Consider the following 454,437-nt stretch of genomic DNA (forward strand, 5'->3'; position numbering starts at 1 on the left):
TGGGTGATGGTGGGCGCTGGTGCGCTGACCGTGCTGAGCGGTGACCAGCTCGGTCTCGCGATGGTCCAGACCCAGCCGATGAAGATGGCGGCGGCGGAAGCGCTCTACAAGACCTCCACCGGCGCGGACGCGTCGTTCTCGATCTTCACCCTCGGCACCCCGGACGGCGTGCACGAACTGTTCTCGATCCGCATCCCGTATCTGCTGTCGTTCCTCTCGACGCACACGCTGAACGGCACGGTCGAGGGCATCAACGACCTGCAGGCGCAGTACGTGCAGCTCTACGGTCCCGGCGACTACACGCCGACCATCTGGATCACCTACTGGGCGTTCCGCTGGATGATCGGCCTCGGGATGCTCCACGTCCTGGTCGCCGTCGTCGGCCTCTGGCTCACCCGCAAGGGCAGGATGCCCACCAACAAGTGGGTCTGGAAGGCCGCGATCTGGGCGTTCCCGCTCTCGATGCTCGCCATGATCGTCGGCTGGGTCTTCACCGAGATGGGCAGGCAGCCCTGGATCGTGTTCAGCCTGATGAAGACGGAGGACGGGGTGTCGCCCGGGGTCACCGGCCTCACCGTGCTGATCTCGCTGATCGCGTTCACCGCGGTGTACGGCACGCTCGCCGTCGTCGAGTTCTCGCTGATGAAGCGCGCGGCCCAGAAGGGTCCTGCTCCCGCGGAGGAGCACGTCGACGACGACGGCAACCACGTCCCTGTCACGACGGTCTACTAGGAGTCTCTGATGGATCTCGCAATTCTCTGGTTCGGTATCGTCGCGTTCTTCTTCGTCGGATACTTCGTGCTCGACGGTTTCGACTTCGGCGTCGGGATGGCGCTTCCGTTCCTCAGCAAGGACGACGTCGACCGCCGCGTGATGATCAACACCATCGGCCCGGTCTGGGACCTCAACGAGACCTGGGTGATCGTGGGTGGGGCTGCGCTGTTCGCGGCGTTCCCCGAGTGGTACGCCACCCTGTTCAGCGGGTTCTACCTGGCCTTGCTGCTCATCCTGCTCGCGCTGATCGTGCGCGGCGTCTCGTTCGAGTACCGGCACCAGCGACCGGACTCGCGCTGGAAGAAGTGGTTCGACTGCATGATCTTCGTCGGCTCGCTGCTGCCCGCGCTGCTCTGGGGGGTCGCGTTCGCGAACATCGTGCAGGGCGTCGCACTGGATGCGCAGTACAACTACACCGGAACGCTCTTCGACCTGCTCAACCCGTATGCGCTGCTCGGCGGGCTGACCACGCTCCTGCTGTTCTTCACGCACGGGGTCGTGTTCATCTCGCTCAAGACGGACGGCGAGATCCGCGAGCGTGCCAGGAAGCTGGCGGTGAAGTCCGGGCTCGCCGCGATCGTGGTGGCCGCGGCGTTCCTGCTCTGGACGGCCATCGCCCACTTCTCGGTGGTGTTCGTGGTGCTGGCCCTGCTCGCCGCCGTGGCGCTGATCGCATCCTGGGTCGCCAACCTGCGCGGGGCGGAGGGCTGGTCGTTCACGTTCATGGCCGTCACCATCGCGCTGGCCGTGGTGTCGCTGTTCGCCGCGCTGTTCCCGAACGTGATGCCGTCGTCACCGAACCCGGAGAACAGCCTGACGATCGCGAACGCGTCCAGCTCGCAGACGACGCTGACGGTGATGACCTGGGTCGCGGCGATCTTCCTGCCGCTGATCCTGCTCTACCAGGCGTTCACGTACTGGATCTTCCGCAAGCGCGTCACCCGGGCGAGCATCCCGGCCGAGGCGCCGGTGCCCGTCGAGGCCGGCTGACCCGTGCGTCCCCTCGATCCCCGGCTGCTGCGCTACGCGGCGGCGGCGCGCACCACTCTCGCGGTGGGCGGCGTGCTCGCCGTGGCGCAGACGGCGTGCGTGGTGCTGTTCGCCTGGCTGGTGACGCAGCTGGTGGTGCGCGGCGTCGCGGGGGAGCAGCCGGCGGCGCTGGCCGGGCTGCTGGGCTGGCTGGCGCTGGTGGTGCTCGTGCGCGGGGTGGTGGGCTGGCTTGCGGAGTCCGCCGCCGCCCGCGGAGGGGCGACCGTGGTCGGTCAGTTGCGCAGCGCGCTGGTCGCGGCCATCGGCCGGCTCGGTCCTGGCTGGCTGCGCACGCGGAGCACGGCCGACGTGACCGTGACGGTCGGCCGCGGGCTGGATGCGCTGGACGGCTACTTCACCAAGTACGTTCCCCAGTTGATCCTCACGGCCATCGCCACGCCGATCCTGGTGCTGGTGATCTTCTGGCAGGACCCGACCAGCGGGCTGATCGTCGTGATCACGCTGCCGCTCATCCCGGTGTTCATGATGCTCGTCGGCTGGGCGACCCAGGCGGCGCAGAGCAAGCAGTGGTCCGCGCTGTCCCGGCTGTCGCGCGGCTTCCTCGACGTGGTCGACGGGCTCTCGACCCTCAAGCTGTTCGGACGTCAGCACCGGCAGGAGGCGCGCATCCGGTCGGTGAGCGACGACTACCGGGTGCACACCATGAAGGTGCTGCGCATGTCGTTCCTCTCCGGCTTCGTGCTGGAGCTCGCCGCGAGCCTGTCGGTGGCGCTGGTGGCTGTGGCCATCGGGCTGCGGCTGCTGAACGGGCAGCTTGACCTGTCCGTCGGGCTGTTCGTGCTGCTGCTCGCTCCGGAGGCGTTCCTGCCGCTGCGGAACGTGGGCGCGAGCTTCCACGCGGCGACGGAGGGGATCGAGGCGGCGCAGGCGGCGTTCGCAGTGCTGGATGAAGACAGGGCTGCTGGGGGTGCTGCGGCGGGTGCTGCTTCGTCATCCGGACGGCCCGGACTCGTGTTCGACGACGTGACCATCTCCTACGACGACCGGGAGGTGGTGACCGGCTTCTCCGCGGACATCGCGCCCGGCACCCTCGCCGTCCTGACTGCGCCGAGCGGCAGCGGGAAATCCTCGCTGCTCGCCGCAGTGCTCGGGTTCGTGCCGTTCACCGGGAGCATCAGCGCGGGCGGAGCAGTGGATGCGGCCGGTCGCCGCGATGCCGTCGCCTGGGCCGCGCAGACGCCCGGCCTGATCGCGGGGACGATCGCGTCGAACGTCGCGCTCGGCTCCGCGCATCCCGACCCGGCGCTGGTCGCCGAGGCGTTGCGGCTGGCCGCCGCGGACGAACTGGCGCCGGAGACGATGCTGGGCGTCGGGGGAGCCGGGCTGTCCGGAGGGCAGGCGCAGCGGGTGGCCGTCGCGCGGGCGTTGTACCGGTTGCGCGCATCCGGTGCCTCCGTATCGTCTGGCGGGACTGTGCTGCTTCTGGACGAGCCGACCTCCGCCCTGGATGAGGCAGTGGAAGCGCGGCTGCTCGGCACGCTGCGCAGGATCGCCGACGACGGTGTGGCCGTGCTCGTGGTGAGCCACCGGGAACAGGTGGCCGACGCCGCCGACGTGGTGCTGAGGATGGAGGCCGGAAGCCGTGTCGAGTGAACGAGTGATGGAGGCGGGCGTCCCGTCCTCCGCTGGCCTGCACCGCGCGTCGCCCGGTGCCCGCCGGGTGCTGCGGCTCGCGCTGCCTCCCGTGCGGCGGCTGTGGTCGGCCATCGCGCTCGGCGTGCTGAGCGGCGGGAGCGCTGTTGCGCTGCTCGCATCGTCGGCCTGGCTGATCGCTCGCGCGGCCGAACAGCCGGCGTTGATGTACATCTCGCTCGCCGTGGTCGGGGTGCGGGCGTTCGCCCTCGGGCGCGCGTTCTTCCGCTACCTCGAACGGCTGGCCGGGCACGACGCCGCCTTCCGGCAGCTGCCGGAGGTGCGCACGGAGCTGTACCGGCGGCTCGTCCCGCTCGCACCGGACGGCCTCGGCGGCACGCGTCGCGGCGACCTGCTCTCCCGGCTGGCGAACGACGTGGACGAGCTGCAGAACTACCCGCTGCGTGTCGTCCAGCCGCTGGCGACGTCCGGCCTGATCGCGCTGCTCACGGTCGTGGGAACGTTCCTGCTGCTCCCGGAGGCGGCGCTCGGCCTGCTCCTGACGCTCGTGCTCGCGTTCGTCGTCGGCACCCTCGTGAACACCTGGGCGTCCGGCCGGGCGGAGCGGAGGCTCGCGCCGCTGCGCGCCGACCTCAGCGACGCCGTCAGCGACCTCGTGCGCAACCTCGATGTGCTCACCGCCTTCGGCGCGCTCGACACCGCGCGCAAGCGGGTCGACGACGCGAGCGCCGCGCTCACCGCCGCCGTGCGTTCGCGGGCGGTCGGGGTGGCGCTGACCGGCGCTGTGGTCTCCGTGCTGGCGGGCGCCGCCACGGCGATCGCCCTGGCCACGGGCATCCCGGCTCTGGGCGCCGGACGGATCGACGGCCCGGAGCTCGCGGTCGTCGCGCTGCTCCCGCTCGCGGTGTTCGAGGTGTTCGGGATGGTGCCGCTCGCGCTCGGTTCGTGGCGCCAGGTCGTCGCGAGCGCCGAACGCATCGCGGCGACGGCCCCGGAGACGCTTCCCTCCGGCATCCCCGTCGACCGGGATGCTCCGGTCGAACTCGTGGTGCGGTCGGTCCCCGAGCTGCGCCTGACCGGGGTCGGCGCGCACTGGCCCGGCGCATCCATCCCGGTGCTGACCGACGTGGATGTGCGGATCGCGCCCGGAGAGCGGGTGCTGCTCACCGGGCCGACCGGCGCGGGCAAGACCGCCATCGCGCACGTCCTCACCCGTCTCATCGACTACTCGGGCAGCTACACGATCGACGGCGTCGAGGCCTTTTCGGCGCGGCAGGACGACGTGCGGCGGATCGTCGGCCTCTGCGAGCAGCAGCCGTTCCTGTTCGACGCCGACCTCCGCCAGAACCTCCTGTTCGCGAGGGACACCGCGACGGACGCCGACCTCCTGGCCGTCCTCGACCGCGTCGGCCTCGGCGAGTGGGCGGCCGCCCGCGGCGGGCTCGACGCGCCGGTGGGGGAGCGCGGCGCGCTCGTCTCCGGCGGTCAGGCACAGCGCATCGCGCTCGCCCGCGCCATCCTGGCCGACTTCCCCGTGCTCATCGTGGACGAGCCCACGGCCAACGTCGACGGCGCTGTGGCCGACACGGTCGTGCGCGACATCCTCACGACAGCGGCCCAGGACGGGCGCAGTGTGCTGATAATCTCGCACACGCGGGTGCCGTCGGAGTTGGTCGACAGGAGCGTCAGGATCGAAGACGGGCGGGTGGTGGCGTAGCGAGCGGCGCTCCGCTCACACCTCCCGCGCCAGCGCGGCGAGCCGGGTGCGCCAGGCCGTCGTGCGCGCCGCATCCTGAGCCAGCTGCGGCCCGTCCACCCACGACGTCACCGCCCGGATGCCGTGCAGCGCGTTCACGGCCCAGACCACCGTGCCCTCGAGCTCGGCGGGCGTCACGGCCTCCTCGTCGACCGGGATGCGCAGCGCAGCCGCCACCCCGCGGACCGTGCGCGCGGCCACGCTGTCGACATTTGCGAAGGTCAGCGGAGGGGTGGCGAGCGTGTCGCCGCGCCACCACAGCAGCGCGGTCGTCGTTCCGTCGGAGATGAGGCCGTTGTCGAGGATGACCGCCTCGTCGGCTCCCACCTGCTGGGCGCGCTGGCGGAGTACGCCGAGCTGGGCGATGTCCGGACCCTTGATGTCCGGCACGCGGCGGGGGTCGCCGTCGGCCGTCGCGAGGACGACGGAGTCGGTCAGCGGGGGAGCGGGACGCAGGCGGAAGCGGAGGCGGTGCGCATCCCGGATCGTCGCCAGCTCGAACCGCGGGAACCAGGCGCCGGTGCGGGGGATCGACGCGACGGCGGCGTCCCAGAAGCGTTCGGTCTCGGCGCGGTCGCGGAAACCCTGCTCGCGGGCGGAGTCGAGGAACCGGGAGCGGTGCAGGCCGAGCGCGAGCGCCCGGCCGTCGTCCACCAGGAACGAGTCGGCCACGTCGAGCGTCTGCTCCACCACCTCGCAGTCGTCGAGTGCGACGAGTTCGCCGTCGCGCCAATCGGAGAGGGTGGTGCGCGCATCCATTCGCCTAGGCTAATGCAGTGCCAACCCGTCTCCGTGTGCAGCAGTTCGACGGGCGACCGGACGCCGCAGACGCCTTCGTCGCGCTGTTCGCCGACGCGCCGGATGCGGTCTGGCTGGACGCAGGACCGGATGCGGAGAGCGGGCGGAGCATCCTCGCGACCGGGACGATCGTGGCGACGACGGCGTTGGACAGCGGCTCCGTGCAGGTGACGGACAGCGACGGGTCCACGACGCGTCCTGGCACCATGCTCGACCTTCTGCGGGGCGACCTCGCTACCCGTGAGCTGGTTCCGGCGCGCACGCGGGAACCGTCGTTCGCGCTCGGCTGGGTGGGCTGGCTGGGCTACGAGTCCGGGGCGTCGGCGCTCGGGGTGCCATTCGCGGCGGAGGACGGGCCGGCCGCGGCGATGCTGTTCGCCGACCGTGCCGTCGTGTTCGACCACGGCACCGGAGGCGTGGAGCTGCTGGTGCTGGAGGACGCGGACGGCCAGGATGCAGACCGCTGGCTCGCCGAGACAGCCGAGCGCCTGCACGCGGCCGACGGCGCAGCGGCGCGGTACGCGGACGCGCATCCACTGCCCGAGCGGACAGCGGCGCACTGGCGGCACGACGACGACGCATACCTCGGCATGATCCGCTCCTGCCAGGATTCCATCCGCGCGGGCGACGCCTACCAGCTCTGCCTCACCAACAGGGCCGACGCCGTCAGCGACGCCGACCCGCTCGCCGTGCACCTCCGGCTGCGCGGCGCCAGCCCGGCGCACCACGCCGGGTTCGTGCGCATCGGGGGCACGACGCTGGTGAGCTCGTCGCCCGAGCAGTTCCTTGCGGTGACCGCCTCCGGCGGGGTGCTGAGCAAGCCGATCAAGGGCACCCGGCCGCGTGGCGCCACCGTCGCCACCGACATCGCCCTGCGCGCCGAGCTGGAGGCCAGTGAGAAAGAGCGCGCGGAGAACGTGATGATCGTGGACCTGATGCGCAACGACATCGGCCGGGTGAGCGAGGTCGGCTCCGTCGGTGTGCGGCACCTGCTGGCCGTCGAGAGCTACGCGCAGGTGCACCAGCTGGTCAGCACGGTGGAGGGGAGGCTGCGCGCAGGTCTCGGCGCGGTCGACGCGGTGGAGGCGTGCTTCCCGGCCGGTTCGATGACGGGAGCTCCGAAGCTCAGCGCCATGCGCATCCTGGCCGGACTCGAACGCGGCCCGCGCGGCGTCTACTCGGGATGCTTCGGCTACCTCGGGCTCGACGGCGCCGCCGACCTCGCGATGGTGATCAGGAGCGTCGTGTTCCGCGACGGGCGGGTGAGCATCGGCGCAGGCGGCGGGATCACGGCGCTGTCCGTGCCGGAGGAGGAACTGGAAGAGGTGCGGATCAAAGCGCGGGCGTTGTTCGCCGCCGCCGGGCTGTTCGCAGCGGACGCACAGCCACCAGGGAACGGATCGGCCGACCGCAACGTTTAGTAGTGTGGATGTTTGGGCGCACGCCGCCCGACGTCTTCCCGGCCGCATCCACTCGACAGCGGCCAAGCACCTTCAAGAATGAGAGTCACGTGGCACACGAGCACGATTCAGCGAACGCGCCGGCCGAGGGCGCGCACTACGACTTCGCCGCCATCCAGGACAAGTGGCTTCCGGTCTGGGACGACCTGAAGCCGTTCGCCACGGACGACCCGGCGGACACCCGTCCGCGCAAATACGTGCTCGACATGTTCCCCTACCCGTCCGGCGACCTGCACATGGGTCACGCCGAGGCGTACGCGCTGGGCGACGTGATCGCCCGCTATTGGCGTCAGCAGGGCTTCAACGTGCTGCACCCGATCGGCTGGGACTCCTTCGGCCTGCCGGCGGAGAACGCCGCGATCAAGCGCGGGCTCGACCCGAACGGCTGGACCAACGACAACATCGCGCAGCAGAAGGCCAGCATGCGCCGTTACGCGCCCAGCTTCGACTGGGATCGCGTGCTGCAGACCAGCGATCCGCAGTATTACCGCTGGAACCAGTGGCTGTTCCTGAAGCTGTACGAGAAGGGCCTGGCGTACCGCAAGGCCAGCTCGGTCAACTGGTGCCCGTTCGACCAGACCGTGCTGGCGAACGAGCAGGTCGTCAACGGCCGCTGCGAGCGCTGCGACAACCTGGTCACCAAGAAGAAGCTGACCCAGTGGTACTTCCGCATCACCGACTACGCCGACCGTCTGCTGGACGACCTGAACCAGCTGGAGGGTGCGTGGCCGTCCAAGGTGCTGTCGATGCAGCGCAACTGGATCGGCCGCTCCACCGGCGCGGATGTGCAGTTCGCGATAGAGGGCCGCGACGAGCCGGTGACGGTGTACACGACGCGTCCTGACACGCTCTACGGCGCGACGTTCATGGTGGTCGCCCCCGACTCCGACCTGGCCGCCGAGCTGGTGAAGGATGCGCGTCCGGAGGTCAAGCAGCGCTTCGACGACTACCTGGATGCTGTCCGCGGCACCACGGAGATGGACCGTCTCTCCACCGAGCGCGAGAAGACCGGCGTCTTCCTGGAACGCCACGCGGTCAACCCGCTGACCGGCGAGAAGCTGCCGATCTGGGCGGCGGACTATGTGCTGGCCGACTACGGTCACGGCGCGATCATGGCCGTGCCGGCGCACGACCAGCGCGACCTGGACTTCGCCCGCGCCTTCGACCTGCCCGTGCGCGTGGTCGTCGACACGAACCAGCCCGTCACCGGCGCCATCCCGGTCATCCACACCGACCCGGAGACCGGCGAGCCGATCCTGCCGGACGACCTGCCCCTGCAGAACCCCTCGGAGACCGGCGTTGCGCTGACCGGCGAGGGCCGTCTGATCAACTCCGGGCCGTTCGACGGGCTGAGCAAGTCGAACGCGATCCGTCGCGTCACCGAGGCGCTGCAGGCGAGCAGCCTGGGCGTGCCGGCGAAGAACTTCCGCCTGCGCGACTGGCTGATCTCGCGCCAGCGGTACTGGGGCACCCCCATCCCGATCATCCACTGCGAGGTCTGCGGCGAGGTTCCCGTGCCGGAGTCCGACCTGCCGGTGCTGCTCCCGCCCGCGGAGGGCCTCGACCTGCAGCCGAAGGGCACCAGCCCGCTGGGAGCGGCGTCGGACTGGGTCAACGTGGCCTGCCCGAACTGCGGTGGTCCTGCCACGCGCGACACGGACACGATGGACACGTTCGTGGACAGCTCGTGGTATTTCCTGCGCTTCCTGTCCGCTCGCGACGACACGCAGGCGTTCGACCCGGCAGAGGCGGAGAAGTGGGCGCCCGTCGACCAGTACGTCGGTGGCGTGACCCACGCCATCCTGCATCTGCTGTACTCCCGGTTCATCACCAAGGTGCTGTTCGACCAGGGCTACCTGAGCTTCACCGAGCCGTTCACGGCGCTGCTGAACCAGGGCATGGTGCTGATGGACGGCTCCGCGATGAGCAAGTCGCGCGGCAACCTGGTCAAGCTGTCCGAGCAGCTCGACGAGCACGGCGTGGATGCGGTCCGCCTCACCATGTCGTTCGCCGGGCCGCCGGAGGACGACATCGACTGGGCGGACGTCTCGCCGTCCGGCAGCGCCAAGTTCCTGGCCCGCGCCTGGCGCGTCGCCCACGACGTGACCAGCAGCCCGGACGCGGTCTGGAAGAACGGGGACACGGCCCTGCGCCGCGTCACCCACCGCTTCCTCGCCGACGCGCCAGGACTGGTCGAGGCGTTCAAGTTCAACGTCGTCGTCGCGCGCCTGATGGAGCTGGTGAACGCCACCCGCAAGACCATCGACAGCGGCGCAGGCCCCGCCGACCCCGCCGTGCGCGAGGCGGCAGAGGTCACGGCGATGGCCCTGAACCTGTTCGCGCCGTACGCGGCGGAAGACATGTGGTCGATGCTCGGCTACGAGCCCGCGGTCGCGCTGGCCCAGTGGCGCAAGCCGGACCCGACGCTGCTGATCGAGGAGTCGGTCACCGCGGTCATCCAGGTCGACGGCAAGGTCCGCGACCGCCTCGAGGTCTCCCCGAAGATCTCGACGGACGAGCTGGAAGCCCTCGGACGCGCCTCCGAGGCCGTGAAGCGCTCGGTGGGCGACCGCGAGATCGTGAACGTGATCGTGCGCGCGCCGCGCCTGGTGAACATCGCGACGCGGGCGCGCGGGTAGTACGTTCGCGCAGGCTTCGACGGCCGCTCTCCACAGGGAGGGCGGCCGTTGGTGTTTTCCACGGGTTTTGCGTTGGGCAGTGGGGCAGTGTGCGGGGTTCGTAGCGTGAAGGGATGCGGGAGACGGATGCGGATGGTGAAGCGGGTGCTGCGGGTGTTGCGGAGGACGTGGCGGATGTCGTTGTGCCACGGTCTGGGCGGGTTCGTCTCGGGGTAGGCGCTGCGGTCGTCCTGCTGCTGGGAGCGCTGGTGGTGACGGTCGTCGTGTCAGCGTTCGGCCAGCAGGGATCCACGACCACGGTCGATGCGCCCGCACCGTCTCCGTCGAGTGCTGGTGACCCTTCGCCCACGCCGGGCAGGGAACTGCTGGTGCACGTGCTCGGAGCCGTCGCCAACCCGGGGCTGGTCACCCTCGCAGCGGGAGGGCGCGTGCTCGACGCGGTCGCCGCGGCGGGCGGGCTCACCGAGGATGCCGATCTCAGCACCGTCAACCTCGCCCGCCCTGTCACCGACGGCGAGCAGCTCGCGGTCCCACGCATCGGGGAGCCGCTTCCGCCGCCGCCCGCTGCCGGTTCGGGCGCTGCCGCGTCTGGCTTTTCCGCGTCCACGGTGAATCTCAACACCGCCACGCAGTCCGACCTCGAGACTCTCCCGCGCATCGGCCCTGCCCTCGCCTCCCGCATCCTCGACTGGCGCACCGCGAACGGCCGCTTCACCTCGCCCGCCGACCTCCTCGCCATCACCGGCATCGGTCAGAAACTCTTCGACGGCCTCAAAGATCGGGTGACCGTATGAGACCCGACCTCCGCCTGATCCCACCGGCCGTCTCCCTCTGGGCCGCCGCCGCGATCGCCATCGGAGCCCCGGATGCGGCCTGCCCGCTCGCCGTCGCCTGCTGGATGCTCGCCGCCGGCGCCCTGCTCGTCGCGGTGTTGCTCAGTCGACGCCGGGATGCGCCCCAGCAACGTCCGCCTCGTGCGCGCACGAACCGTCGCGCAGCGCTCCATGCAACGCTCTGCTGCGTGTCGTTCGCGGCTGTCGCTCTGGTCACTAGCGTGGTCGCCACGCAGGCTCCGACAAGAACGCCGCCGATCCTCACCGACGGTCCCGACCGTCAGCGAGTCACCATGGCCGTGCGCGTCGAGAGCACCCCGCACCGCATCTCACCCGGCTTCGACGGAGCCGAGCGCGCGCGCTGGCGCGGAACCGCCCAATCGGTTCTTTTACCTTCACCCACACCCACCCCCATCTCCGCCACCGTCACCGTCATCGCCCCACTTCCACCTTCAGCACCCCCACCACCGTTCGGCGCCCTCGTCCGCGTCACCGGCACCCTCACCGCGAACGCCCCAGGCGAACCCACCGCCTTCACCCTCTCCGCCACCGCGTCCGCCACCCCGCTCGACGACCCACCCTGGTGGCTCGCCTGGACAGAGCAGGTCCGGCACCGTTTCGCCGCCGCCTCCTCCACCACCCCCGGCAACGGAGGCGCGCTCCTCCCCGGTCTCGCGATCGGCGACGAGACGGCCGTCCCCGCCGACCTCGACACCGCCATGAAGGCGGCCTCCCTCAGCCACCTCACCGCGGTCAGCGGCGCGAATTGCGCGATGATCACCGCCGTCGCCTTCTTCGTCTCCGCACGACTCGGACTCGGTCGCCGGACACGCGTCGTCGTCGCCCTCCTCGCGCTGGCCGCATTCGTCATCCTCGTGACCCCGGGCGGAAGCGTCATCCGTGCATCCACGATGGCCGTGGTGGTCCTCATCGGCATCGCCCGGGGACGACCCTCCCAAGGACTCCCGCTGCTCGCCCTCGCGGTCATCGTCCTCCTCGTGCACGACCCCTGGCTCGCCCGCGACTACGGCTTCGCACTGTCGGTCCTGGCCACCGGAGGACTGATGCTGCTCGCCGGCCCGCTCGCGCGCATCCTGACCGGGTGGCTGCCGCGAACCCTGGCCGTCGCACTCGCGGTTCCCCTCGGGGCCCAGCTCGCCTGTCAACCAGTCCTCATCCTGCTCTCGCCGACCATTCCGCTCTACGGCGTCGCCGCCAACCTCCTGGCCGCACCAGCGGCACCGGTGGCGACGCTCCTCGGCTGCCTCGCCTGCGTCGCGTTGCCGTTCATCCCCGCGCTCGGTCAGGCGCTCGTCTGGGCGGCGTGGGCTCCGTCCGCCTGGATCGCCCAGGTCGCGACCGCCACCAGCGCCCTCCCGGGCAGCGCGCTCCCGTGGGCCGACGGCATCGTCGGCGTCCTGCTCTGCGCGGCGGCCCTGGTCGCGGTCACGGTCCTGGCTTTGGCACGCCCACGAGTGGGACGCGGGATGATCGCCACCGTGGCCGCCATCTCCCTCGGCCTCGGCACCGTCGGCTACCTGGGCATCCTCGGCGGAACCGTCGTCGGCCGCGCCGTCGCCCTTCCGGACACCTGGCAACTCGCCGCCTGCGATGTCGGCCAGGGCGACGCGCTGCTCGTCCGGGACGGCGACCACGTCGCCATGATCGATGTCGGACGCGAACCCGCCCTCGCCACCGCCTGCCTCGACACCCTCGGCATCGCGCACATCGACCTGCTGATCCTCACCCACTTCGACGTCGATCACGTCGGCGGCCTCCCTGGCGTCCTCGGCCGGGTGGAGCGCGCTCTCGTCGGGGAGACCGGCCGTGACCTCGACATCCGCGCCCTTGCCTCCCTCCGCGACTCCGGGGCGACCGTCGAGCAGGGCTTCGCCGGCGCCCACGGAACCCTCGGCGCGATCACCTGGACGGTCCTCTGGCCGCCCCAACCCCCGCAGGGAACGCCCGCGCTGACCGGCAACCCCGGCAGCATCACGGTCGCCGTCGAAGGCCACGGGATGCGCTCGATCTTCCTCGGCGACCTCGGCGAGTCCAGCCAGGATGCGCTCCTCGCCACGGGCAGCGTCCGCACGGTCGACGTCGTCAAAGTCGCCCACCACGGCTCCGCCGACCAGAGCCCGCGCTTGTACTCGGCACTGAGCGCAAGCCTCGCCCTCGTCTCCGTCGGCGCGGACAACGGCTACGGACATCCCACCCCCTCCGCCCTCGGGATGCTCGCCGCCGCGGGCAGCACCGTCGCCCGCACCGACCACTCCGGCGTCCTCCTCGTCTCACCTGGACCCGTCCCCGGCCGCGTCGACCTCTGGACAGAACGCGGCCCTCTGCCCGCGACCCCGGGCGCTCTTGCCAGCCCGCTGGCCGTCAGCGTCGAGTCCTGGACACAATGCGACCCATCGCCCGCGACCCCAGGCGCTCTCGCCAGCCCGCTGGCCGTCAGCGTCGAGTCCCTGACGCAACGCGACCCATCGCCCGTGACCCCCGCCGCTCTCGCCAGACAGGCGGCCGTCGGCACCGATTTCCGGGCGAAACGCGACCCACCGCCCGCATCCACCGCCCCGCCATCCACCCCGGCGCCCGGTGACGGTGGCCGCCCGTACACTGGAATGGACCGAGGAGGAACGTGGCGGCACGAGGCGGCAGCAGGGCGAGCGCGAGCAAGGGGCGGGCGCCGAGCGCCGTCATCCCGCAGCTCGCGTGGAACCAGATCAGGACGGCGCCGGTGGTGCTGGTGTCCGGTCCGGAGGGGTTCCTCGCCGACCGGTCCATCCGGATGTTGCGCGACGCACTCAAGGCGGAGGACGCGAGTCTCGAGATCAGCGACATCAACGCGGCCGACTACGCGCCGGGGGAGTTGCTCACGCTCGCGAGCCCCTCCCTGTTCGGCGAGCCCCGACTGATCAGGGTCGAGGCGGTCGAGAAGTGCAACGACGCGTTCCTCAGCGACATGCTCGACTACCTGCCGAGCACCGCGGACGGCACGGTCGTGGTTCTCCGCCACGGCGGCGGCGTGCGCGGCAAGAAGTTGCTCGACGCCATCCGGGCCGGCGGCGGCGGAGGCATCGAGGTGGTCTGCACCGAGCTGAAGAAGGACTCCGACAAGTACGACTTCGCCCAGGCGGAGTTCCGGAACGCCGGCAAGAAGATCACGGCAGGAGCGTTGCGCGCGGTGACGTCCGCGTTCGCCGACGACCTGGCCGAACTGGCCGCTGCATGCCAGCAACTCATCTCCGACACCGCCGCGGAGGTCACCGAGGCGACGGTCGACAAGTACTACGGCGGCCGCGTCGAGACGAATGCCTTCCACGTGGCCGATGCTGCGATCGCCGGACGCTACGGAGAGGCCCTGGTCACGATGCGGCACGCCCTCGCGTCCGGCGCCGACCCCGTACCGATGGTGGCGGCGTTCGCGAGCAAGGTGCGCACGATGGCGAAGCTGTCCGGCGCGCGCGGAGGCTCCGGCCAGCTCGCGCAGCAGTTCGGCCTGGCCCCCTGGCAGGTCGATCGCGCCAAGCGCGACCTCCAGGGCTGGACGGAAGACGGCCTCGGACGTTGCATCGAGGTCCTCGCCGAAACCGACGCCAATGTCAAGGGCGGCGGCCGCGACCCGGTCTTCGCCCTCGAACGCATGATCCGCATCGTCAGCGCCCGCGGCCGCGACGCCTGACGCAGCGCGCCACGCCCGGCTGAGCCTGCGTCCGACCCGTCCCGCACGTCCCCCCACGCGCACGTCCGACCCATCCCGCACGTCCGACCCTTCCCGTACGTCCGGCCGATCCACCACATCCGCCGATTCCTCACGCCCGGCAGTGTGATCCCACCACCCGATCCACGCGCCCTGACCCACCCACCACAAACGCGAAGAGCCCCCGTCGTGACGACGGGGGCTCTTCGCTGCCGGACGGGTCCGGGATGCTGGTGCTGCTTAGAGGGCTGCGACCTGCTTGGCGATCGCCGACTTCTTGTTGGCGGCCTGGTTCTTGTGGATGACGCCCTTGCTGGCCGCCTTGTCGAGCTTCTTCGTAGCGAGCTTCAGCGCCGAAGTCGCCTTGTCCTTGTCGCCGGCTGCAACGGCCTCGCGGGTCGCGCGGACCGCGGTCTTGACCTCGCTCTTGACAGCCTTGTTGCGCTCCTGGGCCTTCTTGTTGGTGCCGATGCGCTTGATCTGCGACTTGATGTTTGCCACGTGGTTACTTTCGTTCGAAGTGAGTTTCGGATGAGCCGCTCAGCGAGAGAGGGCGCCTTGCGGCAGTCGTGCGGAAGAACCCACACGCAAGCCAACAAACAACTTTACCAGCGAGCGGGCTCTGCGCCAAACCGGTCCGGGGGCGCTGCACGCGAGGTCAGGCAGGCGGAGCACCCCCGGAGTCGATGAGGCGGACGCTCAGTCCGCCGTGCCTGCGCCGACGGCGGCCGGAGCGTACGACCCGCTCACCAGCTCGTCGAGCAGGGTCGGCCGGTTCGGCTCCCAGCCGAGGTCGATGCGGGCCTTCGTTCCGCGTGCCTGCTGGTCGAGGAACAGCGCGTCGGCGAAGTCCGCGCCGAGGCGGGCGCGCGTCTCGTCCGCGCTCTCCGGCTCCACGCCGCCGGAGACACCGGCAGCCGACGCAGCGGCCTCTCCGAGCTCGCGCACGGTCGGGTTCGCACCGCTCGCGCCGAGGTAGACCGCGCCGGCGTCGCCGTTCTCGAACACCAGCACGTACAGCGCGGCCAGGTCGTCGACGTGCACCGTCGTCCAGTGCTGCTCGCCGTCGCCGACCAGGCGGAGGGCGGGTGCGACGCCGGAGCCGCGGGGCGCATCCACGAGCACGTTGGCGATTCCTGCGCCGTGGCCGTAGACGACGGCGGGCACGACGACCGCCGTGCGGATGCCCTCTGCGGCGAGGACGCGCTCCTCCGTCGCCCGGCGCCACGCAGTCAGCGCTGGCGGGGCGGAGGGGGAGTCCTCGGTGATGTCCGGGTTGGAGCCGTACGACCAGATGCCTCCGGTGTGCACGAACGGCTTGCCGCTTCCTTCGAGGCCGCGCAGGACGGCGTCGACGAAGACCGGGTCGACGTCCTTGGCTGATGCGAGGTGGATGACGCCGTCGCTCTCGCGGGCCGCCCGCTCGACGAGCTCGCCGTCGCTCGCGTCGCCGATGAGCGCGGTGGCCCCGGCTGCCTCGACTCGCGCGGCCTTCTCCTCGTCGCGCACTAGTGCGGTCACGCTGTGACCCTCCTCGAGGAGACGGGGGAGGACGGATGATCCGATGAAGCCGGTCGCGCCGGTCAAGAGAATGCTCATGGTTCGGTGAAACGCCGCCGCCGCCGATGCATTCCCGCCACGTGATATTCATTCGCCGGCCTCGCCCGTCTCGGCGCACGCCACCGCACCGCCCGTCGTCCCGCCCACTCCGACGCCCCGCTCCACGCCACCCGCGGCCACCCCGCCTCACCACCCCCACCCCCAGGCGTATGGTCGAAGCCATGACCACAACCTCTTCCGTCGCCATCGTCAACGCATACCTCGTCCCGGTCGCCGGTGACCCGATCGAGAACGGCACCGTCCTCATCCAGGATGGGAAGATCGCCGCCGTCGGCACCAGCGCGGACATCGAGATCCCGGATGGCGTCCGCACGGTCGACGCGAGCGGCAAGTGGGTGCTGCCCGGCTTCATCGAGTCGCACGGTCACGTCGGCATCCACGAGGAGGCCAATGGCCCCGCGGGCGACGACACGAACGAGATGACCACCCCGAACACGGCCGCGGTGCGCGCCATCGACGCCATCAACATCGACGACGAGGGGTTCCGGGATGCGCTGTCCGGCGGCGTCACATCCATCGTCGTCAAGCCGGGGTCCGGCAACCCGATCGGCGGGCAGACCGTCGCGATCAAGTCGTGGGGCGGCCGCACGATCGACGAGCAGGTGCTGCGCGAGGCTGTGAGCGTGAAGTCCGCGCTCGGCGAGAACCCGAAGCGGGTGTACGGCGGCAAGAACGTCACCCCGAGCACGCGGCTCGGCGTCGCGATGATCATCCGCGAGGCGTTCGTCGACGCCCAGAACTACCGCGCCCAGCGCGACGACGCGGAGAAGGAGGGCAAGCCGTTCGCCCGCGACCTCGGCAAGGAGACGCTGGTGCGCGTGCTCGACGGCGAGCTCGCCTGGGACCAGCACACCCACCGCCACGACGACATCGCCACCGCCATGCGCCTCGCCGACGAGTTCGGCTACCGGCTCGTCATCAACCACGGCACGGAGGCGCACAAGCTCGCCGACGTGATCGCCGAGCGCGACATCCCGGTGATCTTCGGCCCGATGTTCACCTCCCGCTCGAAGGTGGAGCTGCGCGACAGGGCCATCGCCAATCTCGCGAAGATCGCCGCGGCGGGCGTGCGCGTCGCCATCACGACCGACCACCCGGTCGTGCCGATCAACTTCCTGGTGCACCAGGCGTCGCTCGCAGTGAAGGAGGGCCTGCCGCGCGAGACCGCCCTGGAGGCGCTGACCGTGAACCCCGCGTCGTTCCTGAAGCTGGACGACCGCGTCGGCTCCCTCACGCCCGGCCTCGACGGCGACGTGGTGGTCTGGTCCGGCGACCCGCTCGACGTCAACTCGCGGGCAGAGCGCGTCTTCATCGACGGCGCGGAGGTGTACCGCTGGGAGGACGGCGCCGGCGTCGTGGTCGAGCGCTCCGAGCGCTTCGCCTGAACCTCGAATAGGAGACGCGCCGGTCCGCGTGGGAGAATCGCAGCACAATGTCACCACGAGCTCTGAAGGCCCTCGAGCCCGCCGCGACCGATCCGGCGTTCATCCGCAATTTCTGCATCATCGCCCACATCGACCACGGCAAGTCCACCCTGGCCGACAGGATGCTGCAGATCACCGGCGTCGTCGCCGAGCGCGACATGCGCGCACAGTACCTGGACCGCATGGACATCGAGCGTGAGCGCGGCATCACGATCAAGAGCCAGGCCGTGCGCATGCCGTGGGGCGACGACAACGGTCAGGCGTTCACGCTCAACATGATCGACACGCCCGGACACGTCGACTTCACCTACGAGGTGTCCCGGTCGCTCGCCGCGTGCGAGGGCGCGATCCTGCTGGTCGACGCCGCGCAGGGCATCGAGGCCCAGACGCTCGCGAACCTCTACCTGGCGCTCGAGAACGATCTCACGATCATCCCGGTGCTGAACAAGATCGACCTACCCGCCGCAGACCCGGACAAGTACGCCGCAGAGCTCGCCAGCCTCATCGGCGGCAAGCCGGAGGACGTGCTCCGCGTGTCCGGCAAGACCGGGATGGGCGTGGATGCACTGCTCGACCGGGTCGTGGACCTCATCCCGGCCCCGGTGGGCGTCAAGGATGCTCCACCGCGCGCGATGATCTTCGACTCGGTGTACGACAGCTACCGCGGCGTCGTCACCTACGTGCGCATGATCGACGGCAAGCTGTCCCCGCGCGAGCGCATCCAGATGATGTCGACCAAGGCCACCCACGAGATCCTGGAGATCGGCGTCTCCGCACCGGAGCCGACCCCCTCGAAGGGTCTGGGCGTCGGCGAGGTCGGCTACCTGATCACCGGCGTGAAGGATGTCCGCCAGTCGAAGGTCGGTGACACCGTCACGTCGGCTGCGAAGCCCGCGACCGAAGCGCTGCCCGGCTACACCGAGCCGAAGCCGATGGTCTTCTCCGGCCTCTACCCGATCGACGGCAGCGACTATCCGGAGCTGCGCGAGGCGCTCGACAAGCTCAAGCTGTCGGATGCCGCCCTCGTCTACGAGCCGGAGACCTCCGTCGCCCTCGGCTTCGGGTTCCGCTGCGGCTTCCTCGGTCTGCTGCACCTGGAGATCGTCACCGAGCGCCTCGAACGCGAGTTCGGCCTCGACCTCATCACCACCGCTCCGAGCGTGATCTACGAGGTGACCACCGAGGACAAGAAGGTCATCACGGTCACCAACCCGAGCGAGTTCCCCGGCGGAAAGATCGCCAAGGTCGAGGAGCCGATGGTGAAGGCCGCGATCCTCGCGCCGAAAGACTACGTCGGCGTCATCATGGAGCTCTGCCAGAGCCGCCGCGGCTCGCTGCTCGGGATGGAGTACCTCGGCGAGGACCGCGTCGAGATCCGCTACACGATGCCCCTCGGCGAGATCGTCTTCGATTTCTTCGACCAGCTGAAGAGCCGCACCGCCGGCTACGCCTCCCTCGACTACGAGCCCACCGGCCAGCAGGAGGCCGACCTGGTCAAGGTCGACATCCTGCTGCAGGGCGAACAGGTGGATGCGTTCAGCGCCATCGTCCACCGCGACAAGGCATACGCGTACGGCGTGCTGATGACCGGCCGCCTGCGCGAGCTGATCCCGCGCCAGCAGTTCGAGGTCCCCATCCAGGCCGCGATCGGCGCCCGCATCATCGCCCGCGAGAGCATCCGGGCGATGCGCAAGGACGTGCTCGCCAAGTGCTACGGCGGCGACATCACCCGCAAGCGCAAACTGCTCGAGAAGCAGAAGGAGGGCAAGAAGCGCATGAAGATGGTCGGCCGCGTGGAAGTGCCCCAGGAGGCGTTCATCGCGGCGCTGAGCGGCGACGTGGAGAAGAAGGACAAGAAGTAGGCCATCGTCGCCCGCACCCGATCCGCAGCGTTTTCCCGCACGCAACGCGCCAAGTAAAGTTGTCACCATGCGTCGCTCCACGTTCACCGATGAGCCGGTCACCTATGGTGCGGTCGGTGGGACGCAGGCTGCCGACCTGCTCTACTACCCGCCGAAGGGCTACAAGTCGTTCATCCGCCAGGCGCGCATCGGCAGCGGGGAGGAGCGGTTCGCGTCGACCGTCACTGCGCTGATGACCTGGGGTGTGCAGCGGGGGAGCGGCATCAAGGTCACCGAGACCCACGAGGGCACCGGCGTTCAGTATGAGGGTGTCGTGTTCAACCCGGATGGCACGCCGGCGAAGATGCAGGAGCACCGGCCGTCCGAGGCGATTTTCGCCGATGACGGGTCGCCGTATATCGCCAACGGGATGACCGCCGTGCTGAAGATCCCGTTCTGGCCGCTCACCGTGTCCGCGCCGGTGCGGGTGGTGTACGTCATCGACGAGCCGCAGCGGGCCGGGTTCGCGTATGGGACGCTGCACGGGCATCCGGAGTCCGGCGAGGAGGCGTTCATCGTCGAGCTGAGGGATGACGGGTCGGTGTGGTTCGTCGTGCGGGCGTTCTATCGGCCGTCGACCACGTTCTACCGGCTGGCGTCGCCCGTTCTTCGGCTGGCGCAGCGGCGGTACACCGCCCGGTATCTGCGTTCGTTGCTTCCCGCCAGGGCGGCCTGAGGTGCCGAGCGCTCTTCCCCTCGGCGACCCTGCACCCGCCGACGGACTGCTGCCGTCCAGCGTGCTCGACGGTGTCGGCGAGCGTGCGTTCGGTGTGTACCTGCACGTTCCGTTCTGCCGGGTGCGCTGCGGGTACTGCGACTTCAACACGTACACCGCCACCGAACTGCGCGGCGTCTCCCAGTCCGAATACGCCGGCCACGCCCAGCGGGAGGTCGCGTTCGCGGCCGCAGCGCTCGACGGCAGCGGACTGCCCGCCCGATCCGTGTCGACCGTCTTCTTCGGCGGGGGAACGCCGACCATGCTGCCCGCCTCCGACCTGGCCGGGATGCTCGGCGCGGTCCGGGACGCCTGGGGGCTCGCACCGGGGGCCGAGATCACCACGGAGGCCAACCCGGACTCGGTCGACGCCGACTACCTGCGCAGCCTCGCCGACGCCGGATTCACGCGCGTCTCGTTCGGGATGCAGTCGGCCGTGCCGCACGTGCTGGCGACGCTCGAGCGCACCCACGATCCGGAGCGGGTGCCGCTCGTGGTCGAGTGGGCGCGGGATGCCGACTTGCAGGTGAGCCTCGACCTCATCTACGGCACGCCGGGGGAGTCGCTGGCGGACTGGGAGCGGTCGCTCGACTCGGCGATCGCCTGCCGCCCGGACCACCTCTCCGCGTACTCGCTGATCGTGGAGACCGGCACCAAGCTGGCCAGGCAGATCAAGTCCGGCGTCGTCGCGGAGCCGGACGAAGACCTGCAGGCGGACATGTACGAGCTCGCGGATGCCCGCCTCGCCGCTGCCGGATACGGCTGGTACGAGGTGAGCAACTGGGCGACCGACGACGACCACCGGTCCCGCCACAACCTCGCGTACTGGCAGGGCCACGACTGGTGGGGCGTCGGTCCGGGCGCGCACAGCCACGTCGGCGGCGTCCGCTGGTGGAACGTGAAGCATCCCGCAGCGTACGCGGGCCGCGTGCTCGCCGGGGAGTCGCCCGCAGCGGGCCGCGAGACCCTGGATGCGGAGACCAGGCGGGTGGAGCGCGTGCTGCTGCTCACGCGCATCCGGGACGGGATCGCGACCGCCGAGCTCGACCAGTACGGCCGCACGGCCGTGGCCGGGTTGATCGCCGACGGACTGGTGGATGCGCGGGCCGCGCTCCGCGGGACCATCGAGCTCACGCTGTCGGGCCGTCTCCTCGCCGACGCGGTCGTCCGCAGGCTGCTCGACGACTGACACCGTCGCCCGGCGCCGACGACACGCGCCCGGCACACACCCCGGAAACGACGAACGCCCCGGCTCGGAAGCCGGGGCGTGCGACGAAGCGGTCGAACGTCAGCTGACGAACTTGATCGCCACCGGGTAGACGTAGTACTGACCCTGGTTGGCCTTGATCGCCGCGATGATGCTGAAGACGATGTTCAGGATGGCCGCAGCAGCGATGATCAGCACGCCGACGAACACGATCGTCAGGATTCCGCCCACGATGTACGCGATGAAGATCGTGATCTGGAAGTTCAGCGCCGTCGCGGTGTGCGCGCGGACGAACGGGCCCTTGTCCTTGAGGACGAGGTAGCCGACGAGCGCCGGGATCCAGTTGAAGATGATGCCACCGATGTGGACCAGGGTCGCCCACAGCTTCTCATCCGAGGGGCTGAGCTGCTGGGACTGGCCTCCGTACGGTGCACCAGGCGGCGGCGGGGGCGTTGCGGACATGTTCTCTCCTTGGCTGCGCCCGGGGTCCGGGCGGGTCGTGGACGGGATCGTCAGCCATAACAGTAGGGCAAACATCCCGAAACTGGGAAGACGCCGAGAGACCCGGGTCCCTCGGCGTCCTCCGGCGGTGCTCTGCGGCCGGGTTCTGCGCGCTACTTGATGAAGCGGAAGTTGACCGGGTAGCGGTAGGTTCCTCCGCTGTTCACCTTCACGAATCCGAGGATCGAGAACACCAGGTTCACGACGTAGAGGATCCACGGGATGAGCAGGCCGAAGATCAGCCAGCCGAAACCGGTGAACGCCAAGACGGCGCCGACGATCTGGGAGGCGATCCAGACGATGATCCAGGTGATCTGCCAGTTGAGGGCTTCCTTCGATTCCTGGTTGGTCAGCTGACCGCGGTCCTTGAAGACGAGGAAGATGATCAGCGACGGCAGGATCCAGAGGATGCCGCCGAGGTGGGCGAACGACGCCCACTGCTTGTCGGACGCCGCGTCGAGCGGAGCGGCGGCAGGAGCGCCCGCGCCGCCGTACGGCTGCTGCGGCTGCTGACCGTACGGCTGCTGCGGCGGGGGCACCTGGCCGCCGTACGGCTGCTGCGGCTGCGCCGGAGGAACGTTCGGCTGCTGCGGCGGGGGCACCTGGCCGCCGTACGGCTGCTGCGGCTGCGCCGGAGGAACGTTCGGCTGCTGCGGCGGGACCTGACCGTATGGCTGCTGCGGCTGCGCCGGGGGGACGTTCGGCTGCTGCGGGGGAACGCCGTTGCCTTCCGGGTTGACCGGCGGCTGGTTCGGGTCACTCATGGTCGGAGCCTTTCGTGAGGGGCAGGCACGTATTCGCACCTGTGCGCATACCGTACTGCCGCCGCTCCCGGCGGGGCAATGATCGTGTGGGCGTGTCAGCGCGTTATGATTAGCACTCAGGTTCAGTGAGTGCTAAAGGTCTTCGGGAGGCGGGTCGCATGGTTTCTGAGCGGAGCCTCGAGGTGCTGCGCGTCATCGTGCAGGACTATGTCGCATCGCGCGAACCGGTCGGCTCGAAGAGCATCGTCGAGCGGCACGCGTTCGGCGTGTCGGCGGCGACGATCCGCAACGACATGGCCGCGCTCGAAGAGGAAGACCTGATCGCCGCCCCGCACACCTCGTCCGGGCGCGTCCCCACCGACAAGGGCTACCGGCTGTTCGTCGACCACCTCGCGGAGATGCGTCCGCTCAGTCAGGCGCAGCGGCAGGCGATCGAGGTGTTCCTCGGCGAGTCCGTCGACCTCGACGACGTGCTCGCGCGCACCGTGCGGCTGCTGTCGCAGCTGACCAACCAGGTCGCGCTCGTGCAGTATCCGTCTGTGACACGGTCGCGCATCCGGCACATCGAGCTGGTGACGCTGGCGCCGCGCAGGCTGCTCAGCGTGCTGATCACCGACTCCGGCGCCGTCGAGCAGCGCGTGATCGAGCTCGGCGCCGAGCTGTCCGACGAGGAGGTCGCCGAGATCCGCGGCGCCATCAACGGCGCTGCGGCCGGGCTGTCACTCAGCGACGCGACCGCCAGGCTCTCCCAGCTCCCGGACGCGCTGACCGAGCGCACCAGGGCGCTGGTCGACCCCGTCGCGACGGCCCTCATGGAGCAGATCGCCGCGAACCGCCAGGACAAGCTGGTGATGGCCGGAGCCGCGAACCTCGTGCGCACCGAGCACGACTTCACGGGGAGCATCTTCCCCGTCCTCGAAGCCATCGAGGAGCAGGTCGTGCTGTTGAAGCTGTTCGGCGAGATGGCCGGCGACCAGCACGGGGTGGCGGTGAGCATCGGGCGTGAGAACGCGTCGTTCGGGCTCGCGGAGACCTCCGTGCTGTCGAGCGGCTACACCGCATCCGGGTCGGAGCTGGCGCGTCTCGGCGTGCTCGGCCCGCTCCGCATGGACTATTCGAGCAACATGGCCGCCGTGCGAGCGGTGGCCCGCTACCTCTCCCGCCTGCTCGGCGAATAAGACAACGAACGAGAAGGAAAAGCCGTCTGTGGCCGACCACTACGAAGTCCTGGGCGTTGAGCGCAACGCCACCCCCGATGAGATCAAGAAGGCGTACCGCCGCCTCGCCCGCGAACTGCACCCGGATGTGAACCCGTCCGCCGAGGCGTCCGAGCGTTTCAAGCTGGTCACCCACGCGTACGACGTGCTGAGCGACCCGCAGCAGCGCGAGCAGTACGACCTCGGCCCGCAGGCCGGGTTCGGCGGAGGCGGCCAGAACTTCGGCGGCTTCGGCGACATCTTCGAGACGTTCTTCGGAGGGGGCGGCCAGACCAGAGGGCCGAAGTCCCGCCGCGAGCGCGGCCAGGATGCGCTGCTGCGCGTCGAGGTGGACCTCGACGAGGTCATCTTCGGCACCCACCGCGACCTCGAGGTCGACACCGCCATCGTCTGCGAGACCTGCAACGGCTCGTGCTGCCAGCCGGGCACCGCTCCGGTGACCTGCGACATCTGCCACGGCACCGGCAGCATCCAGCGCTCCGTGCGTTCGCTGCTCGGCAACGTGATGACCTCCACCCCCTGCGGCACCTGCCGTGGCTACGGCACCGTCATCGCGACGCCGTGCGTCACCTGCCAGGGCCAGGGCCGCGTGCGCGCCCGCCGCACGGTTCCCGTGGACATCCCCGCCGGTGTCGACACCGGCCTCCGGCTGCAGATGCCGGGCAGCGGCGAGGCCGGTCCCGCCGGCGGCCCGAACGGCGACCTCTACCTGGAGATCAAGGTCAAGCACCACGACGTGTTCAGCCGCGACGGCGACGACCTGCTCTGCACGCTCGAAGTGGCGATGACGGATGCGATCCTCGGCACCACGGCCACGGTCAAGGCGCTCGACGGCGACATCAAGCTGGAGCTGAAGGCGGGCATCCAGAGCGCGGACATCATCACGGTGAAGGATCGCGGCATCACGCACCTGCGTGGCAGCGGCCGCGGCGACCTGCGGGTCGGCATCCAGGTGGTCACCCCGACGAAGCTCGACCACAAGGAGCGCGAGCTCATCAAGCAGTTCGCCTCGACGCACAAGCAGGAGGAGCCGTCGCTGGCCCGCTTCCAGCAGGGTCTCTTCGCCAAGCTGCGCGACCGCTTCCTGAACGTCTGATCCCGGCATGAGCTCGCTCTACCTGCGGGAGGACCTGGAGACGGCGACGGTCGGGGAGCGCCTGTCGATCACCGGTGCTGAGGCGAAGCACGCGGCGACGGTCAACCGCACCCGCCCCGGCCAGTCGGTGATGATCGGCAACGGCCGGGGTCTCTTGGCGACGGGCGAGGTGGTAGAGGCAACCAACGCCGCGCTGACCATCGACGTGGCCACGGTGCAGCAGGTGGAGCGCGGCGCGCCGGCGATCACCCTCGTGCAGGCCCTCGCGAAGGGCGACCGCGACGAACTCGCCATCCAGGCCGCGACCGAATTGGGCGTGGATGCGGTGATCCCGTGGGCGGCATCCCGGTCGGTCTCCCGCTGGGAGGGCCAGAAGGTCGCCAAGGGCCGCGAGCGCTGGGCGACCATCGTGCGCGAGGCGGCGAAGCAGTCGATCCGGGCCTGGGTGCCGGAGGTCGGGGAGCTGGCGTCGACCAAGCAGGTCGCTGCACTCTGCGCCGACGCGCGCGTGCTCGTGCTCGAGCCGGACGCGGACGTGCCGCTCACCTCGCTGCAACCGGATGCGCGCCCTCTCGTGCTGGTGGTCGGCCCGGAGGGCGGCATCGCGCCGTCGGAGCTCGACGCGTTCCGCGACGCGGGCGCCGAGCTCGTGCGTCTCGGCTCGACGGTGCTGCGCACCTCGACGGCCGGGCCGGCGGCCTTGGCCGTGCTGAACGCATCCATCGGCCGTTGGTGAGGCGTGGCGCTTAAGATGGGAGACATGGAAACCGAGCAGCCTTCGATCTTCTCCCGCATCATCGCGGGCGAGATCCCGGCCGACATCGTCTACGACGGCGAGCGCATCATCGCGTTCAGGGACATCGCGCCCAAGGCGCCCGTGCACCTCCTGGTCGTACCCAAGACGCAGCAGTACCGCGACGTGACCGAGCTGGCGGCGGGGGATCCCGCCCTGCTGGCCGAACTGGTCGCGACGGCGAAATCGCTGGCGGAGGAACACTCCGACGGTGATTTCCGTTTGATCTTCAATACCGGGGCAAATGCGGGACAGACCGTGTTCCATGTGCACGCCCACGTTCTGAGCGGAGAGCTCGAGGAAGGAAGCCTTGCCGACTAGCGAATCAACGCCTGCAGCGGGAGCATCGGAGTCCGAAGCACGCCTGCACGTCGACGGCGTGCAGATGGTGCGGCTGCTCGGCCCGCAGGATCGTCTGCTCACCACGTTGGAGCGGCAGTACCCGCAGGTCAGCGTGCACGTTCGCGGCAACGAGATCTCGCTCACCGGCGACGCGTCCCAGGTGGATGCGGCCCGCCGGCTGATCGAGGAGCTGCTGCTGATGGTGCGCAACGGCCAGGAGATCAGCCCCGCCGAGGTGACCAGTTCGGCGAAGATGCTGGACACCGGCCTGAACCTGAGCCCGTCCGACGTGCTCAGCCAGGCCATCCTGACCGCGCGCGGCAAGGCGATCCGGCCGAAGACCCTCGGTCAGAAGCAGTACGTCGACGCCATCGACCACAACACCATCGTGTTCGGCATCGGACCGGCCGGCACGGGCAAGACCTATCTGGCGATGGCGAAGGCCGTGCAGGCCCTGCAACGCAAAGAGGTCAACAGGATCATCCTGACCCGCCCGGCCGTCGAGGCCGGCGAGCGGCTCGGCTACCTGCCTGGCACGCTCACCGACAAGATCGACCCGTACCTGCGTCCGCTGTACGACGCGCTCAACGAGATGATGGACCCGGACATCGTGCCGAAGCTGCTCGCGGCCGGGACGATCGAGGTCGCTCCGCTGGCGTACATGCGCGGACGCACGCTGAACGACTCGTTCATCGTGCTCGACGAGGCGCAGAACACCACGCCGGAGCAGATGAAGATGTTCCTCACCAGGCTCGGCTTCGGCTCGCGGATGGTCGTCACCGGCGACATCACGCAGGTGGACCTGCCGACGGCGGCCAGCGGTCTCCGGCTGGTGACGCGGGTGCTGAAGGACATCGACGACATCTACTTCGCGCGTCTCACCAGCGACGACGTCGTCCGGCACACGCTGGTCGGCCGCATCGTCGACGCATACACCGAGTACGACGCGCAGAAGCAGGCGCTGCACTACGAGCGCGAGCAGGCGGCCGAGTTCGCCAACCGTGCAGAGCGCCGCTCCGCCGTCCCGCGCGACCGCTTCCCGAAACGACGTTAGGCCCGGCCCCATGAGTATCGAAGTCAACAACGAGTCGGCCATCGAGGTGGACGAAGCTGCACTGCAGCGGCTCGCCGGGTACGCGTTCGACATCATGCACGTGCATCCGGATGCCGAGCTCGCCATCGTCCTGGTGGACGAGGCGGCGATGGAGCAGCTGCACGTGCAGTGGATGGACGAGCCTGGGCCGACCGACGTGCTGAGCTTCCCGATGGACGAGCTGCGCCCCGGCACGGAGGAGGAGCCTGCTCCTGCCGGGCTGCTCGGCGATGTCGTGCTCTGCCCGCAGGTCGCTCAGGCCCAGGCGGAGACGGCCGGACATTCCCTGATGGAGGAGCTGTTGCTCCTGACGACGCACGGCATCCTGCACCTGCTCGGCTTCGATCACGCCGAGCCGGCCGAGGAGCGCGAGATGTTCGGCATCCAGCGCGACATCCTGGTGGGCTTCTCCCGCTACGACCGACAGCGATAGGCACCGGATGCTCGCAACGCTGTTCTTCATCGTCGCGTTCCTGCTCGTCGCGTTCGGCGGCCTGATGGCCGCTGTGGACTCCGCGCTGTCCGTGCAGTCCAGGAACGATATCGCCGAGCTGGCCGAGACCTCGCGGTCGAAGACGTCGCTGCTGGCGATCGCCGCCGATCCAGGCGCGTACTTCAACGCGATCAACTTCAGCCGCATCACCGCGGAGACCACCGCTGCGGTGCTCGTGACGCTCGCCTTCGAGCAGATCTTCGACGAGTGGTGGGTCTCGCTGCTGCTGTCCGCTCTGATCATGACGGCGGTGTCGTTCGTGCTGGTCGGTGCGAGCCCGCGGAGCGTCGGACGCGCCAACTCCACGATGCTGCTGCGGCTGACCGCGCCGCTCGTGCGGTTCATCCGGGTGCTGCTCGGTCCGATCGCCGGCGGCCTAGTGGCCCTCGGCAACCGGGTGACGCCGTCGCGGGCGCGCTCCGCGCCGGTCGCGAGCGAGGAGCAGCTGCTCAGCATCGTCGACGAGGCCACCGAGTTCGACGTGCTGGAGGAAGACGACCGCGAGCTCATCCACTCGATCTTCGAGTTCAACGAGACGGTGGTGCGCGAGGTGATGATCCCGCGCACCGACATGGTCGCCATCGACAAATCGGCCGGACTCGGCACCGCGATGGGCCTGTTCTTTAGCAAGGGCGTGTCCAGGATGCCCGTGATCGACGGCGACCCGGACGAGGTCGTGGGCGTGCTCTACCTCCGGGATGTGGCCAAGCTCAGCTTTGAGAGCCCGCTCGGCGCCGACGAGCTGACGATGGGCGACATCGTGCGGCCCGCGCTGTTCGTGCCGGAGTCGCAGAAGGCGGACGCGCTGCTGCGGCAGATGCAGCTGGAGTCCAACCACCTGGCGATGGTGGTGGACGAGTACGGCGGCATCGCCGGGCTGGTGACCCTGGAAGACCTGATCGAGGAACTGGTCGGAGACATCTCCGACGAGTACGACCACGAGGTGGAACTGGTGCAGCAGGTGGGGGAGGGACGCTACCGCGTGAGCACCCGCCTCCCCATCGACGAACTGGGCGAGCTGTTCGACCTTGAGCTGGACGACGATGACGTCGACAGCGTCGGTGGCCTCGTCTCCAAGGCGCTCGGCCGCCTGCCGGAGGTCGGCTCGACCGCATCCACTCACGGACTGCGGTTCACGGTCGACCGCACAGAGGGCCGCCGCAAACACGTCAGCACCGTGCTCGTCGAACGCGACGCAGCACTGATCTCGGCGCCTGGCGCGCCGGAAGAGGAGAACCACTCGTGAACGACTTCCACGCCGGCTTCGCGTCGTTCGTCGGCCGCCCCAACGTCGGCAAGTCCACGCTGACTAACGCGCTCGTCGGCGAGAAGGTCGCGATCACGTCCTCGAAGCCGCAGACCACCCGCCGCGCCATCCGCGGCATCGTGCACCAGAAGAACGGCCAGCTGATCCTGGTGGACACCCCGGGCATCCACCGGCCGCGCACCCTGCTCGGCGAACGGCTCAACTCGCTCGTGCAGTCGACCCTCGGCGACGTGGATGTGATCGGCTTCTGCATCCCCGCCGACGAGAAGATCGGCCCCGGCGACCGGTTCATCAACGAGCAGCTCGACGAGTACCCGCGCGCGAAGAAGGTCGCGATCGTGACCAAGATCGACGCGGCGAGCAAGGCGGCCGTGGCCGAGCAGCTGCTCGCGGTCTCTGCGCTGCGCGAGTGGGAGGCGATCGTGCCGCTGTCGGCGACCAGCCACATCCAGCTGGACACACTGACCACCGAGCTGATGCGTCTGCTGCCGGTCTCTCCCGCACCGCTGTACCCGTCGGATGCCGTCACCGACGAGGGCCTGGAGGACCGCATCTCCGAGTACATCCGCGAGGCGGTGCTGGAGGGCGTCGAGGACGAGCTGCCGCACTCGCTGGCAGTGACCATCGACGACATCATCGAGCGCGACGACAAAGACCTCGTGGAGGTCTACGCCAACCTGTTCGTCGAGCGCGACAGCCAGAAGGCGATCGTGATCGGCAAGGGCGGCAGCCGCATCCGGGAGGTCGGCGCCACCGCGCGCAAGCCGATCGAGGAGCTGCTCGGCAAGCACGTGTTCCTGTCGATCAGGGTGAAGGTGGCGAAGGACTGGCAGCGCGACCCGAAGCAGCTCGGCAGGCTCGGCTTCTAGGAGCGCCGCGGCGTACATCCCTGGGATGAAATCGGCCGTTCGAGGCGGTGCAGCGCCCGTCGGCCCCGTACCGTAGAGGGATGCCGTACCGTACCCGCCTGGTGGAGAGGATCGTCCCGTACCGCTGGGTCCTCGAACCGGCGCTCGGTGTCGTCCTCTTCCTCTCGTGGGTGATCGCCGGACTTCCGTTCGAGTTCCAGTCGGCGCTCGCGCTCACGTTCTACTGCGCGGCGGTCGCCGTCTCCCGGGTGCTTCCTCCCGTCTCGCTCGGGCTGCTCTGGCTCGCGGTACTGGGGGAGGCGACGGAGTCGGTCTCGATGCCGATGCCGTTCCGGGTGCTGTCCGCCGTGGCCGTGCTGATCGCGGTGTTCGGCATCGCCGCGCACTCCGGGCCGGTGGTGCGCTGGCTCGACTTCGCGTCCGCCATCCTGGTCGCGCCGATGCTGGCCTACCTGTTCACGGTGCGCGGTGAACTGAAGTTCCCGCTGATCGGGCCGGTGATCGGCGGCTACTACACCAGCCAGGGCGTCGGGCTGCTGCTGATGAGTCTGCTGCTCGCGGTGACCTTCGTGGCGGGCTGGCTGCTCGGGTTCCTCGTCGCCCGGCAGCGCGCGAGCAGTGTCGGCGCCGGCGCGGAGGAGGGTGCAGTGCCGGGTGCCGAGACGGGCAACCACTCCGTGCTCGTCTGGCTCGCCTCCTCCGGTGGCACCCCCGTTCCCGAGAGCGACCCCAACCGCACGGGCCTCGTGCGCCGCCTCACCAGACGGCAGCTGACGTTCGACATCGCCGGCGCCGTGCTGTTCGCCGTGCTGTGCCTGCCGTTCGACTCGGCCGGGCTGTTCGGCATCTCCGGGGACGGCGGAGCCCGGTCGGCGATCGTGGTGGTGATCGGCTTCACGGTCGCGGTCGCCGTCCGCCGCATCTCCCCGGCCGTGGCCCTCGCCATCGCCTGGCTGACCGCGGTGCTGCAGATGACCACCGGCCACAGCATCCAGTTCAGCGATGTGGCCATCCTGGTCGTGCTGTACGCCACGGCCGCGTACGGCGACAGGATCGTGCGCTGGTCCGGTCTCATCTCCGCCGGTCTCGGCGCGGTGGTCGCCGCCCTGTACCTCTCGCTCACCGCCGCCCTCAACCAGAGCTACCTCGACCTGCTCTCCGGCGCCATCTCGCGGCTGGCGCTCGAGTTCGTCTTCCTCGTGGTGGTGAGCGCCACCGTGCTCGGCCTGTCCTGGGTGCTCGGCCTGCTCATGCGCACCTGGCGCAACGCCAGGATGTCCAGACGCGCCCAGGTGGTCGCGGAGTTCGACAGGGCGCGTGCCGTCGAGGACGTCGTGGTCGAGCAGGAGCGCACCCGCATCGCCCGCGACATGCACGACGTGGTCGCGCACTCGCTCGCGGTCGTGATCGCGCAGGCGGACGGCGCGCGCTACGCCCGGCACGCCGACCCCGATGCGGTCGACGTCGCGCTCAAGACCATCGCATCCACCGCCCGGTCCGCTCTCGGCGACGTACGGGTGCTGCTTGCCGAACTGCGCCACGCCCAGCCGGAAGGTCCGCAGCCGTCGCTCGACGACCTCGACCGCACGGTCGAGCAGGTGCGCGCGGCCGGGCTCGACGTCACCGTCGAACGCATCGGCGGCTACGGGATGCTCGGCTCGGCCCAGCAGATCGCCGCGTACCGCATCGTGCAGGAGGCGCTCACCAACGCCCTCCGGCACGGAGATACCAGCATGCCGGCCACCGTCGTCCTCGCCGAGGTCGCGCAGCGCGACGGAGGACCCGGCATCACCATCACCGTGAGGAACACCATGAAGACCGTCCAGACCGACACCCCGGCCACCGGAGCGCTTCCGCGCGTCGGCCACGGCCTGCCAGGGATGCGCGAGCGGGCGACGCTCGCCGGAGGGAGCCTCGCGGCCGGCCCGGCCGGCGGCGAGTTCCTGGTGAACGCGTTCCTGCCGGCGGGGGAGACGGCGTGAGCGGCGACCAGCTGACGGACGCCGTCGAGGCCGCGACCGGGCGCATCCGGGTGCTGCTGGTCGACGACCAGCCGCTGTTCCGCGCCGGGGTCAGGATGCTCGTGGGATCGCAGGCCGACCTCGAGTTCGTCGGGGAGGCGGCCAACGGGGCGGAGGGCGTGCAACTCGCCAGGGACACCGCGCCGGACGTGGTGCTGATGGACATCCGGATGCCCGTGATGGACGGGATCGCGGCGACGACCGAGATCATCGAGAGCGCCGCCCGCGAGGCCAGGAGTGCGCCGCGGATCGTGGTGCTGACCACCTTCGACCTCGACGAGGCCGCTGCCCGCGCCATCCGGGGCGGCGCGAGCGGCTTCGTGCTGAAGGATGCGGAGCCGGAGTTCCTGCTCGCGGCGATCCGCACCGTGCACGCGGGGAGCGCCGTGATCGCGGCGGGGGCGACGCGCGAGCTGTTCCAGTACTTCTCGTCCAGCGAGCCGGTCAAGCCGGAGCCGGAGGAGTTCGGCAGCCTCACCGCGCGGGAGCGGGAGATCTTCGTGCTCGCGGCGCGCGGTCTCAGCAACGCGGAGATCGCGGCGACGGAGTACCTGAGCGAGGCGACGGTGAAGACGCACATCAGCCGCATCCTGAGCAAACTCGGGCTGCGGGATCGCGTGCAGATGGTCGTCTACGCATTCGAGCACGGCCTCACCGCGGCGGAGTAGGGAACGGGCGCAAGAATCATCCTTCCGGCTGATCGCGGATAGCCCTGCCGCCCGATCCGGTGACCATGCCCGCGTCCCTAGCGTGGTGAGTATGGACAACATCACCACCGAGACCGTCACCTCCGCCTCGCCGATCACACCGCCGGAGGAGCCGCTCGTGGCCCGCGTGGTCGATGCGACCAAGTCGTACGGCTCGGGGGCAGGGCGGGTGAACGCGCTCGACGGCGTCTCGCTCGGCATCCCGGCCGGCCGCTTCACCGCCATCATGGGCCCGAGCGGATCGGGCAAGTCGACGCTGATGCACGTCATGGCCGGACTCGACACGGTCACCGGCGGCCAGGTGTTCCTCGGTGACACCGACATCACCCGGCTCGGGGATGCGGAACTCACCGTCCTGCGGCGCCGTCGCGTCGGTTTCGTGTTCCAGTCCTTCAACCTGGTGCCGACGCTCGACGTCGCCGCGAACATCCGGTTGCCGTTCGAACTCGACGGCCGCCGCCCGACGCGCACCCAGGGCGAGTGGATCGACCACCTGATCGACTCGCTCGGCCTGCGCGCGCGGCTCACCCACCGCCCGCACGAGCTGTCCGGCGGCCAGCAGCAGCGCGTGGCCATCGTGCGCGCGCTCGCCACCCGCCCCGACCTGATCTTCGCCGACGAGCCGACGGGCAACCTCGACTCGCGCACCGGCCGCGAGGTGCTCACCCTGCTCGCCGAGGCGAGCCGCACATACGGGCAGAGCATCGCGATGGTCACCCACGACCCCATCGCGGCGAGCTACGCCGACCGCATCGTGTTCCTCGCCGACGGCCGTGTCGCCGCCGAGCGCGGACGCTCAGCAGCGGAAGAGATCTCGTCGTACATGCTCGGAATGGAGCAGCACGCGTGAGCCGCCCGTTCTCCGCGTTCCGCGCGAACGCCCGCGACCACCGCGCGAGCATCCTGGTCGCCGCCCTCAGCGCCGCGTTCGGCGTCGCCCTGCTGTCCACCACGAGCGTGCTGTCCGCATACATCGCCGACAGCCCGGTCGCCGAGCACGGCGCCGTCGGGGTCGCCCTCGGGATCGTCGCCGGGGTGTTCTTCATCATCGCCGTCTACGTCGGCGCCATTGTCACCACGAACACCTTCGCGACGGTGATCGCCGGCCGCACGCGGACCATCGCGCTGCTGCGCCTGATCGGGTCGAGCGCCCGCGCGCAGCGTCGCTCGGTGGCGAGCGAGGGGCTCGCGGTTGGACTCGTCGGCGCGAGCATCGGCGGCGTCGCTGCGGCGGTGCTGTCACTCGCGGCTGTGCGTCTCTTCGTCGCCGTCGGGGTGCTGCCGGACGTTCTCTATCCGGTGATCACGCCCGCGCTGCTCGCGCCGGTCGCCGTGGTGATCGTCACCACCTGGCTCGCCTCCTGGGTCGGCAGCCGCCGCGTGCTCACGGTCACTCCGGTGCAGGCACTCGGCGCTGCGGAGGAGCGTCCGGCCGCCGCTGTGCGCCAGCGTGGTCGTCTCGTCGTCGCGATCGTCTTGCTCGTCTCCGGCGTTGGGTTGCTCGTGTTCGGCCTGCTGCTCGGGCTGGGCGTCCTCGCCACGAGCGGCATCCCGATCGCCAGCGGGTACGGTGTGCTGATCGCGCTGCCCGGCGGGGTGCTGTCGTTCACCGGGATCGTGCTCTCCGCCCCGTTCTTCATGCCGGGCGTGCTGCGCGCGGTCGGGCTGCTGTTCGGCCGGGGAGCGGCGGGCAGGCTCGCCGCCGCGAACGCGGTCAGGAACCCGGAGCGCAGCTCGCGCACCACCATCGGGCTCGTCATCGGCGTCACCCTCATCACCATGTTTGTGGTGGCCGCGCAGTCCTACCTCCAGATGATCCGTGAGGCGGCGAAGAACGAGCCGGGGATGTACGAGGGAGCTGAAAGTGTCCTCACGGTCACGATGCTGATCTTCACCGTGCTCGTCGGGTTCTCGGCGATCATCGCCGGGGTCGGTGTGATCAACAGCCTGTCGCTCAGCGTGCTGCAGCGGCGGCGCGAACTCGGCCTGCTGCGCGCGCTCGGCTTCAGCGCCGCGCAGGTGCGCAGGATGATCCTCGCCGAGAGCGCCCAGCTGACCATCGCGGCCGTGGTCACCGGACTGGTGCTCGGCACGGCGTACGGCTGGGTGGGCGCGCAGTCGCTGCTGGGGAGCATCCCGGGCGGCGGGCTGCTTGCTCCGGTGCTGCCCTGGCCGTTCCTCGCGATCATCGTGGTGGCGGCCGCGGCCCTTGCCCTGCTCGCCTCGCTCGCGCCGACCCGGCGGGCCACCGCGGTCGCGCCGGTCGCCGCCCTGGCGGTCGACTGAACGAGCGCTCAGGCTGCGAAGCCTCGGAGTCGGCTGAATGTCAGCCCGGCTACAGCTTTCCGCAGCCTGAGCGCTCCATAATCGAACCGCTTTGCATGCTTTTGGAGAGGAACGGCCCTGAACTGGCTCATGACCCTGCGCATCGACAAGCCGCCGTTCCTGGTGGCCGTCGATGTGCTCTCCGCCGTCCTCGTGCTCTATCTGCTGGTGCGGCCGACGCTGCGCCGCACCGTCGCCGGGCTCCTCTCCGCCGCCGCGGGCGCGCTGATCGGCTGGCTCGTCTCCTGGCTGCTCGTCGACGTGTTCGACGTGTTCGGGGTGACGCTCACCCCCGTGACCAGGATGTGGGCGATCCTGGCGTTCGCGGGGATCGGGCTCGCCATCGCGAACCTCTTCCGCTCGCGCTGGTGGAGAAAGGTCGTCGCGGTGCTGAGCATCCCGGTCTTCGTGCTGACGGCCGGCGCGGGGATCAACGTCGACTTCGGCGAGTACCGCGACCTCAACGACGTGCTCGGCGTCGTGCCGTACCCGGCGCTGTCCTTCCACGCCGAGAAGGGTGAAGTGGCGGACATCGGAACCGACTACGCCTCCACCTGGACGCCGCCCGCCTCCATCCCCGCGAAGGGGAAGGTCGGCGTCGTGCGCATCCCGGCCACCGAGTCCGGATTCGCCGCGCGTAAGGCCGTCGTCTACCTCCCGCCCGCCGCACTCACCGCGCACCCTCCCGTGCTTCCCGTGCTCTACGCGTTCCCCGGCCAGCCGGGCGCTCCCGCCGACGTGTTCACCGCGGGACGGATCAACCAGACGATGGATGCGTTCGCCGCCCAGCACCACGGCATCGCGCCCATCGTGGTGGCGGCCGACCAGCTCGGCGGCCCTGGGCGCAACCCGATGTGCGTGAACTCGGCAGCGTTCGGCAACTCGGCGACCTACCTGCTGAAGGACGTGCCCGCCTGGATCACGGCGCACTTCCGGGTGAGCAGCGACCCGGCCGCCTGGGGCGTGTTCGGCTACTCGCAGGGCGCCACCTGCGCCGTGCAGTTCGCGACGGGACATCCGGAGCGGTTCGGATCGGCCCTCGCGTCGTCGAGCGAGCTCGGACCGACCCTCGGCGACCGCGCCACGACCATCCGGATGGGCTTCGGCGGGTCCGCGCAAGCGTTCGAGGACGCCCAGCCCGCCCACCAGCTCGCCGAGCACGCTCCATACCGCAACTCGACCATCGTGCTCGGCGTCGGCCAGAACGACGCGAAGTACACCGCGTTCGCCCGTACCCTGGAGGCGGACGCGACGAAGGCCGGTGTCCGCGCCACCTTGCTCATCTCGCCGGGAACGGCCCACGATTGGAACACGGTGCGTCACACCCTGCAGTACGGCTTCCCGCTCATCGCGGCGCAGATGGGACTCACCTCGTGAAGGACGCATCCGCACGGCTCGGCAGGCTCGGCCGGCGCACGGGCGCACTGATCGCGACCCACCCGTTCACCACGGCGATGACCGGGCTGATCCTCGTGCTCGCCCTCGTCACCGGCCCCATCCACGGCCCTCGGCGCCCGCTGCACATCTGGCTCGGCACCGGGCCCGGCCCGCTCATCGACGGGCACTGGTGGACCTCGATCACCTCCGTGCTGTTCACCGACGACCTCGCCGAGCTGATCGTGGCGCTCATCCTCACCGTCGTGCTGGTCGGGGCCGCCGAGCAGCTGATGGGCACCTGGCGGACGGCGCTGGCGTACTTCGCCACCGCTGTGGTCGGGACGGTCGGCGGCGTCGCTCTGCAGCTGCTCGCCTCCACGACGGGGGAGATGTGGGCGCGCAACGTCCACAACCTCGTCGTGCTCGACGTCTTCACCGCCCTCGGCGGCACGATCATGACCGCGAGTGCGTTCGCCGGCGCCCTCTGGCGGAGGCGCATCCGGGTGCTGACCGTGCTGATCGCGGTGATGTACGTGCTCTACTCCGGGATGCCGTCCGACGTCTACCGGCTGCTGGCCGTGCTCGCCGGGCTGGGGCTCGGCGTGCTGCTGCGGCCGGGGGCACGGCTCGCCGGCTGGGTGCGCAGTTCACACCACGAGATCCGGGTGCTGCTCGCGTCCGCCGTCACGATCACCGCGGTCGGGCCGGTGATCGGACTGCTCACCACCTCGCGCTACGGTCTGCTGTCGCCGATCGCGCTGCTGTTCACCTCCGACGTGCCGGACCGCGGCTCCCTCCTCGAACGCTGCCAGGCGTTCGCCGTGACCAGGCAGTGCGTCCACGACCTCACCATCGAGCGGATCAACGGGCTCGGCCCGATCCTGCTCTCCGTGCTCCCGCTCCTCGTGCTGCTGGTCGCCGCATACGGTCTGCTGCGCGGCAACCGCTTCGCACTCTGGCTCGCCGTCGCGGTGAACGCGCTGCTCGCCCTGCTCTCCGCGCTCTACTTCGGCATCCTCCCGCTCGGCGCAGCGCCGCGGCCGCACGTCGGCGCCCGCTACTGGGAGGTGACGGCGATCCTGGCGCTCTCGGCACTGCTGCCGCTCGCCATCGCCATCCTGCTGATCGCCTTCCGGCAGCACTTCCCTGTGCGTCCGCCGGCGAAGAGCGTGCGCCGCTACGTGCTCACGGTGCTGGTCTCCGGCGTCGTGCTCGCCGGGCTCTACGTGCTCATCGGCTACCTGCAGAAGGACACCGGGTTCACCAGGCCGCTCGACCTGAGCGACCTGCTGGACGATGTGCTCGAACGGTTCGTGCCCGTCAGCTTCCTGCGCAGGGAGCCCGTGCAGTACCTGCCGACCACCCCGCTCGCGATCTTCGTCTACCGCAACATCGGCACCGTGTTCTGGCTCATCGTGATCCTCGGCGCCCTGCCCGTGATGCGCGGCCGCGCATCCTGGCGCAAGGGGGCGACGGACGCCGGCCGCGTGCGCAGCCTGCTCGAACGCGGCGGGGGAGACCCGATCTCGTTCATGGCCACCTGGCCGGGGAACGACTACTGGTTCGACCCCGTCGACGGCCGGGCCATCGCGTACCGGGTGGTTGGCAGGGTCGCCATCACCCTGGGAGGCCCATTCGGCGGGCAGCCCCCGCACGACCGCTCCATCGACCGGTTCGCCCGGTTCTGCGACGACAACGGCTGGACGCCCGTCTTCTACAGCGTGGACGCCGGCCTGCAGCCGCTCTTCGACGAGATGGGCTGGTCGACGATGGTGGTGGCGGAGGAGACCGTCATCCGCCCGCAGCAGTGGGAGACCACCGGCAAGAAGTGGCAGGACGTCCGCAGCTCCATCAACCGGGCGCAGCGGGCGGGCATCCGGGCGGAGTGGACCACGTTCCAGGCTCTGCCGCTCAGCGCCGCCGTGCAGCTCTCCGACATCTCCGAGCAGTGGGTTGCCGAGAAGGACCTGCCGGAGATGGGCTTCACCCTCGGCGGCCTCGACGAACTCCGCGACCCGGCCGTGATGCTGATGCTCGCCGTCGACGAGGCGGGCAGGATCGAAGCAGTGACCAGCTGGCTGCCCAGCTACCGCGACGGGCTCGTGGTCGGCTGGACCCTCGACTTCATGCGCAGGCGCCCCGGCAGCATCAACGGTGTGATGGAGTTCCTGATCGCCGAGGCCGCCACCCGGATGCGCGACGAGGGGGTCGAGTTCATGAGCTTGTCCGCCGCGCCGCTCGCGCACACCGCGGCGGGAGGCGAGGCGGATGCGCGCGGCATGGACCGCATCCTGAACTTCCTGAGCGTTTCGCTGGAGCCGGTGTACGGGTTCCGGTCGCTGCTGAAGTTCAAGCGGAAGTTCCAGCCGGAGCTGCACCCGCTGATCATGGCGTACCCGGATCCTGTCGCTCTTCCCGCCATCGGGATCGCGCTGGTGCGCGCATACCTGCCGCAGCTGTCGGTGCGGCAGGCGGTGGCGCTGGCCAGCGGACGGAGCTGACCGAGGCGGCCGTTCCACGCTCCGGGGCCCGTGCTACGCTTGTTTCTGTGTACGGTCTGCTCCTCCTTAGCTGCCGCGACGAGTCCTAGTTCTGGGCCTCACTCGTCGCGGAGTTCGTCGTTGGCTCTCCACCACACCTCGCGAGGAGAAGACAGACCATGAAGAACACTCAGGCGCCGAGCGCCATGCCGATCCACAAATACCGCCCGTTCCATGAGCAGATTCGGGTGGAGCTGCCCGATCGCACCTGGCCGGACAACCGCATCACGGTCGCGCCGCGCTGGTGCGCCGTCGACCTGCGCGACGGCAACCAGGCCCTCATCGACCCGATGAGCCCCGAGCGCAAGCGCATCATGTTCGACCTGCTGGTCCGGATGGGCTACAAGGAGATCGAGGTCGGCTTCCCGTCGGCCAGCCAGACCGACTTCGACTTCGTGCGCAGCCTCATCGAAGAGGGCGCCATCCCGGACGACGTCACCATCCAGGTGCTGACCCAGGCCCGAGAGCACCTCATCAAGCGCACGTACGAATCGCTGGTCGGCGCCAAGCAGGCCATCGTGCACCTCTACAACTCCACGAGCATCCTGCAGCGGGACGTGGTCTTCCGCACCGACAAGCAGGGCATCGTCGACATCGCGCTGGAAGGCGCGCGCCTGTGCCGTCAGATGGAGTCCGTGGTTCCCGGCACCCAGATCTACTACGAGTACTCGCCCGAGAGCTACACCGGCACCGAGCTGGAGTTCGCCGCGGACATCTGCAACCAGGTGCTCGAGATCTTCGAGCCCACCCCGGAACGCAAGGTCATCATCAACCTGCCCGCCACCGTCGAGATGGCCACCCCGAACGTCTACGCCGACTCGATCGAGTGGATGTCCCGCCACCTCAACCACCGCGAGAACGTCATCCTGTCGCTGCACCCGCACAACGACCGCGGCACCGCCGTCGCCGCCGCCGAGCTCGGCTACATGGCCGGAGCCGACCGCATCGAGGGCTGCCTGTTCGGCAACGGCGAGCGCACGGGCAACGTCGACCTGGTGACCCTGGGCGTGAACCTGTTCACGCAGGGCATCGACCCGCAGATCGACTTCAGCGACATCGACTCGATCAAGCGCACCGTCGAGCACTGCAACCAGCTGCCGGTCGGCGAGCGCAGCCCGTGGGGCGGCGACCTGGTGTTCACCGCGTTCAGCGGCTCGCACCAGGATGCGATCAAGAAGGGCTTCGAGGCGATGGCCGCGGAGGCCGAGCGCGAGGGCGTTTCGGTGGACGACCTGGTCTGGGCCGTTCCATACCTGCCGGTCGACCCGAAAGACCTGGGCCGGAGCTACGAGGCGGTCATCCGGGTCAACTCGCAGTCCGGCAAGGGCGGCGTCGCGTACCTGCTGAAGACGGACCACGCGCTCGACCTGCCGCGCAAGCTGCAGATCGAGTTCTCCGGCGTCGTGCAGGCGAAGACCGACGCGGAGGGCGGAGAGGTGTCGAGCGACGACATCTGGGCCATCTTCCAGGACGAGTACCTGCCGGCGCCCGTCTCCGACGCGGACGCCAAGTGGGGCCGCTTCGAGCTGGGCAGCACCAGCACCACCAACGAGACCGGCGACCACGTCGCTCTCACGGTGACGCTGCGCGACGGGGACACCGTCTCCAAGGCATCCGGCGAAGGCAACGGCCCGATCGCGGCGTTCTTCGACATCCTCAACGACCGAGGCATCAACGTGCACCTGTACGACTACTCGCAGCACACGCTGTCCGCGAGCGAGTCCGCTCTGGCCGCCGCCTATGTCGAGGTCGACGTCGACGGCACCCGCCTCTGGGGCGTCGGAATCGACGCGGACACGACCACCGCCTCCTTCAAGGCCGTCGTCTCCGCCGTCAACCGCGCGATCCGCGCCACCTCCGGCTCCGCGGCCCCCGCCGACCTCGTCTCCGCCTGACCCCCACCCGCCCGCTCACACACACAATCGAGTCCGAAGTTATTCACGCGACACGCCGGTCGTGACCGTGAACAACTTCGGACTCGATTGCGTCGGGCGTCAGTCGTGGCGGTCGAGCTTGTAGCGGGGGATCGAGCCGGTCTCTGTGCGCTCGGCGGTGCGGGCTTCTGCGGTGCGACGGCCGAGCGGGATGCGCGGCCAGCGCGGACGGGGGATGCGCCCCAGCTCGCGCTGCTCGGGCAGGCTCCAGCCGAACCGCACCGCCAGCAGCCGGATCACCAGGGTGACGGCGACGCAGACCGCCGCGGCCACCGTGAGCGGCACGCCCAGATCCACCAGGACCACGAGCACCACCGTGCCCGCACCCGCGGCGACGGCGTAGAGCGAGCCGACGTGCATCAGCGCGATCGGCAGGTTCAGCAGCATGTCGCGCAGGATCGACCCGCCCACCGCGGACACCACGCCGACGAACACCGCCGGCACCTCCGGCAGCCCGAGCGCGAGCGCCTTGCTCGCACCGATCGCGCCGAACAGCCCGATGGTGAGCGCGTCGAGGAAGGTGATGATCGGGTCGAGCCTCCGGAACAGCCGGATGAGCAGCATCCCGAGCAGTGCGGCGACGACGGTGGTCAGCAGGTACCAGTTGGAGAGCAGCGCGACGGGCCGGGTGACCAGCAGCAGATCGCGCAGCAGACCACCGCCGACGCCGGTCGCGACGCCGATGATGGCGACGCCCAGCAGGTCGAGCTTGCGGTCGCGGAACCCGGAGGCGAACATCGCACCCTGCAGACTGCCGACGCCGACGGCCACCAGGTCGGCCCACAGCGGAATCGTGAAGGCCGTCGTGCTCATAGGTCACTTCTACCATGCGCGGCTTGACGGGACTGTCGGCGTTACGCGGGATACTGGAGTGTGCCTGTCTACCGTGATGAAGCCGTCGTGCTCCGCACCCACAAACTGGGGGAAGCCGACCGCATCGTCACCATGCTCACCCGGCAGCACGGCAAGGTCCGTGCGGTCGCGAAGGGCGTGCGGCGCACCGCATCCAAGTTCGGGTCGCGGCTGGAGCCGTTCATGGTCGCCGACGTGCAGCTCTACGAGGGCCGCAGCCTGGATGTGGTCACCCAGGCCGAGTCGCTCGGAGCGTACGGCGCGCTGATCGCCGACGACTACGCCAGCTACACGGCGGCGAACGCAATGGTGGAGACGGCGGACAGGCTCACCGAGGCGGAGGCGTCCCTGCAGCAGTACCTCCTGCTGGTCGGCGCCCTGCGGTCGCTGTCCAAGCGCGAGCACGGCGCATCCCTGACTCTCGACTCCTACCTGCTGCGCGCGCTGTCGCTCGCCGGCTGGGCGCCGAGCTTCCTCGACTGCTCGCGCTGCGGGGCGCCGGGACCGCACGACCACCTCGTCGTGCAGCTCGGTGGCGTGGTCTGCGACGACTGCGCCCCGCAGGGCGCTCCCCGGCTGGATGCGCAGACCATCGCGCTGCTCGGCGCCCTCCTCACCGGGGACTGGGCCTCGGCGGACGAGACGGACGACGCAACGCGGTCGAAGGCGAGCGGCGTGGTCGCCGCGTACACGCAGTGGCACCTGGAGCGCGGCCTGCGCTCGCTCCAGCACGTGCAGCACGAACGGAAAGCGAACGGATGAGCCCCAAGCCTTACACGCACAAGGATGCGGTGGAGTTCCGCCCGCTGGACTGGACCGGCCTGTACCCGCCCGCGATCCCCGCCGCGGCGGTGCCCAACCACGTCGCCATCGTGATGGATGGCAACGGACGCTGGGCGAACGGCAGAGGGCTCACCAGGATCGAAGGCCACAAGGCCGGGGAGGCGTCGCTGCTCGACGTCGTCGCCGGCGCCATCCAGCTCGGCGTGAAGCACCTCAGCGTCTACGCGTTCTCGACGGAGAACTGGAAACGGTCGCCCGACGAGGTGCGCTTCCTGATGGGCTTCAACCGGGATGTGCTGCACCGCCGCCGCGACCAGCTCAACGAGTGGGGAGTGCGGGTGCGCTGGGCGGGCAGGAAGCCGCGGCTCTGGTCGTCGGTGATCAAGGAGCTGCAGTTCGCCGAGCAGCTGACCGCGGGGAACGACGTACTCACCCTGACCATGTGCGTCAACTACGGCGGCCGCACCGAGATCGCGGATGCGGTGCGCAGCATCGCCGAGGAGGTGGCCGCTGGCAGGCTCAAGCCGTCCGCGGTGAGCGAGAAGAGCATCCAGCGCCACCTGTACGCGCCCGACCTTCCCGACGTCGACCTGTTCGTGCGCAGTTCGGGGGAGCAGCGCACGAGCAACTTCATGCTGTGGCAGAGCGCGTACGCCGAGATGGTCTTCCTCGACACGCTCTGGCCGGACTTCAGCCGCACGGACCTGTGGAACGCCGTCGACATCTACGCCAGCCGCAACCGGCGCTTCGGCGGGGCAGTGGATGCTCCGGGAATGAAGGCGTGACCGCATCCGTTGGCCCTGGTGTGAGTGAACCCATCAAGATCGACATCTGGTCCGACATCGCCTGCCCGTGGTGCTACATCGGCAAGCGCAAATTCGAAGCGGGGAGCGGCCTGTTCGCCGGTGGCGGCGACGACCGCGCCGTCGAGGTCGAGTACCACTCCTTCGAGCTCTCTCCGGACACCCCCGTCGACTTCGACGGCAGCGAGATCGACTTCCTCGCCGGGCACAAGGGCATGCAGGCCGAGCAGGTGACGCAGATGCTGGAGCGCGTCACCGGCATCGCGTCGTCGGTGGGCCTGGACTACGACTTCGACGTCCTCAAGCACACCAACACCGTCAAGGCGCACGAGCTGCTGCACTTCGCCAAGGCGAACGGCAAGCAGCTCGAGCTCGCGGAGCGCCTGTTCAAGGCGTACTTCGTGGAGGGACGCCACGTCGGCAGGATCGACGACCTGGCCGACCTCGCCGCAGAGGTCGGACTCGACCGCGCGGCGGCCGTCGCAGCGCTGGAATCGGAGGAGTTCCTCTCCGACGTGCGCGGCGACCAGGCGCTTGCGCAGGAGTACGGCATCCAGGGCGTCCCGTTCTTCGTGATCGACGGACGCTACGGCGTCTCCGGCGCGCAGGACGCGGCCACGTTCGCGCAGGTGCTCGAACAGGTCTGGACCGAGCGCGCGGAGGTCACGGCGTGAGCGCGGCGGAGCCCGTCGAGGCGACCGCTTCGGACGCCCCGAAGTTCCCGCTGATCGCGTTCGGCGACGTGAACGCCGCCGCCTGCGAGGGCGATTCGTGCCTCGTCCCCGGCGCGACCGGTCAGGTCACTCCGGGTCTGTGATGGTCACTCCGGGTCTGTGATGTCGGCGACGGTCGCCGCGTATGCGGCGACCACGTCGTCGGCGTCGACGAAGAGCGAGTATCCGTGCTCGCCCGCACCCATCGAGACGGTGCGGCCCTGGATGCTCGTGTCCGCGACGACCGGCCACGCGGTGGTGGAGCCGAACGGGGTGATGGTGCCGCGCTCGTAGCCCGTCGCTTCGAGGGCGACCGCCGCATCCGGAAGCTGCAGCTTGTTGACGTGCAGCACGGCGCGCAGCTTGGGCCAGGAGATCTTGCGGCCGCCGGGCACCAGCGCGAACACGAAGGTGTCGTCGCTGCGCTTGACCACCAGGGTCTTGACGATGTCGGACGGCTCGATGCCGAGCAGCTGGGCCGCTTCCTCCAGACTGCGGGCGGCGGGACGCTCGACGACCCGGATGCTGACCCCGCGCGCTGCGGCGTCGGCCTCGACGCGGGCCCGGCCGGTGGGTGCGGTGCCTGCTCCGTCGCCCTGCACAGCCGCGTCTCCGCCGTGATTCTCCACAGCTTCTGCTCCGTCGGTCATGCTGCTCCGCTCTATCTGGGAGAATTGGGGAAATGTCTACTACAGCAACGATAAGCCACGCGCCACAGCTGACCATCGGTCCGCTGGCCCTCGACGTGCCCGTCGTGCTGGCGCCGATGGCCGGGATCACGAACACCGCGTTCCGCAGGCTCTGCCGCGAATTCGGCGCCGGTCTCTACGTGAGCGAGATGATCACCTCGCGCGCCCTCGTCGAGCGCACCCCGGAATCACTGCGCCTGATCACCCATCACGAGTCGGAGACGCCGCGCTCCATCCAGCTCTACGGGGTCGACCCGAAGACCGTCCGCGAGGCGGTCACCATGCTGGTCGCTGAGGATCGCGCCGACCACATCGACCTCAACTTCGGCTGCCCTGTGCCCAAGGTCACCCGCAAGGGTGGGGGAGCTGCACTGCCGTGGAAGCTCGGACTGTTCCGCGAGATCGTCGAGGGAGCTGTGGAGGCGGCCGGGTCCATCCCGCTCACGGTCAAGATGCGCAAGGGCATCGACAGCGACCACCTCACCTACCTCGAAGCGGCGAAGGCCGCTGAGGGCGCGGGAGTCGCCTCCATCGCGCTGCACGCCAGGACGGCCGCGGAGTTCTACTCCGGCCACGCGGACTGGTCCGCCATCGCCACACTCAAAGAGACCATCACCGGCACCCCCGTGCTCGGCAACGGCGACATCTGGTCGGCGGCAGACGCCATCCGGATGGTCGAGGAGACCGGGTGCGACGGTGTCGTCGTCGGGCGCGGCTGCCTCGGCCGGCCGTGGCTGTTCGGCGACCTCGCCGCGGCGTTCCGCGCCCGGGCAGGGCAGATCGACGCCGCCGAGGCGGAGCGGGCGCAGGCGCATCCCTCGCTCGGACAGGTCGCCGCGACGTTCCGCAGGCACGCCGAGTTGCTCGTCGAATTCTTCGACAGCGAGGAGCGGGGCTGCCGCGACATCCGCAAGCACGTCGCCTGGTACTTCAAGGGCTACCCGGTGGGCGGCGACCTGCGGGCGAGCCTCGCCACGGTCGACACGCTCGCGCACCTCGACGACCTCCTCGCCACGCTCGACTGGGATCAGGAGTACCCGGGAGAGGCGGCAGAGGGCCAGCGCGGCCGCGCAGGCACCCCGAAGAAGCCGGCGCTGCCGGACGGCTGGCTCGCCAGCCGCGACCTCGACGGGTTCGAGCGCGCAGAGGTCGCCGACGCGGAGGTGCACAACAGTGGTGGATAGTCCGGTGGGGCACGGCGCGGGCCACAGTCACGGCAACGGTCACGACAGTCACGACAGTCACGACAGTCACGAGGGCCGCGCGTCCGGCCAGGTGGCGGAGGCGTCCGGGTACAGCGAGCACGACCGTGAGCGCTGGCTGCCCGAGCAGCACTCGAGCAGGCGCAGCGACTTCGCGCGCGACCGCGCGCGCCTGCTGCACTCCAGCGCGCTGCGGCGGCTGGCGGCGAAGACGCAGGTGCTCAGTCCGACCGCCGGGCTCGACTTCGCCAGGAACCGGCTGACGCACTCGCTCGAAGTCGCCCAGGTGGGCCGGGAGCTGGCCAACAGTCTCGGTCTCGATCCAGACATCGTCGACACCGCCTGCCTCGCGCATGACATCGGCCACCCGCCGTTCGGTCACAACGGCGAGCGCGCGCTCAACAGCTGGGCCGACGACATCGGCGGCTTCGAGGGCAACGCGCAGACGCTGCGGCTGCTCAGCAGGCTGGAGCCCAAGGTGTTCGGCCGCGACGGCCGGCCATACGGGCTCAACCTCACCAGGGCCAGCCTCGACGCCAGCTGCAAGTACCCGTGGCCCGACAGCTCCTCCGTCGCCGACCCGAGCGGCAGAGCCAAGTTCGGCTTCTACGCCGACGACCGCGCGGTGTTCGAGTGGATGCGCGCCGGCGCACCCGATCGCGTGCGCTGCATCGAGGCCCAGGTGATGGACCTCAGCGACGACATCGCGTATTCGGTGCACGACTTCGAAGACGCCGTTGTGAACGGCTACATCGACGTCGCCGCCCTCGGCAGCAGGGTCGACCACGACGACCTGGTGCGCTCGATGTACGACTGGATCGGCGGAGAGTTCAGCCACGACGAGCTGATCGCGGCGTTCGACCGGCTCGACAACCTCGACATCTGGCTCGACGGGTGGGACGGCAGCCGCCGGTCGCAGGCCAGGCTGAAGAACCTCACCAGCCAGCTGATCGGCCGGTTCGCCCACGCCGCTGTGCACGCCACGAAGGAGACGTCGGGCAGCACGGACCTCATCCGGTTCGGTGCGGACGTGGTCGTCCCGTCCGCCATCCAGGCCGAGATCGCGGTGCTCAAGGGCATCGTCGCCACGTTCGTGATGTCACGGAACACCCGGCAGCCGATCTACGCGCAACAGCGCCAGATCCTCACCACCCTCGCCGACCTGCTCTACTCGCGCGGACCGGCCGAACTGGACCCCGGCTTCGCCGAGGACTGGAAGGACGCGGACGACGACACCCAGCGCAAACGCGTGATCGTCGACCAGGTCGCCAGCCTCACTGACCAGTCCGCCCTCAGCTGGTACGAACGGCTGGTGCAGCACTGAGTCGCCGATGAGTTCACTCAGCGGGCTTGAAACGCCGACCCCAGTGCAGAATGCTGGTGTTCTCGGCATCGAGAGGAAAAGATGAGCACCCCATTACCCCCGGCGGACGGCGACCAGCCGACCCCACCCGATGCCACCACCCCGGCGCCCGCCAAGCGTGCACCCCGGTCCCCGCGCGCAACTACGCCGAAGGCGACGACGCCGGCGGCGGGCGCGCCCGAGCCGACGACGCCGTCGACGGTGACGCCGCCGACTCCGGTCACGAAGACCACCACGCCGCGTGCCTCGTCGGCCAGACCGGCCACCGGCGCGAAAGCCTCCGCGGCTGCGAAATCCGCAGGCGCGAAGCCGGCTACCGCGAAGTCCGCAACGGCGAAACCTTCCACGGCGAAGCCTGCGGCCGCGAAGGTGCCGTCCGCCACGCGCACGAGGCGTGCCGCCGCGAACAAGCCGGCTCCAGCTGCGCCCCAGGGCGAGGCTCCCTCGATCATGGATGCTGCGCTCGGCGCCGCGAACCCCATCGCCGACACCTCGTCGTCGCCCGTCGAGCCGCTGTCCGCGGCTGAGGCTTCGCCATCCGCGACCAGTGCTCCAGGTGCCGACGCGCCCGCCGCTGCCGACCAGCCTGCCCCGAGTGCTGTCGACCCCACTGCGGTGATGGAGCCCACGGCGACCGTTGAGCACACCACCGCTGTCGAAGCAACGCCGGTGGTAAGTCCCACCGCGGCCGTCGAACCGACCGCGGCCGCCGAACCGACTGCCACCGCTGAGACCGTCCGTCTCCCGGAGGCGGCCGCAGCCGAGCCGACCTTCACCGCGGGAACCACACCTCCCGCCCCTCCGGCTCCACCCATCCCTCCCACCGGCCCCACCGGCGGCACTTACCCGCCGCCCACCCCGGGCTCGGGCGCGGGCTCCGCATCCTCCGCCCCGCACGGCCGCACCGTCACCGACTTCGCCGACCGGCTCGATGACACCCGGTTCTTCTCGTCGCTGTTCGACTTCACGTTCACGAACTACGTCACCAGGAAGCTGGCAGGGCCCGTCTACGTCGTCGGGCTCGTGCTGATCGGGCTGAGCACGCTGCTGTCGCTGATCTACAGCCTCACGCTCGCCATCGGCACGCACTCCGTCGTCGGCGCGTTCGTGTTCCTGTTCGGCGTCATCATCACGCTTGTCGGCGCCATGCTGAGCGTGCTGCTGCTGAGGGTCGGGATCGAAGTGTTTGTGGCCATCATCGAGATCGCGCAGAACACGCGGAAGCGGTCCAAGCAGCGCGACTGACAGCGACGCGACAGGAGAGTCGGCGCGGATCACTAGAATCGTTGTATGGCCGGCCGAATTCGACAGAGTGACATCGAAGAGGTCAAAGCCCGCACCAACATCGCCGACATCGTCGGCGACTACGTGAGCCTCAAGTCCGCCGGCGTCGGATCGCTGAAGGGGCTGTGCCCGTTCCACGACGAGAAGAGTCCCAGCTTCACCGTCCGGTCTGCCGTCGGCCGGTACCACTGCTTCGGCTGCGGTGAGGGCGGCGACGTCTACGAGTTCCTGCAGAAGCTGGACCACGTCTCGTTCACCGAGGCCGTCGAGCGGCTGGCGGCACGCATCGGCTACCAGTTGCGCTACGAAGACGGCACGGGCGGACCGTCCGAGCACGGCAACCGGGCGCGCATCCTGGCCGCCAACGGAGCTGCTGAGGAGTTCTTCCGCAGCAAGCTCGGCTCTCCGGAGGCCGAGATCGGCCGCCGGTTCCTCGGCGAGCGCGGCTTCGACGCCATCGCCGCCGGCCGGTTCGGGGTCGGCTTCGCGCCCAAGAGCTGGGACGAACTCACCAAGCACCTGCGCAGCAAAGGCTTCACCACGGAGGAGCTCACCACCGCCGGTCTCGTCTCCCAGGGCGACCGCGGTGTCTACGACCGGTTCCGCGGGCGGCTGATCTGGCCCATCCGGGATGTCACCGGCCAGACCATCGGGTTCGGCGCGCGCCGTCTGCTCGACGACGACAAGGGCCCCAAATACCTCAACACCCCGGAGACGCCGGTCTACAAGAAGGCCCAGGTGCTCTACGGCCTCGACCTCGCCAAACGGGACGTGTCCAAGCTCGACCAGGTGGTCGTCGTCGAGGGCTACACCGACGTGATGGCCTGCCACCTCGCGGGCATCACCACCGCCGTCGCCACCTGCGGAACCGCGTTCGGCGTCGACCACATCAAGGTCATCCGGCGCATCATGGGCGACGACAACAGCCAGGGCTCCGTCATCTTCACCTTCGACCCGGATGCGGCCGGCCAGAAAGCGGCGACGCGTGCGTTCGGCGAAGAGCAGCGGTTCTCCGCCCAGACCTACGTCGCCGTCGGTCCGGAGGGCCTCGACCCCTGCGACCTGCGCCTCGCCAAGGGCGACGACGCCGTGCGCCGGATGATCGACGCCAAGAAGCCGATGTTCGAGTTCATGATCAGGCAGGTCGTCGAGAAGTACGACCTGGACACCGTCGAGGGCCGCACCTCCGCCATGCGCAGCGGGGCGCCCATCGTCGCCACCATCCGCGACCCAGCGTCGCAGAACGGCTACGCCCGCGAACTCGCCCGGCTCTCCGGCGCCGACCTGCAGGACACCCTCCGCGCCGTCCAGGCGGCCCGCAGGGGAGAGCAGAGGGCTGAGCAGCGCGGCCAGGCCGACCGCGGCCAGGCGGGCAACGGTCAGGGCGGCAGCGGCAACGCGAACGGCGCGGGCAACGGCCAGGCCGACGGAGCAGCATCCATACCGGTCGTGCAGCAGGCCGACCTCCGCGACCCCACCCAGCGCACGGAGCGCGAGTCCCTGATGGTCATGCTGCAGCTACCCGCCGAGGTCGGCCAGGAGCGAGCCGCCCGCGCCGTGCAGGTGCCGTTCGTGAATCCGACGCACGCCGTGATCCGAGATGCGATCGCCAGCCAGCTCACGACCATGACCGATCCTGGCTGGGTCGACAGGGTGATGGCGGAGGTCCCGCAGGGCTACGGTCCCACCGTGAACGCCCTTGCCGTCGCCGCCCTCCCGCAGGCGGCGGGCGACGTGTCGCGCTACGCCCGCTCGATCGTCGACGGCCTGATCGACCGCGACCTGCTCAGGGAGAAGGCGGAGCTGACCAACCGTCTCGCCCGCACCGACCAGCAGGAGGTCGAGCTGCGACGCTCCCTCCAGGTGGCGATGGCATCGATCGACGCCGAGCGCATGCGGTTGCGCGGAGAATAGGGCACAAAAGCTCGATTACTGTGCAGGGTGCGCGCATGAGCGCAGTTATGTTGCACTAACGTAAAGATCTCGCTACGAAGTGCAGCAGGATTCCTCGATCGCGCGCATTTCGTGTTAGGACATACCTACGCGATTCGGCACAGCTGCAGATCTCTGCGCGCCGAGTCGGTGACCCCACACCAGGAAGAGGTACTCGGATATGAGATCCGCACACATCAGCGGCAAGCGCCTGCTGGCCGTGTCCGCCGCACTCGCGGCGACGGCGTTGGTGCTCGCCGGCTGTTCAGGGAGCAACAACAACGGCTCCAGCGGCGGCGGTGGAGCACTGACCATCGGAACGACGGACAAGATCACCTCGATCGACCCGGCCGGTTCGTACGACAACGGTTCGTTCGCCGTGATGAACCAGGTTTACCCGTTCCTCCTGAACTCGCCGTACGGCAGCCCGGATGTGAAGCCCGACATCGCCGAGAGCGCCGACTTCACCTCGCCGAACGAGTACACGGTGAAGCTGAAGCCCGGACTCAAGTTCGCGAACGGCCACGACCTGACCTCCTCCGACGTCAAGTTCACCTTCGACCGTCAGAAGAAGATCAACGACCCGAACGGCCCGGCCTCGCTGCTGGCGAACCTGGACAGCGTCTCGACGCCGGACAAGACCACGGTCGTGTTCAAGCTCAAGATCGCCAACGACCAGACCTTCGCGCAGGTGCTGTCCAGCCCGGCCGGCCCGATCGTCGACGAGCAGGTCTTCTCCGCCGACAAGGTGACGCCGGACCAGACCATCGTCAAGGGCCACGCGTTCGCCGGTCAGTACGACATCACCAGCTACGACTTCAACAACCTGATCGCGTACAAGGCGAACCCGGACTACAAGGGTCTCCTCGGCAAGGCGGCCACCGACAAGGTGAACGTCAAGTACTACGCCGAGTCGTCCAACTTGAAGCTCGACATCCAGAAGGGCGCGATCGACGTCGCGTTCCGCAGCCTCACGGCGACGGACATCGACAGCCTCTCCGGCGACAAGAACGTCAAGGTCGTGAAGGGACCGGGTGGCGAGACCCGCTACATCGTGTTCAACTTCAACACCATGCCGTACGGTGCGACCACGCCGGAGGCCGACGCGAAGAAGTCGCTCGCCGTCCGTCAGGCGGCAGCCGACCTGGTCGACCGCGAGACCATCGCCAAGCAGGTGTACAAGGACACGTACACGCCGCTCTACTCCTACGTGCCCCAGGGCCTGACCGGCGCGACCACCGTGCTCAAGGACCTCTACGGCGACGGGAACGGCGGACCGAGCCTCGACAAGGCGAAGGCGGCCCTCCAGGCAGCAGGCGTCACCACGCCCGTCGCGCTGAACCTCCAGTACAGCCCCGACCACTACGGCCCGTCCTCCGGTGACGAGTACGCCCTGGTGAAGGAGCAGCTGGAAGCCGGCGGCCTGTTCAAGGTCAACCTGCAGTCCACCGAGTGGGTCCAGTACTCCAAGGACCGCACCGCCGACGTGTACCCGGCATACCAGCTCGGCTGGTTCCCGGACTACTCCGACGCGGACAACTACCTGTCGCCGTTCTTCATCAAGGAGAACTTCCTTGCGAACCACTACGACAACCCGGAGGTCCAGGCCCTCATCGAGAAGCAGCTCGGTGAGACCGACGCCGCCGCGCGCACCAAGCTGATCGAAGAGATCCAGGCGAAGGTCGGAGCCGACCTGTCCACTCTGCCGCTGCTGCAGGGCGCACAGGTCGCCGTGGTCGGAAAGACCGTGAAGGGCACCGACAAGACGCTCGACCCGTCGTTCAAGTTCCGCTACGCTGCCCTTTCCAAGGGCTGACAGCCGAGGCTAGCCGGCTAGCCGAACCGGGGGGCGGACCGCATCGTGCGGTCCGCCCCCGCTCTCGAATCACCCACGATTGGCTCCCATGACATTCACTGTCACCGGTGCGGCCGCGCCCGGAGCGCCCGCGCCAGAACAAGCGAAGACGAAGCAGCGACGATCGGGGGGCGGTCTCGGCCGTTACCTCGTGGTCCGTGCCGTCCTCATCATCCCGACGATCTTCATCCTCGTCACCCTCGTCTTCTTCCTGATGCGCTCGACCGGTGACCCCATCACCGCGGCGCTCGGCGGCAAGCTGCCTCCTGCGCAGCTGCAGCAGCGCATCCACGAGGCCGGATACGACCGGCCGCTCATCGTGCAGTACTTCGACTACCTCGGGCAGATCCTGAGGGGCGACTTCGGCACGAGCTTCACCGACCACCAGCCGGTCACCCAGATCCTGCTCACCTACGGGGCGGCGACGCTGGAGCTCGCGTTCTACGCGCTCATCGTCGCGTTCATCGTCGGAATCCCGCTCGGCATGGTCGCCGCGTACTTCCGCGACAAGGGCCAGGATGCGTCCCTCCGCGTCTTCGCGATCCTCTGCTACGCAACGCCGGTGTTCTTCGCCGGCATGCTGCTCAAGCTGGTGTTCTCGATCTGGCTGAACTGGCTTCCTGTCGCAGGCCGCGCATCCACCAGCTCTGAGCTGGAGATGCAACTGCTGCCCAACAAGACGGGCATCTACCTGATCGACGCGTTCCAGACCGGCGATCCCGCCGTGGTCAGCGACGTGCTCATGCACGCGATCCTGCCCGCGGTCGCCCTCGGCCTGCTCACCGCCGGCGTCTTCCTGCGCCTGGTGCGCACCAACGTGATCGGCACGCTCTCCACCGATTACGTGGATGCGGCGAGGTCGCGCGGAGTGAGCGAGTACCGGCTCGTGCGCAAGCACGCGTACCGGCCGGCCCTCATCCCGATCATCACGGTCATCGGCCTGCAGATCGCGCTGCTCCTCGGCGGAGCGGTGCTGACCGAGACGACCTTCGAGTGGAAGGGCCTCGGCTTCCAGCTGGCGCACTACCTGCAGGCGCGCGACTTCGTCGCCGTGCAGGGCATGGTCGCCCTGCTCGCTGTGGTGGTGGCGCTCACGAACTTCATCGTCGACGTGATCGCGGCGCTCATCGACCCGAGAGTGAGGTACTGAGATGGCCAAGCGCAGCATCATGGACAGGCTGCCCATCGTCCACCAGCTCCGGCAGAGCGTCGGCCTGCAGCGCGGGATGCTCGTGGCGGGCCTCGTCATCACCGGCATCTTCATCCTGGTCGCCATCTTCGCCCCGCTGATCGCGCCGTACGGTTTCGCGCAGCTGCGGGATGCGAACGGCCAGTTCGGTTCGCAGCAGCCGCCGAACGGCGCCCACATCTGGGGCACCACCGTCGGCGGGTACGACGTGTTCTCGCGCACCATCTGGGGCGCGCAGACCGCGATCTCGGTGATCATCGTCGCGGTGATCCTGTCGATCTTCATCGGCATCTTCCTCGGCCTGGTCTCCGGCTACCTCGGCGGCTGGCTGGACAGGGTGCTCGTGGTGGTCTGCGACGCGATCTACGCGTTCCCGTCTCTGCTGCTCGCCATCGTGATGGCCATCGTGATCTCGGGCGGCCAGTCGAACCTGTGGGGCGGCATCCTGGCGGCGGCGATCTCGATCACCGTCGTGTTCATCCCGCAGTACTTCCGGGTGATCCGTGCGGAGGCCGTGCGGATCAAGGCGGAGGCGTACGTCGAGTCCGCGAAGGTGGTCGGTGCGAGCAACACCCGCATCATGTTCCGCCACGTGCTTCGGAACTCCACCCGCACGCTGCCGCTGATCTTCACCCTGAACTCGTCGGAGGCGATCCTGACGCTCGCGGGCCTCGGCTTCCTCGGCTTCGGCATCGAGCCGACCGCCGCCGCCGAGTGGGGCTACGACCTCAACAAGGCGCTGTCCGACGTGACGAGCGGCATCTGGTGGACCTCGGTGTTCCCCGGCGTCGCCATCGTGCTGGTGGTGCTCGGCATCACGCTCGTCGGCGAGAGCCTGAACGACCTGGCCGACCCGCGCCTGCGCGGACGCAGGGCCGTCGCCAAGGCGTCCGGCCTGGTGGCCGAGACCTCCGTGGTCCCCGGGGGCACGCTCTCCGCCGGACCGGGCGGGGTCGACGGCCTCGAGGGCGGGGAATCATTCGACGAACACGGAATCGAGGTCAAGCCATGAGCGACGTCGTACAGATCGACAACCTGATGGTCTCGTTCTCCACCGACGCCGGCGCCGTCAAGGCGGTCGACGACGTGAGCCTGCGCGTCGCCCCCGGCGAGGTGCTGGCGATCGTCGGAGAGTCCGGCAGCGGCAAGACCGTCACGGCCAAGACCATCCTTGGGCTGCTCCCGGAGACCGCGACCGCTTCCGGCGCCGTCATCCTGCGCAGCAGGGACGGCCAGAGCGAGGCCGACGTGATCAGCCTCAGCAAGCGCCAGCTCCGCGAGGTGCGCGGCACGGATGTCGCGATGGTGTTCCAGGAGCCGTCCACCGCGCTCAACCCGGTGTATCCGGTGGGCTGGCAGATCGCGGAGGGCCTGCGCGCCCACAGCAACATCTCCAAGAAGGCCGCCCAGCAGCAGGCGATCGAGATTCTCGAACGCGTCGGCATCCCGGAGCCGGAGAAGCGGGTCAAGTACTACCCGCACCAATTCTCCGGCGGCCAGAAGCAGCGCATCGTGATCGCGATGGCCCTGGTGTTGAACCCGGGCCTGATCGTCGCGGACGAACCGACGACGGCGCTGGATGTGACGGTGCAAGCCGAGATCCTCGACCTGCTGCGCCGCTGCCGCGACGAGTTCGGCGCCGCCATCGTGCTCATCACGCACAACATGGGCGTCGTGGCCGACCTGGCGGACAGGGTGGCCGTGATGTACCAGGGCAAGCTGGTCGAGGAGGCGGACGCGCGCACGCTGTTCGCGTCCCCGCAGGCCGAATACACCAAGAAGCTGCTGGCGTCCGTTCCGAAGGTGGGACAGGGCCTGTCGTCCACGCAGGACAGGGCGGCGTCGCGCGGCGACGAGTGGGCGAAGGCCGTCCCGGTGGTCAAGGCGGACGGCCTGCGCATCCAGTACCCCGGCAGACTCGGGCGCCCAGGGTTCGTGGCGGTCGACGGCGTCGACTTCGAGATCCGCGCCGGCGAGGTGCTCGGCCTCGTGGGAGAGAGCGGGTCAGGCAAGACGACGATCGGGCGTGCCATCGGCGGCCTGAACAAGGTCACCGGCGGTTCCCTCTCCGTGCTCGGGATCGAGATGAACGGCGTGAAGGAGCGGCAGTTCAAGCCGGTCCGCAGCGACATCGGGTTCGTCTTCCAGGACCCGGCGTCGAGCTTCAACCCGCTGCTGACCATCGCGGACTGTGTCGCTGAGCCGCTCGTGGTGCACGGGCGAGCATCCAGCCCGTCGGATGCGCGGGGCAGGGTGGACGACCTGCTGGAGGCCGTGCAGCTGCCGAAGAGCTACGGCGACCGGTTCCCGCACGAGCTGAGCGGTGGCCAGCGCCAGCGCGCCAGCCTCGCGCGCGCCCTCGCGCTCGAACCGACCCTCCTGATCGCGGACGAGCCCACCTCGGCGCTCGACGTGTCCGTGCAGGCGCGCGTGCTGGAGCTGTTCGCCGAGCTGCAGAAGGAGTTCGGCTTCGCCGCCCTGTTCATCAGCCACGACCTCGCCGTGGTCGACCTGCTGGCCGACCGCATCGCGGTGCTGCACCGCGGCAAGCTGGTGGAGGAGGGCACGGGAGCGCAGGTGCTCGGCAACCCGCAGCAGGCGTACACGCAGCGGCTCCTCGCCTCCCTTCCGGTGCCGGACCCGGTCGAACAGGCCGACCGGCGGGAGGCGCTGCGCGTTTTGCGGGCGGAGAGCGCCTAGGGTCGTTGTGTGAGTTCCAACCCCGCCATCGTCGTCAGCGACCTGTCCGTCGAATACCCAGCGCGGGGCCCGAGCGCCTCCTGCGTCGCCCTCCGCGGAATCAACGTCCGCGTGGAGACGGGGGAGGTGCTCGGGGTGCTCGGCGAGACGGGCTCCGGCAAGTCGACGCTGGCGGCGATCCTGGCTGGACGCGGCCTGCCGCTGCGCGCCTCTGAGCCCGGTCCGAGGATCAGCGGGGGAGACGCCACCGTGCTCGGCAAGTCGCTCCGCAAGGCGAAGAAGCGCGACCTGGCCGAGGTCACCTTCCACGTCGGCTACCTGGCACAGGATGCGGCGAACACGCTCGAGCCGTCGCTCACCATCTCCGACAACGTCGCTCTGCCGATCTTCGAGCGCGACGAGCACTACAGCAGGAGGGCGGCCGGCGCCAGGGCGGCGACGATGCTCGACACCGTCCACCTGCCGCTCAGCGTGCTCAGCAAGTACCCGTACGAGCTGAGCGCCGGTCAGCGGCAGCGCGTCGCCCTGGCCCGCGCCCTGGTGCTCGGGCCGTCCGTGCTCGTCGCCGACGAGCCGACCGCCGGCATCGACGCGACCGTGCGGGATGCGGTGATCGACCTGCTGGCGCAGCTGCGCGACCACGAGGGGTTCTCCGCCGTGATCGTCAGCCACGACCTATCCGTGCTGCGCAGGGCGAGCGACAACACGATCGTGCTGCAGGGCGGCCGCGTCGTCGGCTACGGGCCGATCGAGGACGTGCTCGCCGACCCGCAGCATCCCTTCGTCGACGGGCTCGCGAAGGCACTCAAACCACCGCAGCGGCGCACCGAGCGTCGCACGAGACGTACGGAGAAGAACCGATGACAGGATCAGCGTCCGCCCAGTCAGGTCAGGCAGGCCAGGCAGCGCAGCAGCACCGAGCCGTCCTCGCCGTCGAGGCGGATCCGCTGCCCGCCGACCGGCGGCCGGAGCCCGGCCCCATCGCCGTCCTGCCGGAGCCGGAGCAGACGTTCGTCGACGCCGTGCACGCCGGGGGAGGCACGGTCGCAGAGCTCTCCGACGAGACGCGCGGCCTGGTCTGGCTCACCTACCGGGATGCGCACGGTCTCGCCGACGTGCTGGAGACGCATCCACAGATCGGCTGGGTGCAATTGCCGTACGCCGGGGTCGACGCGTTCGCCGACGTGCTCGCCGCCGAGGACAGGCCGGGCTTGCTCTGGACGAGCGCCAAGGGCGCGTACGCCCAGCCGGTCGCCGAGCACGCCCTCGCGCTCACTCTCGCCCTGCTCCGGGTGCTGCCGAAGCGCGTCGTCGCCCGCTCCTGGGCGACCGAGCAGGAGGGCAGGTCGCTCTACGGGCTGCGCGTGGTGATCGTCGGGGCCGGCGGAATCGCGCTGGAGCTCATCCGGCTGCTCGAACCGTTCGGCGCGGACATCACCATCGTCCGCCGGTCGCCGGAGCCCGTCGCCGGGGCGTCCAGCACGGTGACCGCCGACCGGCTCGGCGATGTGCTGCCGGACGCGGACGTCGTGGTGGTCGCCGCAGCACTCACCGGCGGCACCAGGCACCTGTTCGGCGCTCCGGAGTTCGCCGCGATGAAGGACACCGCGTATCTGGTGAACATCGCGCGCGGCGGGCTGGTCGACAGCGACGCACTCGTGACGGCCCTCGCCGACGGCACGATCGCCGGGGCGGGGATCGACGTCACGGACCCGGAGCCGCTCCCGGACGGCCACCCGCTCTGGGACGAGCCGAACTGCCTGATCACCCCGCACCAGGCGGACACGCCGGAGATGACGGCGCCGCTGCTGGCAGAGCGCATCCGGCTGAACGTGCGCGCCTTCCTCGACGACGGAGGGTTCGTCGGGGTGGTCGATCCCGCGGAAGGCTACTGACCGTCGACGCCGATCGGCCGCGACGCGCGCGGGCGTCACGCTCGATTTTTGTGGGGCGATGATTCCTTGCTAGAGTAGCTACGCTGATTCAAGCATTCCTCGATAGCTCAATTGGCAGAGCAGCCGGCTGTTAACCGGCAGGTTGATGGTTCGAGTCCATCTCGGGGAGCAGTATCCAGAGCAGTGAAACCCCCGGACTTCCACGGAAGTCCGGGGGTTTTCTCGTTTCCGCCCGCGTGTATGTCCGCGACGGCATACGCGTCGGCGGGTGTGTACTCCCGGGGGAGTACCCGTGAACCTCCCACCGGCGGTCGTGGCGCCCAGGCGCGCTCGTTAGCATGGACGGATGGCCTGGACCGCGGACGAGCAAGCGCGGCTCTCGCGCGCCGAACGCGGCTGGGCCAACCGGCCCCGGCCGCCGGCGGCCCGCTGGTTCCCGGTGATCCTGTCCGCGATCATCCAGGTGCCCGGCGTCATCATCGCCCTGCACGACGCGCGCCAGGATGCGCTCTCGCTGGTCTTCGTGCTCGTCGCCTTCGCTGCGTCGTTCGTGCTGCTCGCCGCCCGCGAGCATCCCGGTGTCGTGGTCGCCGTGATCGGGCTGCTCTGCGCGCCGGCCATCGCGGTCAGCGCCGGACCGCCGTTCGCGGCCGTCCCGCTCGCCCTTGCGGTGGTGAGCGCCGTCGTGCGCGGCGCGAGGGTGTGGGCGTGGGGGACGCTCGCTGGGCTGGCGGTACTCGGCCCGCTCGCGGCGTACCTGCTGAGCGCCCAGCCGACCGCGAGCATCCGGCCGTTGATCGTCGCACTCATCCTGCTGCTGCTCGTGGGCGTCGGGGAGGCCATCCGGAACAGGCGCGACCGCTACCGGGAACTGTCGCGGACCATTGCTGCCCGGCGGGAGAGCGCCGCGGAGGCCGAGCGTCTGCGCATCGCCAGGGAGCTGCACGACGTGCTCGCGCACTCGCTGTCGCAGATCAGCGTGCAGGCCGGGGTCGGCCTTCACCTGTTCGACTCCCGCCCGGAGAAGGCCAGGGAGAGCCTGGAGGCGATCAAGGCCACCAGCAGCCAGGCCCTCGAGGAGGTGCGCGGCGTGCTCGGCTTCCTGCGGTCGGAGGGCGACGGCGCCGCGCGCGCCCCCGAGCCGGATATCGACCGCATCCCGTCGCTGGTGGAGACCTACCAACGTGCTGGGCTCGACGTGCGCTACGACAATGTGCTCACCAGCGTTCCCGCTCCCGCCATCCAGCTCGCGATCTACCGGATCGTGCAGGAGTCGCTGACCAACGTCGGGCGTCACGCCCAGGCGAGCACCGTCCACGTCTCGCTGGGCCAGGACGACCGCGACTACATCGTCTCCGTCGCCGACGACGGCCGGGGACTGCCGGAGGGCATCGAGGAGCCGGGCGGCAAGGGCGTGCTCGGCATGCGCGAACGCGCAGAACTGCTCGGCGGCCGGTTCGAGGCGGTGCCCGGCGGTCCCGCCGGGGCGACCAGAGGCGTCACCGTGACCGCCCGCATCCCGATCCGCACGGCGGCGACCCCGTGATCCGGGTGCTCCTGGCCGACGACCAGCACCTCGTCCGCGCGGGCTTCCGGGCGCTGCTCGAAGCGGAGGACGGCATCGACGTCGTCGGCGAGGCGGCGACGGGCAGAGACGCCGTGGCCCTGGTGAAGCAGCAGCATCCGGATGTGGTGCTCATGGACATCCGGATGCCGGACGGCGACGGGCTGTGGGCGACGGAGGAGATCGTGCGCGACCCCGAGCTGCGTGGCACACACATCGTGATCGTGACCACCTTCGAGCTCGACGAGTACGTGGCGCAGGCCATCACGGCGGGCGCGAGCGGCTTCCTGGTGAAGGACACGGAGCCGGTCGACCTGATCCGGGCCGTGCGGGTCGCGGCGGCGGGGGATGCGCTGCTGTCGCCCGGCGTCACCCGGCGGCTGCTGGAGCGCGTCGCCGGCGGCCTGCGCCCCGCGCCACCGACCGCTGCGCTCGACGCGCTCACCGAACGCGAGCGCGAGGTGCTCGCCCTCGTCGGCCAGGGACTCAGCAACGGCGAGATCGGCGAGCGGCTCTTCCTCAGCCCGCTGACCGCGAAGACGCACGTGTCCCGCATCATGCAGAAACTCGATGCGCGCGACAGGGTGCACCTTGTGGTGCTGGCGTACGAGAGCGGTCTCGTGCAGCCGGGGTGGCAGTGAGCGTAGCCCGCTCGGCCACTGCTGCTCCCGCCGGAGTACGGCGATTCACTCCGCCGGGCGGATTCGCGGAGCAGCGGAGACGGCGAGGCTGATGGTGACGGTTCGCATCCGACGCGGGCCGCACTCACGATTGGAATCATCATGCTCAGCACCATCGCCGCGACCACCGTCGCCGCCCACTGGGTCGGCCCGTGGGCGGGAGGGTTCGGCTTCCTGTTCCTGCTCATCCCGCTGTTCTGGATCGCCTTCTTCGTGCTCCTCTTCGTCTTCCTCGGGCGCCGCTGGCGTCGAGCAGCCGCAGCGGGTTACGGCCCTGGCTACGGCCGCGGCTGGGGTCACGAGGGCGGCACACGCTCCGCGGAGGCCACCCTCGCCGAGCGCTTCGCCCAGGGCGACATCGACGAGGTGGAGTACCGCGCCAGGCTCGAAGTCCTGCGCGCCAACCGCCCGTCCGGGCAGTAGCGGCAGGCGGCGGCATGTGCGGTGCCCCTCAGCCTCGTCGCGATAGCTCGCCGACGGAGGCCGAGGGGCACCTGCATGTCTCTGACAGGTGGTTAGTACGTCGACAAGCTTCCGTTCGCGACGCGGATACCGAACTGACCGCTCGCGCTGATCTGGCTCCAGGTGTACACGCTGTAGTTCAGATATGCCCATGCGGGTCCTGCGCCGTTCTGAGTCGCGCGTTCGATCTTCCCGCTGACAGTGCACGAGCCTCCAAGGATCTGGCATCCAGCTCCCCGGAAGTCCCTGACCTGTGAGGGCGCGGCCGCCTTGTAGTCGACGACGAACCAGGCGGAACTGACCAGATCGCTGATGTCGACCCTGCAATTCACGCGCCACGCGCCGCTCGTGCCGCACTTCGTGACGGCTGATCGGGACTTCGAGGATTCGTCCGCAGACGCGGCGACCTCGGCTTCCGTCCAACTCCGCGAGCCGTCAGGATAGACGCTTACGGTTCGGTGGGTCGTCGGGCTGTCCTCCGTGAACGTGCGTATGGGAGCGACGTCACGCATCGAGTCCAAGAGCTGCTGCGACCTGAGTTTGTTCTCGAGGACATCCTGTGTCGCCCGGTCGATTCCAGCGTCGGTCATGTTTGTCCGAAACTGCGCCAAGTCGGCGGCAGTCCATCCGTCACTGGCCTGTGCCGCGACACCGCTCCCGCCGAGAAGTGCGATGGTCGTGGCGCAAAGCAGGGCTTTCGAAATGGTTCTCATTGACTTCCTCCAAACGGCCGCTCCATCGCGGTCGTGAAGGTGAGCATACAGTATCAGCCATGCTTACATTTTAGAACGGTCAGACCTCTTCGCCCTCCTGCGTGCCGGGAGGTACCAGATCAAGGCCCACGCTGCGACAGTGGCTATCGCGACGACGATCACTGCGAGGAAGATGGTGGTGTTTCCAATCATGTATGCCACGCTAGCCAATGGTGAGGTGTTAGCGCGACCCTCGCTCGTAGCCTCGCCTGAGACGACAGCACGGGGGCGGCCGGACGGATATGATCGTCCGGGCCGGAGACCCCCGTCACGGCCGGAAGGATAGGCCATGAACGCTCTGTCAGCGACAGAGGCCAGGAGCCTCGTGCTCGTGCTCGCCATCGCCGGAGCCGTGCTGCTCGTCGCCGCCGTCGTTTTCCTCGTGCTGTGGCTGCTCGCCCGCGGTTCCCGCGCCAGGCTCAGCAACCAGCGTGAGGAGAGCGAGTGGGACAGGATCGACCGCGAACTGGAGCTGGCCGAGCAGGCCGGCCGGTTCCGCATCGTGCGTGAACTCGGCGATGTGGCCATCCAGTCGGTGTCGAGGCTCGCATCGCAGGCCGAGGGCATCCGGTACGCGGCCGCCACCGACCGGGAGGCGGCCGACCGCTCCGTCGCCGCTCTGGAGACGTCCGCCCGGGATGCGCTCGGCGACCTGCGGCGCATCCAGACCGTCGTGCGCGACGGGGAGAGCGCCGCGATGCCGCAGCCGAGCCTGCACTCCGCCCGCGACCTGTTCCGGGTGATGCGGGATGCGGGACTCGACGTGACGTTCACCGAGAACGGCGACAGGTTCGAGCTGCGTCAGGGCGCCGAGCTCGCCGTATTCCGCATCCTGCAGTCCAGCCTCGAGAACGCGCTCAAGCACGGCGGGCCCGGCACCGCCGTCGCCATCGCCTTCACCTGGACGGGCGACGGCCTGCAGGTCAGCGTCGACGACGACGGCATCCGCTCCGCCGCCCGCAGGATGGGGCTCGACGGCGCGGCCGTCGACCAGGCGACGCAGTACACGATCGAGGAGGACCTGCGCGCCCTCACCGAGACGTACGACGGCGCCGGCCTCACCGGGATGCGGGAACGCGCGGCGCTGTTCGGGGGAGTGCTGAACGCATCCACCGTTCCTGGCGTCGGGTTCTCGCTGTCTGTGGTGTTCCCCGCGCTCAAGTTCCACAACGGGGTGCACGGGGTCGATCTGGGCAAGTAGCCCGCGTCAGGGCCCGGACGTCGGGGCCAGGCGCGGTCAGTCGTCCAGGTGATCGCGGCCGGGCAGCCAGCTCAGGCCGGGCACGCCCCAGCTGTTCTTCTTCTGCACCTTCCTGGCGGCCTTGCCGTACGGGTGGTCGAGCCTGTCGACGTAGAGGATGCCGTCCAGGTGGTCGAACTCGTGCTGGAAGATGCGGGCAAGCCAGCCGTCCGCGTGCACCTCGAACGGCTCGCCGGACAGGTCGACGGCCTGCAGGATGGCGCTCTCGGCGCGCCGCAGCGGGAACCGCTCGCCGGGGAACGACAGGCAGCCCTCCGCCTCCGCGTCCTCGTCGAGCTCGTCGATGGTCGCCGGGCTGATCCAGAGCACCGGGTTGATCGCCACACCGCGGTGCACGACGTCGTCGTCGTCCGTCCAGCCGTAGACGAACAGGCGGAGCGGGACACCCACCTGCGGGCCGGCCAGACCGACGCCGGGCGCAGCATCCATCGTCTCGAACATGTCGTCTACGAGGGTGTGCAGCGCGTCGTCGAACTCCGTGACGGGAGCGGCGGGCGTGTGCAGGACAGGGTCTCCGGTGATCCGGATGGGAAGGACGGCCATTCAGCAAGAATATCGGGGTGAAACTGGATAGGGTCGTGGGGTGGGTACGGAACTGATGGATGCGCTCGACCTGGCCTATGAGCCGAGTCAGCTCCTCGGCATCCCGATCGCGCTCATCGGCGCGTGCTTCCTGTCCATCGGCGCGCAGTTGCAGCACCACGGCGTCGCCAAGGTCGAGGCCAACACGCAGGGGTCGCAGCAGTCCGGCCTGAACCTCCGCCAGCTCGGCCTGCTGCTCGCGCGTCCCTCCTGGGTCATCGGGACGGTGCTGCTCGGGCTCGCCATCGTCTTCCAGCTGGTCAGCCTGAAGCTGTCCCCGATCATCCTGGTGCAGCCACTCGGTGTCGTCGGGCTCGTCATCACGAGCATCCTGAACGCCAGGGTCAGCGGGGTGAAGCTCAACCACCGGTCGGTGATCGCGGTGAGCCTGTGCGTGGGCGGCGTCGGAGCGTTCGTGCTGATCGCGGCGGTGTTCGCGCGCGACCGGCCGGTCACCTCGCGGGCGCTGATCGAGATCCTGATCATCCTCGCCGTCGTGCTGCTGGCCTTCGCGGTGATGTTCTACTTCTTCCGCAGCCGCTTCAAGGCGATCATGTACATCATCGGCGCCGGCGTGCTCTACGGTTTCGTGGCGACGCTCGCGAAGGTGGTCATCGACCGCATCTCCCGGCAGGAGTGGGACTGGCTGCTGGTGCTCTGCATCGTCGCGCTGCTCGCTGCCGCGATCCTGGGCGCGTACTTCGTGCAGAACGCGTACTCGTCCGGCCCCCCGGACCTGGTGATCGCCGGGCTGACCGTGGTGGATCCGCTGGTCGCCGTGACCATCGGCATCGTCATCCTGGACGAGGCGGCCGGCGCCCCCTGGTGGGCGATGGTCGGCTTCGTGCTCTCCGGCGCCGTGGCCATCTACGGCGTGTTCCAGCTCGCCAAACACCACCCGCAGGCGGCGTCCGCCGCGCCGGTGGCCGCCGCTGTTGCCGACAAAGCAGCGGAATCCGGCTTAGACTAGGCCGTTGAATCAGCCGGTCGGGCCCCGATCGGCGAGCGAAGACCGTCGCCGGATTCACCATCCCGGCCCACTAACGTAGGGATTCACCACGTGCCCGATACGAGCGGACAGCCGAGCAGTACGCCCGCCCAGCCTTCCGACACGACGAAGAAACCGCTGACCGTCGTCATCGGGGCTGACACTTTCGCCCCCGATGTGAACGGCGCAGCCCGCTTCGCGGAGCGCCTCGCAGCCGGTCTCGTCGAGCGCGGCCACAACGTGCACATCGTCGCTCCCGCGGCGAGCCGCAAGCACGGGACGTGGACGGAGGAGCACGAGGGCCAGAAGATGACGGCCCACCGGCTCTACAGCTGGCGCTGGTACCCGCACGACTGGCTGCGGTTCGCCATCCCGTGGCGGATCAAGCAGAACAGCGCGCGCATCCTGGACGAGGTGAAGCCGGACGTCGTGCACTTCCAGTCGCACATCGTCGTGGGCCGCGGCCTGTCCCAGGAGGCCCAGAAGCGCGGCATCCGGATCATCGGCACCAACCACTTCATGCCGGAGAACATGCTGGAGTTCACGCTCCTGCCGCGGTTCATCCAGGACTACGCGATCGGACTCGCCTGGAAGGCGGCCCGCCGCACCTTCGGTCGCGCAGAGGCCGTCACGACGCCGACCGCGAAGGCCGCGCAGTTCCTCGAGAAGTACACCGGCCTCCGCAACGTGCACGCGATCTCCTGCGGCATCGAGGCCCACAACTACACGCCGGACTTCACCCCGCGCACCGAGAACCGCATCCTGTTCGTCGGCCGCGTCACCGGCGAGAAGCAGATCGACGTGCTGCTCAAGGCGGTCTCCCTGCTGCCGTCCGACCTGGATGCGAAACTCGAGATCGTCGGAGGCGGCGACCAGCTGAAGAACCTCCAGTCCCTCGCCGAACAGCTCGGCATCGCCGACCGCGTCACCTTCACCGGCTACGTCACCGACGAGGAACTGCGCCAGGCGTATACACGCGCCACGGTGTTCGGGATGCCGTCGATCGCCGAACTGCAGTCGATCGCGACGATGGAGGCGATGGCCTCGGCCCTCCCCGTCGTCGCCGCCGACGCGATGGCGCTCCCGCACCTCGTCCACGACGGAGAGAACGGCTACCTGTTCGAGCCGGGCAACGCCCAGAACCTCGCCGACCGCCTGCAGCACGTGCTCACGATGCCGCAGGAAGAGCTGGATGTGCTGAAGAACGCGTCGCTCCGCATCGTCGCCGCGCACGACATCCAGCGCACGATCAGCACCTTCGAAAGCCTGTATCGTGGGGAACCGGTGGCCGACCCTGTGACGGACGCGGCCCCACCGGTGCCCAGCAGCGACTGACGGGCACACGGGGCGGTAGCTCAGCTGGTTAGAGCATCGGACTCATAATCCGCCGGTCACGGGTTCAAGTCCCGTCCGCCCTACTGAGCATTGTGGGGCTTTGCGCCCGTCCGCTCTCTAGACCGTTCTGCAGCGTATCCGTAGGGTCGAACCAGGAAGTCTTCACTGGCGAGACGAAGGGGATGGCGATGGCTGAGGGATTGCTCGGTGGGGTCAAGGTCACGGAGGCGTACGCGGCGGAGGTCGGTCGTGCTGCTTATCTGTGGGGGTGGCCGTTGGTGAACATGCACAACCGTCGCGTGTTCATGGAGCAGTTGCCCGGCCCGGGCCTGTTGGCGGGAATCGTCCCGGCCGGGCCGCCGAACACGATCGGGATGTTGCGCGAATACATCCGCCCCGAGGAGCGCGTCGTTGCGTGCCCGAACCAGGACGTCGTCTACGGCTTCGGCACCCTCGACTCGAACCTCGGTCCCGCGGTCGTCCAAGTGCCAGACTTCGGCGATCGTTTCTGGGTCTACCAGGTCGTCGACCAACGCACGGACTCGTTCGTTCAGCTGGGCAAGATGTACGGCACGAAGCCGGGCCACTACCTGCTCGCGCACACCGACTGGGACGGCGAGGTGCCCGTGGGCATCGCTGGAGTGTTCCGGCATGACACGCGCTCCGGCGTGGTGATCCCGCGCGTCTTCCTCGACGACACGGACGAGGACCGGGCGGCGGTTGCCCCGCTGGTCGATCAGATCAGCGTCTATCCGCTGACCGACTACGACGGCACCATGAAGATCGTGGACTGGGGGAATGTCCCGAGTTACGGAAAAGCGGACGCCACCGGTGATGAGCAGGAGACCCAGTGGGTGGATCCGACGAAGTTCTTCGACACGCTCGGCGAGGTTCTCGACGAGGTGCCCGCCCGGTCCGGTGAAGAGGCCCTCTACGACTGGTTCCGGTCGGTCCTCGACGCCGCAGACCGTGATCGCGCTATCGCCTCCGCACTCACGCAGGCGGCGCTCGACGCGGACCAGATCGCGAAGGAGCTGTTCGAGTTCCGCAACTACGGCATCCCGGTCGCGCACAACTGGACGACCCAGCGCTCCGGCGCCCAGTTCGGCACTGACTACCTGATGCGCACGGCGGTGGGGAAGTCGAACATCTTCGTCAACACGCCGAACGAGACCACCTACTACTACCAGGACCTGGATGCCGATGGCGCGCGTCTGCACGGCTCGAACGTGTACACGGTCCGCTTCGAGGCTGAGGAGATCCCGCCTGTCCAAGGTTTCTGGTCACTCACCGTGTACAACCGGAACCACTTCTTCCACCCCAATGAGCTCGACCGCTATTCGCTCGGTACGAAGAACCAGAACCTCACCTTCGGCGACGACGGTTCCCTGACGCTGACGGTGGGCGGGGACGCGCCCGAAGACCCGGCGCTGCATTCCAACTGGCTGCCCGCGCCGACGGAAGAGTTCACGCTCTACCTCCGCGCATACTGGCCCGATCAGACCATCCTCGACGGCATCTGGACGCCGCCTGCCGTCATCACGAACAACTGAGGGGTGGCAATGCCGCTGCGCCAGCTCGATGTTCGCTACTGAGCCGATGCCGGGAAACCCCTGGCCGCGGGACATGCTGATCACAATCGACGACGACCTGCAGTCTTTGCTGGAGTTGCTGTGGATCAGGGAGGCGTGGCTCCTCGATCCGCACGGCGATGATCTGCCGCCTCTGCTGGTCGACTCACCTGCGCTCCTGGGAGCCGGGCAGCGGGAGTCTGCGCCGATCGCAGCCTGGGAGGAGGCGTGGCCCGACGTCTGGGAGCAGGTGCTGCGTCACGCGGGCACCATCCGCGACCCGGGCATCTTCGATCGATTGCAGGCGACCGCGAACGGTTCGGACGAGCGTGCCGAACTCCTCCGCGAGCTCGTCGGGCCGTCCTGGAGAGAAGAGTTCGGCGACGAGGCGATAACGCCCGACGCGGAGCAGTGGATGCACGCGCAGTTCGAGCGTCGAAAGGCTCGGCTGACCGACCCGGGAGCGCAGCCGGAGCGCTCCTCCCTTGCGGCGCTGGTCGAAGCGTGGACATGCGGCTTGACCAAGGTCGTGGAGATCCCCTGCATCGGTACTTTCACTCGACGCATCGGCTCTCACGCGATCCTCGTCACCGCCGAGACTCGCGCAAGCCCGGAGCGGTACAGCGCCGCTCTGCGGGAGTTCACCTGAGAGATTCAGGGGCGCAGCCGGGTGGCGACGCCGTCGAGGGCGGCGACTGAGTGCTGCGCCGCCCGCTCAGCCTTTCCGCAGGTCCTGGGCGAACATCACGATGATGCCGCTCGGGCCGCGCACGTAGCTGAGCTTGTAGACGTCCTCGTACGTGGCGATGCCACGCAGCGGGTGGAAGCCGTGCTTCGCGGCGGTGGCGATGGCGGCGTCGATGTCGTCGACGGAGAAGGCGACGCGGTGCATCCCGATCTCGTTGGGCAGCGTCGGCTTCGTCTCGATCGCGTCGGGGTGGATGTACTCGAACAGTTCCAGCTGGCCGCTGCCGTCCGGCGTCTGCAGCATGGCGATCTTGGCGTGGTTGCCGTCCAGGCCGACGGCGGTGTCGGCCCACTCGCCGCTGATCGTGTCCCGCCCGACGACCGTGAGGCCGAGGTCGGTGAAGAAGGAGATGGTCGCGTCGAGGTCGCGCACTGCGATACCGACGTTCTCGAATCTGATGGGCATGTGCGGCATGCTACCCCCGGGTGAAGGCGCGCGTGATCCTGGCCCAGAACCCTGGTGGATGCTCTGCGTCTTCCGTTCGCGGGATCGCCACCGCGAACTGCACGATCTCCTCGGCCCCGTGGTGCACCGCGCGGTACAGGGACGTGCCGATGAGCACGCCGAGCGCGATCGACATCACCGAGACGAACGCCGTCGCGAAGTCGACGATCCCGGTGGTCGTCGTGAACGACTCCGTCAGGGCCACCAGTCCGGCGGCGCCGGGCACAAGAAGCCAGAACGCGGGGAGGAAGGTGAGCTGCGACGGGGCTCCGTGGCGCAGGCTCGCCACCCACAGGACCACCGGCGTCATCGCGAGCGCTCCGACGAAGCCGCTGACTGTCGCGCCGAACAGGGCGTTGCCGACCAGCTGTCCCAGGTAGGCGACCACGAGCACCAGCAGCACCCAGCCGAACGTCGACGGGGGCGCGGAGAAGTGCAGATAGTTGCCTGCGGCGAACACGAACACCCCGATGAATGGCACCCACCACGGCAGGGTGGACGCCACGTTCAGCGGTTGGTATGCGGAGGAGGAGACACCGACGACGGTGCCGGCCGCCAGGATCCCGAACGCCAGCAGCGCCAGTTGCACGAAGCCGTAGACCAGGCGTGACGCCCCCGCCAGCATCTGGCCGGCGGCGAGCTCGACGGTCGCGGTGGTCAGCACGCCGCCGGGCAGGAACGTCGCGAGCGGTGCGATGAGGACGTGGATGGGGTCGCCCAGCTCGATCACCTCGGCCAGCAGGAACACCGCCGTCGCGCACACGAACGCGGCGACGACGGGCAGGATCAGCGCGAGGGTGGGGGAGCGCACGAGCTTGAGCAGGCCGATGCCCGCCCCGAGCACGAACGCGACGGCAGCCCCCTGCCAGGTCGGCGCGAGCAGCAGGGAGAGGCCCATCGTCAGGATCGAGTGCCCGAGGGTGCGCACCACCCAGCCGAACCGCGGGCGAAGGGCGCCGATCTCGTTGAGCCTGGTGATGCCATCCAGCGGGTCGATGGCGGCCTGCTTGGCCGTCGCGACGAGGCGGTAGAGCTGGGCGATCTGGTCGAAGCGGAACGCTGCGGCCGTGGCAGACCTGATCGCGACCCTGGCCTCCTCGACGCCGCCCGTCTCCACCATGATGACGGTGGGGAAGATCACGAAGTCGGTGTCCTCCCTGCCGTATGCGCGGGCGACGGCCGTCATCGTGTCCCTGATCCTGTCCACGGACTCAGCCGAGGCGTTCAGCCCCTGCGCCAGGCCGATCAGGAACCGGCTGAGGACGACCTGGTCTGCGCGCTCCGCCATGTCACGCGAACGCGAACGAGAGGGCGACGCCGACGACGACGGCCACGCCGATGTAGACCAGGTTCGGCAACTGGAACGAGTGGTCGAACACGAAACGGCCCATCTTCGTCGTGCCGGTCTGGTCGAACGCGACCGTCGCGACCTGGCTGCCATTGGCCGGCAGCGTGTAGATACCCATCGTTGCCGGCCACAGGCCGACCAGCAGGGAGGCGGGCAGGCCGATGGTGATGCCGATGGGGACGATGGCGTTGGTGGCGCTCGACTGGCTCGTCGTCAGCATCGCCACGGCGAACAGCGCCAGCGCGAACAGGACCGCGCCGAGGAACGCCGACGACCCCGACACCACAGACCCGAGCCCGTCGACGATGAGCTTCTGGTTCGCGGCGACGAAGGTGTTCGCCAGCCAGGCGATCCCGAACAGCGCGATGGCCCCCACCATCCCGGCGGGGAAGGTGGCCTGCTTCGGCACCTCGGAGGCCTTCACCCGGCAGAGCAGGAAGATGAGCGCCGCGATCACGCCCATCACCACCTCGATGATGACGGTCACGCTGAGGCGCAGCGGGCTGCCGTCGTCGTTCGTGCCGATCACCGGCCGCAGCCCCTCGAACAGGCCGAAGAAGACGATCACGCCCACCCCTACGAGGAAGATCGATGCGGACAGCACGGCCGTGCGCGGCAGCTTCTGCTCGTGCGCATCCTGGGTCGGCGGCTTGATCTGGCCGTCTGCGAGGCGCTTCTGGAACACCGGGTCGTCCTCGAGGTTCTTGCCGTGCCGCATCATCACGAGCGCGGCGACGAACAGCCCGGCGATGGATGCCGGCCACATGATCAGCAGCAGCCCGCCCAGGTCCACGCCCTGCGGGGCGAGCAGCACGACCATCGAGGCGGTGGCGGCCGACACCGGTGAGCACAGGATGCCCACCTGCGACGCGACGGCCGAGACGGACAGCGCGCGCTCCGGCCGGATCTTCTGCTGGTACGACACGTCGTAGATGACAGGCAGGAGCGGGTAGAAGATGTTGCCCGTCCCCGCTCCGACGGTGAACAGGAACGACATCGCCGGGGCGAGGAAGACGACGGAGCGGGGCCGCCGCCTGATCACCTTGGCCGCGACGGACACCATCCACTCGATGCCGCCCGCCGCCTGCATGGTGGACGCGGCCGTGATGACCGTGATGACGATGAAGACCGCATCCACGGGGGCGTTGCCCGGCGCCTCGCCGAAGCCGAAGACGAGCACGGCGACGCCGACGAGCCCCCAGACGCCCAGCCCGATCCCGCTGGTGCGGGTGCCCATGTAGATCGCGGCGATGACGACGATCAGCTGGGCGACCAGGATCCATACGTTGTCGTTCACGACGACGGCCCCGCGACGACCGGCGCCGTCCCGGTGAGGATCGTGGTGGCCAGCGGTGTCTCGACGATGGCGCCGTCGACCGCCTCCACCCGCAGCGCGAGCGGATCGTCCACCGGGCTGATCGCGGTGACGAACTCGTGACCGTCGAAGTGCAGCGATTGCAGGTTTCCCACCGCGTATCCGGTGGCCAGCTCGCCGCTCAACAGCGAGGCGTGGAACAGGGGCTTCCTCTGGTCTTCCGCGTCGTAGTGCGGGCAGAAGCTGCCGTGCAGGAAGCCGAGCCCCTCCGTCAGCACCTGCAGGGTGGGGCCGTAGCTGTCGGTGGTGCCGCCCTCGAACCAGCAGATGCCGCCGGCGCTTCCTCCGGTGAAGACCACGTTCGACGCCGGGTCCTCCCACAGCTCGCGCATGATCGTGTCGAGGCCCTGCCGCTTCCAGACGTCCAGCATGTTAGCGGTGTTGCCGCCGCCCACATGGATCACGTCGAAGCCCCGCACGAATCCGGCGAGATCGTCGACCGCCCGGTGGAACAGGGGCAGGTGATGCGGCGCGCAGCGGTCCGAGTCGTATGTCGTGTAGAAGCTCACGATGTACGACGCGTCGTCGCCGGTCGCGGTGCCGACGAACAGCACGCGTGGCCGCTCCTTGCCGGTGAGTCTCAGGATGTACTCGTGTGTCGGATCGTTGTGCCGATCCATCATGGCCCGTCCGGCCCCCGTCGCCACCACATGTGCCACAGCCCACCTCCGTGTCGCCAGCGATACTGCCCACAGGCTAGTGCCGGGTGCACAGACCTGTCGAGGAGTCGCTTGCGTCAGCGGGCGAGGTGGGCGAGGAGCGCGTCGAGGATCGGGCGCTGGCCTTTCGTGAGCTTCGCATGCGCCAGTTCGAGCGGCATCCAGCGCGCGTCGTCGATCTCCGGGAACGACTGGATGCGCCCGGATCGCGGCGGCCACTCCAGCTCGAAGGCGTTGCTGGTGACCGTCTCCGGATCGAAGCCGTCCGCCTCCGCGGCGAACACCGCGACCTTCTTGCCCGAGGAGAGCGGGAAATCGCCGAGCGCCGCGTACTCCGTCGCCGGCGGCGGCGAGCCGATCTCCTCCTCGAACTCGCGCATGGCGGCGGCGAGCTCGCCGGAGACGTCCGTGGCCTCCACGATGCCTTTCGGGATCGACCACGCCCCCTCGTCCTTCCGTGCCCAGAACGGGCCGCCCATGTGCGCGATCCACACCTCCACCGCAGCCCGTCTGCGGTAGAGGAGGATGCCCGCGCTGCGCACGGCGGGCATCAGGCCGGCATCCGGGGACTCGTCATGGCACCACTGTAGAACGGTGACAGCGTGTGACAAGGCCCGGCCGAACGGCGACTAACGTTGAACCGTGAACAGTGGCGATGCGTGGGTCGAGGGTCCGGACGGTCAGCGGTTCTGGGGCCGGTTCGGGGCGGCAGGGCTGCTGGTCCACGACAGCCGCAGGGGCATCCTGTTGCAGCACAGGGCCGACTGGAGTCACTTCGGCGGCACCTGGGGGCTGCCGGGCGGCGCGAGGCACGACGGGGAGTCGGCGGTGGACGGCGCGCTGCGCGAGGCGGCGGAGGAGGCGTCTGTGCCCCGGGATGCGGTGAGCGTGCTCTTCACGAGCGTGCTCGACCTGGGGTTCTGGTCGTACACCACCGTCGTCGCCGAGGCCGTGCGCCCGTTCGAGGCGCTGGTGGCCGACCCGGAGAGCATCGAGCTGCGCTGGGTGGACGTGGGCGGCGTGACCGAGCTGCCGCTGCATCCGGGGTTCGCGGCGTCCTGGCCGGAGCTGCGGGCACGGCTGGCGGGCCTCGCGGACTGAGGCTCGGGCGGAGGCGCGAGCTGCCTCAGCGACCGCCGACGACGCTCAGGATGCGATGCGCGGCCACAGCAACGCGCCCGCCACATCCTGGTACCCCACGGGCATGCTCACGAAGGCGGCAGCTCCCGGATAGCTGACCTGGCCGGGATAGCGCGGCGCGCCCGGATAGTCCGGCGTCCCGCGGAAGCGGCGGTCGTCCTGGGCGAGCAGCCGGTCGCCAACGACGGTGCCGAGGTAGCGGCCGTCCGGGGTGGTCGCTTCGTCGTCGCCCCACGGGAACCAGCCGATCCAGTCGCCGTCCGGGTTGAACAGGAAGCGTCCGCTGTCGCCGGCGCGGAACGCGATCCAGGTGCCCTGGCTGTCGTGCAGGTATGCGGTCATCGTCGATCGCCTTTCGGGTTGGCATCGTCGCTGACTGAATTATCCTCACCTTGACGACCGGGGGCAAGACACGGCGGGGAATGTCGCACGCGGGCCGCAGAATGGATGGGTGCACCTCGTTCTCGACCGGCCGTCGCCCGGCAGCGTCCTGGCGACCAGGGTCGACGGCGACGGCACGGTGATCGGCGAGCAGGTCATCCCGGCGGGGGAGCTCGCCGCGTTCGTTGCGGCGGAAGAGGCGGAGAAGACCGGGAAGGCGGACAAGGCCGACCGCCCGCGCTGGGTGTGGAGCGACACCCGCAGCTGGTATCCGCCACTGCTCGCAGCCGGCGTCCGGGTGGAGCGCTGCGACGACCTGCAGCTCAGCCACACGATCCTCCGGCTCTCCACACTGTCCGCCGGTTCCGCGCTCGCGACCGCGCCGCTCGGAGCCTGGGATGCGCAGCCCGCCTTCGCCGAGGAGCAGCCGGCCTCGCACACCGCACTGTTCGACCTGGACGAGCAGGCCCACGGCGAGCAGGCGCCGTCCGCGCTGGAGGAGTTCCAGGCGCAGCGGGCCGCCGTCGCAGGCAGCACAGCGCCGGGCCGCCTGCGGTTGCTGCTCGCCGCCGAGTCGGCCGGGGCGCTCATCGCGGTCGAGATGCGCGCCGCCGGGCTGCCGTACAGCGCGGAACGGCACGACGCCCTGCTGACCGGCCTGTTCGGTCCTCGCCCGCCGGCGAACGGACGGCCCGGCGTGCTCGAAGACCTGGCCGCCGAACTCCGCGCCGCGCTGGAGAGCCCGGACCTCAACCCGGACAGCCCGCCGGAGGTGCTCAAGGCGCTCAAGCGCGCAGGGCTCATGGTCACCTCCACCCGCTCCTGGGAGCTGCGCGAGATCGACCACCCGGCCATCGCCCCGCTGCTGCGGTACAAGAAGCTCTCCCGCCTGCTCTCCGCGAACGGCTGGACCTGGCTCGACACCTGGGTCCAGGATGGACGCTTCCACCCGGACTACGTGCCAGGCGGCGTAGTCACCGGGCGCTGGGCGACCCGCGGCGGCGGCGCGCTGCAGCTGCCGCGGCAGGTGCGCGGAGCGGTGGTCGCCGACCCCGGCTGGAAGCTCGTGGTGGCCGACGCCGCCCAGCTGGAGCCGCGCATCCTGACCGGGCTGGCGGGCGATCAGGCGATGGCGGCGGCCGGACGGGGCAAAGACCTGTACGAGGGCATCGTCGCGTCCGGGGCCGTCGAGGAGCGCTCTCAGGCGAAGGTGGCGATGCTCGGAGCGATGTACGGAGCGACCACGGGGGAGAGCGGCAGGCTGATGCCGCGGCTCACCCGGGCGTTCCCGCGCGCGATCCGGCTCGTCGAGGAGGCGGCGCGGGCCGGTGAGCGGGGCGAGGTGGTCACGTCGCGGCTGGGGCGCAGTTCCCCGCGGCCGGGAGGCAGCTGGGCGCAGACGCAGGCTGCGGCGTCCGCACCGGACTCCACGGAGGCCGACGAGCGCAGGGCGCGCAGCCAGGCGCGCGACTGGGGGCGGTTCACCCGCAACTTCGTGGTGCAGGGGAGCGCCGCGGAGTGGGCGCTGTGCTGGATGGCCGACCTCCGTCAGCGGCTGACGGCGCTCAGTGGGAACGCACCGCTGCTGCAGAGCCCGCACCTGGTCTACTTCCTGCACGACGAGGTGATCGTGCACGCCCCCGCCGAGCTCGCCGAGCAAGCCGCTGCCGCGGTGGTCGCCTCCGCGGAGGCAGCGGGACGGCTGCTGTTCGGCACGTTCCCCGTCGAGTTCCCGGTGACGGCGGCCGTGGTCGACACATACGCAGAGGCCAAGTGAGCCAGACGGCCGTCGGCACGGAATGAAGCTGTGTCGGAGTTGGTTGTGGAGGATGATCTGACCGAGGATGGAGACCATGACAGACACCGCCACAGCGCCAGCAGACCCCCGCGACATCCTGGCGAGGTACCGGCAGCGCCGCGAACAGGCCGTGACGGCGCCGAAGGGCAACCTCGCGCTCGTGAACACGCAGTGGATCACCGGCGACCCTGAGGCGGCTGCGCAGCCGGTGTGGGGCGTCTCCGGCCTGTGGGCTCCACTGCCGAAGGGGCAGTCCGGCCTCAAGGTGGTCGCGACGGCGGCCGACGGCATCGTGGTCGACGGCACGCCGGTCGACGGCGAGGCCATCGTGCGCGGCAAGGACGACGCGAACCCGAGCGAGATCGTCTTCAGCGACACGGTCACCGGGTTCGTCATCGCCAGCGAGGACGGCGACTATGCGCTGCGGGTCTGGGACGCGAACTCGGAGGCCATCCAGGAGTTCGGCTCCATCGACGCCTTCGACTTCAACCCGGAGTGGATCATCCAGGCGCAGTTCACCCCGATCGAGGGCGGCAAGACGGTCGGCTTCGAGCACCTCAAAGACGACGGGAGCACCCGCGAGAAGGTGATCCCGGGCGAGATCACGTTCAGCAAGGACGGCGTCGACTACAACCTCGCCGCGTTCAAGGCGGGCAGGGCGCTGCAGCTGGTCTTCGCCGACAGCACCAACGGCGACTCCACGTACTCGGTCGGCCGCTTCCTCTTCGTGGCCCCGAACCCGGACGGCACGGTGACGCTCGACTTCAACCTCGCCGTCCTGCCGCCGTGCGCGTTCAGCTACAACTTCAACTGCCCCCTGCCGCCCGCGCAGAACCGCTTCGCCGTCCCCATCGAGGCCGGCGAGAAGAACGTCCTCGCCAAGTCCGGCGACCTCCTGCACTGACCCGCTTCCCAAAAACAATCGAGTCCGAAGTTATTCACGCGACACGCCGGTCGTGGGCGTGAACAACTTCGGACTCGATTGTTTTGGGGCGGGGTCAGGAGGCGTCGGCGGGGCGGCGGCCGCGGCGGGGGCGGTCGCGGGAGCGGTGCTGCAGCAGCGCATCCGGATGCGCGGTGAGGGTGGAGGCGACCTCATCCAGCCACTCGATGGCAGCGAGGGCGCCCAGCTCGGCCGCGCGGTTGGCGGCGAGCACGGCGCGCGAGTCCGCGTCGTGGGTGAGCTCCCGGATCTTCTCGGCGAACGCCCTGCGGTAGTCGGCCACCACGGCGGGCGCGTCTGCACCGGTGAGGGAGGCCGCGATCAGCACCTGGTCCTGCATCTCGTCCCAGTCCGGGCGCGCATCCGCCGGCCCGGAGGTGAGCCAGTCCTCGGCGGCGGCCGCGCCGTCGGCGGTCAGCGCGTAGAGCGGCAGGCCGTCGTCGGTGGTGCCCGCGGGCTGCACGAGCCCCTGGTCGACCATCCGGTCGAGCGTGGAGTAGACCTGCCCGGCGTTGAGCTGGCGGCGGTGGGCCGCCCGCGCGAGGAACTCGCCCTGCAACTGCGAGCCGTATGCGGCGCCCTGGGTGAGCAGCGCGAGAAAACCGTTCTGGACCGACATACTCAGTATGCTATTCCGTTTCGCCGCCACGCCGCTGCAAAACCGTTGCAATCTTGTGACATCCGATAGTTCTACGGCATAATTCACAAGAGCAGCCCTTGGGCTGCGGCAAACTTCATACCGTGCCGGTGAGACCGCCGATTGGTCGTTGGGGAAGACGCATCCAATCGAACGGAGGACATCATGGCGGCACACGCAAGTCGAGGAGTGCTCTACGTGCACTCTTCCCCTGGCGCGCTCTGCCCCCACATCGAGTGGGCGGCGGGACGCGCTATCGGTCGCGCCGTGAACTTCACCTGGGAGGCGCAGCCGGTGCTGAAGGGCGCCCAGCGCACCGAGTTCTTCTGGGAGGGCCCCCAGGGCACGGGCGCAGCCATCGCGTCCGCCCTGCGCGGCTGGGAGCACCTCCGCTACGAGGTGACGGAGGACGCCGGCCTCGGCAGCGACGGCGGCCGGTGGATGCACACCCCCGACCTCGGGATCTTCTTCGCCCAGACCGACACGGCGGGCAACATGGTCATCCCCGAAGACCGGGTGCGCTATGCGATGGAGATCGCCGGGGCGAACGCCCGCGAACTGCACCGCGAGTTGCGGCTGGCGCTCGGCCAGGCGTGGGACGACGAACTGGAGCCGTTCCGGCACGCCAGCGACGAGACCAGCGTGGTCTGGCTGCACAAGGTCGGCTGAGGCGCCGGCTCACCGAGACACGAGACTCCCGCGGCGGGCCGGCCCAGGCATCATGCGCTGCCGCCCGCACGCGGTGAAACGCGAAAGGCCCCGACCGGTGTTGACCGGTCGGGGCCTTCGTGCGTGCTGCGCAGGGTCCGGATCAGACCGAGCGGAACGCCACGACGGCGTTGTGGCCGCCGAAACCGAACGAGTTGCTGATGGCGAGCAGGTCGCCACCGCCCAGCGCGCGCGGCGCGGTGACCACATCCAGCGGGATCTCCGGGTCTTTCTCGGTGAGGTTGATCGTCGGCGGTGCGACGCGCTCGTGCAGCGCCATGACCGTGAACAGGGCCTCGATCGCACCGGCGCCACCGAGCAGGTGACCGGTGGACGCCTTGGTCGCAGACACCGGGATGCCGTCGAGCAGGTCGCCGAACACGCGGCGCAGCGCGTTGTACTCCGCGATGTCGCCGACCGGCGTGCTCGTGGCGTGCGCGTTGATGTGCGCGACGTCGGACAGTGACGCCCCTGCGCCCTCGACGGCGGCGATCATCGCGCGCGCTGCGGCGGAGCCCTCGGGATCGGGAGCGGTGATGTGGTAGGCGTCGCTGGTGACGGAGCCGCCGACCAGTTCGGCGTAGATCTTGGCGCCGCGGGCCTTGGCGTGCTCCTCGGTCTCGAGCACCAGGGCTGCTGCACCCTCGCCCAGGACGAAGCCGTCACGGGTGACGTCGTACGGCCGGGATGCGGTTGCCGGGTCGTCGTTGCGCTTCGACAGCGCCTGCATCGCGGCGAACGATGCGATCGGCAGCGGGTGGATGGCCGCCTCGGAGCCACCGGCGATGACGACGTCGGCGAGACCCTGCTGCAGGTGGTCGTACGCGTTGGCGATGGACTCGGTGGACGAGGCGCAGGCGGACACGACGGTGCGGATGCCGGCACGGGCGTGCAGGTCCATTCCGATCGCGGCGCCCGGGCCGTTCGGCATGAGCATCGGCACGGTCATCGGCATGACGCGGCGCGGGCCGCGCTCGCGCAGGGTGTCCCACGCGTCGATGAGGGTCCAGACGCCGCCGATGCCGGTGGCCCAGTCCACGGCGAGACGCTCGGGCTCGACCTCGGGGGAGCCGGCGTCCGCGTATGCCTCACGTCCGGCGATGAGCGCGAACTGGCTGGACGGGTCGAGGCGCTTCACCTCGTGGCGTTCGAGCACGGAGGCTGCGTCGACCCTCGCCTGCGCGGCGAACGTGACGGGGAGCTCCAGCTCGGAGACCCACTCCTTCTCGATGGTGCTGGCGCCGGATTCGCCGGCGAGCAGCGCCTTCCAGCTCTCAGCGGCGGTGCCACCGAGAGGCGACGCTGCGCCCACGCCGGTGACGACGATCTTCTTGGTCATAACGGCAACTCTCCGTAGATGGAACACGGCACGCGCTCGTGGCGCGGCCAACCGCGGGGGACCGGACACCGGGGATGCCGGGCCGGTCCCGACCGCGAAGGACGTTTCTCGTGCGGGGTTTAGGCCTGAGCCTTGACGATGAACTCGACGGCGTCGCCGACGGTCTTGAGGTTCTTGACCTCTTCGTCCGGGATCTTGACGTCGAACTTGTCCTCGGCGTTGACCACGATGGTCATCATCGAGATGGAGTCGATGTCGAGGTCGTCGGTGAACGACTTGCCCAGCTCGACAGTGTCGGTCGCGATGCCGGTCTCGTCGTTGATGAGCTCGGCCAGGCCGGCGAGAACTTCTTCGGTGGACAATGCCATGGTGTTTTCTCCTTGAGGGGTGTCGTTTGACCGTTGAACAGTTTAGGGCAGCACGACGACCTGTGCGCCGAACACGAGGCCCGCGCCGAAGCCGATCTGCAATGCCAGTCCACCGGACAGCTCGGGATTCTCCTGCAGCAACCGGTGGGTCGCCAGCGGGATGGAGGCGGCCGAGGTGTTCCCGGTCGTCTCGATGTCACGCGCGATGGCGACGGTCTCCGGCAGCTTGAGCTGCTTGGCGAACTCGTCGACGATGCGCATGTTGGCCTGGTGGGGGATGAATGCGGCGAGCTGGTCCGGGGTGACGCCCGCGGCATCCAGGGCCTGCTTTGCGACCTTGGCCATCTCCCAGACCGCCCAGCGGAAGACCGTCTGACCTTCCTGGCGGAGGGTCGGCCACGGCTTCTCGCCGTCGCGGAACTCGACCAGGGTGCCGTCCATGCCGACCGCGTCGGCCTTCGAGCCGTCGGAGCCCCAGATGGTCTTCGAGATGCCCGGGTACTCGCTCGGGCCGATGACCACGGCGCCCGCCCCGTCCCCGAGGAGGAACGAGATGGTGCGGTCGGTCGGGTCGACGACGTCGGAGAGCTTCTCAGCGCCGACGACGAGGGCGTAGTGGGCGACCCCGGTGCGGATGAGGGCGTCCGCCTGCGCGACGGCGTACGCGTATCCGGCGCACGCGGCGTTCATGTCGTACGCGGCGGCCGGGTTGGCACCGACCCGGTCGGCGAGCACAGCGGCGAGCGACGGCGTCTGGCGGGCGTTGCTGATGGTGGCGACGATCACGAGGTCGATCAGCGCGGGGTCGACACCGGATGCGGTGATCGCCTCCTTCGACGCCTCGGTCGCGAGATCGACGGCGAGCACGTCGTGGCTCGCCCTGGTGCGGGTCACGATGCCGGTGCGCTGCCTGATCCACTCGTCGGAGGAGTTGATCGGGCCGACCAGGTCGTCGTTCGGCACGACGAGGTCGCCGCGTGCTGCGCCGATCGACAGGATGCGGGTGTACTGCGGGCCGTGGGCCTGCTGCAGGGTTGGCTTGGTCATCTGCGTCTCCTAGGCGGCCTGGTCGATGAGCTCGAACGCGGCGGGCAGGTCGTCCGGCGTCTTGACGGCGACGCTCGGGATGCCCTTCAGTCCGCGCTTGGCGAGGCCGACGAGAGCGCCGGCCGGGGCCACCTCGACGATACCCGTCACACCGGCGGCCTGGAACGCCTCCATGCAGAGATCCCAGCGCACGGGGGAGGAGACCTGGCCGACCAGCAGGCGCAGGAACTCGGCGCCGGAGGAGACGAGCGAGCCGTCCTTGTTGGTCCAGAGCGGGAGGGTGGGGTCGCTCGTCGCCAGGGTGGCCGCGAACTCCTCGAGGGCGGGGACGGCCGGGGCCATGTAGCGGGTGTGGAACGCGCCGGCGACCTGCAGCGGGATGACCCGTGCGCGGGCGGGAGGGTTCTCGGAGAGGGCCGCGAGTGCATCCAGTGCACCGGCGACGACGATCTGGCCGCCGCCGTTGTAGTTGGCGGGGGAGAGGCCGAGCTCGTCGAGCTTCGCGAGCAGCTCGGTCTCATCGGCGCCGATCACGGCGCTCATGCCGGTGGGCGTCTGCGCGGCGGCCGCGGCCATCGCGGCTCCGCGCTCGCGGACGAACGCGACGGCGTCCGTCTCGCTGAGCACGCCCGCGCCTGCCGCAGCCGTCAGCTCACCGACCGAGTGACCGGCGATGCCGCCGATGCGGTCACGGCGGCCGTCGGCGAAGAGCGCGGACAGAGTGAGGAGGCCCGCCGACACGATGAGCGGCTGCGCCACGGCCGTGTCGCGGATCGTGTCTGCGTCGCTGACCGTTCCGTGCGCGACCAGGTCGATGCCGACGGCGTCGGAGATGCCGGTCAGCTGGTCGCGGAACCGCGGCTCGGTGAGCCAGGGGTCGAGGAATCCAGGGGTTTGGGAGCCCTGCCCAGGGCACACGATGACGATCACGGGTTCCAGTCTGCCAATCTTCCGCGCGGCGGATGTGTCGAGGAGGTACTAAGTATCTTGGAAACGTTTGTTCGAACGCGACAAGCCGGTCAGGCGCGGCGGGGCGCATCCGGTTCGTTGATGGAGCCGACGATGAGCGCCGCCTGCAGAATGAGCGCCTCGCGCGCCCCCGTGGCGTCCCAGCCGATGACCTCGGAGACGCGCTTCAACCGGTAGCGGACCGTGTTGGGATGCACGAACAGCTCGCGCGCCGTCGCCTCCAGGGACCGTCCGTTGTCGAGGTAGCACCAGAGGGTGGTCAGCAGCTCGGTCGAATGCGCCTGCAGCGGCCGGTAGATGCGGTTGATCAGGGTCGCTCGCGCGAGCCCGTCGCCCGCCAGGGCTCGCTCCGGCAGCAGGTCGTCCGCGTGCACGGGACGCGGGCAGTTGCGCCAGGCGCGTGCTACCGCGAAACCGGCGAGGGCCGCCTTCGCACTCTTCGACGCATCCACCAGGCTCGGGACCTCGTGGCCGAGCACCAGGTGCCCTGCACCGAAGCCGGGCTCCAGCTGCTGTGCGATCTCGAGGAAGCCGACGACCGGGGTGGCCCCGATGGCGTCGTCCGGGGTGGAGGCGCTCGGCCAGGCGCGCCCGATCACGAGCACCAGCCTGCTGCCCTGCACACCGATCAGCACGTCCGCCGACATGTGCCGCGCCGTGCGGCGCAGCTGGTCGACGTCGAGGAGCTTCGGCGCTGTACCGACGAGCACGCTGACCTCGCCGTGGCCGTGCCAGCCGAGCGCGGCGATCCTGCTGGGCAGCTCGTCGTCGTACTCGCCGGTCAGGATGCTGTCGACCACCAGGGCCTCCAGGCGCGCATCCCACAGCCCGCGTGCCTCGGCGGCGCGGGCGTAGACGTCCGCCGCTCCGAACGCGATCTCGCGCGAGTAGAGCAGGATCGCCTCGCGGAGAGCCTCCCCGCCGTTCTTCACGCGGTCTTCGACGACCTCGACCGTCACCTTGATCAGCTGCAGCGTCTGCTGCAGGCTGACGCTCCGGAGCAGCTCACGAGGAGCCGCCCCGAAGACGTCTGCGGCGATCCACGGCGTCGACCGCGGATCGTCGAACCAGGAGATGAACGACGAGATGCCTGCCTGCGCCACGAGGCCCACCGCGGACCGCCTGCCCGGAGGCATGTCGCGGTACCACGGCAGGGTGTCCTCGAGGCGCTTCAGCGTTGCGGTGGCGAGTTCGCCGGAGATCTTGCGCAGCCAGGCCAGCGTGTCGGCCTTCGACCTCTCCGCGGGCTTGCCCGGCACCCGATCCGGCGTCTTCGGCACGGTGCCCGGCGTCAGCTCTCGCCGCCGGCGCTGCCGGTGGTGCCCGCGTTGACGTCGTGCAGCAGGTACTTCTCGATCGCCCACGCCGGAGCGTTCGGGTCGACCTGACCGCGGGCCGCAAGCAGCTCCAGGGTCCGGACGACCATCGACGGGCCGTCGATCTTGAAGAACCGGCGCGCGGCGGGACGGGTGTCGGAGAAGCCGAAACCGTCTGCACCGAGCGTCGCGTACTCGCCGGGGACGAACTGCCTGATCTGGTCGGGGACCGCGTGCATGAAGTCGGTCACGGCGACGAACGGGCCGTCGGCATCCTGCAGCTTGCGGGTGACGTACGGCACCTGCTTCTCCTGCTGCGGGTAGAGGAAGTTGTGCTCCTCCGCTGCCAGGCCGTCGCGGCGCAGCTCCGACCACGAGGTGACGGACCAGACGTCGGCGGACACGCCCCAGTCCTGCGCGAGCAGGTGCTGGGCCTCGAGCGCCCACGGCACGGCGACACCGGATGCGAGCAGCTGCGCCTTGGGGCCGGCCACGTCGGACGCGCGCAGGCGGTGGATGCCCCGCACGATCCCGTCGGCGTCGACGCCCTCCGGCTCCGCCGGCTGCACGATCGGCTCGTTGTACACCGTGAGGTAATACATGACGTTGGGATCCGGGTGGTTCCCTCCGTACATCCGCTCCAGACCGCTGCGGACGATGTGGCCGATCTCGTAGCCGTACGCCGGGTCGTACGAGACGACCGCCGGGTTCGTGTTCGAGAGGACGAGCGAGTGGCCGTCCGCGTGCTGCAGGCCCTCGCCGGTCAGCGTGGTGCGGCCGGCGGTCGCGCCGATCATGAACCCGCGCGCCATCTGGTCGCCTGCTGCCCACATGGCGTCGCCGGTGCGCTGGAAGCCGAACATCGAGTAGAAGACGTACACCGGGATGAGCGGCTCACCCTGCGTGGCGTACGACGTGCCGACGTTGGTGAACGCCGCGAGTGCGCCCGCCTCGTTGATGCCGACGTGGATGATCTGACCCTGCGGGCTCTCCTTGTACGCCAGGAGCAGCTCACGGTCGACCGAGGTGTAGTGCTGGCCGTTCGGGTTGTAGATCTTCGCGTTCGGGAAGAACGCGTCCATGCCGAAGGTGCGTGCCTCATCCGGGATGATCGGGACGATGCGGTGACCGAAGTCCTTCGACCGCAGCAGGTCCTTCAGCAGACGGACGAACGCCATGGTGGTGGCGATCTCCTGCGTGCCTGAGCCCTTCTTGGAGATGGCGTACGCCGAGTCGTCCGGGAGGTTGAGCTGCGTGTACTTGCTGCGACGCTCAGGGACGTAGCCGCCGAGCGCGCGGCGGCGGTCATGCAGGTACTGGATGGCCTCGTCGTCCGCGCCGGGGTTGTAGTACGGCGGGAGGTACGGGTTCTCCTCGAGCTGCGCATCCGTCACCGGGATGCGCATGGCGTCGCGGAACGTCTTCAGGTTGTCGAGCGTCATCTTCTTCATCTGGTGGGTCGCGTTGCGGCCCTCGAAGCTCGGACCGAGGCCGTAGCCCTTGATGGTCTTGGCGATGATGACGGTGGGCTGGCCCTTGTGCTCGGTGGCCGCCTTGAACGCGGCGTAGACCTTGCGGTAGTCGTGGCCGCCGCGCTTGAGGCCCCACACCTGGTCGTCGGTGTAGTCCTTGACGAGCTCCAGCGTGCGCGGGTCGCGGCCGAAGAAGTTCTCGCGCACGTATGCGCCGTTCTCCGTCTTGTACGTCTGGTAGTCGCCATCCGGGGTCTGGTTCATCAGGTTGACCAGCGCGCCGTCGGTGTCGCGGGCGAGCAGGTCGTCCCACTCGCGGCCCCAGATCACCTTGATGACGTTCCAGCCTGCTCCACGGAAGTAGCTCTCGAGCTCCTGGATGATCTTGCCGTTGCCGCGCACAGGGCCGTCGAGGCGCTGCAGGTTGGCGTTGACGACGAACGTCAGGTTGTCGAGCTTCTCGTTCGCAGCGACCTGCAGCTGACCGCGGCTCTCGACCTCGTCCATCTCGCCGTCGCCGAGGAACGCCCAGACGTGCTGGTCGCTCGCGTCCTTGATGCCGCGGTTGGTGAGGTACTTGTTGAGCTGCGCCTGGTAGATCGCGTTGATCGGTCCGAGACCCATCGACACGGTCGGGAACTGCCAGAACTCCGGCATGAGGCGCGGGTGCGGGTACGAGGACAGTCCGCCGCCCGCGTGCGACTTCTCCTGGCGGAAGCCGTCGAGCTGGTCGGCGCTGAGGCGGCCTTCGAGGAAGGCGCGCGCGTACGGGCCGGGGGAGGCGTGACCCTGGAAGAAGACCTGGTCTCCTCCACCCGGGTGGTCCTGGCCACGGAAGAAGTGGTTGAAGCCGATCTCGTAGAGCGTCGCGCTGGACGCGTAGCTCGAGAGGTGGCCGCCGACGGCGATGCCGGGGCGCTGTGCGCGGTGCACCATGACGGCCGCGTTCCAGCGGATCCAGGCACGGTACTTGCGCTCGATCTCCTCGTCGCCGGGGAATTCCGGCTCGTTCTCGGGGGAGATGGTGTTGATGTAGTCCGTTGTCGGGACCATCGGAACACCGAGCTGCAGTTCTTTGGAGCGCTTGAGCAGGCTCAGCATGATCTCACGAGCGCGCTCGTGGCCATGGGCCGCAACCAGTGCGTCGAGGGATTCCTGCCATTCGGCGGTCTCCTCCGGGTCCGAATCGATGTGATTCACCGAGTACGGGTCCTGGTCGTTTACAGTCACCCTCGACCTCTTTCTTGTGTCGGATAGATGGTAGACGGAGCTGATCGCTGTCGGGTCACAACAAGGGCGATGGCACCATCTGCCAGCCTAGCCTCACTCCGAGCCTCCCGGTGACCGTGCCATTTGACTCCACGGGCACGAGGTCTAAGCTGTGTCCTCGTGCGTGCGCGGCATTCCGGGCCGCGAGCGTGAAAGGACACACCATGGCTCTGGAGAACGACACCCAGGCACCCGACTTCGAACTCGTCAACCAGTACGGCGAGACGGTCAGACTCAGCGACTTCCGCGGAAAGAAGGCGGTAGCGCTCGTCTTCTTCCCCCTCGCGTTCTCCGGAACGTGCACCGGAGAACTGTGCGCGCTCCGCGACAACCTCAACCTGTTCAAGGACCACGCCGTCGAGCTCATCGGCATCTCGGTCGACTCGAAGTACACGCTGCGCGCGTGGGCAGAGCAGGAAGACTACGACTTCGCTCTGCTGGCCGACTTCTGGCCGCACGGCGAGATCGCCAAGGAGTACGGCGTCTTCCTGCAGGAGAAGGGATTCGCCAACCGGGCGACCTTCGTGATCGACGAATCCGGCATCATCCGCGCGTCGTTCATCACCGCGCCGGGAGAGGCCCGCTCCATCGAGGCGTACCGCGCCGCGCTGGAATTGCTGCCGGCCCACGTCGGCTAGGCTGACGCGTTGAAGGGCCTTTAGCTCAGCTGGTAGAGCGCCACGTTTACACCGTGGATGTCGTCGGTTCGATCCCGGCAGGGCCCACCCTCCACTGTTCTCGCACGCCTCTGGCGCAAACTGGCTGATCCTGCGGCGCGAAAGGGATTTTTGCGCGCATTCCGGCTGCATACCGTTGCAGGACCGAGGCTTTCTGGCTCCTTCCGAGCGGCTTCGTTCGGTGGTGGCGTGCTGATCGGGTCGGCTCGCCACCACCACCCCTCCTGCCGCTCGCGCCACCACTAGACTCCCGGCATGCCCGACGGCCCATACCGCTGGTTCGTGTACGCCGAGATCGCCCTCGCCGTCGTCACGTTCGTCGCCCTGTGCTTCATCGTCGCCCCGTACGGACGTCACGGCCGCTCCGGATGGGGTCCGACCGTGCCGGCGCGGGTCGGCTGGGTGGTGATGGAGAGCCCGGCGTCGATCGTCTTCCTGCTGTTCTTCCTGCTCGGCGACCACCGCTCCGAGCTGGTGCCGCTGCTGTTCCTTGCGCTCTGGCAGCTGCACTACGTGCAGCGCGCGTTCGTCTACCCGTTCCTGATGCGGACGGGCTCGCGGATGCCGGTGTCCGTGGTGGCGATGGCCATCCTGTTCAACCTGCTCAACGCGTGGGTGAACGCGCGCTGGATCTCGCAGTACGGGGAGCACGCGAACAGCTGGCTGGCCGACCCGCGGTTCTGGATCGGGGTGGCCGCGTTCCTCGCCGGGTTCGCGCTGAACATCGGCTCCGACCGCATCCTGCGCCGGTTGCGGGATGCGCGGGGCCGGGATGCGCGGGACGGCGGGGCCGCGGGCGGCGGCTACCGCATCCCGCACGGCGGCGGGTATCGCTGGGTGTCCAGCCCGAACTACCTGGGCGAGATGGTGGAGTGGACGGGCTGGGCGATCGCGACGTGGTCGCTGGCCGGGCTGGCGTTCGCGCTGTACACGATCGCGAACCTCGCACCGCGGGCGATGGCGAACCACCGCTGGTACCGCGAGACGTTCGCCGACTATCCGCCGGAGCGGAAGGCGATCGTCCCGTACCTGCTCTGACGGTGGTGCCGCGTACGCTGACGGCAGTCGTCGGAGGGAGTTGGCGTGCCGGAGAGCGTCGAGCAGTGGTGGGCGCGCCGCCAGTGGTCGAAGGGCGAGGCGACGCCGTACCCGATCGGCCGCTACCGCACCGACTGGGAGCGGTACCCGATGCTGATCCGGCAGTACCACCCCGACCTCAACCACGGCATCGTGCTCAGCCAGGTGCCGCCCGCTGCCGAGGTCTACCTGCTCTGGGAGTGCGACTCCGGGCACCGTTTCGTGGCGACTCCGGAGGAGCAGCGGTCCCGGCCGGGCGGCACCAGACGGCGCTCGGCGTGGTGCCCGGCCTGCGCCGAGGGAGCGGCCCCGCGCCGCATCCTGCAGCCGCAGCCCGACGACGGGATGCACGCCTGCGGTCACGCGCGCGACCCGCGCAGGATCGAGCACGAGCCGGGCGATGACCGCTGCTTCCTCTGCCGCAGGCTCGACACCGAGCGGCTCACCCGCGAAGAACTGGTCACCCTGGCGGCTCCGGGGTCGCGGGTGGCCGTGTCGGAGGAGAACGGCACGGCGGCGAAGCACTCCTGGCAGTGCGACAAGGGGCACCCGGTGTACCAGGCGAGCATCGAGCGCATCCTGGGCGGCCGGCGCTGCCCAGTGTGCCGGCACGCCGCGGCGGGTGCGGACGCCGTGGCCGTCGGCGAGGCGTTCGTGAGCAGGTGGGCGCCGCGCCCAGCCTCCGCCGCGGAGCCGGCGCTGAAGCAGCGCATCGCCGACCGGCTCGACGTGGACCTCGGCAGGAACGCCGTGCGCGTGGCGCGGCCGTTCTTCTCGCACCTGGAGGTCTGGCCCGACATCGTCATCCCCGAGCTGCGCGTCGCGATCGAATACGACACCACCGGGCGGCACGGTCTCGAGCACGTCGGTCCGCGGGAGGCGACGGACAGGAAGAAGGACAGGCTGCTGCGGGCGTCCGGCTGGGAGGTGGTGCGCATCCGGTGCGGCAAGCTGCAGCCGATCGGGCCGTACGACCTGCTGGCGGGGTCGGTGAACGCCGCGCTGGTCGAGCGCATCCTGGATCGGCTGGGGGAGATCAGGGGCGAGCTGATCGTCGGGGCGTATCTGCGCTGACCGCCGCGCACCCCGCCAAATGCCAGTAATTCAGCGGGAAATCTGCACTCGTGCAACGTCGGTGGCCGTGGCTACGCTGAACCCGTACCGGCCCTTCGGCGGCCGGACGCACTCGACAGAAAGACAAGGCTCATGGCTTCCACTCTCAACCCATACATCAACTTCCGCACCCAGGCGCGCGAGGCGATGGACTTCTACCAGTCGGTGTTCGGGGGCGAAGTGCAGCGGAGCACGTTCGCCGAGTTCCAGGTCAGCACAGACCCGGACGAGAAAGACCTCATCATGCACTCCCAGCTGACCACCCCGTCGGGTTTCACGCTGATGGTGGCCGACGTGCCGAAGCACATGGACCTCGCGGAAGGCTCCAACATCTCGGTCTCGCTGAGCGGCGACGACGAAGCCGAGCTCTCCGGATACTTCGCCAAGCTCATCGAGGGCGGCACGGTCATCGAGCCCCTCTCGAAGGCGCCGTGGGGAGACAGCTTCGGGATGGCGGTCGACAAGTTCGGCGTGTCCTGGCTGGTGAACATCGCAGGGTCAGCGCCCGCTCAGCAGGGCTGACCGGCGCATCCGGGGTCGCCCCGCCGCCGCACGGTTGCCCCGTCGCGGCGGCGAAGCGACAATGAGGCATGAGCGTGTCGACGATGACCGGCCCGATCGTCGCCGGGGTGTACCCGGGACAGCCGGTCGCGGTCGTGCAGGAGGCCGCCGCGCTGGCCGCGCGCCTCGACCGGGCTCTGCTCTGCGGCTACGTGACGCCGGACAGCTACCTGACCGAGTGGGAGCGCGCCGACCTGCGCAGGGAGGCGTCGCTGCATCCCGAGAGTGTCGGACCGGACGACGAGCGGCTGGCCATCGACCTGGCGGCGGCGATCACGGATGCGCTGGCGGACACCCGGGTGGAGGCCGCGGATGCGGCCGGTGAGGCGGAGGCGGGGGCGTCCGGAGCGGGGGAGCCGGGTGGCTGGCCAGCGGGTGCAGGACCGTCGGGCGGCGGGATGGGGCGCGGCCTCAGCAACGGGTGGGTGCTGCGCATCCTGGCCGGGGACCCGTCGCGGGCGCTCGCGCGGGTGGCCGAGGAGGTGGATGCTCCGCTGATCGTGGTCGGAACGCACCAGTCGGGATTCGGGCACGCGGTGGAGGAGTGGCTGTCCGGGTCGGTGGCGGTGCAGCTGACGCGGGCGCAGCATCGGTCGGTGGTGGTCGTGCCGATCGGGCACGCGAGCAGGCGGACGCGGACGCTGGGCTAGCGCTGTCGGGGTACTGCTGTCGGTGGCCCGGCGTAGCGTCTGACACGAAGGCCGACGGCGGATTCGGGGAAGGGGCGGCAATGTCGACACTCGAGGGACGGGATGCGTCAGCACTGCTGGTGATCGACGTGCAGAACGGCGTCATCGGCGGGGCGTACCGGAGGGACGAGGTGGTCGGCACGATCCGGTCGCTGGTCGACAGGGCGCGCGTCGAGGGGGTGCCGGTGGTGTGGATCCAGCACTCCGATGAGAACATCGAGGAGGGCACGGACGCCTGGCAGTACGTCCCGGAGCTGGTGCGTGCCGAGAGCGAGCCGCTCGTGCCGAAGCACTACGCCGACGCGTTCGAGGAGACCGCGCTCGAACAGGTGCTCGCGGATGCGGGCGTCGACCGCATCGTCGTGACGGGCTCGCAGACGGACGAGTGCATCCGGTCGACCATCCATGGCGGCCTCACCCGCGGCTACGACGTCACGCTGGTCGGCGACGCGCACACCACGGAAGACCTCAGCGAGTGGGGCGCGCCGACGCCCGACCTGGTGGTGGCGCACACGAACCTGTACTGGGGGAACCACCGGGCTCCGGGGCGCGAGGCCGCGGTCGTGGATGCGGCGGAGGTGCGGTTCTCGTGACGCGCGGGCGCGCCTCGATCGTCGATGAGGTTACACGCCCGGGCGACGCGGTGGCGTCGATCGGTGACGTGAGCATCCACCGCTGGTCGCCGGGCGACCGGCCGGTTCACGGGGTGAGCACGATGCGCCTCGTCGTGGTCGCGGCGTCCGACCAGGCGGACGTGACCTCGGAGAGCGGCACGGCGACCGCATCCAGGTCGAACGCACCGGCAGTGATGAGGGATGCGAGCTCGGGGAGCGACGCGAGGATGTCGCGGGGCGGGACGGAGCCTTGGCCGCTGCCGATGATCCGCAGGTCCGCGGCGCGCAGGGCGGCGGACGGGATCGGGGCGGTGCTGCCCGCGACCGAGCCGATCTGGATCCAGGTGATGGCGCGGCCTCTGTCCGGCCGGGCGGTGATCAGGCCCGTGAGCGCAGCGGCGGCCGGCTCTCCCCAGAGGTAGTCGAGGACCACGTCGACCTCGCCGGCCGACCGTCCGATGGCGTCGGCGATAGCGGCCTGGTCGCCATCGAGGGAGATGACCTCGGTGGCGCCGAGGGCGGGGAGGGCCGCAAGTTTCGCGGCGTCGCGTCCGGCCGCGACGATCCGGGATGCGCCCAGGCGCTTCGCGAGCTGCACGGCCAGTCCGCCCGCGCTTCCGGTGGCGCCGAGCACCAGGACGCTCTGGCCTGGCTCGAACCGCATCCGGCTGCGGAGGGCGAGCCACGACGACATCGCGGGGTTCATGGCGGCGGCGACGGCGATCGGGTCGGCATCCGGGGCGAGGACGATGCTGCGGCGGCGATCGATCACGGTGCGTTCGGCCATCGAGCCGGCGGTGGTGTCTGCGAGGACGAAGTAGTGGAGCGCTCCGGACGCGTCGCGGCCCACCCCGTCGATGCCGGGGATCAGCGGGAGCTCGTCGGTGCTGGTGTAGTGGCTGCCGTCCGCCTGCGACCGCACGCGGGGGTGCAGCCCGGCGGCGATGACGTCGACGACCAGGTCGTCGGGCGAGGACGCCGAGGGATCGGGGACGTCGGCGTAGCTGGGTGGTGCGTCGAACGATGAGACGAGTGCTGCTTTCATGGGGACCTCCGTCGTATAGTTGGTAACACGAAGTATTATTAGTTCGTATTACCACCTATGTCAAGGAGGCGCGATGACGACGACGGATCGGGAGAGCGGTGGCGGCGTTGGCGACCAGGATGCGCTGGTCGATGCCCTCGTGCAGTTCTCCTACCGGACCATGGGGGTGCTCAGCAGGCTGGCCGCCGAGAACGACCTGTCGCTGACGCAGCTGAGGGTGCTCGGCATCCTGCGCGACCGCCGGCTGCGCATCACCGCCATCGCCGACTATCTGGGCCTGGAGAAGTCCACGCTGTCCGGACTGGTCGACCGCGCGGAGAAGCGCGGGCTGGTCGAGCGCGCCCCGTCCGCCACCGACCGACGTGCCGTGGACGTGCTCCTCACGGCCAGCGGGCACGACCTGTCCTCCCGCCTGACGGCCGAGCTGAGGAACGAGCTGACGCCGTACACCTCGACGCTCCCGGCCGACGAGCAGCAGCAGGTGCGTTCGCTGATCGAACGGATGCTCGGCGGGGACGCGCTCTGACCATCCCGCCCCTCCCGCCGCTGGGGCGACGGTGGCAGACTGCGGGCATGGGTATCGAGGAGTGGTGGGGGAGACTGAGCGCCTCCGAGCGGCAGTGGCTCATCGACAACAACGGCGACGCGCTCCCGGATGCACTGGTCGCGTCGATCGTGGAGGCGGGCGGCGTGGTGCAGGTGGTCGGGGCCGAGGATGTGGCCGAGGACGTTCCCCCGGGAAGCTACCTCGCCGACGACGACGTGGACTGGATCGAGGAGACGGCGAACGAGGACGACGGCGCCGACCTCGACGAAGAAGAGTGACCACCGCAGGTGTACCTTGCTGGGCATGAGCACGGACACCGCTGTTCTCGACTGGATGCTCGACTCCGATCCTGCGTTGCGCTGGCGGGTGGAGCGCGATCTGCTCGGCGCCCCGCCGGAGGTGTGGGCCGCCACGCGGGCCAGGGTCGCCACCGAGGGGTTCGGCGCGCGGCTGCTGGCCGAGCAGGACGCCGACGGGCAGTGGGCCGGTGGCGCGTACTTCCCCGGGGACGCCGAGTTCGACCATCCGGATGAGCGCGACGAGGGCGGCCAGCCGTACACCGCCACCACCTGGAGTCTGAATGCGCTGCGCGAGTGGGGTGTCGACGCTGACGCGCTTGCTGGCACCGCCGAGCTACTCGCCGCGAACAGCCGGTGGGAGTACGAGGACCTGCCCTACTGGGGCGGTGAGGTCGACTGCTGCATCAACGCGTTCACCCTCGCCAACGGGGCCTGGCTGGGCGCCGATGTCTCGGGGATCGCGCAGTGGTTCCTCGAGCACCGGATGGCCGACGGCGGGTGGAACTGCGACTGGGTGGAAGGCTCGACGCGGTCCTCGTTCCACTCGACCCTCAACACGCTCGACGGGCTCCTCTATAACGAAGGCGCAACCGGAGGCAGCGACGCACTCCGCGAGGCCAGGCACGCCGGAGAGGAGTACCTGCTCGAACGCCGTCTTCTGCGGAAGCAGTCGACGGGCGAGCTGGTCGCTCCGTGGGTGGCCAGGTTCGCGTACCCGTTCCGCTGGAAGTACAGCGCCCTGCACGCCGCGGACTACTTCCGCGCCGCCGCCCTGCACGACGACACCCCGCCCGACCCGCGGCTGGCCGAGGCCGTGGAGTTGATCCGCGCATCCCGCACCCCGGAGGGGACCTGGCTGCAGGGGTACCGGCATCCTGGCAGGGTGTGGTTCGAGATCGACGCGGCTCCTGGCGAACCGTCGAAATGGCTGACCTTCCACGCCATGCGCGTGCTGGACTGGTGGGATGGGGCCGCAGCAGGCACCCGCGGATCGGCCTCGCCAGGGGATTGACGGCGCGTCGTCCTGGGGGCACGGTGATCGGCGAGCCGGATGGCGGGTCGATCCGACGACAGGGGCGGCCGACGATACCGCACCCCCGGCTCCGGCGGCGACCGTGCCCCGACCGCACGGTCGCCGTTGCACCGCATGTCGGCGGCCGGGCGAGAGATGAGGGAGAACGCAGTGACGATTCAGCTCAACGAGAAGGCGCTCACGCACGCGCGCGGCCTGCTGCGCCGCGGCGAACTGGTGGCCGACGAGCGGGACGACTGGAGCGAGCACGCCCCGTCGGCCGACGAGGAGAACGCGTTCATCGAGAAGCACGGGATCGCCGAGTACGCACAGTGGCATCTGGGCGAGGACACCTCCAAGACCGAGGGCACGAAGGGCAGGTACTCGTTCCCGTACGGCGACTTCAGGAAACTGCACCGCTGCGCCGTCATCTCCGGCGAGAGCAGGGCAGGGCAGTACGACCACGCCAGCATCGAGAACGCGTTGAAGGAGCTGCTCGGCGGCATCGACCGCAAAGAGTCCGCAGACAAGTAGTGAGCAGGATCGACAGGCGAAGGAGCACGATCATGAGCGACGCACGCGAGACAGCACCGGAGAGCCCGTCGGGGGAGCCCCTCGACACGGCACCCACCGACACCGGAGACATCACCGACACCGGAGAGACCGAGGACGCCGACGAACTGCTCGACCCGCGGGAGCCGTACGACGCGGACGGCGTGTTCGAGCCGCGCAGGGACGACGCGGGGGCGGACGACCTCGACGCGGGCACCGACGACATCGCCGCCGAGCCACTCGGCGACGACCAGCTCTAAGCCGGATGTTCCCGGGTTTCGAGGTCGACGACATCCCGGTCGACCCCGACGGCGTCGATGACGGCCCCACCGTCGTGCACGTGCGCCACGCGGGCACGGGCCCGCCGGTCCTGCTCCTGCACGGCCACCCGCGCACCGGCTCGACCTGGTATCGGGTGGCGCCCCGCCTGGTGGAGGCCGGCTTCACCGTGGTGGTCCCCGATCTGCCGGGCTACGGCGCCTCCACGGCCCCCGACCCTCAGCCCGGCCACGCCCCGCACTCAAAGCGGGCGACGGCCGAGCGCCTGCTGGCGGCGATGGATGCGCTCGGGCACGAACGCTTCGCGGTGGTCGGTCACGACCGGGGCAGCTACGTGGCGTTCCGGATGGCGATGGACCACCCGGAGCGGGTCACCAGGATGGCACTGCTGGACTGCATCCCGATCGTGGAGCATCTGGAGCGGATCACCCCGGAGTTCGCGACAGCCTGGTGGCACTGGTTCTTCTTCGCGCAGCCCGGCACGCCGGAGCGGGTGATCCTGGCCGATCCCGACAGCTGGTACCACGGCGATCCAGAGGCGATGGGTGCGGAGAACCACGCTGAGTGGCGGGAAGCAGTGCGTCGGCCGAACGTGGTGCGCGCGATGCTGGAGGACTACCGCGCCGGCCTCACCGTCGACCGCGCCGACGAGACGGCCGACCGAGCGGCGGGAAGGAAGATCGAGCAGCCGCTGCTCGTGCTGTGGTCGGCGCGCGACGACCTGGAGCAACTGTTCGGCGACCCGCTCGCGATCTGGCGCGACTGGGCGACCGACGTGCGCGGCTGGGCGATCGACTCCGGTCACCATGTCGCCGAGGAGCGTCCGGTCGAGCTGAGCGCGGCGCTGGCCGGGTTCCTGTCCGACCGTCCGGGCGTTTAGCACTCAGCCCCTACCCAGGGAACGCGCAGGGGGATACAGTGCGGGTCGTGAAAAGCGCGCGACTCCCTGCAGGCATCGCCGTCGCACTCGTGGCCATCGCCGGCTTCACGGGATGCGCGAGCACCACGTCGTCGTTGCGGCAGGCCGCCTCCGACGCGCGTTCGGCGGCCGAGACGGCGCAGCTGGCGATGATCCAGCAGCGCGACGACGGCACGTTCCTGACCACCACGCAGACGGCGCTCGGCGACGCGATCACCGAGCTCGGCGCTGCCGAGCAGGCGGCGACGGAGCTCCAGGCGGCGACATCGGCTGAGACCGCGGAGCAGAAGAGCACACTGCGCGCGATCCGGGATGCGACGGACGCCGTGCTCGCCGCACAGCGCTCGGTCGCGGCCGACGCCGGACGCGCCGTGCCGGCCCTGCGCAGCACGGCCGCCACGCTGACGAAGCTCGCCGACCGGCTCGAACGGGCGGAGAAGCAGCAGTGAAGCGCCTGCTCGGGGTGATGCTCGGCGTCCTCACCGCCATCGGCGGCTTCCTCGACATCGGGGATCTCGTCACCAACGCCGTCGTCGGATCCCGGTTCGGGATGTCCCTGGCCTGGGTGGTGGTCGTCGGCGTGGTCGGGATCTGCCTGTTCGCGCAGATGTCCGGGCGGGTCGCTGCGGTCAGCGGGCGGGCGACGTTCGAGATCATCCGGGAGCGGCTCGGGCCGCGCACGGGGCTCGCCAACCTGACGGCGTCGTTCCTCATCAACCTGCTGACCCTCACCGCCGAGGTCGGCGGCATCGCCCTGTCGTTGCAGCTGGCGAGCAGCATCGAGCCGACCCTGTGGATCCCGGTGGCGGCGTTCGCCGTCTGGCTGGTGGTCTGGCGCGCGAAGTTCTCCCTGCTCGAGAACGTCACGGGCCTCCTCGGGCTGACGCTGATCGTGTTCGCCGTCGCCGTGTTCCTGTTGCACCCGAACTGGGCCGTGCTCGCCGGGCAGGCCATCGCGCCGCACGTCCCGGCCAGCGAGCACGGCGCGACGTACTGGTACTACGCCATCGCCCTGTTCGGCGCGGCGATGACGCCGTACGAGGTGTTCTTCTTCTCCTCCGGGGCGGTGGAGGAGAAGTGGAAGAAGAAGGACATCGCGCAGTCGCGCATCAACGTGCTCGTCGGCTTCCCGCTCGGCGGTGTGCTGTCGCTCGCGATCGCCGCCTGCGCCGCGATCGTCCTGCTGCCGCGCGGGATCGAGGTGACCTCGCTCGCACAGGTGGCGCTTCCGGTGGCGGAGGCGGGAGGCAAGCTCGCTCTCGCGTTCGTCATCGTCGGCATGGTCGCGGCGACGTTCGGCGCCGCGCTGGAGACGACGCTCTCCAGCGGCTACACGTTGGCGCAGTTCTTCGGCTGGTCGTGGGGCAAGTTCCGGCGGCCTGCACAGGCGGCGCGGTTCCACCTCACGATGATCGTGGCGCTGCTGGTGGGGATCGCCGTGCTCGCCACCGGCGTCGACCCGGTGGCGGTCACGGAGTTCTCCGTGGTGTTCTCCGCCATCGCCCTGCCGCTGACCTACCTGCCGATCCTGGTCGTGGCCAATGACAAGCAATACATGGGGGAGTCGGTGAACGGGAAGGTGACCAATGCGTTCGCGCTGGTGTACCTCGTGATCATCCTGATCGCATCCATCGCCGCCATCCCCCTGATGATCGTGACGGGAATGGGCGCATGACCGACGAACTCGAACCGGCCGTCTCGTACGCGGGGCAGGTGCTGGATGCGGAACTCCACCTCCTCGACCGGCAGATCCTCGACAGGGACGACGTGCCGGTGGTGACGGTCGACGACCTGGAACTCACCGACATCCCATACGACCAGCCGATCGAGCCCGGCAGCCCGCCGCCGGTGATCACCGCGCTGGTCAGCGGGTCGGCGCTGTGGACCAGGATGTTCGGCGGGCGGCCGCCGCGCTCCCGGCTGCACCGCATCCCGTGGTCGGACGTGGCCAGGGTGGACATCGTGGTGTCGCTCGGGGTGCCGGGCGAGCAGCTCGACGTGACGTGGGTGGAACGCTGGGCGCGCGATCACATCGTCGCCCGCATCCCGGGAGGACGCCATGATCCTGAGTGACCTGATGCAGACGCCTGTGTTCGACGCGGACGGGCAGCGGCTCGGCCGGGTGATCGACGCGCGGTTCGTGGTCGACGGGACGCCTCGGCAGCTGTTGTCGGACGCGCGGCTCGACGGGTTCATCGTGAGCGCGCACTCCGGTTCGTCGTTCCTCGGCTACGAGCGCACCGATGAACGCTCGCCGTGGCTGATCGCGCACTTCCTGGCCTGGCGGCACCGCGGGGCTTTCCTCGTGCGCTGGGAGGACGTCGAGCGGCTGTCGCCGACCGCGATCAGGTTGCGGCCGGGCTACCGGCGCTACGCGCCCGGACTGGCGAGCACGCCGGCGGGGTGATCGGTCACGCCCTCCGCCAGTCGTCGCCGGTGAGGTGCGAGCCGGCCTGCGGACCCATTTGCAGCATCCCGCCGTCGACGGTCCAGGATGCGCCGGTGACGTACGACGTCTGCGGGGAGGCGAGGAACGCGATCACGGCGGCGACCTCGCGGGCGTCGCCGGGGCGGCCGAGGGGGATGCCCGGCCGGTGCACCCGGCGTGGATCCTCGTCGTCAGCGTCGTTCATCGGGGTGGAGATCTCGCCGGGCGCGACGGAGTTGCAGGTGATGCCGTACTCGCCGAGTTCGAGGGCGAGCGTCTTGATCAGCCCGCCGAGGCCGTGCTTGGCGGCATCGTATGCGGCGGACCCGACCCGTGGCTGGTGCTCGTGCACGCTCGTGACGGCGATGATGCGTCCGCCGCGTCCCGCATCCACCATCCGCCTGGCGACGCGCTGGATGCACACGAACGGCCCGTCGAGGTCGGCGGCGACGGTGGTGCGCCAGGTGTCCCAGTCGGTGTCGAAGAACGCGGGGCCGCCGTTGACGCCCGCGTTGTTGACGAACACGTCGCAGCCGCCGAGCCGGTCGGCGAGCGCGTCGACCACGTCGCCGCAGGCGGGGGCGTCCGTGGTGTCCAGCCTGGTCGTGAACGCCTGGCGGCCGGCGTCCCGCACGAGCCGGGCGGTCTCCTCGGCGCCGTCCTCGTCGGAGTGCCAGGTGATGCCGACGTCGAGACCGGCTTCGGCGAGCGCGACGGCCGTCGCCTTACCGATCCCGGAATCCGAGCCGGTGACGATCGCGGTGCGCGGGGTGAAGTCCTGGTCGGCCATGCTCGTTACGGTTTCCCTTCTTCGCTGTACGGCGTCTCGCCCTCTGCGCCGTCGCCCGGGTCGTCGGCCTCCCGTTCGGCGTCGCCGTCACGCCGGGTGCCGAGGTCGTCGTCCGGGTCGGCGAGCGCGCCGATCACGTCTCCGATGACGTTCTTGTCCGGGGTGGGGTCGACGGCGCCTCCGTCGTCTCCGTCGAGGCCGTCGGCCAGTCCGTTGGTCTGGTCGAAGCCGGTTTCTCTGTCGTCTCGTCGGTCTGTCATGACGGTCATCGAACACCGAATCCGCTGTTCGGCAAGCCCCCGCCATCCGGTCCGGGTGCGGCGTACACTCCGCGCCATGACTGCCGGAAAGCTGATCTTCATCCGTCACGGCGAGAGCACAGCGAACGTGGCGGCCACCGCCGCAGAGCTGGCCGGCGCGGAGACCATCGCCGTGGAGGCGCGCGACCCCGACGTTCCGTTGACCCCGCTCGGCGAGCAGCAGGCCACCGCCGTCGGGCCGCGGCTGGCCGACGCGCTGGACGGGCATCCGGAGCGCGCGCTGTTCTGGAGCTCTCCGTACCGGCGCGCCGTGCGCACGGCCGAGCTGGCACTGGGCGGCGGCCTGCCGTTCACCATCGACGAGCGTCTGCGCGACCGTGAGCTGGGCATCCTGGATGCGCTGACCACCCGGGGCGTCGATGCGCGGCTCCCGATGGAGGCGGCCAGGCGGCGCTGGCTGGGGAAGCTCTACTACCGGCCACCGGGCGGCGAGGCGTGGACGGATGTCGCCCTCCGGCTCCGCTCATTCCTCCGCGACCTGGACACGGCGGACGGACGGCCGGTGGTGCTGTTCACGCATGACGCGGTGGTGAGCGTGTTCCTGTACGTCCTGTGCGAGTGGACGGAGCAGCAGCTGGACGACTTCCTGGTCTCCCGCATCGTCGGCAACGCCTCCCTGACGACGCTGGAACGCGACGGCGCCGGCTGGCGGCTGGACGCGTTCGCCGACGACGCGCACCTCCACGACGCCGGGCTCCCGGCGACGGCGCACCCGGGAGCGGCCCGTGTCGACGACTGAGCGGGGCAGAATGGCGGCCACAGCCGCCGAAGTGGATGCGGCGTACCTGCGCCGCTGGGAGCTTCCGGCCCCCGGCGCGTCGAAGCAGTCCCGCGGAGACGTGGTGGTGGTCGGCGGTGCCGAACGCTCGCCGGGCGCTGCCCTGCTGGCGGGGCGCGCATCCCTGCGGGTCGGCGCCGGCCGGCTGACGCTCGCGGTCGGGGAGTCCTCGGCCACGGCGGTGGCCGTCGCCCTGCCGGAGTGCGGGATCGTGCCGCTCGCGGAGAACGCGGACGGCTCAGTGCGCGGTCGGTCGGCCGCGGCGGCCGCAGCAGACGTGGGCGGCGCAGACGCCGTGCTGGTGGGACCCGGCCTCGACGACATCGGCGAAACGAAGCGGATGCTGACGACACTCGCCGGTGCCGTCTCCCGCGACGCGACGCTGGTGCTCGACGCGTACGCCCTCGGCGCCCTGGCGGTGGCAGGACGGAAGGTCCTTCGCGGGTTCGGCCGCGGCGCGCGCATCCTGACGCCCAACCTCGACGAGGCGGCGCTCCTGCTCGGACGCCCGCTGGACGACCAGCCGGCCGACCTGCTCCGCATCGCGAGGCGTTACCACGCGGTGGTCACCTGCCACGGCTGGATCGCCGACCCCGACGGCACGCTCCTGCACGTCCGCGACGGCGGACCGGGGCTCGGCACGTCGGGCAGCGGGGATGCGCTGGCCGGCGCGATCACCGGGCTCGCGGCCCGGGGATGCGGTCCGCTGCAGGCGGCGGCGTGGGGCACGTACCTGCACGCGGCGGCGGGGGAGTCGCTGGCACGGGATGTCGCGGCGCTCGGGTTCCTCGCAAGCGAGATCGTGGAACGGCTGCCGCGGGAACTGGCAGCGGTGGAGGACAGGGCGGGGGAGTAGCGGCGCCGCGCATCCGCCCCCTGCCGACGGCTACGCCCGCGTGCTCGCGAGCAGCTCGATGACCTCCGCCGTCGTGCCCGTCTCGCCGATTCGCGGGAACACGCTGCTCACCACGTGATCGTGCGCCTCCGCGCTCCTGTCCGACATCGCGTCGGTGGCGAGGGTGACGTTGTAGCCGAACTCGTGCGCCTGCCGCGCGGTGGATTCGACGCCCGCGCTGGTCGCGATCCCGGCGATCACCACCTGCGTCACGCCCTCGGAGCGCAGGTACGCATCCAGATCGGTGGCGGTGAACGCACCCCAGGTGCGCTTCGTAACCACGTGGTCGGTCTCGGCGCGGTGCAGCTCGGGCACGAACTCGAGCGGGTCGGCCGGGCGCTCGCCCGTCGAGCTCTGGGCCTGGGCGCCGGGCTGCGCCTCGATGCGGCCGGGAGCGCGCCCGGCCACGTTCACCAGTACCACCGGAAGTCCGTAAGCGCGGAACGCGTCGGCGAGCGCCCCCGCGTTGGCGAAGACCTCCTCGACCGGGTGGGCGACGTGGTATGCGCGGATCGCGTTCTGCAGGTCGACCACGATGAGTGCGGTGCGGGTGTCGATGGTGCTGATGGTCATGCGTGGGGCCTTCCGGACGGGACTTCGAGCCTACGCCCGCGTCAGCCCCGTTCTGTGTCGGGCTTCCCCGGTCGCGCGTTCGCGTCGTCCCTGATGTCGATCCTGGTGACGCCGGGCTCCGGCTCCTCGGTGCTGATGCGCGGCTTCGCGTCCTCCTCGGTGGACTTCGGGGCCGTGGTCAGCTGGTCCTCGCGCTTCTCCGCTGGCGACAGCTCGTCCGCCGGGTCTGCAGGCATGGGTCTCTCCTCTGGTCGATGGGTGGGGGAGTCGGCTCGAACGGTATGCGGGAACCGGAGGCGACGCAAGGCCACCCGGCCGCGGACCGCCTCAGCTCGGGATGCTCGGGATGCTCGGGATGCGCGCGACCGGCTGCCGCAGGATGGTCCGCAGCTTCTCCGGCGCCGTCCGCCGCGCGTCGCTCAGGTAGACCTCGTGGTGGAGGCCGACCATGCGCATCCCGTTGGCCGGCACGAACTCCGTGTGCAGCGCATCCAGCACGGGCGCCTCGTCGTCGTACGAGCCGACGTGGAGCGTCTGGACGCAGAGCCCCTCGTCCAGCCACTCCGCCCGCACCGCGTCGATCGCCGCGTCGCCCACCGAGCGGGCTGCTGCGGAGCGGGCGATGTCGAGATGCTGGTCGGTGATCCAGCCCGGGATGAGGTTCAGGAGCGTCCACGACCAGAGCGACTTGTCCCTGCCGGTGGTGAACGCTGCAGGATCGTCGGCCCACCAGAGACCTTCGAGCGGCATCACCGTGTAGTCCTCGCCGAGCTCGTTCTTGCTGAAGAACTTGAGCTTGTACGCGAACGGGTAGAGCGCCGCGAGTGCCGCCTGGTATGCGGGGGACGTGTTCGGGTCCCCGTGGCCGTCGACCATCAGATAGCGCAACGGGGGAACGGTGACGACGTCGAACCGTCCGTGTGGGGCGCTGTAGCTGGCGAGTTCCTTCCGGAGATCGTGCTTCACGGCGTGGCGGAGGTGAAGCCGTCGGGGAACGACACCGAGCGGTCCGGTCCCATCGGACGGAGGCCGTCCGGCAGCGGGAACCCGACCGTGTACTCGACCAGCGGGGCGTTCATGTCGCCCCAGTCGTCCTTCTTCACCCGGATGGCGTCGGTCGACACCTCGGTGATGCGCACGCGCAGCCAGCGGCCGTCGTCGAGGCGCAGTTCGTACGGGTCGGCCAGGTAGCCGATGCCGAGCGCATCCAGGTGCTCCTCGGCGTCGAGCCAGTCGACAACGCCGGTCACCCGGCGGCCGAGCAGGTCGACGGCGACGAAGCCGTCGCCGTCCTGGTCCATCCAGCCGAGCAGTTCGCCGTCGGAGCGGCGGTGCTCGATCCAGGTCTCCTGAACGCTCATCGGCCCACCATACAAGGTGCCTGCGAGGGGCAGGGATACCGTTACAGTGGACGCTGTGCTGATCCCCGAAATCGACAGAGCCTAGCCACCGACTTCTCGGTGGCGGCCCCGCAGCAGCGTCAGCGCGCAGCCCTCGGCAGGAGAGTCCTCTGCAGGGCAGCGCCGACGTGCGACGCCGTCGAACCCGCACACCGGCGATCCGCCGGGACGCGGGCAGGTTTCTGATCATTCCGCTCCCGCATTCGGTCGAGCGCGCACTTCTAGGGAATCCATGTCCAACGCATCCATCGTCCTGTCCACCCTCTCGTTCTCCTGGCCGGACGGCGAGCCGGCCATCGCCGGTGTCACCGGCAGTTTCGGCTCCGGCCGCACCGGCCTCGTCGGCGACAACGGAGCGGGCAAGTCCACGCTCCTGCGGCTCATCGCCGGCGAGCTCACACCCACGAGCGGCAGCATCAGCACCACCGGAGACGTCGGCTATCTCGCGCAGTCCGTCACCTGGCGGGATGCGACGACGCTGGCCGACCTGCTCGGCATCGCGCCCATCGTCAGCGCCCTGCGCGCCATCGAGAGCGGTGACGTCGACGAGCGGCACTTCGACACCGTCGGCGACGACTGGGACATCGAGTCCCGCGCTGACGAGCAGCTGCGCCGTCTCGGCTTCAGCTCCGCCGACCTCGACCGCAGCGTCGGCACCCTGTCCGGCGGAGAGGTCATGCTCATCGCCATCGCCGGCCTCCGCGTGCGGCGCCTGCCGATCACGCTGCTCGACGAACCGAGCAACAACCTCGACCGCGACGCCAAACGGATGCTCGCCGACCTGCTCGACACCTGGCCGGGTACCCTCGTGGTCGTCAGCCACGACCTCGACCTGCTCGACCGGATGGATCAGACGGCCGAGCTCTACGACGGCAGGCTGACCGTGTTCGGCGGCCCGTACAGCCAGTGGAAGGAGAACCTCGACCGGCAGCAGGCGGCCGCCGTGCTCGCGGCGCAGGCGGCCGAGCACGCCGTGAAGGCGGAACGCCGCCAGCGCGCAGAGGCGGAGAGCAAGCTCGCCAAGCGGGCGCGAACGGCGAAGACCGCGAACGAGAACAAGAAGGGGTCGAAGATCCTGATGAACGGGCTGGCGTCCCGGGCGGAGAACTCCGCGGGCAAACTGCGCGCCGGGCTCGACGACAAGCTGGACGCCGCGAAGGCGAACAGAGAGGCGGCGGCGGCGCGGATCCGGCCCGACCAGAAGATCAGCCTGCAGCTGCCCGACCCGGATGTGCCCTCCGGCCGACGCATCGGCGAACTGCACGGCACAGACCGCACGATCATCGTGCAGGGTCCGGAGCGCATCGCGATCGTCGGCGCGAACGGTGTTGGAAAGACGACGCTGCTCGAGAACCTGGTCGCCGGACGCGCGTCTGAGTCCGGCCGGGCCGGCGGGGTGCTGCACACCGACAGGGTCGGTTATCTCAGCCAGCGTCTCACCGGACTCGACGAGTCGCGCAGCGTGCTCGACACCCTGCGTGCGGTGGCGCCCCAGGTTCCGGATGCGCAGCTCCGCAACCAGCTCGGCCGCCTGCTGGTGTCCGGCAGCGACGTGAACCGTGCGGTCGGCACGCTCTCCGGCGGCGAGCGGTTCCGGGTGTCGCTCGCCCGGCTGCTGTTCGCCGACCCTCCCGCTCAGCTGCTGGTGCTGGACGAGCCGACGAACAACCTCGACCTGGTGAGCGTCGACCAGCTGGTGGCGGCGCTCACCGCATACCGGGGAGCGGTGCTGGTGGTGAGTCACGACGACCGGTTCTTGTCGCGGCTCGGGTTGACGGAGGTGCTGGAGCTCGGCGCGGCAGGGGAGCTGCGGCGGGTGGAGGTGGCCGCGGGCTGAGGTCAGTCCCCGGCGCCCACCGCCACCGCAGCTTGCAGCCGCCGGATGACCTCACCGCGCAGGCCGGAGGCGAGCAGCCCGGGCCCGAGCGGCCCGGCGGGGTCGTGGCCGAGCGGGGGCAGGGCCGCGAGGGCGGCCCTCGCCTCCCCACTCAGCCGCGCGAGCTGCCAGGCGATCTCGGCGTCGAGCGCATCCGGTCGTTCCGGTGCGGCGAGCGCCGCCGCCGTGGCCGCGTACGCGGCGGCGCCGAGGGCGTGCGCGCCCATGTGCGCGACCCCGGCCGCCTGCGCTGCCGCCCGAGCGGCGGCGACCGCGGAGGGCGAGCTGACCGCCTTCGCCGCGCGACCCGCCACGAACCGGCGACGGATCTCCTCGGCGGCCCCGAGCTCGCCGCGCGCGAACGCCCTGGTTCGTGCGATCGCATCCCGGGCCCGGTCGTCGTCGGGCGCCTCCGCCTCGAACAGCGGCAGCACCCGCTCCGCGCAGTCCGCGGCCCACACCGCCACGATGCGGCGATCCTCTTCACTCAACGACTGCGGCGACGGCATACCGCCACCCTTTCACACCGGCCGCTGGCGCGTCCGGTCGCGAGTAGTTCACGCGGAGAACGCGCGCGACGCGCCCCCCGTTTCTCCGCCCGAACGGAGAACCGCGACCATTCGGGCCGTTCTTCCGTCCTTACCAATGCGCGGCAGCGGACGCCGCCGTCTCCGTTCCAGCGGACACGCGGTCGCGCGGCGGTCCGGACTCCGCTTGTGCGGAGAGTACAGCGGCGTGTCGCCCCACGACTCCGCCGTTATGGCTCACACCAGCACCCTGGACCGCGGAAACCGTTTGACCGTACGCTGTCATCCACGTGACCTTCACGCGCTGAGCGCATCCAGGACCTGTTCGATCTCGAACACTCGAGAAGGGGGAGCATGATGGAGGAGCCGAGCGGCGCCGTGACCGGGGAGGCGCCGCCGCAGCGGGTGGGGAGGTGGCGCCGGCCGACCGTCGACACGATCGCCGTCATCGTTCTCTCCACGGTCGCCGTGCTCACGGCGTGGTGCGGTTTCGAGTCCTCGAAGTGGGGCGGGGAGATGTCCATCGCGTTCAGCCAGGCGTCGAGCGCCAGGGTGCAGGCCGGCGACTATGCCAGCCAAGCTCGGGATGCGCGGGCGCTCGATCAGGGCGTCTTCGAACAGTGGGTACTCGCCGACGCGCGCGGCGACACCCAGCTGGTCGACTACATCGAAGCGCGGTTCTCGCCGGAGTTCGCCGTCGCCTTCGACGCCTGGACCGCCGAGGGACGCGTCGATCGTGGGCCGTTCGTCCGGTCCGACTACGTTCCACCCGGCACGGCGGAGGCCAAGAAGCTCAACGACCGCGCCGACGAACGCTACAACGCCGCACTGACGGACAACGCGCGCGGAGACAACTACTCCCTGCTCACGGTCATGTTCGCGCTGGTGCTGTTCCTCGCCGCCATGTCGCAGCGCGCCATCCCGCGCACGGGGCGGCTGGTCCTGATCGGCACGGCCATCGCCTTCGCCCTGTTCGGCGTCGTGCTTCTCGCCACCTTCCCGATCCGGATCTGACCGGTCCCGAATCGGCTGGGGTGGAAAGAGGGGTCTAGAGGGTTTCTGTACATCCTCGTATAGTTCGGAGCGCGTGACGAAGCGAATGGGGATTCGGTGTCATGATGCGCTCGGCGAGACGATCAGGGGCAGGTCGGCTGGCTGGAGGTGCGCTTGCTGCGCTCCTCGTTCTCGCGATGATCCCCGTCGCCGCGGCCCCCGCCGCCGCGGAAGGGCCGAGTGAGGTCACGCTCACCAAGACGGCGTCGGCGACGACCGTCGCGCCGGGGGAGACGTTCACCTACACCCTCGAAGTCGGCTGCTCGGCCGTGGACATCGGCACCGGATGCACGAACGCGACCCTCACGGACTCGGTCCCCGGCGCGTTCGAGGTCGTCAGCGTGTCCGTCGGCACCGGGCTGTCGGCGGAGACCCCGCAGGTGTCCGGTCAGGACGTCACGGTGGTCTTCAATTCGCCGCTGGACGATCCGCCCGGCGCCATCGGGCTGCCGGCGTCCGCCACCGGCGTCGTGACCATCACCGTCCGGGCGCGGGACGACCTGCCGTTCGAGGCGAGCGGCATCCCGGTCCCGAACTCCGCGGAGCTCACGGCGACCAACCAGCTGGCACCGGCCGATTCGACCGCGAGCGTCACCCCGATCGTGCCCCTCGACCTTGCGACGACGGCGAGTAAATCGTTCGATCCGACCGGCGCTCCCGCCGACCCAGGCACCCCGACGACGCTGACGCTCACCGGCACGAACACGTCCAATGCCGGCGTCGACAGCATCGTCCTGACCGATCCGCCCGACCCGACGGCGACTCCCAATCCGTTCGACCACCTCGCGCTGGACTCGCTCGGCACCGTGACGTTTCCCGCTCCCGCCGATCAGGTGCAGGTCGATGTCTGGGACGGCACGCAGTGGGTGCTCGGCACCCCGGGGCCGACCGCCGTGCTTCCGGGCGGCGTCCCGGCCGACGGCGTCTCCGGGGTGAGGATCACGTTCAGCAACTCGGCGGGCGAGCCGATCCCCGCGGATGCCAGCGGGTCCGTGGAGGTGAACCTGGTGCAGCGGCCGGACGTCGCCGACCTCACCGCTGCGTTCGTGGTCGACAACACCGTGCAGAGCGAGGTGACGCACGGCACGGACACCGCGACCGGCACAGCCTCCGCCGACTACACGATCCAGTCCAGCGTCGTCACGGTCGCCGCGACGAAGTCGTTCAATCCGAGCCCGATCGTCGCCGGAGACCCGACGACGGTCACGATCGGCGGCACCAACCAGAGCGCCGTCCCGCTGACGGAACTGAGCTTCACCGAGCCGACACTGACCGGCGCCGATCCTTTCGCAGACGGTTTCCCCGCCGGGACGTCGTTCGCCGGATTCACGAGCGGCGTGGAGTGGCCGGACGGCGCCACCGGTGTGAGCGTCCACTATTACTACGCGGACGGCACGGACGAGGTGCTCACCTCGACGACGCCGGACAGCATCCCGGCCCCCGACCCGGCGAAATCGGTCGCGCGGTTCTCCGTCACGTTCACGGGCACCATCCCTCCCGGCGCGAGCGCGAGCATCCCGTTCACCCTCGACACCGACGCGGGGATCACCACGGATTCGACCACGATCAGCAACAGCCAGACGGTCGATGGGACGTCGGCGTCCGGCACGACCGGGACGGCGACGGCCACCGCCGATCTCACGGTCTACACCTCGCGGCTCGACACGACGATCGGCAAGGTGATCAGCCCGAACGAGATCGCGTCCTCCGCCGGAGAGTTCGTGACGGTGCAGCTGCCCGCCTCCACCAGCCCGTTCCCGCAATCGACCGTGGATGCGACCACCATCGTCGTGCAGGACCCTCCCGGCGACCCGCCGGCGCTCACCGACTGGTGGAACCACTTCGACGCGACGGCGATCACGCAGACGGCCGTTCCCGCCGGCTCGACGCTGACCATCCAGTACTGGGACGGGACACAGTGGGTCGACCTGCCCGGTGCGGTCGGCATCGCGGGGCCGACCGTGTTCTCGATGGACATCCCGGCCGACCTGCAGGACGACATCCAGGGCCTGCGCTTCGTCTACACCGCACCGGATGGATTCCCCCCTGGCACCACGGTTCAGCCCAACGTGACGATGTCGTTGCGCGACCAGCTCCGCGATGGCAGCGGTCCCGCGACCGGCACGGACGAGACGATCGAGAACTGCGCAGCGTCCTCGGCGACAGGGGTCGGCGGCGAATCGGCATCGGCCGTGATCCCCTCGCCGTGCCCCGTGGTCGACCTGATCGCCGGAGGCCTGCCGGGGGGCGACGACTTCCTCACCAAGAGCTGGGAGGCCCCGAAGGTGCTCACGGCGAGGAGCGAGGCGCAGACGACGGCCACGCTCGACTGGTCGACCGGCGGCAGGGCGAACCTGGGCACGATGGTGATCTCCGACCCGTCCGACCCGGCGACCACCGCACTGTCCGACTCGGTGTTCAACGCCTTCGACCTCGTCGGGATCCCCGCGATCACCGCAGCGCAGGACCCGCATCTGATCTACGACCAGGTCACCTCCGTTCAGCTCTACAACGGCACGGCCTGGGTCGACGCGGCGAACGACCCCTGCCCCGCCGCCTGCATCGGCACCTTCCCCGGTCTGACCCTCACCGCCGCCGAACAGGCGTCGACGGTCGGGATGCGGATGACGTACGCCGAGAGCCCCGACCGCGCGAGCGCATCGGCCGGCGACCCGACGGCTCCACCGGTCGGCTCCGGCGTCGCCCGCTCCACGGGCAACGACCGCGCCATCGTGCTCACCTTCCAGCTGCGCGACGAGGTCAGGGCGCCCGTCACCACGCCGGACCCCGTCATCGCGACGCGCCTCTACAACACGGGCACAGCGGGGGAGATCGAGAACACCGCCAGGGCCACCGGCACGTCGTCGGTCGACGGCTCGACGGTCACGGACACCGCCGCTGACATCGTGCGGCTCTTGGACGTCCCCCTCAACGTCACCCTGAGCAAGATGTGGGAGGGCGGTCCGCTCGGTGTGCCGCAGGCCGGCGTCGACCCCGCCCTGTACCCGTCCGGCCGGATCACCCTGGTCGCCACCAACACCACGGCGGCCAGCGTCGACAACCTGACCATCAGCGATCCGGCGCCCGGCAGCGCATCCACCCCGTTCGAGGTCTTCGACCTCGTGAAGTTCGAGAGCGTCGGAGTCCCCGCCGGGGCCACCGCCTCGACCGTGGAGCTGACGACGGCCGGGGGAGTGACCACCGGATACTCGATCGCCGACGCGCTCGCGTTGACACCGGCCCAGCTCGCGGACGTGGTGTCGCTGCGGGTCGTCCACACCGGGCGCATCCAAGCCGGCGAGGCGTCGACGGTCGTCTTCGACACCCGGTTGCGCGCGACGGCGCGCACGTCGGGGGATCCGGTGACCGCCGCGGAGTTCTCGCCGGTCGAGAACGTCGCCCAGGCGGGCGTGAGCGACGAGGGCGGCGCCGCCGGCGGCAGCCCGACCACCAACGCCTCCGGGTCGATCGAACTCGCCGACGGCGTCCTGACCGTCGCCACCTCGAAGACCATCGTCCCCGCTCAGCAGACGGAGCCGGACGACTCTCCGGTCACGGTCACGATGTCCGGTCAGCCAGGGGGCACGGTCCGGGCGAGGCGCATCACCCTGTCCGACGCCTCCGGCACGTTCTGGAACGCGTTCGACTTCCTGGGCTTCTCCACTCCGCTCGCTCTGACGGCCCCGATCGACAGGGTCCAGATCGACGTGTGCACCGGCCGCAGCTTCGGCGACCCCACGGCGGACTGCGAGGCGGACGGGGGCACGTGGATCCTCGGTGTGCGCCAGACGGAAGCAGACGCCAACGCGTCACCGCTCCCCGCAGGGGTGACCGCAGACCAGGTGGAGGGCATCCGCTTCGTCTTCACCCAGCTGAACGGCGACCTCCTGCAGCCGTCTCCGCTGCAGACCGTCGCGATCAGCGCGCAACGCCGCGCCGACCTCCGCTCGGGCGGACAGGTGCCGAGCGATCTCTCCACGAACGTCCCGGCGCCCGGAGAGAGCGCGGCCGGCACCTTCACGAACACGGTCGACGCCCTGGCGGAGGGAACCTTCGAAACGGGAGGCCCTCCGTACACCGCGACAGACTCGAGCACCGCGATCGTGCAGTACCTGCACGCCACCAGCGCGGTGCAGGTGTCCAAGTCGCCCGCAGGCGTGCAGCAACCGGGCACGGTCATCCCGTACACCCTCACCGTGACCAACACCGGCGCCATCGCCGTCACCGACCCGGTGATCACCGACCAGCTGCCCACCGACGCCGTTGGACCGCTCCTCGTCTTCGACCCGTTCGCGGATCCGGGGACGAGCCCGTACAGCTACGCCCTGGCCGGAGCGGCACCCGCACCCCCGAGCGGACCTCCGATGCCCACCGATCCCGCCGACGTGGATGCGACCGTCAGCCAGGCCGGGGCGCGCATCCAGTTCACCTTCCCACTGGGGACGGTGCTCGAAGTCGGGCAGACGTACACGATCACGATCGCCCTGATGTTCCGCACAGGGCTCGAGGCCGGCACGAACGTGACCAACACGCTGAGCGTCACCGGCGGCCGTCCGTTCGACAGCTGCGGCGGCACCCTGGACCCCGCCACCGGGGCCTGCTCGACCGACACCACCGTCACCGTCGAGACCGCCGGCGCCCTCCGCGGCATCAAGGGCGTCCGCGCCACGGACACCGAGCTGGGCGTGGAGTCCACCAACCCGGCCGTCACCTGCGTTCCCGACGCCGACGGCTTCTACGCCGGTCCGTGCGTCCCGATCACCAAGCCGGGGGGCACCGAGGTGTGGCGGCTCAACCTGATCAACACCGGCACGCTTCCGATGGACAGGATGGTGGCGATCGACAAGCTGCCGACGCCGGGAGACACCGGGGTGCTGACCCCGCTGCCCCGCGGCTCGGAGTTCCGGCCGACATACACAGGCAGCGCGGTGCTCGCATCTGCACCGCCCGGCGCGACCCTCGCGCAGTACTACACGACGGATGCGGCTCCGTGCACCGACGACCTGTCGACGACGGGCGTCGCGTGCCCGCCCGGAGCGTGGACGCCCTGGGATGCGGCGGTCGACCCGACGACCGTGACCGGGCTGAAATTCGTCGTCACGTTCGATCCGACCATCGCGCCGGGCGGCGCCATCGCGATCGACGTCACGACCAGGACCCCGGCCGTGCCTCCGACAGGGCTCGACGACCCGATCGCCTGGAACACCGTCGGTGTCGCAGGCCGGGTGCTCGTCGGCGCCACGCCGACCGTGACCGCGCAGACAGAGGGCAACAAGGTGGGCGTCGCCCTCGCGACCGGCCCGGTCTCCGTGATCAAGCAGGTGACCGGCGCCGGAGCCGGCTACGCGCCGGCCACCTTCACCGGCGAGCTCCGCTGCGTGTCGGCGGGAGTCGCTCTCGACCCGATCCCCGTCACCCTCACGCCCGGCACCCCTGTGACCGTCGACGATCTGCCCTGGGGGGCCGAGTGCACCGTCGTCGAGGACGACGCCGGCCAGACCTCCGGCACCGCGACCCAGGTCGTCGTCGGCACAGACACCGACCCCGTCCCGGTGATCTCGGTGACGAACGTGTACGACCTCGCCGGTCTGGTCGTGGTCAAGAGCGTCGATTCGAGCGCGGTCGATCAGGACGGCACCCCCATCGCATACGGCCCGTTCACGGTCACGGTCGACTGCACCTTCCTCGGCGCCGCCGTGTACGCCGACGGCTACGGACCGCTGCGGCCGATGACGGCCGACCTGAGCGACGGGGAAGCTCTCACGCTCAGCGGGCTCCCGGCTGGCGCCTCCTGCGTGGTGACGGAGACCGACGGCAAGGGCGCTGCCTCGACCACGACGACCACGGTCACCTCCGGAGGAACCACCGGCCCGACCACGGGCGACAGCACGACGGTCGTGCTGACTCCGGATGCCGGAACGGACCCGACCTCGACGGTGACCGTCACGAACGCGTACGACGTCGGCGCGATTCGCCTCGTCAAGGTGGTCGACGGCGCGGGCGGAGCGGCGTTCGGCGCTGGCCCCTTCGTGCTGCACGTGTCGTGCACGCTCGACGACGCATCCGGATCGCGGAGCACCTGGGACGGAGACGTCACCCTCGGCGGCACGCAGCCGCTCCAGAAGGTCGTCGCCGGGATCGCGGCCGGCTCCGTGTGCGCCGTGACGGAGCCGGGCGCCGGGGGAGCGAACGCGTCCGTCGTCTCACCGGGCGAGGTCACCGTCGGCTCGGGCGACACGGTCACCGTGACCGCCACCAACACGTTCCTCACCGGCGCGATCCACGTCGACAAGGTGCGCACGGGAGACGGGGCCGACCTGTACGGCGCCGGACCGTTCACCGTGGCGCTGGCCTGCGTGCATCCGGTGGACGGGGTGCCGACGCCCGTGGTCGTGCCGGGCGGGGCGACGAGGACGCTCAGCGCGGACACCGCATACTCCGCGGACTACGAGCTGCTTCCCGCCGACGCCGTCTGCCTTCTGCGCGAGACAGGAGCAGCGGGGGCGACGTCCTCTCAGGTGCTCGACGAGAACGGCGAACCCGCCGGCCCGACCCTGGTCGTGGCGGGGGAGACGGTGACGCTGAACGTCGTCAACACGTTCGACGTCGGCTCGCTGACCGTGCACAAGGTCATCGCCGGCGACGGGGCGGCGGAACGCGGCGGTGGCTCCTTCGTCGTCCATCTGAGCTGCACCGCCGCCATCGACGGGATGCCGGCGCCGGTCGCGATCCCCGGCGGCCCCGACCGCACGCTCTCGCGCTCCACATCGCTGACGGCCGTGTACACGGACCTTCCGGCAGGGGCGACCTGCCGGGTCACCGAGAGCTCCGACGGCGGAGCGGACCGCACCACGATCACCCCGAACGACGGTGACGGCTCGGTCGGGGCGGTCACCGTCGGCGACGCCGTGCCCGTCGACATCACCGTCACCAACACGTTCGACCCTGCCGCTCCGGCGCTCTCCGACACCGGTTCCGACACGCTCCCGGTCGCCATCCTGGCGCTCGCGCTGCTCGGCGCCGGGCTACTGATCCGCAGAAGACACGACCGTGACGCTCGGGAGGAACGATGACGGAATTCGAGATCCCGCTGGGGAATGCGCCCCGCTGCGGCGAGAACATCCACCTGGTGCGGTGGACCAGGAGCGCCGACGGGTGGGCGGCGGAGACGCTGCTCGCCACGTATGTGTCGAGCACGCACGACGAGTGGGCGTTGTTCGCCCTGTGAGCCGTTCCCCTCATGGACGCGCGACCTGAACCGCTGTCGCCGGAACTCCCGGCGACGGTGTCGATGACGCTCGCCGACTTCGTCAACGTGGACGACACCGGCAAGGCGAACATGGTCGGGGCCGGGCTGCGCATCCTGACCGTCACGCCGGCCGGAACCGCGTCCGTGCCGTTCGCGGTGTGGGCGACGGTCGCGCTGCCCACCCGCCCCGCACATCCGGTGATCGTCGAGCTGACACTGGCTGCCGCGAACGGCGACAGCGTCCGGATCGCGGACGGGGACGGGGGCAGCATCGAGGTGCGGATCGCCAGGACGGTGCGGTTCACCGCTGGCGCATCGCCCGGGATCGACGTGCCGGCCGGTGTGTTGCCCGCCACCCACGTCATCGCCGCCAACTTCAGTTCCGGCCTGCACTTCGCCGCAGGCGCCGGCTATCGCTGGCAGATCGAACTGGACGGTCAGGTGGCCGCCGTCTACCCGTTCTACGTAGCAACCGAGTACCCACCCCAGTGAAAGGAAGAAACATGAGCGACCAGCACGCCTCCCCGCTCGTCCGGCAGATCAACGACGGCAACTGGCTGCCCCAGGAGGAGGCCGAGGCGTTGCGGGCCGAGTTGTACTACCAGCGCGCGATCCACGCGTACTTCACGATGCAGCCGGCGCTGAACGTGATCGGGATGCGCGACGGCTCGGAGGCGCAGTTCGGCAGCGGATACAACGTCCTGCCGATCTGGAAGGACAGGATGGACAGCCGCACCTGGGTGCCCACCCCCAACGCGGACGTGATCTACGCGATGAGCTACCTCGATCTGCGGGAGACCGGGCCGTTGGTGGTGAACGCACCGGCGAACGTGATCGGGATGTTCACCGACTTCTTCCAGCGCACCATCACCGACGTCGGCGCCATCGGTCCCGACCGGGCCCGCGGCGGGCTCTACCTTCTGCTGCCGCCCGGCTACGACGGGCACGTCCCCGGCGGGTACTTCACCTTCCGCTCGTCGACGTTCAACGTCTTCCTGTTCTTCCGCACGATCATGGGCCAGGGGGACGGCGAGCCCGATCCCGCGGCCGGCGTGGCCGTCGCAGAGCGCACCAGGATCTTCCCGTTGTGGACGGAGGAGAAAGACGCCCTGCCGATGGAGTTCCCGAACGCCAGCGGCATCCGGCTCGACATGATGTACCCGACCGATGCCACGTACTGGACGAAGCTCAAGGAATTCGTGGACGTCGAGCCCGTCTCGGCGATCGATCCCGAACTGCGGGGCGTCCTCGCCTCGATCGGGATCGTCAAAGGTCAGCCCTTCGAGCCGACCGGCTGGCAGAGCGAGCAGTTGCAGCGCGCGGTCGAGACGGCGCCGAAGATGATCCTCGCCCTCGCCCAGCTCGGCAGGGACGACCAGCGCAATCGCTACTACCACGACCGGCAGTGGGAGCAGGCGTGGGCGGGCGGCACCGCGGAGTGGATGCAGGAGAGCTACCTCGACGTCAACACCCGCGCGCGCTTCTTCCAGTACGCGTACTCGTCTGCGCCGGCCATGAACATCCACTCGACCGGCGCGGGATCCAAGTACCCGTTCACCTACCGGGACGCGGACGGCGACTTCCTCACCGGTTCGTCCACCTACCGGCTGCACCTGCCGGCGAACATCCCGGCCGGGCTGTTCTGGGCGGCGACGGCATACAACGTCATCGACGGCACGATGCCGGAGACGGAGCAGCTGCTTCCGTCGACGAACGGCTACTACGACATCCCGCAGAACGACGACGGTTCCATCGACCTCTGGTTCGGGCCGGCCAAGCCGCAGGATGTCACGGACGCCGCGTTCGTCCAGACCGTTCCGGGGCGCGACTTCATCGTCGCCTTCCGGCTCTACGGCACGACCGCCGAGTTCTACGACCAGACCTGGCGGCCGGACGACCTGGTGAAGGTTTCCGACGGTTCAGACGTGGGCGGATGACGCATCCGCTGCCGGACGCCGCCGACGCCGGTTCAGCGCATCCGACAGCACAACGACGAGCAGCACCAGGTTCACCGCCCAGCTGAGTCCGAGCGGGGTGAGTACCGGGGTGAGGGCGAACAGCGCGAGCACCACCGCCGCGCCGATCAGTTGCGCGATCAGCCAGGATCCGCCGACCGCGCGGCGGAAGAGCGCGTTCGCGACGAGGTAGAGCGCCGCAGCGCCGGTGAGCAGCCCGGCCGCCCAGAGCTCGGTGTCCCCGGTGGGGTCGTGCAGCACCAGCCCGTCGGCGACCGCCGTCAGCACGATGCCGAACACGAACAGGATCGGGATGTACGTGAACGCCGTCTGCGCGATCATCCCGCGCTCGTCCGCCTGTTCGAGGAACTCGCTGCCGCGACGCTGGTTGTGGGTGAAGTAGAGCAGCCACATCAGCACGGTCCCGGCGAACGCGGCGACGAACGCGCCGAACGTCGCCGCGTCGATCCTGCCGGTGCCGAAGGTGGACCCGGTGACGACGATGGATTCGCCGAGCGCGATGATCACGAACAGGCTGACCCGCTCGGACATGTGCTCGCCGGAGACGTTCCAGGTCTGCAGGTCCGATGTGCCGAGGCCGGGCGTCCAGAACCGGGCTCTCGGCCCGATCAGGTCGATCACGAGGGCCGCGAGCCAGACCCAGAGGCGTGCGTCCTCCGGCACGAAGGCCCCCGCGATCCAGACGGCTCCCGCGGCGGCGTGCCACACGCTGATGCGGACGAAGTTCACGGCGTGGTCGGGCTGTGTGCGCGCGAACGCGAAGATCGTGAACAGGCTGCGGCTCAGCTGCAGCGCCACCATGCTCACCGCGAACAGGAGCGCACGGTCGCCGAACGCCTCCGGGATCGCGATCGACACGAGCATCCCGAAGAACATCATCACGATGAACAGCGCACGCACGGCGCCGGTCTCGGGGTTCAGCCAGCTCGACGCCCAGGTGGTGTACACCCACATCCACCAGACCATGCATCCCAGGACCAGGGTGTGCACGAGTTCGAGGCCGCTCTGCTCGTGGATCAGGATGTGCGACACCTGCGTGATGGCGAACACGAACACGAGGTCGAAGAACAGCTCGATGTACGTGACGCGGTGCGAGGCGTCCCCGGTCGCCGGCCGCAGGAGGTCGGCGGAGAATCCGATGCGCGGCATGAGGTCAGAGTAGCCGCGATTGCCCGACGACGTTTCGGCTCATAGTCTGAGATCTCCCGTGCTGTGCCGACCGGAGGAGGCTGCGATGGAACGGCCCGTGAGGGTCACGCCCACCGGCGACGGGCTGTCGCGGCGGGGCTGGCTGATCCTGGTCGCCGTCACGGCCGCGATCGGCGTCGCCGTCCTGGTGGTCGGGATCGCCACCGTCGGGCTTCCCGCCGGAGGGGCGCGGGCCGCTGCCTCATCCTCCTCGCCGGCCGCCGCACCGCATCCACCGTTGCCGCCGCCTGCTCCGACTCCGCTCGGCCTCCCGCCGCGCCCGACCGCGACCCACGTCGCCACCGTGCCGTCGCAGCCGGTCGGCACACTGAAGCCCGGCGATTGCCTGCAGACCTACGACTCGAAGTGGGCGGACGCGTATCCGGTGGTCGACTGTGCCGAGCAGCACATCGCGCAGTTGCTGACCACGGGCTCGCTCCCGCAGCCGGCCGACGCGGCGTTCCCGGGCAAGGAAGCCCTGGACACCCAGGTCAGCAGCCTCTGCGAGCCGTTCCTGAACTGGGACTGGGTCGCCCGCTGGAACGAGGACGTCCAGCTCGACCTCCGCTACCCGGACACGAGCGAGAAGTGGGCGGCCGGCGACCGCACGTATTACTGCATCGTCTACACGTTCTCCCGGCACGAACTCACCGGGAGCGCGGTCGCCGGCCAGTGACGCCGCCGGCGCACGCGGCGGAGCGTCACGCGCGCGTTCTGCGCCGGCGCAGCACCAGGAGTCGCCCGACCACCCCGACGACGAGCACGCAGATCCCCACCCCGATGGACACCAGAGGAAGCGTCGCGACGAGCACGATGCAGCCGAGCGCGCCCAGAACCTGCACCGGCTTCGGATACCGGCGGTGCTGCCGGTCCTGGGTGAACGCGGCGACGTTGGCGACGAAGTAGTAGAGCAGCACGCCGAACGACGAGAACCCGATGGCGCCGCGCAGGTCCACGGTCAGCACGAGCACGCTGACCACGAGCGCCAGCGCGATCTCGGCGTGATGCGGCACCGTGTGCACCGGATGCACGGCGGACAGCCAGGCGGGGAGATCCCGGTTCCTCGCCATCGCCAGGCTGGTGCGTCCGATCCCGGCGATCAGCGCGAGCAGCGCCCCCAGGGCGGCGGCCGCCGCGCCGATCCTGACGACGGGCGCCGCCCAGGTCCAGTCGGTGGCCGCGACGACATCGGCCAGGGGAGCAGAGGATGCGGCGAGCCGCTCCGGCCCGAGGACGAGCAGCAGCGTGACCGCGACCAGGATGTACACGACGAGCGCGAGCGCCAGCGCGCCGAGGATCGCGCGCGGGATGGTGCGTGCAGGATCCTTCACCTCTTCGCCCATCGTGGCGATGCGGGCGTACCCGGCGAACGCGAAGAACAGCAGCCCGGCCGCCTGCAGGATGCCGTACCAGCCGTGGTCGAACATCCCGAGCCCCAGGTCGGTGTGCGGTGTGCCGGTGGCTGTGAGCCCCGCGATGACGACCAGCGCGAGGACGGCGAGCACGAACACCACGATGATCCTGGTGAGCCCGGCGGTGCGGGAGACGCCGAAATAGTTCACGGCCGCCAGGGCGAGGATCGCGGCGACCGCGACGGGTTTCTCCCATCCGGCAGGGGCCGCATATGCGGCGAATGTCAGGGCCATCGCCGCGCAGCTGGCCGTCTTGCCGATCACGAACGCCCACCCCGCGAGGAACCCGGCCCACTCGCCGAGCCGTTCCCTCCCGTAGACGTACGTGCCGCCCGAGGTCGGGTACTGCGCGGCCAGCTGCGCCGACGACGACGCGTTGCAGTATGCGACCACCGCAGCGATCGCCAGCCCGATCAGCAACCCGGCGCCGGCCGCGGCGGCCGCCGGAGCGAACGCGGCGAAGATCCCAGCCCCGATCATCGACCCGAGCCCGATGACGACCGCGTCGCCGAGGCCGAGCCGCCGCGCCAGCGGACCGCTCCGGATGGTCATCGAGCGTCTCCGTTTCGCAAGGGGGTTCTCGCATCCACGGGCCGGGCGGCCTGCCGCTGAATGCGCAGCACCAGAGTATCGGGCGCGTCGGACGGCAGGCCACGCTCGGAGTGGATACGCTCCGGACGCGGTCGGTGACGGAGTGGGCATGTACTCTGCCCGCCCAAACGCGCAGGATTGACTCCTGCCCATCACGAGGAGAGCGCCCATGCCCCGCACGCCCATCGACATCGCCGTGCCGGACCTGCGCGGCCGGCTCGCGCTCGTGACGGGAGCGAGCGACGGCATCGGCTACAACATCGCCGCGCGGCTGGCTCGCGCGCACGCGGACGTGCTCATGCCGGTCCGCAACCGAGAGAAGGGCGAGGCGGCCGCGCAGCGGATCCGCGAAGCCTCGCCCGGGGCTTCCGTGCAGGTGCGGATGCTCGACCTCTCGTCGTTGGACTCGGTCGCGACTCTGGCGAACGACCTGGTGGCGGAGGGACGCCCCATTGACATCCTCATCAACAATGCCGGGGTCATGTCGCCGCCGACCAGGCAGGAGACCGGCGACGGGTTCGAGGTGCAGTTCGCGACGAACCACCTCGCACATTTCGCGCTGAGCGCCCGGCTGCTGCCGCTGCTGCGCGACGGCCGCGCCCACGTCACCACGCAGGTCTCGGTGTCGGCGAATCAGCACGCGGTCAACTGGGACGACCTCCAGTGGGAACACTCGTACGGCGCCTTCACGTCGTACTCGTCGTCCAAGATCGCGCTCGGGCTGTTCGCGATGGAGTTGCATCGCCGCAGCGTCGCCGGCGACTGGGGGATCCGCAGCAACCTCTCGCATCCGGGCATCGCGGCGACGAACCTGCTGGCGGCGCAGCCCGGCATCGGTCGACAGCACGACACGATGGCAGTGCGCAGCATCCGGGGCCTGTCGCGCCTCGGCATCCTGTTCGGCACTCCGGAGACGGCCGCGCTGCCCGCGGTGTACGGGGCGACCAGCCCGGAGGCGCTGGGCGGTCGCTTCTACGGCCCGAAAGGGTTCAACCACCTCAGCGGCGCGCCGGCGGAGCAGCCGCTGTACAGCCGTCTCGCGAGCGCAGAGGACGGCGCGAGGATCTGGGACCTGTCCGAGCAACTCGCCGGGGTGCGCTTCGGGTGAACGCCTGGCCCTGACCGCCGCGGTCCCGGCGCATCCCGGCTAGCGCAGCACCGATCCGCCAGCGACGTCGAGGACGACACCGCTGGTCCATGCCGACCGGTCGCTCGCGAGGAAGACGCACGCGTCGGCGACGTCCTGCGGGGTGCCGAGACGACGCACCGGATGCGTGGCGATCAGCTGGGTCTGGATCTCGGCCGGGATCATGTCCTGGTTCCGCTCGGTCAGGATGGTCTCCGGCGCCACGCAGTTCACACGGATCCCGCTCGGACCCGCTTCGGCCGCGAGCCACTTCGTGAGCAGTTCGATGCCCGCCTTCGCCGCCGCGTATGCCACAGGGGACGGCGGCGTCGGGCGGCGCGCCGCCGCAGACGACATGGTGATGATCGTGCCGGACCCGCGCTGCTTCATCCCGGGCAGCACGCCGGCGATGGTGGCGAAGGTCGCCGTGAGGTTGGCGTCGACGGCCGACCGCCACTGCTCGACGGTCATGTCCCCAAGCAGTCCGGGACGCACCGGGTTGCCCCCGCGTTCGCGACGAGGACGTCGATCGGGCCGAGCTGCGACTCGACCTCGGCGACCATGCGCTCGATGTCGTCGGGCTCCGTCACGTCGCCGAGCACGACGGTCGCCCGGCCTCCGGCGGCGACGATCCGGTCGCGAACCGCGGCCGCCGCCTCCGCGTCCCTGCCGTGCACCGCGACGGCAGCGCCCTCCTGCGCCAGCGCCGCCGCGATGGCCGCACCGATCCCACGTGAGCTTCCGGTCACCCACGCGACCTTTCCTTCCAGCAGGTCCGTCACAGCGTCTGTCCTTTCTGATCGGCCCCGTCCATGGGCACGCGGAGGAACAGCACAATCGCGTAGAGAAGCAGCGCGACGGCCGTCGACCACTCCATCGCCCGCGCCGCGCCGGTGGCGAGCGTGTCAGTGAAGACCGATCCCGCGAACCAGGCGAGCAGCACCGCCACCAGTGCCGTGGACGAGAGAACGATGAACGCCGGCCGACGGAGCAGGGCGGCACGGATCACGACCGTGGCCGCGCTCACCACGATCAACGTCCCGACGACGGCATGGAGGATGAGCAGCACCGGGCCGCTGGTGATCGCCTCGCCGAAGGCCCCGAAAGTGCCGCGACCCCGCGCATCCGCTGGGACCTGCCCGTAGAGGGTCGTGCCGAGGACGAACGCGACGAGCAAACCGACCAGGGCCGCGAAGGCGTTGGTCCGCAGCCCGGTGAATCGTTTGGCGGCGTTCATCGCTCCTCCCGCCCTGGAACGTCGTGCCGGTTGCGCGGTAGCAGGAAACCGGCCGCGAGAAGCCAGGCCAGACCGAGGAAGCGGCCGAGCGGCAGCAGGAAAGCCAGCGGGGGCAGGACGAGAGCGAAGAAGGAGAGCTCGCTGAGCGCGGCGACGACGAGGCCCGCCCAGGCGAACCAGCGCGGCGTGAGCCGCAGGATGAGGGCAGGGACGGCGATCCCGGCCATCAGCAACCCGAGGCCGCCGACGAACCCGACCCCGCCGATGGCGTACGTGACGAATGCGAACGTGTGCAGCAGCGCGGGGGACTGGCCGGAGACGGGCTGGCCGAGTGCCCAGGTCAGCAGTCCGGACAGCGAGAGCAGCACAGACGCGGCGATGCCGCCGAACAGGGCGATGGTGGGACCAGGGACGCGCACCCCCAGTCGAAGCAGCCGGGCGTAGACGGTGGCGGCGTAGATGCCGATCGGGACCGAGGCGGCGAAGACGAGGAAGCCGGTGAGCGTCACTGCGTCACGATGCGCCGAGAAATAGCCGCTCACGGCCGTGGTCGACCCCGTGGGCGACGGAAAGAAGTTACCGGCGGCGAGAAGCGGGGGCACCGCGACAGAGGCGATGGTGAGAGCGAGGGCGACGATGCCGAGGACCCCCGCATTGGGCCCGTCGGGTCGGCGTCTGCGCGTCGCTGGGATTTGTGTCATGGACAGAATGATTCACCATATGAATTAGTAAGTCAATGCTCTATTGTGGAGCCATGCCCATCCCGAGCCGACCGGCGCGCATCGGATTCCTGCTGACCCAGCTCGGCACACTCGCCGCAGAGAACTTCGCAGAGAAGACGCGCGCACTCGGGATCGCGCCTCCGGAAGCGGGGGTCATGCGCATCCTGGGCAGGAACCCGGGGATGAACCAGCGCGAGCTCGCCGACAAGCTGGGGGTGGCGCAGAGCCGCGTCGTCGCGCTGATCGACTCCCTGGAATCCGCGGGCCTGATCGTCCGGGAGCGCAGCGCGACCGACCGCCGCAGCCAGATCCTGTCGGTAACGGATGCGGGTCGCCGCCTGCTCGGCGAACTGCGGACCGCCGCGGAGAGCCAGGAGGCCGAACTCGCCGAAGGACTGAGCGACGCCGACCGGGATCAGCTGTACGAGCTGCTCCTCAAGCTCAGCGCGGCCAGGGGTCTCGATCGCGACGTGCATCCGGGATATCGCGCCGGCGAGTAGGGGAGCGGCGGGCAGGGGAGCGGCGGCGCCGGAGAACGTGGGGACTGCCCGGAAGCCGCCAGGCTGACTAGCGTGGGGCCATGCGGCACACGCTGAGGCGCTGGTTCAACCGTAAGACGCTCGGGAAAGATCTCATGGCGGGGCTGGTCTTGGGTGCGGAGAGCGTCCCGGACGGGCTGGCGTCTGGTCTGCTGGCCGGCGTGAATCCGCTGGCCGGCCTCTACGGCTACCTCTACGGGATGGTCGGTGCCGCGCTCTTCACGAGCAGCACGTTCATGGCGGTGCAGGCGACGGGGGCGATGTCGCTGGTGATCGCCGACGCCGATCTGGCGGCCCGGCCGGATCCGGACAGGGCGCTGTTCACCCTGGCCGTGCTGACAGGGGTCGCGATGATCGTCGCCGGGCTCCTGGGCGGCGGTCGCCTGGTACGTTTCGTGCCCACGGCGGTCATGACGGGATTCATCACGGCCGTCGGGCTGAACATCGTCCTCGGGCAGCTGCCGAATCTGACCGGCTACGACGCGCGCGGAGCGAACCGCATCGTGCGGACAGTGGACCTGCTCGTGCACATCGGCCAGTGGAGCGTGCCCGCCGTGATCGTCGGGGCGGTCACCATCCTCACCATCGTCGTGCTCCAGCCCACGCCCGTCGGCGGTCTGGGGCTCGTCGTCGCCGTCGTCCTGGGCTCGGTCGTCGCCGTGCTCCTCAACCTGTGGGTGCAGGCGCAGGTCACGGTGCTGGGCGACAGCGTCACCGTCCCGGCGGGGCTTCCCGGTCCCGTCCTCCCGTCGCTCGGGGACGTGCCGACCCTGATCATCCCGGCGATCTCACTCGCGTTCGTCGGCCTGGTGCAGGGTGCAGGCGTTTCGGCGGGCATTCCGACGGCGGACGGCAAGCCGGCGGACGCATCCAGGGACTTCATCGGCCAGGGCGTCGGCAACATCGTCTCCGGCGTGTTCCGCGGGATGCCCGTCGGCGGGTCGATGTCGGCGTCGGCGCTCCTCGTGTCCGCTGGAGCACGCACGCGGCTGTCGCTGCTGATCTCCGGCGCGGTGATGGCGCTGGTGATCCTGCTGGCCTCCGTGCCCGTCGCCCACACCGCGATGCCGGCGCTGGCGGGACTGCTCATCGTGGTGGGCGTGACGTCCATCCGTCCCGCCCGCATCGCCGCCGTCGTGAAGGGCGGCGCACTGCAGACCGCCATCATGGCCGTGACCTTCATCCTGACTCTGCTGATCCCGTTGCAGTTCGCCGTCCTGGTCGGGGTCGGGCTGGGAATCGTCCTGTTCGTGGCGCAGCAGTCCACCCGGGTCCGCGTGCGGCAGGTGATCATCGACGCCAGGGGCCGGATGCGCGAATCCGACCCGCCCGCCGAGATCCCCGGGCGCTCCGTGGTGATCCTGCGGCCGTACGGGAGCCTGTTCTTCGCGAGCGCGCCGCTGTTCGAGCAGCAGCTGCCCGCGGTGACGGCTCGCTCGGCCGGGTCGGTGGTGATCATCCGCCTCCGCGGCGCCGAACAGCTCGACCTGGCGCTCGTGGAGGTGCTGCGCCGGCTCGCCGCGTCCCTTGCGGCCGTGGGGTCCTCGCTCAAGCTGGTGGTGAGCGAACCGGAAGTGCAGCTCCAGATCGTCGCCTCCGGTCTCGCGGACGAACTGGGCGCGCAGAACATCTACAAGGGCGACGAATGGGTGGGCCGCGCGGTCCGCCGCGCCAACCGGGATGCGCTCGCGGCGGTCGGTGCGCTGGGGGAGAGGGGCAGACAGGGGGAGAGCGGATGAACGCGGTCGCGGACATGCGTGCCGCCGTCTTCTTCGAGGGCGTGCAGGCGTCGTCGAAGTTCAGCCGGTTCTGGCTGCTGCTGTGCCTGTCGTCCGTGATCGCCGCATCCGGTGTCGTCGGCGACTCAGCAGCCACCGTCATCGGCGCGATGATCGTGGCCCCGCTGATGACCCCGATTCTCGGGATCGTACTGGCCACGGTCACCGGCGACAGACGTAACCTCCTGCTGAGCTGGATCCTGGTCGCCGTCGGCGCGGCCACGGCGGTCGCGATCGGTTACCTCGTCGGCCTGCTGGTCGCCGCTCCCGTGGTGGCCGCCACGAACAGCCAGGTCGCCGCGCGGGTCTCTCCGAGCCTGATCGACCTTCTGGCCGCACTCGCGACGGGCGCGGTCGGCGCGGTGGCTCTGGTCCGGAAGGACATCTCCGACACGCTCCCGGGCGTCGCCATCGCGATCTCCCTCGTTCCGCCGCTGTCGGTGGTCGGCCTGACGCTGGAGTCCGGCGCGTGGAGCGAGGCCGCCGGCGCACTGCTGCTGTTCGGCGCGAACGTCGCGGCGATCCTCGCCACCGGGGTCATCATCCTCACCGGCTACCGGATCGGCTCGGCCGCACGCGACGTCCGGACCACCGAGGGGGAGTCGCTGGTCAAACGAGGCTGGGGGAGGCGCCACCGGGCGATCCTCTCCATCGTGGTGACCCTGCTGATCATCGGCGTTCCCCTGGCCATCACCTCCGCCCGTTTCACCGACCAGGAACTGCTGGAGAACTCCATCCGGCAGGCGGCCCAGCCGTGGGCGCAACAGAACGGCTGGGAGATCACCCAGCTCACGGCGACCAGCACCGACGCCACCCTGACCCTCACCGGTCAGCCGCCGATCCCCGAAACCAGTTCGCTGGAGGACGTGCTGAAAGCGCAGGGGATCGACCCTGCGCAGGTCACGGTGCGGTTCGTTCCGGCGTACACGGTTCGGTTGGGTGGGGGTGGGTGACGTCGAGATGGTCCGTACGTTCGCATGTGGACTGGGCAGCACCCTGTTAGCCCTCTCGAGCTTTTCCGACCTCTCGTCATAACTGCGCGATGGGATCGGCTCGTCAGCGTCGAGTCGCTTCTGACGGGCCCGGCTGCCGGCGGAACGTCTCACCGTGGTGATGGACTGCCAGCGGGGGAGTCGCGGGCGACTCTGCAGGTTCGGGGTGTAGCTAGACTGCGGATCATGTTGGATGACCTCCGTCGTGAGCTCGAGCTTCATCTTTCGGCTGGGTTCCCGCTCGAGGTCGAGCGAGGGCAGGTTTATGGCAGCGCAGACGCCGTTCTGATCGATGCGGATATCTACGGTTGGTGCTCGCGTGTAGCGAGCGCGGAGTCCCTTCCTAAGATCGACGTCCAGAGGCTTCTTGAGTCGAAGGCGAGCCTGATTGCGTCGTTCTTTGCGTTTCCACGTTCGGCTCGCCCGTATTTCGCGCGCCTCATCTTGATCGCAAGTCTTGCGCTCTGTATCACTCAGGAACCGGATGGTGACGACTCGCCTGCTGGCGGCTCCTGGTAGCGACTGGACCGGAACCTGAGCGCACACGTCTCCGGAGACCTTCTTGACGATTGCTGATTTCGTCGGCTTCATGGGTGATTTCCTCTAATCGGATGCACACCCTCCAGGCTCACGATGTGGTCGAGAGCTGGATCTTCCGCGCCAGTTCGTACGCCGCTTCACGGTCGTCGTCGTCGGCGACGAACACCCGGCCGATGAGCAGGGCCTCCCTGTGCGGCACGTCGATCCGGGTCATGCCGGGTGGTGTCTCCCCACGCCAAACGGACTCGCACAACAGGAAATCACCGCCGGCCGTTCCGGAGGTGCGCGTGCCGACGTAGGCGAAGTTGGCGCCGCTCGCCGGGTCGGTGAACTGCACGCTGTAGTAGCGAGGTCCCATCTCTGGCACGTGCAGGACGAGCGGACCCGGTCTCACATCCAGCCACCCGCCGACGTAGAGGAGGTCGTCGGCGCCGGTCGCGATGACGTTGCCGGACGAAGCGGACTGGGACGGGCTCTCCCGCACGGCAGAGATCGTGTTCACAGGGATCGGTCCGCCACCCAGCCCGCGCCGGCCGAAGATCCGTTTGAAGCCCCCGACCGTGATCCGCGGCCAGAGGGAGATGAAGACGAACGTGGCGACCACCCACACGATCACAGCGGTCACGACCATCACGAGGATGGCCTCGATCCCGCCGTCGGCGATCCGCCGGTAGGTGACCCACGCGAAGACGGCCAGGATGGCGATCGTCGCGGGGGTGGCGTATTTCAGGATCAGGCGATTCACGACGGCACCTGGACGACCGGCGGAACCTCGTATCGCCCGTCGACGATGGCCGCCCCTGGCAGATACGCGCGGAGCATGAGCTTGTACCGGCCAGGCGGTGTCGCCACCCAGTTCTGTGTGTCACCGGATGGCCGGTCACGCTGCAACAGGATGTCGACCGAGCCATCGACATTCGCGACAAGGCCGGAGTGGCTGTTCACGCTCGCATGTGCGGCCGAGGCGTCGACGATGTAGCCGACGGTGTCCGTCGCGGTCAGCGACCAGAAAGCGTCGTTCGGTGGCAGCCCACCCGCGGGGAAGTGGATGCGATAGGTGCGCTCGCCGCTGAGAGGCTTCCCCGCGTCATCGCTGACGGCGGTCCAATAGGCGGCCTCCTCGAACACGTTGACGACCGGGAGCGCCTTCTGCAAAGCCGCACGAACCAGCAGCCCGTTGCCGGGACGGCCGGCCTTCCGAATCGCACTCCAGCCGTTGACGGTCGTGGTCTCGGTCCGCGCCACGGCGTTCAGGACGACCACGGTGGTCAAGAACGCGAACGTCAAACCCATGATCAGACCCTGCACGACACCCGAGCCCGCGATCCAGGCTAAGACGCCGCTCACGATGACCACCGCATCACAGCACGCCGGTCCTGAGCAGCACGACGACGGCAACGAGCGCAGCAACGACGACCGCCAGGATCAACCAGCCCTGCCACGAACCGGGATGCCATCCCGGTCCCGACGTGTTACGTCCGAACCACGGTTTTCGCGTCTTGGCGTCCATACGCGAACATTAGTCGGTTAGTGACGATCGCCGCCCGGACCCGCCTGGCCGTGGTGGGGTCAGGGGAGGGCGTGCCTGCATCGCGGTCGCTGAGGGGGGCGAGCGGCGAGGTTGCGCGGGAATCGGGTCTGCTCGTAATCTGGCCGGTTGGGCTGAGGAAAGGATTTGGCGATGGCGCGCACTCGACAGACACCGCAGCAGAAGAAGCAACTGGACTATGAGCGGGAACGCAGGAACACGTATGGTGAGTCGCCGCATGGTGCGCGGAAATCGATCCCTCGGAACAAGCGGATCGGTCACAAGTCGAATCGGGCGGCTGAGCTCGTAGCACTGAGTTCGTTGAGACATCGGGCCAGCGCGATCGGCGATGAGGCGATGGAACTGGTCGACGATCGGCTCCGGGGACAGCGGGATAAGAGGTGGCGGAAGTCCCCGGATCGCGCCCTGGGATTCGTTGTGGCCGAGAAGCTCGTGGAACGAGGAGAGCGTGGGGGAAGCGTGCGAACTCGGGGCAGCATTCGCCGATGGCATCAGCTGTCTCGATGGCCGGGCGGAAGCCCCATGGAGATAGACCTCTAGCCAGAGAGTCAGATGCCGATTCTGCCGCGTTGATCCATTCTGCGCGTGATGGTCGTCGACTTTGTCGTAACCCCTTTCCGGAATGCCCCGGACCAGCCGGTCCAACGCGGATGGCGGCGGCGCGATTGTCAGACGGCTGGGGTATCCCTTGCCCTGAATACGGGAACCCGTTGCCCGGCGAGTGATGAGGCAATGAGAACGTCCAATCTCCTCAATCGCGTTTCTTCCTTCTTTGCGCTCATCACCCACCACACAGAGTCACGCCGGTAAGACGGCGCGAACTTCACGAAGCCTTTCTGACATTGACTGAGCTCCACACGCCGTTCTTTCTGCGGGGCGTAAAACGTACTCGGTAGCTCTTATCGTCAACACTTTTTCTGAGTCCATCGATCCACCCGAAGCACAGTGCCACGTCGACAGCGTCAGACCATGTCTGGCTGGCCATCCCCGAGCCTTTCTTGTGAAACAGCACCCACAGTTCAGGTGTGTGAGCGTGGTGCCTTTCCAGCCACTCGCTGAAACCATCCGAGTCGCCGAAGAATAGCGCGTCTTCCACCTCTGCGTCCTACCCGGCGCACCGCGCCAACCACTCGAGGATGGCACTCGTCGTCTCGCGGTGGCGTTCCTGCTGCACCCAGTGTCCGCTGTCGAAGCTGAGCTCTTCAACGTTCGGGACGAAGTCAGACAGGCTCTCTGAGCGGGCGACAGTGTCGCGCAGGCCATAGATCATGAGTGCGGGCTGATGGATGATCGGCTCCGCGTCCGCGAGCAGGTGCCAGTTGCGGTTGAGGTTCCGGTACCAGTTGATACCGCCGGTGAACCCTGAATGCCGGAACGCGGACTCGTAGACGGCCAGTTCGCTGTCGTTGAGCAGTGGCTCGCCGGCAGGGGAGTCGTTCTGCGCGATTTCGATCATCGCCATGCCCGGCGTGAACGGCAGGAGCGGTTCGTCCCGACGGTAGAGGTTGTTGATGAAGCGTGCGGGATCGGCGTCGAAGATCGCGTCAGCTACACCCGGATGCTTGTTGAAGTGCACGAAATAGTAGTCGCTCCCCAGCACCGCCTCCATGAAGTCGAGCCAGGGCATCTCACCGCGCGCGAGGTACGGCAAGCTGAGCGCCACGACCTTGTCGACCCGTTGCGGGTACAGCAGCGTGAAGCTCCAAACGATGAACGCGCCCCAGTCGTGACCGATGAACGTTGCGCTCTCGTAGCCGAAGTGATCGAGCAGCGCGGCGAGGTCGCCCGTCAGGTGCTCGATATCGTAACCGACGACATCCTCTGGTCTGGCTGAGTTGCCGAACCCCCGCTGGTTCGGAGCGATCACGTGGTAGCCGGCAGCAACGAGAGCCGGGATCTGATAGCGCCAGGTGTATGCAAGATCAGGCCATCCGTGGCAGAGCACGATCGGATTTCCCGCGTTCTCTCGGCCTGCCTCGAAGACCTCGAGATCAATACCGTTCACGGAGATGATGGCGGCGTCAGGGAAAGGAATCTCAGGGGCTGTTGTGTTCATAGTTCCAAGCTAGGGAGCTAAATAGGGCACCCAGTGACCGGTTTTTTGAGAAGATACGAGTGTGAAGTCCGACCGGTTGGTAGCCATCCTGCTCATGCTGCAGCGGCGTGGGCAGATCACTGCCGCGGAGGTCGCGAAGGAACTTGAGGTTTCTGAACGTACTGCTCGCCGCGATCTGGACGCTCTGGGCATGGCAGGGGTCCCCATCTACTCCATCCAGGGTCGCTCCGGCGGATGGCGTCTTCTCGGCGACGGTCGTACCGACCTTTCAGGATTGACTGCCAGCGAAGCGCGAGCCCTCTTCCTCATCGCGGGACCGGCGGCAGCTGCGGAGGCCGCGGGGCCTGATTTGAAGGCGGCCCTTCGAAAGCTCGTCAGAGCACTACCCGAGACGTTCCGCACACAGGCGGAGGCCGCAGCCTCGTCCGTGATAGTGGATTCGCAGCCGTGGGGCGCAACCGGAGACGCGAACCGGCCGACTCAGTACCTCGATACCCTGCAGGATGCGGTGATCCGTGGCGTGCAAGCGCAGCTCAGCTACATCGACAGCGCTGGCAAGGAGTCCGTGCGGATCGTTCACCCACTGGGTTTGGTGGCGAAGGGTTCACGCTGGTATCTCGTTGCCCACACAGAAGTGGGTCAGCGCACCTTCCGCCTGGACCGTGTCACCGACGTCATCCCAAGCGATGCCCCCGTTCATCGGTCCGAGGGCTTCGATCTCGCGAGAGCGTGGCACGGCGTCACCGACGAAGCCGAACGCAACCGTAGCGTCGTCGAGGTGCACGCGATCTGTGCCCCCGATGGGCTCGAGTTTCTCCAGGCGGCCGTCGGTGAAACGCTGGAAGTGGGGCCGGCCACGAGCGATGGCCGCATCCCTGTCGTGTTTCATGCGCCGAGCGAGTACGGGATCGCCGGTCATCTCGCTGGGCTTGTCGAGTGGCTCGAAATCACCAGCCCACAATCCGTGCGCGCGCATCTGGCGATGATCGGCGCTGCGCTCACCCGCCGGTACTCGAAAGAGGCAGTGTGAGCGCGACGCCTCGGGCCATGGCCTGCCGTGCCGGTCCGAATCGGGGGAGTTCTACCAGGTGTCGTAATCGCGCCTAGCGCACGTGCCCATCCTTGAGCTGACATAATGTGCATTATCAGCTACAGACTGTCGGGAGTCGGCTACCGCGCGAGATACCGCTCCAACGCGTCAAGGAGGCCACGCGTGCCGGCCTCGCGTCCGTCGCCGTCCGCCCAGAATCGATCGAAGAAGATGCCGTGCTCGATGTGGGTGAAGCGCGTGCCCTCAGCAATGGGCTCGAACTCCAGTGAGGCGAGCGACGTGGACATGTGCTCTCCGTCGAGCCACATGTCATACGTGGTGACGATGCGTGAGTGCTCGACGATGTCCGTGTAGGTCGCCTCATAACGCGACAGCGGTCCGTTGTGGAACTGGCCTTCGTCGATGTCGCGCCCGCCGACGCGGAAGTCGAAGGCCCACGCACGGGCCTCCGCCTCGTCGCCTGCTCCCCACCAGCTCCGCTTCTGCTGTTCGTCGGCGAACGCTCCCCACACCTTCTCGACCGGTGCGGGATAGTCGCGGGTGAGGGTGAAGCCGGAGCGTGCGAGCCTGCGTTCGTGTGTCACGTGGGTCTCCTATCGGGTCAGAGTGACGTGGATCACGCCGCTCTCGGCGACTTCCGACGTCACGGTGTGCGTGGCGTCGAAGCCACTGAGGTCGTCCCAGAGCCGATGGCCGCGACCGAGGAAGACGGGAGCGATCATGAGGTGCAGGTCATCGACGAGTCCGGCGCCCAGTGCTGCGCGCGCCGTGCCGTAGCCGCCTCCGATGCGCACATCCAGGCCCCCCGCCGCATCGCGCGCCTCGCGGAGGACCTCGTCGATGGCGGCGTCGCGGAAGTGGAACGTCGTGCCGCCCTCCATCGCGATCGAGGGGCGCGGTGCGGAGTGGGTCAGCACGTAGACCGGGGTATGGAACGGCGGATTCGGACCCCACCAGCCCGTCCAGTCCGAATCGGTGGGATGGGCGTGGAATCCGAACATCCCGGCGCCCATGATTTCGGCGCCGATGCCGTCGAAGAATGCGGCACCGTAGCGGTCGTCGACTCCGGTGGTGCCTCGCCCGCTGGTGTCTCCGAAGATCTTTTCGCGGAAGGTGCGGGTCGCGGTGTACGCGGCGGTGAGCCGGTTCCAATCCTCGCCCATCGGGCTGTCGGGCGTCTGGTCGGCTGGGGTGAAGCCGTCGATGGACGTGAAGAGATCCATGCGGACACGGGACATGTCAGTTCTCCTTCTGGGTTGCGCGGGCGAGGTGGATGCCGAGCCTGTCTGCCTGGTGTTCCGCGGGGGTGCGCTGCTCACCGAGCCACAGCTGCAGCACGTCGAGAGCGCCCGGACGCAGGCTCACCGTACGGACACGGCCCTGCTTCTCCGACACGATCACCCCTGCGTCCTCGAGCACCCCGAGGTGCTGCACGAACGACGGCAGGGTCATCGCGAACGGCTCGGCCAGCTCAGACACCACCGCCGGAGACATGGCGAGACGCTCAACGACAGCTCGGCGCGTAGGATCCGCGAGCGCGCGGAGCACGGCGTCGACCTCATCGTAATACTTTGGCATTTGCCTAAGTATAGTCAGAGGAGCGGGTCGGTTCGCAAGCCCCATCCGTCAGCAGGTGATCCCCCTGTGCCACCGAAGAGGAGTTCCACACCTTATCGACCTCGTCGACGAGGTCGAGCGCAAATGGCTTGTGTGGAAGAAGCCCGCGCGCGACGCCGAGGCGTGATGGGTCACTGAGCGCATTCCTGCGACTGCTCGGTGATGATCCAGCTCGCTCCCCCACGTTTCATGACGACCGTGCCGCAATCGCCCGAGGCCAGATAGGTGACGAAGAGTGTGGCATCCGTCGACGTCTCGTGCTGGACCGCGACGTCCACGGCAGCGTCATCGCCGACCGCTCGGTAGAGGGCAGCCGTCGCGGCGATCATCTCTTCACAACTGCCGACCGGTGTGGGCACTGTGCCGTTGAGTTCCGCGATCATGCGCGCAATGAGATCCGGTGAGAGTGCGGCACAGGCCGCATCGACGTCGGGCGTTCGTGAGGCCGTGAGCCAGGCGAGATAACTCTCGACGGCCCCTGACGCAGCCTGATCGGTCGGAGCGGGAGAAGTCGGCGCCTGGGTCCTGACAGCGGCCGGCGACGGAGTTGCGGTCGGGGCCGTCGCACACCCGCTCAGTCCCACAACGGCCACCAGCGCCGCCAGTCCTATGCCCGCCACATTCAGAGATCGCCTGCCCCACGAAGTCATGGCTCAATCATGGCAGACCCGTTTCCTGCCCTGGCGCACCCCGGTCGGCGCCGACCCCGGGCGCCCCACTCCCCCTCGAAACGCCGCAACACCCTCCCGGCGAACACCCAGTCAGCGCTAGTGTCGGCAGCAGAGCCGCTCTCGCACGCGGCACCGAAGGATCAAGGGGATCAACATGACGTCACCAGGCTCCACCTCAGCTCCGTTTCAGGAGTTCGCCCTCAACGCCGCCGACCTGACCCGCGGCGCCATCAACGGCGTCCGGGCCGCCCTCGGCATCAGTGGCGCCGTCGCGGTCATCCTCGGCGTCGTCCTGCTGTTCTGGCCGGTCAAGACGCTCGCCGTCGTGGCGTTCTTCCTGGGGCTCTACTTCATCGTCGCCGGCATCATGCGACTCGCCATCGGGATCTTCAGCAAGGGGATCACCGGCGGCATCCGCGCGATGCACATCGTGTTCGGCGCCCTGCTGGTGTTCGCCGGGATCATCGCCCTCAAGAACGTGACCGTCGCCGCGGCCACGCTCGTCATCCTCGCCATCGCCTTCGTCGGCGTCGCCTGGATCATCGAGGGCATCATGTCCATCGCGGAAGCCGGCCGTGCCGCGTCGTCCGGGTGGGCGATCACCTTCGGCATCATCAGCATCCTGGCCGGGATCGTCGTGCTGTTCCTTCCGGCGTCGTCCGCGCTGTTCCTGCTCGTGTTCGCCGCGGTCGCGCTGATCGTGCTCGGGATCATCGGGATCGTGCGCGCGTTCACCTTCGGCAAGGACGTGCTCGCGGCGACCTCCGCAGCAACCGCCACCGCCTAAGCAGCAAGCAGCACCAACAGCAACGGTCCCTGACCACCGCGCCTCAGCTCGGCGGTCAGGGACCGTTGGTGTCTCCGGATGCGCCCGTCAGCGCCCGTTCTGCTCGCTCGGCAGGTGCCTCGCCCACCAGTCCAGGATCGCGTCGAACCGCTGCTGTCGGTGGCGCGGCCGCCCTGCACGGCTGAGCTCGTGATCCTCTCCCGGGAAGATCAGCAGTTCCGCATCCACCCCGTTGCGCTTCAGCGCGGCGTAGTAGCGCTCCGCCTGACCGAGCGGGCAGCGCAGGTCGTTGGCGGAGTGCAGCACCAGCGTGGGCGTGCGCACCTCGCCGACGACGGCCTGCGGGCTCTGCGACCGGATGAGGTCGGCGTCCGTTCCGACGTACTCGTCGCCGAAGAAGCTGCCGATGTCGCTCGTCCCCACGAACCCTTCCGGGTCGAGGAATCCTCGCTCGACGATGGCGGCGGCGAAGCGGTGCTCGTGCCCGATCGTCCAGGCGGTGAGGTATCCCCCGTACGAGCCGCCCATGATGCCCACCCTGGATGCGTCGAACGCCGGGTTCTCCGCGATGGCTCCGTCGAGGAAGTCGAGCACGTCGGTGAAGTCCACCGTGCCCATCGCCTGCCGGATGACGCGCCCGTGCTCCTGCCCGTATCCCGCTGAGCCGCGCGGGTTGCACATCACCACGGCGTAGCCGGCCGCCGCATAGACCTGCGCCTCGTCGAACACGCTGCCGGTGTACGCCGCGAACGGCCCACCGTGGATGTTCAGCAGCACCGGATGCGGACCGTCGCCCTCCGGCGCGACCACCCAGCCGTGCACGGGATACCCGTCGCGCGCCGTCACGGTCAGCTCCCGGATGGGCAGCACGCCCGCCGCGCGCAGCCGGGCCGAGAAGTCGGTGAGCTTCCGCAGGCCGCCGTCGGCGACGATGGCGACATCGCCGGCGGTCTCCGCGTCTGCGACGGAGGCGACCACCACGTCGCCGGCCACACCGACTCCGCCGACGACGGTCGTCGCGTCGGTCAGGCGACGCACGTCGCCGCTCGCCGTGACCGCTGTGACCACGAGCGCTCCCCTGCTGCGGTCGGTGACGAGCACCGAGTCGTCCTGGTCCGCGACGATGGCGCTCTCGGTGAGGTCGACCGTCTCCGGGTCGGTGAGGCGGCGGGGCGCGTCACCCGGCTGGTCGATCGCGTAGAGCGCCGCGTTGCGGCCGACGAAGTCCCTGCCGCTCTCCCCCACGTCCTGGGCGGTGAAGTACAGCACGCCGTTCAGCCCGTACGCGAGTTCGGAGACCGAGAAGCTGCCGTGCTCCGACGTGACGTCGCGCGGCTCCCCCGACCCGTCGGCGGCCAGCAGGAACACGCTGGAGCGCAGGTCGTCGTCACGGCTCTCGTGGCGGGCGGAGACGAACGCGATGGTCGCGCCGTCCGGGGAGAACGCGACAGAGCCGTCGTCCCACTCCCCCGTGGTCAGCTGCTGCGGCTCCTCCACCAGCGGCGTGGATGCGGTGCTCCCGTCCGCCTCGGGCGCGGCCTCCGCGACCGGCTCGCCCCACACATCCGGCACGGGCACGCTGAACAGGTGCGCCCGACGGTCGAGGATGTAACCCAGCCCGTTCGCCTGATATTTCAGCGTCCGGATGTGGCGGGGTGGCTCCGCGTTGGCCTCCAGCCCGTCGACCGTGCCGTACCTGCCCTGTTCGGGCACGCGGCTGACGAACACGAGGGTGCGGCCGTCCGGCGACCAGGCGAACTCGGAGACGCCGAGCTTCCGGTCGGTGACCTGCACGGGCTCCCCGCCCGCCGCATCCACCACGTACAGCTGCGGCGCGGCCTTGGGCGCCGCTCGCAGGAAGGCGATCAGCCGGCCGTCCGGCGAGAACCGCGGGGCGGTGTCCCGGAAGCCGCGGGTGAGCCGCTTGGGCGCCGCGTGGCCGGTGAGCGGCACGGTCCAGAGCTGCCCGACCGTCGCGTCCGCCTCGAGCGACGGATGCGTGACGGACACCACAGCGCGCGCCCCACCGGGATGCACGGTCGGCGTGGAGACGCCGGTCAGCAGTCCGAGGTCCGCGGCCTTCATTCGGCCACCGGCACGAAATCGGACACGTCACCGACCAGGCGGGTGTGGTCGGCCGGGATCGGGTCGACGACCGCCTGGGCGATCTCTGCCGCGAACTCGCTCACGTTGTAGAGCTTGCCCGCCGCCTCCTTGCGCGCGTCGATGGCGCCCGGGTTCAGGCGGTTGAGGAGCGTCGCGGTGATCGTGCCCTCGATCATGTCTCCGGAGACCACGACGAACTCGATCCCCTTCTCCTCGAGCGCAGGCAGGAGCGCGCGCAGTGCGTCCTCCCCCGCCCGCTTGCTCTCGGCGACGGCCGTGTACTCCGGCATCGTCGGCGTGGTGGTGATGAAGTGCGCCTGGTGGCTGGTCACGAACACCACGCGGGAGCCGGGGGCGAGCAGCGGGAGGGCGGCGTTCAGGGTGTTGACCTGCGCATCCCGGTTCAGCTGCATGGCGTAGTCCTCGGCCATGCCGGACTCCATGCCACCGGAGGCGTTCAGCACCAGGATGTTGAGGCCGCCCCACTCCTGGCGCACGGTGTCGAACATCCCATCGACAGACGCGGGGTCGGTGAGGTCTGCCCCCACCGTGATGGCGGTGCCTCCCGCCTCCCGGATGCTGTCCGCAAGCTTGACGGCGCGGGCCTCCTTGTTGCGGAAGTTGATGACGACGGCGGCCCCGGCCGATGCGAGATACTGCGCCGTGTCGGCGCCGATGCCGCGAGACGAACCGGTGATGAGCGCGCGCTTCCCGTCGAGGGAACCAGCTGCGAGAGGGTTGGACACGAAGACTCCTAGAAAGATGGGTTTCTCGTCCCTGAGACTACCAAGTGGGTTCCGCGCCGCCGGTTCGGCACCTGCTACGGTCGTCAGTACGACAGTGAAGGGAGTCGCCGTGGACATCGCACCCTTCGCATGGATCGCCTGGCTGGTCCTCATCCTCGTCTTCATCATCATCGAGATGCTCACCCTGGACTTCGTCTTCCTGATGATCGCCGTCGGAAGCGTCGGCGGCCTCGTCTCCGGCCTGGTCGGAGCGCCGTGGTGGCTGCAGCTGATCATCGCCGCAGCGCTCTCGATCATCCTCATCTTCTTCATCCGGCCGCCGCTGTTGCACGCTCTGAAGCGCGGGGGCGACCCGACCAAGAGCAACGTCGCCGCACTGATCGGCATGTCCGGCACCGTCGTCGACACCGTCTCCCGCACCACCGGCCAGGTCAAGCTGGCGGTCGGCGAGACCTGGACGGCGCGCCTCGCGACCGGCCTCACCGCCCCGCCGGCGCAGCTCGTGCCCGGCGAGCACGTCGTCGTCGTCTCCATCGAGGGGGCGACCGCCGTGGTGGCTCCCGCCCCGATCGCCGCGGGAGCCGACGACTTCACAGAAAGGAGCGCGTCGTGACAGACGCCAGTCAACTGGTCGTGGGGATCGTGGTGACGGTCATCATCGTCATCATCGTGATCTTCGTCCTGGTCACCCTGTTCCGGGCGATCCGCATCATCCCGCAGGCGCGCGCCGGCGTGGTGGAGCGGCTCGGCAGGTACCACAAGACGCTGAGCCCAGGCCTCAACGTGGTGGTGCCGTTCGTGGACAAGGTGCGGCCGCTCATCGACATGCGCGAGCAGGTGGTCTCCTTCCCGCCGCAGCCGGTGATCACCGAGGACAACCTGGTCGTATCGATCGACACGGTCGTCTACTTCCAGGTGACGGATGCGCGTGCGGCGACATACGAGATCGCGAACTACCTCGGCGCCGTCGAGCAGCTGACCACCACCACGCTGCGTAACGTCGTCGGTGGCCTCAACCTCGAAGAGGCGCTGACCAGCCGCGACAACATCAACGGCCAGCTGCGCATCGTCCTCGACGAAGCGACCGGCAAGTGGGGCATCCGAGTATCGCGCGTCGAGCTGAAGGCGATCGACCCGCCCATCTCCATCCAGGACTCGATGGAGAAGCAGATGCGCGCAGAGCGTGACCGCCGAGCCGTCATCCTCACCGCGGAGGGCACCAAGCAGTCCGAGATCCTCAACGCCGAAGGTATGCGGCAGGCCGCCATCCTCAAGGCGGAGGGTGACGCGAAGGCTGCTGTGCTCCGGGCCGAGGGTGAGGCGAAGGCGATCACGACCGTGTTCGGCGCCATCCACGAGGGGAACCCGGACAACCTGCTGCTGGCCTACCAGTACCTGCAGACTCTGCCGAAGCTCGCCGAAGGCCCGGCGAACAAGCTGTGGATCATCCCGAGCGAGCTGACCCAGGCGCTGCAGGGCATCGGCAAGGCGTTCGGCGACAAGGGAGTTCCCGGCATGCCCGGCATGCCCGGCTCGTCGGGAGCGCCTGCGCCGGTGGACAGGGATGCCGTGAAGGCCGCGCAGGCCGACGCCGCGGCGGCTGCCGCCGACGCGCACGCCGAGGCGGAGGCGGCCACGCGAGCGGCCGCCGAGGCTGCGGCAGCGGCAGCTCCGGATGCGGGCGTCACCCCCGCAGCGCCCGCCGAGGGCGACGCGGAGCCTGGAGAGCAGACTCCGCCGGCGTGACGTTCCTGAGCGGTCCTCTCCCCCGGATCATCGCGCACAGGGGCCTCGCCGTCGGGGCCCCGGAGAACACCCTCCTCGCGTTCCTCCGCGCGCTGAACGCGGGGGCGACGCACCTGGAGACCGACGTGCACGCGAGCGCGGACGGGGTCGCGGTCATCAGCCACGACCCCGACCTCTCCCGCGTCGCGGGGCGCGCCGTGCGCGTCGGCCAGCTCACCATGCCGGAGCTGAGGCGCATCCAACTCGGCGATGGTCAGTCGTACTGCTCCCTCGCGGACGCCCTCGACGCGTTTCCCGACGCCCGCTTCAACATCGACATCAAAGACCTGGCCTCCGCCGCCCCGGCCGCTGCGGCCATCCTGAAGGCACGCGCCACCGACCGTGTCCTCATCACCAGCTTCGACGAGAAGCGCAGGAGGGCGGCCGTGGATGCGCTGCCCGGCGTGGCGAGCTCCGCCTCCGTCTCGCGCGTCCTCCCCGCGATCGCCGCCGCGAAGGCGGGTTCGACCTCGGCCGTGCGCCGCGCGCTGCGCGGTCTCGTCGCCGTGCAGATCCCCGAGCGCCAGGGCCCGCTGCGACTCGTCTCCCGGCGCACGGTGCGCATCCTGCACGACGCCGGCGTGGAGGTCCACGTCTGGACGGTGAACGATCCGGCCGACATGACACGCCTGCTCGACCTCGGCGTCGACGGCCTCGTCACCGACCGCTGCGACACACTGAAAGCGCTGGTCGACGCACGAATCTGACCTGAGAGGGCCCTGAGAGTACGGGTCCGACGGAAAGAGAACCCCCAGCTTGTGGGTTTATAACTGTGAAGCACGCGCGCACAGAGGAGAACCACACAATGGCAGATCGCAGTTTGCGCGGAATGAGGCTTGGCGCCCAGAGCTTACAGAGCGAAGAAGGCGTCGTGTACTCCCCGCGTTCCCGTTACATTTACCTATGCCCCGAATGCGGCAAGGAGACCGACATGGTCTTCTCCGCCGAGGCTGATGCACCCCAGACCTGGGAGTGCAAGCACTGCGGCCACGAGGCCACCCTGCTGGTCGGCGACACCCCCGTCGAGGTCGACCGCTCGGACGTGAAGGTGCCGCGCAGCCACTGGGACATGCTGCTCGAGCGCCGCACCCGAGCCGAACTCGAGGAACTCCTCGAGGAGAGGCTCACCTACCTGCGCTCCCGGCGCGGAACGGGCGAGCACAAGATCGGCGCCTGACCCCCGCCACACCGAGGCCGTTCTCACCCCACCGGTGAGGACGGCCTTTTCCGTGCGCCCCAGGCGATGAGGAGACCGAAGAGGCCGAGGCCGGCGACGAGGAACTCGATGCCGCGGCTGAGCAGGGTGGCCGGCGTGGTCGTCGTGCCGAGCGGGACGTCCGCGATCATGTGGCCGGGCTTGAACGGCGGGATCTCCGCGATGGTCCGGCCGCTCGGCCCGATGATCTGGCTGCTGCCGACGGTGGAGATGTTCACAAGCGACCGGCCGGCCTCGACCGCGCGCAGGCGGGCGATGGCGAGCTGCTGCTCGTTCTCGTCGGTCTGCCCGAAGTCGGCGTTGTTCGTCTGGGCCAGGATGACCTGCGCGCCGCCCTGCATCATGTCGGTGAGCAGCTGGTCGTCCACGATGTCGAAGCAGATCGAGATCCCGGCGCGCACGCCGTTCACGTCGAAGACGTTGTCCCTGGTGCCCGGGGTGTAGTCGCGGCCGATCAGGTCGATCAGGTCGGGCGCGAACGGCCGCCAGAATGCCCGGTCGGGCACGTACTCGCCGAACGGCACGGGATGCTTCTTGTCGTAGTAGTCGACGGCGCCCTTGCCGTCCTTCCAGAGCAGCGAGGTGTTGAAGTATTTGCCGTCGCGGTAGGTGATCGTGCCGACGATGAACGGCGCGCCCATCTTGCGGCTCAGCGCATCCAGGATCGCCGCGGACTGCGGGTCGCGGGTGGGGTCCGGCTGGGCGGCGCCCTCCGGCCAGACGACCATGTCGGCCTTCTCGTCCTCGATCTTCTCCGTCTCGGCGATCTGCGAGTTGAGCACGGCATCCGGTGGCGCGTTGTCGAAGTAGCCCGCCGGGCCGTTGCCCTGCACGGCGGCGATCCTGGTGGTGCCGCTGGTCGTCGCGGGCCACGCGGGCACCACCAGCACGACGGCGACGGCACCGATGGCGATGGATGCGCGCCACGCGCCCCGCAGGTCCGCCACCACGCAGACCTCCAGCAGCAGCGCCACCAGCCACACCATCACGAAGCTGAGCCCGGAGATGCCGAGCCACGCCACGAGCGGCGCGAACGGGCTCTCCGCCTGGGACTCGGCGACGCGGCCCCAGGAGAAGCCGCCGTACGGCCAGTTGCCGGACACGTACTCGCGCAGCGTCCAGAGGCCGCCGATGATCACGGGCAGCAGCCCGAGGCGTCCCAGCCTGGTCGGCCAGGCGCGCGGCACCCAGCGGTACGCGAGCGCGATGAGCATCCCGCCGAGGCCGTAGAAGATCGCCTCCAGCGTCGAGAGCGCCACCCACGGGAGCGGTCCGAGGTACAGCGCCGTCCAGGCCACGTGGAACAGGAAGAACGACTCCCCCGCCACCCAGGCCACCAGGAACGCGCTGCCTGCTCTGCGTCCCCGCACGGCGAGCAGCACCATCGCGATGCCGACGAAGGTGAGCGGCCACCAGCTGCGATCGGGGAACCCCGCATCCAGCACCGGGCCCGCCCCCACGGCCAGGACCAGTGCGAGCCAGAGGGGCAGCACGGCGCGGGGGGTCTGGGTCACGAGTGGAGAGCTTAGAGGACGTGGTTCGGCGTTCGCCGCAGAAATGCTAGGCGACGGATGAGTAAGCAACGATGCCGCGCCTGATCGATTCGAGTGCCTGCCGTGCCGTGCGTCCCACCGGGCCCTGCGCGACGAGTGAGAGCTGGTCGAGCAAGTCGATGGTCTGCTTCGTCCAGCGCACGAAGTCGCCGGCGGCCATGTCCGCCTCGGCGAGCACCGTGTTCAGGCTGGTGCCCTTCGCCCACGCGTGCATCGCCATCGCCAGGCTGGTCGACGGCGGTTCGCTGCCCGGCAGCCTGTTCTCGCGTTCGAGGTCGTCGAGTCTGCTCCAGATGTCGATGGTCTTGTCGAGGGCTGGCCGGAATGCTCCGCGCGGGAGGGTGCGCTCGTGCGCGAGACCTTCGTCGCGGCGCGGCTCGAAGACCAGGGCACAGGCCATCGCTGCGAGGCTCGGCGCATCCAGCTGGTTCCAGATGTTCCTGCGCAGGCACTCGGCCACGAGCAGGTCGCGTTCGCCGTAGATGCGCTTGAGCGTGCGGCCGTGCACGGTGAGCGTCGTGACGTCGTCCTCACGGTTCAGGTAGCCGAGTTCGAGCAGCACGTCGGAGACGCGGTCGAACACCTTGGCGACCGCTCCGGTGCGCGACCGGATCTGCGAGCTCAGGGCGTCCGTCTCGCGCTTCAGCTTCCACCAGCGCTCCGCCCACCTGGCGTGGTTCTCCCTGTCCGGGCAGCGGTGGCACGGGTGCTCCTTCATCCGCTTGCGCAGCGCGGTCAGCCGGCGCTGGCGCTTGTCGCGGTCGGCCCGGGAGGCGTGCTCCATCGAGGAGCCCTTGCGCTCCAGGTCGCTCAGCTCGCGCCGGATGCCCGAATACTCGCGGAAGTCGCCCAAGTGGCAGGTCATCGCCTTCTCGTACCCGGCGAGCGACTCCTCCTGCTGGCGCACCTTGCGCGCCAGGTCGACCACCGCACGGTCGGCCTGGAACTGCGCGAACGACGACTCCAGGATCTCCCTGGTGCGCTCGCGCCCGAACTGGTCGATCAGGTTGACCGCCATGTTGTACGTCGGGCGGAAGCTCGAATTCAGCGGGTAGCTGCGGCGGGACGCGAGAGACGCGACAGCCTGCGGATCGAGGCCGTCCTGCCACTGGATGACCGAGTGGCCCTCCACGTCGATGCCCCGGCGGCCGGCGCGCCCGGTGAGCTGGGTGTACTCCCCCGGCGTGATCGGGACGCGCGCCTCCCCGTTGAACTTCTCCAGCTTCTCGAGCACCACGGTGCGGGCCGGCATGTTGATGCCGAGCGCCAGGGTCTCCGTGGCGAAGACGACCTTGACCAGCTTGCGGCGGAACAGCTCCTCCACCACCTCTTTGAAGGCGGGCAGGAGGCCTGCGTGGTGGGCGGCGACGCCGCGTTCGAGTCCTTCGAGCCATTCCCAGTACCCGAGCACGGCGAGGTCTTCGTCGAGCAGGGTCCTGCAGCGTTCCTCGACGATCGCGCGGATCTCGTCGCGCTCGTGCTGCTGAGTCAGCTTCACGCCGGAGCGGAGCGTCTGGCGCACGGCCTGGTCGCAGCCGTTGCGGCTGAAGATGAAGAAGATTGCGGGGAGCAGGTTGTGCTCGCCGAGCAGCTTGACGAGGTCGGCCCTGTCCATCCGGTAGGTGTCCGGACGGCCGCCTCTGGAGTGGTAGCGCCCGACGTCCCGCATCTGCCTGCTGCTCAGCACCCGGCCGCCGTAGCGCGCCATCTGCACGAGCTCCGGGTTCACCCGGTTGGTCGCCGCGAGGCCGGACGAGTCGAACAGGTCGATCAGCTTCGACCGCATCAGGATGTGCTGCTCCAGCGGGACGGGACGCTCCTCCGACACGATCACGTCCGTGTCGCCGCGCACCGCCTGCAGCCAGTCGCCGAACTCCTCGGCGTTGGACACCGTCGCGCTCAGCGAGACCATCCTGACCGACTGCGGAAGGTGGATGATGACCTCCTCCCACACCGCGCCGCGGAACCGGTCAGCGAGGTAGTGGACCTCGTCCATCACCACGTATGCGAGGTCGGTCAGCAGGTCGGAGTCGGCGTAGAGCATGTTGCGCAGCACCTCAGTCGTCATCACGACGATGCGCGCGCGGGAGTTGACGTTGGTGTCGCCGGTCAGGAGGCCGACGGACTCCGGCCCGTACTCCTCCACCAGCTCCTGGAACTTCTGGTTGCTCAGCGCCTTCATCGGCGCCGTGTAGAAGACCTTCGCGTTCGGCTCGCGCATCGCGAGGAACACGGCGAACTCGGCGACGATCGTCTTGCCGGCTCCCGTCGGAGCGGCGACCAGCACGCTCTTGCCCTCTTCGAGGCTCGCGCAGGCTTCGCGCTGGAACGGGTCGAGGTCGAAGCGGAGCCCCGCACGGAAGGCCTCGACGAGAGGCTGGCGGGTGCGCGTGCGCGACGCCGCGTAGCGTTCGGCTGGAGACAGCTGATCGGTCACACGACCAAGCCTATGCCGCCAGTTCGGTCTCCAGGCGCATGGCGGCCTTCGCGGCACGCCGATCGTGCAGCCAGGCGACCCCGTATGCGGCGAGATAGAGCACGACCATCGGCACCGCGAGGAGGAACATCGACAGCACATCGGCCGCCGGAGTGGCGATGGCGGTGAACAGCACGATCAGGATGATCGCCCAGCGCCACGACTTGATGATCGAGGAGGCGCTCAGCACCCCGACGAAGTTCAGCAGCACCAGGAACACCGGGAGCACGAACGCGACGCCGACCGCCAGCGACAGTTTCAGGATGAAGTCGAAGTACGTCTTCGCCGAGATGATCGCCGAGTCGTCCGACGGCGCGAAGCTGGTCAGCAGCGACACGATGTGCGGCACGAGCAGCCAGCCGACGTATGCGCCGATCAGGAAGAGCGGGACGGCGGTGAAGAAGAAGCCGAGGCCGTACTTCAGCTCCTTGCGGCTGAGCGCGGGGACGAAGAAGGACCAGATCTGGTAGAGCCAGACCGGGCTGGAGATGATGACGCCGATGGTGATGGCGATCTGCATCTTGAGGTCGAACGCCCCGGTGATGCTGTCGTAGTTGAGCGTCGCGACGCGCCCCTGCTGGGTGGCGATCTCGGTGATGGGGACGCGCATCGCGTCGAGGAGGTACCCGGACAGGAACCAGCCGGCGACAGCGCCGACGAGCAGCGCGATGGCAGAGCGGTAGAGGCGTTTGCGAAGCTCGACGAAGTGCTCGGCGAGCGTCATCCGTCCTTCGCGGTTCTTGCCTCGCTTAGTGGAGGCCACCGATTACGGTTTCGTGTGCGTCTCGGGCGTGGCGGTGGTGCTGCCGTCGGCCGGAGTGGTCGACGAGGCGTCCGGCTTGTCGCCGTCTTTCTTCATCTCGTTGACCTCGCCCTTGAAGATGCGCATCGACTGGCCGATGCTCTTGGCGAGGGCGGGGAGCTTCGGCGCACCGAAGAGCAGCAGGATCACTGCGAGGATGATGAGCAGGTGCCATCCGGTAAGGCCGCCGAGCATGAGTTAGTCCTTCGTGATCAAGTAGGAATACCGAGCTGCGTCGGCATTGACGAGCAGTTTACCGCGTTTGACCCGTGCATCCCTGCGAAGTTGCCTCGCAACCGCGCGATCGGCGCTGGCTTGCACACGCTCCGCGCGCAGTGCGCTGGCGTCCGCGAAGACGGCGGGGTGGAACGCCGCCTCGGTGAGGTCCTCCGCACGCTGGGACAGGACATCGGCCTTCTCGATGAGCGCAGACGCCTCCCTTCCGGCCGCGACGACCTTGCGGAACAGGTGGACGGCGAAGAAGGCGAGCATCCCGAGCAGGCCGAGCACCAGCACGACCCAGATCAGGACCCACGACCACCACGGCATGCCATCAGCATAGCGACAGGCCGCGGCTGCTACCGGTAGCGGTCGGCCCCAGCCCGCGCCCAGCCGGCGACGACAGCGCGGGCCTCCGGCGGGTCGAGCACGGTGAGCACGCCGGACAGCCCGGCGACCAGCCGCTTCAGACCGTGGAAATGCGCGACGCGCACGCTGGTGCGGACGAGCCCGTCCTGCTCCTGCCGTGATGCGCCCTCCGGGATGTAGTCCTCGATGAACGGGATGGCCGAGGCGGACACCTCGATGGTCACCAGCAGGTCGTCCTCCGTGCCCTCGAACAGGGTCTCCGGGAGGGTGACGTCGCCCGGGCGGTACGTGATCGGCTGGTCGGTGGCCCGCAGGTCGTCGATGCGGTCGAGCCGGAAGGTGCGGATCGCGGTGCGGAGGTGGTCCCAGCCGCGCAGGTACCAGTCCTGGTCGATGGACTCGATGCGCAGCGGGTCGACCCTGCGACGCTCCCGCTCACCGCGGGAATTCAGGTAGTCGAAGTCGAGCTGCGTGCCGCCGGCCACCGCATCCCGGATCACGGCGAGCGTCGCGTCGGTCTCCGAGCCGGCGACCGCCACCTGGCTGGGCGCGGCGGAGGCACCGCGGGCGAGCTTGGCCATCAGCGAGCCGATCACGTCGCGGTCGGCGTTCTCCGGAAGGGCCGAAAGGTACTGCAGACCGGCGATCAGCGCGGCGGCCTCCCGCGCGGAGAACCGCGGGGAGTCGTCGATGGCCACCTGGTGGGTGAGGACGATCTGGTCGTTGTCCTCGAAGTCGTCCCAGGCGATGTCGAACAGGTCGCCAGGCTGGTACTGGTTGGTCTCCCCCGGCACGCCCGAGACGGCGATCAGCCGGACAGCGTCGCGCAGCTGCGCCTTCTCGACGCCGAAGTGCTCCGCCGCCTCCGCGACGCTCACCCTGTCCCTGTCCATCAGGTATGGCACGAGGGCGAGCAGGAAGGCGAGCTTGTCCTGCGCCTGCATGGGCTTGCGGCGCTCAGCCACGGTCGTTCCTCTCGTGGGCGGCCGCCGTGGCGACGAGACGGTCGCGCACGGCGTCGCGCAGCGCATCCGGTGCGAGCACCAGCACCTCCGGGCCGAAGCTCGCGAGCTGGTCGGCCAGGATGTTGATGTCGGAGTAGTTGACGGTGAGCACGAACGACTCGCCGTCGCCCTTCGTCGGGACGGCGTCGCCGTAGCGCTTGCCGAGTCGCGTGGCCGCGTCCGTTCCCGCCGTCACCTCGATGGTCGCGACGTTCGCCTGCCAGATGCTCTCCAGGTCGGCCAGGGCCTTCGCGGCGAAGTCGGAGCCCTCCGGCTCGAACGTGCGGGCCGTGACCTTGACCGGTCCGACCATCCGCGAGAGCAGGAAGGTGCGCGAGCCGTGCGCATCCTGGTCGATGCCCTGCAGGTGCCACCGGCCCTGGTGCTGCACCAGGGCGAGCGGCGCGACCGTCCTGGTCCTGGATGCGCTCTCCCCCGGCTTGAGGTAGGGGAACTGCACGATGGCGTTGCGTTCGAGTGCCTGGCTCAGCGGGTCGAAGGCGCTGTCCCTCGCCCGCAGCCGGGGCGCGTACCCGACGATCGGGTCGTTGGCCTCGACGCCGAGCGAGCGCAGCTTCATCAGCGCCCTGCGGGACTCGCCGGACAGCGAGCCCTCCTTCCAGACCGTGGCGGCCAGGCCGAGCAGCGTGATCTCCTGCGGGGAGAACGTTACGTCGGCCGGGAGATCGTATGCCCCCTTGGGAATGCGATAGCGCAGCAGCTGATTGTTGCCAGAGTCTCCCGGGGACTCCACGGTCTCGAGCGGGACGCCGAGCTCGCGGATGTCGTCTTTGTCGCGCTCGAACTGACGTTCCAGGCTGCTGTTGTCACCGTGGGTGACGAAGCGCTGGCGGTAGCCCTGCACGGTCGAGAGGATCTCGTTCTTGGTCAGACCCGTCTCGGTCGCGAGCAGCGCGAGCACGAGGCTGAACAGCCGCTCTTCGACCGGCACACGGGAGGGCGAAGACGAGGACGGAGGCACCCGTCCATCCTAATCGGCTAGCGCACTCCGAGGATGTCGACGACCCACGCTGCTGCCGGGATGCTGGAGTCCTTGGGTGTCTCGACGACCACCTGCGAGCCCACCTTCTGGCCGACGAGCTCCTTGAGCATCGCCTGCGGGAGGGCCTGGTTGGCGCTGGACTGACCGGACGCCATCGCCACGAGGTCGGGCGCGCCGTTCTGCCAGGTGCTGAACACGACGTTCTTGGCATCCCAGCCGACGGCCGTGTAGTGCAGGACGACGGTGCTGTCCTTCTTCACGGTCGCGCCGTCGCCGGCCTTCAGCGTCTCGCTGCGGACGGCCGTGGGGGCCGAGCCGGACGGGATGGTGATGCCGGGCTGGCCGGTGGGTGCGAGGACCACGGTCGGGAAGCCGGAGACCGACGGGCGCACGGCGCCGTCCGCCTTGGGCAGGAATGCGCCGACCAGGTCGATCACGGCGACGACCGAGCTGGTCGCGCCGTCGGAGCCGCTGTCTTTCGGGGCGATCGCGATGGCGATGCGCGAGCCGACGGTGGCGCACTGCAGCCCGTCGTTGATGCCGGGGATGTTCGTGGCTCCCACCGGGATGAGGGTCGGCTCGGATTTCGAGTACGAGCTCGCGCTGCCGGTCGCACCGGTCTCGCCGTCGAGCAGCGTGTACTGGATCTCGACCATCTGGCCCTTGCGGACCTGCTCGCCGCTGCCGTCGATGAGCGTGGTGCTCTGCGAGGTCTTCGTGTCGATCGGCGTCGGGAAGCTCACCTTCGGCTTCGAGCCGAGCTTTCCGGTCGCGGTGATGAGGTTGGATGCCGTACCCGGCTTGAGCGCGGTGTCGCAGTTCGCGTTCGGGTCTGACGAGCATCCCGTCAGCGTGACGGCCAGCAGTCCTGCTGCTACGACGAGTGCGGTAGCTCTGCGCACGAGTCCTCTTTCGGTGCGATCGGTGGGGTTCCGGACGACACGATGGTCGCCCGGCTCCCCATGCTAGTTGATGGTGGAGTCGTCCTCGTGCGCGGCGTCTTCCGCCGCTTCCGCGGAGCGTGCCTTCGCCAGCTCGGCGCTCGCGGCCGCCGCCCTGACCCGCTTGCGCAGGCTCTTCGGGCTCGACTGCCGCTCTCCGAGCGCTCCGGGCGTCCAGGCCTCGACGTCGTCGTCGCTGTAGTCGCTCTTCGACGGGCGGCGCTTCAGCTCGGGCAGGACGGAGCCGGGGGCGAGGCGGCGCGCCGTGATCAGGAAGCCGGTGTGGCCGATCATCCGGTGGTCGGGGCGCACGGCGAGCCCTTCGACGTGCCAGCCGCGCACCATCGTCTCGCTCGACTGCGGATGCGTGTAGTCGCCGGAGGCGCGGATCGCCTCGGCGACGCGGGAGAGCTGGGTGACCGTCGCGATGTAGCAGAGCAGCACGCCGCCCGGCTTGAGCGCAGCGGTGACCTCGTCGAGGCACTCCCACGGGGCGAGCATGTCGAGGACGACGCGGTCGACGCTCTGGTCGGTCACCGCATCCGGGAGCGCGTCCTGGAGGTCGCCGACGGTGACGGTCCAGTTCTCCGGGTCGTGGCCGAGGAAGGTGGCCGCGTTGGCGCGCGCCACGTCGGCGAACTCGTCCCTGCGCTCGAACGACCACAGCGTGCCGGTGGGTCCGATTGCGCGCAGCAGCCAGAGCGAGAGGGCGCCGGAGCCGACGCCGGCCTCGACGACGTTCGCGCCGGGGAAGATGTCGGCGAGCGACAGGATCTGGGCGGCGTCCTTCGGGTAGATGATCGCGGCGCCGCGCGGCATCGACATGACGAAGTCGCTGAGCAGCGGGCGGAGCGCCAGGTGCTCGACGCCGACGTTGTTGGTCACGACCGATCCGTCGGGCAGGCCGATGATGGTGTCGTGCTCCAGGATGCCGCGGTGGGTGTGGAAGACCTTGCCCGGCTCGAGCGTGATGGTGTTGAGCTTGCCCTTCGGCCCGGTCAGCTGCACGCGGTCGCCCGCGCGGAACGGGCCGCTGTTCTGCGGCTGCGGCGCGTATGTCGGCTGCGTGGTCGGCTGGTCGCTCACAGGAGCGCTCCCTTCGCTGCGGCGACGGCCGCGATGTCGTCGGCGGTCTTGCCGTCGAGGGTGTCCCAGATGGTGTGCTGATCGCTCTCCGGGATGGCGACCATGTGCGGCACCCCGATGGTGGCCGCACCGGAGGCGACGGCGGAGCTGAGCCCGACCAGCGAGTCCTCGATGGCCACCGCATCCACCGGGTCGACGCCCAGCAGCTCTGCGGCCCGCAGGTACGGCTCGGGATGCGGCTTCGGCTCGGTGACCTCGTCGCCGCTGACGATCACGTCGAAAGCCTCGAACGGGATGTGCGCGACGATCTGCTCCGCCATCCTGCGCACGGACATGGTGACGAGGGCGGTCGGGATGCCGCGCTCACGCAGGTCGGCGAGGAGTTCCCGCGCGCCGGGACGCCACGGAACGCCGTCGCTGTCGAGCTTCTCCTGCACCCGGTTGGTGAGCCACTGCACGATCTCGTCCGCGGGCATGTCGACGCCGTGCGCGCGCAGGATCTCGGCGGAGTTCCAGAGGCCGAGGCCCACCATCTGCAGGCCGTCCTCGTGCGTCCAAACGCCGCCGAACGAGGAGACGAGCTCCACTTCGGAGGCCATCCAGTACGGTTCGGTGTCGACGAGGGTGCCGTCCATGTCCCAGAAAACGGCGGCCGGCGGGCTCGGAGGAGTCAGTGAGGTCACGGGCCACAAGCCTACCGGTGACCGGCGGGCCTATCCTGGATGGATGGCGTCCGCACGGTCGCTTGGAGAGGACAGAGGTACATCCACTGTGACTGACGGAAACGACTTCCTCGGCGGCCGCATCCTGGTCGTCGCCTTCGAGGGCTGGAACGACGCCGGAGAGGCAGCGAGCGGCGCCGTCAAGACGCTGAAGGACGTGCTCGACGTCGTGCCCATCTCCGAGGTCGATCCAGAGCTCTACTTCGACTTCCAGTTCAACCGGCCCGTCGTGACCGACGACGACGGGCACCGCCACCTCGTCTGGCCCTCGGCCGTGATGTACGGTCCTGCGCATCCCGGTGCTGCCGCCCACGACCTGGCGGGCGACCTCGCCGCCGACGCTGTGCGGGTGAGCGGAGACAACGTCGGCAACATCTACCTCCTGCTGGGCACGGAGCCGTCGCGCAGCTGGAAGAGCTTCACCGCCGAGATCCTGGATGCCGCCCTCGCGTCGGACATCGGCGTGATCGTCTTCCTCGGCGCGATGCTGGCCGACGTGCCGCACACCCGTCCGATCTCGATCTTCGCCTCGAGCGAGAACGCCGCCGTGCGCGCCGAGCTGTCGATCGAGCGCTCCACCTACGAGGGCCCTGTCGGCATCCTGAGCGCCATCGCGGAGGGCGCGGAGGCCGTCGGCATCCCGACGGTGACGATCTGGGCGTCGGTCCCGCACTACGTGCACAACGCGCCGAGTCCCAAGGCGATGCTGGCGCTCATCGACAAGCTCGAAGAGCTGGTGGACGTGACCATCCCGCGCGGCACGCTGGTCGACGAGGCTGCGGCGTGGGAAGCGGGCATCGACGCGCTCGCGGCCGACGACGACGAGATGGCCGCGTACATCGAGCAGCTGGAGCAGGCGCGCGACACGGTCGACTCCCCTGAGGCGAGCGGCGAGGCGATCGCGCAGGAGTTCGAGCGCTACCTCCGCCGCCGCGGAGACGGCCGCGACGGCCAGGCCGGCGGACGCCCAGACGAGCCCTGGCGCTCCTGACCCCGCGCCCGGGGTGCCGGAGCAGCGCGGGTCAGGCGGTCAGCACTCCGGTGGAGAGCAGGACGATGAGGAGCGCGCCGAGCGCGATCCGGTAGATCACGAACGGCAGGAAGCTGCGTCGTGAGATGTAGCCCATGAAGAACGCGATCACCACGAGGCCGACCACGAACGCCACGATGGTCGCCGCGGCGGTCTCCGCCGGACCGAACACCTCGACCGTGCAGGTGTGCGCGGCGGCCAGCGCCTCCGTGCACGGCTCCTTGATGGCCTTGTAGAGCTGGTAGAAACCACTGCCGAACACCGCGGGGATCGCCAGCAGGAACGAGTATCGCGCCGCCGCCCGCCGCTGGTAGCCCATGAACAGCCCGGCCGTGATCGTGCCGCCGGAGCGCGAGACGCCCGGGATGAGCGCGAGCGCCTGCGCGAGGCCGAAGATGATGCCGTGACCCCAGGTGAGCTCCTTGAGCCGCCTGGTCTTGCTGCCGACGTAGTCCGCGATCCCGAGCAGGATTCCGAACACGATCAGCGTGACGGCCACGATCCAGAGCGAGCGGAACGTGGTCTCGATCGCGTCCTGGAAGAACAGGCCGAGCACGACGATCGGCACGCTGCCGAGGATGACCAGCCAGCCCATCCGCGCATCCGGGTCGTTGCGCGGAACCTTGCCGAACAGCGAACGGAACCACTGCCCGATGATCCGGACGATGTCCTTCCAGAAGTACAGCAGCACCGCCGCCTCTGTGCCCAGCTGGATGATCGCGGTGAACCGGGCGCCGGGGTCGCCGCCCGTGCCGAGCAGTTCACCGACGATCCGGATGTGCGCGCTCGACGAGATCGGGAGGAACTCGGTGAGCCCCTGGACGAGACCCAGGATGAGGGCGTTGATGAATTCCATGCGGTGCTTTCGGTGCTGACGTGAGGTGGGGAACGGTCAGTAGCTGCGGAGGAGGTCGCGCAGCACGGACCTGCCAAACACTAGCGCGTCGAGGGGGACGCGCTCGTCGACGCCGTGGAACATCCCGGGGAAGTCGAGCTCTTTCGGCAGCTGCAGGGGTGCGAAGCCGTAGCCGGTGATCCCGAGCTTGCTCAGTGCCTTGTTGTCCGTTCCGCCGGAGAGCAGATACGGCAGCACGGGCGCACCGGGGTCGTGCTCGCCGATGGTGGAGACGATCGCGTCGATCAGCGGTCCGCCGAACGCGGCCTCCAGGCCGACGTCGCGGTGCATGATCCTGATCTCGATGTCGTCGCCGACGATCTCCTGCACCTGCGCGAGCACGGCGTCCTCCTCGCCGGGCAGCGTGCGGATGTCGATGAGCGCCTCTGCCGTGTCCGGGATGACGTTGTGCTTGTATCCGGCGTCGAGGAGCGTCGGGTTCGTGGTGGTGCGGAGGGTCGCCAGGATGAACCCGGCGGCGGTGCCCGTGCGCAGCACGACCTCGTCCGGCCCGACCTGCTCTGGGTCGATGTCCAGGATGCGCGAGACCTCGGCCAGCAACTGCGTGGTGGTGTCGGTGAGCTGGATGGGCCACTCGCGGCGGCCGATGGCGACCACGGCCTCCGCGAGCCTGGTGATCGCGTTGTCCCGCACCAGGCGGGAGCCGTGGGATGCGCGGCCGCGGGCGATCAGCTTGATCCAGACGAGCGACTTCTCTCCCGTCTGCATCAGGTATGCGCGCTGGCCGGCGAGGTCGATCGAGTATCCGCCGACCTCGCTGATGGCCTCGGTCGCTCCGGCGAACAGCTCGGGGTGGTTGTCGACGAGGAAGTGCGATCCGCGCCGCCCTCCGTCCTCCTCGTCGGCGAAGAACGCCACGACGAGGTCGCGCTCCGGCTGCGCCCCCGCTGCCAGTAGGTCGCCGACGGCGGTGAGGATCATCGCATCCATGTTCTTCATGTCGACGGCGCCGCGACCCCAGAGCAGGCCGTCCTTGATGACGCCGCCGAACGGGTCGACCGACCAGTTGCGCGGGTCGGCAGGCACGACGTCGAGGTGTCCGTGCACGACGAGCGCCGGCTTCGCAGCGTTGCGGCCGGGCACGCGTGCGACGACGCTGGTGCGTCCGGGGTCGGAGTCGAACAGCTGCGGCTCCAGGCCCATCCCGCGGAGGCGGGCCTCCACGTACTCCGCGGCATCCGTCTCGCCGTTCGACTTCCCCTCACCGTAGTTGGTGGTGTCGAAGCGGATCAGATCGCGCGCGATGATCGCCGTCTCGTCCAGCTGCTCGTCGCTCAGGGCATCCGTCATACGCCCAACGCTACCGGCGCTTCCTGCCGTCGCCAACGCGGAGCGCGACGCCACGCCCGGGATGCTCGGACAGGTCGAGCATGTGCTCGCAGACGTGCTAATGTCTTTCTTCGGCGGCCGGTTCGGTCGCTGGAATGAAACACCTGTCCGGGTGGCGGAAATGGCAGACGCGCTAGCTTGAGGTGCTAGTGCCCGTATAGGGCGTGGGGGTTCAAGTCCCCCCTCGGACACACAGGGAAACCCCGGTCGAAAGACCGGGGTTTCCGTCATTTCACGGGGCAGAGAGGCCGCCGTGCGGATTACTGTTGCCGCTATGCCGGACTCCCCTTCCTCATCGAGCCTCCTCACGGTCGTCATCGCGTTCGGCGCGAACGTCGTCGTCGCCGTCGCGAAGACCATCGCGGCGGTGCTCACCGGATCGGCCTCGATGGTCGCCGAGGCCGCGCACTCCTGGGCGGATGCCGGCAATGAGGTGTTCCTGTTGCAGGCGGAGCGCTCGGCGTCCCGGCCGCGCGACGCAGCGCATCCGGGTGGGTACGGGCGCGAGGCGTATGTGTGGTCGCTGTTCGCGGCGGTCGGGCTGTTCACGGCGGGCGCCGTGGTGTCGATCACGCACGGCGTCTCGGAGCTGGGCGCGACCGACCGCGGCGCGGACTACGCCGTGGCGTATGTCGTGCTCGCGGTCTCGTTCGTGTTCGAGGGGTTCTCGTTCGTGCAGTCGTACCGGCAGGCGCGCCGGGGCGCGGACGAGCGAAGCATCGGGACGCTCTCCCACGTGTTCCGCACGTCGAACCCGACGCTGCGCGCGGTGTTCTTCGAGGACGCGGCCGCGCTGATCGGTCTGCTGATCGCCTTCCTCGGCCTGCTGCTGCACGAGCTGACCGGGAACGCCGTGTACGACGCGCTGGGCTCCATCCTGGTCGGCGTGCTGCTCGCCGTCGTCGCGCTCGTGCTGATCGACAGGAACCGGCGCTTCCTGCTCGGCGAGCAGGGCTCCGACCAGGCGACGCAGGCCGTGCTCGCTGCCCTGCTCGCGCATCCCGAGGTGGAGACGGTGACGTACCTGCACCTGGAGTACGTGGGACCGGAGCGCATCTACGTGGTCGCCGCCGTCGATCTGGTCGGGAACGACCGCGAGTCCGACGTGGCCGCCGACCTCGTCGCCATCGGCGGGGCGCTGGAGGCGGACCCGCACGTCGCAGAGGCGATTCTCACCCTGTCCCGGCCGGGGGCGACGCCGCTCGTCCCGCACTGAGCGATTGCGGACACCGTTCGTCCGCAATCGGCGGGATGATGGCAGGGTGAACACCACGGGATCGCGCACCCTCCAACTGCTCTCCCTGCTGCAGACCCACCGCTACTGGCCGGGCCCGGAGCTCGCGGCACGCCTGGAGGTGTCTCCGCGGACGCTGCGCCGCGACATCGACCGGCTGCGCGACCTCGGGTACCCGGTGGATGCGAGCCGCGGCGTCGACGGCGGATACCAGCTGGCGGCCGGCGCCTCCCTTCCCCCGCTCGTCGTCGACGACGAGGAGGCCGTCGCCCTCGCCGTCGGCCTGCGGACGGCAGCGCAGTCCGGCATCGCCGGGATCGAGGACGCCTCTGTTCGTGCCCTCGCCAAGGTGGTGCAGGTGATGCCGTCCCGGCTGCGGAGCCGGGTGGATGCGCTCCGTTCCGCCACCGTCGCCGGCGCCATGCGGCAGGGTCCGAGCGTGGACGCTGGCGTGCTCACGGTGGTGGCGCAGGCCTGCAGGGACGAGGAGCGCATCCACTTCGTGTACGTCAGCCGCGACGGGGAGCGCAGCGACCGGCACGTCGAGCCGCACCGGCTGGTGTCTGTGGAGCGGCGCTGGTATCTGGTGGCGTACGACCTCAGCAGGTTCGACTGGCGCAGCTTCCGCCTCGACAGGCTCGCCGAGCCGCGCACGACCGGGCAGCGGTTCCGGCCGCGTGCCCTGCCGGCCGACGACGCGGCCAGCTATGTCTCCGCATCCCTCGGCGCCGCGACGGAGACGCTCGCGGTCGACGCGATCGTGCACGCGCCCGTCGCGCAGGTCGAGAACGCGATCGGCCGGTGGGCGACCGCCGAGGCCGTGGACGCAGGGACCACCCGCGTGCACCTGTCTGCGGACAGTGCGGAGTGGGCGCTCTTCGGACTGGCCGCCGCTGATGCGCCGTTCCAGGTGATCGCGCCGCCGGAGGTCGTCGAGCTGGCCCGGGTGTGGGGCGAACGGTTCAGCGGCGCATCCATCGCCTAGACTTTCCAACCGTTATGACGACCGCAGCCGAGCGCAACCCGAGTCCAGCGGACATCCGCCGCTGGCGCCGCTACCTCGCCGACGAACGGGCGGAGGCCGCGGTCTACCGCGACCTCGCCGGACGCCGCACCGGCGAGGAGCGCGAGATCCTGCTCGCGCTCGCCGAGGCGGAGGGCAGGCACGAGCAGCACTGGCTCACCCTGCTCGGCGACGACGTCGGCCGACCGCTGCGCGGCGACATCCGCACCCGGCTCCTCGGCCTCCTCGCCCGCCGGTTCGGCTCGGTCTTCGTGCTCGCGCTCGCGCAGCGCGCAGAGGCCCGCTCCCCGTACAGCGACGACGTGGATGCGACGCCGCAGATGGCCGCGGACGAGCAGATCCACGAGGAGGTCGTCCGCGCGCTCGCCGCCCGGGGACGGCAGCGGCTGTCCGGCACGTTCCGCGCCGCCGTGTTCGGCGCGAACGACGGGCTCGTCAGCAACCTCGCGCTCGTGCTCGGCATCAGCGCGAGCGGCGTCGCCACCCACGTGGTGCTGCTCACCGGCATCTCCGGCCTCCTCGCCGGCGCGCTGTCGATGGGCGCAGGCGAATACGTCTCCGTCCGGTCGCAGCGCGAACTGCTCGAAGCGTCCAGCCCCAACCCGGAGACGCGGTCTGCGCTGCCCGACCTCGACGTCGACGCCAACGAGCTCACGCTCGTCTACCGTGCGCGCGGGATGGCGCCGGACGAGGCGAAGGCGCACGCCGCCGAGGTGCTCGCCGGTCTGAACGCGCGCGCCGTGGAGACGGCGCCGGTGCAGGCGGTGACGGGCGAGGTGATCGACGAGCACGAGTCGGTCGGCACGGGCTGGAACGCTGCGCTCTCGAGCTTCTGCTTCTTCGCATCCGGAGCGCTCATCCCGATCCTGCCGTACCTCTTCGGACTGCAGGGCACGACGGCGGTGCTCGTGGCCGCGCTGCTGGTCGGGATCGTGCTGCTCGGGACGGGCGCCATCGTCGGGCTGCTGTCCGGGGCGTCCCCGCTCAAGCGCGCGCTGCGCCAGCTGGCGATCGGGTACGGGGCCGCCGCGGCGACGTACCTGCTCGGACTGCTGTTCGGCGCGACGGTCGGTTAGCGACGGTCGGTTAGCGGCGGTCGCGGCCTCTGCCGCCGTCCCCGCCGTAGACGATCGCCCCGGCGATCGGGACCAGCAGGAACCAGAGCCAGCTGTACGCGTATCCCCACACCGAGCTCGTCACGAAGAAGAGGATGAGCGCCACGAACGGCGCGATGGACACGATCGCGAGACCCCAGCGGCGGTCCCCCGTGCGTCCGGAGCGCGGCTCGTACGGGTCGGAGGGCGACTGCGCGGCGTAGTCGGGCGCCTGATAGGCGGCGCCTGCCCCAGCGCCTGCAGCGGCACCGGCGCCAGCACCTGCCGCGCCCGTGCCGTCGAGGTCGACGCGCCCCGGAAGGTCGGCGAACAGCGGGGCGAGGTCGCCGCGCGTCACGGCGGAGCGGGCGGACTGCACCCGGGTCTGCACCTCGGCGTCGGTCAGGCGCCCCTGCGCCGCGTGGGTCTGGAGCGCAGCGACGGCGCGCTCCCGCTCGTCGTTGCTGAGTCGCAGGGCCGCGCCGGAAGGATCGGTCAGGTCGGTCATGCACACAGTATGGCGCAGGTGCATTCGTCGGTCGATGGCTTTACACTCGTTAATCGAACAAACGTTCGAACGAGCGAGGTGAGAGGCATGACCGACATCGGAGAGTCCGTCGCGGTGTGGACGACGGACGACGGCATCCCGACCAGGCTGGTGTGGCGGGCGACCAGATACCGCGTGACAGACACGCCGACGGTGTGGGCGGAGGTCTGCGCCTGGTGGCGGCCGTTCGGCGAGCACCGCTACGGCGTCGGCAGCCTGCCGAGGGAGATCGGCGGCTGGCGCTTCCAGGCCACGGACGACACGGGATGCGCGCACGTGTTCGACGTGCGGCACGACAACACCAGCCGCAGCTGGCACCTGGTGAGGATCTTCGACTGATGGCGTGGCTCCCCCTCCGCCGCCCCCGCACCCTCTAGTCTCTCCGGGTGAACGACGACCGCTACGGAGCCGATGTGCTGGCGACCGACTGGAAGAACGCGGGCCGCACGGCCGTGCCCGAGGTCGAAGCGGTGCGCGACCTCGTCATCGAGGATGCCGCGAGCGGCTTCTGCGGCGCCGTCACCCGCATCGAAGGGCCGACCGTCGAGCTGGAGGACTACTTCGGCAAGAAGCGCGTCTTCCCGTTCAGCGGATCGTTCCTGATCGACGGGTCGCCCGTCACGCTGGTGCACGCCGCGAAGGGCGGAGGGGCGAGGGCGAGGACCGCATCCGGATCGTTCGCCGTCGCCGACCAGAAGGCCAGGGTCGCCCGCGCCAGCCGCATCTTCGTCGAAGGCCGGCACGACGCCGAGCTGGTGGAGAAGGTCTGGGGAGACGATCTGCGCGTGGAGGGCGTCGTCGTCGAATACCTGGAGGGCGTCGACGACCTGGATGCGATCGTGCGCGAGTTCGCGCCGGACCGGTCCCGCCGCATCGGCGTGCTCGTCGACCACCTCGTGCCCGGCTCCAAGGAGAGCAGGATCGCCGACGCGGTGAAGCGCGGGCCGTACGGAGAGCACGTCCTGGTGGTCGGGCACCCGTACATCGACATCTGGCAGGCCGTGAAACCGGCGCGCGTCGGGCTGGACGCCTGGCCGAGCATCCCGCGCTCGATCGAGTGGAAGAAAGGGATCTGCGCCGCCCTCGGGCTCCCCCAACGAGACCCAGGCGGACACCGCCCGCGCCTGGAAACGCATCCTGGGCAGCGTCCGGAACTTCACCGATCTCGAGCCGGAACTGCTCGGCAGGGTGGAGCACCTGATCGACTTCGTCACCGAACCGTGACGAACCGCGACGGTCGGATTCTGCGTCACTGGTGTGTTTTTCGCGGTTGGCGGCTAGGCTAAGGCCAGTCGTGTGTTTTGCATGTGTTGGATAGGTGCGTCCCAAACCCGGAGCGTTGCCAGCTTTACAGGAGCAGGAGAACACGCGACGAGGCCCCGACAGTCGGGGTCGAGGAATATCGCTCCTGGAGGAGATATGGCTACTGGTACGGTCAAATGGTTCAACGCTGAAAAGGGCTTCGGCTTCATCGCTCCCGACGACGGCGGCGCTGATGTGTTCGCCCACTACTCGGCGATCGCTTCGAGCGGCTACCGCTCGCTCGAGGAGAACCAGAAGGTCGAGTTCGAGGTGACGCAGGGCCCCAAGGGCCTGCAGGCGGAGAACATCCGCCCGCTCTGACCTTGAGCTTCGAACGGGGTCGCGCTTCGGCGCGGCCCCGTTTTCGTTTGCCCGGCGCCGCCCGCTTTCCAGCCGCATCTCCGCTTGTACGGAGTTTCCGGCGCCCCCCGGCCCCATCTCCGCTTGTACGGAGTTTCCGGCGCCCCCGGCCCCATCTCCGCTTGAGCGGATGGATGCGCGGTGTGTCGCCACGCGCATCCGGTGTTGCGCGCGCCGCGGCTCTGCTTCCGTTGCCCAGGAGATTCCCCTCGACACGCCGTCCGGCACTCCGCTGGAGCGGAGAAACGACGTGAAAGCGGCCAGTTCTCCGCCGGAGCGGAGTGCGCGGTGCGGGATGGGACGTGCCCGGCGCCGCCCGAAAATGCATTTGCCATCGTCGAACATATGTTCGAAAATAGAGGCATGCATTCTTCAGCAGCCACCGTCACCGAGCCGGTCGTCGACCGCGCGCAGGTGCACGAGCTGCAGTCGCGCATCCGGCAGATGCAGGCCACCACGCTGGAGAGCAGGCGGCTGGAGACGCACCCGGCGCTCCTCCCCTCTGCTGCCGGGCGGTGCGCTGAAGGCCGGTGCCGCATACGCGGTGCGCGGGTCGACGACGCTCGTGATGGCCATGCTGGCCTGCCCGAGCGCATCCGGTGCGTGGTGCGGCGTGGTCGGGATGCCGGACTTCGGGGCGGAGGCGGCAGGCCGGTTCGGGATCGACCTCGACCGGCTCGTGCTCGTCCCGCACCCCGGCGAGCAGTGGCTGACCGTCACCGCCGCCGTCGTGGATGTGCTGAGCGTCGTGGTCGTCGCCCCCACCAGCCGAGCACGCGACGGCGACATCGCCAGGCTCACCGCCCGGCTGCGGCAGCGGGAGGCCACCCTGATCGTGGTGGGAGACTGGCCGCAGGTCGAGGCGACGCTCACGGTCTCCCGCAGCGGCTGGGACGGCCTCGGGGGCGGAACGGGCTACCTCTCCTCCCGCCGGGTGACCGTCGAATCCGCTCCGCGCGGCGGCTCCGGCCAGCGCCGCCGCGCGGAGCTCTGGCTGCCGGCCCTCGACGAGAGCTTCCGCTCGGCCGTCCGGCACCACGCGCCTGGAAGCGGTGAGCTGAGATGCCGGCCGTCACCCGCGCGATCGTGCTGTGGTGCCCGGACTGGCCGGTGATCGCCGCCCTGCAGGCCGGCGACCTGCCGCAGGACACCCCGCTGGCGCTCCTCGACCGCAACCTCGTGTTCGCCTGCTCCGCCGCAGCCCGTGCGGAGGGCGTCACGCGCGGCCTGCGCATCCGGGAGGCCCAGGCGCGCTGCACCCAGTTGCAGGTGCTGCCGTACGATCCCGTCCTGGATGCGCGGGCCTTCGACCCCGTGCTCGCCGCGATCGAGGAGATCACCCCCGGCGTCCAGCCCATCCGTCCCGGCACCTGCGTGCTGCGCGCCCGTGGCCCAGCCCGCTACTACGGCGGAGAGGAGCAGGCCGCCGCCGAACTGCTGCGCTGCCTCGAAGGGCTCGGCATCCCGGACGCGCGCATCGGCATCGCGGACGGCCCGTTCGCCGCCGAGCAGGCGGCCCGCACGACCGGTGCAGAGCGCATCAGGGTCATCCCGCCCGGCGACTCCCCCGCGTTCCTCTCCCCGCTGCCCATCGCGCAGCTCGGGCAGGACGAGCTGACGCCGCTGTTCCGCAGGCTGGGCATCCACACCCTCGGCCACCTGGCCGCGCTCGGGGCGACGGATGTGCGGGAACGGTTCGGGGAGCGTGGCGCCTGGTGCCACACCATCGCGAGCGGGCTCGACAGCACGGCGGTGGTGCCGCGCACGCCGCCGAAGCAGCTGGAACGCGCGATCGAGTTCGAGCCGCCGCTCGACAGGGTCGACCAGGTGACGTTCGCGTTCCGGGGAACGGCGGAGGCGTTCATCGGCGGTCTCACCAAGGCGGGGCTGGTGTGCACGGCGCTGCGCATCGAGGTGACGGACGAGTCCGGCCGGGTGAGCGAGCGCAGCTGGCTGCACCCCCGGCTGTTCTCGGCGGCCGACGTGGTCGACAGGGTGCGCTGGCAGCTGCAGGGCTCCGGCAGCATCGAGAGCGGGCTCGGCTCCCCGATCGCGCGGGTGCTGGTGGAGCCGGAGGCCGTCGACGACATCGGCCACCACGAGGAGGGGCTGTGGGGCGGGGGCGCGGACGAGCGCATCCATCACGGGCTGTCGCGGGTGCAGAGCATCCTGGGCCACGATGCGGTGCTCACGGCGACCATCGGCGGCGGGCGCGGGCTCGCGGAGCGGCAGGTACTCGTGCCGTGGGGCGACCGCGCCGTCGGGGTTGGCGCGCGCCGACCAGCCGTGGCCGGGCAGCCTGCCGGCCCCGGCGCCGTCGACCGTGTTCGAGGCGCCGCGTCCCGTGGTGGTGCTCGGTGCGGACGGCGAGCAGGTCGGGGTGACGGGACGCGGCGTCGTCACGGAGCCGATCGTCCGGTTCTCGTCGACGGGCACGGCACGGGATGCGCGCCCCGTCGACTCCTGGGCGGGCCCGTGGCCGGTGCGGGAACGCTGGTGGGATGCTGCCGCCTCGCGCACGGCGCACCGCTTCCAGGTGGTCGACGCGGACGGGAACGCGTGGCTGCTGGTGCTCGCGGACGGCGCGTGGCAGGCGGAGGCGCGGTATGACTGACCTGCCGCGGATGGCTGACCTGGGCGGGATGGCTGACCTGGGCGGGATGGCTGACCTGCCGGGTGAGGCCGACCGGGGCGGAGGACGCTGATGGGCTGGAATAACCCGCCGATCCCGTGGTCGGAGTTCGAGCGGAGGCTCTCCGGCCGGCGCACGGGCGAGCAGGCCGACGAGCGGCCGTCGTCCAGGAAACGACCGGCGTACACCCCGGCCCCGATCGTGCAGGAGGAGGAGACGGACGGCCACGTGCCGTACGCCGAGCTGCACGCGCACACCAACTTCAGCTTCCTCGACGGCGCGAGCTCGCCGGAGGAACTGCTGGAGGAGGCGACCAGGCTGCGGCTGCACGGCCTCGCCGTCACCGACCACGACGGCCTGTACGGGGTCGTCCACCTGGCGGAGGCCGCCGAGGCGTACGAGCGGGTCAAGACCGTGTTCGGCGCCGAGCTGTCGCTGGAGCTCAGCCGCCCGCAGAACGGAGAGGCCGACCCGGAGGGCAGCCACCTCGTCGTGCTCGCCAAGAAGCAGGAGGGCTACCACCGGCTGGCGGCGGCGATCACCGACGGCCAGCTCGCCGGTGAGGAGAAGGGGCGGCCGGTCTACGACGTCGCTGAGCTGGCGCGGCGCGCATCCGGAGAGTGGATGGTGCTCACCGGCTGCCGCAAAGGAGACGTGCGCCTCGCCCTCGCCTCCGACGGCGAACGGGCCGCTGAGCGGGAGGTGGCGCGGCTCGGCGAGCTGTTCGGCCGCGACAACGTGCTGGTCGAGCTGATCGACCACGGCAACCCGCGCGACACCACGGACAACGACGTGCTCGCCCGCATCGCCGCCAGGCTCGGGATGCCCGTGGTCGCCACCAACAACGTGCACTACGCCTCCCCCGCCCAATATCCGCTGGCCTCCGCGCTGTCCGCCGTGCGCGCCCGCCGCAGCCTGGACGAGATGGACGGCTGGCTGCCCGCCTCCGACGCGGCACACCTGCGCTCCGGCCGCGAGATGGCGACGCGGTTCGCCCGCTACCCCGGCGCCGTCGAGCGCACGGTGGAGGTGGCGGACGATCTCGAGTTCCGGCTGCGCAGCGCCCGCCCGAAGCTGCCGAAGCAGGAGGTGCCGGACGACCACACCCCGATGAGCTGGCTGCGCGAGCTCACCTGGCGCGGCGCGGAGGAGCGCTACCCGGACATCGCCACCAACCAGGCCAAGCGGGAGCGCATCGCCAGGGAGCTGGACGTGATCGAGGCCAAAGACTTCCCCGGCTACTTCCTCATCGTCTACGACATCGTGCGGTTCGCCCGCAGCCAGGGCATCCTCTGCCAGGGTCGGGGCTCCGCCGCCAACTCCGCCGTCTGCTACCTGCTCGGGATCACCGCCGTCGACTCGATCAAGTACGCGCTGCCGTTCGAGCGCTTCCTGTCGAGCATGCGCGAGGAGGAGCCGGACATCGATGTCGACTTCGACTCCGACCGGCGCGAGGAGGTCATCCAGTACGTCTACCGCAAGTACGGCAGGCACAACGCGGCGCAGGTGGCGAACGTCATCACCTACCGGCCGAAGAACGCGGTGCGCGACATGGCGAAGGCGCTCGGGTACTCCACGGGGCAGCAGGACGGCTGGTCGAAGCAGATCGACTCGTGGGGTTCCATCCAGCCGACGGCCGACCACGACATCCCGGATGCGGTGGTCGGCCTGGCCAGCCAGGTGCTCAAATTCCCCAGGCACCTCGGCATCCACTCCGGCGGCATGGTGCTCACCGACCGCCCGGTCGGCGAGGTCTGCCCGATCGAGCACGCCCGCATGGAGAACCGCACCGTGCTGCAGTGGGACAAAGACGACTGCGCCTGGATGGGCCTGGTCAAGTTCGACCTGCTCGGCCTGGGGATGCTGAGCGCCATCGACTACGCCATGACGACCATCGCGCAGTCGCTCGGCGAGCAGTGGACGCTCGACAGCATCCCGAAGGAGGAGCAGGGGGTGTACGACATGCTCTGCCGCGCGGACTCGATCGGCGTGTTCCAGGTGGAGAGCAGGGCGCAGATCGGCACGCTGCCCCGCCTGCAGCCACGCGCGTTCTACGACCTGGTGATCGAGATCGCGCTCATCCGGCCCGGCCCCATCCAGGGCGGCGCCGTGCACCCGTACATCCGCAGGAAGCTCGGCCAGGAGGAGGTGACCTACCTGCATCCGGCGCTGGTGCCGGTGCTGGAACGCACGATGGGGGTGCCGCTGTTCCAGGAGCAGCTGATGCAGATGGCGGTCGCCGTCGGCGACTGCACGGCGGAGGACGCCGACCTGCTGCGGAGGGCGATGGGGTCGAAGCGCGGGCAGGAGAAGATCGGCTCGCTGCGCGACAAACTGTATGCGGGGATGGCGGGCAACGGCATCGTCGGCGACGACGCCGACGCCATCTACGCCAAGATCGAGGCGTTCGCGAACTTCGGCTTCGCGGAGAGCCACGCGATCAGTTTCGCGCTGCTCGTCTACGTGAGCTCGTGGCTGAAACTGCACTACCCGGGCGCATTCCTCGCCGCCCTGCTGCGGGCGCAGCCGATGGGGTTCTACTCGCCGCGCACACTCACCGCCGACGCGCGCAGGCACGGCGTGGTGGTCGAGCGTCCGGACATCGAACGCTCGATGGTGTTCCCCGTGCTCGAACCGATGGATGCAGCCGCCGCCGGCCCGACGGGGACCGACCCGTGCCTGGACCACGACCAGCCGGAGATCGCCCCGTTCGACCGCAGCGTGCCGCTCGACCACACACTGCACCGCAGGGACGCCGGCCATGTGGTGCGGCTGGGACTCGCGGGGGTGACGACCATCGGCGAGAAGCTGGCGGAGCGCATCGTCGCCGAACGCACATCCGGTGGCCGCTACCTGAGCCTCGGCGACCTGGCTCGGCGCGTCGGGCTGAACGTGGCCCAGCTGGAGGCGCTCGCCGCTGCCGGAGCGTTCGAGAGCTTCGGGCTGAGCCGCCGCCAGGCGATCTGGGAGGCGGGGAACGCCGCCCAGGAGAAGCCGGAGTACCTGGCGGGCACCTCGATCTCCGTGCAGCCTCCCCTGCTGCCGATGCTGAGCCCGGCCGAACAGCTGGCGAGCGACCTGTGGGCCACCGGCATCTCCACCGACGACCATCCGATCGGCTTCCTCCGCCCGCACCTGCGCGCCCGCGGCGTCTACTCGGCCGACGGCCTCACCACGGCGGAGTCCGGCAGACGCATCGAGGTCGGCGGCGTGGTCACCCACCGGCAACGCCCGGCGACGGCGGCCGGGGTCACCTTCCTCAACCTGGAAGACGAGACCGGCCTGATCAACGTGATCTGCCCCGTCGGCGTCTGGAACCGCTACCGCCGTGTCGCCCGCGAGGCCCCGGCCATGATCATCCGGGGCATGCTGGAACGCAGCGAGGAGGGCGTCGTCAACGTGATCGCCGACCGCCTGGAGCCGCTCGACGCCGGGATGCGCACGGTGTCGCGCGACTTCCGGTAGGGGCGGGTGCAGGACCGCCGCTCCGCCGCCGCTCCGCTCCACCGGACATCCCGCCCGCGCCGACCCGAAACTCCGCCCGAACGGAGCATCCGGCGGCGTGTCGCGCGACTTCTCCTCCTCGACGCCACATCGTGAATGGATGCGCGACCTCGCCTGGGACGGCTATCCCAACGCCCGCGATCTCGGCGGCCTCCCGACACCGCTCTCCCCCACCGGCGCCACCGCCTTCAGCCGGGTCGCCCGCGGTCCCCGGCGCGAACTGCTCACCGACAGCGGCTGGGCGGCGGCGAACACCTGGGGCCTCCGCACTGTGATCGACCTGCGCTGCGCGTACGAGATCGGCCGCCGCGACGGCGATCCTGCCGTCTCGCCCGGCGCCCTCAACGGCACAATCGTCATCTCCGCGCCGACGGAGGACCAATCCGACCTCGAGTTCCAACGGGTCTGCTTCCCGATCCTCGACTCACCCGAATACTGGCAGCACAACTGGCGCCTCCAGCCCCACCTCGTCCGCACCACCTTCGAAACCATTGCCGCCGCCCGGCCCGGGATGCTCGTGCACTGCAGCGCAGGACGGGACCGCACCGGCATGATCAGCGCCCTCCTGCTCGGCAACGCCGGGGTGCCGCCGGACGCCGTCGCCGACGACTACACCCGCTCCGTCCGGGCGATGGCAGGAAGCGCATCCCACGCGCCGACCACAGACCGCCAGGCGGCGTGGACTGCCGCAGAGGTGGACGACTGGCTCACCACCGCCACCCCAACGGTGCGCGAGACGGCAGAGCGTGCCGCGGAGATCTTCGACACGCTCGGTGTCGCGCATCCGGTCAGGACCCGCTTGCGCGACCTGCTCACGGCGCCCTGACCCGCGCGGCCCCGCCCGTCCTCCGGGCGCTACTCGTCCTCGAACCGCAGGTGGCGCACGCTGCGGCCGTTGCGCCGCACCAGCCGCAGCGCCTCCACGCCGATCCGGATGTGCCGCTCCACGAACATCCCGGTGACCCCACGGTCGCTCTCGGCGGTCTTCACGCCTTCGGGGATCATCGGCTGGTCGGAGACCAGCAGCAGCGCGCCGCACGGGATGCGGTTGGCGAAGCCGGCGGCGAAGATCGTCGCCGTCTCCATGTCCACCGCCATCACGCGGGTCTCGCGCAGCCTCGCCTTGAACCTCTCGTCGTGCTCCCAGACGCGGCGGTTCGTCGTGTAGACCGTGCCCGTCCAGTAGTCGTGGCCGAAGTCGCGGATCGTGGTGGAGACGCCGCGCTGCAGCTGGAAGGCGGGAAGTGCGGGCACCTCGGGCGGGAGGTAGTCGTTCGACGTGCCCTCGCCGCGGATCGCCGCGATGGGGAGGACGAGGTCGCCGAGCTGGTTCTTGCGTTTCACTCCCCCGCACTTGCCGAGGAACAGGGCCGCTTTCGGCTGCACCGCGCTCAGCAGGTCCATCACCGTCGCGGCGTTGGGGCTGCCCATCCCGAAGTTGATGATCGTGATGCCGTCGGCGGTGGCGTTCGGCATCGGCCGGTCGGCGCCGCGCACCTCCGCCCCGTACCATTCCGCGAAGCGCTGCACGTAGTCGCCGAAGTTGGTGAGCAGGATGTGGTCGCCGAAGTCCTCCAGGGCGGTCCCGGTGTAGCGGGGCAGCCAGTTGGCGACGATGTCCCTCTTGTCCTTCAAGCCGGCCACGGCCTCTCCTTCCGCCATCACACCACTCCGCTCGTGCCGAGCAGCGCGCCGATCGCGAACGTCACGATCAGCGCCAGCGCACCGCCGATCACCACCCGCAGCGTCGCCTTCTCGCGCGGGCTGCCTCCGATGTACGCGGCGACGTAACCGGTGATCGCGAGCGAGACCAGCACCACCACGAACGTGACCGGGATGCGCACCGCCTCCGGCAGCAGCAGGATCGTCAGCAGCGGCAGCAGCCCGCCGATCGTGAACGCCACGGCCGAGGCGAGCGCGGCGTGCCACGGGCTCACCACGTCGTCCTGGTCGATCCCGAGCTCGGCCGACAGATGGGCGGCGAGCACGTCGTGCTCGGTCAGCTCGATCGCGACCTGCCGCGCCGTCTCCGGCTTCAGCCCTTTGGCCTCGTAGAGCCCGGTCAGCTCGGCGAGCTCCTGTTCCGGCATCTCGGCGAGCTCTCTGCGCTCCTTCGCGATGAGGGCGTGCTCGCTGTCGCGCTGGCTGCTCACCGAGACGTACTCGCCGAGCGCCATCGAGATCGCGCCGCCGACGAGAGCAGCGACACCGGCCGTGAGGATCGGGGCGATGTCCCTCGTCGCACCGGCGACACCGACCACCACGGCGGCGACGGAGACGATGCCGTCGTTCGCGCCGAGCACTCCGGCGCGCAGCCAGTTGAGACGCTGCGCCAGACCCTCCCTGTGCGGTTCGTCGGCGTGCTGCCCGTCCACCTGTCGCTCGGTCATGCGCTCAGCCTAGGAAGTCGGAGCCCGCTGTGCCAGCATGCACAGGCTCACCTCACCCCGGCGAACCGGGCGCGAACCGGGCCCGAACCAGCCGCGCACCGGCCGTCGTCACACAGCGGAGAGAGTCAGGTTTCTGAGAGTAGACTCAGAAATCTTGTGCACCATCGAAAGGCCGCGAGTGACTACTGACCTCACAACCCTCCTCGACGACGTTCTGAAGCGGAACGCCGGAGAACCAGAATTCCATCAGGCGGCGAGGGAGGTCTTCGACTCTCTCGGCCCGGTGATCGCCAGGAATCCGCGCTACGCCGAGGCCGCCGTGCTCGAACGCCTCTGCGAGCCGGAGCGCCAGATCATCTTCCGCGTGCCGTGGACGGACGACGCCGGGCGCGTGCAGATCAACCGCGGTTTCCGCGTCGAGTTCAACTCGGCGCTCGGCCCGTTCAAGGGCGGCCTGCGGTTCCACCCGACCGTCACGCTGGGCACGGTCAAGTTCCTCGGCTTCGAGCAGATCTTCAAGAACGCCCTCACCGGCCTGCCGATCGGCGGAGGCAAGGGCGGCAGCGACTTCGACCCCAAGGGCAAGTCGGATGCGGAGGTGATGCGGTTCTGCCAGTCCTTCATGACGGAGCTGTACCGCCACCTCGGCGAGTACACGGATGTGCCCGCCGGAGACATCGGCGTCGGCGGTCGCGAGATCGGCTACCTGTTCGGCCAGTACAAGCGCATCACCAACCGCTACGAGTCCGGCGTCCTCACCGGAAAGGGGATCGGCTGGGGCGGCTCGCTCGTCCGCACGGAGGCGACCGGCTTCGGCGCCGTCGTGTTCGCCGACCGGATGCTGTCCACCCGCGGCCGCTCGTTCGACGGCGCCCGCGTGCTCGTCTCCGGATCGGGCAACGTCGCGATCTACGCCATCCAGAAGGTGCAGCAGCTCGGCGGAACCGTCGTCGCCTGCTCGGACTCCTCCGGCGTCGTCTACGACCGCGACGGCCTCGACCTCGACCTCCTGCGCGAGATCAAGGAGCAGCGCCGCGGACGGCTGAGCGACTACGCCGACGCGCGCGGCACCGCGTCCGACTACCGCGCGGGCGGCGACATCTGGGCGCTCGCCGCCGAGACGACGATCGACGTCGCCATCCCCTGCGCCACCCAGAACGAGCTCGGCGGCGATGCCGCGACGACGCTCGCCGGCAACGGTGTCGCCGCCGTCGTCGAGGGTGCCAACATGCCGTGCACCCCGGAGGCGGTCAAGGTCCTCACCGCGGCCGGCGTGCTGTTCGCGCCCGGCAAGGCCGCGAACGCAGGCGGCGTCGCCACCTCTGCGCTCGAGATGCAGCAGAACGCCTCCAGGGATGCGTGGAGCTTCGACTACGCCGAGAGCCGTCTGGCCGAGATCATGGTCGGCATCCACGACCGGTGCGCGGAGACCGCCGACGAGTACGGCGCACCGGGCGACTACGTCCTCGGCGCGAACATCGCCGGGTTCACCCGTGTCGCGGACGCGATGATCGCGATGGGCGTCATCTAGGCGGCACACCGCATCCGGAACTGCCACCCGGGCGGTCGCGCACTGCGGCCGCCCGTTGGCATACTGGGGGCACTCAGACGGAGAGGAGCACCACGTGGGCACGGTGGTCATGTACGCGTCGGTGTCGACGGACGGCTTCATCGCCGACAGCGACGACCAGCCTGGGCCGCTGTTCGACTGGCTCACCAGCGGGGACGTGCCCCTGGATGAGAGCGACGTGCTGACGGTGTCCCAGGCGTCGTACGACTACGTCCGGCCGTACTGGGACAGCATCGCGGTGACGATCGTCGGACGCCACGTCTTCGACCTGACCGACGGCTGGGACGGCCAGCCTCCCAGCGGGGTCGACCACGTGGTCGTCGTGACGCACCGGCCGGCACCGGACGGCTGGGATCCCGCAGCGCCCTTCCACTTCGTCCACGACATCGAGTCCGCCGTCGCCACAGCGCAGCGGCTCGCCGGCGACCGTGTCGTCGAGGTGCCTGCCGGGGACGTGGGCGGCCAGGTCTTCGCCGCCGGGCTGGTCGACGAGGTGCGGATGGACGTCGCGCCCGCGGTGTTCGGCACGGGCAAACGCTATTTCGGTGCGGCCGACGCGCAGCGCCTACTGGACGACCCCGCGGTGATCCAGGGCGACCGCGTGCTCCACCTGCGCTACCGCGTGCGCGGCCCGCTGGACTGAGCGCGACCGGCTACGCGCGTCCGAGCCGCTTGCGCAGGTAGTCGATGCGGGTCTGCAGCTGGGTCACGCTCGCCTGCGCGACGGCGGGGCCGCCGCAGACGCGGCGCAGCTCGGCGTGGATGAGCCCGTGCGGCTCCCCCGTGTTCTTCGAGTACAGCCCGACCAGGCTGTTCAGCAGGCTGCGCTGCTCCTTGAGGTTGCGGTACAGCGGCGCGGGCGGGTGTCCCTCCGCGGACTGCGGGCGGGAGCTGGTGCGGCGCGCCTGCCGCTGCTGCCGCTGCGTGAGCAGTTCGTGCACTTGCTCGGGTTCCAGGATACCCGGCAGCCCGATGAAGTCGAGCTCCTCGTCGCTGCCAGGAACGGCGAAGCTGCCGAACTCCTGCCCGTCGTAGAGCACCCTGTCGAAGTTGGCCTCGGAACCGAGCGCTTCGAACGAGAACTCGTCCATCAGGCCCTCGGACGCGCGCTCCTGCCGGTTGGCCTCCGCCATCATGGCGTCTTCCGGGTTGAAGAAGTCGCCCTCGGCGTTCTCGTCGGTCGGCCGGTCGAGCGCGTGGTCGCGCTCCAGTTCGAGCGCGTTCGCCAGAGCCATCAGCGTCGGGACGTTCGGCAGGAACACCGACGCCGTCTCGCCGCGACGCCTGGCCCGCACGAAGCGCCCGATCGCCTGCGCGAAGAACAACGGAGTGGATGCGCTGGTCGCGTACACGCCCACCGCCAGCCGCGGCACGTCGACGCCCTCCGACACCATCCGCACCGCGACCATCCACCGGGAGGTGCCTGCGGCGAACTCCGCGATCCTGTCGCTCGCCTCCTTCTCGTCGGAGAGCACGACCGTGACCGGCTCCCCGGAGATCTGCTGCAGCAGGTCGGCGTACGCGCGCGCCGCGTAGTGGTCGGTGGCGATGACGAGACCGCCGGCATCCGGGATGGCGTTGCGCACCTCGGTGAGCCGGCGATCCGCGGCGTTCAGCACGGCCGGGATCCACTCGCCGCGCGGATCGAGGGCGGTGCGCCAGGCCTGCGAGGTGATGTCTTTGGTGTTGCCCTCGCCGAGCCGCGCCTCCATTTCGTCGCCGGTCTTGGTGCGCCAGCGCATGTGCCCGGCGTAGACGAGGAAGATCACCGGACGCACGACGCCGTCGGCGAGAGCGCGGCCATAGCCGTAGTTGTAGTCGGTGAGGGAGGTGCGAATGCCCGCTTTGTCTGGCAGGTAGGTCACGAACGGGATGGGCGCCGTGTCGGAGCGGAACGGCGTACCGGTGAGCGAGAGCCGCCTGGTGGCCCGCTCGAACGCCTCCCGGATGCCGTCTCCCCAGCTGAGCGCATCCCCGCCGTGGTGCACCTCGTCGAGGATGACCAGGGTGCGGTAGTTCTCGGTGATGTCTTTGTGCAGGCTGGGCCGCATCGCGACCTGCGCGTACGTGACGGCGACGCCCTTGAAGTGGCGGGCGTACCGGCCGTCGGAGTTCTTGAACTCGGGATCGAGGTGCAGGCCGACGCGCTCGGCAGCCTCCGCCCACTGCCGCTTCAGGTGCTCGGTCGGGGCGACGACGGTGATCCGCTCGACGACGCGCCGCGCGAGCAGTTCGGTGGCGAGGCGCAGCGCGAACGTGGTCTTTCCCGCGCCGGGCGTCGCCGCCGCGAGGAAGTCGCGGGGTTCGTTCTCGAAGTACGCGTCGAGGGCCTCGGCTTGCCACGCACGCAGTTTTCCCGCTGTTCCCCAGGCCGCGCGCTCCGGGAAGGAGGGCGACAGGTGTTCAGCAGCGAAGGTTCCGGCGTGCGCACCAGGGCGAAGCGAGGTATCGGGTTCGGTCGGCTGTTCCACTTGGATCAAATCTACCGGCTCCCACCGACACTCGCTCACCCGGCGGAACGGCCCGGGCGTGCCGTCTGCGTGCCTCCTGCGTCCCGTCTGAGTGCGGCCCGAACGTGCGCCCAGGATGCCAAGGTGCAGAATGAAGGTATGTCCGAAGCGCAGCATCCGTGGTCCCGCTACGTCGCCATCGGCGATTCGTTCACGGAAGGGATCGGCGACCCTGAGCCGGGCAGCCCCGGCGGACACCGCGGCTGGGCCGACCGCGTCGCCGAGGTGCTGAGCAGCCAGACCGACGACTTCGCATACGCCAACCTCGCCGTGCGCGGCAAGCTGATCAAGCAGATCCTGGATGAGCAGGTCGCCCCGGCGGTCGCCCTGCGTCCCGACCTGATCACCATCTCCGCCGGCGGCAACGACGTCATCCGGCCCGGCACGGACCCCGACCAGATCGCCGCGCTGTTCGACCAGGCCGTCTCACAGCTCAGCGCCGACGGGGCGACCGTCGTCGTGTTCACCGGTGTCGACGTCGGCTTCTCCCCCGTGTTCCGCGGCATCCGCGGCAAGGTCGCGATCTACAACGAGAACGTGCGCGCCGTCGCGGCCAAGTACGACGCGATCGTGGCAGACCAGTGGTCACTGACCGAGATCCAGGACCAGCGGATGTGGGCGCCGGACCGCCTCCACCTCGCCCCGCTCGGGCACCACACCGTCGCCCGCATGGTGCTCGCGGCGCTCAACGTCGAGAACGACCTGCAGCCGTTGCAGCCGGAGCCGCTGCCGCCGCGCACCTGGCGCCAGGCCCGCTCGGAGGACATCTCCTGGGCGCGCGAATACCTCGTGCCCTGGGTGGTCCGGCGCATCCGCCACCAGTCCTCCGGCGACCACGTCCTCCCCAAGCGCCCGGACGCGGGCCCCTTCCGCCTCCCCTAGCCCCGCCGATCGAGCTGAGGCGCGCGCGGGTCAGGCGCCGAGGCCGCCCGGGTGGGCGAGGCGCCAGCCGAGGCCGGGGTCCGGGACGTCCTTCGCGAGCGCGAGCTGGGCGGTCTGGGTCTTGCCGTTGAGGGTGAAGGTGACCTGACCGACCACGTCGCCCTTGCGGCCCGACTGGATCGTGCGCGTCTGCATGTCCACCTGGATGGGCGTGTCCGACCACACGACGAAGCTCTTCGTCGAGGTGGAGACGAGGGCGGATTTCGCTCCCCAGGGGGTCGAGTACGTGCCGTACTGCTGCCCGACGGTCGACGCATCCACCTGGTGGAAGCCGCCCTTCATGCTGACAAGCAGCGCCTTGACGGCCGCCCACAGGTCGTCGTGGGTCGGTGCGCCGAGCACGGCGCCGACCACGCGCACCTTGTTGCTTCCCACGCCGATCTCCGCGGAGAACAGGAGGCAGTTGCCCGCCTCGTCGGTGTTGCCCGTCTTGATCCCGTCGATGCCCTCGAAGCCGAGCAGTGTGTTCGTGTTGTCCTGCGCGCCTGCGCCGGGGAGGGTCGCGGACTTCTGCGACACGATCGAGGAGAGCACGGGGTCGGCGAGCACGAGCTTGCCGATGCCGATCAGGTCTTTCGTGGTGCTGACGCTGCCGGGGTCGAGGCCGTCCGGGCTGGTGAGGTGGGTGCCGGTGAACTTCTTGTCCGCCAGCCACCCGTTCGCCGCCTTCACGAACTTGTCCGTGGAGCCGTACGCCCAGTTGGCCAGCGAGATCGCGTAGTTGTTCGCCGACGGCAGCAGCATCGCGGTGAGCGCCTGCTTCTCGGTCATCGAGGTGCCGGCGACGACCGGCGCCCACGATCCGCCGTCGGCGATCACCTGGTTCCAGATGTCGACGTCCTTCTGGGTGAAGTCGATCGTCGGGCCTTCCGACCCTCCACTGATCGGCTTCGCGTCGAGCACGACGAGCGCGGTGATCGTCTTCGTCACGCTCGCGATCGGCAGGCTCTTGTCGCTGCCGTGGTATTCGGTGGCACCGTCCACATCCGGGGCGGAGATGGCGCTCGCACCCCATCCCGGCCAGGCCAGCTGGGCGGCCGGCTGCGCGATGCTCTTCTCGTGCTGCACCACGGCGGCGGTCGCAGGCACCGGCCCGAACAGCGAGCCGGACAGGTACATCAGGCTGGCGAGGACGACCCCGACGAGGCTGAAGACGACGATCCGGCGACGGCGGTACACCTGGGGGGACACACGGCGAGGCTGGTCTGACACCCGAGAATTGTATGCGGGGCTACCGAGGCGTCGGCTGAGAACGCGCGGTCAACGCGTCAACGCCCAGAGTGCGACAGCACTCGCCGACGCCACGTTGAGCGAGTCGACCCCGTGCAGCATCGGGATGGTCACCACCGTGTCCGCCGCGGCCAGCGCTCTCCTGCTCAGCCCGTCGCCCTCCGACCCGAGCACGAGCGCCACCCGCTCGGGAGCGTCCGACGCGTACGCCCCGAGTTCGACGGCGTCGTCGGCGAGAGCGAGCGCAGCGATCTCGAACCCGGCGTCGTGCAGGATCGGCGCTGCCTCGTCCCACTCCGGGATGCGCGTCCACGGCACCTGCAGCACTGTGCCCATGCTGACGCGCACGCTCCTGCGGTACAGCGGGTCCGCGCAGCGCGGGCTCACCAGCACGGCGTCGGCGCCGAGGCCGGCGACCGAGCGGAAGATCGCCCCGACGTTGGTGTGGTCGACGATGTCCTCCAGCACCACGACGCGCCGGGCATCCCTGAGCAGGTCGGCGGGGTCGGGCAGTACCGGGCGGTGCATCGCCGCCAGGGCCCCACGGTGCAGGTGGTAGCCGGTGAGCTCTTCGAGCACGCCGCTCGCTCCGACGAACACCGGCACGTCCGGGTATCCGGCCAGCAGCGGTTCGATGTCTGCCAGCCACTGCTCCTGCAGCAGCACGGAGCGCGGGCGGTGCCCGGCTGCCAGTGCGCGCGTGATCACCTTCGACGACTCCGCGATGTACAGGCCTCCCTCCGGCTCGCTGACGCGGCGCAGGGCCACGTCGGTGAGCCGCGAGTAGTCGGCGAGCCCGTCGGTGGTCAGGTCGGTGATGCGTTCGATGCGCACGGCTGGGGCCTCTCGTTCAGCACCGGAGGATCGCGGTGCAGCTTACAGATTGCCAGTCGTCGGAAACATTCCGGAAAACTCGCGTGTTTAGACTTCTGACAGAACCGACTGGAGGATGCCTGTGGCAACGGTGACGACGGAGCTCTCTCCCGAACTGGCCAGAGACCTGGACGCGACGGTCGACCTGCTGAGCGGCCGCCGCTTCGCCATGCTCACCGGGGCCGGCGTCTCGACGGACTCCGGCATCCCCGACTACCGCGGCGAGGGCGCGCCGAAGCGCACGCCGATGACGTTCCAGCAGTTCCTCGCCGACGACGGTTTCCGCAAACGGTACTGGGCGGGCAGCCACCTCGGCTACCGCCGGTTCGCCGCCGCGGCCCCGAACGACGGCCACCGCGCCATCGCGGCGCTCGAGCTCGGCGGCGCGGCCAACGGCGTCATCACCCAGAACGTGGACGGCCTGCACAAGCAGGCGGGCTCCCGCAAGGTGGTCGACCTGCACGGCGCGATGGATCGGGTGCTCTGCCTGGTCTGCGGCCAGATCTTCGCCCGTGAGGCCATCGCCGCGCGCATCGAGAAGGCCAACCCGTGGCTGGACGCGGACGGCGCCGTCGAGATCGCCCCGGACGGCGACGCGATCGTCACAGACGTGGATGCGTTCCAGGTGCCGGACTGCACGGTCTGCGGTGGTCGCCTCAAGCCGGACGTGGTGTTCTTCGGCGAGTTCATCCCTGCGGAGAAGTACCGGGAGGCGAGTGCGCTCGTCCGCAGCTCGGAGGCACTGATCATCGCCGGGTCGTCCCTGGCGGTCAACTCGGGCATCCGGTTGCTGGAGGAGGCGAGGCGGCGCAAGCTGCCGATCGTCATCATCAACAGGGGCGACACCAAGGGCGACGGTCGCGCGACCATTAAGCTGAACGCAGGGACGACGGAGACACTCGTCGAACTCGCGGCGAGGCTCACCTAGCCCAGCCGCCGCCTCCGCGTCCTCGCCTGAAAGGACGCGCGTGACCAGAATCTCCCTTGTTCGCCACGGTCAGACCGACTGGAACCTCGCCAAACGCATCCAGGGGTCGAGCGACATCCCGTTGAACGACACGGGGCGCGAGCAGGCGGAGGCCACGGGCCGCGCGCTCGCGGGCGGCAGCTATGACGCCATCTACGCGAGCCCCCTGAGCCGCGCGAGCGAGACGGCGAGCATCATCGCGTCGCACACCGGTCTGGATGCTCCCGTCCCCCTTCCCGAGGTCGCGGAACGCAGCTACGGCGACGCGGAGGGCCTCACCGGCGCCGAGATCCTGGCCCGCTGGCCGGAGGGCACGCCCGTGCCCGGCCGCGAATCCCGCGACGAAGTCGTCGAGCGCGCCCTCCCTGCCCTGCTGGAGCTCGGGGAGCGGCACCAGGGCGAGTCCGTCATCGTGGTCAGCCACGGCGGCGTGATCGGCTCCCTGGTGCGCCACGTCACCGATCACGCGCTGCCCGGCCCCGGCGAGGTCATCCCGAACGGCTCCGTGCACGAGTTCGTCTACGAGGACGGCACGCTCACGCTCGACCGCTTCAACCTCCACCCGGAGGACAGGGACCTGTTCACGGCGTCGGTGCTCTGAGCCGCGCTCAGCCCTCCGCTACATCCCTCCGCACGGCGTGAGCCCCTCGACCTCCGTCGTCAGGACGGTCGGGCCACCGATCAGGGTGACCGTGCGGACGCCGAGGCGGCCCATGTCGGCCAGCACACCGGTCGGCACGCAGCTGCCGGGAGCGAGGAACAGCGGCGAGGACGTCTTGCCTGCCCAGCTGCTCGCCGCGAGGGCATCCGGGTAGCCGAAGCCGGTGGCGATGATCGCCCTGGATGCGGTGGGGTAGGTGGTCACGTTGACCGCCTCCGCCGTGGAGTACCTGTCCGATCCGGCGAGACGGCTGACCGTGAAGCCGCTCTGCGTCAGCGAGTACTCCACACCGCTCGAGATCACCGACGTTCCGCCGACCAGTTCGACCTTCGTCGCCCCGAGCGACCTCAGCAACGCCGTCGTCGCCGCGTCAGCGGAGTCCGCAGCGCCGTTGACGAGCAGCACGGGAGCGCCCTTCGAGCCCGCAGCCCCTCCGGCCGACAGCGCATCCGGGAAGTTCAGCCCGGAGGCCAGGTACACGGTGGTCGCAGACGAGAACGCCCCCGTCACGACGGAGCGCGAGGTGGAGAACCGGTCGTCACCCGCTGCGCGGCTCACCGTCGCCGACGGCGCCGCCGAGCGCAGCTGGCTCAGCACGTGGTCGGAGACGGATGCTGCGCCACCGGCGACCACGATCTTCGCCGGCTTGAGCCGTGCAACCTCCGCCGCGACATCCGGCGTGAGCCCGGTCGGCGGTGTGAGCAGCAGCGGGCCGCCGCGCTTCACCGCTGCCGGTCCTGCCGCCAGCGCATCCGGATAGTTCAGGCCGGAGGCGACGTAGACGACCGGCGCCGTGCCGGGGAACGCCTTCTTCGAGACGGCCACCGAGGTCGCGAAGCGGTCGCTGCCCGCCACCCGGTCGGTGGTGATCTTCCGCACTACGGACACGAGCGTGTTGCCCGCGTTCGCACCGGAGACGTACACGGACCCTGTCGCCTGGTTCACGGCGATACCGGCCGGCGTCGGCACGGGGACATAGCCGACCACCGTCTTCGACGCGGTGGTGACCGCGAGCACCGCGTTCGCGGTTCCGCCCTCGAACGGCTGCGAGACGGCGACGTAGAGCGTGCCGGCCGTCTGGTCGACCTGGAGCGCCTCCGCCTGGGCGGGAAGGCCGATGGTCGCGGTCACGGCCGAGCCCCCGCGCGGCACGATCGCCAGCTCGTACGCGGACGAGAACGCCGACGTGCGACGCGAGATGTACACGACGCCCGTGGACGGGTCGACGGTTGCGACGTGCGCGATCCCCGTCAGCGCTATGGTTCCTGTCGACGCGTTCGTCGCCGTGCTGAAGGCGAACAGCGTGGAGTCCGTCGGCGACGACGTCACCGCGTACACGACGCCTCCGGCGGGGTCGATGGCGATCCCGGCCGGTTGCTGCTGTGTGGCCGGGAGCGCGACCGGCGTCGGCGTGACAGCCGTACCGCCGACCGCGGTGGCGATCTGCGCGGCGGTCAGCACCAGGAAGGATGGCGTCTGAGCTGCGCCCACCTGGCGGTCCCCGACGACGTAGACGGAGCCCGTCGCGGTGTCGACGGCGATCCCGCTGTCCCCGCTGGAACCGATCAGATGCACGGCGCCGAGCTGGATGGTCGCCACCTGCGTCAGGCTCGTGGTGCTGAACACCGCGAGCGAGGTGGTCCCGGCGTCCAGGTCCTCGACCGTGACGTAGACGAGGTGCCGCGCCTCATCGATGGCGACTCCCTCCGGGATGACCGGCAGAGGCAGCGTCTTCGTCAGAGAGCCGTCGGTGAGGTCGACCACGGACAGGTCGCTGTGCGCGCGTTCCGTCACCAGCGCGAACAGGGTGTTCGTGCCCTGATCGACCGCCATGGTGGGGATCGTCGCGATCCCGTCGCCACCACCAGGAACCACAGGGATCGTGTTCACCACCCGGTACAGGTCCTGGCTCGCGTTCGCGGGCAGCGCCCCCAGCACGGCTCCCGCCATCGCGGTCACCGCCACGATCCCGACGGCAGCGGCCGTCCTCCCCCAGCGTCGCATCGACATTCCCCGTCCCCCTCTTCGAAGTGTGCACCACTGCACATCGACGCGATTATGACATCAATCGAGCTTTCGTTTCGCCCTCGCGGCCGCCGCGGTGAGCACCGTGAGAAGATGTTCAGACGACGCGTCCCAGGTGAAGCGCTCCGCTTCGCGTTTCGACGCGGCCGATCGTGCGGCCCAGACGCCCTCCTCCTCCAGGTGCCGGATGCGCGCGGCGGCCTGCTCGGCGGAGTCCGCTTCGAAGAACAGCGCGGCCTCTCCCCCGATCTCCCGGAAGATCGGGATGTTGCTGACCACCACGGGCGTGCCGAGGGTCATCGCCTCGACCAGCGGGATGCCGAACCCCTCGTCGCGCGACGCGGTCACCAGGGCCGTGGCCGCCGCGACCGTGTCCGCATACTCCTCGTCGCTCGCCCCGTTGTGGAACACAATCCGCGCCTCCGGGGCGACGGCGGCCAGCCTGGCGCGCTCCGCGTCGCTCACCCTGCTCATCAGGTGCAGCTCGTAGTCGGGAAGCAGCGCTGCGGCGCGCACGAGCGTCTCGACGTTCTTGTACGGCATGAACGAGCCCATGTAGACCAGCGATTTCGTCTCCGGGCTGGTACGGGATGCGCGGACAGGGTCGAGCTCCGGCATGTCGGCGGCGTTCGGCACCACGTGCACGGGCCGCCTGGTCAGCTTGTGCTCGGCGATCAGCTGCTTGGTGGTCTGCGAGACCGTCACCACCGCATCCGACCGGTTGAGCAGCATCCGCTGCGGCCACCAGGCCAGGTGGTACAGCCGCCACAGCAACCGGATGGGCGCAGGCAGGTCGCGCGGTGGCGTGCGGTTGCGGTAGTAGATGAGGTCGTGCACAGTGAGCACCAGCCGGTAGCGGCGGCCCCAGCCGCCCATCGTCTGCATCGGCGTGAACACCACGTCCGGCTTCAGCCGGTTGACCTGCTTGGCCACCCACGGCTCTCCCGCGCTGGTCGGTGAGCCGATCAGCTCCCACGGCAGGTTCGGCAGCATCTCCAGCTGGCGGTGGTCGCTGATCAGCATGGTGACGGGGTGGCGTTTCGCCAGGGCGGCGACGAGCCCGGCCGTGTACCGGCTGATCCCGTCGTGGCGGCCGATTCTGGTGTAGCGGCAGTCGAACACGATCTTCATGCCAGGAAGTCCTCGATCGCTCTGGCGGCCTCTGCCGGGGTCTCGTAGTGGATGAGGTGGCCGACGCCGGGGATGACGACGAGCCGCGCATCCGGGAACAGCTTCTGCAGCCGGTACTGGGCGGAGATGGGCGTGATGTCGTCCTTCTGCGCCGCCACCAGTAGGGTCCGCTCCCGGATGCGCGCCGCGTACTCGCTGACGTCGTGCGACACCGAAGCGGTGAACGCGTCGAGCACCACATCCCTGTCGCTGAACGCGCTGAAGTAGCGGTCGTGCTGGTCGTGGATCCAGCGCCGAAGCGATTTGTCTTTGGTCTTCGCCATCGTCACGCTCATCACGCGCACGATCGCGCGGTTGCGCAGCAGGCCGAAGCCGAGGCCACGGGGCAGCGCTGCCGCGAGCCAGTAGTAGAAGATCGCGAGGCGCGTCATGATGCCGCGCGGTCCTTCGAGCGCCGGCTGGCCGATCGGGTTGACCAGGACGACGTCGTGCGGGTGCAGCGCATCCGGTGCCGCCTCCTCCGCCAGGGCCGCCGACACCACGATGGAACCGAACGAGTGGCCGAGCAGCACGAACCTGCCGTCGATCCCGAGTGATCCGACGAACGCCCGCAGCCAGCGCGCATACCCGTCGATGTCGTGCTTCGCCTGCGTCAGAGGGGTGGATGCCCCGAAGCCCGGCAGGTCGGGCGAGATCATCCGCACGCCGCGCAGCTGGGCGACCACCGGCTCCAGGCCGTGGTGGTCGCCGCGGAAGCCGTGGACCAGCACGAGCGTCGTCGGCGCCGACGGGTCTCCGTAGTCCCAGTACCTGGTGGTGCCGCCGAGGATCGACACCTCGGCCGTGCGCACCGGTAGACGGTCGAGCGCGTCGGCGTATGGTGAAGCAGTATGTGCGGAGGAAGGGCTCATCGCAGACCAGTCTAGGCAGCGCGGATGCCACCCCCGGCAATGTGCTCACAGGACTGGACACGGCACTATCGCGACCACCTAGACTCGACTGGTTGTAATCGCTTGCAGTCGGCCACCGTGCCGGAAGGAGAACCGTGAGTTTCACTGCGCCCATCACGCTGCCCGGGCTCACCCTCGACCCGCAGTGGTACCGCCGGTCGGTGTTCTACGAGGTCATGGTGCGGTCGTTCGTCGACAGCAACGGAGACGGGTCGGGTGACCTCGCCGGGCTCACCTCGAAGCTCGATTACCTGCAGTGGCTCGGCATCGACGCGCTCTGGCTCCCGCCGTTCTTCCAGTCGCCGCTGCGCGACGGTGGATACGACGTGTCGGACTTCCGGGCGATCCTGCCCGAGTTCGGCACGATCGACGAGTTCCGCGACCTCGTGACCAAGGCGCACGAGCGCAACATGCGCATCATCATCGACCTGCCGATGAACCACACCTCCGACCAGCACGAGTGGTTCCAGCAGTCCCGCTCCGACCCGGAGGGGCCGTACGGCGACTTCTACGTCTGGAACGACACTGACGACAAGTGGCCGGACATCCGCATCATCTTCGTCGACACCGAGGACTCCAACTGGGCGTTCGACGAGGCGCGCCGCCAGTACTACTTCCACCGTTTCTTCTCGCACCAGCCCGACCTCAACTTCGAGAACCCGGCCGTGCACGATGCGATGTTCGACATCGTCCGGTTCTGGCTCGACCTCGGCGTCGACGGCTTCCGGCTGGATGCGATCCCCTACCTCTACGAGTCCGACGAGGGCAACGGCGAGGGCGAGCCGAAGACGCACGACTTCATCAAGAAGCTGCGCGAGATGGTCGACCGCGAGTACCCGGGCCGCATGATGGTCGCCGAGGCGAACCAGTGGCCGCGCGAGGTCGCCGCGTTCTTCGGAACGGAGGAGGAGCCGGAGTGCCACATGGCGTTCGACTTCCCCGTCATGCCGCGCATCTTCTACGCCCTGCGCTCGCAGCAGTCCGCCGAGCTGGTCAGGGTGCTGTCCGAGACGCTCGACGTGCCGGACGGCTCCGCCTGGGGCGTCTTCCTCCGCAACCACGACGAGCTGACGCTCGAGATGGTCAGCGAGGAGTACCGGCAGGCCATGTACGGCTGGTACGCATACGACCCACGGATGCGCGCCAACATCGGCATCCGGCGCCGCCTCGCTCCCCTGCTCGACAACTCGCGCGCCGAACTCGAACTGGCGCACGCCCTGCTGTTCTCCCTCCCGGGCAGCCCGTTCCTCTACTACGGCGACGAGATCGGGATGGGCGACAACATCTGGCTGCCCGACCGCGACAGCTCTCGCACGCCGATGCAGTGGACGCCGGACCGCAACGCCGGCTTCTCCACCGCAGACCCCGGCAAGCTCTTCCTGCCCGTCGTCCAGTCGCTGGTGTACCACTACAACCAGGTGAACGTGGAGGCGCAGCTGGCCCAGTCGCGCTCGCTGCTGCACTGGATCCGCAACGTGATCCACGTGCGGAAGGCGCATCCGGTGTTCGGGCTCGGCACGATCCGGGTGCTGCAGACCAACCACGAGTCCGTGCTGGCGTTCGTGCGCTCGTACGAGGGCAGCGGTTCGCACTTCGGCGACCAGCCGGAGGACGTGCTGTGCGTGTTCTCGTTCGCGCACAACCCGGTCTCGGTCTCGCTGGAGGCGCCGGAGTTCGCCGGAGCGACCCTGTACGACCTGTTCGGCGGCGCGGAGTTCCCGACCGTCGCGGAGGACGGCCGGTTCACGCTGACGCTCGGCACGCAGAACTTCTACTGGCTGCACATCGAGCCCCGCCACAGCTGAGCATCCTGGCGAGGGCCGTGTCGGTCCCTGGCCTGACGGTGGTCGCTCATACGCTGAATCCATGAGTACGTGGCATCAGGAATTGGGCGTCTTCGATCTGGAGACCACCGGCATCGATGTGGAGACGGCGCGCATCGTCACAGCGCACGTCGGACTCCTCGACCACACCGGCACGATCGTGCAGCGCCAGGACTGGCTCGTCGACCCCGGCGTGGAGATCCCGGCCGGCGCCACCGCCGTGCACGGCATCACCACCGAGCACGCCTCCACCAACGGGATGCCCGCGGCCGTCGCGACCGCCCAGATCGTGGATGCGCTGCGGGAGCTCTTCAGCCGCGGCATCCCGGTGGTGGCGTACAACGCGCCGTACGACTTCACCCTGCTCGACCGCGAGGCGCGTCGTCACGGCGTCTCCCCGCTCGTCTCCCCCGGCCCCATCGTCGACCCGCTCGTGATCGACAAGGCGGTCGACAAGTACCGCAGGGGCAAGCGCACCCTCGAGGTCACGGCCACGTACTACGGCGTCGACCTGACCGACGCCCACGATGCGGGCGCCGACGCCATCGCCGCCGGACGGGTCGCCCAGGCGCTCGCCCGCGTGCACACCGAGGCGCTCGCCTTCGAGGCCGCCGAGCTGCACCGGATGCAGGTGGACTGGTGCCGCGAGCAGGCCGCAGACTTCCAGGAGTACATGCGCCGCGTGCGCGACCCCGGCTTCACGACCTCCGGAGCCTGGCCGCTGCGCTGAGGTCCATGCATCCGGTTGTATTTCTGTCGGTTGGCTTAGAATCTGCTGATTGGTACCATAACGGGTATGAGCGATTCAAACCTCAACCCGCAGCCACTTCCTCCTGAGCAGCAGCCGCAGAGCCAGCAGCCATACCAGCAGCCGTACCAGGGCGCTCCGGCCGCCCGCGGCTACAACACGATGGCGATCGTCGGCTTCATCCTGGCGTTCTTCGTCAACATCGTCGGCATCATCCTCGGCTTCGTCGCCCTCTCCCAGATCAAGCGCACCGGTGAGCAGGGCCGCGGCCTCGCCATCGCGGCGATCATCATCGGCTTCGCCGAGATCATCATCGGCATCATCTTCTTCGTGATCCTCGTCGCGGTCGTCGCGGCGAACCCCAACACGTACACCTACTGAGCCACCACTCGATAACAGCCCAGCCAACGACGAAGGCCCCGACCAGAACGGTCGGGGCCTTCCTCGTTGGCGTGTGTTACTTGCCGAAGTTCTTGTAGCGCGAGTTGAACTTCTCGACGCGACCGGCGGAGTCCATGATGCGCTGCTTGCCCGTGTAGAACGGGTGCGACTCGGACGAGATCTCGACGTCGATCACCGGGTAAACGGTGCCGTCTTCCCACTCGATCGTCTTCTCGCTCGTGACGGTCGAACGGGTGAGGAACACCGCACCCGAGGCCAGGTCGCGGAAAACCACCGGAGCGTAGTCGGGGTGGATGTCAGTCTTCATCAGGACTTCCTTGTTGCGTAGTGAATTGTCGGTTGTGGCCTGAGCATCGAAGGAATGCATCGAGCCCAGCGCGGAAAGTAGGTCGGCTGGTGGGCCAGCTATCGAGTTTAGCAGATGTTCAGTCAGCGGAGCCGCGACGCGCACGAACGCTGTAGCGTCCGTCCAGTTCGGTCAGCTCCACGTCCACGCCGAACGTCTCGCCGAGACGCTCCGCCGTGATGACCTCGTCGAGCGTGCCCTGCGCGGCCACGCCCCCGTTGGCCAGCAGGAGTGCCCTGTTGAAACCGAGCGGGATCTCCTCCACGTGGTGGGTGACCATCACGATCGCCGGAGAGTTCGGGTCGCTCGCGTATCCGCCGAGCAGCTGCAGCAGCTCCTCGCGACCGCCGAGGTCGAGGCTGGCCGCCGGCTCGTCGAGCAGCAGGATCTCGGGGTCGGTCATCACCGACCGCGCGATCTGCACGCGCTTCTGCTCTCCGTCGCTCAGGCTGCCGAAGGTGCGCTCCGCGAGGTGGTCGAGGTTCCACTCGCCGAGGACGCGGCGGGCGCGCCTCTCGTCGATCTCCTCGTACTCCTCGTTCCAGCGACCGGTCACGGCGTACGCGGCGGTCATCACCACGTCGAGCACCGTCTCCGTGCGCGGGATACGCCGGGCAAGCGCGCTCGACGCGAAGCCGAGGCGCGGGCGCAGCTCCGACAGGTCGCTGTGACCAATCGGCTCGCCGAGCACTTCCGCCTCACCGGAGGTGGGGTGCAGCGCGGCGGCGGCGATCTGCAGCAGCGTCGTCTTGCCTGCGCCGTTCGGGCCGAGGACGACCCAGCGTTCGTCGGGCTCCACCGTCCAGTTCACCGAATCGAGAACCGTATTCCCGTCGCGGACGACGGACACATCGTGAAGCTGAAGAACGCTGGACATACCCTCTAGCCTAGCGGCGCGATCAGGCCAGGACGGACCGGTACAGCTCCCGTGTCTGCTCCGCGATGGAGGCCCAGCTGAACGCCGTCTCGGCCCGCAGCCGGCCGGCGCTGCCCATCAGAGCCGCACGCTCCGGGTCGCCGACCACCTCGGTCAGCGCCGCCGCCAGGTCGGCGACGAACGCATCCGGATCGGTGGGCGTCCCCGTGCCGTCCGTGGCCTGCTCGATGGGCACCAGGCGCCCGGTCACGCCGTCCACGATCACCTCGGGGATGCCTCCCGTCGCCGTGCCGACCACCGGCAGCCCGCAGGCCATCGCCTCGAGGTTCACGATGCCGAGCGGCTCGTAGATGGACGGGCAGACGAACACGGTGGATGCGGTCAGCGCCACCCGCAGCTCCTCCTGCGACAGCAGCCTGTCGATCCAGACCACACCGTCGCGCTCCGCCTGCAGCTGCTCGACGCCGCTGCTGACCTCCGCCATGATCTCCGGCGTGTCCGGCGCTCCTGCACAGAGGATGACCTGCACCTCCTTCGGCAGCATCCTGGCGGCGCGCAACAGGTACGGCAGGCCCTTCTGCCTGGTGATCCTGCCGACGAAGATCACGGCGGGACGGTCGGGATCGATGCCGAGCGCTCTCGCCCGGTCGTCGTCGTCGAGCGGCTGCCAGCGGTCGAGGTCGATGCCGTTGTAGATCACGGTCACGCGCTCCGGGTCGAGCGCGGGGTATGCGGCCAGGATGTCGCGGCGCATCCCCTCGCTCACCGCGATCACGCGGTCCGCGGCCTCGAACGCCGTCTTCTCCGCCCAGCTCGACACGCGGTATCCGCCGCCGAGCTGCTCGGCCTTCCAGGGCCGCAGCGGCTCCAGGCTGTGCGCGGTGACGATGTGCGGGATGCCGTGCAGCAGCTTCGCGAGGTGGCCGGCACTGTTCGCGTACCAGGTGTGCGAGTGCACCAGGTCTGCTCCCCCGCAGTCCTGCGCCATCTGCAGGTCGACGCCGAGTGTGCTGATCGCGGCATTCGCGCCAGCGAGTTCATGCGGCACGCGGTATGCGTGCACGTCCTCTTCGGTGCGCGGCTCGCCGAAACAGCGCACCTGCACCTCCGTGTCCGTGCGCAACGCCCGGACGAGTTCGGTGACGTGCACACCGGCTCCGCCATAGATGTCCGGCGGGTATTCCCGGGTCAGAAGATCAACGCGCATGTCGTGAACGCTAGTACAGGTCGCATGTTGCCTCTACTGTGGTGGCATGGCAGGCAAGAAGATCTTCGGCATTGTTCTCGCGGGTGGCGAAGGGAAGCGGTTGATGCCGTTGACGGCAGACCGCGCGAAGCCGGCCGTTCCGTTCGGCGGGCAGTATCGACTCATCGACTTCGCGCTCTCGAATCTCATCAATTCGCAGCTGCGCCAGATCGTCGTCCTGACCCAGTACAAGTCGCACAGCCTCGACAGGCACGTCTCGCAGACGTGGCGGCTCGACGGGATGCTCAACTCCTACATCGCGTCCGTGCCCGCCCAGCAGCGCCTCGGAAAGCGCTGGTTCAGCGGCTCGGCCGACGCGATCCTGCAGAGCCTCAACCTGCTGCGCGACGAGAAGCCGGACATCGTGGTCGTCGTCGGCGCCGACCACGTCTACCGGATGGACTTCGGCCAGATGATCGAGGCGCACATCGCGTCCGGCGCTCCCGCGTCCGTCGCGGCGATCCGCCAGCCGATCGGCCTGGCCGACCAGTTCGGCGTGATCGAGGTCGACCCGGAGCGCCCGGACAGGATCGGCGCGTTCCGCGAGAAGCCGAGCGACCCGATCGGGCTGCCGGACTCGCCCGGCGAGGTGCTCGCCTCGATGGGCAACTACGTCTTCGACGCCGACGCGCTGATCGACGCGGTCGTGCGAGACGGCGACCGGCCGGACTCCAACCACGACATGGGTGGAGACATCATCCCCGACTTCGTGGCGCGCGACGAGGCGGCCGTCTACGACTTCAACCGCAACGACGTTCCGGGCTCGACCGACCGCGACCGCTACTACTGGCGGGATGTGGGAACGATCGACTCGTTCTTCGAGGCCCACCAAGACCTCATCTCCGCCCTCCCGGTGTTCAACCTCTACAACCGCGAGTGGCCGATCTTCAGCCAGGTGCTCAACTCGCCTCCCGCGAAGATCGTGCGCGACGGCCGCGGAGCGCTCGGCACGACCATCGACTCGATCGTGTCGCTCGGCTCGGTGATCTCGGGCGCCCACCTGGAGCGCAGTGTGCTCGGACCGTGGGCGACCGTCGACTCCGGCGCCAAGGTCGTCGACTCGGTGGTCTTCGAGCGCGCGGTGATCGGCGCGAACGCGTTCGTCGGCCGCGCGATCCTGGACAAAGACGTGGTGGTCGCGGAAGGCGCATCCATCGGGGTCGACCCCGAGCGCGACCGCGCACGCGGCTTCACCGTCACCGACTCCGGGCTCACCGTGGTCGGCAAGGGAGTGCACGTCGTTCCATGACCGGCAGGAGCACCACAGCAACAGCAGCACGTTTCCTCGTCGTCCTCGACGCAGACTCGACCCTCATCCACGACGAGGTCATCGAGCTGCTGGCCGAGGAGGCCGGCGCACGCCGGGAGGTGGCGGAGGTCACCGAGCGCGCGATGCGCGGAGAGCTGGACTTCGAGCAGAGCCTGCGCGAGCGCGTCAAGACGCTCGCCGGGCTGCCGTCCTCCGTTTTCTCGCGGGTCGGTGAGCGCATCACGGTGACGGACGGCGTCCCGGAGCTGATCGCCGGGGTGCACGCGGCGGGCGGGGTGGTTGGTGTCGTCTCCGGCGGCTTCCACGAGACGCTCGACCCGCTCGGAGAGCGCCTCGGCCTCGACCACTGGCGCGCCAACCGCCTGGAGGTCGTCGACGGAGTGCTGACCGGAGCCGTGACCGGCGGGGTCGTGGATGCGGAGGCCAAGGCGTCAGCACTCCGCGCGTGGGCGGAGGACGCCGGCATCCCGCTGGCTCAGACCGTCGCGATCGGCGACGGCGCGAACGACCTCCGGATGATGGCGGTGGCCGGACTGTCCGTCGCGTTCAACGCGAAGCCGGCGGTGCGGGCAGCGGCCGATGTCGTGGTGGATCGTCAGGATCTGTCGCAGGTGCTTCCCCTGCTCGGGTTGCGCGGCTGACCTCCGCGCGCGTCTTCGCCCTGTGCGTGGCGCGCCTGGTCGGCACCGCGATCAACGCCAGCAGCGCGATCAGCCCGACGAACAGCCACGGGCTCCGGATGTTCGCCATCGCCTCCCCGACGCCCGGCACCGACCACACCAGGCGCTGAGCACCGTTCGTGACGTCGTACGGCGTCGCGTCGTCCGCGTGGTTGGCGTCGCCGCGCATCCGGATCAGCCGGAGGTCGCCGTGGCGCTCCATGCCGACCACGCGGTGCGTCACGAGCTTGCCGTCGCCGGCGCGCGGCGCGCCGATGACGTCTCCCACCCGGATGTCGTCCGCAGAGACGGGCACGGTCAGCGCCAGCGCACCCGCCGGGATGCCGGGCGCCATCGATCCGGTCTGGAAGATGATCGGGCGCACCCCGGTGACGAACGCGACGGCGCCCAGCACCAGGCAGAGCAGCCCGACGATGGCCGCGACGTTGAGCGTGATCCGCGCAGTGCGCCCGAGCGGCCGCCCAGCCCACGAGCGCGCCCGCGCGGTCGTCACGGCCACCCGACGACGAACACCGGAGCACTGAACGTGTTCCTGCTGACCGTGTCGTCCGTCCCGAGCTGCCCGGACGTGTTCGATCCTGTCGCAGAGAAGGCGCCGTCCTGGCCGATGAACAGGGTGTGGGCGTTTCCCTCCGCGAGCTCTGCGACCGACGACCCGCCCGGAACGGGCACCGGCGTCGGCGTCGCGCGGTCGACGGTGTCCCCCAGCCCGAGCTGCCCCGACGTGTTCAGCCCCCAGCCGTAGAGCACTCCGTCGTCTCCCCAGGCGAAGTACGAGCTCGGGCCGGACTGGGGCAGGCTGGCGACGGCGTGCCGGATGGCGACACCGGCGAGAGTGCTGTTCTGGGTGAAGGCGAACGTGGTGTCTCCGCTGAACAGCCGCCCGTCCGCCGTCCAGGCGAACACGATCGCGTCGCCGGCGTCGATGCCGGCGGCGGTGCTGTCCGTCGGAAGCCCGCTGAACGTCACACCCGCGGCGGCATTGAAGAACGAACCCCAGCCCAGGACGGTCGTCGCCCCATCGGTCAGCGCCGTGCCGAAATGCCGCCCTGCGGCCGCGCTCGTCACGACCCGGCTGTCGATGCCCTGGGCCGTCACCCGCGCGGGAGTGAGCTGAATCCCCGTGCCCGTCCGTCCGAGCCTGCCCCCGCCGTTGTTGCCCCAGGAGAACAGCCGGCCGTCGCCCGTCCAGGCGAGGAAGAAGAAACCGCCGGACGAGACACCCACTACATCCTGGCCGGAGAGCGCGGGGATCAGGCCGGGTACGGCGCCGCTCGGCGCGATATCGCTGCTGCCCCAGGTGTACACGTCGCCAGTGCTGGTCAGGGCGATGGATGCGTTGACGCCCGCCGAGGCGGAGACCACGGACGCTCCGCCCGGCATCGGGACGAACGTCGGCGTATCGCGCGCCGCGCTGTCCCCCAGCCCGAGCTGCCCGACATCGTTCGCTCCCCAGGCGTACAGGGTGCCGTTGGCCGTCCAGCCGAGAGAGAAGTCCACCCCCGCCTCGATTCCGGCCAGCGGCACAGGGGCGGCTGCCGTGGAGGCGAGCGTCGTCTCGACCCCGCCGGTGTCGACGAAGGCCGCAGACGACGCGGGGACGGTCGCCAGCACGAGCAGCCCGGCGACTCCGAGCAGGGAGATGCGTCCGAGAGCCCTCATCCGTCGATCCTCCGTTCCGTCCTGCGACGCACGGCGACCCGCGCGACCGCTCCGAGCACGAGCAGCGCCACCGCGAGGAAGACCACGCCGGAGACGTCGATCCCGGTGTGCGGGAGCTGGACCGGCGGCTCAGCCCCGATCGGCGGACGGACCACCACGCCGCCGGCGCACTGATCGGGACTGAGCTGCGTCGCGGTGAAGAAGAGCGTCGCCGTTCCGCTCTGCGCCTGATACTCGTTGCCGGCCTCCGCGGGGAAGTCGGCGGTGACGTGCACCGTGGCCGTCGCGTGCGCGGCCAGGGCGTCGGCGACGCCGGGACAGCCGCCGCTCCCGGCGTCCGGCGTCACCGCGAACGACACGACGAGGGGATGCGCGCCCTGGAAGAGCTGACCGTCGCGCGTCACATGGTCGCTCAGCTGGACGGGGTACGGAGCACTGTTGGTCACCGTGACCGTCTCATCCACCGAGTCGCCAGGCTTCAGGTCGCTGAACACCAGCCCTGGCGGGTCTGAGATCAGCGACGACCGCTGGACGGACATGACTGCTTCCATCGTGCATCCCCTCGTCGTCGTTCCGGCTACGCCTGCGTGGCCGTGAAGGGGAACACCACCGACACGCTCTGCCCGGCCACATCGGTGGCCGCTGCCGGGTCGAGGGTCACTTCGAGGTGGAGCGTGCGCCCGTTCGCCGAGCCGCCGGATGCGATGTCGAGCGCCGAGAACGTCGCACCGGTCAGCGGTCCGCTGTAGAGCGTCGCGGAATCCGACGTGTCGGTGATCACGATGGAGAGGTCGTCCTCCAGCGCTGAGGCCGGGGTGCCGGCCGAGTTCGTGATCTGCGGGACCGCGAGAGCGAGGTCCGCGTCGATCGTGCCCGAGTTGAAGACCTGCAGATCGCGGGAGACCGTGGCTCCGGGTGCCAGGTTGTCGAAACCCGCGCTGAAGTCGACCAGGTAGTTCGTGGGATTGCCGTCCTGATCGTTGTCGAACTTCAGGTCGAGCGAGCCCGACGTGAACGTCGTCTCCACGTTGCCCGTGTCCGTGAACGCCGCGAGCGTCATGCCGACCGCTGCCGTCAGGACGATGCCCATCGCCGCCAGGACCTTGAACTTGGGAGTAAGCGTCTTCGCCATTGTGTGCCACCTCCAGATAGAGCGCTGTCGCGCTGCACGGGATGCGGAGGTGCCGGCGAACCTACGCCGTCCGCATCCCGATTGCGCGCCAACCTATCCCGGTCGGTGACATCAGAGCTAGTTACATTGACATTTGTATGTCAGTATTCCGATATAGGTTTAGTGTCCCATACCAAGACCGCCGTCGACAGGAATAACGGCGCCCGAGATGTATCCGGCGTCCTCCCCCGCGACCCACGCGACGACCTTGGCGACCTCGCCGGCCGTGGCGAACCGTCCGGCCGGGATGTTGCGCTTGTATTCGGCCTGCTGCGTTTCCGGCAGCGCTGCGGTCATGTCGGTCTCGATGAAGCCGGGCGACACGACGTTGGCGGTGATCCCGCGCCCGCCGAGCTCCCTGGTGATCGAGCGGGCCATGCCGACCAGCCCGGCCTTCGACGCCGCGTAGTTGACCTGCCCGGCGCTGCCGTAGAGCCCGACGACGCTGGAGATGAAGACGATGCGGCCGAACCTGGCCTTGAGCATCCCCTTGGATGCGCGCTTGACGATGCGGAACGAGCCGCCGAGGTTGGTGTCGACCACCGTGTCGAAGTCCTCGTCGGTCATGCGCATCAGCAGCGTGTCGCGGGTGATGCCCGCGTTCGCGACGACGACCTCCACCGGCCCGAGCTTCTCCTCGATCTCCGCGAAGGCCGCGTCGACGGCCGCGGAGTCCGTGACATCGGCGCGGACGGTGAGCGCGCCGTCCGGGCCCTCCCCGGAGCGGGCCGTGACGGCCACCCGGTGGCCCTGGGCCAGGAACTCCTCCGCGATGGCGTAGCCGATGCCGCGGTTTCCTCCTGTGACGAGCACGGTGCGCTGGGTAGTCATGCATTTTCCTCTCAATAGAAACGCTCACCAGTTTATGGACGTAGTCTTGGTGCAACGCACATGAAGCAACCACACCCGTCGATCACGAATCTTCCGCTCTCCCCCGACGAAGAGCGACGACACCGGATGATCAAGTATTCGGTCGCCATGGGCATCCGTGTGGTCTGCATCTTCGCGATCCTGTTCGTGCCGGGCTGGTGGGCGATCATCCCGCTGATCGGCGCCATCTTCCTGCCGTACTTCGCCGTGGTCGTCGCCAACGTCTCGACCGACCCGCGTCGAGCGGAAGTTCAGCGTCCGGGGAATATCCTTCCCATGACCCCTCCACCACCGGCGGGACGAGCAGACGACGATTCGAGAGGCACGCACGAGTGATCGGCTTCGGTGAACCGGAACCCCTGACCTGCTCGCGCGCGGGCTGCCGTGAGCAGGCCGCCTGGCGCATCGAATGGCGCAACCCGAAGATCCACTCGGAAGACCGCGTGAAGGTCTGGCTCGCCTGCGACGAGCACGTGGACTATCTGAGAGAGTTCCTGGGCGCGCGGGACTTCCCGCTGAGCGTGCATCCCGTCGTGCCCCCGGTGGCCGAGAGGACGACGGCGTGAGCGGCAGCGGTGGCTGGCGGTTCGCGTTCTCCCGTCGCTGGCTGGGCTACCTGGCGTTCGCCGTCGCGTTCGCGATCGCCTGCGGCTGCCTGTCCGCCTGGCAGCTGGCCCGCAGCAAGGAGGCGGCGGCGGCCAACGCGCTGATCTCCGACAACTTCTACTCGAAGCCCGTCCCGCTCACCGACGAGCTCGGCTCCCTCACCGCGTACTCCCCGAAGCAGGAGTGGACGCGCGTGCAGGTCACCGGCACGTACCAGAAGGACGACGAGCTGCTGGTGCGCAACCGCCCGTTCAACGGCAGCCCCGGGTTCGAGGTGCTCACTCCCCTGCGCACGGCAGACGGCGCCCTGTTCATGGTCGACCGCGGCTGGGTGCCGACCGGCAACACCACGGATGCGCCGGACAACGTCCCCGCCGCCCCGTCCGGCACCGTCACGGTCGTCGCCCGCCTCAAGGCCAGCGAGCCGGCCATCCCGGGCCGCACGGCCGTCGGCCGTCAGGTGGGCACCATCCAGCTCTCCGTCGTGAAGCAGAAACTCGGCACCGACGACGTGTACACGGGCGCGTACGGCCTGCTCGACTCGCAGAAGCCGTCTCCGGCGTCGACGCCGACCCCCACGGTCACCGACCCGCCCACCCAGGATGAGGGACTGCACTGGTCGTACATGATCCAGTGGATCATCTTCGCCCTGATCGGCTTCTTCGGCCTCGGCTACGCGCTCCTCACGGAGTACCGCAAGCGCAACGAGCACACCCCGGAGGAGCAGGCGAAGGCCGCAGAGCGCCAGCGGAAGCGGGCACTCAAGCGGACGGACTCCGACGTGGAGGACGAGCTGATCGACGCGACCCGCTAGGCGCGACGCGCTAGGCCAGCGAGATCAGTTCCAGGTAGTCCCTGTTCCAGTGGTCCTCGACGCCGTCGGGCAGGATGAGGACGCGCTCGGGGTTCAGCGCCTCGACGGCACCCTCGTCGTGACTGACCAAGACGACGGCGCCCTCGTAGTGCGCCAGCGCATCCAGGATCTCCTCGCGGCTCGCGGGGTCGAGGTTGTTGGTCGGCTCGTCGAGCAGCAGCACGTTCGCACCGGAGACGACGATCATCGCGAGGGCGAGACGCGTCTTCTCCCCACCGGACAGCACGCCGGCCGGCTTGTGCGAGTCGTCGCCGGTGAACAGGAATGAGCCGAGCACGCGGCGCGCCTCGGTCTCGGCCAGGTTGGGTGACGCGGACATCATGTTCTGCAGCACGGAGCGGTCGACGTCGATCGTCTCGTGCTCCTGCGCGTAGTAGCCGATGCGGAGGCCGTGACCGGGCTCCACCTGGCCCGTGTCGGGCTTGTCGACGCCGGCGAGCATCCGGAGCAGCGTGGTCTTCCCCGCACCGTTCAGCCCGAGGACGACCACCTTGGAGCCGCGGTCGATCGCGAGGTCGACGGCGGTGAAGATCTCCAGAGAGCCGTAGCTCTTGGACAGGTCGCTGGCCTGCAGCGGGGTGCGGCCGCAGGGTGCGGGCGTCGGGAAACGCAGCTTGGCCACGCGGTCGACGGCGCGCACGTCCTCGAGGCCGGCCAGCAGCTTCTCCGCGCGGGCGACCATCTGGTGGGCAGCGGCGGCCTTGCTCGCCTTCGCGCCGAACTTGGCGGCCTGCAACTGCAAGACGCCCGCCTTCTTCTCCGCGTTGGCGCGCTCCTTCTTGCGGCGCTCCTCGTCGGCTGCGCGCTGGCGCTGGTAGTGCTTCCAGCCCATGTTGTAGATGTCGATGACCTGACGGTTCGCATCCAGGTAGAAGACGCGGTTGACGGTCTCCCCCACCAGCTCCACATCGTGCGAGATGACGATGAAGCCGCCGGTGTAGTTCTTCAGGAACTCGCGCAGCCAGATCACCGAGTCCGCGTCGAGGTGGTTGGTCGGCTCGTCGAGGATCATCGTGCGCGCGTCGGAGAACAGGATGCGTGCCAGCTCGATGCGACGCCGCTGACCACCGGACAGCGTCTTCAGCGGCTGGTCCAGGATGCGGTCCGGCAGGTTCAGGTTGCTCGCGATCGACGCGGCCTCCGCCTCGGCGGCATACCCGCCGAGCATCTGGAAGCGCTCCTCCAGCGACCCGTACTTCTTCATTCCGGCGGCGGACACCTTCTCGTCCGAGCTCGCCATGTCGAGCGTCGCCTGCTGCATCCCGAGCACGATCGACCCGAGGCCGCGGGCGTCCAGGATGCGGGTGCGCGCCAGGTCTTCCAGGTTGCCGGAGCGCGGGTCCTGCGGCAGGTAGCCGAGCTCCTCCGTGCGATCGACCTTTCCGCCGTTCGGCAGCAGGTCGCCGGCCAGCACCTTGGTGAGCGTGGTCTTCCCCGCTCCGTTACGGCCGACGAGACCGATCTTGTCGCCGGGCGCGACTCGGAAGCTCACGTTCTCCATGAGCAACCGGGCTCCGACTCGGAGCTCGAGGTCTTGCACGGCAAGCACAGTCAATCCATTCGTTCGTTCGTTCGGGAAAAGCGTCGTTCACGCCAGTGGTCCCGGAGCGCGCGCGAGCTGCTGCTCGCGGCGGTCCGGGACCACTCGCACGGTGTCTTGCTAGATGGCGAAGCCGAGCGCGCGCATCATGTCGCGCCCGTCGTCGGTGATCCGCTCGGGACCCCACGGCGGCATCCACACCCAGTTGATGCGGAACGCCTCGACGATGCCGTCGAGCGACTCTGCGGTCTGCTCCTCCAGCACGTCGGTGAGCGGGCAGCCTGCGCTCGTCAGGGTCATCGAGATGATGAGGGCGTTGTTCTCGTCATCCCAGGCCAGGTCGTAGATGAGGCCCAGGTCGACGACATTGATCCCGAGCTCGGGGTCCATGACGTTCTTCAGCGCCTCTTCGACCTGGTCGAAGAGCGCGGGGCTCAGCGTGGCGGGCATACCGGAAGCCTACGCCTCTGTCAGCTCGGCGGCGTCGGCCTTGGCCGGCTCCGGAGCATCCACGAAACGGTCGTAGCCCTCTTCCTCGAGCCGCTCTGCGAGCTCGGGGCCGCCCTGCTCCGCCACACGGCCGGCGACGAAGACGTGCACGAAGTCCGGCTTGATGTAGCGCAGGATGCGCGTGTAGTGCGTGATCAGGAGGATGCCGAGGCCGGTGTTCTCCTTGGCGCGGTTGACGCCCTCGGAGACGACCTTGAGCGCATCCACGTCGAGGCCGGAGTCGGTCTCGTCGAGCACGGCGAACTTCGGCTTCAGAAGCTCGAGCTGCAGGATCTCGTTGCGCTTCTTCTCTCCGCCGGAGAAGCCCTCGTTGACGTTGCGCTCTGCGAAGGACGAGTCCATCCTGAGCTTGCCCATCGACTCGCGGACGTCCTTGACCCAGGAGCGGATCGACGGAGCCTCGCCGTCGATGGCGGTCTTGGCGGTGCGCAGGAAGTTGGTGTTGGTCACACCCGGGATCTCGACCGGGTACTGCATGGCCAGGAAGAGGCCGGCGCGGGCGCGCTCGTCGACGGTCATCGCGAGGACGTCTTCGCCGTCGAGCGTGATGGTGCCGCCGGTGACGGTGTACTTCGGGTGCCCGGCGATCGTGTACGCGAGAGTGGACTTGCCCGAGCCGTTCGGGCCCATGATCGCGTGGATCTCGCCTTCGCGGATGGTCAGGTCGACGCCGTTCAGGATGGGCTTGACGCCCTGCTCCGTCTCGACGGTGACGTGGAGGTCGCGGATCTCAAGGACTGACATGGACTAAATCTCTTTCGTTGCGTTCGGGTCGATGTAGACGTCACCGTCGATGAGCTCGACCTGGTAGACGGGGACCGGCTCGTACGCCGGTAGGTTCATGGGCTTGCCGGTGAGGAGGGAGAACTGCGAGCCGTGCGCCCAGCACTCGAGCGTGTCGCCCTCGACGAAACCCTCGGACAGCGAGATCTCGCCGTGCGTGCAGGTGTCTCCGATGGCGTGGACGTCTCCCGCCGAGTCCTTGACGACGGCGATGGGGGTGCCGTCGACGACGACGCGGGTGGCCTGGTCGACCACCAGCTCGTCGGCGGAGCAGACGCGCGTGCCCATCAGCTCCCCACCGTGACGATGGACGAGAGCTCGGCCTCGATGGCGTCCTGCAGGCGCTCCTGCAGCGCGGGAGAGCCGATCTGCTGCACGATCTCGCCGAGGAAGCCGCGGACGACCAGGCGGCGTGCCTCGTCCTCCGTGATTCCGCGGGACTGCAGGTAGAACAGCTGCTCGTCGTCGAAACGGCCGGTGGCGCTGGCGTGGCCCGCCCCGACGATGTCGCCCGTCTCGATCTCCAGGTTCGGCACGGAGTCTGCGCGGGCGCCGTCGGTGAGCACGAGGTTGCGGTTCTGCTCGTAGGTGTCGGTGCCGACGGCCTTCGGGCCGATCAGCACGTCGCCGATCCACACGGTGCGTGCCCCGTCGCCCTGCAGCGCGCCCTTGTACGTGACACGGCTGCGGGTGGCCGGTGCGTCGTGGAAGACGTACACCTGCTGTTCGAGGTGCTGGCCGGCGTCGGCGAAGTATGCGCCGAACAGTTCGGCGTCCGCCCGCTCGCCCGCGAGGTGCGCGGACGGGTTGAGCCGCACCACGCCGCCGCCGAGGGTGACCGCGACGTGCTTGAGCAGCGCATCCTGGCCGATGGTGGCGAAGTGCGTGGCGACGTGCAGTGCGTCGTCGTCCCACTCCTGCACGGTCACGACGGTGAGCTGGGCGCCGGCGCCGAGCAGGAACTCGACGTTCTCGGTGAGGTGCGCCGCCCCGCTGTTCTGCAGAATCAGCGTCGCGCGGCTGCCTGGGGCCGCCTCGACGATGGTGTGCGCTGCGCGGGGTGCGCCGCCCAGTGCGGACCTGGTGAGGGTGAACTCCTTGGCGTCGTCTCCCGTGACGGAGATGAGCAGCGCCTCCTGGAAGGCGGTCCAGGCGTTGGCGGACGCGCGGTCTTCCGGGATGCCTGCGCTGCCGATGCGGGCGTCGTCGCGACCGACCCACTCGGCGGTGACGCCGGGTGCGACGCTCGCGTCGAACACGTACGGCGCGCCGTCCAGCTCGCCGGAGATGAGTTCGGCGAGACGGGCGACCGGCGTGTACTTCCAGACGGCCTCGCGGCCGGTGACGTCCGGGAACTCGGAGACGACAGTGGACTTGAAACGGTCGGAGCGGGTCTGAACGGGCACAGCGCTGCGCATGTGCTTCGGCGCTGCCGTTCCCTCGGTTTCGATTGTCTTCGGGGTGGCGGTGGTCATTTAGCCGACAGAGCCTTCCATGCCCATCTCGATGAGCTTGTTGAGTTCGAGTGCGTATTCCATCGGGAGCTCCCTGGCGATCGGCTCGATGAAGCCGCGCACGATCATGGCCATGGCCTCGTCCTCCGGAAGCCCACGGGACATCAGGTAGAAGAGCTGCTCCTCGCTCACGCGCGACACGGTCGCCTCGTGGCCGAGCTGCACGTCGTCGACGCGGATGTCAATGGCCGGATACGTGTCCGAGCGCGAGATCGAGTCGACCAGCAGAGCGTCGCAGCGCACGGTGTTCGCGGCGTGGTGCGCGTTCGCATCCACCCGCACCTCACCGCGGTAGCCTGCGCGGCCGCCTCCGCGGGCGATCGACTTGGAGACGATCGACGACTGCGTGTACGGAGCCATGTGGATCATCTTCGCGCCGGCGTCCTGGTGCTGGCCGGGGCCGGCGAACGCGACGGACAGGGTCTCGCCCTTGGCGTGCTCCCCCATCAGGTAGATCGACGGGTACTTCATCGTGACCTTGGACCCGATGTTGCCGTCGATCCACTCCATCGTCGCGCCCTCAGCGGCCGTTGCACGCTTGGTGACGAGGTTGTAGACGTTGTTCGACCAGTTCTGGATGGTCGTGTACCGGACGCGCGCGTTCTTCCTCACGATGATCTCGACCACGGCGGAGTGCAGCGAGTCGGACTTGTAGATCGGGGCCGTGCATCCCTCGATGTAGTGCACGTAGCTGCCCTCGTCCGCAATGATCAGGGTGCGCTCGAACTGCCCCATGTTCTCGGTGTTGATGCGGAAGTAGGCCTGCAGCGGGATCTCGACGTGGACGCCCTTGGGGACGTAGACGAACGAGCCGCCGGACCAGACGGCCGTGTTCAGCGCGGCGAACTTGTTGTCGCCGGCCGGGATGACCGTTCCGAAGTACTCCTGGAAGATCTCCGGGTGCTGCTTGAGAGCGGTGTCTGTGTCGAGGAAGATGACGCCCTGCTGCTCCAGGTCCTCGCGGATCTGGTGGTAGACGACCTCGGACTCGTACTGGGCGGCGACACCGGCGACGAGACGCTGGCGCTCCGCCTCGGGGATCCCGAGCTTCTCGTAGGTGTTGCGGATGTCCTCCGGCAGGTCTTCCCAGGTCTGGGCCTGCTTCTCGGTGGACCGCACGAAGTACTTGATGTTGTCGAAGTCGATCTCGGAGAGATCGGCGCCCCAGGTGGGCATCGGCTTGCGCTCGAAGAGCTGCAGCGCCTTGAGGCGACGCTCGCGCATCCAGTCCGGCTCGTTCTTGAGCGCGGAGATATCGGTCACCACCTCTGGCGAGATCCCTCGGCGCGCGGACTGCCCGGCTGCGTCGGAGTCCGCCCAGCCGAACTCGTATTGCCCAAGGCTGTCGAGTTCGGGGCGGTCGATCAGGATGTCTGACATATCTACCTCGTTTCCTTCCACTCGTAACCGGCTATCATTCCGGCTCATTCCCCCCGCCCCGGTCGAATTCACGACTGGCACGAGTGTCCTGATTGTGCGGGTGGCTGGTGTGCGTACCTAAACTGTTCGGAGACTCAGGCATCGTCGCCCCGGCTGCATGGCACTGCAGGCACGCGCCTTTCCAGCGCGTTTCTCGAACCCACCAATTCTACAGGTGCAGACCGGTAATAGTAGAGACGCGTCTGCGCGTTGCCCGAGTATCCGATCCAGAAGCAAGGAAACCAGACCCAGAATGAACCGCATCATCGCCTGGCTGCCCGACCGTGTCGATGTCCGGCTCAAGGTCATCGCGTGGATCTACCTCGTCGGGCAGATCATCCTGGTCGGCACGGGTGGTCTGGTGCGTCTGACGTCGAGCGGCCTCGGCTGCCCGACCTGGCCCAAGTGCACGGCCGACTCGCTGGTCAACACGCCCGAGATGGGCATCCACGGTGTCATCGAGTTCGGCAACCGCCTTCTCGGCGTCCTGCTCGGGATCGTCGCCATCGTCGCGTTCGTCGCCATCCTGCGGCTGCGCAAGGAGCGTCCAGACCTGTTCTGGCTCACCCTGCTCGCCGGGCTCGGCATCCCGGCCCAGGCGGTCATCGGCGGCCTGAGCGTCCTCACCGACCTGAACCCGTACGTCGTCGGACTGCACTTCGTGGTGTCCATCGTGCTCGTCGCCCTCTGCACGACCTTCCTCTTCCGGCTCTACACGACACCCGGCCCCCGGACGCGCGCCGTGCCCGCCTGGTTCGCCATCGTCACCCACATCACCAGCTTCGTGGTCGCCGTCACGATCCTGGTCGGCATCCTCACCACGGGATCCGGCCCGCACGCCGGAGACGCGAAGGCGCCCCGCAACGACCTGAACCCCGAGATCCTGCAGCACGTGCACGCCATCCCGGCCTACGTCACGTTCGCGCTGACCCTCGTGCTCGTGATCGCATCCCTGCGCTTCACCGCCACCAAGATCCGGCGCTACGCCGCCCTGCTGCTCGTGGTGGAGCTGGTGCAGATCGCGGTCGGCCTGATCCAGGCCAACACCGGCCTGCCCGGCGTGCTGGTCGGGGTCCACATGATGCTGGCCGCGAGCCTCGCCGCGGCGATGACGGCCGTCGTGCTGTCGCTGAAAGCGCCCGTCGCGGGCGACGCCGCGGCGGACGCGGCGTCAGTCGAGCGCGGGGCCGCCGTCGCCTGACGCCGGTCGTTCGAGCACGCCGAACAGCGCCTCCCTGGCGTCGCCGCGGATGTCCACGGCGTGCGGGCTGCGCTCGTCGAACGCGAACCCCACAGCGGTCGCGAGGCGCTTGCTCGCCTCGTTGCCGACCAGGTACTCCCAGCGCAGGCGGGTGAGGCCGAGCCCCTCCGGGGCGAAGGCGTACGACAGGATGCGCGCGAGCGCCTCCCGCATGTAGCCGTGACCCCGCGCATCCGGTGCCTGCCAGCAGCCGACGGAGGCGGAGCCCGTGGCCTCGTCCCTGCGCAGCTCGATCGTGCCGAGCAGCGGTCCGTCGTCGATCCGGAGCGCCCAGACGGAGAAGCGTCCGCTCGCCGTGCCGTGCGGCACGTAGCTGCGGACGAAGAACTCCGCGTCCTCCCGCGTATACGGAGACGGGATCGGGATCCACTGCTGCACGACCGCGTCGCTGCACGCGGCGAAGACCGCGTCGATGTCCGACTCGCGCGGCGCATCCAGAACGAGGCGTTCCGTGCGCAGCGCGGTCATGGTCAGAACGGCAGCAGCGGGTCGATCGCGACGGCCAGGAAGATCAGGGTCAGGTAGGCGATGGAGCCGTGGAACACGCGCATCGGCGAGACGGCGGCGTGGCGGATCGCCAGGTTGTACAACCGGTGCGACTCGTAGAGGAACCAGCCGCCGACGACCACCGAGATCGTGGTGTAGACGAGACCCATGTGCGCCACCGGGATGAGCAGCAGCGAGCAGGCGACCATCGCCCAGGCGTAGAGGATGACCTGCAGACCGACCACGGCGCGGCCGCGGACGACGGCGAGCATGGGGACGCCGGCCTCCTTGTAGTCGTCGCGGTACTTCATCGACAGCGGCCAGTAGTGCGGGGGCGTCCAGAGGAAGATGACGCCGAACAGGATGAACGCCGGCCAGTCGAGCGAGCCGGTCACGGCCGCCCAGCCGATCAGCACGGGCATGCAGCCCGCGATGCCGCCCCAGACGATGTTCTGCGGGGTGCGGCGCTTGAGGATCAGCGTGTAGAAGACCACGTAGAGCAGGATCGCGACGAGCGAGAGCCCCGCTGCGAGCCAGTTCGTGAAGAAGCCGAGGACCAGCACAGAGGCGACGCCGAGCGCGTACGCGAAGACCAGCGCTTCGCGGTCGCTGAGCTCCCCGGTGACGAGCGGGCGGTTCTTCGTGCGCTTCATCACGCGGTCGATGTCGCGGTCGATGTAGCAGTTGAACGCGCCGGCGGAACCGGCGGACATGTATCCGCCGACCACCGTCGCGAGTACCAGCAGCAGGTTCGGGATGCCGTGGGCGGCGAGGATCATCGTCGGCACCGTCGTCACGAGAAGTAACTCGACGACACGCGGTTTCGTCAGCGAGAAGTAGGCCTTGACCTTGCGGGCGACGCCGATTCGGCCCGATTCGACACGGCTTTCTACAGCGACGTCCATTGCTCCTCTAACGATTCGTCCGACTCCCCCAGTGATTCTAGGATACCCGTCCGATGACTCCTCCCCCGCCTACTCCGGGGACGGGTTATCCACAACCGGCTGAGGGAACACCCCACGTTTCGGGTGTGTTACCTATACTTGGAGGTGCTCGCCAGCCGGACCCGAACATCCATGCATCCTTTTGTAGGAGTCGCACGGATGCAGTCCGGCGCCGATGACGTCCACGGCGCGCACTACCTACACCGGTGCGGGACCACGACGGCCCTCACCATATCTACGAAGGGTCAGTTTTCACGTGGCAGCTCTGCAATGGGATCCCATTGACAACAAGGCAGTAGACACCGCTCGCGTTCTCGCGGCGGACGCGGTCGAGAAGGTGGGCAACGGGCATCCCGGAACCGCCATGAGCATCGCTCCGGCCGCTTACCTGCTGTTCCAGAAGGTGATGCGCCGCGATCCGCACGACCAGCACTGGCTCGGACGCGACCGCTTCATCCTCTCGGCGGGCCACAGCTCGCTGACCCAGTACATCCAGCTGTACTTCGGCGGATACGGCCTCGAGCTCGACGACCTCGAGAAGCTCCGCACCTGGGGCTCCCTCACGCCGGGCCACCCCGAGGTCGGCCACACCGACGGCGTCGAGATCACCACCGGCCCGCTCGGCCAGGGCATCTCGTCCTCCGTCGGATTCGCATACGCGAGCCGGTTCGAGCGCGGCCTGTTCGACCCGGACGCCGAGCCGGGCACGAGCCCGTTCGACCACTTCGTCTACGTCATCGCCGGCGACGGCGACCTGCAGGAGGGCGTGAGCAGCGAGGCATCCTCGCTCGCCGGCCACCAGCAGCTCGGCAACCTCATCGCGATCTACGACAGCAACCAGATCTCGATCGAGGACGACACCAACATCGCCTTCACCGAAGACGTCAAGGCGCGCTACGAGGCGTACCACTGGCACGTCCAGGTCGTCGACTGGAAGAAGACGGGCGTCTACGAGGAAGACGTGCAGGAGCTGCACGACGCCATCGAGGCGGCCAAGGGCGTCACCGACAAGCCGTCGCTGATCATCCTCAAGACGATCATCGGCTGGCCGGCCCCCAAGAAGCAGAACACGGGCAAGATCCACGGTTCGGCTCTCGGCACCGACGAGCTGCGCGCCGTCAAGGAGGTCCTCGGCTTCGACCCCGACAAGAACTTCGACGTCGCCCCCGAGGTCATCGAGCACACCCGCAAGGCCGTCGAGCGCGGCGCGGAGCAGCGTGCGGAGTGGCAGAAGGGCTTCGACGCCTGGGCGGCAGCGAACCCGGAGCGCAAGCAGCTCCTCGACCGCCTGCTCACCGGAGAACTCCCCGACGGCGTCGAGGCTGCCCTCCCGGTGTTCGAGGCCGGCAAGGACATCTCGACCCGCGCGGCGAGCGGCAAGGTGCTCAACGCGCTCGGCCCGATCATCCCCGAGCTGTGGGGCGGTTCGGCCGACCTCGCAGAGTCGAACAACACGACCATCGAGGGCGCGGCGTCGTTCGTCCCGTCCGAGCACTCGACGCACGAGTGGACGGGCAACCCCTACGGTCGCGTCCTGCACTTCGGCATCCGTGAGCACGCGATGGCGGCCATCCTGAACGGCATCGTGCTGCACGGCCCGACGCGCCCGTTCGGCGGCACGTTCCTGATCTTCAGCGACTACATGCGCCCGGCCGTCCGTCTGGCAGCGCTCATGAAGGCGCCGTCGATCTTCGTCTGGACGCACGACTCCGTCGCCCTCGGCGAGGACGGCCCGACGCACCAGCCGATCGAGCAGCTCTCGACGCTCCGCGCCATCCCGCAGCTCGACGTGGTCCGCCCCGGCGACGCCAACGAGGTCGCGTACGCCTGGAAGACCATCCTGGAACGCCGCAAGGGACCGGCCGGCATCGCGCTGACCCGTCAGAACATCCCGGTGTTCGAGCGCGGTGACGGCGAGGCCAGCGGCGACACGTTCGCGTCCGCCGCCAACGTCTCCAAGGGCGCGTACGTGCTCGCCGAGGCGCCGAACGGCACCCCGGACGTGCTGCTGATCGCCACGGGCTCCGAGCTCCAGATCGCCGTCGAGACCCGCGAGGTCCTGCGTGGAGAGGGCATCAACGCCCGCGTCATCTCCGCACCGAGCCTCGAATGGTTCGAAGAGCAGAGCGACGAGTACAAGGAATCCGTGCTGCCCTCCGCCGTCAAGGCCCGCGTCTCGATCGAGGCAGGCCTCGCGCTCAGCTGGCGCTCGTACGTGGGCGACCACGGCCGCAGCGTCTCGATCGAGCACTTCGGCGCATCGGCCGACTACAAGACGCTGTTCCGCGAGTTCGGGATGACCACCGAGCACGCCGTCGCCGCAGCCAAGGAATCGCTCGCGTCGCTCTGACGCGGGACAAGAGGAGATAGAAGAAAATGACAGACTCCACCCCCACCGCCCAGCTTTCGGCCGCAGGCGTCAGCATCTGGCTCGACGACCTGTCGCGTGAGCGCATCAACTCCGGCGGACTGCAGAAGCTCATCGCGGAGAAGAACGTGGTCGGCGTGACCACCAACCCGACGATCTTCGCAACGGCACTCTCCAACGGAGAGGCGTACGACGCGCAGGTGCGCGAGCTCGCAGCGGCCGGCACCAGCGTCACCGACGCGGTCTTCGAGATCACGACGGACGACGTCGCCACCGCCAGCGACATCTTCAACGAGGTCTTCGAGCAGACCGAGGGAACCGACGGCCGCGTGTCGATCGAGGTCGAGCCCGGCCTCGCACACGACGCAGCGGGCACCATCGCCGAGGCCAAGAAACTCGCGGCCAAGGTGAACAAGCCCAACGTGCTCATCAAGATCCCCGCGACCGTCGAGGGCCTCGAGGCCATCACGGAGACCATCGGAGCCGGGATCAGCGTCAACGTCACGCTGATCTTCAGCCTCGACCGCTACCGCGGCGTGATCGAGGCGTACCTCGCCGGTCTCGAGAAGGCTCAGGCAGCAGGCATCGACCTCTCCGGTATCCAGTCGGTCGCCTCGTTCTTCGTGTCGCGCGTCGACACCGAGATCGACAAGCGCCTGACCGCGATCGGCACCGACGAGGCGCTCGCGCTCAAGAGCAAGGCAGGCGTCGCGAACGCACGCCTCGCGTACCAGGTCTACGAGGAGGCGTTCGCGACCGACCGTGCCAAGGCACTCGTCGCAGCAGGCGCCAACGAGCAGCGCCCGCTCTGGGCGTCCACCGGCGTCAAGGACCCGAGCCTGCCCGACACCCTCTACGTCACCGAGCTCGTCGCCCCGAACACGGTCAACACCATGCCGGAGAAGACGCTCGACGCGACCTTCGACCACGGCGTGATCACCGGCGACACCGTCACCGGCAACTACGCGGACGCGCAGGGCGTGCTCGACAAGCTCGCAGCGCTCGGCGTGGACTACGACGATGTCACCGCCGTCCTCGAGAAGGAGGGCGTCGAGAAGTTCGTCGTCTCCTGGAACGAGCTGCTGGACACCGTGACCGCAGCTCTCGAGGCAGCGAAGTGACGTTCCGCATCCACGTCACCGGCGCCACCGCCGATGCCGTGAAGGCAGTGGTCCCGCAGCTCGTCGCAGACCGCGTCGCGTCCGGGATCACCGCACAGGACCCCGCGCTCTGGGGCCCTGCTGCCGAAGCCGAGGCGGCCAAGCGCCTCGGCTGGACGGAGGCCGTCGCGATCTCCCGTCCGCTGGTCGCCGAGATCACCGCCCTGCGCGAGGAACTCCACGCCAAAGGCGTCGACCACATCGTGCTCGGCGGCATGGGCGGCTCGTCGCTCGCTCCGGAGGTCATCACCAGGACGGCGGAGGCCGAGCTGACCGTGCTCGACTCCACCGACCCGGGCCAGGTGCTCTCCGCGCTGCGCGACCGCCTCGCCGCGACCGCCGTCGTCATCTCGAGCAAGTCGGGTTCGACCCTCGAGACCGACAGCCAGCGTCGCGTCTACGAGAAGTGGTTCCGCGACGCAGGCATCGACCCCGCTGAGCGCATCGTCGTCGTCACCGACCCCGGATCGCCGCTGGACGCCTCCGCCCGCGAGGCCGGCTACCGCGTGTTCAACGCCGACCCCAACGTCGGCGGACGATACTCGGCGCTCACCGCGTTCGGCCTCGTGCCGTCCGGTCTCGCCGGTGTCGACATCGCCGAGCTGCTCGACGAGGCAGAGGCCACGCTGATCGAGCTCGCCGTCGACAACGACGAGAACCCGGGCCTCGTGCTCGGCGCTGCGATCGCCGGCACGAACCCGCTCAAGGACAAGCTCGGCATCATCGCCGACGGCACGCACATCGTCGGCTTCGCCGACTGGGCAGAGCAGCTGATCGCGGAGTCCACGGGCAAGGAAGGCACCGGCCTTCTCCCCGTGGTCCTCGACCCGCTCTCCCCCGAGGTCGGAGAGAACCTCCCCGACCTGCAGATCGTGCGGCTCGTCGACAACGCGGAGGCTCACCACCTGTTCCCCGCGAACCGTCACGACGGCGAGATCCTCGTCTCCGGCAGCCTCGGCGCGCAGCTCATCGTCTGGGAGTACGCCGTTGCCGTCGCCGGCCGCCTGCTCGGGATCAACCCGTTCGACCAGCCGGACGTGGAGGCCGCCAAGGTCGCCGCACGCGCGCTGCTCGACAACCGTCCGGAGCCCGCTGCCCCAGCGTTCGTCGCGAACGGGGTCGAGGTCCGCACCACGGGCGACTTCCTGAACGGCGCGACCACTCTCGACGCCGCAGTGGATGCGCTGCTCGCCCAGCTCGGACCGGACGGCTACGTCTCCATCCAGGCATACGTCGACCGTCTCGCCCTCCCGCAGCTCGCCGGGATGCGCGACCTCCTCGCCGCCAAGGCCAAGCGTCCGGTGACGTTCGGCTGGGGACCCCGCTTCCTGCACTCCACCGGCCAGTTCCACAAGGGCGGCCCCGCCGTCGGCGTGTTCCTGCAGATCACGGCCGACGCGCCGGAAGACCTGGAGATCCCCGACCGTCCGTTCACCTTCGGCCAGCTCATCCAGGCCCAGGCGGCAGGCGACGCGAGCGTGCTCGGCGAGCACGGCCGTCCCGTCCTGACCCTGAACCTGACGAACCCCGAGGCGAGTGTCGTCTCGCTGTTCGAGGCCGTCAACTAACAGCGTCATCGTCCTGACTAGGAGCTCAATGTCCCCGGTGGAAATCACCCCGGAGTTCAATCCCCTGCGGTTGCCCTCCGATCGCCGACTGAATCGCATCGCCGGCCCGAGCAGCCTCATCATCTTCGGCGTGACAGGTGACCTGTCGCGCAAGAAGCTGATGCCGGCTGTCTACGACCTCGCCAACCGTGGCCTGCTGCCGCCTGGCTTCTCGCTCGTCGGGTTCGCCCGCCGCGACTGGGAGGACCAGGACTTCGAGAAGGTCGTCTACGACGCCGTGAAGCAGTACGCTCGCACGCCGTTCGAAGACGACGTCTGGAAGCAGCTGGCCCAGGGCATCCGGTTCGTGCCCGGTGAGTTCGACGACGACGCCGCGTTCGAGCGTCTCAAGAACACGGTCGAGGAGCTCGACAAGGAACGCGGAACGATGGGCAACCACGCGTTCTACCTGTCGATCCCCCCGAAGGCGTTCCCGCTCGTCACCGAGCAGCTGCGCAAGTCCGGCCTCGCCGACCAGTCGGAGACCGGCTGGCGCCGCGTCGTCATCGAGAAGCCGTTCGGAAGCGACCTCAAGACGGCACGCGAGCTCAACGCCGTCGTCGAGTCCGTCTTCCCGGCCGACTCGGTGTTCCGCATCGACCACTACCTCGGCAAGGAGACGGTCCAGAACATCCTGGCGCTGCGCTTCGCGAACGAGCTGTACGAGCCGATCTGGAACGCCAACTACGTCGACCACGTGCAGATCACGATGGCGGAGGACATCGGCGTCGGCGGCCGGGCAGGGTACTACGACGGAATCGGCGCCGCCCGCGACGTCATCCAGAACCACCTGCTCCAGCTGCTCGCGCTGACCGCGATGGAGGAGCCCATCTCCTTCGACGCGGCCGACCTGCGCGCCGAGAAGGAGAAGATCCTCGCGGCGGTGCGCCTGCCGAAGGATCTGGGCACCTCCACCGCCCGCGGTCAGTACTCCAGCGGGTGGCAGGGCGGCGAGAAGGTCGTCGGCTTTCTGGAGGAGGACGGGATGAACCCGGAGTCCACCACGGAGACATACGCGGCGATCAAGCTGGAGATCGGCACCCGCCGCTGGGCCGGCGTTCCGTTCTACCTGCGTGCAGGCAAGCGCCTCGGACGCCGAGTGACCGAGATCGCCGTCGTCTTCAAGCGCGCTCCGCAGCAGCTGTTCGCGGAGAGCCAGACGTCGGCCCTCGGTCAGAACGCGCTCGTCATCCGCGTGCAGCCGGACGAGGGTGTCACCATCCGCTTCGGCTCCAAGGTGCCGGGCGCCGGCATGCAGGTGCGCGACGTGAGCATGGACTTCGGCTACGGCCACGCGTTCACCGAGGCGAGTCCCGAGGCGTACGAGAGGCTCATCCTGGACGTGCTGCTCGGCGACCCGCCCCTGTTCCCCCGTCATGAGGAGGTCGAGCTCTCCTGGAAGATCCTCGACCCGATCGAAGAATTCTGGGCGACCCAGGGCCAGCCGGAGCAGTACCGGCCCGGCACCTGGGGCCCGAGCTCCGCGGACGAGCTTCTCGCCCGCGACGGCCGCGTTTGGAGGCGTCCATGATCGTCGATCTGCCCGATACCACCACGAGCAACATCTCGAAGGCCCTCGTCAAGATCCGCGAGGAGGGCGGCGCCGTTGCTCTCGGCCGCGTGCTCACCCTGGTGATCGCGACGCACCTCGGCCAGGAGGAGGAGGCCATCGAGGCCGCCAACGACGCCTCCCGCGAGCACCCGATGCGCGTGATCGTCGTCTCCACCGAGGAGGAGCGCACCTCCAACGGCGACGGCAGGCTCGACGCGCAGATCCGCGTCGGCGGAGACGCCGGCGCGAGCGAGGTCATCGTGCTCCGTGCATACGGAGAGACCGCCAGCGACGAGGAGGGCCTCGTGACGGGGCTCCTGCTCCCGGATGCCCCTGTGGTCGTCTGGTGGCCCGGGATCGCCCCCGAGGTGGTCTCGAAGTCTCCGCTCGGCCGCATCGCGACCCGCCGCATCACGGACGCGTCCGCGCAGCCGGACCCGCAGTCTGCACTGCGTCACCTGTCGAAGACGTACGCCCCCGGCGACACCGACTTCGCCTGGACCAGGCTCACCCTGTGGCGCGCCCAGCTCGCCGCCGTGCTCGACCAGCCTCCGTACGAGCCGATCACGGCCGTCGAGGTCGCCGGCGCCGCCGACTCCCCGTCGACCATGCTGCTCGCGTCCTGGCTGGCGCTGCAGCTCCAGGTGCCCGTCCAGTACGACCTGACCTCGCGGGCCACCGGCTCCAGCGGCATCCACGGTGTGCGCATGCAGCGCGCATCCGGGGTCATCGAACTGGAGCGCGAGGTCCCGAACGTCGCCAGGCTGTCGCAGCCGAACCAGCCGACGCACGACCTCTCGCTGCCCCGCCGCAGCCTGCGCGACTGCCTCGCCGAGGAATTGCGTAGGCTGGACCCTGATGATCTGTACGGTGAGGTGATCACCAGAGGCCTCGACCAGCTCGAGACCGCCGACCAGGGAGCGGGCGCCACAGCATGACCAACGAACGCAGGGTGCTCGTCCACCCCGACAAGCAGGCGCTCACCGGATCGGTCGCCGCGCGTTTCCTCACCAAGACCGTCGACATCCTCGACGAGCTGGACGAGGCGAACATCGCGCTGACCGGCGGCTCCGTCGGCATCGCGGTGCTCGAAGCCATCAACGCGTCGCCCGCCAGGGACAGCGTCGACTGGTCGAAGGTCCACTTCTGGTGGGGCGACGAGCGGTTCGTCGAGAAGGCCAGCGAAGACAGGAACGAGCGACAGGCCCGCGAAGCCCTGCTCGACCACATCGCCGTGCCGCCGGAGAACATCCACCCGTTCCCCGCATCGGATGAGATCGCCGACATCGACGAGGCCGCCTCGGTGTACGCCGCCGAGCTGGAGGCGTTCGCGCAGGACGGCGCTCGCGCCCCCCGGTTCGACATCACCTTCCTCGGTGTCGGTCCGGACGGTCACATCGCGTCGCTGTTCCCCGACCGCGCCGGCATCCGGGAGACGGAGGCCACGGTGATCGCCGAGCGCGACTCCCCCAAGCCGCCGCCCGCCCGCCTCAGCCTGACGCGTCCGGTGCTCAACGCCTCCGACCGCATCTGGCTGGTGCTCGCCGGAAGCGACAAGGCCAGCGCGCTCGGGCTCGCCCTCGCGGGCGCCAGCTATACCGAGGTCCCCGTCGCGGGAGCCAAGGGACGCAAGCGCACGGTGTTCTTCGTCGACCAGGATGCGGCCGTCGACGTGCCGGAGAACCTGATCGCTCCAAGCTACTGACACCTCGCCACTGGCAACCCGCCACAGCACGAAGAAGCCCCGCCGGTCAATGACCGGCGGGGCTTCTTCGTACGTGCTGCTAGTTGGTGGGGCTCAGCTTGCCGCGACGTGCGCGGAGCTGGTTGAGCGCGTCTTCGAGAAGCTGCTCCGCCTCTTCCTCCGTGCGGCGCTCCTTCACGTATGCGAGGTGCGTCTTGTACGGCTCGAGCTTCGCCACCGACGGCGGGTTCTCCTTGTCGCGACCGGCGGGAAGACCCGACGACGGCGAATCGATCACCTCGGGGATCTCCTCCTCGGGGAGGTTCGCCGCGAAGTGACGGACCGTCTCGTTGCCGAGTGCGTCCCAGTAAGAGATGGTGATGCGCTCAGCGTGGAAACCACGATCCTGCTCCCCCATCGGGCCTGCGCCAACGCGCGAACCCCGAATTGCACTTCCTCCGGATGCCATGCTGCTCCTCGTTGTGACCTATGGACGCTTACGCGCCGGAATCGAACTTGGTGATGAGTCCGAGCACGACGATGCAGATGATCCAGACGAGCCCGAGAACCACGGTGATGCGGTTCAGGTTGCGCTCGGCCACACCGGATGCGCCGAGGTTGGACGTGACGCCGCCACCGAACATGTCGGAGAGACCGCCACCGCGCCCCTTGTGCAGGAGGATGAGCAGCGTCAGCAGGAGGCTGGTGATGCCCAGCAGGACCTGCAGGACGACCTGGAGAATTTGCACGACGTACCTTTCGCAAAGCACCCGGGGCTCAGCGCCCGGGAAGACCAACGACCAGTATAACCGGTGGGGTCAGAGTCCGACGTGCTTCTGGTATCGCACGATGCTCGCGAACTCGGCCACATCGAGGCTCGCGCCTCCGACGAGGGCGCCGTCCACGTTCGGTTCACGCATGAAGCTCGCGATGTTGCCGGACTTGACGGAGCCGCCGTAGAGGATGCGCGTCTTGGCCGCGACGTCCTCACCGAGCACCTCGACCAGCACGGCGCGGAGCGCGGCGCAGACCTGCTCGGCCTGCTCCGGCGTTGCAGCTTGGCCGGAGCCGATGGCCCAGACCGGCTCGTACGCGACCACCAGGTCGGCCGCGGAGGACACGTTCGCGAGCGCGGCGCGCAGCTGGGCGACGGGCACGGCGCTCGCGCCGTGGACCTCCAGGTCTTCCGCCGTCTCGCCGACGCAGATGATCGGCGCCAGGTTGTGCGCGAGCGCTGCGGCGACCTTTCCTGCGACCTGCTCGTCGGTCTCACTGTGCAGCGTGCGCCGCTCGGAGTGGCCGATGATGACGTAGCGGCACTCGAGCTGTGCGAGGAAGGTCGCGGAGATCTCGCCGGTGTACGCGCCGGACTCGTGCTCGGAGACGTCCTGCGCGCCGAAGGCGAGCGGGAGCTTGTCGGCGGACACGAGCGTCTGCACGCTGCGCAGGTCGGTGAACGGCGGGAACACCGCGACCTCGACACTGGCGAAGTCGTGGTTGGCGTCCTTCAGGCTCCACGCGAGCTTCTGGACGAACGCGATCGCCTGCAGGTGATCGAGGTTCATCTTCCAGTTGCCCGCGATGAGCGGCGTACGCCGCACAGAAGAGCTCACTGCTGCCATCCGAGGACCTCCAGTCCCGGCAGGTGCTTGCCCTCGAGGAACTCGAGGCTCGCACCGCCACCCGTAGAAATGTGACCGAACTGGTCGTCTGAGAAACCGAGTGCGCGCACGGCGGCCGCAGAGTCGCCTCCGCCGACGACGCCGAGGCCGTCGACCTCGGTGAGCGCCTGCGCGACGGCCTTGGTGCCCGCCGCGAACGGCGCGAGCTCGAACACGCCCATCGGGCCGTTCCAGAACACCGTGCGCGAACGGCGGATGTACTCGCCGAACAGCGTGCCCGTCTCCGGGCCGATGTCGAGGCCGAGCCCCGCAGAGCCCCAGTCGGTGTCTTCGATGCCGTCGATCGGGCGCACGACGTGCTCGGCGTCCGCGCCGAACTTCGACGCGACGACCACATCCCGTGGCAGCACGATCTCGACACCGAGCTCCTTCGCCGTGGCGAGGTAGCCCTTGACGGTGTCGATCTGGTCGGCCTCGAGCAGGCTCGACCCGACCTTGTGGCCGAGAGCGGCGAGGAAGGTGAAGAGCATCCCGCCGCCGATCAGCAGGGAGTCGACGCGCGGGAGCAGGTGGCCGATGACGCCGAGCTTGTCGGAGACCTTCGACCCGCCGAGGACCACGGCGTACGGACGCTCCGGGTTCTCGGTGAGGCGGTCGAGCACATCCAGCTCGGTGGCGATCAGCCGGCCGGCCGCGCTCGGAAGAGCCTTGGCGAGCTCGTAGACGCTCGCCTGCTTGCGGTGCACGACACCGAAGCCGTCGGAGACGAACGCGTCGCCGTAGGCGGCGAGCTTCGCCGCGAACGCCTGGCGCTCCGCCTCGTCTTTGCTGGTCTCACCCGGATTGAACCGGAGGTTCTCCAGCAGGGCGACGTCGCCGTCCTGCAGGCCGGAGACCGCGTCCTGGGCGCCGGAGCCGACGGTGTCCTTGGCGAAGGTCACCGGCTTGCCCAGCAGCTCGGAGAGCCGCTGGGCAACCGGCGCCAGGCTGTACTTCGCATCCGGGGCGCCCTCCGGGCGTCCCAGGTGGGAGATGACGACCACCTTCGCGCCCTGATTGATCAGGGCGTTCAGGGTGGGAATCGACGCTCGCACGCGGCCATCGTCCGTGATCTGGCCGTCCTTCAGAGGGACGTTCAGATCACAGCGGACGATGACCAGCTTGCCGGCGAGCGAACCGAGTGAATCAAGTGTGCGGAGCGTCACGTCGGTTCCCTGTCGTTAGAGGCGCTCGGCCACGTACTCGGTCAGGTCGACGAGACGGTTGGAGTATCCCCACTCGTTGTCGTACCAGGACGCGACCTTGACCTGCGTGCCGCCGATGACCTTGGTCAGGCCGGCGTCGAAGATCGACGAGTGCGGGTCGCTGACGATGTCGGTGGAGACGATCGGGTCTTCGGTGTACTTGAGGATGCCCTTGAGGGGACCCTCGGCAGCAGCCTTGTACGCCGCGTTGACCTGCTCGACCGTCACCGGGCTGCCGACCTCGACCGTGAGGTCGGTGATCGAGCCGGTGATGACCGGGACGCGGAGGGCATAGCCGTCGAGCTTGCCGACGAGCTCCGGGATGACCAGGCCGAGAGCCTTGGCGGCACCGGTCGAGGTCGGGATGATGTTGGCAGCGGCTGCGCGCGCACGGCGGAGGTCGCTGTGCGGGCCGTCCTGCAGGTTCTGGTCTGCGGTGTATGCGTGGACCGTGGTCATGAGACCGCGCTCGATACCGAAGTTGTCGAGCAGGACCTTGGCGAGCGGCGCGAGGCAGTTCGTGGTGCAGGACGCGTTCGAGAGGATGTCGCTCACGGCGCTGTCGTAGGTCTCCTCGTTGACGCCGAGGACGATCGTGGCGACGTCGTCACCGGTCGCGGGGGCGGAGACGATGACCTTCTTGGCACCACCGGCGATGTGCTTGCGCGCATCCTCCGACTTGGTGAAGCGGCCGGTCGACTCGATGACGATGTCGACGCCCAGCTCGCCCCAGGGGAGGTTGGCGGGGTCGCGCTCTTCGAGGACCTTGATGGCCTTGCCGTTGACGATGATGTTGTCGCCGTCGAGCTCGACCGTGGCGTCCAGACGACCGGTGATCGAGTCGTACTTGAGCAGGTGCGCAAGCGCCTTGTTGTCGGTCAGGTCGTTGACGGCGACGATCTCGAGGTCGCTGCCCTTGGCCAGAGCGGCACGGAAGAAGTTACGACCAATGCGACCGAACCCGTTGATTCCGATCTTTACGGACACAGATGTCTCCAGTTACTTGATGGGCGCCCGACGGGCGCGGTGTTGTGGGTAGGGAGCGGACGGCGGTGTCCCGGGCGGCGAACCATCCGGGACACCGTTCCCGCTATGACAGTAGCAGCAGGCCAGAGGTCTTCTCGCGCGCCCGCGTGAAGCGCTCCTGCACATCGCCCCAGTTGGTGATGTTCCAGAACGCCTTGACGTAATCCGCCTTGACATTCACGTAGTCCAGGTAGAACGCGTGCTCCCACATGTCGAGGAGCAGCAGCGGCACGGTGGCTGCTGCGAGGTTGCCCTGGTGGTCGTACAGCTGCTCGATGATGAGCTTCTGGCCGAGCGAATCCCAGGCCAGGATCGACCATCCGGAGCCCTGGATGCCCAGAGCGGACGCCGTGAAGTGCGCGCGGAACTTGTCGAACGATCCGAAGAACTCGTCGATCGCGGCCGCGAGCTCACCGGTCGGCTTGTCGCCGCCGTCCGGCGACAGGTTGTTCCAGAACACCGTGTGGTTCACGTGACCGGCGAGGTTGAACGCCAGGTCTTTCTGGAGCTTGTTGACGTTGCCGAGGTCGTCGGCGTCGCGTGCTTCGGCCAGCTTGGCGATGGCGGTGTTCGCACCGTCGACGTACGCCTTGTGGTGCTTGTCGTGGTGCAGCTCCATGATCCGACCGCTGATGTTCGGCTCAAGCGCCGAATAATCGTATGGAAGGTCTGCGAGCGTGTAGTCAGCCATTACTCATCTCCTCATTTGGTTCCCGGCGCGATCCGTTCACACCGGGCTTCGAGCGACATTTCCAGTCTAGTAACGCCAACCGAGTTGGCCAGGGGTTGCTTCCCCGTCGAACAGACTCAGACTTCGTCGAGGTCGGACGGGAGGTTGGCCTCCGTGCCGGGGATGCCGAGGTCGACGGCCTTCTTGTCCGCCATCGCCAGCAGCCTCCTGATGCGTCCGGCGACCGCGTCCTTCGTCATCGGCGGGTCGGCGTGGTGGCCGAGCTCGTCGAGGCTGGAGTCGCGGAAGTTGAGGCGCAGCTCCCCCGCGTACCGCAGGTGCTCCGGCACGTCGTCGCCGAGGATCTCGAGTGCGCGCTCGACGCGGGCGCAGGCGGCGACGGCGGCCTGGGCGGAGCGGCGCAGGTTGGCGTCGTCGAAGTTCACGAGGCGGTTGGCCGTCGCTCGGACCTCGCGGCGCTGGCGCAGCTGCTCCCAGTTCTCGACGGTCTTCGCCGCGCCCATGTGCACGAGCATGGCGCTGATGGCGTCGCCGTCGCGGATCACGACGCGGTGCACGCCGCGGACCTCGCGGGCCTTTGCGGCCACGCCGAGGCGGCCGGCGGCACCGACGAGCGCCATCGCGGACTCGTTGCCCGGGCAGGTGATCTCCAGCGCGGCGGAGCGACCGGGGTCGGTGAGGGATCCGCTGGCGAGGAACGCACCGCGCCAGACGGCGGCGAGCTCGTCGCGGGAACCCGTGGTGAGCCGGTTCGGGAGGCCGCGGATCGGGCGGCGACGCGCATCCAGCAGCCCCGTCTGGCGGGCGAGGGTCTCTCCGCCGTCGAGCACGCGGACGAGGTACTGGCTGGTGCGCCGCAGACCGGATGCGGAGATGACGGAGACCTCGCTGCGGACGCCGTACAGCTCCGCGAGGTCTTTACGGACGCGGCGGGCGAGCTCCGGAGTGTCCAGCTCGCTCTCGACCGCGATGCGGCCGCTGATCAGGTGCAGGCCACCCGAGAACCGCAGGATGGTCGCGAGTTCGGCTGCCCGGACGGTGGTCTTGCTGACCTCGACCTTCGTGAGTTCGTCTTTGACGTCGGCGGTGAGAGCCAATCGGGTTCCTTTTCTGTTCGAACGGCCTGTCGTGGGGCCGTGGAGGCTGTGGCCGGCTTCATTCACGGCCGAGGTCGCGGTGTTTTGTGTTCACCGCGAGCCCAGGGATCTCTTTCAACCGGGTAGCGAGCTCTTCCGCAATCGCCACGGACCGGTGTTTTCCCCCCGTGCAGCCTACCGCGATCGTGGCGTGCCGTTTGTTCTCACGCTGGTAACCGTCGAGGATCGGGCGCAGAGCACTGACGTACGCGTCGATGAATTCCGCGGCGCCGCGCTGTTCGAGGACGAAGTCGCGCACGACCGCGTCCAGCCCCGTGAAGGGCCGCAGTTCCGGGTTCCAGAAGGGGTTGGGCAGGAAACGCGCATCCGTCACCAGGTCGGCGTCGGCCGGCAGGCCGTACTTGAATCCGAAACTCATCAGCGTCACCTGCACACCCGCTGTGTTCTCCGCGGCGAAGGTCTCCGTGATGTTCGTGGCGAGCTGGTGGATGTTCAGGTCGGAGGTGTCGACGATGATGTCGCTCGCCTCGCGGATCTCGCGCAACCGCGTGCGCTCCGCGGTGATGCCGTCGAGGATCGTGCCGTCGCCCTGCAGCGGGTGGGGTCTCCGCACTTGCTCGAACCTCCTCACCAGCACCGCGTCCGTCGCTTCGAGGAACAGCACGCGCACCTTGGTGCCCTCGCGCAGGCTCTGGATGAGGTCGCGCAGGTCGACGAAGAAGTTGCGGCCGCGCACATCCACCACCGCGGCGATGCGCGGCAGACCGGACTCAGCCCGATTGGCCAGCTCGATCAGCGGCCGGAGCATCTGCGGGGGAAGGTTGTCGACGACGTACCAGTCGAGGTCTTCGAGCGCGTTGGCGACCGTCGACCTCCCTGCTCCCGACATCCCGGTCACGATCAGCACTTCCTGCTGCTCGGTGTCGGTGCTCATCAGCCTTGTCCTCCGCTCGAAAGGTGTCCCCCAAGCCTAGCGACTGGCGAGTCGTTCATGGATGGCGGACGCCAGGGTCGGTCCGACGCCGCGCACGGCGGCGATCTCGTCCGGAGTCGCCTTCCTGAGCTGCGCCACGGAGCCGAAATGCTTCAAGAGCTCCTTGACCCTGGACGGGCCGAGGCCCGGGATCTCGCCGAGCACCGAGCCGATGTCACGCTTGCGCTTGGCGCGCTGGTACGTGATGGCGAACCGGTGCGCCTCGTCGCGGATGCGCTGGATGAGGAACAGCGCGTCGCTGTTGCGCGGCAGGATCACCGGGAAGTCGGAGTCCGGCAGCCAGATCTCCTCGAGACGCTTGGCGATGCCGACCAGCTGGATGCCCTGCACGCCGGACTCCTCCAGCGCGCGCCTGGCCGCAGCCACCTGCGGCTGGCCGCCGTCGACGATGAGCAGGTTGGGCGGGTACGCGAACTTCTTGCGCCGTTTCTCCGCCGCCTCCGCGAGCTCGGCGTCGATATCGATCTCTGGATCGTCGCCGGCGTCGTCGGTCTGGACGCCGGCGACGGGAGCAGCACCCGTCTGCGCGCCCTCCGCCCCCGGCTCGGCGAACTCCGCCTCCGGGTTCTTCAGGTACGCCAGCCTGCGCGTGATCACCTGGTAGATCGACTCGGTGTCGTCCGTCGACTCCGGGATGCTGAACCGCCGGTACTGGTCCTTCCTCGGCAGGCCATCCTCGAACACGACCATCGAGGCCACGATGTTGGTGCCGCTGAGGTGCGAGACGTCGTAGCACTCCATCCGGAGGGGAGCATCCGGCATGCCGAGCGCATCCTGGATGTCGTTGAGCGCCTTGGACCTGGCCACGAAGTCGGAGCTGCGCCTCGTCTTGTAGAGCACGAGAGCGTTCTTGGCGTTCATCTCGACGGTCTGGGCGAGCGCCGCCTTGTCTCCGCGCTGCGCCACCCGCAGCTCGACCCGTCCGGTGAGGCGTCCGCGCGGTGCTCCCGGGTCGCCGATCTCGTGGCGGCGGGCCGTGAGCCACTGCTCGAGTTCGATGGCGTCGTCCGGCAGCTCCGGCACGAGGATCTCGCGCGGCGGAGCATCCGATCCCTCGTACGCGTTCTGCACCACGGTCTCGACCAGGTCGCCGAGTTCGACGTCGAGCTCCTTGTCGACCACCCAGCTGCGCACACCCCGGATGCGGCCTCCGCGCACGATGAACTGCTGCACGGCGGCGGCCAGCTCGTCGTGCGCGATACCGAACACGTCGGCGTCCACGTTGTCGGGAAGCACGACGGCGCTCTTGCCCATCGCCGCTTCGAGAGCCTGGATCGCGTCGCGGTGGCGGGCGGCGGCCTCGTAGTCCTGCGTGCTCGCGGCCTGCTTCATCCGCTCGGTCATCACCCGGATGTACTTGGTGTCGTTGCCCGCCATGAACGAGACGAAGTCCTCGGCCAGCTCGCGATGATCCTCCGGGCTGATCCGCCCGACGCAGGGGGCTGCGCACTTGCCGATGTCGCCGAGCAGGCACGGACGCCCGGTGAGCTCCGCCCTGCGGTAGACACCGTCGGAGCAGCTGCGCATCGGGAACGCCTTGAGCATCAGGTCGACCGTGTCCCTGATCGCCCAGACCTTCGTGTACGGCCCGAAGTATCGCGCGTCCTTCACGCCGCGGTTGCGCGTGACCATCACCCGCGGGATGCGGTCCCCCAGTGTCACCGCCAGGTACGGGTACGACTTGTCGTCCCGGAACTGCACGTTGAACGGCGGGTTGAACTCCTTGATCCAGGTGTATTCGAGTTGCAGCGCCTCGAACTCGGTCGCCACGACCGTCCACTCCACCGACGCCGCGGTGGTCACCATGCGCCTGGTGCGCTCGTGCAGACTGCGGAGCGGCTGGAAGTAGTTGCTCAGCCGCGCCCGCAGGTTCTTGGCCTTGCCGACGTAGAGCACGCGCCGGTTGGCGTCGCGGAACCGGTACACCCCGGGCTGGGTCGGGATCTCACCGGCTTTCGGCCGGTAGCTGACGGTGTCTGCCACGCGCCCGGCCTACGCGGCGCCCCGGGCGCTCTCGCCCTGGAGGATCTCCTTGAGGAAGTATCCGGTGTGGCTGCCCGGCGTTTCCGCCACGCGCTCCGGCGTTCCGGTCGCGATGACCTCTCCGCCGCCTGCTCCGCCCTCCGGCCCCATGTCGATGATCCAGTCCGCGGACTTGATCACGTCGAGGTTGTGCTCGATGACGATCACGGTGTTGCCCTTGTCGAGCAGTCCGTTCAGCACCAACAGGAGCTTGCGGACGTCTTCGAAGTGCAGACCGGTGGTCGGCTCGTCGAGCACGTACACGCTGCGCCCGTTGGAGCGGCGCTGCAGCTCGGTGGCGAGCTTGACGCGCTGCGCCTCGCCGCCGGAGAGCGTCGTGGCGCTCTGGCCGAGCCTGACGTAGCCGAGCCCCACATCCACGAGGGTCTGCAGGAAGCGGTGGATCGCCGAGATCGGCCGGAAGAACTCCGCCGCCTCGCTGATCGGCATGTCGAGCACCTCGGCGATGTTCTTGCCCTTGTAGTGCACGGACAGGGTGTCGCGGTTGTACCGCGCTCCCCCGCACACCTCGCACGCCACGTAGACGTCGGGCAGGAAGTTCATCTCGATCTTGATCGTGCCGTCTCCGGAGCACGCCTCGCAGCGCCCGCCCTTGACGTTGAAGCTGAACCGGCCGGGCAGGTAGCCGCGCGACTTCGCCTCCATCGTCTCGGAGAACAGCGTGCGGATGCGGTCGAAGACGCCGGTGTACGTCGCCGGGTTGGAGCGCGGCGTGCGTCCGATCGGCGCCTGGTCGACGTGCACGACCTTGTCGAGGTTCTCGAGCCCGGTGACGGCCTTGTGCTTGCCCGGCAGCTTGCGTGCGCCGTTGAGCTTGTTGGCCAGCACCCGATACAGGATGTCGTTGACCAGCGACGACTTGCCGGACCCGCTCACGCCGGTGACGGCGACGAACGTGCCGAGCGGGAAGTCGACCGTGACCTTCTTGAGGTTGTTGGCCTCGGCGCCGACCACGGAGATCATGCGCTTCTTGTCGATCTTGCGGCGCTTGGCCGGGATCTCGATCTCCTTGCGGCCGGAGAGGTAGTCGCCGGTGAGCGAATCCCTGTTCTCCAGCAGCTCATCGTACGAGCCCGAGTGGACGACGTGGCCGCCGTTGACGCCGGCGCCCGGTCCGATGTCGACCACCCAGTCGGCCGTGCGGATGGTGTCTTCGTCGTGCTCGACCACGATCAGCGTGTTCCCCAGGTCGCGCAGCGCGACGAGGGTGTCGATCAGACGGCGGTTGTCGCGCTGGTGCAGGCCGATGCTCGGCTCGTCGAGCACGTAGAGCACGCCCGTGAGCCCGGAGCCGATCTGCGTCGCCAACCGGATGCGCTGGGCCTCGCCACCCGACAGGGTGGCGGCTGCGCGCGACAGGTCGAGGTAGTTGAGCCCGACCTGGATGAGGAAGTCGAGACGCAACTTGATCTCGCGCAGCACCTGGGCGGCGATCTTCTCCTCTCGCTCCGTGAGGTGCAGCTTGTCCATGAAGACGCGCGCGTCGCTGAGGCTCAGCTCGGAGGCGTCGGCGATGCTCGCGCCGTGCACGAGGACGGCGAGGACTTCGGGCTTCAGCCGCTTGCCGCCACACACGGAGCACGGCACCTCGCGGAGGTACTCCGCCCAGCGCGCACGCTGCGTGTCGGTCTCGGCCTGCAGGTACTGGCGCTCGATATACGGCACGACGCCCTCGAAGCCCGAGGTGTAGCTCATCTCACGGCCGTAGCGGTTCTTCCACTTGACCTTGACCTCGAAGTTGTCGCCGCGCATGACCGCGTTGCGCACCTCGTCCGGGAGCTTCTTCCACGGCGTCTTCAGCGAGAACTTGAGGTCGCGGGCCAGCCCGTCGAGCAGCTTCTCGTAGTACTGGAACAGCCCCTTGCCCTGCGTGGTCCACGGCACGATGACGCCGTCGGCGATGCTGAGGTCTTCGTCGCCGAGCAGCAGGTCTTCATCCACCGCCATGCGCGTGCCGAGGCCGGAGCACTCCGGGCAGGCGCCGAACGGCGCGTTGAACGAGAAGGTTCGCGGCTCGATCTCGGTGAGCTGGATGGGGTGATTGTTGGGGCAGGACAGCTTCTCGCTGAAGGTGCGCCACGCATCCGGGCCCTCTTCGTCGACGAAGTTGACCTGGACCAGCCCGTCGGTGAGCCGCAGCGCGGTCTCCAGCGAGTCGGTGAGGCGGCTCAGGATGTCCGGCCCGGCGACCAGACGGTCGACGACCACCGAGATGTCGTGCTTGTACTGCTTCTTGAGCGTCGGGGGCTCGCTGAGCTGGATCTGCTGGCCGTCGACGATGGCGCGCGAGTATCCGGATGCCGCGAGCTCCTTGAAGAGGTCGACGAACTCGCCCTTCTTCTGCGAGACGACGGGGCTGACCACCTGGTAGCGCCTGCCCGCTTCGAGCTCCATCAGCTGGTCCGCGATCTGCTGCACGGTCTGGCGCTGGATGGGCTCGCCGCAGACGGGGCAGTGCGGGACGCCGATGCGCGCCCAGAGCAGACGCATGTAGTCGTAGATCTCGGTGATCGTTCCGACCGTGGACCGCGGGTTGCGGTTGGTGGACTTCTGGTCGATCGACACGGCGGGGCTCAGGCCCTCGATGAAGTCGACATCCGGTCGGTCGACCTGTCCAAGGAACTGCCTGGCGTACGCCGACAGCGACTCGACGTATCGGCGCTGCCCCTCGGCGAAGATCGTGTCGAAGGCGAGCGACGACTTGCCGGAACCGGACAGCCCGGTGAAGACCACGAGCGAGTCCCTCGGGATCTCGAGGTCGACGTTGTGCAGGTTGTGCACCCGCGCTCCTCGCACGCTGAGGTGTGAACCCGTCACCTTGCCCATAACCACCCGATCAATTTCAGTCACTCGATCAATTCTCCGCTACTCGTCGCCCCAGGTCGGCTGTGTTCGCCCAGCGCAGATCGCACGCCGGCACAGATCGAAGATATGTTCGATTGTACCGGTTCATCGACAGACCTGTCACCGCTCGCCGCCGAGTCTATGCCGGACCACCGACATTGCTACCGGGGATCGTCCTGCTGCCCCGCCGGACGGTGCGGACGGCGCAGCAACAGAGGCACCGCGACGAGGAAGAGCGCCACGACCGCGACCCCGGTGAGCACCGCCGGCCACACCGTCGCACCGCCCCCGGCACTCGTCGTGAGCGCGAGCAACCCGACTGCGGCGAGCTGCACGGGCACCTGGACGATCACGAACCGCAGCAGCGACGGCAGCAGCACGGCGGGCTGCAGCCGGGCGAGCGGCGGCACCACGAGCATCCACGATGCCGTCAGGTGCAGAGCGTGCGCCCCGGCGATCAGCGCATACACCCGCCACTCGCCGACGGACTGCGGATGCAGCAGCACTGTGAACGCGAGCGCCCCGATGAGGAACCACGCCGTCAGCCAGCGCGGAACGGCGACGGCCGCCGCGGTGAGGGCGAGCGACACGGCCAGCCAGAATCCGGAGTCCGCGACGGTCAGGCAGAGCGCGAGGGCGATCACGCCGAAGAGGGCACGAACGCTCCACCCGGGAACGGTGACGCCGAGCACGGGTTCCGTGGCGGTTGCGCCGCTCACCGGGACCTCCTCGGCCTGCTCAGCTCGCGGAGGCGCGCATCCCTTGTGCCGGACTCGGCTCCGTCGTCGTCGGTGTCCTGCCAGGCGAGCACGTCGATGCCCGCCGCCGCAAGCCTACGGAAACGTAGGGCGCGCTCGACCTCGACGACCTTCAGCGCCAGCCGCTCTCTCGGGGGAAGGTCGCGCGTGAGCCTGCCGGGCAACACATCCACCGCGATCACCCGGTGCCCGGCGGCCCGCCAGACGAGCGCGAGGCGCAGCGGCTGCTCGTCGAGGAACGTCGACATCACGTAGACGAGCGCGCCGGGGGCGAGGATCGGCGCGCGCACCCGCTCGGTGACCGCACCGCGCGGGCCGGTGAGCTCGACGGCGCGCGTCACCCGGTGCAGGTGCCTGGCACCCGCCCGGGGAGGGATGGCGCGGGCAGGGTCCGCGAGGTCGTCGAAACCGACCCTGTCCCCCGCCGCGACGTACGCTCCGGCCAGCGAGACGACGGCCTCCCGCGCGAGATCCTGCGACGAGACGCCGGGCAGTGGATGCATGGCCGCCCAGTCCGCGACCCTCCCGGTGAGATCGTCCCTGCTGTCGATCACGAATTGGACGGCGGCGTCGGAGGTGGCCATCGTGCGGCGGACGAACAGCTCGCCGGCGCTCTGCGCCCGCCGGGCGGTCGCCTTCCAGTCGATGCGGCGCAGCCTGTCCCCCGGCTGGAACCGGTCGACATCCCGGAACTCGCCCCCATCCCCCGGCCGCGCCGACGGGTGCGGCCCGGTGAGCCCGATCAGCCGGGCGGGAAGCGGCAGACTCCGCACCGGCACGACCCGCGGACGGACCACCCGGTCGAGCGCGGGCGCGGGCGCGGTATCGCCGACGAACGATGCGTCTGCGCCGATGACGCGGACGGTCAGCTGCAACAGCAGCTGCGGTCCGGAGTGCACGACGACGATGTCGGCCGGGATGCGTGTAGCCGCGCGCGGGGTGAGGACCGTGTCCAGCGGCGCCCGGTTCGGGAGCGCGATGCGAACGCCCACGGCGTCGATGCGGGTGGGAGTGGTGGAGGTTGGGGTGGTGACGGAGCCGATTGCGCGCACGATGGCGCCTTGAGTGGTGCGGGTGGGCGCGGTGGTCTCGGTCGTGGGGATCGACGGGCTGGTGGAGGAAGCAGGAGCCGCTGGGGAGCGGCCAGTGGACCCGTCGCGTGCGGGCTCGACGGACGCCGAGAACGCGAGCGGGATGCGGTCGCCGGGGCGACGGTCCCAGCCGTAGGCCGCCGCGATGAGCAACGGGACGCCGACCAGGGCCAGCTCGACCCTGCTCGCGATGAAACCGGCGCCGAGGCAGACAAGCGCGACGACCAGCGCCGCGACGACGGCCGGGCTGAGGTCCCACGGGGTGGATGCGGTGGTTGCGGTGGCCGCGGTGGATGCGGTGGCAGCCTCGGTCGCGGAGGCGGCAGGAGTGGCGGCGGTCGTCGGGGTCGCGGGGGCTTGCGGCGGGCGGCCCGGCTCCTCGGCGGTCACCCGGGAAGCCCCGCATCCGGGACAGTCGCGCGGGCCGCATCCCGTGCTGCTCCGACCGACGGAGGACCGGGCACCGAGTTGACCACCTCGGTGACCACCTGGGAGGCCTGCACGCCGCTCGTCCAGGCCTGGACAGTGAGCGAGAGGCGGTGCGCGAGGACGGGGACCGCGACGGCTTTGACGTCGTCGGGGATCACGAAATCGCGTCCGGCCATCACGGCGCGGGCGCGCGCGACGAGCAGCAGCCCCTGCGAACCGCGCGGCGACGCGCCCACCTCCACCGACCGGTGACGACGCGTGGCCGCGGCGAGAGCGACGCAGTATGCGGCGATGTCCTCGTCGACGTCGACCAGCTCGACGCCGTCCTGCATGGCGCGGAGCGTGGCGGCGTCGATCACCGGCTCGACCATCGCGACCTCCCTGCGCCTGCTCACCCGCGCGAGCAGCACGCGGCTCTCGCCCTGCGCATCCGGGTAGCCGACGCTCAGCCGCACCATGAACCGGTCGAGCTGCGCCTCCGGCAGTGCGTACGTGCCCTCGAACTCGATCGGGTTGGAGGTGGCGACCACATGGAACGGCTCCGGCAGCGGGAAGCTCTGGCCCTCGACGGTGACCTGACCCTCGGCCATCGCCTCCAGCAGCGCGGACTGGGTCTTCGGCGACGTGCGGTTGATCTCGTCGGCGAGGAACAGGCCGGTGAAGATCGGCCCCGGGCGGAAGACGAACTCGGCCGACGCAGGTGCATAGACGAACGAGCCGGTGATGTCGGCGGGGAGCAGGTCGGGGGTGCACTGCAGGCGCCGGAAGTCGAGACCGATGGCCGACGCGATACTGCGCGCGGCGAGCGTTTTGCCGAGGCCCGGGACGTCCTCGAACAGCACGTGACCCCCGGCGAGGATGGTCGCCAGTGCCAGCTCGAGCGCCGGGCGCATCCCGACGACGACGCTGCCGACACGGTCGAGAATATCGCCGCTCAGCCGGGCGATCTCGGCGACGGGGAGCGCAGCGGGGCGCGCAGCGGGGCGCGCGGCGGGGAGGTCGCGGGAGGCGGCGGGCAGGTCGGGGGTGGCAGCTGTCATGGGTGCGGCTCCTGGGGCGGGGTGAGGGCGGTGGGGGCGGTGGGGGCGGTGGATGCGGTGGATGCGGCGTGTGGCTCGGCTCTGCCGACCGTGTGGTGGTCGCCCCCGTCGCCGACGGGGTCGACGGGGCCGATCGGGGCTTCGGCGATGCGGGCGAGGGAGGTGACGATCGCCTCGAAGGTGGCGGGCTTCGGGGACTCGGCGGTGCCCCGGCGGAGGAGACGGACCGTGTCGGGGCCGAGGAGGCGGGCGATCTCGGGGGCGTCCGCGGGGTTGTCGAGGTCGAGGCCGTGGAGTTCGAGGGCGCTGGCCGTGACGGAGCGGAGGCGGCGGACAGCCTCCGGCGCGACTCCCCCGCCGCGGGTGTGCAGCGCCCAGCCGAGCTGGGACACGTCGCGGCGGGCGCCGTCGCGCGGGAGCACCGGGTCGGGAAGCCAGCCCACTCCTGCCTGCTCGCCGAGAACCGTCGCGCAGGCACCGGCCGCGAGGATGATCGCGGCCAGACCGATGGCGTGCTCGGGGTCGAGGCCGAAGAACCAGGCGACGAAGCCGGCGACTGCCGCGAGCAGGATGCACCCGGCGATGCGCCAGCGGAAACCGGCGGAGAACAGGAGACGCCTGCTGGGGGCGCGCGCGGGCGCGAGGCGCTCGGCGGCGGCGCGCTCGTCCCCGGTCACCGCGGGCCTCCGGTTGCGCTGCGGGGCGCCGTGGTCCAGGACGCGCGGAGCGCATCCACTGCGGCGCGGGCGCGGGCGACCTCGCCGGCCGTGACGGGCGCCGCGCTGAAACGCGCGAGGAGGTAGAGGTCGAGGAGGGTGGCGGCGGCGTCCCGGTCGGTGGCGACCCGGACGACGACGCGGGTGGTGAATTCGCCGGGGGTCTCGGCGGGGAGTCTGCGCATCCCGGAGTCGGTGGCCGCCTCTTCCAGGCCGAGCCAGGCGCGTTCGATGGCGTCGCGGGGTTCGCGCGGTTCGGTCAGGCGGTCGTATGCCAGGTCGAGGCCGCGGCGGACCTGGACGGGTTCCGGGGTCGGCTCATCCTCGGGTGGCGCGTCGCCGAGAGCGTCGGGGAGGAGCGGCAACGCATCCCGTTCCGGGAGGGTGAGACGGCGACGGACTGCTCGCCAGATGAGTGCTGCGACGATGACGAGCACGATCACGGCGGCGGCGACCACGAACCAGGAGACGTCGAACCGGGTGACGTGCTGCAGCTCGCGCGGAGCCGGAGACCCGGAGGCGGTGGGGCCGGTGACGTTCTGCGGGAGCGGGGGCTGGGATTCCGCGGGAGGGACCCAGCGCATCCCGGAGAAGACCGGGGCGCCCTGCACGGCCAGCGCGACCACGGCGATGAGCGCGAGCGCCGAGCAGGCGAGCAGCATCCGATGACGCTTCATCGCCCCGCCGTCGTCATCGCGCTCACCCTGCCACCGTATACCGGTCGCCCGATGGAGAGGCGAGGCCCGGCTCAGCCCAGGTGGCCCGCCTTCTCCATCTGGCGGAGGTCGCGCTTCAGGTCGCCGAGTTCGTCGCGGAGGCGTGCGGCCAGCTCGAACTTCAGTTCGCCGGCGGCGGCGAGCATCTGGCCGTTGAGGTCGGCGATGAGAGCCTCGAGCTCGTTCGCGCCCTGCGCGGCGATGCCGCCCTTGCGGAGGTTGGGCGTCGGGCTCTTCTTCTTCGCCTCCCGGCCGGCCAGCATCGCTGCCGTGTCTGCGCCCTCGCGAGCGAGCACGTCGGTGATGTCGGCGATGCGCTTGCGCAGCGGCTGCGGGTCGATGCCGTTGACCCTGTTGTACTCGACCTGCCGCTCGCGGCGGCGGGTGGTCTCCTCGATGGCGTTCTTCATCGAGTCGGTGAGCACGTCGGCGTACATGTGGACCTGGCCGGAGACGTTGCGCGCCGCGCGGCCGATGGTCTGGATGAGCGAGGTCGACGACCGCAGGAAGCCTTCCTTGTCCGCATCCAGGATCGCCACGAGCGACACCTCGGGGAGGTCGAGACCCTCACGGAGCAGGTTGATGCCGACGAGCACGTCGTAGACACCGGCGCGCAGCTCGGTGAGGAGTTCCACACGGCGGAGGGTGTCGACGTCGGAGTGCAGGTAGCGGACCTTCACGCCCGCCTCGGCGAGGAAGTCAGTGAGCTCTTCCGCCATCTTCTTGGTCAGCGTGGTGACCAGGACGCGCTCGTCGCGCTCGACGCGCAGCCGGATCTCCTCAAGCAGGTCGTCGATCTGGCCCTTGGTGGGCTTCACGACGATCTCCGGGTCGACGAGACCGGTCGGGCGGATGATCTGCTCGACGACGCCATCGGCGATGCCCATCTCGTAGCGGCCGGGCGTGGCGGACAGGTAGACCGTCTGGCCGACGCGGTCTTTGAACTCGTTCCACTTGAGCGGGCGGTTGTCGAGCGCGCTCGGCAGGCGGAAGCCGTGCTCGACCAGCGTGCGCTTGCGCGAGGAGTCGCCCTCGTACATCGCGCCGATCTGCGGCACGGTGACGTGCGACTCGTCGATGACGACGAGGAAGTCGTCCGGGAAGTAGTCGAGCAGGCAGTTCGGCGCCTCGCCGGGCTGACGGCCGTCGATGTGGCGCGAGTAGTTCTCGATGCCGGAGCAGAAGCCGATCTGCTCCATCATCTCGATGTCGAACTGGGTGCGCATCCTGAGCCGCTGCGCTTCGAGCAGCTTGCCCTCGCGCTCCAGCTCGACGAGCCGGTCGTGCAGCTCGGTCTGGATGGTGCCGATGGCGCGCTGCATCGTGGCGGGGCTGGCCGCGTAGTGCGTCGCGGGGAAGATCGAGATCGCGTCGACCTTGGAGATGATCTCGCCGGTGAGCGGGTGCAGTGTGTAGATGGCCTCGATCTCGTCGCCGAAGAGCTCGATGCGGACCGCGTTCTCCTCGTAGACCGGGATGATCTCGATGGTGTCGCCGCGCACGCGGAACTTGCCGCGCGAGAAGTCGATATCGTTGCGCTCGTACTGCATGCCGACGAAACGACGGATGAGCTTGTCGCGCCCGACGTTCTCCCCCACCTGCAGGGCCACCATCGCCTCGAGGTATTCCTCCGCGGCGCCGAGGCCGTAGATGCAGGACACGGTGGAGACCACGACCACATCGCGACGGCTGAGCAGCGAGTTGGTGGTGGAGTGCCGCAGCCGTTCGACCTCGGCGTTGATCGAGGAGTCTTTCTCGATGAAGGTGTCCGTCTGCGGGACGTATGCCTCCGGTTGGTAGTAGTCGTAGTAGGAGACGAAGTATTCGACCGCGTTGTTGGGCATGAGCTCACGGAACTCGTTGGCCAGCTGGGCGGCGAGGGTCTTGTTGTGGGCGAGCACGAGCGTCGGCCGCTGCACCTGCTCGATCAGCCAGGCCGTGGTGGCCGACTTGCCTGTTCCCGTCGCGCCGAGCAGCACGACGTCGGTCTCGCCGGCGTTGATGCGACCGGCGAGTTCGGCGATGGCCTGCGGCTGGTCGCCACTCGGCTGGTATTCGCTGACGACCTCGAAGGGACGGACGGCGCGCGTGGGTTGCATGTGTCCAGTCTAGGAAGGACCACCGACATTCCTGGCGGTGTGCGCTCTGAGCGGAACGGCTCTCAGCCGCGCAGCTTGTCCCACAGCGCGTCGGTCTGCGCGAGCGTCTGCTCCAGGGTGCCGTCGGTGTCGATCACCACGTCGGCGACCGCCAGACGCTCCTCGTCGGTCGCCTGCGAGCCGACCCTGCGCCGCGCCTCCGCCTCGTCCGTCCCCCGCAGCTCCACCAGCCTCCGGATGCGCGTGTCCGCCGACGCGTGCGCCACCACGATCAGATCGAACGGGTACTCGTTGGCCGACTCGACCAGCAGGGGCACGTCGTAGACGACGACGACATCCGGATCGGCCTCCCCCGCCGCACGGAAACGCTCGGTGGACAGGGCGAGCACCGCGGGGTGGGTGATCGCGTTCAGCCGCAGCCGCGCATCCTCGTCGGCGAAGATGATCGCGCCGAGTGCCGGCCGGTCGAGACTGCCGTCCTCGCGGATCACCTGCGGCCCGAACGACTCGGCGATCTGCGCGAGCGCCGGGGTGCCGGGCTCGACCACCTCCCTCGCGATGCGGTCGGCGTCGACGACGACGGCCCCGTGTTCGGCGAGGCGGCGGGCGATGGTCGATTTGCCGGAGGCGATCCCGCCGGTGAGTCCGATCAGCTGCACCAGACCATGCTAGCCGCGTCCTGCCGCCGCCGGCTCGCTCGCGTTAACGCCGGAACGGCCGGCCCCGTGAGGGACCGGCCGTTCCGGATGAACCGCTTAGGAGTTCGAGCTGAGCTTCTCGCGCAGAGCGGCGAGCGACTCGTCGTCGGCCAGCGTTCCGCCCGAGGTGGACTCGGAGGTGAAGGTCGAACCGCCGGTGGACGCGGTGCCCTCGGCTGCGGCCTCTTCGAGACCCTTGGCGACCTGCTTCTTGTGGGCCTCCCAGCGAGCCTGGGCTGCAGCGTAGTCCTGCTCCCACTTCTCGCGCTGGGCCTCGAAGCCTTCCTTCCACTCGTTCGTCTCGGGGTCGAAGCCCTCAGGGTACTTGTAGTTGCCCTGGTCGTCGTACTCCGTGAGCATGCCGTAGAGCGCCGGGTCGAACTCGGTGCCCTCGGGGTCGACGCCCTCGTTCGCCTGCTTCAGCGAGAGGGAGATGCGACGACGCTCGAGGTCGATGTCGATGACCTTGACGAAGACCTCGTCGCCGACCGAAACGACCTGCTCGGCGAGCTCGACGTGCTTGCCAGACAGCTCCGAGATGTGCACGAGGCCCTCGATGCCGTCTGCGACGCGAACGAACGCACCGAACGGAACCAGCTTGGTGACCTTGCCCGGTGCGACCTGACCGATCGCGTGGGTGCGGGCGAAGACCTGCCACGGGTCCTCCTGCGTCGCCTTGAGCGACAACGAGACGCGCTCGCGGTCCAGGTCGACCTCGAGGATCTCGACGGTGACTTCCTGACCGACCTCGACGACCTCGGAGGCGTGCTCGATGTGCTTCCAGGAGAGCTCGGAGACGTGGACGAGACCGTCGACGCCGCCCAGGTCGACGAACGCACCGAAGTTGACGATCGACGACACGACACCCTTGCGGACCTGACCCTTGTGCAGGTTGTTCAGGAACGTGGTGCGGCTCTCGGACTGGGTCTGCTCGAGCAGGGCACGGCGCGACAGGACCACGTTGTTGCGGTTCTTGTCGAGCTCGAGGATCTTCGCCTCGATCTCCTGGCCGAGGTACGGCGTGAGGTCGCGCACGCGGCGGAGCTCGATGAGCGACGCCGGGAGGAAGCCACGGAGGCCGATGTCGACGATGAGTCCACCCTTGACGACCTCGATCACGGTACCGGTGACAACGCCATCGGCTTCCTTGATCTTCTCGACGTCGCCCCACGCGCGCTCGTACTGCGCACGCTTCTTGGACAGGATGAGGCGGCCTTCCTTGTCCTCCTTCTGGAGAACGAGCGCCTCGACGGTGTCGCCGACCTCGACGACCTCGGTGGGGTCGACGTCGTGCTTGATGGAGAGTTCGCGGGAGGGGATGACACCCTCGGTCTTGTAACCGACGTCGAGGAGGACCTCGTCGCGGTCGATCTTGACGACGGTACCTTCGATGAGGTCTCCGTCGTTGAAGAACTTCAGCGTCTTTTCGACCGCGGCAAGAAAGTCTTCAGCAGATCCGATGTCGTTGATGGCGACCTGCTTGGGTGCCTTGTCGGTCGTTGCGGTTGTCATGTAGTGAGTGCTCCGTTATGGACATAATTCAGGCCGGTCGCGATGGTTCTTCTGTTTTGTTCCGCGAACGGCAGGCGGATAGAGGTGCCACAAATGTGACAGTCCAGTCTAGCTGTGTAATGCGGTGGGCGGCAAGCCGCGGGCGGCGACGATCTCGGCGAGTGCCGGCTCGAGGTCCGGTTGAGCGAATTCGTAGCCGGCTTCGAGCAGCCGTTCCGGCACGACCCAGCGGCTTTTCAGCACGAGTTCGGTCTCGGTGCGGATCGCGATCGAGCCGACCTCGAGCATCCACCGGTATGCCGGGAACCCGAACGGCACTCCCAGGACGCGGCGCAGCGTGGCCATGAAGGTGCGGTTGTCGGTGGGGTTCGGCGACGACACGTTGACAACGCCGTCGAGCTCCGGATGCGCGCGCACGAACTCGATGACACCCAGCACGTCCCGGATGTGCACCCAGCTGAACCGCTGCCGCCCTCCGCGGGCGCGGAACTCGTGGAAGGTGCCTGCATTCCTGCGCGCGGCCGTCGCGAACCACGGCCCGTCGACCTGCGGGCCGCCGAGCCCGAACTGCGCGAGCCTGATCAGCGGGGCGAGCGCGCTCCCGTCGCCGAGTACGATGGCCATCCGCAGCGCGACGCGGCGGGTGTACGGCAGGTCTCGCTCGAAGAACGCCCTCTCCCACGCCGTGGCGACGTTCACCGAGAATCCCGTGCCGAGTTCACCGCCGCGCTCGGTCATCGCGCGGTCCTCCGCGTGACGGTAGATGGTGGCAGTGGACGAGTTGATCCAGAGCGGAGGAGGGCTGTCGCTCGCGGCGATCGCGTCGCCGATGGCCCTGGTGGTGTCGAGCCGGGAGCGGAACACCTCGGCGCGGTTGGCGTCCGTGTAGCGGCAGTTGACGCTCTTGCCGGCCAGGTTGACGACCAGGTCGGCGCCGTCCACCACCCGCCGGATGCTGTCCTGGTCGGCCCAGGTGGCATCAGCGCCTCTGCGTCCGATGGTCTGCACGACGGCCCCGGATGCGCGGAACGCCTCCGTCAGGTACTGGCCGATGAATCCGGATGCCCCGGCGATGACGATGCGGTGGCTCACGCGTCCCGCTCCCCCTGTTCGATCTGATAGCGGAACGTCCCCGCGTATTCGTAGAGCCTACCGACGCCCGGCAGGTCGAGCCTGATCGAGACGAGCTGAGCATCCCGTTCGTCGTCGTAGCGCTCGGTGAGCTGCACCCGTGGAGCAACCAGCCGCGGCACCGGGATGCGCGCCCTCCCGAGCAGGAAGGCCACCCTGGTGGACGTGAGCGTCAGCCCGCCGTCGACCACCGCAGCGTCGAAGTGCGCCGACACGCGGGCGGGACGGCCGAGCGTGTCCACGATGACGCCGCCCTCGACGGTGATCTCGTCGACCATCGCCCGTCGCCCGGAGGCGAGCAGGAAGAGCCGCGTCGCCCGCACGGACGGGACGTCGCCGGCCGTCACGCCGGGCGCATTCCACACCGTGAACGGCACGTCGCGTTCCCACACGGGGAACACGACGTGCGCCCTGGCGAGCACCGCCAGGGCCGGCCACAGCCAGCGCCGGGGCGTGCCGACCGTGTCGAACACGCCCCGGCCGAAGCCGTGACCACCCTCCGGGATGCCGTCGAAGTACGCCTTCAGCCGCGGATGCAGGCCGTCGAAGGCGTCACCGAGGACGACCCGGTACGGCGAGGTCGCCATCCGGTGCTCAGTCGAGCAGGGCCGACTTCAGGGTGTCGAGGCCGACACCGCCGATGTCGAGCGCCTTCTTGTGGAACGCCTTGATGTCGAAGGACGCCCCCTCGCGACGCGCGTACTCGTCGCGCAGCTGCTCCCAGATGCGCTGACCGATCTTGTACGACGGCGCCTGGCCGGGCCAGCCGAGGTAGCGGTTCACCTCGAAGCGCACGAAGCCGTCGTTCATGTTCACGTTCTCGCCGAGGAACTGGAAGGCGTACTCCCCCGTCCACGGGCCCGAGCCGTCCGGCAGCTGCTTCTCGAGGTGCACGCCGATGTCGAGCACGACGCGTGCGGCGCGCATCCGCTGGCCGTCGAGCATCCCGAGCCTGTCGGCCGGGTCGTCGAGGTAGCCGAGCTGCTCCATCAGGCGCTCCGCATACAGGGCCCAGCCCTCCGCGTGGCCCGACGTGCCGGCGATGCGGCGCCAGGAGTTGAGCTGCGCCTTGTTGTAGGTGGCCTGCGCGATCTGGAGGTGGTGTCCTGGGACGCCCTCGTGGTAGACCGTGGTCAGTTCGCGCCAGGTGTCGAACTCGGTGACGCCCTCCGGGACGCTCCACCACATCCGGCCTGCGCGGGCGAAGTCGTCGCTCGGGCCGGTGTAGTAGATGCCGCCTTCCTGGGTCGGCGCGATCATGCACTCGAGCCTGCGGATCTCCATAGGGATGTCGAAGTGCGACGTGCCGAGCTCCTCGATGGCGCGGTCGCTGGTCTCCTGCATCCAGCGCTGCAGGGCGTCCGTGCCGTGCAGTTTGCGGCTGGCGTCGCCGTCGAGGAACTCGATGGCCTCCGCGACGGTCGCTCCCGGCTTGATCTCGCGCGCGATCGACTCCTGCTCCGCGACCATGCGGGCGAGTTCTTCGATGCCCCACTCGTAGGTCTCGTCGAGGTCGACCGTGGCGCCGAGGAAGCTGCGCGAGGCGAGGGCGTAGAGCTCGCGGCCCACCGCATCCTTCTCAGGGGCGTGCTGCGCGAGCTCGTCCTTCAGGAAGCCGGCCAGCTTGGCGTATGCCGCTGCCGACTCCTTGGCGCCTGCTGCCAGGTCGGCGGACAGGGATGCGGGGAGTTCGGCGTCTCCAGCCTTCGCGCCCGCGGTGAACTCGAAGAAGAAGCCGGTGTCCGCCACCTGCTTGTTCGCCTGCGCGAGCACCTCGCGCACCTGCCGGATGGCCGGGACGTTCCCGCTCGCGATCCCGCTGCGCAGGGTCTCGATGTAGCCGTCCATCGCGGCGGGCAGATTGTGCAGCCGCTTCGCGACGTTGGCCCAGTCGTCTTCCGTGTCGGTGGGGACGAGGTCGAAGATGTCGCGCAGCTCCTGGGCCGGAGAGGCGATCACGTTGAGGTCGCGCTGGTTGAAACCGGCCTCGTGCTTCTCGACGGTGAGCTGCAGGTCGCGCGTGAGGTCCATCTTGGTGACCCTGTCGATGTCGTCGACGGGCTCTGCGGCCTGGATCTTGGCCAGGGTCTCCCTGACCTTGCCGACGGCCTGCTCGGCACCGGCCGGCGAATAGTCGGCGTACTCGCCCTCCCGGCCTGGGCGGCCGAGCCAGACGTGGAACTCCGGATACAACTCGAGCTGGGTGTCCACCCACTCCTCGGCGATCGTGTCGACCGGAGTGGGTGTGCGGTTCTCTTCTGTCATACCTCGACCCTATTGCGGCACCCCGCCTCCTCACCATGCCCGATCCGCGAGATGCCAGGAACTGTCGCGAAACGCCCGGGATTCGCGACAGTTACTGGCATCTCGCCGGGCCGCCGGAGGCGGGCAGGAGGGGCGGGAGCCGCAGGGTCAGTGGGCCGCCGCGTCCCAGTTGGGACCGCGGCCGACCTGCACGTCGAGCGGCACGCGGAGGTCGGCGGCGTGCGCCATCCGGTTGCGGACGATGCCCTCCAGCGCGGCCCACTCGCCGCTCGCGACCTCGAAGATCAGTTCGTCGTGCACCTGCAGCAGCATCCGGGATTCGAGCTTCTGGTCGATCAGGTCGCCCGCGATGCCGAGCATCGCGATCTTCATGACATCGGCAGCCGAGCCCTGGATGGGCGCGTTCAGCGCAGCGCGCTCCGCGTTCTCGCGCAGCACCCTGTTGGTGCTCGTGAGGTCGGCGAACGGGCGGCGGCGTCCGAAGATCGTCTCGGTGTACCCGTCGACGCGGGCCTGCTCGACGACGTTGCGCAGATAGTCGCGCACGTTGCCGAACCGCTCGAAGTAGTCCGTCATCAGCTGGCGCGCCTCGGACGTCTCGATGCGCAGCTGCTTCGACAGCCCGAACGCGCTCAGCCCGTATGCGAGGCCGTACGACATCGCCTTGACCTTCGACCGCATCGTGGAGGTGACCTCCTCCGGCGCGACGCCGAAGATGCGGGCGCCGACGAACCGGTGCAGGTCTTCCCCCGCGTTGAACGCCTCGATGAGGCCGGGATCTTCGGAGAGGTGCGCCATGATGCGCATCTCGATCTGTGAGTAGTCGGCGGTCAGCAGCGTCTCGAACCCCTCGCCGCTGCGGATGGCGGAGCGGATCTCCCTGCCCTCCTCGGTGCGGACCGGGATGTTCTGCAGGTTGGGGTCGTTGGACGAGATGCGGCCGGTGCTCGTGCCCGTCTGGTCGTAGGTGGTGTGGATGCGCCCATCCGGCTCGACGGCGCGCTCGAGCGTCTCGACGATCTGCTTGAGCTTCGTCGCATCCCGGTGCTGCAGCAGCAGGCCGAGGAAGGGGTGCGGGTTCTTCTCCTGCAGGTCGGCCAGCGACGCGGCGTCGGTGGAGTATCCGGTCTTGGTGGAGCGCGTCTTCGGCATTTGCAGGTCGTCGAAGAGCACCTGCTGCAGCTGCTTGGGCGAACCGAGATTGACCTCGCGACCGATCTCCGCGTATGCGCGGGCGGCGTAATCGTTGGCTTTGTCCGTCAGCTCGCCGCGGAGGCGCGCGAGCACCTCGCTGTCGATGCTGACACCGGTGAGCTCCATCTCGGCGAGCACGGCGACGAGCGGCAGCTCGATGTCATCGAGCACGGCGCGCGTGCCCTCGTCGAGCGCGATCATCTGCGCCTCGGCGACCCTCCGCATGTACCAGGCCTCGGTTGCCGGGCTCACCGCATCCGTGAGCGCGACCAGCTGGTTGGGGTCGGACACCGGCAGCGTCTCGCCGAGCACCTCGTACACCTGCTCGGCGAGCGACTGGGCGGCAGCGCCCGGACGCACCAGCCAGGATGCGATGCTCGTGTCGAAGGCGAGCCCGTCCACGATCAGTCCGGCGCGGCTCATCGCCTTGAACTGCGGCTTGGCGCGGAAGAAATACTTGGGCGCACTGCTCGCGAACCATTCCTCGAGGGCGTCGTAGTCCTTGCGGCCGGCTGCCCACGGCACATACACCGTGTCGTCGTCGGCGGCGAGCCCGAATCCGGTGACGCCGGCCGGGCCGAGCTCCACCTGCACGCCGACGGCGTTCCCGTCCGCGGACGCCTTGGCCAGCCAGTTCGCGAGCTCCTCGTCGACCATCGTGCGCACCGGCGGGATGGCGATGGCGCCGGTCTCGATCGCCGCGCTCGCTCCGGATGCGCCGTCCAGCTGGCCCTCCTCCGCCGCGGTCTTGAGCAGCCGGTCGAGCAGGGTCTTGAACTGCAGCTTGGCGAAGATGTCGCGCACGGCGTTCTCGTTGAGCGGGCGGCGCTCGAGGTCGGCGGGGCCGACGGGCAGGTCGACGTCGGTCAGGAGCTTGTTGAGGCGGCGGTTGCGGAGCGCGTTCTCCTGCTGGTCGCGCAGGTTCTGCCCGACGACGCCCTTGATCTCGTCGGCGTGGGCGAGGAGGTTCTCGACGGTGCCGTACTGCTGCACCCACTTGACCGCCGTCTTCTCCCCCACCTTGTCGATGCCGATGAGGTTGTCGCTGGTCTCGCCGACGAGAGCGGCGATCTCCGGATACTGGTGCGGCTCGATGCCGTAGCGCTCGCGCACGGCGGCGGGGTCGTAGACCTTCAGCTCCGAGACGCCGCGGACGTTCGGGTAGAGCAGCGTGACGTCGTCGTTGACCAGCTGGATGGTGTCGCGGTCGCCGGACACGATGAGCACCCGGTAGCCCTGCTCGGCCCCCTGCGCGGAGAGCGTGGCCAGGATGTCGTCTGCCTCGTAGTCCTCCTTGGCGATGGTCGTGATGTTCATCGCGTGCAGCGCCTCTTCGAGCAGCGGGATCTGCCCGACGAACTCGGACGGCGTCTCGCCGCGGGTGCCCTTGTACTCCGGGTACTCCCGTGTGCGGAAGGAGTATCGCGAGATGTCGAACGCCACGGCGATGTGGGTCGGACGCTGCTGGGAGAGCAGGTTGATGAGCATCGCGATGAAGCCGTGGATGGCGTTCGTGTGCTGGCCTTCGCGGTTGACGAAGCTGTCCACCGGGAGCGCGTAGAAGGCGCGGAATGCCAGCGAATGGCCGTCGATGATCAGGAGGGTAGGCTTTTCGGAGTCTGACACCAGGACAGCCTACAAGGCACCTGTGACACCCAGACGACCGGACAGACGAAGGTGAGAAAGGCCGCCGATGACCGAGGACGCGCTCGCATACGTGAACCAGAGGGGACTCGGCAAACTGGCCGAGAAGATGGGGATCGAGATCCTCGAATTCACCATCGAACGGGCCGTGGCCAGGATGCCCGTCGAGGGCAACCAGCAGCCGGCCGACCTCCTGCACGGCGGCGCGTACGTGGTGCTCGGCGAGTCCCTCGGCTCGATGTCCGCCAACCTGCACGCCGGCGCCGACCGGCTCGCGGTGGGCATCGAGATCAACGCGACGCACACCCGCTCGGCGACGAGCGGCTATGTGACGGGCGTGTGCACCCCCATCCACCTGGGGCGGACGCTGACGACGCACGAGATCGCGGTCACCGACGAGCAGGGCCGCCGCTGCTCGACCATCCGGATCACGAACCTGATCAAGGATCGCTGACGCCAGGATCCCCTGCACGAACGCAGAAGCGCGGCCCCGGATGTTCCGGGCCGCGCTTCTGAACGTTCTGGGCTCTGCTCTACTTCTTCGGAGCGAGCTGCTCGATGATCGCCTGGGCGACGTCGTGCATGGTGAGGCGGCGGTCCATCGACGCCTTCTGGATCCAGCGGAACGCCTCGGGCTCGGTGAGGCCCATCTTCTCGTTGAGGAGGCCCTTCGCGCGGTCGACGAGCTTGCGGGTCTCGAAGCGCTCGACCATGTCGGACACCTCGGCTTCGAGGGCGATGATCTGGGCGTAGCGCGCGAGAGCGATCTCGATGGCGGGCAGCAGGTCGTTCGGCGTGAACGGCTTGACGACGTATGCGAGGGCTCCCGCCTCCGTCGCGCGCTCCACGAGCTCCTTCTGGCTGAACGCGGTGAGGAGGACGACGGGGGCGATGTGGCCCTTCGAGAGGCGCTCGGCCGCGGAGATGCCGTCGAGCTGGGGCATCTTGACGTCCATGATCACCAGGTCGGGACGCAGCTCGGTGGCCAGCGCGACGGCGGTCTCGCCGTCTCCGGCCTCTCCGACGACCTCGAATCCGTTGTCACGGAGGATCTCGACGATGTCGAGCCGGATGAGGGATTCGTCTTCGGCGACGACGACGCGCCGTGGTGCGGTGGGTGTAGCTTCCTGGTCAGTCACGGACAAAAGCCTACGGTATTGTTCAGGTGTTGTTGTGCGCCGGTGTGGCGGAATGGCAGACGCGGAGCACTCAAAATGCTTTGTCCGAGAGGGCGTGTGGGTTCGAGTCCCACCACCGGCACAATGACCTGGCCCCCGGAAACGCACCCCCGGATGTGGGGACAGCCCGCGCGTAGGGCTGTGCATCGGCCGAACCTCAACTAGTCTGCCTGGGACCGCACCGACAGGCGGTCAGGGGAGAAACAACCATGCGTTCCAGGCTCAGGGTCGGCCTTGCCACGACCTTCACACTCGTGACGACGGTCGGTCTCGTCGTGGCTGGAGCTCAGCTCCCCGCCACGGCGGCGCAAGAGCCGTCGCCGTCACCGTCCAGCACATCCACGTCTCCGCCGGCTCCCGCAGCCGGTTCGGAGGCGGCACCAACCGCTGCTCCGACCGCGCAGCCGACACCGGCACCCACATCGGATGCGGCACCCGCCACTCCACCGGCCGCAGCCCCGGATGCGAGCGCGCCCGCAGCGCCAGCACCCGCAACAGCGCCCGGTTCGACCGTCGCGGCCGATCCCGCCCTCGCGGAGATGAACGCAGCCCGCAACCACTCGATGGGTTCGACGTTCTCGCTCAGCGGTGCTGCCGCCGACGCGGCGGCGGGCAACGACGCGGGAAGCCAGGCGCGCACCTTCAGCGCTGCGGCCACCACGTTCCCGCCCGGCGTCCGCGGTCTGGACGTCAGCGGCTGGCAGACCAACATCAACTGGAACCAGGTCTGGGCGGACGGCGGACGCTTCGCGTACATCAAGGCGACGGAGGACCTCGACTACAAGAGCAGTCAGTTCTCCACGCAGTACAGCGGCGCGTACAACGTCGGCATCATCCGCGGCGCGTACCACTTCGCCACGCCGAACACCTCGTCGGGCGCCGCGCAGGCGCGCTTCTTCGTGCAGAACGGCGGAGGCTGGTCGGCGGACGGCCGCACCCTGCCCCCGCTGCTCGACATCGAGTTCAACCCGTACGGCGGCAGCAACACGTGCTGGGGCCTGAGCGCTCCGCAGATGGTCGCCTGGGTCGCCGACTTCGTGAACACCGTCACGGCGATGACCGGCATCGCGCCCGCCATCTACACGAACACCAACTGGTGGAACCTGTGCACGGGCGGGAGCGCGGCCTTCGGCGCGTACCCGCTGTTCGTCGCCAACTACTCCAACATCAGCACCCCTCCGCTTCCGCCGGGATGGGGCTCGTACACGATCTGGCAGTTCGCGAACGGCGTCGGGCCGTTCCCCGGAGACCAGGATGTGTTCAACGGCTCGCTGAAGGACCTGCAGGCGTTCGCGCTCGGCAACCGTCTCGCGGGCGCTGACGCGTTCGGCACGAGCGCGGCCCTCTCGTCCACCTTCTCCCCCGGCGTCCCCGTGGCGTACGTGGCGTCCGGATACAACTATGCGGACGCGTTGGCCGGCGGCCCTGCTGCAGGTAAACAGCGCGGACCCGTGCTGCTCGTGCAGCCGTACGGCGTCCCCGACGTGATCGCGACGGAACTCAAACGCCTGAGACCCGCACGCATCGTGGTGCTCGGCGGTCCGACGGCGATCTCGGACGGCACCGTGTCCGCGCTCCGCGCATACACGTCCGGCGGGGTCACCAGGCTGGCGGGCTCCGACCGGTTCGAGACCAGCGTCGCCGTGTCGAAGAGCGCCTTCGGGGCGAATCCGTCCGTCGCGTACATCGCGACAGGGATGAACTTCCCGGATGCCCTCACCGGAGCCTCCGTCGCCGCGGGCTCCGCGCACAGCGGGCCGCTCCTGCTCGTGACGAGTGTGAGCATCCCGCCCAGTGTCGCGGGCGAGCTGCAGCGGCTGCGTCCGGGCAAGATCGTGGTGCTCGGCGGGACGGACGCGATCAACACGTCCGTCGAGGCGGCGCTGAAGTCGTACACATCCGGCTCCGTCACGCGCATCTCCGGGGACGATCGGTACATCACCAGCGCGAAGGTGTCCCAGGCGAACTTCGCGCCAGGCGTCGCCGCCGCGTACATCGCGGTCGGGACGAACTTCCCCGACGCGCTCTCCGGGGCTCCGGTCGCGGGGATCGCGAACGCGCCGGTGCTGCTCACCCAGTCGACGGCCATCCCGCAGTCGATCGCCGCTGAGCTGACCCGCCTGAAGCCGAAGAAGATCGTCATCCTCGGCGGTTCGGCTGCCGTCAGCGCTTCGGTCGCCGCAGCGCTGAACGGCTACGTGGTGAAGTAGGGCTCCGTCCGGTCACGCCGGGCTCTGAGCGCGCATCCGGATGTTCCGGCGGCGCGCCAGGGTCCGGCGTTTCCGTGCCCGGCCCGGAGTCACCGGCCCGGTCCAGTGGCCGCGACGGCGATGCGTCAGATGCGGGCGCCGACGACCGTCGCCGCGAAGCGCCGTGCCCGCTCGGCGAGCCCGGCGATCCTGTCGGCGACCACCGTGTCCGCGTCGAAACCGACGTACGCGGGAGGCGGCGTCCTCCGCACGTTCTCGCTGCACTCGAAGCCGCCGCACAGCATCGTGCCCACCGTGTCGCCGTTGCGACCGGCCTGGCCGGCCCTCCTGGCCACGTAGAGGTACACGTCGCGGGTGGCGTGCACATCCTGGCACCAGCCGCACATCGATGGTGCGTGCGACCGCATCGACGCGTCGGAGGCGCGCAGCACGATGCCCACCGGGCCGTTCTCGGTCGGCACCACCACATAGCCGCGCTGCGGGATGCGCGGGTCGCGCCAGCCGAGGTACTCCCGCCTCGACCAGTCCACCTCGTGCATGCCGGGCGGCAACGGCAGCTCGGCCGCCTCGCTCCTCGAACAGTTGACGAACGACTCCCGGATCTGCTCCTGGGTCAGTGTCTCCATGCGCACCTCCGGATTCCATGCTCGCACAGCTTGACCCTGACCCAGAGGTCACGGTCTAGCCTCGCCGCATGACAACAGTCAACGCCGTCACAGACGCCACATTCCCGGATGCCGTGCTCGCCGCATCCGGAACCACCATCGTCGAGTTCTGGGCGGAGTGGTGCGGCCCATGCCGCGCGCTCGGCCCCATCCTGGAACAGCTCGCCGACGAGCACGCCGACCGCATCAGCATCGTGAAGATCAACGCGGACGACAACCCGCATGCCTCGGCCACCTACCGTGCGATGTCGCTGCCGGTGATGAAGGTCTTCCAGAACGGCGAGGTGGTGAAGACCATCGTCGGGGCGAAGCCGAAGCTGGCGCTCGAGTTCGAGCTGGCCCCCTATCTGGCGTAGGTCTCCGCTCAGGTGAGGTCGTCGAACGCGCCGCTCACCCAGCCGATGTAGCGCTCGGCCGAGCGCAGCACGGCCGCGCGGGCATCCACGGGCACCACGTTGCCCAGGTTGCCGTACAGCCGGTCGAACGGCCGTTCGCAGACCCTGTCGGCCGTCCGTCGCACGACGGCGGCCGACAGCGGGATCGCATTCGGGAAGCTGCGCATGAACGTCACCCAGCGCTGCGACGGGCCGGGGAACACGGTGTCGCCGGCGAGTACCACCCCACGGTCCCAGTGCACGATCGCGCTGCCGGGGAAATGACCGCCGATCGTGCGCAGCGTCACGCCGGGCAGCACTTCCTCGTCTCCGCTCCAGATCCGGATGCTCGGCTCGTCCCGCTGCACCCAGTCGCGGTCCGCGGTGTGAACCAGCACGGGCGGGTCGCCGAGCATCCTGGACCAGGAGGTCTGCGCACCGAACATGTGCGGGTGACTGGTGGCGATGACCGCGACGCCGCCGAGATCCTGCACGGCAGCGGCCGCCGCTTCGTCGACGTAGCCCGTCGGGTCCCAGAGCAGGTTGCCCTCGGGCGTGCGCAGCAGCATGCTCTGCTGGCCGATGCCGATCTTGGGCTCCGACCGCAGCGCGTACAGATCGGACTCGAGCTCGGTGACGGTCACCCGCTCCCCCGCACGCTGCAGCGCCTGCAGCGACGTCCACTCCTGCCCGCCGGGCGGCACGTACTGCCGCTCGTCCTCGCAGATCGGGCACAAAGCGGGAGGTTCGTCTCCCGCGGGGAACTCCACGGCGCACGCAGCGCACAACCAGTCGACCACCCTGCGACGATACGCCGCAGCAGGCGACCTGCGGAATACCCGGATCGGGGGCATGATTGTGTTCACTGTGAAACGCATCGGATTCCTCTCCTTCGGCCACTGGCAGCCGATCCCCGGCTCTGTGTCGCGCACGGCGGCGGACGCTCTGCAGCAGACCATCGAGCTGGCGGTCGCCGCCGAGGAGGTCGGCGTCGACGGCGCGTACGTGCGCGTGCACCACTTCGCCAGACAGCTGGCGTCTCCGTTCCCGCTGCTCGCGGCGATCGGCGCCCGCACGAGCACGATCGAGATCGGCACGGGCGTGATCGACATGCGCTACGAGAACCCGCTCTACGCCGCGGAGTCCGCAGCGGCAGCCGACCTGATCAGCGGCGGGAGACTGCAGCTGGGCATCAGCAGGGGGTCACCGGAGACGGCGCTGCACGGCTACGAGTCGTTCGGCTACGTGCCGGCGGACGACGAATCCGACGCCGACATGGCGCGCCGCCACACCGAGGTGTTCCGCGCCGCGATCGCCGGGGCCGGGATCGCGATGTCCAACCCGCAGATGACCGGCGTCTCGCAGCCGCTCGCCATCGAGCCGCGCTCTCCCGGCCTGGACGAGCGCATCTGGTGGGGTGCCGGCAGCCGCGCCACGGCGGTGTGGACGGCCGAGCAGGGCATGAACCTGATGAGCTCCACCCTGCTCACGGAAGACACCGGGGTGCCGTTCGACCAGCTGCAGGCCGAGCAGATCCGGATGTTCCGGGATGCCTGGCGCGACGCAGGTCACGAGCGCGAGCCCCGCGTCTCGGTCAGCCGCAGCATCATCCCGATCATCGACGACGAGACCCGCCGCTACTTCGGCGCGAGCGCCGTGGCGGAGTCGAGCGACCAGGTCGGTCACCTCGACGGAGGACTCGCCCGATTCGGCCGCAGCTTCGTCGGCGAACCGGACGTGATCGCGGCCGAGCTCGCAGCGGACGAGGCCGTGCAGGCGGCGGACACGGTGCTGGTGACGGTGCCGAACCAGCTGGGCGTCGAGTTCAACGCGCGCATCCTGGAGTCGATCGTGCGGGACGTCGCGCCGGCGGCCGGGTGGCGATGAGCGGTCGGCGATGAGCGGCGAGCGGCTCATCCCGCGGCGCACCCCCGAGTCGCGGGCTGTGACGGAGCGGGTGCAGACCGTGCTCGGTCTCACGTCGCGGCTCAACGCTCTTCCGTTCACGGACGAGTCCGGGCGGGCGGCGCTGCTGAGCGAGATCATCGGCGGCCCGCTCCCCGCCGGGCTGACCGTCTATCCCCCGTTCTACTGCGACCACGGACTCGGGCTCACCCTGGGTGAGCGGGTGTTCGTGAACCAGAACTGCTCGTTCTACGACATCGGCGGCATCACCATCGGCGACGGCACGATGATCGGCCCTGGCGTCACCCTCAGCACGGCCGGGCATCCCGTCGCGCCGTCCGAGCGCTACGACGGCATCACGGCCGCGCCCATCGTGATCGGCGCAGAGGTGTGGATCGGCGCGAACGTGACCGTGACGCCCGGGGTGACCATCGGTGACGGCGCCGTGATCGGGGCGGGCGCGGTGATCGCGAAGGACGTCGCACCGCGGACCGTCGTCACGGCGGGCAGCCAGGTGGTGCGGAAGGTCCTCTAGCGGCCCGCCGTGCGCGTCACAGCTCCTGCCGCCGGAACAGCCCGGCAGCGCCCAGCACCGCCAGCACGGCGACGGCCAGCGAGATGAGCACCGACCACAGCACGGCGTCGCCGTCCGTGGGCGCCCCGGCCGCCAGCGACGTGGCCTGGCCGAGCAGCCCGGCCGGCGACCAGTCGGCGAGCGGCTTCCACACGCCGGCCACCGAGATCACCGCGAACAGGCCGAGTCCAGCGCCAGCCGCGCCCGCCGCCGACGGGATGAGCACCGAGAACAGGGTCATCACGGCCAGGTAGAACACCGCGAGCACCAGCCAGACCAGCGCCGACGACCACAGCGCGCCTCCCGGAGCCTCGCCGAACACGGCGGCGGTCACCGCCCAGGTCACGAGGGTGCCGGCCACCAGCAGCACCGCGAGGTAGACCGCGTTGACGATGGCCTTCACCACCACGAACGCCACCCGCGACACCGGCTTGGTGAGCACGAGGATCGCCGTGCCGCCGCGTCGCTCGCCCGACACGATCCCGCCGTAGATGATGACCAGGGCGAAGATCCCGATCTGGCCGAGGTTCTTGATCCACTGGCCGTATGCGTCGAGCACGGTCGGAGGCGGCAGCTTCAGGGAGGAGAACTGGTTCCCGGCGACCGCGGCGAGGATCTCCGGAGTGTACTTGGCGAGCAGTGGACCGGTGAGTGCGAAGAGCAGCAGGATGGCCGGGAGCACGAAGACGCGCCAGGTGCGGAGGATCTCGAACGCCTCCTTGCGGGCGAACACGAGGGCGGAGCGCATCAGGCCACCTCCCCGACCAGCTCGACGAACACGTCTTCCAGACCGGGTTCGACCGCCTCCAGCCGCACCAGCCCAGCGTGCTGCGCGGCGACGAGCGCCGGCAGTTCGCGCTGTGCGGCATCCTGGTCGGCAACCAGCACCTCGATGGCGCCGTGCCCGCCACGGGAGACCGACGCGGCCCACGGCTGCGCCGTGATGGCGGCGGCCAGCACATCCGCACCGTCCGTGACCTCGAGCACGATCCGGTGGCCGCTGTGGCGTTCCTTCAGCTCGTGCATGCTCGACTGGGTGAGTACGCGCCCGTGGTTCAGGATCGCGACGGTGTCGCACACGCGCTCCACATCGCCCAGGATGTGCGAGGAGAAGAAGATCGTCGCCCGGCCGCGCAGCGCGTCGAGCATGTCGAGCACGTCTTTGCGGCCGATGGGGTCGAGGGCGCTCGTCGGCTCGTCGAGCAGCAGCAGCCGGGGCGCGTTGATCAGCGCCTGCGCGATCCCGAGCCGCTGCTTCATCCCTCGCGAGTACCCGCCGATCCTGGTGGTCACCCCGGCGAGCCCGGCGATGTCGAGCAGCATCGCCGTCCGCTGGTACAGGATGCGGTGCTCCAGCCCGAACAGGCCGCCGACGAACCGCATGAACTCCGGCCCCGTCATCCACTCGTAGAAGGCGGGAACATCCGGCAGGAAGCCGAGCTGCGCGCGTACGGCATTGCCCGCCGTCGCGACGTCCTGGCCGAGCACCCGCACCGTCCCGCTGGTCGGCCGGGCGAGGCCGGTGACGATGCGCAGCGCCGTCGTCTTTCCCGCACCGTTCGGACCGAGGAAGCCGAAGATCGAGCCGTCGGCGACGCTCAGGTCCACGGCGTCGAGCGCGCGCTTCCCGCCGAACTCCTTGGTCAGCCCCACCAGCTCCAGCGCGGCGCTCATGCGTCTCCCCCATCGTCTCGGCTGTCGTCCCGTGTGCCGTCTCGCCTGCCGTAGAGGGCGTCGGCGACCTCGGCCATCGTCACCCTGGCCACCGGAGCCAGCACCGGCTGCTCCTGCGCCACTCGCAGGCGCCCGACGACGAAGTACAGGATGGGCCCGATCAGGTTGACGAGCACGATGATCGCCACCCACACCCACTTGTTGCCGAACGCCACGGCGGCCGTCGGCCTCCGCACCAGATCGACCAGCGCCCACACCAGCAGCACCAATTGCGCGGCCAGGACGATGCCCAGGATCACGAGCACGGCCACGGGCAGCGAGCCGATGTCCAGATTCACATGCACCGTCGATCCCTCCACGATTGTTCTCGAATGCGAGAACATTATCACGAGCGAGAACAAAACCTCTAGACTGAACAGATGAACAGCTCGGAGCTCCTCCTCCACCCAGTGCGGCTGCGCATCGTGCAGGCGTTCCTCGGCGACAGGACGCTCACGACCGCTCAACTCGCCGAGGAGCTCTCCGACGTGCCGACGGCGACGCTCTACCGCCACGTCTCCCTTCTCAGTAACGCGGGCGTCCTCGAGGTGGTCTCCGAGCGGCGGGTCCGCGGCGGGGTCGAGCGCACCCTCGCCCTCCGCGTGGATGCCGCACGCGTCACGCCGGACGAGCTGGCGACCCTGAGCACTGAGCAGCACGCCGCGATGTTCCGGGCGTACATCGCCCACCTCCTCACCGCGTTCGACGAGTACCTGGCCGCCGGGACGCCCGACCTGGTTGCCGACGGCGCCGGGTACAGCATGTCCGGGCTCTGGCTGAGCGACGCCGAGTTCGCCGAACTCGGCGCGGAGCTCGGACAGGTCTTCGCCTCCCGGATCGGAAACACCCCGACCGACGACCGGCGGCTCCGGATGTTCGCGAGCGTGGTCATCCCGCAGGATGTACCCCGGAATGAGGGTTAACGTCCCCCGCACCTCCTGCCACAATGGGACTGCTGCACACCCGAAATGACAGCGCCTTATTCGCTTGACGAAACAGGAGAGGGGTGTGCGTGCGTATCCGAGGCATCAGGTCGGCCATCGCCGGTGCAGGCTTCGTCGTTCTGGCGGCCGCCGTGCTGACACCCGCCGCCGCGAACGCGGTCTCCAACGTCTCCGAGGGCTCGTCGCCATCCGCGATCACCAGCGTGTGGGCGTGGGGCAACCCCATCGACCCGGCGACCGACGCCCGTGGCCTCGGCCAGCAGCAGTTCCAGCCGGATGCGCTCGCCGCCTTCGCCGCTGAGCATCACCTGACCAGCGTCTACCTGTCCGTGCCGTGGGCGCCGCAGGAGGGCGCGTTCGCCACCTGGCTGCCCCAGGCCGTCGAGGCGCTGCACGGTGCAGGCGTGACGACCGTCGCCGCGCTCGGCGGGGATCCGGAGTGGGCCAGGCAGCCGCAGCTCGCCGCACAGTGGACCCACGATGCGCTCGCCACCGCCGACTTCGACGCGATCCAGTTCGACGTCGAGCCGTGGGCGTCTGCGGCAGGCGAACCCGACCTCGGCGTGATCGTGCCGCAGCTGAGCACGATGTTCGACGCGGCGGCCGCCGTCGCGAACGGCACGCCGATCGGCGCCGACCTGCCCTGGTGGCTGGAAGCGAAGCCGTACGGAGCCTCCACGGCGTTCGACAGCCTGCTCCCCCACCTCGACACGGTCGCGATCGTCGCGTTCTCCGATCACGCGCCGGGAGCCGACGGGATCGTCGCGCTCGCCCAGCCGGCCGCCACCGCTGCCGCAGCGCGCTCCGTGCCGTTCACCGTCGGCGTCGAGACGGACACGCCCGCCGTCGCGGGAGGGCCGCAGTACACGTTCGGCGACGACACCGCCGTCGCCCTCGAAGCCCAGACGGCGCTGGCGCGGCAGCAGCTCTCCGGGATCGCGGGATACCGCGGGGTCACCGCGGAGCACCTGCTCGCCTGGCAGGCGCTGATCGCGCAGTAGCGGCAGTAGCGGCGCCCGCCCGGCCCGGCCCGCTCAGCCGTCCGCTGCGGCGCGCAGGGCGGCGATGTCCAGCTTGCCCATGCTCAGCATCGCCTGCACGGCGCGATTCGCCCTCGCCGGGTCCGGGTCGCTCAGCAGCTCGTCCAGGGCGGACGGCACGATCTGCCAGCTGAGGCCCCACCGGTCTTTCAACCAGCCGCACTGCCCGGGCTCTCCCCCGTCGGAGGTGAGCGCATCCCACAGCCGGTCGACCTCCGCCTGGTCGTCGACGGTCACCGAGAACGAGAACGCCTCCGTGAACGCGAAGATCGGGCCGCCGTTCAGCGCCATCACCTCCACGCCGTCGAGTTCGAACCGCACCCTGGACACCCCGGCCGCCTGACCGGGCGCATCCGGCGCGAACCTGCTGACGTCCAGCATCCGCGAGTTCGGGATGACGGAGACGTAGAACTCCGCCGCCTGCTCCGCCTGGTCGTCGAACCACAGGAAAGGACTGACTCGGGACATCGTGGGCTCCTCTGCTCGATCTGCACTGGCTGAACTGGCGCCCATGCTACTAGCGGGCGGGTAACGTAGCGATGTGTTCACGAGCTATATCGCCGTCGGCGACAGTTTCACAGAGGGTGTCGGAGACGAACTGCCGGACGGCCGCACGCGCGGCTGGGCCGACTTCGTCGCGCTGGGGCTGGCCATCGCGGCCGGCAGGGACGGCGAGGACGTGCGCTACGCCAACCTCGCCATCCGGGGGCGCAAGCTGAGCCCCTTGATCGAGGAGCAGCTGCCGCCCGCCATCGCCCAGCACCCGCAGCTGATCAGCCTGAACGGCGGAGGCAACGACATCATGCGGCCCCGCGTCTCCATCGACGGCGTCGCGACCCAGCTGGTGGATGCGGCGAAGCGCGTCACGGCGGAGGGCATCCACCTGCTGTTGCTGAGCGGCGCGAACCCGTCGGCGCACCTGCCGATGGGCGGCCTGGTGCGCCGCCGGGGCAACGAGCTGGCGGATGCGGTGCGCGGCCACCTCCCGCTCGAGAACGTCACCTTCGTCGACAACTGGGCGGACGAGACCCTCTGGGGCCTGCGCTACTGGTCGCCGGACCGCCTGCACCTCAACCCGCTCGGCCACGCGCGCGTCGCGAGCAACGTGCTCACCGCGTTCGGCGTCCCCGTTCCCGCGGAGTGGGGCGTGGAGGAGGTCGCCGCCGCTCCGCCGGGAGAGCGGTCCCGCCGCACCGCGGACTACTACCGCCGCTACGTGCTGCCGTGGATCGGCCGCAGGCTCACCGGCCGTTCCTCCGGAGACGGCCGGGCGGCGAAGATCGCCGAGCTCACCGTCGTCGATCCGACGGCGGCCTCCCCGCTCTGACCGCGCAGGTCGTCCTCAGCTCTCAGTCGTTGTCGCCGCCCGTCGTGTCGAAGCGCGTCGTCCGTGTGCCGCCCGCCCAGGTCCACTCCGCGACCTCGGGGATGTCCTCGCCGTGCGCCCGCGTGTACTCGCGGGCGGCGATGCGCGCATCCTGCATCTCCTGGCGGAACGCACCCTCGCGGGCGGCGAGGCCCGGCACCCGGTCGAGCACGTCGATCACCAGGTGGTACCGGTCCAGGTCGTTGAGCATCACCATGTCGAAGGGCGTCGTGGTGGTGCCCTCCTCCTTGTAGCCGCGCACGTGCAGGTTGTCGTGGCCAGACCGCCGGTAGGTCAGGCGGTGGATCAGCCACGGGTAGCCGTGGTAGGCGAAGATCACCGGCTTGTCGGTGGTGAACAGGGCGTTGTACGCGTGGTCGTTGAGGCCGTGCGGATGCTCGCCCTCGCTCTGCAGCCGCATCAGGTCGACCACGTTGACCACGCGCACCTTCAGCGACGGGATGCGCTCCCGCAGGATGGACGCGGCGGCCAGCACCTCCAGGGTCGGGATGTCGCCCGCGCAGCCGAGGACCACATCCGGTTCATCGCCGTCCACCTCGGTGCCCGCCCAGTCGAAGATGCCGATGCCGCGGGTGCAGTGGGCGATCGCCTCCTCCATCGTCAGCCAGTTCGGCGCCGGCTGCTTGCCGGCGACCACCACGTTCACGTAGTCGACGGAGCGCAGGCAGTGGTCGTACGTCGACAGCAGCGTGTTCGCGTCGAACGGCAGGTACACCCGCACGATGTCGGCCTTCTTGTTGACCACGTGATCGATGAAGCCGGGATCCTGGTGGGACGCCCCGTTGTGGTCCTGCCGCCAGACGTGCGAGCTGAGCAGATAGTTGAGCGACGCCACCGGCCGCCGCCACTCGATCTCCCTGGACGACTTCAGCCACTTGGCGTGCTGGTTGAACATCGAGTCGACGATGTGGATGAACGCCTCGTACGAGTTGACCACCCCGTGCCTGCCGGTGAGCAGGTAGCCCTCCAGCCAGCCCTGGCACTGGTGCTCGCTGAGCATCTCCATCACCCGTCCGGAGCGGGCGAGGTGGTTGTCCTCGTCGATCGGCCAGAACTCGGCGTTCCACTGCTTGGCGGTCACGTCGTAGACGGCCTGCAGCCGGTTGGAGGCCGTCTCGTCCGGCCCGAACAGGCGGAAGTCGCGCGGGTTCGCCTCCATCACGTCCCTGAACCACTCGCCGAGCACCTTCGTCGCCTCTGCCACGGTCTCGCCCGGCGACGGAACATCCACCGCGTACTCCCGGAAGCCGGGCAGCCGCAGGTCGCGCCGTAGCAGACCGCCGTTGGCGACGGGGTTGGCGCTCATCCGCCTGTCGCCGGCCGGCGCGAGCGCGGTGACGAGCTCGACCGGGGCTCCCGACTCGTCGAACAGTTCCTCCGGCCGGTACGACGCCATCCAGCTCTCCAGCAGGCGTGTGTGCGCCTCGGTGTCGCGGGCGTCGGCGAGCGGCACCTGGTGGGAGCGCCAGTTGTTCTCCGCCGGATGCCCGTCGATCTCCTTCGGGCAGGTCCAGCCTTTCGGCGTGCGCAGGATGAGCATCGGCCAGGCCGGCCGCTCGGTCAGCTCACCCGCCGCGGCGGCGGCCTTGATGCCCGCGATCTGGTCCAGGATGCGGTCCATCGTCTCCGCCATCCGCTCGTGCACGGCGCGCGGGTCCTCCCCGTCGAAGCCGCCGGAGACGAGGTACGGCGTGTGGCCGTATCCCCGCATCAGGTCGAACAGCTCGCTCTCCGGGATGCGCGCCAGCACGGTCGGGTTGGCGATCTTGTAGCCGTTGAGGTGCAGGATCGGCAGCACGACGCCGTCGGTGACGGGGTCGAGGAACTTGTTCGAGTGCCAGGCGGTGGCGAGCGGGCCGGTCTCCGCCTCCCCGTCGCCCACGACGGCGGCGACCAGCAGGTCCGGGTTGTCGAACGCCGCGCCGTACGCGTGCGAGAGCGCGTAGCCGAGCTCGCCGCCCTCGTGGATCGACCCCGGCGTCTCCGGAGCGGCGTGGCTCGGGATGCCGCCGGGGAACGAGAACTGCCGGAACAGGCGGCGCAGCCCGTCCGTGCTCCTGTCGATGGCGCTGTAGATCTCGCTGTACGTGCCGTCGAGGTAGGCGCTCGCCACCACTCCTGGACCACCGTGGCCGGGGCCGGCGACGAAGATCGTGTCCAGGTCGCGCTCCTGGATCACCCGGTTCAGGTGCGCGTAGATGAAGTTCAGGCCGGGCGTCGTGCCCCAGTGGCCGAGCAGCCGCGGCTTGATGTGGTCGCGGGTCAGCGGCTCGCGCAGCAACGGATTGTCCAGCAGGTAGATCTGGCCGACCGAGAGGTAGTTGGCGGCTCGCCACCACGCATCCAATCGGTCGAGAGTCTCGGGAGTGAGCGTAGTGGTCGGTGTCGTCACAGGATTCCTTCCCCTCGCTCGGCATCCTACGGGGGGACCGCTCCGAACAACAGGTATGGATGTCTCCACCGTCGACACAGCGCTCGGACCCGTGGCCGTGCGCCACACCCCCAGGGAGTCGCACACCGCCACGATCCTGCTGCACGGCGCAGCAGGCTCCTGGACCACCTGGCGCGCGGCCATCGGGGCCGCGGAGACGGGTGGCTCCGTGGCCGACCTGGTCGTGCCCGACCTGCCCGGCTGGGGAGACTCCCCCGTCGACGACCTGTCGGCGCTCGACGCGACCGGCCTGGCCGACGCGGTGGCCCAGGTCGCCCGGTCCCTCGGATACACCCGCTGGCGTCTCGTCGGCCACTCCCTCGGCGGCTTCGTCGCGCTCGAACTGGCCGTGCGCGAACCGGCGGCCACCGAGTCCGTGCTGCTGGTCTCCGCGACCACGTTCGGCGGCCGCGGCGACCGTCTCGGCCCGCTCGGCCGCCTCCTGAACTACGCGCCTCTGATGCTGCTCGCCGTGGGCATCCGGATGCTCGCGGGGCTCGGACCGTACGCCGCCCGGTTCGTCCGCGCACTCGACGGCAGCGGGATCCTGACGCTGCTGGCCGCTCCCCTGTTCACGGTGGTCGACCGCCAGGCCGTGCACGACCTCGCGCACGACCTGCGCCCCGGCGCGTTCCTCCGGGCGCTGCACTGCGCGACGACGTACCCGGCGGCGGCCCGCTGGGCCCGCATCCGGTGCCCCGTGCTTGCGCTGCACGGCGACAGGGACGTGTTCGTCGGTGCGGACGACGACGACCGGCTGGCGGCGATCATCCCGGACTTCCGCGCTGTGGTGATTCCGGCGACCGGGCACTTCGGGCACGTCGAGCACCCCACGATCCTCGCCGGAGCGCTGCACGCGCGGTAGCGTGGCGGCATGACACAGCCGTCGATCACCGTCGAATCCGTCGGAGCGGACACCTGGGACGACCTGCGCACCGTGTTCGGGGAGCGCGGAGACCCCTCCGGATGCTGGTGCCAGTGGTTCAAGCTGAGCGGCGGAGAGTTCCGCGCGACGTCCACCGACGAGAAGACCGCGCTGCTGCACACGTCCGTCGAGCAGGGATCCCCCGGCGTCATCGCGCGCATCGACGGCGAGCCGGTCGGCTGGTCCGCCGTGGAGCCGTACACCGCGTATCCGGGACTGCGGCGCTCGCCGATCACCAAACGACTGGCGGGCGACCCAGACGACCCGTGGGCGGTCACCTGCTTCGTCGTGCGCATCGACCACCGCAAGCGCGGGGTCGCCCGTGCGCTGCTCGCCGGAGCGGTCGAGCACGCGGCGGAGCGCGGCGCGGAGGTGATCGAGGGCTACCCGGTCGACCCGGGCGTCCGGCCGTCGCTCAGCGCTGCGGAGCGCTACCACGGCACCGTCTCGCTGTTCGAGTCCGCCGGGTTCGCGGTGGTGCGGCGGCCCTCCGCTACGCGCGCGATCATGCGGCGTGAGCTGGTGCCGTGACCCCATAAGCTCGTCTGGTGACAACCAGACGCGACCGCCTGATCGGCGCAGGCACCCAGGTCGCGACCGAGGTCAGCATCAACTTCGGATCGTCGGTGGCCGGGCTGCTCATCCCGATCGTCGGGTCCGTGGTGGTCGTGGCGGTCAGGCAGGTCATCACCGCCATCGCGGTCCTGCCATTCTACCGGCCGAAGCGGGCGGAACTCACCTGGCGGCGCCTCTGGCCGGCCATCGCGCTCGGCGTGGTGCTGGCGACCATGAACCTCAGCTTCTACGAGGCGGTCGGCAGGCTCGGGCTCGGCATCGCCGCCACCATCGAGTTCCTCGGACCGTTCGCGCTCGCGCTGGCCGGCTCCCGCCGGGTCGTGGATGTGGTGTGCGCGCTCTTCGCGGCGGGCGGCGTCGTGCTGCTCACCGGCACGGAGGGCGCGATCGACCCGCTCGGGGTCGTGCTCGCCCTGACGGCCGCGGCGAGCTGGGCGGCGTACATCCTGCTCACCCGCCGGGTCGCCACACGCCTGCCCGGGCTGGAAGGGCTGAGCGTCGCGAGCGTGGTCGCCACGATCATCCTGCTGCCGATCGCTCTGTTCGTGGTCGACTACAGCCGCCTGAACTGGCCGGTGCTCGGGATGCTCGTTGCGGCGGGCGTGCTGTCCTCCGCCATCCCGTACAGCCTCGACACGTTCATCCTGCGCAGGATCACCCCGCGCCTCTACGCGGTCATCACGAGCCTCGGGCCCGCCATCGCGACCCTGTTCGGCGTGCTCGTGCTGCACGAGTCGTTCAGCGGCGTCCAGCTGCTCGGGATCGCGGTGGTCTGCGTCGCGGCGGGCGTCACCATCGCCACGCAGCGCGACCACCCGAAGTCCGACCTCGAATCGACGGCGGAGTCGATCCCGTAGGCGAGGTCTAGGAGAGGATGTCCTTCGTCGTGAACCGGCCGAACGCCAGCGCGCCGAATACCGCGACGTAGCCGAGCTGCAGCAGAGCGTTGCTGCCGAAGGCGTCCCAGCTCACCGGGTCGCGCAGGAAGTCGGCGAAGCCGAACCAGTAGTGGCTGAACAGCCAGGGGTGCAGCGCCTCCAGCTGCGGCAGCTGGTCGAGCACCTGCGACACCACGGAGAGCACGATGGTCGCCGCCATCGCACCGACCGGCACGTCGGTCAGGGTGGAGAAGAACAGTCCGATGGCGCACAGCCCGAGCAGGGACACGACCACGTACGCGCCGATCATGAGCAGGCGCCCGAACGCATCCCACGGCCCGACCTGCGTGCCGGAGAGCAGGGTGACCGGACCGATCGGGAACAGGATGGCGCCGATCGCCGACCCGGCGACGATCACCACCAGGGTCCCCGCGACGCAGAACGCCGCAGCGCCCGCGTACTTCACGGCGAGCAGCCGCAGCCGCCCGGCCGGGGCGATCACCAGGTAGCGCAGCGTGCCGTGGCTCGCCTCCCCCGCGATGGTGTCTCCGGCGACCACCCCGACGGTGAGCGGCAGGAACAGCGGAACGCACACCACCAGCGCCGTGAAGCCGACGAACAGGCCGTTCGCGGTGATCTGGTCGAGGAAGGCCGGACCACGCCCGGCGCGCGCCCCGCCGGTCAGCCGCACGGCGATGGCGATCAGGATGGGGATGGCGGCGAGGGCGGCGAGCATCGCCCAGGTGCGCCAGCGCCGGAACAGGACGGACAGCTCCGACCAGAGCAGCGACCACCCGGCCGCCGGACGCGGTCGATTCGCCGTGAGCACCGGATGCGCGGGCGCGGCCTCCGCCCCTGCTCCCCCGCCGGTCGCCGTCTCACTGCTCGACATCGAAGCCCTCCCCGGTGAGCTCCACGAAACGTTCCTCCAGCGTCGACCCGTGCACGCCGAAGCCGCGCACCCGCACGCCACCGGCGACGAGGGCGGCCACGATGTCCTCCGCGGCGGGCGCGGGGTCCGGCAGCGGCGCATCCAGGACGCTGCCGGACTCGGTGGTCGTGCCAGAGCCGGAGCTGGCCGCCGTGGCGGTGGCCGGGGCGATCCCGAGCCCGGTGAGGACGGTCGCCGCCGCCCGCGCATCCGGGGTCTCGACGCGCACGCGCGGTCCCGTGGCGCCGCGCAGCTCGTCGAGCGAGCCCTGCGCGACCAGCCGTCCGGTGCGCATGATCGCGGCGTGCGTGCAGATCTGCTCAATCTCGGCGAGCAGGTGGCTGGACACGAACACCGTGCGTCCCTCGTCGGCGAGGGAGCGCACGAGCGAGCGCACCTCCCTGGTGCCCTGCGGGTCGAGGCCGTTGGTCGGCTCGTCCAGGATGAGCAGATCACGGTCGGTGAGGAGGGCGCCGGCGATGCCGAGGCGCTGCTTCATGCCGAGCGAGTACGCGCGCACGTTCCTTCCCGCCGCGTGGGTGAGCCCGACACGGTCGAGAGCGGCGGCGACACGCGCGCGACGTGTGGCGGACGGGGCGTAGCGGTCGGCGGAGTCGCGGCGCAGCAGGTTGGCCGTCCCGGACAGGTACGGCGCGAACGCCGGACCTTCGACCAGCGCGCCGACACGCGGGAGGACGGTCGCCCCGCTGGCGGGCATCTGCTGCTCGAACAGCCGGATCTCCCCCGCGGACGCGGAGACCAGCCCGAGCAGCATCCGGATGGTCGTGGTCTTGCCCGACCCGTTCGGCCCGAGGAACCCGAACACCGAGCCGCGCGGGACGTGCAGGTCGATACCGTCGACCACGGTGCGCGAGCCGAACCGCTTGCTGAGGCCGCTCGTCGTGATGGCGGCGGCTGCGTCGGTCACCGAGCAGCGGCCTGCAGGGCGGACACGGGCACCGCGCCGGCGAACACCCGTCCGTCGTCGGTGACGAGCACAGACACGAGCGAGGTGCTGAAGGCGCGTCCGCCGTCCACCGGGGTGGTCAGCTGAGCGAACAGCGGGGACGAGGTGAGGTCGGAGGGAACGGAGCCAGCTGGTGCGCTGACGACCGCGTCCCAGCCGGTGCCGGTGACGGTCGGCTTGGCGTGCGAGCCTGCCTCCGCCTTCTTCCCGCCCGGGGCGGGAAGCGCCTGCTCCGTCACCGTCGCGCCGGTCGGCGGCGTGAACGCGAACACGCTCGCGGACGGTGTCGCCGTGCTGAACTCGCTGAACCCGGTCTCGAAGGCGGGTGTGCTCTGGCCGCGTGCATCCACCTGCACCCGCAGCGGGATGCCCGTGGTGCCGTCGACCGCGATGGAGACCGAACCGACGAGCGTCGCGTCGGTCTTCGGGGTGAGCACGAGGTCGTACGCGTCGCGTCCGGCGACCTTCACCGGGTCGCCGAGGGTGACCGAGGTGCTGGGATCGACTGCCGCGAGGAAGCGCTGCGCCAGCTGCGACGGTGTCGTCGCCGCGCCCGTCGTTGCATCCGGGTCCGGTCGCCTGTTGTCCGGCGACTTCACGGTGGAGCGATCGGGCAGCGTCACGTGCGTGACCTTCTTGCCGGTCGACGTGTAGAGCCAGACGTCGGAGCCGTTGCGGATCACATCCCGTTCGGCCAGCTGGTCGAGCACTTGGAGGCGCTGCTTCGCCGGGCCGTCCACGTACACCTTCGCCGTGTGGTCGCCGGTCAGCAGTTCCAGGATGCTCGCGGCATCGCCGGACGCAGAACCCGACGCCGAGCCGGAACCCGACCCTGGCCCGGTCGACGGGATCGACGGCAGCCCCAGCTCCGAGCTCTGCTCGACCGTGCCGGAGAACGCCTTCACGTCACTCGCCGCGACCAGCCGCAGTACCTCGTCCGGCGTCTTCGACGGAAGATCGGCGGCCCCGGCGGCGAGCGGCGCGATGATGACACCGGCCGCGATCGCGGCAGGCACGACAGCGGCGGGAAGCCAACGGACCCAGCGGCGTTTCATGGAGTCGAGACTACGCCTGTGGCGGGTCGGCGAACCCTCGGGGATGCTGCGAACTCCGTGGGAAACGCCGAACGGCCCCCGCACATCGCGGGGGCCGTTCGCACATCCTGACGTCTTAGAGGACGTCGCCCACCCTGTGGACGCGGATGTCGTTGGTGGTTCCGGGGATTCCGGGAGGGGAACCCGAGATGATGATGACCTTGTCGCCGTTCACGGCGCGGCCGGTCGACTTCAGAGCCTCGTCCACCTGCGCGACCATCTGGTCGGTGTGGGTGACGCGCGAGACGACGAACGACTCGACGCCCCAGTTCAGCGCCATGCGACGACGCACCGACTCCTCCGGCGTGAACGCCAGGATCGGGATCTTGTTCCGGATGCGCGACATGCGGCGGGCGGACTCGCCGGACTCCGTGAACACGCAGAGGTACTTGGCCTCGACGAAGTCGGCCACCTCGACGGCGGCGAGGGTGATCGCACCGCTCTGCGTGCGCGGCTTGGTGCCGAGCGGAGCAATGCGGTCGAGACCGTGCTCCTCCGTCGACTCCACGATGCGCGCCATGGTCCGCACGGTGATCACGGGGTACTCGCCGACGCTGGTCTCGCCGGAGAGCATCACAGCGTCAGCACCGTCGAGGACGGCGTTGGCGACGTCGGAGGTCTCCGCGCGGGTGGGGACGGGGCTGGAGATCATCGACTCGAGCATCTGCGTGGCGACGATGACCGGCTTGGCCGCACGGCGGGCGAGCTCGACGGCGCGCTTCTGCACGATCGGGACGGCCTCGAGCGGCAGCTCGACGCCCAGGTCGCCACGGGCGACCATGATCGCGTCGAACGCCTCGATGATGCCCTCGAGGTTGTCGACGGCCTGCGGCTTCTCGATCTTGGCGACGACGGGGAGCTTGCGGCCCTCCTCCGCCATGATCTCGTGCACGCGCTCGATGTCGGCGGCGTTGCGCACGAACGACAGCGCGATGAGGTCTGCACCGAGCTTGAGGCCCCAGCGGAGGTCCGCCTCGTCCTTCTCGGACAGCGCAGGCACGTTGACCGCGACGCCGGGCAGGTTGATGCCCTTGTTGTTGGAGACGGGACCGGCGACGATCACCTTGGTGGTGACGACGGTGCCGTCGGTCTCCACGACCTGCACGCGCACCTTGCCGTCGTCGATGAGGAGGAAGTCGCCCGGCTTGACGTCCTGGGGCAGCCCCTTGAACGTGGTGGAGGAGATCTCCTTGGTGCCGATGATGTCTTCGGTGGTGATCTTGAAGATGTCGCCTTCGGCGAGGTCGTATGGACCGGCCTCGAACTTGCCGAGGCGGATCTTCGGGCCCTGGAGGTCGACCAGGACGGCGACCGGCTTGCCTGCGTCGTCGGCGGCCTTGCGCACGTTGGCGTAAACGCCCTCGTGGACGTCGTAGCTTCCGTGACTCAGGTTCATCCTGGCCACGTCAACACCCGCGTCGATGATCGCGCGGATGTTGTCATAGCTCGAGGTCGCTGGCCCGAGGGTCGCGACGATTTTCGCCCTTCTCATACTTTTTGCTTGCTCCGTGATTCTGCGCCCCTGACGGCGCTCGATTCGGTGATGACGCCCGCGGGGTGCCGGGGAGTCCGTTCAGTCAGACGAGGATTCCCCTGTCGGTGGGGCGGACGGGGGACGGCAGATGCGTCTCCCCTTCAAGATACCGGTCAACGGCGGCGGCCGCTGCACGACCTTCTGCGATCGCCCACACGATGAGCGACTGTCCGCGCCCAGCGTCGCCGGCGACGAACACGCCGGGCTGGCTGGTCTGGTAGTCGGCGTCGCGGGTCACGTTGCCGCGCTCGTCGAACGGGAGGGCGAGCTGCGCATCCAGGTCGTCCTGCTCGGGGCCGGTGAAGCCGAGGGCCAGGAGGACGAGGTCTGCGGGGATCTCGCGCTCGGTGCCGGCCTTCGGCACGCGGCGTCCGTCGAGGTACTCGGTCTCCGCGACGCGGATGGCGCGCACCTCTCCGAACTCGTTGGAGAGGAACTCGACGGTGGAGGCGAGGTACTCGCGCTTGCCGCCCTCCTCGTGTGCGGAGGAGACCTCGAACAGCGTCGGCGTCATCGGCCACGGCTGGTGGCCGGGGCGCTCCGACGGCGGCTGCTTGCCGATGGCGAGGTTGGTGACGCTGGCAGCACCCTGGCGGTGCGCCGTTCCGATGCAGTCCGCTCCGGTGTCCCCACCGCCGAGGACCACGACGTGCTTGCCCTCCGCGGAGATCTGGTCGGCGACCTGGTCGCCGGCGCCCGCCTTGTTCTGCTGGACGAGGTACTCCATCGCGAAGTGCACTCCGCTGAGGTCGCGGCCCGGGATGGGCAGGTCGCGAGGGACCATCGCACCGGTGGCGACCACGACGGAGTCGTAGCGGGCGCGCAGGTCGTCCCAGGTGATGTCGACGCCGATGTTGACGCCGGCGCGGAAGCGGGTGCCCTCCGCCATCATCTGGTTGAGACGCGCCTCGAGGTGCTTCTTCTCCATCTTGAAGTCCGGGATGCCGTAGCGCAGCAGGCCACCGATGCGGTCGTCACGCTCGTACACGGCGACGGTGTGACCGGCGCGGGTGAGCTGCTGGGCGGCCGCGAGACCGGCGGGGCCGGAGCCGACGACGGCGACCGTCTTGCCGGTGAGGCGCTCCGGCGGGTGCGGCTGCACCCAGCCGTTCTGCCAGGCCTGGTCGATGATCGACACCTCGACCTGCTTGATCGTCACCGCCGGCTGGTTGATGCCGAGCACGCACGACGACTCGCACGGAGCCGGGCACAGCCGCCCGGTGAACTCCGGGAAGTTGTTGGTGGCGTGCAGCCGGTCGATGGCCTGACGGCCCTCACCGCGGTACATCAGGTCGTTCCACTCCGGGATGAGGTTCCCGAGCGGGCAGCCCTGGTGGCAGAACGGCACGCCGCAGTCCATGCAGCGACCGGCCTGCCTGCGGAGCTGGGCGGGGTCGCCGGCCTCGTAGACCTCTTTCCAGTCCATCAGTCGCACCGACACGGGCCGGCGCTTGGGAAGCTCGCGCTCCGTAACCTTCAAAAAGCCTTTGGGGTCAGCCACCGGTCACCTCCAAGATTCTGTTCCACACAATGTCGCCGTCGGGGTCCAAGCCCTCGTCGACGGCGTCTTGACGCATCTGCAGCACGGCCGCGTAGTCGCGCGGCAGCACCTTGACGAACCGGGCGACGGTCTCGTCGAAGTCCGCCAGCAGCCTCGCGGCCAGGTCCGACTCCGTCTCGGCCACGTGCCGTTCGAGCAGGTCGCGCACGATCTCCACGTCCGCACTGCCGAGCGGCAGCAGTTCCAGTTCCCCGCTGGCGAGCGAATCGCGGTTGACGAGGTCCCTCTGCAGGTCGTAGACGTACGCGGTGCCTCCGGACATGCCTGCACCGAGGTTGCGCCCCGTCGAGCCGAGGATCACGGCGAGTCCACCGGTCATGTACTCGAGCGCGTGGTCGCCGACGCCCTCGACGACCGCCGTCGCCCCGGAGTTGCGGACCAGGAAGCGCTCACCGACGATGCCGCGGATGAACATGCTGCCCTGGGTCGCGCCGTAGCCGATCACGTTGCCGGCGATCACGTTCTCCTCCGCGGGGAACACGCTGCCCTTCGGCGGGCGGACGACGATCTGGCCGCCGGAGAGACCCTTGCCGACGTAGTCGTTCGAGTCTCCTTCGAGCCGCAGCGTGATACCGCTCGGCAGGAAAGCGCCGAGCGACTGCCCCGCCGACCCCGTGAGGGTGATCTCGATGGACCCCGTCGGCAGGCCGTTCTCGCCGTGCCGCACCGTCACCTCGTGGCCGAGCATGGTGCCGACAGCGCGCTCGGTGTTCCGGATGGGCAGATTCAGTTCGATGTGACCGCCCCGGGCGAGCACGTCCGCGCTCTCCTGGATGAGGTGGTTGTCGAAGTGCTTGTCCAGCTCGTGATCCTGCGTCCTCGCGTTCTTGCGCGGGACGTCGGCGGAGAACTCCGGGCCGGTGAGGATCGGCGCGAGGTCGAGACCGGACGCCTTCCAGTGGTCGATCGCTCCGTCGACGCCGAGCAGCTCATTGTGGCCGATGGCCTCGTCGAGCGTGCGGAAGCCGAGCTCTGCGAGGTACTCGCGCACCTCCTGCGCGATGAACTCGAAGAAGTTCACCACGAACTCCGGCTTGCCCGAGAACCGGGAGCGCAACTCCGGGTTCTGGGTGGCGACGCCGACCGGGCAGGTGTCGAGGTGGCAGACGCGCATCATGATGCAGCCGGAGACGACCAGCGGCGCCGTGGCGAAGCCGAACTCCTCCGCACCGAGCAGGGCGCCGACGATCACGTCGCGTCCCGTCTTCAGCTGCCCGTCGACCTGCACGACCACCCGGTCGCGCATCCCGTTGAGCATCAGCGTCTGCTGCGTCTCCGCCAGGCCGAGCTCCCACGGGGTGCCCGCGTGCTTGAGCGAGTTGACCGGGGATGCGCCCGTTCCGCCGTCGTGGCCGGAGACCAGCACGACGTCGGCCAGGGCCTTCGCGACACCCGCCGCGACAGCGCCGATACCGGACTCGCTGACGAGCTTGACGTGGACACGCGCATCCGGGTTGGCGCGCTTCAGGTCGAAGATCAGCTGCTTGAGGTCTTCGATCGAGTAGATGTCGTGGTGCGGGGGCGGCGAGATGAGCCCGACGCCGGCCGTCGCGTGCCTGGTGCGCGCCACCCACGGGTAGACCTTGGTCGGGGGCAGCTGACCGCCCTCGCCCGGCTTGGCGCCCTGGGCGAGCTTGATCTGGATGTCGTCGGCGTGCGTCAGGTACATGCTCGTCACGCCGAACCGGCCGGACGCCACCTGCTTGATCGCACTGCGACGCTCGGGGTCGAGGAGACGGTCGAGGTCTTCCCCTCCCTCACCGGTGTTCGACTTTCCGCCGAGGCGGTTCATCGCGATGGCGAGCGTCTCGTGCGCCTCGCGCGAGATCGAGCCGTAGCTCATCGCGCCGGTCGAGAACCGCTTGACGATCGACTCGACCGACTCGACCTCGTCGAGCGGAACGGCGGGCCGCACGCCGGTGCGCAGCGTGAACATGCCGCGCAGCGTCATCAGGCTCTCCGCCTGGTCGTCGACCAGCTTCGTGTACTCGCGGAAGACGTCGTAGCGCCGGGTGCGGGTGGAGTGCTGCAGGCGGAACACCGTCTCCGGATTGAACAGGTGCGGGGCGCCGTCGCGGCGCCACTGGTACTCGCCGCCCGTCGCCAGCCGCTCGTGCGCGACGATGGCGCTCTCCGCCGGGTACGCGCTCTCGTGCCTGGACAGGTTCTCGGCCGCGATGACTTCGATGCCCACGCCGCCGAGCTTGCTCGTCGTTCCGGTGAAGTACAGGTCGACGAACTCCTGGCTGAGGCCGACGGCCTCGAACGCCTGGGCGCCCGCGTAGGACGAGACGGTCGAGATGCCCATCTTCGACATGATCTTCAGCACGCCCTTGCCGAGCGCCTTGATCACGTTCTTGACGGCCTTCTCCGGCGTCACGCCGGTGATGGCTCCGCTGCGGACCAGCTCCTCGCAGGTCTCCATCGCCAGGTACGGGTTGATCGCGGACGCGCCGTAGCCGATCAGGAGCGCGATGTGGTGCACCTCGCGCACGTCACCGGCCTCGACGATCAGGCCCACCTTCATGCGGTTCTCCGCACGGATCAGGTGGTGGTGCACGGCCGCGAGCATCAGCAGCGACGGGATGGGCGCCAGGTCTTTGGTGGAGTCGCGGTCGCTGAGCACGATGAACTGCGCCCCCGCCGCGATGGCCTCGTCGACCTCGTCGCACATCTCCTTGAGCCGGAGCTGCAGCGCGTCGGGGCCGGCGTCGAACCGGTAGAGGCCCTTGACCGTGGTGGTCAGGCGGCTGCCCGGACGCGGGTCGATGTGCTGGATCTTCGCCAGCTCGTCGTTGTCGATCACCGGGAAGTCGAGCACGACCTGCTTGGCGTGCTCGGGACCGGCGACGAGCAGGTTGCGCTCAGGGCCGAGGCCCAGCTTCAGCGAGGTGACGACCTCCTCGCGGATGGAGTCGAGCGGCGGGTTCGTGACCTGCGCGAACTGCTGCGTGAAGTAGTCGAAAAGCAGGCGCGGGCGGTCGGAGAGCACGGCGACCGGGGTGTCCGACCCCATCGCGCCGAGCGGCTCGGCACCCGTCGTCGCCATCGGCTTCAACAGGATGCGCACTTCCTCCTCCGTGTAGCCGAACGTGCGCTGGCGGCGCGTGATCGACGCGGGGGTGTGAACGATGTGCTCGCGCTCCGGGAGGTCTTTCAGGTTGATGCGCCCGGCATCCAGCCACTCGCCGTACGGCGCGCCGGCTGCCAGGTCGGCCTTGATCTCGTCGTCCTCGATCAGGCGGCCCTGGACGGTGTCGACGAGGAACATCTTCCCCGGACGCAGGCGGCCCTTGCGGACGACGCGGCTCGGCTCGATGTCGAGCACGCCGATCTCGCTGGCGAGCACCACGAGGCCGTCGTTGGTCACGACGTACCTGCCCGGGCGCAGGCCGTTGCGGTCGAGGGTCGCGCCGACCAGCGAGCCGTCGGTGAAGACGATCGCCGCCGGGCCGTCCCACGGCTCCATCAGCATCGAGTTGTACTCGTAGAAGTCGCGGCGCGACTTCTCGATCTCGGTCTGGTTCTCCCACGCCTCGGGAACCATCATCATGACGGCGTGCGGGAGCGACCGGCCCGACAGCGACAGCAGCTCGACGACCTCGTCGAACGAGGCGGAGTCGCTGGCGCCCGGCGTGACGATCGGGAGCACGGGAGACAGGTCGCCGAGGAGATCGCTCTCCAGCTGGGACTGGCGGGCGCGCATCCAGTTGCGGTTGCCCTGCACGGTGTTGATCTCGCCGTTGTGCGCGATCATCCGGAACGGCTGGGCGAGCGGCCAGGACGGGAAGGTGTTCGTGGAGTAGCGCGAGTGCACGAGCGCCAGCTTGGAGGCGAAGCGCTGGTCGGAGAGGTCGGGGTAGAACGGCTCGAGCTGCAGCGTGGTGACCATGCCCTTGTAGACCAGGGTGCGGCTCGACAGCGAGGAGAAGTAGATGTCGAGCTCGCGCTCCGCCCGCTTGCGCAGGAAGAACGTCTGGCGGTCGAGCAGGATGCCGCCGACCTGCTCGCCGTCGTCGCCCGTGCGGGTGCTCGACACGTAGAGCTGCTCGATGAACGGCATCGCGTTGCGGGCGAGGGTTCCGATCTCGCCGGCGGCGACGGGGACCTCGCGCCAGCCGAGGACGGTGAGGTCCTGCTCGGCGGCGATGGCCTCGATGGCCGCCTTCGCCTCTGCACGCTCCGCCTCGTCGACGGGCAGGAACACGTTGCCGACGGCGTAGCGGCCGGCGGAGGGAAGCTCGAAGCCGGCGACGGCGCGCAGGAAGGCGTCCGGCACCTGCGTGATGATGCCCGCTCCGTCACCTGTTCCTGCGTCGGAGCCGACGGCGCCGCGGTGCTCCAGGTTGCGCAGGGCATCCAGGGCGGCGTCGATGATGTCGTGACCGGCCGTTCCGCGGAGCGTCGCGACCATCGCGAGCCCGCAGGCGTCCTTCTCGTGGGCCGGGTCGTACAGACCCTGCTTCACGGGGGTGGTGCTGAATCGGGTGTGGGTGGGCTGAAGCGCCATCAACGACCGTCCTCACTTGTTCGGTGGTGCGGGGGGACGCCATCGGCCCTGGACTGAGGGAGGGGGTTCCGCCGCTCGCGACAGGCTCGGTGCAGCCTTGGGAGACGGTGAGGGTGATGAGGCTCGGGGATGGCCTCGACGAGTGATTACGAGCCGAGTGGGCTTGTGGCCTTGGCTGCGTCCTTTTCGGTGGGCTCCGCGGCGTCGGCGCCGGAAACCTCGTCATCCGAGTAGGTGTCGTCCGAGTCTACCTCAGCATCGGGCCGAACCCATTCACGACCGGGCCGGTACACGCTCGGCTCGAGTCCGGGGTGGCGGCGGCTCTGCACGATGAAGAGCACGATGCCGAGCACGACGGCGGCGAACGCGGCCCACACGTTGGTCGGGATGCCCAGGAAGCTGAACTCGCTCGGGTCGATGCGGATCGACTCCAGGTAGGAGCGACCGAGGCCGTACCAGATGAGGTAGACGGCGAATGCCTTGCCCCAGCGCAGCTGGAACTTGCGCTCCAGCAGGATGATGACCGCGATGCCGATGACGTTCCAGATGATCTCGTAGAGGAACAGCGGCTGGAACAGGGTGTTGTCCGGCAGCCCGACCGGGATGGCCTTGTTGCCCGCGTCGATCTGCAGGCCCCACGGGAGGTTGGTCGGCAGGCCGAACAGCTCCTGGTTGAAGTAGTTGCCGAGACGGCCGAGCGCCTGCGCGAGCAGCATGGCGGGCGCGAGCGCGTCCGCGAACGACCAGAACCGGATGCCGGACCAGCGGCAGCCGATGTACGCGCCGACGGCTCCACCGATCAGCGCACCGAAGATGGCGTTCCCGCCCTCCCAGATGTACAGGGTCTTGAGCAGGTCGGCGCCGGGGAAGAAGTAGTCAGCCGGGTGGGTGATCACGTGGTAAAAGCGTGCCCCGATGATGCCGAGCGGCACGGCCCAGAGGATGATGTCGAGCACGACGCCCGGCTCTCCCCCGCGCTTCGACAGCCGCCTCGACGTCCACATGGCGGCGACGACGATGCCGATCAGGATGCAGATCGCGTACGTCTGGATGCGCCAGTGCAGCCCGAAGATGTCGATCGGGATCTGCTGCCACTCCGGCCCGGGGCTGGGGATGCTCGCGTACCAGCTGCTCATCGTCGCAAACACCCGATGACTCACCTTTCGTGTTGATCAGACCGCGCGAAGACCACGCGCGGCCACCATAGTCTAATTCTGTTTGGAAGAGCCGCCGCGCCTAGGCGGCGGTGCCCTCTGCGAGGGCCGCAGCGAGGCGGGAGACGCCCGCGACGCCGTCGTCGGCCAGCGCTTTCACGAGAGCTGAGCCCACGATCGCGCCGTCGGCGTACTGGAGCACCTCGGCCACCTGGGCGGCCGTCGAGATGCCGACGCCCACGCAGGTGCTCGTCGCACCGGCGTCGCGCAGGCGCGCCACCAGGGCGCGGGCGGCGGAGTCGACGTCGGCGCGCGCTCCGGTGATGCCCATCGTCGAGACGGCGTAGACGAAGCCGCGGCTCGCCTCAACGGTCTGGCGCAGCCGCGCGTCGGTGGACGACGGGGCGGCGAGGAACACGCGGTCGAGCCCCGTGCGGTCGGAGGCCGCGAGCCAGGCTGCTCCCTCGTCCGGGATGAGGTCGGGCGTGATGAGCCCGGCTCCCCCCGCGGAGAGCAGGTCGTCGGCGAACCGGTCGACGCCGTACTGCAGCACCGGGTTCCAGTAGGTCATGACCAGGACGGGCACATCCACCTGGGCGGTGATCTCGCGCACGGCGGTGAAGCCGTCCCGCAGCCGGAACCCGTTGGAGAGCGCCTGCTGGGTGGCGGCCTGGATGACCGTGCCGTCCATGACGGGGTCGGAGTACGGCAGGCCGAGCTCGATCGCGTCGACGCCGTTCTGCGCGAGCGCGACGGCCGCATCGATGCTGGTCTTCAGGTCGGGGAACCCGGCGGGCAGGTAGCCGATCAGGGCACCGGATGCGTCGGCGTTGCGCCGGGCGATGACGCTCTCGACGCCGTGCTGCGCGCCGGTCATGACTGCACCGCGTCGGTGTCGATCAGGTCGAAGTACCGTCCTGCGGTCTCCATGTCCTTGTCTCCGCGGCCACTGAGGTTCACCAGGATGACGGCGTCCTTCCCGAGCTCCTGGCCGAGCTTCAGCGCCCCGGCGAGAGCGTGTGAGGATTCGATGGCGGGGATGATGCCCTCCGTGCGGCTGAGCAGGCGCAGCGCATCCATCGCCTCGGCATCCGAGATCGGCAGGTACTGCGCCCGGCCGATGGAGGCGAGCCACGCGTGCTCCGGTCCGACGCCCGGGTAGTCGAGCCCGGCGGAGATCGAGTGCGACTCGATGGTCTGGCCGTCCTCGTCCTGCAGCAGCATGCTGCGCGCGCCGTGCAGGACGCCGGGGCGTCCCTTGGTGATGGTGGCAGCGTGGCGCGGGGTCTCCGCGCCTTCTCCCCCGGCCTCGTAGCCGATCAGGCGCACGTCTTCGTCGTCGAGGAAGGCGTGGAAGATGCCCATCGCGTTCGAGCCGCCACCGACGCAGGCGACAACGGCATCCGGGAGGGAGCCGGTGAGGTCGATGACCTGCTGGCGCGCTTCCTCGCCGATGATCTTCTGCAGGTCGCGGACCATCGCGGGGAACGGGTGGGGGCCCGCGACGGTGCCGAAGATGTAGTTGGTGTTCTCGACGTTGGTGACCCAGTCGCGCATGGCGTCGTTGATCGCGTCCTTGAGGGTGCGCGATCCCGTCTTGACGGCGACGACCTCCGCGCCGAGCAGGCGCATCCTGGCCACGTTGAGCGCCTGGCGCTCGGTGTCGACCTCGCCCATGTAGATGGTGCACTCGAGGCCGAACAGCGCCGCGGCCGTCGCGGTGGCGACGCCGTGCTGCCCAGCACCGGTCTCCGCGATCACGCGCGTCTTGCCGATGCGCTTCGTGAGGATGGCCTGGCCGAGCACGTTGTTGATCTTGTGCGAGCCCGTGTGGTTGAGGTCTTCGCGCTTCAGGATGATGCGCGCCCCGCCGGCGTGTTCGGCGAACCGCGGCACCTCGGTGATGATCGACGGACGCCCGGTGTACGAGCGGTTCAGCTCGTCGAGCTCGGCGTGGAATGCCGGGTCGGCCTTCGCGGCCTCCCAGGCCGCAGACAGCTCGTCGAGGGCTGCGACGAGAGATTCGGGGACGAAACGCCCTCCGAAGTCGCCGAAGTACGGGCCGGTTTCGGAACGCAGGGACATCAGGCCACCAGGAATTCTTCGAGCGTCGCGACGGGGTCGCTCGTGACGAGAGCCTCGCCGACGAGGACGACGTCTGCGCCGGCCGCCCGATAGTGCGCGACGTCGTCCGCCGACTTCACGGCGGACTCCGCGACGCGGATGACACCGGACGGGATGCGGTCGGCCAGCCGGCCGAACAGGTCCTTGTCCAGTTCGAACGTTGAGAGGTTGCGGGCGTTCACGCCCACGAGACCTGCGCCCGTGTCGAGCGCACGGCTGAGCTCGTCCGCCGTGTGCGCCTCGACGAGCGAGGTCATGCCGAGCGAGGTGATCAGCTCGTGCAGCTCGACGAGCTTCCGCTGGTCGAGCGCAGCGACGATGAGCAGCACGAGGTCGGCTCCCGCCGCACGCGCCTCGAACACCTGGTACGGGTCGGAGACGAACTCCTTGCGCAGCACGGGGATGGAGACGGCGTCGCGCACGGCCTCCAGATCGGCGAGCGATCCCTTGAACCTGCGCTCCTCGGTGAGGACGCTGATCGCGCTCGCTCCCCCCGTCTCGTACGAGACGGCGAGGGCCGCTGGATCCGGGATGTCGGCGAGCGAGCCGCGGGACGGGCTCGCGCGCTTCACCTCGGCGATGATCTTGACGCGGTCGGCAGGGGCGAGGTGGCTCAGCGCATCCAGAGCGGGAGCACGGTCGGCCGCCTCGGCCTCGACAACGGACAGCGGGCGCTCTGCCCGGCGCCGCTCGGCGTCTTCACGGGCGCCGGCGACGAGGTCGTCCAGCACGCGTCAGTGGCCCTTCGGCTGGTACTTCGTGCCGTCGACGCCGTATCCGGCCTTCTTCATGGCCCAGCCGACGATGAGACCGACGATCGCGAGTCCAGCGGCCGACCAGACGACGATCGGCGCCTCGAAGAAGAACGCGACGGCGCCGATGGCGAAGGCCACCAGCATGATGATGACGGCCGTCCACGCCGCCGGCGAGTGACCGTGGCCTGGCTCGACTGACTCGGTGCTCATGGGACTCCTGCTTCGTGAGGTGCGCGGCGCTCAGCGTCGCGCACGATGGATCGGGGTGGTGCTGTTCAAGTCTAGCGGTGGGTCAGCGGGTGGGGTCTTCGCCACGGCTGAGGTCGTCCCAGCTGTCGATGGCGGTGTCCTTGTCGATGGCCGCTGCACCGGATGGGGTCTCTCCGTCCGCGGCGGCACGCGCCTCCGCGTCGTCGGAGACGGTCGCGCCGTCTTCAGCGTCCGCGTCGTCCGCGTCGTGGTCGAGGAGGAGCGTCGTGCCGTCCTCGTCCTCGAAGCGCGTCTGGTACTTGCGCGACGAGCCCGGCCAGAGCCGGTTCGTGACGACGACGGCGGCGCTGGCGAGTACAAGCACCACCCCGCCCGCCACGGCGACGCCCGGCCAGAACTCGGCGGCGACCGTGTCGACCAGGCGCGCGATCGACGCGGACCCCGCGACGCCTGTGGCCGTGGTGATCGTCGCCGTCGAGGCGCGGAGGGCGTCCGCCAGGGCGCTGATCGAGGAGATGAGCACGGAGGCGCCGAGCAGCAGCCCGAGCAGCGCGAGGACGATGCGGAACGCCGGACCGGCGATGGCCAGCGCGGCCGCGAGGGCCAGCCCGGCCAGCGAGAGCGCGGTGAGCGCCGGCGCAGCCGCTGACCCGGGCACCGCGAGCGTCGTGGTGTGCTCCGCGACGTCGGTGAGGTGCACCGTGAACCAGGTCTGCGTGGATGCGAGCAGGGCGAGGCCGCTGCCGACCACCAGCGCCAGCAGCGTCAGGTACTTGGCCCTGCGGGAGACGGGACGCTCGACGACGGGCTCAGACTGCTCGCTCACCGGTCACCCGCCTCATCGCGTTCGCCACGGCGACCGCGCGCAGCGGGGCAGCCGCCTTGTTCTGCGACTCCTCGAACTCGCTCTGCGGCACGGAGTCCGCCACCAGGCCGCCTCCGGCCTGCACGCGGGCGACGCCGTCCATGATGGTCGCCGTGCGGATGGCGATGGCGAGATCGGCGTCCCCGGAGAACCCGAAGTAGCCGATCACGCCACCGTACACACCGCGCTGCGCCGGTTCCAGCTCGTCGATGATCTCCAGCGCCCTCGGCTTCGGAGCCCCGGAGAGGGTGCCGGCCGGGAAGGTGGCGCGGAACACATCCACCGCCGTCTTGTCCGGCAGCACGTCACCCTCGACGCTCGACACGATGTGCATGATGTGGCTGAACCGCTCGACGCGCATGAACTCCGTCACCTCGACGGAACCGGCCGCACAGACCTTGAGCAGGTCGTTGCGGGCCAGGTCGACGAGCATCAGGTGCTCGGCGCGCTCCTTGTCGTCGGCGAGCAGCGAGGTCTCCAGGTCGAGGTCCTCCTCCGGCGAGGCGCCGCGCGGGCGGGACCCGGCGATGGGATGCGTGAACGCGCGCCCGTCCTGCACCTTGACCAGCGCCTCCGGGGACGACCCGACGATGGAGTACTCCCCGCCGTCCGGCCGTTCGAGCGCCAGGAGGTACATGTACGGGCTCGGGTTGAGCGAGCGCAGCACGCGGTACACGTCGAGCGGCGCGGCCTCGCAGTCCAGCTCGAAGCGCTGTGAGATGACCACCTGGAAGATGTCGCCGTCGACGATCCGCTCTTTCGCGGTCACCACGGCGGCCAGGAAGTCGTCCTTCGCCGTGCGCGACACCGGATGCGCGGGCGTGCCCAGATCGACCTGGGCGAGCCACGCCTCCGACGGCCGGGCGAGACCGGCCTGCATCGCGTCGAGCCGCTGCTGGGCGGCCTCCCACATCGTGTCCGCGTCGTCGACGCCGTCGTTGAGGACGGTGGCGATCAGCTGCACGGTGCCGTACCGGTGGTCGATCGCGACCAGGTCGGAGCAGAACGCGAGAGCCTGACCGGGCATGTCGTAGTCCGCGGGCGGCTGGTGCGGCAGCCGCTCGATCTGGCGGATCGCCTCCCAGCCGATGAAGCCGACCAGTCCCCCGGTCAGCGGGGGCAGGCCGGGGATACGCGGCGTCTGCCACCGCGCGTACAGCGCGGCGAGGGCTTCCAGCGGCGGCAGGTCGGCGGTGGAGCCGATGGCCCGCTCCGCCGGGATGCCGTAGTCGAGCCAGCGCACAGCATCCCCCTGCTGGGTGAGCACGCCGAACGACGAGACGCCGACGAACGAGAACCGCGACCAGATGCCGCCCTGCTCCGCCGATTCGAGCAGGAAGGTGCCAGGGCGTCCGTCCGCGAGCTTGCGGTAGATGCCGACGGGGGTCTCTCCGTCCGCGAACAGCTCGCGCACGACCGGGACGACCCTGTGGTCGTCGAGCAGCCGCGCGAACGCGTCGCGGGTGGTGGAGCTGGTGACGGTGTCGATCACGAATCCTCCGTGGGGCTCGCCTCGACGTGGCCGACCACGGGTGTGAGCTGGTCGGCGTCGAAGCAGGTGCGGGTTCCAGTGTGGCAGGCGGCGCCGATCTGCTCGACGGTCACCAGCAGGGTGTCTCCGTCGCAGTCGAGCGCTGCGCCCTTGACGTACTGCGCGTGTCCGGACGTGTCCCCCTTGCGCCAGTACTCCTGGCGGGAGCGCGACCAGAAGGTGACGCGCCCCTCGGTGAGCGTGCGGCTGAGCGCCTCCGCGTCCATCCAGCCCATCATCAGGACCTCTTTGGTGTCCCACTGCTGGATGATCGCCGGGACCAGGCCGTCGCCGTTGAAGGCGACGCGCTCGATGATGGCGGGGTCTGCTGCGGTCATGCCCTGATCTCCAACCCGGCGCGGACGAGTTCGTCCTTCACATCGCCGATCGTCATCTCGCCGGAGTGGAACACGCTCGCGGCGAGCACCGCATCCGCCCCTGCCTCGATGGCTGGGACGAAGTCTGCGACCTTTCCCGCGCCGCCGGAGGCGATGACGGGAACGCTGCTGATGCCGCGCATCAACCGGATGAGCTCGGTGTCGAACCCCTCCTTGGTGCCGTCGGCGTCGATCGAGTTGACCAGCAGTTCGCCGGCCCCCAGCCCGATCGCGCGCTCGGCCCACTCCAGGGCGTCGAGGTCGGTCTCCGTCCGGCCGCCGTGCGTGGTGACCACGAATCCGGATGCGGTCGCCGCCGACCGCTTGACGTCGAGCGAGAGCACGAGCACCTGGGCGCCGAACCGGTCGGCGATCTCGGCCACCAGCTCGGGCCGGGCGATGGCGGCGGAGTTCACGCCCACCTTGTCCGCCCCGCTGGCGAGCAGGCGGGAGACGTCCTCCGGGCTGCGCACGCCGCCGCCGACGGTGAGCGGGATGAAGACCTGCTCGGCGGTCGCGCGCACCACGTCGTAGGTGGTCGAACGGTTGTCGACCGTCGCCGTGACGTCGAGGAAGGTCAGCTCGTCCGCCCCCTGCTCGTAGTAGCGACGGGCGAGCGCGACAGGATCGCCCGCGTCACGCAGGTTCTGGAAGTTGACGCCCTTGACGACGCGGCCGTCTGCCACATCGAGGCACGGGATGACCCGGACGGCGACGGACATCAGATCCGCGCAGCGTGGATCGACGTGACGAGGATGGCACGCGCTCCCAGCTCGTAGAGCGCATCCATGATGTGGTTGACCTGGTCGCGCTTGATCATCACGCGCACGGCCAGCCAGTCCGGCTCCCCGAGCGGGGACACGGTCGGCGACTCGACCCCGGGGGTGAGGGCGACGGCCCTGTCGAGCAGCACGGCGGGCAGGTTGTAGTCGATGAGCACGTACTGGCGGGCGACCATGACGCCCTGCAGCCTGCGCAGCAGCGTGTCGACCCCGGCGGCGGGCGATGCGGACGAGATCAGCACGGCCTCCGACTCGAGGATGACCGGGCCGAAGATCTCCAGGCCCTGCTTGCGCAGCGTCGTGCCGGTCTCGACGACGTCGGCCACCGCGTCAGCGACGCCGAGGCGCACGGCGGACTCCACGGCGCCGTCGAGCTTGATGAGGGTGGAGGTGATCCCGTTCTCGGCGAGGAACGCCCCGACGAGCCCCGGGTAGCTGGTGGCGACGCGCTTGCCGTCGAGGTCGGCCAGCGCGGAGAACGTGCCGGTGGGGCCCGCGAACCGGAAGGTGGACGCCGCGAAGTCGAGCGAGGCGATCTCGCCCGCCGTGGAGCCCGAGTCGAGCAGCAGGTCACGGCCGGTGATGCCGACGTCGAGCGCGCCGGAGCCGACGTACGTCGCGATGTCGCGCGGGCGCAGGTAGAAGAACTCGACGTCGTTGCGGGCGTCGGTGACGATCAGCTCTTTGGGGTCGCGACGGCCGACGTATCCGGCCTCGTGCAGCATCTGCGCCGCGGTCTCGGAGAGGGAGCCTTTGTTGGGAACGGCGATCTTCAGCATGGGTGGTCTTTCGTGTACAGGGGGACGATCAGGACGCGGGTGTACCGGTCACAGATGTCGGTACACGTCCGCGGGGCTGAGGCCCTTCGCGATGAGCAGCACCTGGAGGTGGTAGAGCAGCTGCGAGATCTCCTCGGCCGTCTCCTCGTCCGACTGGTATTCGGCGGCCATCCAGACCTCGGCCGCCTCCTCCACGATCTTCTTTCCGATGGCGTGCACGCCAGCATCCAGCTCACGAACCGTGCCGGAACCCTCCGGGCGGGTCGCGGCCTTCTCGCTGAGCTCGGCGAAGAGGTCGTCGAAGGTTTTCACCACTACAGGCTACTAGCTTGCGAACGGCCCGCCGGACATCGGCGGCGGAACGGCGACGGTCCGCTGGATGTCGAGCAGCCGATCGGCCGCGGACAGCAGTGCACTCCGGATGCGCGTGGTGCGCTCCCCGTCGTCCTCCGGGGGCAGCAGCCCGGCGGAGAGCGACACGTTGATCGCGGCCACGACGGCGCCCGCGGGGTTGCGCACCGGCACCGCGATGGACCGCAGGCCGGGTTCCAGCTCCTGGTCGACGGACGCCCAGCCGTCCCGCGCGACCGCCAGGATCGCATCCAGGAGCGCCACCGGATCCGTCGTGGTCCTGGGGGTCAGCTTCCGGAGGTCGCTGCGGGCGAGCACGGCGCCGATCTGTGTCTCTGTGAGCCCGGCGAGCAGCACGCGTCCCATCGAGGTCGCGTACGCGGGGAATCGGGTGCCGACCGCGATGGAGACCGACATGATCCGGCGCGTGTGCACCCGGGCGACGTAGACGATGTCCGTGCCGTCGAGCACGGCCATCGAGACGCTCTCCCCCAGTTCGGCGGAGAGCTCCTCCAGCACCGGAGTGGCGAGCTGCGGGAGGGACTGGCCGGAGAGGTACGCGTATCCGAGTTCCAGGACCTTCGCCGTGAGCTGGAACTCGCGGCCGTCCGTGCGCAGGTAGCCGAGGTCGATCAGGGTCAGCAGGAAGCGCCGGGCCGCCGCGCGGCTCATCCCGGTCTTCCTGGCCACCTCGCTGAGCGTCATGGCCGGGTCGTCGGCGTCGAAGGCGCGGATGACAGCGAGCCCGCGCGCGAGCGACTGCACGAAGTGGTCGTCGCCGACCTCCGCCGGCTTCGCGGACGGGTCGTCCACTGGCCTCTCCGCCTGCGCCACTGGCTCCCCTTCCGTGCCGTGCGACGCCCTGCTCAGGTCCCGGCGACTCCGGGCGCGACGTCGAGCGGGACATCGAGCCTCGATTGTAGTTCAGCGACGGTCACGCCGAAGATGTCCGTCACCGTGACCCGCCCGTCCGCCAGCTCGAACACGGCGACGTCGGTGTACACCCGGCTGACGCATCCGATGCCCGTGACCGGGTAGTCGCAGACGGGAACCAGCTTGCTCCTGCCGTCTTTGCCGAACAGGTTCATCATGATGAAGATCTGCTTGGCGCCGGTCGCCAGGTCCATCGCCCCTCCGACGGCCGGGATCGCGTCCGGCTCCCCGGTGTGCCAGTTGGCCAGGTCGCCGGAGGCGGACACCTGGAACGCGCCGAGCACGCACACGTCGAGGTGGCCGCCGCGCATGATCGCGAACGAGTCGGCGTGATGGAAGTACGACGCCCCGGGCAGCTCGGTCACCGGGATCTTGCCGGCGTTGATCAGGTCGTCGTCGATCTCGTCGCCGACCGCCTGCCGCCCCATGCCGAGCATTCCGTTCTCGGTGTGCAGGATCACGTCCTGGCCTGGTGAGAAGTAGTCGGAGACGAGCGTGGGCTGGCCGATCCCGAGGTTCACGAACGATCCGGGCGGGATGTCGGCGGCCACGCGCTCGGCCAGCTCGGCCCTGGTCAGTGGTGCGTTCACAGCGTCTCCTTCAGGTCGACCACGATGTTGACGAAGATGCTCGGGGTGACGACGGTCTCCGGGTCGATGGCGCCGGTCGGCACGACGCCGCCGACCTGAGCGATCGTGGTCGCCGCCGCGGTCGCCATGATCGGACCGAAGTTCCTGGCCGTCTTGCGGTAGACGAGGTTGCCCTGCCGGTCCGCGGTGCGCGCGGTGATGAGGGCGACGTCGCCGTGGATGGGCAGCTCGAACACCTGGCCAACGCCGCCAAGCATCCTGGTCTCCTTGCCGTCGGCGAGGCTGGTGCCGTAGCCGGTCGGCGTGAAGAAGCCGCCGATGCCCGCGCCCGCCGCCCGGATGCGCTCGGCGAGGTTGCCCTGCGGAACGAGTTCCAGCTCGATCCTGCCCGCGCGGTACTCCTCGTCGAAGCGGTGCGAGTCGGACTGGCGGGGGAAGGAACAGATGATCTTGCGCACCCGGCGCGCACCGATCAGCGCCGCGAGACCTTCGTCGCCGTTGCCCGCGTTGTTGTTGACGACCGTCAGGTCGGTCGCGCCGTGTTCGAGGAGCGCGTCGATCAGCTCGACCGGCTGCCCGGCCTTGCCAAAGCCGCCGATGAGCACCGTGGCGCCGTCCTGGATGCTCGACACGGCCTCCAGCGCGCTGTCGGTGATGGTGGTCATGCGGTGTCTCCCTGCGTGGTGCTGAGTGCGGTGGTGCTGACGGCGGCTCCGCTCACGTTCTCGAGCACGATCGCGAGCCCCTGGCCGACGCCGATGCACAGGGCGGCGACGCCCCAGCGCTGGTTCTCCGCGACCAGCCGCGCGGCGAGCGTCCCGAGCAGACGGGTGCCCGTCGCGCCGAGCGGGTGGCCGATGGCGATGGCGCCGCCCCAGGCGTTGACGATGGCGAGGTCGATGGGCCACGCGTCCAGGCAGGCGAGCGACTGCGCGGCGAACGCCTCGTTCAGCTCGACCGCGCCCACCTCCGCCCAGGTGATGCCCGCACGCTTCAGCGCACGGTTCGCCGCCTCGACGGGAGCGAAGCCGAACAGCTGCGGTTCGTTCGCCCACGCACCACGCCCGGCGATGCGCGCGAGCGGTGCCCGGCCGAGCCGCTCGCCCGCGGCCTCCGAGCCGACGAACAGTGCGCCGGCTCCGTCGGTGAGCGGAGACGCGTTGCCCGCCGTCACCGTGCCGCCCTCTGCGGTGTCCCCCGCCGGCCGGAACACCGTCTTCAGCCCGGCGAGCACCTCGACCGTGCTCCCCGGCCGGATGCTCTCGTCGCGTTCCAGCGCGACCCCGTCCATCGCGCGCACCTGGTCGTCGTACCGTCCCGCGCGCCAGGCGTCGTCCGCAAGCCGGTGCGAGCGGGCGGCGAACGCGTCCTGCCGCTCGCGCGTGACACCGCATTTCTCGCGCAGGATCTCCGTGGCCTCGCCGAGCGACACCGTCCACTCCGCCGGCATGGCCGGGTTCACCAGCCGCCAGCCGAGCGTGGTGGAGGCGAGGCCCAGGTCGCCCGCGGGATACGGGCGCTCGGTCTTCGGCAGCACCCAGGGCGCGCGCGTCATCGACTCGACGCCGCCGACGACGAGCAGGTCGGCGTCCCCCACCTCGATCTCCCGGCTCGCCATCATCGCCGCGTCGAGCGACGAACCGCAGAGGCGGTTGACCGTCGTGCCGGGGATGCTCGTGGGCAGCCCGGCGAGCAGGGTCGCCATCCTCGCCACGTTGCGGTTCTCCTCGCCGGCGCCGTTCGCGTTGCCGAACACCACGCCGTCGATCCGCTCAGGGTCGAGCGCCGGGCTCCGTTCGACGATCCCGGAGACCACCGCCGCGGCCAGGTCGTCCGGCCTGATCGCGGCGAGCCCGCCGCCGAACCGGCCGAACGGTGTCCGCACCGCGTCGTAGAGATATGCGTGCTGCACCGGGGTCTCCTTCACTGCGTGTTGCTGCCCACGGTGTTCGCTGTGCGAACATACGTGCGTCTGGTGAACATCCTACCCCGCGCGGTCGGGCGCCAGGATGCCGCGGGCGACGGAGAACGCGTGATTGGCCGCGGGGACGCCGCAGTACACGCGCTCTGCATGATCACCTCGCGGATCTCTGCGACGGTCAGCCCGTTCCGGAGCGCAGCGTGCAGGTGCAGCTCGAACTCCTCCCAGTGGCCGCCCGCGATCAGCGCCGTGAGGGTGATGGCGCTGCGCATCGTGCGCGGCAGGCCGGGCCTGGTCCAGATCGAGCCCCAGGCGTACCGGGTGATCAGCTCCTGGAAGTCCTCGTCCACCGCTCCGGCGCTGCGCGCGGTGGCCCGGTCGACGTGCTCGGCGCCGAGCACTTGGCGGCGCACGCGCATCCCGGCACCGTAGCTGTCGGCGACGGCGATGTCGGCTGCCCGCGCGAAGTGCCGCATCAGGATCTCGGCCACGCGCTCCGGCCGCTCGGCCGACGCGAGATGCCCGGCACCCGGCACCCACTCGGCGGAGCCCGCAGCGACACCGCTGGCGACGATCCACGCGTCCTCACCGGTCACGACCCCGTCGTGCTCCCCCGCGATCGCCACCACCGGCACCGGGATGCGCGGCAGCTCGTCCACCAGGTCGGCCTCCGCCAGCGCGTCGCAGCACGCGGCGTATCCGTCCTTGTCCGCGTCGGACAGCGAGTGCAGCAGGCGGCTGGACACCTCGGGCTCCCGCTCCAGGAAGCCCGGCGCGAACCAGCGTTGTGCCGACCCGGCCAGCATGGTCGGCGTGCCCTGCGTGCGCACCCTCTCCGCCCGCGCGCGCCACGCGTCGGGTTCGCCGATCCTCGCGCCGGAGCAGACCAGCCCGATCCCGGAGAACAGGGCGGGAGCATCCAGTGCCAGGCGCAGCGTCGTGATGCCGCCGAGCGACACCCCCGCGGCGAACAGTGCGCCCTCGCCGAGGTCGCCGGCGGCACGCGCCGCGTCGAGTGCCGCCCGCACACCGGCAGCGAGTTCGGCCAGCGTGAACGGCGCATCCGGCCGGGGGCTGCGCCCGTGGCCGGGCAGATCCCAGCCGATCACGGTGTACCGCTCGGCCAGGCACGGCACGGCAGGCGCCCAGACGGCGCTGACCGACGTTCCGAGCGACGGCCCGAGCACCAGCACGGGCGAGGCAGGGTCGCCTGCCCGCTGTGCGAGGGCGGTGAGGACGATGGTGGGAACGCTCATGCGCGTGGCTCCTTGCCGAGGGGTGTCCGTGTGGTCGCCTCCGCCACGATCCTGTCGCAGAAGTCGTCGGCCCTGCCGAGGTAGCCCGCCGGATCGAGCAGGTCGCTCAGCGTCGTGCCGCCGAGCGCGGTGGCAAGCCGCTCCGCCCCGAGCGTAGCGAGCAGGGAACGCTCGATGGTGCCGGCGTCGCCTGTGTCGCCGGTGGCCGCATCCCGCGCTGCGGTCATCGCCGCCCGCACGTCACGCGGACCGTCGTGGTCGCCCCGGTCGGCGAGAGCCCGGCCGAGCACGGCCACGACGCGCTCGCTCAGCAGCATGGGACCAGCCAGCCCGAGGTTCTGCCGCATCCGCTCCGGATGCACGCCCAGCCCGCCGGCCAGTTCGGCCGCGAGTTCCGCAGACACCACCGCCGAGCGCACGAGCGACCGCAGCGGCGTCCACTCGGCGTGCCAGCCGCCATCCGAGCGCTCGTCGACGGTCGCGGTGGCGGCGGCGGTCAGCGCGCCGAGGTCGGGCCCGACCCGCAGCCCCTCCCGCTTGAGCAGCACGGAGAGCACCGGGTTCTGCTTCTGCGGCATCGCGGACGACACCCCGCGGCCGTCGGCGCGCGGCTCGGACAGCTCGCCGAACTCCGGACGGCTGAGGAGCGCGACGTCCGTGCCGATCACCGCGCACGCCGCCACCGCCTCGGCCGCCGCTCCTCCGGCGCGCAGCACCGGCCACCTGTTCGTCTGCCAGGGCGCGACCGGCGCGGCCAGCCCGAGGCGCGCGGCCAGCGCATCCACCAGGGCGAGCGTGTCCACGTCGCGCAGGGTGTCGAGCGACGCCAGCGTGCCCGCCGCGCCACCCCACTGCAGCGGCAGCGTCGGAAGCAGCGCGCTCAGCCGGCTCCGCGCTGCCGTGATCCCGGCCAGCCAGTGCGCCGCCTTGAGGGCGAAGGTGGACGGCAGCGAGTGCTGCGCGAGCGTCCGCGCGACCATCAGTGTCGACCGGTGCTCGCCCACCAGCGTCACCAGGGCGTCGGCCGTCGCATCCAAAGCGGACGCGGCCGCAGTGAGCGTCCGGGCGGCGACCAGCATCAGCGCCGTGTCGACGATGTCCTGGCTGGTCGCCCCGAGGTGCAGGAACGCCGCGGCCTCCGGCGACCGCTCGGCCGTCGTCGCCCTGAGCCGCGCGAGTAACGGGATGAGCGCGTTGCCCCCGCCCGCCGCGTCCGCGGCGATGGCAGCCAGGTCGTACAGCTCGACGGCGCAGGCGTCCTCGATGACCGGCAGCCAGGCCGCGTCGCCGACGCCCTGCTCGACCAGCACCTGCGCCCAGGCGAACTCGGTGTCCAGCATCGCCTGCACCACGGCCAGGTCCGTGCAGAGCGCCGCGCCACCGGATGCTGCCACCGCCGGATCGAGGATGCCGACGTCTCCGTCCGTCATCGCCGGTCGCCGCCGAAGTCGATGAACACGGTCTCGTCGTCGCCCTGCAACCGGATGTCGAACCGCAGTGAGCCGTCCGGCTCCCGCTCGGCGATCAGCGTGCCTCGCCTGTCCTCCGGCAGCGTGGCGAGGAAGGCGTCTGCGGCGAGCGCCGTCTCGTCGTCGGGGAGGTATGCGCGGGTGTGCAGCTTGTCGAGGAGTCCCCTGGCGAATACCAGCACGGCGAAGAAGGCGGGCGCGCCCTGCTCGGTCGGTCCGGGTGTGCGGGTGCTGAAGGTGTAGTGGCCGTCGTCGTCGGTGGCCGCCCGCCCCCATCCGGTGAAGGTGTGGCCGTCCCGGCGGAGGGAGCCGGTGGCACGGGGCACTGCTCCGTGCTCGTCGGCCTGCCAGAGTTCGAGGATGGCGTCCTGCACGGGCACGCCCGCTCCGTCGGTGACCGTGCCGTGCAACCGGATGGTGCCCGCCGCCCCCGGCGCGGTGAGCTCGGAGTCGCCGGCGAACGGGAGGGCGTAACCGTAGAACGGGCCGACGGTCTGGCCGGGCGTGGGGGCGAGCGCTGTGCTCATTCGTCGTCTCCTTCTGGTTCCATCCAGGTGCGCCCCGAGCCGCTGAGCACGATGTCCCAGGTGTACCCGGTCGCCCACTCGTGGGTCGTGACGTCGTGGTCGTACCGGGCGACGAGCCGGTCGCGCGCCTCCTGGTCGACGATCGACTGGTAGATCGGGTCGAGGGCGAACAGCGGGTCGCCGGGGAAGTACATCTGCGTGATCATCCGCTGGGTGAAGTCCGTGCCGAACAGGGAGAAGTGGATGTGGGCCGGACGCCACGCGTTGTGGTGGTTCTTCCACGGGTACGGGCCCGGCTTGATCGTCGTGAAGCGGTAGCTGCCGTCCGCCCCCGTGATGCAGCGTCCCACCCCGGTGAAGTTGGGGTCGAGCGGGGCGGGGTGCTGGTCGCGCTTGTGGATGTACCGCCCGGCCGAGTTGGCCTGCCAGATTTCCACCAGCTGGCCGCGCACCGGTCTGCCGTCCCCGTCGAGCACCCGGCCGGTCACGACCATCCGCTCGCCGAGGGGCTCCCCGTTGTGCTGGATGGTGAGGTCGGCCTCGAGCGGGTGCACATCCCGGTGGCCGAACGCGGGAGACCACAGCTCGATGGTCTCCGGGTCGGTGTGACGGAGGTCTTTGGTCGGATGGCGCAGCAGGGAGCTGCGGTACGGCGGGAAGTCACGCCGGGTGCCGTGCTCCTCCGGCGCGCCTGCCGCCCGCCCGTCCGCGTATGCGGCGTGGATGGCCTGGATCTCCGCGCTCAGCGCCGACTGCGGCCGGAGCGGGTGCGGTGGGGTGGGTGGGGTCGTGGGTGACATCGGCGTCCTTTCGTGGAGGAGGGTGTTGCTGGTCAGGCGACGGGCTGCGCAACGGCGGCATGCTGCCAGCCGGTGTAGCCTTCCGCGAGGAACGCCGAGCCTGCGCGGGAGGAGACGATGGACTCCAGCTCGCCGCGTTGCCTGCGCCTGTCAAAATCGCTCGCGCCCGGCTGCTCGTGCAGGAGCGTCGTCATCCAGTACGAGAAGTGCTGGCTCTTCCACACCCTGGCCAGGGCACGGTCGCTGTAGCTGTCCACGCCGGATGCGCTCCCGCCGAGCAGCAGTTCGGCCAGCGCCTCGTGCAGCACTCCCACGTCGGCGAGCGCCAGGTTCAGCCCCTTGGCGCCCGTCGGAGGCACGGTGTGTCCGGCGTCGCCCGCGAGGAACAGCGAACCGTGCCTGAGTGGTTCGCAGACGAAGCTGCGGAATGGGAGCACGACGCGGTCGGTGATCGGTCCCTCGGCGAGGGAGAAGCCGTTGCCTGCGACGCGGCTCTGCAGCTCGTCCCAGATGCGTGCGTCACTCCACTGGTCGGCGTCCTCGCCAGGGTCGCACTGGAAGTACATGCGCTGAACGGTCTCGCTGCGCTGGCTGATGAGCGCGAAGCCGCGGTCCGATGCGGCGTAGATGAGCTCCTCCGCGCTGTGCGGCGCCTCAGTGAGGATGCCGAACCACGCGAATGGGTACTCACGGAAGTAGCTGCGGCGCTGCGCATCCGGGATCAGCTTGCGGCAGGCGCTGCGCGAGCCGTCGGCGCCGATCACCACGTCGCAGCTCAGCTCGACGGCAGAACCGTCGTCCTCGGTGAACACGACGAGCGGATGCGCGTCCGTCACGCCTGTCACCGTCACGTCCTGCACCGCGTAGCGCACGTCGCCGCCGTCGCGTTCGCGGGCATCGGCGAGGTCGGCGAACACGTCGGTCTGCGGGTAGAGCCACGCCGACTGGCCGACGAGGTCCTGGAAGTCGATCCGGTGGCCGTCGCCGTCGATGCGCAGTTCGATGCCGTCGTGCCTGTCGCCCTTCTCCAGCACGCGTCGGGAGGCGCCGGACTCCACCAGCATCCGGACGCTGCCGGGTTCCAGGATGCCCGCACGCACCGTCGCGTGAATCTCGGCCCGTGTGCGCCGCTCGACGACGACGCTGTCGATGCCGTCTCTCGCGAGGAGGTGCGAGAGCATCAAACCGGCCGGACCGCCTCCGACGATCGCGACCCTGGTCGATTCTTTGCGCGCTGCCATAGCTGCACTCCTCCTGATGGTTCTGACGAGTGCGGTCAGTTTGTCAGGACGGCTGAGCGGCGGAGCGCCCTTCTCGTTCATTGAGAGCGGCGAGCGCGTCGGCCCGCAGCGCAGCGGTGATCCGCTCTGCGCCCTCCGTCAGTGGGCGGATCACCGCGGCGATGACAGCGGGGTCGCGCGGGACGACGACGCTGAGCGCCGCCACCACCTCGAGCCCCGGCTCGCGCACCGGCACGGAGACACCCGCCGTGTCCGGGTGCATCATCCCCTCCACGACGGCGTGGCCGCTCGTGCGCACCCCGGCCAGCCGGTGCCGGAGACCGGGCAGGCTCGGCTCCCAGTCCGCGATGAAGCCCTCCCGCATCGCGCGGTCGGCGAACGCCACGATCGCGTGCCCGGCCGACGACCGGTACGCGGGAAGCCTGGTCGCCGTCGTCGCCGCGTTCTCCACCGACCCCTCACCTGAGTAGCACTCGAGGTAGAGCACGTCGTCGCCGTCCGCAGTGAGCACGCCGAGCTGGGTGTTCTGCCCGACCACCCGCTGCACCTCCTGCATGGCAGGGCGCGCGATCGTGAGCAGGTGCGTGTACGGCGAGCGGGCACGGTGGGCGAGCTCCCACAGGTCGAGGCCCAGGCCGATCCTGCCCTGCTCGTCCTTCACCAGCCAGCCGATCGCGCTCAGCTCGGCGACCAGCCGGTGCACGGTCGCCACGGGGAGGTCGGCGAGCCGGGCAACGGCGGTCGCGGTCAGGGGCGGATGCCCGGAGTCGAGCGTGCTCAGGATGCGGACGAGCCGCGTGATCAGCGACTCCCCCGACGGCGAATTGGCCACGTCGACTCCTTCCTGCGCGTCCCACCATGCTACGGTGCGTTCTGATGGCGCACGAGCGTGCGCCAGGCGAACATCCGTTTTGCCATCGCGTCGCCGTGACGCACGAACCGCAGCACCACGCACCACCAGCACCACCCCGCATCACAGCAAGGAGGCTCCGATGACGAGCTCACCCCCGTCCACCGCCCGCGTCTGGCCCGTCATGCTCTGCTGGATCGTGGTGGCGCTCGACGGCTTCGACCTGGTCGTCCTCGGCACGGTCATCCCGACCCTGATCGGTACGGGCGCGCTCGGGTTCGACCCTGGCGGCGCGACGGCCGTGGCCACAGCGGGACTCGTCGGGGTCGGAATCGGTGCGCTCGCCGTGGGCCCGCTCACCGACCGCTACGGCAGGCGCGCGACGCTGATCACCTGCGTCACCCTGTTCTCGGTGTTCACGATCGCGATCGTCGCCGCGCCGAACGTGTTCGTCTTCGGCGCCCTGCGACTGCTCGCCGGGCTGGGGCTCGGGGCGTGCATCCCGACCGTGCTCGCCTACGTGGGCGAGTTCGCCGGGTCCACCCGCACCGGGCGCTCGACGACGCTCACGATGACCGGCTACCACGCGGGCGCCGTCCTCACCGCGCTGCTCGCCCTCGCGATCGTGCCGAACTGGCAGCTGATGTTCATGGTCGGCGGCGTCGCCGGGCTCGTGGTGCTTCCCCTGCTCTGGTTCACGCTGCCGGAGTCGGCGGCCGTCCTCGCCCGTCGTGCGGACGGAGCAGCCCGGCCGGCGGGAACCGTCGGGGTCCTCGTCCGGCGGCCGTACCTGCTCGCCAGCATCGGCATCTGGACGGCGTCGTTCATGGGACTGCTGCTGGTCTACGGCCTCAACACCTGGCTTCCGCAGCTCATGAAGGTCGCCGGGTACGACACCGGAGACGCGCTCGGCCTGCTGCTCGTCCTCAACCTGGGCGCCGTCGCCGGGCTCGTCCTCGCCGGAGCGCTCGCCGACCGCAACGGCACCAAGCGCGTCACCCTGGTCTGGTTCTTCCTGGCTGCGGTGTTCCTCGCGCTGCTGAGCATCCGGATGGACGAGGTCGTGCTGCTGTACGCGGCGATCTTCGTCACCGGCGTCTTCGTGTTCTCCGCGCAGGTGCTCGTCTACGCGTTCGTCAGCCAGCTCTACCCTCCGGAGGTGCGCGGCACGGCGCTCGGCTTCGCCGCGGGCATCGGGCGCATCGGCGCCATCGCCGGACCGGCCATCACCGGGGTGCTCGTGACGCTCGACCTGGCGTATCCGGGCGGCTTCTACGTGTTCGCCGTCGCCGCGCTGATCTCGGTGGCGAGCATCGCGACCGTACCCGCCGTGATCCGCCGACGGGAGCCCGCGCAGGCCGTGGTCAGCGGCTGACCGGGTGGCTGTGGCGGGCGGCCGTCTCGCGCAGCAGTGCGATCTGCCGCTCGGTGTTCTCCGCCTTGAACACACTCGATCCCGCGACGAAGGTGTCCGCACCGTTCTCGGCGGCGACGGCGATGGTCTCCTCGGTGATCCCGCCGTCGACCTGCAGCCACACGTCGGCGCCCGTCGCATCCACCGCCGCGCGCAGCCTGGCGAGCTTGGGCATGGTCTCCGGCATGAACGACTGGCCGCCGAAGCCGGGCTCGACGGTCATCACCAGCACCTGATCGAACTCGGGCAGCAGGTCGAGGTAGTCGTCGACCGGCGTTCCCGGCTTGAGCGCGATCCCCGCCCGCGCGCCGATCTCCCGCAGGCGCCTGGCGAGCGTGATCGGCTCGGTGGCCGCCTCGGCATGGAAGGTGACGGAGAACGCGCCGAGCTCCGCGTATCCCGGCGCCCAGCGCTCCGGGTCGTCGATCATCAGGTGCACGTCGAGCGGGATCGCGGACACGTCCTGGATGCGCCCCACCATCTGCGGACCGAACGTCAGGTTCGGCACGAAGTGGTTGTCCATCACATCCACGTGCACGAGGTCGGCGGTGGCGATGCGACCGAGGTCACGCTCCAGGTTGACGAAGTCGGCGGCGAGGATGCTGGGGTTGATCCGGACTGGCATGCCTCCAGCCTACAAAACCGGCGACCCCGGCTCAGCGCTTGGCGAGCAGCGCGATGAACATCGCGTCCGTGCCGTGACGGTGCGGCCACAGCTGGGCGGCCAGGCCGTCACCGGCGAGGTCGAGGCGCTCCAGCACGAGCTCCTGCAGCACGAACGGCGTGTCGACGGCTTCGACGTCGTCGTGCGCGTCCAGCGCCGCCGCGACGATGCCCCGCGTCTCCGCGATGTGCGGGGAGCAGGTCACGTAGGCGATGAGCCCGCCGGGCTTCGCGGCGGCGATGGCCGCGTCGAGCAGCCGCGCCTGCAGTCCGGTGAGCTCTGCGACGTCGCGCGGGGTCTTGCGCCAGCGCGCCTCCGGCCGGCGGCGCAGCGCACCGAGCCCGGTGCACGGGGCGTCCAGCAGGATGCGGTCGAACTGTTCCGGATGGGACTCTCCGACGGTCGTGCCGTCCAGTTCGAGCACCTCGACGGGCTCCGGCAGCGCGGCCAGCGCACGCCGGACCAGCTCCGCGCGGGCTGGGACGACCTCGTTGGCGGTGAGCGTCGCACCACCCAGCCGCGCCTCGGCGGCCAGCAGCGCGGCCTTGCCGCCCGGCCCGGCGCACAGGTCGAGCCACTGCTCACCCGGCACGATCGGGCGCGCCCTGCTGAGCGCGAGTGCGGCGAGCTGCGATCCCTCGTCCTGCACCCGCAGGCGTCCGCCCGCCTCCTCGACCCTGGCCTGCGGATCCCCGCCGCCCGCGGTGAAGCCGACGGGAGAGAACCGGTCCTCGGTCGCGTCGTCCGGCAGGTCGGCGAGTCCGGGAAGCGCGACCATGTTGACCCTGGGCGCCGCGTTGTCGGCGTTCAGCAGGTCGGCGAGCTCGGCTTCCCTGCCCTCCGCTTCGAGAGCGCGGCGGAAGGCACGCACGATCCACACCGGATGCGAGGTCAGCGCGGAGAGCTCCTGGTCCTGGCCTTTCGTGTCGGCCAGGATGCGCTGCCGCCACTCCTCCGGACTGTGCCGGCCGATCTCGCGCAGCACGCCGTTCGTGAAGCCGGTCGCCGAGCGCGAACCGACGCTGCGGGCGAGCGCGACGGACTCGTTGACGGCCGCGTGCGGCGCCACCCGTGTGGACAGCAGCTGGTGGGCGCCGAGCCGCAGCACATCCAGGATGGGCGGATCGATGCGGTCGACCGGACGCCCGGCCGCGCGGGCGATCACCAGGTCGTAGTATCCCTGCATCCGGAGCGTGCCGTACGTCAGCTCGGTGGCGAGGGCGGCGTCGCCGGGGTTGAGGCCGGCGCGCGCGATGCGCGTCGGCAGCAGCAGGTTGGCGTAGGCGTCGGAGTCGCGCACGGCGGCGATCACGTCGTACGCGACCCGGCGCGCCGGCTGCACGTGGCCGCCCTGCGCGCCGCGACCGCCCTGGCCGCTCTGGTTCCTGTTCCGCTCGCTCATCGCAGCACCACCCCGTTCGCCGCGGAGAGGCCGCGCCACCAGTCGGCGGCAGCCATCGCCTTCTTCCCGGCCGGCTGCACCGTCACCAGCTCCAGCGGATACGTGCCCGTCCCGACCACGACCCGCTTGCCCTGCAGCGCGACCGCGCCGGGGGCCAGCTCGTCCGCATCCGGGGCGGGGCGGGCCGCGAGAACCTTGAACCGGTCGTCGCCGAGCAGCGCGAACGCCCCGGGCTCCGGCGTCACACCGCGCTGCCTGGCGTACACCGCCGCAGCCGGCTGGTGGAAGTCGAGGTGCGCGTCGACCAGCGACAGCTTCGGCGCGAGCGTGACGGCTCCGGTCTGCGGCGCGGAGGCTGCCGTGCCGTCGGCCAGCGCATCCACCGTGTCCGCCAGCAGGTCGGCGCCGGAAAGCGAGAGCGCACCGAGCACGTCGCCTGCGGTCTCGTCGGCGCCGATCGCGCGGGTCAGTTCCGAGAAGACGTCGCCCGCGTCGAGTTCCGGCACCAGCTGGAACACCGCGGCCCCCGTCACCTCGTCTCCGGCGATCACGGCGTGCTGCACCGGGGCTGCGCCGCGCCAGGCGGGAAGCAGCGAGAAGTGCAGGTTCACCCAGCCGAGCCGCGGCGTCGACAGCAGCGGCTCGCGCACCAGACCGCCGTACGCCACGATCACGCCGAGGTCGGGCGCCAGGCTCCGGATGCGCTCCGTCACCGTCTCGTCGAGCCGGTTGGCCTTGATCGTCTCGATGCCCAGCTCGTCCGCCGCAGCGGCGACCGGGGACGGCGTGAGCACGCGCTTGCGCCCCAGTTCCGCGTCGCGCCTCGTGAGCACGGCCACCACCTCGTGCCGCTCGGCCAAGAGCCGCAGCGCGGGGACGGCGACCGCCGGGGTGCCGGCGAAGACCAGCCTCATCCCTCGTTCTCCGTGCGGTGCGGCGTGGACGGGAATCGGGGCATAGCGGGTTCTTTCGGTCGGGAACGTCGGCCGCGTGCTCCGCGGCCACCGTCGATCCTACCGGCCGGGGTCGGCTGGCCAGGGATCGGAGGCACAGGGGTCAGATGATCTCCGGGTCGTCGAACTGCACGCGCAGCGTCGGCGCCGGGCGGAACCCGGTCTTGCCCGCCGGAGCCTTGCGCCGCTTGCTCGCGTTGCGGACGATCGCGCCGCGCACCGCCGTCGCGACCTCCTGCCCTTTCGCGTACTCGAAGCGCAGGATCGCGCGCACGGTGGAGTCGTCCACCGTCGCCGGGCCGAGCACGTCGATCAGCAGCGCTGGATCGACGGCGGCGACCGCCGCCTCCACCACGTCCGGGGCCCCCGCGATCGACGCGAGCCGCACCGCGGGAGGGAAGTGCAGGGCGCGGCGGTCCACCAGCTCGGCGTGCGCGAACTCCGCGACCCTCCCGGTGGCGAAGTCGCGCGCGAGACCGCCCGAGACCCCCACCAGCACGGTCGGCGCTCCCGGCGCGGCGAGCCCGGCCGCGTTCGTCCACCAGCGCAGGCAGTCCTCGGCGACACCTAGAGTCTCCCTCGCCAGCATCCGCTCGCCGTCGAGCAGGAGCACGGCACGGTACCCGCCCGCGGCGATCGGCTCAGCACCGCGGGTCGCCACGACGATGGCGCGCGCATCCGGCACGGACTGCACGGGATGCTCGCCGTCCGCCACGATCACGCGCACCCCGGGGAACGCACGCCCCAGCTCCTCCGCCGTGCGGCCGGACCCCAGCGTGACCAGCCGGAACCGGTCGTGCTCGCAGTGGTCGCAGTGCCAGTTGGTCGCGAGCGCCCCGCACCAGCCGCAGGACGGAACGCTTCCGGCCCTCCGCTGCCCGAGCGGGCCCGTGCAACGGTTGCAGCGCGCGGCCTGCCCGCACTTCGCGCAGGCGATCTGGGGCGCGTACCCGGGCCTCGCCACCTGGATCAGCACCGGTCCCGCCGGCGTCTTCTCGTCGCCGTCGAGGGCCGCGCGCGCGGTCTTCCACGCCACGGACGGGATGCGCGCCGCCCGCGCCACCGGCTCCTCCGCCGTCTGGTTCGCGCTCAGGATCACCTTCGGCCACACCATGCGCTCCGGGTCGACCGCCCGCAGCCAGCCCAGCTCCACCAGCCGCTGCGCCTCGACGCTCCGGATGCGCCCGGCCAGGATGAGCGCGCCGCCCTGCTGCTCCTGCCGCACGAGCGCCGCATCCCTGGTGTGGATGTACGGGGCCTGCCTGGCCGCGTGCAGCGGATCCCCGTCGTTCCAGACGATCAGCAGGCCGAGGTCGTCGGCGGGCGCGTACACGGCGGACTGGCTGCCGATCACGATGCGCGGACCGGACAGCGCGCCGAGGAACGCCTTGTACCGCTCGGAGTCTGTCTGCCGGCCGTCCACGCGCACGACGGCCTCGGCGGGAGCCAGCGCGAGCAGCGTGGCGGCGAGCTGGTCGAGGTCGCGGTAGTCGGGGACGGCGATGATCGCGGTCTTTCCCGCCGCCCAGCAGGCGACGGCCGCCCCGGCGAGAGTCACGGCCCACTGGCCGACCCACTCGCCCTCCGGTGTGCGGACGACGCCGGGAATGGTGCGGAGCGCGATCCGCGCCCCCGCGGCGACGGCCGCCTCCAGCACGCCGTCGCCGTAGCCGCCGATCGGCGCGGTGTGTGGGTGGGCCGCCTCCTGGGTGCTCGCGCTACCTGGCGCATCCGGCTTGTCGCCCGCGGCCACCGCCGCCGCCTGGGCAGCCAGCCACGCCTTCTCCACCCGCACCGACCGCGGGGGAACCGCGAAGCGCAGGATATCGTTCGCCGTCCCCGCGCTGCGGTCGGCCAGCTTCCTGGCCAGCGCCCACACCGCGGGTGTCAGCACGCTCGCCGTCGACACCACCTGGTCGATCGGCGTCAGCTCGCCCTCGTAGTCGATCTGGTCGCGCGGCAGCAGCTCCACCACGAAACCGGACACCATCCTGGCGCCCGTGCGCAGCGGAACCTTGACCCGCACCCCCGGATGCACGTCAGCGTCGAGCGCATCCGGCACGCCGTAGTCGAAGAGGTGATCGAGTTGGGGAAGCGCCGAGTCGATCACGATGCGGGCGACCCGGCCGGCCGCCGCCATCGTCAGAGGCCTGCGGCCGACCGGAGGTCGTCGACGCGGTCCAGACGCTCCCAGGTGAAGTCCGGCAGCTCACGGCCGAAGTGGCCGTATGTCGCGGTCTTCGCGTAGATCGGGCGCAGCAGGTCGAGGTCGCGGATGATCGCGGCCGGGCGCAGGTCGAACACCTCGCGGATCGCGGAGATGATGCGGTCCTCCGGCACGTGGCCGGTGCCGAACGTCTCCACGTACAGCCCGACGGGCGCCGCCTTGCCGATCGCGTAGGCGATCTGCAGTTCGAGCCGGTCGGCGAAACCGGCGGCGACCGCGTTCTTCGCCACCCAGCGCATGGCGTATGCCGCGGAGCGGTCGACCTTCGACGGGTCCTTGCCGGAGAACGCGCCTCCGCCGTGACGGCTCGCGCCGCCGTAGGTGTCGACGATGATCTTGCGGCCGGTGAGCCCCGCGTCGCCCTTCGGACCGCCGATCTCGAACCGGCCGGTCGGGTTGATGAGGGTGCGCACGTGCGCGGACTCCAGCCCGGCCTCGTGCAGCACGGGGGCGATGATCTCCTCGATCACCTCGGCCTGCAGCTGCTCGTTGGACACGCTCGGCGCGTGCTGGGTGGAGAGCACGACGGTCTGCACCGACTTCGGGACGATGCCCTCGTAGCCGATGGTCACCTGGGTCTTGCCGTCCGGCCGCAGGTAGTCGAGCGTTCCGTCCTTGCGCACGGTCGCGAGACGCTCGGAGAGGCGGTGCGCGAGCCAGATCGGCAGCGGCATGTACTGCGGCGTCTCCGTGGTGGCGTAGCCGAACATGATGCCCTGGTCGCCTGCGCCCTGCCGGTCCAGGTCGTCGTTGCTCTGCTCCGCGCGCGTCTCCAGCGCGTCGTCGACGCCCTGGGCGATGTCGGGAGACTGCGCGCCGATCGACACGGACACGCCGCACTGGGTGCCGTCGAAGCTCACGTCGGAGGAGTCGTAGCCGATCTCCACGAGCTTGGCGCGCACCAGGGCGGGGATCTCCACGTAGCCCTTGGTGGTCACCTCGCCGGCGACGTGCACCAGGCCGGTGGTCACCAGGGTCTCGACGGCGACGCGGCTGTGCGGGTCGACCGTGAGGAGCGCATCCAGGATGCTGTCGGAGATCTGGTCACAGATCTTGTCCGGGTGGCCTTCCGTGACCGATTCGGACGTGAAGAGGCGCAGATCTGCCATTGTTCTCCTTAGCCGGATTGTGGCTGCTCGGACGGTGCCCGAGATGCTCGTCAGGCGATGACGTCGAGAATACGATCGGCCACCGACAACTTGGTCCCCGAGGCCTCCATCACTATATCCCCGCCCCGGCGGAGGACCACGACTTCATTGCTGTCCGTTGCGAAGCCCTGCGACCAGCCCACCTGGTTGATCACCAGGAAGTCGCTGCCCTTCGACGCGAGCTTGCTGCGGCCGAGTTCGATCAGCGCCGACGGGTCGGGCTCCGTCTCCGCCGCGAAGCCGACGATGACCTGACCGTCGCGCCGTGCAGCCGAGAGACCGGCCAGGATGTCCGGGTTGGCGACCAGTTCGAGCGTGAGGGTCTCCCCCGCGACCGCCTTCTTGATCTTGGTCTCGCGGACCTCGGCCGGCCGGTAGTCGGCGACGGCGGCGGTCATCACGACGATGTCGGCGGCGCGCGCTGCCTCGGTGACCGCCTCCTGCAGTTCGAGTGCCGTCTGCACCTCGATCAGCTCCACGCCTTCCGGCGGCTCGACCTCGAGGTGGGCGGCGATCAGCACGACCTCCGCTCCGCGGGCGAGGGCCGCGCTGGCGACGGCGACGCCCTGGCGCCCGCTCGACCGGTTGCCGAGGAAGCGCACGGGGTCGAGCGGCTCACGCGTGCCCCCGGCGGTGACGACAACGCGCTTTCCGGCGAGGTCGTCTCCTCCGCGCGGGCGGCGTGCCGCCTCGTTGGCCCTGCGGCGCTCGGAGAGCACGACGATGTCCGCACCGGATGCGGACGCCGCGACGGGGGAAGCGGGAACAGTGGGGGTCTCAGCGGCGGGTGCCGACGCATCCACTGCTGGCTGCGCTGCATCCCCTGCCGCCGCACGCTCGGGATGCGCGCCGACCGCGGCCAGCGCCTCCCGCACGATCACGGAGGGCTCCTCCATCCGGCCGGGGCCGGAGTCTGCGCCGGTGAGCTGACCGCTCGCCGGTCCGACGACGGTCACGCCGCGCGAGCGCAGGGTGGCGATGTTGGCGACGGTGGCGGCGTTGCGCCACATCTCGGTGTGCATCGCCGGGGCGATGACGAGCGGGGCCGTGCTCGCGAGCACGGTGTTGCCGAGCAGGTCGTCGGCGAGACCCGCCGCGAGCTTGGCGATGGTGTTGGCCGTCGCGGGAGCGATGACGATCAGGTCGGCCGACTGGCCGATGGCGACGTGCCGCACCTCGGCGACGCCCTCGTAGAGGTCGGTCGCCACCGGGTTGCGGCTGATCGCCTCCAGCGTCGGGCGTCCGACGAAGCGCAGGGCCGCCTCGGTGGCGACCACGTGCACCGAGTGCCCTTCGAGCACCAGCGAACGGATCACACCGACGGCCTTGTACGCGGCGATGCCGCCGGTGACCCCGACGACGATGGTCAATCGTGCGCTCACGACGCCCTCCCCTTCAACGACGCCATCGCATTGACGACGCGGCTCTCCCACGGCACTGCTCCTGCCCGGGCGCAGGGCCCGGGGGCGTCGCTATTCGGCGATCGGCTTGATGGTGAGCTTGTCCTCGTTGATCTCGTGCAGCGCGACGGACAGCGGCTTGTCGTCGACCGACGAGTCGACCAGCGGTCCGACGTTGTCGAACAGGCTGCCCTCGTGCAGGTCGGCGTAGTAGTCGTTGATCTGGCGTGCGCGCTTGGAGGCGAAGATGACCAGAGCGTACTTGGACTCGACCTTGGCGAGAACGTCGTCGATGGGCGGGTCGATGATGCCCTTGTTGCTGAGTGCCATGCGTGTATTGCTCCTTGCAGGTTGAACGGATCGTGGGTGGTCGCAGGCTGCGACGGCGTCTGAATGACGCGACGAAAACGGTCTACGGGCGCGACGGCGCCGCGCGGATCTTCATCAAGTCTACGACCTCGCGCGCCGCCTCGGCCACGTCGGTGTTCACGACGCGGTGATCGAACTCGTCCTGAGCGGCCAATTCGACCTTCGCCGTCTCGAGTCTGCGCTGCTGTTCCGCCGGTTCCTCTGTGCCGCGGCCGATGAGCCTGCGGACGAGTTCCTCCCAGGTCGGAGGCAGCAGGAAGATCAGTCGCGCCTCCGGCATCGCCTTCCGCACGCTGCGCGCGCCCTGCAGGTCGATCTCGAGCAGTACGCTCTTGCCCTCGTCCAGCGCGCGCTCAATCGGCTTGCGCGGCGTGCCGTAGCGGTATGCGTTGTGCACCGTGGCGTATTCGAGGAGCTCGCCGTCCGCGATCATCCTGTCGAACTCCGCGTCGTCGACGAAGTAGTAGTTGACGCCGTCGACCTCGCCGGGCCGCGGGGCGCGGGTGGTCGCGGAGACCGAGAGCAGCACATCCGGATAGTTCTCGCGGATGTACGTCGAGACCGTCCCCTTGCCGACGGCGGTGGGTCCTGCCAGCACCACGAGGTGGTTCTTCAGCCGCCCGGCCTTCGCCTCGCGGTCGATCAGGTAGTCGCGGAGGCGCAGGCGCTGGTGCCTGCCCAGGCCGCCCAGCCGTTTGGCGGGCGAGATCGCGAGCGTACGCAGGGCATCCTGCATCTTGGTGGTGCCGATCGCGGGCACGCTGAGCAGGAACTCGGTGACCCGCAGGCGCCCCTCGACGCCCTCCGGGTCGGCCGTCGCCTTGTCCAGGACGGTCAGCGGCGAGATCTCCTGGTGCGCGATAGCGGCCTTGACGGCCGCGCGCGCCCGGCGGGCGGCGACGGCGGCCTGCGATGCGGCGGCACGGTCCACCTCCGGCGGGGCCGGCCGGTGGGACGCTGTCGTGCCCGCTGCGGTCGTGCCCTCCGCTGTCGCTCCCTCTGCTGTCGTCTGGTCAGACATGGCTCGCACGCACCTCCTCGGCCCTGCGCGCGATGGCGTCGGCCAGGCCGGACGGACCGGCGCCGAGCAGCCCGCGCGACTCGCTCACGATCACGCCGCCCGCGAACGAGCCGTACAGCCGGGATGCGTCCTCCACCTTCGCGCCCTGGTGGCCGAAGCCCGGGGCGAGCACAGGAGCACGGTTGACGCCGGGCTCCCCCGCGATGTCGATGCCGAAGCCGGTGAGGTCGAGGGTCGCGCCGAGCACGAGCCCGACGGACCCGAATGCGCTGGGGGTCTGCGCCTGGTTGAACGATTGCACGTCTTCGATGATCGCACGAGCGACGGTGCTCCCCGCACGCCGGCCGTCCTGGACGACCGCGCGCTGGATGGCCGCCGCCTCCGGATTGGAGGTCGCGGCGAGCACGAACAGGCCCTTGCCGTTCGCCTCCGCCAGCCGCATCGGCTCCTCGATCGACCCGACGCCCTGGAACGCCGCGATGGTCATCGCGTCCGCTTCCAGCGGGGCGCCGGGGGTGAGCCACGCCTCCGCGTACGCCGTGACGCTGGTGCCGATGTCCCCGCGCTTCGCGTCGGCGATCACCAGCAGCCCGGCCGAGCGGGCAGCCCCGATCACCTCTTCGAGCGCCGCGTACCCCGCGGAGCCGTATCGCTCGAAGAACGCGACCTGCGGCTTGACGATGCCCGCCCGTCCCTTCGTCGCCTCGACCACCGCGAGCCCGAACTCACGCGCGCCGGAGGCCGAGGCCGCGAGGCCCCAGCTCTCCAGCAGGTGCGCGTGCGGGTCGATGCCGACGCAGAGGCGCCCGCTGGCCGCGAAGACTCCGGCGAGCCGGTCACCGAAGCTCACGCGCGTGCGGCCCTCTCGATCGCGTACTGCTGCAGCGACTTGACGTCGAAGCCCTCGCGGATCGCATCCACCGATGCCACCGCAGCGCTCAGCTCGGCGATCGTGGTGAACAGCGGCTTGTCTCCGGCCACCGCAGCGGCGCGGATCTCGTAGCCGTCCGCCCGGGCGGAGCGGCCGCTCGGGGTGTTGATGACCACATCCACCTCGTTGCGGTTGATCAGGTCGACGATGGATGGCGCATCCACGTTCTCCGTCTCGCTGAACTTGCGCACGACGCTGGCGGCGATGCCGTTGCGGTTCAGGACCTCCGCCGTTCCCTCTGTGGCGAGGATCGAGAAGCCGAGCTCCTGCAGGCGGAGCACCGGAAGCACGATCGAGCGCTTGTCGCGGTCGGAGACCGACACGAACGCCGTGCCGCCGAGCGGCATGCCGCCGTACGCGGCCGACTGGCTCTTGGCGAACGCGCGCGGGAAGTCCTTGTCGATGCCCATGACCTCGCCGGTAGAGCGCATCTCCGGGCCGAGGACCGAGTCGACGACGTTGCCCTCCTTGGTGCGGAAGCGCTTGAACGGCAGCACGGCCTCCTTGACGGCGACCGGCGAGTCCATCGGGATGATCGAGCCGTCCTGCTGCGGAAGCAGACCCTCCTCGATCAGCCCGGCGACGGTTGCGCCGACCATGATCCTGGAGGCAGCCTTCGCCAGCGGGATGCCCAGCGCCTTCGACACGAACGGCACCGTGCGGGAGGCACGCGGGTTCGCTTCGAGCACGTAGAGCACGCCGGCGCCGATGGCGAACTGCACGTTCAGCAGTCCGCGCACGCCGATGCCCTCCGCGATCTTCAGCGTCGCCTCGCGCACCCTGTCGATCTCGCGACGACCGAGCGTGATCGGGGGAAGCGTGCAGCTCGAGTCACCCGAGTGGATGCCCGCCTCCTCGATGTGCTCCATCACGCCGCCGATGTAGAGAGTCTCTCCGTCGTAGAGCGCGTCCACGTCGATCTCGATGGCGTCGTCGAGGAAGCGGTCCACCAGCAGTGGATGCGCCGGCCCGACGATGCCCTGACCGGCCACGCGCTCGAAATAGTCGGCCAGCGACGGGCTGTCGTAGACGATCTCCATGCCGCGGCCGCCGAGCACGTAGCTCGGGCGCACGAGCACCGGGTAGCCGATCTGCTCCGCCACCTGCACGGCGCCGGGGAAGTCGAACGCGGTGCCGTTGCGCGGCGCGAGGAGTCCGGCGTTCTCGAGGATCTCGGCGAACAGGCCGCGCTCCTCCGCCAGGTCGATCGCCTCGGGCGTGGTGCCGAGGATCGGGACGCCTGCTGCCTCCAGGCCCTTCGCCAGCCCGAGCGCCGTCTGGCCGCCGAGCTGCACGACGACGCCCACGAGCTCGCCGCTCTGGCTCTCCGCGTGGATGACCTCCAGCACGTCCTCCAGCGTGAGCGGCTCGAAGTAGAGGCGGTCGCTGGTGTCGTAGTCGGTCGAGACCGTCTCCGGGTTGCAGTTGATCATGACCGTCTCGTACCCGGCGTCGCTCAATGCGAACGACGCGTGCACGCAGGAGTAGTCGAACTCGACGCCCTGACCGATGCGGTTGGGGCCGGAGCCCAGGATGACCACCTTGCGCCTGTCGCTCGGCTCCACCTCGGTCTCCAGGTCGTAGCTGGAGTAGTGGTACGGCGTGAGGGCCGGGAACTCGCCTGCGCAGGTGTCCACCGTCTTGTAGACGGGACGCACACCCAGGATGTGGCGGATCTCGCGCACGTCCGCCTCGCCGAAGCCGCGCAGCTGACCGATCTGCGCGTCGGAGAAGCCGTGGTCCTTCGCATCCCGCAGCGTGTCGGTGTCGAGGGTCTCCGCGGTGCGGATCTGCTCCGCGACCTCGTTGATGAGCACGATCTGGTCGAGGAACCACGGGTCGATCTTCGTGGCCTCGAACACCTGCTCGGGCGTCGCTCCGAGGCGGAGCGCCTGCTGCACATCCACGATCCGGCCGTCCGTCGGGGTCTGGATGCTCGTCAGCAGCTCCTCGACGGTGCGGTTCTCGGCACCCCAGTGGAACGACGACCCGCGCTTCTCCAGCGAGCGGAGCGCCTTCTGCAGCGCGCTGCTGAAGCTGCGGCCGATGGCCATCGCCTCTCCGACCGACTTCATGGTGGTGGTGAGGGTGGGGTCGGCGGCGGGGAACTTCTCGAACGCGAACCGCGGCACCTTGACGACCACGTAGTCGAGCGTCGGCTCGAAGCTCGCCGGGGTGACCTTGGTGATGTCGTTCGGGATCTCGTCCAGGCGGTAGCCGATGGCGAGCTTCGCGGCGATCTTCGCGATCGGGAAGCCGGTCGCCTTCGACGCGAGCGCCGACGAGCGGGAGACGCGCGGGTTCATCTCGATGACGATGATGCGGCCGTTCGCCGGGTCGACAGCGAACTGGATGTTGCAGCCGCCGGTGTCGACGCCGACGGCGCGGATGATGTCGATGCCGATGTCGCGCATCCGCTGGTACTCGCGGTCGGTCAGCGTGAGGGCGGGAGCGACGGTGATCGAGTCACCGGTGTGCACGCCGACGGGGTCGACGTTCTCGATCGAGCAGACGACCACCGTGTTGTCGGCGGTGTCGCGCATCAGCTCGAGCTCGTACTCCTTCCAGCCCAGGATGGACTCCTCCAGGAGCACCTCGCTGGTCGGGCTCTGGTGGATGCCGTCGCCGACGATGCGGCGCAACTCCTGCTCGGTGTACGCGAAGCCGGAGCCGAGGCCGCCCATCGTGAACGACGGACGGACGACCAGCGGGTAGCCGAGGTCCTCGGCGAACTCGACGGCCTCCTCGACGGTGTGCGCGATGTGCGAGCGCGCGACCTCCGCGCCGGCCTCGATCACCAGCTCCTTGAAGATCTGGCGGTCCTCGCCCTTCTGGATGGCCTCGAACTTGGCGCCGATCAGCTCGACGTCGTACTTCTCCAGGATGCCGTGCTCGTGCAGCTGGATGGCGGCGTTGAGAGCGGTCTGGCCGCCCAGGGTCGGCAGGATCGCATCCGGCTTCTCCTTGGCGATGATGGTCTCGATGACCTCCCACGTGATCGGCTCCACGTACGTGGCGTCGGCGAAGTCGGGGTCGGTCATGATGGTCGCCGGGTTCGAGTTCACCAGGATGACGCGCACGCCCTCCTCGCGGAGCACGCGGCACGCCTGGGTGCCGGAGTAGTCGAACTCACAGGCCTGCCCGATGACGATCGGGCCGGAGCCGATGACCAGGACGGAATTGATGTCGGAACGCTTCGGCATTACTCGGAGTCTCCCTGCGATGCGGTTGCGCCGTTCTCCCGAGCGGTGATCATGTCGAGGAAGCGGTCGAAGAGGTAGTTGGCGTCGTGGGGCCCTGCGGCCGCCTCGGGGTGGTACTGCACGCTGAACGCGTTGAGGTCGAGGCAGTTGAGCCCCTCCACCACGTTGTCGTTGAGGCTGAAGTGGCTGACCTCGACGCGGCCGAAGCCCGCCGGGGAGTCGAACACACCGTCGATCGGCGCATCCACGGCGAACCCGTGGTTCTGCGCGGTGATCTCCACCCGGCCGGTGCGCTTGTCGAGCACCGGCTGGTTGATGCCGCGGTGGCCGAACGGCAGCTTGTACGTGCCGAGGCCGAGCGCGCGGCCGAGCAGCTGGTTGCCGAAGCAGATGCCGAAGTACGGGACGCCGGCCCTCAGCACCTCCTGCAGCAGCGCGACGTGCTTGCCGGACGCCTGGGGGTCACCTGGCCCGTTCGAGAAGAACAGGGCGGACGGCTGCAGTTCCAGCACATCCCTGGCCGACACCATCTGCGGGAGCACGTGCACGTCGAGGCCGCGCGCTGCGAGGTTCTCGAGCGTCGACTTCTTCACGCCGAGGTCGAGAACGGCGACGGAGCCGACCTTCTCGCCGACCGCGGGGACCGTGAACGGCTCGGGCGTCGACACCTCGGCAGACAGGTTGGTGCCCGCCATCGTCGAGGTGGACCGCACGAGTTCCAGCTGCTCCCCGTCGGTGAGGTCGAAGTCCTCGCCGGAGAAGATGCCGGAACGCATCGCGCCCGCCGACCGGATGTGCCTGGTCACCGCGCGCGTGTCGATCCCGCTGATGCCGACGACGCCCTGGGCGACCAGGTCGTCGTCGAGGCTGCGCTGGGCGCGGAAGTTGGACACGATGCGGCTGGGCTCGCGCACGACGTAGCCGGCGACCCAGATCTGGCGGGACTCCATGTCTTCGTCGTTCGTGCCCGTGTTGCCGATGTGCGGGGCCGTCATCAGGACGATCTGGCCCGCGTAGCTCGGGTCGGTCAGCGTCTCCTGGTATCCGGTCATGCCGGTGGAGAACACCGCTTCGCCGAACGTGCGGCCGACGGCGCCGTACGCCCGTCCGACATAGCGGGTTCCGTCTTCGAGGACGAGGACGGCGGGGGTTGCCTGCGCCACGTCACACCTCACTTTCCGTGCTGGTTCCCGCCTGATGGCCGGCGGGGAGAATGGATTCGACCGCGGCGATCACCGGCGCCCGGTCGGCCGGGTCGACGACCCGGAAGAAACTGTCTGCCGCCACGCCGCCGCTGGTGGTCCAGGAGAGACGGAGCAGTCCGTCCTTCTCGACAACACGGTCGATGGCGGTGGTCGCCGCCCCGAGGCCGGTGATCGCCGACGACGGGATGTAGACGGGCTGCTCGCCGGGGATGGCGACGCTGACGCCGTCCTCCGTCACGCTCAGTTCCGCCTTTCCGCGGAACGAGAGCCCGGGGAGCGCGAGGCGCTCCAGGTGCTCCCCGCCCTTGGTGGTGGCGACGTAGAAGGTCGCGACGCGCGCGAGCGGCTGCGCTGCAGTGGTGGCCGCAGCCGGGGCAGCGTATCCGCCGCCCGCCGATCGGTCGCGTCGCACGCGTCGTCGCCAGCCCCAGACGATCAGCAGGACGGCGACGACCAGGACGGCCGCGACGACCAGGACGGGGACGAGCTTATCCACGCAGTGCCTCCTCGTAGTGTCCGGCGACCGCCCTCGCGCGGGCGGCGACCTCCTCCGCGTCGGAGACCGCGCCGTCGAAGACCGTCGGGTATCCGTGGTGGAAGGTCGCGATGACGCGGCCGGGGAGCGTCATCGACAGGTAGGGAGAGTTGATGCCCTTTCCGGCGAGGTCTCCGGTGGAGAACGACCGGGAGGCAGCGGGGTCGTAGAGCGTGAACTCCGCGGCAGCCCCCTGCTCGATCGCCTGGCCGTGACCGGCCAGCCTGCCGATGCGCGCCGGGGTGTGCGAGAGCACGCGGGCGACGTCAGCCCAGCCGAGCATCCCGTTCTGCACCACGGAGGCGTGCACCACCGAGAGCGCGGATTCCAGGCCGACCATGCCGAACGCGGCGGCATCCCACTCGCAGTCCTTCGACTCGACGGGATGCGGGGCGTGGTCGGTGGCGACGATGTCGATGGTGCCGTCCGCGAGCCCTGCCCGCAGCGCCTCGACGTCCTCCGACCGACGCAGCGGCGGGTTCACCTTGTATCGGGCGTCGTAGCCGCTCGCCAGGTCTTCGGTGAGGATCAGGTGGTGCGGGGTGACCTCGGCCGTCACGTCGATGCCGCGGGCCTTCGCCCAGCGGATCACGTCGACGGAGCCGGCGGTCGAGACGTGGCAGACGTGCAGGCGCGAGCCGACGTGCTCGGCGAGGAGCACATCCCGCGCGATGATCGACTCCTCGGCGACCGCCGGCCAGCCGGCCAGCCCCAGCTCGCCGGACAGCGCGCCTTCGTTCATCTGCGCGCCGACGGTCAGTCGCGGCTCCTGGGCGTGCTGGGCGATGACGCCGTCGAACGCCTTGACGTATTCGAGCGCCCTGCGCATCAGCAGCGGGTCGGAGACGCACTTGCCGTCGTCCGAGAACACCCGCACGCGTGCACGGGAGTCTGCCATCGCGCCGAGCTCGGCCAGCCGCTCGCCCTCCAGGCCGACGGTGACGGCGCCGATCGGGCGCACCGTGGCGTAGCCGGCGGCGTCGCCCAGGCTCAGCACCTGCTCGACCACACCGGCCGTGTCGGCCACCGGGGAGGTGTTTGCCATCGCGAACACCGAGGTGAAGCCGCCGGCCGCCGCAGCGCGGGTGCCGGTCAGGACCGTCTCACTCTGCTCGTAGCCCGGCTCGCGCAGGTGCGTGTGCAGGTCGACCAGGCCGGGGAGCGCGAGCAGCCCGTCCGCATCGACCACCGTCGCGCCGGCAGCGGACAGCCCGGTGCCCAGCTCCGCGATCCTGCCGTCGCTCACCAGCAGGTCGGCACGCGTGCCGTCTGCGAGCGTCGCTCCCGCGATCAGATACTTCTCGTTCATGCCAAGTCCTCCCGATCTCCACCGGACAGCAGGAGGTACAGAGCGGCCATTCGAACGGAAACCCCGTTGGCCACTTGTTCCCTGACCGTCGAGCGGGGTGAGTCCGCCGCCGCCGCCGAAATCTCCAGACCCCGATTCATCGGACCGGGGTGCATCACAATGCTACCGTCGCCGAGCCGGGCGAGACGTTCGTCGTCCAGCCCCCAGCGACGCGAATACTCCCTGGTGTTGGGGAAGAACGCCGCATTCATCCTCTCGCCCTGAATGCGGAGCATCATCACCACGTCCGGTCCTGCGTCGATCGCGGCGTCGAGGTCGTAACCGATCCTCGCCGGCCAGCCGGACGCATCCACCGGCAGCAGGGTGGGCGGCGCCACCAGCGTGACGTCGGCGCCGAGGGTCTCCAGCAGCCAGACGTTCGAGCGCGCCACCCGCGAGTGCAGGATGTCGCCGACGATGGTCACCGTCACGCCGTCGAGGTCGCGACCCCTGGATGCAGCACCGTGCAGCCTGCGCCGCATGGTGAACGCGTCGAGCAGCGCCTGGGTGGGGTGCTCGTGCATCCCGTCTCCGGCGTTGACGATGCCAGCGTCGATCCAGCCGCTGGCGGCGAGCGTCTGCGGGGCTCCGGATGCGCTGTGCCGGATGACGACGGCGTCCGCGCCCATCGCGGCGAGCGTCTGCGCGGTGTCCTTCAGGCTCTCGCCCTTGGAGACGCTGGAGCCCTTCGCGCTGAAGTTGATCACGTCGGCGGAGAGCCGCTTGGCCGCAGCCTCGAACGAGATGCGGGTGCGGGTCGAGTCCTCGAAGAAGAGGTTGACGACGGTCTTGCCGCGCAGCGTCGGAAGCTTCTTGACCTCGCGCTCCTGCACGTCGGCCATGTCCTCGGCCACGTCCAGGATGCGGATGGCGTCGTCGCGCCCGAGGGTGCGGGTGGAGAGGAGGTGCCTCATGCTCCGGCCTCCGCACTGCCCTGGGCGTCCGCGGCGTCCGCCAGGCCGTCCTCGATGGTCACGGCCTCGGCCCCGTCGATCTCGGTGAGCAGCACGTTGATGCGCTCCGAGGCGGCGGACGGCAGGTTCTTGCCGACGAAGTCCGCGCGGATCGGCAGCTCGCGGTGGCCGCGGTCGACCAGCACGGCGAGCCGGACCGCGCGCGGCCTGCCGAGGTCGCTCAGCGCATCCAGTGCCGCCCGGATGGTGCGCCCCGAGTACAGCACATCGTCGACCAGCACGACGGTCTTGCCGTCGATGCTGCCCGGCAGAGAGGTGGGCGCCGGGGTGCGGGTGGGGTTGCGGGAGAGATCGTCGCGGTACATCGTCACGTCGAGCGCGCCGACGAGGTCGGCCGGCGATGCGACCGCCTGTGGCTCGATCCGCTGGATGTTCTCCGCGATCCTCCGCGCGAGGACGACCCCACGCGTGGGGATCCCCAGGATGATGAGATCGTTCGTACCCCGGTTGGACTCGAGGATCTCGTGGGAGATCCGAGTCAACGCCCGGGTGATGTCAGCGTGTTGCAGCACTGTTCGTACTGTCATGCCGACCTCCTTCCCCGCCTCACAGGACGGCTGTTAAAGGATGTCTACCGCGAACGAGCATAGCAGGAGCCCGCGATGCTCAGTTCTTCGCGAGGAACGAGGTGAACGCGGCGCTGTCATCGACCTTGCCGGTGAACTGCTTGCCGTCCACGAGCACGGTCGGCGTGCCCTGGATGGTGTCCAGCACCTTCGTGCCGTCCACGGTGATGGGACCCGTCTGCGAGTGCGCGGTGTTCGCCTGCGCCCACGCCTGGTACGGGCCGCTGCGGCCGAGGCAGTCGGTGATGTCGGTCATGCCGCCGTCCGTGGCGAGCTTCGCCAGCTGCTCGTTGGTCAGCCCGTTGGAGTTCTCCTCCGGCTGGTTGGCGAACAGTGCCGTGTAGTAGTCCAGAGCGCTGTTCGGCTCCTTCACCGCCACGCAGGTGAGCGCCGCGGAGGCGCGGGTGGAGTATCCGGTGCCGTTCGATGCCCGGTCGAGGAACGTCAGCGGGTGCAGCCGGAGCGTGATCGTGCCGTCCGAGACCGCCTTCGCCAGCGTGTCTCCGTTGGCCTTCTCGAACGCGCCGCAGATCGGGCACATCGGGTCGAACCAGATGTCGACGTGCTTGGTTCCCGTGCCCGCCTTGATGTAGCCCTCGTCGAAGTTGACCGCGCCGTCCGTGCCGGTCGGAGCCTTCGCCGTGGCGACAGGGACCGAGCCGTTGCCCCCGACCAGCGAGCACGCGGCCGTGCCGGCCACGAGGGCGATGGCGATGAGTGCTGCGCCGAGTGCGCGCACCCCCGCTCGCCGTCCGGATGGGCGTCGAAGGGAGGTGGTGCTGCGCATGGCTCTCGTTCCGCTGGTCTGGCGCTCACCCGCCGGGATGCGCCTGGTCGGGCGCTCCCTGCGGGTGAGCGGCTGGTCTTACTTCGGTTTGTTCTGCGCGATCTTCGCGAGAAGACCGTTGATGAAGCCGGCCGAGTCGTCCGTGGACAGCACGGTCGCCGCCTCGACGGCTTCGGAGATGGCGACGCCGTCCGGCACCTGCTCGTTGAAGAGCAGCTCCCAGACGCCGATGCGCAGGATGGCGCGATCGACGATCGGCATGCGCGCGAGGGTCCAGCCCTGCGCGTACGTCTCGATCTGCTCGTCGATCTCGTCCTGGTTGTCGATGATCCCGTCGACGATCTCGCGGGCGTACAGCCACGACGCTTCGCGCTGCGGCTCACTGGCCGCGCGCTCCGCCTCGGTCGCGAGTGCCTGGTTCAGCGCGATCTGCCGGACGTCCGCTCCGTAGAGCACGTCCAGAGCACGCTTGCGGGCTTTGGTCCTGGCGCTCATCTAGTCGTTGACGCGACCGAGGTAGTCACCGGTGCGGGTGTCGACCTTGACCTTGGTGCCGGTCTCGAGGAACAGCGGGACCTGGATCTGGTAGCCGGTCTCCACGGTCGCCGGCTTGGTGCCGCCGGTGGAGCGGTCGCCCTGCAGGCCCGGCTCGGTGTACGTGATCTCGAGCACGACGGAGGCGGGGAGCTCGACGTAGAGCGGCTCGCCCTCGTGCAGCGCGACGGTGACGTTCTGGTTCTCGAGCATGAAGTTGGCTGCGTCGCCGACGACGGTGCCCGAGATGCTGATCTGGTCGTAGTCGCTGGTGTCCATGAAGACGAAGTTCTCGCCGTCCTGGTACAGGTACTGGTAGTCGCGACGGTCGACGTTCGACGTCTCGATCTTCGATCCGGCGTTGAAGGTGCGGTCGACGGTCTTGCCGCTGGTGACGTTCTTCAGCTTGGTGCGGACGAACGCGCCGCCCTTGCCCGGCTTGACGTGCTGGAACTCGATCACGGTCCAGAGCTGGCCGTCCATGTTGAGGACGATGCCGTTCTTGATGTCAGCGGTTGTTGCCATGCGTGAGTTCCGTTCGATTGTGGGAGAAGATCCGGGTGGATGCGCGCCGGAGCGGTCCACGGTGGCCGGCCACGCACGAAGGACGCGGCGGCAGCCTCAAGAGATTCTAGTTGTCAGTCGGCGTTTCGGCGAATGTGGGCGAGCGCCAGGCGGTAGGAGTCGAACCCGAATCCGGCGATCACCCCGCTCGCGACCGCGGAGATGACACTCGTGTGCCGGAACTCCTCGCGCGCGTGCGGGTTGGACAGGTGCACCTCGATGACGGTGCCGCCTGCTTTGGTCACGAGCGAGACCGCATCCCGGAGCGCGTAGGAGTAGTGGGTCCAGGCGCCCGCGTTGAGGATGACGGGAGCTCCGCTGTCCGCCGCCTCGTGCAGCCAGCGCAGCAGCTGGCCTTCGTCGTCCGTCTGGCGGAGGTCGATGGTCGTCTCCGGCGCGTCGGACTGCAGGACGACCCGGAGGTCGTCCAGGGTCTCCGCACCGTAGACGTCGGGCTCGCGAGTGCCGAGACGCCCGAGGTTCGGGCCGTTGAGGACGAGAACACTGCTCATAGCCGATCAGCCTACCGGCGCATCGGCGGCGGAGAGCGGACCCTCGGCCGCCAGCTCGGTCGCGGTGGTCGCGGTCGTCACGAACCGATCTCCTGGTATGCGGCGAACAGCAGGCTCTGGTCGGGGCCGGCGAGCACGGTCGGCCGGGCGATGTCGTCGAGCACGATGAAGCGCAGCAGGCTCCCCCGCGCCTTCTTGTCGCGCTGCATCGACGCGAGCAGCGTCTGCCATCGGCCGAGCGGGTAGCTCACCGGCAGCGTCAGGGACTCCAGGATGCGGCGGTGCCGGTCCACGACCTCGTCGCTCAGCCGCCCGCTCAGCCGGGCGAGCTCCGCCGCGAACATCATGCCCACGGAGACGGCGGCGCCGTGGCGCCACTGGTAGCGCTCGGCGTGCTCGATGGCGTGCCCGAGCGTGTGGCCGTAGTTGAGGATCTCGCGGAGTCCCTGCTCGGTGAAGTCCTCCCCGACGACCCGCGCCTTGATGCCGATGGACAGCTCGACCAGGCGGCGGAACTCGTCGGACAGTGGATCGGTGGCCCGGTCGACGTCGCGCTCGATGATGTCGAGGATCCCCGGCTCGGCGATGAAGCCGTACTTCACGACCTCGCCGAACCCGGCCAGGATCTCGTTGCGCGGGAGCGAGGTGAGCGTGTCCAGGTCGCAGATCACCGCGGCCGGCGCGTAGAAGGCGCCGACGAGGTTCTTGCCCTCCGCCGTGTTGATGCCGGTCTTGCCTCCGACGGCCGCGTCGACCATCCCGAGCAGTGTCGTCGGCACCTGCACCAGCCGGACGCCGCGCAGCCAGGTGGCCGCGACGAAGCCGGCGAGGTCGGTCACCGCGCCACCACCGAAGCCGATGACGGCGTCGGAGCGGGTGAAGTCGGCCTGCCCCATCACCTGCCAGCAGAACGCGGCGACCTCGACCCGCTTGGCCGCCTCCGCATCCGGGACCTCGGCCAGCAGCACCTCGAACTGCCCGACCAGCGACTCGCGCAGCTCGGCAGCGGCCGCGCCCAGCGTCGGCGGGTGGACGATCAGCACCTTGGCGACGCCGCCGCCGAGGTGGTCGGCCAGCTGCGTGCGAAGCCCGCGGCCGACCACCACCGGGTACTGGTCCGCGCCGGGGACGAGGATCTCGGTCGGCCGGTCGTTGCCGGTCTGCTGGTCGTTCCCGGTGGGCTGGTCGTTCTCGATGGGGGTCATCGCTGTCCTTCCTCGACCCAGGCCGCGATCTCTTCCACAATGGTGTCGATCGGTCTGGTCGATGTGTCTGCCGTGTAGTCGGCGAGTGCTGTGTAGATGTCGGTGCGGGCGGCGACGAGTCGCTTCCACGATTCCACGTCGGTGACCAGCGGTCGCTTGCCGTTGCCGATCCTGGCCGCGATGGCCTCGGGGCTCACGGTGAGGAGCACGACGCGGGCATCGGCCAGGTCGGCCTGCGTGCCCTGGTCGATGACGGCGCCCCCTCCGAGCGAGACCACGCCGTGCTCTCCGAGCGCCCTGGCCACGATCGCGCGTTCCAGTGCGCGGAAGTGCGGCTCCCCGTGCTCGGCGAAGATCGCGGAGATGGGCCCGTGCTCGTCGACGATCAGCGAATCCGTGTCGACGAACGGGACCTTCAGGCGCGCGGCGAGCCGTTTGCCGATGCGCGACTTGCCCGCCGCCGGCGGACCGATCAGGACGATGGTCACGGGTGCGGTGCTCAGGCGTATGGCGCCGACAGGCGCTCCGTCGCGAGGTTCTGCGGGATGGCGTCGAGGTAGCCGCGCAGGTTCCTCGCCGTCTCCGCGATGGAGTCTCCGCCGAACTTCTCGACGACCGCGTTGGCGAGCACCAGCGCGACCATCGCCTCCGCGACCACGCCGGCCGCGGGGACGGCGCAGACGTCGGAGCGCTGGTGGTGGGCGGCCGCCGCCTCGCTCGTGGCGATGTCGATGGTGCGGAGGGCGTGCGGCACCGTCGCGATCGGCTTCATGCCTGCGCGCACGCGCAACACGGTTCCCGTGCTCATGCCGCCCTCGGTTCCACCGGCCTTGTCGCTGGTGCGGACGATCTCGCCGTCTTCCGCCACCAGTTCGTCGTGGGCCTCAGAACCGCGTCGCGTCGTGGTCAGGAAGCCGTCGCCGACCTCCACGCCCTTGATCGCCTGGATGCCCATGAGCGCTGCCGCCAGCTGCGCGTCGAGCCTGCGGTCCCAGTGCACGTGCGAACCCAGTCCGGGCGGAAGCCCGTATGCGAGCACCTCGACGACGCCGCCGAGGGTGTCGCCGTCCTTGTGTGCGGCATCCACCTCTTCGACCATCAGCGCGCTGGTCGCCGGGTCGAAGCAACGCAGCGGATCGGCGTCGAGCACGTCGACGTCGCTCGGCAGCGGAAGGGGCGAACCCTCCGGAACGCGCACCGGACCGATCGACAGTGTGTGGCTGACGAGCGTGATGCCCAGCTCGGCCAGGAACGACCGGGCGATGGCGCCGAGCGCGACCCTGGCGGCGGTCTCACGGGCACTCGCCCGTTCCAGGATTGGGCGCGCCTCGTCGAAGCCGTACTTCTGCATCCCGACCAGATCGGCGTGACCGGGGCGCGGGCGGGTGAGCGGTGCTCCGCGGCCGCTCGCGAGCTTCTGCTCGTCGACAGGCTCCGCGCTCATCACGTCGACCCACTTGGGCCACTCGGTGTTCCCGATGCGCAGCGCGATGGGGCTGCCGAGGCTGTACCCGTGGCGGACGCCGCCCGAGATATCGAGCGCGTCCTGCTCGAACTTCATGCGCGCACCACGCCCATAGCCGAGTTTCCGGCGCGCGAGATCGGCGCGGATGGCGTCGAGGGAGACGGGCACCCCTGCGGGGAGCCCCTCCAGGAGGGCGATGAGTTCGGGACCGTGGGATTCCCCGGCCGTGAGCCAACGAAGCATGATTCGATTCTGGCACAGCGGGCAGAGGGCTCAGTCCTCCAGCAGTGCTCCCGCAGCGTCGATCCCGACCGCGTCGAGCATCGCCGCCAGCACCGTCTCCTCGCCGTCCAGCGGCTGCAGAGGGTCGCCGGAGACGAAGATCCGCACCTGCAGCAGGGCCTGGTGCGCGAGCAGCGCCAGTCCGGAGACGACGTGGCCGCCGACGGCGTTCCACGACCGGCCGAGCGCGCTCGGCCACGGGTCGTACGACACGTCGAAGAGCACGGCCTTGCGACGTGTGGAGTCGGTGTAGAGCGCATCCGTCGTCGCGCCGCCCGGCAGGGTGCTGATCACCAGGTCGGGTACGTCGAGCGACCGGTCGGCTTGGCTGAGCGGCCGGATGCGCACCATGAGGCCCAGCTGGTGCGCGAGCGGTTCGAGCCACACGCTCCGCTCCAGCGACCGCACGTAGATGTCGACCTTCTCCGCCCCGAGCTCCGCGGCGGCGACGAGCGCGGACGCCGCCGTCGCTCCACCGCCGAGGATGTGCACGAAGTGCGCGCTCTCGATCCCTGCGGCGGACAGCGCGCGCACGAACCCGGGAACGTCGGTGTTGAAGCCGCGCACGGCGCCGTCGTCGAGGAGGACGGTGTTCGCCGCTCCGGTCTGCTCGGCGATCCTGTCGGTCTCACCGAGCACCGGGACGACCGACTTCTTCAGCGGCATGGTCAGCGACAGCCCGCGCCACTCCGGACCGAGGCCGTCGATGAAATCAGCGAGGTCGTCGGCGGCGACGTCGACGGCGTCGTACTCCCAGTCGAGTCCGAGCACGTCGTACGCCGCGCGATGCAGGGCAGGCGACTTGGAATGCTCGATCGGCGAGCCGAGAACCGCGAGTTTGCGGGTGACGGGCTTGGCCGCCTTCGACGAGGCCGCGCGCGGCTTGCTGGACGCTGCGGCCGGCTTCTTGGCGGCGACAGGCGCGGGCTCCGGCTCAGCCTCAGCCTCAGCCTCAGCCTCAGCCTCAGCCTCAGCCTCGTCCTCCGGCTCCTCCGGCTCTTCCAGCTCAGCCGCTTCTTCCGCTTCGGCGACGGCAGCCTCCTCGGCCTCCGCCGCGCGCTCCGCCTCCACGATGGCGGCGATCGTCGCCTCCGCCTCCGCCTCGGAGACGCCGTCTTCCTCCGCCGCTCCTCCGCTGCCGTTCACGCCGCGTTCGTCACTCATAGCCGGGGTTGTCCCTCATCCACTGTTGCCACTTCGCCACCGCGGCGTCGTGCTCTTCCACGGTCGTCGAGAAGATGGTCTCGCCGGTCTTCAGATTCCAGGTCACGAAGAACATCCACGGTCCGTCCGCCGGGTGGACCGCCGCTCCGATGGCGAGGTCGCCCGGGTTCGAGATCGGCCCGACAGGCAGTCCGGGATGCACGTAGGTGTTGTACGGATTGCCCGCGTCGGCGCGCTCGGCGTCGGTCGTCGTCACCGTGTGCGTGTTGCCGGTGCCGTACGCGACCGTCGCATCCGACTGCAGGTCCCAGCCCTGCGCCAGCCGGTTGAGGAACACCCTGGACACCTTCGGGTAGTCGGGGGCCAGCCCGGCCTCCCGCTGCACGATGGAGGCGAGCACCACGGTCTTCCAGCGGTCCGCGGGAGCCACGCCCGCCTCATCCAGCGCCTGGAAGCTGCGGTCGACCATCGTCTTGATCGCGTCGTGCGCGGTGATCCCCGGGGTGAACGTGTACGTCGCGGGGAACAGGAATCCTTCGAGCGTCTTCGCCTCCGCGGGGACCCCGAACTGCGCGGGGTTCGCCGCTGCCGCCTGCAGGTCGGCCACCGGCAGCTTGGTCGCCTCCGCCACGATCGGCAGGATGTCCTTCTCGGCCGTGCCCTCGGGGATGACCGCCGTGTTCTCCATCTTCGACGCCGGATCCTGCAGCGCGATGAGTGCCGCCTGGGCGCTCATCTGCTTGGCCAGCTTGAACAGTCCCGGCTGGAAGTTCGGCTCCGGCTTCTGCCGGAGGAGCAGCGTGTAGAACGCTTCGTAGCTCTTCGTCACGCCCTTCTTCGCCAGGTTGTTCGCGATGTCCGACCCGCTGTCGCCGGAGTTGATCGTGAACAGCACCTGGCCGGTGCCGTTGCCGGTGTAGTCGTTGTCGACCGGCGTGATGGCCTGCACGAGCTTCGCGATCTGGGGCTGGAACACCGCGTACGCTCCGCCGATCAGGCCGCCGAAAATCGCGACGATGATCAGGGTCACCCAGAGCGGCTTGAGGCTGCGCTTCTTCTTGGGCGGTTCGGTGTGCGAGAGGTAGTGCTGCTGCCGCCAGACCAGCGGGGAGTCCTGCTGCGCATCCGGTGCGTGCTCGTCGTGCTGGGCCGCGAGCTCTTCGAAGGTGGCGAACGGGTCGGAGGTCACCGGCTCCTGCGCGGCGTCCGCGGCCGGTCCTCGCGCGCTGATGAAGTTGGAGCGACGGGCGCCGACGGTCTCCCGCTCCCGTTCCTCCGCCTGCTCCGGAATGCTGCCGTCACGCTGGGCGGCGATCGGGCCGGTGATCACAGCGTCGAAGTCGAGCGGAGCGACCGAGCGCGCGGGCGTGGCGGGTGCCGCCGGTGCAGGAGCCTGCTGGCCCGACGGGTCGACCGCGCCACTCTGCGCTGCGTCCGCGTCGGGTCCCGCCGCTGCTGCGTCCGCCGCCGCTTTCGCCGCCGCCGCTTCTCTGGCCTTCGCCTCGCGCCGTGTCAGCGGCTGACGGTTGACCGACGGGAACAGCGGCGGTGCTGGCTGGCCGTCCGGCTGGCTGGTTTCGCCGTGCCCCGGGGTAGGAGGGTTCTGCGACAAACTAGGGTCCAATGTTCGGTTCAACGGGTGTGCCCGGCGGACGGTCTGAAGCGCGCTCCGCGTCGAGGGCGTGCTGCAAAATTATCGTGGCAGCCACCTGATCCACCACCGGACGCGCGCTTTTCGAGTTCTTTCCCGACGCCCGGAGTGCCGAATGGGCCGAAACGGTCGTCAATCGTTCGTCGACCAGCCGCACCGGCACACCCACCTCCGTGACGAGCGCTTCAGCGAATCCGACGGCGTCGGCCGTGGATGCGGTGTGCGCGCCCGAGAGCGCCAAAGGCAACCCGACGATAATCTCGAAAACTCCGAGTTCCGTCACAATCTCCGAGATCCTGCGGCGATCCGCAGCATCTTTGGAGCGTTGCACCGTCTCGACCGGGGTGGCGAGCATCCCGTGCAGGTCGGACCTGCTGACGCCGATCCTGACCTTCCCGACGTCGATGCCGAGGCGCACTCCCGAGCGCACGACGCCCTAGCCGCCGATCGCCGAGGTCACCGCGCTGAGCGCGGCAGGGATCGCGTCGACGTCCGTGCCTCCGCCCTGGGCGAGGTCGGGCTTGCCGCCTCCCCCGCCGCCGAGCACCCCGGATGCGGTCTTCGCGAGAGCACCGGCGTTGACGCCGGCGTCGCGTGCGCCCTGGTTGGTGGCGACGATCACGACCGGCTTGTCCCCCGCCCGTGCCGCGAGTGCGACGACCGCGGGGTCGGAGCCCAGGCGCTCGCGCACGGTGGTGGCGAGCAGTCGCAGGTCGTCCGCCGAGTTCAGCGTCCCTGCGTCGCTCGCGACGACCGTGACCGCCCCATGACGGGATGCGGACTCCAGCAGAGCGGGAACCTTGTCGAGCACGGCGCGCGCCTCGAACGCGGCGATGCGCTTCTCCGCGGCCTTCAGGTTGGCGAGGAGGTCGGCGATCTTCTCCGGCAGCTGCTCGCGCGGCGTCTTGAGCGACCCGGACAGCTGGGACACGATCGTGCGCTCGACCGCGAGGTCGCGGAACGCCTCCAGCCCGACGAGGGACTCGACGCGGCGGTTCGTCGAACCGACGGACGACTCGCTCACCAGGTTGATCATCCCGATCTCGGCACTCGACATCACGTGCGTGCCCGCGCAGAGCTCGCGCGACCACGGGCCGCCGATGTCGACGACGCGCACGGTCTCGCCGTACTTCTCGCCGAACAGCGCCATCGCGCCGAGCGCCTTGGCCTCGGCGAGCGGCAGTTCGCGCGTGGTGACCTCGAGGTTGTCGCGGATCGCGTTGTTCGAGATCTCCTCGATCTCGCTGCGCGTCTCCGCCGACAGCGCCTGGTTCCAGGAGAAGTCGAGACGCAGGTAGCCCGCCTTGTTGAACGAGCCGGACTGGTGCGCGTTGGAACCGAGCACCTGGCGGAGCGCCGCGTGGATGATGTGCGTGCCGGAGTGCGCCTGGCGCGCGCCGCGACGGTAGTCCTTGTCGACCAGCGATGTCGCCGGAGCACCGACGCCGACCTCTCCGCTGCGCACGAAGACCTTGTGGCTGATCAGCCCCTTGACCGGCTTCTGCACATCCAGCACCTCGAGCTCGTAGCCGGGGCCGACGATGGTTCCCGCGTCGGCGTCCTGACCGCCGGACTCCGCGTAGAGAGCGGTCGCACCGAGGATGACCTCGCCGATCTGCCCCTCGGTCGCCTTGTTCACCGACGCACCGTCGACGATCAGGCCGAGGATGCTCGACTCGGTCTCCAGCTCGGTGTACCCGGTGAAGACGGTCTCGCCCTGCGAGCGGAACGCGCTGTACACGGAGAGGTCGGCCAGTGCCGTCTTCTTCGCCTTCGCGTCCGCCTTCGCGCGGGAGCGCTGGTCGGCCATCAGGCTGTCGAACGCCGCGCGGTCGACGCTGAGACCGGCCTCCTCCGCCATTTCGAGCGTGAGGTCGATCGGGAAGCCGTACGTGTCGTGCAGCAGGAACGCGGTGTCGCCCGCCAGCTGCTCCTTGCCAGCGCGCTGCGTGTTCGCAACCGCGGTGTCCAGGATGCTCGTGCCCGCGACCAGCGTGCGGAGGAACGTCTCCTCCTCCGCGTACGCGAGCTGCGAGATGCGCGCGAAGTCGGCGTCCACCTCCGGGTACGCGGCCTTCATCGCATCCCTGGACACGGTGAACAGCTCGGGGAAGGTGGGGTGGTCGACGCCGAGGAGGCGCATCGCACGCACGGTGCGGCGCAGCAGGCGGCGCAGGATGTACCCGCGGCCCTCGTTCGACGGCGTCACGCCGTCGGACATCAGCATCAGGGCGCTGCGCACGTGGTCGGCGATCACGCGCAGGCGCACGTCGTCGTCGTGGACGGCGCCGTACTCCTTGCCTGCGAGCTGGGCGGCACGGTCGAGCACAGGGCGCACCTGGTCGATCTCGTACATGTTCTCGACGCCCTGCTTGAGGAACGCGACGCGCTCGAGCCCCATGCCGGTGTCGATGTTCTTCTTCGGCAGGTCGCCGAGGATCTCGAAGTCGGACTTGCCGGTTCCCTCGCCGCGGAGGTACTGCATGAAGACCAGGTTCCAGATCTCCACATACCGGTCGTCGTCGGTCGCAGGACCCCCGTCGATGCCGTACGCGGGGCCGCGGTCGAAGAAGATCTCCGAGCACGGGCCGGCCGGGCCCGGCTGACCGGTCGACCAGTAGTTCGTGTCCCTGCCGAGACCCTGGATGCGCTCATCCGGAAGCTGCGCGACGCGCTTCCAGATCTCCCGCGCCTCGTCGTCCTCCTCGTAGACCGTGACCCAGAGGTCCTTCGGGTCGAAGCCGAGGCCGCCGTCGTCCTCGGGCGTGGTCAGGAGCTCCCAGGCGTACGTGATCGCCTGCTCCTTGAAGTAGTCGCCGAACGAGAAGTTGCCGCACATCTGGAAGAACGTGCCGTGCCGCGGGGTCTTGCCCACCTCGTCGATGTCGAGCGTCCTGATGCACTTCTGCACGCTCGTCGCGCGCGGGAACGGCGCGGGGACGAGCCCGGTCAGGTATGGCACGAACGGCACCATGCCCGCCACCGTGAACAGCAACGACGGGTCGTCGCTGACGAGAGAGGCGGACGGGACGACGGTGTGACCGCGCGTGGCGAAGAAGTCGAGCCAGCGGCGGTGGATTTCAGCAGTCTGCATGGTTTCCGAGCGGTAGTGAGCGGTGGTACGGGGAGGGAGGGGTCAGTCGCCGTCGATGGCGGAGCGGATCTCCGCCTCGCGCTGGCGGTAGCCGTCGGAGACGGCCTCGCCGAAGTCGCGCGCCTTCTTGTCGATGCTGCTGAAGAACTGACGCCCCTGCGGGGTCTCGTTCACCTTGTGCGCGACGACGAACCCGATCGCGACGCCGACGACGAGCCACAGAAAACTCTTCATGTCCTGATTCTCCCTCGATGGATACGACGCGGGCGCAGGCCTCCTGCCGGCGGTCTCCCGCGCGCCTCGGTCAGTTTAGTGCGTGGTGTTGCGGGAACGTCGAGAGCCCCGTGTCCAGCCGAACGCGGCTCTGACCGCTGCGCTGAACCCGGCGAGCTTGATCAGCGGGCCGCCGACCGTTGCGGCGAACAGCGACACGAGGGCGGAGACGTTGCCCGTCACGTCCGCGACGTTCTTGGTGATGACGTCGACGCGCGCCAGCTGTTTGTTGGTCTCGTGGATGGTCGTCGCCGTCTCGTCGAGGATCGGCGTGATGCCGTCGCTCGCCTCTTTGATCGCATCCCGGGTCTGGTCGAGCACGCGCCCGAACTTCACCAACGGGATCGCGATGAAACCCACGAGCACAGCGAAGACGCCCGCCGCGATCAGTCCTGCGATATCGCCACCGGACACGAGGCCACCTTCCATTCCGTCAACGGCATACGGGTCAAGCGTAGTCCCAGCAGGGCCCGATGTGGCCAGGGCCGTTCGCGGTGCCTGGAACGACAGCAGGGGCCGTGGCTGATGCCACGACCCCTGCTGTTCTGAGCGCTGTGCTTAGCGAGCCGCGTAGTACTCGACGACGAGCTGGACTTCACACGTCACCGGGACCTCGGCGCGCTTCGGGCGACGCACGAGGCGCGCCTGCAGCTTGTCGAGCTCGACCTCGAGGTAGCCAGGGGTCTTCGGCAGGACGTCGACGTGTCCGCCGGCCGCTGCGACCTGGAACTGCTCCGTGCCCTCCGAGCGAGCCTTGACGTGGATCAGCTGACCCGGCTTCACGCGGAACGAGGGACGGTCGACGATCTGGCCGTCGACGAGGATGTGGCGGTGCACCACGAACTGACGCGCCTGCGCGGTCGTGCGGGCGAAGCCTGCACGGAGCACGAGGGAGTCGAGACGCATCTCGAGCAGCTCGACCAGGTTCTCACCGGTCAGGCCCTGCGTGCGACGAGCCTCTTCGAACGCGATCTTCAGCTGCTTCTCGCGGATGCCGTACTGGGCGCGCAGACGCTGCTTCTCGCGCAGACGAACGGCGTAGTCCGAGTCGGCCTTGCGCTTGGTGCGGCCGTGCTCGCCGGGGGCGTACGGGCGCTTCTCGAGGTACTTCGCTGCCTTCGGGGTCAGGGCGATGCCCAGCGACCGCGAGAGGCGGGTCTTGCTACGGGTACGTGACTTGGTAGACACGATTTCCTTTCGGTTGTCTCTCTAACAATGAACGCAGGCACACATGTTCGTCCTGCAAAAGTAGAGGGATGTGCCGGGGAGGCCCGGCTACAGGGCCTGTCCCTTCGAAGACGTTGCTCGACGCAGCCGCACGCGAGCACGCTTCTAGGCCAGAGAAGTCTAGCAGATGACGGGTCAGCGCCCGCGCACGATCCTGCGCAGCTTCGCCAGCCGCGCGGACACGTCGCGCTCGTTGCCGTGTTCGGTCGGTGCGTAGTACGTCGCATCCCGGAGTTCGTCGGGGAGGTACTGCTGCTGCAGCACGCCGAGGGCGTCGTCGTGCGGGTACTTGTATCCCTTGCCGTGGCCGAGCCGCTTCGCGCCCGGGTAGTGCGCGTCGCGCAGATGCTTGGGCACGCGCCCAATGCGGCCGGCGCGCACGTCGGCGATCGCCGCATCCAGTGCCATGTACGCGGCGTTGGACTTCGGAGCCGTCGCCAGGTGCACCACGGCCTGCGCCAACGGGATGCGCCCCTCCGGCATCCCGATCAGCTGCACGGCGTCCGCCGCCGCCACCGCGACCACGAGCGCCTGCGGGTCTGCCAGGCCGATGTCCTCCGACGCCAGGATGATGATGCGCCTGGCGATGAAGCGCGGGTCCTCCCCCGCCTCGATCATGCGCGCGAGGTAGTGCAGGGAGGCGTCGACGTCCGAACCGCGCACCGACTTGATGAACGCGCTGATCACGTCGTAGTGCTCGTCGCCGTTCCTGTCGTAGCGCAGCAGGGCCCTGTCGACCGCCTGGGCGACGAGTTCGGCCGTGATCACCGGCTTCTTCTTCGACGTGGCCGGGGTCGACGACGCCGCACTCACCGACGCGGCTTCGAGCGCGGTGAGCGCGCGCCGCGCATCCCCCGACGCCAGCCGGACGATCGCCGCCCGCGCCTCCGCGTCGAGCGTGTAGTGCCCGCCGAGACCGCGATCGTCGGCGACCGCCCTGTCGATGACCGTGCCGAGGTCGTCGTCGCTGAGAGTCTCCAGAGTCAGGAGGAGCGACCGGGACAGCAGCGGCGAGATGACGGAGAACGACGGGTTCTCCGTCGTGGCCGCCACGAGGATGACCCAGCCGTTCTCGACGCCGGGGAGCAGCGCATCCTGCTGCGCCTTGGTGAAGCGGTGGATCTCATCCAGGAACAGCACGGTCGAGACGCCATAGAGGTCGCGGGTGGAGAGCGCCTCGTCCATCACCAGGCGCACGTCCTTGACCCCGGCTGTCACCGCGGACAGCTCGACGAACCGGCGGCCGGACGAGTGCGCGATGGCCTGCGCCAGCGTGGTCTTGCCCGTGCCGGGAGGACCCCAGAGGATGACGGACACTGAGCCCGTCTCCCCGCTCTGGTCCGACGCGAGGCTGACCAGCGGCGATCCCGGACGCAGCAGGTGCTTCTGCCCGGCCACCTCGTCGAGCGACTTCGGCCTCATCCGCACAGCGAGAGGCCTCGCTCCGGTGCGGAGCCCAGGTTGCACGTCGACCACGTGACCAGGCTAGTCGCTCCCACCGACACTCCCGCCGCTCCCGCTCCTGCTCCCGCCGCCGCTCCCGCCGCCGCTCCCCTGCCGCCGAACCTGGGAGCGGCGACTTTGCCGCTCAGAGGCGGGTCCAATAGGGTTCATCCTGATCCTCGGGCGTTGCGCGACGGGTCGAGTATTTCGCACGACGGCGCGCTCCGGAGGACACACGTGGCACCAAACAAGCAGAACGACCGCGAAGCCAGGCAGGCTCGGGAGCGGCTGCGCGCGTACCAGGCGCGGCAGACCGTCCACGAGAAGAAGGTCAAGCGGCGCGTCAGAGACAACTGGATCGCCGGCGTCGCCGTGCTGATCGTCGTCGTCCTCGCCATCGGAACGCAGCTCCTCTTCTTCGCGAAGCCCGGCACGCCGACCGCCTCCGGCTCCCCGGCGCCGTCCGCATCCTCCGCCGCCCTCACGCTTCCGCCGAAGACGCTCGCCGAGGACCGCACGTGGACCGGCACGATGACGATCAACGGCATCCCGCTCGGCGTCGAGCTCGACGGCGCAAAGGCCCCCCAGGCCGTCTCGTCGACCATCGCGCTCACCCAGAAGAAGTTCTACGACGGCCTCACCTGCCACCGCCTCACCAACGGCGGCTTCTACGTGCTGCAGTGCGGCGACCCGAAGGGCGACGGAAGCGGCGGCCCCGGATACTCGTACGGCCCGATCGAGAACGCGCCGAAGGACGACAAGTACCCGGCGGGCACGATCGCGATGGCCAGGCAGAGCAACAATGCCAGCAGCCAGGGAAGCCAGTTCTTCATCGTCTACAAGGACACGACGATCGGCTCGGACACCGCGGGCGGATACACCGTGATCGGCAAGGTCACGAGCGGTCTCGACACCCTGATCTCGGATGTCGCCGACAAGGGAACGGCCAACGGACAATCCGACGGAAAGCCGGCGGTCGCCACGAAGATCGACAGCTTCACCGTCAAGTGACGCACGAGGGCGGCCGACGGCTGCACGCCGCGCCCTCGTGCAATAGGCTATTTCGCAACCGTGGGGCGTTCTGCGCCCGCACCGCACATCAGCAAGGTGAGGCTCTTGGCTACAACTGATCAGCAACCGTGGGGTCGTGTCGATGAGACCGGCACCGTCTTCGTCCGCGAGGGTGAGAGCGAGCGGGCCGTCGGCCAGTACCCCGACGGAACTCCCGAGGAGGCGCTCGCGTACTTCGAGCGCAAGTTCACCGACCTCGCCGGTCAGGTGACGCTCCTCGAGCAGCGCGCCCGTCGCGGAGCCCCGGCCTCCGACATCGCCAAGGCCGTCGCGACCCTCCGCACCACCATCGACGGTGCGAACGCCGTCGGAGACCTGGCCTCCCTCGCCACCCGGCTGGATGCGCTCGGCGGCACCGTCGAAGAGCTCACCGAGCAGCAGACCGCAGAGGCCAAGGCCGCCGTCGAGCAGGCCGTCGCGGAGCGCACCGCCATCGTCGAGGAGGCAGAAGCCCTCGCCGCCGAAGATCCGGCCCGCACGCAGTGGAAGCAGACGACGGCAGCACTGGATGCGCTGTTCGCCCGCTGGCAGAGCCACCAGCACGACGGTCCTCGCATCCCCAAGAACGAGGCCAACGAGCTGTGGAAGCGGTTCCGCGCCGCCCGCTCCACCATCGAGCACAACCGCAAGGCGTTCTTCGCCGAGCTGGACAACCAGCACCGCGACGTGCGTGCCCGCAAGACGGCGCTCATCGAGCAGGCGGAGGCGCTCATCCCGCGCGGTGCCGACGGCGTGCCGGAGTACCGCCAGCTGCTCGACCAGTGGAAGCTCGCCGGTCGTGCAGGCAAGCGCAACGACGACGCGTTGTGGGCGCGCTTCAAGGCGGCCGGCGACGCCATCTACTCCGCGAAGGCGGAAGTGGATGCGCGCGACAACGTCGAGTACGAAGCCAACCTCCAGCTCAAGCTGGCCCTCCTCGACGAGGCGGAGCCGCTGCTGAAGGCCACGAACCGCGAGTCCGCCCGCAACGCGCTGGTCTCCATCCAGCAGCGCTGGGACGAGATCGGTCGCGTGCCGCGCGAGCAGGTGCGTCCGATCGAAGATCGTCTGCGCAAGGTCGAGGCCGCCGTCCGCAAGCTGGACGAAGAGCACTGGGAGAAGAACAACCCGGAGAAGAAGGCCCGCTCCGAAGGTCTGGCGAGCCAGCTCAACGCCGCCATCGCCAAGCTCGAGCAGGAGCTCGACGACGCGAAGGCGAGCGGCGACGCGCGCAAGGTGAAGGAAGCGCAGGAGGCGCTCGACGCCAGGAAGATCTGGCTCGACGCCCTCGGCTGACCCGCCGAGTTCTTCACAGGCCGCCGAATCTGCACAGATTCGGCGGCCTGAGTCTTTTCCGCGTCCCCCCACCGCACAGTGGATGCATGACAGCACTCCTCCCCCGCCTCCTCGGTCCCGACGTCCTCCCTCTCGCCGAACTGATGGCGCTCTGCCTCGACGGCCAGCTCTACCGGGTGGGCGATTCGTTCGCCACGCTCGACACTCCGGAGTCCGCGGAGCTGCGCGCCCACGCGTTCACCGCGCAAGCCCCGCCGTTCGCGATCGCCGACAGGGGCACGGCCGCGTGGATCCACGGGGCGCGCGCCTCTCCACCCGCCCGCCTGCAGGTGTGCGTCGACACGCGCAACCGCGGAGGGCGCATCCCGGCCGAGTTCGACAGCAGACAGTCGACGTTCGCGCGCGGCGACGTTCAGCGCATCGGCGTTGCGCGGGTCACGTCGCCGGAGCGCACGGCGCTCGACCTGATCTGCGCCGACGGACGGTTCCCTCCAGACACCGCAGCGCAGGTGCGCCACCTGCTCGGCATCTCCGGCGTCTCCGTGGCCGCCCTCCGCTCCCGGATGCGCGCATCACCGCGCTGGGGCGCCCGCCGCTCCCTGGCGCGCGTCGACCGACTCACCGCCCTGGCCGAGTTCGCGGTGCGGCCTCGGCGTCGTGCGCAGCCGGCTCCGACGGCCCTGACGGCCCTGACCGCTTCGCGTCTCGCGGTCAGCCCGCGCTGACCCGGTAGACGTCGTAGACGGCGTCGATGCGCCGCACGGCGTTCAGCACCCGGTCGAGGTGGGTGGTGTCACCCATTTCGAACACGAACCTGCTGAGCGCGAGGCGATTGCTCGATGTCGTCACCGTCGCAGAAAGGATGTTCACATGATGCTCGGACAGCACGCGCGTCACATCGGAGAGCAGACCGGACCGGTCGAGCGCCTCGACCTGGATCTGCACCAGGAACACGCTCTTCGAGCTCGGCGCCCACTCCACGTCGATCATGCGGTCGGGTTCCTGCATCAGCGACTGCACGTTGTGGCAGTTCGACTGGTGCACGGAGACGCCGGCTCCCCGGGTGATGAATCCGACGATCGGATCGCCGGGCACCGGGGTGCAGCACTTGGCCAGCTTGACCAGGATGTCAGGTGCGCCGCGCACGAGCACACCGGAGTCGCTGTCGCGCAGCTTCCGCGAACGCCCCTTGACGGGCAGGTCGATGTCACCGGCGTCGGACTCCGCCTCGGTCTGCACGGAGGCGACGATCTTCTCGATCACCGACTGCGTGGAGACGTGCCCCTCGCCGACGGCCGCGTACAGCGACGAGACATCGTCGTACTTGAGCAGCGAGGCCACCTCGATCAGCGAATCCTGCGACATCAGCTTCTGCAGGGGCAGGTTCTGCTTGCGCATGGCTCGCGCGATCGCATCCTTGCCCTGCTCGATCGCCTCGTCGCGGCGCTCCTTGGTGAACCACTGACGGATCTTGTTCCGCGCCCGAGGGCTCTTGACGAAGTTCAGCCAGTCCTGGCTCGGACCGGAGTCGGGGTTCTTCGAGGTGAAGACCTCGACCACATCGCCGGTCGTCAGCGAGCTCTCCAGCGGCACCAGGCGGCCGTTGACCTTCGCCCCCATCGTGCGGTGGCCGACCTCGGTGTGCACGGCGTACGCGAAGTCCACCGGGGTCGCACCGGCCGGCAGGCCGATCACGCGACCCTTGGGCGTGAAGACGTAGACCTCTTTGGCGCCGATCTCGAAGCGCAGGGAGTCGAGGAACTCGCTCGGGTCCGCGGTCTCCGCCTGCCAGTCCGAGATGTGGGCGAGCCAGGCGAGGTCGGTCTCCGACCGTGCGGGTCCCCCGGCGCTCTTGCCGGTGGTCTGCTCCTTGTACTTCCAGTGCGCAGCCACACCGAGCTCTGCGCGCTGGTGCATCTCCTCCGTGCGGATCTGGATCTCCACCGGGCGGCCCTCCGGGCCGACGACCGTGGTGTGCAGCGACTGGTACAGGTTGAACTTGGGGGTGGCGATGTAGTCCTTGAACCGGCCGGGCATCGGCGTCCACCTGGCGTGGATCTGGCCGAGCACCGCATAACAGTCGCGCACCGAGTTGACCAGGATGCGGATGCCGACCAGGTCGTAGATCTCGTCGAACTCGCGGCCCCTGACCACCATCTTCTGGTAGATCGAGTAGTACTGCTTCGGGCGGCCGACCACCTTGCCGCGGATCTTGGCGGCCTTCAGGTCGTCGTTGATCGCGTCGATGACCTGCTGCACCAGGCGCTCACGCTCCGGCGTGCGCTGACGCACCAGGCTCTCGATCTCGGCGTACAGCTTCGGGTAGAGCACCGCGAACGACAGGTCCTCGAGCTCCCACTTGATCGTCTGGATTCCGAGGCGGTGCGCCAGCGGAGCATAGATCTCCAGCGTCTCCGTCGCCTTGCGGGTGGCGGAGGCGGCGGGCACGAAGCCCCAGGTGCGCGCGTTGTGCAGGCGGTCGGCCAGCTTGATGATCAGCACGCGGATGTCCTTCGACATCGCCACGATCATCTTGCGGACTGTCTCGGCCTGGGCGCTGTCGCCGTACTTGACCTTGTCAAGCTTGGTGACGCCGTCGACCAGCATCGCGATCTCGTCGCCGAACGCATCCCGCAGTTCGTCGAGCGTGTACTCCGTGTCTTCCACCGTGTCGTGCAGGAGCGCGGCGGCGATCGTCTTGGCCCCGATGCCGAGGTCGGCGAGGATCTGCGCGACAGCGACGGGATGCGTGATGTACGGCTCGCCGGACCGGCGCTTCTGGCCGGAGTGCGCGCGCTCCGCCACGGCGTACGCGCGCTCGATCAGCGAGAGGTCGGCCTTCGGGTGGTGCAGGCGCACCGTGCGGATCAACGTGTCAACCGCACCGGCCGGCTGAGCGCGGGAGAAGATGCGGGGAACGAGACGGCGCAGCGAAGCGGCCTGTGGTGTCGAAGTATCAACCATGTGCGCGCCTCCTGTCGTCCATTATCGCCGTCCTCGCACCCTGTTCTGACACAGGGCGGGATTCGGCGGTCAGGCGACCGCCCCCGGCGAGCCGTCGTCGCGCACCACGGGCGCTCCGCTCGCCTGCCAGGCGTACATCCCCCCGGCGACGTTGGCCGTCGGATAGTCCGCACGGTTCAACGCATCGGTCGCGAGCCGCGACCGGCCTCCAGAGAGGCAGACCACCAGGATCTGCTGATCCTCCGGCAGCTCGTGCTGGCGCGACTCGATCTCGTACAGCGGGATGTGGTGAGCGGCGGGTGCGTGCCCGGCCTCCCACTCGTGTGCCTCTCGGACATCGAGCAGCCAGGCCGAACCCGACTCGACGAGCTCGTGCGCGCGCTCGGCGCTCACCTCGTCTTCCGACAGATAAGAACCGCTCACGCTCTCCTGCTATTCCGCCGCGACCGGCACGGCTTCGGGCTGCACGGCAGCCTTCGGACGGATGGCGAGCACCTTCTGGTCGTGCTTGCGCACGGCTGCCTCGCCCTCGCGGAACTGCGAGTACATCGGCGCGGCCAGGAAGATGGTCGAGTACGTGCCGACGATGATGCCGATGAGCAGCGCGAGCGAGATGTCGCGCAGCGTGTCTGCACCGAGCCAGAAAGCACCGATGAAGAGGATCGAGGCGACGGGGAGCACGGCGACGACGGCGGTGTTGATCGAGCGCACCAGGGTCTGGTTCACCGCGAGGTTCACCGACTCCGCGAACGTGCGTCTCGTGAGGTCCATCTCCTCCTTGGTGTTCTCTCGCACCTTGTCGAACACCACCACGGTGTCGTAGAGCGAGTAACCAAGGATCGTCAGGAAGCCGATCATGGTCGCCGGGGAGATCTCGAACCCGACGAGCGCGTAGATGCCCGCCGTGATGATGAGGTCGTGGAACAGCGAGATGATGGCCGACGCCGACATCTTCCAGGTGCGGAAGTACAGCGCCATTGCGATGAACGCGAGGAGCAGGAACACCACGAGGCCCTGGATGGACTGCTGCGTGACGTCAGCGCCCCACGACGGGCCGATGAACGTGGACGCCACTTCGGTGACCGGCACGTCGTACGCCTTCGCCAGCGCGTCGGCGACCTGCTTGGTCTGCGCCTCGGAGAGCTGGTCCGTCTGCACGCGGACAGCGTCAGAGCCGACGGAGCTCACGTGGGCGACGGCGTTCGGGACGACGCTGGTGAGCGCCTCCTGGGCCTTCGCCTGGTCGGTGGTCTCGACGTTCGTCACCGTGAACTGCGAACCGCCGCGGAACTCGATGCTGAAGTTGAAGCCACCCTTGAGCACGGGGATCAGGATGGAGATGATGACCATCGCTGCCGCGATGGCGTACCAGATCTTGCGCTTGCCGACGAAGTCGAACGAGCGTGCGCCGGTGTAGAGGTCGTTTCCGAACTTGGTGAGTCGGCTGGCCATCAGGAGTCCTTCCCCTCGGTCGAGCGATCAGAGGACGTCGATGACGACGACGCGGAAGCACCGGCGAGCTCTGCAGCCTTGCGCTCGGCGATGGTCTGGCGGCGAGCCGCCTCCTTGCCGCTGGACGCGGCCTTGCCCGCGCTGACGGTGACCGTCGGCTTGCGGAACTGGGCTGCGCCGCGGTACACGGCGCCCAGGGCCTGCGGGTCGAGACCGGAGGCCTTGTGACCGGTGCTGAAGAACTTGGTGCGCGCGAGCAGCTGCAGCGTCGGGTGCGTGAAGAGCAGCACCACGATCACGTCGATGATGGTCGTGAGACCGAGCGTGAACGCGAAGCCCCGGACGTTCGCCGCGGCGAGCACGTAGAGAACGATGGCGGCCAGCAGGTTCGTGGCCTTCGACGCGTAGATCGTGCGGCGGGCGCGGGTCCAGCCCGCCTCGACGGCGGACTCCAGACCTCTGCCGTCGCGCAACTCGTCACGTATTCGTTCGAAGTAGACGATGAACGAGTCGGCTGTGAATCCGATGGCGACGATGAGGCCCGCCACACCTGCCAACGACAGTCGATAGTCGTAGTGCCACGACAGCAGGGAGATCGTCAGGAGCGTGAGCACCGCGGCGACCACCAGCGAGATGATCGTCACGAAACCCAGCAGACGGTACTGGAAGAACGTGTAGATGGCGACGAGCAGGAGGCCGATCGCGCCGGCGATCAGACCGCTCATCAGCTGAGTCGAGCCGAGGGTGGCCGAGATGGTGTCCTGGCTCTGCACCTTGAAGCTGAACGGCAGGGCGCCGAACTTCAGCTGGTCGGCCAGCGTCTTGGCTGTCGCCTCGGTGAAGTTACCCGTGATCTGCGGGCGGCCGTCGGTGATGACCGCGTTCGTGGTCGGAGCCGAGATGACCTTGCCGTCGAGCACGATCGCGAACTGGTTCTGCGCGCCCTGCAGGCCGTTGAGGCGGGTGGTCACATCCGCGAACGCCTTGGTGCCTGCGTCGTTGAAGATGATGTTGACGGCCCACTGGCCGTTGCTGACACCGCTGGAGGTCTGGGCGAGGCCGCTGTTCGCGTCTTTGATGTCCTGGCCCTTCACCTCGACGGGGCCGAGGAGATACTTGACCGTCTTGGCGTCGTCACAGGTGATGAGCGGCTTGTCCGTCGGCGCCTGGTTGACGTTCTCCAGGTTGGCCGTCGTGCACGAGAACGCGTCGAACTGCGCCTGCAGCTCCGGGGTGACCCAGGCCAGGTCGCTGCCGTTCGTCGGCTTGGTGGACGGCGTCGACTGCAGTCCGGGAGCCGGGCTCGGGGCCGGGGTGCTCTTGCCGTCCGCCCCGACGACCTCATTGGTCGGCCCGCTGGTGGCGAGGACGGGACGGAAGTCGAGGCGCGCGCTGGCCTTCACCCTGTCGAGCGTCGCCTGGTCCGGCGTGCCGGGCAGGGAGACCACGATGTTCCGCGATCCCTCAGTGGAGATCTGCGCCTCGGACACGCCGGAGGCGTCGATGCGCTGGCGGATGATCGACACGGCCTGGTCCAGCTGCTGCTGCTGGACGGTCTGACCGTTCTCCACCTGCGGAGCCAGGATGATCTGCGTTCCACCCTCGAGGTCGAGGGCGAGCTTGGGCAGCCAGGTGGCATTTCCCCAGATGACACCGGCCGTGAGGACTCCGAGGAGAACCACCACGATGGCGCCAAGCCAACTCAACGAACGCCAGGCTTTCTTGACCGGGGTCGACTTTGCCACCTAGGTACTCAGCTTTCTACGCGCGCGACGACGCCGGCACCGGCGCCGTCGCACAAAGGGATTAACGGATCAGTCGTCGCTCTTCGAGCCGGGCTTCTTCGAAGCGTCGTCGAGACGCTCGCCGAACTCGGGCTCGGACAGGGGGATGGCGTTGTCTTCGTTGAGCTGCGGCTCGGACGAGACCACGTCGGCCGCTGCCGGCTCCGGGGTCGTCGGCTCGACGACGCGGGCGAGCACCTGGCGGTGCACCTTGAGGACGGTGCCAGGGCTGGTCTCGACGAGGGCCGTGTTGTCGTCTTCGTTGACGGAGAGAAGCGTGCCGTACAGGCCGAAGTTGGTCATGACCTCTGCGCCAGGGACCATCTTCGAGCGCGTCTCAGCCTGCTCTTTCTGGCGCTTGCGGCTGTTGCGGAACATGAAGAAGATGAGGGCCGCCAGGATGACGACCATCACAATGGTTAACGGGTCAATGGGCATGAAATCTGCCAAACCTTCCGGTGGGGTTTGTGGGAGTGGCCGAGAGGCCAGCTTGAATTATATGTCATCTATCAGTGATGGTTGCTGTGAGAGTCCTAGCTTGGGGCCGGAGAGCCCGAAGTGACGCCACGCAGCGGGGGTCGCCACCCGCCCTCTGGGGGTGCGCGAGAGCAGTCCGATCCGCACCAGGAAGGGCTCGACGACCGATTCGATCGTCTCAGCCTCCTCTCCGACGGAGACCGCGAGGGTGTTCAGCCCGACCGGACCGCCCTCGAAACGTTCGAGGATGGCGGTGAGGACCGCGCGGTCGAGGCGGTCGAGACCGAGCGCATCCACGTCGTAGAGGTCGAGCGCCGCGCGGACGGCGGCGACATCGGCCTCTCCGCCGTGCACGAGCGCGTAGTCGCGCACGCGCCGCAGCAGGCGGTTGGCGATACGCGGCGTTCCGCGGCACCGGCCCGCGATCTCGGCGAGAGCGGCCTTGTCGACCTGGAAGTCGAGCATGACGGCCGCGCGGGTGAGCACCTGGGTGAGCTCCGCCTCGTCGTAGAACTCGAGGTGCGCCGTGAAGCCGAAGCGGTCGCGCAGCGGGTTCGGGAGAAGCCCGGACCGCGTCGTCGCCCCGACCAGGGTGAACGGGGCGACGTCGAGCGGGATGGACGTGGCGCCCGCGCCCTTGCCGACCATGATGTCGATCCGGAAGTCCTCCATCGCGAGGTAGAGCATCTCCTCGGCGGAGCGCGCCATGCGGTGGATCTCGTCGATGAAGAGCACCTCCCCCGGCGTCAGCGACGACAGCAGCGCCGCGAGGTCGCCGGCGTGCTGGATGGCCGGGCCGCTCGACAGACGGAGCGGGCGCTCGCTCTCGTGCGCCACGATCATCGCGAGCGTGGTCTTTCCGAGTCCGGGAGGACCGGCGAGCAGGATGTGGTCCGCCGTGCGGTCCTGCATCTTCGCCGCGGTGAGCAGCAGCTGAAGCTGACCGCGCACCTTGGCCTGACCGACGAACTCTGCAAGGGAACGCGGGCGGAGCGCTCCCTCGAAGGCGAGTTCGGACTCCGACTCGAGTTCGGGGGTCGTGAGGTCGTCGTCGCTCATCGGGCCACCTGCCCTCGCTGCGACGATGCACCGGTCTGCGCGGCGGGCCCGAGCCGCGCCAGGGTGAGCCGAAGCAGGGTCTGGACGCTGTCACGCAGCTTCTCGTCGGTGTCGGCGACGACCTCGGCCACCGCTTCCGCCGCCACCTTCTCCGGCCAGCCGAGACCGACCAGCGCCACCAGCACGCTGTCCCCCACCGACGACGGAGCGCCCGGCTTGCTCACGGCGACGGGAGCCCTGCGGGTCACGGCGAGCTTGCCGGCGAGCTGCACGACGATCAGCTTCGCCGTCTTCGGGCCGATGCCGGACACCTTGCGGAACGGCGCGTCGTCGTCGGCGGCGACCGCCTCGGCGATCTGGTCGGGGGCGAGCACGGACAGCACGCCGATGGCGGACTTCGGACCGACGCCGGACACGCTCGTCAGGAGTTCGAAGACCTGCAGCTGCTCGACATCGGCGAAGCCGAAGAGCTGCAGGGCGTCCTCGCGGACGATGAGGGAGGTGTACACGAACGCTTCGTCCCCGACGCGCAGGGACAGCACGTGGTCGGGAGTCAGCTGCACGGAGAACCCGACACCGCCGACCTCGATCACGGCCGAGCCGCCTGCCGCTTGGAGCACCGCGCCGCGGAGGGAGGAAATCACTTGGCCAGCCTACGGGGCACCGCCGACGCCCGGGTGGAGCGCTCCGCGGCGCGCCACGCGGCCTGCGCAGGGGTCAGCGACCGCGCATCCACTGCCCCGGCCGATGCCGGTGCTGCGGGGGCGCCGCGCCAGGCGTGGCAGATCGCGATGGCGAGAGCGTCGGCGGCGTCGGCCGGTTTCGGCACCTCCGCCAGGCCCAGGATGCGCGCGACCATCGCCTGCACCTGCCGCTTGTCCGCCGAACCGTATCCGGTCACAGCGGCCTTCACCTCGGACGGGGTGTGCAGGGCGACGGGCAGCCCGCGCTTCGCAGCGGCGTGCAGCGCGACACCGCTCACCTGGGCGACCCCCATTACGGTGTTCAGGTTCTGCTGCGCGAAGACGCGCTCGATGGCGACGGCCGCCGGACGATGGGCGTCGAACAGCCGTTCCAGTTCGTCTCCGACGGCGAGCAGCCGCTGTTCGAGCGGCATCGTCGGCGGGGTGCGCACCACGACCACCTCGACGAGCGTCGCCGTGCGGTCGGGTCGCACATCCACGATCCCGACGCCGCAGCGGGTCAGACCGGGGTCGATGCCGAGTACGCGCACCGACATGGCCTGTCGCTACTCGTCTTCGCCGAGCTCGGCCTGGACCTCGGCGGTGAGGTCGAGGTTGGTGTAGACGTTCTGCACGTCGTCCGAGTCTTCGAGCGCGTCGATCAGGCGGAACACCTTGCGCGCGGTCTCCGCGTCCGCCTCGATGTTGAGGCTCGCGACGAACTCGACGTCGGCGGAGTCGTAGTCGATCCCCGCGTCCTGCAAGGCGGTGCGGGCGGCGACCAGGTCGGTCGCCTCGGTCTGCACCTCGAACGACTCACCGCGGTCGGTAACCTCTTCCGCACCGGCGTCGAGGACGGCCGTGAGCACGTCATCCTCGGTCAGGCCGTCCGCGTGCGGGACGACGATGACACCCTTGCGGTGGAAGTTGTACGCGACGCTGCCCGGGTCGGCCATGGTGCCGCCGTTGCGCGTCATCGCCGTGCGGACCTCGGCGGCCGCGCGGTTCTTGTTGTCCGTCAGACACTCGATGAGGAGCGCGATGCCGTTGGGACCGTATCCCTCGTACATGATCGTCGCGTAGTCGATGGACTCACCGGTGAGTCCGGCACCGCGCTTGACGGCGCGGTCGATGTTGTCGTTCGGGACCGAGGTCTTCTTCGCCTTCTGGATGGCGTCGACCAGGGTGGGGTTGCCGGACAGGTCGGCGCCGCCCATCTTGGCCGCGACCTCGATGTTCTTGATCAGCTTGGCGAACGACTTGGCGCGGCGCTGGTCGATGACCGCCTTCTTGTGCTTGGTCGTTGCCCACTTGGAATGCCCGGACACTGGTGCTCCCTCAGTTACGTCTAAAGATCCTGACCATTGTAGGACGCGCCGGGCCCCACTTCCCCGCACGACGCCCGTGGATGCGCGACGCCGCGTGCCAGCGGGACGCTTAAGCTGCGCTCTCCGCGCGCTCGCGGACCAGCCCGAGGAAGTACTCGTGGAACCGCGTGTCCCCGGTGATCTCCGGGTGGAACGACGTGCCGATCAGGTTGCCCTGCCGCACGGCGACGACACGCCCGTCGTCCAGCTGCGCGAGCGGCGTCGCCTTCTCGCCGACGCTCTCCACGATCGGCGCCCGGATGAACACGGCGTGCATCGGCTCGTCGCCGACCGCCGGGATGCGCAGGTCGGTCTCGAACGAGTCGAGCTGCGAGCCGAACGCGTTCCGCCGCACGGACACATCCAGCCCGCCGAGGCTCTCCTGGCCGCGGATACCGTCGAGCACCCGGTCGGCCAGCATGATGAGCCCTGCGCAGGTGCCGTACACCGGCAGCCCGCTCGCGATGGCCTGCTTGAGCGGTTCGGCCATCCCGAAGGTGCGGGACAGCTTGTCCATCACGCTGGACTCGCCGCCGGGGATGACCAGCCCGGCCACCTCCGCCAGTTCGGCGGGTCTGCGCACCGGCACCGCGTCGGCGCCCAGCCCGCGCAGGACCGCGATGTGCTCGCGGAAGTCCCCCTGCAGGGCCAGGACGCCGACCGGCGCCGTCGATTCCGCCGTCACTTACCAGCCGCGCTCGGCGAGACGGTGCGGTGCTGCGAGGTCGGCGACGTTGATGCCGACCATCGCCTCGCCGAGTCCGCGGGACACCTCGGCGATGACCTTGGGGTCGTCGTAGAAGGTGGTGGCCTTCACGATCGCCGCAGCGCGCTGCTCGGGGTTGCCCGACTTGAAGATGCCGGAGCCGACGAACACGCCGTCCGCGCCGAGCTGCATCATCATCGCGGCGTCCGCGGGAGTGGCGACACCACCGGCCGTGAACAGCACGACGGGCAGCGAGCCGGTCTCCGCGATCTCGGCGACGAGGTCGTACGGCGCCTGCAGCTCCTTGGCCGCGACGTACAGCTCGTCTTTGCTCATCGCACTGAGAGCGGCGATCTCCGACTTGATCTTGCGGATGTGCTTGGTGGCCTCGGAGACGTCTCCGGTGCCCGCCTCGCCCTTGGAGCGGATCATCGCCGCGCCCTCGTTGATGCGACGCAGCGCCTCACCCAGGTTGGTCGCACCGCAGACGAAGGGGACGGTGAAGCCCCACTTGTCGATGTGGTTGACGTAGTCGGCGGGCGAGAGCACCTCGGACTCGTCGATGTAGTCGACGTCGAGCGCCTCGAGCACCTGCGCCTCGACGAAGTGGCCGATGCGGGCCTTCGCCATGACCGGGATGGACACCTCGGCGATGATGGCCTCGATCAGGTCGGGGTCGCTCATCCTGGCGACGCCGCCCTGGGCGCGGATGTCGGCGGGAACGCGCTCGAGTGCCATGACGGCGACGGCGCCGGCGTCCTCGGCGATGCGCGCCTGCTCGGGGGTGACGACGTCCATGATGACGCCGCCCTTCAGCATCTCTGCCAGGCCTCGCTTGACCCGGTTCGATCCGGTGGCGGCGCTCTGTTCGGTGTCAGCCATCGTGGTCCTCTCGTCTGGAACTAATTCATCTTTGACCTATGCCAAACGATAGCACCCGGCCTCGCGCTCGCTAAACTCGGGAGCGTCATGGAACAGATCATCACAGGCACGACGGCCGCGGAGATCGCGGACAGCGTGCGCGGACTGCACGAGCGCGGCGAACTCCGCACCGGGGACGCACTCCCCCCTGTCCGCGAGCTCGCCGCCCTGCTCGGCGTGAACCGCAACACGGCCGTCGCCGCATACCGGATGCTCGCCCAGGCCGGCGTCGTCGTCGCTCGCGGCAGAGCAGGCACGGTCGTCGCGGGGCACGAGGCCGTCGCCCAGGAGGGCTACGCGGCCGACACCGTGCTGCGCGACATCGGCACAGGCAACCCGGACACCCGCCGCATCCCGGACCCGAGCAGAGCGCTCGCCCGCGCGGCCGGCCGGCCCGTGCTCTACGGCGAGCCGGTGATCGACCCCGCCCTCGAACGCCACGCCCGCGACTGGGCGGCCGCCGACCTCCCCGGCGTCGACCTCCGGATCACCGTCACCAGCGGTGCCGTCGACGCCGTCGAGCGCCTGCTCGCCCAGGCCCTGCTCCGCGACGACGCCGTCGCGCTCGAAGACCCGTGCTTCCTGGCGAGCATCCACACGGTGCGGCTCGGCGGCTACCGGGCGGTGCCCGTCCCCGTCGACGCGGAGGGGATGACCGTCGCCGGCCTGAAGGACGCCCTCGACGCCGGCGTGCGCGCGATCATCTGCACCCCGCGAGCGCAGAACCCCACCGGCTCGACTCTCACACCGCGAAGGGCCGCCGCCCTGCGCGAGCTGCTGGCTGAGCATCCATACGTCCTGGTCATCGAGGACGACCACTTCTCGATGCTGTCGCAGCGTCCGTACGAGACGCTGATCGGCCCGACCCACCGCCGGGTCGCGCTCGTCCGCTCCGTCTCGAAGTTCCTCGGCCCCGACATGTGCCTCGCCATCGCGGCGACCGACCCGGAGACCGCCGAACGCCTCGCCCTGCGGCTCAGTCCGGGCACCACCTGGGTGAGCCACCTGCTGCAGCGCCTCGTGCTCGCGCAGCTCACCGACGAGGCGGTGCAGGAGCAGATCGCGGAGGCGGGGCGCCACTATGCGGAGCGCAACGCGGCGTTCGCGGCACTGCTGGCCGAGCGCGGGCTGCCGACCGAGGCGGGCGACGGCCTCAACCTCTGGGTCGAGCTGCCGATCGAGGCGAAGACGGTCGCGGAGCGCCTCATGCGGCGCGGCTGGCTGGCGCGCACCGGCGACGAGTTCCTGCTCACCGAGCGCGCAGCGCCCTCCCACCACCTGCGGCTCACCGTCCACGACCTCACCGAGGACGAGACGCTGCGACTGGCCGACGACCTGGCCGACGCCGCCCGCTGAACGACGCCGCCCCACGCTGAGCCTGCCGCGGGATGAGCGCCACCCGAAGGGATGAGAGGATCGAGGGATGAAGATCCTCTCCATCCAGTCCGCGGTGGCGTACGGCCACGTCGGCAACTCCGCAGCCGTCTTCCCGCTCCAGCGCATCGGGGTGGAGGTGCTCCCCGTCTACACGGTGAACTTCTCCAACCACACCGGTTACGGCGCCTGGCGCGGGCCGCTGATCGCCCCGGAGGATGTGCGAGAGGTCATCACCGGCATCGAGGAGCGCGGCGTGCTCGGGCAGATCGACGCCGTGCTCTCCGGATACCAGGGCGGCGAGGGCATCGGCGACGTGATCATCGACGCGGTCGCACGGGTGAAGGCCGCGAACCCGGATGCGGTCTACGCCTGCGACCCGGTGATGGGCAACGCGAAGTCCGGATGCTTCGTCGCCCCGGCCATCCCGGACCTGCTGCGCGACAGGGTGGTTCCGGTCGCCGACATCATCACGCCGAACCAGTTCGAGCTCGGGTTCCTCACCGGCACATCGCCGGACACGCTCGAGTCCACCCTGGAGTCGGTGGATGCTGCGCGCGCGATGGGCCCGGACACCGTGCTGGTCACGAGCGTCGAACGCCCGGATGCCGAGCCGGACACCATCGAGATGCTCGCCGTCGACGGCAGCGGCGCCTGGATCGTGCAGACCCCCCGGCTGCCGATGAAGGCGAACGGCTCCGGCGATGTCACGGCCGCCCTGTTCACGGCGCACTACCTGCGCGACGGCAGTGCGGAGTCCGCGCTCCGCAAGACGGTGTCGAGCGTCTACGACCTGCTGAGCAGGACGCTCGACTCCGGTGAGCGGGAGCTGCAGCTCGTCGAGTCGCAGGAGTTCTACGCGCACCCGCGCGAGCAGTTCGCCGTGCGCCAGGTGCGCTGAACGGGGCTGCCGGTCAGTCTTTCGGCCAGGCGTCCGCGATGGCTGCGCGGACGTCGCCGAGCAGCTGCGGCAGCGCCTTCGTCTTCGCGATGATGGGCAGGAAGTTCGCATCCTGAGCCCACCGCGGCACGATGTGCTGGTGCAGGTGCGCGGCGATCCCCGCGCCGGCGATGGCGCCCTGGTTCATGCCGATGTTGAAGCCGTCGTTCTTGGACACCTGCCGGATGACCCGCATCGCCGTCTGGGTGATGCTGCCGATCTCGGCGATCTCCTCCGGCGTCGCCTCGTCGTAGGTGGCGATGTGGCGGTACGGGCAGACCAGCAGGTGGCCGCTGTTGTACGGGAACAGGTTGAGCAGCGCGTACGCGTGCGTCCCGCGCGCCACGATCAGCGCATCCTCGTCGCTCATGGTGGGCGCGACGCAGAACGGGCAGTCGTCCGCGCCCGGCTGCTGGCCGTTCTGGATGTAGACCATCCTGTGCGGCGTCCAGAGGCGCTGGAACTCGTCAGGAACGCCGACGAGGTAGCCGGGGTCGTCGATGCGGACGTCCCCGGCTGCCCCGGCTCCCCTGGCTGCGGCTGCGGCGTCCGCTCCGGATGCGGCGGGAGTCCCGTCCGCTCCGGAGGCGTCCGCGTAGTCGTCGAGGCTCAGTCGAGCCATGCCGTGTCGACCTGCTCGTGCTTCTCGATCGCGGAGACGATCCTGTCGATCGCCTCGTCGACCGTCACGCCGTTGCGCTGCGTGCCGTCGCGGAAGCGGAAGCTGACCGTGCCGGCCGACGCGTCCTCCTCGCCGACGATGAGCTGGAACGGCACCTTCGCCTTGGTGTGCGTGCGGATCTTCTTCTGCATCCGGTCGTCGGAGTGGTCGACCTCTGCGCGGACGCCCTTCGCCTTGAGGCGCGAGATCACGTCGTCGAGGAACGGGCCGAACTGGTCGGCGACCGGGATGCCGACGACCTGCACCGGGGACAGCCACACCGGGAACGCCCCGGCGTAGTGCTCCAGCAGGATCGCGAAGAACCGCTCGATCGATCCGAGCAGTGCGCGGTGGATCATCGCGGGCTGCTTGCGCGTTCCGTCGGCCGCCGTGTACTCCAGCTCGAACAGCTCGGGCTGGTTGAAGTCGAGCTGGACGGTGGACAGCTGCCAGGTGCGGCCGATCGCATCCCGCGCCTGCACCGAGATCTTGGGGCCGTAGAACGCGGCACCGCCCGGGTCGGCGACCAGTTCGAGACCGGACTCCACCGCGACCTGCCGCAGCGTCTCGGTCGCCTGCTCCCAGCTCTCGTCGGAGCCGACGTACTTGTCCGGGTCCTTCGTCGAGAGTTCGAGGTAGAAGTCGGTGAGGCCGTAACCGCGCAGGGTTTCGAGCACGAATTCGAGCTGGCGCGCGACCTCGTCCTTGATCTGCTCGTCGGTGACGTAGATGTGCGCGTCGTCCTGGGTGAGGCCGCGCACACGGGTCAGGCCGGACAGCGTGCCGCTCTTCTCGTAGCGGTACACGGTGCCGAATTCCGCCAGCCGTAGCGGGAGCTCACGGTAGCTGCGGCCGCGCGCCCGATAGATCAGGTTGTGCATCGGGCAGTTCATGGGCTTGAGGTAGTAGTCCTGGCCCTGGCGGGTGACGTGACCCTCCGCATCCACCTCTTCGTCCAGGTGCATGGCGGGGAACATCCCGTCCTTGTACCAGTTGAGGTGCTGGCTGATCTCGTACAGCCGGCCCTTGGTGATGTGCGGGGTGTTCACCAGCTCGTAGTCGTTCGCGATCAGGCGCTCGCGCATGAAGTTCTCGATCTCGTTGCGGATGATGCCGCCCTTGGGGTGGAACACCGCCAGTCCAGAGCCGATCTCCTCCGGGAAGCTGAACAGGTCCAGCTCGGAGCCGAGCTTGCGGTGGTCGCGCTTGGCGGCCTCCTCCATGCGCGTCTGGTACGCGCGCAGCTCGTCCTTGGTCGGCCAGGCCGTGCCGTAGACGCGCTGCAGCTGCTTGTTCTTCTCGTTGCCGCGCCAGTACGCCGCCGCGACGCGGGTGAGCGACCAGCCGTTCCCGATCATCCGGGTGTTGGGCAGGTGCGGGCCGCGGCAGAGGTCCTTCCAGACCGTCTCCCCCGTCTTCGGGTCGACGTTGTCGTAGATGGTGAGCTCTGCACCGCCGACCTCGACGGACTCGCTCTCGTCGAACGCCGCGGTGTCGCCGTGGACGACGCCGCCCTTCAGCCCGATGAGCTCCAGCTTGTACGGCTCGTTCGCGAGCTCTGCGCGCGCCTCGTCGTCGGTGACGACCCTGCGCACGAAACGCTGGCCGGCGCGCACGATGCGCGACATCTCCTTGTCGAGCGCCTTGAGGTCTTCCGGGGTGAAAGACTCTGCGACGTCGAAGTCGTAGTAGAACCCGTCGGTGATGGGCGGCCCGATGCCGAGCTTCGCCTCCGGGTTGATCGCCTGAACGGCCTGCGCGAGAACGTGCGCGGTCGAGTGCCGCAGGATGTTCAGCCCATCCGGGGAGTCGATGGTCACCGGTTCGACGGTGTCCGTGGTCGTGACCTGCGTTGCGAGATCTTTCAGCTCGCCGTTGACGCGCATCGCGACAACGGAACGGTCGGTGAAGAGCTCGAAGCCGTCAGCCACCTTTTCCACTCCTTGGATCGATTGAATCGGAACCGTTCAAGCTTAGTGCGCGCGGGGTGGGTGGCTGATCCCGTCTCCTGCTTCTATTCCTTGCGGCGCATCCAGTGCTCACGCAGGAACATCCGGCCGAACCAGGCGCTGAGCCCGTTGCCCCCGAACTCGTCCGGATCGGCGTCGAGCACTTCGGTGCCCTGCGGTTCGGGCAGCGCCTCCGCATCCTGAGCGGTCAGCGTCGTGTGCACGGCCCCGGTCGTGATCCGGCCGACGGCATCCGCGTCCACGAACCGCACGCCCCGGCCGGTGTGGATCGCGATCCCGTCGAACAGGTCGATCGTGCTGTCCTGCAGAACGTGCTCGACGGTGCCGATCTGCGTGCCGTCCTCCGCGAGGACGGGTGTGCCCTTCGTGAGGGCTGTGTATGCGATCGGGGTGTCGGTGGATTCAGGTGTGTTGTCCGTCACGCGGCGCACTCTACTCCTGCGGGTTGGGCGCCGCCGCGCGGTGTCTCGTGGCCGATGCACGGATGGTCCTGACGGATGAGGAGTCTGCACCGCTGGAGCGATGTGCACGCCGCACTCCTGCGTCACGGTGGAATGGTGCGGTGGCGAACGGTTCTGGGGTGGATGCCCGTCACGCTGTCCGTTTTGCTCGCGGTCGCAGGCGTGTCGCTCTACGCAGCCGACTCCGGGCCGCGCGGCGTACTGCTGGTGGGAACGCTCGACGGCTCCCAGCTCGGACTGCTGCTGATCATGATCGCCACAGGCTGCGGCGTCGTCGCCCTGTTCCAGTCGGCCGCCCTGGCCGCGCGCCTCCGACGGCCGCTCTGGAGATTCCTGGTCCGCGTGGTCGCCGGGCTGCTGGTCCTGGCAGCGCTGCCGTTCGGATGCGGCCTGGTGTTCGTTGCCGCGTTCGCCAGCGTGAACTCATACCAGCGGCTCGCTGTTCCCGGGCATACCGTTGTGGTCCGGACGCTCACCTGGCATCACCGCAGTCTGGCCATCCTCGAGCAGGATGGGCTGTTCTTCCACTCGGTGGCGCTCTGCGGAGACCCGCTGCCCGTGGACGGCTACGACGCGTTTACTGCTGGACAGTACGACGTCGTCGCCCGCGGCGGTCACGATGTGCTCCGGTTCGCGAAAGGTCCACGTGGGTCGTTCACCGGCGAGGCCGTCCTTGGGGCGAGGCTGGGTGACGACGTGTCCGCGAGCTGCGGTTAGCGCGTGCCGGCGCACGAAAAAACCCCCGGCGAACCGGGGGTTGTAATGGTGGGCGATACTGGGATCGAACCAGTGACCTCTTCCGTGTCAGGGAAGCGCGCTACCGCTGCGCCAATCGCCCAAGCCTGGATGGTTCCAGGTTGGAGGTGGATACGGGATTCGAACCCGTGTATACGGCTTTGCAGGCCGCTGCCTCGCCTCTCGGCCAATCCACCGTTTGGGTTCACCACCGTTGTGAGAAGCCCGACCTTTCGGTCGGGCTGACTCGAGCGGATGACGAGATTCGAACTCGCGACCCTCACCTTGGCAAGGTGATGCGCTACCAACTGCGCTACATCCGCATTTCGTTCCGCATCTCTGCGGCACTTGAATGACTTTAGCCGATGCCGACGCGGAAAACCAAACCGGGTCATGCAGCCGGGTGTGTCGCGTGCCGGATGTGCGCCGGGCCCCGTTCGTCGGCTAGTATCGAGTCTCGCAGCCGGTTCACGGCAGCGAAACCCCAGGGCGATTGGCGCAGTTGGTAGCGCGCTTCCTTCACACGGAAGAGGTCATCGGTTCGAGTCCGGTATCGCCCACAGCAGGCCACGGGAAACCGTGGCCTTTCCTGTTCCCGCGGTCAGCGGGGAGTACAGCGCCGGTCAGCGCCAGCGATAGCGGGCGACGAGGGCGTCGCGCACGGTGTCGTAGCGGCGGCGGTCGAGGGCCGTCGCCTCGCGGCGCATCCCGGACTGGTGCACGCGGAAGACGCGGTCGGTGTTGACGTAGCTGGGCCTGCGTTGCGCATCCCAGCCGCCCGTGCCGATCGGAACGTACTCCGAACGACCGGGATGCGCCTGACTGGTGAGCTGCACGGCCAACACCGTGCCGCCCGGCTCGGCCGCGACGACGAGCACGGGGCGGTCCTTGCCGCGGCCGTCGCGCTCCTCGTACGGCACCCAGGTCCAGACGACCTCGCCGGGGTCGGCGTCGCCGTCGGTGGCCGGGCTGTACGTCATCGTCACCCTGCCGATGGCGCGCGGGTCGACCTCGACCGTGGCGGACGGGCCCGTGCGGCCGGGCTCAGCGCCGTCAGCTCGGGATGCCGCCCGGGTCGTGGGTGTGGCGGGTGTCGTCGCCGTCGTGCGCGTCGCGGACGTCGCGCGCCTCGACGGCGTCATGCGCGTGGGCAGCAGAGCGTTCGCGATCGCGCGCAGCAGGTTCATCGGGGAAGCCATCGCTCGCACCATACCGGAGCCGCGTGAGGCCGATGGTGTGCCGCAGCACCGTCGCGATGACCAGCGACACCACGAATGAGTATGCGGCGACGCCGAGACCGGCGACCGCCTGGGAGACGAAGAGGTCGAAGTTGCCGCTGTCGACCATCCCGTCTCCGGTGGCGAACAGGCCGATGTAGAGCAGGCCGACGAGGCTGGCGACGATGTGGATGACGCAGATCGTCATCGGGACGCCGAAGCGTGCGCGGGCGGCCAGGTCGACCATGCTGGCGCAGGCGACGGCGGCCAGAGCGCCGAGCAGCAGGGACCAGCCGATGGTGAGCACGCCGGAGGCCGGAGTGATCGCCACGAGGCCGGCCACCGCGCCGCAGAGTGCGCTGGTGACCGTCGGCCGACGCAGCAGCACCCTGTCGACGATGATCCACATCAGCGCTCCCCCGGCGGACGCCATCAGTGTGTTCAGCGCGATCAGCGGCGCGAAGGCGTCGAGGGCGCCCTCCGAACCGACCGTGAGGCCGAACCAGCCCACCCAGACCAGCGCCCCGCCGACCGCCACCAGCGGCAGGCGCCGCTCTCCGGCCACGGGGTGGTCGCGGTGACCGCAGGCGAGGATCACCCCCGCCGCTCCACTGCCCGCCGCCAGGCTGACCGGGATGGCGCCGCCGAAGTCGATCACGTGCATCCCGGAGACCGCCCAGCCGTCGCTGAGCGCGAAGACCGCGTAGCCGGAGGGGAACAGCACCAGCACGCTCCACAGCGCGGAGAACACCGCCCAGGCCCGCAGGGTCACCCGGGAGGCGACAGCGGCGCCGAGGATCGTCACGGCGACGGCGCAGACCGCGATCAGGTAGCCGGCTCTCGCCAGCGGGTACATTGTGGATGCTGCCCCGCTGCCCGGCGTGAACTCCCTGGCGAGCCCCCAGTCCGGCCGCCCGACGACGTGGGCGATGAGCGGATCCCCCGCGAGCATCCCGTAGCCGCCGACCACGGCGAGGACGACGACGATGGCCGACCCGGTGAGGGCCGCTCTGAACGCCTGCGAGGCTCCGCGCGCGCCGGTCATGCCGCCGTAGAAGAACGCCAGCCCCGGCACGACGGCCATCACGAACGTTGCGCTCACCAGGAGCAGGAGGGCGTCCACCTGCGCGCTCGTGGCTGGCGTCATCCGTCCTCCTCGTCGCGCGAACCGGGCATCAACACACTACTGGCGCGCACGCGAAGCGGGGCGCCGCCCGAAGGCGACACCCCGCTCGCGTGCTGTGGTTACTGTGCTGCTGGTCGGTCCGATCAGACCGTCTCGAGGGCGTAGCCCTCTTCGCCGTGCACGACCGTGTCGACGCCGGCCAGCTCGTCCTCGTTCTTGACGCGGAAGCCCATCGTCTTCTGGATGACCGTTCCGATGATCCAGGCCAGGACGAAGGAGTAGATCATCACGCTGAACGCGCCGATCGCCTGCGCACCGAGCTGGGCGAAGCTGCCGCCGTAGAGGAGGCTGGAGAAGCCCTTCGTGGCGTCGCCGTCGATGTGGGTGAAGCCGAAGACGCCGATCCAGAGCGTTCCGATGAGACCGCCGATGAGGTGGATGCCCACCACGTCGAGCGAGTCGTCGAAGCCGAGCTTGAACTTGAGGTCGATGGCGACGGCGCAGACGGCACCGGCGACCAGGCCGAGGAGGATCGCGAACCCGGGGGTCAGGATGTTACAGGCCGGGGTGATCGCGACCAGGCCGGTGACCGCTCCGGATGCCGCACCGATGGAGGTGGGCTTGCCGTCCTTGAACTTCTCGACGATCAGCCAGCCGATGGTGGCGGCAGCCGGAGCGGCGAGGGTGTTGATCCAGGCGATCGCCGCCACGCCGTCCACTGCGGCCTCCGAGCCGGCGTTGAAGCCGAACCAGCCGAACCAGAGGAGCGCGGCGCCGAGGAGCGTGAGCGGCACATTGTGCGGCTTCGACATGCCCTTCTGGAAGCCGACGCGCTTGCCGAGCACCAGGGCGAGTGCGAGGCCGGCGGCTCCGGCGTTGATGTGGACCGCTGTACCACCCGCGAAGTCGTTGACGTGCAGGAGGGCGGGCGCCCAGCCGTCAGCCAGGTTGAACACCCAGTACGCGACCGGGAAGTAGACGACCGTGACCCAGATGCCGGCGAACACCATCCACGCGCCGAACTTGGCACGGTCGGCGATCGCGCCGGAGATCAGGGCGACGGTGATGATCGCGAAGGTGGCCTGGAACCCGGCGAAGGCGAGGCCGCCCAGGTCGGGGGTCATGCCGTCCTTGCCCATCAGGCTGGACAGGAACCAGTCGGGGGTTCCGAGGAAGTGTGGGATGAGTGGCTTGCCGAACGCGAGGCCGTACCCGTAGAACACCCACAGGACGCCCACGATCGCCATCGCGCCGAAGCTCATCATCATCATGCTGACGACGCTCTTGGCGCGGACCATTCCTCCGTAGAAGAAGGCGACGCCGGGGGTCATCAGCAGAACAAGGGCTGCGGCGACGAGCAGCCACAGGGAGTTGACGGTCCCTGCCTCTGCGTAGTCCGCTGCTGTGTGTAGCAACATACGTTGGTCTACCTCTCTCATGAATGCGCACGGGCCCCGGTCTGGCTGATCGGTGAGCGTTTCGGGGTGTGCCCAGTTTCATCACGGGAGGTTTCCGTGGAGGGATGCTCGTGTTTCGGGTCTGTTACGCATCCACAATGCGTGTAAACATCGTGTTTCGTGCCGCCCGGAATCCGTCGAGCGTCATCGTCGAGCGTCGTCAGTCGTGCGGGGGGAGCTCTCCGGTGGTCAGAGCGATCATGCGGGAGACGGAGCGCAGGTACTTCTTGCGGTATCCGCCGCCGAGCATGTCCTCGTCGAACACCTCGCTGAGCGGCACCCCGGTCTGCACGATCGGGATCTCCGCGTCGTAGACCCTGTCGATGAACGCCACCAGGCGCAGCGCCGCCATCTGGTCGTGCAGGATGCGCACGCCGGTGAGGCCGATGACATCGACGCCGTCGAGCAGCTTGATGTAGCGGGAGGGGTGCACCGTGGCGAGGTGCGCGATCAGCGTGTCGAAGTCGTCGCTGGTGACCGTCTCGCCGCGTGCACCGAGGGCTCCGGTGATGCGGTCGTACTCGTCCTGCTCGACGGTGACGGCCCTGCCCTCCGTGTCGCGGCGGCGGTAGTCGAGTCCGTCGATCCGGATGGTCTCGAAGTTGGCGGACAGCGACTGGATCTCGCGCAGGAAGTCGCTCGCGGCGAACCGCCCCTCGCCCAGTGCGTTCGGCGGGGTGTTGCTCGTGGCCGCGATCCTGGTGCCGGATGCGACCAGCTCGCCGAGCATCCTGGTCATCATCATCGTGTCGCCCGGGTCGTCGAGCTCGAACTCGTCGATGCAGATCAGTGTGGAGCCGCGCAGCAGGTTGACGGCGCCCGCGTAGCCGAGCGCGCCGACCAGCGCGGTGTACTCGATGAACGTGCCGAAGTACTTGGGGCCGGGAGCCTCGCGCCAGAGCGCGGCGAGGAGGTGCGTCTTCCCGACGCCGAAGCCGCCGTCGAGGTAGACGCCCGGCTTGGTCTCCGCCTTCTTGCGGTTGCGGCTGAACAGTCCGGCCGGACGCTGCGGCTCCCACGACTTCGCGAACGTGCGCAGGATGCCGACGGCCTCCGCCTGCGACGGATAGTCGTGATCGGGACGGTACGACTCGAACGTCGCGTTCTCGAACTGAGACGGCGGGACCAGCGACGACGCGATCTCGGCCCCGGTGATCTGCGGGGCACGGTCGGCGAGGCGCACCAGAGCGCCGGTCTGGTCGATCGTCATGGAAGCTGCACCTTTGTGTCGAAGTCTTACCGCACCGGTTTACGCGCAGATAGCCTGGTACGTAAGTTCGCACAGTGTCGGGGTGTCCAGCCTAAACCGACCGAGCCGATAGTTCCCCTCGCGCCCACGAGGCGCCCCCTGGAGGTAATGCACGATGTCCATCGAGGTCGACCAGTCCCCCGCTTTCGCCGATTACGCGCATCCAGAACGGCTGGTGAGCACGGAATGGCTCGCCGAGCACCTCGGGCAACCCGGACTGGTCGTCGTGGAGTCCGACGAGGACGTGCTGCTGTACGAGACGGGTCACATCCCCGGCGCCGTGAAGATCGACTGGCACACCGACCTCAACGACCCGGTGCAGCGCGACTACGTCGACGGCGAGCGCTTCGCCGAGCTGCTCGGCTCGAAGGGCATCGCCCGCGACTCGACCGTGGTCATCTACGGCGACAAGAACAACTGGTGGGCCGCGTACGCGCTCTGGGTGTTCACCCTGTTCGGTCACGAGGACGTCCGCCTGCTCGATGGCGGCAGGGACAAGTGGATCGCCGAGGGCCGCCCGATCACGAAGGACAAGCCGAGCGTCACCCCGGTGGAGTACCCCGTGGTGGAGCGAGACGACACGGTCATCCGCGCCTTCAAGGACGACGTGATCGCTCACTTCGGCCAGCCATTGATCGACGTCCGCTCCCCCGAGGAGTACAGCGGAGAGCGCACCGAGATCCCCGGCTATCCGACGGAGGGCGCGCTGCGGGCCGGGCACATCCCGTCCGCCGCGTCCGTGCCGTGGGCGCGGGCTGCCGCTCCGGATGCGACGTTCAAGCGCCGCGCGGACCTCGAGGCCATCTACCTCGGCGAGGCGGGCCTGAAGGAGGGCGACGACGTGATCGCCTATTGCAGGATCGGTGAGCGGTCGAGCCACACCTGGTTCGTGCTCACCCACCTGCTCGGGTTCGAGAACGTGCGCAACTACGACGGGTCGTGGACGGAGTGGGGTTCCGCTGTGCGCGTACCGATCGTCACGGGCAGCGAGCCGGGCGAGGTCCCGGCGAAGTAGCCTTGTCGTATGACTGATCCGGCTTCGACGTCACCCTCTCTCGCACCAGCTCTGGCGGAGATCCGCGACGACTTCCTCGCGCTGGAGCAGCCGGACAGGCTGCAACTGCTGCTGGAGTTCTCCGAGGAGCTTCCCGACCTCCCCGAGCGGTACCGCGACCATCCGGATCTGTTCGAGCGGGTCGTCGAATGCCAGTCGCCGGTCTACATCTTCGTGGAGGTGGACGAGCACGACATCGTCCACCTCCACGCGACCGCGCCGGAGGAGTCCCCGACCACGCGCGGGTTCGCGTCGATCCTGGCCCAGGGCCTCGCCGGTCTGACCGCCGAGGAGGTGCTGGCCGTTCCGGACGACTACCCGCAGACGCTCGGGCTCACCCAGGCCGTGTCCCCGCTGCGCATCCGGGGCATGACGGCGCTGCTCGGCCGCACCAAGCGGCAGGTGCGGGAGAAGCTGGCGGCCCGGGAGGGCTAGCCGGCCGCTTCGGCGGCCTCGGCCGCGTCCGCATCCACCGCATCCACGTCGATGTGCTCGCTGAGCCAGCCGGCGATGGAGGTGCTCCAGCGTTCCTCGTCGTAGTTCCAGAGCTTGGTGTGCAGCGCGGTCGCAAACGGTACGAGGGTGACGATGTCGCTGCGCGCTGCGGCGAGCGCCCGGGATGCGGTGGACGGCACGAAGCCGTCGTCGTCGCTGTGCAGGATCAGCGTCGGCAGGCTGAGGTCGGCCGCGCGGGCGACGAAGTTCATGCTGGTCAGGTCGATCGGCGCTGCCTGGCCGGTGAACGGGCCGCCCCAGGTGGACTCGATGAGGCGCAGGGCGCCCTGGGTGATCGGGTCGGGGAGGCGGAGCATCCTGGCCTGGTATTCGAGGGTGTCGATCCAGTCGATCACCGGCGATTCGAGGATGATGCCGCGGAGCAGGCCGAGCGCCGACGACCGCGTGATGGTCTGCAGCACGACGGCTCCGCCCATCGACCAGCCCATCAGGACGATGGAGGTGGCGCCGTGGTCCTCCGCATACCGGAGCGCCGCGTCGATGTCGTGCCATTCCGTGCCGCCGAGGCCGTAGCGGCGGTCAGCGCTGTTGGGGGCGTCCCCGTCGTTGCGGTACGACGCGAGCAGGGTGGTGTACCCCTGGTCGTGGAAGGTGCGGACCGCGCGCAGGCCCTCCTGCCTGGTGGCTCCCCAGCCGTGCACCTGGATGACCCAGTGGTCGCCCGGCCCGTCGTCCGGCGGGAACAGCCAGGCGGGGGCCTCGCCCAGCTCGGTGTCGATGGTGACGCTCTCGACGGGAAGGCCGAGTTCCGACGGTTCGAGGTAGTAGTAGCCGCTGATGCGGCCCCGGCCGGGGCGCAGGTCTCCGAAGGCGACGGACTCCAGCGTGCGGGTCACCGAGCCGTCCTCGCGGGAGATCGCGCCGCCGATCTTCGCGTATCCGGTCTCCTCGGCGAACCACAGGCCGTAGCGGCCAGGCACCGACGAGTCCGGTGTTTCGCGCAGCGTCACCGTCCCCGTATCCAGGTCGACAGCCCGGATGCTCTGGTTCTGCGGCCGCTTGCGCACCGGCGTGACCACGGTGCGCGCCACCCTCGTCATGATGAGGACGGCTCCCGCTCCGGCCGCGAGGCCGAGGACGGCGGCCGCGACGACGGCCGTGCGGACGGATTTCGCGAACGTCGAACGCGCCATGCCGTCAGCGTAACCCCGATACGGCGACGGGGTGTTCAGGACTTCCCCAGGCGGCGTGCCTTACCGTCGCCACCCGGCAAAGGACCCTAGTGTTCCTATCGTGCCGACAACACCCTCGACCCCACGCACTCCCCCGGAGTTCGCCGCGGCGTTGGAGACGATCCGCCACGCGACGTCCCGTCCGGAGCTCGTGGTCACCGAGATCCCAGCGCCCGGCCAGCTCGCGCCGTACTCCGTCGCGCTGGCGGCCGACGTGCGGCCGACCAGGCACGGCAGCGACTCCGACCTCGGCACCGGCCGGTTCATCCTGCTCTACGACGAGGCGGAGCCGGAGGCGTGGGGCGGCCCGTTCCGCATCGTCTGTTTCGCGCAGGCGCCGCTCGAGACCGACATCGGGCTCGACCCGTTCCTGGCCGACGTGGCCTGGTCGTGGCTGGTGGATGCGCTGGACGCCCGGCAAGCGAAGTACACCGCGGCGAGTGGCACGGCCACCAAGATCATCTCCACCGGTTTCGGGGAGCTCGCCGCCCAGGGCGACGGGTCGCAGATCGAGCTGCGCGCATCCTGGAGCCCGCTGGAGAGCGACATCTCCGCGCACGTCGAGGGCTGGGGCGAGCTGCTCTGCATGCTGGCCGGGCTCCCGCCGACCGGCGAGGGTGTGAGCCTGCTGACGAGACGGACCCCGCGTGGCTGATCATCACGTCATCGACACCAGGGACGAATACCTCGACGCGGTCGAGACCATTGCGGCGGGCAACGGACCCGTCGCCGTCGACGCGGAGCGGGCGAGCGGCTTCCGCTACTCGCAGCGGGCGTACCTCATCCAGGTCTTCCGCCGCGACGCTGGCACCTTCCTCTTCGACCCTCCCGCCGTCGGCCGTTTCGACGAGCTGAACGCCGCCATCGCCGACGAGGAGTGGGTGCTGCACGCCGCCACCCAAGACCTCACCTGCCTGCGCGAGGTCGGACTCGACCCGCACCACGTCTTCGACACCGAACTGGCCGCCCGGCTGCTCGGGATGCCCAGGGTCGGCCTCGGCACCGTGGTGGAGGAGCTGCTCGGCATCCACCTCGCCAAGGAGCACTCCGCGGCAGACTGGTCGACCAGGCCGCTGCCGGAGCCGTGGCTCGTCTACGCCGCCCTCGACGTCGAGCTGCTCCCCGACCTGCGGGATGCGATCGCCGCCCTCCTCGATGAGCAGGGCAAGACCGCGATCGCGCAGCAGGAGTTCGACGACGAGCTGGCCCGCGACCTCAAAGTGGTGCGCAACGAGCCGTGGCGGCGCCTGTCCGGCATCCACTCGATCCGGGGCATCCGCAACCTGGCCGTCGCGCGGGAGCTGTGGCTGAGCCGCGACGAGCTGGCCCGCACCACCGACATCGCGCCCGGCCGCCTGGTGCCGGATGCGTCGCTCACCGCCGCGGCGAAGGCCATGCCGGAGACGAAGCGCGGTCTCGCGTCGCTGCGCGAGTTCAACGGCCGCGCTAGCCGCACGGAGCTGGACCGCTGGTGGGAGGCCATCGAGGCCGGCCGCACCACCGACGACCTTCCCGTGATGCGCGGCAACGGAGACACCCTGCCTCCCCCGCGCGCCTGGGCGGACAGGAACCCGGAGGCCGACGCCAGGCTGAAGGCGGCGCGCGCCGCGGTCACCTCCCTCTCCGAGGAGCTGTCGATCCCTGTCGAGAACCTGCTCACGCCGGAGACGCTGCGCCGGGTGGCGTGGGCGCCGCCGGAGTCGCTGGACAGCGCATCCATCGGCGCGGCCCTCGCCCAGTGGGGTGCGCGGCCCTGGCAGATTGAGGCAACCTCACAGGCGATCGCCCAGGCCTTTGTGGAAGCCAGCCAAAACGGCCCGGACGCCACGGAAGCGGATTCGTAGAAAGAATCAAACGATTCTTCCGGCGCGCATCGCATCCCTAGGATCGAATCCGACCTGATTTGGGAGGCATTGTGGCCGATAGAGCTGATGTCGTCTTCGTCGATGGAGTGCGCACTCCGTTCGGGCGAGCCGGCGAAAAAGGGCAGTACTGGAACACGCGCGCGGACGATCTGGTGGTCAAGGCCATGATCGAGCTGCTGGAGCGCAACCCGAACGTGCCCAAGGACAGGATCGACGACGTGGCCATCGCGGCCACCACGCAGCAGGGCGACCAGGGCCTCACCCTCGGACGCACGGCAGCACTGCTCGCCGGCCTGCCGAAATCGGTGCCCGGCTTCGCCATCGACCGGATGTGCGCGGGCGCCATGACCAGCGTCACCACCCTCGGCTCCGGCATCGCGTTCGGTGCGTACGACCTCGCCATCGCCGGTGGCGTCGAGCACATGGGACGCCACCCGATGGGCTTCGGCGCGGACCCGAACCCGCGCTTCCTCTCGGAGCGCCTGGTCGGCGAGGACGCCCTCAACATGGGCATGACCGCCGAGCGCATCCACGACCGGTTCCCCGCGCTCACGAAGGAGCGCTCCGACCGCTACGCGATGCGCAGCCAGCAGAAGACCGCCGCGGCGTACGCGGCCGGCAAGCTGCAGCCCGACCTGGTGCCCGTCGCCATCCGCTCCGAGAACGGCTGGGGCCTCGCCACCCAGGACGAGGGGATGCGCCCGGAGACCAACATGGAGTCCCTCGCGACCCTGCGCACCCCCTTCCGTCCGCACGGCCGCGTCTCGGCCGGCAACTCGTCGCCCCTGACCGACGGGGCGACGGCGAGCCTGCTCGCCTCCGGCGACGCGGTGAAGGAGTTCGGCCTGAAGCCGAAGATGCGCATGGTGAGCTTCGCGTTCGCCGGTGTCGAGCCTGAGATCATGGGCATCGGCCCGGTGCCGTCGACCGAGAAGGCGCTCCGCAAGGCCGGTCTCACCATCGACGACATTGGCCTGTTCGAACTGAACGAGGCGTTCGCCATCCAGGTGCTGTCGCTGCTCGACCACTTCGGCATCGACGACGAGGACCCGCGCGTCAACCAGTGGGGCGGCGCCATCGCCGTCGGCCACCCGCTCGCCGCCAGCGGCGTGCGCCTGATGATCCAGCTCGCCCGCCAGTTCGAGGAGCACCCCGAGGTCCGCTACGGCCTCACCGCGATGTGCGTCGGCCTCGGCCAGGGCGGAAGCGTCATCTGGGAGAACCCCCACTACCGCGGCTAGTCGTGCCCTCCTGCACGACAACGCGAATGCGCCCGATGAAGACATCGGGCGCATTCGTGTTTCCGTGGCTGGCTTCGGCTGGCGCTACTTGGTCGTCCGCGTCACCCGCCCGCGCGTTCGCTCGACCGCAACGGTCGCGAACCAGGCGATGGCGCCGAGAGCGGGCAGAAGGAGCACTGCGAAGAGCCACGCGACTCGCTGCGCGGGCGTCACCGATCTCGAGACCGACACGCTGACGAGCGCCGCAACCACGAGAACAGCCGCGACGAGCGCGATGGCGACCCCGGCAACGTCGAACACGGCGGGAATCTCAGGATTGCTCACCGCAGATCCCTTCAGGAGTTGGTCTGCCAGGCGCGATCGCCGCCGACATTCAACTGTACCCAGACGTTCCAGCTGCCCAAATAGCCGCCGCTCACATCAGCCTGCCACCGCTGATACGCAGCGGAACTGTTCTCGGACTTCTTCCACGAGACGCGGACAGGCGAACTGCACGACGTCGGGTAGACGCAGCGCTGGAACCCATAGCCGCCGTCGATCATCTGATCCGACCCGCCCTGGACCAGGGTGTAGCCCACATTGATCGCGCCGACGAAGATGGTCCCCCACGCGCCATCGATCTGGCAGCCGGTCGCGTTTGAGTAGCCGGACCCGCTCTGATAGCGACACTGCGAGATCGCCCGTCCTTGGGGTCCGCCGCCCTGCTCCAGAGCGGGAATCTCGAGCCCGACGTATGCGACAGAGCCGTCGGCGAACCGCTTCACGTCATACTCGAATCCGTCCTTGACGACACCGCGTTCTTCCGAGACCGGGACGGCATTCGGAGTGCTGGCATCCCACGCCTGGCCTGCTTGGGCGCGTGCGATGAGCTCATCTTGCGTCGCGACGGGCACGTCGAACTTCGCGAGCGTTGCGCGAAGGACCTGCGCGTCAGCCGCTGACAGAGGCGACGCCGTCCCTTCGGCAGGCGCTCCTGTAGCGTTCGCTGCTCCCGTCAGCGCGAGGCAAAGAGCCCCCGCTGCCGCCGCGATGGAGAAGAGGGGCCGTCGAATTGCTTTGGTCATGTTTCACCTCGTTGTGCTGTGCCAGCTTCGTTGCTGATACCCCGCACACTAGCGTTGATGTGCAATATTTTGCAAGGCTACGCATCAGTTCGACCCACGCTGTGCCTGTTTCACCGCCGACCGTCGCCCCGAGCTGACTGTACGAATCTGCCAACACTGGGCGCCATCCACGCCGTTGACGTTGTGCAGAGCGGCAAGCGATGTGCACCAGGACTCCCGGCTCGATAGCCTCCTCCAAGGACAACGGCTCTACGACGGCGTCAGTCAGCGCGCGTCGGAGACCCTCACATCACAAGCGCGCTCGGAAGGCATAAAGACGTGACCGACTATTCCAAGATCGACTTCAGCCCGCTCGTCGACCTCACCTCCGACGAGGTCGTCACCCACTCGTTCGTCAAGGACATCCCGCTGCCGAGCGGCAAGACGCTCGCGCTGGTGACCCTCGACAACGGGCGCGACCACACGCGCCCGAACACGATGGGGCCTGCGACCCTCCTCGAACTGGGGAAGACGTTCGATGAGCTGACGGAGCGCGCGGGCCGCGGCGAGATCGACGCGGTCGCCGTCACAGGCAAGCCCTTCATCCTCGCGGCGGGCGCCGACCTCTCCCGGGTGGGCGACATCCCGAGCGTCGAGGTGGCGAAGCTGCTCCCCCAGCTCGGTCACTACGTGCTCGGCAAGCAGGCCACCCTCGGCGTCCCGTCGTTCGTCTTCACCAACGGGCTCGCGCTCGGCGGCGGTGTGGAGATCGGCCTGAACGCCGACTACCGCACCATCGACAGGTCGGCGGCGGCGTTCGCCCTGCCCGAGGTCTTCCTCGGCCTCATCCCCGGCTGGGGCGGCGCGTACATCCTGCCGAACCTGATCGGCATCGAGAACGCCCTCAAGGTGATCGTCGAGAACCCGCTGAAGCAGAACAGGATGCTGAAGCCGCAGGACGTCTTCGACCTCGGCATCGCCGACGCGATCTTCGACTCGGCGAACTTCCTGGAGGACTCGCTGCGCTGGGCGGACAGGGTGCTCACCGGCGAACTCACCGTGAAGCGGCCGAACGTGCCGGGCAAGGTCGAGCGGATGGTCAAGTGGGATGCGGCCATCGGCATCGCCCGCAAGATGCTGGAGAGCCGCATCGGCACCGTGCCGAAGTCGCCGTACGCCGCGCTCGACCTGCTGAAGGCCGCCAAGTCCGGCACCAAGGAGGAGGGCTTCGAGCGCGAGGACGACGTGCTCGCCGAACTCATCTCCGGCGACCAGTTCCAGGCCAGCATCTACGCCTTCAACCTGGTGCAGAAGCGGGCAAAGCGTCCGGCGGGTGCTCCCGACAGGAAGCTCGCCAAGAAGGTCACCAAGGTCGGCGTGATCGGCGCGGGATACATGGCCAGCCAGTTCGCGCTGCTGTTCGTGCGTCGCCTGCGGGTGCCCGTGGTCATCACCGACCTCGACCAGTCGCACGTCGACAAGGGCGTCGCGTACATCCACGACGAGATCGGCAAGCTGCAGGAGAAGGGCCGCATCTCCCCGGACGAGGGTAACCGCCTGCGCGCGCTCGTCACCGGCACGACGGACAAGGCGCTGTTCGCCGACGCCGACTGGGTGATCGAGGCCGTGTTCGAGGAGCTGTCCGTCAAGCAGGACGTGTTCGCGGAGATCGAGCAGTACATCTCCGACGACGCCGTGCTCGCCACCAACACCTCCTCGCTGTCCGTCGAGAAGATCGGCGCGAAGCTGAAGCACCCGGAACGGCTGGTCGGCTTCCACTTCTTCACACCGGTGGCCGTCATGCCGTTGATCGAGGTCGTGAACACGCCGAACACCGACGAGGCGACCCTGTCGACCGCGATGGTCACGGCGGCTGCCCTGAAGAAGAACGCCGTCATCACCGCGGACACCCCCGGCTTCGTGGTCAACCGCGTGCTGGCGAAGGTGCTCGGCGAGGCGATGCACGCGGTCGACGACGGAACGCCGTTCGAGACGGTCGACGAGGCGTTCGCGCCGCTCGGCCTCCCGATGCCCCCGTCTGCACTGCTCGACCTGGTCGGTCTCAAGGTCGGTGCGCACGTCCTCGACACGCACCACGCCGCGTTCCCGGACCGGTTCTACCGCAGCGAGAACCTGCACAGGCTGGCCGAGCACGGCACCCTCCTGGAGAAGGACTCGAAGGGCAGAGTCAAGGGTATCGACAAGCAGGCGGCGAAGATCGTCTCCGGCGGCAAGAACCCGTGGACCAAGGACCAGATCCTGCGCGGGCTCGAGGACGGCCTCGCCGACGAGATCCACCGGATGCTCGTGGACGACCACGTCGTCGCCGCTCCGGAGGACATCGACCTCTGCATGATCCTCGGCGCGGGCTTCCCGTTCCAGATGGGCGGCATCACGCCGTACCTCGACAGGGTCGGAGCGTCCGAACGCGTCTTCGGGGACACCTTCCAGCATCCCCCCGTGAAGGGCGTGGCGTAACAGCAGCTGCCAGCGAGATGCCGGTAACTGTGCCGATTTCACCCGATTTCGGCGCAGTTACCGGCTTTTCGTCGTCTCGGGCACGATCACCAGGTCGAGGTAGGCACGCAGTGCGGCCGCCGCATCGATCCGCTCCGGCGTGTACAGCCACTGCAACTGGATGCCCTCCCACAGCGCGATCACGGACGCCGCAGCGAGCGCCGGGTCGACGCCGTCGCGCAGCCGCCCGTCGGCGCGGAGCGCGGCGAACTCGGCCTCATACTCCGTGCGAAGTGCGTCGTAGCGTCCGAGGAAGTACTCGCGGCCGGGGTGGTCGGCGGTGACCGCCTCAGCGGAGAGCACGCTGTAGAGCGCGATCAGCCCCGGGATGCGTTCGTTGGCCGCCGCCTGCGCGACGATGTGCGTCTCGAACGGCTCGTCGTGCGCCCTGCTCGCCTCCCCCGCCCCGAGTTCGTCGCGGAGTTCGAGCACGGCCAGCAGCACGTCCTCCTTGCCGGAGAAGTAGTGCTGCAGGTTGGAGAGGCTGATCCCCGCCGCCGTCGCGATCTCGCGCAGGGAGCTGGCGTGGTAGCCGCGCGTGGCGAACACGCGGTACGCCTCTTCGACGATCTGGCGGCGGCGCGCTGCGCTCTTCGCGTACGGCCCACGGCGTCGGGGGCGGGAGGTCTGGATGTCCACGAAACCAAATTAGGTCACCCGAGCTAGTTTTGTATATGGTCGGCATACACGTTTCCACTCACGACGAAGTGAAGGACATGACGCAACTCACACGACGAAGTCTCCTCACCCTCGGAGCCGCGGCGGGAGCCACGGCCCTTCTCGCCGGGTGCAGCACCCCCGGCACCACCTCGGTCAACAGCAGGCCGCTCGTGCAGCCCGCGGCGGCCGGCGAGAAGATCACGCTCACGTACTGGGCCTGGCTGAAAGACCTGCAGAAGGTCGCGGACGTGTGGAACGCCACGCATCCGGATGTGCAGGTCGAGGCCGTCTGGATCCCCGGCGGCAACTCGGGCGGCTACCAGAAGCTGTACTCGGCGCTGGCCGCGGGAGGCGGTCCAGACCTCGCCCAGGTGGAGCTGCGCTCCGTTCCGGAGTTCATGCTCGTCAACGGGCTGGTCGACCTGGCGAGGTACGGCGCGAACGACTACGCCGACCGTTACGACCCCACCCTGTGGAAGCAGGTCAGCTACGTGGACGGCGTCTACGCCATCCCGCAGGACTCCGGGCCGATGGCCTTCTACTACCGCCCAGACCTGTTCGAGAAGGTCGGCGCCTCCGCCCCCGCCACCTGGGACGAGTGGATGCGCACCGGAGCGGAACTCCGCAAGGCCGGCTCCTGGATCGACACCTTCAACTACGCGGACCCGTCCTGGTTCGCCGCGGTCGCCGGGCAGGCCGGCGCATCCTGGTTCGCCGTCGACGGCGACCGCTGGACCATCGACATGACCGACGACGCGACGCTCACCGCCGCCCGCTTCTTCGACAAGGCGATCGACGACGGCGTCATCCAGACCGCATACGGCGCGTACACGACGCCGTGGTTCGCCGCAGCAGCATCGAACACCATCGCCGGGCTGACCAGCGCGAGCTGGGGCGACGCGCTCCTCGAAGGCGTCTCCGGCGGGGAGGGCAAGTGGCGGGTCGCGCCGATGGCCCGCTGGGGCTCCGACGACGCGGTCGGCTACGGGTCCAGCTACCTCGGAGGGTCGACCGCCGCGGTGCTCGCGAACAGCAAGCATCCCAAGGAGGCGCTCGAGTTCGCCGTGTGGATGACCACGAGCCACGAGGGCATCGACGCGATGATCGCCAACAGCGGCATCGGCTGGTCGCCGTCCGCCGACTACATCGGGGCGAGCAGGCAGAAGCCGTCGAAGTTCTTCGGAGGGCAGAACTACAACGAGGAGGTCTTCCTCCCCGCCTCCCGCCAGCAGAACCAGGACTGGTCGTGGTGGCCGATCACGCAGCAGTCGTTCAACATCCTCGCCGACGGCTTCCGGAAGAAGGCGTCAGGGCTGTCCCTCGTGGATGCGATCGCGCAGAGCGAGAAGAACATCATCACCGCGTTCCGCAACAAGGGGCTCAGCATCGAGAAGGTGAACTCGTGAAGGGCGTCCGCACCGCCTGGGCGCCGTGGGTGCTGCTCGCACCGTTCCTCGCGCTGTTCCTGCTCACGTTCATCCTGCCGATCGTCGTCGCGGTCGGCAGCAGCTTCACCAAGGTGACCAGGCAGGGCGTGTTCGGCGAGAAGGGCGTGACGAGCGAGTTCGCCTGGTTCGCCAACTACGCGCAGGCCCTGTCGAACCCGAACTTCATCGCCTCCATCGGCCGGATGCTGCTGTTCGGCGTCGTGCAGGTCACGTTCATGATCGCGCTCTGCACGGTGCTCGCCCTGCTGCTGGAGTCGGCGTCCGCACGCTGGCCCGGGATGTTCCGGGCGGTGTACTTCCTGCCGTACGGCATCCCGGGGGTCGTGGCGACCATCCTGTGGTCGTTCCTGTACGTGCCAGGGCTCAGCCCGCTGGTCGACCTGGCCGGTGCGTTCGGGCTCCAGGTCGACTTCCTCGGGCCGGACACGGTGCTCTGGTCGATCGCGAACATCGTCACCTGGACGTACACCGGCTACAACATGATGATCATCATCGCGCAGCTGAAGTCGATCCCGACCGAGGTGTACGAGGCGGCGAAGGTGGACGGCGCGAGTCCGTGGCGGGTGGCCACGAGCATCCAGTTGCCGCTGATCAAGCCGGCGCTGATGCTGACCACGGTGTTCTCGATCATCGGCACCCTGCAGCTCTTCGCCGAGCCGCAGGTGCTGCAGACGGTCTCCCCCGCGATCGACAGCGAGTACACGCCCAACCTCAGCGCGTACACCACGGCGTTCGCGTACAACGACTACAACGTCGCTGCTGCGCAGGCGGTGCTCATCGCGCTGGTCGCGTTCCTGCTGTCGTTCGCGTTCCTCCGCCTCACGAGCAGCCGCGAGCCGAAGCCCGGCCGCGCATCGCACCCCACCCTCGCATCGACCACCAGGAGGGCGAAATGACCGCCACAGAGACCCCGACCGGCAGCGTCGCCGCACCGGGCACCTCGTCGATCACCGCGCAGAAGGCGCACGGCACGGGACCGGACCGCTCCGCCGGACGCCGGCCGGGGATGCGCATCCTGGTCACGGGCATCCTGGTCGTCGTCGCCGTCTACTTCCTCGTGCCCGTCTACTGGGTGATCGTCGCGTCCACGAAGACCACGCAGGACCTCTTCGCCACCAACGGCTTCTGGTTCGCGCCGACCTTCGCGCTCTGGCACAACCTCGGAGAGGTGCTCAGCTACGACGGCGGCATCTTCGTGCGCTGGTTCGCGAACTCCGTCCTCTACGCCGGAGTGGGCGCCGTGCTCGCGACGTACTTCGCCGCGGCGGGAGGGTACGCGCTGTCGAAGTACGTCTTCCGCGGGCGCGGCCTGATCTTCGGGCTGGTGCTCGGTGGGGTGCTCGTGCCCGGCACGGCGACGGCGCTTCCGCTGTTCCTCCTGTTCAGCCAGCTCGGCATGGCGAACACGTACTGGTCGGTGCTGCTGCCCTCGCTCGTCTCGCCGTTCGGCCTGTTCCTCTGCCGGATCTACGCCGACGCGACGGTCGACACGGCGCTCATCGAGGCGGCCAGGATCGACGGCGCGGGAGAGCTGCGCATCTTCCACACCGTCGGGCTCAGGATCATGGTGCCCGCGCTGGTGACCGTGTTCCTGTTCCAGCTGGTCGGCATCTGGAACAACTACTTCCTGCCGCTCGTGATGCTCTCCGACAACACGCTCTACCCGATCACCCTCGGCCTGAACAACTGGCGCAGCCAGACCGACCGGCTGCCCGAGTTCTACGAGCTGACCACCGGCGGCGTGCTGCTGTCGATCATCCCCCTCGCCATCGCCATGATCGTGCTGCAGCGGTTCTGGCGCGGCGGTCTCACCGAAGGAGCAGTGAAGTAGTGCTGACACCCGCCTACCTGTCCGACACCGCGCCGGGACGCGGCGCACGAAGCGCCCCGCGGTCCTGGCTGCACACCGACGCGCCGTCGCTCTCGCTGAACGGCGACTGGGCGTTCCGGCTCTGCCCCACCGCCGCCGTGCAGGACGACGTCGCGGAGACCGACTACGACGACTCCGGATGGGCGCAGCTCCCCGTCCCGTCGCACTGGGTGCTGCACGGAGACGGCGCATACGGACGGCCGATCTACACGAACGTGCAGTATCCGTTCCCGATCGACCCTCCGCACGTCCCCGACGAGAACCCGACCGGCGACCACCGGCGGCGCTTCACCCTGCCCGACGACTTCGACGGGGCCGAGCGGGTGCTGCTGCGGTTCGACGGGGTCGAGTCGCTGTACCGCGTCTGGCTGAACGGCGACGAGGTCGGGATCGGCACGGGATCGCGGCTGGCGCAGGAGTTCGACGTGACCGGCGTCGTGCGTCCCGGAGAGAACGTGATCGTGGTGCGGGTGCACCAGTGGTCGGCCGCCAGCTATCTGGAGGACCAGGACCAGTGGTGGCTGCCCGGCATCTTCCGCGACGTCACCCTGCTCGCCCGCCCGGCCGACGGGATCGACGATGTGTGGCTGCGCGCCGGGTTCCTCGACGGCGCCGGCACCCTGGACGTGGAGCTGACCGCGGCGGCGTCCGCGTACCCGGTGACCGTGCGCATCCCGGAGCTGGGGGTGGAGCAGACCTGGCAGAGCGCGGCGGACGTCACGACGCTGACTCTGGATGCGGTCGAGCCGTGGACGGCGGAGACGCCGCGCCTCTACGACGTCACCGTGTCGAACACGGCGGAGACGATCGCGCTGCGCACCGGTTTCCGCACGGTCGAGATCGTCGGGGACCGCTTCCTCGTGAACGGCCGCCGCGTGGTCTTCCACGGCATGAACAGGCACGAGACGCATCCGGTGCGCGGCCGGGTGTTCGACGAGGAACACGCCCGCGCCGACCTCGCCAGGATGAAGCGGTACAACGTCAACGCCATCCGCACCAGCCACTACCCGCCGCACCCGCGTCTGCTCGACCTCGCCGACGAGCTCGGCTTCTGGGTGATCGACGAGTGCGACCTGGAGACCCACGGCTTCGAATCGTCCGGAGCCGCGCACGGCGGCTGGGTCGGCAACCCGAGCGACGACCCGCGCTGGCGCGACGCATACCTCGACCGCATCCGGCGCACGGTCGAACGCGACAAGAACCATCCGAGCATCGTCATCTGGTCCCTCGGCAACGAGTCGGGCACCGGGGCGAACCTGGCGGCCAACGCCGCCTGGGTGCACGACCGCGATCCAGGGCGTCCCGTGCACTACGAGGGCGACTACACCGGGGAGTACACCGACGTGTACTCGCGCATGTACTCCTCCGTGCGCGAGACGGCGGAGATCGGCACGGACGGGTCCCGCTACCCCCTGCTCGGCACAACACCCGGCCAGGGCGCCCGGCAGCGGACGAAGCCGTTCCTGCTCTGCGAGTACGCCCACGCGATGGGCAACGGCCCCGGGGCACTGGATGCGTACGAGCGGCTGGTGCGCGAGCATCCTCGCCTGCACGGCGGCTTCGTCTGGGAGTGGCGCGACCACGGCATCCTGACCGAGACGGACGACGGCACCCCGTTCTATGCGTACGGCGGGGACTTCGGCGAGGTGGTGCACGACGGCAATTTCGTGATGGACGGGATGATCCTGAGCGACGACACCCCGACGCCCGGCCTCGCCGAGTACAAGGCGGTCGTGCAGCCGATCCGCTTCGACGTCGGCGACGGGACGCTGACGCTCACCAACCTGCGCCACACGGCAGACACCTCCGACCTGTCGTTCCGCTGGCGGGTCGAGCACGACGGGCGCCGGGTGGCGCGCGGCGAGCTGCCGGTGGATGCGCTGGCGGCCGGGGAGTCCGTGACGGTGCCGCTGCCGGCGGTGGAAGTCGCAGACGACGCGGAGACCTGGCTGACCATCGACGCCGTGCTCCAGGCCGCGACGCCGTGGGCGGAGGCCGGGCACGTGGTCGCGAGCGGCCAGGTGGACAGGAGTGCGCGCATCCCGAGCGTCGGCGCGCGTCCCGGGGCACCGGCTCTCGTCGCCGGGGTGCCCGCGCGCCTGACGCTCGGCCCGGCCGAGTTCGAGGACGGAGCCCTGGTGCGCCTGAACGGCCGCGAGGTGGCCGGTCCGCGCCTCGAACTGTGGCGCGCCCCGACGGACAACGACGAGGGCGCATCCCGTGCGGAGCCCGGCGAGGACGACGCGAGCGTCCCCGGGGTGTCGAGCGCTGCGCTCTGGCGGGCGGCAGGCCTCGACCGGCTGACGCACAGGATCGTCTCCGTCGAGCACGCTGAAGACGCCCTCCTGGTGCGCACGCGCGTGTCCGCCGCCAACTCGCCAGCAGCCGTCTGGGTGGATGCGCTCTGGACGGTCGACGCCGACGGCGCGCTCACGTTGCGCACCGAGATCGTGCCGTCCACCGGCTGGGACACCGTCTGGCCGCGCATTGGCCTGCGCTTCGACCTGCCGGACGGAGACGCGCCGGTCGACCGCGCGGAGTGGTTCGGCCGCGGGCCGCTCGAGGCGTACCCGGACAGCATGACCGCCGCGCAGGTCGGTCGATACGGCGCGACCGTCGACGAGCTGAACGTCGCGTACGCCCGCCCGCAGGAGACGGGCCATCGGGCCGACGTGCGCACCCTCACGCTCGGAACGGACGGTGCGGACGCCCTGCGCATCGCACTGATCCCGGATGCGCCAGGCCGCCGCCCCGGCTTCAGCCTCAGCAGGCACACTCCGCAGCAGGTGGCTGCGGCCGGTCACCCGCACGAGCTGCCGCCCAGCGCGACGACCCACCTGTTCGTCGACGCCGCCCAGCACGGGCTCGGCTCGCGGGCCTGCGGGCCGGACGTCGCCGCCGAGCACGCGCTGCGCCCCGAGGCGAGGACGATCACGCTGCGGTTCGGCTGAGCCGCCCCGGCCAGAACGACGGTGGCCCCGGAACGCGCACTGCGATCCGGGGCCACCGTCGTGAGTGTGCCTTCTAGCGGTTGAGCGGCGTCATGTCCGCGTACCGGTCCCCCACCGCGGGAGCGACGGCGGCGAGGCGTTCCAGCTGCTCCGGCGACAGCTCCAGCTGGTCGGCGGCGACGTTCTGCTCCAGGTTCTCCACGCGGCGGGTGCCGGGGATGGGGGCGATGTCGTCGCCCTGGGCCAGCAGCCAGGCGAGCGCCACCTGGCCCGGAGTCGCCCCGACCTCACGGGCCACCGCATCCACCTGCTCGACGATCCGGATGTTCGCCTCCAGGTTGTCGCCCTCGAACCGCGGGTTGAAGCGGCGGAAGTCGTCGGGCGCCAGCTCGTCGAGCGTGTGGATGGTGCCGGTGAGGAAGCCGCGGCCGAGCGGCGAATACGGCACGAAGCCGATGCCGAGCTCGCGGACCGTCGGCAGGATCTCGGCCTCCGGGTCGCGGGACCAGAGCGAGTACTCGGTCTGGATCGCCGTCACGGGATGCACGGCGTTGGCGCGGCGGATCGTCTCCGGCGCAGCCTCCGAGAGGCCGTAGTGCCCGATCTTGCCCTCGTCGATCAGCTCGGCGAGCGCCCCGACCGTGTCCTCGATGGGCGTGTCAGGGTCCATCCTGTGCTGGTAGTAGAGGTCGATGTGGTCGGTCTGCAGGCGGCGCAGCGACCCCTCGACCGAGAGACGCACGTTCTCCGGCGACCCGTCCAGACCGCGCTCGTCGTTGGTCCTGTGCAGGATCGTGCCGAACTTCGTGGCGATGACTACCTGGTCGCGCTTGCCGGCGAACGCCCGGGCGAGCAGTTCCTCGTTGGCGTACGGGCCGTAGATTTCTGCGGTGTCGAAGAACGTCACCCCGAGGTCGATGGCGCGGTGGATGGTGCGGATCGAGCCGGCGTCGTCGTCTCCTGCGCCGGTGTAGAACGCGGACATGCCCATGCAGCCGAGTCCGAGGCGCGAGACTTCGAGCTTCTCCGTGCCCAGTGTGATCTTCTTCATGCGGTTACCTTCTCCTGATAGAGACCGATCTTGTGGTCGATGGCGGCGAGACTGGCCGTGACCTCCTCCAGCTGCCTGGACACGTTCATCCGGTGCACGAGCAGCAGTTCCAGCCGCTCGGCGGTGGTGTCGTCGCCGCGACGTGCGAGCTCGGTGTACTCGCGCATCCGGGCGATCGGCATGGCGGTGAGGCGCAGCTTGGTGAGGAACACGACCCAGTTGACGTCGGCCTCGGTGTACCGGCGGTGTGTGGACGACGCGCGCCCGACAGGCGCGAGCATCAGTCCCTCCCGCTCGTAGTAGCGGAGCGTGTGGGTCGTCAGGCCCGTGCGCTCCGCGACCTCGGAGATCGAGAGTTCCGTCGCTGTATCGGTCATGGTTGCCACGATAAGACTTAGAGCGCACTTACAGTCAAGTTCGGATGCTGGCAACTCCTCTGTCGGATGCTCCTGCTAGCTTCACAGCATGGCTCTCACGAAGTACTACGTCGCGTCCTCCATCGACGGATTCATCGCAGACACCGACGACAGGATCGACTGGCTCCTGCAGTTCGGGTTCGAGGAGTTCGACGAGCACTACCAGCGCTTCATCTCCGGCATCGGAGCCATCGTGATGGGAGCGGCCACCTACGAGTTCCTGCTGGCCGACGACACCACGGAATGGCCGTACGCCGGCCTCCCCACCTGGGTGGTCACGCACCGCGTGCTTCCGCCCATCGCCGGGGCGGACATCACCTTCTTCGAGGGCGACCTCACCGCACTGGATGCCGAACTGCGCGAGGCGTCGGGCGACCGCGACGTGTGGGTGGTCGGCGGCGGGCAGATCGCCGCGCAGTTCGCCGACGCCGGCCTGCTCGACGAACTGCACATCACTTACGTTCCCGTGCTCGTCGGCTCCGGCAAGCCGCTGCTGCCCGTCACGCAGGCGAGCAGCCCACTGGCGCTCGTCGGCACCACGGCGTTCCCGAGCGGCGCTGTGGAGCACGTGTACCGCATCGGCTGACAGTCGTTAAGCGGCGCCGCTACGCGGCTCTGCTTCCACCGCCGCTACGCGTCGAGGTGCCGCTCGCTCAGTTCGTCCGCGGGCAGTGGGCGGGCGATCGGGATGCGGCTGCCGAGCACCTGCGCCACCAGGTCGCGGGCGATCTTCTGCGCGGTGAGCCCGGCGTCGTCGAGGATCTGCTCCCGCGTCGCGTGGTCGATGAACTCGTCCGGCAGGCCCAGCTCGTCCACCGCCGTGTCGATGCCCGCCTCGCGCAGGCTCTGCCGCACGCGCGTGCCGATGCCGCCCACGCGGATCCCATCCTCGATGGTCACCACGATGCGGTGCTCCGCCGCCAAGTCCAGGATGCTCGTGGCCACCGGGACCACCCAGCGCGGGTCGACCACGGTCGCCCCGATCCCCTGCGCGGCCAGGCCGTCCGCCACTTTGAGCCCCAGGTCGGCCATCGGGCCGACGGTCACGATCAGCACGTCCTTCCGGTCGGACTCGTGCAGCACATCCACGCCGTCGTCGGTGCGCCGGACGGCGTCGATGTCCGCCCCGACCGATCCCTTCGGGAAGCGCAGGACCGTCGGAGCGTCCTGCACGGCGACGGCCTCGGCCAGCTCCTCGCGGAAGCGGGCGCCGTCGCGCGGGGCGGCGAGCCGGATGCCGGGCACCACCTGCAGGATCGCGAGGTCCCAGATGCCGTGGTGGCTCGGGCCGTCCGGTCCCGTGACGCCCGCCCGGTCGAGCACGAACGTCACGCCCGCCTTGTGCAGCGCGACATCCATGAGCACCTGGTCGAAAGCGCGGTTGATGAACGTGGCGTAGATGGCGACGACCGGATGCAGTCCCCCGAACGCCAGACCGGCCGCGCTCGTCGCGGCGTGCTGCTCGGCGATGCCGACGTCGTGCACCCGCTCCGGGAACCGCTCGGCGAACTTGTGCAGCCCGGTCGGGCGCAGCATCGCCGCGGTGATGCCGACGATCTTCTCGTCTTTCTCGGCCAGCCGGACGATCTCGTCGGAGAACACGCTGGTCCAGGACGGCTTGCTCGAGCTCTCGATCGGCTCGCCGGTCTCCGGGTCGATCTGGCCGACCGCGTGGAACTGGTCGGCCGCATCCCGGAGCGCGGGCTCGTAGCCGCGGCCCTTCTGCGTGATGGCGTGGACGATCACCGGGGCGCCGTAGTTCTTCGCCTGGCGCAGCGCCTCCTCCATCGCCTCGATGTCGTGGCCGTGGATCGGCCCGATGTATTTGATGTCGAGGTTGGAGTAGAGCGCCTCGTTGTTGGAGAACCTGCTGAGGAAGCCGTGCAGTCCCCCGCGGATGCCGCGGTAGAACGACTGGCCGGGTCCGCCCAGCTTGTCGAACGCCTTGCGGCTCGACAGGTAGAGGTTGCGGTAGCTGCGGCGGGTGCGCACGGTGTTGAGGAAGCGGGCCATGCCGCCGATGGTCGGCGCGTACGAGCGGCCGTTGTCGTTGACGACGATGATGAGGCGGCGCGTGTTGTCGTCGCTGATGTTGTTCAGCGCCTCCCAGGTCATACCGCCGGTGAGGGCGCCGTCGCCCACCATCGCAATGACGTGCCTGTCGTCCTGGCCGGTCATCGAGAACGCGCGCGAGATGCCGTCCGCCCACGACAGCGAGCTGGAGGCATGGGAGCTCTCGACGATGTCGTGCTCGGACTCGGACCGCTGCGGGTATCCGGCGAGCCCGCCACGCTGGCGCAGCTGGGAGAAGTCCTGCCGCCCGGTGAGCAGCTTGTGCACGTACGACTGGTGTCCGGTGTCGAAGACGATGGCGTCGCGCGGTGAGTCGAAGACCCGGTGGATCGCGATGGTCGATTCGACGACTCCGAGGTTCGGCCCGAGGTGACCGCCCGTCTTCGCGACGTTCGCAACGAGGAACGCGCGGATCTCCACCGCCAACTGGACGAGCTCCTCTTCCGAGAGCCTGTCGAGATCGCGGGGACCGTGGATGGTCTCGAGGATGCTCATGGTTCGAGTCTAGGCGCGTGCAAATCGAAGGTCGCTCGGAATCGCCAGATCCACCCCATCGCACGCACGTCGATGTGCCTTTTGTACGCCTCGCCGAACACACTCAGAATGACGTTACGAACCAATCGTGAGGTGATGAGTGTGGAACAGAACAGCACGGCCGAACAGGACCAGATCGTCGTCGAGGTCTGGGCGGACCTCGGGTGTCCCTGGTGCTACGTCGGCAAGCATCGGCTCCAGCGCGCGATCGACGACAGGCCGGATGCGGGACGATTCCAGCTGAAGATCCGCTCGTTCGAACTGAACCCGGACGCGCCGAAGGAGCCGGAGCCCATCGCCGCTGCGTTCATGCGCACGCACGGAGGCGACCCATCGGCCGTCCTCCAGGCGGAGGAGCGCATCCAGGGCATCGCGAACCGCGAAGGCCTGGAGTTCGACCTCGACAGGAAGAACGCCAACACGTTCGACCTGCACCGCGTGATGCACTTCGCCAAACAGTCCGGCCGGGGGTTCGAGTTCTTCTCCCAGCTCCAGGACCGGTTCTTCTCCGGCGAGATCGACCCATACGACGCGGACACTGTCGTCGAAGTCGCGCGATCCCTCGGCCTCGACGGCGACCGCGTGCGCGAGGTCCTCGCCGGCGACGAGTTCGCCGACGATGTCGTGGCCGACGTCTCCGAGGGCGCCGCGCTGGGCGCCCAGGGGGTGCCGTTCACGGTCTTCGGCCGCCGGATCGCGGCGTCGGGCGCTCAGTCCGTCGCCGTCTACGGTCAGGCTCTCGACCAGCTCACCGCGATCGTGCAGGCACCGGCCGCATCGGGCTAGGGCTGGCGGACTTCTCCCTGCCGACGCCAGTCAGCTCGTGTGCGCGCCGACTGGCGGCCACGTCCTCGTGGTGGCCGGCCGCCCAGCCGGCGAGGGTCATCACGGCCTCCAGCAGTGACCGGCCCAGGGGCGTCAGCTCGTACTCGACCCGCGGCGGGACCTCGGCGTATGCGGTGCGGGTGAGGAGCCCATCGCGTTCCAGAGCCTTCAACGTCACGGTGAGCATCCGCTGCGAGATGCCCGGGATGCTCGCCTGCAGATCGGAGTATCGCAGCGGTCCGGAGCCCAGCGTGCTGATGATCAGGACCGTCCACTTCTCCCCGATCCGGTCGAGCACCTCACGGATGAAGGCGCTCTCCTCCGGCCAGGCCTGACAGGGCCCGCTGATCGTCCTGGCTCGTGCCATCCCACTGTCCTCCTCCGCGAACGCATGCAGTACATCCCGTCTGCTGCCGCACCACAAGTATGTAAGCCATCGAAAGGAACCAGAAATGCCCACCATCGCCATCGTCGGAGCCGGATCCGGTCTCGGACTGTCCATCGCCAGGGTCTTCGGAAGCCAGGGGTTCTCCGTGGCCCTCGTCTCCCGCACGCAAGCGAAGCTCGACGACCTCGCCGGCCAGCTGACCGCCGCCGGTATCGACGCGGCCGGCTTCGCCGCCGACGTCATGGACCCCGCCTCCGTCGCCGCAGCCTTCGGACGCATCACGGGGCGCTTCGGCCCCGTCGACGTGCTCGAGTATTCGCCCGCCCCGCACAACCCCGTGCCAGGACTGCGGAACGCGACAGCCCTGGAAGCCGACCGCGACAGCATCCAGCCGCAGCTCGACTACTACCTCTACGGCGGTATCGCCGCGACCGAGCAGGTACTCCCCGGGATGCTCGAGCGCGGCTCGGGAAGCATCCTCTACACCACCGGAGGATCGTCGATGGACCCGCTGGCCGGACAGGCCGACTTCGCCGCCACGGCCATCGGATCCGGCGCACTGCGCACCTACGCGCTCACGCTCCACCTGGCCACGACCGGAAGCGGCGTCTATGTCGCCCACGTGCCGATCTTCGCCTGGATCGGAGCCGGCGGCCTGGAGACCCAGCCGGACACCATCGCCCAGCACTACTGGAACCTCCACACCACCCGCGACGGGGCGGAGCTGCCGTACGCCGCCGCGTAATCGCGCGACCACCCGAACGAAAATGGGCCGGTGACCATCCGGTCACCGGCCCTTCACTGCTGCATCGCCTAGACGAGGCTCCGCAGCACGTACTGCAGGATGCCGCCGTTGCGGTAGTAGTCCGCCTCACCCGGGGTGTCGATGCGCACCACGGCGTCGAACTCGATGGTCTGCTTGCCGGCGGGCGAGTCTGCACTCGGCTCCGCGACGACGTGGACCGTCTTCGGCGTCGTGCCCTGGTTCAGCTCCTCGAGTCCGGAGATCGAGACGATCTCGGTGCCGTCGAGGCCGAGCGACGCCCAGCTCTCTCCGGCGGGGAACTGCAGCGGCACAACGCCCATCCCGATCAGGTTCGACCGGTGGATGCGCTCGAAGCTCTCCGTGATGACCGCGCGGACGCCGAGGAGGCTGGTGCCCTTCGCCGCCCAGTCACGGGACGAACCGGAGCCGTACTCCTTGCCGCCGAAGATCACCAGCGGGGTGCCCTGCGCCTGGTAGTTCTGCGACGCGTCGTAGATGAACGACTGCGGGCCGCCCTCCTGCGTGAAGTCGCGGGTGTATCCGCCCTCGACGCCGTCGAGCAGCTGGTTCTTCAGGCGGATGTTCGCGAACGTTCCACGGATCATCACCTCGTGGTTGCCTCGGCGCGAGCCGTAGGAGTTGAAGTCCTTGCGCTCGATGCCGTGCTCGTCGAGGTAGCGTCCGGCGGGGCTGTCCGCCTTGATGTTGCCTGCGGGGCTGATGTGGTCGGTGGTGACGGAGTCGCCGAGCTTCGCCAGGACGCGAGCGCCGGCGATGTCGGTGACCGGGGTGGTCTCCAGCGTCATGCCGTCGAAGTACGGGGGCTTCCGCACGTACGTGGACTTCTCATCCCACTCGAACACCGAACCGGTGGGGGTCGGCAGCGACTTCCAGCGCTCGTCGCCCTCGAACACGCTCGCGTACTCGTGGGTGAACATGCCCTCGTTGATCGACGAGTCGATGGTCTCCTGCACCTCTGCGGCGTCCGGCCAGATGTCCTTGAGGAACACGTCGTTGCCGTCCGCGTCCGTGCCGAGCGCATCCACCTCGAAGTCGAAGTTCATCGAACCGGCGAGCGCGTACGCGATGACCAGCGGCGGGCTCGCCAGGTAGTTCATCTTCACGTCGGGGTTGATGCGGCCCTCGAAGTTGCGGTTGCCGGACAGGACCGCCGTGACGGCGAGGTCGTTGTCGTTGACCGCCTGCGAGATCTCGTCGATCAGCGGGCCGGAGTTTCCGATGCAGGTGGTGCAGCCGTAGCCGACCGTGTAGAAGCCCAGCTCCTCGAGGTAGCTGGTGAGACCGGCCTTCTCGTAGTAGTCGGTGACGACCTTGGATCCGGGAGCCAGCGTGGTCTTGACCCACGGCTTGGCCTTCAGGCCCTTCTTGGCCGCGTTGCGGGCGAGCAGGCCGGCCGCGAGCATGACGGACGGGTTCGACGTGTTCGTGCAGGAGGTGATCGCCGCGATGGCGACCGCTCCGTGGTCGATCGTGAACTCCGCGCCGTTCTCGGCCAGGGTGACCGGCGTCGGATTGGACGCGGCCTTGGGAGCGTGGCTGTGGTGGTGGTGCTCGTGGGTGCTCCGCGAGTCCTCCGGGCTCAGCTCGCCGGGGTCGGAGGCGGGGAACGACTCCGAGATGGTGAGGTCGACGATGTCGTGCGAGATCTCGGCGTAGTCGACGAGGTCCTTCTCGAACTGCGCCTTGGCGCCGCTCAGCTCGATGCGGTCCTGCGGGCGCTTCGGTCCGGCGATCGACGGGACGACCGTCGACAGGTCGAGTTCGAGGTACTCGCTGAAGACCGGCTCGACGGAGGCGTCGTGCCACAGCGTCTGCAGCTTCGAATACTCCTCGACCAGCTTGATCTGCTCCTCGCTGCGGCCGGTGAGGCGCAGGTAGTCGAGGGTCACGTCGTCGATCGGGAACATGGCGGCGGTCGAGCCGAACTCCGGGCTCATGTTACCGATGGTCGCGCGGTTCGCCAGCGGGACCTCGGCGACGCCCGCTCCGTAGAACTCGACGAACTTGCCGACGACGCCGTGCTTGCGCAGCATCTGCGTGATGGTGAGCACCACGTCCGTCGCGGTCACACCGGTCGGGATGGCGCCGGTCAGCTTGAAGCCGACCACCTTGGGGATGAGCATGGAGACGGGCTGGCCGAGCATGGCCGCCTCTGCCTCGATGCCGCCGACGCCCCAGCCGAGCACGCCGAGGCCGTTGACCATCGTGGTGTGCGAGTCCGTGCCGACGCAGGTGTCCGGGTAAGCCAGGAGCTCGCCACCGACCTCACGCGTCATGGTGACGCGCGCCAGGTACTCGATGTTGACCTGGTGCACGATGCCGGTTCCCGGCGGGACGACCTTGAAGTCGTCGAACGCGGTCTGGCCCCAGCGGAGGAACTGGTAGCGCTCCCCGTTGCGCTCGTACTCGATGTCGGTGTTGCGCTCCAGCGCGTTCTCCGTGCCGAACAGGTCGGCGATCACCGAGTGGTCGATGACCATCTCGGCCGGAGCGAGCGGGTTGATCTTCTTGGGGTCTCCACCGAGCGCGGAGACGGCCTCACGCATGGTGGCGAGGTCGACGATGCAGGGGACGCCGGTGAAGTCCTGCATGATCACGCGCGCCGGCGTGAACTGGATCTCGGTGTCCGGCTCCGCTGCCGGATCCCAGCCCGCGAGGGCCTGGATGTGGTCGGCGGTGATGTTCGCGCCGTCCTCCGTGCGCAGCAGGTTCTCCAGGAGAACCTTGAGGCTGAACGGAAGTCTCTTGTATCCGTCGACCTTGTCGATCCGGAATACCTGGTAGTCGGTCGACCCGACCGTCAGGGTGTCTTTTGCACCGAAGCTGTTTACCGCAGACACGTTGCCCTCTCCTTCATCGGCAGGCCTGGTGACGCATGCCTTCGAATGTCCATCTTGGTTGTCCGTCGAAGTGTGTTTCCAGCAAGGCAATCCTAAGTCGTCCGCTGGAAAAGATATCTTGACGTCAAGATAAATCTATCACGCGTCAGACGCGATCGAAGACCAGGCCACGCCGCTTGGCGAACCGGTAGAACAGCTCGATTCCCGCCGCTCCCACCGCCCCGACCGCGATCCCCCAGACCAGCTCGGGCGACAGCGGCACGTGCATTTGGAAGAACTCGGCCGTGAACGGGATCACGCAGACCAGCACCATCGCGGCGGCCACGGAGCCGAGCAGCGCGAGCCTCGGCCCGCTGAGCGGCCTGGTCAGCACGCAGAGAATCCAAAGCGACACGCAGAACAGTGCGATCGTGGTCACGCTCCTCGCCTCCCGTAACGGGATGCTCCTGTACAGCGGCAGGTACGCGACGATCGCCGTCGCCCCGGCGATCAGCCCGGTCGGGATGGAGTACCTGAGCACCCGGTGCAGCACCCCCGGCGTGTAGATGCGCGCGTTCGGCGCGAGCGCCAGGAAGAACGACGGGATGCCGATGGCGAGCGTCGAGACGAGCGTCAGCTGGCGAGGGAGGAACGGGAACGGCAGCAGCAGGGCGGCGCTCACCAGCGCGAGCACGATGCCGTAGACCGTCTTCGCCAGGAAGATGTTGGAGACCCGTTCGACGTTCGCGATCACCCTGCGGCCGAAGGCGAGCACGTCCGGCAGCCGGTCGAACCTGTTGTCGAGCAGCACCAGCCTGCTCACCGCCTTGGTCGCCGCCGTCGCGCTGCCCATCGCGATCCCGAGGTTCGCGTCCTTGATCGCCATCGCGTCGTTGACGCCGTCGCCCGTCATCGCGACGGTCCTGCCCTGCTCGCGCAGCAGGCCGATGGCCGTGCGCTTCTGCTCCGGGCTCACCCTGCCGAAGATGCTGGCGGTGGTGAGCGCCTCGGCGAGCGCCGCGTCGTCGGCGAGGGTGGACGCATCCACTGCCTCTCCGTCGAGGTGGAGGGTGCGGGCGATCGCGGCGACGGTGACCGGGTTGTCGCCGGACATGATGACGACGCGCACCGCCTGCTCGCCGAAGTATGAGAGGGTCTGCCGTGCTTCCGGCCGCACCGTCTCGCTCAGCACGACGAGCAGCGCGGGATGCACGACCCTGCCGTCCAGCGAGACGTGCGAGCCGGGCGGCAGCGGTTCTGCGCTGCGCGCTAGGGCGAGCGTGCGCTGGCCGGTGGCCGCGATGGCGTTCGCCTTCGCGAGCTCGTCCTGGTGCGCGGCGAGCACCCGCTCCGGGGCTCCCAGCACCCAGGAGGACTCCTCGCCGTCGACCGTCATCACCAGGCCGCTGTACTTGGTGGCCGACGAGAACGGCACCCGCTTCAGCACCCGGAAGCGATCGGACCGGAACGCGCTCGACAGGATGCCCGATGTGGCGTTGCCCGCGTCGTCGGCGCCGAACGCGGCGAGCGCGATCCTGGCCAGCTCCTCCGGCACGTCCTGGCCGGCCGGTTCCGTCCTGTCGAAGACGAGTTCCCCGGTGGTGAGCGTTCCCGTCTTGTCGAGGCACAACACATCCACCCTGGCGAGGACCTCCACCGCCGCGAGCTCCTGCACGAGCACCTTGCGGGCGGCGAGCTGGATGGCGGCGACCCCGAAGGCGAGGCTGGTGAGCAGAACGAGGCCTTCCGGGATCATCCCGACCACCGCGGCGACCGCATCCAGCAGCGCCCGGCGCCAGCGGGCGTCCACGAACAGCTCGCTCCACCCTCCGTATGCGAAGACGCGGCCGACGAGGGTGATCAGGATGACCGGGCCGAGGATCCAGGACAGGTACACCAGGATGCGGTTGGTCGCGTCGCGAAGTTCGGAGTGCACGAGCGAATGGCGGCGGATCTCGCTGGTCAGCTTGCTCGCGTACGAGTCGGCCCCCACCGCGGTGACGACCGCGTATCCGGTGCCGGAGGCGACGAGCGATCCGGACAGCAGCAGGGCGTCCTCGTCTTTGAAGACCGGGTCGGACTCCCCCGTCAGCATCGACTCGTCGAGCGACAGGCCGGTGCTCTCGACCACGCGGGCGTCGGCGGGGAGCTGGTCGCCCGGCCGCAGCACGAGCAGGTCGTCGAGCACGACGCCCTCCACCGGCACGGTGACGACGGCGCCGTCCCTGCGCACCCTGCTCTCCGGCGCGGCGAGCAGTGCTGCACGGTCGAGGACGACCTTCGCCCGCACCTCCTGCACGATGCCGATCAGCGCGTTCACCACGACGACGCCGTAGAAGAACCCGTCGCGCAGGTCGCCGAGCACGATCACCGCCAGGAAGCACACGGTGAGGATGCCGTTGAACAGCGTGAAGATGTTCTCCCGCAGGATGTCGCCGATGGAGCGCGAACTCGGCTGGCGCTGGATGTTGCCGCGACCGTCCCTGTGACGTTCGGCGACCTGTGCGCTGGTCAGCCCCTCCCTGGTTCGCGCATCCAGCATGGCCTACCCCTCTGCTGGCTTCTTCTGCGGGGTCGGGAACTGTCCGCGCACGACGAACCAGGTGATCAGGAGGAGCGGCGCGTAGAGCGGGACCCCCATCAGCAGCTTGGTGAGCGCGAGGGCGCTCGTGGCCGCGTCGGTGTGCGCGAGGTAGAGCGGGACCTGCACGAGCAGCCGGGCGGCGAACAGCAGGAACCAGAAGAACGTGAGCGCCTGCATCACCCGGAATTTGCTGCGGACGCTGCGCCAGGCGAGCCCGTCGCCCATCAGATAGCCGGCCGCCAGGCCGATCAGCGGCCAGCGGACCAGCATCGAGATCAGCAGTGCTGCTCCGTATGCGGCGTTCGTCCAGATCCCGAGGATGAAGTTGTCCTCTCCCCGCCCGGTGATGAGGGCGAGGATGGCGGAGATGCCGACGCCGAGGAGACCGGCGATGGCCTGGGTCACGGGCGTCTTGCCGATGATGCGGATCGCCGTGAAGATGACCGCGACGGCCACCGAGCATCCGATCGACAGCGGCACGTCCTTGGTGAACGTGAACAGGATCAGGAAGACGAGGCCGGGGACGATGGTCTCGGCCAGGCCGCGGATGCCGCCGAGCGCGCCGAGCAGCGCGACGCCGGTGGGGGTGTCGCTGTCCGCCAGCTGCCCGAGCCCGGACTTCTGCGCCGCCCGGGCGATGGACTCGCCGATGGACGCGGCAGCTGGGTTCTCCTGCTCGGACGGGTGCCCGGACGGGCGCTCGTCGTCGTGCTCCCTGCCGGAGCGGTCAGTCACGGTGTCCTGCCTAGAGGGAGGTGTAGCTGTCCGGGCCGGACTCCGGCGCGGTCGGCATCCGGAGCGGGATGAGGTCCCTCGGCGGCATCGGGGAGTTGCCGCGGACGACGACGATGCTGCGGAAGAGGTCTTCGACGAGTGCTGCGGCGTCCGGCTTGATGGCCGCGTCTCCCGCGATCACGCCGCGGAGGAACCAGCGCGGTCCGTCGACGCCGACGAAGCGTGCGACGCGCGTCTCTCCCGGACCGCCGGCGGGAGCTGCGACCGGGATCTCGGCGACCAGCTCCGGCCCGAACACGCCGTCGCGCTCGGAAGTGCGGCCGCCCTGACGGTTCACCTGCTCGGTGATCTGCTCGCGGATCTCGTGCCACAGACCGCTCGACCGCGGCGCGGCGAACGGCTGCACCTGCAGCGTGGAGTTGGCGTAGTCCAGTCCGACGGCGACGACGCGCTGGGTCTCCTCCTCGACCTCGAGGCGGAGATGCAGGCCTTCGCGCGGGAGGATCTTGACCCCGCCGAGGTCGACGTACGGACGCACGGGGTTGGCTTCGCTCTCGTCGAGCGGGCCCTCCGTCGCGCGATCCTCCGGCGCCGACTTCTCCCAGCTGTCGCCGGTGGTGTCGTTGGTGTCGCTCAAGCGTGTTCTCCTGACTGGGTGGTTCTGTAGCCGGACGACCCGAAACCCGCTGTTCCGCGGTGGCTCTCCGGCAGCCGGTCGACGGGCTGGAAGACGGCCCTGGTGACCGGCATGACGATCAGCTGGGCGATCCTGTCGCCGACGGCGATATCGTACGGCATCGAACTGTCGGTGTTCAGTACGGTCACCCGGATTTCGCCGCGGTATCCGGCGTCCACGGTGCCCGGCGCGTTCACGATGGTGATGCCGTGCTTCGCCGCGAGGCCGCTGCGCGGGACGACGAACGCTGCGAACCCGTCCGGGAGGGCGATGGAGACGCCCGTCGGCACCGTGTGCCGCTGTCCGGGCGCGAGCGTGACGGCCTCCGCCGCGCACAGATCGGCGCCGGCGTCGCCGGGGTGGGCGTAGACAGGGAGGGTGTTCGCGATGATCGGAACGTCAACGGTATCGGTCACGTGTCGAGGGTAGTGCAGAAGTCTGATCGAATAGGAGCATGGACCTGTACCGTGAGCGCCTCTGGCCTGCCCCGTGGCTCTACATCTCGACCGCCCTCGTGATCCCTGCGACCATCCTCGTGTTCGCGCCGATCAACATGATCGTGGGCATCGTCCTAGCGATCGTGTTCTACCTGGCGATCGTGGGGATGATCATGGCCTCCGCCGCGCCCGTCAGGGTCACCAGCACCGAGCTGATCGCCGGGCGTGCAAGCATCCCGCTGGAGTTCGTCGGGGAGCCGACGGCGTACACCGGGGAGGACGCGTCGCTGCAGCGCGGCCGCCTGCTGGATGCGCGCGCCTGGCTGCTCATCCGCGGCTGGGTGAAGCCCGTGGTCAAGGTCCCTGTGCTCGACGCCGGCGACCCGGCGCCGTACTGGCTGATCTCAACAAGAAACCCGGACCAGCTGGTCCGGGTTCTCGGTGAGGCTCGACTCGCGTCGTGAGCGATCGCTGCTAGGCGGCGCACTCCACGCAGATCGGTCCGAGCTTCGTCTCGTGATCGATCTGCGAACGGTGCTTCACCAGGAAGCAGTTCACGCAAGTGAACTCGTCCGCCTGCGGCGGGAGCACCACGACGTCCAGGTCGAGGTCCGACAGGTCGGCTCCGGGAAGCTCGTAACCACCAGGGTTGTCCGCGTCCTCGACGTCGACAACTCCGGACATCTTGTCCGGGACTCGCTCCTTGAGGGCCTCGATCGACTCGGAGTCGTCTTCGGTCTTTCGCGGTGCGTCGTAATCCGTTGCCATGCCCATCCACTTCTCGTACTTAACGGCCGATTCTTCGCAATCGGCGGCCATAGTTTGCATCATCGGGGTGCGAATAGCAAACCACTCGGGTGCCTCTCGGCTATTGCTCGGTTTTCAACTTCCGGCACGCCACGGTTATTCCCCGGAATCAGGCACTTCCCGTGGCATCCTGGGCCGGTACGTACGCAGCTGGGAAGGCATCCACCATGCAGGATTTAAAGGTCATCGGGGTCGAGAACGGCGCTCTGCTCGCCGTCGGTGACGACGGTGAGCGGTTCCGCATCGCCGTCGACGATGTGCTGCAGTCGAAGATCCGCCAGGTCAGACAGGAGACGTCGGCCACGGCGCCCAAACTGTCGCCGCGCGAGGTCCAGGCCCACATCCGGTCCGGCATGTCCGCCGAGGACGTCGCGAGCGTCACCGGTGCGCCGCTCGACTACGTGCAGCGCTTCGAAGGACCGATCGTCGCCGAGCGCGAGCACATCGTCGCGAGCGCGCTGAGCGTTCCGGTCGTCACCACGGCGGACGTCGATCCGCTCGGTGAGGGCAACACGTTCGGCTCCGTCATCCGCGACAGGCTCGCCTCCCTCGGCGTCGCCGGCGAGCGCTGGGCGAGCTGGAAGGACAGCGAAGCCGGCTGGATCGTCAAGCTGGAGTTCACGGCCGACCAGATCGACCACGACGCCCGCTGGGGCTACGACGCCCGCAAGCACTCGCTCTCGCCGCTCAACTCGGAGGCGACCACGCTCTCCCAGGCGGGCGAGCTGAAGGGCGGCACCCTCATCCCGAGGCTGCGCGCCGTGATGCCGCACGAGGGAGAGCCGGACGAGTCTCGCTTCGACAGCGGAGCATTCACGTTCCCGGAGGCTCCCGACCTGCTCGGCCCGGAGATCACGCAGCCGCTCGAACCGCTGACGTACAACCGTGCCCCGAACGGCGCGAACAACTCGATCGCCGTCTCCGCCATCAAGCGTGCAGACGACGAGACGCCGCGCGATCTGCACCAGACCGCCGACCTGCTCGAAGCCCTGCGCCGCCGCCGCGGTGAGCGCGAGGCCGCCGTGTACGACGAGCCGGTGGATGTGCTCCGCGACGTCCCGGAGGCGGGCGACGCTCCGTTCCGGGTGGTCGACGAGCCGATCGCGATCTTCGACACGCCCGTCGAGCAGGCGCCGCCCGCGCCGGAGCAGCCTGCGCCGTCCGCGCCCTCGTCGCCGTCGTCGTCCGCGTCAGACCCGTCCGGATCGTCCGTGTCGTCGGCGTCCGCCCGCGCGAACAAGAAGGGCCGCGCATCCATGCCGAGCTGGGACGAGATCGTGTTCGGTGCCCGCACCGACGACGACCTCGCATAGTCGCCGTGACCGCCCGGAGCATCCGCTTCGTGGCGGTCGTCTAGGATAATCGGATGCCATCCGCCGACGCCTCCCTGCGCTCCATCGGAGTCGGCCTCCGCGGCCACGACAACGCCCTGGGCTTCATCCGCCTAGTGCTGGCGTTCTTCGTGCTCGTCGATCACACCTTCCCGCTCGGCGGGTTCGGCCCGGACTTCGGCGGCAAGTACACCCACGGACAGGCGCAGCTCGGCTCGCTCGCCGTCGCCGGATTCTTCGCCATCAGCGGCTATCTCATCGCCAAGAGCGGGATGTCCGCCGACGTCCTCCAGTTCCTCTGGCGGCGCACGCTCCGCATCTTCCCCGCCTTCCTGGTGGTGCTCGCGGTCGGCGCCTTCGTGGTCGGTCCGCTGATCTGGGTGCTCGACGGCCACACCTTCATCTCGTACTTCTCGCTCGCCCCGACGAGCCCCTGGCACTACCTCGCCTCCAACTGGACGCTGCGCGTCGGGGCGTTCGGCATCCAGGACGTGTTCCAGAACACCACGCCGTACGGCCACCAGACCGGCGCCAGCGTGCTGAACGGCTCGCTCTGGACCCTCGACTACGAGTGGACCTGCTACCTCATCATCGCCGTGCTCTGCGCCTCCGCGGTGCTGCTCAAGGCGCGCCCCATCGTCGCCGTCGTGACCGCGGTGATCGCGATCGGCCAGATCGTGCAGCTCGTCGCCCCCGGCACGATGGGCAACGTCACCCCGATGTTCGACAGTGTCCTCCTGCTCTGGATGAGCTACCCGTTCATGGTCGGCGCCCTGATCGCGGTGTACTCACGGTCGATCCCCCTCGACCACCGTCTCGGTGTCGCGAGCGGCGTGATCCTGGTGCTCACTCTCCTGAATGGCGGATACGCCGTCTTCGGTGTCCCCGCCGGGGTCTACTTCGTGCTCTGGCTGGGAGCGGTGCTCCCCGCTCCCCTTCGCAGGGTCGGCCGCACCAACGACTACTCCTACGGCGTCTACATCTACGGCTTCCTCGTGCAGCAGACGCTCGCGTACTTCGGTCTGTACAAACTCGGCTTCTTCCCGTATCTGCTCGGGGCGACCATCGTCACGGCGGCGTGCGCCTGGCTGTCCTGGCACCTCGTCGAGAAGCGGGCGATGATGCTCAAGGACTGGGGCCCCGGCCGCGGCATCGCGCACTGGTATCAGTGGGCGCGCACCGTGCTGCGCATCCGGCCGCGCCACCTGCCGCCCGCTCCGGAGGACCCGAACGAGGCGAGCACGGACGAGGCGAGCGCGGAAGCTTCTAGCCCGCAGCCCCGAAGCGGAGAAGAGGAACCCGCGTCTCGTCGTCCGTGAGCGAGCCGTGCTGGCCGATCATGCCGCGTCCGGTGTCGAGGCGGTCGCGCGAGTCGTAGTACGCCACCCGCTTGCGTGCACCGACGAGCACGTCGCCGATCCGCTGCGCGACCTCCGGATGCACAGTCGGCCCGAACCAGCCGGCGTCGATCGCCTCCTGCCTGGTGGCGATCCACGCCCTGTCGCCCTCGGCGGAGCGCCACCGCTCGGCGACGGTTTCCGCGTCGTCCGCACGGTCGAGGTGCAGGTGCAGAAAGCGCGGCTCCCCCGCGATCAGGCGCACACCGTCGACCAGCTCCGGTGCCGTATCGAAGAGGACGTGGCCGCTGACCGGAACGTCGACCACACCGTGGTCGGCCGTCAGCAGCACGGCCTGCCGGGGGCCGAGGCGGCGGGCCAGGGAGGCGACCAGCGCATCCAGCGTCTCGAGGGCGGACGTCCACTCCGGCGACTCCCAGCCCTTCGCGTGGGCGAGCTGGTCGAGTTCGGCGACGTAGAGGTAGGTGAGGCCGGGGCCGGGCGTCTGCAGGATCTGTTCCGCCGCGCTGAACCGGTCGGCCATCGTGCGGCCGCCGACGAACTCCGCCCCACGCAGCACGGCGGCGGTGAAGCCCGACTCACTGTATTTCGGCAGCCCGATGGCGCGGGTGGCGACCCCCGCATCCCGAGCCTGCTGGAAGACCGTGCGCGACCGCTGCCAGGTGGCGGGGTCGAGGCGGTCGTCCCAGCCGGAGAGCTGGTTGACGATCCTGTCGTTGGCGGCGTCGAGCACGCGGTAGCCCACCAGGCCGTGCTCGCCGGGCATCGTGCCGGTGGCGAGGGTGGCCAGCGCGGAGGCCGTCGTGGTCGGGAAGCCCGCGTCGATGGTCGTCGTCTTGCCGAGCAGCGGGGCGAGCGTGCGGGCGTGGCCCGAGCGGGCGCGCAGCGACGATGCGCCGAGGCCGTCGACCACCACGACCACCACGTGGTCGAGTGGCGGGAGGCCGAGGGCGTTCTGCTCGCCGCCCAGCGCCGCCAGGGAACTTGGCAGAACAGCGGCAAGGCTCGCTCGTGTGGTGAACGCGGCCGGTAGCATGGGGGGCATCCGGCCCAGTTTGTCACACCCGTGACCACCTCGCCGCCCCTCTCTCCCCTCCCGAGATTGCACGAATGACACCAGCAGACGACCAGGCCGCAGCGGGCACCACCGAACGCATCGAAGACGTCGACGTCACGACCGAGATGCAGGGCTCCTTCCTCGAGTACGCGTACTCCGTCATCTACTCGCGTGCGCTCCCGGATGCGCGCGACGGCCTGAAGCCCGTGCAGCGGCGCATCCTGTACCAGATGACCGAGATGGGTCTGCGGCCGGACCGCGGCCACGTCAAGTCCGCCCGCGTCACCGGCGAGGTGATGGGAAAGCTGCACCCGCACGGCGACAGCGCCATCTACGACGCCCTCGTGCGCATGGCACAGGACTTCACCCTGCGCGTTCCGCTGATCGACGGCCACGGCAACTTCGGCTCGCTCGACGACGGACCGGCCGCCCCGCGCTACACCGAGGCGCGCCTCGCAGCGGCGGCGCTCGCCCTCACGGAGGACCTCGACGAGGACGTCGTCGACTTCGTCCCCAACTACGACAACCAGCTGATGCAGCCGGATGTGCTCCCCGCCGCGTTCCCGAACCTCTTGGTCAACGGCGCGAGCGGCATCGCGGTCGGCATGGCGACCAACATGGCTCCGCACAACCTCATCGAGGTGGTCGGCGCCGCGCGTCACCTGCTCGCGCATCCGGATGCCACGCTCGACGACCTGATGGAATACGTGCCGGGCCCCGACCTCCCCACCGGAGGCACGATCGTCGGCCTGTCCGGCGTCCGGGACGCGTATGCGACCGGCCGCGGCAGCTTCAAGACCCGCGCCAAGGTCACCGTGGAGTCGATCACCGCGCGCAAGAGCGGCCTGGTCGTCACCGAGCTGCCCTACCTCGTCGGCCCCGAGAAGGTCATCGAGAAGATCAAGGACGGCGTCAACGCGAAGAAGCTCTCCGGCATCTCCGACGTCACCGACCTGAGCGACCGGCAGCACGGCCTGCGGCTCGTGATCGGCATCAAGACCGGGTTCAGCCCGGAGGCGGTGCTGGAGCAGCTGTACCGGCACACCCCGCTCGAAGACGGCTTCTCGATCAACAACGTCGCGCTCGTGGAGGGCGGCCCGCAGACCCTCGGCCTGCACGAGCTGCTGTCCGTGTATCTCGGGCACCGCATCCAGGTGGTCACCCGGCGCTCCCAGTTCCGGCTCGCCCGGCGCAAGGAACGCCTGCACCTGGTGGAGGGCCTGCTGATCGCGATCCTCGACATCGACGAGGTCATCCAGGTCATCCGCGCCAGCGACGACACCGAGCAGGCCCGCACCCGGCTGATGGATGTGTTCGACCTGAGCACCCTGCAGGCCGACTACATCCTCGAGCTGCGCCTGCGCCGCCTCACGAAGTTCTCCCGCATCGAACTGGAGACCGAGAAGGCCCAGCTCGAAGCGGAGATCGCCGAGCTCGAAGAACTGCTCGCCAGCCGCGACCGCATCAACGCGCTCGTCTCCGACGAGCTGGAGCAGGTCGCCGCGAAGTTCGGCACCCCGCGCCGCACTCTGCTCACCGAGGCGCGTCCGTCCATCGCGACGGCGTCTGCGCGTGGCAAGCAGCAGGTGGTGCTCGAGGTGGCGGATGTGCCCTGCCGGGTGCTGCTGTCCACCACCGGCCGCATCCTGCGCGTCGACCAGCAACCGGGCGACGACGGCGGCCTCGACCGCATCGCTGCTCCGGCGAGGCGCAGCAAGCACGACGCGATCCTGTCGCAGCTGGACACCACGACGCGCACCGAGATCGGCGCCGTCACCAATCGCGGCCGTCTCATCCGGTTCTCCCCCGTCGACCTGCCCGCAGCGCCGGTCAACTCGATCCAGCTCGGCGCCGGCGTGAAGGTCGGCGACTACCTGGCGATGGCCGACCGCAAGGAGAAGGTGCTCGCGATCGTGTCGCTCGACGCGCCGAGGGCCATCGCGCTCGGCACCAAGCAGGGCGTCGTCAAGCGGGTCTCCCCCGGCGACTGGGCCAACAAGCCGGAGTTCGAGATCATCGCGCTGAAGGCGGGCGACGAGGTCGTCGGAGCCGTGCAGGGCGACGACACCGACGAGCTGGTGTTCGTGGCCAGCGACACCCAGCTGCTGCGCTTCCCCGCCACCGCCGTGCGCCCGCAGGGTCGTTCGGCGGGCGGCATGGCCGGCATCAACCTCGGCGCGGATGCGCGGGTCGTCTACTTCGGCAGCGTGCCGGCCGACGAGAAGGACGAGACCGTCGTCGTCACCATCGCCGCCGGAGGAGACACCCTCCTCGGCGCAGACCCCGGCAGCGGCAAGATGAGCGAGTTCGCCGAGTTCCCGGCCAAGGGCCGCGCAACCGGCGGCGTGCGCTCCCAGCGCTTCCTCAAGGGTGAGACGGAACTGCAGCTCGCCTGGGTCGGCCGTGCTCCCGCCCTGGCGGTCGCCGCCGACGGTGCAGCACGGGCCCTCCCGGACACGCTCGTCCGCCGCGACGCCTCCGGCACCCCGCTCGACATGGTCGTCGCCTCCGTCGGCCGCCGCCTCGCCTGACCGCGCTCCCCCACCCCAAAACAATCGAGTCCGAAGTTATTCACGCGACACGCCGTCGCAGGCGTGAACAACTTCGGACTCGATTGTTTGACCGGGCTAGGCGTCGATGCGGGAGCGGGAGAGATCGTCGGCCCCGGCGATGATGAACTCCTTGCGCGGGGCGACGTCGTTGCCCATCAGCAGCTCGAAGACACGGGAGGCCTGCTCGGCGTCCGGGACGCGCACGCGCCGCAGGGTGCGGTGGTGGCGGTCCATCGTGGTGGTCGCCAGCTGGTCCGCATCCATCTCGCCGAGTCCCTTGTAGCGCTGGATCGGCTCCTGATAGCGCTTGTTGCGCTTCTTCAGGTCGGCGAGCACCGCCTGCAGCTCCGCCTCCGAGTACGTGTAGATCGTCTCGTTCGGCTTGGAGCCCGGGTTCACGACGATCACGCGGTGCAGCGGGGGCACGGCCGCGAACACGCGACCCTCCTCGATCATCGGCCGCATGTAGCGGAAGAACAGCGTCAGCAGCAGCGTCCGGATGTGCGCACCGTCCACATCCGCGTCGGACATGATGATGACCTTGCCGTACCGCGCCGTCGCCAGGTCGAAGCTGCGGCCGGAACCGGCCCCGATCACCTGGATGATCGCCGCACACTCCGCGTTGGAGAGCATGTCGGAGACCGACGCCTTCTGCACGTTGAGGATCTTGCCGCGGATCGGCAGCAGCGCCTGATACTCGCTGTCGCGCGCACGGCGCGCGGTGCCGAGCGCCGAGTCGCCCTCGACGATGAACAGCTCGCTGTTGGCCACGTCGCTCGACCGGCAGTCCACCAGCTTCGCCGGCAGGGACGAGGTCTCCAGCGCGTTCTTGCGGCGCTGCGTCTCCTTGTGGGCGCGCGCGGAGATCCTGGACTTCATCTCGGCGACGACCTTGTCGAGCAGCAGGGCCGACTGCGCCTTGTCGTCGCGCTTGGTCGACGAGAACCGCTCGGCCATCGCCTTCTGCACCACCTGGGCCACGATCGCGCGCACGGCGGGCGTACCGAGGATCTCCTTGGTCTGGCCCTCGAACTGCGGTTCGGGCAGGCGCACGGTGAGGACGGCGGTGAGGCCGGCCATCACGTCGTCCTTGTCCAGCTTGTCGTTGCCGACCTTCAGCCTGCGCGCGTTCTGCTCCACCTGTGCGCGGAGGAATTTGAGCATCCCCTGGTCGAAGCCGGTCTGGTGGCTTCCGCCCTTCGGCGTGGCGATGATGTTCACGAAGCTGCGCATCACCGTCTCGTATCCGGTGCCCCAGCGCAGGGCGATGTCGACCTCGCACTCGCGGGTGAGCTCGGTGGGGAGCATCGCTCCGCTGTCGGAGAGCACGGGGACCGTCTCGGTGAACGTGCCGCTGCCGGTGAGCCGCCAGGTCTCGGTGATGGGGCTGTCCGGCGCGAGGAAGTCGACGAACTCGGAGATGCCGCCCTGGTACTCGAAGGTGGTCTTCTCTCCATCGTCGCTGCGCTTGTCGTCGATGCTGATGCTGAGGCCGGGCACCAGGAACGCGGTCTGCCGCGCGCGCCCCACCAGGTCGTCGGCCTGGAAGTCCGCACCCTTCGTGAAGATCTGCCTGTCCGCCCAGTACCGGATGCGCGTGCCGGTCGCGCCTTTGGCCGCCTTGCCGACCACGCGCAGTTCGCTGTTCTTAACGAACGGCGTGAACGGCGCATCCGGGCTCGGCTCGTTCTTCCCGTCGTCGAAGATGCCGGGCTCTCCCCGGTGGAACGACATGGCCCAGGTCTTACCGTCGCGGTCGACCTCGACGTCGAGCCGCTCGGAGAGCGCGTTGACGACGGACGCGCCGACGCCGTGCAGGCCACCGGATGCTGCGTACGATCCGCTGCCGAACTTGCCGCCGGCGTGCAGCTTCGTGAAGACCACCTCGACGCCGGACAGGCCGGTCTTCGGCTCGATGTCGACGGGGATGCCGCGGGCCCTGTCCCGCACCTCGACGCTCTCGTCGGCGTGCAGGACGACCTCGATGCTCGACCCGTGCCCGGCGAGCGCCTCGTCGACGGAGTTGTCGATGATCTCCCACAGGCAGTGCATGAGACCGCGGGAATCCGTCGATCCGATGTACATGCCGGGGCGCTTGCGCACCGCCTCCAGCCCCTCCAGGACGGAGAGATGTCTGGCCGAATAGTCCGAGCTCGCCACGAGCGCTCCTTGCGATTCCGATGCGCCGGATGGATGCCGACGTCACACACTCTCCAGCCTACGGAGTGCCGGCTGTGCGTCCCGTCACCGACACCCGCCTGAGTGTGTGCTACGCGTTCAGCGAAATAGCGGGCGAATCGGGCAGTGTTCCGTCCGGAACGTGGTTCTATATAAGTACCGAGTTCACGGTTGCGATCTGAAAGGAGCATCACATGTCGACGATCACCACGGAGAACGGTGCGGTTGACGAGCTCGCATCGGGGCCGCAACTGACGGCGGCCGACCGTTGCGACAGCTGCGGAGCCCAGGCATACATCCGCGTTGTCGTGAACAACGGCGAGCTCCTGTTCTGTGCCCACCACGGCAAGAAGCACCAGGAGAAGCTCTCGCAGATCGCGCACAGCTGGCACGACGAGACGGCGCGTCTCTTCGAAGAGCAGCGCGCGTAACGCGTTCGCGGCACTGCAGCGAGTCACCCAGACATGAGTGGACGGCCGAGGGGCGTGCGTAGGCGCGCCGTCATCGACCTGAACGCCATCCTGGCGAACGCTGCGGCGACCGGGCCGCTCACCGACCTCACCGCCGATCTCCGCGCCGACGCGTACGGACACGGGCTCATCCCCGTGGCACGTGCGCTGTCGGATGCGGGGGTCGGCGGTTTTCTCGTCTCCCGGGTCGAAGACCAGGCCGCTCTGGCGGACGCCGGAGTCTCCGGCGCACGCGTCGCCGATCCGGATGCCGCTGTCGACCCGCACGTCGCCGGGCCCGAGCTCTTCGGGCTGGCAAGCGGCGGGCGTCCGGCCATGCGGCTCTCCGGCGAGGTCATCGCCGTCAAGCGCGTGCACGCCGACAGCGGCGTCTCCTACGGCTACACCTACCGCACGCGGCAGGACACCACGCTGGCGCTGGTCGCGCTCGGCTTCGCCGACGGCATCCCGCGCGTCGTCTCGAACAAGGCGCCCGTCCGCATCGGAGACTTCGTGGGCCGCGTGACAGGCCGCATCGCGATGGACCAGTTCGTCGTCGACCTCCACGACTCCACTGCCGAGCCCGGAGACGACGCTGTGCTGTTCGGGAACCCGGAACACCGCGATCCGTCCGTGGGCGAATTGGCGGACCTCATCGGCATCGCCGCCCCCGTCATCACCGCGCGGCTCGGCCGCCGCATCGAGAGGGTCTACGAATGACCATCGTCGACGCCATCGCGGAGCCCCTGCCGCGCGCGGTCATCGACCTCGCGGCGCTCCGCCACAACGTCTCGCATCTCACCTCCCTCATCGCACCGTCCGAGTTGATGCTCGCGGTCAAGGCGGACGCGTACGGCCACGGCCTGCTTCCTGTCGCGGAGGCCGGCATCGAATCCGGCGCAGCGTCGCTGGCCGTCCTCGAGATCCCGGTGGGCCTGGTGCTGCGGCACGCGGGTATCACCGTGCCCCTGCTCGCCTGGCTGCACGGTGCGGACACCGACTGGCGCGCGGGCATCGAGGCCGACATCGAGCTGGGGATCTCGGCTCGCTGGCAGCTCGACGCGATCGCCGCATCCGGTGCCGACCGTCCCGCCGTCGTGCACCTCAAGGTCGACACCGGCCTCAGCCGCAACGGCGCCACCCGCGAAGACTGGCCGGGGCTGGTGGATGCGGCCGTCGCGCTGCAGAAGCAGGGCATCGTGCGCATCCGGGCGGCGTGGTCGCATCTCGCAGACGCCTCCATCGCCGACGACGAGGCGGCGCTCGCCCAGTTCCGGGAGGCGGTCGTGGTCGCCGAGGAGCACGGGGCCACGTTCGAGATCCTGCACCTCGCCGCGAGTTCGGCGGGCATCCGGATGCCCGAGGCGCGATTCGACCTCGTCCGGTTCGGGATCGCCGCATACGGCGTCTCCCCCTTCGACGACAGCACGGGCGCCGACCTGGGGCTCATCCCGGCGATGCGCCTGGAAGCGCCGGTCACCCGCATCCACGTCGGCGGCACCACGCACGCCCGCATCGGCATCGGATACGCGGACGGCGTGCCGACGCTCGGGATCGCGAAGGCGCACGTCTCCATCGGCGGGCTGCCCTGCCCGGTGCTCGCGGTCGACGCGGACTCGATGCTCGTCGACGTCGGCGCGAATCGCGTGGAGGTCGGCGACACGGCGATCCTGTTCGGCCCTGGCGTCAACGGCGAGGTCATCGCCGAGAAGTGGGCGGACTGGGCGGAGACGATCGCCGACGAGATGCTCACCGGCGTCGCGCAGCGCGTCCCGCGCGTCTACGTCGGCTGACCGCGCCGCGCACCCCCACCGCCGCACATCTTTCCCTGCGCTGGCCCGCTCCGTTCAAGCGGAGATTCCAGCCGGATCGCCCCATATCTCCGCTGCACAGGATGCACCCGCGGCGTGTCGGCCCAGACTTCCTCCTTTACGCAACACCGGAGAATCCGCGCGACACGCCGTCTGCGACTCCGCTCGTGCGGAGAAACGCGCGCGGGCCGGGTGGAACTCCGTTCGAACGGAGTTCGGGCGTGGTGGGAGGTGAGTGGCGTGGTAGGTGGTGAGGACAGCCGGTAGGGCAGGCGGGCGGGCGGCCAGGCAGCCAGCCGCCGGGGCCAGGGTCCGGGGCTCGGGCTAGAGCTTGACGCCGAGGCGGTCGGCGATGGCGCGGCGCGCGTTGGCCGCGTAGCGGTCGACGCTCTCGGTCTGCTGCACCGGCGCGAGTTCGGTGCGCAGGGCGGTCGCGAGCATCCGGTCGGCCAGTGCGGGGTTCATCGGCAGCACGGGGCCGTGCAGGTGCGTTCCGATGGCCGCGGCCAGCGCGACGCCCTCGGTCTGCCCGCCGTCGTTTCCGGTGCCGCTGACGACCTGGCCGAATGGCTCTGCGCCCTCCAGCGTGGTCGTCGCCGAGTGGTTCTCGAAGCCGGCCACCGTTCCCTGCGCGGTGCGCACGACGATCTCGCCGACGTGCCTGGCCGCGCCCAGCTGGGCGCGCGTCGGGAAGACGCCGGCCCCGGCAAGACGCTCGCCGTCGGCCGTGACCAGTTCGGTGCCGAGCAGCTGCCAGCCTCCGGCGATCGCCAGGATCGGGATGCCGGCGTCCCGCCAGTCCCGCAGCGCCGGGGCGATGCACTGCACGTCCGCGAGCACCGCCCGCTGCGACGAGAGCGGGCCGCTGCCGATGTGCACGATGTCCACAGACTCCGGTAGCACGCCGCCGACCGGATGACGAACGACCTCGGCGTCGATGCCACGCCAGCAGGCGCGCTCGACCAGGGCCGTCACGTTCCCGGCGTCGCCGTTGATGCCCAGCTCGGCCGGGTACAGGTGCAGGATGCGCAACACGCTCATCGTTCGCCGCCCTCCAGGTCGAGGAAGCCGAGCTGCTTGCGGATCAGCATCATCTGCTCGTAGTTGACGATCATGGTCTTGGTGCCGGTCGCGGGCTTCGGCAGCGCGAGGAACGCGGTCAACGCTGGCTTCAGCTCCGGGACGACCTGGTCGACCGGGATGCCCGCGTACGCGAACCGGGTGGCGAACTGCCACGCCTTCGTGCCGGAGACCACATCCACGTGCTCGATCGACGAGAGGTCGATGTCGTAGACCCACGACGGGTCCGGCGTTCCCTCGTCGACGGCCACGAAGACCTGCTCGGGCGGCGCGCTGAGGTAGTCGAGGTTCAGCTGCAGGCTCGGCGGGTTCTTCATCATGATGATCTCGATGTCCTCGTCGCCGACCCGCAGGGTCTCGCCGCGGCCGTAGACGGTGCGCAGCGACGACATCGCCGCCACTACGGCGTCCGGACGGAACCGGTCGCCGAGCAGGCGGCGGGCCATCGCGGTCGCACCGGCCGCATCCACGGCGTAGTGCAGTCCGCGGGCGGGGAGGGCCACCTGCACGCTCTCGCCGCCGAACGCGAGGCGCGCACTGCGCGCGTCCAGTTCGCTGACGAACACGGAGGGCACGGGAAGCGCTCCCGCCGGCACGCCGGACACGTCCTTGACGTTAGCGAGCCCGTTCGGCGACGCGTCGATGATCGACGGCGCCACCGCGAACGTGGAGACGTTGCGGCCCTCGGCGAGCAGTTCGGCACCGACCCGCGCGAGGCTGTCGTCGTCGGCGTTCACCACGACGAACTCCGACGAGGATGCGCCGATCGAGCGGAGCATCCCGACCACTCTGGTCGGCTCGAAGAACCGGTTGAGCTGGTCGATCTGCACGTTCAGCAGCAGCGAGCCCCGTGGCTTCAGGATGGTCGCCAGGTCGACGCCGTACGCCTCGTCCACCTCGATCACCCCGACGTCGGCGCGCACGCGCCCGTCCAGCGGGACGGTGGCGAGCAGCGCGGACGCGATCCCCTGCGGGAGGTTGCCTCCCGACGGGTTGGTGAACACGGTCAGCCCGTGCTCGCGCAGGATGCCCGTGAGCATGTTCGTCGTGGTCGACTTGCCGTTCGACCCGGAGACGAACACGACGCCGAGCGGAAGCTCGGCGACGGCTCGCTCCAGGAACTTCGGCGCGATCGCGAGCGCGACGCGTCCCGGCACAGCCGAGCCGCCGCCGCGCAGGCGCAGCAGCCAGCGGGCGAGACGACCGGCGACGACCGCTAGCCTGTAGCGCACTCCCCCGGCCTACTCGAGGTAGTCGCGGAGCGACTGCGACCGGGACGGGTGGCGGAGCTTCGCCATCGTCTTCGACTCGATCTGACGGATGCGCTCACGCGTCACCCCGAACGTGTCACCGATCTGGTCGAGCGTCTTCGGCATGCCATCGCCGAGCCCGAAGCGCATCCGGATCACTCCGGCCTCGCGCTCCGAGAGCGAGTCGAGGAGGCTCTCGAGCTGCTTCTGCAGCATCGTGAAGCCCACAGCGTCGGCCGGGACGACCGCCTCCGTGTCCTCGATCAGGTCGCCGAACTCGCTGTCGCCGTCCTCGCCGAGCGGGGTGTGCAGCGAGATCGGCTCACGGCCGTACTTCTGCACCTCGATGACCTTCTCGGGGGTCATGTCGAGTTCGCGGCTCAGCTCTTCCGGCGTGGGCTCGCGGCCCAGGTCTTGCAGCATCTGCCGCTGCACACGGGCCAGCTTGTTGATGACCTCGACCATGTGCACCGGGATGCGGATGGTGCGGGCCTGGTCGGCCATCGCGCGGGTGATCGCCTGACGGATCCACCAGGTGGCGTACGTCGAGAACTTGAAGCCCTTGGTGTAGTCGAACTTCTCGACGGCACGGATGAGGCCCAGATTGCCTTCCTGGATGAGGTCGAGGAACTGCATCCCGCGACCGGTGTACCGCTTGGCGAGCGAGACGACCAGTCGGAGGTTCGCTCCGAGCAGGTGGCTCTTGGCCCGCTGGCCGTCGCGCGCGACCCACTTGAGCTCGCGCTCGAGCTCACGCGGCATGTTCGGCGTGTTGGCGAGCTTGTCCTCGGCGAACAGGCCGGCCTCGATCCGCATCGCGAGCTCGACCTCCTCCGCCGCGTTCAGCAGGGCGACCTTGCCGATCTGCTTCAGGTAGTCCTTGACGGGGTCTGCCGTGGCGCCGGTGATCGTGGTGGAGTACACCGGGATGTCGTCGTCCTCGTCGACGGCGCGGAGCACGAGTGCTCCCGTCGGCAGGGGCTCGTCGGCCGCAGCGGGCTTGGCGTCGTCGTCGTCCGACTTCTCCTCCGCGTCGTCGCTGTCGTCGGCTGCTGCCTCGACCTCGACCTCCGCGGTCTCCTCTTCGTCGATCTCGACGGCGTCGTCGTCGCCGAGCTCGTCGTCGCCCTTGGCCTTGCTCGCGCCCTTCTTGGCGGTCGCCTTCGCAGGGGCCTTCTTCGCGGGAGCCTTCGCTGCCGTCTTCTTCGCTGCCGGAGCGGCCTTCGCCGCCGTCTTCTTCGCTGCGGTCTCAGTGACCTCGGCCTCGGTGACCTCGGCCCCGGTCACCTCTGCTTCTGGAGCTTTCGTTGCTGCACGGGTTGCCATGTGAACACCTTTCATACCAAGCGGAGGGGCCGAGAATCCGAAGCGCCTTGGCCTGGCTCAGGTTGCGTGCGGACATTACTAAGACCCATGTCAAGTCCTGGGTCTGTGCGCGGTGCAGTTTTCCATGCTCCGAGCCCCTGGATATGAACGGGTCCGATCAACTATTATTGCACGATTCATGGCCGCCCCCGACCATCGGTGCTCCGCCGCCGCCCAGCCGCTTTCAGCCGGCCGCCCCTCGTCCGCGTCTCTTCCACGCGTCAGAGAGTAGAACCCACAACGGGGCCACTTCTATTCCCTCGTCCTCGGACAACAGGCGGCGGGTGCGGCGTCTCGCACGCACCAGGAATCCGACGCCGATGCCCACGATCACGTACTGGATCGCGAACGCCCAGCGGAACGCATCCAGGGCATACAGGTCGGATGCTCCCCCTGCTGCGACGCGGGCGGCGTTCTGCCCGTCGAGCGCCAGCCCGATCAGGAACATCATCACGAAGCTGGCGAGGAAGCCGCCGACGTTGACGATGCCGTTCGCCGAGCCGAGACTGCGCAGCGGGTTGGAAGTGCGGGCGAAGTCGAACCCGATCAGGGAGCCGGGCCCGCCGATCCCGATCGCGATCAGCAGAACGATGAGCAGCCAGAGCGGCGGCGTGCCCGGCCAGAGCAGCACCACGGCCCAGACCACGCCCATCATGGCGACGATCCCCAGCACCAGGTTGCTGCGCCGCAGCGGGTGGCGCGCGGTGAGCACGCCCAGGATGGGGCCGGAGATGAGACCGGCCACGACGGCGACGATCAGCAGCCCGGACGCCTCCGCCGGGTCGATCCCGAGCGCGAACACCATGAACGGCAACCCCCACATCAGGCTGAACACGGTGCCGGAGGACTGGGTGACGAAGTGCGACCAGAAGCCGAGCTGCGTTCCCGGCCGCGCCAGGCTCACCCTGAGCTGCCGGATGGACTCGCCCCAGGTGGCGGGGCGCGGGCCCTCCGACGAGCCGACCGGCCTGTCCGAGATCGCGGCGACGATGCCGACGAGCGCGATCACCGAGAGCGATGCGGCGCTGAGGAACGCGGTCGTCCATCCCGACTGATGCAGGATGATCGCGAACGGGATGGCGGACAGCACCTGACCCAGCTGGCCGATGTTGCCGATCCACTGGGACAGCTGCGGCACCAGCCGCCCGCGGAACCACGAGTTGATCAGGCGCATCAGCGAGGTGAACACCGTCGCATCCCCCGCCCCGACCAGGATGCGTCCCAGGATGGCGACTCCGATGGTCGGCGCGAACGCCACGGTCACCTGGCCGACGATCATCAGCGCTGTGCCGACCGCCATCAGCCAGCGCGAGCCGACCCTGTCGATCAGCACGCCGACCGGGATCTGCATGGCGGCGTACACGATCAGCTGCACGACGGCGAGGGTCGAGAGCACGGACGCCGTGCTGTGGAAGCGCTCGGTCGCTGCTACTCCGGCGACGCCGATGCTCGTGCGCTGCATGACCGCGATCAGGTAGGCGAAGACGCCGATCCCGAAGATGAGCCAGGAGCGCCGCGAATTCACTCCTCCAGCGTATTACCGACCACGCCGGGCGGGATGCGCGTCAGGACGCGGTGGGCCCGTTCTCCTCGTCGCCGTGGCGGCGGAACGCGAGGAAGTTCTCCAGCTCGGCGGCGATCTCGTCCGCGCTCGGCAGCTCGCCGTCGCGGTCGGTCAGCGGCGACCGCAGCTGGTTGTCCTCCATATAGCTGTCGTGACGCTCCTCGAGCGTTCCGACCAGCCGGCCGAGCTCGGCGTTCGAATCGACCTGCTCGTCGATGTTCGCGATGAACTCCCTGTCCTCCTGGCGCAGCCGGTCGGTGGGGAAGATCAGCCCGGTGGCCGCGCTGATGCTGTCGAGCGCGGCGATGGCGGCGGCGGGGTACTCCGTGTCCGCCAGGTAGTGCGGGATGAGCAGGATGAACCCGGCGATCGGGTACGACAGCTGCTGCAGCCGGAACTCGAGCAGGTGCAGCGCGTTGGCCGGGACCTGCGTGTGCGGCTTCCAGATCGACATCGAGTCGATCAGGTCGGAGCGGTTGCCGCTGACGGTCACGCCGATCGGGCGCGTGTGCGGCACCGGCATCGGGATGGAGTGCACCCAGGTGACCGACTTCACCTTGAGCCTGTCGATGAGGTCGAGGATGGCCTGCGTGAACCGCTCCCACTGGAAGTCGGGCTCGAAGCCGGAGAGAAGGAGGAACGGCTGGCGCAGCTCGTCGTACGCGAGGTAGAGCTTGAGCGTTGCCGGCTGGTAGTCGGTGAGGTGGTCCTGGTCGAAGTAGATGATCGGCCGGCGGGCACGGTAGTCGAGCAGGATGTCGGCGTCGAAGGTGGCGACCACCTCGTTGTCGAGCGTTCCGAGCAGATAGGTGCCCAGCTGGCTGACGCCGGAACCCGCGTCGGCGAACCCGGTCAGGCCCGCGACCAGGTTGAGGCCAGCGGGCACCTCCGAGAGGGCCGCGTTGAGCTCGTACAGGTCACCCGGATCGCGCATATTTCAACTCTAAGCCGCCCGTTCCCGGCGGACCCTGCGAACCGGCCCGGAAGGCACACGCCCACAGCGAACACGGCCGCCGGCGCGCGGCAGCGGCTAGATTCGAGGCATGACCGTCCCCTCTCTCTCGCTTTCGTCCGCCTCCGCCGTGTCCCCGTCCGGTGACGTGCTCCTGATCGGCGCACGCGCATCCGGTGGCTCCGTCGACATGGTGGCGAACTCCGCCGTCGACGCCGCCGTGACGGCCGCTGGCGATGTCGCTGCGCAGCTGCAGGCCGTCGGCTTCGGTGGAGGACGGGACGAGCTGGTCCGGCTCCCTGGCGGCGCCGGTGGGCCGTCGCTCGCGGTGATCGGATTGCCGGAGACCGTGGATGCCGACGCGCTGCGCTACGCGGCGGGCAGCGGCATCCGCCAGCTCGCCGGCACGGCGGCCGTCACCGTCGCGCTGCCCGCGGACGGCGACGAGCAGCTCGCCGCGGTGCTGGAGGGCGCTGCCCTCGGGTCGTACGCGTTCACGACGTACCGTGAGGCGTCGAAGGCGGCCGTGAAGGCGCCCGTCGCAGCCATCGAGGTCGTCGGGACGCCGGGCGACGCATCCGGGGCGGACGCACTCGACGCGCTCGTCGCCCGCGCCACTGCGGCAGCCGAGGCCGTCGCGCTCGTCAAGGACCTCGTCAACACGCCACCGCTCGACCTCTACCCCGCGACCCTCGCCGACGCCGCGGAGCGCGCAGCCGCCGGGCTACCAGTGGATGTGCGGGTCTGGGATGAGAAGGACCTGGAAGCGGACGGCTTCGGCGGCATCCTCGGTGTCGGCCAGGGCTCGACCCGCCCGCCGCGGCTCGTCAAGGTCACCTACTCGCCCGCCGGAGCGGCCAAGCACCTCGCGCTGGTCGGCAAGGGCATCACGTTCGACACCGGTGGGCTGTCGCTCAAGCCGCCGACCGGGATGGTCGGCATGAAGTACGACATGACGGGAGCGGCCACCGTGCTCGCCGTCGTGCTCGCCGCGGCCAGGCTGGAACTGCCGGTGAAAGTGACCGCGTGGCTCTGCATCGCGGAGAACATGCCGTCCGGGTCGGCGATCCGGCCCAACGACGTGCTGCGCATCCGGGGCGGCAGGACCGTCGAGGTGCTCAACACCGACGCGGAGGGCAGGCTGGTGATGGCCGACGGCCTGGTCGCCGCGAGCGAGGAGCGCCCGGACGCGATCGTGGACGTCGCGACCCTGACCGGGGCGGCGATGGTCGCCCTCGGCACCCGCTACGCCGCCGTCATGGGCGACGACGAGCTGGTCGGCGAGGTCGTCGACGCCGCGAAGTCGTCCGGCGAACTGCTCTGGCCGATGCCGCTCCCCGGCGAGCTGCGCGCGACCATCAACTCCGAGGTCGCGGACATCGCCAACGCCAACCCCGGAAACACCGCGGGAGGGATGCTGCTCGCCGCGGTCTTCCTCCAGGAGTTCGTCGGCCGCACCGGCGATGCTGAGGATTCGCCGCGCATCCCGTGGGCCCACCTGGACATCGCGGGACCCGCCAAGGGACCCGCCTCTCCCTACGGTTTCACCGGGAAGGGACCGACCGCCGTCACCGTGCGCGCCCTCATCCGGTTGGCCGAGGACTTTTCCCGGAAGTAGTAGGGTCGTATGGGCAAGAAAAATTCTTGCCGCAAACAAACGCCTGCCCACGAGTGACCCCTCGGGGCAGGGTCGTGTCACGAATCCTGATGCGCGAGGGAGTAGCTGGGTGTCTGAGCAGAACTTTGACATTGTGGTGCTCGGCGGTGGGAGTGGAGGCTACGCAGCAGCGCTGCGTGCGGCCGAGCTCGGTTTCACCGTTGGGATGATCGAGAAAGACAAGGTCGGAGGCACCTGCCTGCACCGAGGATGCATTCCCACCAAGGCCCTGCTGCACGCGGCCGAGGTGGCGGACTACTCCCGCGAGTCGTCGAAGTACGGCATCGTCACGGAGTTCCAGGGCATCGACATCAACGGCGTGACGGAATACCGCCAGGGCATCGTCGCCAAGAAGTACAAGGGACTGCAGGGCCTGGTCAAGGCTCGCAAGATCACCGTCATCGAGGGTGAAGGTCGCCTGACCTCCCCCACCACGGTGCAGGTCGGCGACGACACCATCGTCGGCAAGAACGTCATCCTCGCCACGGGCTCGTACTCGCGCTCGCTCCCCGGTCTCGAGATCGGCGGCCGCGTCATCACGAGCGAGCAGGCCCTCGAGCTGGACTTCGTGCCCAAGAAGGTCGCCGTGCTCGGCGGCGGCGTCATCGGCGTCGAGTTCGCGAGCGTCTGGAAGTCCTTCGGCGCGGACGTCACCATCATCGAGGCCCTCCCACACCTCGTCCCCAACGAGGACGAGACCATCAGCAAGTCGCTGGAGCGCGCGTTCCGCCGCCGCGGCATCGACTACCGCCTGGGCGTCCGGTTCTCCGGCGTGACCCAGAACGACGACGGCGTCGTCGTGACGCTCGAGAACGGCGACACGGTCGACGCCGAGCTGCTGCTCGTCGCCGTCGGCCGCGGCCCGTCGACCGCCAACCTCGGCTACGAGGAGGCGGGCATCACGCTCGACCGCGGCTTCGTCATCACCGACGAGCGCCTCCAGACGAGCGTCCCCGGCGTCTACGCCGTCGGCGACATCGTCCCCGGCCTGCAGCTCGCGCACCGCGGCTTCCAGCAGGGCATCTTCGTCGCGGAGGAGATCGCGGGCCTCAACCCGATCATCGTCCCGGATGTCAACATCCCGAAGGTCACCTACTGCGACCCCGAGGTCGCGTCGGTCGGTCTCACGGAGGCCAAGGCCGTCGAGCAGTACGGCGCTGACAAGGTGTCGAGCTACGACTACAGCCTCGCGGGCAACGGCAAGAGCGAGATCATCGGCACCAGCGGCTCCGTCAAGGTCGTCCGCGTCGTCGACGGCCCCGTCGTCGGCGTCCACATGATCGGCGCCCGCGTCGGCGAGCTGATCGGCGAGGCACAGCTCGCGGTCAACTGGGAGGCATACCCCGAAGACATCGCCCCGCTCGTCCACGCGCACCCCACGCAGAACGAGTCGCTCGGCGAGGCCTTCCTGTACCTCGCGGGCAAGCCGCTGCACACCCTTTAGTCCGCCGCCGGTCGGCGCGACTGCAATAAACTACTGAACGAATTGGTTTGAAGGAGACAAGCTCATGAGCGAATCCGTCAGCCTCCCGGCACTCGGCGAGAGTGTCACGGAAGGCACGGTCACCCGCTGGCTGAAGAACGTTGGCGACCGTGTCGAGGTGGACGAGCCCCTGCTCGAAGTCTCGACCGACAAGGTCGACACCGAGATCCCCTCCCCCGTCGCGGGCGTCATCGAGGCGATCCTGGTGCAGGAGGACGAGACCGTCGAGGTGGGCACCGCGCTCGTGACGATCGGCGACGGCTCCGGCGGAGGCGAGGCCCCGGCCGCGCCCGCCGCTGAGGCCGAGGCCGCTCCGGCGGAGGCGGCTCCGGCTGCTGAGGCTGCGCCGGCTCCTGCTGCTGCTGAGGCCGCACCGGCACCTGCTGCTGAGGCAGCTCCGGCCGCCGCACCGGCGCCCGCTACTGAAGCTGCTCCTGCTCCTGCCGCGGAGGCCACTCCGGCCCCCGCCGCCGAGGCCGCTCCGGCCCAGGCTGCCCCGGCCCCCGCCGCCGAGGCCGCTCCGGCCCAGGCTGTCCCGGCACCCGCACAGGCTGCCCCTGCCCAGGCCGCACCGGCCGCTGCTCCGGCTCCTGCCGCTGCTGCTCCCGCCGCCGCACCCGCTCCGGCGGCTGCTCCGGCCCCGGCCGCTGCTCCCGCAGCATCCGGTGGCGCGCACGCCGGCAACGCCGGCTACGTGACCCCGATCGTTCGTAAGCTCGCGAACGAGCAGGGCATCGACCTGTCGACCGTCACCGGCACCGGCGTCGGTGGGCGCATCCGCAAGGAGGACATCCTCTCCGCGGCTGCCGCACCCGCCGCACCCGCTGCGTCGTCCTCCGCTGAGGCCGCCCCGGCTCCCGAGGTGTCCCCGCTGCGCGGAACGACCCAGCCGATGTCGCGTCTGCGCAAGGTCGTCGCCGAGCGCGCCGTCGTGTCGATGCAGTCGTCCGCTCAGCTCACCTCCGTGGTCGAGGTCGACGTGACCAAGGTCGCGGCCTTCCGCGACAAGGTCAAGGCCGACTTCCAGTCGAAGACCGGCGTCAAGCTGTCCTTCCTCCCGTTCTTCGCTCTGGCCGCCGCCGAGGCGCTGAAGACGTACCCCGTCATCAACGCCACCATCGACGGCGACTCGATCGTCTACCCGGACCACGAGAACATGTCGATCGCCGTCGACACCGAGCGCGGTCTGCTCACCCCTGTGGTGCGCAACGCGTCCGAGCTCGACCTCGCGGGCCTGGCCAAGGAGATCGCGGACCTCGCAGAGCGCACCCGCGAGAACCGCCTGAAGCCCGACGAGCTCGCCGGCGGCACGTTCACGCTGACCAACACCGGTTCGCGTGGCGCGCTGTTCGACACCCCCGTGGTGTTCCTCCCGCAGGTGGCCATCCTCGGCACCGGCATCGTCACGAAGCGTCCCGTCGTCATCTCGGCTGACGGAACCGACTCGATCGCGATCCGCTCGACCGTGTACCTGGCCCTCTCGTACGACCACCGGATCGTCGACGGCGCCGACGCGTCTCGCTTCCTCGTCGCGGTCAAGAACCGTCTCGAGGGCGGCAACTTCGAGGCGAACCTCGGCATCTAGTCACTGTCACGGGAAGACCTCCCGCAGACGCCACCCGGCCTCGCCCCTGACCATCAGGAGCGAGGCCGGTTCGCTTTTCGGGGTGCGTGCGCGATCCGGTGCCACGGACACGAGCGCCGCTTCCCCCCAGCGCTGCACGAGTTCCACAGCGGCACCGGCGAAGTCGTACGCATCGGCGGTCGTCCCGTCCTCAAGCGCCGCCCGGTCCGACGCTGCCACCGGTGAGCCGTCCTGGACCAGCGTGTCGACGCACGCGACCTGCCGCACGCGCGCCGTGAAGCACTGATGACGGGCACGCAGCAGGTGAGTGGCGGCGGCTACCGGTTCACTGGGCACGACGGAGGACGCGCGCGCTGTGCTGGGTTTGGCTCCCCCGCCCGTCGTCGCGTCTTCAGGCTCTGCTCCTGGCGTGGAGAGGTGTGGCGCGTCGAGCGAACCTGCCGACGCGGGTGGACTGGCTGATGGGGTTGCCCCAGTGGGCGATGACCGGTCGTTCGACGCGGGAGTGCTGGTCGAGGTGGAGGTCCGAGCTACGGACGGTGCACCTGTCACAGAAGATGCACCTGTCGCGGAAGACGTACCAGTCGCGGAAGACGCACCAGTCGCGGAAGACGCACCAGCTGCGGACGACGAATCCAACGACGTGTTCGTCGCCGGATCACCGGGCAGCAGGAGGAGTGCGGCGCCGACGACGATGGCCGGGATCAGCACGATGGCCACCAGCTTCTTCCTCAGCGCCAACCAGGCGCGGAGACGGTCTGCGACGTGCGCGATGGGCCTGCCGTCGAGAAGCAGGTCGCTGAGTTCCGCGGCAGGTTCGAACGCCGAGACCGGGTCCAGCGCCGAGCCCGACACGGAGCGCGCCACCAGCGCACGGGAATGAGGGGCGCGCGCCGCCGATATCTGGCCGCTCGAATCGAGGGACTGACGCGGGATGGTGTCGTGGAGCACGTCCAACGAGGTTGCGACCCGTGCAGCCGCAGGCTCGCGGCGGCCCGTGGACGCGGCACGCCCCCTGATCCCGCTGAGCCCAGCGTCGATCAGTTCGGCCTGCGAACGTCGCGCGGCGTCGGGTGGCTGGTCCGCGCCATCCGGCGGAAGGTCCCTGAGCGACCCGGACGGTGGACGTGGCACGTGAGGTGCGTCCGCCTCCGTCAACCGCAGCACCCCCGGCTCCACCGTGGCCAGCACGCCCGCCAGCACCCGCTCCCACACGGCGGTAGGCGCGTGGTCGCCACCGGGGCGCGGCGGCGCGAGTGCCGCGTCCACTGCATCCAGCAGCCGCCAGCCGCCCGGCGCAGGGACCGCCGCGCAGAGTTGCTGCGCCACCTTGCGATACGCGAGCCGGTCCGCCGCGGCGCTCGACTCCGTCAGAGGGCTGGCGCGGCGGAGAGCGTCGATCGCCGGACAGCCGTCGCGGCGGAAGGCCACGCCGTCGAGGGCGAGGCCGCTCGCCGACCATCCGGCCTCGTGCAGGGCGCCGAGCCCGGACGCGACCCCGATCAGGATCGTGGCCGCCTCGTCTGCGCGGATCAGGCGGCGCCGGGCGAGTAAGGCGGCAAGGGTTCCTCCTGGTGCGTGTTCCACGATGAGCCAGCCCTCCGGCAGACCGCGCGCGACCTCGCCGCCCAGAACGCCCACCACGTGCTCCGAGCGGGCGTCGCGTCTGGCAGTGGCCTCCCGCGCTGTCGCGTCCGCAGCACTCACGCCGGTGCGGAGGCAGGCCACCACGGGATGCGCCTGCTCCGGCGCCCGGATCAGCTGCCGCAATTCGTCCGACTCGGCCGACAGCGTGCCGAGCACCTGCCAGCCCCTCTCCCTCGCCCGGGCGGCGGCGAGGCGGGCGAGGTCGGGCGTGCGGCTCAGCATGGGTGGGCGGGACGTGGTCGGTGCAGTCGGCATGGACCAATTCCAGAGCATCCGGAACCCTCGCGACGCGGCGCACCCGACCCCGTGGACAACTCGCCAAACAGCCGCCCTGTGGAAAGCGCGCAAGCACATAGACTTGCTGCGTGGTCGACTATGTCGTCACGGGGCTAAGCGCCAACTCCGTGCCGTATTTCGAGGCCCTTCAACAGCAGCGTGCCGTGCACGCCGATGTCGTTGCAGGCCGGGCGCCCGATACTGTCATCCTCCTCGAGCATCCCTCGGTGTACACCGCAGGGAAACGCACAGAGCCCGACGAAAGGCCGACCGACGGCACACCCGTCATCGATGTCGACCGCGGCGGGAAGATCACCTGGCACGGGCCGGGGCAGCTCGTGGGATACCCGATTCTCCGCCTTCCCGAACCCATCGACGTCGTCGGATACGTCCGGCGGCTGGAGAGCATCCTGATCGATGTTCTTGCGGACGTCGGGGTGCACGGTGAACGTGTGCAGGGACGCTCCGGCGTGTGGATCCGCGGGATCCAGCGCGACGAGAAGATCGCCGCCATCGGCATCCGCGTTGCCGAGGGCGTCACCATGCACGGGTTCGCGCTCAACTGCTCCAACGGGTTCGAGGCCTACGACGCGATCGTGGCCTGCGGCATCCGGGATGCGGGGATCACCTCGATCAGCCGCGTCCTCGGGCGCACGGTCACCCCGGAGGACGTCGTCCCCCTCATCCAGGCACGCTTCGACAGAGAATTCGACACAGGACTGGAGACCGTCGCGTGAGCGCAGCGCCAGAGGGACGCAAGATGTTGCGCCTCGAAATCCGCAATGCAGAGACCCCCATCGAGCGCAAGCCCGAGTGGATCAAGACCAAAGCGAAGATGGGTCCCGAGTACCGCCAGCTGCAGAACCTCGTGAAGGGCGAGAACCTGCACACGGTGTGCCAGGAAGCCGGCTGCCCGAACATCTTCGAGTGCTGGGAGGACAGGGAGGCGACGTTCCTCATCGGAGGAGCCCAGTGCACCAGGCGGTGCGACTTCTGCCAGATCGACACCGGCAAGCCCGCCGACTATGACACCGACGAGCCGCGCCGGGTCGCAGAATCCGTCGCGAAGATGGACCTGCGCTACGCCACCGTCACCGGCGTCGCCCGCGACGACCTGGCCGACGAAGGCTCGTGGCTGTACGCCGAGACGATCCGCGAGATCCACCGGCAGAGCCCGGGCACGGGCGTCGAGATCCTGGTCCCCGACTTCTCCGGCAACCCCGAATACCTCGGCGAGGTGTTCTCCGCCGAGCCCGAGGTGTTCGCGCACAACGTCGAGACCGTCCCGCGCATCTTCAAGCGCATCCGGCCGGCCTTCCGCTACGAGCGCTCGCTCGACGTCATCACGCAGGGACGTGCTGCCGGGCTCATCACCAAGTCCAACCTCATCCTCGGGATGGGCGAGGAGCGCGCAGAGGTCAGCCAGGCTCTGCGGGACCTGCACGACGCGGGGACGGACATCATCACGATCACCCAGTACCTGCGGCCGAGCCCGCGGCATCTGCCGGTGGCTCGGTGGGTGCATCCGGATGAGTTCGTCGAGCTGAAAGAGGAGGCGGAGGCGATCGGGTTCCTCGGTGTGCTCGCCGGTCCACTGGTCCGTTCCTCGTACCGCGCAGGGCGACTCTGGGCGCAGTCGATGCACGCGAAAGGCCGCGAGGTGCCGGACGAGCTCCGCCACCTGGCCGACGCGTCGCTCGGGTTCGCGCAGGCCGTATCCTGACCGCGAACAACGTCACTGCGCGGGCGGCCGAGCCGGTATCCTTGTGACTATGGCACGCAAGGACAAGTCCACCAAGGAGCCCGGTCGGCTCAAGCAGATGTGGCAGGTCTTCCAGATGACCCGCCGCTACGACAAGCGGGCGGTGTTGTACATCGTGGGCGGCATCGTGGCCCCGATCATCGTCGGCGTGCTTCTGGCGATCTTCCTGTCCGACGGCAACGGCTTCACGATGGCAATGTGGATCCTCGCCGGCGTGCTCGCCGGTGTGCTGATCGGCTTGATCATCCTGGGGCGTCGCGCCGAGCGTGCTGCGTACTCGCAGATCGAGGGCCAGCCCGGTGCCGTCGGCGCCGTGCTGCGCAGTTCCCTGAAGCGCAGCTGGCGCGGCTCGGAGATGCCGGTCGCCGTCAACGGCAAGACCCAGGACGCGATCTACCGTGCCACCGGGCGCGGCGGTGTCGTGCTCATCAGCGAGGGCCCGAAGACCCGCACCCAGCGGATGATCGACGAGGAGCGCCGCAAGGTCACCCGCGTGCTGCCGAACGTGCCCGTGACGACGATCAGCGTCGGACCGGATGCGGACGCCACCCCGCTGCACAAGATCCCGCGCGTGCTCGCCAAGATCAAGCCCACCCTGACCAAGGCCGAGGTCATGGCGATCAGCAACCGTCTCCAGTCGCTGGAGAACTCGATGCCGATCCCCAAGGGCATCGACCCGATGAAGGTTCGCGCCCAGCGCGCTCGCTAGAGCCCGCTCCCCCGCATACCCCGCCCCGCGCATCCATCGAGCCGGGACTTCTGTACGACCGCGACCGGCGAGTCGCGTGCAGAGGTCCCGGCTCGATTCTTTGGATGCTGCGGCGACGTCGGGGATGGCGCGGTCAGGCCCGGATGAGGACGGTGCCGGCGATCTTGTCGTGGAAGCCGCGCTGGTCGGAGTCCCAGACGAGCGCGGGAATCACGATCGCGAGCAGCAGCGTGCGGACGACGGGACGCCAGAGGCCCACCCAGCCGCCGCGGATCGCGACAACGCGCATCCCGAACACCCGGTGGCCGATGCCGCCGCCGATGGTCGGGATGAACAGGATCTGCATGAGCACGAAGATGCCGGTGGTGGCCCAGCCGTTCACGATCCCGTCGGTGCGGAAGAACGCGAAAGAAATCAGATAGGCGATCGCCCAGTCGATGACGATGGCGCCGATGCGGCGACCTGCACGCCCGACCGAGCCTCTGCCCGTCTCCGGCAATCCCAGTCGTTCACCGGGATAGCGGCTCGGCGCGATGTTGCCGGAGGCGGAGGATGGCGGGTTCTGTGGCACCAGACGAGTTTACCGGCCACGGGTATGCGTAACACGCCGGAAACATTTGCGTCACTCCGGGGAAACTCCTTCCCCGTACGGTGTTGTCTTGGGCTGCAGGTGCAGTCCACCACCTCAATCCATTTTGGGAGTCCTCCGCATGTTCCGTGATTCTTCCGAGGTGCTCAAGTTCATCAAGGACACCGACGTCAAGTTCCTTGATATCCGCTTCACCGATCTGCCCGGTGTGCAGCAGCACTTCAACATCCCCGCTTCGACCGTCGACGAAGAGTTCTTCTCCGTCGGTCAGCTCTTCGACGGCTCGTCCATCCGAGGCTTCGCGTCCATCCACGAATCGGACATGCAGCTCATCCCCGACGTCTCCACCGCGTACGTCGACCCCTTCCGTGCCGAGCGCACGCTCATCATGGTCTTCGACATCTACAACCCGCGCAACGGCGAGATCTACTCGAAGGACCCGCGCCAGGTCGCCAAGAAGGCCGAGAAGTACCTCGCCTCCACCGGCATCGCCGACACCGCGTTCTTCGCTCCCGAGGCCGAGTTCTACATCTTCGACGACGTCCGTTACGAGGTGAACCAGCACTCGAGCTTCTACTCGGTGGACTCCGAAGAGGGAGCCTGGAACACCGGTCGTGTCGAGGAGGGCGGAAACCTCGCCAACAAGACGCCGTACAAGGGCGGATACTTCCCGGTCAGCCCGGTCGACAAGCAGGCCGACCTGCGCGACGACATCTCGCTGAAGCTGATCGACGCCGGCCTCATCCTGGAGCGCGCGCACCACGAGGTGGGCACCGGCGGCCAGGCCGAGATCAACTACCGCTTCGACACGATGGTGCACGCGGCAGACGACATCCTGAAGTTCAAGTACATCGTGAAGAACACGGCTGAGCTCTGGGGCAAGGTCGCGACCTTCATGCCGAAGCCGCTGTTCGGCGACAACGGCTCCGGGATGCACACCCACCAGTCGCTGTGGAACGACGGCAAGCCGCTGTTCTACGACGAGGCGGGCTACGGCGGCCTCTCCGACATCGCGCGCTGGTACATCGGCGGCCTGCTCAAGCACGCCCCGGCCGTCCTCGCGTTCACGAACCCGACGGTGAACTCGTTCCACCGCCTGGTCCCCGGCTTCGAAGCCCCGGTCAACCTGGTCTACTCGGCCGGCAACCGCTCCGCGTCGATCCGCATCCCGATCACGGGCACCAACCCGAAGGCGAAGCGCATCGAGTTCCGCGCCCCCGACGCGTCCGGCAACCCGTACCTCGCGTTCGCCGCGCAGCTCATGGCGGGCCTCGACGGCATCAAGAACCGCATCGAGCCGCACGAGCCGGTCGACAAGGACCTCTACGAGCTCCCGCCCGAGGAAGCCAAGAACATCCCGCAGGTCCCCGGCACCCTCGCCGAGGTCCTGGATGCACTCGAGGCCGACCACGACTTCCTCCTCGCAGGCGGCGTGTTCACCCCGGAGCTCATCGAGACCTGGATCGACTACAAGCGCGAGAAGGAAATCAAGCCCCTCGCGCAGCGTCCCCACCCGTTCGAGTACGAGCTGTACTTCGGCGTCTAGCCGATAGGCCGCGGAATCACGCGGGAGTTACGACGTCGCGGGCACGTTAGTCCGCAAAGAGTCCGCACGAGTTGCAGGACGGTTCGCGAAAGCGGCCGACACCGCAGCCCGTGCGGACTCGTCTGTATCCGGCCACAAGTGACCATACGTATCGAGTGTGGTCTTCGCTGATGCGTGCCGCAGCCGGGCTTGAACGGTCTTGATATCGAGCCCCGCGGCGATCAGCAGCGACGCGTAGTAGTGCCGCAGGTCGTGAATCCGAAAGCCTTCTGGCAGACCTACGACGGTCGCACGAGCGGTCCGGAAGGCCGTTTCGATCGTGTACGGGGCTACGGGACGGCCGAAGGCGCCGACGACGAGCGTAGGACTCCCCCACTTTGCCGGCACCCGGTTGAGTTCTAATGCGACGTCCTGCGGGATGGGGATCGGCGTCTTCGACATATCCGTCTTGAGTTCGTCTGCCGGATACTGGATCTCGGGGCTGATGACTCCGCGCATGAAGTCCACGTCAGACACCCGCAGAGCGGCGATCTCCCCGACTCTCAGGCCCGCGAAGGCCCCAAGTAGCACCACGGGCCGAAAGTGCTCAGGGAGAGCGTCGTGCACTGCCCAGACCTGCTCCGTAGTGGCGACATAGGGTCGCTGTTTCGGCGTGCGAGGCGAGGTTCGCCGACTGACCGGCGACCGCGGCACAAGTCCGTCATGCACTGCGTCGGCGTACACCTGTGAGAGGCGACGGTGCAGCCCGTAGATGGTCGACGTGGACAGACCTTCGGCGCCCAGTTCGACCATCCAATTCTTGACCTCCGAAGGGCGCACGCTCCCGAGTGCCCGATCCCCGAACTTCGCAATGATGCGTTTGACATGCACACGAGCGCTCTTCACGGTCGACTCTCGGTTCGATCCGTAGCCGACTAACCAGGTGTCACACCACTCGCCCACTGTGATCTTCGCGGTTTTTGGCGCGACCCAAGTTCCGGTGACGAGTTTCGACGTTTCGCGGTCGAGCCAGTGCTGAGCAGAGTTCTCCGGGTCTCGCGGGTTGTCTTTGAACTTGAAGTGCCGCGAATGCTCTTTGCCCATGGCGTCCCGATAGCGTGCGCGCCATTTACCATCAGGTCTCTTCTTGATGCTGGACATCGTTGCCTTCCATTGCTTTGAAGCGGCCTTGCTGCATTCGGAACAGGGTCTCTTGTTCGAACGCCCGAGTGGGTTCCCACGCGGGCGGCGTTGCTAGCGCTACCGGCTTGAGGATTCCCGCCTTCTTGGCTTTCGAAATCCAGTTGTCCGCCGTCCGAGCCGTCAAGCCGAAGGTCTCGGCGATCGCCTTCGCGGGCGGCTGCGATGCGACGCTTGCTAGCTGGTAATGAAGAGCTACCTGCTTCAGCACCCATTCCTGCGGACCGGCGTCGCGAACAGTCTGTCCGAGACTGCTCTGATCGAACTCTGGACCATCGTCTCCATACCAGTCCGCGAAGGAGGCCGGCGGCTCGTCACGATTCAGTTTCAGAAAGATTCCCCGGCTCGCGCCAGCGCGCATTAGCTCCGCCACTCGTACCTCACGAAGTTGTGTCCCAGTTATCTCGCTGTCACCCGTAGCGTTCACCTTGACACTTTGGACCTTGTATCGCATGTCCCACGCCCACGGCGAAAACCGCAGTTCCATTTCGACGTCGTAGTTCAACATGCCGTGTTCTTCTCGACTCTCGGCTGAACTCAGCAGAACAGCCAAGCGCGGCACCACGCCGATGCCGATTTCAAGCCCGACGGTTGCGTCGCGCCATGTCGGCTCATGGTCGGCCATCCAAAGCGGCGCATCGTCATCGGGGAAACCCGTACGAACATCAACAATCATGTTTGCATTCTGCCGTGTTTGCGCTCGCTTGACAAGGTGGCACCACATGAGGGACACTATTAAGTGCGCCGCTTCGTCAAGGTGGCACCACTGAAATGGAGGTTCAGCAATGACAAAGGGAAAGCTGCTTCTGGTCCCGGAGATCGCTGAGCGACTCAGACGCTCGGAGCAAGCAGTTAGGTATCAGATCCACCGAGGTGCGCTCGCGCCTACCGCAGTAGTGGGAGGCCGCCGTGTAATGGCTGAAGAGGACTTGGAGGCCTACATCGAGGCCCAGTTCGAACGATCGCAGTTGAGCGGGGCACTAGCGGGTTAGTCCTCGTGTCGCTCTCAAATCAGGCTGACCGCTCGCCTGACAATTCCGCCCTCTGGTACAGGGACCCGGTCGGGAAGCAAGTAGTACGCAACCTCGAACCCGGCCCGTATCAGATCATCAGCCCCAACGGCTTTCGTCTCTGGATTTCGTTGGAAGACCTGAAGCCGCTCCTGCGGCAATTCACCTACCAGGCATCCCGTAAAGGGTACATCTGGGCAAAGAAAAACGCCCTGACCGCTACCAACGACCAGGGCACATCCCCCGAAAACCGCTAAGAAACCGAAGGACGAAAACAATGTTGTCTTCAACTATTATCGCACAGGCCGCCCCCTCCCCGCTCAGTGCCAGCACTGAAAGTCTCCCCCAGTCGATCACGATCGTTGCGACTCGAGTGCAGATCGGTTGGTCATCAATGCCCATTGGAACCAAGGTTTCGCTGTACAAGTCAACGAGTGTGTACGACGTGAACGTGATTCACGGAATCACGCCCGCAGACGGCAGGACAGCTGGGGAGACCTGGACGCTGGACGGCGTTACCACTGAAGTCTTAGGCGACTACGGGTACCTGGGTGAAATCGAACGCGACCGCCGACACTACGCGCTGCTCGAGGTGCTCTCCCCCATCGACAACTGAATCCAGGCACCAGGAGGCGAAGGTGTCATTTGAAGCCTTCCGGTGGGCCAAGAGTTGGGGCGGACTTTCGACTAGTCGAAAGTTCGTCCTTCTCATGTTGGCCGACCATTACAACGAGGAAGCACATCGAGCGTGGCCTTCGATGCAGACGCTGGCCAGAGAGACAGGAATGAGCCGTCGCAGCGTAGTCAATTGCATTGCAACCCTCGAGAAGGAGGGACTGATCGAAGTTGAACAGTGGGTCGATGCGACCACGGGCAAACAAATGTCGAACCGGTACTGCCTGCCTTGGCACGATGAAGAGTCTGTGCGTGCGGAGACGTTGCCCGTGCGGGTGTACCGCACCCGCAGCGGTAGTGGGTGGGAGGCTGCATCTGATTCCACGACTGACGGCCTGTGGATAAGTTCGGCTCGTGAGTCAGAAGCCGTGTGAACGTCTTTCACCGGGACAGTGAACGAGATTCACCACCCCCTGTGAACGTCTTTCACAGTCCCCTGTGAACCAGTTGCGCACAAATCCTTAGTAGAGCCCAAAACCTAACTCTCAATAAGAGCCCGTAGGCACACGTCCCGTGTGCACGGGCTCTTTCCATGCGGGCACCCCCGGGAAGGAAGACCCAATGTTCTCAGGCAACGACCACGGAGCACGCTGCGAAAGACACGTCGGTGAAGTGTTCCCACCCCGATGCGGCGACTGCGAAGACCTCAACATCCCCACCCCTCGCACCGGATACATACCGGGGAGCCAGTGTGCACTCCACGCCGAATATCCGCTGCCGTGTGCACGGTGCAAACGCGAAACAGACGAACCAGAAGGAGCTTACGACGTGAATCCCGATACGAACCACGCGCACTACATCCGTGAACTCGAGGGAGAAAGGGCATGACACTCAGGCAAATCCTGTTTGACGGGCAGACGAATGGTGCCACCGCTACTAGCGCGCTCCTCACCGGCAACACCGGGTACTCAGTTACCAGCCCTTCGACAGCCACATTCTCGACAGCGGATGGTTTGCGCAGCAGCACAGGCCTCCGGGTAAACGTATCCACTGCCACAGCGATCATCCGGTATGACCTGACCGCAGATAACGACACGGCAGCGTTCAGCCTGGTGTTCACGATGCCCACGGGTGCGCCGTCTGCGTTCGCGAACTTCTTCTCCGTTCGCACCGCAGCTGGGCGAGCAGCAAGCTTGGGGATCAGCACAAACGGGAAACTGTTCGTTACCGATGGTGCCGCGTCAGGCGGAACGGTCACATATGTGACCCCCACCGCCGGAACGCTCACCTACGGTGGGCAGTACCGGATCGAGCTGCGACTGCACGGTAACTCCACCACCGCAGGCACGATCAGCGCCGCCGTGTACGACCCAACCGGAACCACCGCCATCTCCACGATGACACCGGTTACGAACGCGAACCTGCTCACCGGGTCACTGCACCAGATCGAAATCGGTAACTCTGGCCCGACCGCGATTTCGTTCGGCATCGACGACATTCAGATGGATGACGGGCGCACCACCGAAATCGGGCCGATCCTAGTCGCACTGTCCACCCCGACCGTCACCTTCGGAACAACAACCAACCCGTCCACGGCGGGCGGGACGGACGGTTCCCAGGTGGTCACTTGGGGAGCTGTCACGAACGCAACCTCGTACGACGCGTATAAGGCGACGAAAGCGTCGCCAGCACAATCGGACTTCACGTTGGTGTCGTCAGGTGTCACATCCCCGTACACGTTCACGGGGTTGGGTGCCGGCACGTATTCGTTCGGCATCATGGCGAAGCCGTAAACGATGGACGCATACATGAACTCGCCGATCGGCTCCGCGTCCGCCAGCCAATCCGACCCCGAAATGGTGCCCTCTCTGATCGGGTACGTGCCCGCAATCCTCGGGGGCACCGAGGACGGCGAATGAGCGAAACAGAACCCGACGTGTTGGTGGAAGCGGATGGCTCTGTGTCTCTGATTGATCGCGACGAGCTGGACCTAACAGCATCGAAGATCGCCGCATTGCTTACCTCTGGCGAGGACGAAATCCACGACCTTGCAAACAACAAATGGGAAGACATCTACAACAGAACGTCCCCCGCCTTCGCCGTCAAAGTCGCCTACGAAGCCACCGGCATGGTCGCGTTCCTGATGACCCTGCCGCCCAACTGGGCACACGCTCGCGCCACCACCCGACGACTCGAACGATTCCACGAAACCATCAACGCCAAATACCGCGAATACATCTAGGAGCAACCATGCCACTCACACCTCAGTACAACGCAAATCAGCAGAAAGCCCTCGACGCGCTCGACAACTACAACCGGCAGCTTGAACAAATCCGTCTCAACGGGCAGATCAGTCATGCGGGCAAACAGAACGCGATCGCTGCTTTATGGGGTCGCACGGTCAAGGAGCAGAAGGCGCAGCAGGACGCCATGATGTCCGACCATCAGCGCCTGACTGCTGCACTCGAACGCGAAGTGTTCGGCCTCCGCCCTGGCGCGACCGCAGAAGAAATCGCGCTGTACCGCAACGCAGCCGAGCAGACAAGCAACATCACCGACCCGGCAGCGGCGCTCTCGCAGCTCCGATCAGCAGCGTTAAGCGGAGACACCACCCTGGCGAAAACGGTTCTCGCACAGGCCATCCGGGAGGCGCATTCCGTCCCCATTCCAGCAATGGCTGCACCCTGGGCGGAGGTAGCGAATGCGTACATCGAGATGAACCCCGCCGCAGAAGCAAAGGTCGAAGCGCTTTGGGAAGCGAAAGCAGCAGGTGGGGTCATTGAGAACATCGCATTCCACCCGCCCGCGAAGCCGCTGGAAGTGCAAAGCCTGACCGACGCGGAGCTGCTGGGACTCGCCGAATAACTTCAACATCTGAAAGGGACCCGATCAATGACTTTTGAAGATGATCTGAAAGCCGAATGCGAAGCCGAACGACCGACCGCAGACGTTGACGTACTGCTGAACGGCAACCCCTACACCCTCCGATTCACGCAGATGGAAGGCATGGACTGGGCATCCAACTCCGACCTGGCACCCGCACGACCAGGCGTCCTACTCGACACCCGGTACGGCTACCACCTCCGCCAACTCGTCACAATCGTCGCCCCGCAATGCGGTGGCCGTGTTGATGGTGACATGGTTGTCCCGCTCACCGAGGATCAGTGGCGCGCGATTTTCAAGGGCAACGGTCGCAACGTTGCCCGTATCGGTGACGCGATCTTCATGCTCAACGAATACAACCCCGACAAGGCTGTCGAAGACGCCAAGGTCGCCTAACAAGCCGGTGTCCTCACGGTGATTGCACCTGCGTCCATGCAGCGCAGCCAGTCCTAGCAGCGGTCATGCTCCACCGGCCGTGAGGACACCATCACGTCTCACCGCCGTCGCCACAGCCGGCGGCAAGTACCACCATTCCAACCCAGATTTACAGGAACCCGGACAGGAGTACCCACAAACAAATGAGCATCTATGTCTCTTCCGTCGATCCAATCACGGCCCTGCCGCAGGGGCTCGCGCTCGAAGCGCTTGACGCCCGCTATCAGGCAGCAGCTCACGTTCAGCAGTACGGAGCCAAAGGCGACGGCACGACTGACGACACCGCCGCCATCGACGCGGCACAAACGGCCATTCTTGCGCAGGGCGGTGGTGTGCTCCATTTCGGACCCGCTGGCAAACGATACAAAGTGTCGTCCATCACCGTGTCATCAGGGATCAGATACGCAGGCGACGGCGCCACCATCGTCGGTTCATCGTCTTCGACATCCGGCATCTTCGTCGCGCAAGGCTGGCTCGACGGCTCAACAGCGATCACCGACTCGACGGTTGACGGATTCATCATGGACGGTGGAGCACTATCTACTCACGGGGTGTTCCTCATCAAAGCGAAATACTGCCGAGTCACCAACAACCGCATCTTCAACCTCGGCAACCCAACTCCGCAAAGCCAAGTGGGAATTCGCCTCCACAACGACACAGAGTCCTGCTGGGTCGAAAACAATCACGTGACGCTCGGCATCGACAACCCCGTCGGCACGTACGCGAGCGCTGTAGGCATCTACGCCGTCTCGACCACACCAGACACCCAAGGGGGCGGACAGAACCCCACGCTATCCTTTGGCTCGCCCAGCAACTACTCGCAGTCGCACACCATTGTGGGGAACAAGATCCTCAACGGCACCCACGGCATCTCTCTGTTTGGCGCGATCAACTGCGTCGTATCCGAGAACCACGCGACGGGACAGAGCCACCGAGGAATCATCCTCTCGCCAATCGCTTCACGAAACGTCGTGAGCAACAACCGGCTCACAGACTTCGGCTCCACCGGCATTCACCTCGCATGGGGATCAGTCGACAATGTGATCACCGGGAACCTGCTCACCACGAGCGTGTCGGGAATCGAAGGAAACGGCATCAAAGGCTACTTCGGCTGCTCAGACAATGTTGTAGTCGGCAACCGTGTCAAAGGAACCCTCAACGGGGCAATCCGATTCGCCGTCGGGTCGATTCGAAACCAGATCGTGGGCAACAAGGTCACGAACGCTGGGATCGGAGTACAGATCCAGTCGCTTCTCACAACGGCAGGCGGATACCCGGGATACTACGTACCCGCAAGCGTCTCGGACACCACATCCACGGTGATCTCTGACAACATCCTGGTTTCCTGCGACAGAAGCATTGAACTGGATGCGGCCGGCGCAGCGATGATCCGTGGAACGGTCCTGAGCGGCAATACCTCTGACACGCCCACGACCGCTGCGTACTCGATCGTGGAACGCGATACGGCATCGGTAGCGGGTGTGAACGCCACGGGCAACGTCTCGACGGGCACCACCGCACATTGGGCGATCCCACGTGGAGAACGTCACTTCTCACAGAAGTCCGGCAACACCGGACTTCTACCAACACCGACGGTTGGCTTCCTGGGATCAGGAATGTACTACCAGACGACACCCTCGACATCGACCTCCGCCACAACACTCGGCACCGGAACGCTGCGCTGCTCCCAGTTCCACGTCCCCAACGACGTCACGCTGACCCGTATCGGGGCGGAAGTCACAGTCGCCGGGGACAGCGGTTCCAAGGTACGTATTGGCATCTACGCCGACAACGGCAACGGTTATCCGGGTGCTCTCGTCACAGACTGTGGCACCATCGCTGGCGACAGCGTCGCTGTAGCCGAGTTGACCGTATCGGTCGCACTCACGCCCGGGACATATTGGGTCGGAACTGTAACCCAGGTGGTAACGACGACTCAACCGACTGTGCGCGCACTCACCAACTCGAGCGGGGTCAGTAACGAGGCGATGCCACTTACGTCAGGGACTACACCAACAGCCAACCTTGTGCCCTCATTTGCGTTCGCCGCGCTGGGAATCACAGGAGCGCTTCCAGCGACCTTCCCGACCAGTATCAACGTGTCACAGTCGGCGCCGCGAGTGTTCGTCAAGATTGCGTGACAATGCTGCCATTCAAGCTCGCTACTTATTGGTCACTGGTCGTCGTCTCCACCATCTTAATCATTTCGTCTCCGTTTCTCCCCGCTCTTCGCGTTGCGGCGGGAGTGGTGTTGGCGTGGGCGTTGATCGGTCTGTCGGTTGCGATCCGTCGTTGTCTTGATTCACCTCATGGATCAGGCGAGTCACGTCATCCAAAGAAATTGAATCCTGCTGGGTTGAAAGGAAAATCCCAACCAACGCAAGAATGATGCTGATCCAAGCCGCCACCCCGACGCCTCTTGGTCCCAAGAGCGAATCCGCGATACGAACGATATCTGGCGCATCCCTCACAACGGCCTTGCGTAACTGATCCGCGACCTGTTGTTCCCCGGTTACAGGATCAGCTAATGCGTCCTCGGCCCAGCGCGCCACATTCCGAAGGCGCACAAGCTGCGCCGCCGTCGGACGCAACACCGCAGTCACCTCACCCCCGCGAGAACTGTACGTAGCGTCGACGTAAGGAGCGGATGCGCCACATCGCGGACATTCGCCGGTGGTGCCTGCGAGCGTTAGTCCCTGCAAATCGCCGCTAAACGAGATGCCGCTCTGGTCCTCAACGAATCCGTGCCGCGGGCAATCTAACAGAGGTGGTCCCATGAACTCGACGCTAGACCGCGCCGAGCAACCATGCACCCCTCCACGCCGAAGATGGGACTTCAAGCCCGCTATTTGCCCCCCCCCCCCCCCCCCGGGAGGGGTGGGGGGATACCCCTTCAACGCGTACCAGCCAGTACCGCCGGGGAGGGCGCCGTTTGGGGCCGTTATCGGGAGCTCCCATTTTTCTGATCTGAAAGGAAGTGAACTTATGAAGATCCCCGCTGTTCTTGGTAAGCGTGGTGCGCTCTTGTGGACGTCGATTATGGATGGCACTGAGGGCCCACTTGAAGGTGATCAGCACGACGAAGAAATGGTGTTGGAAACGTGCCGCACCCTGGATGTGATTGACGCACTGAGTGAGGCAATTGATCGGGACGGTGTGACTACGAAGGGCAGTACTGGACAGATAGTCATTCATCCGGCCGTGGCTGAACTTCGTCTACAACAGCAGTCGTTCGCTCGCCTGCTTGCCCAGTTGAACTTGGAAGAGGTACAGATCGGCGTCATGCTGACGCCTCGTCAGACTGCATCTCGGGCAGCAGCGCAGAAGAAGTGGCGCGATCTGAAATCTGCTCGCACGGTCGCCGGCAATGCTTAGGCGCCAGCATGTCGAAGGTTCGATAAGTGTCGCACCCTTGGAGCTGTCGGACGTCGAGCACCCAGTGTGGGCGTCCAAGCAATCAACCCTGGCGTTCCTACGGCTTCATGATCTCTCGATCGGTCGTCAGTTAGAGTACGGGCCCGCCAATCGCTGCCACGCGGCAGGCGAGGCGTGGGCGTGGGCGAACGGCGTGACGCGGAAAGTTGACTGGGGCGCAGGGGTTGCTCTTGATCTCAAACGAATGCGGTCGCTAGACATCCGCGGCGGCTGGTCGGGAGGCATCTTGATGCAGGAGCGTCGAGCGTTCCTCGCGCGGCAGGCCTACTAGGCAACGCATTCCACGCAGTAACCAAAGGACCGACTATTTCGGTCCTTTCTCTATTTAACCCACTACGGAGAGAGACGAGCAGATGACAGGTGACGGATAGAACCGTAAAGGTCAGCCTAGTTGCGAACATCAGCAACTTCGTTGCTGGCATGCAGGCGGCGCAGAAGGCGACGAACGAGACAGGGACGGCGGCTCAGAAGCTAGCTCAGCAGAAGGAGTCCCTGGGCACCGTGGGTCGGTCGCTGTTGGCGATTGGTGCTGTTGCTGCGGCTGGTGTTGGTTTGGCGATTGCGAAGTTCGCCGAGTTTGACGCGAAGATGTCGCAGGTTCAGACGCTTTCCCACGCGACGGCCGGCGAAATGAATGCCCTGTCCGATGCGGCTCTGAACATGGGTCAATCGATCGGGTTTTCGGCGTCGCAGGTTGCGGATGCGGAGATCGAGCTGGTCAAGGCTGGCGTGTCCGTCAAGGACATCATGGGTGGCGCGCTCAAGGGTGCGCTTGACCTGGCCGCTGCCGGCCAGATTGATGTTGCGCAGGCTACCGAGATCGCATCGTCAGCGATGGTGCAGTTCGGCCTGTCGGGCAAGGACGTTCCCCACATTGCGGACCTGCTTGCTGCTGGTGCGGACAAGGCGCTTGGTGGCGTGTCCGAGCTTGGTGTGGCGTTGAAGTATGCGGGTCCGGTGGCCGCGTCGTTCGGTATCTCCCTTGATGAAACGGTCGGCGTGCTGGCTGACTTCGCATCCCGCGGCATCCTGGCCGACCAGGCTGGTACGTCGCTGCGTGGTGTTCTGTCGTCTCTGACTTCGCCGTCCGCTATCGCTGCGGATGTGATGAAGAAGTACAACATCACCCTGTTCGACGGTGCCGGTAAGTTCATCGGCCTTGCTGGTGCTGCTGGTCAGCTGCATGACAAGCTCGGTCGGTACAGCGACCAGGAGCGCTCGCTCGCGTTGGGCCAGATTTTCGGCAACCAGCAGATCACCGCGGCGAACATTCTGATGAAAGACGGTGCTGTGGCCGTCGATAAGTGGACGAAGGCCGTCAACGATCAGGGGTTCGCGGCGCAGCAGGCTCGCGGCAAGATGGACAACCTTGCCGGTGATGTGAAGAAGCTCGGTGCCGCGTTCGAATCGGATCTGATCAAGTCTGGGTCCGCCGCGAACGGTGCACTTCGCGGAATCGTGCAGACGGTGACCAACTTGGTTTCGGCATTCGGAAACCTGCCGCCGGCAGCTCAAGGGACGGTGCTCGCTGTCGGCGCCGTTGTGGCTACGGTCACCCTGCTCGGCGGCGGCTTACTCACTGTGGTTCCGAAGATCGCGGCGATGAAGAATGCGCTGTCGGATCTCAACACGTCGCTGAGAACCGTGAGCATAGCGGGAGGCGCAGTCGCGCTGGCGATCACCGCCCTGGTTACGATCGTCGCTGCTGTCGCGAACTCGCAGGCGGAGGCCAAGGCGCGAACGGATGAGTTCACCGCGTCTTTGGATGAGAACACGGGTGCAATCACAAAGAACACCCGCGAAGTGGCGGCGAAGCAGCTCCACGACAACGGGTCGATCGCGATCGCGAACAAGCTCGGCGTGAGCTTGAAGACAATCACGGATGCATCGCTGGGGAACGCTACTGCCATCGCTAAGGTCAACTCGCAGTTTCAGTTGTGGCAGGTGACGGCGAAGGGGTCGAGTGCGGACCTGACGCAGAACGGCATCCTTTGGCAGGAACTGCTTGGAAAGATCGGGACCACGAGCGCCAGCTTGAAGGCGTCGCAGAAGGATTGGGAGAACAACCAGAAAGCGGTTGGCGATAGCTCCGATGCAACGGACGTTGCTGCAGGGTCTATTGACGCTCTGGCGGGCGCAACGCAGAAGGCGACTCAGGCGACCGACGATTACAACAAGGCCCTTGCTGGTCTTGGTCAGGTGAATCTAGATGCGTCGTCGGCGAACATCAAGTACAACCAGTCCATTCAGGATGCTGCGGATGCGACGGCTAAGGCTGGTCAGTCGCTTGATGTGACGACCGAGGCGGGTCGGCAGAACATGTCGGCGTTGGATGACATTGCGTCGTCTGCGGTGGCGTTGATCGCAGCCCAGCAGAAAGCTGGTGCGTCGACGGATGTTTTGTCGGCGAACATGGGTGCTGCACGTCAGGCGTTCATCAACGCGGCGATCGCTGCCGGTGCGACCGCCGATCAGGCTGCGCATCTGGCGGACCAGTACGGGCTCATCCCCGCGGACGTGAGCACGGCGTATCACACGTCGGGTGCTGACGCTGCTGTGCTCGCTGCGCAGCAATTGAAGGCAGCTCAGGACGCGATCGAACGCAACATCACCATCCGGGTGAACACGATCAACACGAACGCTACGAACCCGCTCACGGACTTCGGTTTGGGTGACGGAGGAATCCACCGCGCGGTCGGTGGCATGCTTCCGGGTGCGCCGTCGTCGAAGGACAACATGCTGATCCATGCGGCGTCGGGTGAGTTCGTGACGCGTGCGGCTGCTGCTGCGGTTCCGTCGAACCGGGCGATGCTCGAGTACATCAACCGTGGTGGTGTGGTGCGTGGGTATGCGAATGGTGGTCGGGTTGCGCCGTCGTATGTGCCCGCACCTGCCGCGCCGCTCTTCGGGTCGAGTGGGTTCGACGGTCCGGTGCAACTGTCGCTGGCTGGTGCGTCTATCTCCGCGACCCTTGATGGTCAGCCGATCCAGTTGATGATTCACGACCAGGTTGTGCAGGCACAACACGCGAACGACCGGGCCGCAGCTCGCGGATACAGGGGGTAGGTGCGCCGTTTGAGGACTACGCCGCGCGGCATAGTCTGACGGGTGTGCGGACACCGCCCCCACATCTCACCTCCCGAGATGTGGGGGCACTTCCGCCTGTCGTCGTTCGCTTTCGGATGCTCAGACGCTCGCTACAGCCGAATGGCTTGCGCCAACCGCGCGGCATTAGCCATCTGCTGCAAATTGGGCACTTCCTCCGCAATGCGGTTTCCAGGAAGTGACTCGAGCATCTCCTCGATATATCGCGTTGTTATCTCAAGCGCGGCCCCCAGGTCGCGGATTAGCGGACCCCACTCTTCGACAACCATCGAGTTAGCCTCCAGCGCATCCAACCGCTGTTCTACCGTCTCAGTCATGCATGGATGCTACGCGCATCTCAATTGTTCATTCTTCGTAAACCGTCAATTGGGCAGTGATTGCTAGGTTCCAACTGCTGGGTCTTCCAGCGGTTGAGGTGAGATGTGCCCCTTCCCGTGACTTCCTTAACTACGACCGTCCGTGTCCTTTGAAATAGTCGTCCGTGTGGGTTCCGCTCAATCCTTGGCGGCCGGGATGGCTTATGCCATGACTGCCCGAAAAGTGGCTCCCTGGATAGTCGCCTCCCGGCACTCAACTTCTGTGATTGGGGACCGGTGCCGAGTGTAGCCAGCGCATTTGACGTCGTGGTGGGTGTCGATACTCACGCCGCACAACACCACTACGCCGCGGTCAATGCTGCGACAGGCGAGGTTCACGCGGATCAGTCGTTCCCCGTTTCCTCCCTTGGCTTGGCGGTCGCAATCCATTGGGCTACGGAGTTCGCGCCGGCGGACCGGCTGCTCTTCGCAATTGAAGGTGCAGGCAATTACGGGCGGCAGCTCGCGCTCGCCTTACTGGAGAAGGGCATCCAGGCCTGTGACGTCAAACCGCAGCTTCGGAAGGGCTCATCGGCCAACAAGTCCGACAGGCTTGATGCGATCACGGCTGCATTGGCTGTGCTGCGGGTAGATACCGCGCATCTGAATCGCCCGAAGAGTCCCGCGCAAGCGAATGTCGAATTGCAGATTCTCATCGCTGCCCGGCGCGACATCGAACGGCGCAGCCTCTCACTGCGAAACAGTTTGAACGCACTAGTCAGGAGACACGATCTCGGCATCGTTGGCGGAAAGACTCTGCGCTTGTCTCAGATCCGGGAATTCGCGGACATCGAACCGCGGAATGTCCTTGAAGCGGAGGCGACAAGACTCGCCCGTGAGTACCTTCACCAGGCCACCAACATGCGGTCAATCCACAAGAGCCTCACGGAAATCATCGAGTCGCTGGCACCCGGGCTACTGGACATATTCGGTGTTGGGCCCGCTAGCGCTGCTGTGGTCCTCGAGGCATACTCCCATCACGGACGAGTCAGAAGCGAAGCCGCTTTCGCCGCTCTTGCAGGCACGAGCCCGCTTCTTGAAGCGTCGGGCATCCACAGCCGCCACAGGCTCAACCCATACGGAAATCGACAACTCAACCGCGCTATCAACACCGTTGCTATTTCGCGGACCCTCACCGATCCGCGTACCAAGGATTACATCCAGCGGAGGACGGCCGAGGGCCTGACTCCGCGCAACATTCGCCGAATGCTCCGCCGCTATATCACGCGTGAGCTTTACAAGTACCTCCGCGCGAATCTCGTCGAGGCTTAGCGATTCAGGATCTGCCAGTTAATGGCGTGGGCGACGGCGCCCCCAATCACCGCGAGGGTACCCAGTGAGGCAACACCTCCGCCGATGGTTGCCCACGCGACCGCGGCAGAATTGACGCCGCCGTAACTAGACATGTTGAACGCTGCGATGACTGCGATTGCAAGGCCACCGATGATGCCAATAGTGCCCAGAATGTAGAGGTAGTGCAGCGGCTGGTTTTCGGCGACATACGCCCCGACTTTGGATTGTTGAGTTTCGCTCATTCGTGAATGATAGAGCCGACCGGAGGCTCATTAATAGGGCGAGATTGAACCAGCTTCGGGAACTCAGCCTGCCGGGTGTTGATTGGGCGGCCCTTCCCAGAAGCCGCCCGGGCGCCGGTTGTCGTAGAGCACAAGCGCGTCGGCTTTGTCGAGTGATTCACACACGGCCATGAGAGTGCGCAAGGCGGGGTCGAGATCCCACTTCACAAGCAGGTATTGGTCGACTCCGCGACGGTCCTTAAATCGTTGAATGACGGCTTTCGGCAGCACCTTGTCGTCGCGCATCACTAACCACGTGTCGTGGTCGTAGCGTATAGGGGGCGGCCGAGTCACATCGATATTAGAACATACGTTCGAGTACTTCGGCGCATGTGGTAGCGCTTCTACAAGTCTGCCGGAGGGTCCAAAGTTGGCAAGGTGGGCTGGAATGTGTCAATCGCGCGCTTCTTAATACGGCTGTTCTTAGTGCGAACTGCGTCCACTCGATCTCCGAAGTACCGACTGGCCCACTCGAAATCTGCGAATTCATCGCTTGCGCGGTACGCAGAAAGGCGTCCGATGAGCGCGCAAATCCAGTCTGCACATTGAACAGTCTGATAGAGGTGGCTTTCAACTTGCATAGGGGGTTCCAGCAGCTTGAATCCGCCCTTATTGGTAAACATGAATCCGGCGGCGGCGGCTACGGCATTCTCGCGAAACTTTTTGCCGTGCTCATCCAGCACAATGACGTACGAGTCGCCAGCACAAACGGCGCCAATTCGTCGGATCGAATCGATGAGTGCGCGATGATACATGCGATCAGGTGACTCGCTTGTTGGGCCAATCTCCTTCTCCACGCCCACATAAAAGACATGACCGCCGTTATCTGCGATCCAGGACAGAATACGGTTCATCGCATGGCGAACCTCTCGGTACTTGGTTACGTTTTGCGTGGTCAAAAGCGACGATCCCTTTTTCTCCCAGCGCGCGGGATGTGCGTTCTCTCGATCGATCTCAAATGCGAGCAGCGTCGACTTCAGTTTGAAGAAGAACATCGCGAGTTCGCGCGCCTTTTCGAGGGGGATTATCACGCCCGCAAGCCCGAATACCGGATGCGTCTTGAAATGGGCATCAGTTCGGGATACATAGGGTCCGATATGCCCGAATTCGTCCAAGTAGGCTATGTACACGCATCCTCCGATGGATACACGAAAGCCCACGCTTTCGCGTGGGCCTCGGAAGTGGAGCGCCGTTGTGCCGTGCGCGTCCGTAGAAAAGCTTAGCAAAGATTCCCGCTGAACGGGAGGATTCGGGCGGCGTCCGGGAAAAAGACGGCGCCGATGTCAATTCGCCTGAAGCTAGCTCAAGCGCCGCCGGGTTCGGGATCGATTCGATTGGGTCCACGGGTCAGCCGGCGGCGCTTCCAGATGCGCCCTCACCTCGCTGAGGTAGTACCTCCACTGGTTGCCGACCTTGAAGGCTGGGATAACGCCAGTCTGTGCTTTGACGCGTGCCGTGAAGACGCTAACGCCCAGATACTCAGCGATCTCTTCCGATCCAACGGCCTTCTCATTCGTGGTTAGTGACCCGCCTAACAATCGCTCGAGTTCTTCGCGGATTATGCGCCGCAATTCGGCTTCGTTTGTGTACATTCCTACGTTGTCCCACGATCCGCGCAATCGGTGCAACCGATGGTAGGTATGAGCACATCATGGACCAGCATCTGGCTTCAAGATTCAAGGCTCTCCATGTGCATCGGTCGGCGTCAGCGCGAGCAAAAACGCTTCGTCGAGATGCGGAGGCTGAAGGATCTGGGCGCGTGCGCTGGTGTGCCCTCCGCGAGACGCCGAGGAAACGCGAAAAGTTGACGATGCTCGACGTCCTACAAGAAGGGTCACACGCCACGAGCTAAGCCGACCCGTGGGGTCCGCCCGCTTTGGGAGTTCCATCAGGATTGAAATGCGGGTGGTTCCCCGTAGTCACCCCGACGACCCGGATAGGTGGATCGTGCGGCCCTCTAATCTCGACAGTGCCTTCGTGGAGCCGGCCAAACGGATCGCGCGACCAGATGACCCCGTTGGCGTCAACGAACTGCAGGTACGTTGCGACCTCAATATCACCGCGAGAGTTAAACCCGGTCTCGTTCCGCAGGTTCTGCGTGATGACCAAGTCAACGTCAAAGGACTGTCCGGGAAGTAATCTGGCGACCAGCTCAACCGCAGCGAAGTCGCCGCCTTCTGGCAAGTAGCCGAACGCTTCTTCATCTATGCTGCCAATTCGCGCCCAGACATCCGAAATAGCGTCGTCACTCCCATTGGTGACGGTGCTCCTCCACGTGACTCGAAGATCACCCTCCGGCGCCTCATAGGCTCTCATTCCGTGAAACTGATAGTCGGGGAATCCCTCCACTGAGTGAAAATTCGGGTAGCTCATATGTACCCGCCTAGCTTGACCGCTGCGCCGTGCGATCGCCTCTCCTTGCCGAAGTTTGTTTTGCTGGCGGATCAAGTAGAGCGAAACCATAACCGCAGCGACCGTTCCGACTGCAGAAAACCAAGATGCTGCCGCTTCCGAGCTGAATAGTGCAGCGATTAGTGCCGGCACGGCACCCCAGTGCATCGGAAAAGTGAGGATCGGCAGCATGGCTGGATGCTAGCAGCAGCCCACAGCAGTCGAGCCGAGAAGCACCTCGTTCGTGTCGGCACCCGCCCCGGTCCGCAACTAGTCCGCAGCAAATTCGAACTGGCACTATCAGTCTCAATGGTCACCAAACACGGATTCGTAACTTGACCAGGTACTCCGTATCGCATCAATGATTGCCAACTACCCCCGGCAAGTACGAGCTGTACTTCGGCGTCTGACGCTCTGACGTGCGGAAGGCCGCATCCCTTCGGGGGTGCGGCCTTTCGGCGTTTTCGGGGGCGGGAGTGCACTGAGCGCTTCGGCCGTCCGACCTCAGAGGCCGCCGCTGAGCGGGCACTCGACGATGCGTTTTCCGTCGCTGACGACGATGAACGTGTCCGGCTCGACGCTGGGCGCGTAGATGATGCCGCCACCGATGGTGTGGCCGCGCGCGGGCAGTCCGGTGGTGAACCCCGGGCCGGCGCCGAAGCAGGTGTAGTTGCGACCGGCGTACTGCACCCGGGTGGGGATGGCGCTCGGCCACCAGTCCGCTGTCGCCTCGTGGACTTTCAGGAGCGCGATTCCGCCGGAGACGACCAGGGCTGCGACAAGGAACGCGGCGATGACGACGACGGTTCGACGGGGCGTCCACCAGGTCTGCACACCGTCACGATGCCGGTTGTTCGGCAGGAGATCCCGGACGACACGCCGTCGGGAACTCCGCTCGTGCGGAGAATGCGGCCCAGGGCTGCGATATCTCCGCTTGAACGGGGATGGCCGCGTCAGGCGGTGGGGGCCGGGCGGTCGGGCTGGCCGTAGAAGGAGCGCTCGAAGACGGCGCGGGCTCGGCGGGTGACGGCGAGGTAGTCCTCTTCGAGGCGGCTGGCGGAGCCGGGTGGGTATTCCATCAGGCGGGCGACGCCGTCGAGGGCGCCACGGTCGGAGGGGAGGACGTCGGCCGTCTTGTTCGTCCAGAGGGTCATCGCGGAGCGGGCGCGGGAGGCGAAGACCCAGGCGTCGCGGAGTTTGGCGGCGTCGTCGGTCGTGACGTAGCCGGTCTCTGCGGCGACGCGGAGGGCATCCAGGGTCGACGTGGTCTGCAGGTCGGGGACGGCGGCGGCGTGCTGCAGCTGGATGAGCTGCACGAACCATTCGACGTCGCTGAGGGAGCCGCGGCCGAGCTTGAGGTGGCGAGCCGGGTCCGCACCCTGCGGGAGGCGCTCGCTCTCCACGCGCGCCTTGATCCGCTTGACCTCGCGGACCGCCTGCTCGGCGATCGACGCCGGGTAGCGCACCTCGTCGGCTACCGTCTCGAAGTCGTCGAGCAGTGCCGCATCCCCCGCCACCCCGCGGGCGCGCAGCAGCGCCTGGGCTTCCCAGGTGAGCGACCAGCGCTGGTAGTAGGCGCGGTACGACTCGAGCGAGCGCACCGGGGTGCCGTTCTTGCCCTCGGGGCGCAGGCCCATGTCCAGGTCGAGCGGGAGGACGTTGTCCTCGGTGAGCCTGCCGAGCTCCGAGACGACCTGCAGGGCGGCGCGGTGGGCGGCCTCCTGGTCGTCGCCGAGCGGACGGAACACGTACATCACGTCGGCGTCCGAGCCGAAGCCGAGCTCGCGGCCGCCGAAGCGGCCCATCCCGATCACGGCGAACTCGAACAGGTCGCGGTCGTCGCGGTTGTCGCGGATCGCCTCCAACACGCCGGCGATCACGTTCTCGGTGACGGCCGTGAGGCCCTGCGCAAGCTCCTCGATCGTGCTGAAGCCCAGGATGCCCGAGAACGCCAGCCGCAGCACCTCGCGGCGGCGGGCGGCCCGCAGCGCAGACACCGCGGACTCCGCCGACGAGTGCCTGCCGAGGATCGCCCGCGTCTCCTCGCGCAGCAGCGCGGCCGAGCGGGGGCGCAGCTCGTCCTCCGACTCCAGCCAGGCCACCGACTCCGGGATGCGCCCGAGCAGCTCCCCCGCGAACCGGGAGCCGGACAGCACCCGCGTCAGACGCTCGGCGGCCCCGGTGGAGTCGCGGAGCATCCGGAGATACCAGTGGGTGGAGCCGAGGTCTTCGCTGAGGCGGCGGAAGGTGAGGAGGCCGTAGTCGGGGTCGGCGCCGTCGGCGAACCACTGCAGCATCACCGGCAGCAGATGGCGCTGGATGGTGGCGCGCCTGGACACTCCGCCGGTGAGCGCACCGATGTGGGCGAGCGCGCCGCGCGGGTCGCGGAAGCCGATGGCGGCGAGGCGCGCCTCCGCCTGCTCGCTGGTGAGCCCGGCTGCGCCGGTGAGCTTGGTGTCCTCGCTCGACGTGGAGGCGACCGCGCTCAGCAGCGGCCGGTAGAACAGCCGCTCGTGCAGCCCGCGCACCCGGTGCTTGATCGCGTTCCAGCGCTCGAACAGCTGCTCGGCGCCCGGGGCGAGCCCTGTCGCGCGGGCGAGGACGCGCTGGTCTCCCTCGTCGCGCGGCATCAGGTGCGTGCGCGAGAGGTGCCGCAGCTGCAGGCGGTGCTCCATCAGGCGCAGGGTGCGGTAGTCGCGGGAGAAGTCCGCGGACTCCTGGCGGCCGATGTAGCCCTGCGCGGCCAGGGCGGCCAGGGCGGAGAGGGTGTCGCGCTGGCGCACCTGGTCGTCGGTTCTGCCGTGCACGAGCTGCAGCAGCTGCACCGTGAACTCCACGTCGCGCAGGCCGCCAGGGCCGAGCTTCAGCTGGTAGTGCACTTCGTCGTCCGGGATGTTGTCGGTGACGCGTTCGCGCATCCGCTGCACGGACTCCACGAAGTTCTCCCGGGACGCGCTGCTCCACACCTTCGGGGCGATGGCGGCGACGTACCGCTCCCCCAGGCCGAGGTCGCCGGCGAGCGGGCGCGCCTTGAGCAGCGCCTGGAACTCCCAGCCCTTGGCCCACCTGTCGTAGTAGGCGATGTGCGACTCGAGGGTGCGCACGAGCGCGCCGTCCTTGCCCTCGGGGCGCAGGTTCGGGTCGACCTCCCAGAGGCCGGGCTCGATCGCCGGATCGTGGATGCCGCGCATGGTCAGCATCGCGAGGCGGGTGGCGATGTCGACGGCGCGGCCGGAGCTGACCCCGGCCTCCTCGTCGCCCTCCGCCACGTAGATCACATCCACGTCGCTGACATAGTTGAGCTCGCGGGCGCCGGCCTTGCCCATGCCGATGATGGCGAGCCGCGTGGCCCGCACCTCCGCCTCGGGGAACCGTCCAGGCCCGCTGCCGCTGGCCTGCCGCCGGGCGATGGCGAGGGATGCCTCGAGTGCGGCGGCGGCGAGGTCGGAGATCGCGGCCGCAACGGCGTCGAACCCGTCGACCGGGTCGTCCTGCTCCAGGTCGAAGCTCGCCAGCTGCACCAGCCTGCGGCGATACCGGATGCGCAGCGCCGTCCAGGCCGCCTCCTCCATCACCGAGGCGAACCCGTCGACCGCGCCGACCGCATCCAGAAGGTCGTCGCGCAGCTCGGCGGCGGACGGGAGGCGCTCGACCCGCTCGGTCAGCGCATCCAGTTGATCCGGCTGGCGCAGGAAGAACTCGGCGATCCCCTCCGACGCACCGATCACCCGCAGGATGCGCTGGGCAGCGTCCTGCCTGCGCAGGTACGGGGCGACGCGGTCCGGGGCGCGGCGCACCAGGGCGAGCGTGCAGCCGAGCGCCGTGTCAGGGTCGGCCGCGACCGCGAACGCGGGAAGCGCATCCTCGACCGGCACGCCAGTGAGCGCCGTCAGCTCGTCGAGCTGCGCCCGCACCGAGCTCAGACCGACGAACCCCGACCGCGCGAGCGTGGTCAGTGAGAGCTGGTCGCGCGGCACGGCGCCTAAAGGATCTCGAGGTTGGTGCGCAGCTCGTACGGGGTGACCTGCGCGCGGTACGCCGACCACTCCTGCCGCTTGTTCAGCAGCACGTAGTTGAACACCTGCTCGCCCAGGGTCTCGGCCACCAGCTCGGAGTCCTCCATCAGCGAGATGGCGTGGTCGAGGCTGGCGGGGAGCTGGTTGTAGCCGAGCGCGCGGCGCTCCGCGTCGCTGAGCGCCCAGACGTTGTTCTCGGCCTCCGGCGGCAGTTCGTACTGCTCCTCGATGCCCTTGAGGCCGGCGGCCAGCATGAGCGAGAACGAGAGGTACGGGTTGGCCGCGGAATCGATGGCGCGGTACTCGACGCGCGAGCTCTGGCCCTTGTTGGGCTTGTAGAGCGGGACGCGGACCAGCGCAGACCGGTTGTTGTGACCCCAGCAGACGAAGCTCGGCGCCTCGTCGCCGCCCCAGAGGCGCTTGTACGAGTTGACGAACTGGTTGGTCACCGCGGTGATCTCCGGCGCGTGGCGGAGCAGACCGGCGATGAAGTGGCGGCCGACCGTGGACAGCTGGTACTCGGCGCCCGCCTCGAAGAACGCGTTGGTGTCGCCCTCGAACAGCGACATGTGGGTGTGCATCCCGGAGCCGGGGTGGCCGGAGAGCGGCTTGGGCATGAAGGTGGCGTAGACGCCCTGCTCGATGGCGACCTCTTTGACGACCGTGCGGAACGTCATGATGTTGTCCGCCGTGGTGAGGGCGTCCGCGTAGCGCAGGTCGATCTCGTTCTGGCCAGGACCGGCCTCGTGGTGGCTGAACTCGACCGAGATGCCGAGGTCTTCGAGCATCCTGACCGAGCGGCGGCGGAAGTCGTGCGCCGTGCCACCCGGCACGTTGTCGAAGTAGCCGGCGGAGTCGACGGGCTCCGGCCCGTTCTCGTCGAACGCCGACGACTTGAGCAGGTAGAACTCGATCTCCGGATGCGTGTAGAACGTGAACCCGCGGTCCGCCGCCTTCTCGAGCGTGCGCTTCAGGACGTTGCGCGGGTCGGACACCGACGGCTGGCCGTCCGGCGTCGTGATGTCGCAGAACATCCTGGCGGTCGGGTCGATCTCGCCGCGCCACGGGAGGATCTGGAACGTGGTGGGGTCCGGCAGCGCCAGCAGGTCGGACTCGTATGCGCGGGTCAGTCCCTCGATGGCGGAGCCGTCGAAGCCGAGGCCCTCGGTGAAGGCGCCCTCCACCTCGGCGGGGGCGATGGCGACGGACTTGAGTGTGCCGACGACATCGGTGAACCACAGCCTCACGAACTTGACGCCACGCTCCTCGATCGTGCGAAGAACGAAGTCGCGCTGCTTGTCCATCCTGCCCCTTTCGTCAGCCTTCCCAGACTAGTGGTTTCCGCACCCGGATTCAGGCGAGGAACGCACCCCAATCGGTGGTCCTGGCGCGTCATTAGACTGAGGCCATGTCTGACATGTCCCCCATGCCGTCCACCCACCCGACGACGTCGTCGATGCAGTCGCTGAAGAGGGTGCGGACGCGCCACTTCCAGATCGCGAAGGAGGAGGGGACGAAGTTCACCGGCCTGACCAGCTACGACCAGCTGACGGCGCAGATCTTCGACGCGGCAGGAATCGACTTCCTCCTGGTCGGAGACTCGGCGGGGAACAACGTGCTCGGCTACGAGACGACGCTCCCGGTGACCGTGGACGAGCTCATCCCGCTCACCCGCGCGGTGGCCGGAGCCGTCAAGCGCGCGTTCGTGGTGGCCGACATGCCGTTCGGCTCCTACGAGACCGGTCCGCTCGAAGCGCTGCACACGGCCGTGCGGTTCATGAAGGAAACCGGGGCGCACGCGGTGAAGCTGGAGGGCGGCGTGCGCAGTGCCGAGCAGATCCGCCGGATCGTGGATGCGGGCATCCCGGTCATGGCGCACATCGGCTTCACGCCGCAGAGCGAGCACGGGCTCGGCGGTCACATCATCCAGGGCAGGGGCGACGGGGCGGAGCAGCTGCTCGCCGACGCGCACGCCGTGGAAGAGGCCGGCGCGTTCGCCGTCGTCATGGAGATGGTGCCCGCTGCCGTGGCCGCGCGCGTCACCGCCGAGCTGCGCATCCCGACCATCGGCGTCGGCGCGGGCCCGGACGTGGACGGGCAGCTGCTGGTGTGGACCGACTGGGCCGGTTTCACCACCGGGCGCATCCCGAAGTTCGTGAAGCAGTACGCGGATCTGCAGGGCGTGCTGACGCAGGCGGCGACGGCGTACAAGGCGGACGTGCAGAACGGCACGTTCCCCGCCGAGGAGCACAGCTTCTAAAGACTCAGCGGCCTTCCGCCGCGTCTTCCTCTGCCCACTTGGCGCTGTTCTCGCGCAGCTTCTCGAGGGCGTGCTCCGCCTCGGCGTGCGTGTCGAACGGGCCGACCCGGTCGGGAGCAGGAGACAGGAAGCCCTGCTCGACCTGGCCGGTCTTCATGTTGTACCAGAACTTGTGTTCAGCATCCTGGCTGATGCCGTGGTCATTCTCGCCGGTCATAAGCTTGATCCTATGCCCAAGGATTCCGCCGGTCACCTCATTCCCGGACGCATCACCCCCGAGCGCCGCGTCCCGTCCGGCATCGCCAGGCCCGAGTACGTCGGCAAGAAGGCCCCGGCCCCGTACACCGGCTCCGACGTCTACACGCCTCGCGAGCTCGAGCTGATCCGCGAGTCCGGCAGGATCGCCGCGCAGGCCATCGCCCTGGTCGGCGAGAACGTGCGCCCGGGCGTCACCACCGAGGAGCTGGATGTGATCGGGCACGACTTCCTGATCGCCAACGGCGCATACCCGTCGACCCTCGGATACCGCGGCTTCCCGAAGTCGATCTGCAGCTCGGTCAACGAAGTCATCTGCCACGGGATCCCGGACGACACCGTGATCGAGGACGGCGACATCGTCAACATCGACATCACGGCGTACAAGAACGGCTTCCACGGCGACAGCAACCAGACCTTCATCGCCGGCACGGCCACCGAGGAGGTCACCCTCCTGGTCGAGCGCACCAGGGAGGCCCTGAACCGCGGGATCAAGGCGGTCGCCCCCGGCAGGCAGGTCAACGTGATCGGCCGGGCTATCGAGTCGTACGCGAAGCGCTTCGGCTACGGCGTGGTGCGCGACTTCACCGGTCACGGCGTCGGGGCGGCGTTCCACTCCGGGCTGATCATCCCGCACTACGACTCCGCTCCGCTGCACGACGACGTGATGGAGGTGGGCATGGTCTTCACCATCGAGCCGATGCTCACCCTCGGAACCCACGAGTGGGACATGTGGGAGGACGACTGGACCGTCGTCACCCGCGACAAGAGCATGACCGCCCAGTTCGAGCACACGCTCGTGGTCACCGAACGCGGCGCGGAGGTGCTCACACTCCCCTGAGCGCGCGCCGCGCATCCCGGTACGGGTAGATTCGTGCCATGAGTTCGAAGAACCAGGCAATCGGAATCGACATCGGGGGAACCGGGATCAAGGGAGGTCTCGTCGACCTCGACACCGGAGAACTCATCAGCGACAGGGTCAAGCTGCCAACGCCGGAGGGCGGCAAGCCGGACGACATCGTCGAGACCACCAAGGAGATCGTCGACCGCCTCGCAGCGGAAGACCCGGATGCGGCCGTCGGCGTCTGCTTCCCGGCCATCGTCAGCCACGGGGTCACCCTCTCCGCGGCGAACGTGTCGAAGAAGTGGATCGACCTCCGCGCGGAGGACCTGTTCGAGAAGGCGCTCGCGCGCGACATCCACTTCGTCAACGACGCGGACGCCGCCGGATACGCCGAGTCCCAGTTCGGCGCGGCGAAGGGCAAGAAGGGGCTCGTCATCATGACGACGCTCGGCACCGGCATCGGCTCCGCGCTCATCTACGACGGCGTGCTCATCCCGAACGCCGAGCTCGGCCACCTGGAGATCGACGGTCACGACGCGGAGTCGAAGGCGGCGTACTCGGCGAAGGAGCGCGAGGACCTCAGCTGGGAGAAGTGGGCGAAGCGCCTGCAGACCTATTACTCGACGCTGGAGTTCCTGTTCACGCCCGACCTGTTCATCGTCGGCGGCGGCGTCTCCAAGAACTACCAGGAGTTCCTGCCGCTGCTCGACCTGAAGACCGAGATCGTCCCCGCGATGCACCGCAACAACGCCGGCATCCTCGGGGCCGCGGCGCTCGGCGCTCGTTAGGACGCCGTATACGTTCACCCGGCCGGCGTTAGGGATGCGTTAGGACGCGCATCCCGCGCCCCGCCAGGGTGTGGACTCTCCTCGGTCGCGTCGGATGGCGCGACATCCTGATGGATGGAGAGAGTCGTGCTGGACGTCGTCTACCTCCTCGGAATCGTCGTGCTCGCGCTTGTCGTCGGGCTCGTCGGCCGGGGGGTCGAGAAGCTGTGATCGTCTTCGATGTGATCAGTGCCCTGCTCGCGGTCGCCGCGATCGCGTACCTGGTCGTCGCCCTGGTGAAGCCGGAGCGCTTCTAGTGGTGGTGTGGCTGTTCGTCGCCCAGCTGGCGACGCTCGCGCTCATCCTCACCATCGCGTACCGCCCCCTCGGCGACTACCTGGCCCGGGTGTTCACCTCACAGAAGGACCTCCGCGTCGAACGCGGCGTGTACCGGATGATCGGGGTCGACCCGGCGTCGGAGCAGTCCTGGCCTGCCTATCTGCGCGGCGTGCTCGCGTTCTCGGTGGTCGGCATCCTGATCGTGTACGGGCTGCAGCGACTGCAGGAGTTCCTGCCGTACGCGCTCGGCCTGCCCGCCGTGCCGGAGGGGCTCGCGTTCAACACCGCGATCTCGTTCGTCACCAACACCAACTGGCAGTCGTACTCGCCAGAGGCGACGATGGGATACACCGTGCAGCTCGCCGGGCTCGCGGTGCAGAACTTCGTGTCCGCGGCCGTCGGCATCGCCGTGGCGGTCGCCCTGGTGCGCGGGTTCGCGCGCCGGTCGAGCGGCACCATCGGCAACTTCTGGGTCGACCTGTTGCGCGCGACCGTTCGCGTGCTGCTGCCCCTCTCGGTGATCGCGGCCGTCGTGCTGATCGCCGGGGGCACCATCCAGAACGTCGCCGGATTCCACGACGTGACGACGCTGACGGGAGCGACCCAGAGCATCCCGGGCGGACCGGTGGCGTCGCAGGAGGCCATCAAGCTGCTCGGCACGAACGGCGGCGGCTTCTTCAACGCGAACTCGGCGCATCCGTTCGAGAACCCGACCGCGTGGACGAACCTGGTCGAGATCGTGCTGATGCTGATCATCCCGTTCTCGCTCCCCCGCGCGTTCGGCACGATGGTCGGCGACCGCCGTCAGGGCTACGCGATCCTCGCGACGATGGGCGTGCTGTTCCTCGGCTCGCTCGCCGCGATGACGGCCTTCGAGCTGTCGAGCGGGTCGATGGAGGGCAAGGAGCAGGCGTTCGGCACCCTCGGCTCGACGCTGTTCACCACGACGAGCACACTCACCTCGACCGGCGCGGTGAACTCGATGCTGGACAGCTACAGTCCGCTCGGCGGCATGATGGCGATGATCAACATGATGCTCGGCGAGGTCGCCCCCGGCGGCGTCGGCGCCGGACTGTACGGGATGCTCGTGATCGCCGTGATCGCGGTGTTCATCGCCGGGCTGATGGTCGGCCGCACCCCCGAATACCTGGGCAAGAAGCTCGGGCCGCGGGAGATCAAGCTGGCGAGCCTGTACATCCTGACCACCCCGACGCTGGTGCTCGTCGGCACCGGCCTCAGCTTCGCCATCCCCGCGATCAGGGCCGACGTGGAGAAGACGTCGATCTTCAACCCGGGCCTGCACGGCTTCAGCGAGGTGCTCTACGCCTTCACCTCCGCCGCGAACAACAACGGCTCGGCGTTCGCGGGTCTCACCGCGAACACGCCGTGGCTGAACGCGGCGCTCGGCACGGCGATGTTCCTCGGGCGTTTCCTCCCGATCGTGTTCGTCCTGGCTCTGGCGGGCTCGCTCGCCGGGCAGGCGAAGATCCCGGCGACAGCCGGCACCCTCCCCACCCACCGGCCGCAGTTCGTCGGCCTGCTGGTCGGGACCGTGCTGCTCGTGTCCGCCCTCACCTATTTCCCCGTACTCGCGCTGGGTCCCCTGGCGGAAGGGCTGCAGTAGACCATGACCACCATCACCTCGCAGCGGCAGACGGCCCGCGCGTTCTCGTTCGCGCAGCTCGTCGCGGCGCTCCCCGGAGCGCTCCGCAAACTCGACCCGCGCTCGATGTGGCGCAACCCCGTCATGTTCATCGTGGAGGTCGGCGCTGCGCTGACCACCGTGCTCGCCATCGCGCAGCCGTTCCTCGGCGGAGCCGACGGCGCTGGCGGCCACAGCGCAGGACAGCAGAACCTCGCGTTCACCTGGGGCATCGCCGTCTGGCTCTGGCTCACCGTGATCTTCGCCAACCTCGCTGAGGCCGTCGCGGAGGGGCGGGGCAAGGCGCAGGCCGCGAGCCTGCGCGCCACCAGATCGACCACCGTCGCCAACCGGGTCACCGGCTACGACGAGACGGCAGACCCGGATGCGCTCAGCGCCACGGTCGAGCAGGTCGCGTCGAGCGAGCTCCGGCTGGGCGACCTCGTGGTCGTCACGGCCGGGGAGCTCATCCCCGGAGACGGAGACATCGTCCGCGGCATCGCGTCGGTGGACGAGTCGGCCATCACCGGCGAGTCCGCACCCGTCGTCCGCGAGTCCGGCGGGGACCGGAGCGCGGTCACCGGAGGAACGCGTGTGCTCTCCGACCGCATCCTGGTGCGGATCACGAGCAAGCCGGGCGAGACGTTCGTCGACAGGATGATCCGCCTGGTCGAGGGCGCCTCCCGGCAGAAGACGCCGAACGAGATCGCGCTGAACATCCTGCTGGCGAGCCTGTCGATCATCTTCGTGGTGGTCGTGCTCACGCTGGCGCCGGCCGCCGGATACTCGGATGCCGCCCCGACCGTTCCCGTGCTGATCGCTCTGCTGGTCTGCCTCATCCCGACCACCATCGGCGCGCTCATCTCGGCCATCGGCATCGCCGGCATGGACAGGCTGGTGCAGAGGAACGTGCTGGCGATGTCCGGCCGTGCCGTCGAGGCGGCGGGCGACGTGACGACGCTGCTGCTCGACAAGACCGGCACCATCACGTACGGCAACCGCCGCGCTGCCGAGTTCACGCCGGTCGGCGGGGCGGACAGCATGGAACTGATCCGCGCCGCTGCGCTCTCGTCGCTGAGCGACCCGACCCCCGAGGGCGTCTCCGTGGTGGCCCTCGCCGGGCAGCTCGGATACAGCCACCAGGGCGACCTGCGCGGCGACATCGTCCCGTTCACCGCCCAGACCAGGATGAGCGGCCTCGACCTCCCGGACGGCACCAGTGTGCGGAAAGGCGCGGCGAGCGCCGTCGTCTCCTGGGTGCGGGAGTCGTCCTCCGCTGCGCCCGGCACCCTCCGCGACCTCGACGCTGCCGTGGAGCGCATCTCCTCCGTCGGCGGAACGCCGCTGGCGGTGGCGACCAGGGATGCGAGCGGCGTCGCGACCCTGCTCGGCGTGATCTACCTGAAGGACGTGGTGAAGGACGGCCTGGCCGAGCGCTTCGCCGACCTGCGCAGGATGGGCATCCGGACCGTGATGGTCACCGGGGACAACCCGCTGACGGCGAAGGCCATCGCCGCGGAGGCCGGGGTCGACGACTTCCTCGCCGAGGCGAAGCCGGAGGACAAGCTGGCGCTGATCCGGCGGGAGCAGGAGGGCGGCAACCTCGTCGCGATGACCGGCGACGGCACGAACGACGCGCCCGCCCTCGCGCAGGCCGATGTCGGCGTCGCGATGAACACCGGAACGTCGGCGGCGAAGGAGGCGGGCAACATGGTCGACCTCGACTCCGACCCGACCAAGCTGATCGACATCGTCCGGATCGGCAAGCAGCTCCTCATCACCCGCGGCGCCCTGACCACGTTCTCCATCGCGAACGACGTGGCCAAGTACTTCGCGATCATCCCGGCGATGTTCGTCGGCGCGTTCCCCGGGCTCGCTGCGCTCAACATCATGGGGCTGCACTCCCCCGCGTCCGCGATCCTCTCGGCCGTGATCTTCAACGCCATCGTGATCGTGCTGCTCATCCCGCTCGCTCTGCGCGGCGTGACGTACCGGCCGTCGAAGGCGTCGGCGCTGCTCGGCCGCAACCTGCTGATCTACGGGCTCGGCGGCATCGTCGCCCCGTTCATCGGCATCAAACTGATCGACCTGCTGGTCGCGCTGATCCCCGGTTTCTAGGGCCGGATCCAGGAAGAGAGAACGACAACCATGAACGGAATGCGTGGCGCGTGGCGCCACTACTGGGTCGCCATCCGGGCAATGATCGTGCTGACCGTCGCACTCGGGATCGTCTACCCGCTGGTGCTGACCGGCATCGGCCAGGTCGCCTTCCCCGCGCAGGCGAACGGCTCGCTGATCTCGGAGAACGGCACGACGGTCGGCTCCGCGCTGATCGGGCAGGGCTTCACCGACAAGAAGGGCAACGCGCTCGCGGAGTGGTTCCAGTCTCGGCCGTCCGCCGCGGGCGACGGCTACGACGGGGCGGCGTCCTCCGGCAGCAACCTCGGCCCGAACAACCCCGACCTGCTGAAGGCGGTGAAGGAGCGCACCGCCGCCGTCGCGAAGGACGACGGGATCGCCGTCGCCGACGTGCCGATCGACGCGGTGACCGCATCCGGATCCGGGCTCGACCCGCACATCTCGCCCGCGTACGCGCTCGACCAGGTGCAGCGGGTGGCGCACGCCCGCGGGCTCTCCGTTGCAGCGGTCCGCGCGCTCGTCGAGTCTAAGATTCAGGGACGGGACCTCGGCTATCTGGGCGAGCCCACCGTGAACGTGCTCCAGCTGAACATCGCACTGGCGAAGATGGACGAATAGACAATGCCACGTGGCCACCTGCGGGTGATGCTCGGCGCCGCGCCGGGCGTCGGCAAGACGTACGCGATGCTCGAAGAGGGCAAGCGGCTGCTGGCGCTCGGCAAGGACGTGGTGGTCGCCGTCGTCGAGACGCACGGCCGCGCGGCGACCGCCGGCATGCTCGACGGCCTGGAGGTCGTGCCGCGCCGCACCGTCGAGCACCGCGGCGTCGAGCTGACCGAGCTCGACCTGGATGCGGTCATCGCCCGCGCCCCGCAACTCGCGCTGGTCGACGAGCTCGCCCACACCAACGCGCCCGGCTCGGAGCACGAGAAGCGCTGGCAGGACGTGGATGCCCTGCTCGCCGCGGGCATCGACGTGATGTCGACCGTGAACATCCAGCACATCGAGTCGCTGAACGACGTGGTGGAGCAGATCACCGGTGCCCAGCAGCGTGAGACGATCCCGGATGCCGTGCTCCGCCGCGCCGACCAGATCGAGGTGGTCGACCTGGCGCCGCAGGCGCTGCGCGACCGGCTCGCCGACGGCGAGGTCTATCCGGCCGCCCGCATCGACGCTGCGCTCTCCAACTACTTCCGGCTCGGCAACCTCACCGCACTCCGGGAGCTGGCGCTGCTCTGGCTGGCCGACGAGGTCGACAGCGCGCTGCAGCAGTACCGGGCCGAGCACGGCATCGCGGGCACCTGGGAGGCGAGGGAGCGCGTGGTGGTCGCGCTCACCGGTGGTCCGGAGGGCGACACCCTGCTGCGCCGCGGCGCCAGGATCGCCGCTCGATCGGCGGGCGGCGAGCTGCTCGCCGTGCACGTGACCAGCCAGGACGGCCTCCGCGAGGCGACGCCCGGCGCACTCGCGGCGCAGCGGGCACTGGTCGAGCAGCTGGGCGGCAGCTACCACCAGGTGGTTGGCAGCGACATCCCGCGCGCGCTGGTCGAGTTCGCGCGTGGAGAGAACGCGACGCAGCTGGTCATCGGCGTCAGCCGCCGCAGCAGACTCGCCGCGCTGCTGACCGGTCCGGGGATCGGGTCGACCGTGATCAGGGAATCCGGCGACATCGACGTGCACATCGTGTCGCATGCGCGGGCCGGCGGCCGGTTCTCGCTGCCGCGCATCCGGGGCGGCCTCACCGCGCGGCGGCAGGTCTACGGGTTCGCGCTCGCCCTCGTCGGCGGGCCGCTGCTGACCTGGCTGCTCACCAGCATGCGTTCGTCGGACTCGATGACGAGCGACGTGCTCGCGTATCAGCTGCTGGTGGTGATCGTCGCGCTCGTCGGCGGCATCTGGCCCGCGCTGTTCGCAGCCCTGCTGTCCGGGATCACCCTCGACTACTTCTTCGTGGCACCGCTCTACACGATCACCATCAGCGAGCCGCTGCACCTGCTCGCGCTGGTGCTCTACCTGGTGATCGCCGCGCTCGTCAGCCTGGTGGTCGACCAGGCCGCCCGCAGGAGCAGGGCGGCGAAGCGCGCGGCGGCGGAGGCCGAACTGCTCGCGACCGTGGCCGGCGGGGTCATCCGCGGGGAGAACGCGCTGCAGGCGCTGGTCACCCGCACCAGGGAGGCGTTCGGGCTCTCCGGGGTGCGCCTGCTCGACGGCGAGGACGTCGTCTCCACCGACGGTGAGCCGTCGGACGACGAGCACACCCAGAGCATCCCGGTCGGCACCCGCGGAACCCTCGAACTCTCCGGACGGACGCTCGAAGCGGGCGACCGGCGCCTGCTCGCCGCGATCGTCGCCCAGCTCGACGCCGCCCTGGAGCACCGCGACCTGCAGGCGACGGCCAGCGAACTCGGCCCGCTCGCCCAGGCGGACCGGGTGCGCAGCGCCCTGCTCGCCGCCGTCGGCCACGACCTCCGCCGCCCGCTCGCCGCGGCGACGGCCGCCGTCACCACCCTCCGGCAGACCGACATCACCCTTGCAGGAGCCGACAGGGATGCGCTGCTCGAGACCGCGGAGGACAGCCTCGGCAACCTGGCCCAGCTGGTCACCAACCTGCTCGACGTGAGCCGGGTGCAGGCGGGAGTGCTGGCGGTCTCGCTCGCGGCGACCGACATCGACGACGTCGTACCCGCCGCGCTCGACGAGCTGGGCGTCGGTCCGGCCGACGTGGAGCTGGACCTGCCGGACACCCTGCCGCCGGTCGCCGCCGACGGCGTGCTGCTGCAGCGCGTGCTCGTCAACCTGCTCGGCAACGCCATCCGGTTCAGCCCGGCCGACGCGCGTCCGGTGATCGCGGCCAGCGAGTTCGGCGGCCGCGTGCAGGTGCGCGTGATCGACCACGGGCCCGGCATCCCCGGCGAGCGCCGCGACGCCGTCTTCGTCCCGTTCCAGCGGCTCGGGGACACCGACAACGACACCGGCATCGGGCTGGGACTCGCACTCTCCAAGGGCTTCGTGGAGGGGATGGACGGAACGCTCGAGGTGGAGGACACCCCGGGCGGCGGTTTGACGATGGTGGTGGCGCTTCCCGTCGCGTCCACCGTGCAGCACGGAGGAGAGCCAGCGTGAGAATCCTGATCGCCGACGACGACCAGCAGATCCTCCGGGCGCTGCGCATCCTGCTGACCGCCCGCGGCTACGAGGTCAGCGTGGCTACGAACGGGGCGGAGGCGCTCAGCCAGGCCGTCGAGCACCACCCGGACCTGGTGATGCTCGACCTCGGGATGCCGGAGCTCAACGGCATCGAAGTGATCCAGGGGCTGCGCGGCTGGACGTCCGTGCCCATCCTCGTGGTCTCCGGCCGCACGGACTCCGCCGACAAAGTGGATGCGCTGGACGCCGGTGCAGACGACTACGTCACCAAGCCGTTCGCCGCCGACGAGCTGCTCGCGCGCATCCGGGCGCTGACCAGGCGGCAGACCCCGTCGACGGACGAACCGGTCGTCACCTTCGGCGACATCGCCGTCGACCTGGCCGCCCGGCAGGTGACCAGGCGCACCGGCGGCGCGGAGGAGCCCGTGCGGCTGACCCCGACGGAGTGGGCGATCCTCGACGTGCTCGTGCGCAACCCGAGGAGGCTCGTCACCCGGCAGGCGCTGCTGACGCAGGTCTGGGGACCGCAGTACACGAGCGACACCGGCTACCTGCGGCTCTACCTGGCGCAGCTGCGCAAGAAGCTGGAACCCGAGCCTGCGCACCCGCGGTATCTGCTGACCGAGCCGGGGATGGGCTACCGGTTCGTGCCGGACCCGGACTGACCCGGCCGGTTCAGATCGAGCTTCGCCACGGTGGTCGCCGGGTCGGTGTGGTCCACCCGGTCGACGATCAGTGCATCCGGTGTGCACTGCCACAGCATCTGCACCGCGCGCACCCCGGCGACGGTGGTGAGCAGCGCGAGTCCCAGCGTCACCGCGAACGCGGCCACCCAGTAGACGAGGTTGCCGACGGCGCTCTGGAACATGTCGGCGCGGGCGGCGAACTCGAACGAGTCGACGGGAGGCGTCACGAACGACGGCATGGTGAAGAAGAACCAGACGCAGAACCAGTAGCCGATCGCGACGAGCACGATCACGAGCGCCGTGAGGGCACTCGCCGTCTCGGCGATCCGTCTGGTGTTCGGCTGCTTCGCTGTCACCCTGCCTCGATCCGTCCCCTCGAGTATTCCGGTTGGGCATTCCGGTGGAGGAATGGGCCGGCTGTTACGCCGGGTTCTGTCCTGGTGCGTGAACACCGTGGACGGCCATCTATCTCGGGACGACGTTACCGCCGCCCTCTAGCGGTCTACCCGGAAACTCGGCGAGCAGCCTCAACGTTTCCTGTCTGACCTTGCTCCGGGCGAGGTTTACCGAGCCGGCCGGGTCACCCCGGTCGCTGGTGGGCTCTTACCCCACCGTTTCACCCTTACCGCGGAAGCGACCCGAAGGTCGCATTCCGTGGCGGTCTGTTCTCTGTGGCACTGTCTCGCGGGTTGCCCCGGGTGGGTGTTACCCACCGCCCTGCTCTGTGGAGCCCGGACGTTCCTCGGCGGCCTGCCGAAGCAGACCGACGCGACCGTCTTGCCGGCCCATTCGCCTCCAGACTATCGCAGCGGCTAGAGCCCGGACTCCTCGTTCCTGATCAGGATGGCGCCGCTGTCCGGGCAGAGCACGACGTCGTCGTCCGCCGCGCGGCGGATGACGGACAGGTCGGATTCGGTGAGCTTCACGTTGCTGCCCATCGAGACGCCGCGCACGAGCAGGGCCGCTCCGATGCCGTAGCGGGCGCGCTGCTTCTCGTAGAGCTCGACCAGGTCGGCGGGGATGCCGGACACGATGGCCTCCCTGTCCTTCGCGAGGGCCGTGCGCTGCGCATCCACCTTCGCCAGCTCGTCGGCCTTCGCCGCCTCCAGCGCCTGGACCCTGCTGTCGAGCTCCGCGCGCTCCGCCTCGACGGCGGCGAGCGCCGCCTCCTGCTCCTCGACACGCTCCATCACCGTGAGCTCGATCTCCTCGAGGTCGTCGCGGCGCTTGCCGAGCGCGGTCAGTTCGGCTTCGAGCGCCTGCACGTCCTTGGTCGAGGAGGTCTGCTGCAGGCGTCCGCTGTCGCGTTCCATGCGCGCCTCGACCACGGCGACATCGGACTCGACGCGCTTCAGTTCTGCGCGGGAGTCCTCGAGTTCGCCTGTGCGGGCGATCCAGCGGGTGCGGAGCGCATCCACGTCGGGCTGCAGCGCTGCGAGCTCGGCGAGCTGCGGGAGGTTCTTGGCGACGTGGTTGAGCTGGTTCAGGCGGGTGTCCGCCGTCTGGAGGCGAAGGAGCTCGTTCTGGTCGGTGGGGCTGGCTTTCACGGTTGTCCGCTCTCTGTGGATGGCTGGTGTGTGCGTGGGGGCGCGATCACTGGAGGATCGCGAAGTCCCACGGGTCTGTTCGCAGGTCGCTGACCTCGACGACGACGCCGGGCAGTTCCCGCCTGAGCTGCTCGGCCGCTGTGTCGAGCCACAACCACTCGCTCGCCCAGTGGGAGACGTCGAGGAGGGCTGGCCCCCCTCCGACGGCCGCCTGCTCGCGCGCCTCGGACGCCGGGTGGTGGCGGAGGTCGGCGGTGACGTAGACGTCAGCGGCGCGCACCGCGTCCGTGCCGAGCAGCGAGTCTCCTGCTCCTCCGCAGACGGCGACAGTGCTGACCGGCTGCTGGTAGTCGCCCGCCGCCCGGATGCCGCCCGCTGTGGCGGGCAGGATCTCGGCGAGGCGCCGGGCGAGCGCGCCGAGCGTCGTCGGCTCCGCGAGCGTCCCGATCCTGCCGATGCCGGTGTCGCCCGCTCCCCCGGCCGACGGCGCGATCGGCGTCGTGGCAGTGAGCCCGAGCAGCGAAGCGAGCACAGCGGAGGTGCCGTCGGCGACGACGTCGGCGTTGGTGTGCGCCGCGATCAGGGCGCAGTCCGCCTTGATCAGCCGCGCGAGGATCGCGCCCTTGTACCTGTCCTCCGCCACGCTCGTCACGCCGCGCAGCAGCAGAGGGTGGTGGGTGAGCAGCAGGTCAGCTCCCCCGTCGACGGCCTCCTCGACGGTCGCGGAGACCGCGTCGACGGCGAGCAGGATGCGCTCGACGGGCGCTGCCGGATCCCCGGCGACGAGACCGGGCGCATCCCATGCCTCTGCTCCGGAGAGCGGCCAGAGCCGCTCGACGGTCTCGCGGACGGAAGCAAGCGTATGGGGCACGGGATAGAGCCTACTTGCCGAGGGACAGCGCCGCGGTGTCGATGGAGTCCTCCTGCCGGCGGAGCGCTGGCACACCGGCGACGATCGGGGTCAGCAGGCCGATGCCGAGCGCGACCACGACGCCGATGTCCGTCATGCCGAGGTCGCTGCCCGGCGCCACGCCGAGCAGCCGGAACAGGTAGCCCTCCCAGCGCAGCCACGGCAGGTCGGACGAGATCAGGCCGAGGCCGATCACCGTTGCGGCGGCGAGCATCCCGAGGTTGGTCCATCGCCAGTCCGGGTATGCTCCGCCGGCGTGCAGCAGGGACGGCTGGTGGAAGCGCCGGGTGCGCAGCATCATCTCCGCGACGAACAGCCCCGCCCACGCGGCGACAGGGACGGCGAGCGTCGTCGGCAGACTCCGGACGACGATGGACAGGTCGCTCACGGTCGCGGCGAGCACGAACCCGGCGAGCGCGATGGCGCCGCCGACGGCGACCGTGCTCCATCTCCTGCCCAGGCGTGCGCCCAGCGCCTCCAGGGTGAACCCGCCGGAGTAGATGTTCAGCACGAGCCCCGAGATCAGGCCGAGGCCGACGGCGAGCAGCAGCGGCACGGGATACCAGGCCGGGAGCCCGAGCCGGGAGAACGCGCTCACCGGGTTGCTCGCGAAGTCCTCGGCGAGCGCCCTGTTCGACGCGGCGAGCAGCCCGCCGTACGAGATGAGGACGAACGGCGGGAGGGCGGCCCCGAAGGTGGCCCAGAGCATCCCGGTCGCACCCGACGAGGTCGGCCGCTGGTAGCGGGCGACGTCGGCGCTGCTGTTCGCCCAGGCGAGCCCGAGGTAGCTGAAGACGAGCACGGCGCCGGTGATGACCCTCAGCCAGATCGCGTCGGGAGCGGCGAGCGCGGTCGGCAGGTCGACGAAGCGCCAGGTGGCGGCCACCATCACGACGATGAGCACACCGGATGCGATGGTCAGCACCAGCTGCACGCGCGCGACGAGCGCGTAGCCGAAGTACGCGACCGCGAGCGCCGCGCCGATCGTCACCACGATGCCCGCCGTCGTCGGCAGCACGGGGTCGGCCGCCCAGCCCTCCGCCGTGAACAGCGTGCCGACAGACGCTCCGGCCAGCCACAGCAGCACGGCGCCCCAGAACAGCCTGGTCAGCAGCGCGAGGGCTGCGGGCACCACGTTCCCGCGCAGGCCGAACGTCGCCCGGGACACCACCATCGTCGGCTGCCCGCTCCACTTCCCGGCGAGCGTGCCGAGTCCGAGCGGCAGGAACGACAGCGCCACCCCGACCAGCGTGGCGACCAGCATCTGCCGCAGGCTGAGGCCCAGCGTGAAGAGGGTCGCTCCGACGCCGACGCTGATCAGCGACGACGTCGCCGCGAACCACAGCCAGAAGAGCCGGGATGCGCGCCCCACCCGCCGCTCCACCGGCGTCGGGTGCAGGTCGGCGTCCTCCACCTCGAACGGAGGGGCGGGCACGGGTTCGTCGCCGAACAGGATGCGCTCCCCGGTCGCCACCCGCGCGCTCGCCACCGGAGCCGCGAGCGATCCGGTGGGCAGGCGCACGTCGTCGGCGTCGTCCACCAGGTCGTCGTCGATGGCGTCGCCCACCGGTCCTGCGACCCCGAGGTCGTGGGCGGCGATGGCGCCGGTCCCGACGAGAGGGAGCGGCACGGAGTCCAGGCTCAGCGCATCCGGATGCTCGACCGGCAGCGGGGCGAGCGGCACGACGGGCACGGGCTCCGAGTCCCGCGGCGCGAGTTCGAGAGGCACGAGATCGAGCGGCTCCGGCCTCCGCTGCTCGGCGGGCGGAATCCGCGCGGACGGTGCGATCCACGCACTGAAGGTCGGCTGGGCGCCGGGCTCGACACGCGGAGTGGGGAGGTCGTCGAAACTGATGAGCTGGGTGGGGAGGCCGTCGGTGTCCGACAGCTCCTCGGCGTCGGCGTCCGCGTCGTCGTCCGCGTCGGGGTCCGCATCCGGCGGGTATTGGATCGGGATCGCAGCGGTCGCACGGGCCACCAGCACGCTCTCCAGGTGCTCGATCGCCGCGAGCGTGTCGTGGGCAGCCAGGTCGTGGCCGACGAGCTCCTTCACCTCGTCGTCGGTGAGGGAGCCGGGGTCCGGTTCGACCTCGTCGCCTTCCATGACGAAAGCCTAGCGATGTGACAGGTCCACACGCCGGTTCGGGGCTACGATCTACTCGATGAGCGAGACGATCGAGACACCGTACGAAGACCTGCTACGCGACGTGCTCGCGAACGGCGCCCAGAAGTCCGATCGCACGGGCACAGGAACGCGCAGCGTGTTCGGCCGCCAGCTGCGATTCGACCTCGCGGACGGCTTCCCGCTGATCACCACCAAGCGGGTGCACTTCAAGTCGATCGCCTACGAACTGCTCTGGTTCCTCCGCGGAGACAGCAACGTCGGCTGGCTGCGCGAGAACGGCGTCACCATCTGGGACGAGTGGGCAGACGAGCAGGGCGAGCTCGGACCGGTCTACGGCGTGCAGTGGCGATCCTGGCCGGCCCCCGACGGCAGCCACATCGACCAGATCAGCCAGGTGATCGACACCCTCCGCAGCGAACCGGACTCCCGCCGCATCATCGTGTCCGCCTGGAACGTCGCGGACATCCCGCAGATGGCGCTCGCGCCCTGCCACGCCTTCTTCCAGTTCTACGTCGCAGACGGCAAGCTCTCCTGCCAGCTCTACCAGCGCAGCGCAGACATGTTCCTCGGCGTGCCGTTCAACATCGCCAGCTACGCGCTGCTCACGATGATGGTCGCCCAGCAGGTCGGCCTCGAGCCCGGAGAGTTCGTCTGGACGGGCGGTGACGTCCACATCTACGACAACCACGTCGCCCAGGTGGAGGAGCAGCTGTCCCGCGACCCGTATCCCGCACCGACACTGCGGTTCGCCAGGAAGCCGGAGAGCATCTTCGACTACCGCTACGAGGACTTCGTGATCGAGGACTACCAGCACCACCCGGCCATCCGGGCGCTGGTCGCCGTATGACGGTCGCGCTCATCTGGGCCGAGGCGCACGACCGCGTGATCGGCTCCGGCGGCGCCATGCCCTGGCACCTGCCGGAAGACCTGAGGCACTTCCGCGCTCTCACCGGCGACGACACCGTCGTGATGGGCAGGCGCACCTGGGAGTCGCTGCCGGAACGGTTCCGTCCGCTCCCCGGCCGCACGAACGTCGTGGTCACCCGTCAGGCCGACTGGTCGTCGCCCGGCGCCGTCGTCGCGCACAGCATCGAGGAGGCGCTGGCCGCCTCCCCCAGTGAGACCACCTGGGTGATCGGCGGCTCCGAGCTGTTCGCGCTCACCGCGCAGACCGCAGACCGCATCGAGGTCACCGAGATCGACATCGCCGTCGACGGAGACACCTGGGCGCCGGAAGTCGACCCCACCGGTTGGACCGTCGAGCGGGAGGACTGGCAGACAGCGGCCAACGGGATGCGCTACCGCTTCGTCCACTGGATCAGGTGAGCCCGGCCACCAGATTCACGGTCGTCGCCAGGATCACGGAGCCGAATAGGTACGACAGCAGCGTGTGCCGCAGGATGGCGCGCCGGATGTGCGGGTTGCCGATGTTGGTGTCGCTCACCTGGAACGTCATCCCGAGGGTGAACGAGAGATAGGCGAAGTCGCTGTACCTGGGCGGCGCCTCCTGGTTGAAGTCGATGCCGCCCACCGGGTTGTGGTAGTACATCCGGGCGTACCGGAGCGTGTAGATGGTGTGCACGAGCGTCCAGGACAGCCCGACGGAGGCGATCGCGAGGAGCGCGAGCCAGGCCTGCGGGGCGCCGTGCACCTGCCGGGCGGCCACCAGCACGAAGACGATGGCGACGACGCCGGCCAGGCTGGCGATCAGCAGCAGCAGGTCGGAGGTCCTGGTGCCCGGATCCTCCCTGGTCGCGTGGCTGCGCGTCTTGTCCGCGTCCATCCGCCAGACGATGGCCCACACCCAGACGATGTAGACCACGCAGGCACCCGCCCATCCCGTGATCGCCGCGAACGGCCACGCGCCGAGCACCCCGGTGATCATCGCCACGAGGACACCGAACAGGACCGCCGCGATCATCCGCAGCCTCGAACGGCCGCGCGTCTTCAGATCTTCCGCCACACCTGTGATGTTCGCACACGCTCGCCGCTGGGGCCCACGCCACTGCGGGCGCGGCTACGATCGGATGGTGACTTCCGCGCCATCCGCCCTCGCTGACCTGTCCCCCGACGCCCTCCGCGCCGCTCACGCCGAATTCGCCGCGGCGTACGACGAACTGCGCAGCGCCGGCCTCAAGCTCGATCTCACGCGCGGCAAGCCGTCCGCCGAGCAGCTCGACCTCTCGAACGACCTGCTGCACCTGCCGGACGGCGCGTACCGGGATGCGGCGGGCACCGACCTCCGCAACTACGGCGGAGCGGCAGGGCTGCCCGAGCTGCGCGCGATCTTCTCCGACGCGATGCAGGTCCCCGTCGCCCAGCTCCTCGCGCTCGGGAACGCCAGCCTCACGGTCATGCACGACGTCATCGTCCAGGCGCTGCTGCACGGCGTGCCGGGCGGCGAGCGTCCGTGGGGCGCCCAGCCGATCAGCTTCCTCGCCCCCGTGCCCGGCTACGACAGGCACTTCACGATCTGCGAGCGCTACGGCATCCGCCTCATCCCCGTCCCCCTGAACGACGACGGCCCCGACGTGGATGCGGTGGCCGCCCTGCTCGCCGCCGACGACAGCATCAAGGGAATGTGGTGCGTGCCGGTCTACTCGAACCCGAGCGGGGCGGTGTACTCGGAGGAGGTCGTCCGCGCCCTCGTCTCCCTGCCTGCCGCAGCCGACTTCCGCCTGTTCTGGGACAACGCGTACGCCGTGCACCACCTCACCGACGAGCGCCCGGCGCCGATCGACGTGCTCGCCCTGGCCGCCGAGGCCGGCAACCCCGACCGCCCTCTGGTGTTCGCCTCCACGTCCAAGGTCACCTTCCCCGGCGCGGGCGTCGCGTTCGTCGGCGGCTCGCCCGCCAACGTCGAGTGGATGCTGCACAACCTGTCGGCGCAGAGCATCGGCCCGGACAAACTCAACCAGCTCCGTCACGTCCAGCTGCTCCGCGATGCGAACGGGCTGGCCGCGCAGATGGAGAAGCACCGCGCCATCCTCGAACCGAAGTTCCAGGCCGTGTCCCGTGCGTTCGAGCGCCGGCTCGCGCCGTACGGCGGCGGCACCTGGACGGCACCGAAGGGCGGGTACTTCGTCAGTCTCGACGTGCTCGACGGCTGCGCGAAGCGCGCGGTGCAGCTCGCCGCGGAGGCCGGCATCGCTGTCACCCCCGCCGGTGCGACCTTCCCGTACGGCGACGACCCGCGCGACACGAACATCCGGATCGCGCCGACGTTCCCTCCGCTCGCAGAGCTGGAGACGGCGCTGGACGGGCTCTGCACGGCCATCCTGCTCGCCGAGGCCGAGCTGCTGCTGGCGAACGGCGACGCCGGGCAGGCATGACCGGCTGGACGGTGCGCGCGAGCGTCGAGGACGACTGGCAGGCGTACCGCGCCCTCCGGCTGGAGATGCTCGAGGACACGCCCATCGCGTTCCTCGAGACGCTCGACCACGCCCGCTCCCATCCGGACGAGCACTGGCGCAACCGGGCGGCGAACCCGACGACGACGAGCCGCCTGTTCGCCGCCGTCGCCGACGACGGCCGGTGGCTCGGCACGATGGGCGGCTTCCACGCTACGGGCGCTCCGGCCCCGCACCTGGTGGGCGTCTACATCACGCCGGAGTTCCGCGGCCGCGTGCACGGCATGGCCGACGCGCTCCTGGATGCGGTGATCGCCTGGGCGCGCCCGCGCGGCTCGCGCCTGCTCCTGCAGGTGCACGAGGCCAACACCCCGGCCCAGCGCTTCTACGCCCGCCGCGGCTTCGCCCTCACCGGCAGCACCGTCCCGTACCCGCTCGACCCCAGCACCCGCGAACTCGAGATGTCCCTCCCCCTCCTCCCCTGAAGATCGAGTCCGAACGTATTCACGCGACACGCCGGTGCAGGGCGTGAATAAGTTCGGACTCGATGGCTTGGGAGAGGCGTCAGCGGACGGGGCGGAAGCCGAGCGCGAGGTCGGTCAGGAGGCGGGCGCCGAAGCCCGTTGCACCCTTGGAGCGCCAGGAGTCGTCCGTCTCGGAGTTCATCGTGCCCGCGATGTCGAGATGGGCCCACGGCACACCGTCGACGAACTCGTTGAGGAACAGCGCGGCCGTCGTCGCCCCAGCGAACGGTCCGCCCAGGTTGGCGATGTCCGCGATGTCGGAGTCGAGCGCCTTGCGGTACTTCTTCTCCAGCGGCAGCTGCCACACCTTCTCATCGGTGGCCGCGGCTGCGGCACTGGCCTGGTCGACGAACGCCTGGTCGTTTCCGAACAGCGCGGCGCGGATCGGGCCGAGCGCCATCAGCGCCGCCCCGGTGAGCGTCGCGATGTCCACGATCGCGTCCGGCTTCTCTTCGGCCGCGAGCGCCAGCCCGTCGCACATCGCGAGCCTGCCCTCCGCATCCGTGTTCTTCACCTCGATGGTGGTGCCGTTGCGGGCGGTGAGCACGTCGCCGAGCTTGTACGCGCTGCCGGAGGGCATGTTGTCCGTGCACATCAGGAACGCGGTCACGGTCGTGGTGCAGCCCAGGTCGCGGAGGGCCGTGAAGGCGCCGAAGATCGCCGCAGCCCCTCCCATGTCCATCTTCATCAGCAGGTGCATCGGATCGGACGGCTTGAGGCTGATGCCGCCCGAGTCGTACATGATGCCCTTGCCGACCATCGCCAGGTGCCCGGTCGGCTCGCCGTTCGGGGTGTACCGGAGCTTGATCATGCGCGGCTCCTCCGCACTCCCCGCGTTCACGCCGAGCAGGCCGCCCGTGCCGAGCTCGATCAGCTGCTGCTTGTCGAACACCTCCACCTCGATGCCGAATCGCTCGGCCAGGGAGAGCGCCAGGTCGCCGAAGTCGGTGGCGGTGAGGTGTCCGGGAGGCGTGTTCGCCAGGTCGCGGGCGACGTTCGCTCCCCGCGCGCTGACGACCCCGCTCGGGATGCCCGCCGTCACCCCCGAGGCGTCCACGCCGTCGCCGAGCAGTTCCACCGCCGTGAGCTCGGTCACCTTGGGGTCGCGCTTCAGCTCGCTGAACCGGTAGCGGGCGAGCAGCACGCCCTCCGCCGCCACCTGCCCGACCCGCTCGGCGGGCACGGAGCCGACGTCGGTCAGCCGCAGCCCGATGCGTGCGGACGACGACGCCGCACGGGCGAAGGCGGCGGCCGCGTCGCGCAGTGCGTCCGCGTCGATCCCGGATGCGTCCCCGGTGCCGATCGCGTAGAGCAGCGGCGCAGAGTCCGTCGGCACCAGCAGCGTCTGCCCGGCCTTCCCGTCGAAGCCGGCGCGGGAGAGGGCGTCCCTGTCGAGGCCGATGGACGCATCCACGTCGCCGTCGGAGCCGACCGTGACGCCGACAGCATCCAGGTCGGAGGAGAACGAGGAGACGGCGTCGAAATCGACGACCCGTTCGGGGACGATCGACGGCACGGGGGTGAACGAGCCGGGGATGAGTTTGTACGCGCTGGAAGTCATGGGGTCAGTCCTTCGAGGTTGCGAGGGTGGTCACGGTGTCGCCCTGCTCGGCGACGGGGTCGTCCGGGGACAGGATGTCTTCCGGATCGGACGGTTCGAGCTGCTCGGGCAGGTCGCCGGGTCGGCGCCCGGGCATCCTGCCCGCCGGGATGATCGCGAGGAGCGCGATTCCGGCGAGGCCGAGCAGCGAGATGTTGAGCGCCCGGAGACGTGCGTCGGCGTTCACGGCGACGGCCTCGTCGACCTGCGCGGGTGTCGCGTCCGTGTTCGTCGCTAGGAAGTCCTTCAGGTGATCGTTGGTGACGAAGTTGGCGTCGTCGAGGTTCACCTGCGAGACCAGCGCGGGCGGCAGGGTCGGGTGGTCGGCGAGGCTCGACGAGAGCAGGCCGCCCAGGATCCCGACCGCGAACACGCTCGCCACCGCGATCCCGACACTGCCGGAGAGGTTGTGCACGAGCCCTCGCCAGGCTCCGACATCACCGGCGAGCTTCTTCGGGGCCGCGGAGAGCAGGGTGTTGAAGACCAGGGCGACGATCGAGCCCTGGCCGATGCCGAGCACGATCAGCCCGACGACCACCACGAACTGCTCCCACTCGTTCCGCACGCTGAACGCGAGGATCACGAGCCCGGCCGCGACCACGATGAAGCCGAACCGGGCGAGCACCCGCGGCGAGAAGCGCCTGTAGAGGGTCGCCACGAACGTGCTGGCCACGAAGATCGACAGCGTGTACGGGATGACGGCGATCGAGGTCTCGAAGCTGCTCCTGCCCTGCACCACCTGGATGTACAGCGGGATGAGGAAGTTGGCGGCCGTGCCGACGAAGAGCATCGACCCCATGCAGATCGTCACGGCGCGCTCCGACCCTGTCGCGAGCACGCGCAGGTCGAAGATGCGCGGCTTCTTCTCGGTCTGCCGCCTGCGCAGCCAGACGAAGAAGAGCTGGCCGCCGATGAGGCCGAGCAGGATCAGCACGGGCGCGGGAGACAGCCCGAGGATGGTGAACGGCGCTCCGTCCGTCGCCAGCACGACGCCCCACGGCTCGAGGCCGCTGAAGCCGAAGCTCAGCAGGATGATCGTCACGGCGGCGATCAGCGCTCCGGTCCAGTCGATCGCGAGGTCGCGTTGCGGCGGAACGACTGTGAAGCGGAAGCTGAGCAGGAAGTTGATCACGCCGAGTGCCACGATCAGCCAGAACGACCAGCGCCAGCCGATCGTGGATGCGAACGTGCCGGCGATCAGGAGGGCGAGAACGCCGGCAGCCGGGATGGCGGCGGCGAGGAGCCCGATGGCGGTCGCCTGCTGCTCGCGCTTGTAGTTGGTGGCGATGAACACTGTGAGCGCCGGGGCCACGAGCGCGATCACGGCACCGGACACCGCCTGCGCGATGAACAGCATGGCCGGGGTGACGCTCAGCGCGACCACCGCCATCGCGACCGCGTGGATGACGACCGCGATCTGGAACACCCTCCGGGTGCCGAATCGAGCACCCACCTTCGCACCGAGCAGGATGAACGCCGCCATCGCGAAGGTGCCCGCGGTGATCGCCGTGCCCACCGAGGTCGCGGCCATGTGCAGGTCGGTCGTGATGCCGTGCATCGAGACGGTGAGGGTGTTGACGGCGAACGACGCCTGGATCTGCGTCAGCACGACCACGATGAGCGGCAGCCACGACGTCTTGGCTGCCGTCGTCGGGACTGTGGTAGCGGGTGAGCTCATCGCTCCGCCCTCCTCTGCTGTTCGATTGTCTCCCTGGTGGGAACTGGCTACATTGTGGCCGCGAGGAGGGCGGTCTGTCATTACATGTATTTAGCGGGTTTCAGGCCTCCCCGAAACCGGTCTCGATGAGGGCCGCCAGCGCATCCACTGCGGGCACGCCGTCGTCGTCGGAGGACGCGATCTCCGCCGTCGTTCCCGCCGTCAGACCGAGCGACATGATGCCGAGCAGACTTTTCGCATCCTTGCCGTTGACGGTGACGGACGCGCCGAAGGTGTTCGCGAGTTTCACGAACTCGGCGGCGGGCCTCGCGTGCAGCCCGTCCTTGTTGCGCAGGACGACCTCGCGCACGTAGCGGCCGCCGGGCCCGGCGGATGCGGCAGCACCGGATGCGGGTGCACCGGATGCAGGCGCGGCACCGGATGCTGGCGCGGCACCGGAGGCGGACGACGCCGCCTCCGCCCACGCCGACCGCGCGTTCTCCGCCGCCGCGACGACGGCGGCCAGGTCGGCGCCGCTCTCCGCGGCCACGGCCGCGGCGACACCGCCCTCCACGAACGGCACGTCCACCACGGCCACCTGCGCGCGCTGCTCGTCGGTGAGCAGGTCGAGCACCGTCTCCGCCGTCAGCAGAGCGGAGCCGAGGTCGCTGATGACCACGACCCCTGCCCCGGCCTCGGCATCGCCGACCGCCGCACTGACCTTCGCGAAGCTCGTCCCGATCCCGCCGTCGTCCGTCCCTCCGGCGGCGACGAACCGCACGGACGGTGCCATCTGCCCGGCCAGGGCGACGACCCCCTCCGCCAGCTGCACGCTGTGCGAGACGAACACGATCCCGACGCGCTCAGTCATCGGCTGCCGCCTCCGCCGCAGCGCGCAGCAGGAGCGCGGTCGACTGCGCACCAGGGTCCCGGTGCCCGGCAGACCGCTCCCCGAGGTAGCTCGCGCGCCCCTTGCGGGCGACGAGCGGCTCGGTCGCGACGGCTCCGGCCTCCGCGGCATCCGCGGCCTCGCGCAGGACGTCGGCGGCAGACGCCCCGGCCTCCTGCGCCGCCCTGGCCGCATCGACCGCCGGCGTCCAGGCGTCGATCATGGTCTTGTCGCCGACCTCGGCCTTGCCGCGCGACACGATGCCGTCGCGGGCGGCGGCGAGCACGGCGACGAGCGTCGCGGCGTCGATCTCCGTCGCGTCGCCGATCGGGTCCCCCGCCTTCAGGAACGCCGTGCCGTAGAGCGGGCCGGATGCGCCGCCGACGGTGGAGATGAGGGTCATGGCGATCGACCGGAACGCCGCGTTCGGCGTCGCGTCGTCCGGCAGCTTCCCGAGCGCATCCACCACGGCGTGCATGCCGCGATCCATGTTCTCGCCGTGGTCGCCGTCGCCGATCTCGCGGTCGAGCGTGTTCAGCTCGTGCTTGTGCTCGGCGATGACCGCCGCAGCGGCCGTCATCCAGGCCTTCACCCAGTTCGTGTCGAGCGCCATGAGCGCCTCCTCTCCTCGTCGATTCTCTAGAGTCCCCAGCGGAGTGCGGCGGTGTGCACCGGCGCATCCCAGAGGGCGGTCAGTTCGTCGTCCAGCTTCAGCACCGAGATGGATGCGCCCTGCATCTCCAACGAGGTGACCAGGCTGCCGACGAGGGAACGGCCGAGCGTGATGCCGCGTTCGTCCAGGATCTGTGCAGCGCGCCGGAACACGATGTACAGCTCGGACAGCGGGGTGCCGCCCATCCCGTTGACGAACAGCAGCACGGAGTCGCCGGAGGAGAACGGCAGATCGTCGAGGATCGCCGCCATCATCCTGTCCACCAGGGCGTCGGCCGGCTGCACCTTCACCCGCTCGCGCCCAGGCTCGCCGTGGATGCCGACACCGAACTCGATCTCGTCGTCCGCGAGGTCGAAGCCCGGCTCTCCGGCGTGCGGCACCGTACCCGCGGAGAGCGCGAGACCGATCGACCGGACGTTGGCGTTCACCCGCTCGGCGATGGCGGTGACCCCGGCGAGGTCGTCTCCTCTGTCGGCAGCGGCTCCGGCCATCTTCTCGACGAGCACGGTGCCGGCCACGCCGCGGCGGCCCGCCGTGTACAGGGAGTCCTGCACGGCGACGTCGTCGTTGGTGACCACCGAGGTGACCGTGATGCCCTCCGCGGCGACCAGGTCGGCCGCCGTCTCGAAGTTCAGCACGTCCCCTGTGTAGTTCTTGACGATGTGCAGCACCCCCGCCCCGCCGTCGGCCGCCTTGGTGGCCTCGACGATCGGCATGGGCGTCGGGGACGTGAAGACCTCGCCGGGGACGGCGGCGTCCAGCATCCCTTTGCCGACGAATCCGGCGTGGAGGGGTTCGTGACCGCTTCCGCCGCCGCTGATCAGGCCGACCTTGCCCTGCACAGGACCGTCGGCCCTGGACACGAAACGCGGGTCGTGGGACACCTTCACGATGTCCGAGTGAGCTCGGGCGAATCCGTCGAGGGATTCGTCCACGACGTCGGGTACGCCGTTGATGAGCTTCTTCATCGAAACCCTTTCCACTGCTGTCAGTGCGTCGCCGCTATCCATTCCTCGAGCTTCGCGGCCGCAGCCCCGGAGTCGATCGCTTCGGCGGCGATCGCCATTTGCGAACGGAACCGATCCAGGATGGCTTCCTGAACCCTCGACGGGTCGGACGCGAGCTCGTATGCCACGAGCCCTGCCGCCGCGTTGAGCAACACGATGTCGCGCACGGGGCCTGTCTCGCCCGCCAGCACGGCACGTACGACGCCGGCGTTGTACGCGGCGTCCTTTCCGAGCAGATCGCTCATCTTCGCGCGCGGGATGCCCAGATCGCGCGGATCGATGTCGTGCTCGGTGACGAGGCCCCTGGAGACCTCCCAGACATGGCTGTGGCCGGTGGTCGACAGCTCGTCGAGGCCGTCGTCCCCGCGGAAGACGAGCGCCGTCGCGCCTCTGGTCTGGAAGACGCCGACGAACAGGGGAACGCGGTCGAGCGTCGCGACGCCGACGGCGGACGCTTCCGGTCTGGCCGGGTTGCAGAGCGGGCCGAGGTAGTTGAAGACGGTGGGGACGCCGAGCTGTGCGCGCACGGGCGCCGCATTGGCGAATCCGGGGTGGAAGGCGCTCGCGAAGGCGAACGTGATCCCTGCGCGTTCGAGCACGTCGGCGACCTTCTCCGCGGGAAGCGTGAGGTCGATCCCGAGCGCCGCGAGCACGTCGGACGACCCGGAGGACGAGCTGGCCGCCCTGTTCCCGTGCTTGATCACCGGCACGCCGGCCGCGGCAGCGACGATGGATGCGGTGGTCGACACGTTCACGGTGCCGAACCTGTCGCCTCCCGTGCCGACGATGTCGAGCGCCATCGGGTCGACGGGGAGGGCGACCGCGTGGTCGAGGATCGCATCCCGGAACCCGACGATCTCGTCGACGGTCTCGCCTTTCGCACGCAGCGCGATGAGGAATCCGGCGACCTGGGCCTCCGTCGCCTCGCCGGTCATGACCTGGTCCATCGCCCACGCCGCGTCCGCCACGCTGAGGTCTTCTCCGGCGAGAAGCGTGGTGAGCACGGACGACCAGGACTGCATTTCCGACATGTACCGATCCTACTGAGCGGGCGACCAGGTGCGACAACCCGCGTGGAACCGGCGAATTTAGGGCATCCTAACCAAATTTAACCCCCATTCCGGCCTGTCGGATGAGAAAACCACGGCTTCTTTTCAGCCATAATGGTTACCGTGACGAGCACCTCAATATCTCCTACGGCGAGTGCGCCTACGATCAACCGGCCCAATGTCGTGGCCGTCGGCACCATTGTCTGGCTGGGCAGTGAGGTCATGTTCTTCGCGGGCTTGTTCGCGATCTACTTCACCCTCAAGTCCACGTCTCCCGACCTGTGGGCGGCCGAGACGGCGCACCTCAACATCCCGTACTCGCTGACGAACACGATCATCCTGGTCGCCAGTTCGTTCACCTGCCAGTTCGGCGTGTTCGCGGCGGAGCGCCTGCAGCCGCGTGCCACGGGTTGGAGCCCGGTCAAGTGGGGCATGGTCGAGTGGTTCACGCTCTCATACGCGCTCGGCGCGATCTTCGTCTCCGGGCAGATCCTCGAGTACGCGACGCTCGTCTCCGAGGGCATCTCCCTCAGCTCCAACGCATACGGGTCGGCGTTCTACCTGACCACCGGCTTCCACGGCCTCCACGTCACGGGCGGCCTCATCGCGTTCCTCCTCGTCATCGGCCGCGCGTTCGCGGTCAAGACCTTCGGCCACAAGGAGGCGACGAGCGCCATCGTCGTCTCGTACTACTGGCACTTCGTCGACGTCGTGTGGATCGGACTGTTCGCGGTCATCTACATCATCAGATAGAACAACAGGAGCTGACCCCACCACCATGCGTCCGAATATCCGTACCAAGACGAAGACAGTCCGCAAGGGCGGCCGTCGTCATCCCCTCGCCACCGTCGCGCTGATCGCCGTCGGCCTCGGCCTCACCGGAGGCGCGTACGCGGCGTTCAACACGACCACCGCCTCCGCAGAGACCCAGCAGGTCCAGGCCGCGTCCCAGGACACGGTCGACCAGGGCAAGAAGCTCTTCCAGTCGAACTGCGCCACCTGCCACGGCCTCGACGCCCAGGGAACGGTCAACGCGCCGAGCCTCATCGGCGTCGGCGCAGCGTCCGTCGACTTCCAGGTCGGCACCGGCCGCATGCCGATGCAGATGCAGGGCCCGCAGGCGCCCGAGAAGCCGGTCCAGTTCACCGACGAGCAGGTCAAGCAGCTCGCGGCGTACGTCGCCTCCCTGGCTCCCGGCCCGTCCATCCCGGAGCAGAAGTACCTCGACGGCAAGGGCGACGCCGCGAACGGCGCAGAGCTCTTCCGCATCAACTGCGCGATGTGCCACAACGTGGCCGGCGCCGGTGGTGCACTCACCGAGGGCAAGTACGCTCCCCCGCTCACCGGCGTGAGCGCCCAGCACATCTACGAGGCCATGGTCACCGGTCCGCAGAACATGCCCGTGTTCAACGACCTCAACATCACGCCCCAGGGCAAGGCCGACATCATCACGTACCTCAAGTACATCCAGAACAACCCGTCGCCCGGCGGCTTCGAGCTCGGTTCGCTCGGCCCGGTCGCGGAGGGTCTCTTCCTCTGGATCTTCGGACTCGGCGCCATCGTCGCGCTGACCGTCTGGATCACGGCGAAGTCGAACTAGCCGGTACTCGGGACATGTCACAGCGTAAGAAGGAGAACAATGGCACACGACGATAACAGCGGTCACGAGCTGACCTCTGCCAGTTCGTCAGCCGTCGACGTGCACAGGACGGGCGACCCGGGAACGGCGCTGATCATCCGCGACGAGCTGGAGAACCCCGGCTTCCCGCCGCACCGGCCACGCGTCACCGACCTCGACCCGAAGAAGGAGCGTCGGGCAGAGCGGACCGTCTACACGCTGTTCTACCTGTCGATCGTCGGAAGCGTCTGGGCCGTCGCGGCATACATGGCCTTCCCGATCAACGACAACGACCCGGGTTCCGTCCGTCTGAACAACCTGTTCATCGGTGTCGGGATCGCGCTCGCCCTCCTCGCCATCGGTATCGGCGCCGTGCACTGGGGCAAGGCCCTCATGCACGAGAAGGAGGGCGTCGACCTCCGTCACCCGGTCCGTGGATCGGAGACCACCACCGAGCGCGCGGCCGAGATCTTCCGCCAGGCAGACGAGGAGTCCGGCTTCAGCCGTCGCGTCCTCGTCCGCAACAGCCTGATCGGCGCGCTCATCGCCTTCCCGCTCCCGGCCGTCGTGCTCTTCCGCGGACTCGCTCCGCAGAACGAGGACCCGGTGGAGCTGCTCTCGCAGACGATGTGGGCCAAGGGCACCCGCCTCACCCGTGACCCGTCCGGCACGCCCATCAAGGCCGCGGACGTCACGCTCGGCAGCGCCTTCCACGTCATCCCCGAGGGGCTGAACGAGAAGGAGAACCGTCTCGAGGAGAAGGCAAAGGCCGCTGTCCTCCTCATGCGCCTCAAGCCCGAAGACCTCCACGTCTCCAAGGGCCGCGAGGACTGGAACTACGACGGAATCGTCGCGTACTCCAAGATCTGCACGCACGTCGGGTGCCCCGTCGCACTCTACGAGCAGCAGACCCACCACCTTCTGTGCCCGTGCCACCAGTCGCAGTTCGACATCACGCACGAGGCCGAGGTGATCTTCGGCCCGGCCAAGCGTCCGCTGCCGCAGCTGCCGATCACCGTGGACGCCGATGGCTATCTGGTCGCTCGCAGCGACTTCACCGAGCCTGTCGGCCCGAGCTTCTGGGAGCGTCATTGAGCACCACGACCGCCGCACCTGCCGCGGCACAAGCACCGGCCAAGAAGGGCGGGTTCACGGCAGCAGCCGCGAACTACCTGGAAGACCGCACCAGCATCTCGGGCGCCGTCAAGGAGTTCGGTCGCAAGATCTTCCCCGACCACTGGTCCTTCCTCCTCGGTGAGGTCGCCCTCTACTCGTTCATCGTCATCCTGCTCTCCGGAACGTTCCTGACGTTCTTCTTCCAGGCGTCGATGGCCGAGGTCGTCTACCACGGCTCGTACGTCCCGCTGAAGGGCGTCGAGATGTCGGCCGCGATGTCGAGCACGCTCAACATCTCGTTCGAGATCCGCGGTGGACTGCTCATGCGCCAGATCCACCACTGGGCCGCTCTGCTCTTCGTCGCCGCCATCGGCCTGCACATGCTCCGCATCTTCTTCACGGGTGCGTTCCGCAAGCCGCGCGAGCTCAACTGGGTGATCGGCTTCGTGCTCTTCATCCTCGCGATGGCAGAGGGCTTCACCGGATACTCGCTCCCCGACGACCTGCTCTCGGGCAACGGCCTCCGCATCATCGACGGTCTGATCAAGGGTCTCCCCGTGGTCGGCACCTGGATCTCGTTCCTCCTCTTCGGCGGCGAGTTCCCCGGCACCGCGATCGTCGGACGTCTGTACACGCTGCACATCCTGTTGCTGCCTGCGCTGGTGCTCGCGTTCATCGCGCTGCACCTGATGTTCGTGGTCATCCACAAGCACACCCAGTACGCGGCTCCCGGCCGCACGCAGGGCAACGTGGTCGGCTACCCGGTCCTCCCGGTCTACGCGGCCAAGGCCGGCGGATTCTTCTTCATCGTGTTCGGTGTCGTCGCCCTCATGGCGTCGTTCTTCACCATCAACCCGATCTGGAACTACGGCCCGTACGACCCGTCACCGGTCTCCGCGGGAACGCAGCCTGACTGGTACATCGGCTTCGCCGACGGCGCTCTGCGTCTGGTGCCACCGGGCTGGGAGTTCGTCTGGCTGGACCGCACCTGGTCGTTCAACATCATCGTGCCCGTCGCGATCCTGGGTCTGTTCATCGTGACCGTCCTGATCTACCCCTTCATCGAAGCGTGGATCACGGGCGACAAGCGCGAGCACCACATCCTGGACCGTCCGCGCAACGCCGCCACCCGCACCGCCATCGGCGCGGCCGGTGTCACGTTCTACGCGGTCTTCTGGGCGGCGGCCAGCTCGGACATCATCGCGACGCACTTCAAGCTCACGATGGAGGGCGTCATCCACGCCCTGCAGGCCCTGCTCATCCTCGGCCCGATCATCGCCTACTTCGTCACGAAGCGCGTCTGCCTCGCGCTGCAGAAGAAGGACCGCTCGATCGCGCTGCACGGCTACGAGTCCGGCCGCATCGTCAAGCTCCCCGGCGGCGAGTTCATCGAGGTGCACGAGCAGCTCGACGAGTACGAGCTGTGGCGCCTGGTCAGCTTCGAGAGCTACGAGCCGCTGATGATCCGCCCGAACAGCAAGGGCAAGATCACCGTCGGCAACCGGATGCGCGCAAGCATGTCCCGCTGGTTCTTCGAGGACAGGATCGTCCCGCCCACCAAGAGCGAGCTCGAGTCCGGCCACGGACACCACTGAGCCGCACCAGCTCCCCCGACGTGAAAGCGCCGGCCGCGATCTTCGCGCCGGCGCTTTCGCGCATCCAGACGAGAGGCCGAGAATGAGCACGACCGACGGCGATCCGCTGTCCCGGCTGGCGGACTGGCTGCGCTGCACGGTCTGTGCGGAGCCGCTGGAGCCCGCTGGACGTCTCAGACTCGCCTGCGTGCGTGCTCATAGCTTCGACGTGAACAAACGCGGCTACGTGACGCTCCTGCCCGCGGGAACCAAAGTGCAGGGCGACAGTGCCGCCATGCTCGACGCCCGGGATGCGGTGCTCGAGAGCGACACGTACGCCGCGGTCGCCGCGGCGGTGGCACACGCGTCGACCGGCCCCCGCATCCTCGACGCCGGCGCGGGCACCGGCTACTACCTCCGGGCAGCGCTGGCCGAGCATCCGGCGGCGCACGGGCTCGCGATGGACCTCTCCCCCGCCGCCGTCGCCCGTGCCTCCCGCAGCTCCGACCGGATCGACGGCCTCGTCGCCGACACCTGGCAACCGCTCCCGGTGCGCACCGGCGCGGCCGACACGGTGCTCGACGTGTTCGCCCCGCGCAACCTCCCCGAGTTCCACCGGGTGCTCCGGCCGGGCGGCACGCTCGTCGTCGTGGTGCCCCGGGCCGATCACCTGGCCGAGCTGCGCGCCACCGGCGCCATGCTCGACGTTCCCGCCGACAAGGCGGACGACCTGATCGCGTCCGCACAGCCCCTGTTCGCCCTCCAGACGCGCGAACACGTGGCCCAGGCTCTGACACTCGACGACGCTCTGCGCGCGGCCCTGGTCGGCATGGGACCCTCCGCACACCACGGGAGCGCGTCCCCCGTCGACGACGTGGAGACCGCGACCCTCTCCGTCGACGTCCTCCGCTTCACGCGCCGCTAGCTGCCGCTAGCTGCCGCTTGCCCCGCGGCGCTCGACGCGCTGCCGGTCGGCGTCGTGCGCATCCCGGAGTGCCGCTATGGCAAGCGCCGTCGTGCGCTCCCCCGGGTTCACCACCGCGACCCAGCCGTACGCGCCGTACAGCGGATGCGGCAGGAACACGTCGGTCTCGCCATAGTCAACCGTCTCGGCGTCGATGTCCTCCGGCGCGGAACCCACGAGCTCGGTGAACAGGCGCGGCCCCGTATGGATGTTCAGCCTCCACCGGTCGGGCTCGGACAGCCGGGAGGCGGTGTCGTCCGGGTAGTCCTTCGTGACGATGGTGGCGTACGGCTGCCTGTTCTGCGGCACCGCGCCATCCGGGGCGTAGTAGAAGAAGTGGTCGCCCCAGGACAGCTCCGGATGCTCGCCCCCCGGTTGCGGCGCCAGCTCCAGCACCCCGGGCAGACTCCGGAGTTCGGTGAGGATCAGCTCCATGCTCATGCTCCCAGTCTTGCGCGTCCCCCCGGGAACGCGAAAGCGCCGCACCCCGAACGGGATGCGGCGCTCCGTGCGTGCCGGCGCGTGCCGATGACTCAGCGCGCGAAGTATCCGCGGTAGTACTCGTAGGTCCAGCCGACGATGCAGATGAGCGCGAAGGCCACACCGATGAAGCAGATCCAGAAGCCGACCGCGAGGCCGAGCATCACGAGACCGGCGCCGAAGGCGAGGGCCACCGGCCACCAGCTCCACGGGCTGAAGTGCCCGAGCTCCGGGTCGCCGTCGTCGATGTTGGCATCGAGGCGGTCCTCCGGGAGCTCACCGCCCTGCGAGGCGTGCGAACGGCCGACGTAGAAGGCGATGAAGGCGGCCAGGATCGCGCTCAGCAGCAGCGCGACGGTGCCGACCCACTCGACCTTCATGTGCATCGGGTCAAGCAGGCTCCACACCGTGTACACGATGGCGGAGAGCAGGAAGAAGATCGACAGAATCCAGAAGAGGATCGCGTTGGCTCTCATGGGTTACTTCACCTCGTTGTTCGCGATGTCGAGCACGGGGGCGTCAGGAGCGTCCTTCGCACCGCCGACACCGATCGGGATGCCGGCCTCCGGGTGGTTCAGGTCGAACGCGGGAGACTCCGAACGGATGCGCGGGATCGACGTGAAGTTGTGGCGGGGCGGCGGGCAGCTGGTGGCCCACTCGAGCGAGCGGCCGTAGCCCCACGGGTCGTTGACCGTGACCTTGGGAGCGTTGCGCGCCGTGAGGTACACGTTCACGAAGAACGGGATCATCGAGACGGCCAGGATTCCGGCGCCGATGGACGACAGCTGGTTCATCCAGGTGAAGCCGTCGGACGGCAGGTACGTGGCGTACCGACGCGGCATGCCGACGACACCCAGCCAGTGCTGCACGAGGAACGTGGTGTGGAAGCCGATGAACAGCAGCCAGAAGTGCCACTTGCCGAGGCGGTCGTTGAGCATCTTGCCGGTCCACTTCGGCCACCAGAAGTAGAAGCCGGCGAACATCGCGAACACGACGGTGCCGAAGACCACGTAGTGGAAGTGCGCGACGACGAAGTACGTGTCGGACACGTGGAAGTCGAGCGGCGGGGACGCCAGGATGACACCGGTCAGACCACCGAATGTGAAGGTGATCAGGAAGCCGATCGACCACAGCATCGGGGACTCGAACGTGAGCGAGCCACGCCACATGGTGCCGATCCAGTTGAAGATCTTCACGCCGGTCGGGACCGCGATGAGCATCGTCATCAGCGAGAACCAGGGCAGCAGGACCGAGCCGGTCACGTACATGTGGTGCGCCCACACGGTGACGGACAGGGCGGCGATGGCGATCGTCGCGTAGATGAGGGTCTTGTATCCGAAGATCGGCTTGCGGCTGAACACCGGGAAGATCTCGGACACGATGCCGAAGAACGGCAGCGCGATGATGTAGACCTCCGGGTGACCGAAGAACCAGAACAGGTGCTGCCAGAGCAGGGCTCCGCCGTTGGCCGCGTCGTAGATGTGCGCGTCGAAGACACGGTCGGCCGCGAGGGCGAACATGGCGGCGGCGAGCACCGGGAAGGCCATCAGCACGAGGATCGAGGTGACCAGCGTGTTCCAGGTGAAGATCGGCATGCGGAACATGGTCATGCCGGGGGCGCGCATCGTGATGATGGTGGTGATGAAGTTCACGGCGCCGAGGATCGTTCCGAAGCCGGACAGACCGAGGCCGACCACCCACAAGTTGCCGCCGATGCCTGGTGAGAACGTGGTACTCGATAGTGGCGCATAGGCGAACCAGCCGAACGATGCCGCACCCTGCGGGGTGAGGAAGCCTGCGACCGCGATCAGCGATCCGAAGGAGTAGAACCAGTACGCCAGCGCGTTCAGACGCGGGAACGCGACGTCAGGAGCACCGATCTGCAACGGCATGAGCACGTTGGCGAAGCCGGCGAACAGCGGCGTCGCGAACATGAGCAGCATGATCGTGCCGTGCATGGTGAAGAGCTGGTTGTACTGCTCCTTGGTCTGCACGACCTCCAGTCCGGGCTCGAACAGCTGAGCACGGATGATGAGCGCCATCACACCGCCGATGAGGAAGTAGATGAACGACGAGATCAGGTACATGTACCCGATCGTCTTGTGGTCGGTCGACGTGATGTAGTTCACGAGGATGTTGCCCTTGCGCTCCACCTGGTTGGCGCCGAGGGCCGGATTGGCCTTCGGTGCCGGCGCCGTGGTGGCCGCTGGGGCCGGTGCTGTCGTCGTCATTCGTGGATGCCCTACTCGTTACCCTTGGGAGCGCCCGTTCCGGGCAGGTTCTGATTACGGTCGTACTCGGAGCCCAGCTGGCCCTCGAAGCCCTTGTCGCGGAGGCTCTTGATG

The 454,437-nt window shown here is 69.0% G+C and carries 436 protein-coding genes, 9 tRNA genes, 1 other RNA gene and 2 pseudogenes (2 of these 448 running past the window's edge); 201 read left to right on the forward strand and 247 right to left on the reverse strand.

The features are described 5' to 3' along the window. The 4 genes in view from ACN6M5_RS03485 to cydC are tightly spaced (at most 9 nt apart) and all read left to right on the forward strand, a layout consistent with a single transcriptional unit that may run on beyond the window. A protein-coding gene (locus ACN6M5_RS03485) for a cytochrome ubiquinol oxidase subunit I (RefSeq protein ID WP_168689378.1) crosses the window boundary here: on the forward strand, positions 1–732 show its 3' portion. Its footprint begins 681 nt before the window's first position; only the last 732 of its 1,413 coding nucleotides appear in the window; its start codon lies beyond the left edge, outside the window; its stop codon occupies positions 730–732. 9 nt (positions 733–741) lie between these two features. Continuing rightward, the gene (gene cydB / locus ACN6M5_RS03490; RefSeq protein ID WP_434948516.1) at positions 742–1,764 is read left to right on the forward strand and encodes a cytochrome d ubiquinol oxidase subunit II; all 1,023 of its coding nucleotides are present in this window, start codon (positions 742–744) and stop codon (positions 1,762–1,764) included. A gap of 3 nt (positions 1,765–1,767) precedes the next feature. Beyond that, positions 1,768–3,417, forward strand: a complete 1,650-nt coding sequence (gene cydD, locus ACN6M5_RS03495; RefSeq protein WP_434948517.1) for a thiol reductant ABC exporter subunit CydD — start codon at positions 1,768–1,770, stop codon at positions 3,415–3,417. A 7-nt stretch (positions 3,418–3,424) separates the two neighbouring features. Further along, on the forward strand, positions 3,425–5,134 hold the full coding sequence (gene cydC, locus ACN6M5_RS03500) for a thiol reductant ABC exporter subunit CydC (RefSeq protein ID WP_434952310.1): 1,710 nt from the start codon (positions 3,425–3,427) through the stop codon (positions 5,132–5,134). Between the two features lie 15 nt (positions 5,135–5,149). On the opposite strand, the gene ACN6M5_RS03505 is transcribed toward cydC, so the two are convergent. Then, positions 5,150–5,932, reverse strand: a complete 783-nt coding sequence (locus ACN6M5_RS03505; RefSeq protein ID WP_434948518.1) for an aminotransferase class IV — start codon at positions 5,930–5,932, stop codon at positions 5,150–5,152. A gap of 17 nt (positions 5,933–5,949) precedes the next feature. On the opposite strand from ACN6M5_RS03505, the gene pabB reads away from it, so the two are divergent. The 5 genes and pseudogenes from pabB to holA all read left to right on the forward strand — a co-directional run bounded on the left by pabB (position 5,950) and on the right by holA (position 14,588). Further along, positions 5,950–7,392 (forward strand): aminodeoxychorismate synthase component I, encoded by a 1,443-nt coding sequence (gene pabB / locus ACN6M5_RS03510; RefSeq protein ID WP_434948519.1) that lies wholly within the window; start codon positions 5,950–5,952, stop codon positions 7,390–7,392. An 8-nt stretch (positions 7,393–7,400) separates the two neighbouring features. Beyond that, positions 7,401–10,070 carry a leucine--tRNA ligase gene (leuS, locus tag ACN6M5_RS03515; RefSeq protein WP_434948520.1) on the forward strand — a complete coding sequence of 890 codons (2,670 nt, stop codon included), beginning with the start codon at positions 7,401–7,403 and terminating at the stop codon, positions 10,068–10,070. A gap of 113 nt (positions 10,071–10,183) precedes the next feature. After that, positions 10,184–10,864, forward strand: coding sequence for a helix-hairpin-helix domain-containing protein (locus tag ACN6M5_RS03520; RefSeq protein WP_434948521.1), 681 nt, complete (start codon positions 10,184–10,186; stop codon positions 10,862–10,864). Between the two features lie 758 nt (positions 10,865–11,622). Beyond that, positions 11,623–12,978, forward strand: a pseudogene (locus ACN6M5_RS03525) (ComEC/Rec2 family competence protein); the annotation flags it as partial. Between the two features lie 566 nt (positions 12,979–13,544). Continuing rightward, entirely contained in the window at positions 13,545–14,588 is a 1,044-nt protein-coding gene (gene holA / locus ACN6M5_RS03530) for a DNA polymerase III subunit delta (RefSeq protein ID WP_434948522.1), read from the forward strand. A 258-nt stretch (positions 14,589–14,846) separates the two neighbouring features. Here holA and rpsT read toward each other — a convergent pair whose 3' ends face one another. Both rpsT and ACN6M5_RS03540 read right to left on the reverse strand, forming a co-directional pair. Then, a complete protein-coding gene (gene rpsT, locus ACN6M5_RS03535) occupies positions 14,847–15,107 on the reverse strand; it encodes a 30S ribosomal protein S20 (protein ID WP_085371417.1) in 261 nt (86 codons plus the stop codon). A gap of 198 nt (positions 15,108–15,305) precedes the next feature. Then, positions 15,306–16,205: an NAD-dependent epimerase/dehydratase family protein gene (locus tag ACN6M5_RS03540; RefSeq protein ID WP_434948523.1), complete on the reverse strand. Its 900-nt coding sequence runs from the start codon at positions 16,203–16,205 to the stop codon at positions 15,306–15,308. 182 nt (positions 16,206–16,387) lie between these two features. Here ACN6M5_RS03540 and ACN6M5_RS03545 point away from each other — a divergent pair, with 182 nt between their 5' ends. The 4 genes from ACN6M5_RS03545 to hemW all read left to right on the forward strand — a co-directional run bounded on the left by ACN6M5_RS03545 (position 16,388) and on the right by hemW (position 21,455). Further along, positions 16,388–17,611 carry an amidohydrolase gene (locus ACN6M5_RS03545; RefSeq protein WP_434948524.1) on the forward strand — a complete coding sequence of 408 codons (1,224 nt, stop codon included), beginning with the start codon at positions 16,388–16,390 and terminating at the stop codon, positions 17,609–17,611. Between the two features lie 47 nt (positions 17,612–17,658). Continuing rightward, a complete protein-coding gene (gene lepA, locus ACN6M5_RS03550) occupies positions 17,659–19,512 on the forward strand; it encodes a translation elongation factor 4 (RefSeq protein ID WP_434948525.1) in 1,854 nt (617 codons plus the stop codon). Positions 19,513–19,579: 67 nt separating this feature from the next. After that, the gene (locus tag ACN6M5_RS03555; RefSeq protein WP_434948526.1) at positions 19,580–20,227 is read left to right on the forward strand and encodes a DUF1990 domain-containing protein; all 648 of its coding nucleotides are present in this window, start codon (positions 19,580–19,582) and stop codon (positions 20,225–20,227) included. 1 nt (position 20,228) lies between these two features. After that, positions 20,229–21,455, forward strand: coding sequence for a radical SAM family heme chaperone HemW (hemW, locus tag ACN6M5_RS03560; protein WP_434948527.1), 1,227 nt, complete (start codon positions 20,229–20,231; stop codon positions 21,453–21,455). A gap of 99 nt (positions 21,456–21,554) precedes the next feature. Here the strand turns inward: hemW and ACN6M5_RS03565 are convergent, their stop codons facing one another. Both ACN6M5_RS03565 and ACN6M5_RS03570 read right to left on the reverse strand, forming a co-directional pair. Then, positions 21,555–21,935, reverse strand: a complete 381-nt coding sequence (locus ACN6M5_RS03565) for a DUF4870 domain-containing protein (RefSeq protein WP_085371233.1) — start codon at positions 21,933–21,935, stop codon at positions 21,555–21,557. A 152-nt stretch (positions 21,936–22,087) separates the two neighbouring features. Continuing rightward, a complete protein-coding gene (locus ACN6M5_RS03570) occupies positions 22,088–22,738 on the reverse strand; it encodes a DUF4870 domain-containing protein (protein ID WP_434948528.1) in 651 nt (216 codons plus the stop codon). A gap of 158 nt (positions 22,739–22,896) precedes the next feature. Between ACN6M5_RS03570 and hrcA the strand changes: the two genes are divergently transcribed. The 15 genes from hrcA to leuA all read left to right on the forward strand — a co-directional run bounded on the left by hrcA (position 22,897) and on the right by leuA (position 40,773). Then, positions 22,897–23,916, forward strand: coding sequence for a heat-inducible transcriptional repressor HrcA (hrcA, locus tag ACN6M5_RS03575; RefSeq protein ID WP_085371231.1), 1,020 nt, complete (start codon positions 22,897–22,899; stop codon positions 23,914–23,916). Between the two features lie 28 nt (positions 23,917–23,944). Then, entirely contained in the window at positions 23,945–25,051 is a 1,107-nt protein-coding gene (gene dnaJ / locus ACN6M5_RS03580) for a molecular chaperone DnaJ (protein WP_085371230.1), read from the forward strand. Between the two features lie 7 nt (positions 25,052–25,058). Beyond that, positions 25,059–25,787, forward strand: coding sequence for a 16S rRNA (uracil(1498)-N(3))-methyltransferase (locus tag ACN6M5_RS03585; protein WP_434948529.1), 729 nt, complete (start codon positions 25,059–25,061; stop codon positions 25,785–25,787). Between the two features lie 24 nt (positions 25,788–25,811). Next, complete coding sequence (locus ACN6M5_RS03590; protein WP_085371228.1) at positions 25,812–26,165, forward strand: histidine triad nucleotide-binding protein; 354 nt, start codon at positions 25,812–25,814, stop codon at positions 26,163–26,165. Further along, the gene (locus ACN6M5_RS03595; RefSeq protein ID WP_434948530.1) at positions 26,155–27,240 is read left to right on the forward strand and encodes a PhoH family protein; all 1,086 of its coding nucleotides are present in this window, start codon (positions 26,155–26,157) and stop codon (positions 27,238–27,240) included. The genes ACN6M5_RS03590 and ACN6M5_RS03595 overlap by 11 nt, the downstream gene beginning before the upstream one ends. Before the next feature lie 10 nt (positions 27,241–27,250). After that, positions 27,251–27,712, forward strand: a complete 462-nt coding sequence (gene ybeY / locus ACN6M5_RS03600) for an rRNA maturation RNase YbeY (RefSeq protein WP_085371226.1) — start codon at positions 27,251–27,253, stop codon at positions 27,710–27,712. Positions 27,713–27,719: 7 nt separating this feature from the next. Then, positions 27,720–29,018 (forward strand): hemolysin family protein, encoded by a 1,299-nt coding sequence (locus tag ACN6M5_RS03605; RefSeq protein WP_434948531.1) that lies wholly within the window; start codon positions 27,720–27,722, stop codon positions 29,016–29,018. Further along, a complete protein-coding gene (gene era, locus ACN6M5_RS03610) occupies positions 29,015–29,908 on the forward strand; it encodes a GTPase Era (RefSeq protein ID WP_085371224.1) in 894 nt (297 codons plus the stop codon). The genes ACN6M5_RS03605 and era overlap by 4 nt, the downstream gene beginning before the upstream one ends. Positions 29,909–29,988: 80 nt before the next feature. Then, a complete protein-coding gene (locus tag ACN6M5_RS03615) occupies positions 29,989–31,890 on the forward strand; it encodes a sensor histidine kinase (protein WP_434948532.1) in 1,902 nt (633 codons plus the stop codon). Next, positions 31,887–32,597: a response regulator gene (locus ACN6M5_RS03620; protein WP_256922135.1), complete on the forward strand. Its 711-nt coding sequence runs from the start codon at positions 31,887–31,889 to the stop codon at positions 32,595–32,597. Before ACN6M5_RS03615 ends, ACN6M5_RS03620 begins: the two co-directional genes overlap by 4 nt. Before the next feature lie 91 nt (positions 32,598–32,688). After that, complete coding sequence (locus tag ACN6M5_RS03625) at positions 32,689–33,486, forward strand: ABC transporter ATP-binding protein (protein WP_434948533.1); 798 nt, start codon at positions 32,689–32,691, stop codon at positions 33,484–33,486. Beyond that, positions 33,483–34,922 (forward strand): ABC transporter permease, encoded by a 1,440-nt coding sequence (locus tag ACN6M5_RS03630; protein ID WP_085371221.1) that lies wholly within the window; start codon positions 33,483–33,485, stop codon positions 34,920–34,922. Before ACN6M5_RS03625 ends, ACN6M5_RS03630 begins: the two co-directional genes overlap by 4 nt. A 129-nt stretch (positions 34,923–35,051) precedes the next feature. Next, on the forward strand, positions 35,052–36,338 hold the full coding sequence (locus ACN6M5_RS03635; RefSeq protein WP_434948534.1) for an alpha/beta hydrolase: 1,287 nt from the start codon (positions 35,052–35,054) through the stop codon (positions 36,336–36,338). Further along, the gene (locus ACN6M5_RS03640) at positions 36,335–38,839 is read left to right on the forward strand and encodes a phosphatidylglycerol lysyltransferase domain-containing protein (protein WP_434948535.1); all 2,505 of its coding nucleotides are present in this window, start codon (positions 36,335–36,337) and stop codon (positions 38,837–38,839) included. The genes ACN6M5_RS03635 and ACN6M5_RS03640 overlap by 4 nt, the downstream gene beginning before the upstream one ends. Before the next feature lie 158 nt (positions 38,840–38,997). Next, complete coding sequence (gene leuA / locus ACN6M5_RS03645; protein ID WP_434948536.1) at positions 38,998–40,773, forward strand: 2-isopropylmalate synthase; 1,776 nt, start codon at positions 38,998–39,000, stop codon at positions 40,771–40,773. 99 nt (positions 40,774–40,872) lie between these two features. Here the strand turns inward: leuA and ACN6M5_RS03650 are convergent, their stop codons facing one another. Further along, on the reverse strand, positions 40,873–41,625 hold the full coding sequence (locus ACN6M5_RS03650; RefSeq protein ID WP_434948537.1) for a trimeric intracellular cation channel family protein: 753 nt from the start codon (positions 41,623–41,625) through the stop codon (positions 40,873–40,875). 60 nt (positions 41,626–41,685) lie between these two features. On the opposite strand from ACN6M5_RS03650, the gene recO reads away from it, so the two are divergent. From recO to ACN6M5_RS03670, 4 genes are read left to right on the forward strand one after another with little or no spacing between them, the layout of a single operon-like run. Beyond that, positions 41,686–42,426 (forward strand): DNA repair protein RecO, encoded by a 741-nt coding sequence (gene recO, locus ACN6M5_RS03655; RefSeq protein ID WP_085371217.1) that lies wholly within the window; start codon positions 41,686–41,688, stop codon positions 42,424–42,426. Beyond that, complete coding sequence (locus tag ACN6M5_RS03660) at positions 42,423–43,232, forward strand: isoprenyl transferase (protein ID WP_085371216.1); 810 nt, start codon at positions 42,423–42,425, stop codon at positions 43,230–43,232. Before recO ends, ACN6M5_RS03660 begins: the two co-directional genes overlap by 4 nt. A 20-nt stretch (positions 43,233–43,252) precedes the next feature. Then, on the forward strand, positions 43,253–43,924 hold the full coding sequence (locus tag ACN6M5_RS03665; RefSeq protein WP_168689398.1) for a DsbA family oxidoreductase: 672 nt from the start codon (positions 43,253–43,255) through the stop codon (positions 43,922–43,924). Beyond that, positions 43,921–44,067, forward strand: a complete 147-nt coding sequence (locus ACN6M5_RS03670) for a hypothetical protein (protein ID WP_179150879.1) — start codon at positions 43,921–43,923, stop codon at positions 44,065–44,067. The genes ACN6M5_RS03665 and ACN6M5_RS03670 overlap by 4 nt, the downstream gene beginning before the upstream one ends. A 3-nt stretch (positions 44,068–44,070) precedes the next feature. Here ACN6M5_RS03670 and ACN6M5_RS03675 read toward each other — a convergent pair whose 3' ends face one another. After that, on the reverse strand, positions 44,071–44,613 hold the full coding sequence (locus tag ACN6M5_RS03675) for an aminoacyl-tRNA deacylase (protein WP_434948538.1): 543 nt from the start codon (positions 44,611–44,613) through the stop codon (positions 44,071–44,073). A 32-nt stretch (positions 44,614–44,645) separates the two neighbouring features. Here ACN6M5_RS03675 and dusB point away from each other — a divergent pair, with 32 nt between their 5' ends. Both dusB and ACN6M5_RS03685 read left to right on the forward strand, forming a co-directional pair. Beyond that, positions 44,646–45,836, forward strand: coding sequence for a tRNA dihydrouridine synthase DusB (gene dusB / locus ACN6M5_RS03680; RefSeq protein WP_434948539.1), 1,191 nt, complete (start codon positions 44,646–44,648; stop codon positions 45,834–45,836). 91 nt (positions 45,837–45,927) lie between these two features. Continuing rightward, the gene (locus ACN6M5_RS03685) at positions 45,928–47,178 is read left to right on the forward strand and encodes a deoxyguanosinetriphosphate triphosphohydrolase (RefSeq protein ID WP_168690858.1); all 1,251 of its coding nucleotides are present in this window, start codon (positions 45,928–45,930) and stop codon (positions 47,176–47,178) included. A 17-nt stretch (positions 47,179–47,195) separates the two neighbouring features. On the opposite strand, the gene ACN6M5_RS03690 is transcribed toward ACN6M5_RS03685, so the two are convergent. After that, a complete protein-coding gene (locus ACN6M5_RS03690) occupies positions 47,196–47,669 on the reverse strand; it encodes a hypothetical protein (RefSeq protein ID WP_434948540.1) in 474 nt (157 codons plus the stop codon). On the opposite strand from ACN6M5_RS03690, the gene ACN6M5_RS03695 reads away from it, so the two are divergent. The 12 genes from ACN6M5_RS03695 (at position 47,668) to ACN6M5_RS03750 (ending at position 60,739) form a co-directional block, all read left to right on the forward strand. Next, the gene (locus ACN6M5_RS03695; RefSeq protein WP_434948541.1) at positions 47,668–48,462 is read left to right on the forward strand and encodes a DUF4282 domain-containing protein; all 795 of its coding nucleotides are present in this window, start codon (positions 47,668–47,670) and stop codon (positions 48,460–48,462) included. The two genes, ACN6M5_RS03690 and ACN6M5_RS03695, sit on opposite strands and share 2 nt — an antisense overlap. A gap of 45 nt (positions 48,463–48,507) precedes the next feature. Further along, positions 48,508–50,415, forward strand: a complete 1,908-nt coding sequence (gene dnaG, locus ACN6M5_RS03700) for a DNA primase (RefSeq protein ID WP_434948542.1) — start codon at positions 48,508–48,510, stop codon at positions 50,413–50,415. A 199-nt stretch (positions 50,416–50,614) separates the two neighbouring features. Further along, the gene (locus tag ACN6M5_RS03705; RefSeq protein WP_434948543.1) at positions 50,615–52,249 is read left to right on the forward strand and encodes an ABC transporter substrate-binding protein; all 1,635 of its coding nucleotides are present in this window, start codon (positions 50,615–50,617) and stop codon (positions 52,247–52,249) included. An 88-nt stretch (positions 52,250–52,337) separates the two neighbouring features. After that, positions 52,338–53,438 (forward strand): ABC transporter permease, encoded by a 1,101-nt coding sequence (locus ACN6M5_RS03710; protein ID WP_085370856.1) that lies wholly within the window; start codon positions 52,338–52,340, stop codon positions 53,436–53,438. Between the two features lies 1 nt (position 53,439). Beyond that, positions 53,440–54,489, forward strand: coding sequence for an ABC transporter permease (locus ACN6M5_RS03715; protein ID WP_085370855.1), 1,050 nt, complete (start codon positions 53,440–53,442; stop codon positions 54,487–54,489). Continuing rightward, the gene (locus ACN6M5_RS03720) at positions 54,486–56,177 is read left to right on the forward strand and encodes a dipeptide ABC transporter ATP-binding protein (protein ID WP_434948544.1); all 1,692 of its coding nucleotides are present in this window, start codon (positions 54,486–54,488) and stop codon (positions 56,175–56,177) included. Before ACN6M5_RS03715 ends, ACN6M5_RS03720 begins: the two co-directional genes overlap by 4 nt. A gap of 9 nt (positions 56,178–56,186) precedes the next feature. Next, entirely contained in the window at positions 56,187–57,041 is an 855-nt protein-coding gene (locus tag ACN6M5_RS03725; RefSeq protein ID WP_168689405.1) for an ATP-binding cassette domain-containing protein, read from the forward strand. Further along, positions 57,038–58,072 (forward strand): D-isomer specific 2-hydroxyacid dehydrogenase family protein, encoded by a 1,035-nt coding sequence (locus ACN6M5_RS03730; RefSeq protein ID WP_434948545.1) that lies wholly within the window; start codon positions 57,038–57,040, stop codon positions 58,070–58,072. The genes ACN6M5_RS03725 and ACN6M5_RS03730 overlap by 4 nt, the downstream gene beginning before the upstream one ends. Positions 58,073–58,168: 96 nt before the next feature. Beyond that, positions 58,169–58,241, forward strand: a tRNA-Asn gene (locus ACN6M5_RS03735). Positions 58,242–58,418: 177 nt separating this feature from the next. Continuing rightward, on the forward strand, positions 58,419–59,618 hold the full coding sequence (locus ACN6M5_RS03740; protein ID WP_434948546.1) for a sensor histidine kinase: 1,200 nt from the start codon (positions 58,419–58,421) through the stop codon (positions 59,616–59,618). Further along, positions 59,615–60,277, forward strand: coding sequence for a response regulator (locus tag ACN6M5_RS03745; RefSeq protein ID WP_434948547.1), 663 nt, complete (start codon positions 59,615–59,617; stop codon positions 60,275–60,277). The genes ACN6M5_RS03740 and ACN6M5_RS03745 overlap by 4 nt, the downstream gene beginning before the upstream one ends. Positions 60,278–60,418: 141 nt before the next feature. After that, positions 60,419–60,739: an SHOCT domain-containing protein gene (locus tag ACN6M5_RS03750; protein ID WP_434948548.1), complete on the forward strand. Its 321-nt coding sequence runs from the start codon at positions 60,419–60,421 to the stop codon at positions 60,737–60,739. 92 nt (positions 60,740–60,831) lie between these two features. Here ACN6M5_RS03750 and ACN6M5_RS03755 read toward each other — a convergent pair whose 3' ends face one another. Then, positions 60,832–61,491 (reverse strand): hypothetical protein, encoded by a 660-nt coding sequence (locus tag ACN6M5_RS03755; RefSeq protein ID WP_434948549.1) that lies wholly within the window; start codon positions 61,489–61,491, stop codon positions 60,832–60,834. A gap of 328 nt (positions 61,492–61,819) precedes the next feature. Between ACN6M5_RS03755 and ACN6M5_RS03760 the strand changes: the two genes are divergently transcribed. Continuing rightward, positions 61,820–62,731 carry a sensor histidine kinase gene (locus ACN6M5_RS03760; protein WP_434948550.1) on the forward strand — a complete coding sequence of 304 codons (912 nt, stop codon included), beginning with the start codon at positions 61,820–61,822 and terminating at the stop codon, positions 62,729–62,731. 36 nt (positions 62,732–62,767) lie between these two features. On the opposite strand, the gene def is transcribed toward ACN6M5_RS03760, so the two are convergent. Further along, positions 62,768–63,334, reverse strand: a complete 567-nt coding sequence (gene def / locus ACN6M5_RS03765; RefSeq protein ID WP_434948551.1) for a peptide deformylase — start codon at positions 63,332–63,334, stop codon at positions 62,768–62,770. A gap of 40 nt (positions 63,335–63,374) precedes the next feature. Between def and ACN6M5_RS03770 the strand changes: the two genes are divergently transcribed. The 5 genes from ACN6M5_RS03770 (at position 63,375) to ACN6M5_RS03790 (ending at position 67,916) form a co-directional block, all read left to right on the forward strand. Next, positions 63,375–64,343 (forward strand): DMT family transporter, encoded by a 969-nt coding sequence (locus tag ACN6M5_RS03770; protein ID WP_168689409.1) that lies wholly within the window; start codon positions 63,375–63,377, stop codon positions 64,341–64,343. Positions 64,344–64,433: 90 nt separating this feature from the next. Next, entirely contained in the window at positions 64,434–65,696 is a 1,263-nt protein-coding gene (locus ACN6M5_RS03775) for a glycosyltransferase (protein WP_085370846.1), read from the forward strand. Between the two features lie 9 nt (positions 65,697–65,705). Further along, positions 65,706–65,779: transfer RNA gene (locus ACN6M5_RS03780), tRNA-Ile, on the forward strand. Between the two features lie 105 nt (positions 65,780–65,884). Beyond that, entirely contained in the window at positions 65,885–67,249 is a 1,365-nt protein-coding gene (locus tag ACN6M5_RS03785; RefSeq protein WP_434948552.1) for a DUF1254 domain-containing protein, read from the forward strand. Positions 67,250–67,295: 46 nt separating this feature from the next. Continuing rightward, a complete protein-coding gene (locus tag ACN6M5_RS03790; RefSeq protein ID WP_434948553.1) occupies positions 67,296–67,916 on the forward strand; it encodes a hypothetical protein in 621 nt (206 codons plus the stop codon). A gap of 66 nt (positions 67,917–67,982) precedes the next feature. Here ACN6M5_RS03790 and ACN6M5_RS03795 read toward each other — a convergent pair whose 3' ends face one another. The 5 genes from ACN6M5_RS03795 to ACN6M5_RS03815 all read right to left on the reverse strand — a co-directional run bounded on the left by ACN6M5_RS03795 (position 67,983) and on the right by ACN6M5_RS03815 (position 72,392). Further along, positions 67,983–68,420 (reverse strand): VOC family protein, encoded by a 438-nt coding sequence (locus ACN6M5_RS03795; RefSeq protein ID WP_434948554.1) that lies wholly within the window; start codon positions 68,418–68,420, stop codon positions 67,983–67,985. 10 nt (positions 68,421–68,430) lie between these two features. Further along, on the reverse strand, positions 68,431–69,747 hold the full coding sequence (locus tag ACN6M5_RS03800; RefSeq protein ID WP_434948555.1) for a threonine/serine exporter family protein: 1,317 nt from the start codon (positions 69,745–69,747) through the stop codon (positions 68,431–68,433). A gap of 1 nt (position 69,748) precedes the next feature. Continuing rightward, positions 69,749–71,104 (reverse strand): anaerobic C4-dicarboxylate transporter family protein, encoded by a 1,356-nt coding sequence (locus tag ACN6M5_RS03805; protein WP_434948556.1) that lies wholly within the window; start codon positions 71,102–71,104, stop codon positions 69,749–69,751. Beyond that, positions 71,101–71,841 carry a Type 1 glutamine amidotransferase-like domain-containing protein gene (locus tag ACN6M5_RS03810; RefSeq protein ID WP_434948557.1) on the reverse strand — a complete coding sequence of 247 codons (741 nt, stop codon included), beginning with the start codon at positions 71,839–71,841 and terminating at the stop codon, positions 71,101–71,103. The genes ACN6M5_RS03805 and ACN6M5_RS03810 overlap by 4 nt, the downstream gene beginning before the upstream one ends. A 77-nt stretch (positions 71,842–71,918) precedes the next feature. Continuing rightward, entirely contained in the window at positions 71,919–72,392 is a 474-nt protein-coding gene (locus ACN6M5_RS03815; protein ID WP_434948558.1) for an NUDIX hydrolase, read from the reverse strand. Positions 72,393–72,483: 91 nt separating this feature from the next. On the opposite strand from ACN6M5_RS03815, the gene ACN6M5_RS03820 reads away from it, so the two are divergent. Then, positions 72,484–72,942, forward strand: a complete 459-nt coding sequence (locus tag ACN6M5_RS03820; protein ID WP_168689413.1) for an NUDIX hydrolase — start codon at positions 72,484–72,486, stop codon at positions 72,940–72,942. Between the two features lie 45 nt (positions 72,943–72,987). Here ACN6M5_RS03820 and ACN6M5_RS03825 read toward each other — a convergent pair whose 3' ends face one another. Next, positions 72,988–73,323 (reverse strand): hypothetical protein, encoded by a 336-nt coding sequence (locus ACN6M5_RS03825; protein ID WP_434948559.1) that lies wholly within the window; start codon positions 73,321–73,323, stop codon positions 72,988–72,990. 109 nt (positions 73,324–73,432) lie between these two features. Between ACN6M5_RS03825 and ACN6M5_RS03830 the strand changes: the two genes are divergently transcribed. Both ACN6M5_RS03830 and ACN6M5_RS03835 read left to right on the forward strand, forming a co-directional pair. Next, the gene (locus ACN6M5_RS03830) at positions 73,433–75,139 is read left to right on the forward strand and encodes a bifunctional 3'-5' exonuclease/DNA polymerase (RefSeq protein WP_434948560.1); all 1,707 of its coding nucleotides are present in this window, start codon (positions 73,433–73,435) and stop codon (positions 75,137–75,139) included. A 76-nt stretch (positions 75,140–75,215) separates the two neighbouring features. Continuing rightward, a complete protein-coding gene (locus ACN6M5_RS03835) occupies positions 75,216–76,064 on the forward strand; it encodes a DUF1684 domain-containing protein (protein WP_434948561.1) in 849 nt (282 codons plus the stop codon). 94 nt (positions 76,065–76,158) lie between these two features. Here ACN6M5_RS03835 and ACN6M5_RS03840 read toward each other — a convergent pair whose 3' ends face one another. Beyond that, a complete protein-coding gene (locus ACN6M5_RS03840) occupies positions 76,159–76,722 on the reverse strand; it encodes a PadR family transcriptional regulator (protein WP_434948562.1) in 564 nt (187 codons plus the stop codon). Between the two features lie 183 nt (positions 76,723–76,905). Between ACN6M5_RS03840 and ACN6M5_RS03845 the strand changes: the two genes are divergently transcribed. After that, the gene (locus ACN6M5_RS03845) at positions 76,906–77,409 is read left to right on the forward strand and encodes a DUF3145 domain-containing protein (protein WP_085370837.1); all 504 of its coding nucleotides are present in this window, start codon (positions 76,906–76,908) and stop codon (positions 77,407–77,409) included. Between the two features lie 142 nt (positions 77,410–77,551). Here the strand turns inward: ACN6M5_RS03845 and ACN6M5_RS03850 are convergent, their stop codons facing one another. The 6 genes from ACN6M5_RS03850 to aceE all read right to left on the reverse strand — a co-directional run bounded on the left by ACN6M5_RS03850 (position 77,552) and on the right by aceE (position 85,189). Next, positions 77,552–78,787 (reverse strand): beta-ketoacyl-[acyl-carrier-protein] synthase family protein, encoded by a 1,236-nt coding sequence (locus tag ACN6M5_RS03850; protein WP_168689415.1) that lies wholly within the window; start codon positions 78,785–78,787, stop codon positions 77,552–77,554. 119 nt (positions 78,788–78,906) lie between these two features. Beyond that, positions 78,907–79,155 carry an acyl carrier protein gene (locus ACN6M5_RS03855; RefSeq protein WP_055893767.1) on the reverse strand — a complete coding sequence of 83 codons (249 nt, stop codon included), beginning with the start codon at positions 79,153–79,155 and terminating at the stop codon, positions 78,907–78,909. 42 nt (positions 79,156–79,197) lie between these two features. Then, positions 79,198–80,202 (reverse strand): beta-ketoacyl-ACP synthase III, encoded by a 1,005-nt coding sequence (locus ACN6M5_RS03860; RefSeq protein WP_085370835.1) that lies wholly within the window; start codon positions 80,200–80,202, stop codon positions 79,198–79,200. A gap of 9 nt (positions 80,203–80,211) precedes the next feature. Further along, a complete protein-coding gene (locus tag ACN6M5_RS03865) occupies positions 80,212–81,132 on the reverse strand; it encodes an ACP S-malonyltransferase (protein ID WP_434948563.1) in 921 nt (306 codons plus the stop codon). Between the two features lie 89 nt (positions 81,133–81,221). Then, positions 81,222–82,430 carry a PucR family transcriptional regulator gene (locus ACN6M5_RS03870; RefSeq protein ID WP_085370833.1) on the reverse strand — a complete coding sequence of 403 codons (1,209 nt, stop codon included), beginning with the start codon at positions 82,428–82,430 and terminating at the stop codon, positions 81,222–81,224. A gap of 32 nt (positions 82,431–82,462) precedes the next feature. Further along, positions 82,463–85,189, reverse strand: coding sequence for a pyruvate dehydrogenase (acetyl-transferring), homodimeric type (gene aceE / locus ACN6M5_RS03875; RefSeq protein ID WP_085370832.1), 2,727 nt, complete (start codon positions 85,187–85,189; stop codon positions 82,463–82,465). A 203-nt stretch (positions 85,190–85,392) separates the two neighbouring features. On the opposite strand from aceE, the gene ACN6M5_RS03880 reads away from it, so the two are divergent. The 7 genes from ACN6M5_RS03880 to ACN6M5_RS03910 all read left to right on the forward strand — a co-directional run bounded on the left by ACN6M5_RS03880 (position 85,393) and on the right by ACN6M5_RS03910 (position 89,938). After that, complete coding sequence (locus ACN6M5_RS03880; RefSeq protein WP_085370831.1) at positions 85,393–85,866, forward strand: peroxiredoxin; 474 nt, start codon at positions 85,393–85,395, stop codon at positions 85,864–85,866. Between the two features lie 14 nt (positions 85,867–85,880). Further along, positions 85,881–85,953 (forward strand) — tRNA-Val (locus ACN6M5_RS03885). A 207-nt stretch (positions 85,954–86,160) separates the two neighbouring features. After that, positions 86,161–86,943 carry a phosphatidylethanolamine N-methyltransferase family domain-containing protein gene (locus ACN6M5_RS03890; RefSeq protein WP_434948564.1) on the forward strand — a complete coding sequence of 261 codons (783 nt, stop codon included), beginning with the start codon at positions 86,161–86,163 and terminating at the stop codon, positions 86,941–86,943. Between the two features lie 45 nt (positions 86,944–86,988). Beyond that, the gene (locus ACN6M5_RS03895) at positions 86,989–88,056 is read left to right on the forward strand and encodes a zinc-ribbon domain-containing protein (RefSeq protein WP_434948565.1); all 1,068 of its coding nucleotides are present in this window, start codon (positions 86,989–86,991) and stop codon (positions 88,054–88,056) included. 132 nt (positions 88,057–88,188) lie between these two features. Continuing rightward, a complete protein-coding gene (locus ACN6M5_RS03900) occupies positions 88,189–88,617 on the forward strand; it encodes a VOC family protein (RefSeq protein WP_085370828.1) in 429 nt (142 codons plus the stop codon). A 68-nt stretch (positions 88,618–88,685) separates the two neighbouring features. After that, positions 88,686–89,306, forward strand: a complete 621-nt coding sequence (locus tag ACN6M5_RS03905; protein WP_434948566.1) for a universal stress protein — start codon at positions 88,686–88,688, stop codon at positions 89,304–89,306. Between the two features lie 80 nt (positions 89,307–89,386). Next, entirely contained in the window at positions 89,387–89,938 is a 552-nt protein-coding gene (locus tag ACN6M5_RS03910; RefSeq protein ID WP_434948567.1) for an isochorismatase family protein, read from the forward strand. 106 nt (positions 89,939–90,044) lie between these two features. On the opposite strand, the gene ACN6M5_RS03915 is transcribed toward ACN6M5_RS03910, so the two are convergent. Then, complete coding sequence (locus ACN6M5_RS03915) at positions 90,045–91,004, reverse strand: zinc-binding dehydrogenase (RefSeq protein WP_434948568.1); 960 nt, start codon at positions 91,002–91,004, stop codon at positions 90,045–90,047. 73 nt (positions 91,005–91,077) lie between these two features. On the opposite strand from ACN6M5_RS03915, the gene ACN6M5_RS03920 reads away from it, so the two are divergent. The 10 genes from ACN6M5_RS03920 to ACN6M5_RS03965 all read left to right on the forward strand — a co-directional run bounded on the left by ACN6M5_RS03920 (position 91,078) and on the right by ACN6M5_RS03965 (position 97,019). Then, complete coding sequence (locus ACN6M5_RS03920; protein ID WP_434948569.1) at positions 91,078–91,530, forward strand: MarR family winged helix-turn-helix transcriptional regulator; 453 nt, start codon at positions 91,078–91,080, stop codon at positions 91,528–91,530. Positions 91,531–91,577: 47 nt separating this feature from the next. Further along, positions 91,578–91,829 (forward strand): hypothetical protein, encoded by a 252-nt coding sequence (locus ACN6M5_RS03925; RefSeq protein WP_434948570.1) that lies wholly within the window; start codon positions 91,578–91,580, stop codon positions 91,827–91,829. Between the two features lie 25 nt (positions 91,830–91,854). Next, a complete protein-coding gene (locus ACN6M5_RS03930) occupies positions 91,855–92,862 on the forward strand; it encodes a prenyltransferase/squalene oxidase repeat-containing protein (RefSeq protein WP_434948571.1) in 1,008 nt (335 codons plus the stop codon). A gap of 171 nt (positions 92,863–93,033) precedes the next feature. Next, complete coding sequence (locus tag ACN6M5_RS03935) at positions 93,034–93,396, forward strand: hypothetical protein (RefSeq protein ID WP_434948572.1); 363 nt, start codon at positions 93,034–93,036, stop codon at positions 93,394–93,396. A 32-nt stretch (positions 93,397–93,428) separates the two neighbouring features. Then, the gene (locus tag ACN6M5_RS03940; protein WP_434948573.1) at positions 93,429–93,674 is read left to right on the forward strand and encodes a hypothetical protein; all 246 of its coding nucleotides are present in this window, start codon (positions 93,429–93,431) and stop codon (positions 93,672–93,674) included. A 5-nt stretch (positions 93,675–93,679) separates the two neighbouring features. Then, a complete protein-coding gene (locus tag ACN6M5_RS03945; RefSeq protein ID WP_434948574.1) occupies positions 93,680–94,573 on the forward strand; it encodes an alpha/beta fold hydrolase in 894 nt (297 codons plus the stop codon). 47 nt (positions 94,574–94,620) lie between these two features. Next, positions 94,621–95,061 carry a hypothetical protein gene (locus ACN6M5_RS03950; RefSeq protein ID WP_434948575.1) on the forward strand — a complete coding sequence of 147 codons (441 nt, stop codon included), beginning with the start codon at positions 94,621–94,623 and terminating at the stop codon, positions 95,059–95,061. Continuing rightward, positions 95,058–96,287, forward strand: a complete 1,230-nt coding sequence (locus ACN6M5_RS03955; protein ID WP_434948576.1) for an NRAMP family divalent metal transporter — start codon at positions 95,058–95,060, stop codon at positions 96,285–96,287. Before ACN6M5_RS03950 ends, ACN6M5_RS03955 begins: the two co-directional genes overlap by 4 nt. After that, positions 96,284–96,685: a hypothetical protein gene (locus ACN6M5_RS03960; RefSeq protein ID WP_434948577.1), complete on the forward strand. Its 402-nt coding sequence runs from the start codon at positions 96,284–96,286 to the stop codon at positions 96,683–96,685. Before ACN6M5_RS03955 ends, ACN6M5_RS03960 begins: the two co-directional genes overlap by 4 nt. Further along, entirely contained in the window at positions 96,672–97,019 is a 348-nt protein-coding gene (locus tag ACN6M5_RS03965) for a PRC-barrel domain-containing protein (protein ID WP_434948578.1), read from the forward strand. Before ACN6M5_RS03960 ends, ACN6M5_RS03965 begins: the two co-directional genes overlap by 14 nt. Positions 97,020–97,023: 4 nt before the next feature. On the opposite strand, the gene ACN6M5_RS03970 is transcribed toward ACN6M5_RS03965, so the two are convergent. Both ACN6M5_RS03970 and ACN6M5_RS03975 read right to left on the reverse strand, forming a co-directional pair. Continuing rightward, entirely contained in the window at positions 97,024–97,830 is an 807-nt protein-coding gene (locus tag ACN6M5_RS03970) for an SDR family oxidoreductase (protein ID WP_434948579.1), read from the reverse strand. Between the two features lie 5 nt (positions 97,831–97,835). Continuing rightward, positions 97,836–98,090: a hypothetical protein gene (locus ACN6M5_RS03975; protein WP_168689430.1), complete on the reverse strand. Its 255-nt coding sequence runs from the start codon at positions 98,088–98,090 to the stop codon at positions 97,836–97,838. Positions 98,091–98,166: 76 nt separating this feature from the next. Here ACN6M5_RS03975 and ACN6M5_RS03980 point away from each other — a divergent pair, with 76 nt between their 5' ends. After that, entirely contained in the window at positions 98,167–98,889 is a 723-nt protein-coding gene (locus tag ACN6M5_RS03980) for a histidine phosphatase family protein (protein ID WP_434948580.1), read from the forward strand. Positions 98,890–98,899: 10 nt separating this feature from the next. Next, positions 98,900–99,784, forward strand: a complete 885-nt coding sequence (locus tag ACN6M5_RS03985) for an ADP-dependent NAD(P)H-hydrate dehydratase (RefSeq protein WP_434948581.1) — start codon at positions 98,900–98,902, stop codon at positions 99,782–99,784. A gap of 30 nt (positions 99,785–99,814) precedes the next feature. On the opposite strand, the gene ACN6M5_RS03990 is transcribed toward ACN6M5_RS03985, so the two are convergent. The 4 genes from ACN6M5_RS03990 to ACN6M5_RS04005 form a co-directional block, all read right to left on the reverse strand. Continuing rightward, positions 99,815–100,396: an isochorismatase family protein gene (locus ACN6M5_RS03990; RefSeq protein WP_434948582.1), complete on the reverse strand. Its 582-nt coding sequence runs from the start codon at positions 100,394–100,396 to the stop codon at positions 99,815–99,817. A 41-nt stretch (positions 100,397–100,437) separates the two neighbouring features. Continuing rightward, positions 100,438–100,632 carry a hypothetical protein gene (locus ACN6M5_RS03995; RefSeq protein WP_085370815.1) on the reverse strand — a complete coding sequence of 65 codons (195 nt, stop codon included), beginning with the start codon at positions 100,630–100,632 and terminating at the stop codon, positions 100,438–100,440. Between the two features lie 91 nt (positions 100,633–100,723). Then, positions 100,724–101,362 carry a GyrI-like domain-containing protein gene (locus tag ACN6M5_RS04000; protein WP_434948583.1) on the reverse strand — a complete coding sequence of 213 codons (639 nt, stop codon included), beginning with the start codon at positions 101,360–101,362 and terminating at the stop codon, positions 100,724–100,726. After that, positions 101,359–101,757, reverse strand: a complete 399-nt coding sequence (locus ACN6M5_RS04005; RefSeq protein WP_434948584.1) for a hypothetical protein — start codon at positions 101,755–101,757, stop codon at positions 101,359–101,361. Before ACN6M5_RS04005 ends, ACN6M5_RS04000 begins: the two co-directional genes overlap by 4 nt. A 271-nt stretch (positions 101,758–102,028) precedes the next feature. On the opposite strand from ACN6M5_RS04005, the gene ACN6M5_RS04010 reads away from it, so the two are divergent. Further along, a complete protein-coding gene (locus ACN6M5_RS04010) occupies positions 102,029–103,633 on the forward strand; it encodes an ABC-F family ATP-binding cassette domain-containing protein (RefSeq protein WP_434948585.1) in 1,605 nt (534 codons plus the stop codon). Positions 103,634–103,635: 2 nt separating this feature from the next. Here ACN6M5_RS04010 and ACN6M5_RS04015 read toward each other — a convergent pair whose 3' ends face one another. Next, positions 103,636–104,181: a putative immunity protein gene (locus tag ACN6M5_RS04015; RefSeq protein ID WP_434948586.1), complete on the reverse strand. Its 546-nt coding sequence runs from the start codon at positions 104,179–104,181 to the stop codon at positions 103,636–103,638. 372 nt (positions 104,182–104,553) lie between these two features. Here ACN6M5_RS04015 and ACN6M5_RS04020 point away from each other — a divergent pair, with 372 nt between their 5' ends. The 5 genes from ACN6M5_RS04020 (at position 104,554) to ACN6M5_RS04040 (ending at position 114,438) form a co-directional block, all read left to right on the forward strand. After that, positions 104,554–105,213, forward strand: a complete 660-nt coding sequence (locus ACN6M5_RS04020) for a hypothetical protein (RefSeq protein WP_434948587.1) — start codon at positions 104,554–104,556, stop codon at positions 105,211–105,213. A 176-nt stretch (positions 105,214–105,389) separates the two neighbouring features. Next, the gene (locus ACN6M5_RS04025) at positions 105,390–112,325 is read left to right on the forward strand and encodes a DUF5979 domain-containing protein (protein ID WP_434948588.1); all 6,936 of its coding nucleotides are present in this window, start codon (positions 105,390–105,392) and stop codon (positions 112,323–112,325) included. Further along, a complete protein-coding gene (locus ACN6M5_RS04030) occupies positions 112,322–112,480 on the forward strand; it encodes a hypothetical protein (RefSeq protein WP_434948589.1) in 159 nt (52 codons plus the stop codon). Before ACN6M5_RS04025 ends, ACN6M5_RS04030 begins: the two co-directional genes overlap by 4 nt. A 12-nt stretch (positions 112,481–112,492) precedes the next feature. Beyond that, positions 112,493–112,993, forward strand: a complete 501-nt coding sequence (locus tag ACN6M5_RS04035) for a DUF6941 family protein (RefSeq protein WP_434948590.1) — start codon at positions 112,493–112,495, stop codon at positions 112,991–112,993. 11 nt (positions 112,994–113,004) lie between these two features. After that, positions 113,005–114,438, forward strand: coding sequence for a DUF1254 domain-containing protein (locus tag ACN6M5_RS04040; protein ID WP_434948591.1), 1,434 nt, complete (start codon positions 113,005–113,007; stop codon positions 114,436–114,438). On the opposite strand, the gene ACN6M5_RS04045 is transcribed toward ACN6M5_RS04040, so the two are convergent. Next, positions 114,421–115,626: a low temperature requirement protein A gene (locus tag ACN6M5_RS04045; RefSeq protein ID WP_434948592.1), complete on the reverse strand. Its 1,206-nt coding sequence runs from the start codon at positions 115,624–115,626 to the stop codon at positions 114,421–114,423. The two genes, ACN6M5_RS04040 and ACN6M5_RS04045, sit on opposite strands and share 18 nt — an antisense overlap. 85 nt (positions 115,627–115,711) lie before the next feature. Here ACN6M5_RS04045 and ACN6M5_RS04050 point away from each other — a divergent pair, with 85 nt between their 5' ends. Then, positions 115,712–116,341, forward strand: coding sequence for a septum formation family protein (locus ACN6M5_RS04050; RefSeq protein WP_434948593.1), 630 nt, complete (start codon positions 115,712–115,714; stop codon positions 116,339–116,341). A 25-nt stretch (positions 116,342–116,366) separates the two neighbouring features. Here ACN6M5_RS04050 and ACN6M5_RS04055 read toward each other — a convergent pair whose 3' ends face one another. Next, positions 116,367–117,629, reverse strand: a complete 1,263-nt coding sequence (locus ACN6M5_RS04055) for an APC family permease (RefSeq protein ID WP_434948594.1) — start codon at positions 117,627–117,629, stop codon at positions 116,367–116,369. Positions 117,630–117,837: 208 nt separating this feature from the next. On the opposite strand from ACN6M5_RS04055, the gene ACN6M5_RS04060 reads away from it, so the two are divergent. After that, complete coding sequence (locus ACN6M5_RS04060; protein ID WP_434948595.1) at positions 117,838–118,776, forward strand: SDR family oxidoreductase; 939 nt, start codon at positions 117,838–117,840, stop codon at positions 118,774–118,776. Positions 118,777–118,815: 39 nt separating this feature from the next. Here ACN6M5_RS04060 and ACN6M5_RS04065 read toward each other — a convergent pair whose 3' ends face one another. From ACN6M5_RS04065 to ACN6M5_RS04080, 4 genes are read right to left on the reverse strand one after another with little or no spacing between them, the layout of a single operon-like run. After that, positions 118,816–119,265 (reverse strand): SDR family NAD(P)-dependent oxidoreductase, encoded by a 450-nt coding sequence (locus ACN6M5_RS04065; protein ID WP_434948596.1) that lies wholly within the window; start codon positions 119,263–119,265, stop codon positions 118,816–118,818. Next, positions 119,262–119,576 (reverse strand): SDR family NAD(P)-dependent oxidoreductase, encoded by a 315-nt coding sequence (locus ACN6M5_RS04070; protein ID WP_434948597.1) that lies wholly within the window; start codon positions 119,574–119,576, stop codon positions 119,262–119,264. The genes ACN6M5_RS04065 and ACN6M5_RS04070 overlap by 4 nt, the downstream gene beginning before the upstream one ends. After that, positions 119,573–120,031 (reverse strand): hypothetical protein, encoded by a 459-nt coding sequence (locus tag ACN6M5_RS04075; protein WP_434948598.1) that lies wholly within the window; start codon positions 120,029–120,031, stop codon positions 119,573–119,575. The genes ACN6M5_RS04070 and ACN6M5_RS04075 overlap by 4 nt, the downstream gene beginning before the upstream one ends. Then, complete coding sequence (locus ACN6M5_RS04080) at positions 120,028–120,732, reverse strand: hypothetical protein (protein WP_434948599.1); 705 nt, start codon at positions 120,730–120,732, stop codon at positions 120,028–120,030. Before ACN6M5_RS04080 ends, ACN6M5_RS04075 begins: the two co-directional genes overlap by 4 nt. Before the next feature lie 53 nt (positions 120,733–120,785). Between ACN6M5_RS04080 and ACN6M5_RS04085 the strand changes: the two genes are divergently transcribed. From ACN6M5_RS04085 to ACN6M5_RS04100, 4 genes are all read left to right on the forward strand, one after another. Then, positions 120,786–121,253 (forward strand): MarR family winged helix-turn-helix transcriptional regulator, encoded by a 468-nt coding sequence (locus ACN6M5_RS04085; protein ID WP_434948600.1) that lies wholly within the window; start codon positions 120,786–120,788, stop codon positions 121,251–121,253. Positions 121,254–121,333: 80 nt separating this feature from the next. Then, complete coding sequence (locus tag ACN6M5_RS04090; RefSeq protein ID WP_434948601.1) at positions 121,334–123,031, forward strand: SulP family inorganic anion transporter; 1,698 nt, start codon at positions 121,334–121,336, stop codon at positions 123,029–123,031. After that, complete coding sequence (locus ACN6M5_RS04095) at positions 123,028–124,023, forward strand: DUF389 domain-containing protein (RefSeq protein WP_434948602.1); 996 nt, start codon at positions 123,028–123,030, stop codon at positions 124,021–124,023. The genes ACN6M5_RS04090 and ACN6M5_RS04095 overlap by 4 nt, the downstream gene beginning before the upstream one ends. A gap of 225 nt (positions 124,024–124,248) precedes the next feature. Continuing rightward, positions 124,249–124,581, forward strand: a complete 333-nt coding sequence (locus tag ACN6M5_RS04100; protein ID WP_434948603.1) for a hypothetical protein — start codon at positions 124,249–124,251, stop codon at positions 124,579–124,581. A gap of 109 nt (positions 124,582–124,690) precedes the next feature. Here the strand turns inward: ACN6M5_RS04100 and ACN6M5_RS04105 are convergent, their stop codons facing one another. From ACN6M5_RS04105 to ACN6M5_RS04125, 6 genes are all read right to left on the reverse strand, one after another. Continuing rightward, positions 124,691–125,347, reverse strand: a complete 657-nt coding sequence (locus tag ACN6M5_RS04105; RefSeq protein ID WP_434948604.1) for a DUF1254 domain-containing protein — start codon at positions 125,345–125,347, stop codon at positions 124,691–124,693. Next, entirely contained in the window at positions 125,344–125,958 is a 615-nt protein-coding gene (locus ACN6M5_RS04110; protein WP_434948605.1) for a DUF1214 domain-containing protein, read from the reverse strand. The genes ACN6M5_RS04105 and ACN6M5_RS04110 overlap by 4 nt, the downstream gene beginning before the upstream one ends. Positions 125,959–125,962: 4 nt before the next feature. Next, on the reverse strand, positions 125,963–126,112 hold the full coding sequence (locus ACN6M5_RS04115) for a hypothetical protein (RefSeq protein ID WP_434948606.1): 150 nt from the start codon (positions 126,110–126,112) through the stop codon (positions 125,963–125,965). 707 nt (positions 126,113–126,819) lie between these two features. Then, entirely contained in the window at positions 126,820–126,933 is a 114-nt protein-coding gene (locus ACN6M5_RS04120) for a hypothetical protein (protein WP_434952313.1), read from the reverse strand. 41 nt (positions 126,934–126,974) lie between these two features. Further along, positions 126,975–127,247, reverse strand: a complete 273-nt coding sequence (locus ACN6M5_RS19360) for a YdeI/OmpD-associated family protein (RefSeq protein ID WP_518525481.1) — start codon at positions 127,245–127,247, stop codon at positions 126,975–126,977. A gap of 9 nt (positions 127,248–127,256) precedes the next feature. Beyond that, positions 127,257–128,207, reverse strand: coding sequence for an alpha/beta fold hydrolase (locus ACN6M5_RS04125; protein WP_434948607.1), 951 nt, complete (start codon positions 128,205–128,207; stop codon positions 127,257–127,259). A gap of 61 nt (positions 128,208–128,268) precedes the next feature. Here ACN6M5_RS04125 and ACN6M5_RS04130 point away from each other — a divergent pair, with 61 nt between their 5' ends. Then, positions 128,269–129,237 carry a helix-turn-helix transcriptional regulator gene (locus ACN6M5_RS04130; protein ID WP_434948608.1) on the forward strand — a complete coding sequence of 323 codons (969 nt, stop codon included), beginning with the start codon at positions 128,269–128,271 and terminating at the stop codon, positions 129,235–129,237. Positions 129,238–129,377: 140 nt separating this feature from the next. On the opposite strand, the gene ACN6M5_RS04135 is transcribed toward ACN6M5_RS04130, so the two are convergent. From ACN6M5_RS04135 to ACN6M5_RS04150, 4 genes are all read right to left on the reverse strand, one after another. After that, positions 129,378–129,842: an SRPBCC domain-containing protein gene (locus tag ACN6M5_RS04135; RefSeq protein ID WP_085370586.1), complete on the reverse strand. Its 465-nt coding sequence runs from the start codon at positions 129,840–129,842 to the stop codon at positions 129,378–129,380. A gap of 9 nt (positions 129,843–129,851) precedes the next feature. Next, positions 129,852–130,496: a dihydrofolate reductase family protein gene (locus tag ACN6M5_RS04140; protein WP_434948609.1), complete on the reverse strand. Its 645-nt coding sequence runs from the start codon at positions 130,494–130,496 to the stop codon at positions 129,852–129,854. Position 130,497: 1 nt separating this feature from the next. Next, positions 130,498–130,836 carry an ArsR/SmtB family transcription factor gene (locus ACN6M5_RS04145; RefSeq protein WP_434948610.1) on the reverse strand — a complete coding sequence of 113 codons (339 nt, stop codon included), beginning with the start codon at positions 130,834–130,836 and terminating at the stop codon, positions 130,498–130,500. Between the two features lie 170 nt (positions 130,837–131,006). Next, positions 131,007–131,258 (reverse strand): hypothetical protein, encoded by a 252-nt coding sequence (locus ACN6M5_RS04150; RefSeq protein ID WP_434948611.1) that lies wholly within the window; start codon positions 131,256–131,258, stop codon positions 131,007–131,009. 442 nt (positions 131,259–131,700) lie between these two features. Between ACN6M5_RS04150 and ACN6M5_RS04155 the strand changes: the two genes are divergently transcribed. Beyond that, complete coding sequence (locus tag ACN6M5_RS04155; protein WP_434948612.1) at positions 131,701–132,333, forward strand: HdeD family acid-resistance protein; 633 nt, start codon at positions 131,701–131,703, stop codon at positions 132,331–132,333. 87 nt (positions 132,334–132,420) lie between these two features. Here the strand turns inward: ACN6M5_RS04155 and ACN6M5_RS04160 are convergent, their stop codons facing one another. Both ACN6M5_RS04160 and ACN6M5_RS04165 read right to left on the reverse strand, forming a co-directional pair. After that, positions 132,421–134,418, reverse strand: a complete 1,998-nt coding sequence (locus ACN6M5_RS04160; protein WP_434948613.1) for a S9 family peptidase — start codon at positions 134,416–134,418, stop codon at positions 132,421–132,423. Next, positions 134,415–135,185 carry an SDR family oxidoreductase gene (locus ACN6M5_RS04165; protein WP_434948614.1) on the reverse strand — a complete coding sequence of 257 codons (771 nt, stop codon included), beginning with the start codon at positions 135,183–135,185 and terminating at the stop codon, positions 134,415–134,417. Before ACN6M5_RS04165 ends, ACN6M5_RS04160 begins: the two co-directional genes overlap by 4 nt. A 109-nt stretch (positions 135,186–135,294) precedes the next feature. Between ACN6M5_RS04165 and ACN6M5_RS04170 the strand changes: the two genes are divergently transcribed. The 4 genes from ACN6M5_RS04170 to ACN6M5_RS04185 all read left to right on the forward strand — a co-directional run bounded on the left by ACN6M5_RS04170 (position 135,295) and on the right by ACN6M5_RS04185 (position 138,147). Beyond that, on the forward strand, positions 135,295–135,798 hold the full coding sequence (locus ACN6M5_RS04170) for an NfeD family protein (protein WP_434948615.1): 504 nt from the start codon (positions 135,295–135,297) through the stop codon (positions 135,796–135,798). Beyond that, positions 135,795–136,931 carry an SPFH domain-containing protein gene (locus ACN6M5_RS04175; RefSeq protein WP_434948616.1) on the forward strand — a complete coding sequence of 379 codons (1,137 nt, stop codon included), beginning with the start codon at positions 135,795–135,797 and terminating at the stop codon, positions 136,929–136,931. Before ACN6M5_RS04170 ends, ACN6M5_RS04175 begins: the two co-directional genes overlap by 4 nt. Next, the gene (locus ACN6M5_RS04180) at positions 136,928–137,677 is read left to right on the forward strand and encodes a glycerophosphodiester phosphodiesterase family protein (RefSeq protein ID WP_434948617.1); all 750 of its coding nucleotides are present in this window, start codon (positions 136,928–136,930) and stop codon (positions 137,675–137,677) included. The genes ACN6M5_RS04175 and ACN6M5_RS04180 overlap by 4 nt, the downstream gene beginning before the upstream one ends. Before the next feature lie 98 nt (positions 137,678–137,775). Continuing rightward, positions 137,776–138,147: an RNA polymerase-binding protein RbpA gene (locus ACN6M5_RS04185; protein ID WP_085370597.1), complete on the forward strand. Its 372-nt coding sequence runs from the start codon at positions 137,776–137,778 to the stop codon at positions 138,145–138,147. Positions 138,148–138,170: 23 nt separating this feature from the next. Here the strand turns inward: ACN6M5_RS04185 and lnt are convergent, their stop codons facing one another. The 10 genes from lnt to ACN6M5_RS04235 form a co-directional block, all read right to left on the reverse strand. After that, entirely contained in the window at positions 138,171–139,700 is a 1,530-nt protein-coding gene (gene lnt, locus ACN6M5_RS04190; RefSeq protein WP_434948618.1) for an apolipoprotein N-acyltransferase, read from the reverse strand. 46 nt (positions 139,701–139,746) lie between these two features. Then, positions 139,747–142,176, reverse strand: a complete 2,430-nt coding sequence (locus ACN6M5_RS04195; RefSeq protein ID WP_434948619.1) for a DEAD/DEAH box helicase — start codon at positions 142,174–142,176, stop codon at positions 139,747–139,749. A gap of 10 nt (positions 142,177–142,186) precedes the next feature. After that, a complete protein-coding gene (tatC, locus tag ACN6M5_RS04200) occupies positions 142,187–142,939 on the reverse strand; it encodes a twin-arginine translocase subunit TatC (RefSeq protein ID WP_434948620.1) in 753 nt (250 codons plus the stop codon). A gap of 42 nt (positions 142,940–142,981) precedes the next feature. Continuing rightward, positions 142,982–143,212, reverse strand: a complete 231-nt coding sequence (tatA, locus tag ACN6M5_RS04205) for a Sec-independent protein translocase subunit TatA (protein ID WP_085370601.1) — start codon at positions 143,210–143,212, stop codon at positions 142,982–142,984. A 3-nt stretch (positions 143,213–143,215) separates the two neighbouring features. After that, positions 143,216–143,566: a hypothetical protein gene (locus tag ACN6M5_RS04210; RefSeq protein ID WP_434948621.1), complete on the reverse strand. Its 351-nt coding sequence runs from the start codon at positions 143,564–143,566 to the stop codon at positions 143,216–143,218. Between the two features lie 29 nt (positions 143,567–143,595). Beyond that, positions 143,596–144,570 (reverse strand): helix-turn-helix transcriptional regulator, encoded by a 975-nt coding sequence (locus tag ACN6M5_RS04215; protein ID WP_434948622.1) that lies wholly within the window; start codon positions 144,568–144,570, stop codon positions 143,596–143,598. Then, entirely contained in the window at positions 144,563–145,591 is a 1,029-nt protein-coding gene (locus tag ACN6M5_RS04220) for a helix-turn-helix transcriptional regulator (RefSeq protein ID WP_168689468.1), read from the reverse strand. The genes ACN6M5_RS04215 and ACN6M5_RS04220 overlap by 8 nt, the downstream gene beginning before the upstream one ends. A 17-nt stretch (positions 145,592–145,608) precedes the next feature. Further along, complete coding sequence (locus ACN6M5_RS04225; protein WP_085370605.1) at positions 145,609–146,514, reverse strand: FKBP-type peptidyl-prolyl cis-trans isomerase; 906 nt, start codon at positions 146,512–146,514, stop codon at positions 145,609–145,611. Positions 146,515–146,577: 63 nt separating this feature from the next. After that, positions 146,578–147,639: a tRNA (adenine-N1)-methyltransferase gene (locus ACN6M5_RS04230; RefSeq protein ID WP_434948623.1), complete on the reverse strand. Its 1,062-nt coding sequence runs from the start codon at positions 147,637–147,639 to the stop codon at positions 146,578–146,580. Further along, entirely contained in the window at positions 147,636–148,322 is a 687-nt protein-coding gene (locus tag ACN6M5_RS04235) for an HAD family hydrolase (RefSeq protein WP_434948624.1), read from the reverse strand. Before ACN6M5_RS04235 ends, ACN6M5_RS04230 begins: the two co-directional genes overlap by 4 nt. An 88-nt stretch (positions 148,323–148,410) precedes the next feature. Here ACN6M5_RS04235 and ACN6M5_RS04240 point away from each other — a divergent pair, with 88 nt between their 5' ends. Next, the gene (locus tag ACN6M5_RS04240; RefSeq protein WP_085370608.1) at positions 148,411–149,352 is read left to right on the forward strand and encodes a proteasome assembly chaperone family protein; all 942 of its coding nucleotides are present in this window, start codon (positions 148,411–148,413) and stop codon (positions 149,350–149,352) included. 31 nt (positions 149,353–149,383) lie between these two features. On the opposite strand, the gene ACN6M5_RS04245 is transcribed toward ACN6M5_RS04240, so the two are convergent. Further along, on the reverse strand, positions 149,384–150,247 hold the full coding sequence (locus tag ACN6M5_RS04245; RefSeq protein WP_085370609.1) for an undecaprenyl-diphosphate phosphatase: 864 nt from the start codon (positions 150,245–150,247) through the stop codon (positions 149,384–149,386). A 36-nt stretch (positions 150,248–150,283) separates the two neighbouring features. Then, positions 150,284–151,597, reverse strand: a complete 1,314-nt coding sequence (locus ACN6M5_RS04250) for a M20/M25/M40 family metallo-hydrolase (protein WP_434948625.1) — start codon at positions 151,595–151,597, stop codon at positions 150,284–150,286. Positions 151,598–151,742: 145 nt separating this feature from the next. Between ACN6M5_RS04250 and ACN6M5_RS04255 the strand changes: the two genes are divergently transcribed. From ACN6M5_RS04255 to ACN6M5_RS04270, 4 genes are all read left to right on the forward strand, one after another. Next, positions 151,743–151,827: transfer RNA gene (locus tag ACN6M5_RS04255), tRNA-Leu, on the forward strand. Between the two features lie 83 nt (positions 151,828–151,910). Beyond that, positions 151,911–152,852 (forward strand): cation diffusion facilitator family transporter, encoded by a 942-nt coding sequence (locus ACN6M5_RS04260; RefSeq protein WP_434948626.1) that lies wholly within the window; start codon positions 151,911–151,913, stop codon positions 152,850–152,852. A gap of 46 nt (positions 152,853–152,898) precedes the next feature. After that, positions 152,899–153,855: a helix-turn-helix transcriptional regulator gene (locus ACN6M5_RS04265; RefSeq protein WP_434948627.1), complete on the forward strand. Its 957-nt coding sequence runs from the start codon at positions 152,899–152,901 to the stop codon at positions 153,853–153,855. A gap of 14 nt (positions 153,856–153,869) precedes the next feature. Next, on the forward strand, positions 153,870–154,970 hold the full coding sequence (locus ACN6M5_RS04270) for a VIT1/CCC1 transporter family protein (RefSeq protein WP_085370613.1): 1,101 nt from the start codon (positions 153,870–153,872) through the stop codon (positions 154,968–154,970). A gap of 10 nt (positions 154,971–154,980) precedes the next feature. Here ACN6M5_RS04270 and ACN6M5_RS04275 read toward each other — a convergent pair whose 3' ends face one another. Next, positions 154,981–155,496, reverse strand: a complete 516-nt coding sequence (locus ACN6M5_RS04275; protein WP_434948628.1) for a DUF1707 SHOCT-like domain-containing protein — start codon at positions 155,494–155,496, stop codon at positions 154,981–154,983. A gap of 87 nt (positions 155,497–155,583) precedes the next feature. On the opposite strand from ACN6M5_RS04275, the gene ACN6M5_RS04280 reads away from it, so the two are divergent. The 3 genes and pseudogenes from ACN6M5_RS04280 (at position 155,584) to ACN6M5_RS04290 (ending at position 157,158) form a co-directional block, all read left to right on the forward strand. Further along, positions 155,584–155,874 (forward strand): DUF6504 family protein, encoded by a 291-nt coding sequence (locus ACN6M5_RS04280; RefSeq protein WP_085370615.1) that lies wholly within the window; start codon positions 155,584–155,586, stop codon positions 155,872–155,874. A 47-nt stretch (positions 155,875–155,921) separates the two neighbouring features. Then, positions 155,922–156,759: pseudogene (locus tag ACN6M5_RS04285) on the forward strand (DUF3097 domain-containing protein). Between the two features lie 195 nt (positions 156,760–156,954). Further along, entirely contained in the window at positions 156,955–157,158 is a 204-nt protein-coding gene (locus ACN6M5_RS04290; protein WP_055893908.1) for a cold-shock protein, read from the forward strand. A 411-nt stretch (positions 157,159–157,569) separates the two neighbouring features. On the opposite strand, the gene ACN6M5_RS04295 is transcribed toward ACN6M5_RS04290, so the two are convergent. Beyond that, complete coding sequence (locus tag ACN6M5_RS04295; RefSeq protein ID WP_434948629.1) at positions 157,570–157,773, reverse strand: hypothetical protein; 204 nt, start codon at positions 157,771–157,773, stop codon at positions 157,570–157,572. Here ACN6M5_RS04295 and imuA' point away from each other — a divergent pair. The 4 genes from imuA' (at position 157,742) to ACN6M5_RS04315 (ending at position 164,159) form a co-directional block, all read left to right on the forward strand. Continuing rightward, positions 157,742–158,311, forward strand: coding sequence for a DnaE2-dependent mutagenesis accessory factor ImuA' (gene imuA', locus ACN6M5_RS04300; protein ID WP_518525482.1), 570 nt, complete (start codon positions 157,742–157,744; stop codon positions 158,309–158,311). The two genes, ACN6M5_RS04295 and imuA', sit on opposite strands and share 32 nt — an antisense overlap. Then, the gene (locus ACN6M5_RS04305; RefSeq protein ID WP_434948631.1) at positions 158,260–159,807 is read left to right on the forward strand and encodes a DNA polymerase Y family protein; all 1,548 of its coding nucleotides are present in this window, start codon (positions 158,260–158,262) and stop codon (positions 159,805–159,807) included. Before imuA' ends, ACN6M5_RS04305 begins: the two co-directional genes overlap by 52 nt. Before the next feature lie 94 nt (positions 159,808–159,901). Then, positions 159,902–163,294 (forward strand): error-prone DNA polymerase, encoded by a 3,393-nt coding sequence (locus ACN6M5_RS04310; RefSeq protein WP_434948632.1) that lies wholly within the window; start codon positions 159,902–159,904, stop codon positions 163,292–163,294. A 139-nt stretch (positions 163,295–163,433) separates the two neighbouring features. Then, the gene (locus ACN6M5_RS04315; protein WP_434948633.1) at positions 163,434–164,159 is read left to right on the forward strand and encodes a tyrosine-protein phosphatase; all 726 of its coding nucleotides are present in this window, start codon (positions 163,434–163,436) and stop codon (positions 164,157–164,159) included. Positions 164,160–164,188: 29 nt separating this feature from the next. Here ACN6M5_RS04315 and ACN6M5_RS04320 read toward each other — a convergent pair whose 3' ends face one another. Both ACN6M5_RS04320 and ACN6M5_RS04325 read right to left on the reverse strand, forming a co-directional pair. After that, a complete protein-coding gene (locus ACN6M5_RS04320; protein WP_434948634.1) occupies positions 164,189–164,977 on the reverse strand; it encodes an AMP nucleosidase in 789 nt (262 codons plus the stop codon). 17 nt (positions 164,978–164,994) lie between these two features. Beyond that, on the reverse strand, positions 164,995–165,723 hold the full coding sequence (locus ACN6M5_RS04325; protein WP_434948635.1) for a VIT1/CCC1 transporter family protein: 729 nt from the start codon (positions 165,721–165,723) through the stop codon (positions 164,995–164,997). 178 nt (positions 165,724–165,901) lie between these two features. Between ACN6M5_RS04325 and gdhA the strand changes: the two genes are divergently transcribed. Beyond that, positions 165,902–167,254, forward strand: a complete 1,353-nt coding sequence (gdhA, locus tag ACN6M5_RS04330; protein WP_434948636.1) for an NADP-specific glutamate dehydrogenase — start codon at positions 165,902–165,904, stop codon at positions 167,252–167,254. 94 nt (positions 167,255–167,348) lie between these two features. Beyond that, positions 167,349–167,936, forward strand: coding sequence for a dihydrofolate reductase family protein (locus ACN6M5_RS04335; RefSeq protein WP_434948637.1), 588 nt, complete (start codon positions 167,349–167,351; stop codon positions 167,934–167,936). Between the two features lie 10 nt (positions 167,937–167,946). Here ACN6M5_RS04335 and ACN6M5_RS04340 read toward each other — a convergent pair whose 3' ends face one another. Next, positions 167,947–169,764, reverse strand: coding sequence for a DEAD/DEAH box helicase (locus tag ACN6M5_RS04340; RefSeq protein ID WP_434948638.1), 1,818 nt, complete (start codon positions 169,762–169,764; stop codon positions 167,947–167,949). A gap of 138 nt (positions 169,765–169,902) precedes the next feature. Between ACN6M5_RS04340 and ACN6M5_RS04345 the strand changes: the two genes are divergently transcribed. Then, the gene (locus ACN6M5_RS04345) at positions 169,903–170,685 is read left to right on the forward strand and encodes an SGNH/GDSL hydrolase family protein (RefSeq protein WP_085370626.1); all 783 of its coding nucleotides are present in this window, start codon (positions 169,903–169,905) and stop codon (positions 170,683–170,685) included. Between the two features lie 30 nt (positions 170,686–170,715). On the opposite strand, the gene ACN6M5_RS04350 is transcribed toward ACN6M5_RS04345, so the two are convergent. Beyond that, complete coding sequence (locus ACN6M5_RS04350) at positions 170,716–171,957, reverse strand: D-alanyl-D-alanine carboxypeptidase family protein (protein WP_434948639.1); 1,242 nt, start codon at positions 171,955–171,957, stop codon at positions 170,716–170,718. A 48-nt stretch (positions 171,958–172,005) separates the two neighbouring features. Further along, the gene (locus tag ACN6M5_RS04355; RefSeq protein ID WP_434948640.1) at positions 172,006–172,809 is read right to left on the reverse strand and encodes a TrmH family RNA methyltransferase; all 804 of its coding nucleotides are present in this window, start codon (positions 172,807–172,809) and stop codon (positions 172,006–172,008) included. Between the two features lie 121 nt (positions 172,810–172,930). Here ACN6M5_RS04355 and ACN6M5_RS04360 point away from each other — a divergent pair, with 121 nt between their 5' ends. Continuing rightward, positions 172,931–173,776, forward strand: coding sequence for a Sir2 family NAD-dependent protein deacetylase (locus ACN6M5_RS04360; RefSeq protein ID WP_085370629.1), 846 nt, complete (start codon positions 172,931–172,933; stop codon positions 173,774–173,776). Between the two features lie 40 nt (positions 173,777–173,816). After that, positions 173,817–174,416, forward strand: coding sequence for a histidine phosphatase family protein (locus ACN6M5_RS04365; RefSeq protein ID WP_434948641.1), 600 nt, complete (start codon positions 173,817–173,819; stop codon positions 174,414–174,416). Positions 174,417–174,434: 18 nt separating this feature from the next. Here ACN6M5_RS04365 and ACN6M5_RS04370 read toward each other — a convergent pair whose 3' ends face one another. From ACN6M5_RS04370 to ACN6M5_RS04380, 3 genes are read right to left on the reverse strand one after another with little or no spacing between them, the layout of a single operon-like run. After that, a complete protein-coding gene (locus tag ACN6M5_RS04370) occupies positions 174,435–176,486 on the reverse strand; it encodes a cell wall-binding repeat-containing protein (RefSeq protein WP_434948642.1) in 2,052 nt (683 codons plus the stop codon). A 54-nt stretch (positions 176,487–176,540) separates the two neighbouring features. Next, positions 176,541–177,632, reverse strand: a complete 1,092-nt coding sequence (locus tag ACN6M5_RS04375; RefSeq protein ID WP_434948643.1) for a glycosyltransferase family 4 protein — start codon at positions 177,630–177,632, stop codon at positions 176,541–176,543. Then, positions 177,629–178,543: an alpha/beta fold hydrolase gene (locus ACN6M5_RS04380; RefSeq protein WP_434948644.1), complete on the reverse strand. Its 915-nt coding sequence runs from the start codon at positions 178,541–178,543 to the stop codon at positions 177,629–177,631. The genes ACN6M5_RS04375 and ACN6M5_RS04380 overlap by 4 nt, the downstream gene beginning before the upstream one ends. A gap of 134 nt (positions 178,544–178,677) precedes the next feature. On the opposite strand from ACN6M5_RS04380, the gene treS reads away from it, so the two are divergent. The 3 genes from treS to ACN6M5_RS04395 all read left to right on the forward strand — a co-directional run bounded on the left by treS (position 178,678) and on the right by ACN6M5_RS04395 (position 181,534). Beyond that, complete coding sequence (gene treS, locus ACN6M5_RS04385) at positions 178,678–180,387, forward strand: maltose alpha-D-glucosyltransferase (protein ID WP_434948645.1); 1,710 nt, start codon at positions 178,678–178,680, stop codon at positions 180,385–180,387. A gap of 61 nt (positions 180,388–180,448) precedes the next feature. After that, the gene (locus tag ACN6M5_RS04390) at positions 180,449–181,135 is read left to right on the forward strand and encodes a 3'-5' exonuclease (RefSeq protein WP_168689489.1); all 687 of its coding nucleotides are present in this window, start codon (positions 180,449–180,451) and stop codon (positions 181,133–181,135) included. Positions 181,136–181,201: 66 nt separating this feature from the next. After that, the gene (locus tag ACN6M5_RS04395; RefSeq protein WP_434948646.1) at positions 181,202–181,534 is read left to right on the forward strand and encodes a DUF4190 domain-containing protein; all 333 of its coding nucleotides are present in this window, start codon (positions 181,202–181,204) and stop codon (positions 181,532–181,534) included. A 76-nt stretch (positions 181,535–181,610) separates the two neighbouring features. Here the strand turns inward: ACN6M5_RS04395 and ACN6M5_RS04400 are convergent, their stop codons facing one another. The 3 genes from ACN6M5_RS04400 to glgA form a co-directional block, all read right to left on the reverse strand. Beyond that, positions 181,611–181,862, reverse strand: coding sequence for a type B 50S ribosomal protein L31 (locus ACN6M5_RS04400; protein ID WP_085370637.1), 252 nt, complete (start codon positions 181,860–181,862; stop codon positions 181,611–181,613). A 118-nt stretch (positions 181,863–181,980) separates the two neighbouring features. Further along, entirely contained in the window at positions 181,981–182,778 is a 798-nt protein-coding gene (locus ACN6M5_RS04405; protein WP_434948647.1) for an ABC transporter ATP-binding protein, read from the reverse strand. Between the two features lie 22 nt (positions 182,779–182,800). Next, positions 182,801–183,985 (reverse strand): glycogen synthase, encoded by a 1,185-nt coding sequence (gene glgA, locus ACN6M5_RS04410; RefSeq protein WP_434948648.1) that lies wholly within the window; start codon positions 183,983–183,985, stop codon positions 182,801–182,803. Positions 183,986–184,031: 46 nt separating this feature from the next. Between glgA and ACN6M5_RS04415 the strand changes: the two genes are divergently transcribed. Both ACN6M5_RS04415 and serB read left to right on the forward strand, forming a co-directional pair. After that, positions 184,032–185,273, forward strand: coding sequence for a glucose-1-phosphate adenylyltransferase (locus tag ACN6M5_RS04415; protein ID WP_085370640.1), 1,242 nt, complete (start codon positions 184,032–184,034; stop codon positions 185,271–185,273). After that, the gene (gene serB / locus ACN6M5_RS04420; protein ID WP_434948649.1) at positions 185,270–185,935 is read left to right on the forward strand and encodes a phosphoserine phosphatase SerB; all 666 of its coding nucleotides are present in this window, start codon (positions 185,270–185,272) and stop codon (positions 185,933–185,935) included. Before ACN6M5_RS04415 ends, serB begins: the two co-directional genes overlap by 4 nt. Here serB and ACN6M5_RS04425 read toward each other — a convergent pair. The 5 genes from ACN6M5_RS04425 to fabG all read right to left on the reverse strand — a co-directional run bounded on the left by ACN6M5_RS04425 (position 185,841) and on the right by fabG (position 189,638). Next, complete coding sequence (locus tag ACN6M5_RS04425; protein ID WP_434948650.1) at positions 185,841–186,473, reverse strand: S24/S26 family peptidase; 633 nt, start codon at positions 186,471–186,473, stop codon at positions 185,841–185,843. The two genes, serB and ACN6M5_RS04425, sit on opposite strands and share 95 nt — an antisense overlap. Further along, on the reverse strand, positions 186,464–187,636 hold the full coding sequence (locus tag ACN6M5_RS04430; RefSeq protein WP_434948651.1) for an RCC1 domain-containing protein: 1,173 nt from the start codon (positions 187,634–187,636) through the stop codon (positions 186,464–186,466). The genes ACN6M5_RS04425 and ACN6M5_RS04430 overlap by 10 nt, the downstream gene beginning before the upstream one ends. Further along, entirely contained in the window at positions 187,633–188,175 is a 543-nt protein-coding gene (locus ACN6M5_RS04435; RefSeq protein ID WP_434948652.1) for an LPXTG cell wall anchor domain-containing protein, read from the reverse strand. Before ACN6M5_RS04435 ends, ACN6M5_RS04430 begins: the two co-directional genes overlap by 4 nt. 38 nt (positions 188,176–188,213) lie before the next feature. Further along, a complete protein-coding gene (locus ACN6M5_RS04440) occupies positions 188,214–188,768 on the reverse strand; it encodes a TasA family protein (protein ID WP_434948654.1) in 555 nt (184 codons plus the stop codon). A 159-nt stretch (positions 188,769–188,927) separates the two neighbouring features. After that, on the reverse strand, positions 188,928–189,638 hold the full coding sequence (gene fabG, locus ACN6M5_RS04445) for a 3-oxoacyl-ACP reductase FabG (RefSeq protein WP_434948655.1): 711 nt from the start codon (positions 189,636–189,638) through the stop codon (positions 188,928–188,930). Positions 189,639–189,698: 60 nt separating this feature from the next. Here fabG and ACN6M5_RS04450 point away from each other — a divergent pair, with 60 nt between their 5' ends. From ACN6M5_RS04450 to ACN6M5_RS04460, 3 genes are read left to right on the forward strand one after another with little or no spacing between them, the layout of a single operon-like run. Next, a complete protein-coding gene (locus tag ACN6M5_RS04450) occupies positions 189,699–190,013 on the forward strand; it encodes a DUF3099 domain-containing protein (protein WP_085371178.1) in 315 nt (104 codons plus the stop codon). Then, a complete protein-coding gene (locus tag ACN6M5_RS04455; protein ID WP_210723939.1) occupies positions 190,010–190,243 on the forward strand; it encodes a hypothetical protein in 234 nt (77 codons plus the stop codon). The genes ACN6M5_RS04450 and ACN6M5_RS04455 overlap by 4 nt, the downstream gene beginning before the upstream one ends. Beyond that, a complete protein-coding gene (locus ACN6M5_RS04460; RefSeq protein WP_434948657.1) occupies positions 190,240–191,097 on the forward strand; it encodes an SURF1 family cytochrome oxidase biogenesis protein in 858 nt (285 codons plus the stop codon). The genes ACN6M5_RS04455 and ACN6M5_RS04460 overlap by 4 nt, the downstream gene beginning before the upstream one ends. A gap of 10 nt (positions 191,098–191,107) precedes the next feature. Here the strand turns inward: ACN6M5_RS04460 and ACN6M5_RS04465 are convergent, their stop codons facing one another. The 6 genes from ACN6M5_RS04465 to sufB all read right to left on the reverse strand — a co-directional run bounded on the left by ACN6M5_RS04465 (position 191,108) and on the right by sufB (position 196,884). Next, positions 191,108–192,706 (reverse strand): ABC-F family ATP-binding cassette domain-containing protein, encoded by a 1,599-nt coding sequence (locus tag ACN6M5_RS04465; protein WP_168689499.1) that lies wholly within the window; start codon positions 192,704–192,706, stop codon positions 191,108–191,110. Between the two features lie 111 nt (positions 192,707–192,817). After that, positions 192,818–193,147, reverse strand: coding sequence for a metal-sulfur cluster assembly factor (locus ACN6M5_RS04470; RefSeq protein WP_055893974.1), 330 nt, complete (start codon positions 193,145–193,147; stop codon positions 192,818–192,820). A gap of 9 nt (positions 193,148–193,156) precedes the next feature. After that, positions 193,157–193,951 (reverse strand): Fe-S cluster assembly ATPase SufC, encoded by a 795-nt coding sequence (gene sufC, locus ACN6M5_RS04475; RefSeq protein ID WP_085371174.1) that lies wholly within the window; start codon positions 193,949–193,951, stop codon positions 193,157–193,159. A gap of 3 nt (positions 193,952–193,954) precedes the next feature. Beyond that, entirely contained in the window at positions 193,955–194,278 is a 324-nt protein-coding gene (locus ACN6M5_RS04480) for a non-heme iron oxygenase ferredoxin subunit (protein WP_434948658.1), read from the reverse strand. Then, positions 194,278–195,465: a Fe-S cluster assembly protein SufD gene (gene sufD, locus ACN6M5_RS04485; RefSeq protein WP_168689501.1), complete on the reverse strand. Its 1,188-nt coding sequence runs from the start codon at positions 195,463–195,465 to the stop codon at positions 194,278–194,280. Before sufD ends, ACN6M5_RS04480 begins: the two co-directional genes overlap by 1 nt. Then, complete coding sequence (gene sufB, locus ACN6M5_RS04490) at positions 195,466–196,884, reverse strand: Fe-S cluster assembly protein SufB (protein ID WP_434948659.1); 1,419 nt, start codon at positions 196,882–196,884, stop codon at positions 195,466–195,468. It lies immediately after the preceding gene. 292 nt (positions 196,885–197,176) lie between these two features. Here sufB and ACN6M5_RS04495 point away from each other — a divergent pair, with 292 nt between their 5' ends. Further along, on the forward strand, positions 197,177–198,124 hold the full coding sequence (locus tag ACN6M5_RS04495; protein ID WP_434948661.1) for a COX15/CtaA family protein: 948 nt from the start codon (positions 197,177–197,179) through the stop codon (positions 198,122–198,124). Here ACN6M5_RS04495 and ACN6M5_RS04500 read toward each other — a convergent pair. Continuing rightward, positions 198,095–198,652, reverse strand: a complete 558-nt coding sequence (locus ACN6M5_RS04500) for a GNAT family N-acetyltransferase (RefSeq protein ID WP_434948662.1) — start codon at positions 198,650–198,652, stop codon at positions 198,095–198,097. The genes ACN6M5_RS04495 and ACN6M5_RS04500 overlap by 30 nt on opposite strands. A 2-nt stretch (positions 198,653–198,654) precedes the next feature. After that, positions 198,655–199,575 carry a heme o synthase gene (locus tag ACN6M5_RS04505; protein WP_085371168.1) on the reverse strand — a complete coding sequence of 307 codons (921 nt, stop codon included), beginning with the start codon at positions 199,573–199,575 and terminating at the stop codon, positions 198,655–198,657. 295 nt (positions 199,576–199,870) lie between these two features. Here ACN6M5_RS04505 and tkt point away from each other — a divergent pair, with 295 nt between their 5' ends. The 6 genes from tkt to pgl are packed head-to-tail and all read left to right on the forward strand — an operon-like array spanning position 199,871 to position 208,006. Continuing rightward, entirely contained in the window at positions 199,871–201,964 is a 2,094-nt protein-coding gene (tkt, locus tag ACN6M5_RS04510; protein ID WP_434948664.1) for a transketolase, read from the forward strand. A 26-nt stretch (positions 201,965–201,990) separates the two neighbouring features. Further along, the gene (tal, locus tag ACN6M5_RS04515; protein WP_168689506.1) at positions 201,991–203,103 is read left to right on the forward strand and encodes a transaldolase; all 1,113 of its coding nucleotides are present in this window, start codon (positions 201,991–201,993) and stop codon (positions 203,101–203,103) included. Further along, positions 203,100–204,710 carry a phosphoglucose isomerase-related protein gene (locus ACN6M5_RS04520; protein WP_434948665.1) on the forward strand — a complete coding sequence of 537 codons (1,611 nt, stop codon included), beginning with the start codon at positions 203,100–203,102 and terminating at the stop codon, positions 204,708–204,710. The genes tal and ACN6M5_RS04520 overlap by 4 nt, the downstream gene beginning before the upstream one ends. 28 nt (positions 204,711–204,738) lie before the next feature. Next, positions 204,739–206,280 (forward strand): glucose-6-phosphate dehydrogenase, encoded by a 1,542-nt coding sequence (gene zwf, locus ACN6M5_RS04525; protein ID WP_085371164.1) that lies wholly within the window; start codon positions 204,739–204,741, stop codon positions 206,278–206,280. Further along, complete coding sequence (locus tag ACN6M5_RS04530; protein ID WP_085371163.1) at positions 206,277–207,239, forward strand: glucose-6-phosphate dehydrogenase assembly protein OpcA; 963 nt, start codon at positions 206,277–206,279, stop codon at positions 207,237–207,239. Before zwf ends, ACN6M5_RS04530 begins: the two co-directional genes overlap by 4 nt. Next, on the forward strand, positions 207,236–208,006 hold the full coding sequence (gene pgl / locus ACN6M5_RS04535) for a 6-phosphogluconolactonase (protein WP_085371162.1): 771 nt from the start codon (positions 207,236–207,238) through the stop codon (positions 208,004–208,006). The genes ACN6M5_RS04530 and pgl overlap by 4 nt, the downstream gene beginning before the upstream one ends. A gap of 79 nt (positions 208,007–208,085) precedes the next feature. Here pgl and ACN6M5_RS04540 read toward each other — a convergent pair whose 3' ends face one another. The 22 genes from ACN6M5_RS04540 to polA all read right to left on the reverse strand — a co-directional run bounded on the left by ACN6M5_RS04540 (position 208,086) and on the right by polA (position 234,821). Then, positions 208,086–208,454, reverse strand: a complete 369-nt coding sequence (locus ACN6M5_RS04540; protein ID WP_085371161.1) for an RNA polymerase-binding protein RbpA — start codon at positions 208,452–208,454, stop codon at positions 208,086–208,088. A 28-nt stretch (positions 208,455–208,482) separates the two neighbouring features. After that, positions 208,483–208,734 carry a preprotein translocase subunit SecG gene (gene secG / locus ACN6M5_RS04545; RefSeq protein WP_055894015.1) on the reverse strand — a complete coding sequence of 84 codons (252 nt, stop codon included), beginning with the start codon at positions 208,732–208,734 and terminating at the stop codon, positions 208,483–208,485. A gap of 69 nt (positions 208,735–208,803) precedes the next feature. Further along, complete coding sequence (gene tpiA, locus ACN6M5_RS04550) at positions 208,804–209,607, reverse strand: triose-phosphate isomerase (protein ID WP_434948667.1); 804 nt, start codon at positions 209,605–209,607, stop codon at positions 208,804–208,806. Continuing rightward, positions 209,595–210,812 (reverse strand): phosphoglycerate kinase, encoded by a 1,218-nt coding sequence (locus ACN6M5_RS04555; protein ID WP_434948668.1) that lies wholly within the window; start codon positions 210,810–210,812, stop codon positions 209,595–209,597. Before ACN6M5_RS04555 ends, tpiA begins: the two co-directional genes overlap by 13 nt. A gap of 15 nt (positions 210,813–210,827) precedes the next feature. After that, positions 210,828–211,838, reverse strand: coding sequence for a type I glyceraldehyde-3-phosphate dehydrogenase (gene gap, locus ACN6M5_RS04560; RefSeq protein ID WP_085371158.1), 1,011 nt, complete (start codon positions 211,836–211,838; stop codon positions 210,828–210,830). A gap of 103 nt (positions 211,839–211,941) precedes the next feature. Further along, on the reverse strand, positions 211,942–212,568 hold the full coding sequence (locus ACN6M5_RS04565; RefSeq protein WP_055894023.1) for a superoxide dismutase: 627 nt from the start codon (positions 212,566–212,568) through the stop codon (positions 211,942–211,944). A gap of 116 nt (positions 212,569–212,684) precedes the next feature. Beyond that, on the reverse strand, positions 212,685–213,665 hold the full coding sequence (gene whiA, locus ACN6M5_RS04570) for a DNA-binding protein WhiA (RefSeq protein ID WP_434948670.1): 981 nt from the start codon (positions 213,663–213,665) through the stop codon (positions 212,685–212,687). A 58-nt stretch (positions 213,666–213,723) separates the two neighbouring features. Then, positions 213,724–214,599 carry an RNase adapter RapZ gene (gene rapZ / locus ACN6M5_RS04575; protein ID WP_085371156.1) on the reverse strand — a complete coding sequence of 292 codons (876 nt, stop codon included), beginning with the start codon at positions 214,597–214,599 and terminating at the stop codon, positions 213,724–213,726. A gap of 36 nt (positions 214,600–214,635) precedes the next feature. Further along, on the reverse strand, positions 214,636–216,642 hold the full coding sequence (gene uvrC / locus ACN6M5_RS04580) for an excinuclease ABC subunit UvrC (protein WP_434948672.1): 2,007 nt from the start codon (positions 216,640–216,642) through the stop codon (positions 214,636–214,638). Positions 216,643–216,651: 9 nt separating this feature from the next. After that, complete coding sequence (gene uvrA, locus ACN6M5_RS04585; protein WP_085371154.1) at positions 216,652–219,528, reverse strand: excinuclease ABC subunit UvrA; 2,877 nt, start codon at positions 219,526–219,528, stop codon at positions 216,652–216,654. Between the two features lie 179 nt (positions 219,529–219,707). Then, positions 219,708–220,265 (reverse strand): hypothetical protein, encoded by a 558-nt coding sequence (locus ACN6M5_RS04590; protein WP_434948673.1) that lies wholly within the window; start codon positions 220,263–220,265, stop codon positions 219,708–219,710. Continuing rightward, on the reverse strand, positions 220,262–221,785 hold the full coding sequence (locus ACN6M5_RS04595) for a DUF58 domain-containing protein (RefSeq protein ID WP_434948674.1): 1,524 nt from the start codon (positions 221,783–221,785) through the stop codon (positions 220,262–220,264). Before ACN6M5_RS04595 ends, ACN6M5_RS04590 begins: the two co-directional genes overlap by 4 nt. Continuing rightward, complete coding sequence (locus ACN6M5_RS04600) at positions 221,782–222,864, reverse strand: AAA family ATPase (protein ID WP_434948675.1); 1,083 nt, start codon at positions 222,862–222,864, stop codon at positions 221,782–221,784. The genes ACN6M5_RS04595 and ACN6M5_RS04600 overlap by 4 nt, the downstream gene beginning before the upstream one ends. Further along, a complete protein-coding gene (locus ACN6M5_RS04605) occupies positions 222,861–223,541 on the reverse strand; it encodes a hypothetical protein (RefSeq protein ID WP_434948676.1) in 681 nt (226 codons plus the stop codon). The genes ACN6M5_RS04600 and ACN6M5_RS04605 overlap by 4 nt, the downstream gene beginning before the upstream one ends. Further along, positions 223,538–224,257, reverse strand: coding sequence for a DUF4129 domain-containing protein (locus ACN6M5_RS04610; RefSeq protein ID WP_434948677.1), 720 nt, complete (start codon positions 224,255–224,257; stop codon positions 223,538–223,540). The genes ACN6M5_RS04605 and ACN6M5_RS04610 overlap by 4 nt, the downstream gene beginning before the upstream one ends. A 71-nt stretch (positions 224,258–224,328) precedes the next feature. After that, on the reverse strand, positions 224,329–226,395 hold the full coding sequence (uvrB, locus tag ACN6M5_RS04615) for an excinuclease ABC subunit UvrB (protein ID WP_085367679.1): 2,067 nt from the start codon (positions 226,393–226,395) through the stop codon (positions 224,329–224,331). Between the two features lie 62 nt (positions 226,396–226,457). Continuing rightward, a complete protein-coding gene (gene coaE, locus ACN6M5_RS04620) occupies positions 226,458–227,054 on the reverse strand; it encodes a dephospho-CoA kinase (protein ID WP_434948679.1) in 597 nt (198 codons plus the stop codon). Positions 227,055–227,150: 96 nt separating this feature from the next. Continuing rightward, the gene (gene rpsA, locus ACN6M5_RS04625; RefSeq protein WP_085367681.1) at positions 227,151–228,605 is read right to left on the reverse strand and encodes a 30S ribosomal protein S1; all 1,455 of its coding nucleotides are present in this window, start codon (positions 228,603–228,605) and stop codon (positions 227,151–227,153) included. A gap of 108 nt (positions 228,606–228,713) precedes the next feature. Continuing rightward, positions 228,714–229,697, reverse strand: coding sequence for an epimerase (locus ACN6M5_RS04630; protein WP_434948680.1), 984 nt, complete (start codon positions 229,695–229,697; stop codon positions 228,714–228,716). After that, entirely contained in the window at positions 229,694–230,323 is a 630-nt protein-coding gene (locus tag ACN6M5_RS04635; protein ID WP_434948681.1) for a DUF4166 domain-containing protein, read from the reverse strand. The genes ACN6M5_RS04630 and ACN6M5_RS04635 overlap by 4 nt, the downstream gene beginning before the upstream one ends. A gap of 7 nt (positions 230,324–230,330) precedes the next feature. Beyond that, positions 230,331–232,001, reverse strand: coding sequence for a DUF885 domain-containing protein (locus ACN6M5_RS04640; protein ID WP_434948684.1), 1,671 nt, complete (start codon positions 231,999–232,001; stop codon positions 230,331–230,333). 147 nt (positions 232,002–232,148) lie between these two features. Further along, a complete protein-coding gene (polA, locus tag ACN6M5_RS04645; RefSeq protein WP_434948685.1) occupies positions 232,149–234,821 on the reverse strand; it encodes a DNA polymerase I in 2,673 nt (890 codons plus the stop codon). Positions 234,822–234,888: 67 nt separating this feature from the next. Here polA and ACN6M5_RS04650 point away from each other — a divergent pair, with 67 nt between their 5' ends. After that, entirely contained in the window at positions 234,889–235,293 is a 405-nt protein-coding gene (locus ACN6M5_RS04650; protein WP_085367686.1) for a hotdog fold thioesterase, read from the forward strand. A gap of 79 nt (positions 235,294–235,372) precedes the next feature. Here ACN6M5_RS04650 and ACN6M5_RS04655 read toward each other — a convergent pair whose 3' ends face one another. Beyond that, a complete protein-coding gene (locus ACN6M5_RS04655; RefSeq protein WP_055894059.1) occupies positions 235,373–235,978 on the reverse strand; it encodes an ANTAR domain-containing response regulator in 606 nt (201 codons plus the stop codon). Between the two features lie 38 nt (positions 235,979–236,016). On the opposite strand from ACN6M5_RS04655, the gene ACN6M5_RS04660 reads away from it, so the two are divergent. Next, a tRNA-Leu gene (locus ACN6M5_RS04660) sits at positions 236,017–236,099 on the forward strand. A 127-nt stretch (positions 236,100–236,226) separates the two neighbouring features. Next, positions 236,227–238,227, forward strand: a complete 2,001-nt coding sequence (locus ACN6M5_RS04665; RefSeq protein WP_434948688.1) for a cell wall-binding repeat-containing protein — start codon at positions 236,227–236,229, stop codon at positions 238,225–238,227. Positions 238,228–238,352: 125 nt separating this feature from the next. Here the strand turns inward: ACN6M5_RS04665 and ACN6M5_RS04670 are convergent, their stop codons facing one another. After that, positions 238,353–238,853 carry an FBP domain-containing protein gene (locus tag ACN6M5_RS04670; protein ID WP_085367689.1) on the reverse strand — a complete coding sequence of 167 codons (501 nt, stop codon included), beginning with the start codon at positions 238,851–238,853 and terminating at the stop codon, positions 238,353–238,355. A 68-nt stretch (positions 238,854–238,921) separates the two neighbouring features. On the opposite strand from ACN6M5_RS04670, the gene ACN6M5_RS04675 reads away from it, so the two are divergent. Beyond that, positions 238,922–239,248, forward strand: a complete 327-nt coding sequence (locus tag ACN6M5_RS04675; RefSeq protein WP_434948690.1) for a thioredoxin family protein — start codon at positions 238,922–238,924, stop codon at positions 239,246–239,248. An 8-nt stretch (positions 239,249–239,256) separates the two neighbouring features. Here the strand turns inward: ACN6M5_RS04675 and ACN6M5_RS04680 are convergent, their stop codons facing one another. Then, the gene (locus ACN6M5_RS04680; RefSeq protein WP_434948692.1) at positions 239,257–240,066 is read right to left on the reverse strand and encodes an MBL fold metallo-hydrolase; all 810 of its coding nucleotides are present in this window, start codon (positions 240,064–240,066) and stop codon (positions 239,257–239,259) included. A 52-nt stretch (positions 240,067–240,118) separates the two neighbouring features. Here ACN6M5_RS04680 and ACN6M5_RS04685 point away from each other — a divergent pair, with 52 nt between their 5' ends. Both ACN6M5_RS04685 and ACN6M5_RS04690 read left to right on the forward strand, forming a co-directional pair. Further along, positions 240,119–241,153, forward strand: a complete 1,035-nt coding sequence (locus ACN6M5_RS04685) for an LLM class flavin-dependent oxidoreductase (protein WP_434948694.1) — start codon at positions 240,119–240,121, stop codon at positions 241,151–241,153. Positions 241,154–241,163: 10 nt separating this feature from the next. Continuing rightward, on the forward strand, positions 241,164–241,706 hold the full coding sequence (locus tag ACN6M5_RS04690; RefSeq protein WP_085367693.1) for a sugar O-acetyltransferase: 543 nt from the start codon (positions 241,164–241,166) through the stop codon (positions 241,704–241,706). A 16-nt stretch (positions 241,707–241,722) separates the two neighbouring features. Here ACN6M5_RS04690 and ACN6M5_RS04695 read toward each other — a convergent pair whose 3' ends face one another. The 3 genes from ACN6M5_RS04695 to ACN6M5_RS04705 are packed head-to-tail and all read right to left on the reverse strand — an operon-like array spanning position 241,723 to position 243,763. Beyond that, positions 241,723–242,493, reverse strand: coding sequence for an ABC transporter permease (locus ACN6M5_RS04695; RefSeq protein ID WP_434948695.1), 771 nt, complete (start codon positions 242,491–242,493; stop codon positions 241,723–241,725). Next, positions 242,493–243,419, reverse strand: a complete 927-nt coding sequence (locus ACN6M5_RS04700) for an ABC transporter ATP-binding protein (RefSeq protein ID WP_434948697.1) — start codon at positions 243,417–243,419, stop codon at positions 242,493–242,495. The genes ACN6M5_RS04695 and ACN6M5_RS04700 overlap by 1 nt, the downstream gene beginning before the upstream one ends. After that, a complete protein-coding gene (locus tag ACN6M5_RS04705; RefSeq protein WP_434948700.1) occupies positions 243,416–243,763 on the reverse strand; it encodes a PLD nuclease N-terminal domain-containing protein in 348 nt (115 codons plus the stop codon). Before ACN6M5_RS04705 ends, ACN6M5_RS04700 begins: the two co-directional genes overlap by 4 nt. A gap of 75 nt (positions 243,764–243,838) precedes the next feature. On the opposite strand from ACN6M5_RS04705, the gene ACN6M5_RS04710 reads away from it, so the two are divergent. Both ACN6M5_RS04710 and ACN6M5_RS04715 read left to right on the forward strand, forming a co-directional pair. Then, positions 243,839–244,381 carry a helix-turn-helix domain-containing protein gene (locus ACN6M5_RS04710; RefSeq protein WP_434948702.1) on the forward strand — a complete coding sequence of 181 codons (543 nt, stop codon included), beginning with the start codon at positions 243,839–243,841 and terminating at the stop codon, positions 244,379–244,381. Positions 244,382–244,470: 89 nt separating this feature from the next. After that, the gene (locus ACN6M5_RS04715) at positions 244,471–245,403 is read left to right on the forward strand and encodes a hypothetical protein (protein ID WP_434948704.1); all 933 of its coding nucleotides are present in this window, start codon (positions 244,471–244,473) and stop codon (positions 245,401–245,403) included. A gap of 33 nt (positions 245,404–245,436) precedes the next feature. On the opposite strand, the gene ACN6M5_RS04720 is transcribed toward ACN6M5_RS04715, so the two are convergent. Beyond that, a complete protein-coding gene (locus ACN6M5_RS04720) occupies positions 245,437–245,910 on the reverse strand; it encodes a VOC family protein (RefSeq protein ID WP_085367698.1) in 474 nt (157 codons plus the stop codon). A gap of 73 nt (positions 245,911–245,983) precedes the next feature. Between ACN6M5_RS04720 and ACN6M5_RS04725 the strand changes: the two genes are divergently transcribed. Next, entirely contained in the window at positions 245,984–246,769 is a 786-nt protein-coding gene (locus ACN6M5_RS04725) for an SGNH/GDSL hydrolase family protein (RefSeq protein ID WP_434948706.1), read from the forward strand. A gap of 22 nt (positions 246,770–246,791) precedes the next feature. On the opposite strand, the gene ACN6M5_RS04730 is transcribed toward ACN6M5_RS04725, so the two are convergent. Next, on the reverse strand, positions 246,792–249,221 hold the full coding sequence (locus ACN6M5_RS04730) for a phosphoketolase family protein (RefSeq protein ID WP_434948709.1): 2,430 nt from the start codon (positions 249,219–249,221) through the stop codon (positions 246,792–246,794). A gap of 55 nt (positions 249,222–249,276) precedes the next feature. Between ACN6M5_RS04730 and ACN6M5_RS04735 the strand changes: the two genes are divergently transcribed. The 3 genes from ACN6M5_RS04735 to ACN6M5_RS04745 are packed head-to-tail and all read left to right on the forward strand — an operon-like array spanning position 249,277 to position 251,618. Then, the gene (locus ACN6M5_RS04735; RefSeq protein ID WP_434948711.1) at positions 249,277–250,125 is read left to right on the forward strand and encodes an alpha/beta fold hydrolase; all 849 of its coding nucleotides are present in this window, start codon (positions 249,277–249,279) and stop codon (positions 250,123–250,125) included. Positions 250,126–250,134: 9 nt separating this feature from the next. Next, positions 250,135–250,716: a GNAT family N-acetyltransferase gene (locus ACN6M5_RS04740; protein ID WP_434948713.1), complete on the forward strand. Its 582-nt coding sequence runs from the start codon at positions 250,135–250,137 to the stop codon at positions 250,714–250,716. Between the two features lie 17 nt (positions 250,717–250,733). Next, positions 250,734–251,618, forward strand: coding sequence for an EamA family transporter (locus tag ACN6M5_RS04745; RefSeq protein WP_434948714.1), 885 nt, complete (start codon positions 250,734–250,736; stop codon positions 251,616–251,618). Between the two features lie 7 nt (positions 251,619–251,625). On the opposite strand, the gene ACN6M5_RS04750 is transcribed toward ACN6M5_RS04745, so the two are convergent. From ACN6M5_RS04750 to ACN6M5_RS04880, 27 genes are all read right to left on the reverse strand, one after another. Further along, a complete protein-coding gene (locus ACN6M5_RS04750; RefSeq protein ID WP_434948715.1) occupies positions 251,626–252,531 on the reverse strand; it encodes an ABC transporter permease in 906 nt (301 codons plus the stop codon). Continuing rightward, positions 252,518–253,498, reverse strand: coding sequence for an ABC transporter ATP-binding protein (locus ACN6M5_RS04755; RefSeq protein WP_434948716.1), 981 nt, complete (start codon positions 253,496–253,498; stop codon positions 252,518–252,520). The genes ACN6M5_RS04750 and ACN6M5_RS04755 overlap by 14 nt, the downstream gene beginning before the upstream one ends. After that, entirely contained in the window at positions 253,495–254,592 is a 1,098-nt protein-coding gene (locus tag ACN6M5_RS04760; protein ID WP_434948717.1) for a LolA family protein, read from the reverse strand. The genes ACN6M5_RS04755 and ACN6M5_RS04760 overlap by 4 nt, the downstream gene beginning before the upstream one ends. A 115-nt stretch (positions 254,593–254,707) precedes the next feature. Next, the gene (gene pyk / locus ACN6M5_RS04765) at positions 254,708–256,123 is read right to left on the reverse strand and encodes a pyruvate kinase (protein ID WP_434948718.1); all 1,416 of its coding nucleotides are present in this window, start codon (positions 256,121–256,123) and stop codon (positions 254,708–254,710) included. An 85-nt stretch (positions 256,124–256,208) separates the two neighbouring features. After that, a complete protein-coding gene (locus tag ACN6M5_RS04770; protein WP_085367708.1) occupies positions 256,209–257,666 on the reverse strand; it encodes a glutamate synthase subunit beta in 1,458 nt (485 codons plus the stop codon). Then, a complete protein-coding gene (gltB, locus tag ACN6M5_RS04775) occupies positions 257,659–262,236 on the reverse strand; it encodes a glutamate synthase large subunit (protein ID WP_434948720.1) in 4,578 nt (1,525 codons plus the stop codon). Before gltB ends, ACN6M5_RS04770 begins: the two co-directional genes overlap by 8 nt. 146 nt (positions 262,237–262,382) lie before the next feature. After that, entirely contained in the window at positions 262,383–263,372 is a 990-nt protein-coding gene (gene lgt, locus ACN6M5_RS04780; RefSeq protein WP_085367710.1) for a prolipoprotein diacylglyceryl transferase, read from the reverse strand. A 100-nt stretch (positions 263,373–263,472) separates the two neighbouring features. Continuing rightward, entirely contained in the window at positions 263,473–264,267 is a 795-nt protein-coding gene (gene trpA / locus ACN6M5_RS04785) for a tryptophan synthase subunit alpha (RefSeq protein WP_085367711.1), read from the reverse strand. Further along, positions 264,264–265,475, reverse strand: coding sequence for a tryptophan synthase subunit beta (trpB, locus tag ACN6M5_RS04790; RefSeq protein WP_168689538.1), 1,212 nt, complete (start codon positions 265,473–265,475; stop codon positions 264,264–264,266). Before trpB ends, trpA begins: the two co-directional genes overlap by 4 nt. Continuing rightward, positions 265,475–266,245, reverse strand: a complete 771-nt coding sequence (gene trpC, locus ACN6M5_RS04795) for an indole-3-glycerol phosphate synthase TrpC (protein WP_085367713.1) — start codon at positions 266,243–266,245, stop codon at positions 265,475–265,477. Before trpC ends, trpB begins: the two co-directional genes overlap by 1 nt. A 3-nt stretch (positions 266,246–266,248) precedes the next feature. Further along, positions 266,249–266,479 (reverse strand): DUF6704 family protein, encoded by a 231-nt coding sequence (locus ACN6M5_RS04800; protein ID WP_085367714.1) that lies wholly within the window; start codon positions 266,477–266,479, stop codon positions 266,249–266,251. Positions 266,480–266,561: 82 nt separating this feature from the next. Next, positions 266,562–267,305, reverse strand: coding sequence for a Trp biosynthesis-associated membrane protein (locus ACN6M5_RS04805; protein WP_434948722.1), 744 nt, complete (start codon positions 267,303–267,305; stop codon positions 266,562–266,564). Next, on the reverse strand, positions 267,289–268,836 hold the full coding sequence (locus ACN6M5_RS04810) for an anthranilate synthase component I (protein ID WP_434948723.1): 1,548 nt from the start codon (positions 268,834–268,836) through the stop codon (positions 267,289–267,291). The genes ACN6M5_RS04805 and ACN6M5_RS04810 overlap by 17 nt, the downstream gene beginning before the upstream one ends. Continuing rightward, positions 268,833–269,213: a phosphoribosyl-AMP cyclohydrolase gene (gene hisI, locus ACN6M5_RS04815; protein WP_085367717.1), complete on the reverse strand. Its 381-nt coding sequence runs from the start codon at positions 269,211–269,213 to the stop codon at positions 268,833–268,835. The genes ACN6M5_RS04810 and hisI overlap by 4 nt, the downstream gene beginning before the upstream one ends. Continuing rightward, a complete protein-coding gene (hisF, locus tag ACN6M5_RS04820) occupies positions 269,210–269,974 on the reverse strand; it encodes an imidazole glycerol phosphate synthase subunit HisF (RefSeq protein ID WP_085367718.1) in 765 nt (254 codons plus the stop codon). The genes hisI and hisF overlap by 4 nt, the downstream gene beginning before the upstream one ends. After that, positions 269,974–270,813: an ATP phosphoribosyltransferase gene (hisG, locus tag ACN6M5_RS04825; RefSeq protein ID WP_434948724.1), complete on the reverse strand. Its 840-nt coding sequence runs from the start codon at positions 270,811–270,813 to the stop codon at positions 269,974–269,976. The genes hisF and hisG overlap by 1 nt, the downstream gene beginning before the upstream one ends. 48 nt (positions 270,814–270,861) lie before the next feature. Then, entirely contained in the window at positions 270,862–271,125 is a 264-nt protein-coding gene (locus ACN6M5_RS04830; protein WP_055894116.1) for a phosphoribosyl-ATP diphosphatase, read from the reverse strand. Between the two features lie 12 nt (positions 271,126–271,137). Beyond that, positions 271,138–271,977 carry an IclR family transcriptional regulator domain-containing protein gene (locus ACN6M5_RS04835; RefSeq protein ID WP_434948725.1) on the reverse strand — a complete coding sequence of 280 codons (840 nt, stop codon included), beginning with the start codon at positions 271,975–271,977 and terminating at the stop codon, positions 271,138–271,140. Between the two features lie 53 nt (positions 271,978–272,030). Continuing rightward, a complete protein-coding gene (locus tag ACN6M5_RS04840; protein WP_434948727.1) occupies positions 272,031–272,687 on the reverse strand; it encodes a 3-oxoacid CoA-transferase subunit B in 657 nt (218 codons plus the stop codon). After that, positions 272,684–273,352 (reverse strand): 3-oxoacid CoA-transferase subunit A, encoded by a 669-nt coding sequence (locus ACN6M5_RS04845; protein ID WP_434948729.1) that lies wholly within the window; start codon positions 273,350–273,352, stop codon positions 272,684–272,686. The genes ACN6M5_RS04840 and ACN6M5_RS04845 overlap by 4 nt, the downstream gene beginning before the upstream one ends. Further along, on the reverse strand, positions 273,349–274,599 hold the full coding sequence (locus ACN6M5_RS04850) for a thiolase family protein (RefSeq protein ID WP_434948731.1): 1,251 nt from the start codon (positions 274,597–274,599) through the stop codon (positions 273,349–273,351). Before ACN6M5_RS04850 ends, ACN6M5_RS04845 begins: the two co-directional genes overlap by 4 nt. A gap of 11 nt (positions 274,600–274,610) precedes the next feature. Then, complete coding sequence (pcaDC, locus tag ACN6M5_RS04855; protein ID WP_434948733.1) at positions 274,611–275,864, reverse strand: bifunctional 3-oxoadipate enol-lactonase/4-carboxymuconolactone decarboxylase PcaDC; 1,254 nt, start codon at positions 275,862–275,864, stop codon at positions 274,611–274,613. Beyond that, a complete protein-coding gene (locus ACN6M5_RS04860) occupies positions 275,861–277,294 on the reverse strand; it encodes a lyase family protein (protein WP_434948735.1) in 1,434 nt (477 codons plus the stop codon). Before ACN6M5_RS04860 ends, pcaDC begins: the two co-directional genes overlap by 4 nt. Beyond that, a complete protein-coding gene (gene pcaG, locus ACN6M5_RS04865) occupies positions 277,291–277,860 on the reverse strand; it encodes a protocatechuate 3,4-dioxygenase subunit alpha (RefSeq protein ID WP_434948737.1) in 570 nt (189 codons plus the stop codon). The genes ACN6M5_RS04860 and pcaG overlap by 4 nt, the downstream gene beginning before the upstream one ends. Continuing rightward, positions 277,857–278,660, reverse strand: a complete 804-nt coding sequence (gene pcaH / locus ACN6M5_RS04870) for a protocatechuate 3,4-dioxygenase subunit beta (RefSeq protein WP_434948738.1) — start codon at positions 278,658–278,660, stop codon at positions 277,857–277,859. The genes pcaG and pcaH overlap by 4 nt, the downstream gene beginning before the upstream one ends. 32 nt (positions 278,661–278,692) lie before the next feature. Further along, entirely contained in the window at positions 278,693–279,901 is a 1,209-nt protein-coding gene (locus tag ACN6M5_RS04875) for a 4-hydroxybenzoate 3-monooxygenase (RefSeq protein ID WP_434948739.1), read from the reverse strand. Positions 279,902–279,944: 43 nt separating this feature from the next. After that, a complete protein-coding gene (locus tag ACN6M5_RS04880; protein WP_434948740.1) occupies positions 279,945–280,733 on the reverse strand; it encodes an IclR family transcriptional regulator in 789 nt (262 codons plus the stop codon). 160 nt (positions 280,734–280,893) lie between these two features. Between ACN6M5_RS04880 and ACN6M5_RS04885 the strand changes: the two genes are divergently transcribed. Continuing rightward, on the forward strand, positions 280,894–282,126 hold the full coding sequence (locus ACN6M5_RS04885) for an MFS transporter (protein ID WP_434948741.1): 1,233 nt from the start codon (positions 280,894–280,896) through the stop codon (positions 282,124–282,126). Here the strand turns inward: ACN6M5_RS04885 and rpe are convergent. The 30 genes from rpe to ACN6M5_RS05035 all read right to left on the reverse strand — a co-directional run bounded on the left by rpe (position 282,116) and on the right by ACN6M5_RS05035 (position 314,345). Beyond that, on the reverse strand, positions 282,116–282,790 hold the full coding sequence (gene rpe / locus ACN6M5_RS04890) for a ribulose-phosphate 3-epimerase (RefSeq protein WP_434948742.1): 675 nt from the start codon (positions 282,788–282,790) through the stop codon (positions 282,116–282,118). The genes ACN6M5_RS04885 and rpe overlap by 11 nt on opposite strands. A 31-nt stretch (positions 282,791–282,821) precedes the next feature. Further along, on the reverse strand, positions 282,822–284,231 hold the full coding sequence (locus ACN6M5_RS04895) for an RsmB/NOP family class I SAM-dependent RNA methyltransferase (RefSeq protein ID WP_434948743.1): 1,410 nt from the start codon (positions 284,229–284,231) through the stop codon (positions 282,822–282,824). Continuing rightward, the gene (locus ACN6M5_RS04900) at positions 284,228–285,145 is read right to left on the reverse strand and encodes a methionyl-tRNA formyltransferase (RefSeq protein WP_434948744.1); all 918 of its coding nucleotides are present in this window, start codon (positions 285,143–285,145) and stop codon (positions 284,228–284,230) included. The genes ACN6M5_RS04895 and ACN6M5_RS04900 overlap by 4 nt, the downstream gene beginning before the upstream one ends. A gap of 142 nt (positions 285,146–285,287) precedes the next feature. Further along, entirely contained in the window at positions 285,288–287,324 is a 2,037-nt protein-coding gene (locus ACN6M5_RS04905) for a primosomal protein N' family DNA-binding protein (RefSeq protein WP_434948745.1), read from the reverse strand. Positions 287,325–287,326: 2 nt separating this feature from the next. Further along, complete coding sequence (gene metK, locus ACN6M5_RS04910) at positions 287,327–288,520, reverse strand: methionine adenosyltransferase (protein ID WP_085367734.1); 1,194 nt, start codon at positions 288,518–288,520, stop codon at positions 287,327–287,329. 50 nt (positions 288,521–288,570) lie between these two features. Beyond that, a complete protein-coding gene (locus ACN6M5_RS04915) occupies positions 288,571–289,929 on the reverse strand; it encodes a bifunctional phosphopantothenoylcysteine decarboxylase/phosphopantothenate synthase (protein WP_434952315.1) in 1,359 nt (452 codons plus the stop codon). Between the two features lie 102 nt (positions 289,930–290,031). Then, positions 290,032–290,289: a DNA-directed RNA polymerase subunit omega gene (gene rpoZ, locus ACN6M5_RS04920; protein WP_085367736.1), complete on the reverse strand. Its 258-nt coding sequence runs from the start codon at positions 290,287–290,289 to the stop codon at positions 290,032–290,034. Positions 290,290–290,371: 82 nt separating this feature from the next. Next, positions 290,372–291,349, reverse strand: coding sequence for a guanylate kinase (gmk, locus tag ACN6M5_RS04925; RefSeq protein ID WP_434948746.1), 978 nt, complete (start codon positions 291,347–291,349; stop codon positions 290,372–290,374). Then, on the reverse strand, positions 291,342–292,199 hold the full coding sequence (pyrF, locus tag ACN6M5_RS04930; RefSeq protein ID WP_168689553.1) for an orotidine-5'-phosphate decarboxylase: 858 nt from the start codon (positions 292,197–292,199) through the stop codon (positions 291,342–291,344). The genes gmk and pyrF overlap by 8 nt, the downstream gene beginning before the upstream one ends. Then, the gene (gene carB / locus ACN6M5_RS04935; protein WP_434948747.1) at positions 292,196–295,483 is read right to left on the reverse strand and encodes a carbamoyl-phosphate synthase large subunit; all 3,288 of its coding nucleotides are present in this window, start codon (positions 295,481–295,483) and stop codon (positions 292,196–292,198) included. Before carB ends, pyrF begins: the two co-directional genes overlap by 4 nt. Further along, positions 295,483–296,646, reverse strand: a complete 1,164-nt coding sequence (gene carA, locus ACN6M5_RS04940; RefSeq protein WP_247597075.1) for a glutamine-hydrolyzing carbamoyl-phosphate synthase small subunit — start codon at positions 296,644–296,646, stop codon at positions 295,483–295,485. Before carA ends, carB begins: the two co-directional genes overlap by 1 nt. Before the next feature lies 1 nt (position 296,647). Continuing rightward, positions 296,648–297,184: a PH-like domain-containing protein gene (locus ACN6M5_RS04945; RefSeq protein WP_434948748.1), complete on the reverse strand. Its 537-nt coding sequence runs from the start codon at positions 297,182–297,184 to the stop codon at positions 296,648–296,650. After that, on the reverse strand, positions 297,177–298,532 hold the full coding sequence (locus ACN6M5_RS04950) for a dihydroorotase (protein ID WP_434948749.1): 1,356 nt from the start codon (positions 298,530–298,532) through the stop codon (positions 297,177–297,179). The genes ACN6M5_RS04945 and ACN6M5_RS04950 overlap by 8 nt, the downstream gene beginning before the upstream one ends. Then, positions 298,529–299,485, reverse strand: coding sequence for an aspartate carbamoyltransferase catalytic subunit (locus ACN6M5_RS04955; protein WP_168689556.1), 957 nt, complete (start codon positions 299,483–299,485; stop codon positions 298,529–298,531). Before ACN6M5_RS04955 ends, ACN6M5_RS04950 begins: the two co-directional genes overlap by 4 nt. Beyond that, positions 299,482–300,072 carry a bifunctional pyr operon transcriptional regulator/uracil phosphoribosyltransferase PyrR gene (pyrR, locus tag ACN6M5_RS04960; RefSeq protein ID WP_434948750.1) on the reverse strand — a complete coding sequence of 197 codons (591 nt, stop codon included), beginning with the start codon at positions 300,070–300,072 and terminating at the stop codon, positions 299,482–299,484. The genes ACN6M5_RS04955 and pyrR overlap by 4 nt, the downstream gene beginning before the upstream one ends. Before the next feature lie 79 nt (positions 300,073–300,151). Beyond that, positions 300,152–300,898 (reverse strand): DsbA family protein, encoded by a 747-nt coding sequence (locus ACN6M5_RS04965; RefSeq protein WP_434948751.1) that lies wholly within the window; start codon positions 300,896–300,898, stop codon positions 300,152–300,154. Between the two features lie 78 nt (positions 300,899–300,976). Then, positions 300,977–301,393 carry a transcription antitermination factor NusB gene (gene nusB, locus ACN6M5_RS04970; protein WP_085367746.1) on the reverse strand — a complete coding sequence of 139 codons (417 nt, stop codon included), beginning with the start codon at positions 301,391–301,393 and terminating at the stop codon, positions 300,977–300,979. Then, positions 301,394–301,957: an elongation factor P gene (efp, locus tag ACN6M5_RS04975; RefSeq protein WP_085367747.1), complete on the reverse strand. Its 564-nt coding sequence runs from the start codon at positions 301,955–301,957 to the stop codon at positions 301,394–301,396. Between the two features lie 113 nt (positions 301,958–302,070). Continuing rightward, positions 302,071–302,508: a type II 3-dehydroquinate dehydratase gene (locus ACN6M5_RS04980; RefSeq protein WP_085367748.1), complete on the reverse strand. Its 438-nt coding sequence runs from the start codon at positions 302,506–302,508 to the stop codon at positions 302,071–302,073. Between the two features lie 77 nt (positions 302,509–302,585). Further along, positions 302,586–303,713, reverse strand: coding sequence for a 3-dehydroquinate synthase (gene aroB / locus ACN6M5_RS04985; RefSeq protein ID WP_434948752.1), 1,128 nt, complete (start codon positions 303,711–303,713; stop codon positions 302,586–302,588). Beyond that, positions 303,710–304,201: a shikimate kinase gene (locus ACN6M5_RS04990; RefSeq protein ID WP_434948753.1), complete on the reverse strand. Its 492-nt coding sequence runs from the start codon at positions 304,199–304,201 to the stop codon at positions 303,710–303,712. The genes aroB and ACN6M5_RS04990 overlap by 4 nt, the downstream gene beginning before the upstream one ends. Before the next feature lie 11 nt (positions 304,202–304,212). Further along, positions 304,213–305,421 carry a chorismate synthase gene (gene aroC / locus ACN6M5_RS04995; protein ID WP_434948754.1) on the reverse strand — a complete coding sequence of 403 codons (1,209 nt, stop codon included), beginning with the start codon at positions 305,419–305,421 and terminating at the stop codon, positions 304,213–304,215. Positions 305,422–305,451: 30 nt separating this feature from the next. Further along, positions 305,452–306,624 carry a shikimate dehydrogenase gene (locus tag ACN6M5_RS05000; protein WP_434948755.1) on the reverse strand — a complete coding sequence of 391 codons (1,173 nt, stop codon included), beginning with the start codon at positions 306,622–306,624 and terminating at the stop codon, positions 305,452–305,454. Beyond that, a complete protein-coding gene (mltG, locus tag ACN6M5_RS05005; RefSeq protein ID WP_434948756.1) occupies positions 306,617–308,236 on the reverse strand; it encodes an endolytic transglycosylase MltG in 1,620 nt (539 codons plus the stop codon). Before mltG ends, ACN6M5_RS05000 begins: the two co-directional genes overlap by 8 nt. Position 308,237: 1 nt before the next feature. Next, positions 308,238–308,705: a Holliday junction resolvase RuvX gene (gene ruvX, locus ACN6M5_RS05010; RefSeq protein WP_179150701.1), complete on the reverse strand. Its 468-nt coding sequence runs from the start codon at positions 308,703–308,705 to the stop codon at positions 308,238–308,240. Between the two features lie 6 nt (positions 308,706–308,711). Next, complete coding sequence (alaS, locus tag ACN6M5_RS05015) at positions 308,712–311,369, reverse strand: alanine--tRNA ligase (RefSeq protein ID WP_434948757.1); 2,658 nt, start codon at positions 311,367–311,369, stop codon at positions 308,712–308,714. A gap of 42 nt (positions 311,370–311,411) precedes the next feature. Beyond that, complete coding sequence (locus ACN6M5_RS05020; protein ID WP_055894169.1) at positions 311,412–311,603, reverse strand: hypothetical protein; 192 nt, start codon at positions 311,601–311,603, stop codon at positions 311,412–311,414. 75 nt (positions 311,604–311,678) lie between these two features. Then, positions 311,679–312,056, reverse strand: coding sequence for a DUF948 domain-containing protein (locus ACN6M5_RS05025; protein WP_085367756.1), 378 nt, complete (start codon positions 312,054–312,056; stop codon positions 311,679–311,681). Positions 312,057–312,200: 144 nt separating this feature from the next. Then, positions 312,201–312,830, reverse strand: a complete 630-nt coding sequence (gene rpsD / locus ACN6M5_RS05030) for a 30S ribosomal protein S4 (protein WP_085367757.1) — start codon at positions 312,828–312,830, stop codon at positions 312,201–312,203. 174 nt (positions 312,831–313,004) lie between these two features. Then, the gene (locus ACN6M5_RS05035) at positions 313,005–314,345 is read right to left on the reverse strand and encodes a replication-associated recombination protein A (RefSeq protein WP_434948758.1); all 1,341 of its coding nucleotides are present in this window, start codon (positions 314,343–314,345) and stop codon (positions 313,005–313,007) included. A 204-nt stretch (positions 314,346–314,549) separates the two neighbouring features. On the opposite strand from ACN6M5_RS05035, the gene ACN6M5_RS05040 reads away from it, so the two are divergent. From ACN6M5_RS05040 to ACN6M5_RS05050, 3 genes are all read left to right on the forward strand, one after another. After that, entirely contained in the window at positions 314,550–315,323 is a 774-nt protein-coding gene (locus ACN6M5_RS05040; protein WP_434948759.1) for a peptidylprolyl isomerase, read from the forward strand. A 105-nt stretch (positions 315,324–315,428) separates the two neighbouring features. Then, the gene (locus tag ACN6M5_RS05045) at positions 315,429–316,658 is read left to right on the forward strand and encodes a DUF349 domain-containing protein (protein WP_168689565.1); all 1,230 of its coding nucleotides are present in this window, start codon (positions 315,429–315,431) and stop codon (positions 316,656–316,658) included. 86 nt (positions 316,659–316,744) lie between these two features. Continuing rightward, positions 316,745–317,383, forward strand: coding sequence for a type IV toxin-antitoxin system AbiEi family antitoxin (locus tag ACN6M5_RS05050; RefSeq protein ID WP_434948760.1), 639 nt, complete (start codon positions 316,745–316,747; stop codon positions 317,381–317,383). Here the strand turns inward: ACN6M5_RS05050 and ACN6M5_RS05055 are convergent. The 11 genes from ACN6M5_RS05055 to pdxS all read right to left on the reverse strand — a co-directional run bounded on the left by ACN6M5_RS05055 (position 317,370) and on the right by pdxS (position 328,032). Continuing rightward, a complete protein-coding gene (locus ACN6M5_RS05055; RefSeq protein WP_085367762.1) occupies positions 317,370–319,622 on the reverse strand; it encodes a RelA/SpoT family protein in 2,253 nt (750 codons plus the stop codon). The genes ACN6M5_RS05050 and ACN6M5_RS05055 overlap by 14 nt on opposite strands. A 69-nt stretch (positions 319,623–319,691) precedes the next feature. Next, positions 319,692–320,045: a rhodanese-like domain-containing protein gene (locus ACN6M5_RS05060; RefSeq protein WP_085367763.1), complete on the reverse strand. Its 354-nt coding sequence runs from the start codon at positions 320,043–320,045 to the stop codon at positions 319,692–319,694. Positions 320,046–320,054: 9 nt separating this feature from the next. Further along, entirely contained in the window at positions 320,055–321,074 is a 1,020-nt protein-coding gene (secF, locus tag ACN6M5_RS05065; RefSeq protein WP_434948761.1) for a protein translocase subunit SecF, read from the reverse strand. Further along, positions 321,074–322,819, reverse strand: coding sequence for a protein translocase subunit SecD (secD, locus tag ACN6M5_RS05070; protein WP_434948762.1), 1,746 nt, complete (start codon positions 322,817–322,819; stop codon positions 321,074–321,076). The genes secF and secD overlap by 1 nt, the downstream gene beginning before the upstream one ends. Before the next feature lie 69 nt (positions 322,820–322,888). Beyond that, positions 322,889–323,296, reverse strand: a complete 408-nt coding sequence (yajC, locus tag ACN6M5_RS05075) for a preprotein translocase subunit YajC (protein ID WP_085367766.1) — start codon at positions 323,294–323,296, stop codon at positions 322,889–322,891. Positions 323,297–323,353: 57 nt separating this feature from the next. Beyond that, on the reverse strand, positions 323,354–324,394 hold the full coding sequence (ruvB, locus tag ACN6M5_RS05080) for a Holliday junction branch migration DNA helicase RuvB (protein ID WP_434948763.1): 1,041 nt from the start codon (positions 324,392–324,394) through the stop codon (positions 323,354–323,356). Next, the gene (gene ruvA, locus ACN6M5_RS05085) at positions 324,391–325,038 is read right to left on the reverse strand and encodes a Holliday junction branch migration protein RuvA (RefSeq protein WP_085367768.1); all 648 of its coding nucleotides are present in this window, start codon (positions 325,036–325,038) and stop codon (positions 324,391–324,393) included. Before ruvA ends, ruvB begins: the two co-directional genes overlap by 4 nt. Further along, a complete protein-coding gene (gene ruvC / locus ACN6M5_RS05090) occupies positions 325,035–325,628 on the reverse strand; it encodes a crossover junction endodeoxyribonuclease RuvC (protein ID WP_434952317.1) in 594 nt (197 codons plus the stop codon). Before ruvC ends, ruvA begins: the two co-directional genes overlap by 4 nt. Before the next feature lie 15 nt (positions 325,629–325,643). Next, the gene (locus ACN6M5_RS05095) at positions 325,644–326,405 is read right to left on the reverse strand and encodes a YebC/PmpR family DNA-binding transcriptional regulator (protein ID WP_085367770.1); all 762 of its coding nucleotides are present in this window, start codon (positions 326,403–326,405) and stop codon (positions 325,644–325,646) included. 109 nt (positions 326,406–326,514) lie between these two features. Beyond that, the gene (gene pdxT, locus ACN6M5_RS05100) at positions 326,515–327,129 is read right to left on the reverse strand and encodes a pyridoxal 5'-phosphate synthase glutaminase subunit PdxT (protein ID WP_434948764.1); all 615 of its coding nucleotides are present in this window, start codon (positions 327,127–327,129) and stop codon (positions 326,515–326,517) included. Further along, the gene (pdxS, locus tag ACN6M5_RS05105; protein WP_085367772.1) at positions 327,130–328,032 is read right to left on the reverse strand and encodes a pyridoxal 5'-phosphate synthase lyase subunit PdxS; all 903 of its coding nucleotides are present in this window, start codon (positions 328,030–328,032) and stop codon (positions 327,130–327,132) included. Between the two features lie 87 nt (positions 328,033–328,119). Here pdxS and ACN6M5_RS05110 point away from each other — a divergent pair, with 87 nt between their 5' ends. Both ACN6M5_RS05110 and pdxY read left to right on the forward strand, forming a co-directional pair. Next, on the forward strand, positions 328,120–329,427 hold the full coding sequence (locus ACN6M5_RS05110; protein ID WP_434948765.1) for an aminotransferase class I/II-fold pyridoxal phosphate-dependent enzyme: 1,308 nt from the start codon (positions 328,120–328,122) through the stop codon (positions 329,425–329,427). 67 nt (positions 329,428–329,494) lie between these two features. After that, on the forward strand, positions 329,495–330,346 hold the full coding sequence (pdxY, locus tag ACN6M5_RS05115) for a pyridoxal kinase PdxY (RefSeq protein ID WP_434948766.1): 852 nt from the start codon (positions 329,495–329,497) through the stop codon (positions 330,344–330,346). 13 nt (positions 330,347–330,359) lie between these two features. Here pdxY and ACN6M5_RS05120 read toward each other — a convergent pair whose 3' ends face one another. The 3 genes from ACN6M5_RS05120 to ACN6M5_RS05130 form a co-directional block, all read right to left on the reverse strand. Continuing rightward, positions 330,360–331,007, reverse strand: a complete 648-nt coding sequence (locus ACN6M5_RS05120) for an HIT family protein (protein WP_434948767.1) — start codon at positions 331,005–331,007, stop codon at positions 330,360–330,362. Beyond that, a complete protein-coding gene (thrS, locus tag ACN6M5_RS05125; RefSeq protein WP_434948768.1) occupies positions 330,995–332,977 on the reverse strand; it encodes a threonine--tRNA ligase in 1,983 nt (660 codons plus the stop codon). Before thrS ends, ACN6M5_RS05120 begins: the two co-directional genes overlap by 13 nt. Positions 332,978–333,060: 83 nt before the next feature. Beyond that, positions 333,061–333,438 carry a hypothetical protein gene (locus tag ACN6M5_RS05130; RefSeq protein WP_434948769.1) on the reverse strand — a complete coding sequence of 126 codons (378 nt, stop codon included), beginning with the start codon at positions 333,436–333,438 and terminating at the stop codon, positions 333,061–333,063. A gap of 162 nt (positions 333,439–333,600) precedes the next feature. On the opposite strand from ACN6M5_RS05130, the gene ACN6M5_RS05135 reads away from it, so the two are divergent. Then, positions 333,601–334,194 (forward strand): hypothetical protein, encoded by a 594-nt coding sequence (locus tag ACN6M5_RS05135; RefSeq protein ID WP_434948770.1) that lies wholly within the window; start codon positions 333,601–333,603, stop codon positions 334,192–334,194. A gap of 46 nt (positions 334,195–334,240) precedes the next feature. On the opposite strand, the gene ACN6M5_RS05140 is transcribed toward ACN6M5_RS05135, so the two are convergent. The 3 genes from ACN6M5_RS05140 to ACN6M5_RS05150 all read right to left on the reverse strand — a co-directional run bounded on the left by ACN6M5_RS05140 (position 334,241) and on the right by ACN6M5_RS05150 (position 334,535). Continuing rightward, positions 334,241–334,315 (reverse strand) — tRNA-Val (locus tag ACN6M5_RS05140). A 20-nt stretch (positions 334,316–334,335) separates the two neighbouring features. Continuing rightward, positions 334,336–334,409: transfer RNA gene (locus ACN6M5_RS05145), tRNA-Cys, on the reverse strand. A 53-nt stretch (positions 334,410–334,462) separates the two neighbouring features. After that, positions 334,463–334,535: transfer RNA gene (locus ACN6M5_RS05150), tRNA-Gly, on the reverse strand. Between the two features lie 164 nt (positions 334,536–334,699). Between ACN6M5_RS05150 and ACN6M5_RS05155 the strand changes: the two genes are divergently transcribed. After that, positions 334,700–334,772: transfer RNA gene (locus ACN6M5_RS05155), tRNA-Val, on the forward strand. Between the two features lie 63 nt (positions 334,773–334,835). Here the strand turns inward: ACN6M5_RS05155 and ACN6M5_RS05160 are convergent. The 4 genes from ACN6M5_RS05160 to zapE form a co-directional block, all read right to left on the reverse strand. After that, a complete protein-coding gene (locus ACN6M5_RS05160; RefSeq protein WP_434948771.1) occupies positions 334,836–335,354 on the reverse strand; it encodes a type II toxin-antitoxin system PemK/MazF family toxin in 519 nt (172 codons plus the stop codon). Next, complete coding sequence (locus ACN6M5_RS05165; protein WP_434948772.1) at positions 335,266–336,576, reverse strand: ammonium transporter; 1,311 nt, start codon at positions 336,574–336,576, stop codon at positions 335,266–335,268. Before ACN6M5_RS05165 ends, ACN6M5_RS05160 begins: the two co-directional genes overlap by 89 nt. Before the next feature lie 122 nt (positions 336,577–336,698). Next, on the reverse strand, positions 336,699–337,973 hold the full coding sequence (locus ACN6M5_RS05170; protein ID WP_085367784.1) for an ammonium transporter: 1,275 nt from the start codon (positions 337,971–337,973) through the stop codon (positions 336,699–336,701). A gap of 199 nt (positions 337,974–338,172) precedes the next feature. Beyond that, complete coding sequence (gene zapE / locus ACN6M5_RS05175) at positions 338,173–339,222, reverse strand: cell division protein ZapE (protein WP_085367785.1); 1,050 nt, start codon at positions 339,220–339,222, stop codon at positions 338,173–338,175. Positions 339,223–339,376: 154 nt separating this feature from the next. Here zapE and ACN6M5_RS05180 point away from each other — a divergent pair, with 154 nt between their 5' ends. Beyond that, positions 339,377–340,276, forward strand: a complete 900-nt coding sequence (locus ACN6M5_RS05180) for a sulfurtransferase (RefSeq protein ID WP_434948773.1) — start codon at positions 339,377–339,379, stop codon at positions 340,274–340,276. Positions 340,277–340,285: 9 nt separating this feature from the next. Next, on the forward strand, positions 340,286–340,750 hold the full coding sequence (locus ACN6M5_RS05185; RefSeq protein ID WP_434948774.1) for a SufE family protein: 465 nt from the start codon (positions 340,286–340,288) through the stop codon (positions 340,748–340,750). Here ACN6M5_RS05185 and ACN6M5_RS05190 read toward each other — a convergent pair. Continuing rightward, complete coding sequence (locus ACN6M5_RS05190) at positions 340,747–341,964, reverse strand: alpha/beta hydrolase family protein (protein ID WP_434948775.1); 1,218 nt, start codon at positions 341,962–341,964, stop codon at positions 340,747–340,749. The genes ACN6M5_RS05185 and ACN6M5_RS05190 overlap by 4 nt on opposite strands. 100 nt (positions 341,965–342,064) lie before the next feature. Here ACN6M5_RS05190 and ACN6M5_RS05195 point away from each other — a divergent pair, with 100 nt between their 5' ends. The 3 genes from ACN6M5_RS05195 to ACN6M5_RS05205 all read left to right on the forward strand — a co-directional run bounded on the left by ACN6M5_RS05195 (position 342,065) and on the right by ACN6M5_RS05205 (position 345,109). After that, positions 342,065–342,658, forward strand: coding sequence for a DUF3000 domain-containing protein (locus ACN6M5_RS05195; RefSeq protein WP_085367789.1), 594 nt, complete (start codon positions 342,065–342,067; stop codon positions 342,656–342,658). Further along, a complete protein-coding gene (locus tag ACN6M5_RS05200; protein ID WP_085367790.1) occupies positions 342,651–343,847 on the forward strand; it encodes an HRDC domain-containing protein in 1,197 nt (398 codons plus the stop codon). Before ACN6M5_RS05195 ends, ACN6M5_RS05200 begins: the two co-directional genes overlap by 8 nt. Positions 343,848–343,918: 71 nt before the next feature. Beyond that, positions 343,919–345,109 (forward strand): thiolase family protein, encoded by a 1,191-nt coding sequence (locus ACN6M5_RS05205; protein WP_434948776.1) that lies wholly within the window; start codon positions 343,919–343,921, stop codon positions 345,107–345,109. An 84-nt stretch (positions 345,110–345,193) separates the two neighbouring features. Here the strand turns inward: ACN6M5_RS05205 and ACN6M5_RS05210 are convergent, their stop codons facing one another. Beyond that, entirely contained in the window at positions 345,194–345,433 is a 240-nt protein-coding gene (locus tag ACN6M5_RS05210; RefSeq protein WP_434948777.1) for a PLDc N-terminal domain-containing protein, read from the reverse strand. An 11-nt stretch (positions 345,434–345,444) separates the two neighbouring features. Then, the gene (locus tag ACN6M5_RS05215) at positions 345,445–346,173 is read right to left on the reverse strand and encodes a hypothetical protein (RefSeq protein ID WP_434948778.1); all 729 of its coding nucleotides are present in this window, start codon (positions 346,171–346,173) and stop codon (positions 345,445–345,447) included. A 318-nt stretch (positions 346,174–346,491) separates the two neighbouring features. Here ACN6M5_RS05215 and ACN6M5_RS05220 point away from each other — a divergent pair, with 318 nt between their 5' ends. After that, on the forward strand, positions 346,492–348,630 hold the full coding sequence (locus ACN6M5_RS05220) for a 3-hydroxyacyl-CoA dehydrogenase NAD-binding domain-containing protein (protein ID WP_434948779.1): 2,139 nt from the start codon (positions 346,492–346,494) through the stop codon (positions 348,628–348,630). 57 nt (positions 348,631–348,687) lie between these two features. Here ACN6M5_RS05220 and ACN6M5_RS05225 read toward each other — a convergent pair whose 3' ends face one another. After that, positions 348,688–349,308 carry a TetR/AcrR family transcriptional regulator gene (locus ACN6M5_RS05225; protein ID WP_434948780.1) on the reverse strand — a complete coding sequence of 207 codons (621 nt, stop codon included), beginning with the start codon at positions 349,306–349,308 and terminating at the stop codon, positions 348,688–348,690. Between the two features lie 77 nt (positions 349,309–349,385). Here ACN6M5_RS05225 and ACN6M5_RS05230 point away from each other — a divergent pair, with 77 nt between their 5' ends. From ACN6M5_RS05230 to ACN6M5_RS05245, 4 genes are read left to right on the forward strand one after another with little or no spacing between them, the layout of a single operon-like run. Further along, entirely contained in the window at positions 349,386–350,735 is a 1,350-nt protein-coding gene (locus tag ACN6M5_RS05230) for an extracellular solute-binding protein (protein WP_434948781.1), read from the forward strand. Further along, the gene (locus ACN6M5_RS05235) at positions 350,732–351,673 is read left to right on the forward strand and encodes a carbohydrate ABC transporter permease (protein WP_434948782.1); all 942 of its coding nucleotides are present in this window, start codon (positions 350,732–350,734) and stop codon (positions 351,671–351,673) included. Before ACN6M5_RS05230 ends, ACN6M5_RS05235 begins: the two co-directional genes overlap by 4 nt. Continuing rightward, entirely contained in the window at positions 351,670–352,608 is a 939-nt protein-coding gene (locus tag ACN6M5_RS05240) for a carbohydrate ABC transporter permease (RefSeq protein ID WP_085367798.1), read from the forward strand. Before ACN6M5_RS05235 ends, ACN6M5_RS05240 begins: the two co-directional genes overlap by 4 nt. A gap of 2 nt (positions 352,609–352,610) precedes the next feature. Next, entirely contained in the window at positions 352,611–355,598 is a 2,988-nt protein-coding gene (locus ACN6M5_RS05245) for a glycoside hydrolase family 2 TIM barrel-domain containing protein (RefSeq protein ID WP_434952319.1), read from the forward strand. A 73-nt stretch (positions 355,599–355,671) separates the two neighbouring features. On the opposite strand, the gene ACN6M5_RS05250 is transcribed toward ACN6M5_RS05245, so the two are convergent. Further along, on the reverse strand, positions 355,672–356,649 hold the full coding sequence (locus tag ACN6M5_RS05250) for an aldo/keto reductase (RefSeq protein ID WP_434948783.1): 978 nt from the start codon (positions 356,647–356,649) through the stop codon (positions 355,672–355,674). Continuing rightward, a complete protein-coding gene (locus ACN6M5_RS05255; protein WP_085367800.1) occupies positions 356,646–357,026 on the reverse strand; it encodes a MerR family transcriptional regulator in 381 nt (126 codons plus the stop codon). The genes ACN6M5_RS05250 and ACN6M5_RS05255 overlap by 4 nt, the downstream gene beginning before the upstream one ends. A gap of 88 nt (positions 357,027–357,114) precedes the next feature. Between ACN6M5_RS05255 and ACN6M5_RS05260 the strand changes: the two genes are divergently transcribed. Continuing rightward, a complete protein-coding gene (locus ACN6M5_RS05260) occupies positions 357,115–357,651 on the forward strand; it encodes a dihydrofolate reductase family protein (RefSeq protein WP_434948784.1) in 537 nt (178 codons plus the stop codon). Between the two features lie 44 nt (positions 357,652–357,695). On the opposite strand, the gene dxs is transcribed toward ACN6M5_RS05260, so the two are convergent. Next, the gene (dxs, locus tag ACN6M5_RS05265) at positions 357,696–359,633 is read right to left on the reverse strand and encodes a 1-deoxy-D-xylulose-5-phosphate synthase (RefSeq protein ID WP_085367804.1); all 1,938 of its coding nucleotides are present in this window, start codon (positions 359,631–359,633) and stop codon (positions 357,696–357,698) included. Between the two features lie 135 nt (positions 359,634–359,768). Between dxs and ACN6M5_RS05270 the strand changes: the two genes are divergently transcribed. Then, positions 359,769–360,458, forward strand: coding sequence for a DsbA family oxidoreductase (locus ACN6M5_RS05270; protein WP_434948785.1), 690 nt, complete (start codon positions 359,769–359,771; stop codon positions 360,456–360,458). On the opposite strand, the gene ACN6M5_RS05275 is transcribed toward ACN6M5_RS05270, so the two are convergent. Further along, positions 360,421–360,864, reverse strand: coding sequence for a winged helix-turn-helix transcriptional regulator (locus tag ACN6M5_RS05275; RefSeq protein ID WP_434948786.1), 444 nt, complete (start codon positions 360,862–360,864; stop codon positions 360,421–360,423). The two genes, ACN6M5_RS05270 and ACN6M5_RS05275, sit on opposite strands and share 38 nt — an antisense overlap. A gap of 85 nt (positions 360,865–360,949) precedes the next feature. Between ACN6M5_RS05275 and ACN6M5_RS05280 the strand changes: the two genes are divergently transcribed. Further along, complete coding sequence (locus ACN6M5_RS05280) at positions 360,950–361,630, forward strand: SDR family NAD(P)-dependent oxidoreductase (protein ID WP_434948787.1); 681 nt, start codon at positions 360,950–360,952, stop codon at positions 361,628–361,630. 68 nt (positions 361,631–361,698) lie between these two features. Here ACN6M5_RS05280 and acnA read toward each other — a convergent pair whose 3' ends face one another. The 5 genes from acnA to dut form a co-directional block, all read right to left on the reverse strand. Then, entirely contained in the window at positions 361,699–364,512 is a 2,814-nt protein-coding gene (gene acnA, locus ACN6M5_RS05285) for an aconitate hydratase AcnA (RefSeq protein WP_085367811.1), read from the reverse strand. 145 nt (positions 364,513–364,657) lie between these two features. Beyond that, positions 364,658–367,033 carry an HAD-IC family P-type ATPase gene (locus ACN6M5_RS05290; protein WP_434948788.1) on the reverse strand — a complete coding sequence of 792 codons (2,376 nt, stop codon included), beginning with the start codon at positions 367,031–367,033 and terminating at the stop codon, positions 364,658–364,660. A gap of 3 nt (positions 367,034–367,036) precedes the next feature. Beyond that, the gene (locus ACN6M5_RS05295) at positions 367,037–367,810 is read right to left on the reverse strand and encodes a DUF3159 domain-containing protein (protein ID WP_434948789.1); all 774 of its coding nucleotides are present in this window, start codon (positions 367,808–367,810) and stop codon (positions 367,037–367,039) included. 10 nt (positions 367,811–367,820) lie between these two features. Then, positions 367,821–368,447, reverse strand: a complete 627-nt coding sequence (locus ACN6M5_RS05300) for a DUF3710 domain-containing protein (RefSeq protein ID WP_085367818.1) — start codon at positions 368,445–368,447, stop codon at positions 367,821–367,823. After that, positions 368,444–368,902, reverse strand: a complete 459-nt coding sequence (gene dut, locus ACN6M5_RS05305) for a dUTP diphosphatase (RefSeq protein WP_168689597.1) — start codon at positions 368,900–368,902, stop codon at positions 368,444–368,446. Before dut ends, ACN6M5_RS05300 begins: the two co-directional genes overlap by 4 nt. A 38-nt stretch (positions 368,903–368,940) precedes the next feature. On the opposite strand from dut, the gene ACN6M5_RS05310 reads away from it, so the two are divergent. After that, the gene (locus ACN6M5_RS05310) at positions 368,941–369,387 is read left to right on the forward strand and encodes a DUF3093 domain-containing protein (RefSeq protein WP_434948790.1); all 447 of its coding nucleotides are present in this window, start codon (positions 368,941–368,943) and stop codon (positions 369,385–369,387) included. A 10-nt stretch (positions 369,388–369,397) separates the two neighbouring features. Here ACN6M5_RS05310 and ACN6M5_RS05315 read toward each other — a convergent pair whose 3' ends face one another. Next, the gene (locus ACN6M5_RS05315) at positions 369,398–369,691 is read right to left on the reverse strand and encodes a DUF4193 domain-containing protein (RefSeq protein ID WP_026307201.1); all 294 of its coding nucleotides are present in this window, start codon (positions 369,689–369,691) and stop codon (positions 369,398–369,400) included. A gap of 206 nt (positions 369,692–369,897) precedes the next feature. Here ACN6M5_RS05315 and sepH point away from each other — a divergent pair, with 206 nt between their 5' ends. Beyond that, complete coding sequence (gene sepH / locus ACN6M5_RS05320) at positions 369,898–371,043, forward strand: septation protein SepH (protein ID WP_434948791.1); 1,146 nt, start codon at positions 369,898–369,900, stop codon at positions 371,041–371,043. A 53-nt stretch (positions 371,044–371,096) separates the two neighbouring features. Then, positions 371,097–372,380, forward strand: a complete 1,284-nt coding sequence (locus ACN6M5_RS05325; RefSeq protein ID WP_434948792.1) for an acyltransferase family protein — start codon at positions 371,097–371,099, stop codon at positions 372,378–372,380. Here the strand turns inward: ACN6M5_RS05325 and ACN6M5_RS05330 are convergent. Then, positions 372,328–373,464, reverse strand: coding sequence for an alkaline phosphatase family protein (locus tag ACN6M5_RS05330; RefSeq protein WP_434948793.1), 1,137 nt, complete (start codon positions 373,462–373,464; stop codon positions 372,328–372,330). The genes ACN6M5_RS05325 and ACN6M5_RS05330 overlap by 53 nt on opposite strands. 65 nt (positions 373,465–373,529) lie before the next feature. Here ACN6M5_RS05330 and ACN6M5_RS05335 point away from each other — a divergent pair, with 65 nt between their 5' ends. After that, on the forward strand, positions 373,530–376,007 hold the full coding sequence (locus tag ACN6M5_RS05335; protein ID WP_434948794.1) for a DNA gyrase/topoisomerase IV subunit A: 2,478 nt from the start codon (positions 373,530–373,532) through the stop codon (positions 376,005–376,007). Between the two features lie 96 nt (positions 376,008–376,103). Here ACN6M5_RS05335 and ACN6M5_RS05340 read toward each other — a convergent pair whose 3' ends face one another. Then, positions 376,104–378,188, reverse strand: a complete 2,085-nt coding sequence (locus ACN6M5_RS05340) for a DNA gyrase/topoisomerase IV subunit B (protein WP_434948795.1) — start codon at positions 378,186–378,188, stop codon at positions 376,104–376,106. Between the two features lie 212 nt (positions 378,189–378,400). Between ACN6M5_RS05340 and ACN6M5_RS05345 the strand changes: the two genes are divergently transcribed. The 3 genes from ACN6M5_RS05345 to alr are packed head-to-tail and all read left to right on the forward strand — an operon-like array spanning position 378,401 to position 380,448. After that, complete coding sequence (locus tag ACN6M5_RS05345) at positions 378,401–378,637, forward strand: DUF7455 domain-containing protein (protein WP_055896232.1); 237 nt, start codon at positions 378,401–378,403, stop codon at positions 378,635–378,637. A gap of 54 nt (positions 378,638–378,691) precedes the next feature. Further along, positions 378,692–379,375 (forward strand): alanine racemase C-terminal domain-containing protein, encoded by a 684-nt coding sequence (locus tag ACN6M5_RS05350; protein ID WP_434948796.1) that lies wholly within the window; start codon positions 378,692–378,694, stop codon positions 379,373–379,375. Next, complete coding sequence (gene alr, locus ACN6M5_RS05355; protein ID WP_434948797.1) at positions 379,372–380,448, forward strand: alanine racemase; 1,077 nt, start codon at positions 379,372–379,374, stop codon at positions 380,446–380,448. Before ACN6M5_RS05350 ends, alr begins: the two co-directional genes overlap by 4 nt. 342 nt (positions 380,449–380,790) lie before the next feature. Here alr and ACN6M5_RS05360 read toward each other — a convergent pair whose 3' ends face one another. The 5 genes from ACN6M5_RS05360 to ACN6M5_RS05380 form a co-directional block, all read right to left on the reverse strand. Further along, entirely contained in the window at positions 380,791–381,507 is a 717-nt protein-coding gene (locus ACN6M5_RS05360; RefSeq protein WP_434948798.1) for a type 1 glutamine amidotransferase, read from the reverse strand. Next, positions 381,504–382,778, reverse strand: a complete 1,275-nt coding sequence (locus tag ACN6M5_RS05365) for a MurT ligase domain-containing protein (protein WP_434948799.1) — start codon at positions 382,776–382,778, stop codon at positions 381,504–381,506. The genes ACN6M5_RS05360 and ACN6M5_RS05365 overlap by 4 nt, the downstream gene beginning before the upstream one ends. A 9-nt stretch (positions 382,779–382,787) precedes the next feature. Further along, on the reverse strand, positions 382,788–384,122 hold the full coding sequence (locus ACN6M5_RS05370) for an RNA polymerase sigma factor (protein WP_434948800.1): 1,335 nt from the start codon (positions 384,120–384,122) through the stop codon (positions 382,788–382,790). Between the two features lie 223 nt (positions 384,123–384,345). Next, on the reverse strand, positions 384,346–385,686 hold the full coding sequence (locus tag ACN6M5_RS05375; protein ID WP_434948801.1) for an MFS transporter: 1,341 nt from the start codon (positions 385,684–385,686) through the stop codon (positions 384,346–384,348). A gap of 40 nt (positions 385,687–385,726) precedes the next feature. Next, positions 385,727–386,659 (reverse strand): proteasome assembly chaperone family protein, encoded by a 933-nt coding sequence (locus tag ACN6M5_RS05380; RefSeq protein WP_085367847.1) that lies wholly within the window; start codon positions 386,657–386,659, stop codon positions 385,727–385,729. Between the two features lie 109 nt (positions 386,660–386,768). On the opposite strand from ACN6M5_RS05380, the gene ACN6M5_RS05385 reads away from it, so the two are divergent. The 3 genes from ACN6M5_RS05385 (at position 386,769) to sucB (ending at position 391,402) form a co-directional block, all read left to right on the forward strand. Next, positions 386,769–388,295, forward strand: a complete 1,527-nt coding sequence (locus tag ACN6M5_RS05385; protein WP_434948802.1) for a leucyl aminopeptidase — start codon at positions 386,769–386,771, stop codon at positions 388,293–388,295. Positions 388,296–388,404: 109 nt separating this feature from the next. Then, positions 388,405–389,778 carry a dihydrolipoyl dehydrogenase gene (gene lpdA / locus ACN6M5_RS05390; RefSeq protein WP_085367851.1) on the forward strand — a complete coding sequence of 458 codons (1,374 nt, stop codon included), beginning with the start codon at positions 388,405–388,407 and terminating at the stop codon, positions 389,776–389,778. A 64-nt stretch (positions 389,779–389,842) separates the two neighbouring features. Beyond that, on the forward strand, positions 389,843–391,402 hold the full coding sequence (gene sucB / locus ACN6M5_RS05395) for a 2-oxoglutarate dehydrogenase, E2 component, dihydrolipoamide succinyltransferase (protein ID WP_434948803.1): 1,560 nt from the start codon (positions 389,843–389,845) through the stop codon (positions 391,400–391,402). Positions 391,403–391,408: 6 nt separating this feature from the next. Here the strand turns inward: sucB and ACN6M5_RS05400 are convergent, their stop codons facing one another. Next, positions 391,409–393,304, reverse strand: a complete 1,896-nt coding sequence (locus ACN6M5_RS05400; RefSeq protein WP_434948804.1) for a hypothetical protein — start codon at positions 393,302–393,304, stop codon at positions 391,409–391,411. Positions 393,305–393,414: 110 nt separating this feature from the next. On the opposite strand from ACN6M5_RS05400, the gene lipB reads away from it, so the two are divergent. Genes lipB through ACN6M5_RS05415 form a run of 3 tightly spaced genes read left to right on the forward strand, consistent with a single transcriptional unit; the run spans position 393,415 to position 395,796 of the window. Further along, entirely contained in the window at positions 393,415–394,062 is a 648-nt protein-coding gene (lipB, locus tag ACN6M5_RS05405) for a lipoyl(octanoyl) transferase LipB (protein ID WP_434948805.1), read from the forward strand. Next, a complete protein-coding gene (gene lipA / locus ACN6M5_RS05410) occupies positions 394,059–395,048 on the forward strand; it encodes a lipoyl synthase (protein WP_434948806.1) in 990 nt (329 codons plus the stop codon). Before lipB ends, lipA begins: the two co-directional genes overlap by 4 nt. Before the next feature lie 49 nt (positions 395,049–395,097). Continuing rightward, the gene (locus ACN6M5_RS05415) at positions 395,098–395,796 is read left to right on the forward strand and encodes a DUF4191 domain-containing protein (RefSeq protein ID WP_085367860.1); all 699 of its coding nucleotides are present in this window, start codon (positions 395,098–395,100) and stop codon (positions 395,794–395,796) included. 133 nt (positions 395,797–395,929) lie between these two features. Here ACN6M5_RS05415 and ACN6M5_RS05420 read toward each other — a convergent pair whose 3' ends face one another. Beyond that, the gene (locus ACN6M5_RS05420) at positions 395,930–396,367 is read right to left on the reverse strand and encodes an RDD family protein (protein WP_085367861.1); all 438 of its coding nucleotides are present in this window, start codon (positions 396,365–396,367) and stop codon (positions 395,930–395,932) included. A gap of 139 nt (positions 396,368–396,506) precedes the next feature. Between ACN6M5_RS05420 and glnA (ACN6M5_RS05425) the strand changes: the two genes are divergently transcribed. Continuing rightward, positions 396,507–397,931 carry a type I glutamate--ammonia ligase gene (glnA, locus tag ACN6M5_RS05425; protein WP_085367863.1) on the forward strand — a complete coding sequence of 475 codons (1,425 nt, stop codon included), beginning with the start codon at positions 396,507–396,509 and terminating at the stop codon, positions 397,929–397,931. A 27-nt stretch (positions 397,932–397,958) separates the two neighbouring features. On the opposite strand, the gene ACN6M5_RS05430 is transcribed toward glnA (ACN6M5_RS05425), so the two are convergent. Continuing rightward, positions 397,959–399,071, reverse strand: coding sequence for a tyrosine-type recombinase/integrase (locus tag ACN6M5_RS05430; protein ID WP_434948807.1), 1,113 nt, complete (start codon positions 399,069–399,071; stop codon positions 397,959–397,961). After that, complete coding sequence (locus ACN6M5_RS05435; RefSeq protein WP_434948808.1) at positions 399,046–399,786, reverse strand: hypothetical protein; 741 nt, start codon at positions 399,784–399,786, stop codon at positions 399,046–399,048. The genes ACN6M5_RS05430 and ACN6M5_RS05435 overlap by 26 nt, the downstream gene beginning before the upstream one ends. A gap of 109 nt (positions 399,787–399,895) precedes the next feature. Here ACN6M5_RS05435 and ACN6M5_RS05440 point away from each other — a divergent pair, with 109 nt between their 5' ends. The 8 genes from ACN6M5_RS05440 (at position 399,896) to ACN6M5_RS05475 (ending at position 406,194) form a co-directional block, all read left to right on the forward strand. Continuing rightward, entirely contained in the window at positions 399,896–400,102 is a 207-nt protein-coding gene (locus ACN6M5_RS05440; RefSeq protein WP_434948809.1) for a helix-turn-helix domain-containing protein, read from the forward strand. 412 nt (positions 400,103–400,514) lie between these two features. Beyond that, entirely contained in the window at positions 400,515–400,736 is a 222-nt protein-coding gene (locus ACN6M5_RS05445; protein ID WP_434948810.1) for a hypothetical protein, read from the forward strand. Between the two features lie 22 nt (positions 400,737–400,758). Next, complete coding sequence (locus ACN6M5_RS05450; protein WP_434948811.1) at positions 400,759–401,169, forward strand: helix-turn-helix domain-containing protein; 411 nt, start codon at positions 400,759–400,761, stop codon at positions 401,167–401,169. Positions 401,170–401,619: 450 nt separating this feature from the next. Further along, positions 401,620–402,528, forward strand: coding sequence for a hypothetical protein (locus ACN6M5_RS05455; RefSeq protein WP_434948812.1), 909 nt, complete (start codon positions 401,620–401,622; stop codon positions 402,526–402,528). 122 nt (positions 402,529–402,650) lie between these two features. Beyond that, the gene (locus ACN6M5_RS05460; RefSeq protein ID WP_434948813.1) at positions 402,651–402,977 is read left to right on the forward strand and encodes a hypothetical protein; all 327 of its coding nucleotides are present in this window, start codon (positions 402,651–402,653) and stop codon (positions 402,975–402,977) included. A gap of 8 nt (positions 402,978–402,985) precedes the next feature. Further along, entirely contained in the window at positions 402,986–403,600 is a 615-nt protein-coding gene (locus ACN6M5_RS05465; protein ID WP_434948814.1) for a hypothetical protein, read from the forward strand. 27 nt (positions 403,601–403,627) lie between these two features. Then, the gene (locus ACN6M5_RS05470) at positions 403,628–404,014 is read left to right on the forward strand and encodes a hypothetical protein (RefSeq protein WP_434948815.1); all 387 of its coding nucleotides are present in this window, start codon (positions 403,628–403,630) and stop codon (positions 404,012–404,014) included. 182 nt (positions 404,015–404,196) lie between these two features. Beyond that, on the forward strand, positions 404,197–406,194 hold the full coding sequence (locus ACN6M5_RS05475; RefSeq protein WP_434948816.1) for a NosD domain-containing protein: 1,998 nt from the start codon (positions 404,197–404,199) through the stop codon (positions 406,192–406,194). A 60-nt stretch (positions 406,195–406,254) separates the two neighbouring features. Here the strand turns inward: ACN6M5_RS05475 and ACN6M5_RS05480 are convergent, their stop codons facing one another. Then, positions 406,255–406,647: a hypothetical protein gene (locus ACN6M5_RS05480; RefSeq protein ID WP_434948817.1), complete on the reverse strand. Its 393-nt coding sequence runs from the start codon at positions 406,645–406,647 to the stop codon at positions 406,255–406,257. Positions 406,648–407,038: 391 nt separating this feature from the next. Between ACN6M5_RS05480 and ACN6M5_RS05485 the strand changes: the two genes are divergently transcribed. Both ACN6M5_RS05485 and ACN6M5_RS05490 read left to right on the forward strand, forming a co-directional pair. After that, a complete protein-coding gene (locus ACN6M5_RS05485) occupies positions 407,039–407,428 on the forward strand; it encodes a P27 family phage terminase small subunit (RefSeq protein ID WP_434948818.1) in 390 nt (129 codons plus the stop codon). 420 nt (positions 407,429–407,848) lie between these two features. Beyond that, positions 407,849–410,554, forward strand: coding sequence for a phage tail tape measure protein (locus tag ACN6M5_RS05490; protein WP_434948819.1), 2,706 nt, complete (start codon positions 407,849–407,851; stop codon positions 410,552–410,554). Positions 410,555–410,685: 131 nt separating this feature from the next. Here ACN6M5_RS05490 and ACN6M5_RS05495 read toward each other — a convergent pair whose 3' ends face one another. Next, positions 410,686–410,910, reverse strand: coding sequence for a hypothetical protein (locus ACN6M5_RS05495; RefSeq protein WP_434948820.1), 225 nt, complete (start codon positions 410,908–410,910; stop codon positions 410,686–410,688). 306 nt (positions 410,911–411,216) lie between these two features. Between ACN6M5_RS05495 and ACN6M5_RS05500 the strand changes: the two genes are divergently transcribed. Beyond that, positions 411,217–412,221: an IS110 family transposase gene (locus tag ACN6M5_RS05500; RefSeq protein ID WP_434948821.1), complete on the forward strand. Its 1,005-nt coding sequence runs from the start codon at positions 411,217–411,219 to the stop codon at positions 412,219–412,221. Here the strand turns inward: ACN6M5_RS05500 and ACN6M5_RS05505 are convergent. From ACN6M5_RS05505 to glnA (ACN6M5_RS05540), 8 genes are all read right to left on the reverse strand, one after another. After that, positions 412,218–412,484 carry a hypothetical protein gene (locus ACN6M5_RS05505; protein WP_434948822.1) on the reverse strand — a complete coding sequence of 89 codons (267 nt, stop codon included), beginning with the start codon at positions 412,482–412,484 and terminating at the stop codon, positions 412,218–412,220. The two genes, ACN6M5_RS05500 and ACN6M5_RS05505, sit on opposite strands and share 4 nt — an antisense overlap. Before the next feature lie 63 nt (positions 412,485–412,547). After that, positions 412,548–412,769, reverse strand: a complete 222-nt coding sequence (locus ACN6M5_RS05510; RefSeq protein WP_434948823.1) for a hypothetical protein — start codon at positions 412,767–412,769, stop codon at positions 412,548–412,550. A gap of 98 nt (positions 412,770–412,867) precedes the next feature. Then, positions 412,868–413,638 carry a DUF3800 domain-containing protein gene (locus tag ACN6M5_RS05515; protein ID WP_434948824.1) on the reverse strand — a complete coding sequence of 257 codons (771 nt, stop codon included), beginning with the start codon at positions 413,636–413,638 and terminating at the stop codon, positions 412,868–412,870. A gap of 183 nt (positions 413,639–413,821) precedes the next feature. Further along, positions 413,822–414,115 (reverse strand): helix-turn-helix domain-containing protein, encoded by a 294-nt coding sequence (locus ACN6M5_RS05520; RefSeq protein WP_434948825.1) that lies wholly within the window; start codon positions 414,113–414,115, stop codon positions 413,822–413,824. A gap of 256 nt (positions 414,116–414,371) precedes the next feature. Further along, positions 414,372–415,106 (reverse strand): hypothetical protein, encoded by a 735-nt coding sequence (locus tag ACN6M5_RS05525; protein ID WP_434948826.1) that lies wholly within the window; start codon positions 415,104–415,106, stop codon positions 414,372–414,374. Between the two features lie 312 nt (positions 415,107–415,418). Next, a complete protein-coding gene (locus ACN6M5_RS05530) occupies positions 415,419–415,748 on the reverse strand; it encodes a hypothetical protein (protein ID WP_434948827.1) in 330 nt (109 codons plus the stop codon). 119 nt (positions 415,749–415,867) lie between these two features. Then, positions 415,868–418,891 (reverse strand): bifunctional [glutamine synthetase] adenylyltransferase/[glutamine synthetase]-adenylyl-L-tyrosine phosphorylase, encoded by a 3,024-nt coding sequence (locus tag ACN6M5_RS05535; RefSeq protein WP_434948828.1) that lies wholly within the window; start codon positions 418,889–418,891, stop codon positions 415,868–415,870. 5 nt (positions 418,892–418,896) lie between these two features. Continuing rightward, on the reverse strand, positions 418,897–420,234 hold the full coding sequence (gene glnA / locus ACN6M5_RS05540; protein ID WP_085367867.1) for a type I glutamate--ammonia ligase: 1,338 nt from the start codon (positions 420,232–420,234) through the stop codon (positions 418,897–418,899). A gap of 104 nt (positions 420,235–420,338) precedes the next feature. Between glnA (ACN6M5_RS05540) and panB the strand changes: the two genes are divergently transcribed. Then, a complete protein-coding gene (panB, locus tag ACN6M5_RS05545) occupies positions 420,339–421,190 on the forward strand; it encodes a 3-methyl-2-oxobutanoate hydroxymethyltransferase (RefSeq protein WP_085367869.1) in 852 nt (283 codons plus the stop codon). A gap of 4 nt (positions 421,191–421,194) precedes the next feature. Here panB and ACN6M5_RS05550 read toward each other — a convergent pair whose 3' ends face one another. Further along, positions 421,195–421,407, reverse strand: coding sequence for an SPOR domain-containing protein (locus tag ACN6M5_RS05550; RefSeq protein WP_085367872.1), 213 nt, complete (start codon positions 421,405–421,407; stop codon positions 421,195–421,197). 12 nt (positions 421,408–421,419) lie between these two features. On the opposite strand from ACN6M5_RS05550, the gene map reads away from it, so the two are divergent. The 8 genes from map (at position 421,420) to ACN6M5_RS05590 (ending at position 430,988) form a co-directional block, all read left to right on the forward strand. Further along, positions 421,420–422,286, forward strand: a complete 867-nt coding sequence (gene map / locus ACN6M5_RS05555) for a type I methionyl aminopeptidase (protein WP_434948829.1) — start codon at positions 421,420–421,422, stop codon at positions 422,284–422,286. Between the two features lie 38 nt (positions 422,287–422,324). Further along, entirely contained in the window at positions 422,325–423,077 is a 753-nt protein-coding gene (gene ppgK / locus ACN6M5_RS05560) for a polyphosphate--glucose phosphotransferase (protein ID WP_434948830.1), read from the forward strand. A gap of 206 nt (positions 423,078–423,283) precedes the next feature. After that, complete coding sequence (gene kdpF / locus ACN6M5_RS05565; RefSeq protein WP_247597084.1) at positions 423,284–423,373, forward strand: K(+)-transporting ATPase subunit F; 90 nt, start codon at positions 423,284–423,286, stop codon at positions 423,371–423,373. A gap of 2 nt (positions 423,374–423,375) precedes the next feature. After that, on the forward strand, positions 423,376–425,019 hold the full coding sequence (kdpA, locus tag ACN6M5_RS05570; protein WP_434952321.1) for a potassium-transporting ATPase subunit KdpA: 1,644 nt from the start codon (positions 423,376–423,378) through the stop codon (positions 425,017–425,019). 3 nt (positions 425,020–425,022) lie between these two features. Next, a complete protein-coding gene (gene kdpB, locus ACN6M5_RS05575) occupies positions 425,023–427,155 on the forward strand; it encodes a potassium-transporting ATPase subunit KdpB (protein ID WP_434948831.1) in 2,133 nt (710 codons plus the stop codon). A 30-nt stretch (positions 427,156–427,185) separates the two neighbouring features. Next, entirely contained in the window at positions 427,186–427,794 is a 609-nt protein-coding gene (gene kdpC, locus ACN6M5_RS05580) for a potassium-transporting ATPase subunit KdpC (protein ID WP_085367882.1), read from the forward strand. A gap of 3 nt (positions 427,795–427,797) precedes the next feature. Next, the gene (locus ACN6M5_RS05585) at positions 427,798–430,299 is read left to right on the forward strand and encodes a DUF4118 domain-containing protein (protein WP_434948832.1); all 2,502 of its coding nucleotides are present in this window, start codon (positions 427,798–427,800) and stop codon (positions 430,297–430,299) included. Further along, positions 430,296–430,988, forward strand: a complete 693-nt coding sequence (locus ACN6M5_RS05590; RefSeq protein WP_085367885.1) for a response regulator — start codon at positions 430,296–430,298, stop codon at positions 430,986–430,988. The genes ACN6M5_RS05585 and ACN6M5_RS05590 overlap by 4 nt, the downstream gene beginning before the upstream one ends. Here the strand turns inward: ACN6M5_RS05590 and ACN6M5_RS05595 are convergent. From ACN6M5_RS05595 to ACN6M5_RS05615, 5 genes are all read right to left on the reverse strand, one after another. Continuing rightward, positions 430,961–431,365, reverse strand: a complete 405-nt coding sequence (locus tag ACN6M5_RS05595; RefSeq protein ID WP_434948833.1) for a hypothetical protein — start codon at positions 431,363–431,365, stop codon at positions 430,961–430,963. The two genes, ACN6M5_RS05590 and ACN6M5_RS05595, sit on opposite strands and share 28 nt — an antisense overlap. Positions 431,366–431,414: 49 nt before the next feature. Further along, positions 431,415–431,797: RNase P RNA component class A (rnpB, locus tag ACN6M5_RS05600), an RNA gene on the reverse strand. A gap of 24 nt (positions 431,798–431,821) precedes the next feature. After that, positions 431,822–432,556 carry a zinc ribbon domain-containing protein gene (locus ACN6M5_RS05605; protein ID WP_085367889.1) on the reverse strand — a complete coding sequence of 245 codons (735 nt, stop codon included), beginning with the start codon at positions 432,554–432,556 and terminating at the stop codon, positions 431,822–431,824. Positions 432,557–432,602: 46 nt separating this feature from the next. Then, positions 432,603–433,427 (reverse strand): Nif3-like dinuclear metal center hexameric protein, encoded by an 825-nt coding sequence (locus tag ACN6M5_RS05610; protein WP_434948834.1) that lies wholly within the window; start codon positions 433,425–433,427, stop codon positions 432,603–432,605. A 10-nt stretch (positions 433,428–433,437) separates the two neighbouring features. After that, the gene (locus ACN6M5_RS05615; protein WP_434948835.1) at positions 433,438–435,570 is read right to left on the reverse strand and encodes a purine-cytosine permease family protein; all 2,133 of its coding nucleotides are present in this window, start codon (positions 435,568–435,570) and stop codon (positions 433,438–433,440) included. A gap of 58 nt (positions 435,571–435,628) precedes the next feature. Between ACN6M5_RS05615 and ACN6M5_RS05620 the strand changes: the two genes are divergently transcribed. Beyond that, entirely contained in the window at positions 435,629–436,438 is an 810-nt protein-coding gene (locus tag ACN6M5_RS05620; RefSeq protein ID WP_434948836.1) for a thymidylate synthase, read from the forward strand. Next, positions 436,435–436,917, forward strand: a complete 483-nt coding sequence (locus ACN6M5_RS05625; protein WP_434948837.1) for a dihydrofolate reductase — start codon at positions 436,435–436,437, stop codon at positions 436,915–436,917. Before ACN6M5_RS05620 ends, ACN6M5_RS05625 begins: the two co-directional genes overlap by 4 nt. Here ACN6M5_RS05625 and ACN6M5_RS05630 read toward each other — a convergent pair. Further along, entirely contained in the window at positions 436,910–437,512 is a 603-nt protein-coding gene (locus ACN6M5_RS05630; RefSeq protein WP_434948838.1) for a DUF1345 domain-containing protein, read from the reverse strand. The genes ACN6M5_RS05625 and ACN6M5_RS05630 overlap by 8 nt on opposite strands. Positions 437,513–437,618: 106 nt before the next feature. Here ACN6M5_RS05630 and ACN6M5_RS05635 point away from each other — a divergent pair, with 106 nt between their 5' ends. Both ACN6M5_RS05635 and ACN6M5_RS05640 read left to right on the forward strand, forming a co-directional pair. Beyond that, a complete protein-coding gene (locus ACN6M5_RS05635; RefSeq protein ID WP_434948839.1) occupies positions 437,619–438,923 on the forward strand; it encodes an aspartate aminotransferase type Ic in 1,305 nt (434 codons plus the stop codon). After that, on the forward strand, positions 438,920–439,426 hold the full coding sequence (locus ACN6M5_RS05640; RefSeq protein ID WP_434948840.1) for a GNAT family N-acetyltransferase: 507 nt from the start codon (positions 438,920–438,922) through the stop codon (positions 439,424–439,426). The genes ACN6M5_RS05635 and ACN6M5_RS05640 overlap by 4 nt, the downstream gene beginning before the upstream one ends. Before the next feature lie 79 nt (positions 439,427–439,505). Here the strand turns inward: ACN6M5_RS05640 and ACN6M5_RS05645 are convergent, their stop codons facing one another. The 6 genes from ACN6M5_RS05645 to trpD form a co-directional block, all read right to left on the reverse strand. Further along, positions 439,506–441,026: a leucyl aminopeptidase gene (locus tag ACN6M5_RS05645; RefSeq protein WP_434948841.1), complete on the reverse strand. Its 1,521-nt coding sequence runs from the start codon at positions 441,024–441,026 to the stop codon at positions 439,506–439,508. A gap of 4 nt (positions 441,027–441,030) precedes the next feature. Then, positions 441,031–442,743: an MFS transporter gene (locus tag ACN6M5_RS05650; RefSeq protein ID WP_434948842.1), complete on the reverse strand. Its 1,713-nt coding sequence runs from the start codon at positions 442,741–442,743 to the stop codon at positions 441,031–441,033. A 100-nt stretch (positions 442,744–442,843) separates the two neighbouring features. After that, the gene (dhaM, locus tag ACN6M5_RS05655; RefSeq protein ID WP_434948843.1) at positions 442,844–443,593 is read right to left on the reverse strand and encodes a dihydroxyacetone kinase phosphoryl donor subunit DhaM; all 750 of its coding nucleotides are present in this window, start codon (positions 443,591–443,593) and stop codon (positions 442,844–442,846) included. Next, positions 443,586–444,224 (reverse strand): dihydroxyacetone kinase subunit DhaL, encoded by a 639-nt coding sequence (dhaL, locus tag ACN6M5_RS05660; protein WP_434948844.1) that lies wholly within the window; start codon positions 444,222–444,224, stop codon positions 443,586–443,588. The genes dhaM and dhaL overlap by 8 nt, the downstream gene beginning before the upstream one ends. Positions 444,225–444,250: 26 nt before the next feature. Then, positions 444,251–445,252 carry a dihydroxyacetone kinase subunit DhaK gene (gene dhaK / locus ACN6M5_RS05665; protein ID WP_434948845.1) on the reverse strand — a complete coding sequence of 334 codons (1,002 nt, stop codon included), beginning with the start codon at positions 445,250–445,252 and terminating at the stop codon, positions 444,251–444,253. Between the two features lie 20 nt (positions 445,253–445,272). Then, positions 445,273–446,322 (reverse strand): anthranilate phosphoribosyltransferase, encoded by a 1,050-nt coding sequence (gene trpD / locus ACN6M5_RS05670; RefSeq protein ID WP_434948846.1) that lies wholly within the window; start codon positions 446,320–446,322, stop codon positions 445,273–445,275. 132 nt (positions 446,323–446,454) lie between these two features. On the opposite strand from trpD, the gene ctaE reads away from it, so the two are divergent. From ctaE to ACN6M5_RS05695, 5 genes are all read left to right on the forward strand, one after another. Further along, positions 446,455–447,093, forward strand: coding sequence for an aa3-type cytochrome oxidase subunit III (gene ctaE / locus ACN6M5_RS05675; protein ID WP_179150703.1), 639 nt, complete (start codon positions 446,455–446,457; stop codon positions 447,091–447,093). Between the two features lie 25 nt (positions 447,094–447,118). After that, a complete protein-coding gene (gene qcrC / locus ACN6M5_RS05680; protein ID WP_085367918.1) occupies positions 447,119–447,940 on the forward strand; it encodes a cytochrome bc1 complex diheme cytochrome c subunit in 822 nt (273 codons plus the stop codon). 39 nt (positions 447,941–447,979) lie between these two features. Then, positions 447,980–449,053 carry a cytochrome bc1 complex Rieske iron-sulfur subunit gene (gene qcrA, locus ACN6M5_RS05685; protein WP_434948847.1) on the forward strand — a complete coding sequence of 358 codons (1,074 nt, stop codon included), beginning with the start codon at positions 447,980–447,982 and terminating at the stop codon, positions 449,051–449,053. Next, positions 449,050–450,669 carry a cytochrome bc1 complex cytochrome b subunit gene (gene qcrB, locus ACN6M5_RS05690; protein ID WP_434948848.1) on the forward strand — a complete coding sequence of 540 codons (1,620 nt, stop codon included), beginning with the start codon at positions 449,050–449,052 and terminating at the stop codon, positions 450,667–450,669. The genes qcrA and qcrB overlap by 4 nt, the downstream gene beginning before the upstream one ends. Before the next feature lie 82 nt (positions 450,670–450,751). After that, positions 450,752–451,573, forward strand: coding sequence for a methyltransferase domain-containing protein (locus ACN6M5_RS05695; protein WP_434948849.1), 822 nt, complete (start codon positions 450,752–450,754; stop codon positions 451,571–451,573). A 6-nt stretch (positions 451,574–451,579) separates the two neighbouring features. Here the strand turns inward: ACN6M5_RS05695 and ACN6M5_RS05700 are convergent, their stop codons facing one another. From ACN6M5_RS05700 to ctaC, 4 genes are all read right to left on the reverse strand, one after another. Further along, positions 451,580–452,053 carry a DUF6194 family protein gene (locus ACN6M5_RS05700; protein ID WP_434948850.1) on the reverse strand — a complete coding sequence of 158 codons (474 nt, stop codon included), beginning with the start codon at positions 452,051–452,053 and terminating at the stop codon, positions 451,580–451,582. A gap of 92 nt (positions 452,054–452,145) precedes the next feature. Beyond that, positions 452,146–452,568: a cytochrome c oxidase subunit 4 gene (locus ACN6M5_RS05705; RefSeq protein ID WP_085367928.1), complete on the reverse strand. Its 423-nt coding sequence runs from the start codon at positions 452,566–452,568 to the stop codon at positions 452,146–452,148. Between the two features lie 3 nt (positions 452,569–452,571). After that, positions 452,572–454,323, reverse strand: coding sequence for an aa3-type cytochrome oxidase subunit I (gene ctaD / locus ACN6M5_RS05710; protein WP_085367930.1), 1,752 nt, complete (start codon positions 454,321–454,323; stop codon positions 452,572–452,574). 11 nt (positions 454,324–454,334) lie between these two features. After that, on the reverse strand, positions 454,335–454,437 hold the 3' end of the coding sequence (gene ctaC, locus ACN6M5_RS05715; RefSeq protein ID WP_434948851.1) for an aa3-type cytochrome oxidase subunit II. It continues 785 nt past the right edge of the window; only the last 103 of its 888 coding nucleotides appear in the window; its start codon lies beyond the right edge, outside the window; the stop codon is at positions 454,335–454,337.

It is taken from the genome of Leifsonia araucanica (assembly GCF_051161895.1).
Classification (GTDB): Bacteria; Actinomycetota; Actinomycetes; order Actinomycetales; family Microbacteriaceae; genus Leifsonia.

Bases quoted from the DNA above. Each gene is read 5' to 3' on its own strand.
- hisI (WP_085367717.1), bottom strand. From the start codon at position 269,213: ATGACCGCAGCAGACCCCGCCATCATCGAGCGCGTCGCCTTCAACGGC.
- ACN6M5_RS04020 (WP_434948587.1), top strand. From the start codon at position 104,554: ATGATGGAGGAGCCGAGCGGCGCCGTGACCGGGGAGGCGCCGCCGCAG.
- ACN6M5_RS04275 (WP_434948628.1), bottom strand. From the start codon at position 155,496: ATGACCGACCTGACCGATCCTTCCGGCGCGGCCCTGCGACTCAGCAAC.
- sepH (WP_434948791.1), top strand. From the start codon at position 369,898: ATGCAGGATTTAAAGGTCATCGGGGTCGAGAACGGCGCTCTGCTCGCC.
- ACN6M5_RS05165 (WP_434948772.1), bottom strand. From the start codon at position 336,576: ATGACGCCAGCCACGAGCGCGCAGGTGGACGCCCTCCTGCTCCTGGTG.
- ACN6M5_RS03925 (WP_434948570.1), top strand. From the start codon at position 91,578: ATGGGTATCGAGGAGTGGTGGGGGAGACTGAGCGCCTCCGAGCGGCAG.
- ACN6M5_RS04450 (WP_085371178.1), top strand. From the start codon at position 189,699: ATGAAGCAACCACACCCGTCGATCACGAATCTTCCGCTCTCCCCCGAC.
- kdpB (WP_434948831.1), top strand. From the start codon at position 425,023: ATGACCACCATCACCTCGCAGCGGCAGACGGCCCGCGCGTTCTCGTTC.
- ACN6M5_RS04565 (WP_055894023.1), bottom strand. From the start codon at position 212,568: ATGGCTGACTACACGCTCGCAGACCTTCCATACGATTATTCGGCGCTT.
- ACN6M5_RS05640 (WP_434948840.1), top strand. From the start codon at position 438,920: ATGACCGGCTGGACGGTGCGCGCGAGCGTCGAGGACGACTGGCAGGCG.
- ACN6M5_RS04740 (WP_434948713.1), top strand. From the start codon at position 250,135: ATGACACAGCCGTCGATCACCGTCGAATCCGTCGGAGCGGACACCTGG.
- metK (WP_085367734.1), bottom strand. From the start codon at position 288,520: ATGGCAGATCTGCGCCTCTTCACGTCCGAATCGGTCACGGAAGGCCAC.
- ACN6M5_RS03710 (WP_085370856.1), top strand. From the start codon at position 52,338: ATGACATTCACTGTCACCGGTGCGGCCGCGCCCGGAGCGCCCGCGCCA.
- qcrC (WP_085367918.1), top strand. From the start codon at position 447,119: ATGCGTCCGAATATCCGTACCAAGACGAAGACAGTCCGCAAGGGCGGC.
- ACN6M5_RS03705 (WP_434948543.1), top strand. From the start codon at position 50,615: ATGAGATCCGCACACATCAGCGGCAAGCGCCTGCTGGCCGTGTCCGCC.
- pgl (WP_085371162.1), top strand. From the start codon at position 207,236: ATGACCAACGAACGCAGGGTGCTCGTCCACCCCGACAAGCAGGCGCTC.
- rpe (WP_434948742.1), bottom strand. From the start codon at position 282,790: ATGCCAGTCCGGATCAACCCCAGCATCCTCGCCGCCGACTTCGTCAAC.
- ACN6M5_RS05460 (WP_434948813.1), top strand. From the start codon at position 402,651: ATGAGCGAAACAGAACCCGACGTGTTGGTGGAAGCGGATGGCTCTGTG.
- ACN6M5_RS05170 (WP_085367784.1), bottom strand. From the start codon at position 337,973: ATGTTGCTACACACAGCAGCGGACTACGCAGAGGCAGGGACCGTCAAC.
- ACN6M5_RS04315 (WP_434948633.1), top strand. From the start codon at position 163,434: ATGCGCGACCTCGCCTGGGACGGCTATCCCAACGCCCGCGATCTCGGC.
- ACN6M5_RS03585 (WP_434948529.1), top strand. From the start codon at position 25,059: ATGAGCTCGCTCTACCTGCGGGAGGACCTGGAGACGGCGACGGTCGGG.
- ACN6M5_RS04905 (WP_434948745.1), bottom strand. From the start codon at position 287,324: ATGGCGGCGGCCGGCCGGGTCGCCCGCATCGTGATCGACTCGGCGCTT.
- ACN6M5_RS03695 (WP_434948541.1), top strand. From the start codon at position 47,668: ATGGATGCTGCGCTCGGCGCCGCGAACCCCATCGCCGACACCTCGTCG.
- ACN6M5_RS05430 (WP_434948807.1), bottom strand. From the start codon at position 399,071: ATGTCCAGCATCAAGAAGAGACCTGATGGTAAATGGCGCGCACGCTAT.
- ACN6M5_RS05510 (WP_434948823.1), bottom strand. From the start codon at position 412,769: ATGCGCGACGACAAGGTGCTGCCGAAAGCCGTCATTCAACGATTTAAG.
- ACN6M5_RS04470 (WP_055893974.1), bottom strand. From the start codon at position 193,147: ATGCCCGCCACGCTGAGCCCCGCGCTCTTCGACCAGGTCGAAGAGGCG.
- ACN6M5_RS04125 (WP_434948607.1), bottom strand. From the start codon at position 128,207: ATGAACACAACAGCCCCTGAGATTCCTTTCCCTGACGCCGCCATCATC.
- ACN6M5_RS03900 (WP_085370828.1), top strand. From the start codon at position 88,189: ATGGCTTCCACTCTCAACCCATACATCAACTTCCGCACCCAGGCGCGC.
- ACN6M5_RS04700 (WP_434948697.1), bottom strand. From the start codon at position 243,419: ATGAGCGCCGCGCTGGAGCTGGTGGGGCTGACCAAGGAGTTCGGCGGG.
- ACN6M5_RS03860 (WP_085370835.1), bottom strand. From the start codon at position 80,202: ATGACCAAGCCAACCCTGCAGCAGGCCCACGGCCCGCAGTACACCCGC.
- ACN6M5_RS04800 (WP_085367714.1), bottom strand. From the start codon at position 266,479: ATGAGCACCGAGTCAGTCGAGCCAGGCCACGGTCACTCGCCGGCGGCG.
- ACN6M5_RS05360 (WP_434948798.1), bottom strand. From the start codon at position 381,507: ATGAGCGTGTTGCGCATCCTGCACCTGTACCCGGCCGAGCTGGGCATC.
- ACN6M5_RS03800 (WP_434948555.1), bottom strand. From the start codon at position 69,747: ATGGCGGAGCGCGCAGACCAGGTCGTCCTCAGCCGGTTCCTGATCGGC.
- ACN6M5_RS03755 (WP_434948549.1), bottom strand. From the start codon at position 61,491: ATGAGAACCATTTCGAAAGCCCTGCTTTGCGCCACGACCATCGCACTT.
- ACN6M5_RS04370 (WP_434948642.1), bottom strand. From the start codon at position 176,486: ATGTCGATGCGACGCTGGGGGAGGACGGCCGCTGCCGTCGGGATCGTG.
- ACN6M5_RS05335 (WP_434948794.1), top strand. From the start codon at position 373,530: ATGACACCAGCAGACGACCAGGCCGCAGCGGGCACCACCGAACGCATC.
- ACN6M5_RS03910 (WP_434948567.1), top strand. From the start codon at position 89,387: ATGTCGACACTCGAGGGACGGGATGCGTCAGCACTGCTGGTGATCGAC.
- ACN6M5_RS04210 (WP_434948621.1), bottom strand. From the start codon at position 143,566: ATGCCGTGGTGGTCGTGGGTCCTGATCTGGGTCGTGCTGGTGCTCGGC.
- ACN6M5_RS05160 (WP_434948771.1), bottom strand. From the start codon at position 335,354: ATGACGCCGTCGAGGCGCGCGACGTCCGCGACGCGCACGACGGCGACG.
- carB (WP_434948747.1), bottom strand. From the start codon at position 295,483: ATGCCGAAGCGTTCCGACATCAATTCCGTCCTGGTCATCGGCTCCGGC.
- lepA (WP_434948525.1), top strand. From the start codon at position 17,659: ATGTCACCACGAGCTCTGAAGGCCCTCGAGCCCGCCGCGACCGATCCG.
- rpsA (WP_085367681.1), bottom strand. From the start codon at position 228,605: ATGACAACCGCAACGACCGACAAGGCACCCAAGCAGGTCGCCATCAAC.
- nusB (WP_085367746.1), bottom strand. From the start codon at position 301,393: ATGAGCGCCAGGACCAAAGCCCGCAAGCGTGCTCTGGACGTGCTCTAC.
- leuA (WP_434948536.1), top strand. From the start codon at position 38,998: ATGAAGAACACTCAGGCGCCGAGCGCCATGCCGATCCACAAATACCGC.
- ACN6M5_RS03590 (WP_085371228.1), top strand. From the start codon at position 25,812: ATGGAAACCGAGCAGCCTTCGATCTTCTCCCGCATCATCGCGGGCGAG.
- ACN6M5_RS04395 (WP_434948646.1), top strand. From the start codon at position 181,202: ATGAGCGATTCAAACCTCAACCCGCAGCCACTTCCTCCTGAGCAGCAG.
- ACN6M5_RS03570 (WP_434948528.1), bottom strand. From the start codon at position 22,738: ATGAGTGACCCGAACCAGCCGCCGGTCAACCCGGAAGGCAACGGCGTT.
- ACN6M5_RS04900 (WP_434948744.1), bottom strand. From the start codon at position 285,145: ATGAGGCTGGTCTTCGCCGGCACCCCGGCGGTCGCCGTCCCCGCGCTG.
- ACN6M5_RS04480 (WP_434948658.1), bottom strand. From the start codon at position 194,278: ATGGGCACGCGCGTCTGCTCCGCCGACGAGCTGGTGGTCGACCAGGCC.
- ACN6M5_RS04540 (WP_085371161.1), bottom strand. From the start codon at position 208,454: ATGGCATCCGGAGGAAGTGCAATTCGGGGTTCGCGCGTTGGCGCAGGC.
- ACN6M5_RS03990 (WP_434948582.1), bottom strand. From the start codon at position 100,396: ATGACCATCAGCACCATCGACACCCGCACCGCACTCATCGTGGTCGAC.
- ACN6M5_RS05215 (WP_434948778.1), bottom strand. From the start codon at position 346,173: ATGACCAAAGCAATTCGACGGCCCCTCTTCTCCATCGCGGCGGCAGCG.
- ACN6M5_RS05270 (WP_434948785.1), top strand. From the start codon at position 359,769: ATGAGTGTGGAACAGAACAGCACGGCCGAACAGGACCAGATCGTCGTC.
- fabG (WP_434948655.1), bottom strand. From the start codon at position 189,638: ATGACTACCCAGCGCACCGTGCTCGTCACAGGAGGAAACCGCGGCATC.
- ACN6M5_RS03565 (WP_085371233.1), bottom strand. From the start codon at position 21,935: ATGTCCGCAACGCCCCCGCCGCCGCCTGGTGCACCGTACGGAGGCCAG.
- ACN6M5_RS05020 (WP_055894169.1), bottom strand. From the start codon at position 311,603: ATGAAGAGTTTTCTGTGGCTCGTCGTCGGCGTCGCGATCGGGTTCGTC.
- ACN6M5_RS03920 (WP_434948569.1), top strand. From the start codon at position 91,078: ATGACGACGACGGATCGGGAGAGCGGTGGCGGCGTTGGCGACCAGGAT.
- ACN6M5_RS05445 (WP_434948810.1), top strand. From the start codon at position 400,515: ATGCCCATTGGAACCAAGGTTTCGCTGTACAAGTCAACGAGTGTGTAC.
- sucB (WP_434948803.1), top strand. From the start codon at position 389,843: ATGAGCGAATCCGTCAGCCTCCCGGCACTCGGCGAGAGTGTCACGGAA.
- ACN6M5_RS05280 (WP_434948787.1), top strand. From the start codon at position 360,950: ATGCCCACCATCGCCATCGTCGGAGCCGGATCCGGTCTCGGACTGTCC.
- zapE (WP_085367785.1), bottom strand. From the start codon at position 339,222: ATGACGATCGACCAGACCGGCGCTCTGGTGCGCCTCGCCGACCGTGCC.
- ACN6M5_RS04600 (WP_434948675.1), bottom strand. From the start codon at position 222,864: ATGACAGCTGCCACCCCCGACCTGCCCGCCGCCTCCCGCGACCTCCCC.
- ACN6M5_RS04305 (WP_434948631.1), top strand. From the start codon at position 158,260: ATGCCGGCCGTCACCCGCGCGATCGTGCTGTGGTGCCCGGACTGGCCG.
- trpD (WP_434948846.1), bottom strand. From the start codon at position 446,322: ATGTCGGAAATGCAGTCCTGGTCGTCCGTGCTCACCACGCTTCTCGCC.
- ACN6M5_RS05620 (WP_434948836.1), top strand. From the start codon at position 435,629: ATGAGCGAGACGATCGAGACACCGTACGAAGACCTGCTACGCGACGTG.
- ACN6M5_RS04345 (WP_085370626.1), top strand. From the start codon at position 169,903: ATGTCCGAAGCGCAGCATCCGTGGTCCCGCTACGTCGCCATCGGCGAT.
- sufC (WP_085371174.1), bottom strand. From the start codon at position 193,951: ATGTCAGTCCTTGAGATCCGCGACCTCCACGTCACCGTCGAGACGGAG.
- ACN6M5_RS04895 (WP_434948743.1), bottom strand. From the start codon at position 284,231: ATGAGCGAGCGGAACAGGAACCAGAGCGGCCAGGGCGGTCGCGGCGCG.
- ACN6M5_RS04100 (WP_434948603.1), top strand. From the start codon at position 124,249: ATGTTGGATGACCTCCGTCGTGAGCTCGAGCTTCATCTTTCGGCTGGG.
- ACN6M5_RS04030 (WP_434948589.1), top strand. From the start codon at position 112,322: ATGACGGAATTCGAGATCCCGCTGGGGAATGCGCCCCGCTGCGGCGAG.
- dhaL (WP_434948844.1), bottom strand. From the start codon at position 444,224: ATGGCGCTCGACACGAACTGGGTGAAGGCCTGGATGACGGCCGCTGCG.
- ppgK (WP_434948830.1), top strand. From the start codon at position 422,325: ATGAGTTCGAAGAACCAGGCAATCGGAATCGACATCGGGGGAACCGGG.
- ACN6M5_RS03915 (WP_434948568.1), bottom strand. From the start codon at position 91,004: ATGAAAGCAGCACTCGTCTCATCGTTCGACGCACCACCCAGCTACGCC.
- aroC (WP_434948754.1), bottom strand. From the start codon at position 305,421: ATGCTTCGTTGGCTCACGGCCGGGGAATCCCACGGTCCCGAACTCATC.
- ACN6M5_RS05190 (WP_434948775.1), bottom strand. From the start codon at position 341,964: ATGGCGCGTTCGACGTTCGCGAAATCCGTCCGCACGGCCGTCGTCGCG.
- ACN6M5_RS05255 (WP_085367800.1), bottom strand. From the start codon at position 357,026: ATGACCGATACAGCGACGGAACTCTCGATCTCCGAGGTCGCGGAGCGC.
- hrcA (WP_085371231.1), top strand. From the start codon at position 22,897: ATGGTTTCTGAGCGGAGCCTCGAGGTGCTGCGCGTCATCGTGCAGGAC.
- qcrA (WP_434948847.1), top strand. From the start codon at position 447,980: ATGGCACACGACGATAACAGCGGTCACGAGCTGACCTCTGCCAGTTCG.
- ACN6M5_RS04095 (WP_434948602.1), top strand. From the start codon at position 123,028: ATGAACGCGGTCGCGGACATGCGTGCCGCCGTCTTCTTCGAGGGCGTG.
- ACN6M5_RS05700 (WP_434948850.1), bottom strand. From the start codon at position 452,053: ATGAGCATGGAGCTGATCCTCACCGAACTCCGGAGTCTGCCCGGGGTG.
- ACN6M5_RS05645 (WP_434948841.1), bottom strand. From the start codon at position 441,026: ATGACTTCCAGCGCGTACAAACTCATCCCCGGCTCGTTCACCCCCGTG.
- ACN6M5_RS05615 (WP_434948835.1), bottom strand. From the start codon at position 435,570: ATGGAAGGCGACGAGGTCGAACCGGACCCCGGCTCCCTCACCGACGAC.
- ACN6M5_RS03930 (WP_434948571.1), top strand. From the start codon at position 91,855: ATGAGCACGGACACCGCTGTTCTCGACTGGATGCTCGACTCCGATCCT.
- ACN6M5_RS03545 (WP_434948524.1), top strand. From the start codon at position 16,388: ATGACCACAACCTCTTCCGTCGCCATCGTCAACGCATACCTCGTCCCG.
- ACN6M5_RS04675 (WP_434948690.1), top strand. From the start codon at position 238,922: ATGACAACAGTCAACGCCGTCACAGACGCCACATTCCCGGATGCCGTG.
- ACN6M5_RS04685 (WP_434948694.1), top strand. From the start codon at position 240,119: ATGATTGTGTTCACTGTGAAACGCATCGGATTCCTCTCCTTCGGCCAC.
- ACN6M5_RS05585 (WP_434948832.1), top strand. From the start codon at position 427,798: ATGCCACGTGGCCACCTGCGGGTGATGCTCGGCGCCGCGCCGGGCGTC.
- ACN6M5_RS03520 (WP_434948521.1), top strand. From the start codon at position 10,184: ATGCGGGAGACGGATGCGGATGGTGAAGCGGGTGCTGCGGGTGTTGCG.
- ACN6M5_RS04155 (WP_434948612.1), top strand. From the start codon at position 131,701: ATGACGTCACCAGGCTCCACCTCAGCTCCGTTTCAGGAGTTCGCCCTC.
- ACN6M5_RS04380 (WP_434948644.1), bottom strand. From the start codon at position 178,543: ATGAGCCCTTCCTCCGCACATACTGCTTCACCATACGCCGACGCGCTC.
- ACN6M5_RS05520 (WP_434948825.1), bottom strand. From the start codon at position 414,115: ATGTACACAAACGAAGCCGAATTGCGGCGCATAATCCGCGAAGAACTC.
- ACN6M5_RS04710 (WP_434948702.1), top strand. From the start codon at position 243,839: ATGAACAGCTCGGAGCTCCTCCTCCACCCAGTGCGGCTGCGCATCGTG.
- ACN6M5_RS03505 (WP_434948518.1), bottom strand. From the start codon at position 5,932: ATGGATGCGCGCACCACCCTCTCCGATTGGCGCGACGGCGAACTCGTC.
- ACN6M5_RS03825 (WP_434948559.1), bottom strand. From the start codon at position 73,323: ATGACCGCATACCTGCACGACAGCCAGGGCACCTGGATCGCGTTCCGC.
- ACN6M5_RS04310 (WP_434948632.1), top strand. From the start codon at position 159,902: ATGGGCTGGAATAACCCGCCGATCCCGTGGTCGGAGTTCGAGCGGAGG.
- ACN6M5_RS04430 (WP_434948651.1), bottom strand. From the start codon at position 187,636: ATGAGGGCTCTCGGACGCATCTCCCTGCTCGGAGTCGCCGGGCTGCTC.
- ACN6M5_RS03785 (WP_434948552.1), top strand. From the start codon at position 65,885: ATGGCTGAGGGATTGCTCGGTGGGGTCAAGGTCACGGAGGCGTACGCG.
- pcaDC (WP_434948733.1), bottom strand. From the start codon at position 275,864: ATGAGCGTTCCCACCATCGTCCTCACCGCCCTCGCACAGCGGGCAGGC.
- ACN6M5_RS03795 (WP_434948554.1), bottom strand. From the start codon at position 68,420: ATGCCCATCAGATTCGAGAACGTCGGTATCGCAGTGCGCGACCTCGAC.
- ACN6M5_RS04260 (WP_434948626.1), top strand. From the start codon at position 151,911: ATGCCGGACTCCCCTTCCTCATCGAGCCTCCTCACGGTCGTCATCGCG.
- ACN6M5_RS04150 (WP_434948611.1), bottom strand. From the start codon at position 131,258: ATGATCGCGGAACTCAACGGCACAGTGCCCACACCGGTCGGCAGTTGT.
- ACN6M5_RS04955 (WP_168689556.1), bottom strand. From the start codon at position 299,485: ATGAGGCACCTCCTCTCCACCCGCACCCTCGGGCGCGACGACGCCATC.
- ACN6M5_RS04950 (WP_434948749.1), bottom strand. From the start codon at position 298,532: ATGAACGAGAAGTATCTGATCGCGGGAGCGACGCTCGCAGACGGCACG.
- ACN6M5_RS04760 (WP_434948717.1), bottom strand. From the start codon at position 254,592: ATGAAACGCCGCTGGGTCCGTTGGCTTCCCGCCGCTGTCGTGCCTGCC.
- ACN6M5_RS05400 (WP_434948804.1), bottom strand. From the start codon at position 393,304: ATGCCGACTGCACCGACCACGTCCCGCCCACCCATGCTGAGCCGCACG.
- ACN6M5_RS05440 (WP_434948809.1), top strand. From the start codon at position 399,896: ATGACAAAGGGAAAGCTGCTTCTGGTCCCGGAGATCGCTGAGCGACTC.
- ACN6M5_RS04860 (WP_434948735.1), bottom strand. From the start codon at position 277,294: ATGACGGACGGAGACGTCGGCATCCTCGATCCGGCGGTGGCAGCATCC.
- ACN6M5_RS03890 (WP_434948564.1), top strand. From the start codon at position 86,161: ATGCCCGACGGCCCATACCGCTGGTTCGTGTACGCCGAGATCGCCCTC.
- pcaG (WP_434948737.1), bottom strand. From the start codon at position 277,860: ATGAGCACAGCGCTCGCCCCCACGCCCGGCCAGACCGTCGGCCCGTTC.
- ACN6M5_RS05120 (WP_434948767.1), bottom strand. From the start codon at position 331,007: ATGGCTCGACTGAGCCTCGACGACTACGCGGACGCCTCCGGAGCGGAC.
- ACN6M5_RS05650 (WP_434948842.1), bottom strand. From the start codon at position 442,743: ATGAGCTCACCCGCTACCACAGTCCCGACGACGGCAGCCAAGACGTCG.
- tatA (WP_085370601.1), bottom strand. From the start codon at position 143,212: ATGCTCGGCGGCCTTACCGGATGGCACCTGCTCATCATCCTCGCAGTG.
- uvrA (WP_085371154.1), bottom strand. From the start codon at position 219,528: ATGGGCAAGGTGACGGGTTCACACCTCAGCGTGCGAGGAGCGCGGGTG.
- gmk (WP_434948746.1), bottom strand. From the start codon at position 291,349: ATGTCTGACCAGACGACAGCAGAGGGAGCGACAGCGGAGGGCACGACC.
- rapZ (WP_085371156.1), bottom strand. From the start codon at position 214,599: ATGAGCACCGACACCGAGCAGCAGGAAGTGCTGATCGTGACCGGGATG.
- ACN6M5_RS04050 (WP_434948593.1), top strand. From the start codon at position 115,712: ATGGAACGGCCCGTGAGGGTCACGCCCACCGGCGACGGGCTGTCGCGG.
- dxs (WP_085367804.1), bottom strand. From the start codon at position 359,633: ATGAGCATCCTCGAGACCATCCACGGTCCCCGCGATCTCGACAGGCTC.
- ACN6M5_RS03740 (WP_434948546.1), top strand. From the start codon at position 58,419: ATGGCCTGGACCGCGGACGAGCAAGCGCGGCTCTCGCGCGCCGAACGC.
- pcaH (WP_434948738.1), bottom strand. From the start codon at position 278,660: ATGTCACCCACGACCCCACCCACCCCACCGCACCCGCTCCGGCCGCAG.
- ACN6M5_RS05495 (WP_434948820.1), bottom strand. From the start codon at position 410,910: ATGACTGAGACGGTAGAACAGCGGTTGGATGCGCTGGAGGCTAACTCG.
- ACN6M5_RS05625 (WP_434948837.1), top strand. From the start codon at position 436,435: ATGACGGTCGCGCTCATCTGGGCCGAGGCGCACGACCGCGTGATCGGC.
- ACN6M5_RS03855 (WP_055893767.1), bottom strand. From the start codon at position 79,155: ATGGCATTGTCCACCGAAGAAGTTCTCGCCGGCCTGGCCGAGCTCATC.
- ACN6M5_RS05110 (WP_434948765.1), top strand. From the start codon at position 328,120: ATGGAACAGATCATCACAGGCACGACGGCCGCGGAGATCGCGGACAGC.
- ACN6M5_RS03555 (WP_434948526.1), top strand. From the start codon at position 19,580: ATGCGTCGCTCCACGTTCACCGATGAGCCGGTCACCTATGGTGCGGTC.
- ACN6M5_RS04005 (WP_434948584.1), bottom strand. From the start codon at position 101,757: ATGAGCGTTCAGGAGACCTGGATCGAGCACCGCCGCTCCGACGGCGAA.
- ACN6M5_RS05185 (WP_434948774.1), top strand. From the start codon at position 340,286: ATGACTGATCCGGCTTCGACGTCACCCTCTCTCGCACCAGCTCTGGCG.
- serB (WP_434948649.1), top strand. From the start codon at position 185,270: ATGACCGGCAGGAGCACCACAGCAACAGCAGCACGTTTCCTCGTCGTC.
- ACN6M5_RS05055 (WP_085367762.1), bottom strand. From the start codon at position 319,622: ATGGTTGATACTTCGACACCACAGGCCGCTTCGCTGCGCCGTCTCGTT.
- ACN6M5_RS04965 (WP_434948751.1), bottom strand. From the start codon at position 300,898: ATGCGCAGCACCACCTCCCTTCGACGCCCATCCGGACGGCGAGCGGGG.
- ACN6M5_RS04435 (WP_434948652.1), bottom strand. From the start codon at position 188,175: ATGTCCGTCCAGCGGTCGTCGCTGATCTCAGACCCGCCAGGGCTGGTG.
- ACN6M5_RS04160 (WP_434948613.1), bottom strand. From the start codon at position 134,418: ATGAAGGCCGCGGACCTCGGACTGCTGACCGGCGTCTCCACGCCGACC.
- sufB (WP_434948659.1), bottom strand. From the start codon at position 196,884: ATGTCAGACATCCTGATCGACCGCCCCGAACTCGACAGCCTTGGGCAA.
- ACN6M5_RS05135 (WP_434948770.1), top strand. From the start codon at position 333,601: ATGCCCGTCACGCTGTCCGTTTTGCTCGCGGTCGCAGGCGTGTCGCTC.
- ACN6M5_RS05635 (WP_434948839.1), top strand. From the start codon at position 437,619: ATGGTGACTTCCGCGCCATCCGCCCTCGCTGACCTGTCCCCCGACGCC.
- ACN6M5_RS03940 (WP_434948573.1), top strand. From the start codon at position 93,429: ATGAGCGACGCACGCGAGACAGCACCGGAGAGCCCGTCGGGGGAGCCC.
- ACN6M5_RS04145 (WP_434948610.1), bottom strand. From the start codon at position 130,836: ATGCCAAAGTATTACGATGAGGTCGACGCCGTGCTCCGCGCGCTCGCG.
- ACN6M5_RS03790 (WP_434948553.1), top strand. From the start codon at position 67,296: ATGCCGGGAAACCCCTGGCCGCGGGACATGCTGATCACAATCGACGAC.
- sufD (WP_168689501.1), bottom strand. From the start codon at position 195,465: ATGACCACCGCCACCCCGAAGACAATCGAAACCGAGGGAACGGCAGCG.
- ACN6M5_RS05435 (WP_434948808.1), bottom strand. From the start codon at position 399,786: ATGATTGTTGATGTTCGTACGGGTTTCCCCGATGACGATGCGCCGCTT.
- cydB (WP_434948516.1), top strand. From the start codon at position 742: ATGGATCTCGCAATTCTCTGGTTCGGTATCGTCGCGTTCTTCTTCGTC.
- hisF (WP_085367718.1), bottom strand. From the start codon at position 269,974: ATGTCCGTCGCCGTCCGGGTCATCCCGTGCCTCGATGTGGCAGACGGC.
- ACN6M5_RS04290 (WP_055893908.1), top strand. From the start codon at position 156,955: ATGGCTACTGGTACGGTCAAATGGTTCAACGCTGAAAAGGGCTTCGGC.
- ACN6M5_RS04530 (WP_085371163.1), top strand. From the start codon at position 206,277: ATGATCGTCGATCTGCCCGATACCACCACGAGCAACATCTCGAAGGCC.
- ACN6M5_RS03980 (WP_434948580.1), top strand. From the start codon at position 98,167: ATGACTGCCGGAAAGCTGATCTTCATCCGTCACGGCGAGAGCACAGCG.
- ACN6M5_RS04055 (WP_434948594.1), bottom strand. From the start codon at position 117,629: ATGACCATCCGGAGCGGTCCGCTGGCGCGGCGGCTCGGCCTCGGCGAC.
- ctaD (WP_085367930.1), bottom strand. From the start codon at position 454,323: ATGACGACGACAGCACCGGCCCCAGCGGCCACCACGGCGCCGGCACCG.
- ACN6M5_RS03965 (WP_434948578.1), top strand. From the start codon at position 96,672: ATGATCCTGAGTGACCTGATGCAGACGCCTGTGTTCGACGCGGACGGG.
- ACN6M5_RS04695 (WP_434948695.1), bottom strand. From the start codon at position 242,493: ATGCGCTCCGCCCTCGTGTTCGCCCGCAAGGAGGCGTTCGAGATCCTC.
- ACN6M5_RS05525 (WP_434948826.1), bottom strand. From the start codon at position 415,106: ATGCTGCCGATCCTCACTTTTCCGATGCACTGGGGTGCCGTGCCGGCA.
- ACN6M5_RS03815 (WP_434948558.1), bottom strand. From the start codon at position 72,392: ATGCCCGCCGTGCGCAGCGCGGGCATCCTCCTCTACCGCAGACGGGCT.
- glgA (WP_434948648.1), bottom strand. From the start codon at position 183,985: ATGCGCGTTGATCTTCTGACCCGGGAATACCCGCCGGACATCTATGGC.
- ACN6M5_RS04080 (WP_434948599.1), bottom strand. From the start codon at position 120,732: ATGACACAAATCCCAGCGACGCGCAGACGCCGACCCGACGGGCCCAAT.
- ACN6M5_RS03540 (WP_434948523.1), bottom strand. From the start codon at position 16,205: ATGAGCATTCTCTTGACCGGCGCGACCGGCTTCATCGGATCATCCGTC.
- ACN6M5_RS05310 (WP_434948790.1), top strand. From the start codon at position 368,941: ATGGACCTGTACCGTGAGCGCCTCTGGCCTGCCCCGTGGCTCTACATC.
- ACN6M5_RS05385 (WP_434948802.1), top strand. From the start codon at position 386,769: ATGACCGTCCCCTCTCTCTCGCTTTCGTCCGCCTCCGCCGTGTCCCCG.
- ACN6M5_RS04010 (WP_434948585.1), top strand. From the start codon at position 102,029: ATGTCCAACGCATCCATCGTCCTGTCCACCCTCTCGTTCTCCTGGCCG.
- ACN6M5_RS05695 (WP_434948849.1), top strand. From the start codon at position 450,752: ATGAGCACGACCGACGGCGATCCGCTGTCCCGGCTGGCGGACTGGCTG.
- ACN6M5_RS04035 (WP_434948590.1), top strand. From the start codon at position 112,493: ATGGACGCGCGACCTGAACCGCTGTCGCCGGAACTCCCGGCGACGGTG.
- secF (WP_434948761.1), bottom strand. From the start codon at position 321,074: ATGGCCAGCCGACTCACCAAGTTCGGAAACGACCTCTACACCGGCGCA.
- ACN6M5_RS05505 (WP_434948822.1), bottom strand. From the start codon at position 412,484: ATGAGCGAAACTCAACAATCCAAAGTCGGGGCGTATGTCGCCGAAAAC.
- ACN6M5_RS04185 (WP_085370597.1), top strand. From the start codon at position 137,776: ATGGCAGATCGCAGTTTGCGCGGAATGAGGCTTGGCGCCCAGAGCTTA.
- ACN6M5_RS03845 (WP_085370837.1), top strand. From the start codon at position 76,906: ATGGCGGCACACGCAAGTCGAGGAGTGCTCTACGTGCACTCTTCCCCT.
- ACN6M5_RS05455 (WP_434948812.1), top strand. From the start codon at position 401,620: ATGACACTCAGGCAAATCCTGTTTGACGGGCAGACGAATGGTGCCACC.
- ACN6M5_RS05470 (WP_434948815.1), top strand. From the start codon at position 403,628: ATGACTTTTGAAGATGATCTGAAAGCCGAATGCGAAGCCGAACGACCG.
- ACN6M5_RS04065 (WP_434948596.1), bottom strand. From the start codon at position 119,265: ATGACCGTCGAGCAGTGGCGGTCGGCCGTCGACGCCAACCTCACGGCG.
- ACN6M5_RS04875 (WP_434948739.1), bottom strand. From the start codon at position 279,901: ATGGCAGCGCGCAAAGAATCGACCAGGGTCGCGATCGTCGGAGGCGGT.
- map (WP_434948829.1), top strand. From the start codon at position 421,420: ATGCCCAAGGATTCCGCCGGTCACCTCATTCCCGGACGCATCACCCCC.
- ACN6M5_RS04635 (WP_434948681.1), bottom strand. From the start codon at position 230,323: ATGGCGACCTCGCCGTACCGGGTCGTCCTCGGTGACGCCTTCGACGGC.
- ACN6M5_RS04750 (WP_434948715.1), bottom strand. From the start codon at position 252,531: ATGTCGAGCAGTGAGACGGCGACCGGCGGGGGAGCAGGGGCGGAGGCC.
- ACN6M5_RS05415 (WP_085367860.1), top strand. From the start codon at position 395,098: ATGGCACGCAAGGACAAGTCCACCAAGGAGCCCGGTCGGCTCAAGCAG.
- dusB (WP_434948539.1), top strand. From the start codon at position 44,646: ATGTCTACTACAGCAACGATAAGCCACGCGCCACAGCTGACCATCGGT.
- ACN6M5_RS05250 (WP_434948783.1), bottom strand. From the start codon at position 356,649: ATGAAGAAGATCACACTGGGCACGGAGAAGCTCGAAGTCTCGCGCCTC.
- ACN6M5_RS03960 (WP_434948577.1), top strand. From the start codon at position 96,284: ATGACCGACGAACTCGAACCGGCCGTCTCGTACGCGGGGCAGGTGCTG.
- ACN6M5_RS04650 (WP_085367686.1), top strand. From the start codon at position 234,889: ATGACCGAGGACGCGCTCGCATACGTGAACCAGAGGGGACTCGGCAAA.
- dnaG (WP_434948542.1), top strand. From the start codon at position 48,508: ATGGCCGGCCGAATTCGACAGAGTGACATCGAAGAGGTCAAAGCCCGC.
- ACN6M5_RS04115 (WP_434948606.1), bottom strand. From the start codon at position 126,112: ATGGACGCCAAGACGCGAAAACCGTGGTTCGGACGTAACACGTCGGGA.
- ACN6M5_RS04640 (WP_434948684.1), bottom strand. From the start codon at position 232,001: ATGACAGAAGAGAACCGCACACCCACTCCGGTCGACACGATCGCCGAG.
- ACN6M5_RS04390 (WP_168689489.1), top strand. From the start codon at position 180,449: ATGAGTACGTGGCATCAGGAATTGGGCGTCTTCGATCTGGAGACCACC.
- ACN6M5_RS04400 (WP_085370637.1), bottom strand. From the start codon at position 181,862: ATGAAGACTGACATCCACCCCGACTACGCTCCGGTGGTTTTCCGCGAC.
- trpA (WP_085367711.1), bottom strand. From the start codon at position 264,267: ATGACCGGCGCGCAGCACGGCGTCGAGAGCGTCATCGCCCGGCGCAAC.
- ACN6M5_RS04270 (WP_085370613.1), top strand. From the start codon at position 153,870: ATGACGACCGCAGCCGAGCGCAACCCGAGTCCAGCGGACATCCGCCGC.
- ACN6M5_RS05260 (WP_434948784.1), top strand. From the start codon at position 357,115: ATGGCTCTCACGAAGTACTACGTCGCGTCCTCCATCGACGGATTCATC.
- ruvB (WP_434948763.1), bottom strand. From the start codon at position 324,394: ATGAGCGACGACGACCTCACGACCCCCGAACTCGAGTCGGAGTCCGAA.
- ACN6M5_RS03635 (WP_434948534.1), top strand. From the start codon at position 35,052: ATGACCCTGCGCATCGACAAGCCGCCGTTCCTGGTGGCCGTCGATGTG.
- ACN6M5_RS04505 (WP_085371168.1), bottom strand. From the start codon at position 199,575: ATGGACGTCGCTGTAGAAAGCCGTGTCGAATCGGGCCGAATCGGCGTC.
- alr (WP_434948797.1), top strand. From the start codon at position 379,372: ATGACCATCGTCGACGCCATCGCGGAGCCCCTGCCGCGCGCGGTCATC.
- ACN6M5_RS05630 (WP_434948838.1), bottom strand. From the start codon at position 437,512: ATGATCGCGGCGGTCCTGTTCGGTGTCCTCGTGGCGATGATCACCGGG.
- ACN6M5_RS05180 (WP_434948773.1), top strand. From the start codon at position 339,377: ATGTCCATCGAGGTCGACCAGTCCCCCGCTTTCGCCGATTACGCGCAT.
- glnA (WP_085367867.1), bottom strand. From the start codon at position 420,234: ATGGACAAGCAGCGCGACTTCGTTCTTCGCACGATCGAGGAGCGTGGC.
- ACN6M5_RS04245 (WP_085370609.1), bottom strand. From the start codon at position 150,247: ATGGAATTCATCAACGCCCTCATCCTGGGTCTCGTCCAGGGGCTCACC.
- ACN6M5_RS04405 (WP_434948647.1), bottom strand. From the start codon at position 182,778: ATGTCCAGCGTTCTTCAGCTTCACGATGTGTCCGTCGTCCGCGACGGG.
- ACN6M5_RS04610 (WP_434948677.1), bottom strand. From the start codon at position 224,257: ATGAAGCGTCATCGGATGCTGCTCGCCTGCTCGGCGCTCGCGCTCATC.
- ACN6M5_RS05705 (WP_085367928.1), bottom strand. From the start codon at position 452,568: ATGAGAGCCAACGCGATCCTCTTCTGGATTCTGTCGATCTTCTTCCTG.
- panB (WP_085367869.1), top strand. From the start codon at position 420,339: ATGTCTGACATGTCCCCCATGCCGTCCACCCACCCGACGACGTCGTCG.
- pdxY (WP_434948766.1), top strand. From the start codon at position 329,495: ATGAAGATCCTCTCCATCCAGTCCGCGGTGGCGTACGGCCACGTCGGC.
- ACN6M5_RS03985 (WP_434948581.1), top strand. From the start codon at position 98,900: ATGGCGGCCACAGCCGCCGAAGTGGATGCGGCGTACCTGCGCCGCTGG.
- ACN6M5_RS04060 (WP_434948595.1), top strand. From the start codon at position 117,838: ATGCCCCGCACGCCCATCGACATCGCCGTGCCGGACCTGCGCGGCCGG.
- ACN6M5_RS04415 (WP_085370640.1), top strand. From the start codon at position 184,032: ATGGCAGGCAAGAAGATCTTCGGCATTGTTCTCGCGGGTGGCGAAGGG.
- ACN6M5_RS05290 (WP_434948788.1), bottom strand. From the start codon at position 367,033: ATGCTGGATGCGCGAACCAGGGAGGGGCTGACCAGCGCACAGGTCGCC.
- ACN6M5_RS05345 (WP_055896232.1), top strand. From the start codon at position 378,401: ATGTCGACGATCACCACGGAGAACGGTGCGGTTGACGAGCTCGCATCG.
- ACN6M5_RS05275 (WP_434948786.1), bottom strand. From the start codon at position 360,864: ATGGCACGAGCCAGGACGATCAGCGGGCCCTGTCAGGCCTGGCCGGAG.
- aroB (WP_434948752.1), bottom strand. From the start codon at position 303,713: ATGACCCCCATCGAGAACGACCAGCCCACCGGGAACGACCAGCAGACC.
- ACN6M5_RS03615 (WP_434948532.1), top strand. From the start codon at position 29,989: ATGCCGTACCGTACCCGCCTGGTGGAGAGGATCGTCCCGTACCGCTGG.
- ACN6M5_RS03750 (WP_434948548.1), top strand. From the start codon at position 60,419: ATGCTCAGCACCATCGCCGCGACCACCGTCGCCGCCCACTGGGTCGGC.
- uvrB (WP_085367679.1), bottom strand. From the start codon at position 226,395: ATGCAACCCACGCGCGCCGTCCGTCCCTTCGAGGTCGTCAGCGAATAC.
- leuS (WP_434948520.1), top strand. From the start codon at position 7,401: ATGTTTGGGCGCACGCCGCCCGACGTCTTCCCGGCCGCATCCACTCGA.
- ACN6M5_RS03835 (WP_434948561.1), top strand. From the start codon at position 75,216: ATGACAGACACCGCCACAGCGCCAGCAGACCCCCGCGACATCCTGGCG.
- ACN6M5_RS03605 (WP_434948531.1), top strand. From the start codon at position 27,720: ATGCTCGCAACGCTGTTCTTCATCGTCGCGTTCCTGCTCGTCGCGTTC.
- ACN6M5_RS03975 (WP_168689430.1), bottom strand. From the start codon at position 98,090: ATGACAGACCGACGAGACGACAGAGAAACCGGCTTCGACCAGACCAAC.
- ACN6M5_RS05485 (WP_434948818.1), top strand. From the start codon at position 407,039: ATGAAGATCCCCGCTGTTCTTGGTAAGCGTGGTGCGCTCTTGTGGACG.
- ACN6M5_RS03850 (WP_168689415.1), bottom strand. From the start codon at position 78,787: ATGACCAAGAAGATCGTCGTCACCGGCGTGGGCGCAGCGTCGCCTCTC.
- pyrR (WP_434948750.1), bottom strand. From the start codon at position 300,072: ATGACAGTACGAACAGTGCTGCAACACGCTGACATCACCCGGGCGTTG.
- ACN6M5_RS03650 (WP_434948537.1), bottom strand. From the start codon at position 41,625: ATGAGCACGACGGCCTTCACGATTCCGCTGTGGGCCGACCTGGTGGCC.
- lgt (WP_085367710.1), bottom strand. From the start codon at position 263,372: ATGAGCAGCTGGTACGCGAGCATCCCCAGCCCCGGGCCGGAGTGGCAG.
- ACN6M5_RS03660 (WP_085371216.1), top strand. From the start codon at position 42,423: ATGAGCCCCAAGCCTTACACGCACAAGGATGCGGTGGAGTTCCGCCCG.
- ACN6M5_RS03730 (WP_434948545.1), top strand. From the start codon at position 57,038: ATGACAGGATCAGCGTCCGCCCAGTCAGGTCAGGCAGGCCAGGCAGCG.
- ybeY (WP_085371226.1), top strand. From the start codon at position 27,251: ATGAGTATCGAAGTCAACAACGAGTCGGCCATCGAGGTGGACGAAGCT.
- trpB (WP_168689538.1), bottom strand. From the start codon at position 265,475: ATGTCCCTGCGTTCCGAAACCGGCCCGTACTTCGGCGACTTCGGAGGG.
- hisG (WP_434948724.1), bottom strand. From the start codon at position 270,813: ATGCTGAAGATCGCCGTTCCCAACAAAGGCTCCCTCTCCGAGACCGCG.
- zwf (WP_085371164.1), top strand. From the start codon at position 204,739: ATGTCCCCGGTGGAAATCACCCCGGAGTTCAATCCCCTGCGGTTGCCC.
- ACN6M5_RS03840 (WP_434948562.1), bottom strand. From the start codon at position 76,722: ATGTCGGTCCAGAACGGTTTTCTCGCGCTGCTCACCCAGGGCGCCGCA.
- ACN6M5_RS04495 (WP_434948661.1), top strand. From the start codon at position 197,177: ATGAACCGCATCATCGCCTGGCTGCCCGACCGTGTCGATGTCCGGCTC.
- ACN6M5_RS03880 (WP_085370831.1), top strand. From the start codon at position 85,393: ATGGCTCTGGAGAACGACACCCAGGCACCCGACTTCGAACTCGTCAAC.
- alaS (WP_434948757.1), bottom strand. From the start codon at position 311,369: ATGCAGACTGCTGAAATCCACCGCCGCTGGCTCGACTTCTTCGCCACG.
- rpoZ (WP_085367736.1), bottom strand. From the start codon at position 290,289: ATGGCACTCAGCAACAAGGGCATCATCGACCCGCCCATCGACGACGTT.
- tal (WP_168689506.1), top strand. From the start codon at position 201,991: ATGACAGACTCCACCCCCACCGCCCAGCTTTCGGCCGCAGGCGTCAGC.
- ACN6M5_RS05475 (WP_434948816.1), top strand. From the start codon at position 404,197: ATGAGCATCTATGTCTCTTCCGTCGATCCAATCACGGCCCTGCCGCAG.
- ACN6M5_RS04440 (WP_434948654.1), bottom strand. From the start codon at position 188,768: ATGGCGAAGACGCTTACTCCCAAGTTCAAGGTCCTGGCGGCGATGGGC.
- ACN6M5_RS04295 (WP_434948629.1), bottom strand. From the start codon at position 157,773: ATGGCCATCACGAGCGTCGTCGACCCGCGCACCGCGTATGCGGCACCG.
- ctaE (WP_179150703.1), top strand. From the start codon at position 446,455: ATGGTTACCGTGACGAGCACCTCAATATCTCCTACGGCGAGTGCGCCT.
- ACN6M5_RS05370 (WP_434948800.1), bottom strand. From the start codon at position 384,122: ATGGCAACCCGTGCAGCAACGAAAGCTCCAGAAGCAGAGGTGACCGGG.
- ACN6M5_RS05380 (WP_085367847.1), bottom strand. From the start codon at position 386,659: ATGCGCGATCCGGGTGACCTGTACGAGCTCAACGCGGCCCTCTCGGAG.
- ACN6M5_RS04845 (WP_434948729.1), bottom strand. From the start codon at position 273,352: ATGACCACCATCACCGACAGCGCGCTGGAGGCCGTGTCGAGCATCCAG.
- ACN6M5_RS05550 (WP_085367872.1), bottom strand. From the start codon at position 421,407: ATGACCGGCGAGAATGACCACGGCATCAGCCAGGATGCTGAACACAAG.
- ACN6M5_RS05000 (WP_434948755.1), bottom strand. From the start codon at position 306,624: ATGAGTGACGAACGCGGCGTGAACGGCAGCGGAGGAGCGGCGGAGGAA.
- dhaM (WP_434948843.1), bottom strand. From the start codon at position 443,593: ATGACTGAGCGCGTCGGGATCGTGTTCGTCTCGCACAGCGTGCAGCTG.
- ACN6M5_RS04670 (WP_085367689.1), bottom strand. From the start codon at position 238,853: ATGGAGACACTGACCCAGGAGCAGATCCGGGAGTCGTTCGTCAACTGT.
- ACN6M5_RS04075 (WP_434948598.1), bottom strand. From the start codon at position 120,031: ATGAACGCCGCCAAACGATTCACCGGGCTGCGGACCAACGCCTTCGCG.
- def (WP_434948551.1), bottom strand. From the start codon at position 63,334: ATGGCCGTCCTTCCCATCCGGATCACCGGAGACCCTGTCCTGCACACG.
- ACN6M5_RS04280 (WP_085370615.1), top strand. From the start codon at position 155,584: ATGACCGACATCGGAGAGTCCGTCGCGGTGTGGACGACGGACGACGGC.
- ACN6M5_RS04885 (WP_434948741.1), top strand. From the start codon at position 280,894: ATGACGAGCTCACCCCCGTCCACCGCCCGCGTCTGGCCCGTCATGCTC.
- ACN6M5_RS04140 (WP_434948609.1), bottom strand. From the start codon at position 130,496: ATGTCCCGTGTCCGCATGGATCTCTTCACGTCCATCGACGGCTTCACC.
- ACN6M5_RS05330 (WP_434948793.1), bottom strand. From the start codon at position 373,464: ATGCCCCCCATGCTACCGGCCGCGTTCACCACACGAGCGAGCCTTGCC.
- ACN6M5_RS05050 (WP_434948760.1), top strand. From the start codon at position 316,745: ATGACAGCACTCCTCCCCCGCCTCCTCGGTCCCGACGTCCTCCCTCTC.
- ACN6M5_RS04090 (WP_434948601.1), top strand. From the start codon at position 121,334: ATGCGGCACACGCTGAGGCGCTGGTTCAACCGTAAGACGCTCGGGAAA.
- ACN6M5_RS04040 (WP_434948591.1), top strand. From the start codon at position 113,005: ATGAGCGACCAGCACGCCTCCCCGCTCGTCCGGCAGATCAACGACGGC.
- ACN6M5_RS05465 (WP_434948814.1), top strand. From the start codon at position 402,986: ATGCCACTCACACCTCAGTACAACGCAAATCAGCAGAAAGCCCTCGAC.
- glnA (WP_085367863.1), top strand. From the start codon at position 396,507: ATGTTCCGTGATTCTTCCGAGGTGCTCAAGTTCATCAAGGACACCGAC.
- ACN6M5_RS04015 (WP_434948586.1), bottom strand. From the start codon at position 104,181: ATGCCGTCGCCGCAGTCGTTGAGTGAAGAGGATCGCCGCATCGTGGCG.
- ACN6M5_RS05230 (WP_434948781.1), top strand. From the start codon at position 349,386: ATGACGCAACTCACACGACGAAGTCTCCTCACCCTCGGAGCCGCGGCG.
- ACN6M5_RS03720 (WP_434948544.1), top strand. From the start codon at position 54,486: ATGAGCGACGTCGTACAGATCGACAACCTGATGGTCTCGTTCTCCACC.
- ACN6M5_RS04735 (WP_434948711.1), top strand. From the start codon at position 249,277: ATGGATGTCTCCACCGTCGACACAGCGCTCGGACCCGTGGCCGTGCGC.
- ACN6M5_RS04665 (WP_434948688.1), top strand. From the start codon at position 236,227: ATGCGTTCCAGGCTCAGGGTCGGCCTTGCCACGACCTTCACACTCGTG.
- ACN6M5_RS05325 (WP_434948792.1), top strand. From the start codon at position 371,097: ATGCCATCCGCCGACGCCTCCCTGCGCTCCATCGGAGTCGGCCTCCGC.
- ACN6M5_RS04980 (WP_085367748.1), bottom strand. From the start codon at position 302,508: ATGAGCAGTGTTCTCGTCCTCAACGGCCCGAACCTCGGGCGTCTCGGC.
- ACN6M5_RS04690 (WP_085367693.1), top strand. From the start codon at position 241,164: ATGAGCGGCGAGCGGCTCATCCCGCGGCGCACCCCCGAGTCGCGGGCT.
- cydC (WP_434952310.1), top strand. From the start codon at position 3,425: ATGGAGGCGGGCGTCCCGTCCTCCGCTGGCCTGCACCGCGCGTCGCCC.
- tpiA (WP_434948667.1), bottom strand. From the start codon at position 209,607: ATGGCAGCAGTGAGCTCTTCTGTGCGGCGTACGCCGCTCATCGCGGGC.
- ACN6M5_RS04025 (WP_434948588.1), top strand. From the start codon at position 105,390: ATGATCCCCGTCGCCGCGGCCCCCGCCGCCGCGGAAGGGCCGAGTGAG.
- ACN6M5_RS04120 (WP_434952313.1), bottom strand. From the start codon at position 126,933: ATGAGCGCAAAGAAGGAAGAAACGCGATTGAGGAGATTGGACGTTCTC.
- pyk (WP_434948718.1), bottom strand. From the start codon at position 256,123: ATGAGAAGGGCGAAAATCGTCGCGACCCTCGGGCCAGCGACCTCGAGC.
- ACN6M5_RS04720 (WP_085367698.1), bottom strand. From the start codon at position 245,910: ATGTCCCGAGTCAGTCCTTTCCTGTGGTTCGACGACCAGGCGGAGCAG.
- ACN6M5_RS03690 (WP_434948540.1), bottom strand. From the start codon at position 47,669: ATGATCGAGGGAGCCTCGCCCTGGGGCGCAGCTGGAGCCGGCTTGTTC.
- tatC (WP_434948620.1), bottom strand. From the start codon at position 142,939: ATGACGCTCGCCGAGCACTTCGTCGAGCTTCGCAAACGCCTCTACCGC.
- dhaK (WP_434948845.1), bottom strand. From the start codon at position 445,252: ATGAAGAAGCTCATCAACGGCGTACCCGACGTCGTGGACGAATCCCTC.
- ACN6M5_RS04250 (WP_434948625.1), bottom strand. From the start codon at position 151,597: ATGACGGATGCCCTGAGCGACGAGCAGCTGGACGAGACGGCGATCATC.
- ACN6M5_RS03970 (WP_434948579.1), bottom strand. From the start codon at position 97,830: ATGGCCGACCAGGACTTCACCCCGCGCACCGCGATCGTCACCGGCTCG.
- pdxS (WP_085367772.1), bottom strand. From the start codon at position 328,032: ATGGCTGACACCGAACAGAGCGCCGCCACCGGATCGAACCGGGTCAAG.
- ACN6M5_RS05315 (WP_026307201.1), bottom strand. From the start codon at position 369,691: ATGGCAACGGATTACGACGCACCGCGAAAGACCGAAGACGACTCCGAG.
- ACN6M5_RS04085 (WP_434948600.1), top strand. From the start codon at position 120,786: ATGCCCATCCCGAGCCGACCGGCGCGCATCGGATTCCTGCTGACCCAG.
- yajC (WP_085367766.1), bottom strand. From the start codon at position 323,296: ATGCCCATTGACCCGTTAACCATTGTGATGGTCGTCATCCTGGCGGCC.
- ACN6M5_RS03675 (WP_434948538.1), bottom strand. From the start codon at position 44,613: ATGACCGACGGAGCAGAAGCTGTGGAGAATCACGGCGGAGACGCGGCT.
- kdpC (WP_085367882.1), top strand. From the start codon at position 427,186: ATGAACGGAATGCGTGGCGCGTGGCGCCACTACTGGGTCGCCATCCGG.
- ACN6M5_RS04500 (WP_434948662.1), bottom strand. From the start codon at position 198,652: ATGACCGCGCTGCGCACGGAACGCCTCGTTCTGGATGCGCCGCGCGAG.
- ACN6M5_RS03715 (WP_085370855.1), top strand. From the start codon at position 53,440: ATGGCCAAGCGCAGCATCATGGACAGGCTGCCCATCGTCCACCAGCTC.
- ACN6M5_RS04325 (WP_434948635.1), bottom strand. From the start codon at position 165,723: ATGACCGAGCGACAGGTGGACGGGCAGCACGCCGACGAACCGCACAGG.
- ACN6M5_RS03905 (WP_434948566.1), top strand. From the start codon at position 88,686: ATGAGCGTGTCGACGATGACCGGCCCGATCGTCGCCGGGGTGTACCCG.
- ACN6M5_RS04045 (WP_434948592.1), bottom strand. From the start codon at position 115,626: ATGCCGCGCATCGGATTCTCCGCCGACCTCCTGCGGCCGGCGACCGGG.
- ACN6M5_RS04375 (WP_434948643.1), bottom strand. From the start codon at position 177,632: ATGAAGATCGTGTTCGACTGCCGCTACACCAGAATCGGCCGCCACGAC.
- ACN6M5_RS03760 (WP_434948550.1), top strand. From the start codon at position 61,820: ATGAACGCTCTGTCAGCGACAGAGGCCAGGAGCCTCGTGCTCGTGCTC.
- ACN6M5_RS03945 (WP_434948574.1), top strand. From the start codon at position 93,680: ATGTTCCCGGGTTTCGAGGTCGACGACATCCCGGTCGACCCCGACGGC.
- ACN6M5_RS05240 (WP_085367798.1), top strand. From the start codon at position 351,670: ATGACCGCCACAGAGACCCCGACCGGCAGCGTCGCCGCACCGGGCACC.
- ACN6M5_RS03995 (WP_085370815.1), bottom strand. From the start codon at position 100,632: ATGCCTGCAGACCCGGCGGACGAGCTGTCGCCAGCGGAGAAGCGCGAG.
- ACN6M5_RS03625 (WP_434948533.1), top strand. From the start codon at position 32,689: ATGGACAACATCACCACCGAGACCGTCACCTCCGCCTCGCCGATCACA.
- gltB (WP_434948720.1), bottom strand. From the start codon at position 262,236: ATGGCGCTTCAGCCCACCCACACCCGATTCAGCACCACCCCCGTGAAG.
- efp (WP_085367747.1), bottom strand. From the start codon at position 301,957: ATGGCAACAACCGCTGACATCAAGAACGGCATCGTCCTCAACATGGAC.